At 62.9% G+C, this 461,373-nt stretch carries 415 protein-coding genes, 8 tRNA genes, 7 pseudogenes and 3 riboswitches (2 of these 433 only partly in view); of the genes and pseudogenes, 254 read left to right on the top strand and 176 right to left on the bottom strand.

All coding sequences use genetic code 11. From position 1 onward, the window contains the following. Positions 1–60: the final stretch of a regulatory protein RecX gene (locus AC1L34_RS06150; protein ID WP_424294558.1), read on the top strand. 471 nt of this gene lie to the left of the window's left edge; 60 of the gene's 531 nt are visible here — the last part of the coding sequence; the start codon falls outside the window, past its left edge; the stop codon is at positions 58–60. Between the two features lie 59 nt (positions 61–119). On the opposite strand, the gene AC1L34_RS06145 is transcribed toward AC1L34_RS06150, so the two are convergent. The 4 genes from AC1L34_RS06145 to AC1L34_RS06130 form a co-directional block, all read right to left on the bottom strand. Then, complete coding sequence (locus AC1L34_RS06145; protein WP_424322654.1) at positions 120–1,022, bottom strand: amino acid ABC transporter permease; 903 nt, start codon at positions 1,020–1,022, stop codon at positions 120–122. Further along, positions 1,019–1,702, bottom strand: a complete 684-nt coding sequence (locus AC1L34_RS06140; protein WP_424294560.1) for an amino acid ABC transporter permease — start codon at positions 1,700–1,702, stop codon at positions 1,019–1,021. The genes AC1L34_RS06145 and AC1L34_RS06140 overlap by 4 nt, the downstream gene beginning before the upstream one ends. Then, on the bottom strand, positions 1,703–2,686 hold the full coding sequence (locus tag AC1L34_RS06135; RefSeq protein WP_424294563.1) for a glutamate ABC transporter substrate-binding protein: 984 nt from the start codon (positions 2,684–2,686) through the stop codon (positions 1,703–1,705). 105 nt (positions 2,687–2,791) lie between these two features. Beyond that, on the bottom strand, positions 2,792–3,520 hold the full coding sequence (locus tag AC1L34_RS06130; RefSeq protein WP_424294564.1) for an amino acid ABC transporter ATP-binding protein: 729 nt from the start codon (positions 3,518–3,520) through the stop codon (positions 2,792–2,794). A 257-nt stretch (positions 3,521–3,777) separates the two neighbouring features. Here AC1L34_RS06130 and miaB point away from each other — a divergent pair, with 257 nt between their 5' ends. Together miaB and AC1L34_RS06120 are read left to right on the top strand one after the other, a co-directional pair. Then, entirely contained in the window at positions 3,778–5,256 is a 1,479-nt protein-coding gene (miaB, locus tag AC1L34_RS06125) for a tRNA (N6-isopentenyl adenosine(37)-C2)-methylthiotransferase MiaB (protein ID WP_480035189.1), read from the top strand. Positions 5,257–5,331: 75 nt separating this feature from the next. After that, complete coding sequence (locus AC1L34_RS06120; RefSeq protein WP_480035188.1) at positions 5,332–6,036, top strand: Rv2732c family membrane protein; 705 nt, start codon at positions 5,332–5,334, stop codon at positions 6,034–6,036. Positions 6,037–6,104: 68 nt separating this feature from the next. Here the strand turns inward: AC1L34_RS06120 and AC1L34_RS06115 are convergent, their stop codons facing one another. Next, entirely contained in the window at positions 6,105–7,526 is a 1,422-nt protein-coding gene (locus AC1L34_RS06115; protein WP_424322656.1) for a DUF349 domain-containing protein, read from the bottom strand. A 200-nt stretch (positions 7,527–7,726) separates the two neighbouring features. Here AC1L34_RS06115 and AC1L34_RS06110 point away from each other — a divergent pair, with 200 nt between their 5' ends. Genes AC1L34_RS06110 through hflX form a run of 4 tightly spaced genes read left to right on the top strand, consistent with a single transcriptional unit; the run spans position 7,727 to position 11,995 of the window. Next, a complete protein-coding gene (locus tag AC1L34_RS06110) occupies positions 7,727–8,488 on the top strand; it encodes a class III extradiol ring-cleavage dioxygenase family protein (RefSeq protein ID WP_424322657.1) in 762 nt (253 codons plus the stop codon). Beyond that, on the top strand, positions 8,458–9,393 hold the full coding sequence (gene miaA, locus AC1L34_RS06105; protein ID WP_424323619.1) for a tRNA (adenosine(37)-N6)-dimethylallyltransferase MiaA: 936 nt from the start codon (positions 8,458–8,460) through the stop codon (positions 9,391–9,393). The genes AC1L34_RS06110 and miaA overlap by 31 nt, the downstream gene beginning before the upstream one ends. A gap of 4 nt (positions 9,394–9,397) precedes the next feature. Then, positions 9,398–10,312: a diaminopimelate epimerase gene (gene dapF, locus AC1L34_RS06100; RefSeq protein WP_480035187.1), complete on the top strand. Its 915-nt coding sequence runs from the start codon at positions 9,398–9,400 to the stop codon at positions 10,310–10,312. A 57-nt stretch (positions 10,313–10,369) separates the two neighbouring features. Beyond that, positions 10,370–11,995 carry a GTPase HflX gene (gene hflX / locus AC1L34_RS06095; RefSeq protein ID WP_424322658.1) on the top strand — a complete coding sequence of 542 codons (1,626 nt, stop codon included), beginning with the start codon at positions 10,370–10,372 and terminating at the stop codon, positions 11,993–11,995. A 6-nt stretch (positions 11,996–12,001) separates the two neighbouring features. Here hflX and AC1L34_RS06090 read toward each other — a convergent pair whose 3' ends face one another. From AC1L34_RS06090 to AC1L34_RS06075, 4 genes are read right to left on the bottom strand one after another with little or no spacing between them, the layout of a single operon-like run. Continuing rightward, positions 12,002–12,262 carry an HPr family phosphocarrier protein gene (locus AC1L34_RS06090; RefSeq protein ID WP_424293245.1) on the bottom strand — a complete coding sequence of 87 codons (261 nt, stop codon included), beginning with the start codon at positions 12,260–12,262 and terminating at the stop codon, positions 12,002–12,004. Positions 12,263–12,296: 34 nt separating this feature from the next. Next, a complete protein-coding gene (locus tag AC1L34_RS06085) occupies positions 12,297–14,393 on the bottom strand; it encodes a PTS fructose transporter subunit IIABC (protein ID WP_424293246.1) in 2,097 nt (698 codons plus the stop codon). Between the two features lie 54 nt (positions 14,394–14,447). Then, on the bottom strand, positions 14,448–15,395 hold the full coding sequence (locus tag AC1L34_RS06080) for a 1-phosphofructokinase family hexose kinase (RefSeq protein ID WP_424323617.1): 948 nt from the start codon (positions 15,393–15,395) through the stop codon (positions 14,448–14,450). Further along, the gene (locus tag AC1L34_RS06075; protein ID WP_424323616.1) at positions 15,392–16,162 is read right to left on the bottom strand and encodes a DeoR/GlpR family DNA-binding transcription regulator; all 771 of its coding nucleotides are present in this window, start codon (positions 16,160–16,162) and stop codon (positions 15,392–15,394) included. Before AC1L34_RS06075 ends, AC1L34_RS06080 begins: the two co-directional genes overlap by 4 nt. A gap of 122 nt (positions 16,163–16,284) precedes the next feature. On the opposite strand from AC1L34_RS06075, the gene AC1L34_RS06070 reads away from it, so the two are divergent. Then, on the top strand, positions 16,285–18,009 hold the full coding sequence (locus AC1L34_RS06070; protein WP_424324583.1) for a phosphoenolpyruvate--protein phosphotransferase: 1,725 nt from the start codon (positions 16,285–16,287) through the stop codon (positions 18,007–18,009). A gap of 31 nt (positions 18,010–18,040) precedes the next feature. Here the strand turns inward: AC1L34_RS06070 and lexA are convergent, their stop codons facing one another. Beyond that, on the bottom strand, positions 18,041–18,724 hold the full coding sequence (gene lexA, locus AC1L34_RS06065) for a transcriptional repressor LexA (protein ID WP_424293250.1): 684 nt from the start codon (positions 18,722–18,724) through the stop codon (positions 18,041–18,043). Between the two features lie 467 nt (positions 18,725–19,191). Between lexA and AC1L34_RS06060 the strand changes: the two genes are divergently transcribed. Both AC1L34_RS06060 and nrdR read left to right on the top strand, forming a co-directional pair. After that, on the top strand, positions 19,192–19,551 hold the full coding sequence (locus AC1L34_RS06060; RefSeq protein ID WP_424293251.1) for a LysM peptidoglycan-binding domain-containing protein: 360 nt from the start codon (positions 19,192–19,194) through the stop codon (positions 19,549–19,551). Positions 19,552–19,622: 71 nt separating this feature from the next. Beyond that, complete coding sequence (gene nrdR / locus AC1L34_RS06055) at positions 19,623–20,078, top strand: transcriptional regulator NrdR (protein ID WP_424293252.1); 456 nt, start codon at positions 19,623–19,625, stop codon at positions 20,076–20,078. 25 nt (positions 20,079–20,103) lie between these two features. Here the strand turns inward: nrdR and hrpA are convergent, their stop codons facing one another. Continuing rightward, positions 20,104–23,775 carry an ATP-dependent RNA helicase HrpA gene (hrpA, locus tag AC1L34_RS06050; RefSeq protein ID WP_424322659.1) on the bottom strand — a complete coding sequence of 1,224 codons (3,672 nt, stop codon included), beginning with the start codon at positions 23,773–23,775 and terminating at the stop codon, positions 20,104–20,106. A gap of 129 nt (positions 23,776–23,904) precedes the next feature. Here hrpA and AC1L34_RS06045 point away from each other — a divergent pair, with 129 nt between their 5' ends. Continuing rightward, entirely contained in the window at positions 23,905–25,140 is a 1,236-nt protein-coding gene (locus tag AC1L34_RS06045) for an aminotransferase family protein (protein WP_424324581.1), read from the top strand. Between the two features lie 275 nt (positions 25,141–25,415). On the opposite strand, the gene AC1L34_RS06040 is transcribed toward AC1L34_RS06045, so the two are convergent. Both AC1L34_RS06040 and AC1L34_RS06035 read right to left on the bottom strand, forming a co-directional pair. Next, positions 25,416–25,946: an alkyl hydroperoxide reductase gene (locus tag AC1L34_RS06040; RefSeq protein WP_424297276.1), complete on the bottom strand. Its 531-nt coding sequence runs from the start codon at positions 25,944–25,946 to the stop codon at positions 25,416–25,418. 71 nt (positions 25,947–26,017) lie between these two features. After that, on the bottom strand, positions 26,018–26,605 hold the full coding sequence (locus AC1L34_RS06035) for a peroxiredoxin (RefSeq protein WP_424297278.1): 588 nt from the start codon (positions 26,603–26,605) through the stop codon (positions 26,018–26,020). A 140-nt stretch (positions 26,606–26,745) separates the two neighbouring features. Between AC1L34_RS06035 and AC1L34_RS06030 the strand changes: the two genes are divergently transcribed. Further along, positions 26,746–27,696 (top strand): hydrogen peroxide-inducible genes activator, encoded by a 951-nt coding sequence (locus AC1L34_RS06030; RefSeq protein WP_424297280.1) that lies wholly within the window; start codon positions 26,746–26,748, stop codon positions 27,694–27,696. Here AC1L34_RS06030 and AC1L34_RS06025 read toward each other — a convergent pair. Further along, complete coding sequence (locus AC1L34_RS06025; protein WP_424324589.1) at positions 27,693–29,861, bottom strand: DEAD/DEAH box helicase; 2,169 nt, start codon at positions 29,859–29,861, stop codon at positions 27,693–27,695. The two genes, AC1L34_RS06030 and AC1L34_RS06025, sit on opposite strands and share 4 nt — an antisense overlap. Before the next feature lies 1 nt (position 29,862). After that, a complete protein-coding gene (locus AC1L34_RS06020; RefSeq protein ID WP_424297281.1) occupies positions 29,863–30,867 on the bottom strand; it encodes a proteasome assembly chaperone family protein in 1,005 nt (334 codons plus the stop codon). Positions 30,868–31,069: 202 nt separating this feature from the next. Here AC1L34_RS06020 and AC1L34_RS06015 point away from each other — a divergent pair, with 202 nt between their 5' ends. Continuing rightward, positions 31,070–31,633 (top strand): hypothetical protein, encoded by a 564-nt coding sequence (locus AC1L34_RS06015; RefSeq protein WP_424322660.1) that lies wholly within the window; start codon positions 31,070–31,072, stop codon positions 31,631–31,633. Here the strand turns inward: AC1L34_RS06015 and AC1L34_RS06010 are convergent. From AC1L34_RS06010 to AC1L34_RS06000, 3 genes are read right to left on the bottom strand one after another with little or no spacing between them, the layout of a single operon-like run. Further along, positions 31,626–32,405, bottom strand: coding sequence for a MerR family transcriptional regulator (locus AC1L34_RS06010; RefSeq protein ID WP_424324579.1), 780 nt, complete (start codon positions 32,403–32,405; stop codon positions 31,626–31,628). The two genes, AC1L34_RS06015 and AC1L34_RS06010, sit on opposite strands and share 8 nt — an antisense overlap. A 15-nt stretch (positions 32,406–32,420) precedes the next feature. Then, the gene (locus tag AC1L34_RS06005; protein ID WP_424297287.1) at positions 32,421–33,194 is read right to left on the bottom strand and encodes an ABC transporter permease; all 774 of its coding nucleotides are present in this window, start codon (positions 33,192–33,194) and stop codon (positions 32,421–32,423) included. 2 nt (positions 33,195–33,196) lie between these two features. Beyond that, positions 33,197–33,979, bottom strand: coding sequence for an ABC transporter ATP-binding protein (locus AC1L34_RS06000; RefSeq protein ID WP_424297288.1), 783 nt, complete (start codon positions 33,977–33,979; stop codon positions 33,197–33,199). 212 nt (positions 33,980–34,191) lie between these two features. Here AC1L34_RS06000 and AC1L34_RS05995 point away from each other — a divergent pair, with 212 nt between their 5' ends. Then, positions 34,192–35,304, top strand: coding sequence for a DUF4192 domain-containing protein (locus AC1L34_RS05995; protein WP_480035186.1), 1,113 nt, complete (start codon positions 34,192–34,194; stop codon positions 35,302–35,304). A 9-nt stretch (positions 35,305–35,313) separates the two neighbouring features. Here AC1L34_RS05995 and AC1L34_RS05990 read toward each other — a convergent pair whose 3' ends face one another. Further along, positions 35,314–36,000 (bottom strand): iron-dependent transcriptional repressor DtxR, encoded by a 687-nt coding sequence (locus AC1L34_RS05990; RefSeq protein WP_424297292.1) that lies wholly within the window; start codon positions 35,998–36,000, stop codon positions 35,314–35,316. A gap of 203 nt (positions 36,001–36,203) precedes the next feature. Here AC1L34_RS05990 and AC1L34_RS05985 point away from each other — a divergent pair, with 203 nt between their 5' ends. Beyond that, positions 36,204–37,415, top strand: a complete 1,212-nt coding sequence (locus AC1L34_RS05985) for an acetoin utilization protein AcuC (RefSeq protein ID WP_424297298.1) — start codon at positions 36,204–36,206, stop codon at positions 37,413–37,415. Then, on the top strand, positions 37,408–40,218 hold the full coding sequence (locus AC1L34_RS05980; protein WP_424322661.1) for a bifunctional acetate--CoA ligase family protein/GNAT family N-acetyltransferase: 2,811 nt from the start codon (positions 37,408–37,410) through the stop codon (positions 40,216–40,218). The genes AC1L34_RS05985 and AC1L34_RS05980 overlap by 8 nt, the downstream gene beginning before the upstream one ends. A gap of 88 nt (positions 40,219–40,306) precedes the next feature. On the opposite strand, the gene AC1L34_RS05975 is transcribed toward AC1L34_RS05980, so the two are convergent. After that, the gene (locus AC1L34_RS05975; RefSeq protein WP_424322718.1) at positions 40,307–41,305 is read right to left on the bottom strand and encodes a sigma-70 family RNA polymerase sigma factor; all 999 of its coding nucleotides are present in this window, start codon (positions 41,303–41,305) and stop codon (positions 40,307–40,309) included. A 114-nt stretch (positions 41,306–41,419) separates the two neighbouring features. Continuing rightward, complete coding sequence (locus AC1L34_RS05970) at positions 41,420–41,869, bottom strand: DUF3099 domain-containing protein (RefSeq protein WP_424293445.1); 450 nt, start codon at positions 41,867–41,869, stop codon at positions 41,420–41,422. 36 nt (positions 41,870–41,905) lie between these two features. Between AC1L34_RS05970 and AC1L34_RS05965 the strand changes: the two genes are divergently transcribed. Further along, positions 41,906–42,136 carry a DUF3039 domain-containing protein gene (locus tag AC1L34_RS05965; RefSeq protein ID WP_424293444.1) on the top strand — a complete coding sequence of 77 codons (231 nt, stop codon included), beginning with the start codon at positions 41,906–41,908 and terminating at the stop codon, positions 42,134–42,136. Positions 42,137–42,152: 16 nt separating this feature from the next. Here the strand turns inward: AC1L34_RS05965 and AC1L34_RS05960 are convergent, their stop codons facing one another. Further along, positions 42,153–43,145 (bottom strand): YihY/virulence factor BrkB family protein, encoded by a 993-nt coding sequence (locus AC1L34_RS05960; RefSeq protein ID WP_480035185.1) that lies wholly within the window; start codon positions 43,143–43,145, stop codon positions 42,153–42,155. A gap of 343 nt (positions 43,146–43,488) precedes the next feature. On the opposite strand from AC1L34_RS05960, the gene AC1L34_RS05955 reads away from it, so the two are divergent. Next, positions 43,489–45,186: a DEAD/DEAH box helicase gene (locus tag AC1L34_RS05955; protein WP_424293448.1), complete on the top strand. Its 1,698-nt coding sequence runs from the start codon at positions 43,489–43,491 to the stop codon at positions 45,184–45,186. A 67-nt stretch (positions 45,187–45,253) separates the two neighbouring features. On the opposite strand, the gene AC1L34_RS05950 is transcribed toward AC1L34_RS05955, so the two are convergent. Beyond that, the gene (locus AC1L34_RS05950) at positions 45,254–45,439 is read right to left on the bottom strand and encodes a DUF7455 domain-containing protein (protein WP_424293442.1); all 186 of its coding nucleotides are present in this window, start codon (positions 45,437–45,439) and stop codon (positions 45,254–45,256) included. 117 nt (positions 45,440–45,556) lie between these two features. Continuing rightward, a complete protein-coding gene (locus AC1L34_RS05945) occupies positions 45,557–46,195 on the bottom strand; it encodes a TetR/AcrR family transcriptional regulator (RefSeq protein WP_424293441.1) in 639 nt (212 codons plus the stop codon). 176 nt (positions 46,196–46,371) lie between these two features. Between AC1L34_RS05945 and AC1L34_RS05940 the strand changes: the two genes are divergently transcribed. From AC1L34_RS05940 to AC1L34_RS05920, 5 genes are all read left to right on the top strand, one after another. After that, positions 46,372–47,139 (top strand): SDR family oxidoreductase, encoded by a 768-nt coding sequence (locus AC1L34_RS05940; RefSeq protein ID WP_424293440.1) that lies wholly within the window; start codon positions 46,372–46,374, stop codon positions 47,137–47,139. Continuing rightward, positions 47,139–47,972: an SDR family oxidoreductase gene (locus AC1L34_RS05935; RefSeq protein WP_424293439.1), complete on the top strand. Its 834-nt coding sequence runs from the start codon at positions 47,139–47,141 to the stop codon at positions 47,970–47,972. Before AC1L34_RS05940 ends, AC1L34_RS05935 begins: the two co-directional genes overlap by 1 nt. 164 nt (positions 47,973–48,136) lie before the next feature. Next, positions 48,137–48,892: a 3-oxoacyl-ACP reductase FabG gene (gene fabG, locus AC1L34_RS05930; protein ID WP_424293438.1), complete on the top strand. Its 756-nt coding sequence runs from the start codon at positions 48,137–48,139 to the stop codon at positions 48,890–48,892. An 11-nt stretch (positions 48,893–48,903) separates the two neighbouring features. Beyond that, positions 48,904–49,356 (top strand): MaoC family dehydratase, encoded by a 453-nt coding sequence (locus AC1L34_RS05925; protein WP_424293437.1) that lies wholly within the window; start codon positions 48,904–48,906, stop codon positions 49,354–49,356. Continuing rightward, the gene (locus AC1L34_RS05920; RefSeq protein ID WP_424293436.1) at positions 49,356–50,387 is read left to right on the top strand and encodes a phosphotransferase family protein; all 1,032 of its coding nucleotides are present in this window, start codon (positions 49,356–49,358) and stop codon (positions 50,385–50,387) included. Before AC1L34_RS05925 ends, AC1L34_RS05920 begins: the two co-directional genes overlap by 1 nt. Before the next feature lie 94 nt (positions 50,388–50,481). Here AC1L34_RS05920 and AC1L34_RS05915 read toward each other — a convergent pair whose 3' ends face one another. Further along, the gene (locus AC1L34_RS05915; protein WP_424293435.1) at positions 50,482–51,903 is read right to left on the bottom strand and encodes an RNA polymerase sigma factor; all 1,422 of its coding nucleotides are present in this window, start codon (positions 51,901–51,903) and stop codon (positions 50,482–50,484) included. Positions 51,904–52,107: 204 nt separating this feature from the next. Continuing rightward, a complete protein-coding gene (ppgK, locus tag AC1L34_RS05910; protein ID WP_424322715.1) occupies positions 52,108–52,938 on the bottom strand; it encodes a polyphosphate--glucose phosphotransferase in 831 nt (276 codons plus the stop codon). 153 nt (positions 52,939–53,091) lie between these two features. Between ppgK and AC1L34_RS05905 the strand changes: the two genes are divergently transcribed. Further along, entirely contained in the window at positions 53,092–53,961 is an 870-nt protein-coding gene (locus tag AC1L34_RS05905; protein WP_424295281.1) for an inositol monophosphatase family protein, read from the top strand. 13 nt (positions 53,962–53,974) lie between these two features. Here AC1L34_RS05905 and cei read toward each other — a convergent pair whose 3' ends face one another. Continuing rightward, a complete protein-coding gene (gene cei / locus AC1L34_RS05900) occupies positions 53,975–54,655 on the bottom strand; it encodes an envelope integrity protein Cei (RefSeq protein WP_424295282.1) in 681 nt (226 codons plus the stop codon). 299 nt (positions 54,656–54,954) lie between these two features. Between cei and AC1L34_RS05895 the strand changes: the two genes are divergently transcribed. Further along, entirely contained in the window at positions 54,955–55,254 is a 300-nt protein-coding gene (locus AC1L34_RS05895; RefSeq protein ID WP_424295279.1) for a DUF4193 domain-containing protein, read from the top strand. Between the two features lie 79 nt (positions 55,255–55,333). Here AC1L34_RS05895 and AC1L34_RS05890 read toward each other — a convergent pair whose 3' ends face one another. Then, positions 55,334–55,855 carry a DUF3093 domain-containing protein gene (locus tag AC1L34_RS05890; protein ID WP_424296834.1) on the bottom strand — a complete coding sequence of 174 codons (522 nt, stop codon included), beginning with the start codon at positions 55,853–55,855 and terminating at the stop codon, positions 55,334–55,336. Positions 55,856–55,897: 42 nt separating this feature from the next. Between AC1L34_RS05890 and dut the strand changes: the two genes are divergently transcribed. Together dut and AC1L34_RS05880 are read left to right on the top strand one after the other, a co-directional pair. Continuing rightward, positions 55,898–56,383 (top strand): dUTP diphosphatase, encoded by a 486-nt coding sequence (dut, locus tag AC1L34_RS05885; RefSeq protein ID WP_424296833.1) that lies wholly within the window; start codon positions 55,898–55,900, stop codon positions 56,381–56,383. 2 nt (positions 56,384–56,385) lie between these two features. Continuing rightward, complete coding sequence (locus AC1L34_RS05880; protein WP_424296831.1) at positions 56,386–57,288, top strand: DUF3710 domain-containing protein; 903 nt, start codon at positions 56,386–56,388, stop codon at positions 57,286–57,288. A gap of 10 nt (positions 57,289–57,298) precedes the next feature. Here AC1L34_RS05880 and AC1L34_RS05875 read toward each other — a convergent pair whose 3' ends face one another. Then, a complete protein-coding gene (locus AC1L34_RS05875) occupies positions 57,299–58,018 on the bottom strand; it encodes an alpha/beta hydrolase (RefSeq protein ID WP_480035184.1) in 720 nt (239 codons plus the stop codon). 108 nt (positions 58,019–58,126) lie between these two features. On the opposite strand from AC1L34_RS05875, the gene AC1L34_RS05870 reads away from it, so the two are divergent. Continuing rightward, on the top strand, positions 58,127–58,501 hold the full coding sequence (locus AC1L34_RS05870; protein ID WP_424296828.1) for an OB-fold nucleic acid binding domain-containing protein: 375 nt from the start codon (positions 58,127–58,129) through the stop codon (positions 58,499–58,501). An 18-nt stretch (positions 58,502–58,519) separates the two neighbouring features. On the opposite strand, the gene AC1L34_RS05865 is transcribed toward AC1L34_RS05870, so the two are convergent. From AC1L34_RS05865 to AC1L34_RS05850, 4 genes are all read right to left on the bottom strand, one after another. Further along, positions 58,520–59,680 carry a globin domain-containing protein gene (locus tag AC1L34_RS05865; RefSeq protein ID WP_424296826.1) on the bottom strand — a complete coding sequence of 387 codons (1,161 nt, stop codon included), beginning with the start codon at positions 59,678–59,680 and terminating at the stop codon, positions 58,520–58,522. Then, positions 59,677–60,189 carry an RrF2 family transcriptional regulator gene (locus AC1L34_RS05860; protein ID WP_424325051.1) on the bottom strand — a complete coding sequence of 171 codons (513 nt, stop codon included), beginning with the start codon at positions 60,187–60,189 and terminating at the stop codon, positions 59,677–59,679. The genes AC1L34_RS05865 and AC1L34_RS05860 overlap by 4 nt, the downstream gene beginning before the upstream one ends. 169 nt (positions 60,190–60,358) lie before the next feature. Next, entirely contained in the window at positions 60,359–61,021 is a 663-nt protein-coding gene (locus AC1L34_RS05855; RefSeq protein WP_424296823.1) for a potassium channel family protein, read from the bottom strand. A gap of 2 nt (positions 61,022–61,023) precedes the next feature. Continuing rightward, the gene (locus AC1L34_RS05850; protein WP_424296822.1) at positions 61,024–61,686 is read right to left on the bottom strand and encodes a potassium channel family protein; all 663 of its coding nucleotides are present in this window, start codon (positions 61,684–61,686) and stop codon (positions 61,024–61,026) included. Positions 61,687–61,776: 90 nt separating this feature from the next. Between AC1L34_RS05850 and AC1L34_RS05845 the strand changes: the two genes are divergently transcribed. The 3 genes from AC1L34_RS05845 (at position 61,777) to dxs (ending at position 67,278) form a co-directional block, all read left to right on the top strand. Further along, entirely contained in the window at positions 61,777–63,918 is a 2,142-nt protein-coding gene (locus AC1L34_RS05845) for an APC family permease (protein WP_480035315.1), read from the top strand. Beyond that, a complete protein-coding gene (locus AC1L34_RS05840) occupies positions 63,915–65,204 on the top strand; it encodes a class I SAM-dependent RNA methyltransferase (protein WP_480035183.1) in 1,290 nt (429 codons plus the stop codon). Before AC1L34_RS05845 ends, AC1L34_RS05840 begins: the two co-directional genes overlap by 4 nt. 130 nt (positions 65,205–65,334) lie before the next feature. Next, a complete protein-coding gene (dxs, locus tag AC1L34_RS05835) occupies positions 65,335–67,278 on the top strand; it encodes a 1-deoxy-D-xylulose-5-phosphate synthase (RefSeq protein ID WP_480035182.1) in 1,944 nt (647 codons plus the stop codon). 90 nt (positions 67,279–67,368) lie between these two features. Here dxs and AC1L34_RS05830 read toward each other — a convergent pair whose 3' ends face one another. From AC1L34_RS05830 to AC1L34_RS05815, 4 genes are all read right to left on the bottom strand, one after another. Further along, a complete protein-coding gene (locus AC1L34_RS05830) occupies positions 67,369–69,684 on the bottom strand; it encodes a glycoside hydrolase family 5 protein (protein WP_480035181.1) in 2,316 nt (771 codons plus the stop codon). Continuing rightward, positions 69,638–69,781, bottom strand: coding sequence for a hypothetical protein (locus tag AC1L34_RS05825; RefSeq protein ID WP_480035180.1), 144 nt, complete (start codon positions 69,779–69,781; stop codon positions 69,638–69,640). Before AC1L34_RS05825 ends, AC1L34_RS05830 begins: the two co-directional genes overlap by 47 nt. A gap of 128 nt (positions 69,782–69,909) precedes the next feature. Then, positions 69,910–71,175: an HRDC domain-containing protein gene (locus tag AC1L34_RS05820; RefSeq protein ID WP_480035179.1), complete on the bottom strand. Its 1,266-nt coding sequence runs from the start codon at positions 71,173–71,175 to the stop codon at positions 69,910–69,912. Continuing rightward, positions 71,172–71,813 carry a DUF3000 domain-containing protein gene (locus AC1L34_RS05815; RefSeq protein WP_424294922.1) on the bottom strand — a complete coding sequence of 214 codons (642 nt, stop codon included), beginning with the start codon at positions 71,811–71,813 and terminating at the stop codon, positions 71,172–71,174. The genes AC1L34_RS05820 and AC1L34_RS05815 overlap by 4 nt, the downstream gene beginning before the upstream one ends. 175 nt (positions 71,814–71,988) lie before the next feature. Here AC1L34_RS05815 and hemE point away from each other — a divergent pair, with 175 nt between their 5' ends. Genes hemE through hemQ form a run of 3 tightly spaced genes read left to right on the top strand, consistent with a single transcriptional unit; the run spans position 71,989 to position 75,160 of the window. Beyond that, positions 71,989–73,017 carry a uroporphyrinogen decarboxylase gene (gene hemE / locus AC1L34_RS05810; protein WP_424294931.1) on the top strand — a complete coding sequence of 343 codons (1,029 nt, stop codon included), beginning with the start codon at positions 71,989–71,991 and terminating at the stop codon, positions 73,015–73,017. 9 nt (positions 73,018–73,026) lie between these two features. Continuing rightward, positions 73,027–74,427, top strand: coding sequence for a protoporphyrinogen oxidase (gene hemG / locus AC1L34_RS05805; RefSeq protein WP_480035178.1), 1,401 nt, complete (start codon positions 73,027–73,029; stop codon positions 74,425–74,427). A 37-nt stretch (positions 74,428–74,464) separates the two neighbouring features. After that, a complete protein-coding gene (gene hemQ, locus AC1L34_RS05800) occupies positions 74,465–75,160 on the top strand; it encodes a hydrogen peroxide-dependent heme synthase (RefSeq protein ID WP_424294918.1) in 696 nt (231 codons plus the stop codon). A gap of 9 nt (positions 75,161–75,169) precedes the next feature. Here hemQ and msrB read toward each other — a convergent pair whose 3' ends face one another. The 4 genes from msrB to AC1L34_RS05780 form a co-directional block, all read right to left on the bottom strand. After that, the gene (gene msrB / locus AC1L34_RS05795) at positions 75,170–75,583 is read right to left on the bottom strand and encodes a peptide-methionine (R)-S-oxide reductase MsrB (RefSeq protein ID WP_424294916.1); all 414 of its coding nucleotides are present in this window, start codon (positions 75,581–75,583) and stop codon (positions 75,170–75,172) included. Between the two features lie 36 nt (positions 75,584–75,619). Further along, the gene (locus AC1L34_RS05790) at positions 75,620–76,828 is read right to left on the bottom strand and encodes a glycosyltransferase family 87 protein (protein WP_424294914.1); all 1,209 of its coding nucleotides are present in this window, start codon (positions 76,826–76,828) and stop codon (positions 75,620–75,622) included. 25 nt (positions 76,829–76,853) lie between these two features. After that, positions 76,854–78,401, bottom strand: a complete 1,548-nt coding sequence (locus tag AC1L34_RS05785; RefSeq protein ID WP_424322706.1) for an alpha/beta hydrolase — start codon at positions 78,399–78,401, stop codon at positions 76,854–76,856. A gap of 97 nt (positions 78,402–78,498) precedes the next feature. After that, a complete protein-coding gene (locus tag AC1L34_RS05780) occupies positions 78,499–79,164 on the bottom strand; it encodes a dihydrofolate reductase family protein (RefSeq protein WP_480035177.1) in 666 nt (221 codons plus the stop codon). A 131-nt stretch (positions 79,165–79,295) separates the two neighbouring features. Here AC1L34_RS05780 and zapE point away from each other — a divergent pair, with 131 nt between their 5' ends. Further along, positions 79,296–80,312 carry a cell division protein ZapE gene (gene zapE / locus AC1L34_RS05775; RefSeq protein ID WP_424294909.1) on the top strand — a complete coding sequence of 339 codons (1,017 nt, stop codon included), beginning with the start codon at positions 79,296–79,298 and terminating at the stop codon, positions 80,310–80,312. 9 nt (positions 80,313–80,321) lie between these two features. After that, complete coding sequence (locus AC1L34_RS05770) at positions 80,322–80,972, top strand: Type 1 glutamine amidotransferase-like domain-containing protein (RefSeq protein ID WP_424294907.1); 651 nt, start codon at positions 80,322–80,324, stop codon at positions 80,970–80,972. Position 80,973: 1 nt separating this feature from the next. Here the strand turns inward: AC1L34_RS05770 and AC1L34_RS05765 are convergent, their stop codons facing one another. After that, positions 80,974–81,492, bottom strand: coding sequence for a GNAT family N-acetyltransferase (locus tag AC1L34_RS05765; RefSeq protein ID WP_424294905.1), 519 nt, complete (start codon positions 81,490–81,492; stop codon positions 80,974–80,976). Between the two features lie 199 nt (positions 81,493–81,691). On the opposite strand from AC1L34_RS05765, the gene AC1L34_RS05760 reads away from it, so the two are divergent. Then, positions 81,692–82,579, top strand: a complete 888-nt coding sequence (locus AC1L34_RS05760) for a DUF4261 domain-containing protein (RefSeq protein WP_480035176.1) — start codon at positions 81,692–81,694, stop codon at positions 82,577–82,579. Between the two features lie 267 nt (positions 82,580–82,846). On the opposite strand, the gene AC1L34_RS05755 is transcribed toward AC1L34_RS05760, so the two are convergent. From AC1L34_RS05755 to AC1L34_RS05720, 8 genes are all read right to left on the bottom strand, one after another. Further along, the gene (locus tag AC1L34_RS05755) at positions 82,847–84,319 is read right to left on the bottom strand and encodes an HNH endonuclease signature motif containing protein (RefSeq protein WP_480035175.1); all 1,473 of its coding nucleotides are present in this window, start codon (positions 84,317–84,319) and stop codon (positions 82,847–82,849) included. Between the two features lie 134 nt (positions 84,320–84,453). Beyond that, on the bottom strand, positions 84,454–85,455 hold the full coding sequence (locus AC1L34_RS05750; protein ID WP_480035174.1) for a DUF4261 domain-containing protein: 1,002 nt from the start codon (positions 85,453–85,455) through the stop codon (positions 84,454–84,456). Beyond that, a tRNA-Val gene (locus AC1L34_RS05745) sits at positions 85,446–85,520 on the bottom strand. Before AC1L34_RS05745 ends, AC1L34_RS05750 begins: the two co-directional genes overlap by 10 nt. Positions 85,521–85,567: 47 nt before the next feature. Beyond that, positions 85,568–85,641, bottom strand: a tRNA-Cys gene (locus AC1L34_RS05740). A gap of 46 nt (positions 85,642–85,687) precedes the next feature. Further along, positions 85,688–85,760: transfer RNA gene (locus AC1L34_RS05735), tRNA-Gly, on the bottom strand. 237 nt (positions 85,761–85,997) lie between these two features. Then, positions 85,998–86,072: transfer RNA gene (locus AC1L34_RS05730), tRNA-Val, on the bottom strand. A 44-nt stretch (positions 86,073–86,116) separates the two neighbouring features. Then, a tRNA-Cys gene (locus AC1L34_RS05725) sits at positions 86,117–86,190 on the bottom strand. 51 nt (positions 86,191–86,241) lie between these two features. After that, a tRNA-Gly gene (locus tag AC1L34_RS05720) sits at positions 86,242–86,314 on the bottom strand. A gap of 201 nt (positions 86,315–86,515) precedes the next feature. On the opposite strand from AC1L34_RS05720, the gene AC1L34_RS05715 reads away from it, so the two are divergent. Continuing rightward, positions 86,516–86,587 (top strand) — tRNA-Val (locus AC1L34_RS05715). An 80-nt stretch (positions 86,588–86,667) separates the two neighbouring features. Here AC1L34_RS05715 and AC1L34_RS05710 read toward each other — a convergent pair. Next, complete coding sequence (locus tag AC1L34_RS05710) at positions 86,668–87,843, bottom strand: PucR family transcriptional regulator (protein ID WP_424323662.1); 1,176 nt, start codon at positions 87,841–87,843, stop codon at positions 86,668–86,670. A 117-nt stretch (positions 87,844–87,960) separates the two neighbouring features. Between AC1L34_RS05710 and AC1L34_RS05705 the strand changes: the two genes are divergently transcribed. Together AC1L34_RS05705 and AC1L34_RS05700 are read left to right on the top strand one after the other, a co-directional pair. Continuing rightward, the gene (locus tag AC1L34_RS05705) at positions 87,961–89,526 is read left to right on the top strand and encodes a flavin-containing monooxygenase (RefSeq protein WP_424323661.1); all 1,566 of its coding nucleotides are present in this window, start codon (positions 87,961–87,963) and stop codon (positions 89,524–89,526) included. After that, on the top strand, positions 89,523–90,407 hold the full coding sequence (locus tag AC1L34_RS05700) for an alpha/beta fold hydrolase (RefSeq protein WP_424323660.1): 885 nt from the start codon (positions 89,523–89,525) through the stop codon (positions 90,405–90,407). The genes AC1L34_RS05705 and AC1L34_RS05700 overlap by 4 nt, the downstream gene beginning before the upstream one ends. 84 nt (positions 90,408–90,491) lie before the next feature. Here AC1L34_RS05700 and AC1L34_RS05695 read toward each other — a convergent pair whose 3' ends face one another. The 3 genes from AC1L34_RS05695 to AC1L34_RS05685 are packed head-to-tail and all read right to left on the bottom strand — an operon-like array spanning position 90,492 to position 94,016. Then, positions 90,492–91,619: an ABC transporter ATP-binding protein gene (locus AC1L34_RS05695; RefSeq protein WP_424296951.1), complete on the bottom strand. Its 1,128-nt coding sequence runs from the start codon at positions 91,617–91,619 to the stop codon at positions 90,492–90,494. After that, complete coding sequence (locus AC1L34_RS05690) at positions 91,564–92,328, bottom strand: ABC transporter transmembrane domain-containing protein (protein ID WP_424296953.1); 765 nt, start codon at positions 92,326–92,328, stop codon at positions 91,564–91,566. Before AC1L34_RS05690 ends, AC1L34_RS05695 begins: the two co-directional genes overlap by 56 nt. Then, complete coding sequence (locus AC1L34_RS05685) at positions 92,325–94,016, bottom strand: ABC transporter ATP-binding protein (RefSeq protein WP_480035173.1); 1,692 nt, start codon at positions 94,014–94,016, stop codon at positions 92,325–92,327. Before AC1L34_RS05685 ends, AC1L34_RS05690 begins: the two co-directional genes overlap by 4 nt. Before the next feature lie 252 nt (positions 94,017–94,268). Here AC1L34_RS05685 and AC1L34_RS05680 point away from each other — a divergent pair, with 252 nt between their 5' ends. The 11 genes from AC1L34_RS05680 (at position 94,269) to AC1L34_RS05630 (ending at position 104,797) form a co-directional block, all read left to right on the top strand. Then, a complete protein-coding gene (locus AC1L34_RS05680; RefSeq protein WP_424293946.1) occupies positions 94,269–95,618 on the top strand; it encodes a glycosyltransferase 87 family protein in 1,350 nt (449 codons plus the stop codon). Positions 95,619–95,631: 13 nt separating this feature from the next. Beyond that, positions 95,632–97,734, top strand: coding sequence for a threonine--tRNA ligase (thrS, locus tag AC1L34_RS05675; RefSeq protein WP_424322454.1), 2,103 nt, complete (start codon positions 95,632–95,634; stop codon positions 97,732–97,734). Beyond that, a complete protein-coding gene (locus AC1L34_RS05670; RefSeq protein WP_424296524.1) occupies positions 97,731–98,261 on the top strand; it encodes an ATP adenylyltransferase in 531 nt (176 codons plus the stop codon). Before thrS ends, AC1L34_RS05670 begins: the two co-directional genes overlap by 4 nt. Positions 98,262–98,269: 8 nt before the next feature. Then, entirely contained in the window at positions 98,270–98,971 is a 702-nt protein-coding gene (pgsA, locus tag AC1L34_RS05665) for a phosphatidylinositol phosphate synthase (protein WP_424296526.1), read from the top strand. A gap of 2 nt (positions 98,972–98,973) precedes the next feature. Next, positions 98,974–99,912: a phosphatidylinositol mannoside acyltransferase gene (locus AC1L34_RS05660; protein WP_424322452.1), complete on the top strand. Its 939-nt coding sequence runs from the start codon at positions 98,974–98,976 to the stop codon at positions 99,910–99,912. Continuing rightward, positions 99,909–101,033, top strand: coding sequence for a glycosyltransferase family 4 protein (locus AC1L34_RS05655; RefSeq protein ID WP_424296577.1), 1,125 nt, complete (start codon positions 99,909–99,911; stop codon positions 101,031–101,033). Before AC1L34_RS05660 ends, AC1L34_RS05655 begins: the two co-directional genes overlap by 4 nt. Before the next feature lie 72 nt (positions 101,034–101,105). Beyond that, positions 101,106–101,624, top strand: coding sequence for a LemA family protein (locus tag AC1L34_RS05650; RefSeq protein ID WP_424296527.1), 519 nt, complete (start codon positions 101,106–101,108; stop codon positions 101,622–101,624). Between the two features lie 191 nt (positions 101,625–101,815). Beyond that, entirely contained in the window at positions 101,816–102,664 is an 849-nt protein-coding gene (pdxS, locus tag AC1L34_RS05645) for a pyridoxal 5'-phosphate synthase lyase subunit PdxS (protein WP_480035314.1), read from the top strand. Positions 102,665–102,697: 33 nt separating this feature from the next. Continuing rightward, positions 102,698–103,516: a PP2C family protein-serine/threonine phosphatase gene (locus AC1L34_RS05640; RefSeq protein ID WP_424296530.1), complete on the top strand. Its 819-nt coding sequence runs from the start codon at positions 102,698–102,700 to the stop codon at positions 103,514–103,516. A 2-nt stretch (positions 103,517–103,518) separates the two neighbouring features. Then, positions 103,519–104,244, top strand: coding sequence for a hypothetical protein (locus AC1L34_RS05635; protein WP_480035172.1), 726 nt, complete (start codon positions 103,519–103,521; stop codon positions 104,242–104,244). A 109-nt stretch (positions 104,245–104,353) separates the two neighbouring features. Further along, complete coding sequence (locus AC1L34_RS05630) at positions 104,354–104,797, top strand: helix-turn-helix transcriptional regulator (RefSeq protein ID WP_424296533.1); 444 nt, start codon at positions 104,354–104,356, stop codon at positions 104,795–104,797. Between the two features lie 137 nt (positions 104,798–104,934). On the opposite strand, the gene AC1L34_RS05625 is transcribed toward AC1L34_RS05630, so the two are convergent. Beyond that, the gene (locus AC1L34_RS05625) at positions 104,935–106,890 is read right to left on the bottom strand and encodes an acyl-CoA dehydrogenase family protein (protein ID WP_480035171.1); all 1,956 of its coding nucleotides are present in this window, start codon (positions 106,888–106,890) and stop codon (positions 104,935–104,937) included. A 94-nt stretch (positions 106,891–106,984) separates the two neighbouring features. On the opposite strand from AC1L34_RS05625, the gene AC1L34_RS05620 reads away from it, so the two are divergent. The 12 genes from AC1L34_RS05620 (at position 106,985) to AC1L34_RS05565 (ending at position 119,450) form a co-directional block, all read left to right on the top strand. Further along, on the top strand, positions 106,985–107,857 hold the full coding sequence (locus AC1L34_RS05620) for an acyl-CoA thioesterase (RefSeq protein ID WP_424296537.1): 873 nt from the start codon (positions 106,985–106,987) through the stop codon (positions 107,855–107,857). After that, a complete protein-coding gene (gene pdxT, locus AC1L34_RS05615; RefSeq protein ID WP_424296539.1) occupies positions 107,854–108,465 on the top strand; it encodes a pyridoxal 5'-phosphate synthase glutaminase subunit PdxT in 612 nt (203 codons plus the stop codon). The genes AC1L34_RS05620 and pdxT overlap by 4 nt, the downstream gene beginning before the upstream one ends. Before the next feature lie 94 nt (positions 108,466–108,559). After that, positions 108,560–109,315, top strand: a complete 756-nt coding sequence (locus AC1L34_RS05610) for a YebC/PmpR family DNA-binding transcriptional regulator (RefSeq protein WP_480035170.1) — start codon at positions 108,560–108,562, stop codon at positions 109,313–109,315. A gap of 55 nt (positions 109,316–109,370) precedes the next feature. Next, a complete protein-coding gene (gene ruvC, locus AC1L34_RS05605; RefSeq protein WP_424296543.1) occupies positions 109,371–109,964 on the top strand; it encodes a crossover junction endodeoxyribonuclease RuvC in 594 nt (197 codons plus the stop codon). Next, the gene (gene ruvA / locus AC1L34_RS05600; protein ID WP_424296544.1) at positions 109,961–110,569 is read left to right on the top strand and encodes a Holliday junction branch migration protein RuvA; all 609 of its coding nucleotides are present in this window, start codon (positions 109,961–109,963) and stop codon (positions 110,567–110,569) included. The genes ruvC and ruvA overlap by 4 nt, the downstream gene beginning before the upstream one ends. Continuing rightward, positions 110,566–111,684 (top strand): Holliday junction branch migration DNA helicase RuvB, encoded by a 1,119-nt coding sequence (gene ruvB / locus AC1L34_RS05595; RefSeq protein ID WP_424296546.1) that lies wholly within the window; start codon positions 110,566–110,568, stop codon positions 111,682–111,684. The genes ruvA and ruvB overlap by 4 nt, the downstream gene beginning before the upstream one ends. 109 nt (positions 111,685–111,793) lie before the next feature. Then, positions 111,794–112,159 (top strand): preprotein translocase subunit YajC, encoded by a 366-nt coding sequence (gene yajC / locus AC1L34_RS05590; protein WP_424296547.1) that lies wholly within the window; start codon positions 111,794–111,796, stop codon positions 112,157–112,159. A gap of 57 nt (positions 112,160–112,216) precedes the next feature. After that, a complete protein-coding gene (gene secD, locus AC1L34_RS05585) occupies positions 112,217–113,809 on the top strand; it encodes a protein translocase subunit SecD (RefSeq protein WP_424296578.1) in 1,593 nt (530 codons plus the stop codon). Further along, the gene (gene secF, locus AC1L34_RS05580; RefSeq protein ID WP_424296548.1) at positions 113,806–114,855 is read left to right on the top strand and encodes a protein translocase subunit SecF; all 1,050 of its coding nucleotides are present in this window, start codon (positions 113,806–113,808) and stop codon (positions 114,853–114,855) included. The genes secD and secF overlap by 4 nt, the downstream gene beginning before the upstream one ends. After that, a complete protein-coding gene (locus tag AC1L34_RS05575) occupies positions 114,852–116,546 on the top strand; it encodes an ABC transporter substrate-binding protein (RefSeq protein ID WP_424296550.1) in 1,695 nt (564 codons plus the stop codon). The genes secF and AC1L34_RS05575 overlap by 4 nt, the downstream gene beginning before the upstream one ends. Before the next feature lie 50 nt (positions 116,547–116,596). Continuing rightward, on the top strand, positions 116,597–117,142 hold the full coding sequence (locus AC1L34_RS05570; protein ID WP_480035169.1) for an adenine phosphoribosyltransferase: 546 nt from the start codon (positions 116,597–116,599) through the stop codon (positions 117,140–117,142). Between the two features lie 13 nt (positions 117,143–117,155). Next, on the top strand, positions 117,156–119,450 hold the full coding sequence (locus AC1L34_RS05565) for a RelA/SpoT family protein (RefSeq protein WP_424296554.1): 2,295 nt from the start codon (positions 117,156–117,158) through the stop codon (positions 119,448–119,450). 74 nt (positions 119,451–119,524) lie between these two features. Here the strand turns inward: AC1L34_RS05565 and AC1L34_RS05560 are convergent, their stop codons facing one another. Beyond that, on the bottom strand, positions 119,525–120,454 hold the full coding sequence (locus AC1L34_RS05560) for a peptidylprolyl isomerase (RefSeq protein ID WP_424296557.1): 930 nt from the start codon (positions 120,452–120,454) through the stop codon (positions 119,525–119,527). A 186-nt stretch (positions 120,455–120,640) separates the two neighbouring features. On the opposite strand from AC1L34_RS05560, the gene AC1L34_RS05555 reads away from it, so the two are divergent. Both AC1L34_RS05555 and hisS read left to right on the top strand, forming a co-directional pair. Beyond that, positions 120,641–121,324 carry an MBL fold metallo-hydrolase gene (locus AC1L34_RS05555; RefSeq protein ID WP_424296558.1) on the top strand — a complete coding sequence of 228 codons (684 nt, stop codon included), beginning with the start codon at positions 120,641–120,643 and terminating at the stop codon, positions 121,322–121,324. Then, complete coding sequence (hisS, locus tag AC1L34_RS05550) at positions 121,321–122,598, top strand: histidine--tRNA ligase (RefSeq protein ID WP_424296560.1); 1,278 nt, start codon at positions 121,321–121,323, stop codon at positions 122,596–122,598. Before AC1L34_RS05555 ends, hisS begins: the two co-directional genes overlap by 4 nt. 107 nt (positions 122,599–122,705) lie before the next feature. Here the strand turns inward: hisS and ypfJ are convergent, their stop codons facing one another. Next, positions 122,706–123,554 (bottom strand): KPN_02809 family neutral zinc metallopeptidase, encoded by an 849-nt coding sequence (gene ypfJ / locus AC1L34_RS05545; RefSeq protein WP_424322451.1) that lies wholly within the window; start codon positions 123,552–123,554, stop codon positions 122,706–122,708. Between the two features lie 118 nt (positions 123,555–123,672). Between ypfJ and aspS the strand changes: the two genes are divergently transcribed. The 11 genes from aspS (at position 123,673) to aroB (ending at position 137,505) form a co-directional block, all read left to right on the top strand. Then, complete coding sequence (aspS, locus tag AC1L34_RS05540) at positions 123,673–125,490, top strand: aspartate--tRNA ligase (protein WP_424296563.1); 1,818 nt, start codon at positions 123,673–123,675, stop codon at positions 125,488–125,490. Positions 125,491–125,497: 7 nt separating this feature from the next. Next, the gene (locus AC1L34_RS05535) at positions 125,498–126,643 is read left to right on the top strand and encodes a hypothetical protein (RefSeq protein ID WP_424296565.1); all 1,146 of its coding nucleotides are present in this window, start codon (positions 125,498–125,500) and stop codon (positions 126,641–126,643) included. Between the two features lie 10 nt (positions 126,644–126,653). After that, positions 126,654–128,018, top strand: a complete 1,365-nt coding sequence (locus AC1L34_RS05530) for a replication-associated recombination protein A (protein ID WP_424296567.1) — start codon at positions 126,654–126,656, stop codon at positions 128,016–128,018. 64 nt (positions 128,019–128,082) lie between these two features. Continuing rightward, on the top strand, positions 128,083–130,749 hold the full coding sequence (gene alaS / locus AC1L34_RS05525; protein WP_424296569.1) for an alanine--tRNA ligase: 2,667 nt from the start codon (positions 128,083–128,085) through the stop codon (positions 130,747–130,749). Beyond that, entirely contained in the window at positions 130,746–131,174 is a 429-nt protein-coding gene (ruvX, locus tag AC1L34_RS05520) for a Holliday junction resolvase RuvX (RefSeq protein ID WP_424296570.1), read from the top strand. The genes alaS and ruvX overlap by 4 nt, the downstream gene beginning before the upstream one ends. Before the next feature lie 30 nt (positions 131,175–131,204). Continuing rightward, positions 131,205–133,181: an endolytic transglycosylase MltG gene (gene mltG, locus AC1L34_RS05515; RefSeq protein ID WP_424323675.1), complete on the top strand. Its 1,977-nt coding sequence runs from the start codon at positions 131,205–131,207 to the stop codon at positions 133,179–133,181. A 14-nt stretch (positions 133,182–133,195) separates the two neighbouring features. Beyond that, complete coding sequence (locus AC1L34_RS05510; RefSeq protein ID WP_424296580.1) at positions 133,196–134,035, top strand: shikimate dehydrogenase; 840 nt, start codon at positions 133,196–133,198, stop codon at positions 134,033–134,035. 81 nt (positions 134,036–134,116) lie between these two features. After that, entirely contained in the window at positions 134,117–134,530 is a 414-nt protein-coding gene (locus tag AC1L34_RS05505) for a prepilin peptidase (RefSeq protein ID WP_424296573.1), read from the top strand. Positions 134,531–134,601: 71 nt separating this feature from the next. After that, complete coding sequence (aroC, locus tag AC1L34_RS05500) at positions 134,602–135,816, top strand: chorismate synthase (RefSeq protein ID WP_424296582.1); 1,215 nt, start codon at positions 134,602–134,604, stop codon at positions 135,814–135,816. A 62-nt stretch (positions 135,817–135,878) separates the two neighbouring features. Further along, positions 135,879–136,382, top strand: coding sequence for a shikimate kinase (locus AC1L34_RS05495; protein WP_424296574.1), 504 nt, complete (start codon positions 135,879–135,881; stop codon positions 136,380–136,382). A 7-nt stretch (positions 136,383–136,389) separates the two neighbouring features. Then, the gene (gene aroB, locus AC1L34_RS05490) at positions 136,390–137,505 is read left to right on the top strand and encodes a 3-dehydroquinate synthase (RefSeq protein ID WP_424296576.1); all 1,116 of its coding nucleotides are present in this window, start codon (positions 136,390–136,392) and stop codon (positions 137,503–137,505) included. Positions 137,506–137,792: 287 nt separating this feature from the next. On the opposite strand, the gene AC1L34_RS05485 is transcribed toward aroB, so the two are convergent. Then, positions 137,793–138,272 carry a B-4DMT family transporter gene (locus tag AC1L34_RS05485; RefSeq protein WP_424322449.1) on the bottom strand — a complete coding sequence of 160 codons (480 nt, stop codon included), beginning with the start codon at positions 138,270–138,272 and terminating at the stop codon, positions 137,793–137,795. Positions 138,273–138,330: 58 nt separating this feature from the next. On the opposite strand from AC1L34_RS05485, the gene AC1L34_RS05480 reads away from it, so the two are divergent. From AC1L34_RS05480 to pyrF, 10 genes are all read left to right on the top strand, one after another. After that, the gene (locus AC1L34_RS05480) at positions 138,331–139,440 is read left to right on the top strand and encodes a M24 family metallopeptidase (protein WP_424322448.1); all 1,110 of its coding nucleotides are present in this window, start codon (positions 138,331–138,333) and stop codon (positions 139,438–139,440) included. Positions 139,441–139,471: 31 nt separating this feature from the next. Beyond that, positions 139,472–140,035, top strand: a complete 564-nt coding sequence (efp, locus tag AC1L34_RS05475; RefSeq protein ID WP_424295451.1) for an elongation factor P — start codon at positions 139,472–139,474, stop codon at positions 140,033–140,035. Positions 140,036–140,144: 109 nt separating this feature from the next. Then, the gene (gene nusB, locus AC1L34_RS05470; protein ID WP_424295453.1) at positions 140,145–140,594 is read left to right on the top strand and encodes a transcription antitermination factor NusB; all 450 of its coding nucleotides are present in this window, start codon (positions 140,145–140,147) and stop codon (positions 140,592–140,594) included. Positions 140,595–140,747: 153 nt separating this feature from the next. Next, positions 140,748–141,233: a bifunctional pyr operon transcriptional regulator/uracil phosphoribosyltransferase PyrR gene (gene pyrR, locus AC1L34_RS05465; RefSeq protein WP_480035313.1), complete on the top strand. Its 486-nt coding sequence runs from the start codon at positions 140,748–140,750 to the stop codon at positions 141,231–141,233. Continuing rightward, positions 141,230–142,255, top strand: coding sequence for an aspartate carbamoyltransferase catalytic subunit (locus AC1L34_RS05460; RefSeq protein ID WP_424295455.1), 1,026 nt, complete (start codon positions 141,230–141,232; stop codon positions 142,253–142,255). The genes pyrR and AC1L34_RS05460 overlap by 4 nt, the downstream gene beginning before the upstream one ends. Next, positions 142,255–143,568 carry a dihydroorotase gene (locus tag AC1L34_RS05455; RefSeq protein ID WP_424295456.1) on the top strand — a complete coding sequence of 438 codons (1,314 nt, stop codon included), beginning with the start codon at positions 142,255–142,257 and terminating at the stop codon, positions 143,566–143,568. Before AC1L34_RS05460 ends, AC1L34_RS05455 begins: the two co-directional genes overlap by 1 nt. Beyond that, positions 143,565–144,143, top strand: a complete 579-nt coding sequence (locus AC1L34_RS05450; protein ID WP_424295458.1) for a PH-like domain-containing protein — start codon at positions 143,565–143,567, stop codon at positions 144,141–144,143. Before AC1L34_RS05455 ends, AC1L34_RS05450 begins: the two co-directional genes overlap by 4 nt. Beyond that, on the top strand, positions 144,140–145,372 hold the full coding sequence (gene carA / locus AC1L34_RS05445; protein WP_424295459.1) for a glutamine-hydrolyzing carbamoyl-phosphate synthase small subunit: 1,233 nt from the start codon (positions 144,140–144,142) through the stop codon (positions 145,370–145,372). The genes AC1L34_RS05450 and carA overlap by 4 nt, the downstream gene beginning before the upstream one ends. Further along, positions 145,372–148,725, top strand: coding sequence for a carbamoyl-phosphate synthase large subunit (gene carB, locus AC1L34_RS05440; protein WP_424323672.1), 3,354 nt, complete (start codon positions 145,372–145,374; stop codon positions 148,723–148,725). Before carA ends, carB begins: the two co-directional genes overlap by 1 nt. Then, the gene (pyrF, locus tag AC1L34_RS05435; RefSeq protein ID WP_424295463.1) at positions 148,722–149,546 is read left to right on the top strand and encodes an orotidine-5'-phosphate decarboxylase; all 825 of its coding nucleotides are present in this window, start codon (positions 148,722–148,724) and stop codon (positions 149,544–149,546) included. The genes carB and pyrF overlap by 4 nt, the downstream gene beginning before the upstream one ends. Positions 149,547–149,621: 75 nt before the next feature. Here the strand turns inward: pyrF and AC1L34_RS05430 are convergent, their stop codons facing one another. Then, positions 149,622–150,689 carry an alpha/beta fold hydrolase gene (locus tag AC1L34_RS05430; RefSeq protein WP_424295464.1) on the bottom strand — a complete coding sequence of 356 codons (1,068 nt, stop codon included), beginning with the start codon at positions 150,687–150,689 and terminating at the stop codon, positions 149,622–149,624. A 270-nt stretch (positions 150,690–150,959) separates the two neighbouring features. Here AC1L34_RS05430 and mihF point away from each other — a divergent pair, with 270 nt between their 5' ends. The 10 genes from mihF (at position 150,960) to ribD (ending at position 161,050) form a co-directional block, all read left to right on the top strand. Next, positions 150,960–151,274 carry an integration host factor, actinobacterial type gene (gene mihF / locus AC1L34_RS05425; RefSeq protein ID WP_006894812.1) on the top strand — a complete coding sequence of 105 codons (315 nt, stop codon included), beginning with the start codon at positions 150,960–150,962 and terminating at the stop codon, positions 151,272–151,274. A 2-nt stretch (positions 151,275–151,276) separates the two neighbouring features. Further along, positions 151,277–151,897, top strand: coding sequence for a guanylate kinase (gene gmk / locus AC1L34_RS05420; protein ID WP_424295467.1), 621 nt, complete (start codon positions 151,277–151,279; stop codon positions 151,895–151,897). Position 151,898: 1 nt separating this feature from the next. Then, the gene (gene rpoZ / locus AC1L34_RS05415; RefSeq protein ID WP_424322445.1) at positions 151,899–152,198 is read left to right on the top strand and encodes a DNA-directed RNA polymerase subunit omega; all 300 of its coding nucleotides are present in this window, start codon (positions 151,899–151,901) and stop codon (positions 152,196–152,198) included. A 6-nt stretch (positions 152,199–152,204) separates the two neighbouring features. Beyond that, positions 152,205–153,500, top strand: coding sequence for a bifunctional phosphopantothenoylcysteine decarboxylase/phosphopantothenate--cysteine ligase CoaBC (gene coaBC / locus AC1L34_RS05410; RefSeq protein ID WP_424295470.1), 1,296 nt, complete (start codon positions 152,205–152,207; stop codon positions 153,498–153,500). Beyond that, the gene (gene metK, locus AC1L34_RS05405; RefSeq protein ID WP_424295471.1) at positions 153,497–154,711 is read left to right on the top strand and encodes a methionine adenosyltransferase; all 1,215 of its coding nucleotides are present in this window, start codon (positions 153,497–153,499) and stop codon (positions 154,709–154,711) included. The genes coaBC and metK overlap by 4 nt, the downstream gene beginning before the upstream one ends. 114 nt (positions 154,712–154,825) lie before the next feature. After that, positions 154,826–156,766 (top strand): primosomal protein N', encoded by a 1,941-nt coding sequence (locus tag AC1L34_RS05400; protein ID WP_424295473.1) that lies wholly within the window; start codon positions 154,826–154,828, stop codon positions 156,764–156,766. A 1-nt stretch (position 156,767) separates the two neighbouring features. Beyond that, positions 156,768–157,706, top strand: coding sequence for a methionyl-tRNA formyltransferase (fmt, locus tag AC1L34_RS05395; protein ID WP_424323671.1), 939 nt, complete (start codon positions 156,768–156,770; stop codon positions 157,704–157,706). A 2-nt stretch (positions 157,707–157,708) separates the two neighbouring features. Beyond that, a complete protein-coding gene (locus AC1L34_RS05390) occupies positions 157,709–159,130 on the top strand; it encodes an RsmB/NOP family class I SAM-dependent RNA methyltransferase (protein WP_480035168.1) in 1,422 nt (473 codons plus the stop codon). A 146-nt stretch (positions 159,131–159,276) separates the two neighbouring features. Then, positions 159,277–159,981, top strand: coding sequence for a ribulose-phosphate 3-epimerase (gene rpe / locus AC1L34_RS05385; protein ID WP_424297325.1), 705 nt, complete (start codon positions 159,277–159,279; stop codon positions 159,979–159,981). A 37-nt stretch (positions 159,982–160,018) separates the two neighbouring features. Continuing rightward, the gene (ribD, locus tag AC1L34_RS05380) at positions 160,019–161,050 is read left to right on the top strand and encodes a bifunctional diaminohydroxyphosphoribosylaminopyrimidine deaminase/5-amino-6-(5-phosphoribosylamino)uracil reductase RibD (protein WP_424297326.1); all 1,032 of its coding nucleotides are present in this window, start codon (positions 160,019–160,021) and stop codon (positions 161,048–161,050) included. On the opposite strand, the gene AC1L34_RS05375 is transcribed toward ribD, so the two are convergent. Continuing rightward, positions 161,047–161,283: a hypothetical protein gene (locus AC1L34_RS05375; protein ID WP_424297310.1), complete on the bottom strand. Its 237-nt coding sequence runs from the start codon at positions 161,281–161,283 to the stop codon at positions 161,047–161,049. The two genes, ribD and AC1L34_RS05375, sit on opposite strands and share 4 nt — an antisense overlap. A 190-nt stretch (positions 161,284–161,473) precedes the next feature. Beyond that, a riboswitch (FMN riboswitch) is annotated at positions 161,474–161,644 on the top strand. A gap of 57 nt (positions 161,645–161,701) precedes the next feature. On the opposite strand from AC1L34_RS05375, the gene AC1L34_RS05370 reads away from it, so the two are divergent. The 4 genes from AC1L34_RS05370 to AC1L34_RS05355 all read left to right on the top strand — a co-directional run bounded on the left by AC1L34_RS05370 (position 161,702) and on the right by AC1L34_RS05355 (position 164,649). After that, positions 161,702–162,346 carry a riboflavin synthase gene (locus AC1L34_RS05370; RefSeq protein ID WP_424297311.1) on the top strand — a complete coding sequence of 215 codons (645 nt, stop codon included), beginning with the start codon at positions 161,702–161,704 and terminating at the stop codon, positions 162,344–162,346. Beyond that, positions 162,339–163,619, top strand: a complete 1,281-nt coding sequence (locus AC1L34_RS05365) for a bifunctional 3,4-dihydroxy-2-butanone-4-phosphate synthase/GTP cyclohydrolase II (RefSeq protein WP_480035167.1) — start codon at positions 162,339–162,341, stop codon at positions 163,617–163,619. Before AC1L34_RS05370 ends, AC1L34_RS05365 begins: the two co-directional genes overlap by 8 nt. Then, entirely contained in the window at positions 163,616–164,086 is a 471-nt protein-coding gene (gene ribH, locus AC1L34_RS05360; protein WP_424297314.1) for a 6,7-dimethyl-8-ribityllumazine synthase, read from the top strand. Before AC1L34_RS05365 ends, ribH begins: the two co-directional genes overlap by 4 nt. Before the next feature lie 146 nt (positions 164,087–164,232). Next, positions 164,233–164,649 (top strand): PH domain-containing protein, encoded by a 417-nt coding sequence (locus AC1L34_RS05355; protein ID WP_424297328.1) that lies wholly within the window; start codon positions 164,233–164,235, stop codon positions 164,647–164,649. A gap of 139 nt (positions 164,650–164,788) precedes the next feature. Here AC1L34_RS05355 and AC1L34_RS05350 read toward each other — a convergent pair whose 3' ends face one another. Beyond that, positions 164,789–165,628, bottom strand: a complete 840-nt coding sequence (locus AC1L34_RS05350; RefSeq protein ID WP_480035166.1) for a hypothetical protein — start codon at positions 165,626–165,628, stop codon at positions 164,789–164,791. 106 nt (positions 165,629–165,734) lie between these two features. Between AC1L34_RS05350 and AC1L34_RS05345 the strand changes: the two genes are divergently transcribed. The 10 genes from AC1L34_RS05345 (at position 165,735) to ppc (ending at position 179,156) form a co-directional block, all read left to right on the top strand. Then, on the top strand, positions 165,735–167,345 hold the full coding sequence (locus AC1L34_RS05345; RefSeq protein WP_424297317.1) for a cation:proton antiporter domain-containing protein: 1,611 nt from the start codon (positions 165,735–165,737) through the stop codon (positions 167,343–167,345). 98 nt (positions 167,346–167,443) lie between these two features. Then, the gene (gene uvrC, locus AC1L34_RS05340; protein WP_424297318.1) at positions 167,444–169,483 is read left to right on the top strand and encodes an excinuclease ABC subunit UvrC; all 2,040 of its coding nucleotides are present in this window, start codon (positions 167,444–167,446) and stop codon (positions 169,481–169,483) included. A gap of 38 nt (positions 169,484–169,521) precedes the next feature. Beyond that, positions 169,522–170,373 carry an RNase adapter RapZ gene (gene rapZ, locus AC1L34_RS05335; RefSeq protein WP_480035312.1) on the top strand — a complete coding sequence of 284 codons (852 nt, stop codon included), beginning with the start codon at positions 169,522–169,524 and terminating at the stop codon, positions 170,371–170,373. Continuing rightward, the gene (locus AC1L34_RS05330; protein ID WP_424297321.1) at positions 170,370–171,386 is read left to right on the top strand and encodes a gluconeogenesis factor YvcK family protein; all 1,017 of its coding nucleotides are present in this window, start codon (positions 170,370–170,372) and stop codon (positions 171,384–171,386) included. Before rapZ ends, AC1L34_RS05330 begins: the two co-directional genes overlap by 4 nt. A 192-nt stretch (positions 171,387–171,578) precedes the next feature. Continuing rightward, entirely contained in the window at positions 171,579–172,562 is a 984-nt protein-coding gene (gene whiA / locus AC1L34_RS05325) for a DNA-binding protein WhiA (protein WP_424322441.1), read from the top strand. Between the two features lie 131 nt (positions 172,563–172,693). Further along, positions 172,694–173,713 carry a type I glyceraldehyde-3-phosphate dehydrogenase gene (gene gap, locus AC1L34_RS05320; RefSeq protein ID WP_424293751.1) on the top strand — a complete coding sequence of 340 codons (1,020 nt, stop codon included), beginning with the start codon at positions 172,694–172,696 and terminating at the stop codon, positions 173,711–173,713. A 5-nt stretch (positions 173,714–173,718) separates the two neighbouring features. After that, positions 173,719–174,948 (top strand): phosphoglycerate kinase, encoded by a 1,230-nt coding sequence (locus AC1L34_RS05315; protein ID WP_480035165.1) that lies wholly within the window; start codon positions 173,719–173,721, stop codon positions 174,946–174,948. After that, complete coding sequence (tpiA, locus tag AC1L34_RS05310) at positions 174,945–175,730, top strand: triose-phosphate isomerase (protein ID WP_480035164.1); 786 nt, start codon at positions 174,945–174,947, stop codon at positions 175,728–175,730. Before AC1L34_RS05315 ends, tpiA begins: the two co-directional genes overlap by 4 nt. A 176-nt stretch (positions 175,731–175,906) precedes the next feature. Then, positions 175,907–176,140 carry a preprotein translocase subunit SecG gene (gene secG, locus AC1L34_RS05305; protein WP_424293748.1) on the top strand — a complete coding sequence of 78 codons (234 nt, stop codon included), beginning with the start codon at positions 175,907–175,909 and terminating at the stop codon, positions 176,138–176,140. Positions 176,141–176,288: 148 nt separating this feature from the next. Next, positions 176,289–179,156, top strand: coding sequence for a phosphoenolpyruvate carboxylase (gene ppc / locus AC1L34_RS05300; protein ID WP_424322049.1), 2,868 nt, complete (start codon positions 176,289–176,291; stop codon positions 179,154–179,156). 20 nt (positions 179,157–179,176) lie between these two features. On the opposite strand, the gene pgl is transcribed toward ppc, so the two are convergent. Genes pgl through tkt form a run of 5 tightly spaced genes read right to left on the bottom strand, consistent with a single transcriptional unit; the run spans position 179,177 to position 185,629 of the window. Beyond that, positions 179,177–179,905 carry a 6-phosphogluconolactonase gene (pgl, locus tag AC1L34_RS05295; RefSeq protein WP_424295436.1) on the bottom strand — a complete coding sequence of 243 codons (729 nt, stop codon included), beginning with the start codon at positions 179,903–179,905 and terminating at the stop codon, positions 179,177–179,179. 26 nt (positions 179,906–179,931) lie between these two features. Further along, positions 179,932–180,849, bottom strand: coding sequence for a glucose-6-phosphate dehydrogenase assembly protein OpcA (locus AC1L34_RS05290; protein ID WP_424295434.1), 918 nt, complete (start codon positions 180,847–180,849; stop codon positions 179,932–179,934). Next, positions 180,846–182,384, bottom strand: coding sequence for a glucose-6-phosphate dehydrogenase (gene zwf, locus AC1L34_RS05285; protein ID WP_424295440.1), 1,539 nt, complete (start codon positions 182,382–182,384; stop codon positions 180,846–180,848). Before zwf ends, AC1L34_RS05290 begins: the two co-directional genes overlap by 4 nt. 5 nt (positions 182,385–182,389) lie before the next feature. After that, on the bottom strand, positions 182,390–183,508 hold the full coding sequence (gene tal, locus AC1L34_RS05280; RefSeq protein ID WP_424295432.1) for a transaldolase: 1,119 nt from the start codon (positions 183,506–183,508) through the stop codon (positions 182,390–182,392). 48 nt (positions 183,509–183,556) lie between these two features. After that, positions 183,557–185,629: a transketolase gene (gene tkt, locus AC1L34_RS05275; RefSeq protein ID WP_424295430.1), complete on the bottom strand. Its 2,073-nt coding sequence runs from the start codon at positions 185,627–185,629 to the stop codon at positions 183,557–183,559. Positions 185,630–186,047: 418 nt separating this feature from the next. Between tkt and AC1L34_RS05270 the strand changes: the two genes are divergently transcribed. Next, positions 186,048–187,001, top strand: coding sequence for a heme o synthase (locus AC1L34_RS05270; protein WP_424295438.1), 954 nt, complete (start codon positions 186,048–186,050; stop codon positions 186,999–187,001). Positions 187,002–187,088: 87 nt separating this feature from the next. Here AC1L34_RS05270 and AC1L34_RS05265 read toward each other — a convergent pair whose 3' ends face one another. Then, positions 187,089–188,057 (bottom strand): quinone oxidoreductase family protein, encoded by a 969-nt coding sequence (locus AC1L34_RS05265; protein WP_424295428.1) that lies wholly within the window; start codon positions 188,055–188,057, stop codon positions 187,089–187,091. 34 nt (positions 188,058–188,091) lie between these two features. Here AC1L34_RS05265 and AC1L34_RS05260 point away from each other — a divergent pair, with 34 nt between their 5' ends. Next, on the top strand, positions 188,092–188,469 hold the full coding sequence (locus AC1L34_RS05260; RefSeq protein ID WP_424295425.1) for a hypothetical protein: 378 nt from the start codon (positions 188,092–188,094) through the stop codon (positions 188,467–188,469). Positions 188,470–188,585: 116 nt separating this feature from the next. Here AC1L34_RS05260 and AC1L34_RS05255 read toward each other — a convergent pair whose 3' ends face one another. The 4 genes from AC1L34_RS05255 to mptB all read right to left on the bottom strand — a co-directional run bounded on the left by AC1L34_RS05255 (position 188,586) and on the right by mptB (position 193,147). Next, entirely contained in the window at positions 188,586–189,491 is a 906-nt protein-coding gene (locus AC1L34_RS05255) for a COX15/CtaA family protein (protein ID WP_424297082.1), read from the bottom strand. Further along, entirely contained in the window at positions 189,488–190,306 is an 819-nt protein-coding gene (locus AC1L34_RS05250; RefSeq protein ID WP_424323977.1) for an ABC transporter permease, read from the bottom strand. Before AC1L34_RS05250 ends, AC1L34_RS05255 begins: the two co-directional genes overlap by 4 nt. Continuing rightward, entirely contained in the window at positions 190,303–191,286 is a 984-nt protein-coding gene (locus tag AC1L34_RS05245) for an ABC transporter ATP-binding protein (protein WP_424297086.1), read from the bottom strand. Before AC1L34_RS05245 ends, AC1L34_RS05250 begins: the two co-directional genes overlap by 4 nt. An 88-nt stretch (positions 191,287–191,374) precedes the next feature. Further along, positions 191,375–193,147, bottom strand: a complete 1,773-nt coding sequence (mptB, locus tag AC1L34_RS05240) for a polyprenol phosphomannose-dependent alpha 1,6 mannosyltransferase MptB (RefSeq protein ID WP_424297088.1) — start codon at positions 193,145–193,147, stop codon at positions 191,375–191,377. Between the two features lie 178 nt (positions 193,148–193,325). On the opposite strand from mptB, the gene AC1L34_RS05235 reads away from it, so the two are divergent. From AC1L34_RS05235 to AC1L34_RS05190, 10 genes are all read left to right on the top strand, one after another. Further along, positions 193,326–194,078 (top strand): helix-turn-helix transcriptional regulator, encoded by a 753-nt coding sequence (locus tag AC1L34_RS05235; RefSeq protein ID WP_424297090.1) that lies wholly within the window; start codon positions 193,326–193,328, stop codon positions 194,076–194,078. A 23-nt stretch (positions 194,079–194,101) separates the two neighbouring features. Continuing rightward, a complete protein-coding gene (sufB, locus tag AC1L34_RS05230) occupies positions 194,102–195,508 on the top strand; it encodes a Fe-S cluster assembly protein SufB (RefSeq protein WP_424323185.1) in 1,407 nt (468 codons plus the stop codon). After that, positions 195,508–196,683 carry a Fe-S cluster assembly protein SufD gene (gene sufD / locus AC1L34_RS05225; RefSeq protein WP_424297517.1) on the top strand — a complete coding sequence of 392 codons (1,176 nt, stop codon included), beginning with the start codon at positions 195,508–195,510 and terminating at the stop codon, positions 196,681–196,683. The genes sufB and sufD overlap by 1 nt, the downstream gene beginning before the upstream one ends. A 34-nt stretch (positions 196,684–196,717) precedes the next feature. Next, positions 196,718–197,488, top strand: a complete 771-nt coding sequence (gene sufC / locus AC1L34_RS05220) for a Fe-S cluster assembly ATPase SufC (RefSeq protein WP_424297519.1) — start codon at positions 196,718–196,720, stop codon at positions 197,486–197,488. Between the two features lie 51 nt (positions 197,489–197,539). Beyond that, entirely contained in the window at positions 197,540–198,808 is a 1,269-nt protein-coding gene (locus AC1L34_RS05215; protein ID WP_424297521.1) for a cysteine desulfurase, read from the top strand. A gap of 18 nt (positions 198,809–198,826) precedes the next feature. Next, the gene (sufU, locus tag AC1L34_RS05210) at positions 198,827–199,366 is read left to right on the top strand and encodes a Fe-S cluster assembly sulfur transfer protein SufU (protein ID WP_424297522.1); all 540 of its coding nucleotides are present in this window, start codon (positions 198,827–198,829) and stop codon (positions 199,364–199,366) included. Next, positions 199,363–199,704: a metal-sulfur cluster assembly factor gene (locus AC1L34_RS05205; RefSeq protein WP_424297524.1), complete on the top strand. Its 342-nt coding sequence runs from the start codon at positions 199,363–199,365 to the stop codon at positions 199,702–199,704. Before sufU ends, AC1L34_RS05205 begins: the two co-directional genes overlap by 4 nt. Positions 199,705–199,815: 111 nt before the next feature. Beyond that, positions 199,816–200,172 carry a thioredoxin gene (gene trxA / locus AC1L34_RS05200; RefSeq protein WP_424297525.1) on the top strand — a complete coding sequence of 119 codons (357 nt, stop codon included), beginning with the start codon at positions 199,816–199,818 and terminating at the stop codon, positions 200,170–200,172. Between the two features lie 194 nt (positions 200,173–200,366). Then, the gene (locus AC1L34_RS05195; protein WP_424297527.1) at positions 200,367–201,914 is read left to right on the top strand and encodes a hypothetical protein; all 1,548 of its coding nucleotides are present in this window, start codon (positions 200,367–200,369) and stop codon (positions 201,912–201,914) included. Positions 201,915–202,038: 124 nt separating this feature from the next. Then, positions 202,039–203,193: a DUF7373 family lipoprotein gene (locus AC1L34_RS05190; RefSeq protein ID WP_424297528.1), complete on the top strand. Its 1,155-nt coding sequence runs from the start codon at positions 202,039–202,041 to the stop codon at positions 203,191–203,193. Here AC1L34_RS05190 and AC1L34_RS05185 read toward each other — a convergent pair. Both AC1L34_RS05185 and AC1L34_RS05180 read right to left on the bottom strand, forming a co-directional pair. Next, positions 203,180–204,325: a lycopene cyclase family protein gene (locus AC1L34_RS05185; protein ID WP_424297529.1), complete on the bottom strand. Its 1,146-nt coding sequence runs from the start codon at positions 204,323–204,325 to the stop codon at positions 203,180–203,182. The genes AC1L34_RS05190 and AC1L34_RS05185 overlap by 14 nt on opposite strands. Before the next feature lie 19 nt (positions 204,326–204,344). Further along, entirely contained in the window at positions 204,345–205,118 is a 774-nt protein-coding gene (locus AC1L34_RS05180) for an SDR family oxidoreductase (RefSeq protein WP_424297531.1), read from the bottom strand. Positions 205,119–205,233: 115 nt separating this feature from the next. Between AC1L34_RS05180 and AC1L34_RS05175 the strand changes: the two genes are divergently transcribed. Next, entirely contained in the window at positions 205,234–206,862 is a 1,629-nt protein-coding gene (locus AC1L34_RS05175; protein ID WP_424323182.1) for an ABC-F family ATP-binding cassette domain-containing protein, read from the top strand. A gap of 24 nt (positions 206,863–206,886) precedes the next feature. Here AC1L34_RS05175 and AC1L34_RS05170 read toward each other — a convergent pair whose 3' ends face one another. Further along, entirely contained in the window at positions 206,887–207,519 is a 633-nt protein-coding gene (locus tag AC1L34_RS05170; RefSeq protein WP_424297168.1) for a prealbumin-like fold domain-containing protein, read from the bottom strand. Between AC1L34_RS05170 and AC1L34_RS05165 the strand changes: the two genes are divergently transcribed. Then, the gene (locus tag AC1L34_RS05165; RefSeq protein ID WP_424297170.1) at positions 207,497–207,727 is read left to right on the top strand and encodes a hypothetical protein; all 231 of its coding nucleotides are present in this window, start codon (positions 207,497–207,499) and stop codon (positions 207,725–207,727) included. The genes AC1L34_RS05170 and AC1L34_RS05165 overlap by 23 nt on opposite strands. 195 nt (positions 207,728–207,922) lie before the next feature. Here AC1L34_RS05165 and AC1L34_RS05160 read toward each other — a convergent pair whose 3' ends face one another. The 3 genes from AC1L34_RS05160 to AC1L34_RS05150 form a co-directional block, all read right to left on the bottom strand. Then, positions 207,923–208,552 (bottom strand): class F sortase, encoded by a 630-nt coding sequence (locus AC1L34_RS05160; protein WP_424323181.1) that lies wholly within the window; start codon positions 208,550–208,552, stop codon positions 207,923–207,925. A gap of 91 nt (positions 208,553–208,643) precedes the next feature. Then, on the bottom strand, positions 208,644–209,579 hold the full coding sequence (locus tag AC1L34_RS05155; protein WP_480035163.1) for an alpha/beta hydrolase: 936 nt from the start codon (positions 209,577–209,579) through the stop codon (positions 208,644–208,646). Further along, the gene (locus AC1L34_RS05150) at positions 209,576–210,937 is read right to left on the bottom strand and encodes a flavin-containing monooxygenase (RefSeq protein WP_424323982.1); all 1,362 of its coding nucleotides are present in this window, start codon (positions 210,935–210,937) and stop codon (positions 209,576–209,578) included. The genes AC1L34_RS05155 and AC1L34_RS05150 overlap by 4 nt, the downstream gene beginning before the upstream one ends. Positions 210,938–211,003: 66 nt before the next feature. On the opposite strand from AC1L34_RS05150, the gene AC1L34_RS05145 reads away from it, so the two are divergent. Continuing rightward, positions 211,004–211,639 carry a TetR/AcrR family transcriptional regulator gene (locus AC1L34_RS05145; RefSeq protein ID WP_424297176.1) on the top strand — a complete coding sequence of 212 codons (636 nt, stop codon included), beginning with the start codon at positions 211,004–211,006 and terminating at the stop codon, positions 211,637–211,639. 68 nt (positions 211,640–211,707) lie between these two features. Here the strand turns inward: AC1L34_RS05145 and AC1L34_RS05140 are convergent, their stop codons facing one another. The 4 genes from AC1L34_RS05140 to acnA form a co-directional block, all read right to left on the bottom strand. Continuing rightward, positions 211,708–213,249 carry an acyl-CoA synthetase gene (locus AC1L34_RS05140; RefSeq protein ID WP_424323179.1) on the bottom strand — a complete coding sequence of 514 codons (1,542 nt, stop codon included), beginning with the start codon at positions 213,247–213,249 and terminating at the stop codon, positions 211,708–211,710. A gap of 93 nt (positions 213,250–213,342) precedes the next feature. Further along, positions 213,343–214,980 (bottom strand): VWA domain-containing protein, encoded by a 1,638-nt coding sequence (locus AC1L34_RS05135; RefSeq protein ID WP_424323178.1) that lies wholly within the window; start codon positions 214,978–214,980, stop codon positions 213,343–213,345. Positions 214,981–215,179: 199 nt separating this feature from the next. Continuing rightward, positions 215,180–215,755: a TetR/AcrR family transcriptional regulator gene (locus tag AC1L34_RS05130; protein WP_424323177.1), complete on the bottom strand. Its 576-nt coding sequence runs from the start codon at positions 215,753–215,755 to the stop codon at positions 215,180–215,182. A 19-nt stretch (positions 215,756–215,774) separates the two neighbouring features. Beyond that, positions 215,775–218,573 (bottom strand): aconitate hydratase AcnA, encoded by a 2,799-nt coding sequence (gene acnA, locus AC1L34_RS05125; RefSeq protein WP_424323984.1) that lies wholly within the window; start codon positions 218,571–218,573, stop codon positions 215,775–215,777. A 346-nt stretch (positions 218,574–218,919) separates the two neighbouring features. On the opposite strand from acnA, the gene AC1L34_RS05120 reads away from it, so the two are divergent. The 8 genes from AC1L34_RS05120 to AC1L34_RS05085 all read left to right on the top strand — a co-directional run bounded on the left by AC1L34_RS05120 (position 218,920) and on the right by AC1L34_RS05085 (position 227,182). Then, entirely contained in the window at positions 218,920–219,522 is a 603-nt protein-coding gene (locus AC1L34_RS05120) for an Rv1476 family membrane protein (RefSeq protein WP_424293016.1), read from the top strand. A 332-nt stretch (positions 219,523–219,854) separates the two neighbouring features. Continuing rightward, a complete protein-coding gene (locus AC1L34_RS05115) occupies positions 219,855–221,279 on the top strand; it encodes an NlpC/P60 family protein (RefSeq protein WP_424323174.1) in 1,425 nt (474 codons plus the stop codon). Positions 221,280–221,345: 66 nt separating this feature from the next. Next, on the top strand, positions 221,346–222,587 hold the full coding sequence (locus tag AC1L34_RS05110) for an AAA family ATPase (protein ID WP_424293018.1): 1,242 nt from the start codon (positions 221,346–221,348) through the stop codon (positions 222,585–222,587). After that, positions 222,574–223,512: a DUF58 domain-containing protein gene (locus AC1L34_RS05105; protein ID WP_424325776.1), complete on the top strand. Its 939-nt coding sequence runs from the start codon at positions 222,574–222,576 to the stop codon at positions 223,510–223,512. Before AC1L34_RS05110 ends, AC1L34_RS05105 begins: the two co-directional genes overlap by 14 nt. Beyond that, a complete protein-coding gene (locus AC1L34_RS05100) occupies positions 223,512–224,504 on the top strand; it encodes a VWA domain-containing protein (RefSeq protein ID WP_424325777.1) in 993 nt (330 codons plus the stop codon). Before AC1L34_RS05105 ends, AC1L34_RS05100 begins: the two co-directional genes overlap by 1 nt. Positions 224,505–224,519: 15 nt before the next feature. Beyond that, positions 224,520–225,254, top strand: coding sequence for a 3-oxoacyl-ACP reductase FabG1 (gene fabG1, locus AC1L34_RS05095; RefSeq protein ID WP_424297462.1), 735 nt, complete (start codon positions 224,520–224,522; stop codon positions 225,252–225,254). A gap of 42 nt (positions 225,255–225,296) precedes the next feature. Then, positions 225,297–226,130 carry an NADH-dependent enoyl-ACP reductase InhA gene (gene inhA, locus AC1L34_RS05090; protein ID WP_424297460.1) on the top strand — a complete coding sequence of 278 codons (834 nt, stop codon included), beginning with the start codon at positions 225,297–225,299 and terminating at the stop codon, positions 226,128–226,130. Positions 226,131–226,132: 2 nt separating this feature from the next. Then, a complete protein-coding gene (locus AC1L34_RS05085; RefSeq protein ID WP_424297458.1) occupies positions 226,133–227,182 on the top strand; it encodes a ferrochelatase in 1,050 nt (349 codons plus the stop codon). A gap of 7 nt (positions 227,183–227,189) precedes the next feature. Here the strand turns inward: AC1L34_RS05085 and AC1L34_RS05080 are convergent, their stop codons facing one another. Beyond that, entirely contained in the window at positions 227,190–228,023 is an 834-nt protein-coding gene (locus AC1L34_RS05080; RefSeq protein ID WP_424323172.1) for a DUF3097 domain-containing protein, read from the bottom strand. Between the two features lie 84 nt (positions 228,024–228,107). On the opposite strand from AC1L34_RS05080, the gene AC1L34_RS05075 reads away from it, so the two are divergent. Then, a complete protein-coding gene (locus AC1L34_RS05075) occupies positions 228,108–228,899 on the top strand; it encodes a serine/threonine protein kinase (protein ID WP_424295592.1) in 792 nt (263 codons plus the stop codon). A gap of 26 nt (positions 228,900–228,925) precedes the next feature. Here AC1L34_RS05075 and AC1L34_RS05070 read toward each other — a convergent pair whose 3' ends face one another. The 3 genes from AC1L34_RS05070 to AC1L34_RS05060 all read right to left on the bottom strand — a co-directional run bounded on the left by AC1L34_RS05070 (position 228,926) and on the right by AC1L34_RS05060 (position 230,942). Further along, positions 228,926–229,480, bottom strand: coding sequence for a hypothetical protein (locus AC1L34_RS05070; protein ID WP_424323171.1), 555 nt, complete (start codon positions 229,478–229,480; stop codon positions 228,926–228,928). After that, a complete protein-coding gene (locus tag AC1L34_RS05065; protein ID WP_424323184.1) occupies positions 229,477–230,067 on the bottom strand; it encodes a hypothetical protein in 591 nt (196 codons plus the stop codon). The genes AC1L34_RS05070 and AC1L34_RS05065 overlap by 4 nt, the downstream gene beginning before the upstream one ends. A 104-nt stretch (positions 230,068–230,171) precedes the next feature. Continuing rightward, a complete protein-coding gene (locus tag AC1L34_RS05060; protein WP_424295589.1) occupies positions 230,172–230,942 on the bottom strand; it encodes a TVP38/TMEM64 family protein in 771 nt (256 codons plus the stop codon). Between the two features lie 111 nt (positions 230,943–231,053). Between AC1L34_RS05060 and AC1L34_RS05055 the strand changes: the two genes are divergently transcribed. The 3 genes from AC1L34_RS05055 to meaB are packed head-to-tail and all read left to right on the top strand — an operon-like array spanning position 231,054 to position 236,247. Further along, entirely contained in the window at positions 231,054–232,988 is a 1,935-nt protein-coding gene (locus tag AC1L34_RS05055) for a methylmalonyl-CoA mutase family protein (protein WP_424323170.1), read from the top strand. Beyond that, a complete protein-coding gene (gene scpA, locus AC1L34_RS05050; protein WP_424295587.1) occupies positions 232,985–235,246 on the top strand; it encodes a methylmalonyl-CoA mutase in 2,262 nt (753 codons plus the stop codon). The genes AC1L34_RS05055 and scpA overlap by 4 nt, the downstream gene beginning before the upstream one ends. Before the next feature lie 5 nt (positions 235,247–235,251). After that, positions 235,252–236,247, top strand: a complete 996-nt coding sequence (meaB, locus tag AC1L34_RS05045; RefSeq protein ID WP_480035162.1) for a methylmalonyl Co-A mutase-associated GTPase MeaB — start codon at positions 235,252–235,254, stop codon at positions 236,245–236,247. Positions 236,248–236,432: 185 nt separating this feature from the next. On the opposite strand, the gene AC1L34_RS05040 is transcribed toward meaB, so the two are convergent. Both AC1L34_RS05040 and AC1L34_RS05035 read right to left on the bottom strand, forming a co-directional pair. Beyond that, on the bottom strand, positions 236,433–237,815 hold the full coding sequence (locus tag AC1L34_RS05040; RefSeq protein WP_424297593.1) for a ClC family H(+)/Cl(-) exchange transporter: 1,383 nt from the start codon (positions 237,813–237,815) through the stop codon (positions 236,433–236,435). Positions 237,816–237,984: 169 nt separating this feature from the next. Continuing rightward, positions 237,985–238,070 (bottom strand) — tRNA-Leu (locus AC1L34_RS05035). A gap of 91 nt (positions 238,071–238,161) precedes the next feature. Here AC1L34_RS05035 and AC1L34_RS05030 point away from each other — a divergent pair. Then, positions 238,162–239,493 (top strand): M20/M25/M40 family metallo-hydrolase, encoded by a 1,332-nt coding sequence (locus AC1L34_RS05030; RefSeq protein ID WP_424297595.1) that lies wholly within the window; start codon positions 238,162–238,164, stop codon positions 239,491–239,493. 52 nt (positions 239,494–239,545) lie between these two features. Further along, a complete protein-coding gene (locus AC1L34_RS05025; RefSeq protein ID WP_424297597.1) occupies positions 239,546–240,085 on the top strand; it encodes a YbhB/YbcL family Raf kinase inhibitor-like protein in 540 nt (179 codons plus the stop codon). Positions 240,086–240,166: 81 nt separating this feature from the next. Here the strand turns inward: AC1L34_RS05025 and AC1L34_RS05020 are convergent, their stop codons facing one another. Together AC1L34_RS05020 and AC1L34_RS05015 are read right to left on the bottom strand one after the other, a co-directional pair. After that, on the bottom strand, positions 240,167–241,264 hold the full coding sequence (locus tag AC1L34_RS05020) for a quinone-dependent dihydroorotate dehydrogenase (RefSeq protein ID WP_424323194.1): 1,098 nt from the start codon (positions 241,262–241,264) through the stop codon (positions 240,167–240,169). Between the two features lie 45 nt (positions 241,265–241,309). After that, positions 241,310–242,317, bottom strand: a complete 1,008-nt coding sequence (locus AC1L34_RS05015; protein ID WP_424325108.1) for an NHL repeat-containing protein — start codon at positions 242,315–242,317, stop codon at positions 241,310–241,312. Positions 242,318–242,407: 90 nt separating this feature from the next. Here AC1L34_RS05015 and AC1L34_RS05010 point away from each other — a divergent pair, with 90 nt between their 5' ends. Genes AC1L34_RS05010 through AC1L34_RS04985 form a run of 6 tightly spaced genes read left to right on the top strand, consistent with a single transcriptional unit; the run spans position 242,408 to position 247,140 of the window. Then, on the top strand, positions 242,408–243,247 hold the full coding sequence (locus AC1L34_RS05010; RefSeq protein WP_424296702.1) for an undecaprenyl-diphosphate phosphatase: 840 nt from the start codon (positions 242,408–242,410) through the stop codon (positions 243,245–243,247). Between the two features lie 31 nt (positions 243,248–243,278). After that, positions 243,279–243,953, top strand: coding sequence for an MSMEG_4193 family putative phosphomutase (locus AC1L34_RS05005; protein ID WP_424296700.1), 675 nt, complete (start codon positions 243,279–243,281; stop codon positions 243,951–243,953). A 29-nt stretch (positions 243,954–243,982) separates the two neighbouring features. Next, positions 243,983–244,711 carry a DUF3090 domain-containing protein gene (locus AC1L34_RS05000; RefSeq protein WP_424296698.1) on the top strand — a complete coding sequence of 243 codons (729 nt, stop codon included), beginning with the start codon at positions 243,983–243,985 and terminating at the stop codon, positions 244,709–244,711. Next, positions 244,708–245,526: an SCO1664 family protein gene (locus AC1L34_RS04995; RefSeq protein WP_424323193.1), complete on the top strand. Its 819-nt coding sequence runs from the start codon at positions 244,708–244,710 to the stop codon at positions 245,524–245,526. Before AC1L34_RS05000 ends, AC1L34_RS04995 begins: the two co-directional genes overlap by 4 nt. A gap of 44 nt (positions 245,527–245,570) precedes the next feature. Then, on the top strand, positions 245,571–246,821 hold the full coding sequence (gene mshC / locus AC1L34_RS04990) for a cysteine--1-D-myo-inosityl 2-amino-2-deoxy-alpha-D-glucopyranoside ligase (RefSeq protein ID WP_424296694.1): 1,251 nt from the start codon (positions 245,571–245,573) through the stop codon (positions 246,819–246,821). Positions 246,822–246,831: 10 nt separating this feature from the next. Next, positions 246,832–247,140: a hypothetical protein gene (locus tag AC1L34_RS04985; protein WP_424296692.1), complete on the top strand. Its 309-nt coding sequence runs from the start codon at positions 246,832–246,834 to the stop codon at positions 247,138–247,140. Between the two features lie 15 nt (positions 247,141–247,155). Here the strand turns inward: AC1L34_RS04985 and AC1L34_RS04980 are convergent, their stop codons facing one another. Then, complete coding sequence (locus AC1L34_RS04980) at positions 247,156–248,058, bottom strand: PAC2 family protein (protein ID WP_424296690.1); 903 nt, start codon at positions 248,056–248,058, stop codon at positions 247,156–247,158. A 51-nt stretch (positions 248,059–248,109) separates the two neighbouring features. Between AC1L34_RS04980 and metH the strand changes: the two genes are divergently transcribed. From metH to hisG, 4 genes are all read left to right on the top strand, one after another. Further along, on the top strand, positions 248,110–251,694 hold the full coding sequence (metH, locus tag AC1L34_RS04975) for a methionine synthase (RefSeq protein ID WP_424296688.1): 3,585 nt from the start codon (positions 248,110–248,112) through the stop codon (positions 251,692–251,694). A gap of 83 nt (positions 251,695–251,777) precedes the next feature. Next, entirely contained in the window at positions 251,778–252,413 is a 636-nt protein-coding gene (locus tag AC1L34_RS04970; protein ID WP_480035311.1) for an HAD family hydrolase, read from the top strand. Positions 252,414–252,488: 75 nt separating this feature from the next. Beyond that, complete coding sequence (locus AC1L34_RS04965) at positions 252,489–252,752, top strand: phosphoribosyl-ATP diphosphatase (protein ID WP_424296685.1); 264 nt, start codon at positions 252,489–252,491, stop codon at positions 252,750–252,752. 80 nt (positions 252,753–252,832) lie between these two features. Then, a complete protein-coding gene (hisG, locus tag AC1L34_RS04960; protein WP_424296683.1) occupies positions 252,833–253,681 on the top strand; it encodes an ATP phosphoribosyltransferase in 849 nt (282 codons plus the stop codon). Between the two features lie 89 nt (positions 253,682–253,770). Here the strand turns inward: hisG and AC1L34_RS04955 are convergent, their stop codons facing one another. After that, complete coding sequence (locus AC1L34_RS04955; protein WP_424297274.1) at positions 253,771–254,652, bottom strand: thioesterase family protein; 882 nt, start codon at positions 254,650–254,652, stop codon at positions 253,771–253,773. A gap of 130 nt (positions 254,653–254,782) precedes the next feature. Here AC1L34_RS04955 and AC1L34_RS04950 point away from each other — a divergent pair, with 130 nt between their 5' ends. From AC1L34_RS04950 to AC1L34_RS04885, 14 genes are all read left to right on the top strand, one after another. After that, positions 254,783–255,613, top strand: coding sequence for a tRNA (adenine-N1)-methyltransferase (locus tag AC1L34_RS04950; RefSeq protein ID WP_424297272.1), 831 nt, complete (start codon positions 254,783–254,785; stop codon positions 255,611–255,613). 32 nt (positions 255,614–255,645) lie between these two features. Beyond that, the gene (gene arc / locus AC1L34_RS04945; RefSeq protein ID WP_424297270.1) at positions 255,646–257,340 is read left to right on the top strand and encodes a proteasome ATPase; all 1,695 of its coding nucleotides are present in this window, start codon (positions 255,646–255,648) and stop codon (positions 257,338–257,340) included. A gap of 123 nt (positions 257,341–257,463) precedes the next feature. Continuing rightward, positions 257,464–260,133 carry an FHA domain-containing protein gene (locus tag AC1L34_RS04940; protein ID WP_424323191.1) on the top strand — a complete coding sequence of 890 codons (2,670 nt, stop codon included), beginning with the start codon at positions 257,464–257,466 and terminating at the stop codon, positions 260,131–260,133. A 60-nt stretch (positions 260,134–260,193) separates the two neighbouring features. Then, positions 260,194–261,696, top strand: coding sequence for a depupylase/deamidase Dop (gene dop / locus AC1L34_RS04935; protein ID WP_424323190.1), 1,503 nt, complete (start codon positions 260,194–260,196; stop codon positions 261,694–261,696). Positions 261,697–261,851: 155 nt separating this feature from the next. After that, the gene (locus AC1L34_RS04930) at positions 261,852–262,043 is read left to right on the top strand and encodes a ubiquitin-like protein Pup (RefSeq protein WP_424323189.1); all 192 of its coding nucleotides are present in this window, start codon (positions 261,852–261,854) and stop codon (positions 262,041–262,043) included. 5 nt (positions 262,044–262,048) lie between these two features. Further along, positions 262,049–262,897, top strand: coding sequence for a proteasome subunit beta (prcB, locus tag AC1L34_RS04925; protein WP_424297071.1), 849 nt, complete (start codon positions 262,049–262,051; stop codon positions 262,895–262,897). Next, positions 262,894–263,643: a proteasome subunit alpha gene (prcA, locus tag AC1L34_RS04920; RefSeq protein WP_424297061.1), complete on the top strand. Its 750-nt coding sequence runs from the start codon at positions 262,894–262,896 to the stop codon at positions 263,641–263,643. The genes prcB and prcA overlap by 4 nt, the downstream gene beginning before the upstream one ends. A gap of 5 nt (positions 263,644–263,648) precedes the next feature. Then, on the top strand, positions 263,649–265,007 hold the full coding sequence (gene pafA / locus AC1L34_RS04915; protein WP_424297059.1) for a Pup--protein ligase: 1,359 nt from the start codon (positions 263,649–263,651) through the stop codon (positions 265,005–265,007). A gap of 16 nt (positions 265,008–265,023) precedes the next feature. Next, positions 265,024–266,007, top strand: coding sequence for a helix-turn-helix transcriptional regulator (locus AC1L34_RS04910; RefSeq protein WP_424297057.1), 984 nt, complete (start codon positions 265,024–265,026; stop codon positions 266,005–266,007). Positions 266,008–266,051: 44 nt separating this feature from the next. Next, a complete protein-coding gene (locus tag AC1L34_RS04905; RefSeq protein ID WP_480035310.1) occupies positions 266,052–266,981 on the top strand; it encodes a helix-turn-helix transcriptional regulator in 930 nt (309 codons plus the stop codon). Positions 266,982–267,079: 98 nt separating this feature from the next. Next, complete coding sequence (gene tatA / locus AC1L34_RS04900) at positions 267,080–267,343, top strand: Sec-independent protein translocase subunit TatA (RefSeq protein ID WP_424297053.1); 264 nt, start codon at positions 267,080–267,082, stop codon at positions 267,341–267,343. 103 nt (positions 267,344–267,446) lie between these two features. Next, positions 267,447–268,382, top strand: coding sequence for a twin-arginine translocase subunit TatC (tatC, locus tag AC1L34_RS04895; RefSeq protein WP_424297069.1), 936 nt, complete (start codon positions 267,447–267,449; stop codon positions 268,380–268,382). 3 nt (positions 268,383–268,385) lie between these two features. Continuing rightward, a complete protein-coding gene (locus AC1L34_RS04890; protein ID WP_424323187.1) occupies positions 268,386–271,130 on the top strand; it encodes a DEAD/DEAH box helicase in 2,745 nt (914 codons plus the stop codon). Positions 271,131–271,193: 63 nt separating this feature from the next. Beyond that, positions 271,194–272,105, top strand: coding sequence for a DUF4333 domain-containing protein (locus AC1L34_RS04885; protein WP_424323186.1), 912 nt, complete (start codon positions 271,194–271,196; stop codon positions 272,103–272,105). Positions 272,106–272,195: 90 nt separating this feature from the next. Here the strand turns inward: AC1L34_RS04885 and AC1L34_RS04880 are convergent, their stop codons facing one another. After that, on the bottom strand, positions 272,196–273,119 hold the full coding sequence (locus tag AC1L34_RS04880; protein WP_424323196.1) for a 5'-3' exonuclease: 924 nt from the start codon (positions 273,117–273,119) through the stop codon (positions 272,196–272,198). 114 nt (positions 273,120–273,233) lie between these two features. On the opposite strand from AC1L34_RS04880, the gene AC1L34_RS04875 reads away from it, so the two are divergent. Next, positions 273,234–274,352 carry a M24 family metallopeptidase gene (locus tag AC1L34_RS04875; protein WP_424297047.1) on the top strand — a complete coding sequence of 373 codons (1,119 nt, stop codon included), beginning with the start codon at positions 273,234–273,236 and terminating at the stop codon, positions 274,350–274,352. A gap of 132 nt (positions 274,353–274,484) precedes the next feature. Here the strand turns inward: AC1L34_RS04875 and AC1L34_RS04870 are convergent, their stop codons facing one another. The 3 genes from AC1L34_RS04870 to AC1L34_RS04860 form a co-directional block, all read right to left on the bottom strand. Then, positions 274,485–275,486 carry an IS481 family transposase gene (locus tag AC1L34_RS04870; protein ID WP_480035161.1) on the bottom strand — a complete coding sequence of 334 codons (1,002 nt, stop codon included), beginning with the start codon at positions 275,484–275,486 and terminating at the stop codon, positions 274,485–274,487. Positions 275,487–275,757: 271 nt separating this feature from the next. After that, complete coding sequence (locus AC1L34_RS04865) at positions 275,758–277,230, bottom strand: HNH endonuclease signature motif containing protein (RefSeq protein ID WP_480035160.1); 1,473 nt, start codon at positions 277,228–277,230, stop codon at positions 275,758–275,760. A gap of 167 nt (positions 277,231–277,397) precedes the next feature. Then, the gene (locus AC1L34_RS04860; protein ID WP_424322865.1) at positions 277,398–277,820 is read right to left on the bottom strand and encodes a pyridoxamine 5'-phosphate oxidase family protein; all 423 of its coding nucleotides are present in this window, start codon (positions 277,818–277,820) and stop codon (positions 277,398–277,400) included. A gap of 62 nt (positions 277,821–277,882) precedes the next feature. Between AC1L34_RS04860 and dprE2 the strand changes: the two genes are divergently transcribed. After that, positions 277,883–278,632 carry a decaprenylphospho-beta-D-erythro-pentofuranosid-2-ulose 2-reductase gene (dprE2, locus tag AC1L34_RS04855; RefSeq protein WP_424322866.1) on the top strand — a complete coding sequence of 250 codons (750 nt, stop codon included), beginning with the start codon at positions 277,883–277,885 and terminating at the stop codon, positions 278,630–278,632. Between the two features lie 24 nt (positions 278,633–278,656). Here the strand turns inward: dprE2 and AC1L34_RS04850 are convergent, their stop codons facing one another. After that, entirely contained in the window at positions 278,657–279,556 is a 900-nt protein-coding gene (locus tag AC1L34_RS04850; protein WP_424294590.1) for a precorrin-3B synthase, read from the bottom strand. A 77-nt stretch (positions 279,557–279,633) separates the two neighbouring features. Here AC1L34_RS04850 and AC1L34_RS04845 point away from each other — a divergent pair, with 77 nt between their 5' ends. Genes AC1L34_RS04845 through AC1L34_RS04830 form a run of 4 tightly spaced genes read left to right on the top strand, consistent with a single transcriptional unit; the run spans position 279,634 to position 284,276 of the window. Continuing rightward, positions 279,634–280,230 carry an FxsA family protein gene (locus AC1L34_RS04845; RefSeq protein ID WP_424294589.1) on the top strand — a complete coding sequence of 199 codons (597 nt, stop codon included), beginning with the start codon at positions 279,634–279,636 and terminating at the stop codon, positions 280,228–280,230. A 59-nt stretch (positions 280,231–280,289) separates the two neighbouring features. Continuing rightward, positions 280,290–281,900 (top strand): amidohydrolase, encoded by a 1,611-nt coding sequence (locus AC1L34_RS04840; RefSeq protein ID WP_424323289.1) that lies wholly within the window; start codon positions 280,290–280,292, stop codon positions 281,898–281,900. Continuing rightward, on the top strand, positions 281,852–283,516 hold the full coding sequence (lnt, locus tag AC1L34_RS04835) for an apolipoprotein N-acyltransferase (RefSeq protein WP_424325116.1): 1,665 nt from the start codon (positions 281,852–281,854) through the stop codon (positions 283,514–283,516). The genes AC1L34_RS04840 and lnt overlap by 49 nt, the downstream gene beginning before the upstream one ends. Then, positions 283,497–284,276, top strand: a complete 780-nt coding sequence (locus tag AC1L34_RS04830; protein WP_424294586.1) for a polyprenol monophosphomannose synthase — start codon at positions 283,497–283,499, stop codon at positions 284,274–284,276. Before lnt ends, AC1L34_RS04830 begins: the two co-directional genes overlap by 20 nt. Positions 284,277–284,441: 165 nt before the next feature. Here the strand turns inward: AC1L34_RS04830 and AC1L34_RS04825 are convergent, their stop codons facing one another. Further along, positions 284,442–284,786, bottom strand: a complete 345-nt coding sequence (locus AC1L34_RS04825) for an RNA polymerase-binding protein RbpA (protein WP_424295123.1) — start codon at positions 284,784–284,786, stop codon at positions 284,442–284,444. A 206-nt stretch (positions 284,787–284,992) separates the two neighbouring features. Here AC1L34_RS04825 and AC1L34_RS04820 point away from each other — a divergent pair, with 206 nt between their 5' ends. Genes AC1L34_RS04820 through AC1L34_RS04810 form a run of 3 tightly spaced genes read left to right on the top strand, consistent with a single transcriptional unit; the run spans position 284,993 to position 286,433 of the window. After that, positions 284,993–285,274, top strand: coding sequence for a hypothetical protein (locus AC1L34_RS04820; RefSeq protein WP_424295139.1), 282 nt, complete (start codon positions 284,993–284,995; stop codon positions 285,272–285,274). Between the two features lie 57 nt (positions 285,275–285,331). After that, entirely contained in the window at positions 285,332–286,147 is an 816-nt protein-coding gene (locus AC1L34_RS04815; RefSeq protein ID WP_424295125.1) for an adenylate/guanylate cyclase domain-containing protein, read from the top strand. 7 nt (positions 286,148–286,154) lie between these two features. Continuing rightward, positions 286,155–286,433, top strand: coding sequence for a hypothetical protein (locus AC1L34_RS04810; RefSeq protein WP_424323000.1), 279 nt, complete (start codon positions 286,155–286,157; stop codon positions 286,431–286,433). Positions 286,434–286,781: 348 nt separating this feature from the next. Here AC1L34_RS04810 and AC1L34_RS04805 read toward each other — a convergent pair whose 3' ends face one another. The 4 genes from AC1L34_RS04805 to AC1L34_RS04790 all read right to left on the bottom strand — a co-directional run bounded on the left by AC1L34_RS04805 (position 286,782) and on the right by AC1L34_RS04790 (position 291,709). Beyond that, positions 286,782–287,813, bottom strand: coding sequence for an LLM class F420-dependent oxidoreductase (locus AC1L34_RS04805; RefSeq protein WP_424295128.1), 1,032 nt, complete (start codon positions 287,811–287,813; stop codon positions 286,782–286,784). 94 nt (positions 287,814–287,907) lie between these two features. After that, the gene (gene katG / locus AC1L34_RS04800; RefSeq protein ID WP_480035309.1) at positions 287,908–290,052 is read right to left on the bottom strand and encodes a catalase/peroxidase HPI; all 2,145 of its coding nucleotides are present in this window, start codon (positions 290,050–290,052) and stop codon (positions 287,908–287,910) included. An 88-nt stretch (positions 290,053–290,140) separates the two neighbouring features. After that, positions 290,141–290,623 carry a Fur family transcriptional regulator gene (locus AC1L34_RS04795; RefSeq protein ID WP_424295132.1) on the bottom strand — a complete coding sequence of 161 codons (483 nt, stop codon included), beginning with the start codon at positions 290,621–290,623 and terminating at the stop codon, positions 290,141–290,143. A 39-nt stretch (positions 290,624–290,662) separates the two neighbouring features. Beyond that, positions 290,663–291,709, bottom strand: coding sequence for a phosphotriesterase family protein (locus AC1L34_RS04790; protein WP_424295134.1), 1,047 nt, complete (start codon positions 291,707–291,709; stop codon positions 290,663–290,665). A gap of 162 nt (positions 291,710–291,871) precedes the next feature. Between AC1L34_RS04790 and AC1L34_RS04785 the strand changes: the two genes are divergently transcribed. From AC1L34_RS04785 to AC1L34_RS04775, 3 genes are all read left to right on the top strand, one after another. Beyond that, complete coding sequence (locus AC1L34_RS04785) at positions 291,872–292,666, top strand: phosphatase PAP2 family protein (protein ID WP_424295135.1); 795 nt, start codon at positions 291,872–291,874, stop codon at positions 292,664–292,666. Positions 292,667–292,690: 24 nt separating this feature from the next. Beyond that, on the top strand, positions 292,691–294,739 hold the full coding sequence (locus tag AC1L34_RS04780; protein WP_424322997.1) for a serine/threonine-protein kinase: 2,049 nt from the start codon (positions 292,691–292,693) through the stop codon (positions 294,737–294,739). A gap of 124 nt (positions 294,740–294,863) precedes the next feature. Next, complete coding sequence (locus AC1L34_RS04775; protein WP_480035159.1) at positions 294,864–295,865, top strand: IS481 family transposase; 1,002 nt, start codon at positions 294,864–294,866, stop codon at positions 295,863–295,865. Here AC1L34_RS04775 and AC1L34_RS04770 read toward each other — a convergent pair. Continuing rightward, positions 295,862–296,572: a CPBP family intramembrane glutamic endopeptidase gene (locus tag AC1L34_RS04770; protein ID WP_424322643.1), complete on the bottom strand. Its 711-nt coding sequence runs from the start codon at positions 296,570–296,572 to the stop codon at positions 295,862–295,864. The genes AC1L34_RS04775 and AC1L34_RS04770 overlap by 4 nt on opposite strands. A gap of 148 nt (positions 296,573–296,720) precedes the next feature. Here AC1L34_RS04770 and AC1L34_RS04765 point away from each other — a divergent pair, with 148 nt between their 5' ends. Then, on the top strand, positions 296,721–299,096 hold the full coding sequence (locus AC1L34_RS04765; protein WP_424293070.1) for an ATP-binding cassette domain-containing protein: 2,376 nt from the start codon (positions 296,721–296,723) through the stop codon (positions 299,094–299,096). Between the two features lie 6 nt (positions 299,097–299,102). Here the strand turns inward: AC1L34_RS04765 and AC1L34_RS04760 are convergent, their stop codons facing one another. Beyond that, positions 299,103–300,053 carry an oxygenase MpaB family protein gene (locus AC1L34_RS04760; RefSeq protein ID WP_424293071.1) on the bottom strand — a complete coding sequence of 317 codons (951 nt, stop codon included), beginning with the start codon at positions 300,051–300,053 and terminating at the stop codon, positions 299,103–299,105. Next, a complete protein-coding gene (locus tag AC1L34_RS04755) occupies positions 299,975–300,319 on the bottom strand; it encodes a hypothetical protein (RefSeq protein WP_480035158.1) in 345 nt (114 codons plus the stop codon). The genes AC1L34_RS04760 and AC1L34_RS04755 overlap by 79 nt, the downstream gene beginning before the upstream one ends. A 207-nt stretch (positions 300,320–300,526) precedes the next feature. On the opposite strand from AC1L34_RS04755, the gene AC1L34_RS04750 reads away from it, so the two are divergent. Beyond that, complete coding sequence (locus tag AC1L34_RS04750; protein WP_424322646.1) at positions 300,527–300,844, top strand: DUF2853 family protein; 318 nt, start codon at positions 300,527–300,529, stop codon at positions 300,842–300,844. Between the two features lie 111 nt (positions 300,845–300,955). On the opposite strand, the gene AC1L34_RS04745 is transcribed toward AC1L34_RS04750, so the two are convergent. Both AC1L34_RS04745 and AC1L34_RS04740 read right to left on the bottom strand, forming a co-directional pair. Next, positions 300,956–301,441: a nuclear transport factor 2 family protein gene (locus tag AC1L34_RS04745; RefSeq protein ID WP_424293322.1), complete on the bottom strand. Its 486-nt coding sequence runs from the start codon at positions 301,439–301,441 to the stop codon at positions 300,956–300,958. A 34-nt stretch (positions 301,442–301,475) separates the two neighbouring features. Then, positions 301,476–302,261: an SDR family oxidoreductase gene (locus AC1L34_RS04740; protein WP_424293323.1), complete on the bottom strand. Its 786-nt coding sequence runs from the start codon at positions 302,259–302,261 to the stop codon at positions 301,476–301,478. A 202-nt stretch (positions 302,262–302,463) separates the two neighbouring features. On the opposite strand from AC1L34_RS04740, the gene AC1L34_RS04735 reads away from it, so the two are divergent. From AC1L34_RS04735 to AC1L34_RS04705, 7 genes are all read left to right on the top strand, one after another. Then, entirely contained in the window at positions 302,464–303,855 is a 1,392-nt protein-coding gene (locus tag AC1L34_RS04735; protein ID WP_480034773.1) for an IS1380 family transposase, read from the top strand. A 397-nt stretch (positions 303,856–304,252) separates the two neighbouring features. After that, positions 304,253–304,900, top strand: coding sequence for an ABC transporter permease (locus tag AC1L34_RS04730; RefSeq protein WP_424293325.1), 648 nt, complete (start codon positions 304,253–304,255; stop codon positions 304,898–304,900). Further along, complete coding sequence (locus AC1L34_RS04725; RefSeq protein ID WP_480035157.1) at positions 304,897–306,144, top strand: ATP-binding cassette domain-containing protein; 1,248 nt, start codon at positions 304,897–304,899, stop codon at positions 306,142–306,144. Before AC1L34_RS04730 ends, AC1L34_RS04725 begins: the two co-directional genes overlap by 4 nt. After that, positions 306,141–306,908: an ABC transporter permease gene (locus AC1L34_RS04720; RefSeq protein WP_424322475.1), complete on the top strand. Its 768-nt coding sequence runs from the start codon at positions 306,141–306,143 to the stop codon at positions 306,906–306,908. The genes AC1L34_RS04725 and AC1L34_RS04720 overlap by 4 nt, the downstream gene beginning before the upstream one ends. Next, a complete protein-coding gene (locus tag AC1L34_RS04715) occupies positions 306,905–307,876 on the top strand; it encodes a glycine betaine ABC transporter substrate-binding protein (RefSeq protein ID WP_424294721.1) in 972 nt (323 codons plus the stop codon). The genes AC1L34_RS04720 and AC1L34_RS04715 overlap by 4 nt, the downstream gene beginning before the upstream one ends. A gap of 146 nt (positions 307,877–308,022) precedes the next feature. Further along, positions 308,023–309,087 (top strand): acyl-CoA dehydrogenase family protein, encoded by a 1,065-nt coding sequence (locus AC1L34_RS04710; protein WP_480035156.1) that lies wholly within the window; start codon positions 308,023–308,025, stop codon positions 309,085–309,087. Then, positions 309,087–310,118, top strand: a complete 1,032-nt coding sequence (locus AC1L34_RS04705; RefSeq protein WP_480035155.1) for an acyl-CoA dehydrogenase family protein — start codon at positions 309,087–309,089, stop codon at positions 310,116–310,118. The genes AC1L34_RS04710 and AC1L34_RS04705 overlap by 1 nt, the downstream gene beginning before the upstream one ends. A 13-nt stretch (positions 310,119–310,131) precedes the next feature. Here the strand turns inward: AC1L34_RS04705 and AC1L34_RS04700 are convergent, their stop codons facing one another. After that, complete coding sequence (locus AC1L34_RS04700) at positions 310,132–310,653, bottom strand: GNAT family N-acetyltransferase (protein ID WP_480035154.1); 522 nt, start codon at positions 310,651–310,653, stop codon at positions 310,132–310,134. A 96-nt stretch (positions 310,654–310,749) separates the two neighbouring features. Between AC1L34_RS04700 and AC1L34_RS04695 the strand changes: the two genes are divergently transcribed. The 6 genes from AC1L34_RS04695 (at position 310,750) to AC1L34_RS04670 (ending at position 316,470) form a co-directional block, all read left to right on the top strand. Next, positions 310,750–311,271, top strand: a complete 522-nt coding sequence (locus tag AC1L34_RS04695; RefSeq protein WP_424294716.1) for a VOC family protein — start codon at positions 310,750–310,752, stop codon at positions 311,269–311,271. 5 nt (positions 311,272–311,276) lie between these two features. Further along, positions 311,277–312,332, top strand: a complete 1,056-nt coding sequence (locus AC1L34_RS04690) for a maleylacetate reductase (protein ID WP_424294714.1) — start codon at positions 311,277–311,279, stop codon at positions 312,330–312,332. 80 nt (positions 312,333–312,412) lie between these two features. After that, positions 312,413–313,123, top strand: a complete 711-nt coding sequence (locus AC1L34_RS04685) for a hypothetical protein (RefSeq protein WP_424294712.1) — start codon at positions 312,413–312,415, stop codon at positions 313,121–313,123. 47 nt (positions 313,124–313,170) lie between these two features. Next, the gene (locus AC1L34_RS04680; protein WP_424294710.1) at positions 313,171–314,037 is read left to right on the top strand and encodes an SDR family NAD(P)-dependent oxidoreductase; all 867 of its coding nucleotides are present in this window, start codon (positions 313,171–313,173) and stop codon (positions 314,035–314,037) included. Positions 314,038–314,050: 13 nt separating this feature from the next. Next, complete coding sequence (locus AC1L34_RS04675; protein WP_424294708.1) at positions 314,051–314,974, top strand: ferritin-like domain-containing protein; 924 nt, start codon at positions 314,051–314,053, stop codon at positions 314,972–314,974. A gap of 11 nt (positions 314,975–314,985) precedes the next feature. Further along, on the top strand, positions 314,986–316,470 hold the full coding sequence (locus tag AC1L34_RS04670) for a flavin-containing monooxygenase (protein WP_424322480.1): 1,485 nt from the start codon (positions 314,986–314,988) through the stop codon (positions 316,468–316,470). Between the two features lie 118 nt (positions 316,471–316,588). On the opposite strand, the gene AC1L34_RS04665 is transcribed toward AC1L34_RS04670, so the two are convergent. Further along, entirely contained in the window at positions 316,589–317,902 is a 1,314-nt protein-coding gene (locus AC1L34_RS04665) for an ISL3 family transposase (RefSeq protein WP_424322573.1), read from the bottom strand. Between the two features lie 282 nt (positions 317,903–318,184). Between AC1L34_RS04665 and AC1L34_RS04660 the strand changes: the two genes are divergently transcribed. Then, the gene (locus AC1L34_RS04660) at positions 318,185–318,541 is read left to right on the top strand and encodes a hypothetical protein (RefSeq protein ID WP_424322481.1); all 357 of its coding nucleotides are present in this window, start codon (positions 318,185–318,187) and stop codon (positions 318,539–318,541) included. Here the strand turns inward: AC1L34_RS04660 and AC1L34_RS04655 are convergent. Together AC1L34_RS04655 and AC1L34_RS04650 are read right to left on the bottom strand one after the other, a co-directional pair. Next, a complete protein-coding gene (locus AC1L34_RS04655) occupies positions 318,538–320,775 on the bottom strand; it encodes a glycoside hydrolase family 3 C-terminal domain-containing protein (protein ID WP_480035153.1) in 2,238 nt (745 codons plus the stop codon). The two genes, AC1L34_RS04660 and AC1L34_RS04655, sit on opposite strands and share 4 nt — an antisense overlap. Positions 320,776–320,813: 38 nt before the next feature. Further along, positions 320,814–322,307 carry a carboxylesterase/lipase family protein gene (locus tag AC1L34_RS04650; protein ID WP_424295941.1) on the bottom strand — a complete coding sequence of 498 codons (1,494 nt, stop codon included), beginning with the start codon at positions 322,305–322,307 and terminating at the stop codon, positions 320,814–320,816. Between the two features lie 275 nt (positions 322,308–322,582). Here AC1L34_RS04650 and AC1L34_RS04645 point away from each other — a divergent pair, with 275 nt between their 5' ends. After that, the gene (locus AC1L34_RS04645; RefSeq protein ID WP_480035152.1) at positions 322,583–324,706 is read left to right on the top strand and encodes an MMPL family transporter; all 2,124 of its coding nucleotides are present in this window, start codon (positions 322,583–322,585) and stop codon (positions 324,704–324,706) included. On the opposite strand, the gene AC1L34_RS04640 is transcribed toward AC1L34_RS04645, so the two are convergent. The 3 genes and pseudogenes from AC1L34_RS04640 to AC1L34_RS04630 form a co-directional block, all read right to left on the bottom strand. Continuing rightward, positions 324,690–324,902, bottom strand: coding sequence for a PASTA domain-containing protein (locus tag AC1L34_RS04640; protein ID WP_480035151.1), 213 nt, complete (start codon positions 324,900–324,902; stop codon positions 324,690–324,692). The genes AC1L34_RS04645 and AC1L34_RS04640 overlap by 17 nt on opposite strands. Positions 324,903–324,931: 29 nt before the next feature. Further along, on the bottom strand, positions 324,932–325,168 hold the full coding sequence (locus AC1L34_RS04635; protein WP_424295944.1) for a hypothetical protein: 237 nt from the start codon (positions 325,166–325,168) through the stop codon (positions 324,932–324,934). A gap of 30 nt (positions 325,169–325,198) precedes the next feature. Further along, positions 325,199–325,449: pseudogene (locus AC1L34_RS04630) on the bottom strand (cholesterol oxidase); the annotation flags it as partial. A 264-nt stretch (positions 325,450–325,713) separates the two neighbouring features. On the opposite strand from AC1L34_RS04630, the gene AC1L34_RS04625 reads away from it, so the two are divergent. Together AC1L34_RS04625 and AC1L34_RS04620 are read left to right on the top strand one after the other, a co-directional pair. After that, positions 325,714–327,252 (top strand): acetyl-CoA hydrolase/transferase family protein, encoded by a 1,539-nt coding sequence (locus AC1L34_RS04625; protein WP_424295945.1) that lies wholly within the window; start codon positions 325,714–325,716, stop codon positions 327,250–327,252. Positions 327,253–327,604: 352 nt separating this feature from the next. Then, a complete protein-coding gene (locus AC1L34_RS04620; RefSeq protein WP_480035150.1) occupies positions 327,605–328,510 on the top strand; it encodes an alpha/beta fold hydrolase in 906 nt (301 codons plus the stop codon). A gap of 36 nt (positions 328,511–328,546) precedes the next feature. Here AC1L34_RS04620 and AC1L34_RS04615 read toward each other — a convergent pair whose 3' ends face one another. The 4 genes from AC1L34_RS04615 to AC1L34_RS04600 form a co-directional block, all read right to left on the bottom strand. Continuing rightward, positions 328,547–330,055 carry a protein adenylyltransferase SelO gene (locus AC1L34_RS04615; protein ID WP_424295948.1) on the bottom strand — a complete coding sequence of 503 codons (1,509 nt, stop codon included), beginning with the start codon at positions 330,053–330,055 and terminating at the stop codon, positions 328,547–328,549. 82 nt (positions 330,056–330,137) lie between these two features. Continuing rightward, entirely contained in the window at positions 330,138–331,079 is a 942-nt protein-coding gene (locus AC1L34_RS04610) for an oxidoreductase (RefSeq protein ID WP_424322484.1), read from the bottom strand. A 72-nt stretch (positions 331,080–331,151) separates the two neighbouring features. After that, complete coding sequence (locus AC1L34_RS04605; RefSeq protein ID WP_424295952.1) at positions 331,152–331,625, bottom strand: hemerythrin domain-containing protein; 474 nt, start codon at positions 331,623–331,625, stop codon at positions 331,152–331,154. A 108-nt stretch (positions 331,626–331,733) separates the two neighbouring features. Beyond that, the gene (locus tag AC1L34_RS04600) at positions 331,734–332,753 is read right to left on the bottom strand and encodes an iron-containing redox enzyme family protein (RefSeq protein WP_424295954.1); all 1,020 of its coding nucleotides are present in this window, start codon (positions 332,751–332,753) and stop codon (positions 331,734–331,736) included. Between the two features lie 199 nt (positions 332,754–332,952). Here AC1L34_RS04600 and AC1L34_RS04595 point away from each other — a divergent pair, with 199 nt between their 5' ends. From AC1L34_RS04595 to AC1L34_RS04575, 5 genes are all read left to right on the top strand, one after another. Next, positions 332,953–333,675, top strand: coding sequence for a HemK2/MTQ2 family protein methyltransferase (locus AC1L34_RS04595; RefSeq protein ID WP_424325123.1), 723 nt, complete (start codon positions 332,953–332,955; stop codon positions 333,673–333,675). Then, positions 333,665–333,871, top strand: coding sequence for a CDGSH iron-sulfur domain-containing protein (locus AC1L34_RS04590; protein ID WP_424295958.1), 207 nt, complete (start codon positions 333,665–333,667; stop codon positions 333,869–333,871). The genes AC1L34_RS04595 and AC1L34_RS04590 overlap by 11 nt, the downstream gene beginning before the upstream one ends. 207 nt (positions 333,872–334,078) lie before the next feature. Beyond that, the gene (locus AC1L34_RS04585; protein WP_424322488.1) at positions 334,079–334,450 is read left to right on the top strand and encodes a hypothetical protein; all 372 of its coding nucleotides are present in this window, start codon (positions 334,079–334,081) and stop codon (positions 334,448–334,450) included. Positions 334,451–334,493: 43 nt separating this feature from the next. Then, on the top strand, positions 334,494–334,766 hold the full coding sequence (locus AC1L34_RS04580; protein WP_424325681.1) for a hypothetical protein: 273 nt from the start codon (positions 334,494–334,496) through the stop codon (positions 334,764–334,766). A gap of 61 nt (positions 334,767–334,827) precedes the next feature. Beyond that, on the top strand, positions 334,828–335,364 hold the full coding sequence (locus AC1L34_RS04575; protein WP_424322490.1) for a Dps family protein: 537 nt from the start codon (positions 334,828–334,830) through the stop codon (positions 335,362–335,364). 66 nt (positions 335,365–335,430) lie between these two features. Here AC1L34_RS04575 and AC1L34_RS04570 read toward each other — a convergent pair whose 3' ends face one another. Further along, the gene (locus tag AC1L34_RS04570) at positions 335,431–336,192 is read right to left on the bottom strand and encodes a SigB/SigF/SigG family RNA polymerase sigma factor (RefSeq protein ID WP_424322491.1); all 762 of its coding nucleotides are present in this window, start codon (positions 336,190–336,192) and stop codon (positions 335,431–335,433) included. A 505-nt stretch (positions 336,193–336,697) separates the two neighbouring features. Between AC1L34_RS04570 and AC1L34_RS04565 the strand changes: the two genes are divergently transcribed. Further along, the gene (locus AC1L34_RS04565) at positions 336,698–336,907 is read left to right on the top strand and encodes a CsbD family protein (RefSeq protein WP_424322492.1); all 210 of its coding nucleotides are present in this window, start codon (positions 336,698–336,700) and stop codon (positions 336,905–336,907) included. Positions 336,908–337,108: 201 nt separating this feature from the next. Here the strand turns inward: AC1L34_RS04565 and AC1L34_RS04560 are convergent, their stop codons facing one another. Further along, positions 337,109–337,540: a nitroreductase/quinone reductase family protein gene (locus tag AC1L34_RS04560; protein ID WP_424325680.1), complete on the bottom strand. Its 432-nt coding sequence runs from the start codon at positions 337,538–337,540 to the stop codon at positions 337,109–337,111. A 273-nt stretch (positions 337,541–337,813) separates the two neighbouring features. On the opposite strand from AC1L34_RS04560, the gene AC1L34_RS04555 reads away from it, so the two are divergent. Both AC1L34_RS04555 and AC1L34_RS04550 read left to right on the top strand, forming a co-directional pair. Then, the gene (locus AC1L34_RS04555) at positions 337,814–338,053 is read left to right on the top strand and encodes a hypothetical protein (protein ID WP_424322494.1); all 240 of its coding nucleotides are present in this window, start codon (positions 337,814–337,816) and stop codon (positions 338,051–338,053) included. Beyond that, entirely contained in the window at positions 338,054–338,419 is a 366-nt protein-coding gene (locus AC1L34_RS04550) for a GNAT family N-acetyltransferase (protein WP_424322495.1), read from the top strand. 560 nt (positions 338,420–338,979) lie between these two features. Here the strand turns inward: AC1L34_RS04550 and AC1L34_RS04545 are convergent. From AC1L34_RS04545 to AC1L34_RS04535, 3 genes are all read right to left on the bottom strand, one after another. Continuing rightward, positions 338,980–340,056 carry a DUF4238 domain-containing protein gene (locus tag AC1L34_RS04545; protein WP_480035149.1) on the bottom strand — a complete coding sequence of 359 codons (1,077 nt, stop codon included), beginning with the start codon at positions 340,054–340,056 and terminating at the stop codon, positions 338,980–338,982. 240 nt (positions 340,057–340,296) lie between these two features. Further along, positions 340,297–341,097 carry an ETEC_3214 domain-containing protein gene (locus tag AC1L34_RS04540; RefSeq protein ID WP_480035308.1) on the bottom strand — a complete coding sequence of 267 codons (801 nt, stop codon included), beginning with the start codon at positions 341,095–341,097 and terminating at the stop codon, positions 340,297–340,299. A gap of 176 nt (positions 341,098–341,273) precedes the next feature. Beyond that, the gene (locus AC1L34_RS04535) at positions 341,274–341,735 is read right to left on the bottom strand and encodes a hypothetical protein (RefSeq protein WP_480035148.1); all 462 of its coding nucleotides are present in this window, start codon (positions 341,733–341,735) and stop codon (positions 341,274–341,276) included. Between the two features lie 946 nt (positions 341,736–342,681). Here AC1L34_RS04535 and AC1L34_RS04530 point away from each other — a divergent pair. After that, positions 342,682–343,004 (top strand): annotated as a pseudogene (locus AC1L34_RS04530) (SLATT domain-containing protein). Positions 343,005–343,015: 11 nt separating this feature from the next. Here the strand turns inward: AC1L34_RS04530 and AC1L34_RS04525 are convergent. Further along, positions 343,016–343,453 (bottom strand): annotated as a pseudogene (locus AC1L34_RS04525) (TIGR02391 family protein); the annotation flags it as partial. Between AC1L34_RS04525 and AC1L34_RS04520 the strand changes: the two are divergent. Continuing rightward, positions 343,452–344,711: pseudogene (locus tag AC1L34_RS04520) on the top strand (IS3 family transposase). The pseudogenes AC1L34_RS04525 and AC1L34_RS04520 overlap by 2 nt on opposite strands. Before the next feature lie 595 nt (positions 344,712–345,306). Here the strand turns inward: AC1L34_RS04520 and AC1L34_RS04515 are convergent. The 9 genes from AC1L34_RS04515 to AC1L34_RS04475 all read right to left on the bottom strand — a co-directional run bounded on the left by AC1L34_RS04515 (position 345,307) and on the right by AC1L34_RS04475 (position 358,859). Beyond that, positions 345,307–347,163, bottom strand: a complete 1,857-nt coding sequence (locus tag AC1L34_RS04515) for a hypothetical protein (RefSeq protein WP_480035147.1) — start codon at positions 347,161–347,163, stop codon at positions 345,307–345,309. 302 nt (positions 347,164–347,465) lie between these two features. After that, on the bottom strand, positions 347,466–350,327 hold the full coding sequence (locus AC1L34_RS04510) for an NACHT domain-containing protein (RefSeq protein WP_480035146.1): 2,862 nt from the start codon (positions 350,325–350,327) through the stop codon (positions 347,466–347,468). A gap of 175 nt (positions 350,328–350,502) precedes the next feature. After that, entirely contained in the window at positions 350,503–351,210 is a 708-nt protein-coding gene (locus AC1L34_RS04505) for a MerR family transcriptional regulator (RefSeq protein WP_480035145.1), read from the bottom strand. Between the two features lie 1,120 nt (positions 351,211–352,330). Continuing rightward, a complete protein-coding gene (locus AC1L34_RS04500; protein ID WP_480035144.1) occupies positions 352,331–353,302 on the bottom strand; it encodes a zinc-ribbon domain-containing protein in 972 nt (323 codons plus the stop codon). A 2-nt stretch (positions 353,303–353,304) separates the two neighbouring features. Further along, a complete protein-coding gene (locus tag AC1L34_RS04495; protein WP_480035143.1) occupies positions 353,305–354,204 on the bottom strand; it encodes a hypothetical protein in 900 nt (299 codons plus the stop codon). Continuing rightward, positions 354,201–355,283, bottom strand: a complete 1,083-nt coding sequence (locus AC1L34_RS04490; RefSeq protein ID WP_480035142.1) for a TniB family NTP-binding protein — start codon at positions 355,281–355,283, stop codon at positions 354,201–354,203. Before AC1L34_RS04490 ends, AC1L34_RS04495 begins: the two co-directional genes overlap by 4 nt. Before the next feature lie 39 nt (positions 355,284–355,322). Then, complete coding sequence (locus tag AC1L34_RS04485; RefSeq protein WP_480035141.1) at positions 355,323–357,362, bottom strand: transposase; 2,040 nt, start codon at positions 357,360–357,362, stop codon at positions 355,323–355,325. 55 nt (positions 357,363–357,417) lie between these two features. Then, entirely contained in the window at positions 357,418–358,203 is a 786-nt protein-coding gene (locus AC1L34_RS04480) for a TnsA-like heteromeric transposase endonuclease subunit (RefSeq protein ID WP_480035140.1), read from the bottom strand. After that, positions 358,203–358,859: a hypothetical protein gene (locus AC1L34_RS04475; RefSeq protein ID WP_480035139.1), complete on the bottom strand. Its 657-nt coding sequence runs from the start codon at positions 358,857–358,859 to the stop codon at positions 358,203–358,205. Before AC1L34_RS04475 ends, AC1L34_RS04480 begins: the two co-directional genes overlap by 1 nt. Positions 358,860–360,093: 1,234 nt before the next feature. Between AC1L34_RS04475 and AC1L34_RS04470 the strand changes: the two genes are divergently transcribed. Then, positions 360,094–360,783, top strand: a complete 690-nt coding sequence (locus AC1L34_RS04470) for a hypothetical protein (protein WP_480035138.1) — start codon at positions 360,094–360,096, stop codon at positions 360,781–360,783. Next, positions 360,776–361,894, top strand: a complete 1,119-nt coding sequence (locus AC1L34_RS04465) for a helix-turn-helix domain-containing protein (RefSeq protein WP_480035137.1) — start codon at positions 360,776–360,778, stop codon at positions 361,892–361,894. Before AC1L34_RS04470 ends, AC1L34_RS04465 begins: the two co-directional genes overlap by 8 nt. Positions 361,895–362,648: 754 nt before the next feature. Here the strand turns inward: AC1L34_RS04465 and AC1L34_RS04460 are convergent. After that, on the bottom strand, positions 362,649–365,654 hold the full coding sequence (locus AC1L34_RS04460) for a DNA methyltransferase (protein WP_480035136.1): 3,006 nt from the start codon (positions 365,652–365,654) through the stop codon (positions 362,649–362,651). Between the two features lie 517 nt (positions 365,655–366,171). Here AC1L34_RS04460 and AC1L34_RS04455 point away from each other — a divergent pair. The 3 genes from AC1L34_RS04455 to AC1L34_RS04445 all read left to right on the top strand — a co-directional run bounded on the left by AC1L34_RS04455 (position 366,172) and on the right by AC1L34_RS04445 (position 369,117). Next, positions 366,172–367,278: a tyrosine-type recombinase/integrase gene (locus tag AC1L34_RS04455; RefSeq protein WP_480035307.1), complete on the top strand. Its 1,107-nt coding sequence runs from the start codon at positions 366,172–366,174 to the stop codon at positions 367,276–367,278. Continuing rightward, positions 367,275–367,607 carry a helix-turn-helix domain-containing protein gene (locus tag AC1L34_RS04450; protein ID WP_005203177.1) on the top strand — a complete coding sequence of 111 codons (333 nt, stop codon included), beginning with the start codon at positions 367,275–367,277 and terminating at the stop codon, positions 367,605–367,607. Before AC1L34_RS04455 ends, AC1L34_RS04450 begins: the two co-directional genes overlap by 4 nt. 382 nt (positions 367,608–367,989) lie before the next feature. Then, entirely contained in the window at positions 367,990–369,117 is a 1,128-nt protein-coding gene (locus AC1L34_RS04445) for a hypothetical protein (protein ID WP_040517705.1), read from the top strand. A gap of 48 nt (positions 369,118–369,165) precedes the next feature. Here AC1L34_RS04445 and lspA read toward each other — a convergent pair whose 3' ends face one another. From lspA to AC1L34_RS04430, 3 genes are read right to left on the bottom strand one after another with little or no spacing between them, the layout of a single operon-like run. After that, complete coding sequence (gene lspA, locus AC1L34_RS04440; RefSeq protein WP_008376365.1) at positions 369,166–369,696, bottom strand: signal peptidase II; 531 nt, start codon at positions 369,694–369,696, stop codon at positions 369,166–369,168. Next, positions 369,693–371,693, bottom strand: a complete 2,001-nt coding sequence (locus tag AC1L34_RS04435) for a heavy metal translocating P-type ATPase (protein WP_008376366.1) — start codon at positions 371,691–371,693, stop codon at positions 369,693–369,695. Before AC1L34_RS04435 ends, lspA begins: the two co-directional genes overlap by 4 nt. Next, complete coding sequence (locus AC1L34_RS04430) at positions 371,690–372,112, bottom strand: ArsR/SmtB family transcription factor (RefSeq protein ID WP_039855988.1); 423 nt, start codon at positions 372,110–372,112, stop codon at positions 371,690–371,692. Before AC1L34_RS04430 ends, AC1L34_RS04435 begins: the two co-directional genes overlap by 4 nt. Before the next feature lie 74 nt (positions 372,113–372,186). Between AC1L34_RS04430 and AC1L34_RS04425 the strand changes: the two genes are divergently transcribed. Further along, positions 372,187–372,591, top strand: coding sequence for a class I SAM-dependent methyltransferase (locus tag AC1L34_RS04425; RefSeq protein WP_341338586.1), 405 nt, complete (start codon positions 372,187–372,189; stop codon positions 372,589–372,591). A gap of 419 nt (positions 372,592–373,010) precedes the next feature. Beyond that, a pseudogene (locus tag AC1L34_RS04420) lies at positions 373,011–373,202 on the top strand (hypothetical protein); the annotation flags it as partial. Positions 373,203–373,237: 35 nt separating this feature from the next. On the opposite strand, the gene AC1L34_RS04415 reads toward AC1L34_RS04420, so the two are convergent. Continuing rightward, on the bottom strand, positions 373,238–373,414 hold the full coding sequence (locus AC1L34_RS04415) for a hypothetical protein (protein WP_228461558.1): 177 nt from the start codon (positions 373,412–373,414) through the stop codon (positions 373,238–373,240). 350 nt (positions 373,415–373,764) lie between these two features. On the opposite strand from AC1L34_RS04415, the pseudogene AC1L34_RS04410 reads away from it, so the two are divergent. The 9 genes and pseudogenes from AC1L34_RS04410 to AC1L34_RS04370 all read left to right on the top strand — a co-directional run bounded on the left by AC1L34_RS04410 (position 373,765) and on the right by AC1L34_RS04370 (position 381,981). Further along, a pseudogene (locus tag AC1L34_RS04410) lies at positions 373,765–375,018 on the top strand (IS256 family transposase). Between the two features lie 241 nt (positions 375,019–375,259). Next, entirely contained in the window at positions 375,260–375,511 is a 252-nt protein-coding gene (locus tag AC1L34_RS04405; RefSeq protein WP_006898160.1) for a hypothetical protein, read from the top strand. 257 nt (positions 375,512–375,768) lie between these two features. Next, entirely contained in the window at positions 375,769–377,256 is a 1,488-nt protein-coding gene (locus AC1L34_RS04400) for a multicopper oxidase family protein (protein WP_480035135.1), read from the top strand. Between the two features lie 142 nt (positions 377,257–377,398). Continuing rightward, on the top strand, positions 377,399–378,613 hold the full coding sequence (locus AC1L34_RS04395; protein ID WP_008376374.1) for a L,D-transpeptidase: 1,215 nt from the start codon (positions 377,399–377,401) through the stop codon (positions 378,611–378,613). Between the two features lie 303 nt (positions 378,614–378,916). Further along, on the top strand, positions 378,917–379,840 hold the full coding sequence (locus tag AC1L34_RS04390) for a M23 family metallopeptidase (protein WP_480035306.1): 924 nt from the start codon (positions 378,917–378,919) through the stop codon (positions 379,838–379,840). 35 nt (positions 379,841–379,875) lie between these two features. Then, entirely contained in the window at positions 379,876–380,217 is a 342-nt protein-coding gene (locus AC1L34_RS04385) for a hypothetical protein (RefSeq protein ID WP_480035134.1), read from the top strand. Continuing rightward, positions 380,207–380,635 carry a hypothetical protein gene (locus tag AC1L34_RS04380; RefSeq protein WP_045540378.1) on the top strand — a complete coding sequence of 143 codons (429 nt, stop codon included), beginning with the start codon at positions 380,207–380,209 and terminating at the stop codon, positions 380,633–380,635. Before AC1L34_RS04385 ends, AC1L34_RS04380 begins: the two co-directional genes overlap by 11 nt. A gap of 49 nt (positions 380,636–380,684) precedes the next feature. Further along, complete coding sequence (locus tag AC1L34_RS04375; RefSeq protein WP_006898154.1) at positions 380,685–381,038, top strand: BlaI/MecI/CopY family transcriptional regulator; 354 nt, start codon at positions 380,685–380,687, stop codon at positions 381,036–381,038. A 4-nt stretch (positions 381,039–381,042) separates the two neighbouring features. Continuing rightward, a complete protein-coding gene (locus AC1L34_RS04370) occupies positions 381,043–381,981 on the top strand; it encodes a M56 family metallopeptidase (protein WP_480035133.1) in 939 nt (312 codons plus the stop codon). 110 nt (positions 381,982–382,091) lie between these two features. Here the strand turns inward: AC1L34_RS04370 and AC1L34_RS04365 are convergent, their stop codons facing one another. The 3 genes from AC1L34_RS04365 to AC1L34_RS04355 all read right to left on the bottom strand — a co-directional run bounded on the left by AC1L34_RS04365 (position 382,092) and on the right by AC1L34_RS04355 (position 385,561). Then, the gene (locus AC1L34_RS04365; RefSeq protein ID WP_480035132.1) at positions 382,092–382,901 is read right to left on the bottom strand and encodes a cytochrome c biogenesis CcdA family protein; all 810 of its coding nucleotides are present in this window, start codon (positions 382,899–382,901) and stop codon (positions 382,092–382,094) included. Further along, positions 382,898–383,512 (bottom strand): TlpA family protein disulfide reductase, encoded by a 615-nt coding sequence (locus AC1L34_RS04360; protein ID WP_287001281.1) that lies wholly within the window; start codon positions 383,510–383,512, stop codon positions 382,898–382,900. The genes AC1L34_RS04365 and AC1L34_RS04360 overlap by 4 nt, the downstream gene beginning before the upstream one ends. A gap of 153 nt (positions 383,513–383,665) precedes the next feature. Then, positions 383,666–385,561, bottom strand: a complete 1,896-nt coding sequence (locus tag AC1L34_RS04355; protein ID WP_006898150.1) for a heavy metal translocating P-type ATPase — start codon at positions 385,559–385,561, stop codon at positions 383,666–383,668. Positions 385,562–385,648: 87 nt separating this feature from the next. On the opposite strand from AC1L34_RS04355, the gene AC1L34_RS04350 reads away from it, so the two are divergent. Then, the gene (locus AC1L34_RS04350; RefSeq protein WP_480035131.1) at positions 385,649–385,975 is read left to right on the top strand and encodes a hypothetical protein; all 327 of its coding nucleotides are present in this window, start codon (positions 385,649–385,651) and stop codon (positions 385,973–385,975) included. A gap of 26 nt (positions 385,976–386,001) precedes the next feature. Here the strand turns inward: AC1L34_RS04350 and AC1L34_RS04345 are convergent, their stop codons facing one another. Both AC1L34_RS04345 and AC1L34_RS04340 read right to left on the bottom strand, forming a co-directional pair. Beyond that, positions 386,002–386,586 (bottom strand): YdhK family protein, encoded by a 585-nt coding sequence (locus AC1L34_RS04345; protein ID WP_480035130.1) that lies wholly within the window; start codon positions 386,584–386,586, stop codon positions 386,002–386,004. Between the two features lie 171 nt (positions 386,587–386,757). Beyond that, positions 386,758–386,997: a heavy-metal-associated domain-containing protein gene (locus AC1L34_RS04340; RefSeq protein ID WP_480035129.1), complete on the bottom strand. Its 240-nt coding sequence runs from the start codon at positions 386,995–386,997 to the stop codon at positions 386,758–386,760. Positions 386,998–387,319: 322 nt separating this feature from the next. Between AC1L34_RS04340 and AC1L34_RS04335 the strand changes: the two genes are divergently transcribed. Both AC1L34_RS04335 and AC1L34_RS04330 read left to right on the top strand, forming a co-directional pair. Continuing rightward, on the top strand, positions 387,320–387,595 hold the full coding sequence (locus AC1L34_RS04335) for a hypothetical protein (protein WP_480035128.1): 276 nt from the start codon (positions 387,320–387,322) through the stop codon (positions 387,593–387,595). Further along, positions 387,596–387,757 (top strand): hypothetical protein, encoded by a 162-nt coding sequence (locus AC1L34_RS04330; protein WP_157435742.1) that lies wholly within the window; start codon positions 387,596–387,598, stop codon positions 387,755–387,757. It abuts the gene before it with no gap. Between the two features lie 119 nt (positions 387,758–387,876). Here AC1L34_RS04330 and AC1L34_RS04325 read toward each other — a convergent pair whose 3' ends face one another. Together AC1L34_RS04325 and AC1L34_RS04320 are read right to left on the bottom strand one after the other, a co-directional pair. After that, positions 387,877–388,260: a hypothetical protein gene (locus AC1L34_RS04325; protein WP_278127364.1), complete on the bottom strand. Its 384-nt coding sequence runs from the start codon at positions 388,258–388,260 to the stop codon at positions 387,877–387,879. Then, complete coding sequence (locus AC1L34_RS04320; protein WP_186349799.1) at positions 388,257–388,526, bottom strand: hypothetical protein; 270 nt, start codon at positions 388,524–388,526, stop codon at positions 388,257–388,259. Before AC1L34_RS04320 ends, AC1L34_RS04325 begins: the two co-directional genes overlap by 4 nt. 23 nt (positions 388,527–388,549) lie before the next feature. Between AC1L34_RS04320 and AC1L34_RS04315 the strand changes: the two genes are divergently transcribed. Then, positions 388,550–388,864 carry a hypothetical protein gene (locus tag AC1L34_RS04315; protein ID WP_008376388.1) on the top strand — a complete coding sequence of 105 codons (315 nt, stop codon included), beginning with the start codon at positions 388,550–388,552 and terminating at the stop codon, positions 388,862–388,864. Here AC1L34_RS04315 and AC1L34_RS04310 read toward each other — a convergent pair. After that, entirely contained in the window at positions 388,861–389,214 is a 354-nt protein-coding gene (locus tag AC1L34_RS04310; RefSeq protein WP_005206748.1) for an Rv2640c family ArsR-like transcriptional regulator, read from the bottom strand. The genes AC1L34_RS04315 and AC1L34_RS04310 overlap by 4 nt on opposite strands. Positions 389,215–389,309: 95 nt before the next feature. Here AC1L34_RS04310 and AC1L34_RS04305 point away from each other — a divergent pair, with 95 nt between their 5' ends. The 8 genes from AC1L34_RS04305 (at position 389,310) to AC1L34_RS04270 (ending at position 396,084) form a co-directional block, all read left to right on the top strand. Beyond that, positions 389,310–389,765, top strand: coding sequence for an ArsI/CadI family heavy metal resistance metalloenzyme (locus AC1L34_RS04305; RefSeq protein ID WP_161896580.1), 456 nt, complete (start codon positions 389,310–389,312; stop codon positions 389,763–389,765). Between the two features lie 125 nt (positions 389,766–389,890). Beyond that, on the top strand, positions 389,891–390,265 hold the full coding sequence (locus tag AC1L34_RS04300) for an ArsR/SmtB family transcription factor (RefSeq protein ID WP_085941944.1): 375 nt from the start codon (positions 389,891–389,893) through the stop codon (positions 390,263–390,265). Continuing rightward, the gene (gene arsB, locus AC1L34_RS04295) at positions 390,262–391,377 is read left to right on the top strand and encodes an ACR3 family arsenite efflux transporter (protein WP_005206751.1); all 1,116 of its coding nucleotides are present in this window, start codon (positions 390,262–390,264) and stop codon (positions 391,375–391,377) included. Before AC1L34_RS04300 ends, arsB begins: the two co-directional genes overlap by 4 nt. Beyond that, the gene (locus AC1L34_RS04290) at positions 391,377–391,817 is read left to right on the top strand and encodes an arsenate-mycothiol transferase ArsC (RefSeq protein WP_005206752.1); all 441 of its coding nucleotides are present in this window, start codon (positions 391,377–391,379) and stop codon (positions 391,815–391,817) included. The genes arsB and AC1L34_RS04290 overlap by 1 nt, the downstream gene beginning before the upstream one ends. A 42-nt stretch (positions 391,818–391,859) precedes the next feature. Then, entirely contained in the window at positions 391,860–392,525 is a 666-nt protein-coding gene (locus AC1L34_RS04285) for a phosphatase (protein WP_005206753.1), read from the top strand. Between the two features lie 104 nt (positions 392,526–392,629). Further along, positions 392,630–394,051, top strand: coding sequence for an FAD-dependent oxidoreductase (locus AC1L34_RS04280; RefSeq protein ID WP_278127361.1), 1,422 nt, complete (start codon positions 392,630–392,632; stop codon positions 394,049–394,051). After that, on the top strand, positions 394,048–394,572 hold the full coding sequence (locus AC1L34_RS04275) for a GNAT family N-acetyltransferase (protein WP_231894762.1): 525 nt from the start codon (positions 394,048–394,050) through the stop codon (positions 394,570–394,572). Before AC1L34_RS04280 ends, AC1L34_RS04275 begins: the two co-directional genes overlap by 4 nt. A gap of 120 nt (positions 394,573–394,692) precedes the next feature. Further along, the gene (locus AC1L34_RS04270) at positions 394,693–396,084 is read left to right on the top strand and encodes an IS1380 family transposase (protein ID WP_480034773.1); all 1,392 of its coding nucleotides are present in this window, start codon (positions 394,693–394,695) and stop codon (positions 396,082–396,084) included. 363 nt (positions 396,085–396,447) lie between these two features. Here AC1L34_RS04270 and AC1L34_RS04265 read toward each other — a convergent pair whose 3' ends face one another. Next, positions 396,448–396,744 (bottom strand): helix-turn-helix domain-containing protein, encoded by a 297-nt coding sequence (locus AC1L34_RS04265; RefSeq protein WP_424322496.1) that lies wholly within the window; start codon positions 396,742–396,744, stop codon positions 396,448–396,450. Continuing rightward, on the bottom strand, positions 396,741–397,082 hold the full coding sequence (locus AC1L34_RS04260; RefSeq protein ID WP_480035127.1) for a type II toxin-antitoxin system RelE/ParE family toxin: 342 nt from the start codon (positions 397,080–397,082) through the stop codon (positions 396,741–396,743). Before AC1L34_RS04260 ends, AC1L34_RS04265 begins: the two co-directional genes overlap by 4 nt. Before the next feature lie 185 nt (positions 397,083–397,267). On the opposite strand from AC1L34_RS04260, the gene AC1L34_RS04255 reads away from it, so the two are divergent. Next, entirely contained in the window at positions 397,268–397,789 is a 522-nt protein-coding gene (locus tag AC1L34_RS04255) for a glycerophosphodiester phosphodiesterase family protein (protein ID WP_480035126.1), read from the top strand. 13 nt (positions 397,790–397,802) lie between these two features. On the opposite strand, the pseudogene AC1L34_RS04250 reads toward AC1L34_RS04255, so the two are convergent. Both AC1L34_RS04250 and AC1L34_RS04245 read right to left on the bottom strand, forming a co-directional pair. Beyond that, positions 397,803–398,969, bottom strand: a pseudogene (locus AC1L34_RS04250) (IS3 family transposase). 74 nt (positions 398,970–399,043) lie between these two features. Next, positions 399,044–400,150: a Rossmann-fold NAD(P)-binding domain-containing protein gene (locus AC1L34_RS04245; protein ID WP_424295732.1), complete on the bottom strand. Its 1,107-nt coding sequence runs from the start codon at positions 400,148–400,150 to the stop codon at positions 399,044–399,046. A gap of 469 nt (positions 400,151–400,619) precedes the next feature. Between AC1L34_RS04245 and AC1L34_RS04240 the strand changes: the two genes are divergently transcribed. Next, complete coding sequence (locus tag AC1L34_RS04240; protein WP_424324991.1) at positions 400,620–401,258, top strand: TetR/AcrR family transcriptional regulator; 639 nt, start codon at positions 400,620–400,622, stop codon at positions 401,256–401,258. A 17-nt stretch (positions 401,259–401,275) separates the two neighbouring features. Here the strand turns inward: AC1L34_RS04240 and AC1L34_RS04235 are convergent, their stop codons facing one another. The 3 genes from AC1L34_RS04235 to AC1L34_RS04225 form a co-directional block, all read right to left on the bottom strand. Next, positions 401,276–402,781 (bottom strand): MFS transporter, encoded by a 1,506-nt coding sequence (locus AC1L34_RS04235; protein WP_424323893.1) that lies wholly within the window; start codon positions 402,779–402,781, stop codon positions 401,276–401,278. A gap of 114 nt (positions 402,782–402,895) precedes the next feature. Continuing rightward, positions 402,896–403,921, bottom strand: a complete 1,026-nt coding sequence (locus tag AC1L34_RS04230) for an Atu2307/SP_0267 family LLM class monooxygenase (RefSeq protein ID WP_424295716.1) — start codon at positions 403,919–403,921, stop codon at positions 402,896–402,898. A gap of 66 nt (positions 403,922–403,987) precedes the next feature. Then, positions 403,988–404,824, bottom strand: coding sequence for a mycofactocin-coupled SDR family oxidoreductase (locus tag AC1L34_RS04225; protein ID WP_424295714.1), 837 nt, complete (start codon positions 404,822–404,824; stop codon positions 403,988–403,990). Positions 404,825–404,968: 144 nt separating this feature from the next. On the opposite strand from AC1L34_RS04225, the gene AC1L34_RS04220 reads away from it, so the two are divergent. From AC1L34_RS04220 to AC1L34_RS04205, 4 genes are all read left to right on the top strand, one after another. Continuing rightward, positions 404,969–405,433 carry a carboxymuconolactone decarboxylase family protein gene (locus AC1L34_RS04220; RefSeq protein WP_480035125.1) on the top strand — a complete coding sequence of 155 codons (465 nt, stop codon included), beginning with the start codon at positions 404,969–404,971 and terminating at the stop codon, positions 405,431–405,433. Between the two features lie 73 nt (positions 405,434–405,506). Next, positions 405,507–408,770, top strand: a complete 3,264-nt coding sequence (locus tag AC1L34_RS04215) for an arabinosyltransferase domain-containing protein (protein WP_480035124.1) — start codon at positions 405,507–405,509, stop codon at positions 408,768–408,770. Continuing rightward, positions 408,763–412,131 carry an arabinosyltransferase domain-containing protein gene (locus AC1L34_RS04210; RefSeq protein ID WP_424325853.1) on the top strand — a complete coding sequence of 1,123 codons (3,369 nt, stop codon included), beginning with the start codon at positions 408,763–408,765 and terminating at the stop codon, positions 412,129–412,131. Before AC1L34_RS04215 ends, AC1L34_RS04210 begins: the two co-directional genes overlap by 8 nt. 31 nt (positions 412,132–412,162) lie before the next feature. Continuing rightward, positions 412,163–413,236: an NADH:flavin oxidoreductase gene (locus AC1L34_RS04205; protein ID WP_480035305.1), complete on the top strand. Its 1,074-nt coding sequence runs from the start codon at positions 412,163–412,165 to the stop codon at positions 413,234–413,236. A gap of 141 nt (positions 413,237–413,377) precedes the next feature. Here AC1L34_RS04205 and AC1L34_RS04200 read toward each other — a convergent pair whose 3' ends face one another. Then, positions 413,378–415,513: a heavy metal translocating P-type ATPase gene (locus AC1L34_RS04200; protein WP_480035123.1), complete on the bottom strand. Its 2,136-nt coding sequence runs from the start codon at positions 415,511–415,513 to the stop codon at positions 413,378–413,380. Between the two features lie 166 nt (positions 415,514–415,679). On the opposite strand from AC1L34_RS04200, the gene AC1L34_RS04195 reads away from it, so the two are divergent. The 3 genes from AC1L34_RS04195 to AC1L34_RS04185 all read left to right on the top strand — a co-directional run bounded on the left by AC1L34_RS04195 (position 415,680) and on the right by AC1L34_RS04185 (position 418,493). Continuing rightward, complete coding sequence (locus AC1L34_RS04195) at positions 415,680–416,186, top strand: hypothetical protein (RefSeq protein WP_424323732.1); 507 nt, start codon at positions 415,680–415,682, stop codon at positions 416,184–416,186. 118 nt (positions 416,187–416,304) lie between these two features. Beyond that, complete coding sequence (locus AC1L34_RS04190; protein WP_424295704.1) at positions 416,305–417,579, top strand: flotillin family protein; 1,275 nt, start codon at positions 416,305–416,307, stop codon at positions 417,577–417,579. A 77-nt stretch (positions 417,580–417,656) separates the two neighbouring features. Then, positions 417,657–418,493, top strand: coding sequence for a hypothetical protein (locus AC1L34_RS04185; protein ID WP_480035122.1), 837 nt, complete (start codon positions 417,657–417,659; stop codon positions 418,491–418,493). Positions 418,494–418,576: 83 nt separating this feature from the next. On the opposite strand, the gene AC1L34_RS04180 is transcribed toward AC1L34_RS04185, so the two are convergent. From AC1L34_RS04180 to AC1L34_RS04160, 5 genes are all read right to left on the bottom strand, one after another. Further along, positions 418,577–418,924, bottom strand: a complete 348-nt coding sequence (locus tag AC1L34_RS04180) for a GNAT family N-acetyltransferase (RefSeq protein ID WP_424297415.1) — start codon at positions 418,922–418,924, stop codon at positions 418,577–418,579. Further along, entirely contained in the window at positions 418,917–419,909 is a 993-nt protein-coding gene (locus tag AC1L34_RS04175; protein WP_424297413.1) for a pirin family protein, read from the bottom strand. Before AC1L34_RS04175 ends, AC1L34_RS04180 begins: the two co-directional genes overlap by 8 nt. 4 nt (positions 419,910–419,913) lie before the next feature. After that, positions 419,914–420,549, bottom strand: a complete 636-nt coding sequence (locus AC1L34_RS04170) for an LON peptidase substrate-binding domain-containing protein (RefSeq protein ID WP_424297411.1) — start codon at positions 420,547–420,549, stop codon at positions 419,914–419,916. Positions 420,550–420,623: 74 nt separating this feature from the next. After that, a complete protein-coding gene (locus AC1L34_RS04165; protein ID WP_424322761.1) occupies positions 420,624–421,028 on the bottom strand; it encodes a VOC family protein in 405 nt (134 codons plus the stop codon). Positions 421,029–421,124: 96 nt separating this feature from the next. After that, positions 421,125–421,808: a VOC family protein gene (locus tag AC1L34_RS04160; protein ID WP_424322760.1), complete on the bottom strand. Its 684-nt coding sequence runs from the start codon at positions 421,806–421,808 to the stop codon at positions 421,125–421,127. 124 nt (positions 421,809–421,932) lie between these two features. Here AC1L34_RS04160 and AC1L34_RS04155 point away from each other — a divergent pair, with 124 nt between their 5' ends. Then, positions 421,933–422,730, top strand: coding sequence for a crotonase/enoyl-CoA hydratase family protein (locus AC1L34_RS04155; RefSeq protein WP_480035304.1), 798 nt, complete (start codon positions 421,933–421,935; stop codon positions 422,728–422,730). Between the two features lie 123 nt (positions 422,731–422,853). Here the strand turns inward: AC1L34_RS04155 and AC1L34_RS04150 are convergent, their stop codons facing one another. Both AC1L34_RS04150 and htpG read right to left on the bottom strand, forming a co-directional pair. Next, entirely contained in the window at positions 422,854–423,372 is a 519-nt protein-coding gene (locus tag AC1L34_RS04150; RefSeq protein WP_424294364.1) for a nitroreductase/quinone reductase family protein, read from the bottom strand. A 5-nt stretch (positions 423,373–423,377) separates the two neighbouring features. Then, complete coding sequence (gene htpG, locus AC1L34_RS04145; protein WP_480035303.1) at positions 423,378–425,243, bottom strand: molecular chaperone HtpG; 1,866 nt, start codon at positions 425,241–425,243, stop codon at positions 423,378–423,380. 127 nt (positions 425,244–425,370) lie between these two features. Between htpG and AC1L34_RS04140 the strand changes: the two genes are divergently transcribed. After that, complete coding sequence (locus AC1L34_RS04140) at positions 425,371–426,126, top strand: PIG-L family deacetylase (protein WP_424294366.1); 756 nt, start codon at positions 425,371–425,373, stop codon at positions 426,124–426,126. A gap of 103 nt (positions 426,127–426,229) precedes the next feature. Here AC1L34_RS04140 and recD read toward each other — a convergent pair whose 3' ends face one another. Genes recD through AC1L34_RS04120 form a run of 4 tightly spaced genes read right to left on the bottom strand, consistent with a single transcriptional unit; the run spans position 426,230 to position 435,423 of the window. Beyond that, on the bottom strand, positions 426,230–428,146 hold the full coding sequence (gene recD / locus AC1L34_RS04135; protein ID WP_424294367.1) for an exodeoxyribonuclease V subunit alpha: 1,917 nt from the start codon (positions 428,144–428,146) through the stop codon (positions 426,230–426,232). Then, positions 428,143–431,550, bottom strand: a complete 3,408-nt coding sequence (locus tag AC1L34_RS04130; RefSeq protein WP_480035121.1) for a UvrD-helicase domain-containing protein — start codon at positions 431,548–431,550, stop codon at positions 428,143–428,145. The genes recD and AC1L34_RS04130 overlap by 4 nt, the downstream gene beginning before the upstream one ends. Next, positions 431,547–434,948, bottom strand: a complete 3,402-nt coding sequence (gene recC, locus AC1L34_RS04125; RefSeq protein WP_480035120.1) for an exodeoxyribonuclease V subunit gamma — start codon at positions 434,946–434,948, stop codon at positions 431,547–431,549. Before recC ends, AC1L34_RS04130 begins: the two co-directional genes overlap by 4 nt. Before the next feature lie 43 nt (positions 434,949–434,991). Beyond that, positions 434,992–435,423, bottom strand: coding sequence for an acyl-CoA thioesterase (locus tag AC1L34_RS04120; RefSeq protein WP_424294370.1), 432 nt, complete (start codon positions 435,421–435,423; stop codon positions 434,992–434,994). Here AC1L34_RS04120 and AC1L34_RS04115 point away from each other — a divergent pair. Beyond that, on the top strand, positions 435,422–436,213 hold the full coding sequence (locus tag AC1L34_RS04115) for a GNAT family N-acetyltransferase (RefSeq protein WP_480035119.1): 792 nt from the start codon (positions 435,422–435,424) through the stop codon (positions 436,211–436,213). The genes AC1L34_RS04120 and AC1L34_RS04115 overlap by 2 nt on opposite strands. A 105-nt stretch (positions 436,214–436,318) precedes the next feature. After that, on the top strand, positions 436,319–437,857 hold the full coding sequence (locus AC1L34_RS04110) for an NAD(P)/FAD-dependent oxidoreductase (protein ID WP_424294372.1): 1,539 nt from the start codon (positions 436,319–436,321) through the stop codon (positions 437,855–437,857). A 92-nt stretch (positions 437,858–437,949) separates the two neighbouring features. Here AC1L34_RS04110 and AC1L34_RS04105 read toward each other — a convergent pair whose 3' ends face one another. Beyond that, the gene (locus AC1L34_RS04105; RefSeq protein ID WP_424294373.1) at positions 437,950–438,381 is read right to left on the bottom strand and encodes a PaaI family thioesterase; all 432 of its coding nucleotides are present in this window, start codon (positions 438,379–438,381) and stop codon (positions 437,950–437,952) included. Between the two features lie 387 nt (positions 438,382–438,768). Between AC1L34_RS04105 and AC1L34_RS04100 the strand changes: the two genes are divergently transcribed. From AC1L34_RS04100 to AC1L34_RS04070, 7 genes are all read left to right on the top strand, one after another. Then, positions 438,769–439,161, top strand: a complete 393-nt coding sequence (locus AC1L34_RS04100; protein WP_424323284.1) for a BlaI/MecI/CopY family transcriptional regulator — start codon at positions 438,769–438,771, stop codon at positions 439,159–439,161. 77 nt (positions 439,162–439,238) lie between these two features. Further along, positions 439,239–440,177 (top strand): M56 family metallopeptidase, encoded by a 939-nt coding sequence (locus AC1L34_RS04095; protein ID WP_424322753.1) that lies wholly within the window; start codon positions 439,239–439,241, stop codon positions 440,175–440,177. Positions 440,178–440,209: 32 nt separating this feature from the next. After that, positions 440,210–441,649 (top strand): GMP reductase, encoded by a 1,440-nt coding sequence (gene guaB1 / locus AC1L34_RS04090; protein ID WP_424322752.1) that lies wholly within the window; start codon positions 440,210–440,212, stop codon positions 441,647–441,649. A 9-nt stretch (positions 441,650–441,658) separates the two neighbouring features. Next, complete coding sequence (locus tag AC1L34_RS04085) at positions 441,659–443,062, top strand: hemolysin family protein (RefSeq protein WP_424323282.1); 1,404 nt, start codon at positions 441,659–441,661, stop codon at positions 443,060–443,062. Beyond that, positions 443,055–444,131, top strand: a complete 1,077-nt coding sequence (locus AC1L34_RS04080; RefSeq protein ID WP_480035118.1) for a hemolysin family protein — start codon at positions 443,055–443,057, stop codon at positions 444,129–444,131. The genes AC1L34_RS04085 and AC1L34_RS04080 overlap by 8 nt, the downstream gene beginning before the upstream one ends. A 210-nt stretch (positions 444,132–444,341) precedes the next feature. Beyond that, positions 444,342–446,510 (top strand): malate synthase G, encoded by a 2,169-nt coding sequence (locus AC1L34_RS04075; RefSeq protein WP_424322749.1) that lies wholly within the window; start codon positions 444,342–444,344, stop codon positions 446,508–446,510. A gap of 119 nt (positions 446,511–446,629) precedes the next feature. After that, a complete protein-coding gene (locus AC1L34_RS04070; protein WP_480035117.1) occupies positions 446,630–447,823 on the top strand; it encodes a hypothetical protein in 1,194 nt (397 codons plus the stop codon). Between the two features lie 47 nt (positions 447,824–447,870). On the opposite strand, the gene AC1L34_RS04065 is transcribed toward AC1L34_RS04070, so the two are convergent. Together AC1L34_RS04065 and gcvP are read right to left on the bottom strand one after the other, a co-directional pair. Beyond that, complete coding sequence (locus tag AC1L34_RS04065; RefSeq protein WP_480035116.1) at positions 447,871–448,509, bottom strand: dihydrofolate reductase family protein; 639 nt, start codon at positions 448,507–448,509, stop codon at positions 447,871–447,873. A 209-nt stretch (positions 448,510–448,718) separates the two neighbouring features. Then, on the bottom strand, positions 448,719–451,592 hold the full coding sequence (gene gcvP / locus AC1L34_RS04060) for an aminomethyl-transferring glycine dehydrogenase (RefSeq protein ID WP_480035302.1): 2,874 nt from the start codon (positions 451,590–451,592) through the stop codon (positions 448,719–448,721). Between the two features lie 58 nt (positions 451,593–451,650). Next, a riboswitch (glycine riboswitch) is annotated at positions 451,651–451,767 on the bottom strand. Continuing rightward, a riboswitch (glycine riboswitch) is annotated at positions 451,768–451,866 on the bottom strand. Positions 451,867–451,992: 126 nt separating this feature from the next. Here gcvP and AC1L34_RS04055 point away from each other — a divergent pair. Continuing rightward, complete coding sequence (locus tag AC1L34_RS04055; protein WP_424322746.1) at positions 451,993–452,655, top strand: hypothetical protein; 663 nt, start codon at positions 451,993–451,995, stop codon at positions 452,653–452,655. A gap of 192 nt (positions 452,656–452,847) precedes the next feature. On the opposite strand, the gene AC1L34_RS04050 is transcribed toward AC1L34_RS04055, so the two are convergent. From AC1L34_RS04050 to secA2, 7 genes are all read right to left on the bottom strand, one after another. Beyond that, positions 452,848–453,516 (bottom strand): MerR family transcriptional regulator, encoded by a 669-nt coding sequence (locus AC1L34_RS04050; RefSeq protein WP_424322745.1) that lies wholly within the window; start codon positions 453,514–453,516, stop codon positions 452,848–452,850. A gap of 246 nt (positions 453,517–453,762) precedes the next feature. Next, the gene (locus tag AC1L34_RS04045) at positions 453,763–454,266 is read right to left on the bottom strand and encodes a bifunctional nuclease family protein (RefSeq protein WP_424322744.1); all 504 of its coding nucleotides are present in this window, start codon (positions 454,264–454,266) and stop codon (positions 453,763–453,765) included. A gap of 77 nt (positions 454,267–454,343) precedes the next feature. After that, positions 454,344–455,072 (bottom strand): transcriptional regulator FtsR, encoded by a 729-nt coding sequence (gene ftsR, locus AC1L34_RS04040; protein ID WP_480035115.1) that lies wholly within the window; start codon positions 455,070–455,072, stop codon positions 454,344–454,346. Beyond that, on the bottom strand, positions 455,069–455,530 hold the full coding sequence (gene garA / locus AC1L34_RS04035) for a glycogen accumulation regulator GarA (protein ID WP_424322743.1): 462 nt from the start codon (positions 455,528–455,530) through the stop codon (positions 455,069–455,071). Before garA ends, ftsR begins: the two co-directional genes overlap by 4 nt. Before the next feature lie 375 nt (positions 455,531–455,905). Beyond that, positions 455,906–456,310 (bottom strand): glycine cleavage system protein GcvH, encoded by a 405-nt coding sequence (gene gcvH, locus AC1L34_RS04030; protein ID WP_424322742.1) that lies wholly within the window; start codon positions 456,308–456,310, stop codon positions 455,906–455,908. 145 nt (positions 456,311–456,455) lie between these two features. Beyond that, the gene (locus AC1L34_RS04025) at positions 456,456–457,067 is read right to left on the bottom strand and encodes a CDP-alcohol phosphatidyltransferase family protein (protein ID WP_424322762.1); all 612 of its coding nucleotides are present in this window, start codon (positions 457,065–457,067) and stop codon (positions 456,456–456,458) included. A gap of 38 nt (positions 457,068–457,105) precedes the next feature. Then, positions 457,106–459,400 (bottom strand): accessory Sec system translocase SecA2, encoded by a 2,295-nt coding sequence (secA2, locus tag AC1L34_RS04020; protein WP_480035114.1) that lies wholly within the window; start codon positions 459,398–459,400, stop codon positions 457,106–457,108. 115 nt (positions 459,401–459,515) lie between these two features. Between secA2 and AC1L34_RS04015 the strand changes: the two genes are divergently transcribed. Then, positions 459,516–460,376: an META domain-containing protein gene (locus tag AC1L34_RS04015; RefSeq protein WP_480035113.1), complete on the top strand. Its 861-nt coding sequence runs from the start codon at positions 459,516–459,518 to the stop codon at positions 460,374–460,376. A 43-nt stretch (positions 460,377–460,419) separates the two neighbouring features. On the opposite strand, the gene AC1L34_RS04010 is transcribed toward AC1L34_RS04015, so the two are convergent. Both AC1L34_RS04010 and AC1L34_RS04005 read right to left on the bottom strand, forming a co-directional pair. Beyond that, on the bottom strand, positions 460,420–461,022 hold the full coding sequence (locus AC1L34_RS04010; protein WP_424322739.1) for an RBBP9/YdeN family alpha/beta hydrolase: 603 nt from the start codon (positions 461,020–461,022) through the stop codon (positions 460,420–460,422). 117 nt (positions 461,023–461,139) lie between these two features. Next, positions 461,140–461,373, bottom strand: the end of a protein-coding gene (locus tag AC1L34_RS04005) for a beta-keto acid cleavage family enzyme (RefSeq protein ID WP_424323976.1). It continues 819 nt past the right edge of the window; 234 of the gene's 1,053 nt are visible here — the last part of the coding sequence; the start codon falls outside the window, past its right edge — the gene reads right to left on this strand; it ends in the stop codon at positions 461,140–461,142.

Below are 461,373 nucleotides of genomic sequence, written 5' to 3'. Positions count from 1 at the left end.
GTCATCGGCTCGGTTGTGAAGGAAGTATTGGACGAGGCCCGAGCCACGGATAGAGCGTGATTGCCATCCGAGACAAAACCGTCCCCCTCAGCTGCGGCTGAGGGGGACGGCTGCGTTCGTTAAGGTTTGCCGATGCGGGTGAAGCCGGGAACGTTCTCCATGGTTTCTAACTCGGCCACGTCCGGGTCGGGCGCATTCGTCTTGCGTCGCCCCTGGCGGAGACGCCGCTCAATGAAGCTGGCCAAGCCGGTGAGGCAGAAGTTGATCGCGATCATGATGACGGCGACTACCACCAGGGACGGCAGATAGTTTCCCCAGTAAGAAGCGGACGTAATACCGGAACGAACCACTTCGAGGTAGCCGAAAGCGTAGCCCAGAGCGCTGTCTTTCAACGCGATCACCATCTGGGAAATCAACGCGGGAAGCATCGCGGTCACGGCCTGCGGGAGCAGGATCATGCGCATCATCTGCGACTTCCGCAACCCGATTGACTGCGCAGCTTCGGACTGTCCGCGTGGAACGGCTTGGATCCCCGCTCGCAGGATCTCCGCAATGACGGACCCGTTGTACAGGGTCAGGCCGAAAACAACCGCCGCAAACGACAACTGTGAAGACGGCACCACCGCGTACTTGGCGAAAAGGAAGTACGCGAAGAACATCAGGATCAGCACCGGGATGGCCCGGAAGACTTCCACAAAGAAGCCGCTGACGATCCGGATCCATCGGTGGTCGGACATGCGGCCGACACCCAGCAGGGCACCGAGAATCAGGGCCAGGATGATCGAGACGATCGCGGCCTTCAACGTTCCCCACAGGCCAGGCAGTAGCCACGTAGTCCACGTTCCAGAGACTGTGAAAGGTTTCCACATCTCGGCGTCGAGCTGACCATTATCGGCGAGGATCTTGATGATGTAGGCAGCGATCGCGACTACGATCGCGACAAACACGACCGCCGTGATCCCGTTGCGGATCCGAGCCTTCGGACCGGGCGCATCGTAGAGAACTGTCGATTGATCACTCATCGCCGGACCGCCCATCGCTTGGCGGCCCAACCAAAGATCGCGCCCTCCGTGAGCGTGATGATCATGAAGCCGATCGCAATGATCGCGAAGATCACCAGGATTTGGTCACTGTAGGTTTCCAACTCGGTCTTCATCAGCAATGACGCCTCGGCAACACCGATGACGGAGGCGATCGTGGTGTTCTTGGTGAGCGCGATTAGCACTGAGCCGAGAGGCGCGATCACCGTGCGCAATGCTTGCGGGAGTACGATCAGCCCAAATACCTGCGTGAACGACAGTCCCAGCGAACGAGCCGCCTCCGCCTGGCCCAGCGGTACGGTGTTAAACCCGGCGCGGAGGGTCTCGCAGACAAAAGTGGCGGTGTACAGGATGAAGGCGAGGACGGCGAGCCGGAAGTTATTGTTCTCGATGAAGTGCGAGTTTTCTGGTGCCAGCGTCAGGCCCAAGTTTTGGTAGAGGCCGATGGAGCAGAAAAGCACGATAAGTGTCAGTGGGGTGTTACGGACGACGTTGACATAGACGGTCGCGAAGCCCCGCATCACCGGCACCGGCGAGACTTTCATCCCCGCGAGGATCACGCCCCAAATGAGGGCGCCGATTGCCGAAAAGAACGTCAGCTTGATGGTGATCCAAAAGGCGGGCCAGATCGCCGGGCCCATGCTGGCCCATAATTCAGACATTTAGGCGCCTCCTTCGCAGGGAGTTGACGGTGCGGTCAGGAATGCGATGTCCCCGACGTCGGGAAAGAGTTGATACTGCGATCCGGGAGCATCGGCGCGTGCGATCCAAGCGTTCACCGTCTCGTTGCCGAGTGAGTCGCGGAGCGCCACGCTCCACGGCGACTTATCGGTGCCCGGTGCCGGCTGAAGCATGGCTTTGAGTGCGGTGTTGACCTCGGTGACGGCGGCGGGGTAGTTCTTGGCCATGCCGATTCCGTAGCGTTCTTTCGAGAACGGCTGCCCGGCTTTCTTCTGCGTGTCGTTGACGCAAGCGTCTTTCGGATAAGTCATCGATACGAGCTTGAACTCGCCGGGGTAGCGGGTTGAGTAGCCCGCGAGGATCGTTTCGTCGGTGGTGAGGGCATCAATTTTGCCTCGTCGGAGGGCTTCAACACACGACGAGTAGGAGTCGAATTCCTGCAACTGCACACCGGGAAGTTGCTTCTTCACGTTCTGGGCCGAGGTAGAACCGCTGACCGAACACAGTTTCTTGCCGTCATTGAGGTCGGCGAGGGTGGTGATGGAATCGTCATCGTCGCGAACCAATAGACCCTGGTAGGTGATGAGGTATGGTCCCGCGAAATCGACCTTCTTTGCGCGACTGGCACTTATCGAATAGGTTGCGGCGATCATGTCGACTTCGCCGTTCGCGATGAGCGTCTCACGCTGCGCCGATGGTGTTTCACGCCAGGTGATTTCCGGGTGCGGAACGCCGAGACGGTCTGCGATGTTGTTGACGACAAATTCGGAGACGGTGGCGTCGAAGCCGGTGACCTTCCCGTCTGGCCCTTGCTGGCCCATACCCGGCTGGTCGTATTTGGTCCCAAGTACGACGTGGCCGGATTTGATGGACTCGACAAGATTCCGCGGTTCAGAACTGCCACAGGCGGTCAGCAGTGCGGTCAGGACGGTCAGTGCCGCCCCGATGATCAGGATTGACGCCAGCGGTGATCGCCCAGGGTGCCGTCGGCGGCCTGTATTTCTCTTTCTCTTGCCAGGCTGGCTGTGGCCCTGTTTGTAGCGGCCCAGTTGGTTGGTATCGGTCACCGGTCAGCCTCCAAGAATCTTCGACAGGAAGTCCCTGGCGCGCTCGGACTTCGGCGCGGTGAAAAATGACTCCGGGTCGGTGTCTTCGACGATCTGACCGTCGGCCATGAAAATGACCCGGTCGGCGGCCTTGCGGGCGAAGCCCATTTCGTGGGTCACCACGACCATCGTCATGCCCTCTTTGGCGAGAGACACCATCACGTCCAGGACTTCGCTCACCATCTCGGGGTCGAGTGCGGAGGTAGGTTCGTCGAACAGGAGGACTTTGGGACTCATCGCCAACGACCGGGCGATGGCGACGCGCTGCTGTTGACCGCCCGACAGTTGCGCCGGGTACTTGTCCTTCTGGGTGACAACACCGACGCGATTTAAGAGTTCGATCGCCCGCGCTGTCGCATCGGCCTTGGACGCCTTTCGTACTTTCAACGGGCCCAGGGTCACATTTTCGAGAATGGTCTTGTGTGAGAACAAGTTGAACGACTGAAACACCATGCCGACGTCGGCGCGGAGCTTTGCCAGATCACGACCTTCCTCGGGTAGAACGACGTTCTCGATGCGGATCTCGCCGCTATCTATTGGTTCCAGCCGGTTGATGGTGCGGCAGAGCGTCGATTTTCCGGAGCCGGACGGTCCAAGGACCACGACCACCTGCCCGCGCGGAACCTCAAGGTTGATGTCTTGGAGCACATGGAGATCGCCATAGTGCTTCTGCACGTTGGTCATTGAGATCATTGGTGCGGCATTCGTATCGGCCATGGGTACAACGTAGTTGGCCGTTCGACGGGGTGTGGGCATTTGGGAGTGCGGCATGGCAACGATTTCCCTGGAGCCGAAGCCGGTTGTTTAGTTCCGTGACCCCGGTGTGACGTGGGCTGATTTGGCACGGCACGTAACCTGGAGGGGTGAGTGTTGAGGCCCCCGACGTAGCGACAACCGAGGATGCGGTGAGTTCTCCGCGTTCTTTCACGGTCCGGACCTACGGATGTCAGATGAACGTGCACGATTCCGAGCGGATCGCCGGCCTACTGGAGGACGCCGGATACATTGCCGCGGAGAACGCCGACGACGCCGACCTGGTGGTTTTCAACACGTGTGCGGTGCGTGAGAACGCCGACAACAAGTTGTACGGCAATCTTTCGAACCTGGCACCGGTGAAGGCCGACCGGCCGGGCATGCAGATCGCGGTCGGTGGATGCTTGGCGCAGAAAGATAAAGACACCGTCCTGAAGCGTGCTCCGTGGGTCGACGTCGTTTTTGGTACCCACAACATTGGTTCGCTTCCGGTGCTGTTGGAACGCGCGCGCCACAACGAGGAAGCCCAAGTAGAGATCCTCGAATCGCTGGATCGGTTTCCGTCGACGTTGCCGGCCCGACGTGATTCCGCCTATTCGGGCTGGGTGTCGGTATCGGTCGGCTGCAACAACACATGCACCTTCTGCATCGTGCCGTCGTTGCGCGGTAAAGAAGTCGATCGTCGCCCGGGCGATGTTCTGGCCGAGGTACAGGCACTCGCCGACCAAGGAGTCCTCGAAGTTACCTTGCTCGGCCAGAACGTGAACGCCTACGGGATGTCGTTCGCTGACCCCGACATCCCGCGGGATCGCGGTGCGTTCGCCGATCTGCTGCGCGCCTGCGGCAAGATCGATGGTTTGGAACGCGTCCGATTCACCTCGCCGCATCCGGCGGAGTTCACCGACGATGTCATCGACGCGATGGCAGAAACTCCGAACATCTGCCCGCAACTTCATATGCCGCTGCAATCGGGATCTGATCGCGTCCTCAAGGCGATGCGCCGCAGCTACCGCAAGACCAAGTATCTGGGGATCCTTGAGCGGGTACGCGACGCGATGCCGCATGCCGCCATCACCACCGACATCATCGTCGGCTTCCCCGGTGAAACGGAAGAAGACTTCGCCGAGACCCTGGACGTCGTTGAAAAGGCGCGATTCTCCAGCGCCTTCACTTTCCAGTATTCGCCGCGCCCGGGAACTCCCGCAGCAACGATGCCCGACCAGGTGCCGCCGGAAGTGGTGACCGAGCGCTACCAGCGGTTGATCGCGCTGCAGGAGCGGATTTGCTTGGAAGCCAACACTGAACTGATTGGCACCGAAGCGGAACTGTTGGTCTCTGCCGGTGAAGGGCGTAAAAACTCGGCAACCGGCCGCATGACCGGCCGCGCCCGCGACGGTCGACTGGTCCACTTCCAAGCCCGAGGTCTCGGTGCCGTGGACGCCAGCACGATCCGTCCAGGTGACGTGGTGACTGTCGCTATCACCGAAGCGACGCCCTACTTCTTGATCGCTGACAGTGGGGTCGCGACGCATCGTCGGACGCGTGCTGGCGATGCATACGAGGCTGGCACCACGCCGACGACGCCCCCCGTCGGGGTGGGACTCGGGATGCCGTCGATCGGTGCGGTCCCCGCACCGGAACCCGTCACCGGTTGCGGAATTGCGCCAGCCACGTAACGACCCGGCATTTCGAAGGCGCTGCATTTTCAGAACACTGGGCTATCCAAGGACACTGCGATGAGTAGGAACGTGATGAGCAAGGAAGACATGGAAACCTTCAACCAGTACGAGAAGGAACTCCGAAAGGCCGAGAAGAAGGTCGCGGGGGAGATCGATCCCGGAGCGCGCGCCATGGTCGTGGCCGCCTGTGTCCTGCTGGCCATGCTCTCGCTGGTGTTGCCGCACGCCGGTAAAGCGACGGGCCTCGACGTCATCACCATGTCGCAGACGGCGCACGACGAGCACATTAAGCTGCCGTCGCAGATCTTTGTGTATCTGCTCGTCATCTTCGCGATCGGCTTCTCGAGCCTGGCATTGCTTACCCGTCGCTGGATCCTCGCGTGGATTGCCCTGTGCGGCACCGCAGTTGCCGCAGTCGCGGGCATGTTGGCCATTTGGACGCGCAACACCGTCGGTGTCGGCGAAACCGTCAAGCCTTCAGGCGCTGGGGCGGGCCTGATCCTCGGCTGGTTCGTCACCATGGTGCTGGTGTTCCACTGGGCGCGAGTGGTGTGGAACCGCAGCACCTACCAGTTGGCCTTGGAGCAGCAGCGTCGTGCCGAAGCCGCCGATCGCGAAGCATTCGGCCTGTCCCTGCAGCGCCCGGTTGCCCCGAGCAGCAAAGCCAAGGCCGCGCAGGCGAAGGCAGACGAGGTCAAGAACGACAACGCTGACACCGGTGCTGACGCCGCAGGCGACGACACCACCGGGACCAACGGCAAAACCAAGGACGACTAGCCAACGCAAAAGCTTGGAGTTGCTGATCCTGCTAGCAACTCCAAGCTTTTGTTGTGCTCGGGATCGACCTACCGGTCCGAAATCGCCGAGTGGGCGGCGTTGGCCCACTCTCGCCACTGCGACGCCTGCTGACGCAGGTCAGCGGCGTCACGGTCCTTGCCCGCAGCGGCAGCCTTGTCGGCCTGTTCGTCGAGCTTGTCGGCTCGCTCGGAGAACTGTGCGGCGCGGGCCTGGGCCTCCGGGTCGGTGCGCGTCCAGTCGGCATCTTCCTCGTCGCGAAGGCGCTTTTCCAGGGCGCGTGCCCGCGCTTCGAGCTTATGCATCTGCTCGCGCGGAACCTTGCCGATCTCGTCCCACGACTCGCGGAACGTGCGGAAGTCGCGTCGCGCGGCCTCTAGATCCTCGGCCGGTTTGATCTTGGCCTCGGCCTCGTCGAGCAGCGCGATCTTGGCCTTCGCATTCTCGGTGAACTCGGCGTCGCGCTCATCATTGACCGCATTGCGCGCTTGGAAGAACACATCCTGCGCTGCTTTGAAGCGAAGCCACAGGGCCTCGTCGGTGTCCCGCGGTGCCCGACCCGCAGCTTTCCACTCGGTCAGCAGATCGCGGAACTTGCCAGCAGTCGGACCCCAGTCGGTTGACGTCGACAGGGCTTCAGCCTGTGCAATCAACTCCTCCTTGCGCGACTTAGAGCCGGCGCGGTCTCGGTCGAGTTCGGCGAAATGGGCTCCTCGCCGGCGGTTAAAGGCATCGCGGGCCTTTGAGTAACGGCGCCACAGGGCATCGTCGGTCTTGCGGTCGATGCCCTTGATGGTCTTCCACTCTTCGAGAATCACGCGGAGGCGATCGCCTCCCGATTTCCACGATGTGCCTTCGGACCCGATGCGTTCGGCCTCGACAGCGAGTGCTTCTTTGCGTTCAATCGCCGACGCTCGCGCCGACTCTCGCTGGTCGCGAACTTCCTTGGCCACGTCGTCGGCACCGGCAACGATGACTTCCAGCCGTGCGGAAAGCGAGTCCACATCGCCGATGACCAGTGCCTCCGGTAAGTCGGCTAACAGATGTGCCGCGCTCGCCTGAGTTTTCCGCGGGTCCCCGGAACGGGCGGCCAAACGCTCCTCAAGAATTTCCACCTCGGTCGCCAAATCGGCGAACTTGCGGGAGAAGTGAGCAAGCCCTTCTTCGGGGGTACCTGCCTGCCACGAACCGATCTGGCGCTCGCCAGAGGCAGTCTTGAGCCACACGGAACCATCGGCGTCGATTCGCCCGAACTTCGTCGGGTCGCCAATGGGCACCGGATGAACCGGGACCGCAGGAATGGGTCCGCCCGGTATCGGCGCAGTAGCGGTCGAACCGGGTCGGGGGCCGGGCCGAGGGCCGGGCCGAGGCACTGGCTTAGCTGACGTACCGGAAGCTGCGGGAGCCGAGGCTGCCGGAGTGTCCGCGGATTCCGAGACGGTCTTCTCGGTCGGGTCGGTCGGGTTGGTCATTGCATACCTCATAAATCATCTTCGCCGCGCGTCACGGCTGCCATGTCACTACGTCGTTCATTCAAGCAGGCCATGGGCCGGTTGTGTGGTCACCCCGCAACATTGATTTGCACGCGAGTTGCTGACATTGGTGTGCTGGCAGTTCCCGCATCACCGACCCATGGCGGCACCGACGGGATGCCACCGGTAGCGTCGACGTCGTGTTGGCACTGGTTGCGATAGTCCCGAGCGCGCCGCTCTTGGTCCCCGAACTCGCCGGTCCGGCGGCTGTGGAGGCCGAGGCGGTCCGTGGCGCCGTACGGGAGGTGGCCGATCAGTTGGCGTCGGCGGCTTCGTCGTGGATTGCAGTTGGCGCGGCGGATCTCGCCGGGGGAGCGCGCGGTTCAATCGATTACTCAGGAACCGGAGAGTTCGGTGCCTACGGCGTGTCCGTGCCGGTCAATTTAGGTAAAAAAGGTGAATCGACCGGCTCGCAGCCGCTGCCGTTGTCGATGCTTATCGCCTGCTGGATTCGCGGCGAGGTCGCGCAGGACATTTCGATTACCCCGTTTGTCGTCGACCCCGAAGCATCGCCTGCCGAGTGCGCGGCCCGCGGTCGCGAGTTGGCCGCGCTCCTTTCGGCAACGCCGGAACCGGTCGGCGTGCTCGTCGTCGCTGACGGTTCCACGGCCTTGAGTTCGTCGGCTCCGGGCGGCGGCCTGCGCGAGAGCGCCGTCGAACTACAGCAGATGATTGATACGGCGATTGCCGCCGCCGACTGCGAAGCCATCACCGAACTCGACCCTTCCGCATGCGCTGTCGAGGGGGTCGGTGGTCGTGCTGCTTGGCAGACCGCGGCTGCGGCTTGCACAACGCCGCTTGCCGCGAAGGTCGATTACTGCGCCGCACCGTTTGGTGTCGGTTACACGGTCGCCACGTGGACTCCGGTGGGATGCCCTCCCGTGGACGGTGGTGCCCGGTGATCACGCCCATTGCAGTGGTTGGTCCCACGGCAACCGGAAAATCCGATCTCGCACTCGACCTCGCGGAAGCGTTGGGGGGCGAGATCGTCAACATCGACTCCATGCAGCAGTACCGCGGTATGGACATTGGTACCGCCAAATTGCCCGTCGACCAGCGGCGCGGCATCCCACACCACCAACTTGATGTTCTCGACGTGACCGAAACAGCAACGGTCGCGCGCTACCAACTCGCCGCCGCCGCCGACATTGACCGACTGCTGGCCGCTGGAAAGGTTCCGGTCATCGTCGGCGGGTCCATGATGTACATCCAGGGACTGCTGGACGACTGGCGGTTTCCGAAAACAGACTCCGAGGTGCGCGCCAAATACGAGGCGGTGCTCGCCGACATCGGGCCGCTCGCCTTGCACGACAAACTCGCCGAGGTGGATCCGGTGGCGGCGTCGACAATCCTCGACTCCGATGGACGACGCATTGTGCGGGCTTTGGAGGTCGTCGAAATCACCGGTCAACCCTTTGCGGCGTCGGCCCCGGTGATCGGGGCGGAACCGCGCTGGGGCACGAAGATCCTCACTCTCGACCGAGATCGAGAAGCGCTCGACGCGCGCATCGAACTGCGCACCGCCACGATGTTCGCCGACGGCTTCGTCGACGAAGTGGTCACCCTTGTCGATCACGGGCTCCGAGACGGCGCGACAGCCTCTCGCGCTATCGGCTACGCGCAGGTCCTTGCCCACCTCGACGGCGAGTACGACGCGGCCGAAGCCGAACAGCGGACATTTTTCGGCACTCGACGCTATGTGCGCAGGCAGCGGTCTTGGTTCCGGCGGGATCCACGCGCGGTATGGCTTGACGCCGCCGATCCGGATCTGCTGTCAAAGGCCCTTGACGCAGTCCGCGTACCCTGACTGTGTGAACAATGCGCCCACCTTCAGCACCCCTGCGCTGACCTTTGCGAAAGGTCACGGAACACAGAACGATTTCATCCTTCTCCCGGACCACTATGCGCAGATCGACCTGACCGAAGAACTCGTCGCGGCCCTGTGCGACCGTCAACGCGGTCTTGGCGCCGACGGTGTGCTTCGGGTGGCGACCGCCGGCGCACTGGTCGCCGAAGGCGTGCTCAGCGAGTTGCCCAGGGGAGTGTCGTCGGTTGACTGGTTCATGGACTACCGCAACGCCGACGGATCCATTGCTGAAATGTGCGGCAATGGGGTCCGGGTCTTCGCGCATTACTGCCACCGGGAGCAACTGGTCGATGTGGATAGTTTTACCGTCGGTTCCCGTGCGGGCGGACGTCGCGTGCAGATTCATTCGGCATCTGACAGCGACGCCGATGTGAGTGTAGAGATGGGACAGATCACCCTTCGCGGTACCAGCGAAGTCGGGATCGGGGGACTGCATCTGGCCGGTGAGGCCGTCGACGTCGGTAACCCGCACTTGGCGTGCATTGTCGACGGATTAACCGTGGAGGCACTCACGGCGCTCGACCTGACAACCGGCACCGACCTCGACTCGGCAATGTTCCCGCACGGGGCGAACGTGGAAATCCTGACGCCTCTGGTGACCTCCGTCGACGATGCCGCCGACTTCCACGCCAACATGCGGGTTTTTGAGCGAGGCGTCGGTGAAACTCGTTCCTGCGGAACAGGTTTGGTTGCCGCGGCGGCTGCGGCGTTGGCGGGTATCGATCGATCGGAGGGCGCGGTGGCGATCACCATTCCCGGTGGCGACGTGCTGGTCACCGTCGCCGACGGTGGTGCCGTGCTGCGCGGACCGTCGCGGCTGGTGGCGCGCGGCGAACTCCTTCCCGGGTGGGGCGACTGACCCGCAGAAGTAATTGGGATGCATTCGTCTGCCGAGTCCAGGCACAATGGATCTCATATGACTGAACTGAGTAACACCTCGCACCTGCCCGGAAGCAACTATGTCGACGGTGGGGACCACGTCAGCGGTGCAGGTACCGACGATGCGCACACCGGTGACGTGTACGACGATTTCGCTGACGACAGCGCCATCGAGTTTGCCGAACGGGGATCCGACGGCGATGACGGTTCCGGTGGCGAGACCGTCGAGTTTGCCAACGGTCGGGCCGCAGCATCGGCGTTCTCGGTGCGAGACCTTCGTCCCACACCGACCGTTGGAGACTTTCAGCTCGACGAACGCGCCTCACTGCAGCGCGTCGTCGGCCTATCTACTGAGCTCGAAGACATCACCGAAGTCGAATACCGCCAACTCCGGCTGGAGCAGGTGGTGCTCGTTGGTGTGTGGACCTCCGGCAGTGCCGCCGCAGCGCGTGCCAGCATGGCCGAGCTCGCCGCCCTCGCCGAGACCGCAGGATCACAAGTTCTCGAAGCTCTGATCCAGCGTCGCAGCAAGCCTGATCCTGCCACCTACCTCGGGTCCGGCAAGGCTGAAGAGCTCCGCGAGACGGTGATCGCTACCGGCGCCGACACCGTGATCTGCGACGGTGAACTGACCCCCGCCCAGTTGACCGCGCTGGAGAAGGTCGTCAAAGTCAAAGTCGTCGACCGGACCGCCCTAATCCTCGACATCTTCGCTCAGCACGCGACATCGCGCGAAGGTAAAGCGCAGGTCGCACTGGCGCAGATGGAATACATGCTGCCGCGTCTACGCGGCTGGGGCGAGTCGATGTCGCGTCAGGCTGGCGGGCGCGCGGGCAGCAATGGCGGTGTGGGCCTGCGCGGTCCCGGTGAGACGAAGATTGAAACCGATCGTCGTCGTATTCGTGAACGCATGGCCAAGTTGCGCAAGGAAATCCGCGGCATGAAAACGGCCCGGACAGTCAAGCGCGCGGCTCGCCGCCGCGGCGGGGTCCCGGCGTTAACCGTGGTTGGCTACACCAACGCCGGTAAGTCGAGCCTGGTCAACGCGATGACGGGGGCTGGCGTGCTGGTTCAAGACGCCCTGTTCGCCACGCTGGATCCGACCACCCGCCGCGCACAACTGGCCGACGGCCACGAAGTGGTGTTCACGGACACCGTCGGCTTCGTGCGTCATCTGCCGACGCAACTCGTCGAAGCCTTCCGCTCCACCCTGGAAGAAGCGGTTGATGCGGACCTGCTGGTTCACGTCGTCGATGGGGCCGACGCCTTCCCCGGAAATCAGATTTCGTCGGTGCGCAAGGTCCTCAGTGAAGTGCTCGCCGAGGACGGTCGACAGTCTCCGCCGGAAATGCTGGTTATCAACAAGATCGATGCCATCGACGGCAACACGATGACCGCGCTGCGCGGCGAGTTCCCGAACGCCCAGTTCGTGTCTGCGCAAACCGGTGAAGGCCTGGACGAACTGTTTGCCGCGATCTCGGACTTCCTGACCCGCGACGACGTGGAAGCGACGTTGCAGGTGCCATTTTCCCGGGGCGAAGTAGTTTCCCGGTTGCATCAGCACGCGCATGTTTTGGACACCGAGCACAACGCCGAAGGCACCCGCGTGCATGTGCGGATGCCTTCGGCGTTGGCTGCCGAGTTCGACGACCTCAGGGTTTAGGTTGGGCTACTCGGCGTCAAGGTCTTGTGCGACTAGTGCCGCGATCTGATCGACCGCAGCTTGATCGTCGCTGGCGACGGTGACCGCAGCGCCCTTTCCAGCGCCGAGTGTCATGATCATGAGCGCGCTTCCAGCGTCGACCGGATCGCCTCCATCGACGGCGAGGGTCACGGGAACTCCGAGCGCGGCCGCCGCCTCGGAGATCACGGTGGCGGGACGGGCGTGCAGACCAACGGCCGATCCGACGGTGACGGTAGTGCTTGGCATGTGTGTGCCTTTCTGTGAAATTACCGGTGTGAACTCACGCCGCGACGGTCGCTGGCGCCGAATCTTCGATAGCTAGTTTGGGTTGTACCTGTTTGGCTGCCAAGACCGTGATCGCTGAGACGACGACACCTGCCACGATAGCGATCAGGAACTTCCACCAAGTGCCGTTCATGGCGAACAAGACGAATACGCCGCCGTGCGGTGCGCGGCACTGAACACTCATCGCCATCGAGAGTGCGCCGGTCACGGCACCGCCGAGCATCATCGATGGAATCACGCGGAACGGGTCGGCGGCAGCGAACGGGATTGCACCTTCAGAGATGAATGATGCGCCCAGCAGCCAGGCGGCTTTGCCGTTCTCGCGTTCGGGTTCGGTGAAGGCACCGGGGCGCAACACGGTGGCGAGCGCCAAAGCCAGCGGCGGGACCATGCCCGCTGCCATGACCGCCGCCATGATTTCCCACTGTGCAGCGCCAGCGCCGGCTAAACCGAGGCCAGCCACACCGAAGGCATAGGCGGCTTTGTTGACTGGTCCGCCGAGGTCGAAGCACATCATCAGGCCAATCACGATGCCCAGCACGATCTTGGAACTCCCCGACATCGAGTTGAGCCAGTTCTCCAGGCTCGTGTTGACCCAGGACAGCGGTCGAGCCAGAAGGGCGAACATTGCAAAACCTGTGACCAACGTGCCAACGAGCGGAATGATCACCACGGGTTGCAGGCCTCGTGCCCACTGGGGCAATGGGATCCGCGACAGCCACAGTGCCACGACGCCCGCGAGCAGACCGCCGACGATGCCGCCGATGAATCCGGCATTGACGGCGACGGCGATCAGGCCTGCCGTGAAGCCCGGTGCGAGGCCGGGACGGTCGGCGATGCCATAGGCGATATAGCCAGCCAACACCGCAACCATAAGACTCATCGCCAGGCTGCCGATCGCGAAACTCACCCCGCCGAGATAGGTCATCAGTCCGCCTGGCGGCAGATCCCACAGGCTGAAGTGCAGCGAGTTGTACAGACCGTCGGACATGCCGTCTTGGACGGTCGAATTCGCGATCTCGTAGCCGGCGAGCAAGAAGCCGAGCGCCATCAGCAGACCGCCGGCCGCGACGAACGGAATCATGTAGCTGACACCGGTCAGCAGTGCCTGCTTGAGTTGTCCGCCGAGACCGACCGTCGACGCCGTTTCTGCGGTGGCGTGCGCGTCACCTGCAACGGTGACCGCGTGCGGGTCGCGGGCGCTGGCGATGGCCTCGGCGATCATGGTGTCGGGTTCGTTAATTGCGCGTTTAACGCCAGAGGCGACGACGGGTTTGCCCACGAAGCGGTCGCGTCCCTTTACCCCGACATCGGTGGCGAAGATGACGGCGTCGGCGTTCGCGATGGTTTCACTGGTGAACGGGGTAGTGCCGGTGGAACCCTGGGTTTCGACGGCGAAGTCGACGCCAGCGCGTTCGGCCGCCAGGCTCAAGGCATCTGCCGCCATGTAGGTGTGCGCGATGCCCGTCGGACAAGCCGTGATCGCGACGATCCGCGGCCGGGTCGGTTCCGACGGTGCGGCACCCGCTGAGGCCGCGGTTACCTCAGGAATCGGGGCGGCAGTAGGTTCCGGGGTCGCAGTGGGATTCGGGGTCGCAGCGGGATTCGGGGTCGCAGCAGGTGCCGGAGTCGCCTTGGGCCCGGTGATCGCCTCGTCGACCAGGGCTACGATCGCGTCGCTGTCCGGCGCGTCGCGGAGGGCCTGGACAAACTCGGGTCGCACCAGCGCTCTGGCCAGTGAGCTCAACACTTTCATGTGCTCACTCGCCGCACCGGCCGGTGCCGCAATCAAGAAGACGATATCCGCCGGGCCGTCAGGGGCACCGAAGTCGACCTTGCGAGACAATCGGGCCATCGCGAGGGTAGCGACGGTAACCGCATCGACCCGTGCGTGCGGGATTGCGATACCGCCGGGGAGGCCGGTGGGCGATTTGGTTTCGCGCTCGACCGCAGCGTCGACCAGCGACGCCGCATCCGTGCATCGACCAGCATTCGCCACGAGTTCGGCGAGCGAAGTGATGACGGCGCGCGGGTCGGCGCCGGCGTCGACGTCGAGGAGCACCAATTCCGGGGAAATGATCGGTTGGGACATGACTTGGCTTTCTAGGGTGGGATCGAGCCGGGGTAAGAACTGTAGCTGTGCAGGTCAGTGCAGGCGGGTGATCGTGACACCAGCTTCGTCGAGGAGGTCGGGGGTGGGGGGAGCTGTGCCGCGCAAAGATGCGGCTGCCGAACCGTGCGCGACGGCACTGCGCAATCGGGCTTCCGGGTCGCCGCCGCGTAAATCGGCGATTACATATCCGGCCAGGGAAGCGTCGCCCGCACCGACGGTGCTACGAACCGTGACCGCTGGCGGGGTAGCAAACCACACGCCGTCGGGCGTGGTGAGCAGGGCACCAGCACCACCGAGAGTCGTCAGGATGGCGCCGCCAGTCTGTTCGGCGAGCGTGCGCGAAGCTTCGGTCGCGACGGTGGGATCGCCAGCACCGGCAGCGGCCTCCATCGCCTGACCGTCGGCCCCGGTGAGTTCGGCAAGCTCATCGCCGTTGGGCTTCAGCAGTCCCGGCCGTGCCTTAGCTGCGGCGGCGAGCGGTGCTCCCGACGTGTCGACAGCAACCAGACAGCCGCGTTCGGCGACGGCCTCAATGATCGACGAGTACCAATCATCAGGCATTCCCGGTGGCAACGAGCCGGACAGGACCAGCCAGGAGGCACTCTGGGCCCGTTCGATGATTGCTTGTTTGAGGGCATTCGAACCGGCGAGTGACATCAGGTGTCCGGCGTCGTTGATCTTGGTTGTGGTGCCGTCCGGTTCGGCGATGGTGATGTTGGTGCGGACCGCTCCGCCGAAGGGGACGGCCAAGTGGGGCAATTCGACGGCGCTCACCTGACTGACGAAGCGATCACTTCCATCCGCGGGAAAGACCGCAAGGGTGTCGAGGCCCGCGGCGGCAACTACCCGAGCGACATTGACACCTTTGCCTCCGGGCTGATCGATGACCGCGTGTGCCCGGTGAACACTGCCTCGAGAGAGTGGTTCCGAGAGTTCAACGGTCCTGTCGATGCTGGGATTGGCGGTAACGGTAACAATCATGCGGTGAGCACCTCGATCTGATGGGAGCGCAATTCGGTAGCGAGCTTGTCGTCGATCGCGGAGTCAGTGACGACGAAGTCGATGTCGTCGAGGCTGGCAAAGCTGAACAGGTCCTCGCGGCCCAGCTTTGACGAGTCAGCAAGAACCACGGTCGTGGTGCAGGCGGCGATCATCGCGCGTTTGGTAGCGGCCTCGTCGGCATCGGGAGTCGACAGTCCGTGTGCCACGGACAAGCCGTTGGTGCCGATGAAGCCCACGGAAGCGCGAATCCTAGACAGCGAATCGATCGCGTCGGCTCCGACAGCGGCGCCGGTCGTCGGGCGTACGCGGCCACCGGTCAAGAGCAGCGTGGAATTGGGTAGGTCGGCGAGAACCGTGCCGATCTGAAGACTGTTGGCAATAAAAGTCAGGCGGGTGTCTCGGTGAATGGCCCGAGCCAGCGCAAGCGTGGTGGTTCCGGCATCCAGCAAGACCGAACCGCCGTCGACCGGAATGAGACGCACCGCGGCAGCGGCAATGGCCTGCTTGTGATAGCGCCGCGTTTCGGACCGCTCAGCCAGGTCAGATTCCTCGACAACAGTCGCGATATCGGGCCGGATGGCACCGCCGTGAACCCGGACGAGGCGTCCAGTGTGTTGCAGAATCTCCAAATCCCGGCGGATCGTCTCGCCTGTGACTGAGAATCGAGCTGCCAACTCAGTTACCGAAACCCGACCGCGGGATTGGACATCACCTGCGATCTCGGACTGTCGCTCCTCCGCGTACATCGCTGCCTCTCGCTATGACTAGGTCCAATTCACTGTTGAAGTATGTTGATCTATGTGGATATGTATCTGTTTCTACCGGTGTAAGTGCTGACAAGTCAAGGAAATCTTGTAATCTGAATCACATGATCCAGGTGAGTACCAACGCGCAGGCCCCGAACGCCCCAGATGCCAATCCGTTTGGCGCGGAGGTGATCGTCACCGGCGTTCCGGTCGTCGGGGGGTTGGCCTACGGTCGCATTGTGAAGCCGGGTGCACGGCCCGGCTTCGGTGACATCGACGCCACCGAGATCGCGGAAAGTTTGCGCCCCGCCGAGTCCGAACGGTTCGCGGCCGCCGCGGGCGTCGTCGCTGATCGACTCACCGAACGAGCCTCCCGCAACTCCGGTGTTGCAGCCGAAGTCCTCATTGCCACAGCAGCTTTGGCGCGCGACCGTGGTTGGATCGGTGCCGCCAACAAGGCCATTTCGGGGGGAGCGCCCGCCGCACTCGCGGCCATCGCTGCGACCGATCAGTTCGTCGAAGTCTTCACCAACCTGGGCGGCTTGATGGCCGAACGGGTCACGGACCTCAAAGATGTTCGTGACCGGGTGGTCGCAGAACTCCTCGGTGTCGCCGAACCCGGTATCCCCGTTCCCGACGAGCCATCAATCTTGCTCGCCGACGACCTTGCCCCCGCGGATACTGCCGAGCTAGACCCAACCAAAGTAATTGGTTTGGCCATGCGGTTGGGCGGGCCCAGTAGCCACACCTCCATCATTGCGCGACAGTTGGGCATCCCCTGCGTTGTCGCGGCTGGCGCCCTTGGCGACATCGATTCCGGTGCGATGGGATACGTCGATGGTGACTTGGGAACCGTCGGCAGTTCACCCGATCCAGAACTCATCTCGGTGGCAGTCGCGCAGGCGCATGCGCGTGCGAAAGAGATCGCTGGCTGGCGTGGCCCCGGTCGGACCTCCGATGGTCACCCGGTTGCGATACTCGCCAATGTGGCCGACGGATCCTCGGCCAGAGAAGGTGCTCGGGCACCAGTCGAGGGGGTGGGGCTATTTCGTACTGAGTTGGCTTTTCTCGAACGAGCTGATGAGCCATCGGTTGCCGAGCAGGTGGCGCTCTACCGGGAAGTCATCGATGCTTTCCCCGGTCGCAAAGTAGTCATCCGGACGTTGGATGCTGGTTCGGATAAGCCGCTGAAGTTCGTGAACAACACCGAAGAACCCAATCCCGCCATGGGGGTTCGGGGAAACCGCATCGTGAAGAGCTATCCAGAAATCCGCGACAACCAGTTACGGGCGCTGGGGGAGGCTGCCAAGGGGGACGGCCGTAGCGCTCCGTGGGTCATGGCACCGATGATTGCCACCGTTGACGAAGCGCGCGAGTTCGCCGGTGCCGTTCGGCTGCAGGGGCTGATTCCCGGCGTCATGGTGGAGGTTCCATCGGCGGCGCTGCTGGCCGATGGGATCCTCGCGGAAGTTGACTTCGTTTCCATCGGAACCAATGACCTCGCGCAATACACGATGGCCGCTGACCGGATGTCGCCGGAACTGGCGGAGCTCACAGACCCGTGGCAGCCAGCCGTTCTGGCGCTCATTGCGAAAGTCGGCGAGGCGGGCCAGCGCGCGAACAAGCCGGTCGGGGTGTGCGGTGAGGCGGCTGCTGATCCGCTGCTGGCCTGCGTCCTGGTTGGCCTCGGAGTGACTTCACTGTCGACGGCTCCGGCGGCTGCCGCGGCGGTCGGCCTGCAACTCGGAGAGGTCAGTCTCCAACAGTGCCGAAACGCGGCGGCGGCGGCTCTCAATGCAGTCAGCCCAGCTCAGGCACGCGACGACGCGCGAACCAAACTGGGCTGACCGGGGTGAATCGCTCCGGATGGAGCACTCGCTAAATGCGGCGCATCACGGTGACGACCTTGCCGAGGACTGCGGCGTCGTCGCCGGGGATGGGCTCGAAGTGCTCGTTGTGCGGCATCAGCCAGACATGACCGTCGACGCGTTTAAACGTCTTGACGGTGGCTTCGCCGTCGATCATGGCGGCGACAATGTCGCCGTTCTCGGCGACATTCTGCTGACGAACCACAACCCAGTCTCCGTCGCAGATAGCGGCGTCGATCATTGACTCGCCAACTACGCGAAGCATGAACAGTGAACCGTCACCGACGAGTTCGCGGGGCATCGGGAAAACATCTTCGACAGCCTGCTCGGCAAGAATCGGGCCGCCCGCGGCAATCCGGCCGAGAACGGGTACGAACGTCGGCTTCGGCAGAGAATCGTCCTCGCCGCCGCTACTGCCGCCATCCGGCGGGGTGCGCCCGCTATCGCGGACATTGACTGCGCGCGGACGGTGAGGGTCGCGCTTGAGTAGGCCGCGGCGCTCGAGGGTGCGCAGTTGGTGCGCCACCGACGAGGTCGAGGTGAGACCCACCTCCTCGCCGATTTCACGGATGCTTGGCGGGTAGCCGCGTTCGCGTACCGACTTGCGGATGACTTCCAGAACATCGCGCTGTCGCTGGGTGAGGGAAGCTTCCAGTGTCTCGGTCGAGAGCAGTGGATCTGGCGTGTCGGTCACCGTCGGGCCTTTCGTCAGCTGTGTTCGATTGATAGCTCCACGCTAGTTGAGTAGGTCACAAAACTCAAACAATTGTTCGATGCGTGTCGAACTTTGTCAGAGGCATGGTGTTAACTATCGAACAAGAGTTCTTCGAACACCCGATCGATAGGAGATCACCGATGAGCGCCAATGTTCTCAAGGCTCCCGTGGAGCGCCTCGAGCGTAGTGGCCACACTCGTGTGGGCTCGGCCGGTAGTAGCCGTCGCGCCGGCCTCGAAGTAGTTATGACCTGCGATCTTCCTGTCGTGGCGCGCGATTCTTCGGGTCGGGTACAGGCGCAGCGAGGTGACGTTCTTTGCTTTCCGAGCGGTCGCCCGCAGCGTCGCCAAGTGCGAGCTATCGCAGACTTAACTCGAACGGACGAGCGATCCAAGAGCGCAGCGCCTGTCAGTCATTCGAATGAATGGCGGCGCGAGCGCTCGCCGATGTTCGAATCGTCCTCGAACGTGCGAGGCGTTACCCAACGTTCGAATTACCGCAGTAATCAAGCTGCCGTCTATCGTCGTCGTCGCGTGGTCGGGGCACTCCTGGTTGGCGGAGCGCTCGCAGCCATGGTGTGGATGTTCGCGATCGTCGGAGCCAATCTCGAATCAACACCACCGGCAGCCCCGCAGGCGACCGAAGTTGTGTATGTGCGGGCAGGCGAGTCACTCACCAGCCTGGCCCAGCGCATCGCGCCCGATTTGCCGACCGCCGGAGTGATCGCGCAGCTCCGTGAGATCAATGGCTTAGAAACCTCGGGTCTGGCGGTCGGCCAGGCATTGCGGGTCCCGGCCTACAAGTAGGGAAGCCCCCAGGTTCGTGCTGGAACGCACTGCGAAACAAGGCAGATTGGGCCGCCGGGTATTCTCGTGACATGCGATGCCCGTTCTGCAAGAACGATGACACCCGAGTAGTCGATTCCCGAGTCGCCGATGATGGCCAGGCCATCCGGCGTCGTCGGGCATGCAGTGCGTGCGGGCGCCGGTTCACCACCGTGGAGTCGGCAGTTCTGTCCGTTGTTAAGCGCAATGGTATTTCCGAACCATTTAGCCGGGAGAAGGTCATGAAAGGCGTGCGCCGGGCATGCCAGGGGCGCGACATCGATGCCGATGCGCTCGCGAAACTGGCAGTGCAGGTGGAGGACACGGTTCGGTCCTCCGGATCCGCCGAAATCCCCAGCAACGAAGTTGGTCTCGCCATCCTCGGGCCACTGCGCGATCTCGATGAAGTTGGCTACCTGCGCTTCGCGTCTGTCTACAAGTCCTTCGAATCAGCCGACGACTTCCAACACGAAATCGACGACCTCCGCCGCGACCGCAGCAAAAACTGAAGTCCAGCGAACTGCCGCGACTCCGCTAGAACTTGTCGATTGCCTTCAGGATTCGCTGTTCGGAAACACTTCCCGCAGTGCCGAGCTGCTGGGCAAACAAGCTCACACGCAACTCTTCGAGTCGCCACTGGACCATTTCCCCAAGGTCGTCGTGTCGACTCTCAGGGAGCTGAGCAATCCGTCGATTCCACGCCGCAATGATGCGATCGATCGAAGCCAAGGCATCGTTGTCGCGGCTACCCGTGGTTTGGAGATTCTCAAGTCGCAGCCGAGCGGCCGTGAGATAGCGCGGAATTGAGCGCAAGTGCACCAGCGCCGTGAGTCCAACAAAGCCGTCGAATATCAAATTCGACACCTGATCGGCGACGTCATCGGCAGCCAGGGTTCCCGCGCGCGCGTCAATTGCCCGCCGAACTGGCCCGTACTCGGCCAAAGCGGCGACCGCCGCGTCGAAGTATTCGGGTGCCCGCGAACGGACCACCGGTGCGATGCGCGCCGACAGGTCGGCGAAGTCGCTGGCGTTGCGAATCTCGGTGATCGATTTTTCGGCAGCCACGGCGTCGATTATCGCCCGGTTGGTGCAGTCGGCAAGCAGCGCATCGACGTCGGAGTATGGGCTTTGGCTCAGTGAAAGCTTCGCCATCGGGGGCAGCCCGGTAGCGAGTCGGCGACTCGGCGGGGCGATCGCAACGCGAAGCAACTCAATAATGCCGGCGCGGATCCCGGCATCTCGCTCGGCGGGCGAGGCGGCGATCGTCCGCCTGACGCCCTTCCCGGGAACCGCTGCCAAGCTCGGATACCGGGTAATAGTTTGCCCGGCGACAATGGCGGTCTCGGAATCTTCGAGGGTCCCGATGCCATCCGGTGCCCACGTCGTCGCCACCGGTGCACTCGGAGTTTTCGGTCGGCCAGCGAGGTCATCGCGTAGCGCCGACAGTCGATCGCCACGGGCCACGATGGCACCTTCGGCATCGGTCACGGCAAAGTGCATCCGCAAGTGCGGATCCAGATTCGAGGGCCGGAAATCTCGCGGAGTCAACGTCACACCGGTGATCGTGGACAACTCGCGAGCCAAGCCGGTCAGCAGCGGCTCACTTCGCGTCGACAGCTTGGCCAGCGCCAGATCGGCATACCGCGAGGCGGGCGACATCGACTTCCGTAGACCCTTCGGCAGGGACTTGATCAGTGCCGTCACCAACTCGCTGCGCATCCCCGGGACAAGCCAGTCGAAGCCACTGTCGCGCACGTGCGCCAGCAGAGCCTGCGGAATGACGGTAGTGACCCCATCGTCCGGGGCACCCGGCGCAAAGTTGTACCGCAATTCCAGCCGGGCTTCGCCTTGCTGCCACGCGGCCGGGAAATCGGCTGCTTTGGGGATCTCGTCGGATGCAAAATCCTCAAGCCTGAGGTTCAGCAGGGTGGGGTCTGCCCGTCCAGCCTTCTTCCACCACGAATCGAAGTGCCGGGTGGAGACCACATTCGATGGAATCTTGGCGGCATAAAAATCGAAGAGATCTTCGTCGGAGATGCGGAGGTTTCGACGTCGAACGCGGTGCTCGGACTCCTCGGCGTCGCGCATGAGATTGGCATTGTGGGCGGCAAAGGCGTGGCGATTCTTCCACCGGGCAGCAACCAAGGCCTCCTGGATGAAGATCTCGCGCGAGGTTTGCGGATCGATGGGCCCGTAGTTGACGCGGCGCTGGGCCACGAGAGGAACGCCGTAAAGGCTGACTTTTTCATACGCCATCACGGCGCCGCGTCGCGTGGACCAGTGTGGCTCCGAATAGGTACGGGTCACCAGGTCGCCAGCAACTGATTCGACAACGGCGGGATCCACCGAGGCCACCGTGTGTGCAAATAGTCGGGAGGTCTCCACCAATTCGGCGGCGACGACGAAAGCGGGTGGCTTGTTTGACAGGAACGAGCCGGGGAAGATGCCAAACTTGGTGCCGCGTGTCCCCAGGTAGTCGCGGGTGTCTCCCTGGCGGGCACCGACATTCGTGAGAAGACCGGCCAGGAGGCTCCGATGAATGGCATCGGCATCAACCTCAGTGGTCGGCGTCTGCCATTTCAAGTCGCCGACAGTGCGCTTGAGCTGCCGGTGCAGGTCGAGCCACTCGCGGATCCGGAGGTAATGGAGAAATTCGCGTCCGCACATCTTGCGGAACTGACTACTGCCCAGTTCGCTGCGCTTTTCGGCGAGGTACGACCACAGCTTCACCTGACCGAGGAACTCAGACCCCGGTACCGCGTGCCTTCGATGGGCTGCGGTTGCGGCTTCACGTTTGTCGCTGGGGAACTCACGAACATCCGGCAGTGCGAGTGCAGCGGCAATGACGAGCATGTGATCGAGACACCCGTTGTGGTGTCCGGCGATCAGAATGCGACCCAGGCGTGGATCGACGGGCAGTCGTGCCAGTTCCTTGCCGACCTTGGTCAACCGCGCCAGCGCTGAGTCGGTGTCGGTGACCGCGCCAAGTTCGGACAGCAACAACATGCCGTCTCGGACAGCCCGAGCTTCGGGGGATTGGACGAACGGGAAGTCGTTGATGTCACCCAACCTCAGTGACAACATCGACAAGATGACGGCCGCAAGATTGCTGCGGAGGATTTCCGGGTCGGTGTATTCGGGACGACCGTCGAAGTCGTCTTCCGAGTAGAGACGGATACAAATTCCGGGTGCGACGCGACCACAACGGCCAGCGCGCTGGCGGGCACTAGCTTGCGAGACTGGTTCGATGGGAAGTCGGGTGACCTTGGTTCGGGTCGAGTACCGCGAGATGCGCGCGGTTCCAGCATCGATGACGTACCGGATGCCGGGCACCGTCAGCGACGTCTCGGCCACGTTCGTCGCCAGGACGATGCGACGTCCGTTCGATGGCGCGAACACGCGCTGCTGTTCGGCGACCGAGAGGCGAGCAAACAGCGGGACGATGTCGGCGTCGGTCCGCCGTGAGAGGGCATCGGCGGTATCGCGGATATCGCGTTCGGTGGGGAGGAAAACGAGAATATCGCCTCGCGCGTGTGCCCACAGTTCGCCGACGGCGGCGTCGATGGCTGCGATCTGGTCGAGGTCGTCGTGGTCCGAATCGGGATCTTCCCTTGGGCGGTAACGAATTTCGACGGGATACGTGCGTCCCGAGACCTCCAGAATCGGGACCTCGTCATCGGGTCCGGCGAAGTGCTTCGCGAAGCGATCGGGTTCGATGGTCGCCGAGGTAATAATGAGTTTGAGGTCAGGTCTGCGCGGCAGCAACTGCTTGAGGTAGCCGAGGAGAAAGTCAATGTTGAGGCTGCGCTCGTGGGCCTCGTCGATGATGATCGTGTCATAGCCGCGAAGCAGCGGATCCCGACCGATTTCACGCAGCAAGATGCCGTCGGTCATCACCTTGACTCTGGTGTCTTTGCTGACTCGATCGGAAAAGCGGACCTGGTAGCCAACCGCGTCGCCGATCTCGGTGCCGAGTTCGTCGGCGATGCGCTGAGCAACCGAAGTGGCCGCGATACGGCGCGGCTGGGTGTGACCGATCGATTCTCGGCCGAGCTCGAGGCAGATCTTTGGAAGCTGCGTGGTCTTACCCGAGCCGGTTTCACCGGCAATCACCACTACCTGGTGCGCGTCAATAGCTTCGGCGATTTCGGCGCGGACGGCGCTGACTGGAAGCTCCGGCGGATACGAGATGGTCAGAGAAGACATGATGCGGTCAATTCTACGGTGAGGATAAAGCGGCGCGTCACACGCCGAGGGCCCGTCGCGAGTGACCTCAATCAACGGATTTCCAGTTTCAAACGAACAGACCCCGGGCGAAGATGAGATCTTTGAAGCATGGGATCACTTTGGCATGGGTTTGCAGACATGGGCGCGGTCACCGAGAGTGGTCCGTTCGTCATTGCACGCGGTGAGGGCACCCGGGTGTACGACGACAAAGGCAATGAGTACATCGACGCCACAGCGGGCCTCTGGTTTGCCAACATCGGCCACGGCCGCCAGGAAATGGCCGATGCAGTCGCCAAGCAGTTGTCGACAATCGCGCACTTTTCGAACTTTGGTGATCTCGCTTCTGACGCAACGATTGAGTTGGCCGAGCGGATTGCAGCGATGGCACCGGTGCCCGGATCGAAGGTGCTGTTCACCTCGGGCGGTAGCGACGCCATTGAATCGGCGGTCAAGTTGTCCCGCCGCTACTGGGTGGAGCAGGGGCAACCGTCCAAGAAGATCGTGGTGGGGCGAAGCAAGGCCTACCACGGCATGCACGTTGCTGGCACCTCGCTCGCTGGTATCCCGGCCAACGGTGACGGCTACGGTGCGGAGCTGATGCCCGACACCGGCACCGTCGACTGGGACGATGCAAAGAGTCTCCTCGGCTACATCGAGCGGGTGGGTGCCGAGAACATTGCGGCGTTCTTTGCCGAGCCGATCATCGGTGCCGGCGGCGTGTACCTCCCACCGGATGGCTACCTGCGCGAGGTTCGCGAGATCTGCCGAGACCACGACGTGCTGTTTGTGGCCGATGAGGTGGTTACCGGATTCGGTCGCATCGGTGGCAATGAATGGTTTGCCTCGTCGCGATTCGATCTCGAGCCCGACATGATGACAACCGCCAAGGGTCTGACCAGTGGATATGTCCCAATGGGTGCGCTGATAGTGGCACCGAAAGTCGCTGAGCCATTCTTTGGTGGCGGTGTCTGGTGGCGCCACGGCTACACCTACGGCGGACATAGTGCGGCCGCGGTGGCGGCGCTCACCAATATCGACATTATTGAGCGGGAAGGGCTGCTCAACGAGGCCAACCGCCTTGAGTCGGACCTCGCCGCCGCCTTCTCGCCACTGGCTGAGATGGATCAGGTGAGCGAGGTTCGCACTGGCCTGGGTGCTGTCACCGCGGTGCAGCTCGCCGATGGCACCAAGGGGCCTGCGGCCGTGCTGAAGCTTCGCGAGTACGGTGTCTGCGGTCGTGCCGCCGGCGTCGGTGCCCTGCAGCTATCGCCTTCTTTCACCATGACCACCGAGGAAGTCGGCGAGCTGGCGGATCGATTCGCGAAGGCCGTGCAGGAGCTCTGAGCGGGGCGTAACGTTCTGTAATGAGTGAACGGAGGTGGTCTGAAATATGGTTCAAGATCGGGCCGAGGTCCGAGGTACGGCCTCTACCTGCTAGTTCACGGAGGATCGGATGCGAAGTGCGTCCGGTCCTCCTTCACTGTTTCCGTTATTTTTCACAGACCGAAGGCCCGAAGTTCGGGCTGGGGGTTCGGCGGATGAACAAAGTTAGCGGGCCCGGAACATCTGAGATGTTCCGGGCCCGCTAATGCCGAGCTAACCCACGCCGGGGCTAAAAATTACGGAATGAGTGTTTCCGCAATCGTGATTGCCTGGCCAACACCGGCGACAATCGAACCGACCTTGAGGGCCTCGAACACAGCCTCGCGATCGAGACCGCCTTCGCGGACAACGTTCTCGTGCGCACCAACGCAGTGCTCACAGCCGTTAACCGCCGACACGGCGAGCGACCACAATTCGAAGTTCACCTTGTCCACGCCGGGGTTGCCGATGATGTTCATCCGCAGGCCGGGGCGCAGGTCGTCGTACTTGCCGCCGAGGAAGCCGCGGCCACGGTAGAACACATTGTTCATCCCCATGATCGAAGCGGCACCGAGGGCGGCGTTGTAAGCCTCCGCCGACAGGTTGTCAGCGGCCTCGTCGGCAATCTCGCGCAGCACCGTCGCGTTGCGAGTTGCTGCGGCGGTGGCCAGCAGCGAGCCCCACAACTGCTCCTCGTTCAGCACCGTGGTGCGGCTGATCGAGGACAGGTTTAGCTTGAGGTCCTTGGCGTACTCGGGAAGGGCGTTCTTCAGGTTGTCGATGCTCATGTTCGAGTCCTTGTCAGATCGTGGTGACGAAAAGGCGGCGCGCTAGCGACTAGCTCTGGGGGAGGCCCAGACTAGACACCGGCGGTCATCAGTTCGCCAGCGTCGATCGTCGGATCGCCCTTCTTCCAGTTGCATGCGCACAGTTCGTCCGACTGCAGAGCGTCAAGGACGCGCAGAACCTCGTCGACGTTGCGGCCGACCGAGCCTGCGGTGACCGACACGAACTGGATCTCGTTATTCGGGTCGACGATGAAGGTTGCGCGATCGGCAACGCCGTCGGCGTTCAGGACGCCTGCGGCTTCGGCGAGTTCACGCTTCAGGTCCGAGAGCATCGGGAAGGGGAGGGTCTTCAGGTCTTCGTGCTGTGCACGCCACTGGAAGTGGACGAACTCGTTGTCGACCGAAGCGCCCAGAACCTGTGCGTCGCGGTCAGCGAACTCTTCGTTCAGCTTGCCGAAAGCAGCGATCTCGGTGGGGCACACAAAGGTGAAGTCCTTGGGCCAGAAGAACACGACGCGCCACTTGCCTGCGTAGTCATCGCTGGTGACGGTGGTGAAGTAGTCGTCGGGCTGCTGTGCGTCAACCTTGGAGAGGTCGCCGCCGATTACTGCGGTCAGGTTGTATGAGGGGAACTGGTCGCCGATGGTCAACAGGGCCATTGTTGAACTCCTTCAATGTGGGTGGGTGTGCTTGAAAAAGGTTTGTGGGCTGGGATTTGGTCATCCTCCCGCCTGCACTATCTATTCTGGACTAGACCCAGTGAAAAGTAAATGCGATAACAGTCACTATATTGATAGGTATGAACGATCAAAGTTATCAGCCGCCTGTCACCGCGCTGCGTGCGTTTGTGGCCGTGGCCAAGCATTTACACTTCGGAACTGCTGCCGCAGCGCTGGGCGTTAGTCAGCCGTCACTGTCGCAGTCTTTGGCTGGTTTGGAAGCCGGACTGGGTCTGAAGCTCGTCGAACGCACCACTCGTCGTGTGATGTTGACCGCAGAGGGGAGACGACTTCTCGGATCGGCCATCGCTGTCTGCGACACGGTCGACGACTTCATGCACGACGCCGCGGGAGATCTCGACCCGCTAACCGGGACCATTCGCCTCGGCCTAATTCCGACGATCGCCCCCTACATCTTGCCCCGACTGCTGAAGGGTCTTGGGCAGCGTCGACCCGACCTCAACCTGCTGGTGGTGGAAGATCAGACGGACCGTCTGCTGGGGCAGCTGCGAGACGGAGCCCTCGATGCGGCAATCCTTGCGCTTCCCGCTGGCGCGCCCGGAATGGGCGAACTTCCGATGTACAACGAGGACTTTGTTCTCGCATTGCCGCAGGGGCATCCGCTGGCCGGCCAGGAGGCACTGGCGCCGAAGATGCTGGAGGATCTGCCCCTGTTGCTACTTGACGAAGGCCACTGCCTACGCGATCAAGCCCTCGAAGTGTGCCAACTCGCGGGCATCTCGCCCGACGTTCGGCAGACCCGCGCGGCCTCGCTGACGACAGCTGTTCAGTGCGTCGAAGGTGGACTCGGGGTGACGCTCATTCCGAAGACAGCGGTCGCGGTGGAAACTGCCGCGGGTGGTTTGGCTACCGCAGAGTTCTCCGTGCCACGCCCCGGACGCCGCATTGGTCTCGTCTATCGTGAATCCTCCGGTCGCGGCGAAGCGTATCGCCAGTTGGCCGACGATATCGCCGAATTGGTCGACGCCAGCGGTGCCGTGACGGTAGAAACCCAAAGCCTCGCTGGCTAGTTTCGAGCTTGCGCGGCCTCGGCGTCAGCCTCGGCGAGCGCGGCCCATTCGTCGATCAGGCTGGAGTCGACGTCACGGATCAAATCACCCAACTGATCGGTGATGTCTTCGATCTCATCGGTAACAGCGGACATCGGCAGCCCGCTGTTCAACGCGCGATAACAGTCGGTCAGGTACCGCAAGACCACCCCCTCGCTGCGCGCTAAGCCCAGGTCGGAGACAAATTCGGTGAACGTCATCGACCGCTCGCGCATGTACCGCAGAACCGACTTGGGAGACGGCGGCGTATTCGCCAGCCATGGATGCCCGCGCCGATAGGTTTCGTACGCGAACCCAATTTCCTCGGCCAGGGGCTGCGGCCAGGTGACTTCTTCGAGCAGTTCCATCCGCTCGTCGTACTCGATGCCTTCGGCTTTCATTTCGGTAATCGCGACGTCGCGGGCCTGCTTGCGCTGAGCCATCAGAACCTGGCGAGGGTCCTCGAGCGTACATTCCAGGATCGAAATCACGTCGAGAGCGTAGGTGTCCGAGGCGGTGTCGAGTAGTTCGAAGGCGGCGACAGCAAATGCTGACAGGGGATTGGTCAGCGCAAAGTTTTCTGGCAGGTCGATTGACAACTCAACGTACTTCCCGTCGGCCGCGGGGGCATCGAGTTTGGTGACAATTCCCGTGTCTCGCAGGTCGCGGTACAGCGCAATCGTGTGCTTGATGTGTCGCAATTGCCGCGACCGTGGTTCGTGATTGTCCTCAAGCAGATGCCGGATGGCAGCGAAGCAGTCGCCCGGTCGCTCCAAGACTTCCATCAACATCGCGGTTGTCATTCGGAAATGCGACCTGAGCTCTTCGTCGGGAGCGTCGACCAGGGTCATGAATGTCTGCTCGCCCCAACTGACGAAGCCTTCCGGGGCCTTGCGTCGGACCAGTTTCTTCAGCTTTTTGGGGTCGTCACCAGCTTTGGCGATCGCACGCGCATTCTCGACATCGTGCTCGGGGGCCTGCGCGACGACATAACCGACCGTATCGAAGCCAGCGCGACCGGCCCGGCCGGCAATCTGATGGAACTCGCGGGCCTTGAGTCGGCGCACGCGCTGACCGTCGTACTTGGTGAGCCCGGCGAAAAGCACGGTCCGGATGGGGACATTGATGCCGACGCCCAGGGTGTCGGTGCCAGCGACGACTTTCAGCAGTCCCGCCTGCGCCAATCGTTCGACTAGCCGTCGATAGCGAGGGAGCATCCCCGCATGGTGGACACCAATGCCCGACCGCAACAGCTTCGACAGCGTGCTGCCAAATCCGGTTTGGAAACGGAAATCGCCGATCGCTTCGACAATCGCCGCCTTTTCTTCCTTGGTGGCGATCTTCACCGACAGCAACGACTGCGCGCGTTCGACGGCCGCCTGCTGAGTGAAGTGCACGACGTAGACCGGAGCCCGGCCAATGTCGATCAGTTCGGCGATGGTCTCGTGGATCGGGGTCATCGCATAGCTGTGCTGCAGCGGAACTGGTCGCTCCGCGCCGGTAACGGCGACGGTCGTGCGACCGGTGCGTCTCGTGAGGTCGTCGACGAAGAAGTCAGTGCTCCCAAGGGTGGCCGACATGAGTAGAAACTGCGGCTGATCGGCGGCTGCGACGTCGTCGGACGGATCCGGCAGTTCGATGAGCGGTACCTGCCATGCCCATCCGCGATCCGATTCCCCGTAGTAGTGGAATTCGTCGGCTACCAGGACGCCAATGTCAGAATTGGGGCCATCGCGCAGGGCGATATTGGCGACAATTTCGGCGGTCGCACACACGATGGGTGCATGAACATTCACCGAGGCGTCGCCGGTCAACAGTCCGACATTCTCGGCGCCGAACTGTTCGCACAGGTCGAAGAATTTTTCACTGACCAGTGCTTTGATCGGCGCGGTGTAGTAGGCGCGCTTACCGCGGCCTAACGCGAAATAGATGGCCCCCGAGGCGACAAGCGACTTCCCGGATCCGGTCGGGGTCGCCAGGATGACGTTGCTGCCCGAAACCAACTCTAGGAGGGCTTCCTCCTGGTGGGGGTACAGCCCGATCCCGCGCGACGCCCACCACGTCGTGAATCTCTCGAAGGCGAGATCTTCGTCAGTGGTGGGCGTTAACGCGGAAGTGTCGTCGCTCGTCAGCTCGGGCGTACTCAGCTCAGTTCACGTCCTCGGGATTGCTGTCGTCTGGATTGATGATCTCCGGTGTTGGGTTGTCGCTGGCGCTCCCATTGAACTCAGCGGCATGCTCGGCGAGGAACTTCTCGAACTCTGCGCCCAACTCGTCACCCGACGGGACGTCCTGGTCGGCAGCGAGCAGCGATACCTGCTCGTCCTTGGCGCGCATGTACGCGTCGTACTGCGTTTCCAGCGACGTGACAACCGAGGCAATTTCCTCATTCGATGCCACTTCACCGTCGATCTGCTCGCGCATTTGCTGCGCGGCATTCTCGAGAGCGGAGACCGGCAGGTCAAGCCCGGCGACCTTGCTGATGGCGTGCAGAAGCGCCGCCGAAGCTCCCGGGTAGTTGGCTTGGGCGAGGTAATGCGGAACGTGGGCCGAGAGCCCGGCGGTCCGGTACCCGGCTTCGCCGAGGCGAAGTTCCAGCAGCATTGATGCACTGGCGGGCAGTTTCATCGGGTTGCCCCACCTGTTGAGGTCGCCAAGGGCTTCTTGGTCGTTCCCGTGCGCAGTGATGGAAGCGGGCCTGGTGTGGGGAACCGCCATCGGGATCGAGTTAAGCCCAACCACCTGCGAAACACTGAAATATTTGGCGAGCGCGAGGATCGAATCGGTGAACTGTTCCCAGCGCAGGTCGGGTTCGGGGCCGTCAAGCAACAGGAACGGGACGCCAGAGTTGTCGCGAACTGCGTGCACCGTGAGCTTGGGCATGTCGATGCCGTCGAATTCCGCACCGCTAAACGAAATCATTGGTCGACGGGACCGATAGTCGGTCAGTTCGTCGGCATCAAATGTCGCGACCAACTCGGAGTCGAGTGCTTCGCGCAGGTGGGTCGCTGCGACCGCCACGGCGTGACCGGCGTCGGCGTAGCCCTCCAGTGCGTGGATAAGGACTGGTCCTTCGCCGTCGTTGCTGTGCACGACGGGGACCGGGAATTCGAGATCGTAGAGCCCGCGTGCGTCTGGTGACTGCTCGTCCATGGTCTCTCCCTTCGATGTAACTACCTATTGTCCAGTACAGGACCCGGTGTATTCAACGTGGATACCCGGCGGGTCATTCCCGCAGCCCCCCGAGAGTAGTGGCACACTGGCCAGTGTGCGTGTTGTTGCTGGAGTGAAAGTCGTGGCGACTGTGGCAGTTCTGGCTGCAGCAGTTTCAGCTTGTTCTGTCTCGGGGGAGCCCGTGCGTCCGCCTGACCTGTCGTCGAAGGCGGTGTCCAACGCTGATTTCCCTTACGGGCCAGCGCAACAGGTCCCGGCCGCTCAGGTTCCCGGCGTGCTCGCCGACATCACGTTCCGCCCGCTCAGGGGCCAGAACAATCCCGCCAACTGCACTCCCGCGGCCGTCGATGCTGGGACGGCTCAAGTTCGCGTTGGACCCGGTGGCCCAGCCGGTGGCACCCTGACCGCCTTGGTTGTTCGCTCCACGGACGATTTTCACGCTTTTGTCGAGCAAGCTGAACGCTGCGCGTCGTTTGTCCTCGGTGGCACACTTGCCTCCCAGATTGAGACGAAGACGTCTGATCTGGATGCCTCGAACAACACCGTGCGTCTGGACCGCATGATCCGTATGGGGCCGGAATCGACGACGACGCCGCAGACCGCTGTCACCGAATTTGTTGCTCAGCAGGGCGATGTTCGCGTGTACGTGCAAAATCGTCGCACCGGTACCGCAGAGTTGGGGGCCGACGAATTGGCTGCGACCCAGAAGCTCTTCGAAGCCGCGCGTAGGAGCGCTTTCAGCTAGTTGACGGGGATGGCTCGGAGCGTCGTTCCATGCGGGTCCAACCGGTCCATCCCCGCTGTTCCAAGAGGGTTAGCAACTGTGCTGCCGCCGGGGCCGCAGCGACCATCGTGGCGTCAAGAAGGGCGACTAACCGATCATCCAAGTCAGGCTCAACGACGCCGCCCGCGGCCATGACTCGATTCAAGATCTCTTCCAACAGATCGGCGACCTCCGTCAGGCGGGGATCGTCGCTTGACCAGTCTGCGGCGGTACTGAGAAGTCGATATAGCTGCACCATCTCCGGGTCGTCCAGATCCCGGTGTTTTTGCGCGATGATCGCGTTGATTTGCTCAGGAACCTGGGCCGACACCACGATCCACGCGTCGCGTTCTTGTGCGACGAAGTCCTCGCTGAGCCCGAGGGAACGAAGCCGAGCCAGGTAGTCGACGACGCACTGCGGCAGAGCCAAGTGATCGCCCGCCGCGAGTTTCGCCAGGCGTGTGCGGGTGGCTTGCAGGCGCTGGATTTCGCCATCCAGCTGTCGGTCGATCGCCTTGATCGCCGTAGTGAACGACGCCTGATCGGCGTCAAGCATGCTCTCAACCTGCGCGAGCGGAACCCCGGCACTGGCCAGGACATGAATCCGGATCAAACGCACGACCGCCGCGGCGTCGTACCGCCGGTAGCCGGAGGCATCACGCGGCGGCTCGGGCAGCAGGCCCACACGGTGGTAGTGCCGAACAGCGGCAACCGTTACGCCCGCGTACGACGCGACCTGGCTGATGGTGAGCATGGTCATCACCTCGACCTATGACGACTTCCATCGGTATACGCCCATCGTACCGACGAAGCCGAGAACGAAAATGACGACGCACCAGGCCACGGCCACCCAGATCTCATCGCCGACAGGTTGCTCTGTCAACAGATCGCGGATGCTATTGACGATCGACGTCGCCGGTTGGTGCTCGGCAAACCATCGGACGGGAGCCGGCATTGACGCTGTCGGCACAAACGCCGAACTGAGGAAGGGCAACAGGATCAGCGGATACGACAATGCGCTGGCACCGTCGATGGTCTTCGCGAGCAGGCCCGCAACTACCGCAACCCAGGTGAGGGCGAGGGTAAACAGCAGGAGCAGTCCGGCAACGACGATCCAGGCGAGAACATCTGCGCCGGAACGGAACCCGACGAGCAACGCGGCGGCAATGACGGCGACGACAGAGACCGAGGTGGCCGCCACCGAAGTCATGACATGCGCCCAAATGGGGGCAAAGCGGGCGATCGGCATCGAGCTAAATCGATCGATGATGCCCTCCTGCAAGTCAATGAACAGACGATAGGAGGTGTATGAGATGCCCATCGCAACCGTGATCAGCAAGACACCCGGTACGGCGTAGTCGATGTAGTGGTCCTGGCCGGACGGTGGGCCGGTGGTGATCGCACCGCCGAGCACGAAGACAAAAAGGAGCATGATGCCGATCGGCATCACTGCCGTGGTGATGATCGTGTCGGGACTGCGAGTTACGTGCTTCAGCGTGCGGCCCGTCAACACGGCGGTGCTGTTGAGGAAGTCGGTGGACATGATCACTCTCCGTTCGATGCGGTGCCGACGATGGCGAAGAAGACGTCCTCCAGGGTCGGTTGCCGTTCGACGTACTCGACTTTCGGTGGGGGCAGCAGTCGTTTGAGTTCGTCGACGGTGCCTTCGGTGACGATCCGTCCCTCGTGCAAGATGTAGACCCGATCGGCGAGCGTCTCGGCCTCGCCAAGGTCCTGGGTGGTCAGGAGGACGGTCGTGCCGGCTTTGGCAAGATCATCGATCACCTTCCACACTTCGAGGCGCCGTTGCGGGTCGAGGCCGGTCGTCGGCTCGTCGAGGAAAAGCACTGCCGGGTTTCCGATGAGGCTCATGGCGATGTCGAGGCGACGACGGGTTCCACCGGAGTAGGTGGCGGCTCGTCGGTCGGCGACTTCGGTGAGTCCCAACCGGTTGAGAAGCCGGTCGGTGCTGCTCGCGGGGTTCTCGACGCGGAGGAGTTTGGCGATCATGGTGAGGTTTTCGCGCCCGGTTAGGAGGCCGTCGACGGCGGCAAACTGGCCAGTGAGGCTGATTGACTCACGGACATGTCGTGCGCCTGAGCGCACGTCGAACCCATTGACCTCTGCTGTGCCAGCATCGGAAGGGAGCAGTGTGGCCAGGATCCTGACGAGAGTGGTTTTGCCCGCGCCGTTGGAGCCGAGGAGTGCGGCCACTCGGCCGCGGGGCACGTTGAAGGTGACACCGGTGAGTACCTTGACGTCGCCGTATGCCTTCTCAAGGCCCCGAACGCGGATAGCCGGGGAGCTGGTGGTGCTCGGTGAGTTCATGGTGGCGATACCTGACTTTCTGCGTCGGACAGGGCGTTGTGACGCCGTTGCCAAAACAGGATGCGCGGTTGATGCTGCATCAAGGTCAAGCCGTCGAGTGAAACTATTTGCCGTTGCGCATTTCCCCAGGTGGAACTGTGGATTGACGCTCTCCTAATCCACACTTGTCGTTAGCCGTTCCGCTGCGGCGCGGAACTGCCCAGCCTTGGTGAATGACAAATTCACTGAGTATCCAACCCGGCGGTCACACCAACCCGATGCCCGATCCTGGAATTCTGCTGGCGGCCGTGCCCGGTCTGCTCGGCTTCGTCCCTGAACAGTCAGTGGTGCTGGTGGCCTTCCGCGATCGCCGAACCGTCTCGGCCACCATGCGCCATGACCTCTTCCTCACCAAAAGCGGATTCCCGTCGGCCGGGATGCGGGAACTTTTCGGCACTCTCGGAACCCTGGCGGAGTCGTACGACGCCGCCGGAACGGTAGCGGTGATCATCGATGATCGTTACCCGCCGACAGACAAGCGGTATCGCAAGGTGGCCGAGGTTGCCGAAAAGAGCTTCCGAAAGGCCGGTGGGCTGTCCGCAGTGTTTGCGATGAACAAGGCAGCACTGGGCGCGGAATGGCACACCATTTGGCGTCCACCGACTGAGGCTGCCTGCGTCCTTCCATTCGAGGGGGAGCTCCCGGACAAGGGTACGCTCAGTGATCCGAACGCATCGCCTACGGCCTTGGAACGCGCGGTCAATACGGGGCGGCGCATCTTGTCGAGTCGCTCAGAAATCGCTGCTCTCCTTGAACCCGAACCCCATTGTGCGGACGAAGAGTGTCGGGCTCAGTCACCGCAGCCAACCCGTCACGTCCCTGGCCGTTCCGATGCCCGCGGGCTGGCCTTCACCCTCGCGACAATCTCTCGCTTCGATGGCGGCGACACCCATCTGAGCTGCGAGGACCTGAATGGCTTGGCCGAGGCGCTGGTATCGATTCATGTGCGCGATGCCCTGTTGGGGCTCAGCCTCACCGGGCTGCGCGGCACGTGCGAAGATTTCTGGCGGACCCTCACCAAGCGGCTGCCTGCGCCAGCTCGGGCGGCAGCGGCGACCTTGCTCGGTTATCTGCACTACATGGCTGGCGAGGGAGCCTACGCGGGGATTGCCTTCCAAACGGCACACGACGCCGACCCCGAATACAACCTAGCTAACCTGCTCGATACCGCGCTCTTTAACGGGATGCGACCGAAAGAGCTCAGCGGTCTGGCCGAATTGGCCTACGACATCGCCGAGCGTCTCGGTGCCGAACTCCCGCCGCCGGTGTTCGCGGCGGCGGGATAGTCCGCGCAGTTAATTCTTGCTGGGGGTGACGAAGATTGCGTGAGAGATTTCTGACGACAACGTCAAACCGCTGTGTCCCGGGGTCATCAGAGTCACGCTGTGCGGGGTCACGGTGACCGAAACTCGGGCATTGGGAACGACACCTGCCTGGCGTAGCTCTCCGACGAGTTCGGGGTCGGCCTGGGCGTGTTCGGACATCCGGGCGATGACAACGGCACTGTCGCCTTGCGGCAAGTCCACGAGGCGGACAGCCTTGTCCTCGGTCGCAGCTAGCGACAGTCCCAGCTGGTCGAGGCCGGGGATCGGGTTACCGTACGGCGAGGTCGTTGGATTATCCAACACCGCGACAATGCGGCGTTCTACGTTCTCGCTCATGACGTGCTCCCAGCGGCACGCTTCTTCATGGACCTCGTCCCACGGGAGGCCAATGATGTCAACGAGCAGCCGCTCGGCCAGGCGATGCTTCCGCATCACCGACACGGCCAGCGTGCGGCCCTTCTCGGTAAGTTCCAAGTGCCGGTCGCCAGCGACGCGCAACAGGCCGTCGCGCTCCATGCGCGCCACCGTTTGGGAGACGGTTGGGCCACTCTGTTCTAGACGCTCGGCGATACGCGCCCGCAGCGGAATGATCCCCTCCTCTTCCAGGTCGTAGATCGTCCGCAGATACATCTCTGTGGTGTCGACAAGATCGTTCACGAAGACTCTGTCCTTTCGCCTGACTCCAGGCTACCTGGTGGTAGTTGGATGCGGGGCACCTGACGCGGTCCCGAGCGGGCGTGAAACCGTTAGCGTGGCAGGGGAAACCGATAGCGTGAACCTAGTGCGCTCCCGGAGAATCCGGGGCGAGCAGGAATGGGGCGACTGTGACTGACGCGGCAATCATCTGGAGTGAACACTTCATGGACTACAAGTGGGCGCATACCCACCCCATGAGTCCGGTCAGACTGGCGCTGACGATGTCGCTTGCTAGAAGCTTCGGGGTCCTCGACGATGTCGAGACCGTCGAACCACTCCCGGTTGACGACAAACTCCTCACGACGGTGCACACGCAACCCTATGTGGACGCGGTGCGGGCGGTTAGCCACGGCAAGATGGCCAGCAACGGGCCGCTCCTGGAGCGGCTGTTCGGCCTGGGGAGCACCGACAACCCCATCTTCGAGGGGATGCACGAGGCTGGATCGATGCTGGTCGGCGGCACGGTCGCGGCAGCCGCCGCCATTACTTCGGGTCGGGTGAAGCGCGCGGTCAACATCGGCGGCGGCATGCACCACGCGATGAAAGGCCATGCCGCGGGCTTTTGCATCTACAACGACTGTTCGATCGCCATCCGCTGGCTCCTTGACCACGGTTACGATCGCATCGCCTACATCGACGTGGACGCACACCACGGCGACGGCGTGCAAGCCGAGTTCGTCGACGATCCGCGCGTTATGACGATCTCGTTGCATCAGCATCCCGCGACACTGTGGCCGGGAACAGGCTGGGCCACCGAGACCGGTGGCGCTGACGCTGGCGGCAGCGCAGTCAACGTCGGACTGATGCCGGGCCTCGGGGACTCGTTGTGGCTGCGCGCATTTCATGCGGTTGTGCCATCGATGATCGAGGCGTTTGCGCCGCAGATCTTGGTGACGCAGGTGGGAGTCGACAGCCATCGCGACGACCCGCTGACCGATTTGGCCCTCACCGTCGACGGACATGCTGCCGCGATCCGAGCGCTCCGCGACCTCGCCGATCGCTACTGCGAGGGTCGCTGGCTCTCCGTCGGCGGCGGCGGCTACGGGGTGGTGAATGTGGTGCCGCGAAGTTGGACACACCTGATTGCCTCCGCGCTCGACAAGGACATCGACCCGACCGCGCAGATCGATGAGGACTGGATCACCGGCGCCCAAGACCTGTCGAAGACCGTCCACCCCGATTACGCACGCCCGCCGGAAGCCACGATGGGAGACGGTGGCGTCACCGACTTCGTGCGCTGGGACGGGGATGCCGGCGGCGAACCCCCACCAGGCGTGTCGGAGGCGACACAGCGCCAAACCGACCAGGCCATTCTTGCCACCCGCCGCGCAGTGTTCCCGCTGCACGGTCTCGATCCGGAGGACCCTCGTGACTGAGAAAGCCGACGCACTCGACCACTCCAGTGACGACGCGGCCGCGTCAACGGCCGACGAAACCGCTCAATCTCAGGTTCCCCGCGAGTATCCGCGACAGTGGGCCGCCGATGTCCTAGCCTCCGACGGCGGCGTCGTTCACTTGCGGCCGATCCTGCCCGCCGACGCCGACCGACTTGTCGAGTTCCACAACGGACTCAGTGAACGCACCCGCTACATGCGTTACTTCGGTCCCACACCGACGTTGCCCGCCCGCGAAGTAGTGCGGATGACGACCGTCGACTACCGCAATCGCGTCGCCCTGTTGGCGTTCCTGGGTGACCGAATCATTGCGATGGGACTGTACGAGGGACTTGCCGCCGACAACAAGCCCACCTCGGCGGAAGTGGCCTTTGTGGTGGCCGACGATCACCAGGGTCGTGGTCTGGGCCCGATTCTCCTGGAACATCTAGCGGGTGCTGCGGCCGAAAACGGCTTTACTCGTTTCGAAGCCGAAGTGCTCTCGGAGAATCCGAACATGGTCGCGGTCTTCCGTGACGCTGGCTACCAGATCTCGCGAGCCTTCGACGGCAGCACCGTGCATGTGGAGTTCCTCATCGACCCGACCGAGGCGCTGACGGTGGTGCGTAATGCGCGCGAACGCGCATCCGAAGCGCGGAGCATAGCCAATCTGCTGCGCCCCCAATCGGTGGCGGTAATCGGCGCATCGACGGATCCGCAGAAAGTCGGCAACGTCTTGCTCGCCAACATCTTGTCGGCGGGCTTCACCGGCCCGGTGTTTCCCGTCAACGGCGCAACCAAGCCGCCCGAGGAGCCAGAAGGACAGCGGCCTTTCGGAGTCCCCGCACCACATACCGTGCGGCCAACCGCTCCGCCGTCGGTCCGCGGTATTCGCTCGTATCCGACAGTCAGTGACATTCCCGATCCCGTCGACCTCGCGGTGATCGCCGTGCCCGCGGCCAGCATCGACCAAGTGCTCGACGACTGTATGGCCAAGGGTGTCCGGACCCTCGTGGTGGTGTCGGCCGGTTTCGGTGAACGGGGCGAAGCGGGGTTGGAGAACGAGAAGCGACTCGCCGAGCAGGTGCGTGCACACGGCATGCGACTGGTGGGCCCCAACGCCCTCGGCGTCGTCAACAACGACTCCGAGATAGCACTCAATGCCTCCCTGGCACCGCGGATTCCCGGTGCCGGGCGGGTCGGCTTTTTCTGCCAATCCGGTGCCCTCGGAATCGCCATTCTCGATACCGCAGCGCATCGACAGATCGGCCTGTCTACATTTGTTTCGGCAGGTAACCGGGCCGATGTGTCTGGCAACGACGTGCTGCAGTACTGGGACAGCGACGACGACACCGATGTGGTGCTCCTGTACCTGGAGAGTTTCGGTAATCCCCGCAAGTTCAGCCGCATCGCGCGCCGCGTCGCGTTGAAGAAGCCGATCGTTGCGATCAAGTCGGGGAGCGGGGCCATGTCGCCGGTCCACGCCCAACGCACCGGGCCGGTCCGCGATGACCGGGTAGCCCAAATGGTGCTCGAACAGGCAGGTGTCATACAGGTTGAAACCATCGCCGAGTTGTTCGACTGCGCAACCGTTTTGGCATACCAGCCACTGCCGACGGGACCGCGGACGGCCATCGTCGGAAACTCGTCGGTGATTGCATCGCTCGCGGCCAACACCGCGCGGACCTCGGGCCTGGATGTCGTCAACTCGGTCGACTTGGGGCCGGCTGTCACTCACGAACAACTGGCGACGGCAGTTTCCGAAGCGATGACGGACGATGATGTCGATGCCGTAATCGTCGTGTTCGTTCCGCCGGTCGCCGTCGACTCTGCCGACTACGCGTTGGGGTTGATGGAAGCGGCGCGCCCTGCCGATGGTGGCGACGTGCCCACCAAACCGATCGTGACGACCTTCCTCGCGGTGGAAGGCGTGCCACCGGGCCTGTCCAGGACCGGGCCCGATGGCCTCCCGGTTCGGGGGTCGATCCCGTCGTACCCCACACCCGAGCGTGCGGCGAGTGCGCTAGCGCAGGCGCACCGTTACGCGCGGTGGCGGGCGCGCCCCAAAGAGCAGCCCGCCCTGATTCCCGAAGCCAGGCCAGAGGACGCCCGCAGCTACGTGCGCGAGGTGATGGGGGAGGACGGTGCCCGCGATCTGACCGCTCGGCAGGCCGCCTTCGTGTTGGCGCAGTACGGGATTGAAGTGGTGCCATTCCGGGATGTGTCGACGATGCATGAGGCGTCGGCAGCGGCCCGCGAGTTGGGATTCCCCGTCGTCGTGAAGTCGCCGTCGCCCACCTGGGTGAGTCGTATTGACCGCGAGGGGGCTCGCCTTGACTTGCTCGATGCAACGGCGGTGGTCTCGGCGTTCAGCGAACTGCAGGCACTGACCGGTGAGAAGACGCTGCAGGTGCAGAAGATGGCGTCGAAGGGTGTCGGCATGTATCTCGGAGTCGCCGATAGTCCGTCGTTTGGCCCGCTGATCTCCTTTGGGCTGTCCGGCCGCCTGTTCGAGGCGCTGGGCGACCGCAGCGTGCGGTCGATTCCGATCACCGAGCACGATGCGCGGGGACTGGTCGACGAACCGAGCGTGCGCACCCTGCTGGCCGAAGACAACTCTGATCCGGAAACGCTGGTCGACCTCCTTCAGCGAGTCTCGGCGCTCGTCGAAGCTGTCCCGGAAATCCGCGAACTGCGCCTCGATCCGATCCTGACTTCACCCGACGGTATCGCCGTCCTCGGTTCACAGATACGCGTCGGCCCGGTGCCCACCTTGGCGGACACCGGGCCTCGACGGCTCGGATAAAGCCCGGCAGAGCGTTCCCGCATGATGCGTTGATTCCCGCTCCACGTCAGACGTGGAGCGGGAATCAACGCATCATGCGGGAAGGGGGCTAGCTGGCGTAGGCGCGGAGCTTGTCGGCGCGGTCACCCTGACGGAGCTTGCCCATCACTTCGCGTTCAATCTGACGAACCCGCTCACGGGACAGCCCGAACGCACGACCGATTTGGTCGAGGGTGCGCGGCTGGCCATCGTCGAGCCCGAATCGCATGGTGATGACCTGCATTTCGCGCTCGTCGAGGGTCGAGAGCACGGTCCGAATGTCGGAGTGCAGCAGGTTAGCGATCACCACGGTCTCGGCAGACGTGGCCTCGGCGTCCTCGATGAAGTCACCCAGGGGTGCCTCTTCGTCGTTGCCGACGGGCATGTCCAAGCTCACCGGGTCGCGGCTGTGATCCATCAGGTCGGCGATCTTGGCTGCCGGAATACCCGACTCGAGCGCGAGCTCTTCATCAGTGGCTTCACGACCCAGTTGCTGATGCAGTTCGCGGCGGATGCGCGCCAGCTTGTTGACCTGCTCGACGAGGTGGACGGGCAGGCGAATGGTGCGCGACTGGTCGGCCATGCCGCGGCTAATCGCCTGGCGGATCCACCAAGTGGCGTACGTCGAGAACTTGTAGCCCTTGGCGTAGTCGAACTTTTCGACCGCACGAATCAGGCCGAGGTTGCCCTCTTGGATGAGGTCGAGCAGCGGCATACCGCGACCGGTGTATCGCTTAGCTAGCGACACCACCAGGCGAAGGTTGGCCTCCAACAGGTGGTCGCGAGCGCGCTCACCTTCTCGAACCAGGATGTTCAGGTCGCGCTTCTTGGCGGGCGAAATCCGCTTCTTGGTTGCCAATAGGTGCTTCGCGTACAAACCAGCCTCGATGGCCTTCGACAGGTCCACTTCTTGCTCGGCGTTCAGCAGCGCGGTGCGGCCAATGCCGTTGAGGTAGACGCGGACAAGGTCCGCTGAGGGGGATTGCGCATCAAGATCCCGTTCCGTCAACGCGGGGCGTAGACGGGTGGATTCAGATTCGGACGGGCGGGCAATCGTCGAGTGAGCCATGCGACCTCCTGGAATGCGTTTTCGTCGTGCGTTCAATGGGTCCAACGCATTCGGTACCGAAAAGGTTCCCGAGCACTCTGAGAAGTTTCTGAAGGTTTACTCCCGAGGTAAAAATCAGCTTGCGCGCGGCGTGCCGTCGTCCGGTTCGGCGTCGATGACCGGGTGGGCGGAATCGTCGTCGAAACGATCAGTTGGCGCGGGTGCGGGCTCGGCACCCAACTCCGGGGTTACCGAATGCGCACTGCCGTAGTGATAGGTCGGGACTTCACCGTGTTTACGCGGTTCGGTGTCGTTGGCCTTCAGGACTGCAATCCACGGGATCGGGATCGACACGAGGATGATGGCGACAGCGATCCACCCGTTCTGCGTGACGCCATAGACGATCGACGCGATGATGAGCGCGGGGATGCGGATGCTCATCATCAGGAAGTAGCGACGTTTGCGGGCACGAAACACGGCGTCGCGATCGGGAGCGGCGCTGGTGATCAGGAAGCTGTCGTGGTCGGCGAGTCTGTCGGTGTCCGGTCGATCCGTGTACCCGTCGTGTCGATTTTGATCCGCCATACCATCCATGGTGGCACATTGGGTCACAATGGGTTTATGGCAACTCAGACGATTGAACGCCCGGACATTGATGAACGGACCGAAAAGGACGACGACACTCCCAAGGTCTTCCACTACGTGAAGAAGGACAAGATGGCCGAAAGTGCCGTCATGGGAACGCATGTCGTCGCACTTTGCGGTGAAGTTTTCCCCGTCACGAAGGCGGCTAAGCCCGGCTCGCCGGTGTGCGAAAAGTGCAAGAAAATCTACGAAAAGATGAAGAAGTAAAGCGGCAAAAGACCGCTTAGGGGTCGGCCCGGTGCGTATCTGTGTGCACCGCGGGCCCGACCTCGCCCAGCTCTGACCGGTTCTGCAACGCCCGGTTACGCAAGGTGTCGGTAAGTTCCACCGTCTGGCTGGTCACCCAGTTTCGGACGGTGCCGCCCTTGCCCGCCGAGGGCCACATTTCGTCGATCGCGGCATTCAATTCGGCGCCCAAAACAATCGCGAACCCGAGAAAGAACGTGAACAGGAGGAAGGCGATCGGGGTGGCCAGCGCACCGTAGGTGTAGCCAGCGCGGGTAAGCGCCGTGAGATAAAAGCGCAGAACGTACGTCGCCAGCCAGAAGAAAACACCCGCCAGCAGTGCTCCCGGCAGCAGTCGATGCCATGGCAGCGGATGCGGAAGCGCGAACCGGTACAGGCAAACCAATGCACCGATTAGCAGGATTCCGACGAAGGGGAAGTAACCCCAGTCGACGAGATCGGAGATCGCCGGATCCCACGCATCCGGAAGGATCTGATGCAGATACGTCGGTCCCAATGCGACCAACGGCAGCACCAACACGCACGAGACGACGAAGAACAGATAGATGATCAGAGCAAAGATTCGCTGCCACACGGGATTTCGGATCTGATGCTGCTTATGTGCGTGAACGATTGACGAGACAAAACAGCTCATAGCCGACGAACCGGCCCACAGCGACATCAGGAAGCCGACCGAAATGACGGCGACCCGTCCGCGCCCCAGTACGTTCTCGACCGTCGGCGCAATCAAGTCGTCCACCACATTCGGCGTGAAAGCGTGTTCGGAAAACGCCAGGATTCGGGCGGTGATGATCTCCACGGTGTCGGGGCCGAACCAGTCGGCGATGTAGCCGAGGCTGCCGAGCACACCCAAGAGGAGCGGCGGGAGCGAGAGAGCCTGCCAGAAGGCCGCCTGCGCGGCCCAACCGATAATCGAGTCATCCCAGGCTTTGACCGTGGTCGCCCACGCTAGGCGCGGAAGCCGACGCACGATCTCACCCAGGCGCGGTCGGCTTGGCCGACCGTCCTGTTTCGGGTCTGTGTCGGTATCTACCGAAGGTGGTTCGTGAGTTTCGATACCTATCAGCATGAACGATGACCCCCCAAACGGGTGGCACCGGCCGCCACGTGAGCCACTCCGTGTCGCCTCGCGCGGCATGGGATCCTCAGGCGGAGGGGCTAGACTCCAGAGGGCTTTTTCTTCAGGAGGGTGCAGAAACACGGTGACCAGCGCGCGGGTCGACAACGGGGTGGATACGGTCAACGACCGTGAACTAAACGACGGTGAGGAGACGAACGGTGAGGCCGCGCGACGCGCGGTTTCCGGTGCTCCGCTGCGTGCATGGCAGCGACGAGCCCTAACCAAGTACCTCACTCGACGACCGACCGACTTTCTGGCGGTCGCCACTCCTGGTGCAGGTAAAACGACTTTCGGCCTCCGAGTGGCCAGCGAGTTGCTCGCCGACCGAACCGTCGACCGCATCACGGTGGTTGCCCCAACCGAACACCTGAAACATCAGTGGTCGCAGGCCGCTGCGCGGGTCGGAATTGCCCTCGACTCCAACTTCTCCAACTCCACGGGGGCTACGAGTTCGGACTTCGATGGCGTGGTTCTGACGTACGCCCAGGTTGCGGCTCATCCGTCGCGGCATCGGGTTCGCACCGAGCAGCACCGGACCCTGGTCATCCTCGATGAGATTCATCACGGTGGCGACGCAAAATCGTGGGGCGACGGCATCCGCGAAGCATTCAGCGACGCGACACGTCGTCTATCGCTAACCGGTACGCCATTCCGGTCCGACGATTCACCGATCCCTTTCGTCACCTACGAGCCGGAGCCGGGTGGCTCGCAGCGTTCCAAAGCCGACCACACTTACGGGTACTCCGATGCGCTTCGAGATGGGGTCGTCCGTCCCGTCGTGTTCCTCGCGTACTCGGGCCAGGCGAGCTGGCGGACCAGTGCTGGCGAAGAATTCACGGCACGCCTCGGCGAACCGCTCTCCGCCGAACAAACCTCGCGTGCCTGGCGCACGGCGCTCGACCCGCACGGAGACTGGATTCCCGCGGTTCTGTCTGCGGCTCATCGGCGATTGACGAAGCTCCGCAACTCGGGCGTTCCGGACGCCGGCGGCCTCGTCATCGCGACCGACCAGCAGTCCGCCCGAGACTACGCCGAACTCCTGTTCGCGATGACGGGTAAGAAGCCGACCCTCGTCCTATCTGACGATCCGAAGTCATCGTCGCGCATCGGCGAGTTCGCGGCCAGCGACGACGAGTGGATGGTCGCGGTCCGCATGGTCTCCGAAGGCGTCGACGTGCCGCGACTAGCCGTCGGTGTGTACGCGACCAATGCTTCGACGCCGCTGTATTTCGCGCAAGCCATCGGACGGTTTGTGCGGTCGCGTCGCCCCGGTGAAACCGCGAGTGTGTTCTTGCCATCGGTGCCGGTGCTCCTCGATTTGGCGAGCAAGCTGGAAGCCCAACGTGACCACGTGTTGGGGAAGCCGCACCGCGAACCCGAAGGCTGGGACGACGAAGCGCTCACTGAAGCCAACAAGTCGAAGGACGAGAACACGGGGGAGGACGAGAAGACTTTTGAGTCACTCGCCGCCGACGCCGAACTCGACCAGGTGATCTACGACGGTTCATCGTTCGGGACGACGACGCTCGTCGGTTCCGACGAGGAATCGGACTACCTCGGTTTGCCCGGACTGCTCGACGCCGAACAGGTCCGCACCCTGCTGCAGCAACGGCAGGCCGATCAAGTAACCCGACGCAGTGCCGCGAAGGCGCGACCCGCCGATGACGCCCAAGCACAAGCTGCACCCAATGCCGCCGAACGGCAGACGGGGCAAGACCTGACCGTGCTGCGTAAAGAGTTGAACACCTTGGTGTCGCTACATCATCATCGGACCGGCAAGTCGCACGGCCAAGTCCACAACGAACTGCGTACCCGGCTCGGTGGCCCGCCGACGGCAATGGCCACCGCCGATCAGCTCCGGGAACGGATCAAGGCCCTGCGAACCTGGTGAGGTTCTTGCAGGGCCTTGATCGGGGTGTTGCGCTATCGGGGATTGATTTTCCAATTACCGTCGGCGGTTAGCCGACAACGGCGCCAATCTCGACGAGGCGTGCCTCGTGGTCGTTGTAGTGGTGCTGGCAGAAAAGCAACTCGCCGCCCGTGGGCAAAGTCGCCCGCACCTTGGCTGCGGCACTGCACCGGTCGCAACGGTCAGCGGCAACTAGCGGCATCCGTGTGGGTGCGGTCGTGGCGATAGTAGTCATGTCGTCCTCCGTCCCTAGCCGACGAACCGCGGATCGGTCGTCGTCCTTCACTCTGTCAGACGTTTGTCGACGCTCAAATGTTCCCGCGCGGTGTCGGTGTGTTGCAAATCATTTCTTTCAGTTCTCTGGAGTTGGTCTGTTCGGAGGACTCGGTGGCACTGCGCCAACGACGCGGAGTGCGGTCTTTGCGTAGAAATCGCCCAATTCGGTTGGGCTCAACGGGCCGTCGTCGCTGTACCAACGGGCGATGTCTACCCCCATCGACAGCAGCAGATTGGTTGTTGTCTGGGGGTCGGCGACGTCGAAGTCCCCGGTCTCGATCCCGGCGTCGACGATTGCTCGCATGCGACCGGTAATGGTGCGCCGGAGTTTGCTGATTTCAGTGAAGTGGTCGGGAGCGAGGGAATGGAGTTCGTAATTCACGATCCGTGAACTCGTGTGACGCATCGCGTGGCGCTCGCTAAATGCGCGCATCACGGCCGCCAGGCGGACCGCCGGTGGTTGGGCAGCATCGTCGGCCGAGTCAATTTCGGCAATGGTGTCCATATGGCCGCCGTGTGAGAGCTCAAAGAGGAGATCTTCTTTCGACCGGTAGTGCACGTAGACCGCCGCGGGGCTCATACCTGCCGCCGAGGCGATGTCGCGGGTTGTGGTGCCCAGGAATCCGCGTTCGGCGAACGAAACCAGCGCCGCCTGCAATAGTCGATCGCGGGTAGGAACATTCTCCGTTGCCGGGACATTCGCTGCGTCGGTCATGCGGTCTCCTTTAGCGTCCGGGAAGAGAGTTTCGGGGACGCGATGCCAGCTGGGTATGAGATCAGTCTCAAGGTGGGACGGTTGACGTATGTCTCACTGTCGTGCAATGTGGACTCTAACACCCTAAGCAAGCGCTTAGTTAGAGGTTGAGATTACTTCATCGACAGGAGTTTCCCGTGGCCAAGATCGACCCCCAACGATTTGCAGGCAAGACCGCGATCGTGACTGGAGCAAGTCGAGGAATTGGGCTGGCCGTCGCCGAACGACTGGTCGCCGAAGGTGCCAAGGTCACCATCACAGCGCGCAAGCAGGAGGCGCTCGATGAAGCTGTCGCTCAGCTCGGCGGACCGGACGTTGCGCTCGCTGTTGCGGGCCGAGGCGATGACCCTGAGCACCAGGCCGATGCCGTCGCTAAGACCATCGAGACTTTTGGCAGCGCCGACCTGCTGGTCAACAACACCGGGATTAACCCGGTCTACGGTCCGCTGATGGAGATTGACCCCGAAGCCGCGCGGAAGATCATGGACGTCAACGTGATCTCCGCACTCCGGTGGGTCCAAGCGGTGAACTCCGCATGGCAGGCCGAACACGGCGGTGCCATCGTGAACATTGCCTCGATCGCCGGACTGCGGCCGGCCCCGGGCATCGCCTTCTACGGCGTGTCGAAAGCTGCCGTCATTCACCTCACCGAAGAGCTCGCTGTGGAACTGGGACCCAACATTCGGGTCAATGCCGTCGCCCCCGCCGTGGTGAAGACGCGCTTCGCGACAGCCCTGTACGAAGGCCGTGAAGAACAGGTCGCCGAAGCCTATGCGCTTAAGCGTCTCGGCCAACCCGAAGACATTGGCTCCGTGGTTGCTTTCCTGCTGTCCAACGACGCTGGCTGGATGACCGGTCAAACCCTCGTCGTCGACGGCGGCGTCTTGCTCGGTGGTGGTGTGTAGTGGCCACCTCAGGTTCGGTGGGCTTCGACCCGGCAAATAAGACGGTTGTCGTTACCGGTGCGGGAAACGGTATCGGTGCTGGCTTGGCCACCGCACTCGCGGGACGCGGGGCCAAAGTGGTGGTCGCCGATCTGGATGCCGAGGGCGTGAACCGTACCGTCGCGACAATCACCGAGTCAGGGGGTGTGGCACTTGCCGTTCCCGGCGATGCGGCATCGGCCGACGGTGTTGCCGCGGTGATCGCTGCCACGCGGGACGCATTCGGTCCCATCGACGCCTGGTTCGCGAATGCAGGCGTCGATCGCGGGCGGGGACTCGATGCGGCCGCGGCCGATTGGGAACTGTCCTGGAACGTGAACGTGATGGCGCATGTGCACGCTGCACGGGCCCTCGTCCCGGAATGGCTCGAACGCGGCGGTGGACGGTTTGTCGTCACCGCATCTGCGGCCGGACTTCTGACAATGCTTGGTGCCCCTGCCTACTCGGTCACCAAACACGGGGCCGTGGCGTTTGCCGAATGGTTGTCGGCCACCTACCGACACCGGGGAATAGTCGTGCAGGCATTGTGTCCGCAAGGCGTCCAGACCCGCATGCTGAGTGAATCCGGCCCGGTCGAGGAAATCCTCAGCCACGACGTCGCGCTCACCGTAGAAACCGTCGCCGACGAGGTAATCGCCGCACTGGACTCGGATTCGTTCCTCATCCTGCCGCACTCCGAGGTCTTCGACTACTACCAGGTCAGGGCTGGAAACACGGACCGCTGGCTTGGTGGCATGAACAAACTGCAGCAGCGGGTCGACGCGAAAACCAACGAAATCGCCAACGGCCTGTAGTTGCACCGAGATAGCAATACGGTCGAATGCGTGGCGGTCGGCAAGTCCCGATCGGCCAGACCGCGCGTCGTCCTGCAGTACCGACAGTCCCAACCAGTAGCAGTCCCACCAGAATGAGTTCCACCAATCGTCTTGGCATCACCACCATTGAAGGAGAACCACCTATGACCACTCAGCGCGTAGCAATCGTCACCGGAGCGGCCCGCGGCATCGGTGCCGAAGTTGCCCGTCGCCTATCCAGCGACGGCCATGCCGTGGCCATCTTCGACCTCGACGAGGCTGCCTGCCAGGTCGTCGCCGACGAGATCAACGCCGCTGGTGGCAAGGCCATCGGGGTCGGCGTCGATGTCGCAGACGAAGTCAAGGTCGAAGCCGGTGTCAGCCGCGTCGCCGCAGAACTGGGTGAGCCCACCATCCTGGTCAATAACGCAGGCATCATCCGCGACAACATGCTGTTCAAGATGACCCTCGCGGACTGGGACTCGGTGATGGCAGTGCACCTGCGCGGTGCCTTCCTGATGTCCCGCGAAGTGCAGCAGTACCAGACCAAAGCCAAGTGGGGACGCATCGTCAACCTGTCCAGCACCTCGGCCCTCGGTAACCGTGGACAGGCGAACTACGCGGCCGCCAAGGCCGGAATGCAGGGATTCACCAAGACCCTGGCCCTCGAACTCGGTCCGTTCGGTGTGACCGCTAACGCGATCGCCCCGGGATTCATTGCCACTGACATGACGGCCGCGACCGCAGACCGCCTCGGCATCACTTTTGATCAGTTCAAGGAAGCGATGGCCAAGGAGATCCCCGTCCGTCGCGTCGGTGAGCCCGCCGACATCGCCCATGCCGTCAGTTTCTACGCCAGCGAAGGTGCCGGATTCGTGTCCGGTCAGGTCCTCTATGTCGCCGGCGGACCCAAGGATTAGGAGTTAAGACAATGCGCGTATTCAACGGTGCAGAAGAACTCGTTGCTGCGGTCGGCAGCCACCTCGGATACTCCGACTGGTTCGACGTCACCCAGGAAAAGGTGAACCTGTTCGCCGACGCGACCGGTGATCACCAGTGGATCCACGTCGACCCCGAGCGAGCCAAGGACGGGCCGTTCGGCGGCACCATCGCTCACGGATACATGACGCTCTCGTTGATCCCAGTCCTGCGCCACAGTGCCTGGGGCCCCGGTGAGGTCAAGATGGGCATCAACTACGGAGCCAACAAGGTGCGCTTTCCCGCACCCGTGCCGGTCGGTTCCAAAGTTCGGGCGGGCTTCGAATTGATCGAGGTGACCGAAGGTGGGGCCGGCTACCAGATCGTCGAGAAGGTCACCATTGAGGTCGACGGCGGCGAAAAGCCGGTCTGCATCGCCGAGACCGTGACGGTGTTGGTGTTCTGATGTCAACTGCCGACGGTGCGACCCGCGAGCTTCCGGGACTTGACCTGGACCGATTGGCCCCCTGGTTCACCGAGCACATTGGGCCAATTGATGGAGCCCTCGACGCCACATTGATTGCTGGCGGCAAGTCGAACCTGACTTACCGACTGCACAATGGGTCAACGAACCTGATCTTGCGGCGTCCGCCCGTCGGCAAGTTGCTCGCCACGGCGCACGACATGGGTCGCGAGCACTCGATGATGTCGGCGCTCGCAGCCACAGCGGTTCCGGTGCCGAGGATGTACGGGATGTGCACCGACGCGGACGTTCTCGGTGCCCCGTTCTATGTGATGGAGGCCGTGACCGGCACCCCCTACCGGCACGCTGCGGAGTTGGCGCCGCTGGGACCGGAACGGACCCGAACCATTTCTGAACGATTGGTCGATACCCTCGCGACCCTCCACCTGGTGGATCCGGCCGCGATTGGGCTGGGGGAGTTTGGTCATCCGGAGGGTTTCCTGGCGCGCCAAGTGTCCCGTTGGCGCAAGCAGTTCGACGCCGCTCACACCCGCGACCTCCCCGAAATGGAGCGGCTCCACGGACTCCTCGCGGAGCGGGTGCCGCCTGAGGCTGCACCCGGCATCGTGCACGGCGACTACCGACTCGACAACGTCCTGATCGACGATCAGGACGCGGTCCGCGCCGTTCTTGACTGGGAGATGGCCACGATTGGTGACTCCCTGACCGACCTGGCATTGATGTGCGTGTATCACCGCCTCGGGGCAGCCGGTGGGGGCGTCACCGATGTCGCCGTCGCTCCCGGCTTTCTCACCGAAAACGAGATCGTCACCAGGTACTCGGCGGCCACCGGTCGAGACCTCTCCGACTTCGGCTTCTACATCGCCTTCGGTTGCTTCAAACTCGCGGGCATCGTCGAAGGAATTCACTACCGATATGTCAACGGCCAAACAGTTGGTGCAGGCTTCGCCGATGTGGGCGAGGGCGTGGCGCCACTGCTGGCAGCGGGACTTGCCGCATTGAAAGACAACTGACAAAGAGCCCGCTGACAATCCACCAGACAACGACGACGCCCCGGAGGAAATCCGGGGCGTCGTCGTTGGTTGATCTGGCTACCGTGGTGCGTGACTAGTCGAGGTAGTCGCGGAGCACCTGGGAGCGGCTGGGGTGGCGGAGCTTGCTCATCGTCTTCGATTCGATCTGGCGGATGCGTTCGCGCGTCACGCCGTAAACCTGGCCGATCTCGTCCAATGTGCGGGGCTGACCGTCGGTCAGGCCAAAGCGCAGCCGGACGACGCCAGCTTCACGCTCGGAAAGCGTGTCGAGCACATCCTGTAGCTGATCCTGCAGCAGGGTGAAGCTAACGGCGTCAACAGCGACGACCGCTTCGGAGTCCTCGATGAAGTCGCCGAGCTGACTATCACCCTCGTCGCCGATCGTCTGGTCGAGAGAGATTGGTTCGCGGGCATACTGCTGGATCTCCAGAACCTTCTCCGGAGTGATGTCCATTTCCTTCGCCAGCTCCTCCGGAGTGGGCTCGCGGCCCAAATCCTGAAGCAGTTCGCGCTGGATGCGACCCAACTTGTTGATGACCTCAACCATGTGGACCGGGATGCGGATGGTGCGAGCCTGATCGGCCATCGCGCGGGTGATCGCCTGACGAATCCACCAGGTGGCGTACGTCGAGAACTTGTAGCCCTTCGTGTAGTCGAACTTCTCGACCGCACGAATCAGACCCAGGTTGCCTTCCTGGATGAGGTCCAGGAAAGCCATGCCGCGGCCGGTGTAGCGCTTAGCGAGGGACACGACCAGACGCAGGTTGGCCTCGAGGAGATGATTCTTAGCGCGGTTGCCGTCGCGCGAAATCCACGACAGGTCCCGTCGCTGAGCGACCGACAGCTTCTCGCCTGCCTCCATCACGCGGCGGATGCGTTCGGTGGCGAACAGACCAGCTTCGATGCGCTTGGCGAGTTCGACTTCCTCCTCGGCATTCAGCAGGGCGACCTTGCCGATCTGCTTCAGGTAAGCGCGCACAGAGTCGGCAGAGGCCGTCAGCTCGGCATCCTTGCGGGCCTGACGCAGGGCCTCGGACTCGTCCTCGTCCCACACGAAGTCGGGCTTGGGCTCGGCGTCCTTCTTGGCGCGGGGCGCACGCTTGGCTGCCGTTTTGGCTGCGGGCTTGGCGTCGACCTCATCATCGTCGTCGTCGACAATCAGATCCGCGTCGGCAAGATCAATTTGCGAGTCGTCGACGTCGTCCAGGCCGGCGACGTCAGCCTCGTCGACCTCGACCTCGACCGACGGATCGGCAGCCTTGGTGCTCGCACGCTTGGCGGCGGTCTTCTTGGCAGCGGTCTTCTTCGCTGCAGTCTTGGCGGCCGTCTTCTTGGCGGTCGTTGCAGCAGTCTTCTTGGCGGGTGCCTTCTTCGCTGGTGCCTTCTTGGCCGCAGCCTTCTTGGCGGGTGCCTTTTTAGCTGGAGCCTTCTTAGCTACCGGTGCGTCAGCGTCGGTAGCTTCAGCTGCTGCGTCGGTGGACTTGCTGGTTGCCACGTACAACCTTTCGACAGAACGAACGCGCGGCACGGCTGGGCGCGTCCCCAAAACGGGGACGGACATCCGTGGGCGATGAGGGCTTTGAGTCTTCGGTGCGGGACCGATGTGTTCCATTGTAACGACATCACTGCGATGAGCACATGCGCATACCAGTCTAAGAGCCGAGAAAGCGACTGGCGGAGGCTGAAAAGTGAGGTTTCGCTAGAACGAGAGCCCGTCGTCGACCGCCATCGCAGCGCCAACGATTCCCGCCCGATTGCGGAGTTTGGCCGCGACGACCGGGGTCGCATTGGTCAGCATTGGGATCCATTGGTCGCCCTTGCTACTAATTCCGCCGCCAGCGATGAACAGGTCGGGGGAGAAGATCGCTTCGTAGTGGGCCAAGACGGTCGAGACCTTAGAACTCCACTTCTTCAACGACCACCCCTTGTCGTCGCGAACCTTTGCGGAAGCCTGATGCTCGGCCTCCTTGCCGCCGACTTCCAGGTGTCCAAACTCGGTATTTGGAACAAGTGTCCCGTTGTAGAGGAGAGCCGATCCGATGCCGGTGCCGAACGTCAACAAGATGACGGTGCCATCGGTGTCGAGATCGGCGCCTCCGCCAAAGCGAAGCTCGGCCAGGCCTGCGGCGTCGGCGTCGTTGAGGACACTGACCCGTCGGCCGCCGAGCTTGGTGCTAAACATCGACACGAGGTCGGTGCCCTTCCAGGACGCGTCGATGTTGGCCGCCGTTCGCATGATTCCGTCGCGCACCACACCGGGAACGGTCAATCCGACGGGGCCAGTCCAACCAAAGTGTTCGACGATGGTGATGACTGCCTCCGACACAGCTTCCGGGGTGGCAGGCTGGGGTGTGTCGATCCGGTGGCGTTCACCGACAAACTCTCCGGTGCGAAGGTCGACGATCGCACCCTTCACCCCCGAGCCCCCAATGTCGATACCGAACCCGAGGTGCGACGACGGACTTGTCGAATTGTCGGCCCCAGGTCGGGCATTTGTGGATCCCAAAACAGTGACTTCAGCGTCGGTCATGGTGAGCAGTACGCCTTTCGTGGCTGGTTGAGGCGATCTTAGACACAGTTGCCAGTCACCGTGGCGACCGGAGTCGCGCGTCGGGTCACTAGACTTGGGGCCGTGACTCACTCAGCTGATCCTGCCCGGTCTGATTCTGCTTCATCGACTTCCATTCCGCAGCCAGCCGAGCTCGCCGTCATTGCGCGCGCGGTGGCCGAGGAGGCCGCAGCACAGGTGCGGAACCGACGAGTCGAACTCTTTGCGCCGACCGGCACCCGTGCCTCCGATGATTCCGTCACGGCTAAATCGACGCCGACGGATCCAGTGACGGTCGCGGACACGGAAACTGAAGAGTTGATCCGCGAGCTACTGCATCGGCATCGGCCGGGCGACGAGATCCTCGGCGAAGAGGAGGGCGGCTCGGTGACGGTGCCGACCGGTGTCCGGTGGGTCGTCGACCCAATCGACGGTACCGTCAACTTCCTGTACGGCATCCCCGCCTACGCGGTGTCGGTCGCGGCGCAGGTCGACGGTCGTTCCGTTGCCGGAGCGGTCGTCGATGTCGCACGGGGGGTCACGTATTGGGCCAGCAGTGGCGGCGGCGCGTGGGCGACTGGCCTCGCCTCGGACGTCCAGCCGATTCGCTTGAATTGCAACCCGATTGATGACGTCGCTCTGGCGTTGGTGGCGACCGGGTTTGCGTACTCAAAGACGCGCCGCGTGGAGCAGGGCGTCTTCATCGCAAAGCTACTTCCCAACGTCCGCGATATCCGCCGCGTCGGGGCAGCCGCCATCGACCTCTGCATGGTGGCATCCGGTGCCGTCGACGCCCACATCGAGCATGGACTTAGCCCGTGGGATTGGGCTGCCGGTGGCCTCATCGCGGAGGAAGCCGGCGCCCGGGTAGTGCTCCCGCCATCGGATTCGCGATCGGGCGACGGTCACGCGACGATTGCCGCCGCACCGGGAATCGCTGAAGACTTCCTCGCCCTACTTGGCAGTATTGGCGCCCTTGACGCCATGCCCGACGAGGCGGTTTGACGCCTCGTCCCGGCTAGCAGGACTGGTTGTGGACGGTCTCGATGAGTGAGCGGTCGATGGCGGTTTTAGGATTCTTCGGATCCACCGAACGCAATGCCTCGAGTGCCGCTTGCGTGTCTTGCGTCGGCCTGGTGTTGGTGTAGAACTCGCCGAGCGCCAGATCGACGTCCGTGCCCTTTCGACCGTCGTTGACCAACTGTGCACACGGGGCAGCGAGCCAGACTGCGGCGGCACCGGCCTGTCCGGCCTGGCCGAACCGAATCTGCGCAACACAATGAAGATTCTGATCAGGGTAGACAGTGTCGTCGCCGAACGCTGGATCGGCAGCGGTGAACCCCTCGTTGGCGAGGTCATCGCTGACTGAGCGCGCCGAACCGCGGGGTGCCGCCGAATTCAGGACCCGAACACCGAAGGTCGTTAGCCCCGCTGGAGCCACCGAGAGCATGTCGGTATTGCTGACAACGGTCAGTTCGGGCGGCTTCGGGGCGTCGGGTGCCGCTGATTTGGCAGCTACCGGCATATTGCAGTCGGTCGGGTGTGCTTCGGTGCCGCCGCTGTTCAATGCGAAGGACCAGGCCGTGATGGCGCCCGCCGCCAACACTGCGACAACGATCGCGGCGGGTAACCACTGGCGCCGCCGAAATGGGCGGCCCTTCACATCGGTCGTGTAGCCGGTGGCGATTTTCGAGACCACGACGGTGCCTGCACCTTCTTCCGAGAACGGGGATTGCACAACTGTAGAGGGCCGGGCGGAACAGGTTCGTCAGGGTGGTCGGCGCGCCCGCAGAAACTCTCGTTTTCGGTGCGAACTCCCGCGGAAAAGAGGCGGTAGAACGACCCGACCATGAGGGGGTTGACACGGCGATTGAGTGAGCCTAGAATTCGGGCGCCCGACATCATCGGATGACGATGTGAGGTGCGGGAGAGCTACGCCACAAGTGCGGTCTCCCTTAGCAATCCATTAACCACCTACAGACCCACGTTAGGCACATCATGGCAACCGATTACGACGCTCCGCGCCGCAGCAACGACGACGACATCGCGGAAGACTCGCTCGAAGAGCTCAAGGCTCGACGCAATGAAGCGAAGTCCGCCAACGTAGATATCGACGAGACAGAAACGGCTGAATCGTTTGAGCTTCCGGGTGCCGATCTGTCAGGTGAGGAACTCTCGGTTCGTGTGGTTCCGAAGCAGGATGACGAGTTCACATGCTCCAGTTGCTTCCTCGTGTACCACCGCAACCGACTTGCCGAGCAGAATGGCACTCAGATGATCTGCGTCGACTGCGCTTAGTACCTCCACCAATAGAGGCACCGCGGTTGATGCCATCAACCGCAGCGCCGAGATAGATCTACGACGCCGCGCGAGGCAACTAGCCTTGCGCGGCGTCTTGCTTCCCGGCATCGCTGCCAGCATCACCCATCCCCAGCGCAGCGAGCACCGCGCCGGGCTGACGGGTAGAGATGAGCCAATAGGGGGTGGGATCGTCGGGATCGTCGAGCACCACGAGCACCATCGTTTTCACCCATGCACGATGGATCACGTAGGCCGCAGGATCGAGTTGCCTGCCCATCGCCGCACTCCGCTGGGAAGCGGCGATCGACGCGCCACGGGCAATGACATCGGTGGGCAATATGGCCTTCCCTGCGTGCAACGAACCGTCGGCGGTGACCCGGACCTGGGTGCGACCCATCGAGTACAGCATCCAGGCGATCAGGATGGCGATGACCGGATAGGCGACAAAGCTCCACGCCGCCCGGTAAGCGGCCAATTGGATTTCGTAGCCGAGGATTCCGGTGACGACCACGGCGGCCAACCACCACCACCAGGGAACAGAAAGTCGTTCGGCATAGCGGTCCTGCTGCGGGGCGGGGCTCGAGGCTGGTTTGCTCACAGCTTCCAGCCTAATGGGCGAGCGCCCGAGTAGTCTGCGAGGGTGACCTCGCAAGTGACGCCCGATACGTATCCGCCATTGCGGATCCGTCGCCTCGATTCTGAACTCCCGCTCCCTACTCGCGCACACCCCGGTGACGCTGGAATAGACCTGTTTGCCGCGACCGATTTGGTCCTGCAACCGGGCCGTCGCCAACTGGTCGGCACCGGGATTGCGATCGCCCTGCCGGTGGGAACGGTGGGATTGATCCATCCGCGGTCCGGTTTGGCCGCGCGTGCCGGCCTGTCGATCGTTAATACGCCGGGCACTATCGACGCTGGCTACCGCGGCGAAATCAAAGTCTGCGTCATCAATCACGATCTCGAAGCGCCCATTGTGATCACGCGCGGCGACCGCATCGCCCAACTGCTGGTGCAGCGGGTGGAACTTCCTTCGGTGATTGAGGTCGACGAACTCGACGACACCGAGCGCGGAGCTGGCGGATACGGTTCCAGTGGTGGACACGCGATCTTGACCTCGGAGGCATAACAATGGCAGCGAAGAACGAAGCCGCACCAGAAAAGTTTTCGATCGGCGACACGGCTGGTCCGTACGACACCGGCGACCTGCTGACACCGCTGGGGGAGTTGGCAAACTCCCACCTCGACTTGGGCTCGCTCCTGATGCCTGTCGTCGAAGGCGGCCAGGTTACCGTCGAGATGTCCGCCACGCACGAGCCTGAGGCCGTCTACTTGGTGACGCCGGTAGGTCGGATCGGCATGCACGCATTTGCTGCCCCGCGGAGTGGCGGCATGTGGCGCGAGGTGGTCCGTGAACTCGCGGAGTCACTGCGGGCCGACGGTGCCCAGACCGCGATCGAAGACGGACACTGGGGCCGTGAGGTCATCGCCCGTGTTCCCGATGGCAGCCACCGGTTTATCGGCGTCGATGGCCCCCGCTGGATGGTTCGCTGTGTAGCAAGCGGGCCCGCCGAGAGCGAAGTGCAGTTGGCGCAGTTGGCTCGCGCAGTCCTCGCAGAGACGGTCGTGCGCCGCGGGAATGAGCCACAGCCCCCTCGGGAACTACTCCCGATCGTCTTGCCGCCGGTCCTCGCTGAACAGGTCTCTGCCGCGCAGCAGCAGATGTCGCAAGAGGCCGTGGAAGCGACAGGGGTGGACCCGGAGACCGGATCGTTCCCATCGCAACCGCTGTCGAATGCACCGACCGCGCGCCCCGAACCCGAGGCCGAAATTGTCCCCGGAGGTGCCATGATGCAAAGCGCGGCCGCCACGGTCTACTCCGAGACTCCGGACCGTGTCGAGGATCCCACGGGTGACGCCTACGCGGAGGTCGCTGAAGAGTCCGTCACCGATGCCGACGAGGCAACTGACGAATCGGCGGCGAGTCCCTCACGCGGTTCGGCGATGTCACGGTTCCGCAAGCGTCGTCGCTGATTTCTCGGCGTTAGCGGGGCACCTTCTCCGACGCTGCCTGCCACGCCTGCAGGCAGGCGTCGCCGAGGAGTCGCTCGTCGCGCCCGAATTCGGTGAGATGTACCTCGCGAAGGACGCTGTGGGGGATGCTCTGCGCCCACGACCGTCCGACCGCGATCGGATGCAACGGATCGTCGGGGGCCGCGGCAATCCCCACCGGGACCGGCAGCGCCGCCAATTGCGTCAGCGTCGGCCCCACGTAGGTGGACGCGACCCGCAACTGCTCGACAAGGCCATGATCGGCGAGGGATCGCCACGACCGGGATAGTTCGGCAGCCAACCATTCGGGACTGGTCAACACCATCTGCGCGATCGTCGGTTCCAGCCCGTCCCGTTCAATCGCATCGGCGGTGATCTGGGCTGACGCCGCAGCGACCGAATCACCGGCCGGTCCCGACCACGGTGGCAAGGCGGCCAGAACGCCAATGCAGTGCCGTGCACCCGGTGCCTGAAGGATCCAGTTGGCCGCGATCGATGCGCCGATCGATACCCCACCGACCAGAAAAGGCTCACCGGTCGAGGCGAAGTGATCGGCAAGTTGATCGAGCCGGGTTCGGTAGCTTTCGACCAGGTCAGCGGCTGGCTCGAGGGCGCAGACACGAGCGTCAATTGACTCGGCGGCGCGCGAGAAAGCCCTGGCGACAAAGTCTGCATCCGACCCGGTGCCGGGCATCACGATCAACGTGGTCATCCATTGATCATGCCTCGGTCGTCGGAAGGGAAAGTCGGGGGTATGGTGACGGTGAAAGCGAGTTTTCCGCCGATGGGAACTCCACAGTTGCGCGCAGCGGAGGTTGCGATGACGAATTCGGGTCTGATGAAACGACTCGGACGGATGCTGACCGAAGATCTCGACGAGATCGAGGACGATCGCATCCAGCGCGAGTGCCAGCAGCCGGGGGCACAGCGGGCCGTCGACTGTACGCGCGGTGATGAGGCGACGATGGTCGGCGAACTTCGGTCAGTCGAGACGCGGTCGAAGACCACCAAAACCGGGGTCGTCGCGGAGTTCTTTGACGGGACCGACACCGTCATCTTGAAGTGGATGGGACGCAACCGCATCCCCGGCATTGAGCCTGGCCGACGACTGACGGTTCGCGGCCGAGTGGCCTCCGTCGACGGTGCAAAGGTCATGTACAACCCCTATTACGAACTTCACACCGTCGACGAATAGACCAGTTATTGCCGCTGTCTACCTAGCGGCACCGAAAGCCTCGTAGTGGATTCGCTCGTCAGGAACGTTCCGGGCGAGCAGTGACTCGCGAATTGCTCCCAGGAATCCCGTCGGCCCGCACAGCAGGGCCACGGTATCCGGCGCAATCGTCACCTCGTCGAGATTCATCAGGCCGATGCGAGTCGCCTCATCGGTGGCCAAACCATTCTCATACCACTGCAGCAATTCTGCGCTCGGCAGTTGATCGACCAATTCGGCCAGATCGCCGCGGTGCGGCTGGCGACTGCGTGAGCGGTCGGCATGCAGCACCGTGATCGGTCGAGTATCGCCGGTCGAAACCAAATGGTTGAGCAAACCGATGACCGGAGTGCAACCAATGCCTGCGGACGCCAAGAGCAGCGGTTCATCGCCCTCGGGGAGGGTTAGATCGCCGAACGGAGTACTGACCTTCAGTAGGTCGCCTTCGAACAAATTCTCGTGCAACTGAGTCGAGACTTCACCGTCGAGTTTGACGCTGATGTGCCAAGCCGGATCGGAAGTGGAACCGGTGAGGCTGTACTGACGAATCTGATTCGCACCGTCGGGCATCGGGGTCTGCACCGAAATGTATTGACCGGGAACGAAGGTACCGAGGCCGCCCCCGTCGAGCGCGGTCAAGGTGAACGCGACAGCATCGGGGGAGACCTGCTCGCGCGAGGACACGCGAACCGACTGCCACACGTCGCCGGGCTCCACGCCAGCACCCGCATAGAGTTCGTTTTCGCGGCCAATCAGAACGTTCGCCATCTCCCAGTACAACTCGTCCCAAGCGGCAGCCACCTCCGGTGTCACGGCCTCGCCGAGAACATCGACAATGGCGGCAAAGAGATGCTCGTGAACGATCGGGTACTGGTCAGCGACGATGCCCAGCGATGCATGCTTGTGTGCGATGCGGTCGATGATGAAGCGCAGTTTGGCCGGATCGGGCTCCAGCTGCAGACGGGCGAACCCGGCGACGGCGCCAGCGAGGACCTGCGGCTGTGCACCGCTGGCCTGGTTGGTGCGATTGAAAAGGTCGCGGAGCAACTCGGGGCGGGCGGTGAACATCCGATCGTAGAAGCGCGGCGTAATTTCTGGCAGCGCGGCTTCGACCACGGGGACGGTCGCTTCAAGCACCAGCTTGGTTTCTGACGAGATCATCGAATACTCCTCACTTCGTGTGATGGCACTTCTTCGGTCTGCACCGCGTCGTCGTCGTGGGGGCGGGCGGGCGGTGAGTTTGGGGGGAGCAACTTCAGCAGAGTGGCTCCGGTGGGATCGGCGATGAGGTCTTGCACGGTCAGCTGATCCAGGCTGTCGTAAAAGGCTTGTTCGGCCCGCGCAAGCGCTCCGCGGAGTCGGCACGCCGAACGCAGGGGGCACGGAGTGCTTCCCTCACATTCGATGACGGGCTGATCGCCCTCAAGGTGTCGTGCGAGCCAGCCGACACCGGCACGGGCTCCGAGATCAGTGATAGCGAGGCCACCGGAACGTCCGCGCCGGGAGTTGACCACACCGAGTTCGGAGAGCCGGCTCACGACTTTGGCGACGTGGGTGTAGCTCAGGTGGAGGTCGTCGGCGAGCTGTCGCGAAGTGTGCGTGGCTTCCGGGTTGGCGGCTAATGCCATCACGATCCGGAGACCGATGTCGGTGAACCGTGTCAGTTGCATGCAGCGATCAAAACACTATTGGTATTCCAGATTCCAATTATGTGTCGGACCTCTCATGACCTGGGTAAACAGCGTATTTCGCTGGGTAAACCAGGGACTAAATCCCCTTACTTACTACGATGAGTAGTAGGTAAAGTCTGCCGATTCGGCATCCGTAACGAACCAAGGATTACAGCGGGGCCTTGATCACCCGATGCAACTCATCCTCGGCATCCTCGGGAGCAATAAACACAAGCTCGTCGCCGCCTTCGAGGGAATCGTCGGCCTCGGGGACGATGACGCGGCGGCCACGGATGATAGCCACGAGAGCGACGTCGCGGGGGAGTTGCAGGCGGCGGACCGCCTTACCGGCGAGCGGCGTGTCATTGGGAAGAGTTAATTCGACCAGGTTGGCTTGGCCCTGCCGGAAAGTCATGAGGCGCACGAGGTCGCCGACGGTGACGGCTTCTTCGACGAGAGAAGCGAGCATGCGGGGCGTCGAGACCGCTACGTCGACTCCCCAGTCGTCGTTGAAGAGCCATTCGTTGCGTGGATCGTTGACTCGCGCGACAACGCGGCTGACCGCAAACTCGGTGGTCGCGAGGAGGCTGACAACAAGGTTGGCCTTATCGTCGCCGGTGGCGGCGATCATCACGTCGAACGTTTGCAGTTCGGCCAGTTCCAAGTCTGACAATTCGCAGGCGTCGGCATGTACCCAATTGGCGCCCGGAACCGCTAGTGGATCGATGTGCGTGCGGTTCCGTTCGAACAGGGTGACGTTGTGGTTGTTGACGAGAAGTTCGCGGGCAATGGCCCGCCCGACGGCCCCGGCTCCGGCAATAGCGACCTTCATGTTTACTCCCGCGGCATTTCGTTGCCCGCGATGGCGCGGGCGTGATCGAGATTGGTGGCCAGCACGGCAACGTACATCACGTCGTCCACCTGGATGGCCGTGCGCGGATCGGGAAGGACCGTCATCCCCATCCTCGATAGAAAGGTGATGCGCGCGCCGGTGAGTTCCTGGAATTTCGTGGTGGTGGCACCGACCCACGACTCATGAAAGTCAATGGTTGCCAGCACCAGACTGCCCGACGGATCACGCCACACCGGGTGAAGTGTCGTCTCGCCGAGCGCTGCGACGAAGCGCTGGGTTGTCCACGGAACGGTCGCGACGGTCGGAATCCCGAGTCGCTCAAATACTGCAGCGCGCTTAGCGTCGTAGATCCGGGCGACGACTCGTTCAACGCTGTAGGTTTCGCGCGCCACGCGGGCCGCAATGATGTTGGAGTTGTCGCCGGACGAGACCGCAGCGAAGGCGTCGCAGTCGGCGATCCCCGCCTCGTTGAGCACATCGCGGTCGAATCCGACGCCGGTGACCGTTCGGCCAGTGAATTTCTCGCCCAACCGGCGGAAAGCTGTCTCGTCGCGGTCAATGACGACGACGTCGTGTCCGAGGCTGGACATCGCTCCAGCCAGCGCCGATCCGACGCGGCCGCAGCCCAAAATGATTACGCGCACGAAGTTCCACGTTACTGTGCGCCGACTGATTCCGCACCCTGCTGGGTGTCTTTGCGGTTTGGGCCTTAATGTTGCTGAGTGTCCACCACGATGTCGAAGGTCTCGGTAGCGACCAAGCGCCTGCTCCTAGGGCGTCCGTTCCGCAGTGATCGGCTGGGTCACACGCTGCTGCCGAAGCGTATCGCCCTGCCCGTCTTTGCGTCCGACGCGATGTCGTCGGTGGCGTACGCACCGCAAGAAATCTTCCTGGTTCTCTCGATCGCCGGCATCAGTGCCTACGCGCTCGCGCCCTGGGTGGCGGTTGCCGTGACCTTGGTGATGATCGTCGTGGTCGCCAGTTACCGACAAAACGTTCACGCCTACCCGTCGGGCGGCGGCGACTACGAGGTCGCGACCGTGAACCTTGGACCCAACGCCGGTTTGACGGTCGCGGCTGCTCTCCTTGTTGACTACGTGCTGACCGTCGCCGTGTCGGTGACATCGGCCGCAGAGAACATTGGCTCGGCCGTCCCGTTTGTCCACGAGCACAAGGTCTTGTTCTGTGTGGCAGGCATCGCGCTGCTCGCAGCCGTCAACTTGCGCGGCATCAAAGAATCCGGCGGCATCCTCGCCCTGCCCACCTACGCATTCATTGCGGGCGTCATGGTGATGTTGATTTGGGGCGGAATTAAGATCTTCTTCCTCGGCGATACCGTCGAAGCGGAGACGTCGAAGTTCGGAATCATTCCCGAGCAATCCCATCTCATGGGGTTGGCAATGGCCTTCCTCGTCGCTCGATCGTTCTCGTCCGGTTGTGCGGCGCTCACCGGCGTCGAGGCCATCAGCAATGGCGTGCCCGCCTTCCAGAAGCCGAAGTCGCGCAATGCGGCGACGACGCTCCTGCTGCTCGGTACCTTCTCGATCACCCTGCTGCTCGGCATTGTGCTGCTGGCCCAGAAGATCGGTGCCAAGTACGTCCTCAACCCGGAGCAGGACCTGTCGGGCATTCCCGACCACTACCAGCAGAAGTCGATCCTGGCGCAACTCGCCGAAGCGGTGTTCCGGGGTTTTCCGCCCGGCTTCTACTTCATCGCGGTCGTCACCGCACTGATCTTGCTGCTGGCGGCCAATACAGCGTTCAACGGCTTCCCGGTACTCGGTTCGGTGCTGGCGCAAGACCGATTCCTTCCGCGCCAGCTGCACACACGCGGTGACCGACTCGCCTTCTCGAATGGCATCGTGTTCCTGGCGCTGGCCGCGATCGCCTTCGTCGTCGCCTTCGGTGCCGAAGTCACCTCATTGATCCAGCTGTACATCGTGGGCGTGTTCGTTTCCTTCACCCTCAGCCAAACCGGCATGGTGAGGCACTGGACCCGGCACCTGAAGACCGAAACCGACCCGGATGCGCGCGGGCGCATGCGGCGGTCGCGCGTTATCAATGCCATTGGCATGGTGATGACCGGAACCGTGCTGATCGTGGTGCTGCTCACGAAGTTCACCGCGGGCGCATGGATGGCCATCCTTGCCATGGTGATCTTGTTCATCCTGATGAAGATGATTCACAAGCATTACTCGACGATCGAAGAAGAACTCGAGATCGCCGAACTGACCGCCGATGATGAAGTGTTGCCGAGTCGCAGCCACGCGGTGATCTTGGTGTCGACCCTGCATCTGCCGACACGACGCGCGGTGCGGTACGCCCGCGCTACCCGCCCCGACTCCATCGAAGCCATCACCGTTAACGTCGACGACCGCGACACTCGGATTCTTGTCAGCGAATGGGAAGAGAGCGACATCCGCGTGCCCTTGAAGGTGCTGGCGTCGCCCTACCGGGAAATCACGCGACCAATCATTACCTACATCCGTCGGGTGAGAAGAGAATCTCCACGCGACGTGATCACCGTGTTTATCCCCGAATATGTCGTGGGGCACTGGTGGGAACAGATTCTGCACAACCAATCCGCGTTCCGACTCAAGACGCGACTGCTGTTTGAGCCGGGCGTCATGGTGACATCGGTACCGTGGCAGTTGAACTCCTCGGAATCCCGAGCGCGTCGAGCGGAGACCAAGTACCTCGGACCGGGCGCTGCACGCCGAGGCATTACATCTGCGCCCAGTACCACCGGCACCGGCACGGTCGTCACTGCTTCGGACGGCACCACCAACGGTCCAAGCACCAACGGTCCAAGCACTAACCGTCAAAGCACTAACCAGAGCAATAACAAACGCAAGGATGCAGGCCCGCGCGAATGAGCACCCCCGATCGACTCGTGGAACTCCAGGTCACCGGCTACGCGAACGGCGGTGCAGGGATTGCCCGGTCGGACGGTCGCGTCGCATTTGTCGACGGCGCGCTACCGGGCGAGACAGTGATCGCACGCATCACCGACGACTCCCACAGCGCATACATGAAGGCGATCGCCGAAACGATCCTGGAACCGTCCGAGCATCGGAGACCGCCGGAGTGTTTTGCGGCGGCGGCTGGCGCCGGTTGCTGCGACCTCAGCTTTGTGGCACCGGAGTACGCACGGGAACTCGCTGGGTCGGCCCTGGCCGACGTGCTGGTGCGCATCGGACACCTCGACCTGGACGCACTGCCTGCGCCGTCAATCGAAGCGCTCGCCGCCGAGTCGACCGGTTGGCGGATCCGCACGCGCCTGGCGGTCGGTAACGACGGTCGCGCTGGTCTCCGTAGCCGCGGATCGGCGGAAATCATTACCGTGCCGTGCGCGGCACCGGTCAGTGGGCTTCTCCGCGAGGTCAATGCGCTCGGTGCAGCGCCCGGCACCGAACTGGTCCTGATGGCCGACGCCGACGGCAACCGGCATGCGGCCGAACTGTCGGCACCGCACTTCGGCAAGGGGCGTAACCGCAAGCCAGGCCGTGATCAACACCGGCGTGGCGCCCAGCGCACTCGCAGCGCACGGAGCGCGCCCCGTACGCTTCGTCACCTCGAAGGCGACGAACTGGTTCAACACCGTGTTGGCACCCGTACCTGGCGCATCCCAGTCAACGGCTTCTGGCAGGCGCACCGCAACGCGCCGCAGGTCTACACCGCGACCGCACTCCGCATGCTCGGGGCCGTCGGCATCACGGGTGAGGTACATGCGTGGGATCTCTACGGTGGTGCGGGGGTCTTCACCGCCGCACTCCTCGACGGCAGCGCCGACCACGGGTTCACCGTCAGTTCAATCGACCTCGTCGATTCCGATACGGATGCGCTCGCGGCGGCAGCCGTAACGCTCGGCGACGATGCGGTGAAGGCGCACCGAGGTGGTGTTGCCGACGCCCTCGCGAGCCTCGACCGCCCGAACATTGTCATCAGTGATCCGCCGCGCACGGGGGCCGGACTTTCAGTCGTCGACGGCATCGTCGCCGCACAGCCGGAAGCCATCGTTCACGTGGGCTGCGATGCCGCCTCGTTCGCCCGCGATGTCGGGCGCTTCGCAGCGCAGGGGTACCGGGTTCGGGCGTGGCAGGGTTTCGACGCCTTCCCGATGACCCATCACCTCGAAGCTATTGCGATCCTGACGCGCTAAAATCGCGCATTACCCGGCAACGGTGTCGCGAACGCGACACTGAGCCATTCAGGTTCTGTTTAGGCGAGTCCGTAGACTGAATCTGTTGCGCGGTCGCTCGGACCGCTGCAGTGGTGAAGGAGGACTACGGATGGGCGTGCTGAATCGGGTGGATTCGCCGGCTGACGTACGTGCGTGCTCGCCGGAGGAACTGGCTGAACTCGCTGACGAGATCCGGGAATTCCTGATTCAAAAGGTCGCGGCGACCGGTGGGCACCTCGGCCCCAACCTCGGCGTCGTCGAACTGACCTTGGCCCTGCACCGAGTCTTCGATTCGCCGACCGACGCCATCCTGTTCGACACCGGCCACCAGTGCTACGTCCACAAGATCGTCACCGGCCGCAAGGACGGCTTCGACACCCTCCGTCAGCAAGGTGGCCTCAGCGGCTACCAGGACCGCACTGAGAGCCCGCACGACTGGATCGAGTCGTCGCACGCATCGGCCGCCCTTTCGAACGCTGACGGTCTCAGCAAGGCTTTCGAACTTCGCGGTGAGGATCGCAGCGTGGTCGCCGTCGTCGGCGACGGCGCACTGACCGGCGGCATGTGCTGGGAAGCGCTCAACAACATTGCCGAAGGGGACCGCTCGGTGGTTGTTGTCGTCAACGACAACGGGCGGTCGTATGCGCCGACCATCGGTGGCCTTGCCCGCAACCTGTCGGCGCTCCGTCTGCAACCGGGCTACGAGAAGCTTCTCGAGGGCGGACGCAAGACCCTCCGCGGTATTCCGGTGGTCGGCGACGCCGCCTACGCCGTGCTGCACGGTATGAAGTCGGGCGTCAAGGATCTCGTCTCACCGCAGGCGATGTTCGCCGATCTTGGGATCAAGTACGTCGGGCCGGTCGATGGGCACGACCTCGAAGAAATGGAATCGGCGTTGCGCCGAGCCAAGGACTTCGGCGGGCCGGTCATCGTTCATGCCGTGACGCGCAAGGGCAACGGCTATGCGCCCGCTGAAAACGACGTGGCAGAGCAAATGCACGCCACCGGGAAGATGAACCCATTGACCGGCGAATCGCTGGCCCAGTCGGCAATCGACTGGACCTCGGTGTTTTCCGAGGCACTGGTCGCTGAGGGGCGTAAGCGTCCGGAAGTCGTCGCCATTACCGCCGCCATGCCCGGCCCAACCGGTCTCGCCGCATTCGGTGAGCGGTATCCGGACCGCATGTTTGACGTCGGCATCGCCGAGCAGCACGGTATGGCGTCGGCCGCCGGTCTTGCCCTCGGCGGGATGCATCCGGTGCTGGCGATCTATTCGACTTTCCTCAACCGCGCTTTCGACCAACTCCTGATGGACGTCGCGCTGTTGAAGATGCCCGTCACGCTGGTCCTCGATAGGTCCGGAATCACCGGACCCGACGGCCCCAGTCACCACGGCATGTGGGACCTGTCGCTGATGGCGTTGGTTCCCGGCATGCGTGTCGCCGCGCCCCGCGATGCGGCCACGATCCGCGAGGAACTTTCCGAAGCGCTCGACTTCGGTGCCGGCCCCACCGCCGTCCGTTTCGGTAAAGGTAGTGTGCCGGAACAGATTCCGGCCGTCCGACGGCTGAACGACGGGGTCGATGTGCTCGTCGAAGCCGCTGATCCCGGTGGTGTACTGATTATTGCGGTCGGGTCGTTTGCGCAACTCGGCATCGACACCGCCGCACTGCTGAATGCCCGTGGCGTCGCGGCCACGGTCGTCGATCCGCGCTGGGTACTACCCGTTCCGGAATCGGTCATCGAACTGGCGCGCACCCACACCTCGGTCGTCACCATCGAAGACAATGGCATCCAGGGCGGTGTCGGCAGTGCCGTGGAACTAGCCCTTGAACGCGCGGGCATCGACGTCCCGGTACACCGTCGCGGTGTGCCGCAGAAGTTCATCCTCCACGCCACCCGCGAGGCAATCCTCGCCGAGTGCGGCCTGACTGCGGAGACGATCGCCGACGGCCTCGTCGAAGACACCGCTCAAGTCAAGTACGCGGACCTCGAAGAAGAAGTCGACCTGAGCCTGCCTGGGCGCGCGAGCGAATACTCGCCCGCGAATTAATTGCGTTAGGCGTCACCAACTCGCACTGGGTGTCGTTCAATAACGACACCCAAAGCGATCGAACGACACCTGACGCGACAGTTCTGTCGATCAGGTGCGCACGCGGTAATCGCCGCGGGCACAACCGGTGAGGAAGAATCCGCTGCCGTGGGCGGTCAACTGCACGTCGGAGACCCCCGTGGTCGTCACCTGGGGACGGGCGGTGCCCGGAATCCACACGCGTAGTTCGCAGGTGCCCGCACCGGCGGTGCCCGTCAGTTCCATCTGTCCACGCTCGGACTTGAGCGAATCCAACTGTCCCGGGGCGGCAAGTGGGTAGGCGCGCGTCAGGATCGTCAGCAGATCCGACTTCGGCGGTGCCGCGGCGTCACCGCCGGACTTGCAGTCCTGCTGCATCAGTCCGTCACCGACATCTTGGATACCGTTCTGTGGATCGCCGCAGGCCTGCTTCCACACCCAGTACGCTCCGCCCTGCCTGCGGGCATCCTGTTCGGCCGCGAACCGTTCCAAGTACTCGGTGGAATCGTCGCCCCAGTAGCCGAACTCGCCGCTCCACACCGGAACGTCGTATTCCTTCGCGACCCGTTCGGCGAGGGTGAATCCGCGCTCGATGCTGACGAACGGCGGCAACCCCAGGGAAGCGTCCATGGTGATGGACTGCGCATAAAGGTGAGGGGAGAAGACAATGTTGGCGTCGTCGGTGAAGTCGCTTGCGGGACCCCCATCGAAGGCGAGGCCCGACCATAGAATGCTGGGCTCGAAGAACACGATCTGCTTGGCACCGGCTGCCCGAATCTCGTTGATGGCGCGATCATAAAACCGGCCGAGGAGCAACGATGTCGTCAGCGGAGCAGATTCGCCAAAGCCAGGTTCGTTGAACAGGTCGAAACCGGCCACCGCAGGCTGATCGGCAAACGCGCCCGCAAGTTCGCCCCAGGTGCGGGCAAGGGCGGTGCTGATGCCTTCGGAATCGTAATAGAAGTGGTTGAACGCGCGATCGCCCGCTGGCGACATGTCGCGGCCCGTGAACTCGCAGCGAGGGGCACCGTCGGTGCGAGTCGCCCAGTCGGGTGCGCCGTCGTAGCCCCACATCGGGGCCGTGCCCGGTCGACAGGATGTCTCATCGGTCGACGGACCGTTCCACCAGCCGTCCTGGGGCATATCCAGGACGGTGTACATGCCCTGCTTGGCCGCCTGGTCGACGGCCGTGCGAATCCTGGAGAGGTAGGCCGGGTCCAGTTTGCCGCGGACCGGTTCGAGCGCCGACCACGACAGATTGAGCCGGACCACGTTGAATCCCAAGTCGGACATGCCGACGAAGTCCGTTTCGGTGAGCGGGCGGGTGGCCGGAACCTCGGGGCGGGCCGCGTAGAAGTCAACGAGCTGGTTCACGTTGACGCCGCGAAGCAGCACCTCGCGGTCCGCCGCATCGGCGATCACGTCGCCGCGGACGTGCAAGGGCAAGAGATCGCCGCCTTCGGTCGTGAGTGGTACCGCGACGGACCGGTTCACCGGGCTGAACAGCGCCGTCGGAACGACGACCGCGACGACGGCCAGCACAATGGTCACGGCGATCGCCGACCGCTGGCGGGCAACTGCCGGAAGCAGGGTGCCGAGTCCGACAATCCAGCCGAGGCATAAGCCATAGGAGACGGCGTCGGCGATCCGGATATAGCCCGACATCACGGGCCACAGATCACCGGAGAATCCGTCGCCGGTGAACAAGCCAATGGCGGTCGAGACCACTCCGAGGATCGCGCCACCGACAATCGCCGCATACCAGCCGAGCATGAATCGGGAGGGGCGCGAGAGCTCGGAGGTCATGCCACGTCGACGGAAAAGCCAGGCGGCGAAGGCGGTCCCGGCGGCCAGGACGATCACGCCAAAAACCACACTCCACGGGCCGCGCACCGGATTCGGGGCAGGCATCGCGTCGTTATACGCGGCACCGGTCCACCACAGACCTGCGACAACCGGAGCGATCGCGGCGAACGCCAGGATTCCGACCCACTCGATCTCCGGGATGTCCGATGCCGTGTCGTCGCTCGATCCGCGTCGGCAGCAGATAGCAACGACGGTCGCGACAATCAACGCGGCAACGCCAGCTTTCGCCACGCTGAAGGCGGTCGACCAGGCCACCGTCGCCAATGCGCCCGACCCGACAAAGGCAACCGAAGCCAGCGCGGTCGCGAACTTGCCGACCAACAGCGAGACAAATGTTCCGGCGAACACCGGGGCAAAGCGCCGATGAGCACCGTCAAAGAGGCGAACCGTCCACCAGGTGCCTGCGAGACCGATCGGCACCAGCAGCAAATACGGTGCGAGTTCCCAGAATCCGTCGATGGACCGGATCGACGCCTCAACCAACCACGGTGAGCAGCCCAACGGGATCAGCGATCGCGCCAATCAATAGCACGACCGCCAGCGTCAGCGTGGCGACCGTCGAATGGCGCCGCAGTACCGAAGGGTTCGCTGTCGCAGGGTGCACAATCTCGGGGTTCACCCATGTGACGATAGGGCGGTGGCATGGTATTTCTGAGTCGGCACGCACAGTCGGCGCGATTGCGCCCCCGCCGAGAGACGATCAGCCAGGACCGGCTGAGGCGGGAAGCAAAACTGTGCCGTGTGCGATTAGGGCAGAACGTCGGTGATTCGGGGTGCCACCAAGTTGCGCTGCCACGGTCGAGCACCATTGGCTTCGAGCCAGTCGTCAACCGTTTGGCCGGCAGCAAGACCTTCCCAGCACAGATTTCGGAGCACATCCGGGGCGACGAGATTCTCCTGCGGGATGCCGATCTCGTCGGCGAAATCCTTGACGGTGGGGCGGATCACCGCGGCGCGCGCCGCCGCTTCCGGATCCCGCTGTTCCCAGCGGTTGTATGCGGGTGGCCCGGTGTGCGGAGCCTTCTTTGACGGCAATTCGCTATCGCTGAGATTGAGCGCCGCCGTAATGGCACGCATCCAACGATCTGCCTGACGGCGCTGACGCGGACCGCCGAACACCGGCAACTTGATAAGCGCAGCAGCGTTCTCGGGGGCAGCCTTCGCGGCGGTAATGATCGCCGAATCAGGCAGGATGCGGCCGGGCGCAATATCGCGGCGTTCAGCCGTCGCTTCGCGGGCCGACCAGAGTTCGCGAACGATCGCGAGTTGTCGCGCCGTGCGGAGGTCGTGGATGCCAGACGTGCGTCGCCACCGGTCAGTTCGCGGCGAGGACGGCGGTCGTGCCTGAACATACGCGAATTCCTGCTCGGCCCATTCGATGCGGCCAGATTCGGTGAGGGTGTGCATCATCGCGTCGCGCAGTTCTACGAGGACTTCGACGTCGAGGGCCGCATAGTTCAGCCAGTCAGCGGGGAGGGGCCGACGCGACCAGTCGGCGGCACCGTGGCCCTTGACCAATCCGAGGTGTAAGAATTCGGCGACCATTGCCGCCAAATTGACTTTGGGATAGTTCAGGAGGCGTCCGGCGAGTTCCGTATCGAACAGCGTCTCGGCCCGGAAGCCGAGTTCGCGGAGGCAGGGTAGATCTTGGTCGGCCGCGTGCAGGATCCACTCCGGGCCGTCTAGTACGTCGATGACCGGTGCCAGGGCGTCGGGATGCTCGATGGGGTCGATTAGGAAGCTGCCGGAGCCGGTGCGCTTGATCTGTACGAGATAGGCGCGCTGTGAATACCGGTAACCGCTGGCACGCTCGGTGTCGAGGGCGATCGGGCCGGTGCCCGACTCCAGGAGGCGAGCTGCTTCGGCAAACTCGGCCGGCGAGGACAGAACCGCCGGAACGCCGTCTGCCGGTGCGGTCAGGGGACTGATGACAGCCTCTGGAGCCGAAGTGGGTGCAGGTGCCGCTGAATCTGCTTCGGCGGGAGTGCTCCGGTCATGGTCGGACGAAGTCACGAGAACTGGACCGACCCCAAAGCCGTGACGCCAGCGGGAGGTAGACCCGCAGCCGAAGCGACGACCTCGCAGAATGCTTCCAAGTGCGGAGCGAGGTTATTGCCTGTCGCCGTCCACGATGCGCGCAGTTCAAGTTGGTGGGCTTGCGGCGGTCCGGCGATGTCCCCGTAGCGTACCGATGTCGTTGCGGTGACCGTTCCACCCAGAGCGCGAACCGCAGGCTCGTCTTTCCCTAGCGGCGGGGTGGACTCGGTGGTGCTGTCCGGGACGCGCAATGCCTCCGACAGCCAAGTCCACGCGACCTGCGGGAGCAGTGGATCGGCGGCAAGTGCGGCCTCCACCTCCGCCTGAATGAACGCCACGAGACGGAATGTGCCGTTCCAGGCCTCTTGTCCTGCGGGGTCGTAAAGCAAGACCAAGCGACCGAATGCGCTGCCAGAAGAGTCCGTGGGAACCTTGCTGGCGTCGCCGTCATCCGGCGGGCTCACCTCAACGCCGAGGGCGTAGCTGTACGGTGCCAGCCGCTGCGGCGGTCGGATCGAACCGATCTCGATCTCGCGGCGCACAGTGGCGTCGTGTAGCGAGGCCACCGCGTCGCGGAATTCGGCCGGCTCGCTCGGAGCTCCAGATGTGGTCACGGCGCCAGATTAAGCCTCACCGATGACGAGACGTCGGAGGCGCGCCGCAGTGCCGATCGGGCCGTTCGAGTGGCCCACCAAGTGAGGGACCTCACGCCGAGATGGCTTAAGCCTTGCCGAAGGTGGCACAGTTGTGGCCATGACTTCGATTCGAGGCCGTCGCTCGCCGACCCGGATGCCATTAATTGCCGCCGCTACCGGAGGGACGCCCGCGCGTCGTCCCGTATGGTTTATGCGCCAAGCTGGGCGTTCGCTGCCCGAATACCGCGACCTGCGCGTCGGCCGAGGCATGCTTGAGGCGTGCTTCGACGCCGACCTCGTCGCCGAAATTACGATGCAGCCCGTCCGCAGGCACGACACCGATGCGGCAATTCTGTTCTCGGACATTGTGGTGCCGCTCCGTGCTGCCGGGATCGACCTCGACATCGTGGCGGGTACCGGTCCGGTTATCGCCACGCCGATCCGCACCGCTGCCGATGTGGCGGCGATCCCTCGCCTTGATCCGAGTTCGGTGGGCGCCATCACCGGAGCGATTGGCACCATTCTCGGTGAACTGTCTGACGAGAAATCGCTCATCGGCTTCGCGGGAGCCCCGTTTACCTTGGCGTCCTATCTCATCGAGGGCGGCCCGAGTCGCACCTACGAACACACCAAGGCGATGATGTTCGCCGAACCCGAACTGTGGCATCAGTTGATGGGGGCGCTCACCGACATCACGATCGGGTTCCTCCGCGTCCAGTTGGATGCGGGCGTCGACGCCGTTCAACTCTTCGATTCGTGGGCCGGGGCCCTGTCAAAGGCCACCTATGAGGAGTACGTCGCGCCGCACTCCACCCGGGTGATGGCGGAGATCGCCGACTACGGTGTGCCTCGCATTCACTTCGGCGTGAATACCGGAGAACTACTCGATTCGATGACCCAGGTTGGTGCCGACGTGATCGGCGTCGACTGGCGAATCCCGCTCGACGAGGCCGCGGCCCGCGTCGGCCATCGCGTCGCCGTCCAGGGAAATCTGGATCCGACGGTGCTGCTGGCGGGGGACGACACGGTGCTGGAACGGGAGATAGCTCGCGTGGTTGCCGCAGGACAGCGTGCCGTTGAAGCGGGCGCGCCCGGCCACATCTTCAACTTGGGTCACGGCGTGCTGCCCAATACGGAGGCCGAGGTCATCACGCGCGCCGTTGAGATCATTCACTCGCTGTGAGTTGACCCGGTGATTCGACAGGGACGGACCCAGCCGCGCATTGCCATCATCGGCGGTGGTGTGTCCGGGCTGACGTCCGCCTTTCGGCTTAGGCAGCGCTTCGGTGACGACATGCACCTCGACCTCTTCGACGCTGCCGACCGCCCGGGCGGACTTCTGCGTACGAAGCCAGTCGGTGGCGTCGCGATGGATGTGGGTGCCGAAGCATTCATTGTGCGTCGACCCGAGGCACTCAACCTGGTGACCGAACTCGGTCTCGCCGACCACATCGTGGCGCCGGGACCGATGCGACCAGCGATCTGGACGGGCGGCGCGCAGGATGGACGACTGCACCCGCTGCCCACGCCGGCACTCATGGGCATTCCCGTCGGACCGGAGCCGATGACCGGCCTGGCCGTCGAAGCCGATCTGGAACGCATGGCAACCGAACCCCTTCGACCGTTCGAATGGACCGTCGGCGACGATCCGGCTGTCGGGCACCTCGTTGGCGAACGATTCGGTCGCTCCGTAGTCGAGCGAGGGGTAAACCCCATGCTCGGGGGTGTCTACTCGGCTGTCGCGGACCAACTGGGGTTGCGCGAGGCGATCCCTGCCCTAGCCAAAGCGCTGGATGAGGGAGCGCCGTCGCTGACCGCGGCTGTCGAAGCGGTGCTCGCTGCCGGCCGCGGTAGTGCCGGTCCAGTTTTCGGTGCGCTGCGCGGTGGATACCGCGAACTCGTCACGGCATTGACCGAGGCCGTTGGGAATCCAATCCAGCAGGGCATCTCAATTGCCGGTATTCACGCGACACCGACGGGCTACGTCCTGTCCGGTGCACCAACCGACATCGAGTACGACGGCGTTGTCGTCGCTGTGCCGATCTGGACCGCGGCCCGCCTGCTGCGCGAGATTTCGCCCCAGGTGGCCGGAGCCTTTGGCGAGGTCGAGGCCGCGGGGTCTGCGGTCGTAGCGGTCGCCGTACCCGCAGAGACCGCCTTGCCTGAGCATTCGGGCGTGCTGGTGGCCACCGATTCACCGCTGCGTATCAAAGCCATCACGTTTAGCAGCCAGAAGTGGCCGCACCTGCGCAGCGGGCCAGTTCGGACCCTCCGCATGTCATTCGGGCGACTTGGTGCCCCAGTCACCGACACCGACGACCAACTGGTAGCGGCCGCGATCGCCGACCTGGCAACAGTGTGTGCCGCCGCCAGCGTCCCGGCCCCAACAATCATCGACGCGGTGGTGCAGCGGTGGCCGGAAGGTCTGCCGCACTACGGTCCCGGACATCTCAAGATGATTTCGTCGACAATGCCGCAATTGCCCTCGGGGATTGCCGTCGCTGGATCCGGTTATGCCGGAGTCGGGGTTCCCGCGTGCATCGGAACGGCCACCTCCGCAGTGGGGAAACTCACTGCAGACCTGCAGACCTGAGGGTTCCCTTCCTTCGGCGCAGTGGCACGATGGGGGTATGAGTCGTCTTGATTATGCTGAATTGAACTCCACCATCCGCTACCTGATGTTCTCAGTCTTCAAGGTCCGGGCAGGCGAACTGCCCGACGACCGGGAAGCGGTGGCCGCCGAACTCGACCGCTTCCTCGACGAGGTCACTGAGAAGGGCGTCGTCGTCCGCGGCATTTACAACATTGCCGGCATGCGCGGCGACTGCGACTTCATGATCTGGTGGCACGCAGAAACGATCGAGCAGCTGCAAGACGCCTACGCCACGTTCCGCCGCTCAACGGTCCTCGGCCGAGCCAGCGACCCGTTCTGGAGTGCTTCGGCACTGCACCGGCCTGCAGAGTTCAACAAGAGCCACATTCCGGCGTTCATGGCAGGCGAACCGGCGGGGGACTACATCTGCGTGTACCCGTTTGTCCGGTCGTATGACTGGTACCTCCTGCCCGACGAAGAGCGTCGCAAGATGCTCGCCGATCATGGCAAGGAAGCCCGCGACTACAAGGACGTGCGCGCCAACACGGTGCCCGCTTTCGCGCTCGGCGATTACGAGTGGATTCTGGCGTTTGAGGGTCCAGAACTCGACCGGATCGTCGACCTCATGCGTGACCTGCGCGCCACCGAAGCTCGACGCCACGTCCGTGTCGAAATTCCGTTCTTCACGGGGCCGCGCATCGAACCGCTGACGCTGGCGAACTCACTTCCCTGAAGGACTAACTCACTTGCCTGACTCAAAGGTCAAGCTGATCGAGTTGATGCAGTAGCGCTGGTCGGTGGGGGTGTCGTAACCCTCACCGGCGAAGACGTGGCCGAGGTGGCTGTTGCAGTTCGCGCACAGCACCTCGGTCCGACTCATCCCCATCGAGTTGTCGACGCGCTCAATCACCGCGTCGCCAGCGAGCGGTGAGAAGAACGATGGCCAACCGCAATGGGATGGGAACTTTGTGGTGCTCGTAAACAATTCCGCACCGCACGCACGGCAGCGGTAGGTGCCCTCGTCAGTGGTGTCGGTGTACTCGCCGACAAAGGGGCGTTCAGTACCGGCTTGCCGCAGCACCGCGAACTCCTGCGGAGTTAACCGCTCACGCCACTGCTCATCGGTGAGTTTGCTGAAATCGGTCTGCTCGGTCATGAAACCAGCCTAGCGCGCATAGACGACGAGGCTTGCTCAGCTAATGGCGACGGCAACCTTGGGTTGGGCGTCGGCCTTCCGCAGATCCAAGAAGCGGAACAGTAGGACGCAGAACACCGAGATCATCAACAACGACCATCCCAGCGGGACTTTGTTGTATTCGAGGTAGCGACCGAAGGGTTCCCATTTGTTCGAGACGAAAACGTCGAACGTCATGCAGCCGTAGACACCGAGCCACGCTGGCCAGTTCCGCATCGTCGAACCGGGCAGGAACACGGTCATCAGCAGCGGGAACAGCAGCATCGAGTAGTAGCCCTGGCCCAAGGAACCGACCAGGAATGTGGTGCACAGCAGGACGCCCGACGATGTTGCCCACCAGAGCAGTTCGTCGGTCTTGCGGTAGTGCTTGTACAGGAACCACAGGGAGAATGCGGCCATCGCGATGAAGGCGATACGCAAAACCCACGCGAGCCAACTATCGATACCGAAATAGGCGGCGTTCCCGGTAATGGAACTGTTGTAGTAGTCGCGAGTCTCGCCCAGGTAGGGGACCGTGCGCCTGATGAAGTCCATCGGGTCGGCGGAGATCGGCCACGCCAACGCGTTCAGCACCACCGGGATACCAATCGCGGTGATCAGTGCCTTCCACTGTCGGTTGAGCAGCACCAGGAGCAACAACGGCGCCAGGACAGGCTTCACCGCGAGGGTGAGTCCGATCGCCACACCCGCCCACAGGTCGTGGCGGCCAATCATCAGCATCAAGAATGCGATAAGGCCGAGGAGGACGAACCCGTTGAAGTTCGTGAAGATCAGGGTGTGCGCGACCGTCTCGGTGCTGAAGAAAAAGAACAGCACCGCCGGGAACACCCACGAGTTGGACTCGAAGCCAAACAGGCGAGTGAGCAGGTATGCGCACAAGACCAGGACGGCGACGCTCACGCCGATGAAAATCCAGCGAGACGTCTGCGGATCCAAGACCGCGAGGGGCGCCATCAGGAGGGTCCCCGATGGTGGATACAGATAATGCGGGTCTACCGTCCCGTAGTTTTCGTTGTAAACCGGCAGGCGGTTCAGGAAGTTGAACGCGGCGTTGTACACCGGGGCGAAGTCATCCGTGCGGTGACCGTTGACGCCCAAAATCAGCGACCGATGAATGATCATCATCACCGTGATGGGCCACAGAATCATCGGGATGATGCGCTGGGGCGCCACACGCGGGTACAGGGTGCGGTCAAGAACATTCACCCGCGCACCGTACTACATCGGTTGCCTACGTCGGACAGGCGCGTTGCATCGGCGCGGCAAGCGGGCTGGTGCCGAGGTATTCGTCGATCAGGGCGACGGCGCATCCGGACCCCGCTGTCACCGAGTAGCCAAGACCGTCCCAGGTGACAGTCGTCTGGTTGGTTCCAGTGGCCAAGAACAGCGGTGCCAGGTTATGGGCGGCATCAGCACCGTTGATCGGGTCATTCTGGCCAATCAGAAGCAGCGGGTTTACCGCGAAACTCGTCGGTTCCGGCGGCGTGTCCGCAACACCCCAACCATCACAGCGGACCAAATCCAGCGCGGTGGTATTCGAGGTCAAGGGACTCTGAGCCGACCAATCTTTGGCGAGTGCGGGAATCTCAGCTGTTCCAGGGTGTCCTCGCAGATCGTTGCAACGGGCCACTACCTGACCGTCGGCCAGTCGGATCGGTCGAGAAGCCTCGGCGAGGGCTTTCAACGCGGCAGTCTCACCGCGGTCGGCGTCGGTCAACGCGGTGCTGAGGCTCTTGAGGCCAGCCTCCGAGGTGTCACCTACGGCGAGAGCCGTCGTGATCGCAGCCAGGACTTCGGTGTCCGCCAACGCGCCGTTGCTCGGTGTCGCACCGGAAGACATCAGTCGCCCCAAAACTGCGGGCCCATTGGCGCCGAGGGAGCATCCGAGCGCCGCGCAACGCTGCAGAAACGCTGCCAGAGTGGCTTGCAGACCCCGTGCCCGGCTGGCCGTGGCGTCTTTGGCGCTCACATTGAATCCGACGGGAGAGTCAAGGATCAACCTGCCGATACTGTCGGGGTGCTTTCCGGCTAAAGCCAACGCCACCGACGATCCGGTGCCGACAGCCAACACCGCCAGGCGGTCCACGTCCCAGCGCTCACGCAACTGTTCCAGGTCTTCCCCTGCGGCCGCTGCCGAGTACGCCAGCTGGTCGGGGCTCAAGGTGTCATTGCACTGGTCGGCGGCGCTGCGGGCGACTTCGGAGAGTTTCTGAGCCCGGGTCGTCATGTCAGCGGTGGGGGATGCGGCGTTGACGTCGTATGCGGCGCGCTGAGTGTTCGTGAGGCAGTCAATGAGTCCCGACGTTCCCATGCCGCGGTGATCAATGGCGACGACCGGATTACGGTCGAGCAGTTTGATGCCGGCCCCACTCGCCAACGACAGCAGCGTTCGGGAACTTGGCATGTCGTCACCGCTCGTCAACACGATCGGCACGGCGTCGGCGGGTGTCTCCTGGGTTCGGGCGCGCACAGCACCGACACGAATCGTCGTGCCGCCCTGGTTGTTGGCATCGACGGGGACGTCGTACCGCGCACAATCGAACTTGATGCCGTCGAACTCGGCGGTCTTCGGCAGGGAGGACGCGTACTTCTCGGTCAGTTGCTTATTGCACGAGCGCCAGTTGAGGTCGCGTTTCGGCGCGCTGAGCCCCGGCTGCTTAGGTACTTCGCTATTGGCGGCGTTGCCCGTGTCGCCACGCACAATGTTCGGGCCGGTATCCGGGCCGACCGCGCAGGACGAGAGCAAGGTGACGGCGCTGAGGATAGCCCCGATAACCACACCGCGGCCTCGCAAGGAAGGGCCTCGAAAGGTACTGGCTCGAAAGGCATTGGGGCGAACACCACGGGGGTGAGCGGTAAAGCGCATGCACGCGAGCCTAGTCGGAACCGGACACCACATGCCCGGCGACTCGCTCCCACAGTTGGTACAGGAAACCGTCATCGTCGCCCATCACGTGGCGGATCCGCATCGCCGCCGGGGGACTGAGTCTGGCGCCGTGGGCGATCCGAGGACCGTCACCGCCAACCAGTGCGGGACTAACCGTGAGGGCAAGCTCGTCTAGGAGGCCGACGGACGTCATCTCGGCAAGGAAACGCGGCCCACCCTCGCATAAAATCCGACGACCGCCGTCATTAGCGATGCGGTCGATCAGCAGATGCAGATCGACTGTCTTCTCGCCGCAATACAGGAGGGTTGCCTGACCATCTTCGATGAGGGCTCGCCGAGCGTTGGCGGGGGAGTCGGTGCAGGTAGCGACCCGAACAAGCGGACTGGCGAGGGTCGGGTAATCAGCCGGGATCCGTAGCGATCGAGAAACAAGGATCAACTGTGGAACCGGCGAAAGTCCCAACGAGAGACGAAGGTCGGCAAAGCGAGGATCGACAGTCGGCGGACGGTAACCCTCGTCGATCGCAGTCTGGGCACCGACCACGATGACGTCGGCGAGTGCGCGTTGCAGGTGGAAGATGGCATTGTCATTGGCCGACCCAAGCGGCCCCGACTTGCCGTCTGCCGCCGACGAACCGTCGAGGCTTGTGACCATATTTGCTCGCACGACCGGGCGGTCGGAGTCGGGAAACCTGTACGCCTCAGCAAGATCGCCAGTTGTGACGTCAGTCGCTTTAGTCAGGGTGAACATGGGTCCATCATGGTTGGGATCGTTACCCTTGGCTAATGCTGGCACGACTTAGCGATCGGAATCCGGTCTTGGCTCCCGACCAACTCATCGGGGAAATGGTTCCGCCGCGGATGTTCGACGAGGTGAGCTTCGACTCGTACATCCCCGACCCGAAGGAGCCGAGCCAGGCTGCGGCCGTCCAGGCCGGGCGCGACTTCGTCGCACGCGCATCGAAGGTTCGGTCCGGTGGAAAGAAGAGTTTCTTCCGCAAGTCGGCACCCCCAAACGGCATCGGCCTGTACCTCGACGGTGGATTCGGTGTTGGTAAGACGCACCTGCTCGCGTCGATCTACCACTCGATGCCCGGGCCGAAAGCCTTCGCGACCTTCGGTGAAGTCACCAACGTGGTGGGTGCACTCGGCTACATCGACGCGCTCGAACGCCTCTCGAACCACAGCGTGCTGTGCATCGACGAGTTTGAACTCGACGATCCGGGCGACACGATGGTCGTGTCGCGACTGCTCGCGGAACTGACCGCCCGGGGCGTGTCAATCGTCGCCACGTCGAACACCTTGCCCGGACAGTTGGGCGAGGGCCGCTTCGCCGCGCAGGACTTCTTGCGTGAGATCCAGAAGCTGTCGTCGATCTTCGAGACGGTCCGCGTCGATGGACCCGACTACCGTCACCGTGACCTTCCGCCAGCTCCGGAACCGATGACCGATGCGGAACTCGCGGAGATCGCCGAGAACACCTCCGGTGCCACCATGGACACCTTCGACGACCTCGTCGCGCATCTGGCGAAACTTCACCCATCGAAGTACAAGTCCCTTGTCGACGGCGTCAAGATGGTTTGCATCGAGCAGGTGCACCCCGCTCCCGACCAGGCTGTCGCACTGCGGTTCGTGGCTCTTGCCGACCGCCTGTACGACGCGGAGATCCCCGTCAGCGTCTCCGGGGGCAAGCTCGACGAGCTCTTCACCCCCGAAATGGTGGCTGGTGGCTACCGCAAGAAATACCTTCGCGCCACCTCGCGCCTACTGGCGCTCTCGCGTTTCGCCGAGGCGAACGACTAAGTTAGCGACATGTCCGAAGCTCCGAATCCACAGGGCCGATTGATCCTGCTGTCGTTGGGTGCCGGTGCACTGCTCGAGTATCTGCCTCCCGTCACAGACGGTAAGCAGGTGTCGATCGGCTATCTCGACGAGGCACAACGGCATCTCCTCGATGCGCCATTCACCGGCCCAGAACGGGACCGGCTGGTTCGTTTCGGATACAACGTCATCAACGTTGACATCCGGCGAGGCGGATTCGCGGAGATTCTGGCCGACGTGGACGCGGTTTACGTTTCCGGCGGCGACACCTTCGCGCTCATGTCAGGCCTCACCCGCAGCGGCGCCGATTCGGTCATCACCGACCTCGTCCGATCGGGCACACCCTACATCGGGCTCAGTGCCGGCGCGATGATTGCCGGACCGGACATTGAACCCGCCGCACTAATGGACGACCCAGGCCTCGGCCTCGACCTTGCGGATTTCCGCGGCCTCGGCCTCACGAACACCGTCGTGATTCCCCACGCCGACGGCCAATTGCCGCCATACCCGCCAGAACTCATCGAACGAACCCTCACTGAATACGGCGAGCGCGCGACACTCCTGCCACTCAACGACGACCAAGCATTCATCGTCGACGACGACGGAGCGCGAATCGTACCGTCGGTAGAACCTGCGGGCTAGGTCAGCCGACCGTTCGACCCAGCACGAAGTCGTGCTCAATCGCGCCATTCATATTGAACGACTTGGTGCCGATCTGCGTGAACCCCATTTTCGCGTAGTACCGCTTGGCGCGTTCGTTTCCCGAATGCACACCGAGCCAAACAAACGTCGAACCGCGATCTGCGGCAGCCGCAAGCGCCGCCTCCATCAGTAGGTGAGCCGGTCGGTGCTCGCTGTTGGTCGCGTGATGCTCCGGAAGCACATACATCTTCGAAACTTCCGTAACCCTCTGAGCCGCAAGAGCTTCCGCACCGCCGGGAGCATTCATGACAGCGCCGTGCACATCAGAATTATCCGGCACAGCGTGGACCAGAAGCGCATAACCAACAATCGGGCCCTCGGGCCCAGAGCGAGCGATCAACACCTGTTGATCCTCGTCGGCGATATAGTCGGCAAAACGCTCCGGCGACAGCACCTGATCGATGTGGGCTGCAATATTCGCCGCCGTCGAATGCGGCGGACAAGCCAGCGGAAACGTCACCGCAGCGACCCTCGCGATCGGTCCCGCCAACGATCGGTCACACGCAGTTTCAATCACAACCCCACCCGGCCCCGGAATGCCAGACTGAGCGGAATCAACACGAATCGTCACATAATGATTCTGCCAGTCACATACCCGGCTGCCCAGCCGGTATCCGCCCCGCTCGCAAACTGCCCACCCGCTCAACTCTGGAGACCCCGTGGACCCCTTGTTCGTAACGCTCCTGCTCAATCGCATCGACACAGAACTCACCGCCGAGCGAGTAATGGCGCAGGTAGAAAAGGACTGGGGTGCCGACCTTGCACTCGAGTACGAGTCCTACGGCGTCGACCTATTACCCGCAGCGGACGAACCGGAACCAGACGCAGAGAACGTCGCGTTAGTCTTTCGGTTCGACGACACATTCATCGCAGCCACCCAGGTGAGCATGAACGGCGAAGTCGAAATCGCCGCAGCAGCCGAAGACAGCCCACTCTGGGACCAATCACTACCCCTACCCGATGCCTCGGGCGACTCACTGGTCATCACCGCAATCTCCTTGAACGAGATCGAAGCCGTCGACGACGAACAACTGCTGGGATCCGAATCAGACCCCATCGAAGAAGCGACCCTCCTGTCCCGCATCACCGCCTCCATCGCAGCATGCACAGATTCGATCAGCGGCATCTTCATGGTGTCGTCAGAACTCCTCGCAACACCCAACTCGTACCGACAAGCTGCCCTCGACGTGACACCCAGCTTGCCGCTCATCCTCTGGGTCGACCTCATGATCAGCACCGACTCCGGAATCTCCGCCGCCGAAACCTACGGAATGGCCAGTCTGGGACTATACGAAGTCGAAATCGCACCCAGCGACCTCCCCGCCGACGACGTCGCGAAAGTCCTCGTCGACACAGCAGTGATGATCTACGACGAAGGACCCATCATCCAAGACGGCGACCTCGTCGAAACCGAAATCGGCAACATGGAAGCCCACATCGGCCTTGGAAAATACGAAGACGAAGAATCCCGGCTCTACCTGACACCAGTTGCACCGCCAGCAAACCGCGCCGAACGGCGGGCAGCGGGGCGAAAGAAGGGGTCGTAGTCCGGGGGTTGGTGTGCCCGGGTTGGGCGGGGCGACTTCTGCTTCGGCAGTCCTCGCTCCTTCGCTAGCGCTTCGTCGCTGCGGAGGGCTCTTCAGAAGTCGCCCCGCCCAACCCTCGTATCGATGTCAACCCTCGTATCGCTGTCCAACCCTCGTATCGATGTCAACCCTCGTATCGATGGACTCGCTGTCCAAGCTGCGTTTGTTGGGTTGTTTCTGTGGGCGTGACTGAACCCCCGACCGGCCGATTTCCGGCTGGTCGGGTGGTTAAGCCCCTAGTAGGTGTTCGAGGTGGGCCTCGAGCCGAGAATCTTCCGGAGCCGGCGGGCCGTGCGGGCCGTTCACGGGGAGCAACTCTGCGTGGTGGGTCGGGTTGACCCGCCACACCGCCGGGCGCCCCGGCTGGCGGGGCCGCCAAGCGACCCGGCCCCGGGCGGGGCCGTCCACAACGAGTTTGGTTTCCCACTCGCCGACGTTCTTGCCCACGCTGCGGTTGTGGCGTCCGCATGCGGCGCCCAAATGGTCCACATCGGTGGGACCACCGTCGGCCCAGTCCGGGAAGTGGTGGGCCTCGGTTCGGGCGAACGGGGCGTTGCACCGGTGGGCGGTGCACCCGCGGTCGCGGGCGAAAAGCATGAGGCGTTGGGGCTTGTTGGCCAACCGCGACCCCCGCCCCAAGTACAGGGGCTGGCCGGTGGAGTTGGCGAAGACCGCCAAATGCGGGGTGGCATTCGCGGCCAGCTCGACGAGCTCCCCGACCGGAACCCGGGTGCCGGTGGCGGTCAGGGCGACTCCGGCCTGTTCGGCCAGCTCCCGGTCGGTCACCGTGATGACTAACTCGCTGGAGAGCGCCCGGCCGGCGCCGGGCCGCAGGGCTTGCTCGGCCTCCAGCAGCGCCAGGAGGGCGTCGTGCTGGCGTTGGCCGAGCGAACGGTCATCGCGTTCGGCCGCCGCGGCGAGGGTGGCCGGGTCGGCGGCCTCAGCGGCCCCGCGTGGGGAGGCTGGGTCGGCGGGGTTGTTCATTCCGGGCTTGGCCCAGGAGTCGAACATGACCTCGAACCGGGCCCGAAGTTCGGGGGTGAGGTAGCCCCGGACTTTGCTCATCAGGCGTTGGTCTTGCCCGCCGAGACCGAACTGGCGGAGGCGTTGGCGGTCCCGCTCGTCGGTGAGCGCCCCGTCAGGGTCTAGGTGGGCCAACAGGCGGTGTCCGGCGGTGCGGACCCCGGACGGGGTGAGGTCGCGGGCGACCTCGGCTAACTGGGCTTCGGCCCCGGCTCGAGTAGCCCGGTCGGCCGCGGCCGGGATTTTCCGCATCACCGCATCAATCTCGACCACATGGTCGGCACTGATAGCGCCGTCGGCGACCGCCTGGGCGGTGGCCGGAAACACCGGCGGCAGAGCCTCACCCTGCAAATTGGCCAGGCGGGCGATGCCTGCGCCGGTGATCCGGCGGCGCTTGGCCTCCCCGTCACCGAGGCGTAGGCCTCCGGCGAGGAAAGCGTGCAGTGAGAGGAACCCGGCCTTGCGGTAGGCACCGCGGTCGGAGATCTCGGCCAGCAGCGCCGAGTTCGCGCCGTCGAAGCGGCGGTTGGCCCGCTCAAGGACCTCCGCGGTTTCCAGGAGTTGCCCCTCGGTGGAAGCGGTGAACACTGCGCCGGCGAGTTGCGTCATCGCCGCGTCGATAACGACCGCGAGTTCGGCCGGATCGGCCAACTCGGCGATTGCCTGGGTTAGGTCCATCGGGTCCACCTCCTCGCGGCGTTAGTGAAGAAGCTGTAGTGAACTAGTTCACTGTGTGTTCGTTTATTTGTGTGAACACTATCGCGAGGGTCTGACAATTCTCGTCGCCGCTGGTTGGGGCTGAAAAGTTGAAGCTACTTGCGCTTAAACCAGCGACGCTTTGGTGGCTCGTGATCTCGGGCGTCGCTGTTGGGCGGCTCGTACTCGGGGAACTCGTCGCCGACAAATTCGAGGGACAGGACGGTCTTGTCGATTTCCACCTGTGATGGGGCGTGGTGGGCGATGATCTCGGCCGTGTCGGTCTCGCCGAGGGTATCGCCGTCGCCGACCACGGGGCCGTTCTCGAGTTGGTAGATCGCGGTGTTGACGATTCGGGCGAACGACTCTTCAGCGGACTCGTTCGATTCCGGGATTTCGACGTCCATCAGACCAAGCATGTCGAGACCTCGGGTGTGTGCAGTCATGATGCCATCCGGGCGGGGGGCCACATTCAGGGCAACCCAGGCCGGCAGGATCGGGTCGGGGAGGGTTTCCAGGGAAAGCTCGCGGAAGAGCTGTGGAAAGACGATGTGGTTGGCGCTGCCGAAGTACACCGCATCGACCGTGTTGGTGATGGCGATCGTCGAAGCGATCACCATCGACATCAGCGAGGCATCAGCGACCGCGTCGCGATACGACTGTGCTGGTTGTCCCGAGCGCATGACCGAAACCAGGGTGTGTGCGCGGTAGTCGTTCGGTGCGGGCGTCTCATTTGGCCAGAGGCGGCTTAGCAGCGCGACTTCGGTGAGATCGTCGCCCACGGTCTCCGGAACGCCCATCAGCGCGATCTGTTGCGAACCATAGGTCAGCGACAGGGGAGTGCTGCTCGTTTTGCTGCCAGCGGCGTCGACCGTCAGCGGTTCGGTCAAGAATTGCGGAAAGTCACGCTTTAGCTGTTCGACGAGACGCTCAGCCGTGAGTTCAGGATCAAGTTGGCTTTGGAAGAGCATCGCGAGACTGGGCACGGAGTCCGGTCCTTTTCGTGAGGTGGCGGGGGAAATTCGACGTTGTCGAACCTCATCCTGCCATGCCGAATCCCGGGCCACGACAGCGAACAAGCCCGTCGGAAATCCGACGGGCTTGTTGCTGGTGCGCAATACAAGGATTGAACTTGTGACCTCTTCCGTGTCAGGGAAGCGCTCTCCCACTGAGCTAATCGCGCGTGTGTGGAAAGTATTAAATTTTCTGCCCTGAACTTTACAGTTCCGGTGGAGGTGGCGACGGGAATCGAACCCGTGTGCACGGCTTTGCAGGCCGTTGCCTCACCACTCGGCCACGCCACCAGGTACAAGCTGACTCGCGTCGAACGTGTGCGAGAAACTCGCTCCGAGCGGATGACGGGATTCGAACCCGCGACCCTCACCTTGGCAAGGTGATGCGCTACCAGCTGCGCCACATCCGCATGCCGGTGAACTCGTCTTGTGGACGTTGTTGCTCACCGGCGACAACAAACACTAGCGTTCTCGGATCGCGATTTGCAAACCGGGGATGTCGGTTCGGTGAAAAATGGGTTCTGACAAGGGGTTTGGCGTGGAGGGCGATGTTGGCCGCGGCTGGCTTCAACAGCGCGGAGCCGAATGCCAGCGTGGGAGGCGCAACGAGTTCGGGCCCCGGCAAATGCCGGGGCCCGAACTCGTGCTGGTGCGCGATACAAGGATTGAACTTGTGACCTCTTCCGTGTCAGGGAAGCGCTCTCCCACTGAGCTAATCGCGCGTGTGTGGAAAGTGTAAAGCTGTTGTCGCCTTGAAGGCTATTTGTGGAGGTGGCGACGGGAATCGAACCCGTGTGCACGGCTTTGCAGGCCGTTGCCTCACCACTCGGCCACGCCACCGGGTGCGAAAACTCTCGCTATGAAAATGATCAAGCGAGAAAACTCGCTCCGAGCGGATGACGGGATTCGAACCCGCGACCCTCACCTTGGCAAGGTGATGCGCTACCAGCTGCGCCACATCCGCATGCTCGTGAGTTGCCTTTTGGGCGCTGCTCACCAGCGATGAGAACATTAGCGGGATGCGGGCGCAGAACACAAATCGCCTGGTCATCGTCTTACATGCGTGTGATTACGTGGGGATTTGGTGAGCTATACGACCAGTGTGTAATCTGACATCTCGTGTGAAGCAGCGGCGTTCGATAGTCCTGCGCACAAAATCGCATACGGTCCCGTGGCTCAGTGGAAGAGCGTCCCGTTCACACCGGGAAGGTCGCTGGTTCGATCCCAGCCGGGACCACAACGAAAGCCCCCTGGAAGCAGGGGGCTTTTTCGTCGCGAAATCTAGCTGGTTCCACGAGGAGGGTCGGCGGCCTATCGTCACGCGTGCGGCGCGTGTGTAGCAATTCCGAGGTCGTCGAAGAGCCTCAACGCCAACTCCAACTCGAGTCGTTGTGGCGAAATTGGACGCTCAAGCAGCTCTTCAATCTGCGCCAGTCGATAGCGCACGGTGTTGTGGTGCAGGCCGAGTCGAGTGCCGGCCTGGCGAGAATTCCCACCCACTTCGAGGAACGCTTGCAGGGTGTCGCGTTGTCGTTGTGCTGCGTCGGTGGTGGCCATCAGCGGCCCCAGGGCGGCGGTGACGAATTCGAGTGCCCGGTGTGGATCGACAACGCAGAGAGCCGTCACGGCGACGTTTTCGATCAAGGCGACGGCACCGGCCGGGTTCAGTTCGGCCACCCGTAACGCTTCGGTGGCTTCCGCGTGGCTGGCCCTGAACCCGTCGAGTCCCCGTCGTACGCGCCCCACTCCGACCCAAACTCCCGGGACCTCGGCGTCGCGGACTGGCCCCGAACCCCAGCACCACAGGGTGGAGTCGTCGAACGGGATCTGGAGAGGCGTCGGGCCGGTGAAGAGTGCCCTGGCGGCGTGGGCAAGGTCGACGGCGACGCCGGTCCGGCGCAGTACCACGGCCTGATGCTTGCCTGCCAAGCGATAGCCAAGGCGAGCTTCAATGGACGTCAGATTAGCCGGGTCGCTGGAGAGTAGGAGTCGCACATCCGCCAACTGGCGGAGAGCGCGCTCACGCGTGATCCGCTCGTCTTCGGCCTTGAACTCGTGCGCCATTTGGGCCAGGACACGATCCATCCAGGTCAGCACGAAGCGGGTCCCGTACGTGGCGGTGGGGACGGCTTTGGCATCTGTGGCGAACCTGTCGGTGACCGCCTTCGACCACCGTTCCATCGTGTCGTAGGCACCAACCCGATAGGCGCGGCTGACGACATCGAGAGCGATTCCGTAAACGACAAGCGTCCGGATGTGTCCGAGCGCCTCGGCCGAAAGTTCAACTGACTCGGGCGGAACGCCGGCAATCAAGGCGTCGAGCACCACGATGGTGTTGGCGCGGCACGAGATCAGCAAGATCTCTTCCAGTCGAGCGGCGTGTAGTTCCGGAACCTGGAGCGAAATTGCTTGGGCATTGCGGCGAGCGACGTTATCTATGTCGTCGCGCAAGTCGTGCGCCACTCTCGAGACCATGTCTCGCACCGCAGTCATAACGCCAGTTTGAGCCATTTGGTCAAAGAAGTCGACAATTTCGACCACCTGGCTGTGTTAACTGTCACTAAAGGTTGGGAACGTGTTGTGCATCACCAAAAACTAGGAGGTCTCCTGATGACAACTACTTCGCCTGACCGCGTGCTGCCAGATCATGTTGATGTGCTGATCGTTGGTGCGGGCATCTCTGGAATCGGGATGGCGCACCACCTGACGCAACAACCCGGTCGAACTTTCGCGATGGTCGACGCGCGGGATTCCATCGGTGGAACATGGGACTTCTTCAAGTATCCCGGACTTCGGTCCGACTCCGACCTTCACACCTTCATGTTCAGCTTCAAGCCATGGACGTCGAAGAACGCCATCGCTGACGCTCCAGAAATCATGATGTACCTCAACGAAACGGTCGACGAACTCGGCCTGCGCAAGCATCTATATCTCGGACAGCGAGTCAACTCTGCTGACTTCAACTCCGACGAGGGTCGCTGGCATGTGGAACTCGAGCACAACGGCACTACTCGAACCGTGACCTGCCAAATCTTCTTCTCGGCTGCGGGGTACTACAGCTACGACGGCGGCTACACCCCGGAGTTTCCAGGGATCGAATCATTCGCTGGGCAGGTAGTTCACCCCCAGGGATGGCCCGAAGACCTCGACTATGTCGGCAAGCGCGTTGTTGTCATCGGCAGCGGTGCCACGGCTGTCACGATCGTGCCCGCGATGGCGGAAAACGCCGGGCACGTGACGATGCTGCAGAGATCGCCGTCGTATGTGCTGTCTCTGCCGCGACAGGATCCGATCGCGAACGGACTCCGCGCGGTCCTTCCGGAGAGGCTGGCGTACCGATTGACGCGGCGGTTCAACACCTTCAAGGGACAGGCCATCTACTATTCCGCGCAAAGGTGGCCGAATGCCGTGCGGAAGTTGATCAGGAAGCTCACGGCAAACGCACTGCCCGAGGGCTATCCCGTCGATACTCACTTCAATCCGACCTACAACCCGTGGGACGAGCGGCTGTGTCTCATCCCGGACGGCGACTTCTTCGGTGCAATTTCGAGCGGTAGAGCATCGATTGTTACGGACCGAATCGCGAGCTTCGACGAGACCGGTATCTTGCTCGAATCGGGTGATCACCTCGACGCCGATATCGTCGTCACGGCAACCGGCCTGAACACGCAGGCTTTCGGGGGCATCGAGTACAGCATCGACGGTGAGCCGATCGACATCTCGCAGACGGTCGCCTACAAGTCGATGATGTTGAGCGGCGTGCCAAACTTCGCGTTCACCATCGGCTACACAAACCTCACCTGGACGCTGAAGGTGGACCCGGTCGGTGAGCACCTCTGCCGGCTGCTTGACCATATGGATCGCACTGGAAATACCGTGATGACGCCGATGATCGATCCAGAAGCCGAAGTTGAATCGCTCTTCGACATGCAGTCCGGTTATCTGCAGCGTGCGGCGGCCACCTTCCCGCGTCGGGGCCGCGAAGGATCGTGGACGATGGATCAAGACTTCTCCGTCGATAAGGCCCGCCTGAGTGATGGGCCAATTGAAGATCCGGACTTGCACTTCTCAGCACCCGCGCCGACCGCAGCGCAGACCCGACAGAAGCAGTCGGCCAAGCCGCAGAAGGCAGTGAACCTGACGGTCGCAATCGAGGAAGATGTGGTGTCGGCATGACCAGTCAATTTATCGACGTTGAAGGTCGTCGGGTCCGCGTGAAGCTCGCTGGCGACAGCGGTGCGCCGCCTTTGGTGCTGGTGCATGGGATCAGCAGCAGCTTGGAAGATTGGGCGGCGGTCATCGCCGAGTTCGCCACCGACTATCGGGTCATCGCACTCGATGTTCCAGGTTTCGGATACTCCGATCCGGCTCCCGATTCGATCACCATCAATGCGCTCGCCGATGCGACCGTCGGTGTTTTAGATGCGTTGGGTGAGATGCGTCCAGCTCAATGGATTGGGAACTCGCTCGGCGGTGCGATCGCGTTGGCGGCCTCGGTCCGGCACCCGGATCGGGTGAGTTCTCTGGTCCTTGTTAGTCCGGCGGCATTCGGACGCTCGGTCACTCCGCTGTTGCGGTCATTGACGGTCCCCGTGCTGGGCAAGATTCTGGCGAGTAGGCCGAACCGAAACTCCGTGGCCATGCTGCAGAAGCAAGTCTTCGCCGATCCAGCACTCGCTACCCGATACCGGATCGACCATGCGATGGCGATCGCCAAGGAAACTGATGCGGGTGAGTTTTCGCGGCGCGTGGCTGCAGAAGTCGCTAGCGTGCGCGGGGTGAAGGAAAAGTGGCGGCGCCAGCTGCTCGCGCAGGCGGCCGCGAATCCAGTTCCGACCACGGTGGTCTGGGGTGCCAAGGATCGTATTCTGCCCGCCTCCCACGCCGGGGCAGTGCGGGCGGCACTCCCGCACGCTGACGTCGTGGTGCTGCCGGGAGTCGGCCACATGGCGCAGTTGGAGGTTCCCGAGAGGTTCCTCGCGATCGCACGGCCATTCCTGGCTGCGACTTGCGTGACCGAGGCCCAGTCACGCTCTAAAGAACCGTCGGCCCGCTAGAAAAGGATCACTGTCGCCAATGGCCCGCGCCGCGAGCGGTGCGGGCCATTGGCGACGGTCGCTTGTCGGAGATGACGACGGACGCTACACGCTGACAGCTTCGGTCTCGGCGCGAGAGTAGAGGCGCGCGAACTCGCCGCCCGCGGCGAGGAGTTCGTTGGCCGTGCCGTGCTCGACGATCCGACCATCCTTGAGCACGGCGATGGAGTCGGCCGTTGCCAGCGTGGAGTAGCGGTGGGTGACGATCAGTGTGGTGGTGCGATCCCGGAGCGCCTCAAGACCGCGACTGATAATCAGCTCTGTGCGAGGATCGGCAGCACCCGTTGCCTCGTCGAGGATAAGAATTTCGGGGTTGGCGGCGAGCGCCCGTGCCACCGTCAGCAACTGCTTCTCGCCGGCACTGAGGAGGCCACTGTCGCCCGACACCCGCGTATCGCGACCATTAGTGAGACCGGCAAGAAGCACGTCGATCATCGGGTCTTCGTCCGCCTTCTCCTCGTCGCAATCTGCGGGGGCACCGTAGGCGACGTTTTCGCCAGCGGTGCCGGTAAAGACCCAAGGATCTTGCGTTACGACAGCCAAGCGAGAACGCGCTTGGGTTCGGCTTACGGTCGCAATGTCTTCGCCATCGAACGTGATGGTGCCCGACGTGGGATCAAGGAATCGCTGCAACAGGCTGGTGAGAGTTGTCTTCCCCGAACCCGTAGTTCCCACGAGCGCGGTGGTTCTACCCGCAGGCAGCTCTAAGTTGACGCCCTGCAGCACCGGCCTGGCGTCGTCGTAGGCGAAGTAGACGTCGTCGAAGACAATGCGCGGCGGTATCCGATGACGACCGGACGCTGCGGATTCAAGCGGATCGTCGACGGCCGGTGCGGCTTCTTCGGGATCGGCGAGGAACGTTTGGACCCTGCCGAACGAAACGAAGCCGGATTGCAGCTTCGGCAGAATGCTTGTCACCTCTGACACCGGCTGCGACAACTGCTGCGTGTACATGACGATCGCCTGCAGTGCGCCCAGGGTCACCGCACCGTCGAGCAGTCGCAATGCGCCGAGGATTGCGATGATGACGAAGACCACCGCATTGCAGAAGGTCAAAACCGGGGTCAGTGACCCGCTCCACGCCTGACTCGTGCGTGTGGCGCGTTCGAGGCGGTCGTTAAGTTCGCCGAACTCGTTTGCTGTCTGCGGGGTCGCGTCGTAGGCGGAGATCATGTCGCGCGCTATAAACGTCTTCAACGTGGGCGGTGATTGCCGAGGTGGTCTGCCATTGGCGTTCCATGTGCGGCTTCGCATAGCGAAGGACCACCAGTCCCAGGATCGCGGTGACCGGAATGGTCGCGAACGCAATCATCGCAAAGAACGGCGAAATCAGGAGCAGGGCGACGGCGACGGCGACCATCGTCAGCACCAGGACCGGCAGTTGCACAAACAGCGGACCGATCACGGTCGCAAGATTGTCGACGTCAACTGTCATCGCATTGAGCACTTCGCCACGACGACGACCTTCGAGGCGTTCAACGGGCAGTCGGTGAACTTTGTGCTCTACGCGTTCGCGGATCCGACGAATAGCGTTCGCAACGGCAGAATTCACCAGCAGGCCGCTACCAACCCGGGCACCCGTCAACACCACGATTGCCGCCACCGTGTACCCGGCGGCCATCCACAGTCGCGACCAATCGATCGCGGCGCCCGGCACGGTTCCCATGCGCTCGGCCATCCGATCGAGATCCGTCTGATCGGATGCGGAATCGAGTTTGCCGCCGATCACACCGCTGAAAATGATGTTGGTGATCTGGGCCAGGAAGAAGGGGATCGCGATGGTGGCTGCCGCAGAGAGCACCGCGAGGACCAGTGCGAGGCTCAGCCGCCAATCGGAACCGAGGAACCGCTTAAGCATGCGGACAGCTTGGACGAGCTTCATGCAATCACCGGCGCTTGGGCATCGGAGAACTCCCGGTACACCTCGCAGCGTGACAACAGCGTCTCGTGTGTCCCGATGTCGATGATTGTCCGGCGATCGAGAACCGCGATCTGATCGGCCGTGCGAATGTTCTCCACCTGTTGATCGGCAAGAATCACGGTGGCATTCGGGAGCGCATCCCGGATGCCGACGATGACGGCTTCGGCGGTCTGCCGGTCGAGCGCCGACATCGCCGCATCCAGGCACAGGATCCGCGGATTTCGCAGGAGTGCACGCGCAATGGCCAGGCGCTGCCGCTGGCCACCCGGAAAGTTGGCACCCCCTTGCGTGACTTCGGCCGCCAATCCACCGCGACCGATGACCGTCTCAGCGATTTGCGCGGCCTCCAGCGCCCGCCACATGTCTGCCTCGTCTGCGTCGGGCGCTCCGAGGCGAAGGTTTGATTCGACGGTGCCTGCGATCAATGACCGTCCCTGCCCGACGAAGCTAACAGCGCTGCGCAACTGCGATAGGTCCCATTGAGGCACGGGGATCGACGCGGCCAGCACGGTACCGGATGTCGGGTCGAGTAGGCGGGGAACTAACGATACGAGCGTCGACTTTCCGCTTGACGTACTGCCGATGATGGCGGTTACTTTGCCCGGCGGGCAGGTGAGAGTGACACCGGAAATGGCGGGACGATCGGCGCCGGCGTACCGGACCTCAATATTGGAAAACCGAAGGGGGAGTGGACCGTCGACGCGGGAGGTGCCGTCGTCGGCGAGACCGGATGGACGATCAATGACTTCGCTTAGCCGGGCAGCGCTGGCGCGTGCGCGGGGCAAGATGCCAGCCAACGCAATGAACAGGGTGATGCCGACAACGATCTGAAGTAGGTATCCGGTGAAAGCGGTCAAGCCGCCGATCGTAAGATCGCCGGATTCGATGAAGTGCGCGCCCAGCAGATTGGTGGCCAGAGAGGCGACATTGGAGACGAGTAGCACGCCCGGCAGCAGCAACACCCCGAGGGCTCCGACGCGGCGGGTCAGCTGCGTCAGGTCGCCGTTCGCTTCATCGAACCGGGCGCTAGCGGTACGTTCTCGGCCGAACGCCCGGATGATTCGAGTGCCGCCGAGTTGTTCACGGAGCACGCGATTAACGCCGTCGACAGCTTTCTGCAGGCGGGCCGCGAGCGGGGTGACGAACACAACGTAGGCACCGACGCCGACTCCAAGGACGATGGCGGCCACGACGATCACGGGTGCCAATTGCACGGATGTCTGCAGTGACAGGGCGACCGCACCGATGGTCACCAGCGGTGCGGTCAGCGCGATACTGGTAGTGAGGAACACCGCTTGTGCAACTACCGACGTATCGAGCGAGGTGCGCGTGAGCATTGTTGGCGTCCCGAGGTCGTGGAACGTTGCGGTCGAAAACTCTCCAGCGCGCGTATACACCCGGCGTCGTAGATCGGCGGCGGTGCCCGCCGAGAGCGCCGACCCCAAGGCAATGGCCAGCAGCGCCGCAATCAGGCCGCACACGGCGACACCGAGCATGATCGTGCCCATCCGCTCGATGTAGCCGATGTCGTCGGCAACGACGCCTTTGTCAATCACGCGGGCATTGAACGCCGGGGCTGCGAGGTTGGCTGCTGTCGCGACCATCTGCGCCAGCAGAATGCCGATGACGATCGGCCGTCGATTCCGCATCGATGATGCAGCAATACGACCCAGCTGGGCGGTCGGTGCGGATCTATGCCGGGCGCGTGTCACGCGTTGCTGCTCCTCTCGGGAAGGGGGTTTCGTGTTGCCAAGCGAGCAGGCAAGCATCGTGGCAGACGGATCGTTGGTCAACAGCCAGTATGCCGACCGAAAAAGGTCGAATGGCACAGAGACGTCGAAGACGGCATCTTCGGAGCGTCGCAAGATCAGTCTCCGGGAGTGGTGCCGTACCATCACGAGGTGAATTCCAGTGTGGCGGGTACGCGATCGGTGACCTGGTCGATGGTGGGGATTGCGGCGGTCGCGGCCGCGGCTGTAGTCGCTTGGTTAATCTGGGCTGTCCCGATGGGACACTCGGTATACGGCCTGTTCAACAATGGGATTGATACGCGTGTGTACCGCGGTGGCGCGGCCGCAGTCTGGAACGACCGCCCGCTCTACGAACTCCCGGTTTACAAGGCGTGGCAGTTCACGTATACCCCGTTTGCCGCCATACTGATGGTGCCGTTGGCGTGGATCCCCGAGAATACGGCGCAATTTTTGTGGAACGTCGGCAATGTTGTCGCCCTCTTAGCGTTGGTTTCGGTCTCATTGCGCGCGCTTCGGTTCAAGTTTGATGCGCGCTTCATGGCCTTCGTGGCCCTTTTCAGCGTGGCCGTTGTGTCGTTGGAACCCGTGCACACGACGGTCTGGAACGGCCAGATCAATTTGTGGCTGGCGCTGATCGTGATCGCCGACCAACTGCGTCGCCGCGGCCCGTTGCGTGGCATCGGCATCGGTATCGCCGCGGGAATCAAACTGACCCCGATCTTTTTCGCCGCGTACCTCGTGGTGACAAAACAGTGGCGCGCGGCGATCGTCGCTGTCAGCACGTTCGCAGTCACCATCCTGTTGGGGTTGGCCGTGCTCGGCGGAGAGGCGTGGCAGTACTGGACTGACAGCCTGTCGCAGACCGGCCGGATTGGGCCATTGGAGAGTCCGGCGAATCAGTCGATTAATGGCTTCTTCGCGCGCTTCGTGCCGATGGGGTTCGGTGAAACGCCGAGTTGGCTGTGGATTCCACTGGGGCTTGTTGTTGGGCTTCTCGGGCTGTGGGCGGCGGTCGCCGCACATCGGGACGGTCGAGAACTGCTCGCCCTGTCAATCACGGGCATGACCTCGTGTGCCGTGTCACCGTTCTCCTGGGGACACCATTGGGTTTGGGTGGTTCCGCTGCTGCTGGTTGCCCTCGCCGAGTGTGCCACCCGAACAGACATGAAACGCCCGATTAGCTGGCTGTGGTGGCTGGCACCGGCAACGATCGTTGCCCTGACTTTCACCTGGTGGCACAGCGTGGTCCGCTACGACCACAACGGGAACGAGATCCTGAAATTGACCTTCGGGGTGTTCCGCGCGTTTCGTGCCCCGGAAGGTCCGGGTTGGGAATTGCCCTTCCGTTTGGCGGGCAGTGGGGCCTACGTGCTCCTCCTGCTGCTGACGATCGCGGTAACTCTGTGGATGTGCGACGGTCGTCGCGCGATACGATTTAACGCAGCCGTGCCTGATTCAGACACGACGACAGCAAAACGCACCCCCGTCGATACCGAATAGAGGAACAACGACCGTGTCCGACAATGTCGCATCCGCTGAAAGAGTCCGCCTACCCGAGACCGTCCGGGTTACTGCGGGCACTACCGCGGGTGCCGCCATGCGGGATGCGGATCTGCCTGACGGGGTAGAGCTGCCGAATAAGGGGCCGCAGGCGATTGTCGTGGTCCGCGATGCCGACGGAATGCTCCGCGACCTGTCGTGGGCTCCCGAGGTCGATACCGACGTGACCCCGGTGCCTGCGGATTCCGAGGATGGCCGCAGCGTGATCCGCCACTCCTGCGCGCACGTCCTCGCCCAGGCTGTCCAGGACCTGAACCCCAAGGCGCATCTGGGCATTGGCCCGCCCGTCGTCGACGGCTTCTACTACGACTTCCAGGTTGACGATCCATTCACGCCCGAGGACCTGAAGGCCCTCGAGAAGCAAATGAAGAAGATCATCAAGTCGGGTCAGAAGTTCTCACGCCGCGTGTACGAGTCGAAGGAAGCGGCCCGCGAAGAATTGGCCAATGAGCCGTTCAAGCTGGAGCTGATCGACGACAAGGGCGCCGCCGATGACGCCGAGATCATGGAGGTCGGTGGCGCGGAACTGACCGCCTACGACAACCTAAATCCGCGGACCGGCGAAAAGATCTGGGGCGATCTTTGCCGCGGACCGCACGTCCCGACCACCAAGTACATTTCGGCCTTCACCCTGACGCGTAGTTCTGCCGCGTACTGGCGTGGCGACCAGTCGCTCGCCGATCTGCAGCGCGTGTACGGCACCGCGTGGGAATCGACCGAAGCGATGGACGCCTACCTCGACCGCCTCGCCGAAGCTGAGAAGCGCGACCACCGTCGCCTGGGGTCGGAAATGGACCTGTTTAGCTTTCCCGATGAGCTCGGTTCCGGTCTTCCGGTGTTCCACCCCAAGGGCGGCATCATCCGCAAGGAGATGGAGGACTACTCCCGCGAGCAGCACGCTGCAGGCGGCTACGAGTTCGTCAACACCCCGCATGTGACGAAGGCGAACCTGTTTGAGGTTTCCGGTCACCTCGACTGGTACTCGGAGGGCATGTTCCCTCCCATGCACCTCGATGCGGAGTACAACGAGGACGGAACTGTCCGCAAGCCCGGCCAGGACTACTACGTCAAGCCGATGAACTGCCCGATGCACAACCTGATTTACGGCACCAGGGGACGGTCGTACCGTGAGCTGCCGCTGCGGTTGTTCGAGTTCGGTTCGGTGTACCGGTACGAGAAGTCGGGTGTGGTCCACGGTTTGACTCGTGCCCGCGGCTTCACCCAAGACGATGCTCACATCTACTGCACGCAGGAGCAGGTGGTTGAGGAACTGACCACCACCTTGAACTTTGTGCTGCAGTTGCTCAAGGACTACGGTCTCGACGACTTCTACCTGGAACTTTCGACCAAGGATCCGGTCAAATACGTCGGGTCGGATGACGTGTGGGAAGAGGCCACCGAGACTTTGCGCAAGGTCGGCGAGGCTTCCGGACTGGAATTGGTTCCGGACCCCGAGGGTGCCGCGTTCTACGGACCCAAGATTTCGGTGCAGGTCAAGGATGCGCTGGGCCGCACCTGGCAGATGTCGACGATCCAACTCGATTTCAACCTGCCCGAACGCTTCAACCTCGAGTACACGGCCAGCGACGGCACCAAGAAGCGCCCGGTAATGATTCACCGCGCCCTCTTCGGCTCCATCGAACGGTTCTTCGGTGTCCTGACTGAGCATTATGCGGGAGCTTTCCCAGTGTGGCTGTCACCGGTTCAGGTGGTTGGTATCCCGGTTGCCGAGGCTTTTGTTGAGCATCTCGATGGTGTTATCAAGCGACTCAAGGGCCGTCGTGTGCGCGCCGAGGTCGATTTTTCCGACGACCGCATGCAGAAGAAGATTCGCAACCACACCACCGCAAAGGTTCCGTTCATGCTGCTCGCTGGTGAACGCGACGTCGAGGCGGACGCCGTCAGTTTCCGTTTCCGCGATGGCACGCAACTCAATGGCGTTCCCGTCGACGATGCGGTGAACGCTATCGACGAGTGGGAGGAGTCGCGTCGCAACGATTCGCCGACCGCCGAGACGATGAGCGCCTATCTCGACGCCGCCAGGAAGCGCCGATGACTGATCCGGATCATTTGCAGCGGCTGTGGACGCCGCACCGGATGAGCTACATCACTGACGCCGCGGCCCCGAAGCATGCGGCGGACGGTAGTGAACTCACCGGGCATCCGTTTCTCGATATCCCCCGGATGACGGACGAGGACGGGCTCATTATTGCCCGCGGCGAGACGGTGTACGCGGTCCTCAACTTGTACCCGTACAATCCGGGCCACACCATGGTTGTCCCATACCGACAGGTGCCAGACCTGGAGGACTTGACCGACAACGAGAGCGCCGAGCTGATGGCGTTTACGCAGCGGCTGATCCGCGCTATCAAATCGGTCTCGAACCCGCATGCGTTCAACGTCGGGTTGAATTTGGGTGCGGCCGCGGGCGGTTCGCTCTCGGAGCACCTGCACCAGCACGTGGTCCCGAGGTGGACCGGAGACTCGAACTTCATCACCGTCGTGGGCGACACGAAGGTGCTTCCGCAGTTGCTCCAACGGACTCGCAGTCTGTTGGCGCAGGCGTGGAACGAACTTCAGTGAGGACGTAAATGCTCAGCATCCTTGGACGCGCATCGGTTTCGAAGGTGACGTTGCCGATCGGTCGCGCGCTCAATCGCACCGGGTTGACACCGGACGGCATGACGATCGTGGGCACGGTGATTACCGTTGCCGGATCGATTGCCTTGTTCTCCCAGGGCTACCTGTTTGCGGGCGCCCTGGTGACTTGGGCTTTCGTAATGTTCGACATGCTCGACGGGGCGATGGCTCGCGCTCGCGGCGGCGGCACCCGGTTTGGATCGGTGCTCGACGCGACGTGCGACCGCATCGCTGACGGCGCGATTTTCGGTGCTCTCGCCTGGTGGGCAGCGATCACCAAACCGCATGAGTTGCTGCTGATTGCGACCCTGATCTGCTTGGTGACTTCGCAGGTGATCTCGTACGCAAAGGCGCGCGCGGAAGCCGCAGGCCTGTACGGCGACGGTGGCCTCATCGAACGTCCAGATCGGTTGATCATCGTGCTGGTGGGTGCCGGGCTAACGGACTTCCCAGGTCTGCACTGGACGTGGGCCATCCACATCGCCATGTGGGCTCTGGCGGTGTTGTCGTTGATCACCGTCGGTCAGCGCATGTGGTCTATCTACTGCTCGCCCGGTGCTCGCGATCTGATTCCGATGGCCAAGCCCGACGACGAAGACGCGGGAACCGACTCCGACGGCGATGCCTCAAGCAACGTCGGTGGCGAGGGTTAATCATGCTCGGGAACCTCACAGATTTGGCTGCAGACCTGGGCTATCGGACCGGTTGGGCGGCCGTGCGATTTGCGCCGGAGGCCCTAGCGCGCGGAGTATTCGACGCCGTCGGGACGATCGCTGGAAGGCGAGGTGGGGGACCGGAGCAACTCCGCAGAAACCTCTCGCGAGTTATCGGTACCACTCCCGAAGAGGTCCCCACGGAACTCCTTGAGGAGGCCATGCGGTCGTACGCGCGGTATTGGCGCGAGGCGTTCCGCCTACCGACGACCAACGTCGCCGAGATCGTGGCAAGTCTCGAAATCTCCGATCACGACCGGCAGATGATTGACGACCTATCGACGTCGGACCAGGGCCTGGTGATAGCCCTGCCGCACTCGGGCAACTGGGACACTTGCGGCGTGTGGCTGGCTTCGCAATACGGTCAGTTTTCGACCGTCGCCGAACGGTTGAAGCCAGAATCGCTGTTCAACCAGTTCGTCGAGTACCGCGAATCTTTGGGGTTCGAGGTGTTTCCCCTGACCGGCGGAGAGCAACCGCCGATGGCACTGCTCGCCGACCGACTCCGGGCCGGCGGAACGATCTGCTTGATGGCAGACCGAGACCTTTCGCACAACGGGGTTCCGGTCACGCTTTTCGGGGAACGGACCCGGTTCCCGGCGGGCCCGGCAAAGTTGGCGATCCAGACCGGCTCGCCGCTGCTGGCCGCCCACCACAGTTACACCGGGGAGAAGACCTCGCTGTTGCGTTGCGGCACCCTCATCGATACCTCGGGCGGCGTTGAAGCCGCGACCCAGCTGCTGGCCGATTCCTTTGCGGAAAATATCGCCAAGGCACCTGCCGACTGGCACATGCTGCAGCCGCTCTGGGAGAGCGATTGGTCGCAGGAACGTCGTGACCGACTAGCCGAACCCCGTGCGGGAGAAGCGGACCCGGCATGAAGATCGGGATGATCTGTCCTTATTCGTTCGACGTTCCGGGCGGCGTTCAAGCGCATGTCATCGAACTCGCGGAAGTGTTTATTAAGCGGGGGCACGAGGTGCGGGTGCTGGCACCCGCGGGCCCGGACATCGAGATGCCCGACTATTTTGACTCCGCCGGGCCAGCTCTCGGTATTCCCTACAACGGTTCGGTGTCCCGGGTTGCCTTCTCGCCCAAGGCATATCACCGACTTCGTCGGTGGATCGATGTTAATTCTTTCGATGTGCTGCACGTGCACGAGCCGAATGCGCCGAGTTTGTCGATGATGTCACTGATGGTGGCGTCGGGGCCGATCGTCACGACCTTTCACACGGCAACCACCAAGTCGATGTGGCTGACGGTCTTCGATTCGGTGCTCCGCCAATACCGGGAGCGAATTTCCGGAAAGATTGCGGTTTCCGAACTCGCCCGCCGCTGGCAGATGGAGTCCATCGGGAACGACGCTGTCGAAATCCCCAATGGCATCGACTACCGCTCATTCGCCGATGCAACGCCACTGGACGGGTTCCCACTGCCTGGTCGCACCGTGATGTTCCTCGGCCGATACGACGAACCGCGCAAGGGTGTCGACATCCTGATGCGAGCGCTCCCGCATATCGTCGAAGCGTTTCCCGACGTCACGATCCTGGTGGTCGGCGGCGGCGACGAGAAGGCGCTGCGTCGTAGGGCACGCGATCTCGCTGGACATCTGCGGTTCCTGGGCATGGTTGATGACGAAACCAAGGCTCGAGCCCTGGCCAGTTCCGATGTATACGTGGCCCCGAACCTCGGTGGTGAAAGCTTCGGAATCGTTCTGGTGGAAGCGATGGCCGCCGGTGCCGCAGTCGTTGCTAGTGACCTGGTGGCCTTCCACCGAGTTCTCGATTCGGGCCGGGCGGGCCGGTTGGTTGAGACCGGGTCGCCGGTCGAATTGGCTGAGGCCGTCATCGACCTGCTCGGCGATGAGGGCAAACGGCAAGAGCTCATTGCCCGCGGCCGGATACGCGCGGAAGGCTACGACTGGAGTCATGTGGCCGACGAGATTCAACGGGTGTACGACACGGTGACTCTCGGAGCGGGTCCGGTTGTTGTGTCCGACTAGGCCGTCCGGCCTCTCCACATCATCACGAACTGTCGATTTGGTGGTCTCAGCCACTGGAAGGGGGCCCTCGACATGAGCAGTACCGTCATCCTGGTCGAGACCATTGCTGTGATCGCGGCTCTTGGCGCGCTGGTGTGGTTGGCGGTGCTGGCCGCGACCCGAGCGACCCGACTCGATCGGCTCAACGTCCGGGTTGATCTCGCCTACGAGTCACTCATCGCCGCGCTCGAACGGCGTGCGGTGGTTGCCCGCACGATCGCCGCGATCAATGCCGACAGTCCCGCATCGAGCGAATTGGCCGATGCCGCCACCATTGCGGAAAGCGCACCGCGTGGCCAGCGTGAAGACGCTGAAAATCGACTTTCGGTGGCGTTGGCGAGCATGTCGACGGTCAATCGAGAACCGGCGTTGGTTGCGGAGCTGGCCGATGCCCAAACTCGGGTGACTATGGCTCGACGCTTCTACAACGACGCTGTTCGCGATGCCCGTACGCTTGCCGGGCGACGTATGGTTCGCTGGCTTCACCTGGGCGGTCACTCGAAACTGCCGGACTATTTCGAGATTACTGAACGGGTCAGGGGCGGAAGCTAAACCCTGCAAATCGGACGTGCCTGACAGACAAAGGTGGCGAATCATACAGACAGCTGACCCACCATTGGTCCGATCAGACCCGATCGGGTTTACTTAACGGGATATTCGACACCACTGAACAGGGAGATCAATCAGTGTCCACTGAGGCTCAGAACGCAACGGCGACCGGTACTGCCCGCGTCAAGCGAGGCATGGCGGAAATGCTCAAGGGCGGCGTCATCATGGACGTGGTGACTCCGGAGCAGGCAAAGATTGCCGAAGATGCCGGTGCGGTGGCGGTGATGGCTCTCGAGCGTGTGCCCGCGGACATCCGTGCCCAGGGTGGCGTCTCACGGATGAGCGACCCCGACATGATCGACGGCATCATTGAAGCAGTCTCTATCCCGGTGATGGCCAAGGCGCGCATCGGTCACTTCGTCGAAGCTCAGATTTTGCAGAGCCTCGGCGTCGACTACATCGACGAGTCCGAGGTTCTCACCCCGGCCGACTACGAAAACCACATCGACAAATTCGGCTTTACCGTGCCGTTCGTCTGTGGTGCCACCAACCTCGGTGAGGCGCTCCGTCGCATTAATGAGGGCGCGGCGATGATCCGTTCCAAGGGTGAAGCCGGAACCGGTGACGTCTCGAACGCCACCACCCACATGCGCCAGATCCGCCAGCAGTTGCGTCGTCTGTCGTCGCTGCCAAAGGACGAACTGTACGTCGCGGCAAAGGAACTGCAGGCTCCTTACGACCTTGTCGTCGAGGTTGCCGAAGCCGGAAAGCTGCCGGTCACGCTGTTCACCGCTGGCGGCATTGCCACCCCGGCCGATGCCGCGATGATGATGCAACTCGGTGCCGAGGGTGTGTTTGTCGGCTCGGGCATCTTCAAGTCCGGCAACCCGGCCGAGCGTGCCGCAGCGGTCGTCAAAGCTACGACATTCTTCGACGATCCCGACCAACTCGCGAACATTTCGCGCGGTTTGGGTGAAGCTATGGTCGGCATCAATGTCGATGACATTCCGCAGCCGCACCGGCTCGCCGAGCGCGGTTGGTGATTGGTACAACGTTGTTCCGCAGGGGAGAGCACGATGGAAGAATCTAGGATTCTGCGCGATGAGTCGCTCACCGGCCGCGATGAGGTCGGGGGGCTCGTCGTCGATTGGGCGGTCGTGTGTCACGTCGGTCGAGTGCGTGAAGCCAACGAAGATGCTGCGATGGCACTGCCCGGGCGCTATGTGGTCGCGGACGGAATGGGTGGCCACGATAGCGGCGAACTTGCCAGCGAGGCAGCTCTCCTGACGTTGGCGCAGGCACCAGTCGGCGAGAGTTTCGACGACACGCGTCGCGACATCGGTGCTCTCCTGGAGAAGGCTCAGGACCGCATCGGAGAACTCGGCAGCGAAACCGGCCGTCGTGCCGGCACCACTGCCACCGGTGTGGTGCTTGCGGCCGTGGACGGCGAACCGAAGTGGGTCGCGTTCAATATCGGCGATTCTCGCACGTACCTGTACTCCGCTGGCGAGCTCACCCAGGTGAGCGTTGACCATTCGCAGGTTCAAGAAATGGTCGCAGCTGGCTATTTGACGCCAGCTCAGGCACGCGTCGATCCGCGTCGCAACGTCATTACCCGGGCACTGGGTGCAGGTATGACCGCACCTGTGGCCGACTACTTCGGTTTCCCCGCCACCCCGGGCGACGTGCTGCTCCTGTGCTCCGACGGTCTCGACGGGGAACTCAACGACGACGAGATCGCTGTCATCTTGGAAGCTGCCCCGAACAATGAGGTGGCCGCGGAGGCTCTCGTGCAGGCTGCCCTGGAATCGGGTGCGCACGACAATGTGACCGTCACGGTGCTTTCGGTGACCGAGAAGGATTCCTCGGCTGAGGTCGGGTCTTCAGAGGAGTGATCGTGCCTCCCGCGTCCACCACGACGTTCGTCGAGTATTGCGGCGAACGGATCCCGGTGATTGCGGGTCGCCCGTTCTACATTGGCCGTGAGGCCAACCTCACGGTCGACGACAACCCGTTTCTGCATCGCCGGTTCCTGGTTATGCACGACGAAAATGGCATGTGGTGGCTCACGAACCTGGGCACCCACCTGTCGGCGACCGTGACGTCGGCCGATCTGGGATTCACCGGCACGCTTGGGCCGGGCGCGCGGATGCCGCTCGTCTTCGGGCGGACCAGCATCGTGTTCACCGCCGGACCCACAACGTACGAGATTCAAGTACAGACAGGTTCGCCCGATGTCTCTCCGCCGACAGTCGAGAACTTGGTCGGTGGCAGCACTACCCGCGGTGTACCGAACTTCACCGAAAGCCAGCGGTTGGCGATCCTTGTCCTGGCCGAAGCGATCCTGCGGCGCGACGGGACGGGCGCCAGTGCTCTCCCGAGTTCGGCTCAGGCCGCGCAGCGGCTGGGGTGGTCGTTGACGAAGTTCAACCGCAAGCTCGACAACGTCTGCGACAAACTCGACCTGATCGGCGTTAGCGGCATGCGTGCCGGCGGTGGCAAATTGGCGACCAACCGCCGACTCCGGTTAGTGGAGTATGCGCTGTCGACTCGAGTGATCAGCCGTGAGGACTTACCGCTCCTCGATGCGGAGCGACAGCGCAATCAACCCTCTGACCAGTGATGATGGCATGGGTAGTTCTGCCCATCGACGGAACTGGTTCCACCTCATAGCGTTCTCTTCAACAGCAGCGGAACAACCTCCAGCGTTCCGCTCCACGGAAGGAACACTGATGACCGTCACCGCTATCGACACCCGCTCGCGCTACACCGGCCTTGCCGGATCGGCCAGCCCCGCCACCACCCGCGCTGGTGCCACAACGGCCGCTGAGCGGCGCCGCCGCGAAGCTCTGGCCCGGCTTAGTGCCCGCGTGATGCCGCTTCCCGGACAGCCGCTGTATGCGGCCCCCGTTCCGGCGGTGGCCATCGAACAGCCCACACCGAAACTGCCGACGCCGGCACTGACCGACCGCGAAGTTGAGGTCCTCCGCACCTGGCTGATGCTCGACTCAAAGCCTGCGGTCGCAGAAGCCCTGTTTATTTCCCTCGGAACTGTGAATACCCACCTCACGCGCATCCGCGCCAAGTACGCCGACCTCGGCCGCCCGGCATCGACGAAGGCCGCGCTCGTGGCGCGAGCCATCCAGGACGACATCGTCGACATCGACGACCTGTGATGGTGCGGCAGTACCAGACAGGCCGACACCGCAAAAAGTCCCCCGCAGCCGCAAGCGGCGGTGGGGGACTTTTTGATTTCCGACGATGGTGAACTCGCGGTACCTAACCGTGCCGCGTGCCTAGCCGTGCCGCGTGCCTAGCCGTGCCGAATCATCGGGACATCGAGGCACACGTCCGGTACGCCGAAGGCGTCAACGAGGGCCCGGGCCGACGGGCGAAGGTCACCGCACAAGTCGTTGACCCCGCGACGAATGGCCTTGGCGCGCTCCACACTGACGTGCCGGTGCATTAGGAACCAGCCGAGGTCCTCCTCGAGCAACGAATACACAAATAGGTTGCGGACCTGCTTGAGTACCTTCCTCGCCTCCGGTTCGGTAACTCGGCCGATGGCATCGACGAAACTCTCCAAAACGATGCGCTCGATGTACGCATCGCCGACCTTGATCAGGTGATCCTGGGTGGCGGTGAAGGCCTCAAGGGCCTCCTGTTCGTCGTCCGACCGCGCGTTCCGCAACCGATTGGCCGCGGTGCGCGTCAGGTGCTCCTCTCGGTTGCGGAGCAACCGCAATTGGGTACCGGGGTGGGTGAGCGAACTATTCTCCGGGTCCTCATCGGAATCATCCATCAGGGTCTGAACCACCTGGCGAGCTGCCGTCTTCTCCAGCGCAACATTCTTCGCCATTGATGCAACAAACTTCACCCACCCGACGGCGTCGAGTCCTTGCACATCGTCGGCGTACGACGTCAACTGCTGTTTGGCGACCAATTGCGTTAGGACCAGGTTGTCGCCCTCAAACGTGGTGAACACGTCAATGTCGCCGCGGAGCAGCGGGAGCAGGTTCTCCGACATGTAGCCAGCCCCGCCGCAGGCCTCGCGGGCCTCGGATATGGCGCGTTGTGCCAGAGCTGTGTGGCCCGCTTTAATAGCAGCGGCCTTCGCCTCCAAGCTTCGGACTGCGTCGGGATCGACATCGTCGGGTGCCGCCGACTGTAGATCGTGCAGCTCGGCGGTCACCTCGTTCTGGGCGATCGCGAAGGCATAGGCCCGCGCCACCAGCGGAAGCAATCGGCGCTGATGCGTGCGGTAATCCATGAGCAGGAGTTCATCATTGCCTCCTGGCGCATCGAATTGGCGGCGTTCCAAGGCGTAGCGCACCGCCAGTGCAAGTCCGAACCGTCCCGCAGCACCGGCAGACGCGCCGACCGTCACCCGGCCGCGGATCAAGGTGCCGAGCATCGTGAAGAAGCGCCGGTTGTCCGATTCGATGCTGCTCGAATAGGTGCCGTCGGCGGCCACGTCGGCGTAACGGTTGAGGAGGTCTTCACGAGGGATGCGCACATGGTCGAACATGATCCGACCGTTGTCGACGCCCGGTAAGCCGCCCTTGTAGCCGCAATCGGAAGTAGTGATACCCGGCAGGTCGTCGCCATTGGCATCGCGGAGCGGGACCACAAAGCAGTGAACGCCGCGACTGATCGCTTCCTCGTCCGGTCCGCCGGTGATGAGTTGTGCAAAGACCGCTGCGTACCGGGCATGCTGGGCGGCACCACCGATGTAGTCCTTGCGCGCGCTCGGTGTTGGCGAATGGATCTCGAACTCGCCAGATTCCGGCAGGTAGGTCGCCGTCGTCTCCAACGATTGGACGTTCGAGCCATGGCCAGTCTCAGTCATCGCGAAGCAGCCGAGAATATCGAGATCAATGAGCCCGCGAACGTACTTATCGTGGTGGTGTTTGGTGCCGAGATTTTCGATCGCGCCGCCGAAGAGGCCCCACTGGACCCCCGCCTTCACCATTAGCGACAGATCGCCATAACCGAGCGTTTCGATCGCGGTGACAGCGCCTCCGACGTCGCCGGTACCGCCGTGCTCGGTACGAAAACCGGATGCCGGAAACCCGAGCGGCACCATCTGGGTCATCTGCTTCAGTACGCGGGCGCGGTAGTCGTCGAGGGAGAGTCCCGACTGGGGGACTAAGCCTTCCGACTGGATGTAGTCGCGAACAACGGCACGCGTCGGTGCCCATCGCCCGTCCAAAACGTCCTGAAGGTGTCCGGCTAGAAGCTGGCCTTGGGAAATGCTCGAGGAACTCATGCATCCGACCCTACCGCCGGGTTCGGTTCAGTCTCTGGTACTCAACGCCAGCCCTCCAGGCTCGATCCAAGATGCTGGTGAGATACTGGCTGTCGTGGCCGGTATTGAAGAGATCCTCGCGGTAGAACGGATCGATAGTGATATCTATCGAGGTGGTGCGTTCCCGAGTCACCTGCGCCGAACGTTCGGCGGCCAAGTCGCCGGTCAGGCGCTGGTTGCGGCAACCGAGACCGTCGACCCAAGGTTCGAAGTTCATTCGCTCCACGGCTACTTCCTGCGTGCTGGAAACCCTGATCAGCCGGCGATCTATCTGGTGGACCGCATTCGTGATGGGCGGTCGTTTGTGACCCGACGTGTCACCGGTGTGCAAGACGGCGTGGCGATCTTCTCGATGTCGGCGTCCTTCCATGTGACCGGCGACGAAGGCATCGAGCATCAAGACCAAATGCCCCCAGCACCGGATCCGGACACGGTGGGGGACCGCAGCGAGTTTGCTACCGATAACCAGAAGATGCTGTTTGCCGAATGGGCCAACTTCGACATCCGGATCGTCGATCAGGCCGATACCCCGAAGATGAAGGGGTTCGCATCGCAGCAGCGAGTTTGGTTCAGGTACCGCGATGCCCTGCCCGATAACCATCTCCTGCATGTCTGCACGCTCGCTTACATGAGCGACATGACGCTGTTGGGCTCGTCGGCGGTCGTGCATCCCGATGAGCACACCCAGAATGCTTCGCTCGACCACGCCATGTGGTTTTTGCGTCCCTTCCGGGCCGACGACTGGCTCCTGTATGACCAGACCTCACCGTCCGCCGGGAGTGGCCGAGCCCTGACACAGGGACGAATCTTCGACCGCGCTGGCCGCATGGTCGCGGCGGTCACGCAGGAGGGGCTGACGCGCAGCGGGGTTCCGGCATCAGCGGCGTCGATTATCCGGCCCGACAGCAGTGATGGCGAGCGCCGGTGACGCTAACGATCGGCGTGCTCGCCCTCCAGGGTGATGTTCGCGAGCATCTTGGTGCTTTGGAAAGCTCCGGCGTACAGGCGATTCCGGTGCGCCGCCCCGCCGAGCTCGAGGTTGTCGACGGCATTGTAATTCCCGGTGGTGAATCGACGGCGATGAGCAGATTGCTCGGAGTCTTCGACCTCTACGACCCCCTGGTCAGCCGGTTGCGCGCCGGACTTCCGGCGTACGGGTCGTGCGCCGGAATGATTCTCCTGGCGTCCAAGATTCTCGATACCCGGGCCGACGCTCGGCACCTCGATGCGCTTGATATCACGGTGCGACGCAATGCTTTTGGTCGGCAGACCGAGTCTTTCGAAACCAATCTGCAGTTTGCCGGAATCACCGACGATGACGGTGCCGAGCCGATGCACGCGGTGTTTATCCGTGCACCCTGGGTCGAGGAAACCGGCCCCGGAGTGGAAGTCTTGGCTACGGTCGAGAGTGGACCGGCTACCGGCCGCGTGGTCGCGGTGCGTCAGGAAAACGTCCTCGCTACGTCGTTCCACCCGGAAGTCACCGGAGACTTGCGGGTACACCAGTTCTTCATCGATATGGTTGCGACGGCGTAACATTGCGCCTCTGGCAACCCCAAAGTTCTAGACGAAGTGCCCCGCTCGGCACCTACTGGGCGCGGGAGAGTTTCTTAAGGAAGGGAACACCACAATGAGCGGCCACTCCAAATGGGCCACCACCAAGCACAAGAAGGCGGTCATCGATGCCAAGCGCGGCAAGATGTTCGCCAAGCTGATCAAGAACATCGAGGTGGCTGCCCGCACGGGTGGTGGTGATCCGGCTGGCAATCCGACGCTGTTTGACGCGATCCAGAAGGCCAAGAAGTCGTCTGTCCCCAACGACAACATCGAGCGCGCCCGCAAGCGCGGCGGTGGCGAAGAGGGCGGCGGCGCCGACTGGCAGAACATCACCTACGAGGGCTACGGCCCCAACGGTGTGGCGATCCTCATTGAGTGCCTTACCGACAATCGCAACCGCGCGGCAACTGAGGTACGCGTGGCGATGACTCGCAATGGCGGCAACATGGCCGATCCAGGGTCGGTGTCGTACCTGTTCACCCGCAAGGGTGTCGTGAGTTTGGAGAAGGCGGGCCAGACCGAGGACGACATTTTGATGGCGGTCCTCGACGCGGGCGCCGAAGAAGTCACGGATCTTGGCGAGAGCTTCGAGGTGGTCAGCGACCCGAGCGACCTGATCGCAGTGCGTACCGCCCTGCAGGAGGCCGGTATCGACTACGATTCCGCCGAACCGGATTTCCGTGCCTCGCTTGCCGTCCCGGTTGATGCCGAGGGTGCCCGCAAGGTCATGAAGTTGATCGATGCGTTGGAAGATTCTGACGATGTGCAGAACGTCTACAGCAACGTCGACATCAGCGACGAGGTCCTCGCCGAACTCGATGAGGACTGATAGAGTCTCGAACAAGCGTTCGTAAGCATTGGCTTGATCGGGAGGTGGGGTTCACGTGCGAGTGATGGGCGTCGACCCCGGCCTCACCCGGTGCGGTATCGCACTCGTCGAGTCGGGGCAGGGCCGAAAGGTCACCGCCCTTGACGTCGACGTAGTGCGTACGCCGGCCGATCAAGACCTCGCCGAACGGCTGTTGGCCATTCACGTGGCTTCAGTTCATTGGATCGAAACCCACTCGCCCGAAGTGGTGGCGATTGAGCGTGTCTTTGCTCAGCGTCAGGTCAGTACAGCGATGGGGACCGCGCAGGCGGCGGGCGTTATTGCGCTCGCCGCCGCACAGCGCAATATTCCCGTGCGCTTTCACACGCCAAGCGAGGTGAAAGCAGCGGTTACCGGGTCGGGTCGAGCAGACAAGGCGCAGGTTACCGCGATGGTGACCCGCATCCTCGGGATGCAAACGCCGCCGAAACCGGCTGACGCCGCCGATGCCCTCGCCCTCGCGATCTGTCATTGCTGGCGCGGACCAATCAACGATCGGATGGAAGCGGCTGCCCTGGCGGCGCGCGAGGCGCAAGAACGCCACCGCGCCCGGCTGAAAGCTGCTCAAGTAGAGGCCCGCGTTGTGCTGGGCGGAAAGGCTGCGCCTTGATTGCGTCGGTCTCCGGAGAAGTTATCGATATCGCCCTCGACCACGCGGTGGTGGAGTGCGCTGGTGTCGGCTACAAGGTTCTTGCCACCCCGCCGACCCTCGGCGCGTTGACTCGAGGTTCGTCGGTGCGCCTGCTCACGGCGATGATGGTCCGCGAAGACTCAATGACCCTGTATGGGTTCACCGACCCGCAGGCACGCGACCTTTTCGGACTGCTGCAGACGGTGACCGGTGTTGGGCCGCGACTCGCGATGGCGACGCTGGCCGTTTTGGAACCCGACAGTCTGGTCCGCGCGCTCGCCGACTCCGACGCGAAAGCGCTCACCGCAGTTCCCGGAATCGGCAAGCGGGTCGCCGAACGCCTCGTCGTCGAACTCCGTGACAAAGTGGCGGCGGTACCCGGCGCTGCGGCTGCGGGAGTCCCGACTGCTGGCGGATCTGGTCCGGCAACGGTCGCCACCCAAGTCACCGAAGCGCTTGTGGGACTTGGGTTTACCGAACAGGCCGCACAAAAAGCCGTCGCTGCAGTGAGTAGCGAGCATCCTGACGCCGACTCTTCGGTGCTGCTCCGTGCCACCTTGGCGACCCTCGGGCCCCGTCGATGACCGACGAGCTTGGCCCAGGAGAGTTCGGCGCAGAAGAGTTCGGCGCAGGGGAGTTCGGGGATGAACCCGACTTTCTGAGTGCGACTGCAATCGAAGGCGACCTCGATGCAAGCCTGCGTCCCGGCAGTCTGCACGACTTCATTGGGCAGCCGCGGGTCCGTGAGCAACTTGAGTTGGTGCTTCATGCGGCGCGCGGTCGTGGACGTACCCCCGACCACATCCTGCTGTCCGGTCCGCCCGGGCTTGGTAAGACCTCGCTGGCGATGATTATCGCCAGCGAGATGGGGGCGGCGCTGCGGATCACGTCGGGGCCAGCGCTGGAGCGGGCCGGTGACCTCGCAGCGATGCTCTCGAACCTCGTCGAAGGTGATGTGCTGTTCATCGACGAGATCCACCGCATTGCCAGACCGGCGGAAGAGATGCTCTATCTGGCGATGGAAGACTTCCGCGTCGACGTCGTGGTTGGTAAAGGGCCCGGTGCCACGTCGATCCCGCTCGAATTGGCACCTTTCACCTTGGTCGGTGCGACTACTCGCTCGGGCGCGCTGACCGGCCCGTTGCGCGATCGCTTCGGCTTCACCGCGCACATGGAGTTTTACGAACCCGAAGAGTTGGTTTTGGTCATCACCCGTTCCGCGGCGATTCTGGGAATCGAGATCGACGCCGACGCCGCCGCCGAAGTTGCTGGCCGATCCCGCGGTACCCCGCGTATTGCCAATCGACTGCTCCGTCGCGTGCGCGACTACGCCGAGGTCCGCGGAGATGGCCGCGTCGACCTGGTGGCCGCGAGGGCAGCGTTAGCCGTCTACGACGTTGACGAACTAGGGCTTGACCGTCTCGACCGAGCGGTTCTTTCGGCACTTGTCCGCGGATTCGGTGGGGGACCGGTGGGTGTTTCGACGCTCGCTGTTGCCGTTGGCGAGGAACCGGCGACTGTCGAAGAAGTCTGCGAGCCGTTCCTGGTGCGCGCCGGCATGATCGCCCGGACGCCGCGCGGACGGGTGGCTACCGCCGCCGCGTGGGAGCATCTGGGTCTCGCCGCTCCGGAAGGCGCGATCAATCAAGTTCACGGTGTCCGCGCACGTGAAGGCAACCCAGATACCCTTTTCGACTGATTCTCCAGTAGCGCGTAACGACAGGTCGGACGGCTTTTCAGTGGCCGAATTGTGACACGGTAGGCACCTGTGCGACGAGCAACCGGACGGAGCCTGGCACACTGTTCCCATGGGCAATTTAATTCTTCCGTTGATGCTGGCCTTGATGGCCGGTTTCATGTTCTTCAGCATTCGTAACCAGAAAAAGCGGGCTGCTGCCCAAGCCGAGATGCAGAACTCGCTCGCCAAGGGTGCGCGGGTGCAGTTGCACTCGGGGCTGTTCGCAACCGTCGTCGACCCCGGCGTCGATGAAGAAGGCCTGGTCAACAATGAATCAGTGCTCCTGGAGATCTCTCCCGGTGTCGTGACCGAGTGGAATCGTCTCGCGATTCGGGAAACCGTCTCACCCGAGGAAGAAATCACCGAGAATGACTCGGCCGACGATTTCTCGTCGATCGATCGTCCCTCAGACAACGAGCAGAACGAAGAGAAGTAGACCACTCACGTGACCAACCCCAAATCTCGCGGCGGGGGCGAAAAGCTGCGGCCGGAAATGCCGCCGTGGAAGCCCCTGACCGCCTTTTTCGTCCTGCTCGGCATTATCTGGGCACTGGTGTTTTTCACCGGCGGCGGTAGCCCGACGCCCAAGCTCGGCATCGACCTGCAGGGTGGTACCCGGGTCGTGCTGACTGCACGTACCGATGATGGCAAGGCACCGTCGGCGGAAGCACTCGACCAAGCGCGCCAGATCATCGATCAGCGCGTCAACGGCTTGGGCGTTGGTGGCTCGGAAGTCGTGGTCAATGGTTCGACGATCGTCATTACCGTTCCGGGTGATGACGGGAACCAGGCACGCGCTCTTGGCCAGACGGCGCGTCTCTACATTCGCCCGGTCGTGGAACAGGGCATGGCCCAGCCGCAGAAACCAGACCCGAAGGCCAAGCAAGCCGCGGACATGACGCCCGAAGAGCAGACGGCTGCGATTGAGGAGCAGCGCGCTCTTCGACAGGCACCTGCCGGTGCGGATCAAGCGACGCTGAACAAACTTCGCGAACAGATGGCCAAACTCGACTGCTCGCCGAATGCAAACGATCCACTCGTTGGGCACGATCGACCCAATGAGTACCTCGTGGCCTGTGGTGAGAAGAATACGGTTTATCTGCTGGAGCCGATGCTGATCGACGGACGGGATGTCGCCAAGGCGGTAGCCGGACAGAACTCGACCGGTGGCTGGATTGTGAACGTCGACTACAAGGGCGACGCGGCGAAGACGTGGGCTGATTACACGGGCAAGCACGTTGGTACCCAGACGGCGGTAACCCTCGATACATTCGTAGTCAGTGCGCCAGCTATCAACACGCAGATCATCGGCACCACTGAAATCTCCGGTGACTTCACTCAGGCTGAGTCCGAACAACTTGCCAACGCCCTGAAGTACGGTTCACTTCCGCTGTCGTTCTCCTTGTCAGACGCACAAACCGTCTCCGCAACCCTCGGTTTGCACTCGTTGCAGGCGGGGCTGATAGCCGGCCTCGTCGGCCTGATCCTGGTCCTGATTTACTCGCTGCTGTACTACCGTGCGATGGGCTTCCTGTCGGTGCTTTCGCTGATCCTGGCTGGCGCCATGGTCTACGGCATTATCATCCTGCTCGGCCGCTGGATCGGGTTCACCCTCGACCTCGCCGGTATCGCCGGTTTGATCATCGGTATCGGTATGACAGCCGACTCGTTCGTCGTTTACTTCGAACGCATCAAGGATGAGATGCGCGAAGGCAGAACCGTGCGGTCGGCCGTCGCCCGAGGCTGGCAAAGCGCACGCCGGACCGTGTGGACCGGTAACGCCGTCAGCTTTATCGGCGCAGCCATCATCTACCTGCTCGCTGTCGGCGCGGTCCGAGGCTTTGCGTTCACTCTTGGTCTGACAACCCTCATCGATATCGTGATCGTCTTTATGGTCACGCACCCGATGGTGGTTCTCGCCAGCCGTAATAAGTTCCTGTCCCGACCTCAGATCAATGGTCTCGGTGCAGTTTCCGAGGTGGCACGCGCACGTCGCAAGACGGCCGTCACCGCGCAGTCCGAGTCTGCTGCCTCGGCGACCTCCGCCGATATCGCAGGTCCTTCCGACAACGGGGAGTCGAAGTGAGCGAGAAGCACGAACCCACCCAGTGGGCCGACGCTGACTACGTCGCCGATAAGAATCAGTCGTTCTTTTCGCGGCTCTACTCGGGCACCGGAGCATTCGACATCATCGGCAAACGCCGTATGTGGTACGTGATCTCCGCAATCATGATGCTGATTGCGATCCTGTCGATCGCGATCCGCGGCTTCACCTTCGGTATCGACTTCGAAGGTGGCACGCAGATCTCGGTGCCGGTCCGCGGATCGGTGTCGACGAGCGAGGTCTCGAAGGTGTTTAGCGACACCCTCGGTAAGGCACCAGAAGCGGTCCAGCAGGCTGGTACCGGTGAAACGGCCACCATTCAGGTCCGCACCGAGACCTTGACCGTGGCCGAAACCGGCAAGGTTCTGCACGCCCTCGGAAATGCCTTTGAACCCGCCGTGAGTGCAGCCGATGTCAGTTCGTCCGACGTCAGCTCCACGTGGGGCCAGGAGATCACCAAGAAGATGCTGATCGCGCTGGCGGTGTTCCTCGTCGTCGCGTTTATTTACATCACCATCCGCTTCGACAAGGAAATGTCGGTGGCCGCGATGGCGTCGCTGATCTTTGACCTTGTCGTCACTGCGGGCATCTATTCGCTTGTCGGCTGGGAAATGACCCCGGCCACGGTGATCGGTCTGCTGACGATCCTCGGCTTCTCCGTTTACGACACGGTGGTCGTGTTCGACAAGGTGGAAGAGAACACCAGATCGGTGTTCGCGACCACCAGGCGAACTTACGCCGAGCAAACCAACCTCGCGGTCAACCAGACCCTGATGAGGTCGATCAACACCACCGTGATTTCGGTGCTGCCGATCATTGCGCTGATGGTCGTCGCAGTGTGGATGCTGGGTGTCGGCACACTTAAGGACCTGGCATTGATTCAGTTGGTCGGCGTCGTCGTCGGTACGTACTCGTCAGTGTTCCTGGCGTCTCCGTGGCTCGTGTCCATGAAGGAACTCAACGCTGACGTCAAACGGCATACCGCGAAGGTGCTTGCACGCCGGGAGAACAAGAAGGTTTCAGCATGATTGGCCCGCGGTTGCGCCGTGTCGTAGCGCTAAGCGCTGTCGGCGCGGCCGCGGGTGCAGTCCTCGTCGCGTGCGGCGATGACCGTTCCGCCATTGATTACGTCATTGACGCACGCGTGTCGTCGTACAACGCGAATACCGTCAACGGACACGCAGACGGTTCCATCATGGCGTTGTCGCGAGTCCTTCCCGGATTTTCCATCGTCGGACCCGATGGGCAGATTATCGCCGACCGCGATGTCGGGACCGTGACGCCGAAGCCCGGGGGAGCGTTTACTCTCCGCTACGAATTCACTCCCGCCGCCGCGTTCTCCGACGGCACGCCACTTGCCTGCGATGACATCGTGCTTGCCGCGACTGCGCTGAGTGGAAAGACGCCCGGCTTCGACGCCGCGACCAATGCGGGCTACCGCAATATCGCCACCGTCGACTGCAAACCGGGCGAGAGGGGTGCGACCGTCACGTTTGAGCGCGGCAGCGACTACAGCCAGTGGGCAGCACTGTTCGGTGCTGGGACCCTTCTGCCGTCGCGTTTGGTCGCTAAGAAGGCAGGTGTTCCAAACGTCGTCGATCCCATCCGCAAGGGTGACAAGGCCGCGATCAGCAAAATTGCCGAGGCTTGGAACACCGGCTTTGCGTTGCGTCCCGGCACTGAAATCGACGAAGCCGCATTTCCGTCCTCGGGTCCGTACAAGCTGAGTTCGTACACCGTCGACGGCGGACTGAAACTCATTGCCAACGAAAAATGGTGGGGTGTCGCTCCCGCCGCCGAAACTGTCACGGTGTGGCCCCGCGGTACCAACGGCAAGGCCGCACTTGACGGCTCCAAGGCGACGGTCGTCGACACTGAAGACCTCGCCCTTGGCGATAGTGTCGCTGGCCGTGATGCGCCCTCGACACCGGTCAACCGGACAACCCTGCATGATCCGGCACCGCTGTCAGTGACCCAGTTGATGTTCGCGAGCAAGGGCGTCGCGGCCGATCCGCTAGTCCGCCGGGCGCTCGCTTCGTGCATGCCGCGCGACACCATTGCCCGCGCCTATGGCGCCAGCGGACAGGTGTGGAACCTGCGCACGGCGTCGCCCGCCGATCCGCTCGGACCGGCGCTGAATGTGCAGTACGGGCGCCGCTTCCCGCGCGCTGACGTGCCGCGCGCCAAAGAATTGCTTAACCAGCGACTTAATGACCAAGGTCAACGCCGTGCCAATCCGACAATCCGTGTCGGCTACCTGGCGCCGGACACCCAGTCGTCGGGCATCGTCAAACAGATCGCGAATACTTGCCAGAGTGCGGGCATCACCGTCGAAGACGTGTCATCGCCAGAGCTAACGGTCACCGGCCTTGGTAAGGACTTTGACGTCTTGCTCACTTCAAGCGGCACGTTTGCGGCAGCGGGCACGGCGTCGGGGTTGCCCGACGCATTCGCGCTCTACCGCGGGGACCCGCTCAACCTCTCGTCCTTCAATGACAAGCAGGTCAGCGACGCGATCACCGGACTTGCTGCCACAACGAGCGCAAGCGCGCGACTGCCACTGCTGCGAACCGTCGAAACTGCCGCCTGGGATGCGCTGCCGAGCATTCCGCTCTTCGGCACGGTCCGCGCCCGCGAGTCGGCGTCGGTCGACGGAGCAGTCCCCGGGCTTGGTATTTCTGGAACGGGATGGAATATGGATCGGTGGACGGTCGAGTGAGTGGATCAAAAGTGAGTCTCGAGGAAAACGGCCCTGCGGGAAGTATCGCGGTGACGAATGCGCGGGCTGTGGCGGCCATTGAGCGGCATGCCCGACTCGTTCCAGATTTCCCGTCGCCGGGGATCGCTTTCAAAGATCTGACCCCAGTTCTCGCTGACGCCGACGGCCTCGATGCGGTCGTCGACGCATTGGCTCGGGCGTGCGAGGGGGCCGATATGGTTGCGGGCATCGACGCCCGCGGTTTTCTGCTGGGCGGGGCCGTGGCGCGGCAACTCGGTACCGGCCTCATCGCTGTTCGGAAGGGCGGCAAGCTACCGCCGCCGGTCCTGGGTATTGATTACGAACTCGAATACGGTACGGCACGCCTGGAGATTCCCGCTGACGGAATTGACCTGACGGGTCGACGAGTCGCTGTTATCGACGACGTTCTCGCCACCGGGGGCACACTGGTTGCCGCTGCGACGCTCCTCGAGCAGGCTGGCGCGCAGGTGCATATTTTTGCCGTCATTATGGAATTGGCCGGTTTTACCGGTCGGGCAGCGATCTCGTCGAACATCTCGGAATCCGTGCAGGTGCATACGATCTGCGAAGGCTGAGTACGATCGCCATATGAGCGATCCCGACACTAAGCGCCCGGACGACAGTTCTCCGCTGAGTTCGCGCCGCGTGCGTGCGCGACTTGCCCGTCGGATGACGGCTGCCCCGCGCAGCGGTGTCGCTCCCGTGCTCGAGCCCCTTGTCACGCTGCACCGCGAGGTGTATCCGAAGGCCGACGTTGCGGTCCTGTCGCAGGCGTATGCCGTTGCTGACGAGCACCACGCCGGGCAGTTCCGGAAGTCGGGCGACCCCTACATCACGCATCCGCTCGCGGTCGCCACCATCCTGGCCGACCTCGGGATGGACACGATCACCTTGGTTGCGGCGTTGCTGCACGACACCGTTGAAGACACCGGTTACTCGCTTGCTCAGTTGGAGCAGGACTTCGGTACCGAGGTTGCGCACTTGGTCGACGGCGTCACCAAACTCGACAAGGTGGCGCTTGGCAGCGCCGCCGAAGCCGAGACGATCCGCAAGATGATCATCGCGATGGCCCGGGACCCCCGGGTTTTGGTTATCAAGGTCGCCGACCGGTTGCACAATATGCGGACCATGCGCTTCCTCCCACCGGAAAAGCAGGCACGCAAGGCGCGGGAGACGCTGGAAGTTATTGCGCCGCTTGCTCATCGCCTCGGCATGGCGACGGTGAAATGGGAACTTGAGGACCTGGCGTTCGCGATTTTGCACCCCAAGAAGTACGAGGAGATTGTTCGCCTCGTCGCCGATCGCGCACCGAGTCGCGATACCTACCTGGCGCGAGTTCGCAGTGATCTCAATAACGCCCTTGGCGGTTCGCGGATCACCGCGACGGTCGAAGGTCGACCCAAGCACTATTGGTCGATCTATCAGAAGATGATCGTCAAGGGTAAAGACTTCGACGACATCCATGATCTTGTCGGCATGCGAATCCTGTGCGACGAAGTGCGTGATTGTTACGCCGCGATCGGCGTGGTGCACTCCCTATGGCAGCCGATGGCGGGCCGCTTCAAGGACTACATTGCGCAGCCCAGTTTTGGTGTCTACCAGTCCCTGCACACCACAGTGATCGGCCCGGAGGGCAAGCCCCTGGAGGTGCAGATCCGCACGTTCGAGATGCACCGCACTGCGGAGTTCGGCATCGCCGCGCACTGGCGATATAAGGAAGGTCGGAAAGGCAAGGGGCGCAAGTCGACTGACGTCGCTGAAGTCGACGACATGGCGTGGATGCGCCAGTTGCTCGACTGGCAGCGTGAAGCTGCGGATCCCGGCGAATTTCTGGAGTCGTTGCGTTACGACCTGGCGGTCAAAGAGATCTTCGTCTTTACCCCGAAGGGCGACGTCGTCACGTTGCCCGCCGGTTCGACCCCCGTCGACTTCGCGTACGCCGTCCACACGGAGGTCGGTCACCGATGCATCGGTGCGCGCGTCAACGGGCGCCTCGTCGCGTTGGAGCGGGCGCTGGAGAACGGCGAGGTCGTTGAGGTCTTCACGTCGAAGGCCGAGAGTGCCGGACCGAGTAAGGACTGGGAGAACTTCGTTGTCTCGCCGCGGGCCAAGGCGAAGATCCGGCAGTGGTTCGCGAAGGAGCGTCGAGAAGAGGCCCTTGAAGCTGGCAAGGAAGCGATCATCAAGGAAGTCCGCCGCGGCGGCCTGCCTGTGCATCGCCTACTGTCTGGAGAGTCAATTACGGCGCTCGCCAAGGAATTTGGCTTCAACGACGTTGACGCGCTTTACACGGCCGTTGGGGACCATCACGTGCCTGCCGGGCGCGTGGTGCATCGACTCGTGGCGATGCTTGGGGGAGTCGACGCCGCCGAGGAAGAGATTGCGAACCGGGCGACTCCATCTACCACCACGCGTCGTCGCCAGAGTGGTGACAGTGGCGTGGTGGTTGAGGGCGTCGACAATATCCTGGTCAAGCTGGCCAAGTGCTGTACCCCGGTGCCGGGCGACGAGATCCTTGGGTTTGTGACGCGCGGTGGCGGCGTGAGTGTGCACCGGGTTGACTGCACCAACGCCGACGACCTGCGATCGCAGCCGGAACGACTGATGCCGGTCAATTGGGCACCGAATCCGTCGTCGGTGTTCTTGGTCGCAATCCAGGTGGAGGCACTCGACCGGCATCGGTTGTTGTCGGACGTGACGCGCGTTTTGGCCGACGAACGTGTCAACATTCTGTCGGCGACCCTGACGACCAACCGGGACCGCGTTGCCGTCAGCAAATTCACCTTTGAAATGGGTGATCCAAAGCATTTGGGTCACGTCCTGAACGTTGTCCGCAACGTTGAAGGCGTCTACGACGTCTACCGCGTCACCTCTGCCGCGTAAACGATCGTCGGTTTCGGTGAACGACAAACGGCCGTCTCCCTCTCGGGAGACGGCCGTTTGGCTTAGGTTGAAACTTACTCGGTGACCGAAGTGGACTTGATCTCGAGCGGAGTCTTCGGGAAGCCGTTTTCTGCGGTCCCGATCGGGCCCGGGTCGATACCGCCTTCGACGACTTTGTCGATGACCTTCATGCCGGCTTCGTCGACCTTGCCGATGACGGCGAGCGTCGGGGTCAGCTGGGAATCTTTGGTGACGATGAAGAACTGGGCGCTGCCGGTATCGAACGTTTGCGTCTGTTCGTTATTGCGGTTCGCAATCGCCACTGTGCCGCGCGGGTAGATCACCGGGGGAGTCATCCCCATCTGAATCATCTGCGGGTTCACATCGCCCGATGCCAGGTCGGTGGGATTCTCATCCGGGCTCGACCATCCCGGCGAACCGGCGCCGGTGCGGGTCGGGTCGCCACACTGCAAGACGTGGAGGTTCTCGGACTGCGCGAGGCGGTGGCACGACGTGCCGTCGTAGAACTTATTGTTCGACAACGAGATCACGGCATTCACATTGCACGGTGCCGATGACCGTTCCAGGGTGACGGGAACGTTGCCCATATTGGTCTTGAGCGTCCAGTCGACGGTGCCGGTGTTCAAGGTGCGACTCGGAGGCGTCGGGGACGTACGGGCGTCCTTGCTGCCTTCCTTCATGAACTTCAAATATTCCTCACCCTTGGCCTTTTGCTCGGCGGGCGCGGCCTTGACCTGCTCTTCGATGCTCTTCAAGGTGTCGTTCCAGTTATCGGGCGACGCCGTGTAAGTGCACTCGGTGTGCCGCTGGTTGTCCCAGTGGCGGTAGTAAAAGTAGCCACCGACGGCCACGGCGGCGAGCACGGCGACGCTGGCCACCGAGATGATCGTGATCCTCCGCTGGCGCGCGGCCATTCGCTCTTGTTCGAGCCGCTCTTCCAGCTTGCGGCGGGCGGCGTCGCGACGCTCTTCGTTGGACGACACGCTGGTGGAACCTCCTGTGCGGCGTGGGATGTGGCACTGCCAGCCGGCTAGTTCGGGCTGTGGAATGTTGCACTGGCTGTGCAGCGCGCCCCATGCTATCGCAGCATCCTTGTCGGTCGATGAGACAATAGGCCTCAACGTGTCGTCCGAGTGTTTCGCCGGGCGCAAATGAGGAGGCCAACACTCGTGCTGATCGCCGGATTCCCCGCCGGAATGTTTCAAACCAACTGCTACTTGGTGGCGCAAGATCGTGGAAGTGATGCGGTCATCATCGACCCGGGCCAGGATGCCGCGCCGCAGGTACGGCAGGCGCTGGCCGAGTACGAACTGACGCCGGTGGCGATCTTCTTGACGCACGGACATCTCGATCACACGTGGAACGCGACGGAACTGGCCGATGAGTATTCGATCCCTGTCTACATCCACGCTGATGACCGCGGCATGTTGACCGAACCGGGATTGGGTTTGGGAAGCGCGCTGTCGTCGATGATTGGCGACATGACGTTTACCGAACCGGAGAAGGTCATCGAATTCGTCGACGGCGAGGACGTCGATGCGGCCGGTATTCGCTGGGCCGTCGACCATGCGCCAGGTCACTCGCTCGGGAGCGTGCTGCTGAGCCCCGACAGCGCAGAAGTCTGCTTCTCCGGAGACGTACTGTTCAATGGATCTATCGGTCGTACCGACTTGCCTGGCGGCAGCCATCAGCAGTTGCTCGATTCAATCGCCGCCAAACTGTTGGTGCGCGACGACGATGTGGTGATCTTGCCGGGTCACGGTCCGCAGACGACGATCGGTGCTGAGAAGGCGTCGAACCCGTTTCTCTTGGATTTGCCCGATGCGAATAAGAAAGGACGTTTCGGTCTGTGAGTGGAGAATTTGCCGCACCGAAAGGCATTCCCGACTATTACCCGCCAGCGTCAGCGGATTTCCTCGCTGTCCGCGAGGCGTTGACGTCGGCCGCTCATCGTGCCGGGTACGGCCATATCGAGTTGCCGATCTTCGAAGACACCGCGTTGTTCGCGCGCGGGGTCGGCGAGTCGACCGATGTCGTCAGCAAGGAGATGTACACCTTCGCTGACCGCGGCGACCGCTCGGTGACGCTTCGCCCGGAAGGGACTGCTGGCGTGATGCGCGCTGTCATCCAGCACGGTCTCGACCGCGGCCAGCTTCCGGTGAAGCTTTGCTACGCCGGCCCGTTCTTCCGCTACGAGCGTCCGCAGGCTGGCCGCTATCGCCAGTTGCAGCAGGTCGGCATCGAGGCAATCGGCATTGACGATCCGGCGCTCGACGCCGAGGTTATTGCCGTCGCCGATGAGGGGTACAAGAGCCTCGGACTGTCGGGCTACCGGCTTGAACTGACCTCGCTCGGCGACGACACCTGCCGCCCGCAGTACCGGGAAGCATTGCAGCAGTTCCTCTTCGGCCTGGATCTCGACGAGGCGACCCGCGAACGCGCGGCGATCAACCCGCTCCGGGTACTCGATGACAAGCGTCCGGAGATCAAGGAGATGACTGCGGGGGCCCCGCTGATGCTCGATCACCTCAGCGACTCCGCCCGCGATCACTTCGCTGAGGTTCGTGCGCACCTGGACCGGCTGGGCGTCGACTATGTCATCAATCCGCGTCTGGTGCGCGGCCTGGATTACTACACCAAGACCACCTTCGAGTTCGTCCACGACGGTCTCGGCGCGCAGTCCGGCATCGGTGGTGGCGGCCGCTACGACGGCCTAATGCGTCAAATCGGTGGCAAGCAGGAACTGTCCGGCATCGGCTTCGGGATCGGCGTGGACCGCACCGTCCTCGCGTTGGCCGCCGAGGGCGTCTCGGTGGCCAGCCAAGGTCGCGTTCAGGTGTTTGGTGTCCCGATGGGTGCCGAAGCTAAGAGCGAACTTGTTGCCCTCGCCGCGCAACTGCGTGCGGTCGGGATCTCGATCGACCTCGCTTACGGTGACCGCGCGCTCAAGGGTGCAATGAAGGCCGCTGACCGGTCCGGCGCGCGTATTGCGCTGGTGCTCGGCGACCGTGAGCTCGCCGAGCGGACGATCGAGCTGAAAGACCTGTCGAACGGTCAGCAGCAGAAGATCGCTCTGGGCGATGTGATCGGTACCGTGCAGCAGGTGCTGGCGACGCCCGTCAGCTAACTGACGGATCTGGCCAAGAGCCGGAACCTTACCCGTAAAAGGCAGAATCCCCGTCCAGGACGGGGATTCTGCCTTTTACGAGTTCAGATGCTGAGTCTGCCGGTCCGTTAGATGTCGTTGGTGGCGAAGGTATTGCAGCGCTGTGGGTCGCCGCCGTTGTAGCCGATCTTGAACCAGCGGACGCGCTGTTCGGCGCTGCCGTGGGTCCAGCCCTCGGGGTTCGAGCGGGCACCCTGGATGGTGTCGTCGCCGATCGCCTTGGCCGATTTGATGACGGTGGCGATCTGTTCCTCGGTCAGCGGCTTAAGTGTCGCTTCAGGGCCCTTGTCTGCGTGATATGCCCACACCCCGGCCAGGCAGTCAGCCTGCAGTTCGATGCGAACCGATCCGGCATTGCCCAACCGTTGTCCCTTGGCGAGGACTCCCGTCATGTTTTCCACGTGGTGCCCGTATTCGTGGGCGACGACGTACTCCTGGGCGAGCGGACCGTCGGATCCGCCCATCCGCTTGAGGTCAGCGAAGAACGACGGATCGAAGTAGGCGGTCTGGTCGGCGGGGCAGTAGAACGGGCCCATCGCCGACGATGCCGGACCGCAGGCAGTTTGGACGGTCCCGGTGAAGATCGTCATCTGGGGTTCGACGTAACCGGGCATCAGATTCGACCAGACTTTATTAACGCTGATGGCGGTGGCCTTCAGACGGCACACGTCGTCGGTGTTGGCGTCTTCAACGGTGCAATTGTCCAACCGCTGCTGCAGTTCCGAAACATCGGCACTGTTTGTTGGGCCAGCATTGCCACCCCCGAGAAAATCTCCGGGATTCATTCCAAACAGCAGGGCGACCACTGCCAGAATGATGCCGAGGCCACCACCGACGGCGATCTTGCCGCCACGACCGCCACTGCCGCCCGCCGATACATTCCCACCCTCAAGGGGACCACTACCTTGAAATGTCATGCCGCAACAGTAGCGGGCAAATGCGGCCAACTGTGGGCTCATTGGGCCGGGTCCGTAGAATTGGGTCCAATAGCGTGAATCCTGGCAGCTTGGTGCTGCGCAGAATGGAAGGAACATAGTGCTTCGCACTCATTTCGCCGGATCGTTGCGTCGCGAGGACGCCTCGCAGACAGTCACTGTCGTCGGTTGGGTCGCGCGTCGTCGCGATCACGGCGGGGTCGTGTTCATTGATCTCCGTGACTCTTCTGGCTTGGTGCAGGTGGTGTTCCGCGACGAGACGGTCGCCGAGGCTGCGCACCACCTTCGCTCCGAGTACGCCGTCCAGGTTGTCGGCGACGTCGAACTGCGCCCCGAAGGCAGTGAGAACGCGGCATTGGCGTCGGGCGCCATCGAGATCAACGCTCGCGAACTGGTGGTGCTGAACGAGTCGGCACCGCTGCCTTTCCAGTTGGACGAGCAGCCGGGCGAAGAGACGCGCCTGCGGTACCGCTACCTCGACCTGCGCCGCGAAGGGCCGGCCAAGGCAATTCGCCTGCGGTCGGATGTGAACAAGGCGGCACGCTCGGTCCTCGACGCACACGACTTTGTGGAGATTGAAACCCCGACCTTGACGCGGTCGACCCCCGAGGGTGCCCGCGACTTCCTGGTGCCTGCACGACTGCAGCCGGGCTCGTTCTACGCCTTGCCGCAGAGCCCACAGCTGTTCAAGCAGCTGCTGATGGTGGCTGGCATGGAGCGTTACTACCAGATTGCGCGTTGCTACCGCGACGAGGATTTCCGCGCTGACCGCCAGCCCGAGTTCACCCAGCTCGACGTCGAAATGAGCTTTGTCGACGAAGACGACGTGATCGCGCTCGCCGAAGAAGTGTTGGTTGCGCTGTGGAAGTTGATTGGCGTCGAGTTGACGACTCCCATTCCGCGGATGACCTACGCCGAGGCGATGCGTCGCTTTGGTAGCGATAAGCCCGACCTGCGTTTCGACATCGAGTTGGTCGAGTGCACCGAATTCTTTGCCGACACCCCGTTCCGTGTGTTCAAGGCGCCGTACGTCGGCGCCGTGGTGATGCCGGGTGGCGCATCGCAGCCGCGTCGCCAGCTCGACGCATGGCAGGAATGGGCCAAGCAGCGCGGTGCACGTGGCCTCGCATACGTCCTGGTTCAAGAAGACGGCACGCTGACCGGTCCGGTCGCCAAGAACATCTCCGACGCCGAGCGCGAAGGAATTGCCGCGCACGTCGGTGCCAAGCCGGGCGACTGCGTCTTCTTCGCCGCCGGTGCGGTCAAGTCCTCGCGCGCCCTGTTGGGTGCGGCGCGCGGTGAAATCGCTACCAAGCTCGACCTCATCAAGGAAGGCGACTGGGCATTCACCTGGGTTGTCGACGCGCCGCTCTTTGAGCCTGCTGATGATGCGACCGCCGCGGGCGACGTCGCGGTCGGTTCGGGTGCCTGGACGGCCGTGCACCACGCGTTTACCTCGCCGAAGCCGGAATCGCTGGAGAACCTTGAAGCCAACCCGGGCGACGCGCTCGCCTATGCCTACGACATTGTCTGCAATGGCAACGAAATCGGCGGTGGCTCGATCCGTATCCATCGTCGCGATCTGCAGGAACGCATCTTCAAGATCATGGGTATCAGCGAAGAGGAGGCGCAGGAGAAGTTCGGCTTCCTGCTCGACGCCTTCGCGTACGGTGCGCCGCCCCACGGTGGTTTCGCCATGGGCTGGGACCGCATCACCGCGCTGTTGGCCGGTGAGCCGTCGATCCGCGAGGTCATCGCCTTCCCGAAGTCGGGCGGCGGCGTCGACCCGCTGACCGATGCGCCTGCCCCGATCACCCCGGAGCAGCGCAAGGAATCGGGTATCGATAGCAAGCCGAAGGTGAAGCCCGATACCGCCGCAGGTGACGCTAAGAGTGACGACAAGGCCGCGGACGCCTGAGGAACCGATGACCGTGATTGCTGACGACCAAATCGCGTCAGTTCTGGGAGCTGCCGAGGCCGTCCTGGCGAAGCGAGCGGGCACCATGGTGCGCCTCGACGACCCGGAGGACCTCGGCGGCACAGGACGTTCAACCGTGTTGCGAGCCCGCGTGCTCGATAACCCGGTGTCTCTCGACCGCACCGTGGTGGTGAAGGCGTTCGACGAGCAGACGCCAGCATCGCAGGTACTGCGCGAAATCGCGTCGTACCGTTACGCGACGGCGCTGCCGACGAATTCCCGACCCGGCCCGCAGCTGTTGGCTTCGGAACTCGCGGCCCGCGTGCTGGTTTTGACCGACTTGGGTCACGGACGTTCGATGGTGGAGGTACTGGGCTCCACCGACGAGGACGAGGTTGGGCGCGGGGTGAGCGCTTGGGGCCAAGCCCTCGGACGTATGCACGCCGCGACGCTGGGTGGCGAGGACGACTTTGCGACCCTCATGCGAATCAGCGGACGTGACCGCGGCGGCAAAGGCATTCGGGTTACCGCGACCGGCGGTGGGATCGCTGCGGAAGCTTCCGCCTCGGTGGCCGCGCACGAGGAAATCCTCGCCAAGCTTGACCTGACGTTGCCGTCGGGGTCGCGCGAATTTCTCGCCGATGCGCTGAATCTGTTCGACGGCGGTGATTTCCGAGCTTTCAGCCCGGCCGATGTGGGTCCTGAGAACATCTTGATCAACGGGGCGGGCGTCCAGTTCATGGACTACGAGTGGGGCGTATTCCGCGATGCGACCCTCGACGTTGGCTATGCGTTGGCGACCTTCCCGGCTCGCCTTTCCGTTGAGGTGCTCGGTGCACGGCAGGACCTTGAGCGGTTGCTGTACGACGCGTGGCGCGGCGAAGTGAAACCGTTATGGCCGTCGATCAGTGAGCAGAATCTGGCGCGCAGGATCTTCAAAGCACGGGCACTGTGGGTATGGCTGTCGACGTACTGGATGATTCGTGGCGACCAGAGCGGACACGACTGGGCCCTGCACACCACTGATGCCCGCGTCGTCTTGTCGCGCTGGGCCGACCTCGCCGATGCGGGCGAGACGGTCGGTGCGATTGATGAGATTGTCGATGCCGCCGACCGGATGCAAGAAGCTCTTCGCCTTTACTGGTTTGGGTGAGTGGACGCCCGTGACTGACGGACTGTTCGACGACGAGGGCACCGATGGCACCGCCACTGCGGGCTCGGCCGAGTCCGCGACGCGACCGCCGCTTGCTGTTCGGATGCGGCCGTCGTCCCTGGACGAGATCGTCGGACAGTCGCACCTGCTGGGCGAGCGTGCGCCGCTACGCAGGCTGATCGCCGGATCGGGTGCGGCATCGGTACTGCTCTACGGCCCTCCGGGCACCGGTAAGACGACGATGGCGTCGCTCATCAGTCAGGCGACCGGCGGACGTTTCGAGGCGCTGTCGGCGCTGTCGTCGGGCGTCAAGGAAGTCCGGGCGGTGATCGAGTTGGCACGCCGCCGACTGGCTCAGGGGCAGCAGACGGTGCTGTTTATCGACGAGGTTCACCGCTTCTCCAAGACACAGCAGGATGCCCTTCTCGATGCGGTCGAAAACCGCATCGTGCTGCTGGTCGCGGCAACCACCGAGAATCCGTCCTTTTCGGTGGTTGCGCCGCTGCTGTCACGATCGCTGGTGCTGCAGTTGCGGTCGCTCGACGACAACGACATCAAGACCGTGCTTGCGAGGGCGGTGGACGATCCGCGTGGCCTTAACGGTGCCGTCTCGCTAACCGACGAGGCCGTGGATCATCTCGTCGCCGTTGCCGGTGGTGATGCCCGCCGCGCGCTGACCGCGTTGGAGGCGAGCGCCGACGCCGCCGACGATGGCGGAGTAATCGACATCGCCGATGTGGAAGCGGCAATAGACAAGGCGGCCGTCCGATATGATCGCGACGGCGATCAGCACTACGACGTCACCAGTGCGTTCATCAAATCGATCCGCGGCTCGGATGTCGATGCCGCCCTGCACTACCTCGCACGCATGATTGCGGCGGGGGAGGATCCACGATTCATCGCGCGCCGACTGATGATTCACGCGAGTGAAGACGTCGGTATGGCCGATCCGATGGCGTTGCAAACCGCTGTTGCTGCGGGACAAGTGGTGGCGCTGGTCGGCATGCCGGAGGCGCAGTTGGCCCTGGCGCAAGCCACCATCCACTTGGCGACGGCACCAAAGTCGGGTGCCGTGACGTCGGCGCTTGGCAAGGCGATGAGCGACATTTCCGCAGGTAAAGCCGGTGCGGTGCCGCCGTCGCTGCGCGATGGGCATTACGCGGGGGCCAAGAAGATGGGTAATGCTGTCGGTTATCAGTTCCCGCACGACGACCCCGACGGTGTCCTCGCCCAGCAGTATCCGCCCGACCCGCTGGTGGGTGTCGACTACTACGAGCCGACCGACCACGGTTTTGAACGTGAACTTGGTCCGCGGGTGGGACGATTGCGTTCCATCGTGCGCGGACTCACATCCCGAGGGCGCTCGCGCAAATAACCTTGCCGCGCAGCGTAAACTCGACTGTTGATTATCGCCCGACTTACTAAAGGACACCGCTGCAGTGCAGACGCATGAAATCCGGAAGCGTTTCCTGGATCACTTCATCAGGGCAGGACACACCGAGGTACCCAGTGCCTCGCTGATTCTCGACGATCCAAACCTGCTGTTCGTCAATGCCGGCATGGTGCCCTTTAAGCCGTACTTTTTGGGTGATCAGACGGCGCCATACAACCGCGCCACAAGCGTGCAGAAGTGTGTCCGCACCCTCGACATTGAAGAAGTCGGCATTACCACTCGCCACAACACCTTCTTCCAGATGGCGGGCAACTTCGCATTCGGTGACTACTTCAAACGTGAAGCCATTCATTTCGCTTGGCAGTTGTTGACCAATCCCGTCGACGAAGGCGGCTTTGGGATGGATCCGACCAAGCTGTGGCCGACGGTGTACCTCGACGATGATGAGGCCGAAGCCATTTGGCGCGATGAAATCGGTGTCCCCGCCGAGCGCATCCAGCGTCGTGGCCTGGCCGATAACTTCTGGTCGATGGGCGTCCCCGGACCGTGCGGTCCATGTTCGGAAATCTTCTACGACCGCGGCCCCGAGTACGGCGTCGAAGGCGGCCCGGAAGCCGATGAGGATCGCTACATCGAGATCTGGAATCTCGTGTTCATGGAGAAGATCCGCGGTGAGGGCACCGGCAAGGACAACTACGAGATCCTTGGTGACCTGCCCCGAAAGAACATCGATACCGGTATGGGAATCGAGCGCGTCGCATGCCTGCTTCAGGGCGTCGACAACGTGTACGAGACCGACCTGATGAAACCGATCATCGACCTTGCCGCTCGCCTGACCGGGCGCGCCTACGGCTCGGGTAATCACGAGGACGACGTCCGGTTCCGCGTGGTCGCCGACCATGCACGGACCGCGGCCATGTTGATCGCCGACGGCGTGGTGCCCGGCAATGACGGCCGCGGCTACGTGCTGCGCCGTCTGCTGCGGCGCGTGGTGCGCTCGATGCGTCTGCTCGGTGACGTCCAAGCGGTGATGAACGACATTATTTCGCTGGTCATCGACACGATGAGCCCGTCGTACCCGGAGTTGGAGCAGCAACGCGAGCACATCCTGGCAGTCTCGGTCGCCGAAGAGACGGCGTTCGCCCGCACCCTCGCGGCCGGTTCCAAACTGTTCTCGGAAGCCGCCGACGCCACTCGTAAAGCCGGTAGTTCCTCGATCAGCGGCAACGATGCTTTCACGCTGCACGACACCTATGGCTTCCCGATCGATCTGACCCTCGAGATGGCCGCCGAGGCTGGCCTCGAAGTGGATCGCGAGGGCTTCACCGAGTTGATGGGCGAGCAGCGTCGTCGCGCCAAGGCCGACGCCAGCGCCCGCAAGTCGGCGCACGCCGACCACTCGGTGTACCGCGACTTCCTGGACCGCGGACCCACCGAGTTCACCGGTTTCACCGAATTGGTTTCCGAGGCCCGCGTCTTGGGCCTGGTGGCCGACGGTCAGCGTGTCCGTTCGGCTGCTCCCGGCACCGAACTGGAATTGGTGCTCGATCGCAGTCCGCTGTACGCCGAGTCCGGCGGCCAGATGGCCGACCAGGGCACGATCACCACCGGCGACGGCGTCCGACTGTCGGTCAAGGATGTGCAGAAGGTCGGTAAGAAGGTCTGGCTGCACAAGGTGGTAGTCGACGAAGGTGAGATCGTCGAAGGCGACGAGGTCCTCGCATCGGTCGATGCGGCGTGGCGTCACGGTGCCACTCAGGGGCACTCGGGTACCCACATGGTGCACGCAGCCCTGCGTCAGGTTCTCGGACCCACGGCCACGCAGGCCGGTTCGCTCAACCGACCCGGCTACCTGCGTTTCGACTTCCATGCTGCCTCGGGACTTACCGACGCCCAGCGCGAAGCGATCGAGCAGATCGCCAATCAGGCAGTGGAAGCGAACTACGCGGTCAATACGTTCGAAACTGACCTTGCCAAGGCCAAGGCGATGGGCGCGATGGCGCTCTTCGGCGAAAACTACGGTGACGAGGTTCGCGTCGTCGAAATCGGTGGACCGTTCTCGATGGAACTCTGCGGCGGTACGCACGTCTCGAGTTCGGCGCAGATCGGCCCCATCACAGTGATCGGCGAGTCGTCTGTCGGATCGGGAACGCGTCGCGTCGAGGCCTACGTCGGCATGGACTCGTTCCGCTACCTATCGCGCGAGCGGGCCCTCATGGCTGGCCTGGCTTCATCGCTGAAGGTGCCGTCGGAAGAGGTGCCGGACCGCGTCGAGCAACTGGTCCTCAAGCTGAAGGAAGCAGAGAAGACCCTCGACTCGCTCCGCGCCGAACAGGCTCGCGCCGCGGTTGCCAACCTGGTCGATCAGGGTGTCACGGTCGGCGAAACCTTGGTGGTCGCGGCACGTGTTGCCGACGGCATCGACGCCAACGGGCTCCGGACCTTGGTGACCGACCTGCGGGGCCGCATCGCTGACCGCAACGCTGTCGTCGCGTTGTTCTCGGCTGCCGGTGACAAGGTTCCATTCGCCATCGGCACCACCGATGCGGCCCGCAATGCGGGTATCAAAGCGGGCGACTTGGTTCGCGAAGTCGCACCGCTGGTCGCCGGACGCGGTGGCGGCAAGCCCGACCTCGCACAGGGTTCGGGCACCGATGCCGCAGGTATCGACGCGGCCTTGGTCCGCCTCCGCGAGGTTGTCGGCGACCGGTGATCTCACCTCGCGGGCGGCGCGTGGCCGTTGACGTCGGAAGCGTCCGTGTGGGGGTTGCCGTATGTGACCCCGACGGGATCCTGGCGACCCCGGTGGAAACGATTCGTCGTGCCAAAGATGGTTCGGATGTTGCTCGCCTGGTGGAGATCATCACCGAGTACGAGGCGATCGGCGTGATCATCGGGCTGCCGAAGACACTGCGGGACGAAGAAGGGCCCGCCGTCCGTGCGGCGCGCTACTTCGGGCGGCAGTTGACGGCCGAACTCGACGACGTCGCGATCGAGTTTTATGACGAACGACTGACCACGGTGACGGCAACTACTGCGTTGCGTGCGTCAGGAGTGAAAGCAAGGGACGCGCGTGCCGTCGTGGATCAGGCGGCTGCGGTCGCTATCCTTCAAGGATGGCTGGACTCACGGCGATGAGCTACGGGGCAACAATGAGGAGTTTTCCGAGTGTCTGATCACGATGACTCGAACGACGTGACCGGTGGACACCGGGAGAATAGGCCACCCGAAGGGGACGGTCGTCGCCAGTATTTCGCCGATTCGATGGGTGCCGGGCAGCCGGGACATCGTCATCGCCGTCGTCGGGCACCCGGTGATCCGACCACGACCGGCAGCATTCCGATTGTCCGCGTTGGGGATTCGCTTCCCGATCCGACGATCGAATACCGCACGCCCGAGCCGCCGACCGGTGAGGCGTCGCCGTATTTCCAGGTTCGATACCGGTCCAGCGATGTGGAGGGTGTGAGCTACTCCAAGCCTCCGGCAGCGGTGCCGCCGACGCAGATCCCGCCGGTGCCTCCGGTACCGCGTCGTCGCGCAGCAGTACCGCCGCCGATGCCGCCAGCGCCCCGTCCGGCACCGGCCAGTCCGGTGGTCCCACAGGTGGCGCCGGAGCCGACGGGACTTTTCGACATTCTTGATGCGACGAGCGATGAGGCCGCCGCGCCGCAAACGCGTTCTGCTGCACCGGCACCCGAGTCGGCGTACGGGGAAACCGCTGAGGTGCGCCCCGAGTATGAACCTGCCGCGTATGAACCTGCCGAGTATGAACCGGCGGCGTTTGAACCGGCCCCAATCGAACCGGAACAGTACGAACCGGCACAGTACGAGTCGCACGCGTACGACTACAACCCGGAGACGGTGATACCGCTCGAGGCGGATGCGCCGCCGTCGGAAAGTCTCGCGCCGGCATTTGCCGCATCGTTCCCGATTGATGATGTCGACAACCATGTCGGATCTGTTGGGGGAGACGACGGCGACGGTGGCGACATCGGTCGGGCGATGCCCGCTCGTAAGCGCAACCGCAAGGTGGTCTTCTCAATCTTGGCGCTGCTGCTTGTGGTCGTGTTGGTTCTCGGCGGCTTCGCCCTGAAGGCGCTCGGTCTTTTTGATTCAAATACCGACTATGACAGCGCCACCGGCAGCGGCTCGGTGCTCGTTGAGATCCCCGCGGACGCTTCGCTCCGAGAAATTGGTGACGAGTTGAGCGACGCTGGCGTTGTCGGCAGTCGGAATGCCTTCGTGAACTCGGTGGGTAATGACACCGTCGCCGCGGGTTTCTACAAGCTTCCGAAGGGGATTTCCGGGCAGGCCGCGGTCGCCAAGATGCAAGACAATGCCAACCGTGTCGGCCGCATGGTGGTGCCAGACGGACTGCAACTCGATTCCAAGAAGGGCATCGACGGCGTTGTTACGCCGGGCATCTTCGAATTGATTTCGAAGGCCACGACGGTCAAGACCGATGATCGCCAGTACGGTGTCAGCGTCCAGCAACTGGCGGAAGCCGCATCGACGGCCACGGCCGCGCAACTGGGCATTCCGTCGTGGGCGATGGACGCTTTCAACCGTATGAAAAGTGATCATCGGCGAATCGAAGGGCTCATTGCTGCCGGGACGTGGGAGGATCTGGACCCAAGTCTCGACGCCGTCGGTCTGCTGAACAAACTGATCACCGCGTCGGCGCAGCGGTTTGCCGCGTGGGGCCTGGAGTCGGGTAACAGTACCGGTCTCAACCCATACCAGACCCTCATCACGGCATCGATCGTCGAACGTGAAGCCCGCCAAGAGCAGGACTTTGCGAAGGTGTCTCGCGTAATCCTGAACCGGTTGAAGGTCGATCAACGACTGGAGATGGATTCGACTGCCAACTACACGGCGCAAATCACCAACATCGACGTCTTCGGCGAGGTCTACGAGGACGAGAACGCGTGGAACACATACCAGCACAAGGGATTGCCGATCACTCCGATTGGTGCAGTCGGCGAGCGGGCGCTTCACGCGACGCTGAACCCGGCTTCCGGTGATTGGCTGTATTTCGTGACGGTCGACAAAGAGGGCACAACCAAGTTCTCGAAAACCTACGAGCAGCAGAAGCGCAACCGTGAGGAAGCGTGCCGCAACAAGTTCCTGACGACCGGCTGCTAGTGCCAGAGCCGTCGATGGGCGCAGTTGGGGCCCGCAAGGCTGCCGTGCTGGGGTCGCCGGTGGCGCATTCGAAGTCGCCCGTCCTGCATCGGGCAGCGTATGCCGCCTTGGGATTGGCTGGTTGGACATACGACGCGATCGACACGACCGCCGAGCAGCTTCCCGAACGCGTCGATACTGCCGGGCCGGAATGGGTGGGTTTCTCGGTGACAATGCCGGGCAAGCTCGCGGCGCTGGCTTTCGCGGATGTGCGTACGCGGCGCGCCGAGCTCATCGGCTCGGCGAACACCCTGGTGCGCATGGCCGATGGGTGGCGGGCAGATTGCACGGACGTCGACGGAATGACCGGAGCACTGGCCCGCGTGGGCTTGCCAACTGACGCCACCCGGGCTGTCGTCATCGGTGCTGGCGGCACGGCCCTGCCGACCGTGGCGGCCCTCGCCGAAGTGGGCATCAACGAGGTCACCGTCGTGGCGCGCAGTGCCGAACGAGCGCGCGGTGTCATCGAGCTGGCCGAACAACTCGGGCTACGTGCGGCGGTGGTCGGATTCGACGCTGACGCCAGTCTGCGCAATGCCTGCGGCGACGCCGAGGTGACCGTGTCGACCGTCCCGGCGGCCGCTGCCGAATCGCTCATTCCCGCCGTTGTCCGGACGTCACGGCTTGTCGACGTCATTTACGATCCCTGGCCCACACCGCTTGCATCGGCGGTCGAACAAGCGGGCGGAACGGTCGTCGGTGGCATTGTGATGCTCCTCAACCAGGCCTTTAGTCAGGTCGAGCAGTTCACCGGCCGCCCCGCTCCCAAGGCCGCGATGGCAGCGGCCGTCGGATTGGGGCCCGGCGAGTTTTAGCCGCTGCGCCCTGGAGGTCGTGCCGGAACCTGTGGATGGCGGGTTCGCCGACGAGAGCCCGATCGCCGGACAATCGGGCCCATGCTGGCATTACCGATGTCGTTCACGTGGTTGGTGGTAGTTCCATGGCTTGTCGCGATTGCGGACATCGACCGACGGACAGGGCAGATCCCCAACGCGCTGGTGCTCCCTGCCATGGTGCTCACCGCGCTAGTTTCGGTGTGGCATCCCACCGTCGGGTTGGCCGCGATGGTCGCCGCAACCCCGTATGCCGCGGCATTCGCGATGCGCACCTGTGGCGGGGGAGATGTCAAGCTGGCGATAGGTTGCGGGGCACTAGTTTCCGACCCGACATTAGCGGCGTTGCTCGTGGTGGTTGCGGCCGCCGTTTCGTTGGTGCTGTGCGCGGTGAGGAAGCGATCACGGCTGCCGCACGGCCCGGCCCTGGCTGGCTCAACGGTGGCGTTCTTGGTGCTGCTTCAGGTGCTTGAGTAACCGACGAAAAGTCGCATTTGGGCAGCCGCAGTCCGGCACCGTCCGCCTGACTGTGTCTTTATGCGCGGCGTCTGGAACAATTGACCATTGTGTTGCGATGGATAACTGCCGGAGAATCCCATGGACCGGCCCTGGTGGCCCTCGTTGAGGGGATGGTCGCCGGTGTGGAAGTCACCTCGTCCGACATCTCCGAACAACTGGCACGTCGGCGCCTCGGCTACGGTCGCGGTGCCCGCATGAAGTTTGAGGCCGATAAAGTCACCGTGATCGGTGGTGTTCGTCATGGGCTGACCATGGGCGGACCGGTTGCTGTGGAAATCGGCAACACCGAATGGCCCAAGTGGGAGCAGGTCATGTCGGCCGACCCCGTCGACGCCGAAGAACTGGAAGGCAGCGCACGCAATGCCGCGCTGACTCGTCCTCGGCCGGGCCACGCCGACTACTCGGGCATGCTCAAGTACGGCTTCGACGACGCACGCCCGGTTCTGGAGCGCGCAAGCGCACGGGAGACCGCTGCCCGCGTGACCGCAGGCACCGTCGCCCGGAACTTTCTGCGTCAGGTCTTCGGGATCGAGGTGATCTCGCACGTCATCTCCATTGGTGCCAGCACGCCGTACGACGGCCCGTCGCCCAGTTACGCTGACCTCGAAGCGATTGACGCCAGCCCCGTGCGTGCGTTCGGTAAGGACGCCGAAGCGGAAATGATCACCCAGATCGACGACGCGAAGCGCGACGGAGACACGCTCGGCGGCGTCGTCGAGGTCATTGTCACCGGGGTTCCCATCGGACTTGGCTCTCACGTCAGCGGCGAGGCTCGTCTCGATTCGCGACTGGCGGGTGCACTCATGGGTATTCAAGCCATCAAGGGTGTGGAAGTTGGCGACGGCTTCGAAACGGCCCGCCGTCGGGGTAGTCAAGCCCACGACGAGATGGTGCCGGGTCCTGACGGTGTGCTGCGTTCGACTAATCGCGCAGGCGGTTTGGAAGGCGGCATGACAAACGGTGAAAGTATCCGCGTCCGTGCCGCCATGAAGCCGATCTCGACAGTTCCGCGTGCTCTGGCGACCATCGACATGAGTACCGGTGAGCCTGCCACGGCCATCCATCAGCGTTCCGACGTGTGTGCGGTCCCTGCGGCCGGCGTCGTTGCGGAAGCCATGGTGGCGCTGGTGGTCGCGCAGGCTGCGCTCGAGAAGTTTGGTGGCGACTCGGCGGCCGAGACGGCAACGAACCTTCGGGGGTACCTCGACGCCATCGAGGCACGTCCGCCGCACCCTCAGCCGTGACCACTCCGGGCGGTGCCCGTCCAGCCCCTTCGAGACATCCGGCCGCCGTGTTGGTTGGACCGATGGGGTCGGGAAAGTCGACGATCGGTCGGCTTCTGTCCCGCAAGCTCGGAGTGACGTTCGTCGACACCGACGACGAGATTGAACGCCGTTCCGGCAGAAGGATTTCCACAATCTTCGCCGAGGATGGCGAAGCCGGTTTCCGGGCGCTTGAGGCCCGCGTCGTGACCGACGTTCTCGCCAGCTATGACGGCGTGGTTTCGCTGGGCGGCGGGGCCGTCATGACCGAAGCCATTCGCACCGCGCTGGCTGGACACCGCGTGATTTACCTGAAGCTCAGCGCGGAAGCCGGATTCGCGCGGGTCGCGTCGTCGGATCGTCCGTTACTGGCTGATCCGGATCCCGCGGGTCGCTACGCCGCGTTGCTGCAGCAGCGCGAACCAACCTATCGCTCGGTCGCTGCCTTCGAGGTGGCTGCCGATCGAGAACCGCACGTCGTCATCGACGACATCCGCGCCCAACTGGAACTAGAAAACCGCCGTGGGTCGCACCGAGTTGAGGAGTGAAGTAGATATGACCGAAGCCGAACCGGTGAAAGTGGCTGTTCGCGCGGCCCACCCGTACGAGGTAACGATTGGCCGCGGCCTCCTCGGCGATGTCGCCGAGGCCGCCAAGGGTGCCGATCGTGTCACGATCATCTACCAGCCAACGCTCAAAGAGACAGCCGAGCAGATCCGTCAGTTCCTCGCCGACCGCGGCTTTGATTCGCACCGCGTGGAGATCCCCGATGCTGAGGCTGGCAAGGATCTTGAGGTGGCCGCCTTTTGCTGGGAGGTTTTCGGCCGAATCGGCATGATGCGTAACGACAAGGTGATCAGCCTGGGTGGCGGTGCGGCCACCGACCTCGCCGGCTTCGCAGCAGCCACGTGGATGCGCGGCATTGGCATCATCCACGTCCCGACGACGCTGCTGGCGATGGTTGATGCCGCAGTTGGCGGCAAGACGGGCATTAACACCGACGCGGGCAAGAACCTGGTGGGCTCGTTCCATGAACCGGACGCCGTCCTCGTCGACCTGGCGACGCTTGAGACTGTGCCGCACAACGAGATCGTCGCCGGTCTGGCCGAGGTCATCAAGTGTGGATTCATTGCCGACCCGGAGATTCTGGACATCATTGAGGCCGATCCGGCCGCCGCGATGGACCCGAAGGGGACTGTCCTGCCCGAGCTCATCCGCCGCGCCGTGCAGGTGAAGGCCGACGTGGTTTCGGCGGACCTGCTGGAGTCGTCGCTCCGGGAGATCCTCAACTACGGGCACACGCTCGGCCACGCGATCGAGCGTCGTGAGCAGTACAAGTGGCGTCACGGTGCAGCGATCTCGGTCGGCATGGTGTTCGCTGCGGAGTTGGGCCGTTTGGCCGGTCGTCTTGACGATGCAACTGCCGACCGTCATCGCACCATCCTGGAACTGGTGGGACTTCCGACGAGCTACGACGAGGACGCTCTTGCTGATCTGTTGAAGACAATGTCGGGCGATAAGAAGAACCGCTCGGGCATGTTGCGCTTCGTCGTCCTGGACGGTTTGGGTAAGCCCGGTCGCCTTGAAGCCCCGGACCCGACCCTGATCGCCGCGGCCTACTCGGCCGTCGCCGCTGGCGGCAAGAAGGGCTCCGCCCCGATCATGCTGTAGCCCGCAGCGCGCCAAGCGGCAATTTCCGCTTTTCTGTCACGATTCGACCAAGCCGTCACCAATCACCTTGATTGGTGACGGTTTTGTCGGTTCACGACGACATGCGGTGTCGGAAACGCAGACGGTAGGTTCTGGGCGTCGCACATTTCTGACGCAAGACGCGGCCGCGGACCGACACAGCCGACACCGATCAGCGTATTCGGTGACGGCTTGGTCGAATCGTGACAGAAAAGCGGAAAGACGAGGGCCGCGTAGAAGATCTACGCGGCCCTCGTCTTCTGTGGCTATTAGGCGGTGGCGAGCTCGGTGGTCTTGGCGTCCTCGAGCTTCTGTTCAGCCTTGCGCTGGTCGCGGCGGACAAAGAATCGGCCGAGGGTCGCACCGAAGAAGGCGGGCACGTAAATCAGCAACGTGATGAACGACAGTCCGGCAGTCATCTCAATCCAGAACGACGCCTGGCCGATCCCGTTGAGCCAGAAAGTGCCGAGGATCCAGCACACCAGGCAGGAGACGAAAGCGGCGAAGACTGCCGCCTTGAGCCAGCGGACCGTGAGGTCGGTGTATTCGTCGGGGTCATCGTGGGCGCGGGCATCCTTGATGCCGTCGAGACCGCCCCAAACAATGGCGACCAGCACAACGGCCAGAATGGCCAACCAGCGGCCGAGGGGAGAGGACAACGGTGCGGAAATCACCACGACACCCAGAAGAATACGGGCGACGATATGCACAATTGACATTACGACGCCACGCAGTAGCCACGAACTCATGCGAGAACCATAACTGGCACAACCCGTGTTCAACAACGTAGACATGCAGGAGAGCAGCATGAATGCCCAACGAAGAGCCCATCTTGCCGACCGACTGAGCGACGCTGACGGACCCTCCTCAGTCGACGCGATTCTGGTATCGAACCTGGTCAACGTGCGTTACCTCACAGGGTTTACCGGAAGTAATGCAGCCGTCATTGTGTGGTCTGGGAGCGCTCCAGCACCCGCGGGCCGGATCTGCACTGACGGCAGATACGTGTCGCAAGTTGCCGCGCAGGTCCCCGACTTGGAAGCGGAAATTGCCCGCAATTGCCCCGAGGCGCTACTCAAATGGGCCGTGAGCGTGAAACCTCACGCCCGGATCGGCGTCGAAGGAAATGCGATGACCATTGCCGAGTTCGCTGATCTGGAAGAACTCGCCCGAGAACTCGGAGCGCAACTCGTTCTGCGGCGCGGAACCGTCGAAGAACTGCGTGAAGTAAAAGACGCCGACGAAGTGGAATTCATCACGTCGGCATGTGCCATCGGGGACCAGGCACTGGCTTCGCTCATCGACCGAGGAATCATCGCGCCCGGTCGTACCGAGCGGGAAGTGGCCCGCCACCTGGAGTGGGAAATGTACGCCCTCGGCGCTGACGCCATCGCTTTCGAGACCATTGTCGCAGCGGGGGCCAATTCGGCGATCCCGCATCACCGGCCCACCGATGCGGTACTTGCCGTTGGTGACCTGGTCAAGATGGATTTCGGGGCGGTGCGACACGGGTATCACTCCGACATGACGCGGACCTTTGTCCTCGGCGAACCCGACGACTGGCAGCGGGAAATCTACCGCGTGGTGCAAGCCGCGCAACAGGTCGGCCGCGATGCCCTAGTGCCGGGTGCCAAACTGTCCGACATCGATGGCGCAGCGCGTCGTGTCATCGCCGACGCCGGGTACGGCGAGTACTACGTCCACGGTCTCGGACATGGTGTTGGCCTGCAGATCCACGAAGGTCCAGGAATCGGGGCCGCTGCGGGCGGTACACTGCGTGACGGCGCAACGGTCACCGTAGAGCCCGGTATTTATCTTCCCGGGCGCGGCGGTGTGCGGATCGAAGACACCCTGGTTGTCTCCGACTCCGGTCCGCGATTGCTCACGACCACACCACGGGCGCTCCGCGTCCTATAAATACGACCCCGACTTCCTCAGGAGAATACTTATGGCGTCGACTGCCGACTTCAAGAATGGCCTCGTCCTCAAGATGGAGGGCCAGCTCTGGCAGATCCTGGAATTCCAGCACGTCAAGCCGGGCAAGGGCCCCGCCTTTGTGCGTACCAAGATCAAGAACGTCCTGTCGGGCAAGATCGTCGACAAGACGTTCAACGCGGGCGTCAAGGTCGAGACCGCGACCGTTGACCGCCGCGACATGACTTACCTCTACAACGATGGCTCCGACTTCGTTTTCATGGACAGCGAGAGCTTCGAGCAGATCAACATCGCACCGGAGACCGTCGGTGGCGGCGCACAGTTCCTCCTGGAGAGCATGAAGGTCCAGGTTTCGATGCACGAGGGCGTGCCGCTGTCGGTGGAACTGCCCGTGACCGTCGAACTGATCGTTCAGCACACGGATCCGGGCCTGCAGGGCGACCGCTCCACCGGTGGTAGCAAGCCAGCCACGCTGGAGACCGGCGCTGAGGTCTCGGTGCCGCTGTTCATCAACACCGGTGACAAGCTGAAGATTGACTCGCGTGACGGTAACTACCTCGGCCGCGTCAACAACTGATCGTTTTTTCCGGAATTAGCACGCCAGCAGCGGCCCGTCGCGCGGGTAGACTGACGCGACGGGCTTGCCTCTGCAAGCTCCTTAAGACAACAAAGGCAATTCGACTCTCGTGAAGAAACCCGGTACTCGCCACAAGGCGCGCAAACGCGCGGTGGACCTGCTGTTTGAGGCGGAAGCCAAGCACTGCAAGGCCACCAAGCTGATCGAGCAGCGGCGTGAGATTTATCCGACCGACGACAGCGTTGGCCGGATGTACGACTACACCGTGCGCGTGGTCACCGGGGTGACGGCCGACTCGGCGCAGGTCGATGCGGTGATCGAATCGCATTTGGAAAACTGGAAGCTGCAACGACTCCCAGCTGTCGACCGCGCCATTTTGCGGTTGGCGGTCTGGGAACTGCTCTACGCAAACGATGTCGACATCGACGTCGTGATTGACGAGGCCGTGGAGATCGCGAAAGAGCTCTCAACCGACGATTCGCCAGCATTCGTCAACGGTGTGCTGGGTCGGGTCGCCGAATTGGCACCTCAGGTTAGAGCCGCAGCGTCAGCGGAGTAAACTCCCAAACCGTAAGCTTTAAGAAGAAGATTTTCCTTTAACGATCCGTCCTGTGAGGCGGAGAAGGAGGTCGACTTGGCTACGCCGGTCGATGGTGCGCGCCCGCAGCGTGTGTTGCTTGACGATTCAGACGTCAGCCGCACGGTGGCCCGGATGGCGCATCAGGTTATTGAAAAGACCGCCCTGGACGGGACGGCCGCCAAACGCGTTGTGCTCATCGGAATCCCGACGCGCGGCACCTCGCTCGCTGTCCGTCTCGCCGACCGCATCGCCGAATTTTCCGGCGTCCAGGTCCCGACCGGATACCTCGATATCACCCTGTACCGCGATGACTTGCGCGCCAAGCCGCATCGCCCGCTGGAGCGGACTCTGGTCCCCGAAGGTGGCGTCGACGGTGCGCTCGTCATTCTGGTCGACGACGTTCTGTTCTCCGGCCGCACAGTTCGGGCGGCGCTCGATGCGCTTCGCGATCTGGGTCGGCCGGCTGCGGTGCAGTTGGCGGTCCTGGTTGATCGTGGCCACCGTGAACTCCCGCTCCGTGCGGACTACGTCGGTAAGAACATTCCGACCTCGCGTGAAGAAGATGTCGAAGTCCATCTCGCCGAACACGACGGTATCGACGAGGTGGTCCTTCGATGAAGCACCTGCTCTCTGCCGCGGATCTAAGCCACGACGACGCGATCGACATTCTCGACGAGGCACAACGCTTCGAGCAGGCACTCGCCGGCCGCGAGGTCCGGAAGCTGCCCACTTTGCGCGGGCGGACCGTCATCACGGTCTTCTACGAGAACTCCACCCGCACGCGCGTCTCTTTTGAGGTCGCGGCTAAGTGGATGAGCGCCGACGCAATCAACGTCAGTGCATCGAGCTCGTCGGTCAACAAAGGTGAATCGCTCCGCGACACCGCCAAAACGTTGCGCGCCCTCGGCGCCGACGCCCTGATCCTGCGCCATCCGGAGTCCGGCGCGGCCGCTCAGGTGGCTCGTTGGACCAACGACGGAAGCGACGTGACGGGGCTGCCAACCACCGGGCCGTCGGTCATCAATGCGGGCGACGGCACTCATGAGCATCCGACGCAGGCACTGCTCGACGCGTACACAATGCGTCAGCGGCTCGGTAGCCTCCAGGGCCGCCGCGTGGTGATTGTCGGCGACATCCTGCACTCGCGCGTGGCCCGATCGAACGCCCATCTTCTCGCGACGCTCGGGGCCGAAGTGGTCCTGGTGGCGCCGCCGACGTTGCTGCCTACGGGCGTGGAGACCTGGCCCGTTCGGGTCGGCACCAGCTTGGACGCCGAACTGCCCGCAGCCGACGCCGTCATGATGCTGCGCGTCCAGGCGGAGCGAATGAACGGTGGGTTCTTTCCCAGCACCCGCGAGTACGCCGTGCGGTACGGGCTGTCGAACGCGCGGATGTCGCTGATGCGCGACGACGCGGTGGTCTTGCACCCCGGACCGATGCTGCGCGGCATGGAAATTGGCTTCGGCGTTGCCGACGCCCCCCAAGCGACGGTCCTCGAACAGGTCCGAAACGGCGTCCATGTCCGCATGGCGGTTCTCTTCCGCCTGATCGCGGGTGCCGACTCGACCGATCCCGATCCTCATTCATTGACCAGCACGTCACCACACGCGTCAACTGACGAAGTCCAAGGAGAGAGCTAGTGTCCGTCACCGGTTCGGTTTTTATCACGAATGTCCGACCCTACGGTGATGATTCTCCAGTGGATGTAGCCGTCGTTGACGGCGTCATCACGGAGATCGGCGCAGGCCTGACCGCCCCCGAAGGCGCGGCGACGGTCGACGGTCGCGGGGGAGTGCTGCTGCCCGGCTTCGTGGACCTGCACACGCACCTGCGTGAGCCCGGCCGCGAAGATACCGAAACCGTAGAGTCCGGGTCCCGCGCAGCAGCGCGCGGCGGCTATACCGCCGTCTTCGCGATGGCCAACACCGCGCCCGTCGCCGACAACGCGACCATCACCGATCACGTGTGGCGACTGGGACAGGAAGTCGGCCTGGTCGACGTCCATCCGGTCGGCGCAGTCACCGTCGGATTGGCCGGCGAACAACTCGCCGAAATGGGCATGATGGCCGATGGCGTCGCCCAGGTGAAGCTCTTCAGCGACGACGGTAAATGCGTTCACGACCCGGTCATCATGAAACGGGCGCTCGAATACTCGAAGGGCCTCGGCGTCCTGATCTCCCAGCATTCGGAAGATCCTCGCCTGACTGTTGGGGCGGTCGCGCACGACGGTCCGACCGCCGCGCGTCTCGGCCTGGCGGGTTGGCCGCGGGCCGCCGAAGAATCCATCGTGGCGCGCGACGCCCTGCTCGCTCGCGATGCAGGCGCACGTGTGCACATCGCGCACGCTTCGACTGCTGGCACCGTGGAACTGCTCCGCTGGGCACGCGGTCAGGGAATCGATATCACCGCCGAAGTGACCCCGCATCACCTTTTGCTCGACGATTCGCGGCTGGAAACCTACGACGGCATCAACCGGGTGAACCCGCCACTCCGCGAAGCTACCGACAAGGTAGCTCTCCGTGCGGCGCTCGCCGAAGGCATCATCGATTGTGTTGCCACGGACCACGCGCCGCACGCCTCGCAGGAGAAGTGCTGCGAATTCTCGAAGGCCCGTCCGGGCATGCTCGGCTTGGAGACCGCCGTCTCGATCATTGTGGACACGATGGTGAATCCGGGTCTGCTCGACTGGCGCGGGGTGGCGCGAGTGATGAGCGAGCGGCCAGCGCAGATCGTCGGCCTGGACGACCAGGGCCGCCCGATCGCCGTCGGTGAGCCTGCGAACCTGACGATCATCGACCCCGACGGCGAATGGGTTGTCCGCGGCGGTGACCTCGCCAGCAAGTCTGATAACACTCCCTACGAGGAAATGGTGTTGCCGGGAACCGTGCGGGCCACCGTCTTGCGTGGGCGCATCACCGCGCAGCGCGCTGCCGGAAACGGGGACTGGGCATGAACAACAACTTCCTCTACTACGTGATGATCACGATCATTGCGTTAGGCGTGTGGCTGATCCTGGTGGCGTTGGTGTTGCGTGGATGGCGCAATCGTGGACGTCGCCAGGAAGCCGAAGTCGGCCACTTCCCGACCGTGCCCGACGATTTGGGCGAACGCCTCCGCGGCCCGCACACCGGCCTCTATGTGGGGAGCACGCTGGCACCGAGTTGGCAGAACCGGATCGCGGTCGGTGACTACGGCGACCGCGCAACCGCTGAGCTTTCGGCCTACCCGGCAGGGTTGCTCTTGGCCCGCAACGGCGCCAGCGACATCTGGATTCCCGAGGAGTCGATCGTCGCGGTACGCACCGAGCGAGGCCTCGCGGGCAAGGCGATGAGCCGCGACGGGGTCCTCGTGATCCGTTGGACCCTTCCGTCCGGCACGCAGGTCGATTCGGGTCTGCGCGCCGACGATAAGACGGTGTACCCGGAGTGGGTGGCCGCCTACGACGAGATCACCGAGAAAGCTTTCCGCGAGCTCGAAGAAGCGGATGAAGAACACAAAACTAGCACCGAGAAGAAGGACGAAAAATGAGTAAAGCGGTGATAGTGCTGGAGAACGGCCAGGTGTTCACCGGGCAGGCATTTGGTGCCACCGGCGCGACCTTGGGCGAGGCAGTCTTTTGCACGGCCATGACCGGCTACCAGGAGACGCTGACCGACCCGAGTTACCACCGGCAGATCGTGGTGTCGACCGCCCCGCAGATCGGTAACACCGGCTGGAACACGGAAGACAGCGAGAGTCGTCTCGGGAAGCGTTCGGAAGTTCGCTGGGTCCCCGGAACTACGAGTGATGGCACCTACAAGAAGTGGTCCGCCGACTTCATTGACCGCCGCGACCCGGGCAAGATCTGGGTTGCCGGCTATGTGGTCCGCAACCCAACCCGACGAGTCTCCAACTGGCGTGCGAGCTCTGCGCTTGAAGACGAACTGATCAACCAGAACGTTGTCAGCATCGCCGGGGTCGACACCCGCGCCCTCGTGCGCGTTCTCCGCGACTCCGGTGCCATGCGTGCAGGCATCTTCTCCGGCGATGCCCTCGGCAGCGTTGACGAGATGGTCGAAACCGTTCGCTCGCAGCCTTCCATGGCGGGTGCCGATCTGGCCGCACAGGTCAGTACCGCCGAGCCGTACATCGTTGAGGCTGCCGGCGGCACACCGCGCTTTAAGGTCGCCGCCCTCGATCTCGGTATCAAGGCCAACACTCCGCGAATGCTCGCCGCGCGCGGCGTCGAGGTGCACGTGCTGCCCAGCAACGCTACCTACGCCGACGTTCGCGCTGTCGGTGCCGACGGCTTCTTCCTGTCGAACGGCCCGGGCGACCCGGCGACCGCCGACGCCGCCGTCGCGCTGACCAGCGAAGTGATCGACGCGGGCTTGCCGACCTTCGGCATCTGCTTCGGTAACCAGATCATGGGTCGCGCTTTCGGTCGCAGCACCTACAAACTCAAGTTTGGTCACCGCGGCATCAACATCCCGGTCATGGACACGGCCACCGGTCGCGTCGCGATCACCTCGCAGAACCACGGCTTCGCCCTCGAAGGTGAAGCGGGCGAAGAGTTCGATACCGACCTCGGTCGCGCTCGTGTCTCGCACGTGTGCGCCAACGACGGTGTCGTCGAAGGCGTGGAACTGATGTCCGGCAAAGCCTTCTCGGTGCAGTACCACCCCGAAGCCGCCTCGGGGCCGCACGATGCCGCCAACCTCTTCGACAAGTTCGTCAACGTCATGGAGACCTCCGCTTCGGAAGGAGCACGCTCGTAATGCCACGTCGTACCGACATTTCCCATGTCCTGGTCATCGGGTCCGGCCCGATTGTCATCGGACAGGCCTGCGAATTCGACTACTCGGGCACCCAGGCGTGCCGCGTGCTGCGCTCGGAAGGCTTGCGCGTCTCGCTGGTCAACTCCAATCCGGCGACCATCATGACCGACCCGGAATTCGCCGACGCCACCTACGTCGAGCCGATTACTCCGGCGTACATCGAGAAGGTCATCGAGACCGAAGCCGCCGCCGGGCACCCGATCGACGCGGTCCTCGCCACCCTCGGCGGCCAGACCGCCCTCAACGCGGCGGTCGGACTGCACGAACAGGGCATCCTCGCCAGGCACAACATTGAACTCATCGGTGCCGACTTCGACGCCATCCAGCGCGGTGAAGACCGTCAGATGTTCAAGGACATCGTGACGAAGGTCGGTGGCGAGAGCGCGCGCTCGGCCGTCTGCCACACCATGGAGGAAGTCCACGCGACGGTTGCCGATCTGGGCTATCCGGTGGTGGTCCGCCCGTCGTTCACCATGGGTGGCCTCGGCTCCGGTCTGGCGTACGACGAGGCTGACCTCGACCGCATTGCCGGTGGCGGCCTCGCCGCCTCGCCGACCGCGAACGTGCTGATCGAGGAATCGATCCTCGGTTGGAAGGAGTTCGAGCTGGAACTGATGCGCGACAACAAAGACAACGTTGTCGTCATCTGCTCCATCGAGAACGTCGATCCAGTTGGCGTGCACACCGGTGACTCGATCACCGTCGCCCCGGCGATGACCTTGACCGACCGCGAGTTCCAGGTGATGCGTGATCTGTCGATCGCCATCATTCGCGAAGTGGGCGTCGATACCGGTGGCTGCAACATCCAGTTCGCCCAGGATCCCACCGACGGTCGTCTGATCGTGATCGAGATGAATCCGCGTGTGTCGCGGTCGTCGGCGCTGGCGTCGAAGGCCACCGGCTACCCAATCGCCAAGATGGCCGCAAAGTTGGCCATCGGCTACTCGCTCGACGAGATCATGAACGACATCACCAAGGTCACGCCCGCAGCGTTCGAGCCGGCTCTGGACTACGTCGTCGTCAAGGCCCCGCGTTTCGCGTTCGAGAAGTTCCCGGGTGCCGATGACACGCTCACGACGACCATGAAGTCGGTTGGCGAGGCCATGAGCCTGGGCCGCAGTTACGCCGAAGCCTTCGGCAAGGTGATGCGGTCGTTGGAGACGAAGGCCGCCGGTTTCTGGACCGAGGCTGATCGCCCCGACCCGGCCACCGTCAACATCGATGAACTCCTCGCTGAGGTCAAGGTGCCGCGCGACGGTCGGATGTACCAGATCATGCTGCTGCTTGAAGCCGGTGCCACGATTGAACAGATCTACGAGGCCACCGGCATTGACCCGTGGTTCCTCGCCGAGATGGCCGCGGTCGCCGACATCGGCCACGCCGTCCGGGATGCCGAGGTGCTCGACGATGAACTGCTTCGCGTGGCGAAGAGCAACGGACTGTCGGACCGCCAGATTGCGGCGCTGCGTGCGGCGGGCGGCGACGAAACGCTCGCTGACGAGGACTCGGTCCGCGAGTTCCGAACAGGTATGGGCGTGCGCCCGGTCTACAAGACCGTCGACACCTGCGCGGCCGAGTTCGAGGCCAAGACGCCGTACCACTACAGCACCTATGAACTCGATCCGGCAGCCACCAGCGAAGTGGCCCCGCAGACCGAGCGCCCGAAGATCCTGATTCTAGGTTCGGGACCGAACCGCATCGGACAGGGCATCGAATTCGACTACTCGTGCGTGCATGCGGCCATGACGCTGTCGGAAGCCGGGTATGAGACCGTCATGGTGAACTGCAACCCGGAAACTGTCTCGACGGACTACGACACCGCCGACCGTCTCTACTTTGAGCCGTTGACCTTCGAGGATGTTCTCGAAGTCTTCCACGCGGAATCGCAGTCGGGCACCGTCGCCGGCGTTATCGTCCAGCTTGGTGGACAGACCCCGCTTGGCTTGGCCGCACGGCTGGAAGCTGCTGGCGTCCCGATCGTCGGTACCAGTCCGGCAGCGATCGACCTCGCCGAGGACCGTGGTGAGTTCGGCAAGGTGCTCATGGAGGCCAACCTCCCGGCACCGAAGTTTGGCACCGCAACCACCTTTAAAGGTGCGCGCGATATCGCCGCAGGCATTGGTTACCCGGTCCTGGTTCGACCGTCGTATGTCCTCGGTGGCCGCGGTATGCAAATCGTGTACGACGAGGAGTCGCTCCAGACGTACATTGCGAACTCGACTGAGATCTCCGACGACCGGCCGGTGCTGGTTGACCGGTTCTTGGAGAGTGCTGTCGAAATCGACGTTGACGCCCTGTACGACGGCACCGACATCTACATCGGTGGCGTCATGGAGCACATCGAAGAGGCCGGGATCCACTCCGGCGACTCCGCCTGTGCGCTGCCGCCGATCACCCTCGGTGCCGACGTTATCGAGCGCGTGCGCGTCTCCACGGCTGCCCTGGCAAAGGGGCTCGGTGTTCGCGGCCTGATGAACGTGCAGTATGCCCTGGCCAATGACGAGCTGTATGTGCTGGAAGCGAACCCGCGTGCGAGCCGCACCGTGCCATTCGTCTCCAAGGCGACTGCCGTCCAGTTGGCGAAGGCCTGTGCCCGCGTGATGGTCGGTATGTCTATCGCCGAACTGCGCACCCAGGGCATCCTGCCAGCCGAGGGTGACGGTTCTACCGTGAACGAGAAGGCGCCGATTGCGGTCAAGGAAGCGGTGTTGCCTTTCAATCGGTTCCGTCGCATCGACGGCGGCGGTGTGGATTCACTGCTGAGCCCGGAAATGAAGTCGACGGGCGAAGTCATGGGTCTCGACGCCGACTTCGGTCGCGCCTTCTCCAAGTCGCAGGAAGGTGCCGGGGGAGCGTTGCCTCGCTCGGGCACGATCTTCGTGTCGGTCGCCGACCGCGATAAGGCGTCGATCATCTTCCCGATCAAGCGTCTCGCCGACCTGGGCTTCACGGTCCTGGCAACCGGTGGCACCGCAGAGGTGTTGCGTCGCAACGGTATTGAGGTCCAGACGGTACGCAAGTATTTCGAGGCCAAGGAAGGTGAGCGCACCGTGATCGATGCGATCGCCGCACGCGAAGTAGACCTCATCATCAATACGCCGTTCGGTACCGCCGGTCCGCGTGTGGATGGCTATGAGATCCGCGAGGCCGCAATCTCCGCGACCGTGCCGTTTATCACCACGGTGCAGGGGGCCGGTGCCGCTGTTCAGGGCATCGAAGCCGCGATCGGTTCGACGATGAGTGTGCGGTCGCTGCAGCGGTGGCACGCCGATATGGCATCGGGCCGCAAGTGAGCGACCCGGGATTCGGCACACCCTACCGTCTCGCGGTGGCTGAGCGGGGACGGCTGTGCGCGGGGATTGACCCGCACGCGGCTCTCCTTGAACAGTGGGGCCTGCCGGTCAGCATCGATGGCCTACGAGCCTTCGCTGATGCCTGCGTGGAAGGGCTAGCGACAACGGCTGCGGTCATTAAGCCGCAGGTCGCGTTCTTTGAGGTCTTCGGGTCCGCTGGTTTTGCGGTCCTCGAAGACGTCATCGCCCGCTGCCGGGAGGGGGGCGCGATTGTCCTTGCTGACGCCAAACGCGGCGATATCGGTTCGACGATGGCCGCGTACACCGCGGCCTGGCTCGACGATGCCTCGCCGCTGTGCTCGGATGCGGTAACGGTGTCGCCGTACCTGGGGTTCGGGGCGCTTGACCCGGCCGTCACGAAGGCCCGGGAAACCGGCCGCGGAGTGTTCGCGCTGGCACGTACCTCGAATCCGGAGGGACGCGACCTGCAGATGGCCGACGCCGGCGGTCGTAGCGTTGCACAGTCGATCGTCGACGCGGCGGCCGCAGTGAATGCTGACGGCTCCGGAACGGTAGGCGTCGTGGTCGGGGCCACCCGCGAGCACGGGTTGGACTTGTCCGCGCTAGCGGGACCAATCCTGTCTCCCGGGTTGGGTGCACAGGGTGCTACCGCAGCCGATCTGGCCGCGATTTTTGCTGGCTCGGATCTGTCGTGGGTGCTGCCTGCGGCGAGTCGCAGTATTCTCCGGGCGGGACCCGATCCCACCGCACTTGCGGCCGCTGTTGAGGCCACCCGCGATGAGATTGAAGCTGCGCTCTAACGCTAACGCTTGACCCCCAAACACCGCCGCCCGTGACCACTATCCGGTCACGGGCGGCGGCGTAACGGCTTCTCGCTACATCGATGAGATCTTGTCACGGAACGCAGCGATAGCGGGCCACGTTTCACCTTCGGCGACGGCACCGGTCAGGAGCCCCAAATGACTCGTCTCGACGGTATGGAACTCGGTGTGCACCGACTCGCTGAAGAGCTCAAGGCCGTGCTCTGCGGCCCCGTGACTGACGATCGCGTCGCGGTGTGAGCCGACCATGAAGATGGGTGCGGTAATCGACTTCAAGTCGACCGTGATGCCATCGAAATGCACAGTGCCCTGGGCGATCTCGTCACGCACGATCAAGTTCACCAGCATCTGTTCGCTCGCCCTACCGGGGTAGCCCGGGAGCGACCCCTGGAACCGGTCAATCACCTGCATGCGCATCAGGGCTTCCTCGTTGTTGAGGTTCTGCAGAATATACTGCGGCTTCTTCAATTCGCGGTCCCACGACGTCGCACGGTAGGCGAGTCGGACGGCAAACGACGGGATGCCGCCAAGGGCGCGGATCGCATACGTCAGCGGACGCCCATCGGTCGGTGCGAGCAGTTTCTTCACCAGGGGATAGGGCTCAATCTTTTGATAGTTCAGGGGAGTCCCGACGGTGATCACTGACCGAATCGGAAGGTCACGCTGGGCGCCTGCCGTCAGCAGCGAGAGTGTGCCGCCGAGGCTCCAGCCCATCAGATCCACCGAGTCCGAGCCTGCGCGGAAATCGTCGACAACCTCGGCAATTGCCCGCGGCACGATGGTGTCGAAGTAGTCCTCGAAACCCATGTTGCGATCGCCATAGCCGACATCGCCGAAGTCAATGACGTAGGGCACGGTCCCGATACCGAGCAGGAATTCCACCACGGAGTTCGCCGGGTCGACGCCAGATGCCAAGTCATAGCAGCGGGCGGGTACCGCCAGCGGCGGCACGAGCAGCACCGGGACCTGCCCGGCATCGCGGGCGGCCTGCAACTGGCTGGCCGACCCGTAGCGCGACAACCGCGCGTGGGGGCGACTGGAGAGTTCAATGCGCTCAGTCGTTTCCGACGGTGCCAGGTCATTCGTCAACACGCGCGCCAGTGTTCGCAGGTCATTCAGCATGGAGCAAAACGCTACCTTGCCACCCGGCGTTGGCAGTAAACGCATGACCTCGGTCGGACCCAATCGAAGGCGCGCCGGGGGTATTCGACCGACATCATCCGTGCAACGGGTACGGTTTGTGCTGGTCCGCTTGCATGGGACTCGGTGTTGAGCGCTACGCTGGACCCGATTCGCTCGTACGGGCTTCGCGCCCCGAGGCGGAAATACACGAGACGTTCGTATAGCGTCCCGTGGACAAACCGAACTGTACAAACGAAAGACGGAGGAACCGTGGCTCTTCCCCAGTTGACCGATGAGCAGCGCGCAGCAGCACTCGAGAAGGCTGCCGCCGCTCGCCGTGTGCGCGCCGAGTTGAAGAACCGCCTCAAGAGTGGCGGAACCAACCTGCAGCAGGTGCTCGCCGACGCCGAGAACGACGAGATCCTCGGCAAGATGAAGGTCTCCGCGCTCCTCGAGGCTCTGCCGAAGGTTGGCAAGGTCAAGGCGCAGGAAATCATGACCGAGTTGGAGATCGCGCCGACCCGTCGCGTCCGCGGCTTGGGTGACCGCCAGCGCAAGGCACTGCTCGAAAAGTTCAGCTCCTGAGCGTGACTCGGGAACAAACCCGACGGAGGGGCCGACTAGTCGTACTGGTCGGCCCCTCGGCCGTCGGAAAGTCGACGGTTGTTGCGCGCTTACGTGAACTACTCCCAAACCTGTGGTTCAGCGTTTCGGCAACGACCCGCGATCCGCGACCCGGAGAGGTCGACGGACGTGATTACCGCTTTGTGAGCCGCGCCGAGTTTGACGCGATGATCGATGCCGGTCAGCTGCTTGAGTGGGCCGATATCCACGGCGGCCTGCAGCGTTCGGGCACCCCAGCGCAACCGGTCCGCGATGCCCTCGACGCCGGACTGCCGGCTTTGCTCGAGGTGGATGTCGTGGGCTGTCGCAACGTTGTAGAAGCGATGCCCGAAGCGGTGACCGTGTTCCTAGCCCCACCAAGTTGGGATGTTTTGGTGGAGAGACTGACGGGACGAGGCACCGAATCCCGGGAGGCAATCGAGCGCCGACTGGAGACCGCGCGAGCTGAAATGGCCGCGCAGGGGGAGTTCCAACACGTCGTAGTTAATGACGATGTCGACGGGGCGGCCCAACAGTTGGTAAACTTGCTGGTTGGGCCAGCACTGCAAGACCAAGACCAGGCCAAAACTGCGCAGGAGATGTGAGTTGAGTACTCAGACCGAGACCGTATCGAACGACGTTGTGGACGAGGCGGTCTACGACACACCTCTGGGTATCACCAACCCGCCCATCGATGAGCTGCTGGAACGCGCCTCGTCGAAGTACGCACTGGTGATCTTCGCCGCTAAGCGTGCGCGCCAGATCAACGACTACTACAACCAGCTCGCTGAGGGCATCCTTGAGTACGTCGGTCCCCTCGTTGAGCCGGGTGTCCAGGAGAAGCCGTTGTCGATCGCGATGCGTGAGATCCATTCGGACCTCCTTGAGCACACCGAAGGCGAATAGGCACCGGTGTCCAAAGCGCACATCCTGATCGGTGTGGGCGGCGGTATTGCCGCATACAAGGTGTGCTCGGTAATTCGGCACTACAAAGAAGCCGGCCACGATGTTCGCGTCATGCCTACCAAGGCGGCGTTGAACTTTGTTGGTGCGGCCACCTTTGAGGCGCTGTCGGGCAACCCGGTCAGCACCGACGTCTTCGACGATGTCGATCAAGTTGCCCACGTGGCACTTGGTCGACAAGCCGATTTGGTGATTATTGCCCCGGCAACCGCCGATCTGATGGCTCGTGCCGCTGCTGGCCGCGCCGACGACCTGCTGACCGCGTCATTGTTGACGGTCAGCTGCCCGGTGGTCTTCGTCCCCGCGATGCACACCGAAATGTGGGAGCACCCGGCGACGGTCGCGAACGTGGCGACCCTCCGAGAACGCGGCGTGACCGTGATGACGCCGGCGTCGGGCCGGTTGACCGGGTCCGACACCGGAGCTGGCCGCATGCCCGAGCCGTCGGAGATCGCCGCCATCGGTGACCTCCTGCTCGACCGCGCCGACGCACTCCCATACGACCTGCATGGTGTCCGGATGCTTATCAGTGCCGGCGGCACACGCGAGGCTCTCGATCCAGTCCGCTACCTCGGCAATCACAGTTCGGGTAAGCAGGGCTACGCCCTCGCCCGGGCTGCGGCCCAGCGCGGGGCTACCGTCACCCTCGTTTCGGGTGCGACCAGCAATCCCGGTCAGCCTGCCGCCGTCGACATAGTCAACATCGACTCGGCGCGCGAACTGGAAGCGGAAATGACCCAGCGTGCGCCCGAAGCCGATGTGGTCATCATGGCTGCCGCCGTCGCCGACTTTCGGCCGGTGTCGGTAGCCGGGGCCAAGATCAAAAAGAAGGGCTCAGATGGGCCCGCACCGATCGAACTCGACACCAACCCCGACATTCTGGCTGGACTGGTCCGCGGCCGTGCCGACGGTGCTATCCCGGAAAAGACCATCATTGTCGGCTTTGCTGCCGAGACGGGCGACGCTGACGGCGGGGTACTCGATCATGGCCGAGCAAAACTCCGCCGAAAGGGTTGTGACCTGCTTGTCGTTAACGCCGTCGGTGGCGGCAAGGCGTTCGGCACCGAGGACAACACCGGTTGGCTGTTAACCGCTGACGGACACGAGACCGGTCTACCTTTTGGCTCAAAAACCTTGATGGCGAGCAGAATTCTTGACGAAGTAGCTTCTCTCGTGCCAGATGTAACAGCAACAGAAACCGCTGCAACGCAATCGCGTGCCGACTACCCCGAGAGGAACCGATGAGCGCATCCGCGTCCCGGCTATTTACGAGCGAATCTGTCACAGAGGGGCACCCCGACAAGATTTGTGATGCGATTAGCGACTCGATCCTTGACGCGATGCTCGCCAAAGATCCGAAGGCCAAGGTTGCCGTCGAGACCCTCGTTACCACCGGCCAGGTGCACGTGGCGGGCGAGGTCAGTACCTCCGCCTACGTCGATATCCCGACAATCGTGCGCGACCGCATCCTCGAAATCGGTTATGACTCCTCAACCAAGGGTTTCGATGGTGCATCGTGCGGCGTCAACATCGCCATTGGTGCGCAGTCTCCGGAGATCGCCCAGGGCTTGACTGAGTCGCATGAGGCTCGCACCGGCGGCGTCGAAGACGACATCGACCAGCAGGGTGCAGGCGATCAAGGCCTCATGTTCGGCTATGCCAGCGCAGAAACGCCCGAACTGATGCCACTGCCGATCGCGTTGGCTCATCGCCTGTCACGCCGACTCACCGAGGTTCGTAAGAACGGCGACCTGCCGTACCTGCGTCCGGACGGCAAGACTCAGGTCACCATCGAGTACGCCGGCGACATCCCGGTTCGTCTCGATACCGTTGTCATTTCGACCCAGCACGCCGCTGATATCGGGATCGACACCATGCTGGCCCCTGATATTCGTGCCAACGTTCTTGAACCGGTGTTCGCAGACCTGGATCTGCCGGTACCGCTCGATACCAGCAACCCGCGTCTGCTGGTCAACCCGACGGGCAGTTTTGTCCTGGGCGGACCCATGGGCGATGCAGGCCTCACCGGTCGCAAGATCATCGTCGATACCTACGGCGGCATGGCTCGCCACGGTGGTGGCGCATTCTCGGGTAAGGATCCGTCAAAGGTTGACCGCAGTGCGGCGTACGCGATGCGCTGGGTGGCGAAGAACGCGGTTGCCGCGGGTCTTGCCGACCGCATCGAGGTGCAGGTTGCCTATGCGATTGGTAAGGCGGCACCGGTGGGCCTGTTCGTCGAAACTTTCGGAACCGAAAAGGTCGACCCCGGCACCATCCAGAAGGCCATTTCCGAGGTCTTCGACCTGCGCCCGGGTGCCATTATCCGTGACCTGAATCTGCTGCAGCCGATCTACGCGCAGACCGCCGCCTACGGCCACTTCGGTCGTACCGACATCGACCTGCCGTGGGAGCGCACCGGGCGTGTCGACATGCTGCGGTCGGCAGCCGGTCTGTAATCGGCGGCTAGCAATCGCTCTGGAATCGTCATAGCTGAGGATTCGTCGGCCCCGAAGCCGGCGCGCAATCAACGGGTCGCTGCCTCGCAGCGGCCCGTTGCTCGCGTTCTACCCATGCTGGGGTTGGCTCACCTGGATCGACCTTTCGACTACCTCGTCGACACCAAATTTGACGCCGACGCGCAGCCTGGGGTGCGGGTGCGCGTGCGGTTCGCCGGTCGGCTCGTCGACGGCTTTCTGTTGGAACGGCGTGAGCGGAGCGAGCACCAGGGCAAGCTCTCGTGGCTTGACCGCGTTGTTTCACCCGAGCGGGTATTGACCGCTGAGCTCGCCGAACTCTGCCGCAGCGTGGCCGACCGCTACGCCGGGACCATGCCCGACGTACTGCGGTTGGCGATCCCGCCGCGTCACGCCCGCGTTGAAAAAGAGGCCGCGAACTGCAACGTTCCGCGTCCGATCGAAGTCCCACCGCAAGACGGTTGGGCCGCCTACGATGCGGGCCGTGACTTTATTGAGGCGACGGTCGACGGGGGACACCCCCATGCCGCCTGGCAAGCGTTGCCGGGTGAAGACATCGCGGCCAGGTTGGCCGAACTCGCTGCCGAGGTGGCGGCCGCGGGCCGTGGCGTGGTGATTGTCGTACCCGATCAGCGCGATTTGGACCGAGTGGAAGCGGCCTGCGCCGAATTGCTCGGTGACTACTGTGTGACGCTGGCTGCGGGTTTGGGACCCACCGCCCGTTACCGACGTTGGTTGTCGGTGCTGCGGGGACAGGCACGGGTCGTGATCGGCACGCGAAGTGCGATCTTTGCGCCCGTCGTGGATGTCGGTCTGATTGTTGTCTTCGACGACGGCGACGACAGCCTCAACGAGCCGAGATCGCCGTATCCGCATCCGCGCGAGGTCGGTGTACTGCGCGCGCACGCGGCCGGTGCCGCCCTGATGGTCGGCGGTCATTCGAGAACTGCGGAGGCGCAGGCTCTCGTCGAATCCGGGTGGGCTTTTAATATCACCGCACCGCGTGCCGCCATTCGTGCAGCCATGCCGCAAATCGATGGATTGTCTGACGAAGACCGTCGCGTGGCTGGCGATCCACTCGCGCGGTCGGCCCGGATCCCGGACCTGGCGTTCGATGCGGCCCGCCGCGCGTTAGCCGCTGACCTCCCCGTCCTGTTCAGCGTGCCGCGACGCGGTTATCTGCCCTCGGTGGCGTGCGACCGGTGCCGCACCCATGCACGCTGCCGTGCCTGCAACGGCCCGATCCTAATGAACGACCGCGGTGACCTTGCCTGCCGCTGGTGCGCCCGACCGGAAAGTCGGTTCATTTGCCCGGTCTGCGCCGGAACACGAGTGCGCGCCTTGATGATTGGTGATCGTCGGACCGCGGAAGAGTTGGGGCGGGCGTTCCGGAACACGCCGGTTGTCACCTCGTCCGGCGACAAGATCGTCAACGAAATTCCGGCGGGGTCGCGCGTAGTAATCGCCACACCGGGGGCGGCGCCACGCGCGCCGGACGGCTACGGCGCAGCCATTTTCCTGGACACCTGGGCGCAACTTGATCGCGAAGACCTGCGTGCCGCAGAAGAAGCCGTGCGGGCCTGGATGGCAGTGGCCACCCTCGTCCGTCCCCGCTCCGAGGGTGGGCGAGTGGTGATCGTCGCCGAGGCCACCAAAGCTCCGGTTCAGGCCCTGATTCGCTGGGATCCGGTGGGATTCGCCGCACGGGAAGTGAGCCAGCGACTAGAACTCGGTTTCCCGCCTGCCGTGACCATGGCGTCGATTGACGGGCCTCCCGACGCTGTCGCCAATTTCCTCGAACTGTTAGAACTGCCACCCGAAGCCGAGGCCCTCGGTCCCGTCCCACTTCCGGCTGGCGTCCGACGCCCCGCCGGATTGGCCGAGTCGGGACCGGCCGACCGCATGTTGCTGCGGACTCCGCGCAGCGCCGGCCGGGAGTTGGCCCAAGCACTACGTGCGGCGCAAGCCTTGCGAAATGCGCGGCACGACGACACCGCGGGCATCCGCGTCCAAGTTGATCCCCCTACGATTGGTTGACATGAGGCTGGTATTTGCCGGAACGCCCGATGTGGCAGTACCGACATTGCAGGAATTGATCGACTCACCCGACCACGAAGTGGTTGGTGTCATTACCCGACCCGATACGACCGCCGGCCGCGGCCGGAAGGTCGTGCGGTCGGAGGTCGGCGTGCTCGCAGATGCGCACGGGCTTGAGGTCATCACTCCGCGAAAGATGGGTGATCCGGAAGTCGCGGAAGCGCTGGCGCGCTGGAACGCGGACCTCGGGGTCGTTGTTGCCTACGGCGGGCTCATCCCGCAGGCCGTGCTTGACATGCTTCCGCACGGTTGGGTCAACCTGCACTTTTCGGTGCTCCCCGCGTGGCGCGGTGCGGCTCCGGTCCAGGCGGCGATCGCCGCCGGTGATGAGATCACCGGGGCCAGCATTTTTGCACTCGAAGCAGGCCTCGACACGGGGCCGGTTTACGGCACCTTGACCGAACGTATTCGTGCCACCGATACCTCAGGCGACCTGCTCGCGCGTCTGGCAGTATCCGGTGCCGGCCTGGCGCGCGCCGTCATCGACGGCATTGCCGCTGGCGAGTTGATACCGGTACCGCAGGACGCCGAAGGCATTTCGCACGCCGCGAAGATCACGACCGACGACGCTCGTGTGCGATGGGATCTGCCGTCACACATCATCGACCGCACGGTCCGGGCACACACGCCAGCACCTGGTGCATGGACCACCCTCGGCGACGCCCGCATCAAGCTGGGACCGGTCACGCCGGTCGACGGACAGGAAATCCCCGGCGACCTTTCCACGGGCACCCTCGCCGTGACGAAGAAGGCCGTATTTGTGGGAACAGCTTCCGGTGCCGTGCGGCTCAGTACCGTGCAGGCACCCGGTAAGAAATCAATGAACGCCGCCGACTGGGCGCGCGGTAGCCACCTCGACGGAACGGAACAGTTCGGATGAATATGCGAGATTCACGGGGCGGTCAGCGGCGCGATGGTGGTCGACGCGGCGACGACGCCAAGTATCGGAACAAGGACAACGACCCCGCGCGGACGGCGGCACGTGATGTCTTGCGCGCCGTCCGCGAGAGGGACGCGTACGCCAACCTGCTGCTGCCGAAAACGCTCCGGGAACGCCAGATCACCGGCCGTGACGCGGCCCTGGCCACTGAACTTACCTACGGCACCGCGCGGTCGCAGGGGTTGCTCGACGCCGTGATCTCTTCGGCCGCGGGGCGTCCAGCATCGGAAATCGACGGCACTTTGCTGGACGTCCTCCGATTGGGTACCTACCAGTTGTTGCGGACCCGGATCGGTTCGCATGCGGCCGTCTCGACCTCGGTCGATATGGCGCGCAGCGAGAACGGTATCGGCCCTTCCGGGTTTGTTAACGCGGTGCTGCGCAAGGTCAGTCAGCGTGACGAACAGATGTGGATCAACGAACTCGCCCCGTCGATGATGGATGACCGCGTCGGCTATCTGTCCTTCACCTACGCTCACCCGCGGTGGATCGGCGAGGTGTTTTACCGGGCACTCGACGGATCCGTGGGGGAACTTCAGGCTGCGCTGGCCGCCGACGACGAACGCCCGATCGTGCACCTGGTGGCCCGCCCCGGACAGATCACCGCCGAAGAGCTCGCCCTGGTCAGCGGGGGAGACGAAGGTCGATACTCGCCGTACGCCGTGTACCTGCCGGAGGGCGATCCGGGGAAGCTCGACGCGGTCCGCGAGGGCTTCGCCGGTGTCCAAGATGAGGGCAGTCAGCTCGTTGCGCTCGTCCTGAGTCGCGCCGAGGTCGCCGACGACGCGGGCCGATGGCTCGACCTCTGCGCCGGACCCGGCGGTAAGGCCGCGCTACTGGGGTGCCTGGCCGATTTGGACGGGGCACATCTCGACGCCGTCGAGATTTCCGAGCATCGTGCCGGGCTCATCGAAAACGTCGTCGACGGGTTGCCCGTCACCGTGCACGTTGCCGACGGTCGTGATTCGGGCCTGGAGCCTGGATTCGACCGCATCCTCGTCGACGCACCCTGCTCTGGTTTAGGTTCGTTGCGGCGCCGTCCCGAAGCGCGCTGGCGGCGTAAACCCTCCGACGTGCCTTCGTTGGTGACACTGCAGACAGAACTCCTCACCGAGGCGCTTCGTCTGGTCCGTCCCGGTGGCGTCGTCGTCTATTCGACGTGCTCGCCGCATCCCGACGAGACCACCGGAGTTCTCGAAGCAGTGCTGGCGCAGGTTGGCGGTATCTCTCAGGTCGATGCCCGCCCGTTGGTGGCGGGGGGCTACTTCGACGGCGACTCCTTGGGCGCGGGTCCGACGGTGCAGTTGTGGCCGCACCGCCAAGACACCGACGCCATGTTCGTCGCCGTCCTGCGCAAGGACTAGACGAAACATTTGCGTTCGCGTACCTCGTTGGTCTTCGCGCCCGCCTAGACGGAGCGAAGACCAACGAAGTACGCGAACGGGGCCTCGCATCGTGGGCCGTCGCCTCAGGTCGTGGCAGTTTCCGGCCGTCTCGTAGACTCTTCGGCATGTGTACTTCCGGCCGTCCCGCACCCATGATTGCCCCGTCCATCCTGTCCGCAGATTTTGCGAACCTGGCGTCTGAGATCGCCGCGGTAGGACCGTCGAGCGTCGATCCCGGTGTCGACTGGGTCCACGTCGACGTGATGGATAATCACTTTGTCCCCAACCTCACCTTGGGGCTGCCGATTGTCGAAAGCCTCCTCAAGGCCACCGATATTCCGCTCGACTGCCACCTGATGATCGAGGATCCGGCTCGCTGGGCGCCGCCTTACGCCGAAGCGGGTGCCTACAACGTCACCTTCCACGCTGAGGCATCCGACGACCCGAGCGCCGTCGCCCGGGATATCCGTGCGGCAGGCGGAAAGGCTGGCCTGGCCATCAAGCCCGGCACTGCCCTGGAGCCCTACCTGGAAATCTTGCGCGACTTCGACACGCTCCTCGTCATGAGCGTTGAACCGGGCTTCGGCGGGCAGAAGTTTATGGCCGAGGTTCTGGAGAAGGTCCGCACCATTCGCAAGATCGTCGATCGCGGCGACCTCCAACTGCTGGTCGAGATCGACGGCGGCATTAGCAACTCGACCATCGAGCAGGCCGCCGAGGCAGGTGTGGACTGCTTTGTGGCGGGCTCGGCCGTCTACGGCGGTGAAGATCCCGCCGGTCGCGTTGCGGAACTCCGCCGTCTCGCTACCGCGGCCAGCTCCGTACGGTAAACCCGTGAACCTTGACGCCACGCGGATCACCGATCCGATGCTGCTGGCGATTGCCGTCTCTGCCGATGCGCAGGGGATCAGCACCCCGAATCCGCCCGTCGGTGCGGTGATCCTCGATCGCGGCGGTGAGGTCGCGGGTGTCGGCTACACGCAACCGCCCGGCGGCCCTCATGCAGAAGTGGTTGCCCTGCGGGAGGCGGGGGAACGGGCGCGCGGTGGCACCGCCATAGTGACGTTGGAGCCGTGTAATCACACGGGACGCACAGGACCGTGTGCGGAGGCACTGATCGATGCCGGAATCGCTGAGGTGCGATTTGCGGTCGCCGATCCGAACCCCGCAGCAGCCGGAGGAGCAGCGACCCTCCGAGCAGCAGGCATCCGCGTCGAGGCCGGTGTCGGTGAACACGAAGCCCGGAGCGGGCCGTTAAAGCACTGGCTGTTTCGCCAGCAACATGGCCGCCCATTCGTTACCGCGAAGATCGCCGCCACCCTCGACGGCCGGATCGCGGCTCCCGACGGGACCAGCCAGTGGATCACCGGCCCCTCAGCACGGGAGCACGCACATCGGCAACGCAGCCAACTCGACGCGATTGTCGTTGGTACCGGCACGGTCCTTGCTGACAATCCATCACTGACCGCCCGCCACCCGGACGGCTCATTGGCACAGCACCAGCCGATCCGTGTTGTCTTGGGGCGCAGGCAGATTCCCGCGACGGCCACGGTGCGTGACGGGGTTTCGCCGCTATTGCACATCGCAAGCCGCGAACCCCGCGAAGTGATCGAGGCGCTGCCCGACGCGCTGCACATCCTCGTCGAAGGGGGGCCGGCGATTATCGGCGCATTCTTGGCGGCCGACCTCGTCGACGAGGTCCAGGCCTACCTTGCGCCGACGATTCTCGGCGCCGGTCGCGCGGCCGTCACCGACGTCGAAGTTACGACGCTCACCCAGGCTCACGGATTCACGCGAACGGCGGTGCGTGAACTCGGTGACGACCTGCTGGTGACGCTCGGTGCGCGAACGGAATCACCAACGGGACTCGGCGCCGGCCGTTCGCCAAAGAGCACCTAGCCGCGACGGCTTCGCACGAAGTACCCGAGCGCGAAGGCGATCACGCTGACCAGTGTCAACGTAAGCCACAGCGGGAAGCTGAATGAGAAGCCCAGCATCTGCGTCTGGGTTTCAGCACGGTTCTGGCTGATGAAAATGACAAAAATGATGACGATCAGCAGCGGCAACCAAAAGCGACGCAGCAGACTCAGCGCGGAACTAGATGGTGTCGGGGTCGAATCCGAGGTAGTCATCGCCAGCCTTTCAGGGTTGGTAGCGGTCGCTTGTTGGTGGCCGGAAAAGCCTCGAGACTGCTCACTCTAGTTGGCTGCGAACCGATTTCGGGCAAAGTAGACGAACCCAAATAGGGGTGATGACATGTGATATCCCACTGGCCGGGAAGCCGAATGACCGCCAATGTCGTCAAGCGTGATAATTTTGATTACAAGTTCTCGGGGCGGGGTGTAATTCCCCACCGGCGGTAATGCTTTCCAGATCAATCTCGACGATCACGGAACGACAAGCCCGCGAGCGCCCACACGCAAGTGAGGGGTCGAGCAGACTTCGGTGAGATTCCGAGGCCGACGGTTAGAGTCCGGATGCGAGAGAACAGCAGAACGGCACCGTGCCGCCTCCTGCCCGTCCCGAGCGCACCTTGTAAAGGAGACGCGGGTGTTCACGGGAATCGTGGAGGAATGCGGCGAAATCACCGCTCGTGACGACCTCACGGAGGCCGCTCGATTTCGTATCCGAGGCCCGCTGGTAACCAGCGACGCATCGTTCGGCGACTCTATCGCCGTGAACGGCGTCTGCCTCACCGTCACCGAACTGAACGACGGCGAATTTACCGTCGACGTAATGGCCGAGACCCTGCGCCGCAGCTCCCTCGATCGTCTGGTGCCCGGTGCCGCCGTCAACCTGGAACGCGCCATGGCCGTCGGCTCCCGCTTCGGCGGTCACATCGTCCAAGGCCACGTTGACGGTGTCGGCACGGTCAAGACCGTGTCGCCGAGCGAAAACTGGACTGTCGTTCGCGTACAGGTCCCGGCCAGCCTCGCACGGTACGTGGTGGAAAAGGGGTCCATCACCATCGACGGCATCTCGTTGACTGTCTCCGCGGTTGGCGACGATGCCGACGGCGATTGGCTTGAGGTCTCGCTGATTCCGACCACCCTCGCCGAAACAAATCTTTCCGACGTCGCCCCCGGACGTCGCGTGAACTTGGAAGTTGATGTCATCGCGAAGTACGTCGAGCGCCTTGCCGGCGCTGCGCGTAGTGCGAACAATGAGGTGGAAGGCAGTGAGTCGAATGAGTGAATCCCCAGAGGTTAAGTTCGACACCGTCGAACGCGCCATCGCCGATATTGCTGCGGGTAAAGCTGTCGTGGTGGTCGACGACGAGGACCGCGAGAATGAAGGCGACCTAATTTTCGCCGCCGAGATGGCCACCCCCGAACTGGTGGCGTTCATGGTGCGCTACACCTCCGGTTACCTGTGCGTGCCGCTGACCGGTGAAGACTGCGACCGCATGGGCCTGCCGCCGATGTACTCGGTAAACCAGGACCGTCACGGTACCGCCTACACCGTCACCGTCGACGCCCGCGAAGGCATCACAACCGGAATCAGTGCGGCCGACCGCGCTACCACGATGCGCACCCTGGCTAACCCGCTGTCCGTGGCCGGGGATCTGACTCGTCCCGGTCACGTGGTCCCGCTGCGCGCCAAGGAAGGCGGCGTCTTACGTCGTCCCGGTCACACAGAGGCGGCCGTGGACCTCGCGAAGGCTGCCGGACTGGCACCAGCCGGCGTGATCTGCGAAATCGTCAGCCAGAAAGACGTCGGCTCGATGGCGCGCACCACAGAACTCCGCGAATTTGCTGACGAACACGATTTGGCGCTCATCTCGATCGAGGCACTCATCTCGTGGCGTCGTCACAATGAAAAGCACGTTGTGAAGGTCGCCGACGCGCGGATTCCCACCGAGTTCGGGACATTCCGCGCCGTCGGCTACCAAAGCCCCTACGACGATGCCGAGCACGTGGCGCTCGTGATGGGTGACATCAGCGAGGAGGACGGTGAGGATGTTCTCGTCCGCGTGCACTCCGAGTGCTTGACCGGCGACGTTTTCGGTTCGCTGCGCTGCGATTGCGGCCCCCAACTCAATGCGGCCATGGAAATGGTTGGGCGCGAGGGACGCGGCGTCGTGCTGTACATGCGTGGTCACGAAGGTCGCGGTATTGGTCTCATGCACAAGTTGCAGGCCTACCAGCTTCAGGATGGCGGGGCCGACACGGTCGATGCCAACTTGGAACTCGGTCTGCCGGCGGACGCCCGCGATTACGGCCTCGGTGCCCAAATTCTGGTAGACCTGGGCGTGCAGTCGATGCGTCTGCTGACCAACAACCCGGCCAAGCGAGTCGGATTGGACGGGTACGGACTGGAGATCGTTGAACGGGTGCCGATGCCGGTGCGCGCCAACGCCGAGAACCTCCGGTACCTGCGGACCAAGCGCGACCGGATGGGCCACGTGCTCGACGGTCTCGACGACATCGACGTCGACGTAGTTGATGGAACTGGAGAAGGTGCATGAGCGGCAACGGTGAGCCGACCCTCGATTTGGCTGACGCGCGCGGACTAAAGGTCGCGATCGTCGCTTCGCAATGGCACGAGGTGATTTGCACAGCGCTTCTCGACGGCGCAGTCCGTGCGGCCGCCGCGAACGGGATCGGAGATCCCACCGTCATTCGCGTTGCGGGCGCTATCGAGTTGCCGGTGATCGTTCAGGCTCTGGCACGCACGCACGATGCCGTCGTCGCTCTGGGCGTCGTCATCAAGGGTGAAACCCCGCATTTCGAATACGTTTGCGATGCCGTCACCTCGGGCCTGACCCGTGTTTCGCTCGACGAGTCGACCCCCGTGGGCAACGGTGTCCTCACCACCTTCAACGAAGCCCAGGCGCTGAATCGGGCGGGTCTGCCAGGCTCGGCCGAAGACAAGGGCGCACAGGCAATGACTGCGGCCCTCGCGTCCGCATTGATCCTGAAGGATTACGCATGACCGACGCAGTGGACGGGGCCGACGCGGTGGATGGGGCCGACGCGGTCGGCGGCACCGATGTCGAACGCGAAAGCAAGCGCAACGCCTTCTGGACCCGTGACGACACCGACGGCGGCACGTGGGACTACGTGTACCGGCCGCAATGGATGCGCCGCGTCGCCTGGATTGTGATCGCGATCGTCATGGTCATCCACATCGTTTTCGGTTTACTGCTGAACATTTCGTACACCGGCGTCAACATCGATTGGTCCGACAAACTCGCGCTGATCGGGGTCGGCGTCGTGATCTCGTGTGTCATCTTGTTCCTTACCCGCGCACGGTTGCGCGTCGGACCGCAGGGCATCGGAGTTCTAAACCTGGTTTCCGAGCGGGTCTTCGGGTGGGACGAGGTCGTCGGCGTTGAGTATCCGGAGAACTGGTTTTGCGCCCGGCTCCTGTTTCCGCACGATGAGCACATCCCAATCATGGCGATTCAAGCGCGCGACGGCGACCGTGCCGTGACCGCGATGCAAGAGGTCCGACGTCTCGGTGAGAAGTACACCGCCCCCAACCTCGACACCTAGCCCAACAACAGCGCGAAATTCCCTCATTTCTGTCACATTCGACGGCTGCGCGCTGACCAAGCCGTCACCGATCGGCACGATCGGTGACGCTCTGGTCGAAACGTGACAGAAAAGCGGAAATTTGGGCGGGGGAGTTGGGTTAGGGAGCGACGGTGATATCGGCGGGGAGGGCTAGTTCGGCGGCGCGGGCGCGCATTGCGGTAACGACCTGATCGCTGGTGTCGCGCGGTAGAACAGCTTCGAAATTCGGTTCGGTAATCGGCCGCTGTGACGTTATTCGACAATGCAGTGGTTGGACGCCCGGCGGCAACAGGGCCAGTACATCCCGGTAGACGAACAGCTTGGAGATGTCGTCGTCGGTGTCCCACTGCAGATTGCAGTCGGTGGCACCCACATTCTGATAACTAATCCCGGCCGGATTCACACCGATGAAGGCATTGAGATGTTCAGCGGCCTGGACGGCTCCGCCGCTGGTATCAAGGTGGATCGCATCCTTGAACACCATGATCGATTTCAGGCCTTCGGTGTCGGCAGCCAACGCACGCGTTCGGGAGACCCACTGCAGATACTGGCTGGGATCACTCATCCTCGACACGGCCGACCCCGGCTGCAACTGGATCGACACGGATGCGGCCTGACCCGCCGGATTGTGGGCATCGAAGAACAGCCGAATCCGGTGCTCATCAATCTTCGTATCGACGTGGTGTACGACGAGTTCGCGGGCCGTGGCGGCCACTTGCGTATCGGACATGCCATCGTTGAGGGTGATCTGAGAGTCGACGGAACCTCTCGACAGGATCGCATTGTTGGGGCTGAGCCTGAACGAAGCAATATCATCGCGCGTATCCAAATACTGGCCATACTGCTGCGCGAACTGATCGGCGGCGTCGAACGCGCACCCGCCGAGCAGTGCCGGCAGCGCAAACAGCAGCGCCGCCGACCTGGCGGCGACGCGTCGTCGATTGCGCGCGGCGAACATAGCCACACGATAACGCCTCCGCGATAGTCCGGTAGCAGGTCCGACGTTGCCGGATTCAGTAGACCAGGATCAACTGCGACGAAGGCGCCAGGGCACAATCAGTGGCATGGAGCTCGTCGCAATCTACCTTGCCGTCGTCTTTGTCGGGGGACTTGCGGCACGCCTAATCAGAATGCCCCCGCTTATCGGATTCCTGGCTGCAGGCTTCGCATTGAACGCGATGGGTGTCGACGAGTTACCCGGGCTCGACGTGATGGCCAACCTGGGCGTCACGCTGATGCTGTTCGCCATCGGACTGCGCCTCGACCTCAAAATCTTGGTGAAGCGCGAAGTCTGGCTGAACACCGGCCTCCACATGCTGATCATGACCGTCATCGGTGCCGGATTCCTGGCAGCACTGAGCGCGCTCGGCGCGTTTGGCCCCGAGTCACTGCGCGTCCTGGCGACGATGGGCCTTGTGCTGTCGTTCTCGAGCACCATCGTCGTCATTAAAATCTTGCAGGAACGTGGCGACGACCAAGCGCTCTACGGGCGCATCGCGATCGGCATCCTGGTCATGCAAGATGTTGTCGCCGTCGTACTCATGTCTATCTCCAGTGGGGAGCCACCGAGCATCTACTCGCTCGGCCTGATCGCGGTGATTCCGGCACTGATGTGGGCGACGAAATACTGGTACAAGATCGGGCACGGCGAGATGGAGGCCCTGTTCGGGATCGCGATGGCGCTGATCCCGGGCTACTTGCTCTTTGAAGAACTCGGCCTCTCCGGCAGCCTTGGTGCCTTGATCATGGGCTTGATCCTGGCACCTCGACCTGGCGCCGATCAGCTTTCACACACGCTGTTTACCCTCAAGGAACTACTGCTGGTCGGCTTCTTCCTGACAATCGGTTTTGAAGGCCTGCCGTCGTGGCAAAACGTAATCGTCGGACTGGCGCTACTCGCGTTGCTGCCGGTGCAGGGCTTCTTCTACTGGCTGCTGCTGTGGCTGTTGGGACTTCGCAACCGCACCGCGGTGCTCGCCGCACTACTTCTCGCCAACTACTCAGAGTTCGCGCTCATCATTGGGAAGAGCGGCACGGAGAACGGCTGGCTGTCGGACGATTGGATGCTGTCCTTGGTGATCGCCGTCGCGGGTAGCTTCGTCGTTTCGGCGCTCCTCAACCCGACGAGCGTGTCGTTTGCTTCGAGATTCGCCAAACGACTACCGACTCGACCGCCGGACAAAATTCACCCGGACGACCGGCCCATCGATGTCGGTGACGCGCAGGCGATCGTTCTCGGTATGGGCCGTGTCGGATCAGCGGCCTACACGCAGTTGGTCGACGAATATAAGCTCCGCGTCCTCGGCGTGGAACACGACCCAAACCGCGTGCGTGCCCTGCGCAAACGTGGCTTCAACATCGTCGAGGGCGATGCCACCGACTACGACTTCTGGGCGCGAGCGGTAGGCGCGGGACAGACCGATCTCATCGTGCTCGCGATGCCCGCCCAGTATGCGAACGTGGAAGCACTTCGCGAACTCCGTCGTATTGGTGACGGGGGTGCCACCGTTGCCTCTGTGGCCCTGTACCGCGAAGACGTCGACGAACTCGAAGACTTGGGCCTTGACGTCGTCATTCACCTCTACGAGGGTGCTGGCGAGGCTTTGGCCGACCGTGCTGTGGAAGCGCGCGAGGCCTATGAATCGAATGGCGAAGGACAGCGAGACGGGGCCTAGCTTGGAGGACGCGGAGGCAACGCCTCTGTGCCCCAACCGGGCGGTTGCCGGTGAACCAGCGAGACGCGAGGCAACCGACGACGACTAGCCTGGGATGCGTGGCTGATCCGTCGACTTACCGCCCTGCTGCGGGCACCATTCCCACAGATCCCGGCGTATACAAGTTCCGGGATCAGCATGGGCGGGTTATCTACGTCGGTAAGGCGAAGAACCTGCGACAACGGTTGACGTCGTATTTCGCTGACCTGACCACACTCCATCCACGTACCCGTCAGATGGTGACGACCGGGGCGTCGGTGGAGTGGACGGTAGTCGGGACCGAAGTGGAAGCGCTTCAGCTCGAATACAACTGGATTAAGGAGTTCGATCCCCGGTTTAACGTTCGGTATCGCGACGACAAGAGTTACCCGATGCTCGCGGTCACTTTGAACGAGGAGTACCCCCGCGTCTTCGTGTACCGCGGTGCCCGGCGACCCGGCGTTCGGTATTTCGGTCCGTACGCTCACGCGTGGGCGATCCGCGAAACAGTCGATCTCCTGACCCGAGTCTTCGGTGTCCGCACCTGCTCAAAAGGCGTCTTCCGGCGCAGTGAGCAAATGGGTCGGCCCTGTCTGCTCGGCTACATCGACAAATGTTCGGCACCGTGCGTCGGTCGTGTCAGTGCCGTCGAGCACCGCGAAATTGTCGAGGACTTCTGCGATTTTCTCGCTGGCAAAACCGATGGACTGATCCGGCGCCTCGAACGCGACATGACCGCGGCCGCGGAAGAACTAGATTTTGAGCGGGCTGCGCGCCTCCGCGACGACATTTCGGCGTTGCGACGGGCAATGGAAAAGCAGGCGGTGGTCCTGGGGACCGGTACCGACGCGGACGTCATTGCCATGGTTGGCGACGAACTCGAATCTTCCGTCAAGGTGTTCCACGTCCGTGACGGACGCGTGCGCGGTGAACGCGGATGGGTCGTCGAGGTGCAAGAGAATGCGACCCTCGGAGACCAAGTGGGAACCTTCCTGACGCAGTTCTACGGAGCCGAATCGGAGATGAGCTCGGGCATACCGCGGGAAGTGCTGGTGCCAGCGCTACCCACGGGTGCCGACGATGTGGAGAAATGGTTGAGCGAACGCCGCGGCGCGCAAGTGAGCCTGCGGGTCCCGCAGCGGGGCGACAAGCGGACCCTGATGACCACCGTCGAACTCAATGCGACTGAGGCATTGGCGCGTCACAAACTGCAGCGCGCCGGGGACCTCACGACCCGTTCGGCCGCTCTCACCGAACTCCAGGAAGCCCTCGGCCTCGATACCGCACCCTTGCGGATTGAGTGCATCGACATCTCGCACGTGCAGGGAACCGACGTTGTCGCGTCGATGGTCGTCTTCGAAGACGGTTTGGCTCGCAAGTCCGACTACCGGCACTACGCCATCAAGGAAGCTGCCGGCGATGGCCATTCCGACGATGTCGCCTCCATTGCCGAGGTGACACGTCGCCGCTTCGCGCGGTATCGGGAGGGGATCGCCGCCCCACCGCCCGAGAACATCGCGGCTGGCCCTGCCCAGCGGGATCCATCCGGGCACTCACTCGCCGGTGACGTGCCAACCGGGGAAACCGCTGCGGACGACGATACGACTTCCCGGAAGGCCAAACGTTTCGCCTACCCGCCGAACTTGTTTGTCGTCGATGGTGGCGCACCGCAGGCTCACGCGGCGGCAAGTGTCTTGGACGAGTTGGGTGTTGCCGACGTGGCGGTGGTCGGTCTGGCCAAACGACTGGAAGAGGTGTGGATTCCGGGCGATGATGAGCCGGTGATCCTCCCACGCAACAGCGAAGCATTGTTCTTGTTGCAGCGTGTCCGCGATGAAGCGCACCGTTTCGCGATTACCTTTCACCGAAGCAAGCGAAGCAAGCGGATGACCGCGTCGGCGTTGGACGGCATTCCCGGGTTGGGTGCCACCCGACGGACAGCGCTCGTCACCCACTTTGGTTCGGTAGCGAAATTGACGCAGGCCACCGTCGCCGAGATTGGTGAAGTGCCCGGCGTTGGTCCCACCACCGCGCAAAGCGTGTACGACGCGCTCCATCCCGAAACCGAGACCCCGACCGAAACTGCAGATTCCGCCGATCAGAAGGAAACCGTACGTTGACTGAACCAGAAGGCCGCTCAGTGCTTTTCGTTACCGGGATGTCCGGTGCGGGGCGCACCTCGGTGGCCAATGTTCTCGAAGATGACGGCTGGTACGTGAGCGATAACGTACCGATCTCGCTCATCGCGCAACTCGTCGAGATGGTCCGCAGCAGCGAGGTGGGTGCTGACCGGATCGCCATGGTGGTGCGCGGCGGCGATCCGGCGTTCGCGACCGAAATGGCGGCGCTCCGACGAGACCTTGAGGAGGGGGGTGCGTCGACGAAAATGATCTTCGTCAACGCGTCCGACGAGGTTCTGGTGCGCCGCTTCGAGCAAGTACGACGACGTCACCCCCTGCAAGGGACCGGAACCCTCGGTGAGGGCATCGCTGCCGAGCGGGCGATCATGGAACCGGTCGCGACGGCCGCCGACACGGTCATCGACACGTCCAACCTGAGTTCTACCCGGCTGCGGCAGATTGTGGAAAATGCCTTCCCGAATGTCGGTCGGCGGCGCCTGTCGATCGCCGTGCAGTCGTTCGGCTTCAAGTACGGGCTGCCGATTGACTGCGACTTGGTGGCCGACGTGCGCTTCCTGCCGAATCCCTACTGGATCCCGGAGTTGCGCGAACACAATGGGCGCGAACCCCGGGTGCGCGACTACGTGCTTCGCCAGGACGATGCGAGCGAATTCTTGGATCGCTACGTGGATCTCATTGCGATTGTGGCTCGCGGTTACCTGCGCGAAGGAAAGGGTTACATGACCCTCGGCGTGGGATGCACGGGAGGTAAGCACCGCAGTGTCGCGATGTCCGAGGAACTGAGTCGACGGCTGACGGCACTCATCGACGACGACGGGCAACCCCTCTACGACGTCGAGGTGACGCACCGGGATTTGGGGCGTGAATGAGCGAAACAACCCAGTCAGGTTTGGCCGTGGATGGGCTGAAGATTGCCGCGCTCGGCGGCGGACACGGGCTCTTCAATACCCTCACGGCACTGCGGTATCTCACCAAAGACGTCACGGCAGTCGTGACTGTCGCCGATGACGGCGGCTCGTCGGGAAGGCTGCGCGCCGAACTCGGCCTCATCCCGCCGGGTGACCTCCGCATGGCGTTGGCAGCACTGATGGCGGCTCCGGCAGCCTTGGCGGATCGTCGCGCAATAAACCCGGCTTCCGCCGATCGGCACCAGCGCTGGGCCGACGTCCTGCAGCATCGACTCGGCGGCTACGGTGCACTCGCCGGTCATCCCATCGGCAATCTGCTCCTGAGCGGGCTCAATGAGTTCACCGGCAATGTCGTCGAGGCGCTCGACGATCTCGTCGACCTGTTTGACATTGATGGCCGTGTCCTCCCGATGGCGGACGCCCCGCTGGTGATTGAAGCCGATGTCTCGGGATTGGAGCGCGACCCGCGGGTTAGCCGGGTGATTCGCGGCCAGGTTGCGGTTGCCACCACACCGGGAAAACCGCGTCGTGTGCGGCTCATTCCGGAAGCCCCACCAGCGTGCGAAGCCGCCACTGAAGCAATTCGTGCCGCCGACGTGGTGACTCTTGGCCCGGGATCGTGGTTCTCCAGTGTGATTCCGCACGTTCTGGTGCCTGGTCAGTTGGAAGCACTGAGTCAAACCAACGCCAGAAAGATCCTTTTTGTGAATCTCGCTGCGGAACCGGGGGAGACAACGGGCTATTCGGTGGAGCGTCATTTGCATGTTTTGCATGCGCACGCAGCGAGTATGCGGGTTCATGATGTGGTCGTCGATTCGGCTTCGGTCCCCGCGGGTTCCGAACGGGAACATCTTGAGCGAGCGGCAGGCCGATTCGGTGCGCAATTGCGCGTCGCGGACATTGCCCAACCCGGTACCGCGGTACACGATCCGGCAAAGACCGCCGCCGCGATCGCGAACCTGATAGGCAATTGAGTTAAGGCGTGCGCAGACAGACAGGTTCGGGCGGATAGTGATATTCGACCCGATAGCGATACGCAGGCGAATGAGTTCGGAACGCTCGCCGGTAGTCTGTTCCAGATAACTTTGAACAGGTCCGGCGACGAGGCTTCGTCGCCCGGTGGGTTCTATCCGGGGGAACTTCAAGGGACATGGAGGCTTTGCAGCGTGGCAATGACAGGGGCGGTCAAAGACGAGCTCAGTCGGTTGTCTGTGACCCAAATAAGCTGCCGCAAGGCCGAAGTTTCGGCGCTGCTGCGATTTGCCGGGGGGCTACAGATTGTTTCAGGTCGCGTCGTCGTGGAGGCCGAGGTTGATCTTGGCAACGTCGCGCGTCGGCTCAAGCACGAGATTCATGGGCTTTTCGGCTACAACGCCGAAGTGATCGTTGTGCGTTCGGGTGGTGCTCGCAAGACAGCCCGCTACATCGTGCGGGTCACTAAAGACGGTGAGGCACTTGCCCGTCAGACCGGATTGCTCGACATGCGAGGTCGGCCGGTGCGCGGCTTGCCCGCCCAGGTGGTCGGCGGAAGCATCGGCGACGCGGAAGGGGCGTGGCGGGGTGCCTTCCTTGCGCACGGATCGCTGACCGAACCGGGCCGGTCGTCATCGCTCGAAGTGAGTTGTCCCGGGCCGGAGGCGGCGCTGGCGCTGGTTGGTGCCGCACGTCGTCTGGGGATCTCAGCCAAGGCCCGCGAAGTCCGCGGCGGTGACCGTGTCGTGATTCGCGATGGCGAAGCCATCGGCGCACTGCTGACCCGCATGGGTGCCCACGACACGCGACTGGTGTGGGAAGAGCGGCGACTGCGCAGGGAGGTCCGGGCCACCGCGAACCGACTCGCGAACTTCGACGACGCTAACCTGCGGCGGTCGGCGCGCGCGGCGGTCGCCGCCGCCGCTCGCGTTGAGCGCGCGCTGGAAATTCTGGGAGACGACGTCCCCGATCACCTCATCGCCGCGGGTCGCCTCCGCGTCGAACACCGCCAAGCTTCGCTCGAGGAACTCGGCCAACTCGCCGATCCGCCAATGACGAAGGATGCCGTCGCCGGGCGCATTCGCCGACTGCTGTCGATGGCCGACAAGCGAGCCCGTACGGAGGGGCTACCGGACACCGAATCGGCGGTCACCGCAGACTTGCTCGACGAGGCCTAAGCCCCGTGGTGACCAACACCCCATCGCCGACATGTGACCTTCTGGTGACCGCGCGGACCACGGCTATTAGGCTGGACTCTTAGTGAGCCGATTCGAACCCCGGCTCAACACTCATCGCTAAGGAGCAACTTGTGACTGTTCGGGTAGGCGTAAACGGCTTCGGCCGCATCGGCCGCAACTTCTTCCGTGCCGTCGAGGCGCAGAAGGCGCTCGGTACCACCGACATCGAAATCGTTGCCGTCAACGATCTCACTGACAATGCATCGCTCGCGCACCTGCTGAAGTTCGACAGCATCCTCGGTCGCCTCCCGCAGGATGTGCGCCTCGAAGGCGACGACACCATCGTGGTCGGCGACATGAAGATCAAGGCTCTTGAGGTCAAGGAAGGCCCGGCGGCACTGCCGTGGGGCGACCTCGGCGTCGACGTCGTTGTGGAATCGACCGGCATCTTCACCAAGCGCGACAAGGCACAGGGTCACCTGGACGCTGGCGCCAAGAAGGTCATCATCTCGGCTCCGGCGTCGGACGAAGACATCACGATCGTGATGGGCGTCAACGACGACAAGTACGACGGCAGCCAGAACATCATCTCGAACGCCTCGTGCACCACCAACTGCCTCGGCCCCCTGGCCAAGGTCCTGAACGACGAGTTCGGCATTGAGCAGGGTCTGATGACTACCGTTCACGCCTACACCCAGGACCAGAACCTGCAGGACGGTCCGCATTCGGATCTGCGTCGCGCCCGCGCCGCCGCCATCAACATCGTCCCGACCGGTACCGGTGCAGCGAAGGCTATCGGCCTGGTCTTGCCGGAATTGCAGGGCAAGCTCGACGGTTACGCCCTTCGTGTGCCGATCCCAACCGGCTCGGTCACCGACCTGACCGCGATCCTGAAGAAGGCCGCCAGCGTCGAAGACATTAACGCCGCGATGAAGGCTGCCGCCGAGGGTCCCCTCAAGGGCATCCTGAAGTACTACGACGCGCCGATCGTGTCGAGCGACATCGTCACCGACCCGCACTCGTCGCTGTACGACTCGGGCCTGACCAAGGTCATCGACAACCAGGTCAAGGTTGTTTCCTGGTACGACAACGAGTGGGGCTACTCCAACCGCCTCGTCGATCTCATCGGCCTCGTCGGGAAGTCGCTGTAAAAACTATGTCAGTTCGTACTCTGGAAGACCTCCTGGCCGACGGAGTTTCGGGTCGCGGTGTGTTGGTCCGTTCGGACCTCAACGTGCCTCTCGACGGTGGATCGATCACCGATGCGGGTCGCATTGTCGCGTCCGCACCGACGATCGCCAAGCTGGTCGAAGCCGGTGCCAAGGTAATCATCACCGCGCACCTGGGCCGTCCCGACGGCGCCGTCGATCCGGCTCTCTCGCTCGCTCCTGTGGCCGCACGACTGTCGGAGGAGTTGGGTCGCAATGTTCAGCTCGCTGGCGACGTCGTGGGGTCGGATGCGCTCGCTCGGGCCGAAGGCTTGACCGACGGTGACGTGCTCCTGCTGGAGAACATTCGATTCGATCCCCGTGAGACCAGCAAGGACGAGGCCGAGCGCACCAGGCTCGCGAAGGCGCTCGTTGAACTCGTTGGTGATGACGGGGCGTTCGTCTCGGACGGTTTCGGTGTGGTTCACCGCAAGCAGGCGTCGGTCTACGACGTGGCGAAGTTGCTCCCGTCTTACGCTGGCGACCTGGTCGCCACCGAGGTGGAAGTGCTCCGCAAGCTCACCGGCGGCGACGACGGTGTGGTTGAGCGTCCGTACGCGGTGGTGCTTGGCGGTTCGAAGGTGTCCGACAAGATCGGCGTCATCGAGGCGCTCGCGCCCAAGGTCGACACCTTGGTGATCGGTGGCGGCATGGCCTTCACCTTCATTAAGGCGCAGGGCAGTCCGGTCGGCGATTCGCTGATGCAGGAAGACATGATCGACACCTGCAAGGGGCTGCTCGATCAGTTCGGCGACGTGATCCATTTGCCGCACGACATCGTCGTCGCGGACAAGTTCGCCGCCGATGCCGAGACCTCTATCGCAATGTCGGCCGATGGGTTCGATTCGGGCATGGGCTTGGATATCGGTCCCGGAGCGGTGGAACGGTTCGCCAACGTGCTCCGTGGCGCCAAGACGATCTTCTGGAACGGCCCGTCGGGTGTGTTCGAGTTCGAGAAGTTCGCCGAAGGTACCCGCGGTGTTGCCGAAGCGATTGTCGAAGCGACCAAGGACGGCGCTTACAGCGTCGTCGGCGGTGGCGACTCGGCGGCGGCAGTCCGTGCGCTGGGCATTCCGGATGATGCGTTCTCGCACATCTCGACCGGCGGCGGTGCGTCGCTGGAGTACTTGGAAGGCAAGGAACTTCCGGGCCTGTCAGTTCTTGAGGAGCAAGCATGAGCCGCAAGCCACTGATCGCAGGCAACTGGAAGTGCAATCTGAACCATTACGAGGCGATCGCCTTGGTTCAGAAGATCGCTTTCGCGTTGCCGGAGAAGTACTTCGACAAAGTTGACGTGACGGTGATTCCGCCGTTCACCGATATCCGCAGTGTGCAGACGATTGTTGACGGCGACAAGTTGCTGTTGACCTACGGTGCTCAGGACCTATCCGAGCACGACTCGGGTGCCTACACCGGCGAGATCAGTGGTGCTTTCCTGGCGAAGCTGGGTTGCACCTACGTCATCGTTGGACATTCCGAGCGTCGCAGTCTGCACGGTGAAACCAACGAGGTGGTTTTGGCAAAGACGAAGGCTGCCCTTCGTCACGAGCTAACCCCGATCGTCTGCATTGGTGAGGGCCTTGAGGTTCGCGAGGCGGGCGAGCACGTCGCCTACAACGTCGAGCAGGTTAAGGCCTCTCTCGCAGGCTTGAGCACCGAGCAGATCTCGAAGATCGTCGTCGCGTACGAGCCTGTCTGGGCAATCGGTACCGGTCGGGTGGCCAGTGCTGCCGATGCCCAGGAAGTGTGTGCGGCCGTCCGTCAGGCAGTCAGTGAACTGTCCGACAAGGCGACTGCCGACTCGCTTCGCATCCTGTACGGGGGCTCGGTGAACGCGAAGAACGTCGCCGAGATCGTCTCGCAGAGCGACGTTGACGGCGCGCTCGTCGGCGGTGCATCGCTGAAGGCTGACGAGTTCGCTCAGTTGTCGGCGATGGCTGCGGGCGGACCGCTGCTTTAACGCGCCGCGCGGGATCCGGTTAGGGTGGGCGGATGCACTTGTCTTGACCGCCATCGCGTAGACTGTGGCAGGTTGCTTTCATATCGGAAGCAGCCTGCCACAGTTGTCTGCGGGACCTGCATCAGGTTGTCCGCAGTAATTGCCCCGAAAGCTTCGACGAACAGGACCATCGACCCGTGACTATCGCGCTCGACATCGGCTTGATCATCACCAGCGTGCTGCTGATCGTTCTGGTTCTGCTGCATCGCGCCAAAGGTGGTGGCCTGTCGTCGCTGTTCGGTGGCGGCGTCCAGTCCAGCCTTTCTGGATCCTCCGTGGTGGAGAAGAACCTCGACCGTCTGACGGTTTTCACCGGCCTCGTTTGGCTTATCTTGATCGTCGGCGTCGGCCTGGACATCAAGTTCTCCTAACTTAGATCGGGCTCCGCCCCGCTCCGCTTTCCCGTTCTCGCATGATGCGTCGATTCCCGCACGTTGTCTGACAACGTGCGGGAATCGACGCATCATGCGAGAAGCCGTTGGCGGGCGGGGATAGGCGGGCGCGCGTAGGTTGGTCACCATGGTTACCGGCCCGCAGATTTCTTCCAAGGTTGCGCGAGCGATCCGCACGCCGATGATTGAGCGCATTGTGGTCGACGACGCCGACCGAGCGTTAACTGAACCACTCCGCGACGACATCCGTTATCTTGGCGGGATTCTCGGTGACGTCATCTCCTCGCATGCCGGGGTGGAGACCTTCGAGCTCGTGGAAAGCTCGCGGCGGGATGCGTTCGGTATTCGGTATGCCGACGTCACTCGCGATGACCTCGCTGCCCGCTACACCGACCGAGAGGTCATCGAACTCACGCCGGTAATTCGTGCGTTCACCAGCTTCGCGCTCTTGGCGAACCTCGCCGAAGACCTGCACCGGGAACGTCGTCGGCGGATCCACTTGCGGGCCGGCGATGCGCCGCAACCGTCGTCGCTGGCGGCAACGTTCGCTCGACTTGCCGAGGCGGGCCTCACTGATGACCAAGTCGCCGAAGCACTAGGCGAGGCCGATGTGGTACCCGTCATCACCGCGCACCCGACGGAAACCCGCCGCCGCAGCATCTTCGACGCGCAGAACCGGATTACCGAACTTATGCGCGTCCGGGCCCGTACCGAAATGACACCGGCCGAAGAAGCAGCGCTCACCGCGGACATCGGCAGGCAAATCCTCATGCTGTGGCAAACTGCGCTAATCCGGCTGCGACGCTTGACCATCTCCGATGAAATAACCACCGGCCTTCGCTACTACGACGCTTCCTTCTTCGACGTCGTGCCAGCCCTCAACAACGACGTTCGCGCTGCGCTCGTGGCCGCTTACCCGCACGCAGGCCTTGAGGACCTGTCGATGATCAAGATGGGTTCGTGGATTGGTGGCGACCGCGATGGCAATCCGTTCGTGACAGCAGAAGTGGTGACCGAAGCCACATCAAGTGCCGCGCATACCGCCATGGCGCACCATCTGGCCGAACTCTCCGCGTTGCATCAGGAATTGAGCATCTCGGCGCGGCTGGTATCACCGGTCAGCCCGAGTTTGGCGGCGCTCGGACAGGCATTCAAGCCGGCGGGCGAATCGGTCGCCGACAGTGGCGAGCCCGCCGACGACGAACCATTTCGATCTGCGGTGCTGGCGGTACGGTCCAGATTGTTGGCACGGGCATTGGCGACCCTCGGCGAGGACTTCGTTGAGCCCGCAGACCGAGCGCTAGCCGCAGCATCGGCGGGGAGGGGCTATCAAGATCCCGGCGAGATGCTCGCAGACCTCGACATCATTGACGCGGCACTCCGCGAGGTGAGCGACGACGCCATCGCCGACGATCGTCTGGCCGCCCTGCGAGAAGCGGTGCGCACCTTCGGGTTTCACCTCTCGGGTCTCGACATGCGACAGAACTCTGAGACGCACGAGGAGGTTGTTGCCGAACTCCTCAACTGGGCGGGCGTCAGTTCCGACTATCTGGCACTTGAGGAATCGGCACGCGTGGCACTCCTGACCGCCGAACTCACTTCCCGCCGTCCGCTGACCTCACCCGAAGCCGAGCTCAGTGATCTCGCGGTGAAGGAACTCGGTGTCGTCCACGCCGCCGCGGGCGCCGTCGAACGGTTTGGCCCGCAGGCGGTTCCGAACTACATCATCAGCATGTGCACCTCGGTGTCCGACATGCTCGAAGCCCTGGTTCTCCTCAAGGAAGCCGGCCTGTACCGAATCGACGACGACGGCCCGTCGTGCAGCGTTCGGGTGGTACCGCTGTTCGAGACAATCGAGGACCTGCGTGACGGTGCCGCCACCCTGACCGCGACGTTGAGCCTCCCGTTCTACCGTTCGATGGTGATGCGGCACGGCAATACGCAGGAAGTGATGCTCGGATATTCCGACTCCAACAAGGACGGCGGCTACCTGGCGGCCAACTGGGCGCTGTATCGGGCCGAACTTGATCTGGTGACTGCCGCCCGTGAAGCGAAGGTGCGACTGCAACTATTCCACGGGCGCGGCGGGACCGTGGGCCGTGGCGGCGGACCCAGCTACGATGCGATCCTCGCTCAGCCTCCCGGTGCCGTCCAAGGTGCCCTGCGGCTGACCGAGCAGGGCGAGATCATCGCCGCCAAGTACGCCGAACCGGTGAGCGCGCGCCGCAACCTCGAGTCGCTCCTCGCCGCGACCCTTGAATCGTCGCTCCTGGACATCGAGGGGTTGGGTGACTCACCCGGACAGGCCTACACCGACTTCGATGAGCTGGCCGAGTTGGCGCGGGCGGCCTACAGTGCACTGGTCCACGAGACACCCGGCTTCGTCGAGTACTTCACCGCGTCGACGCCGCTATCGGAGATCGGTGCGATGAACATCGGGAGTCGCCCGACATCGCGGAAGCAGACGACGGCAATCGCGGACCTTCGGGCCATCCCGTGGGTGCTGTCGTGGACGCAGTGCCGGGTAATGCTGCCCGGCTGGTACGGGGTCGGTAGCGCCTTCGAGCAGTGGGTCGGCGACGACGATACGCGACTGGCGAAGCTCTCCGATTACTACCGGCGGTGGCCGTTCTTCCGGTCGGTCATGTCGAATATGGCGCAGGTGCTAGCCAAGTCGGACATGGGATTGGCCTATCGGTATGCCGAACTAGTGCCCGACGTTGAACTTCGGGAACGAGTGTTCACCATGCTGGTCGACGAGCACGATCGAACCATCGACATGTACGCGCGCATTACCGGCACCACGGATCTCCTTGCCGACAATGCGGCGCTGAAACGTTCGGTCTACAACAGGTTTCCGTATCTGGAACCGCTGAACCTGCTCCAAGTGGAACTGCTGCGTCGCTTCCGTGCCGGAGCGGATTCCCCGAGGACCCGGCGGGCGATACAGATGACGATGAACGGCCTCGCGACTGCCCTGCGTAACAGCGGCTAGCGCCGTGGACCCGTACGACCCTAGTTCGGGAGTTGCGCGGCGGCAGCGCGATCCAAGAACCACACGGTGTTCTCGGTACCGTGGGCACCCGCGCACGGCCAGTCGTGTCTTGAGGCCCCCGATGCTGCTGCCGCGACCGCTTCGGCCTTTTCGGCGCCGGACACCAGGAACCAGACTTCCCGCGATGAATTGATGACGGGGAACGTCAAACTGATACGACGTGGCGGGGGTTTGGGGGAGTCGGTGACGGCCACGACGCTTCGCGATTCTTCGGCAGTGGCGTCGGTATGGGGGAACAGTGAGTTGATGTGCCCTTCACCCCCCATGCCCAGCAGGTGGATGTCGAAGATCGTGTCGTGTCCGACGAGGCGCGCGTACTCGGTGGTTGCGGCGTCGATATCGTCTCCGAAGTCACCGTCCGAAGCGGGGATTTCGTGGATGCGCGCGGGATCGATCTGGATGTGATCGAACAGCGCTTCCTCGGCCTGGAGCGCATTGCGTTCGGGGTCGGCAGCGGGGAGGAACCGTTCGTCACCCCAATACAGTTCGATCCGATTCCAACTGATGTCGCCGCTGTCGCGAGCCAACTCCCGAAGGAGCGCGATGCCGTTGCTGCCGCCGGTGAGCGCGATGGTGGCGATTCCCCGCGCTTCCTGCGCTGCGGTGACGGCGGCGATGAAACGCGATGCCGCCGTCGACACCAATTCAGCTGACGAATCAAAAACCAGACGCTCGGTCGGGGCAGTCATCTTTCGCTTCCTCCAGGTGGCACAGACTATTCGTGGGTAACGCCGGACAGACCCCGCAGGGCGACTTCGTACACTTCATCGGCATCGAGACGACGCAACTCCTCCGAAAGGCACTCGGCCGTCGACCGCAGGGCGAACGACGACCGGCCGTCAGGGTGGCCGGTACTTCGGATGACTCCGCCGTCGGGGCCGCCGCTCAGCGACAGTTCGCCGTTGGTGAGCGTCAAAGTCACCGCGAGATCATCGGTGGTTTCGGTGGTGCTGTCGCGCACCACGGGAACCCCGAGTTCGCCAGCCAGCCAGCCAGCAAACAGGTCGAGGCCGGTGAGCCTGCGGTCGCCTGTCACGCGAGCCGAGGTGACCGCCTGATGGGGCGGACGGTCGAGAGCGGAAACGAGGCTGGCGCGGAAATGGGTGATTGCCGACCATGCCAAGTCCGTATCGCCGGGTGTGTATCCGACGCGGCGAGCGGCCAGGAACGCCCCCGGATCATCGGTCCGGCGACCGTTGGTGATGCGCCGCGAGGCGAGGCGCCCCAACTTGTGCTCGGCGGGATTCGCAGGTGCATCCGCGGGCCACCACGTCACCACCGGTGTGTCCGGTAGCAGGAATGGGGTCACCACCGCATGCGGATGCTCCGCGAGCGAGCCGTTTAAATGCAGCACGACCACCTCGGACGCCCCGGCATCGCCGCCGACTCGGATTTGTGCGTCCAACCGGGTTTCGGCGGTCCGATCGTGTCGGACCACCATGATGACGCGGCACGGATGCTCGCGACTGGCCTTATTCGAGGTCTCGATAGCCTCTTCGGTGTTGTCCTTGGCATCGAGATCGATGATCAGGGTCAGCACCCGTCCCAGCGTGATGGCACCGCCGGTACGACGGACCTGGACCAGCTTCTTACTGATCTCCAGGGTGGATGTGTCGGGCAGGTCAACGATCACGGTCGCCTCCAGCTTCTACCGGTCCGGGCCAGCATCTCGTCGGCGGAAGCCGGTCCCCAGGTACCGGACTCGTACTCGTCCGGGCTTCCGGACTTGGCCCACTCGTCAAGCACGGGGTCGAGAATTGTCCAGCTCAGTTCCACTTCCTCGTCGACGGGGAACAGCGACGGTTCACCGAGGAGGACATCAAGCAGGAGACGTTCGTACGCTTCGGGCGACGACACCGTGAATGCGCCACCGTAGGAGAAGTCCATGTTGACGTCGCGGACCTCCATGCTGGTGCCCGGCACTTTGGACCCGAACCGAAGCGTGACGCCTTCGTCCGGCTGGACGCGGATGACGAGCGCATTCTGGCCAAGTTCGGCGGTCATGGTGTCATCGAAGGGCAGGTGCGGCGCGCGCTTGAAGACCAACGCAATCTCGGTGACGCGGCGACCCAACCGTTTGCCGGTCCGCAGGTAAAACGGCACCCCGGCCCACCGTCGGGTATCGACTTCAAGGGCGATCGCGGCAAAGGTCTCGGTCGTCGAATCGGGCGAGAAGCCCTCTTCTTCCTTCAGACCGATGACCGGTTCCGATCCCTGCCACCCCGGCCCGTACTGACCGCGGGCCGAGTTTTCCGAGATCGGCATGATGTTGCGCGTGGACTGCAGCACCTTGATCTTCTCGGTCTGCAAGTTGCGCGGGGAAAACGAAACAGGTTCTTCCATCGCCACCAGGGCGAGCAACTGCAGGAGGTGATTCTGAATCACATCGCGGGCCGCACCGATGCCGTCGTAGTAGCCAGCACGACCACCGAGTCCAATATCTTCGGCCATGGTGATCTGGACGTGGTCAACGTAGTGCGAACTCCACAGTGGATCGAACAACTGGTTCGCGAATCGGAGCGCCAGAATGTTCTGGACGGTCTCCTTGCCGAGATAGTGGTCGATACGGAAAACCGAATCTTCTGGAAAAACGCTGCCGACCAGGCTATTGAGTTCGCGCGCGCTCTCCAGATCGTGGCCGAATGGTTTTTCGATCACCACGCGACGCCAACTCTCGTCACTTTCCTGCGCCATGCCGGTACGCCGTAATTGGCTTAGCACCACGGGGAAGGCATTCGGTGGGATCGACAGGTAATACGCGTGGTTGCCGTCCGTACCGCGCTCGCGGTCAAGGTCGGTGAGTGTTTGCTGCAATTCCTCAAATGCCGCGTCGTCCTCGAATGTGCCAGAGACAAAACGCATGCCCTCGGCGAGGGAATCCCACACTTCCTGCCGGAACCCGGTGCGGTTACCCGCTTCCACCGCTTCGCGAACCACGGTCGCAAAGTCCTCGTCCGCCCAATCGCGGCGAGCGAAACCGACGAGCGCGAAGCTCGGCGGCAGCAGACCGCGATTGGCGAGGTCGTAGATGGCGGGCATCAGCTTCCGGCGCGCCAGGTCGCCGGTGACACCGAAAATCACCAGGGCTGATGGCCCCGCGATCCGCGGTAGTCGTGCATCATGCGGATCCCGCAGCGGATTGGTCCAATTGCGCTGCTGCCCACCCACTGCGATCAGGCCCGGGCTGCGTCGAGCTGGGTTTTGGTGGCTTCGAGCAGGCTGTCCCACGCCTCGTCGAACTTGGCGACACCCTCGGCCTCGAGAAGCTCGAAGACTTCTGGGAGCGCCACGCCGACTGCGGTGAGGGCGTCGAAGATCTCGCGCGACGCCTTCTCCTGACCAACGATGGACTCGGCGTTGACCCAGCCGTGCTCAGCGAACGCATCGAGCGTCTTCACCGGAATGGTGTTAACCGTGTTCGGTGCGACCAATTCGCTGACGTAGAGCGTGTCCGGGTAGTCGGCGTTCTTGGTTCCGGTCGACGCCCACAGTGGACGCTGGGGGAGGGCGCCGTGTGCCTGCAGGTCGGGGAAGCGAACCTGCTTCTCGAAGACCTCCTGGTAGGCGGCGTACGCGAGGCGGGCGTTCGCCAGACCCGCCTTGCCGCGCAGAGCGAGCGCCTCGGGGGTGCCGATGGCATTCAGCCGGTTGTCGATCTCGGAGTCGACGCGGGAAACGAAGAACGATGCGACTGACTCGATCTTGGCCGCGTCGTGCCCATTGCGGAGCGCCTGGTCGAGGCCGTCCAGGTATGCGTCCATGACGCCCTGGTACCGCTCAACGGAGAAGATCAGCGTCACGTTGACGCTGATGCCTTCGGCGATCACCTGGGTGATGGCCGGCAAGCCCGCTTTGGTGGCCGGAATCTTGATGAACAGGTTGGGGCGGTCGACGATCTTCCACAGTTCAATCGCCTGCTTGACGGTGCCGTCGGTGTCGTGCGCCAGACGCGGATCAACCTCGATGGAAACGCGACCGTCGTGCCCGTCGGTGGCGGCGAAGACCGGCGCGAGGACATCGCACGCGGTGCGGACGTCATCGGTCGTGATCGCGGTGAGGGCCTCGTCGACGTCGACGCCAGCGCGCGCGAGTTCCGCGATTTGGTCGGCGTAACTGGTCGACTTCGAGATCGCGTTCTGGAAGATCGCGGGGTTGGTGGTGACACCGACGACCGAATGGGTATCGATCTGCTTCTGCAGAGCGCCGGAGGTCATCAGATCCCGGGAGAGGTCATCGAGCCAGACCGATACGCCCGCCTCGGTCAGTGCGGCGAGATTCTTGTTCTGCGACATGTTTGACTCCTGTTGTCCAGGTTGGGAATTGGCTGCGGAAGGTCTGGTTTAGCGACCGACAGCGCGGTGCGCGGCCGCGGTGACGGCGTCGGCGGTGATGCCGAACTCTTCGTACAGCTTCTGGTACGGGGCCGAAGCACCGAAGTGTTCCAGGGACACAATCTCGCCGCCAGCGACGATCGCATGCCACGGCATCGCGATGCCCGCTTCGACGGCCACGCGCGGCACACCGGTCGGCAGCACCGACTCGCGGTAGTCCGCGTCCTGCTCGGCGAACCACTCCATTGACGGCATCGACACGACGCGTGCGGCGATTCCGTCGGTGGCCAGTGCCTTGGCGGCTTCGACCGCCAACTGCACTTCCGAGCCGGTGCCGATCAAGACCACATCAGCGGTGCCGTCGACATCGGAGAGCACGTACGCTCCGCGCGTGACGCCGTCGAAACTGGTGCCTTCCAAAACCGGCACGTTCTGGCGGGTCAGCGCCAAACCGACCGGACGGTTGCGGCGGGTCAACAGATGCCGCCACACGTGGGCCGTCTCATTGGCATCGGCTGGGCGCACCACGTCGAGATTGGGGATCGCGCGCAGGGCGGCCAGGTGTTCCACCGGTTGGTGGGTGGGGCCGTCTTCGCCGAGGCCGATCGAATCGTGGGTCCACACGTAGATCGGATCGATTTCCATCAGCGCCGCCAAGCGGACCGCCGGGCGCATGTAATCGGCAAACTGCAGGAAGGTGCCACCGTACGCGCGGGTCGGTCCGTGGAGGACGATGCCGGACAGGATCGAGCCCATCGCATGTTCGCGAATGCCGAAGTGCAGGGTGCGGCCGTACGGGCTTGCCGTCCACGTGCTGGTGCTGATGCTGGACGGACCGAATGACTCGGCACCATCCATTGTGGTGTTGTTGGATCCGGCGAGGTCAGCCGAACCGCCCCACAATTCCGGCAGCACCGGGGCGAGCGCGGAGAGCACCTTGCCCGATGCCGAGCGGGTGGCGACAGACGCGCCGGGCTCCCATGTCGGGAGGGCGTCGGTCCAACCGTCAGGCAGCTCGCCCGCGTGCAGACGGTCGAAGAGTGCCTTGTTCTCGGGGTTCGCAGCGGCCCACTGGTCAAAACCGGACTGCCAGTCGGCGCGCGCGACAGCGGCGCGGTCGGCTAGCGATCGGGTGTGCGCGATGACGTCGTCGGCGACGTCAAAGTTCTTGTTCGGGTCGAAGCCCAAGATTTCCTTGGTGGCCGCAACTTCAGCGTCACCGAGTGCGCTGCCGTGCGATGCGCCGGTGTTCATCTTGGTGGGCGCGGGCCAAGCGATGATGGTTCGCAGGCAGATGATCGACGGCATATCTGTGGTGGCCTTGGCGTTTTCAATCGCCTGCTCGATGGCGGTGATGTCTTCGCCGCCCTCGACGATTTGTACATGCCAGCCGTACGACTCGTAGCGCTTCGCAGTGTCTTCGGTGAGGGCGATCTGGGTGTCGTCCTCAATCGAAATGTGGTTCTGGTCGTAGAAGACGATCAGGTTGCCCAGTTCCTGGGTGCCCGCGAGGGAACTGGCTTCGGATGTGACGCCCTCTTCAATGTCGCCGTCTGACGCGATGACGTAGATGTGATGGTCGAACGGGCTCTGGCCGGCAGGGGCCTGGGGGTCGAACAGGCCGCGCTCGCGACGAGCCGCCATCGCCATTCCCACGGCCGAGGCCAAGCCCTGTCCGAGCGGCCCGGTAGTGATCTCGACACCCTTGGTATGACGGAACTCCGGGTGGCCAGGCGTCAGGGAACCCCACGTGCGTAGGGCTTCGATGTCACTGAGTTCAAGGCCGAAGCCGCCGAGGTACAGCTGGATGTACTGCGTCAGGCTCGAGTGGCCGCAGGAGAGAACAAATCGGTCGCGACCCACCCATGCGGGATCGTTCGGGTCGTGGCGCAGTGCGCGCTGGTACAGGGTGTACGCCAGGGGAGCCAAGCTCATTGCCGTGCCGGGATGACCGCTACCGCAGTGCTGAACCGCATCTGCAGCCAGGATTCGCGCCGTGTTTACGGCCTTGGTGTCCAGATCTGTCCAGTCATCCGGGTAAACCTGCTGGGTCAGCGCGCGGATCTCGTCATTAGTCGCCACGGTAGTGGAGTCTCCTGTGCCTTGTTCTGTACTCGGACGGATAGCTATTCCAGCGTAGCCGTCGCCACCGCGACCGCGCTCGCCTGGCCACCTTCTTTTCACCCCCGGATGTGCGGAACTGCGAACCATTGCGAGAGAAAAGATGAGACGAGCCGTCGTGGGCGGTGAAAAGTTCTGCGGAAGTGTGATCTGGTCGCAGCCGATTCTGTTATCGGCGTGCTTCGGGTCTACCATCGTCTGTAGTAGCCCATCGGTGTGCCGCGATTCGTGACATTCTGCTGCGTGTGAACTGCCGGGCAGACCTCTCTGCTGCGGAGTCGCGGCAGTGTTGCTCGCTCCCGGTAATTCACCCGGCCCAATGTGAGGAGCATCAGTGAGTATTGGGGAAAGCGCGGACGTTGACGCCTCCTCGACCTCGATGTCGACCGACAGTCCGGCCGACCGGCCGGACGAAACCACCAGCCGGGGTAAGCATCTGTGGAACACCGTCCTCGCATACATTGCGCTGACGAAGCCACGGGTCATCGAACTGCTGTTGATCTCAACAATTCCAGTGATGCTCCAAGCCCAACGCGGCACCGTCGACATCGCCTTGATTGCCATCACCGTCGTAGGTGGTTGGCTCGGCGCGGCGAGCGCGAACAGCCTCAACATGGTTGCTGACGCTGACATCGATCAGAAGATGAAACGCACGGAGCGTCGACCGCTCGCCCGCCATGCGGTGTCGGTGCGAAACGCGCTGGTCTTCAGCATCGTCCTGGCAATCGCATCGTTCGCCGTCCTGTACTTCGGTACTGGCGGCAAGTGGCTGCCTCCGGTCCTGGTCTGGATCACGATCGCTTTCTATGCCGGTTTCTACACCCTGGTTCTCAAGCGTCGCACCTGGCAGAACGTGATTTGGGGAGGCCTCGCCGGCTGTACCCCCGCACTCGTCGGTTGGTCGGCGGTTACCGGCAACCTGAACTGGCAGCCGTTCGTGATGTTCTTGGTTGTCTTCTTCTGGACGCCGCCACACACCTGGGCGTTGGGCATGCGTTACCGCGAGGACTACCGCGCCGCCGGGGTGCCGATGTTCCCGGTCGTCGCCAGCGACGAGCGCGTGACAAAGCACATGCTCATCTACACCTGGCTGACGGTTCTCACGTCGCTGTTCCTGATCCCGGTCACAAGTTGGATTTACCTCGTGGTCGCGGTTGTCTCCGGTGCCTGGTTTATCTGGCGGGTCACCAAGCTGTTCGTTGAGACCCGACGTGGCGTCGAAGTGAAGCCGCTGAAGATCTTCCTGACGTCCAACGAGTATCTGGCGCTTCTGTTCTGCGGCTTGGCCGTGGACGCCGTCATCAACTTGCCGACCATCTCCAGCTACTTCTGATCTCCAGCTACTTCTGATCTCCGACGGCTAACCCCGGCGCGCTAGCGGTTCGCTAGGGTGCCGGGGTTAGTTGCTTCTCGGGTGGGGCTATACAACGTTGAGCATTGTTGAGCCGACGGTCGTGCGGGCTTCAAGCGCCCGGTGGGCGTCCCCGGCTGCGGCCAGGTCGAACGACTGCCCAATGTTCACCGGAAGCAAACCAGACGCGACGGCAGACAGGAAGGCGTCCGCGCGCCAGGCAAATTCGGCAGGATCGGAAATGAAGTGCGCCAGCGTGGGCCGAGTGACCGATAGGGAGCCCGCGGGGTTGAGGCGTTGCAGGTCGAATGGTGGAACCGGACCGCTCGCGGCCCCAAAGAGCACGATGGTGCCGCGTACCGCTGTGCATTGCAATGACTGCTCGAAGGTGGCTGCGCCGACACCGTCGTAGACCACGGGTGCGCCGCGACCGTCGGTGAGTTCCCGGACGCGGGCGACGATGTCGTCGTCGTAGCGGAGAACTTCGGCGGCACCGGCTTCGCGGGAAAGTTCCTCCTTGGCATCGGTCGATACCGTGGTGATGACGCGAACCCCGCGCGAGGTTGCCCAACGAGTTAGCAGGAGTCCGACTCCGCCTGCACCGGCATGGAGCAGGACCGTATCGCCGGCCTTGGGGAAGGCGCTTCCGTCCAGGAGATAGTGCGTGGTGAGCCCGCGCAGCAACGACGATCCTGCCTGCTCGAAGGTGACGGTATCGGGGAGCTTTACGGCGCGGTCGGCGCGAAGAACCGCTTGTTCGGCGTAACTGGCCGCCCCGTCGCACCAGGCGACGCGATCGCCGACGGTCACCGTTGTCACGCCCTCGCCAACTGCGCGGACTGTGCCCGCGCCTTCGCCGCCCGGAACGTAGGGCGGGACAGACGGGTAAAGGCCAGAGCGCAGATAGGTGTCGATGAAGTTGACCCCGGCGACGTGGACGTCAACGACGACTTCGCCTGTGCCAGCAGTCGGTTCGGGTCGTTCGACCAGGGTGAGGACTTCGGGGCCACCGTGGGCCGTTACTTCGATCGCTCGCATGGCTATATTTTGGCACGGACTATACTTCTGAATTATGAGCGAAGAGAATGCTGGTTCGACCGCCACTGCTTCAGCACCCGTGATCGCACTCCGCGAGGTCGTCGCGTCGGTCCGTAAGTTCGTTGCCTCCGAAGGGGGTTCGGCTAAGGCCGTCATTCAGCCCATTGGAGCGGCTGGTGTTCGCATCACCCTGGTGGGCGGGTCCAATGGAATCCTCGGCGACCGCGTGGTGGATAGCGTCGAGATCGCCAATGCCGTTGTCGCAGCCGTCGATGGTCTGGAAACCGCCGAGTGGGACCGTGACTTGACATCCGTCACCGAGGTCAGCCCATCGCACTGGCGGAAAATGGCCGGTTGGGTTGCCCACCAGACCCGTTTCCCGAAGGCACGTAACAACGCCATCGTGAAGTAGCTCCCACCGGGCTTCGCCCGACTTCTCCGTTCTCGCATGATGCGTCGATTCCCGCACCACGTCTGACGTGGTGCGGGAATCGACGCATCATGCGAGAACGCGCAGGGCGGGGTGGTTTAGCGGCCCTTGGTCGCCAAAATCAGTTGGGTGGCACCGATCATCAGGAGCGTGCTGCCGAACATGTGGAGGACGACGAGGACTTCGGGGAGCCCAGCGGCGTACTGGACATAACCGATGACGCCCTGTACGACAATCACCGCGCCGAACCAGGCGGCGGCCCGTCGCAACGATGAGACGGCCGCGACAGTCAGCAGAATCAACCCGATCGTCAAACCAACAAGCGTCCATACGGCGTCCACGTGCAACTGCGTTGCCTGTGTTGGTTCCAACCCATTGCGATGCGCTTTGATGTCGCCAGCGTGAGGACCGGATCCGGTGACGACTGTCCCCAGATAAATGGTCACCCAGGTGAGAATGTAGATGGCCCAGGCGAGCAAGACGGCAAAGCGAATCAGGACCTTCGGTTGGCCCGCGTCGTCGAGGGTCTGTTCCCGATTTGGCTTGGTGTGCACCACCATCCAGGTGGCAAGTGAAATGATCACCATCGTTGCGAGGAAATGGAGCGAGACAATCCACGGGTTGAGGTTCGTCAACACCGTGATGCCACCGATGACCGCCTGCAACGGCACACCCATCGCAACGCCAGTCGCGAGCCTGCGCGACAGTCGGTCCACCGGGACGCGGCGCATCGCGGCGACCCAGGTCGCTACCGCGATGATCACGAGTACCCAGGTCAGCATGCGATTGCCGAACTCAATGATGCCGTGAATGCCCATCGCGGCATGCGGAGTCACCGATCCCGCGGTGCATTGCGGCCACGTGGGGCAGCCGAGGCCTGAGTCGGTCACGCGTACCGCACCGCCGGTGACTACCAGCATCACGTTGGCGGCGAGGTTGGCGATGGCCCAGTAGTAGAGGAACTTGGCCGTCGGCCGCTTAAAGCCGAACCAGGAATCGATCATTGGAAGCGGAACCACCTAACTGCCAGGGCGCTGCCGATTGCAGCCCAGGCAATCAGGACGCAGAAACCGAATACATCGAACGACGAGGCTAAGGCTTGCGTGAGCGCCTCGGTGAGTGCGCCCGACGGGGAGAGTCGGGCGATCGTATGGACCAGGCCGGGGACGTGCTCGTCGAGCACAACGAGACCGGCCAGGGCCAAAAGGACAAACCAAATCAGGTTGCCGAGCGCCAACACCACTTCGGCTTTAAGCGTTCCACCGAGGAGCAGGCCGAGTGCGGCGAACGCGACAGTGCCGACAACGATTGCAATCGCGCCGAGGGCCAAGCCTGCGATAGAGGGGCGCCAACCAAAGGCCAAGCCGATGCCGCCGATGATGGCCGACTGAAGGGCGACGACGATCAGCACGGCAAGGGATTTCCCGGCAATGATGCCCCACCGGGGGATGGGTGTTGCCCCTAGACGTTTGAGGGCACCGTAGCGGCGGTCGAAGCCGACAGCGATGGCCTGGCCGGTAAACGCCGTTGACATGATCGCGACCGCGAGGACCGCGGGCACGAAGGTGCTGGCCCGCGCGGCTGGCGTGTCGCCAGCGCTGGTCGTTAGCGGCAGCAGGCTCAAGCCGATCAACATCGTGACCGGAATGAACATGGTGAGCAGCAGTTGTTCGCCATTGCGGAGTAGCAGTAGCAGCTCGAGGCGTGTCTGCGCCGCCAACATCCGAAAGAGCGGTGCGGGTTGCGGGTTGGGGGTAAAAGTTCCGCTGGGGAACCGGTTCGTTTCGGGTACGACGGTGGCGTTTGAATCGGTACTCACGCCCGCACCTCCCGTCCGGTGAGATTGAGGAAGACATCTTGCAGGCTGTTGCTGGCGACGTTAAGCGATTCGATGAGGGCGCCGCGAGCAGCGCACAGGCGCGCGATCTGTTCGATCGTCTCGGGCGTGATGTCGCCGCCGACAAGGTGCTCGCCAGTCGGACTGATCGTGGCGTGGCAACCCGCGGGCAGCACTTCCTGCAGCGCAGACGTGGTGATGGCGGCGGCACCGGTTCCCCCGACGGTGAACCGCAGTTGGCCTTCGGCGTCATGGCGAACGAGTTCGGCTGGCGTCCCCGCAGCAACCACCCGACCGGAGTCGATGATGACGATCTGGTCGGCAAGCTCCTCGGCTTCGTCGAGCAGGTGCGTGGTCAGCAGAATCGACACACCGTCGGCGCGGAGACGAGAAATCAGCTCCCACACCATTATCCGCGCGTGCGCATCCAGGCCGGCGGTTGGCTCGTCCAGGAAGACGAGCTCTGGACGGCCGACCAGCGCGCACGCCAACGACAGTCGCTGTTGCTGGCCGCCGGACAGGCGACGGAAGCTGGTGCTTGCGACGTCGTTGAGACCCAGTACGGTCAGGAGCCACTCGGGATCGAGCGGATTAGCACTGTAGGAAGCACACAGGCGGAGCATTTCGGCGGCTTTGGCACCGGGGTAGGCGCCACCACCCTGCAGCATGACACCGATGCGGGCTCGGAGCGCGTCGTTGTCGTTGATGGGGTCGAGGCCCAGGACTCGGACAGTTCCGGCGTCGGGCTTGGTGAAGCCTTCGCAGATCTCGACGGTGGTCGTTTTACCTGCGCCGTTGGGGCCGAGCAGGGCGAGTAGTTCACCGCGCGGCAGCAGGAGGTCCAGATTGTTTACGGCCGTCTTGTCGCCGAACTTTTTGACGAGCCCGCTGACCTGCAGTGCGGCGTTGTCGGAGCCCGGCTGGGGCGACGGCTCGCTGCCGGGCAAAAAAGGTTGAGGCACGACTACCAGCCTAGGCTAGAGATGCAGGTCACCGGCCTGCGGGTGGTGAGACTAACGCTGTCTGGCCGGTTGTGCCGGAATCGCACCCTTACCGGGCCTTTTGGTCGCGGCGAGCGCGGATCCAGTTTCGGATCGGACTATCGATGAAGAAGGCCATGCCCGCGATGGCCACCATGAGCAGGCCGGTCGCCAAACCTTGGGCCACCACCAAGGGGCTGGTGTCGGAGCTGGTTGGCATCACCACGATGGCGATGATGCTGGAGATGATGACCGTGCCCACGCGGAACCAGCGGGTGGTGGCCCATGCGGCCAGCGGAATGATGGCCCACAGCAGGTACCAGGCTTGGACGAACGGGAAGAAGATCACCACGCTGGCCATGGCGATGCCGAGGCCCCCGAGTGGGTGAATTCGTCCGGCCAAGCACGCCAGGAGCCACCGAACGACAAGGACGGCAGCCAGGAGTTGGCCGATGGGGCGCGCGACGTCAAGGATGGCTTGGGTTTGTTCGCCAAGGCCCAGCCAGAGGCCAACGCGACCTGAAACCACGGACAGCAGTGTCGGCATTGACATCCACGACCGGACAATACCGCCGGTACTCAGGGTGCCGGTCCAGCCGAATCCGAGGCCCGTGCCGAGGCAGATCCCGACGATCACGAGGCCAGCAATCACGACCATCGCGCTAGCGCTGGCGGTGAGGGCCCCAATGGACTTTTTGGATCGATCCCACCATTGTCGGACCGGCGCATGTCTCAGCGCGGGCAACGTCGCGCCCCAGCGTCGTGCCAGCACGATACCGACGAAGCCAAGCGCCAGCATCGAGGTCACCTTGATCATCGACGACGCCGCGATGACCGCGACACCGGCAACGAGCAGCCACCCGGCCTTCGACAGCCAGGGTTTATCCGCTATTCGCAGCCGGTCGTCGCCGTAAATTGCTTGGAAGCACCATTCGAGGCCCACGAGCATCATGCCGATCATGAGCGCCTCGTTGTGGATGCCGCCGACCAGGTGCAGGATCACGAGCGGGTTCAGGGCGCCTAGCCAGAGCGCAGCGACGGAAGAGACTCCACAGCGCCGTGCCAGGCGGGGGAGCGCCCACACAATCATGAGGACGCCGCAGATCGCGACTAAGCGGTGGAGGAGTACCGCTGCGGTGATGTTTTCCCCGGTGACGGCGGTGATCCGTTCGCCGATCCAGAGGAAGAGCGGCCCGTAAGGAGCGGGTGTGTCCTTCCACAGGTTCGGTACTGAGAGGGTTAGCGCGTGGTCAACGCCGAGTCCGCGCATCGGACTGTAGGTGTACGGGTCCATCCCCCGGTAGGCGATCGCACTCTGCGCCAGGTAGGAGTAGACGTCTTTGCTGAGCAGTGGCGGGGCGACGATGAGGGGAGCGACCCACATCAGAAGGGTGCGGTCGGTTTGGCCGCGGGTCATCCGGCGGGCGGGACTGCGGCCTTCGGCGACTTCGACGCGATAGCGGCCGATGGCGTATCTGCCGAGCATCACCCAGGCGACGACCAGCATGATGAAGCCGCCGATAGAAATGGTCAGCGCAGTTGAATACATCCGCGAAGGCAGCGAAAGAATGCGCATGCCGACGATGGGGTTCTGCAGGACGGGAAGCATGCCGGTTCCGAGTGATCCAATGAGGATCAGCATTGAACCGGTGGTGCCGAACAACCGGATGCGCCGCATCCGGAGGGTTTCTAGGCGATTGAGTGGCCCGACTTCCTGTTCGTCGTCGTGCATCCGAGCCACGGTGGTGCCAAAGTCGCCGATACGGTCGACGTCGTGGTCGACGGCGGGCTTGCTGAGCCCGATGTAGTCGAGTGTCCTTCGCAGGGCGGGGAGTGCTGGCACAACGAGAACTCTAACCGGTGGCCGGCGCGTGTCGTGTTTCCGCCGCCCCGCGGCTCGTTCCCGGCCGGAAAACCAGCAAATCAGTCCCGAAACCAGTATTTCCGGGCGAAAACCATGATTTAGGCGACCCTTGCTGGTTCGGGGGAAGTATTTAGGTAACAATATTGTTGTGGAAAGCATGAGCGCTAACGATCAGCTGCCCTTGCGGCAGCATGCAGACGGGACCGGCCCTGACGGCCAGACCCGCGCTGCGGTCGTTTCGCTGCTGGTCGACGTAGGTCCGATGACCGCTGGTGACATTGCCCAACAACTCGGCATTTCACCCGCCGGGGTCCGGCGACACCTGGAAATCTTGACCACCGACGGTGACATCGAAGTAGCACCGTCCGGTTTTCGTAAGTCCGCACCCGGCGCAGGTAGTCGGGGCCGCCCGGCTAAATGGTTCCAGCTGACTCCCGCCGGACGCGGAAAACTTCGCCACGCCTACGATGATCTCGCAGGCGCGGTGATGCGCAAACTTCGCGATGTCGCCGGTCAGCAGGCCGTCGACGAGTTCGCGAAGGAGCGCATCGCTGGCCTCGTCGCTGACGTGCAACCCGTCAGCGAATCTGGTTCAGTGATCGCCACGGTCGATCAAATTACTGACGCTCTCACTGCAGGCGGATACTCGGCGAACACCCGTGAGGTGGGTGCCGGAGTGCAAATCTGTCAGCATCATTGCCCGGTCGCCCACGTGGCGTCCGAGTTCCCGGAACTCTGTGAGGCCGAAACGGCCATGTTCACCGAGCTCCTCGGTACACACGTTCAGCGGTTGGCGACTATCGCCAACGGCGACTGCGTGTGTACGACGCACGTTCCCGTGCATGTCATGCCGAAGGAAGCCGCGCAGCCCGCAGCTTCCGAAACCTCCGATGGAAAGGTTCTCCGATGACGGTCACCGATCCGGCCACCCCAATGACGCAGGAAGAAACAATTGCTTCCTTCGATCGCTACGGTTACGGCTGGTCCGACAGCGACGCCGCAGGTGAGTCCGCAAAACGCGGCTTGTCCGAGGCCGTCGTCCGCGACATCTCCGACAAGAAGAGCGAACCCGAGTGGATGCTCGAGGCGCGACTGAAGGCACTCCGGATCTTCGACCGCAAGCCCATGCCCAGCTGGGGCGGCGACCTCGACGGAATCGACTTCGACAACATCAAGTACTTCGTCCGGTCGACGGAGAAGCAGGCGCAGTCGTGGGAAGACCTCCCCGACGACATCCGCAACACCTACGACCGACTCGGCATCCCGGAAGCGGAGAAGCAGCGACTGGTCGGCGGCGTGGCCGCGCAGTACGAGTCTGAGGTGGTCTACCACCAGATTCGCGAGGACTTGGAAGAGAAGGGTGTCATTTTTGTCGACACCGACTCGGGTCTGCGCGACTACCCGGAACTGTTCGAGGAGTACTTCGGCAGTGTGATTCCCGCGGGCGACAACAAGTTCTCCGCGCTGAACACCGCAGTCTGGTCGGGCGGCTCGTTTATCTACGTGCCCAAGGGTGTTCACGTCGACATCCCGCTGCAGGCCTACTTCCGTATCAACACGGAGAACATGGGTCAGTTCGAGCGCACGCTGATCATCGTCGACGAAGGTGCGTACGTGCACTACGTCGAAGGCTGCACGGCACCGATCTACAAGTCGGATTCGCTTCACTCGGCGGTCGTGGAGATCGTCGTCAAGAAGGGTGGCCGCTGCCGCTACACGACCATCCAGAACTGGTCGAACAACGTCTACAACCTGGTGACCAAGCGCGCCAAGGCGGAAGCCGGCGCCACCATGGAGTGGGTCGACGGCAACATCGGCTCCAAGGTCACCATGAAGTACCCGGCTGTCTGGCTCACCGGCGAGTACGCCAAGGGCGAGGTCCTCTCGGTCGCTTTCGCGGGCGAGGGACAGCACCAGGACACCGGATCCAAGATGGTCCATCTGGCACCGAACACGTCGAGCAATATCGTCTCCAAGTCGGTGGCGCGCGGTGGCGGACGGTCGTCGTACCGCGGCCTCATCAAGATCAACCCGGGCGCGCACGGCAGTCGTTCCACCGTGCAGTGTGACGCCCTGCTGGTCGACAAGATCAGCCGCAGCGATACCTACCCGTACGTCGATATCCGCGAGGACGACGTCACGATGGGCCATGAGGCCACAGTGTCGAAGGTCAACGACGATCAGCTGTTCTACTTGCGCAGCCGTGGCCTCACCGAAGAGGAAGCAATGGCCATGGTGGTCCGTGGCTTCGTGGAACCGATCGCCAAGGAACTCCCCATGGAGTACGCACTCGAGCTGAACCGGCTCATTGAACTGCAGATGGAAGGATCGGTCGGCTGATGGCGGACTCCGCTCCCACCACCAATTCACCGGTGGTGGTCAACAAGGGTGAGCTTTTCACCTCGTACGACGTCGAGGCCTTCGAGGTCCCGGCGCAGCGCGAAGAGTCGTGGCGCTTTACCCCGTTCCGTCGCCTGCATGGTCTGCACGACGGCACCGCACCCGCGTCCGGCAGCACGACCGTCGAGGTCACCGGTGCTGGCGAGGGTGTCTCGGTTGAGACTGTCGGCCGCGACGACAAGCGTCTCGGCGAAGGCGGTGTCCCGTTCGACCGGGTGTCGGCGCAGGCATATTCGTCGTTCGAGTCGGCAACCGTGGTGACCATTGCCAAGGAGGCTCAGGTTGCTGATCCGGTAACGATCACCGTGACCGGACCCGGGGTCGACGCCGTCGCGTACTCGCACCTTCAGATCCGCGCGGAAGCCTTCTCCAAGGCTACGGTTGTCATCGACCAACGCGGTAGCGGTGTCATTGGCGAAAATGTCGAGGTGATCGCTGGCGATGAAGCCCACATCACCGTGGTCAACGTGCAGGATTGGGAAGACGACGCCACGCACCTGGCCACCCACCACGTTTCGGTGGGACGGCACAGCGTCGTCAAGCACTTCTCGATCAGCTTGGGCGGTCACACGGTTCGCATCTCGCCGCACGTGCAGTACACCGCTCCCGGCGGCGACGCCGAACTATGGGGACTGTACTTCGCGGACGGCGGACAGCATCTGGAACAGCGACTTCTCATTGATCACTCGCAGCCCAATTGCCGGTCGTACGTCGTCTACAAGGGGGCCCTGCAGGGCGGACTGGATGGCGACAAGCGCAAGGAAGCGCACACCGTATGGATCGGCGACGTGCTGATCCGCCCGGCGGCCGATAACACCGACACCTACGAGTTGAACCGCAACTTGGTCCTGACCGACAATGCGCGCGCCGACTCGGTGCCGAACTTGGAGATCGAGACCGGCGAGATCATTGGCGCCGGACACGCGAGTGCCACCGGCCGCTTCGACGACGAGCAGCTGTTTTACCTGCAGGCGCGCGGTATTCCGGAGGATCAGGCCCGCCGCCTGGTTGTTCGCGGATTCTTCCACGAGGTCTTGGCGAAGATCGCCGTGCCTGAGCTCCGTGAGCGCCTCGAAGCCGCTATCGAAGCCGAACTCGCTATCGCAGGCGCCTGAGCCGCCTACCACTTACCTAAAGGAACTTTCTCTGATGACCACCTTGGAAATCCGCGACCTGCACGTCGACGTCGCACAGTCCGATCCGGACGCTGAACCCATTCACATCCTCAAGGGTGTGGACCTCACGGTCCGTTCGGGCGAGACCCACGCGATCATGGGCCCTAACGGTTCCGGTAAGTCGACCCTGTCGTACGCCATCGCAGGCCACCCGAAGTACGAGATCGTCTCGGGCACCATCACCCTCGATGGCGAAGACGTCCTCGCGATGAGCGTCGACGAGCGCGCCCGCGCCGGCCTGTTCCTGGCCATGCAGTATCCGGTCGAGGTGCCCGGCGTCTCGATGTCGAACTTCCTGCGCAGCGCGGCTACCGCGGTCCGCGGCGAGGCACCCAAGCTTCGCCACTGGGTCAAGGAGACCAAGCAGGCGATGGCAGAACTGGAAATCGACCCCGCGTTCGGCGAGCGCAGCGTCAACGAAGGTTTCTCGGGCGGCGAGAAGAAACGTCACGAGATCCTGCAGCTCGGCCTGCTCAAGCCCAAGGTGGCGATCCTTGACGAGACTGACTCCGGCCTTGACGTGGATGCCTTGCGCATCGTCTCCGAGGGTGTCAACACCTACAAGGAGCGCGAAAACGGCGGCCTGTTGCTGATCACGCACTACACGCGCATCCTGCGATACATCAAGCCGGACTTTGTTCACGTCTTCGTTGACGGCCGGATCGTCGAATCGGCAGGCCCGGAACTGGCCGACGAACTCGAAGAGAACGGCTATGAGCGGTTCACTGCCGCTGCCGCCAAGTAGCAACACTGGCTGCAGCCACCGTTTGACCGTTCGTGACGAAGGAGTAGTGCAATGACCACCGCAGCCGCTCTCGATGTCACGGCCCTGCGGGCGGATTTTCCGATCCTTTCCCGCACGGTCCGCGACGACAAGCCGCTGGTCTACCTCGACTCGGGTGCCACCTCGCAGCGACCGCTGCAGGTACTCGACGCCGAGCGTGACTTCCTGCTGAACCACAACGCTGCCGTGCACCGCGGTGCGCACCAGTTAGCCGAAGAAGCGACCGACGCGTACGAATATGCGCGGGCCGCGATTGCTGGCTTCGTCGGTGCCGCCGTCGATGAGGTGGTGTTCACCAAGAACGCCACCGAGTCGCTGAACGTTGTCGCGTACACACTGGGCGACGACCGTGCTGCGGGACTGTTCGGCGGTAAGGCACTGGGCCCCGGCGACACCGTCGTCGTGACCGAACTGGAGCATCACGCCAACTTGGTGCCGTGGCAAGAACTGTGCCGTCGCACCGGCGCGACGCTGCGTTGGTACGGCGTGACCGCCGACGGTCGTATCGACATGGACTCGCTCGAACTCGACGACACTGTCAAGATTGTCGCGTTCACCCATCAGTCGAATGTGACCGGCGCCGTCGCCGACGTGCCGGAAATGGTGCGGCGAGCCAAGGCAGTCGGCGCTTTTGTCGTTCTGGACGCGTGCCAGTCAGTACCGCATATGCCGGTCGACTTCGCAGCACTTGGCGTCGACTTTGCGGCGTTCTCCGGGCACAAGATGCTTGGACCGTCCGGCGTTGGCGTGCTGTACGGGCGCGCTGAACTGTTGACCGCACTACCACCGTTCCTCACCGGCGGTTCGATGATCGAGACGGTCACCATGGAGTCGTCGACGTACGCGCTTCCGCCGCAGCGGTTTGAAGCCGGTGTCCCGATGACCTCACAGGTGGTCGGCCTCGGTGCTGCTGTGAACTATCTCGAGAAGATCGGGATGGACGCGGTTGCCGCCCACGAGCATGAACTCGTGGTTCGGGCGCTCGAGCGACTCGGTGCCATCGATGGACTGCGCATTGTTGGCCCCGCGGACAGCGACATGCGCGGTGGCGCGATCGCCTTCGACGTCGCTGGCATTCATGCCCACGACCTCGGTCAAGTGCTCGACGATGAAGGCGTCGCCATCCGCGTCGGCCACCATTGCGCCTGGCCACTGCACCGAACCTTCGGCGTCCAGGCCAGCGCACGGGCATCGTTCGCGGTGTACAACACGCTCGACGAAGTCGATGCCCTCGCCGATGCGATCGGTGTGGCGCAACGGTTCTTCGGTAGCAGGACCTGACTTGAGAGGAGGACAGGCATGAGAATGGAACAGATGTACCAGGAAGTGATCCTGGACCACTACAAGCATCCGCATGGTCGGGGACTGCGCGAGGGGTTCGACGCCGAAGTCCATCACGTCAACACTTCCTGTGGCGATGAGGTGACCCTCCGCGTATCGGTGGCCGACGAAAAAATAGCCGATATCTCTTACGACGCCCAAGGTTGTTCCATCTCGCAGGCATCGACGTCGGTGCTCTTCGATCAAGTCGTCGGACTCAGTATTGACGATGCGATGAGCACGGTCGGCGAGTTCGCCACGATGATGACCTCCCGCGGCACCAACACCGGCGATGAAGAAGTCATTGGCGACGGCATCGCGTTCGCCGGTGTCAGCAAGTATCCGGCCCGCGTGAAATGTGCATTACTCGGCTGGATGGCGTTCAAGGACGCCTTGCTGCAGAGCGTCACCGCAGCAGATGCAGGCCGCACCGACGCTGGTACGGCCACCGACTCCACCGCAGCCCCCACAACAGGCCTGACTGGTTCAGGACAGATCCCAACAGGAGCACTCCCATGACCACCGAGACCCCGAACACCTCGCTGCCGTCCGTCGACGATGTCGAAGAGGCCATGCGTGACGTTGTTGACCCCGAGTTGGGCATCAACGTCGTTGACCTCGGCCTGGTGTACGGCATGGACATCGCCGATGACGCCTCGATCAAGCTCGATATGACGTTGACATCGCCCGCCTGCCCGCTGCAAGACGTGATCGAAGACCAGACCCGCAGTGTGCTCGTCACGAGCGGCCTCTGCACGGACCTGGAGATCAATTGGACTTGGATTCCCGCATGGGGTCCGGACAAGATCACCGACGATGGCCGCGAGCAGTTGCGCGCGCTCGGATTCACCGTCTAGCGACAGACGCCGCGACAGCGGTAGACATCATTTACCAGGCGCGAAGCCTGGTTTACCAGGCAAGGGCTCGAGGTCGGAATACCTCGGGCCCTTCTCCGGTTTAATACAAGTATGGCAACAATTGATTTGACGGGTACCGAATTCGAACCGACCATCGTCGACAACGAGATTGTCCTCGTGGATTTCTGGGCCAGTTGGTGTGGCCCGTGCCGGCAGTTCGCTCCGACGTTTAAGGCGGCGTCCGAAAAGCATCCCGATGTGGTGTTCGCGAAGGTCGATACCGAGGCCGAGCAGGAACTTGCCGCCGCAGCGAGCATCCAGTCGATCCCGACCATCATGGCGTTCAAACAGGGGCGCCTGGTGTTTAACGAGGCTGGTGCCCTGCCGCCACAGGCTCTCGACAGCCTGATCGACCAGCTCAAGGAACTCGATGTCGAAAAGGCATTGAAAGAGAGCGGACAAGCCTAAGGCCTCCGCACCCTAGCGGAACGTTTACCGCCGCCCGTGTGTGTCATGTGACCGACACACCGGGTGGCGGTTTCTTGCCTTCAGAGTGCCTCCCTTAGATTTAACGGAGACGAATGGTCGGCGCCGATACTCGACGCAGACCTGAAACTGAGGGGACCAAATTCGTGCGCAAATCCTGGATTTTTCTATTCGGCGTGATCGTGGCCATTATCGGCCTCGGGATCGCGGCGATGGCCGGGATTTTAACGCCGACGACGGCTGGCATTGCCCAACCTAACGCGGTGACACGAGCGGCAAACGATCTCAGTGCGGCGTTGACGGGCGTTGCCTCAGCGCCAGCGGCCACGTACACCGGCACCTTGAACGGTGATGACGCGTTGAGTCTGCAGCTCGACAATGTCACGGTGACGGCGGCCGGTGATCTCCGGGGAAAGGTCTCGTCCGGCGGCGGCAATGCCGAAGTTCTGATGGTTGGCGATGTGGTGTTGGTGAAGGGGGATGCCGAATTCTGGCGCGATCGTCATCGGACGCTACCTCCCGGGGTCACCCTCGCTGACGATCCCAACGGTAAGTGGGCGGTTGCCGATCCGAATATTCTCGGTGTCGATCTGCGTGCCGCGCTCCGCCCGAACCGCCTGGCCACCTCACTGTCGCAGTCGGACAAGCGAATCGGCGGCAGCGACATCACGGGTGCAGACGCATCTCCGACGATCGCGCAGACCCCTGACCGTCGCGTGAACACGGGGATCGATCCGGTCGATGTTCGCGAACTCGATGACCCGGTGACGGCGGAAGAATTCAATGGCACCCGCCAGATACGGGCCGGTGATGTAACAAGCACGTTGAACGATGACGGCGCCCTCGTCGGTTTCGCTGGTCCGATGGGCAGTGGGTTCTTCGGCGATCAGGCGAACCTGCGGGCCAATCTCAAGATCGCCAGCAAGTCGGTCCAGGAGACGACCAGCTTCTACGAGTCGATCTCGTCCTCGACGGGCGAGTTCACCGAGGTGCAGGTTCCGAGCATTGCTATCCCGGACCCGACTGGCGGTCTCGACTGCACCCTGGCCAATTGCACGCTCACTTACAATTTCCGAAACTCGGCAAGCGGGCTCACCGGTGGTGAAGTCACGATTAAACAGGACGCCGAGTTGAAGATGAACGGCAGCGCTGCCGGCAAGTGCACGTCCCAGGCGACAATGCCGATCAACGGTGGTACCCGGATTGTGTGTTCGATTCGGATCAATGCGCCGTCGAATATCGACATCAACTTCAATTCGACGAGCAAGTTTGCGTTGACGACGCGCGGCCGCCTCGATGTCGCGCACGTGCAGCAGATGGTCACGACGGGCCGGGAGCGGTCGGTCTTGGTCTCCGAATGGGTACCGGTGGCGCCGAAACAACTGGCTTCTGCACGCAATTACAACCGCGCAATTGCCGGGACGTCCTCAAGCTATGCGGTCAAGGTTGGGGACATGCTATTCGACGCACGCGAAGTTGACGGCACGCTCCTGCTGGTGATGTCGCCCGGATACGACGCACATGTGCTCCCGAACGGCGTCTTCGACCCCGCATGGCCCGGGACCAACGAGATCCTTGAATTGGGTCGCAATGCGCGCAAAGCCGCCGGTGACAAGCCCGTCCGTATGGTTTTCGCCGAGCAGCGGGCTGGCGACGCCGCACGCAAACTCTTGGGTGATGGCGGCGTAGCCAATGTCGAGGTCGTTGTCATTCCGATGTCATAGGCACATTCGCGACCCGACGATGAATGGGGTCAAATCAGCTTGCCGGGTCAATTGACTAGCAAGACCAATCAACTAAATGACTCTGAGTTCGTCATGCGCTTGGCCGTCGTCCTAGGATCGGCACATGAATTTCAAGCGCGCTGCTGCCACCGCTGGAGCTTTCCTGACCGTGACGGTTCTGGCCGCATGCACTGTCGACGGAACCGCCATTCGCGGGCCGATCGACCTTGATACCGGTCGATTTTCGACAGAACTCAACGCGCCAGCAGGCAGTGCCGACACTGAAAACCAAGTCAGCTTGCTCAAAGCGATCCGACTGGGGGAACAAATTGTCTTCCGCGACGAGGTTGATCCCGCACTCACTACCTTCGGGATGCCGACCTATCCGCTGTCGACGTCGGACGGCTTGCGGGGCGTCTTCTCCGATGCGAAGGACCTACCTACCACCTCGAAACTTCTCTACGGATTCAGTACGGCGGGTTCGGCGGATACCGACCAGCCCGACAGCAAGGGCTACAACCACGGCGTGTTCGTCTACCCCGACGCCGCGACTGCCAATGCCGCCGTCAGTGAACTGTCGGGACTTCTCCGCAAACCCAAGATCGGCACTCCCGCAAAAAGTACGACCGTCGCGGGGATGCCCGCGGAGACGGTCGCTCTCACGCAAATGACAGCGGGCAACAAGACCACTGCCACTCTCACGTTGACCCCCGTGGGTGGCACCGTGATCTACACCTGGGCCGACGCGCCAAACGCGGAATGGACCCGAACCGCTGTCCGTGTGTCCTACGAGAAGCAGAAGGCGCTGCTGGCAGCCATGCCGCCGATCAGCGACGACAAACAGATCGATCCACACGGACTCCTTCGCGCGGTTATCCCGGCGTCCAGTGACTCGGCGGTGAGGATCTCCGGTCAGGTAGTTGGGCCTCGAACGATCTCGCAGTTCTCCGGAAACTCGGCGAAGGCCTACGCAACTTTCCAAAAGGCGGGCGTCACCGAAGTTGCCGTTGGCGGGGCACTACTGTTCGCCACGGGCAGCGACAAACAGGCCGCCGACCTGGCTGCCGACATAGCCGAGGCTTCCGACGATTCAACCGCGCGCAAAGCACCGAGTCCCCGCGACCTGTCCACCGCGAAATGCATCACCAGTAAATCCGGAGGTGGGTCCGCGACGTGCGTGATTGCCATTGGAAAGTACGTGGTTCAGGTGACCGGCGACAAACTGCTCGAGGTACAGCAGAAGACCGCTGCCGAGTACGTCCTGGTCAAGAAGCTCTGATTGTGGCCCGCGCCGACGCGATTGTGATCGTCGCTTTGAGCTTAGTCGGGCAGCGCCAGAAGACGCCTGCCATCGCTCGGAGAACCCCGCCGACGTCGTCGTGCGCGCTGAGGTAGGCGCGTTGGGTCTGCGCCGAGAGCGTGAAGAAGGCGTCAAAAAATGTCACGAGGTCGTCGGGCCTGAGGGTCAGCAAGACCATCAACCCGATCAGCCGTAGTCGATAGGTGAGTCGGGCCTGGCGGTTCCACAGGTGGCCGGAGGGATCTTCTTGTGCCAGTAGTGCTTTCACTATCAGGTCGGCGGCACCCAGCGATTGTGCGACGCTGTATCCGGTCGCCGGATTCATTAGTCCACCGGTAGCGCCGAACCGGACCGGACCGGTACTTACTCGCTTCCAGGGTCGCGGGTCGCCGTAGAGAGGGAAGTCGACGACCTCAACGACAGCGTCTTCGGAAGCTGCTGGATTGCGGAGACGGGCCCGCCGTTCCAATTCGTCAATGCCAATCGCGGGCCGTCCGGCGAGGCACGTCTCCTGCTCTAGTCGACCATTCGCGGTTTGAATTCGATAGCTGAACGACGGGGGAGTCATCGACTCGAGTCCGGCTTCTGCCGGACGCCAATCCATCAGCACTGTCTCCGGGTCGCCGCGCTCACAGTCGGTGTTGTGGGGCGGGTCGAGGAAGACCCCGAAGGCTGTCTGTCGTGGCCGGTTGGGATTGGTCCCGACCGTTCCACGTGCATCGATCACGTGACGCGAGGTGAGTTCAGTACCGTTCGGCAGGATCACCGAGTTTGCGGTCAGCGACCTAACGCGTTCGGTCACCACGTCCACACCGTGCAGAGTGAGCGACTGCTGAAACTTCACCGGGTCCAGCACCAGGTATCCGCGATTGATCACCCGACGTCCCGGCGTGAAGACGGTGAAAGAACCGCTCCGAAATGCGACAGCTGACTCATCAAGCCAGGTGGGCGCGTCGTCGCTGTACATGCCGTACGTGGCCTGCCACGGGCGCGAGGGATCTGGATCGACCAGCGTCACCGACAGGCCCGCGGCCGCTGCCCGATGGGCCACGGCACGGCCTGCTGGTCCCGCCCCGACCACCGTCAGATCGCTCACGGCTCGCTTCACCATGAAGTCCCGAGTCCTCCAGCTACATGCTGCCGGTGGCGAGCTTACCGCCGTCCACGCGCAGCGTTTCGCCGGTCACCCACGATGACTCGTCGCCCACCAGGTACGCGACGGCGGCCGCGATGTCTTCGGGCACGCCAACCCGCTTGAGCGGGTAACTGTTGCCGACCGTGTCTTCGCCGGACGCGAGCAGCACATCCGCGAACTTGGTCTTCACAATGCCGGGAGCAATGGCGTTGACGCGAATATTGGGACCAAGTTGCCACGCAAGTTCCTGTGTCAGATGAATGAGGGCGGCCTTGGACGCACCGTAGGCGGCGATTAGTCCGGTGGGCCGCAGGCCGGCGATTGAGGCGATGTTGACGACGGCACCACCCGAATCCTTCATACCGGCTCGGTAGGCCTCCTGGACGTAACCGATGGCGGCGACGACATTGGTGTCGAATGTCTTGCGGATGGCGCCCAGGTCGGCATCCATGAGCGGTCCGGCCGTCGGGTTGATCCCGGTGTTGTTGATGAGAATGTCGATGCCGCCGTTGGCAACGGCTGCCGCGACCGCTTCGGCGCGGTGGGCCTCGTCGCCGGTGTTCCCCGCGACAGGGGTGATGACGGCACCGGGGACTTCGGCACGTAGGGCGCTTGCGGCCTCCGCGAGGGGCTCGGGTTTGCGGCCGGTGATCACAACGGAGGCCCCGCGACTGGCGAGTTCCTTCGCGATCGCAAAGCCAATTCCGCGGCTGCCACCGGTTACGAGAGCGCTGCGGCCGGACAAGTTCTTCGGCGTCGAATCAGTCATGCATCCAACGTATCCCGCCGGCGATATCGGCGAGCAGCGAGCAGTAAGTGTGACCCCGCACGCTCTCGCGGCAAAGGATTCGGGTTCGTCGCGGGAGAATCGGTAGAGTAACGCCGTGATTACCGCGACCGACCTGGAAGTACGAGCGGGCGCGAGGACTCTCCTTTTGGCGCCCGGCGACGCATTGCGCGTGGCGCCCGGCGACCGCATTGGGCTGGTTGGCCGCAATGGTGCGGGCAAAACGACCACCTTGCGAATCCTGGCTGGCGAGACCCAGCCGTATGCGGGGTCGATTCGTACCTCGGGCCCAATCGGCTACCTGCCGCAGGATCCCAAGGAGGGTGACCTGGAGGTCCTGGCGAAGGACCGCGTGCTGTCGGCGCGAGGCTTGGACGAGATCCTTGCCGCTATGGCCAAGCAACAGGATTTGATGGAGAAGGCCACGGACGACAAGTTCCGCGACCGCGCTATCAACAAATACGCACGCCTGGAAGAGCGATTCGGCACCCTTGGCGGTTATGTCGCGGAAGCCGACGCCGCTCGCATCTGTAACAGCCTCGGCCTTCCCGATCGGGTGCTCGCGCAGCCCATGAAGACCCTCTCCGGTGGCCAGCGCCGTCGCATTGAGTTGGCGCGCATTCTTTTCGGAGCGTCGGACGGTTCCGGAAAGTCGGACACCACGTTGCTGCTCGACGAGCCAACCAACCACCTCGACGCTGACTCGATCACCTGGCTGCGGAGCTTTCTGCAGAACCACGAGGGCGGCGTCATCGTGATCAGCCACGACGTGGAACTGCTCGCCGACGTCGTGAACCGGGTGTGGTTCCTTGACGCTGTCCGCGGCGAAGCCGACATCTACAACATGGGCTGGAAGCGCTACCTTGATGCGCGCGCCACCGATGAACAGCGGCGCAAGCGCGAGCGCGCCAACGCCGAAAAGAAGGCAGGCGCCCTGCGCGTCCAGGCCGCCAAGCTCGGCGCCAAGGCCACCAAGGCGACGGCCGCGCAGCAGATGCTCAAGCGTGCCGAGCGAATGATCGAAAACCTCGACGACGAGCGAGTCTCCGACAAGACTGCGCACATCCGATTCCCCGAGCCAGCAGCATGCGGCCGCACGCCGCTGACCGCGAAGGACCTGACGAAGGTCTACGGTTCGCTCGAAATTTTCACCGGCGTCGACCTGGCAATCGACAAGGGTTCGCGGGTGGTTGTTCTGGGCCTCAACGGTGCAGGCAAGACGACCCTCCTGCGGCTGCTGGCGGGGACGGAGAAGCCGGACCTGGGTGAAGTGATCCCCGGTTATGGACTCAAGCTCGGCTACTTTGCCCAGGAACACGACACGCTCGATGACAATGCGTCCGTGTGGGAGAACATTCGGCACGCCGCCCCAGATGCTGGCGAACAGGACCTTCGGGGCCTGCTCGGAGCGTTCATGTTCACGGGTCCGCAACTGGAGCAGCCCGCGGGCACGTTATCGGGTGGTGAGAAGACCCGTTTGGCGTTGGCCGGGCTGGTGTCTTCGGCGGCGAACGTGCTCCTGCTCGACGAACCGACCAACAACCTTGACCCGATCTCGCGCGAACAGGTGCTGGAAGCATTGCGCAGCTATACCGGGGCCGTAGTCTTGGTGACCCACGACCCCGGTGCCGCCGCGGCGTTGGATCCGCAGCGCGTGATCCTCCTGCCGGACGGCACGGAGGATCACTGGTCGGACGAGTATCAGGAGATTATCGAACTCGCCTGACCTGCTGTCACCGTTGAAACCGGCCTAGTAGATGCGGCCGGACGGAATCGACTTGATCGGGACACGACCTTCGGGGTTGCGCGGCATCACGTAGTCGGCGGGCAGGTTCGTGAAAACGACTGGGGAGTACCCGGTCTTTTCGCGGACCTCAACGTGTTGGGAAACCGGATCGACGAGGTATCCCGCAGCAGCTTTAGTCTGAATAATCGTGTAGCAGCCGCGCACCAACCCGATGTCGCCGCTGCCGTCATTTGCGGTTGTGGTGACTGTTCCGACGAGGGTGCCACCCTCGCAGGTGTGCACGGTGAATTGGGCTCCCACCAGCGGACTGTTGGTAAGGCGGTCCAGGTTGTAGATGGTGATGCCGATATTGGGGGAAGTGCGGCGTACGAGCGAGATGTTCACCGTGTTGTCTTCCCCGGCAATCGCGGTACCGGACTGTGCGCCGGACTGCGCCAGTCGGTAGGCGTCCGGGACCGAAATCACAGTCAGTAGGTAGCCGCCAGCCGCCACCGGCGTTGTTCCAGGGGTCGTGATATTGCCGTATTCGATGCCGTCGGGAACATCCGTGCCTTGCGGCGCGACTCCAACGACGAGGCCGGCAATGGATTGACCGTTCTCAATATCGGTCGCAGTGACCGTCAAAGTGGTCTTCACCGACGGCACGGAAGGTACCGGAGAAGTAGTGGCCGGGGCACTGCCGCCGGGAGTGCTGCTGCTGGGTGGTGCCGAACCCGGCGGGGGTGCCGTTGGTGGCTGTGATGGGGTGTTTGGCGGTGGTGCCGTGGTATCGGCAGGCGTCGAATCGGATGGCGTGGAGTCGGCCGGTGTTGTCGTCGCGGGTGCATTGGGCGCGGGCGTCTGAGCCGCTGAGGGTGCCAAAACGAGGGAACCGGTCAATATGAGGACGCCGATGATGCTGGCGAACAGCAACAGTGCGCGGCGAAGAGTGGTGATCATGATTGGGACCTCCGGTGATTCGGTGGCCGCCCCGACGGTGAGCGATGACGCTCCGGGCCCAGCTCGGAAAGAAAGAAGAAATGGGGTCGCACACGTTGTTCTAGGCTGGCACGGCAAACACCACCACGTTGTCACGGTAGCCGAGGGGCGGGCCCACAAACGGGCCACCGCAGGTGACCAGTGCGAGGGTCTCCGGGCCGGTGAGTCGATTGAGTTCCTCGACGGGAAGAGCTCCCGGCTGACCGTCGTCGCCTTTGAGCGTCAGGTTATTTTTGGTGACGCGATAGGTGTGCTGCTGACCATCGACGGTGGTCAGCACAATCGCGTCCCCAACCTTGAGGGAGGCAAATTTGGCGGCATAGCCGCGACCCTGGCTCACATCGTCCACGTGCCCGGTCACCACCACGGTGCCTGCGCCGGATCCGGGGAGGGCCGAGTCGGCCCACCAGCCGAGACGAGCAATGTTCTGCGGGGGCAACAGCACGCCGGCCGCGTCGGTGGCTACCGGATCGGTGGGTGCCGAACTGTCACCGATGCGGAGCGTCGTCGGCGTTGAGGGTTCATCCGAACGCGCCGCTACCGGTGCGGGCATGCTGGCCTGCGCATCGGAGCGGTCGGGCGGCGAACTCGAACCGGACTGGCATCCGCTGACCATAACCAGCGTGAGAACGGCGGCGATCGTCGTGAGGATGGTGATCGCAGTCCTGCGGACCGATGGTGCCTGTTTCATTGTCGACTCCTTGCAACAAGGCGACCCCGACCGTCTACCCGATAGCAATTGACTTGCTATGGGGTAAATCGGTCGGGGCCGCCCGGTGTTACTAGGAAGTCGCTGGTACGTCGTTCGACTGAATGACCCGGCCGAGCAGGCCATGATTCTTCAGGAAGAACAACTGGTGGTCGACGGCCGCCTCGAACCAATCGCGGCCTTCAAAGATGTCGAAGTGATCGCACGGGTAGTGGCGCACTTCGGCGCGGGCGTCGAACGCTGCCTTCGCTGCAGCGTGCGGGGGAGCGGCCTGGTCAAAGTCGGCAATCTGGAACAGGGCCGGCGCCTTGATCCGCGAGGCGACTTTATCGGCGCGATAGCGCCCGAGCTCACTGCCGATTGAAGCATCGACTTCGTTGCGCCAAGTGGGGCCGGCAACTGCCCGGTAGGCTTCCTCGTAGCCGTCGGCGCTCAAGGCGGCCAACTCGCCGGGCTGCCCGACCAGCGGAATCATTGAAGGGGCACCGCCAGCCAACTGTCGTACCGAACTGAGCAGACCGGTGGCCGTCGACCGCAGCAGGGCACTCGGCTTATGCAGTGGCAAGGCGTGACGCGCTGCAGCCATTCCGTTAACCATCGGAACCACGGCGATCACTGCCGCTACATCGTCACGATCGGCGGCAACCTTGATGACGTGTCCGCCGGACTGCGAAACGCCCCACAGCACAATGCGATTGGGATCTACGCCTGGCTGGGCGGTTGCGGCCACACACGCGGCGCGGTAGTCCTCAACCTGACCGTCGAGTGACACCCGCTGGCGCGGCACACCCTCGGAAGCGCCAAAACCGCGGTAGTCGAAGAGGAGGACGTTCAAGCCGGCTGCGGCGAACCGTTCGGCGAACGGTTCCAGCCCGGAATCCTTGGTTCCGCCCAGCCCGTGTGCCATCACGACGACCGGCGCAAGGGCATCCGCGGCGGAAGCTGCCGGGTAGAACCAGCCAGACATGCGGGTGCCACCGCTGGTGAAGATCAGATCGGTTCTGGTCATGATGCTGCTCCGCTCACTTGAGCCCATGTGACGCCGCCTTCGCGGCGGGCGCGCTTGGCGCCTTCTGGCAATTCCTTGGTCCGCATGTCGTGCTCGTACAGGAAGTAGTCGAGTTGCTGGGTGTGGCGCGGACGGTTGAGCATGTGCCCGGTGTACTTATGTGTGTCCTCGGCGATCACCCGCCTCATCTCTTCCTGGTTCGGCGGCCGATACATGCCTGCGGCATAAGCGCCGACCAATCGGGCTTGACTCTCCACAAAGGGGAAGAGCGTGGGGGTGGCCTGCGCAAAGCCAGCGAAGACCACATCGTCGATGCCCGGGTACAGCATCCGCTTGTACAGATCAATGTGGTTGTCGGGGGCACTGATGAAATCGGGATCGAAGAACGGGAACGTGATGTTGTAGCCCGTCGCGTAGATCAGGATGTCGACGTCGTCGATGCTGGTGCCGTCATCGAAATGAACTGTGTGACCGTCAAGTTCGCGGATGTTCGGCTTCGGTAGGACGTCACCGGAACCCAAGCGCAAGGGCAACTCCACCGACTGGGTCGGATGAGCCTCAAAAAACTTGTGGTTCGGCGTCGGTAGTCCGAGGTTCTCCGGACGACCGGACATCACCGGCTGGGCCAACTGAGCCACTTTGCGCTGCCAGGACGCCGGGATATGCGGGTTGGTCTTGAAGTACTTGTCGGCTGGCTGCCCAGCCAGGTACTTGGGCACAATCCAGGCGCCCGAACGCGTCGACAGGTACAGCTCGTTGTCGAGCGCCTTCGAGGAGAGTTCGACGGCGATATCGGCCGCACTGTTGCCGAGGCCGACGACGACGATCTTCTTACCGGTGAACGAATGCGGCGTCTGCGGGTCGATGTAGTGGTGGGCGTGCATTTCGATGCCGTCAAACTTGCCCGGGAAGTTCGGCCATCGCGGATCCCAATGGTGGCCGTTCGCGACCACCAGGAGGTCGAAATGCCGGGTCTCACCGCGCTGTGTTGTCAGTTCCCAACCACCGTCGGGCAGTCGCTCGGCGTGCTCGATACCGTTGGTGAATTCGATGTTCTGGTCGAGCCCGAACGCGGCGACGTAGTCGTCGAGGTACTGCTTGACCTGAGTGTGGTGCGGGAAGTCGGGGTAGTCCATGGGCATCGGGAAGTCGCGGAACGACAAGCGGTGCTTTGAAGTGTCGATGTGGAGGGAGCGATAGGCGCTCGAGTGCCCGTTGGGATTGCCGAACGCCCAGTTGCCGCCGATGCGGTCGGAGGATTCGAAAACCGTATGCGGGACCCCGTAGTCGGTCAACATCTTTGACGATGTCAGGCCACTGATGCCTGCGCCGATGACGGCTGTTGTGGGATATGCCATACATTGAAGGGTACACACTTTGGGAAATGTGTCTACCGGTATCGGTCCGATTGGTAGTTTTGTGTCATGACCAATGTGCGACCAGAAACCGTCGACATCTCCGCGCAAGACGACATCGACGATGAGAATGCCTCCGGCACAAGGATTCTCGACGCCGCGACAGGCCTGCTGACGGAGTCCGGTATCCGCGCCACAACGATGCGAGCGGTGGCGACCCGCGCGGGCGTCTCACGTGCTTGGTTGTACCGTCTGTACCCGGACAAGTCGGCTCTCGTCGGTGCCGTGGTGATGCGACTCGTCGAAGAGTCGTGGAGCCAGGCGCACAGTGAACTCGCCGCGATTCCGACACTGGCGAGGCGACTGGCCGTCGGCGTGCAGATTGGTCGTCGCACATACGACGATCCCGGTGCCACCCTGATGCGACTGCGCACCCAGGAGCCTGCAGAGTATGCGGCATCGGTCGGTGCCGGCATGCAAAATGTAGTGCCCGACCTGGCGCACTTTTGGCGACAGTACCTCGATGAAGCTGCCGCCTCCGGCGAGATTTCCGACAAATTGGATATGGCGGAAGCCAGCGAGTGGGTGGCACGAAACGTCATCAGCCTCGGCACCATGTACAGCGAGACCGTCGACCCCGACGACGTCGACGCCCTCGAAGGCCACATCGCCGCCTACGTCCTCCCAGCCCTCACCCGCCGCTAACCCCGCCCGAATTCCCCTAACCGTGGGAATCCGGGCTGAATCTGTACCGGGTGCGGACGGAGTGGTCGTTAGACGCCCAGGACTTGCTTGCGGAGTTCGCCCTTGACGAGCTTTCCGGTTGGCGTGCGGGGCAGGTCATCGACAAAACGCACCTCTTTGGGCACCTTGAACGACGCCAACTCGGACTTCGCGAACTCGATCAGTTCCGCAGCCAGGTCATCGGAGGGCTCAACGTCATCGACCAACTGCACAAAACCGACGGGGCGCTCGCCGAGATCATCGTCGGGCAGGCCAATGACACCGACGTCGTACACCGCTGGATGGTTGATCAAGATGTTCTCTGATTCTTGGGGGTAGATGTTGACGCCGCCGGAAATAATCATGAACGCCTTGCGGTCGGTCAGATACAGGAAACCTTCCTCGTCCACATAGCCAAGGTCTCCGGTGGTTCCCCAAGTCTCGTGCTCGGGGTGCTGGGACTCTGCGGTCTTCACGGGATCATTGTGATAGACGAACGCCACCTCGTCGCGCTCGAAGTAGACGGTGCCCACTTCTCCCGTTGGCAGCACCGAGCCGTCGGGGCCGCAGATCCGCAAGATGCCCAACACGGCTCGACCCACTGAGCCCGGGTGGGTCAGTGAATCTTCGGAGCCGATCAGCGTCACGCCCGCAGCTTCGGTGGCGGCGTAGTACTCGGTGATGACCGGACCCCACCACTCGATCATCTTGCGCTTGACCTCTGCGGGGCACGGTGCGGCGGCGTGCACCGCGACCTGCATGCTCGAGACGTCGTACTTGGCGCGGACTTCTTCGGGAAGTTTCAGCATCCGGACAAACATGGTCGGCACCCATTGGCTGTGGGTCGCCGAGTATTGCTCGATCAGCTTGAGTGATTCCTCCGGATCGAAGTGATCCATGACGATGACGGTGCCGCCGAGTGCCGTGGTCATCGCACAGTAGCGCAGGGGAGCGGCGTGGTAGAGGGGCGCCGGCGACAGGTAAACGGTGTTCTCGGTGAAGTTGTACAGCTTGCCGAACACCTGGACCATCATCCCGGGGTCTTCGTCGACCTGCGTGCCGGAGAGCGGCGGACGAATCCCCTTGGGGCGGCCGGTGGTACCCGACGAGTACAGCATGTCGCCGCCGCGCGGCTGGGAGGCCAGCGGAGCGTCGGACGCGTTAGCCAGAACGGTGTCGTAACTGAGGTAGTCGGCGAGGTCGCCGTCCCACACCACGCGCCGCGCCGGATCGGCGAGCGCCGCTATTTCCTTCGCCTGCTCGACGGCCGGGGCAACGTTGGCTGAGACGAAAACCGCCTGGGCCCCGCAGTCGTTCAGGATGTAGTTGACCTCCGGCGCGGTCAGGTGGTTATTCACCGCAGTCACGTACATTCCGCTACGCACCGCGGCCCAGTAGACATCGAAAATGTGCAGATTGTTGTCGGAGACGATCGCGACCGTATCGCCCTCACCCATCCCGAGGTCGCGCAGGTAGTTGGCGATTCGGGTCGAGTTGTCGAAGAGTTCCCGGTAGGTGACTTGTTCGCCGGTTGACGGCCGAATGAGGGCTGCCTTATCGGGCGTGGTCGCTACGAAAGTTCCTGGGTACACGTGCGGCTCCATTATTTCTAAGAAGAACGTGGGGTGATGGTCGTCTCACCCACGAACCTACTTAGTGAACGCTCGCTTAGACAGGGGTTTCGCTTAAGCTGCCTCAACGCGGTACGAAACTGCTTTCCACAGCATTGCCCCAACGTCCTGAGGGTCCAAGGCGATGAAGGAACTGCCGCCGGTGGCCTCCGCGATCTTCTTCAGGGCCGCTGCGTCGGCGTCCTCGGAGATGCCGACGGCGATGATCGGAATACGTCGACCCGGGTTCTTCATGATGTTCAACTCCGACACCAGATTCTGCAGCGTAATGGAATCGCGATCTTCGTTTCGGCCATCGGTCATGATGATCACACTGTTCGAGTACGCGGGATCATACGAGTCGTACACGGCCTTGTATGCGGCGAGCGTCGTGTCGTACAGACCGGTTCCGCCATGAGTGTTGGCGAGCGTGTTTCGGATCGCCACCGCCAACTGATCCCGGACTGGCTTGCCATCGACAATGTCCGAGATCGGTGCGATTGGCATCACCTCCCGGTAGTCGGTGCCCTTGCCGCCGCGATCGATGCTGAATTCCCAATAGCCGAGAGCGGTGTTGCGCGGAAACTGCTTGAGGCCGAACAGCGATGCATCACGCAGCAGGTCTGCTCGGGAACGGCTGCCAACCTTCCTCGACATGGAACCGGAAACGTCCTGCACGACCAACGCGCGGATCGGTTGCGTGAGGGCGGTCCACTTGCGCAGGATGTTGTCGACGAGTTCGCGGGCCGGAGGCTTGACGACCGTAATCGCACCAGCGCCTTCCTCACCAGCGAGGGGTTCGAGGTCCACATTTCGGAGCGCAAAGCGTTCCCGAATTTCACGGCCTTCGTCGGTTTGCAGGGTTTCTACCAGGGCGCCGATGGCGTCGTTGGTCCAACGTTCATCGTTGGGCTGAGCGACGTTGGCCACGCGGTAGTCGACGCTGACGGTGCCGGTGTCCGGGACGGAAATGTTGATTCCGGACTCTGGGTTTTTGCGAGCAAACCGCGTGAAGTCGCTCTCGGTGGTAACGATGCCCGACGGGGTTTTGCTGGCGGCTACCTGCGCCAGGTCTGCAGTGCCGTCCTCATCGTTCATGAGCAGGGCCCGTTTCGTGAGGTGTTCGACAAGGTCGCGGTGGGTCAACGCGCCGGACGATACTTCGGCGAGCGCACCCACAACCGCCGCGTTGCTGACGTCACTGCGCGCTGGCGCATCGACGTGGATTGTCGGCATCGTGAGGACACTGGTCCAAGTGGTCGGCGGTGGGGTGTTCTTTGTTGCCACGATTACCGGAGTGGTCCCAAGTGACGGCCCCATGTCCGACCATGTCTGCTGAAGCGTGTCGCCGACCTGACGTACGCGTGCCTGCGATTCGGCGACCCAGATCTGCGGTTTGTTCTTCCGAGAGAGGCGCTCGTCTGTGTGGCTCGGCGCGACCGCTTCGACGGCGTAGGTAAAACAACTGTGGGTTTGTGTCTGCTGTGCCAGGGCCTTGACGTAATCGCTGGCACCCCAATCGACGACGACCGACACTTTTCGGATCTCGGTGCAGTCTTCGCGGCCGCTGTCCCAGGCCACCCAGATACCACCAACCAAAACGGCGGCGAGCACCAGTGAGAGACCCACCCGGAATTTGGTGCTGGCGAACAGTCTGCCGCTGCCTGCTGCCGGTCCGGACTCGGGCCGCGCGGTTGTTCGGTGTTGGCCCATGGCTGACTGCTCGTTTCGTTCGGGAGGGGAGTAATTGCCCGATAGGATAGCGCGCTGGCGATGACCGTCATGCTTTGGGTGTGCTTGTGAGGCAGTGCATTCCGTGTCGTTCAAACGGATCTACGGGATAACAAAAGTTATGCCGCAGTTTGCGCCCTGTTGGGGCGCAAACTGCGGTATAGGAATCGTGCAGAACGTCTTATTCGGGCGCGGCGGGGATCCGGACCGAGGCTTCCACAAGATCGAGAACGGCATGCAAATCGTCAGTCGACTGGCCCGAGGCCAACCGCGTGACGATGCCGTCCAAGATAACGTCCAGATAGGTTACGAGAACTTCCGGTGGTACATCCTTGCGGAGGCTACCCGCCCGGCGCTTTCGTTCCAGGCGGGCCAACGTGGCCGCTTCGCGGTCGGCGGATTGAGACTCCCACGCTTCGCGGAATCCGGGATCGGTCCGGATCTTGCGGACGATTTCCAACCGAGTACTCAACCAGTCGAAATCTTTCGGGCGCGCCAAAATGTCCCGCATCACCTGGACGAGGCCTTCTTGCGAAGCGACGTCGGCCATGCGCTCCGCGTCTTCCCTGGCTAACGCCAAAAACAAGGCTTCTTTGTCTTTGAAGTGATGGAAGATCGCGCCCCGCGACAGTCCTGTGGCTTCTTCGAGGCGTCTGACCGTCGCGCCGTCGTACCCGTAGGCGGCGAAGCAATGCCGCGCGCCGTCGAGGATTTCTCGACGACGCGCGGCAAGGCGGTCATCGCTGACCCGTGGCATCTATTCCCTGTGCCTCGGGCTAGCTCTTGATCATGTTCCGCAGCACGTACTGCAGAATGCCACCGTTGCGATAGTAATCGGCCTCACCGGGGGTATCGATGCGGACCACGGCGTCGAAGGAGACCTTGTTGCCGTTCTCCTTGGTGGCGGTGACCTTCATGGTGCTCGGGGTGATGCCCTTGTTCAGCTCCGTGATGCCTTCGATATCGAAGGTCTCGGTACCGTCCAGGCCGAGAGTCTTGGCCGACTCACCCTCCGGGAACTGCAGCGGAACAACGCCCATACCGATGAGGTTGGAGCGGTGGATACGCTCGAACGACTCGGTGATGACGGCCTTCACGCCGAGCAGGACGGTGCCCTTGGCTGCCCAGTCGCGCGATGAACCGGAGCCGTATTCCTTGCCGCCGATGACGACGAGCGGAATGCCAGCTTCCTTGTAGTTGATCGACGCATCGTAGATGAACGACTGCGGGCCGCCCTCCTGCGTGAAGTCGCGGGTGTAGCCACCCGAAACACCGTCGAGCAACTGGTTCTGCAGGCGGATGTTCGCGAAGGTGCCGCGAATCATGACCTCGTGGTTACCGCGACGGCTGCCCAGCGAGTTGTAGTCCTTGCGGGCCACACCGTTGGCGTCGAGGTACTGCGCGGCGGGGGTGCCGGGCTTAATCGGGCCCGCCGGGCTGATGTGGTCGGTCGTGACCGAATCGCCCAACAGCGCCAGGACGCGTGCACCCTTGATGTCTTCCACCGGCTGCGGTTCGAGGGTCATACCGTCGAAGTACGGTGCCTTGCGGACGTAGGTGGAGTCCTCTGCCCACTCGAAGGTGTCACCCTCCGGCGTCTGCAGTGCCTTCCACCGGTCGTCGCCGCTGAACACGTCGGCGTACGAATCGCGGAACATGTCCTGGCTGATAGCCGACTTGATGGTGTCGTCAATTTCCTGTGCGGAAGGCCAGATGTCCTTCAGGAACACGTCGTTGCCATCGGTGTCCTGTCCCAGGGCCTCGGTCTCGAAGTCGAAGTCCATGGTGCCTGCGAGAGCGTACGCGATGACCAGCGGCGGCGAAGCCAGGTAGTTCATCTTCACGTCGGGGGAGATGCGTCCCTCGAAGTTGCGGTTGCCCGAAAGGACGGCGGTGACCGACAGGTCGTTGTCGTTGACGGCCTTGCTGATCTCCTCCGGCAGCGGGCCGGTGTTACCGATGCACGTGGTGCAGCCGTAGCCACCGAGGTAGAAGCCGAGCTTCTCCAGGTACGGCCACAGGCCTGCCTTCTCGTAGTAGTCGGTGACGACCTGCGAGCCGGGTGCCATGTTGGTCTTGACCCAAGGCTTGGAAGCCAGGCCCTTCTCCACGGCGTTGCGGGCCAGCAGGCCTGCGCCGATCATGACCGACGGGTTCGAGGTGTTGGTGCACGAGGTGATGCCAGCGACTGCCACGGCACCGTGATCCAGGACGAACTCGCCCTGCTCGGGGGTGCTGACCTTGATCGGCTTGGTAGGACGGCCTTCGGCCCCATTGGCGGCAGACTGCACATTCACAGCACCGTCATCGGCGAACGAGAGTGCGGCCGGATCCGAGGCCGGGAAGGACTCTTCAACGGCTTCGTCGAGCTGCGAGTGCGCCGTGGTGAGGCCTTCTTCGACGTAGTTGTGGATGTCCTTGCGGAAGGCCACCTTCGACTCCGACAGCAAGATGCGGTCCTGCGGACGCTTCGGGCCGGCGATCGACGGAAGCACGGTGCCCAGGTCCAGCTCCAGGTATTCGGAGTAGGCAGGCTCGTGGTCCGGGTTGTGCCACATGCCCTGTTCCTTGGCGTAAGCCTCGACGAGCGCAAGCTGATCGTCGTCGCGGCCGGTCAGGCGCAGGTAGTTGATCGTCTCTTCGTCGATCGGGAAGATCGCACAGGTAGAACCGAATTCGGGGCTCATGTTGCCCAGGGTGGCGCGGTTTGCGAGCGGAACCTCGGCGACGCCCTTGCCGTAGAACTCGACGAACTTGCCGACAACGCCGTGCTGGCGGAGCATGTCGGTGACGGTCAGCACGACGTCGGTTGCGGTGACGCCGGGCTTGATCTCACCGGTCAGCTTGAAGCCGACGACGCGCGGGATCAGCATGGAGACCGGCTGGCCGAGCATGGCTGCTTCGGCCTCAATGCCGCCGACACCCCAGCCCAGGACTCCGAGGCCGTTCTGCATGGTGGTGTGCGAGTCGGTGCCGACACAGGTGTCGGGGTAGGCCTTGCCATCGCGCACCATGACCGTGCGGGCCAGGTACTCGATGTTGACCTGGTGGACAATGCCGGTGCCCGGCGGGACGACCTTGAAGTCGTCGAAGGCGCCCTGGCCCCAACGGAGGAACTGGTAACGCTCGCCATTGCGCTGGTACTCGAGTTCCACGTTGCGCTCGAAGGCGTCGGCGCGGCCGAAGACGTCCAGGATCACCGAGTGGTCGATGACCATCTCGGCGGGCGATAGCGGGTTGACCTTGTTGGGGTCGCCGCCGAGGGCCGTGATGGCCTCACGCATGGTGGCGAGGTCGACGATGCAAGGCACACCGGTGAAGTCCTGCATGAGGACGCGGGCCGGGGTGAACTGGATTTCGATGCTCGGTTCGGCCGCGGGATCCCAGGTGGCCAGCGCATTGATGTGATCAGAGGTGATATTGGCGCCGTCTTCGGTGCGCAGGAGGTTCTCGGCAAGAACCTTCAGGGCGTACGGCAGTTTTTCGGTACCGGGTACTGCATTGAGGCGGTAGATCTCGTACGAGTTCTCACCGACCTCAAGCGTGCCGCGGGAATCAAAGGAATTGATGCTCACGTGTGCTCCACTCGTTTCGTGCAATTTCCGCCGACGGGCTGCGTCGACGGGAGTCCGTCATAAGCGTCGCGGCAGTGCAACGGGCTTGGGCCGCAATGCCACAGAACCATCATAGCAGTACGGGCGTACTGGTTGTTGGTTACGGTCGCCGAGTCGTGTCGAATTCACGTGAAAGATGCCTTCGGCCCGCCGATTGAGCAGTTCGCGGGGTGAATTGTCGCATCCTCGGAACCGTTCGACACGGGTTGGGCGCAGGTACTCCTCGTAAACTGTCGTATCCTTGCCCCGATCTGTTCAGTCCACCCGACTGCTCAGCCCCACCGATCCGTTTCAGGAGCCTTATCTGATGAGTCCGGGCCCAGCAGAGTTCGTTCTAGCCGCACCGGCGACGCAAGTACCCGCCGACGTCTGGTCGAACCTCGACATGTCAGCGATTGAGGGTTCCCTCTACGCGACTGGCGTCTGGGCGCCGGCCGATCAGCAGGCTGGCCTCGAGGCGTTGGTGAAACAAGCCGACGCCGACGGTCACGACCTTCACATAGTGGTGCTCGACCAGTCGTATCCAAAATTCACCGCTTACCGGGACATCGCGACCGAACTGCAGTCGTCGGTCGGTGGCACCGTTTTCGTCTTTGGCCCGTCGGGGAGTGGTACCGCTTCCAGTGAGTTCAGTCGAGTCCAACTGGAGGATGCCTCCAGCGAAGTCACCCATGGGTCGACGGCGACACAGGCGGCGACCCAGATGTATCACCAGGCGATCGATCCGAACGTTAACTGGACTGGCGTCACGATTGGACTGATTCTGGTCGTCATCATTGGCGCGGTGATCGCCCGCTGGAATGCTAAACGCAAGCAAGACGCGAACGCGGTTGACGGGGACGTCGCGGCTGAGGCGGCAGTCACGACCGATGACGCTGAATCGGCACCTGTTTCCGGGGATCAGAGCTAACCGCGGGAATGCGCTAAATACTTCCAGCCTGACGGCCGAATCGTTCAGGTAATGCAAACGGACCACTACTCGCGGGTAGTGGTCCGTCTGCTTTCGCCTGTGGGTGTTACGCAACTGTAACGGGATTCTTAGATTCCACTCTTCTTGCTGTTGACGCGCATTTCCGCTGGTAATCACTCGTTTGTAATTCAGGCCATGAGGTCGCATGTGTGAATCTTGTGACGTACGGTGCAGAAGACACGTAGCGGTGCTCGGGGGTTTGAAGTGTTGAGGGAGTACTAGAGTTGAAGCCAGCTATTAACGGTGCGCGATGGACGACGCGAGGTACCACCATGGGTGCTGTCATGCTCGTCAGCGTCCTCGGTGCAGGCCCGGCACTCGCCGAGCCAAACAAGGCAAACCCGGTGGCGTCGCTCATCAACCAGATCGCTGACGTCGACCAGAGCCTGACCGACCTCGGCAACGCTGTCGCTGCTAAGCGGGAGAACGTCAACCGCACGCTTGTCGACTTCCAGAACGCGATGGCTGCCCAGCAGGTCGCTGCCGCGGCCAGTAAGAGCGCCAAGGGATCGCTGAACGAAGTCAGCACCAAGGTCGAGGCCGCGCAAAAAGAGTTCGACGCCTTTGTGCGGACGGTGTACCGCGAGGGCAACAACCGCGGTGCCATGACTCGTTACGTCGCCTCCGACGATCCGGATAAGGTTCTGGCTCAGATGTCGTCGATCGACCGCATCACCCGCCAGCAGCAGACGACGATCCGTAAGCTTCAGGTCGCGCGAAATCAGCAGGCCAACAGGGTTGCAGCTACCGAAGCCACCCGACAGCAAACGGCCGTGGCCGCACAGGATGCCACGATCCGCCGGAACGACGCCATCGCTGCAGTCCAGGAAGCCCAAGAAGCCGTCCGGTCGCAACAGGGCAAGCGCAACAGCCTAATAACCCAGCGAAACTCGCTAGCGACCAAGTTGAACGCGCTCCGCGGCAAGAAGGGTGTCGACGCGCAAGCCCCGGCACCGAATACTCCGGCACCGGGCAGTCCCGCCGACGTCGCGGGCAAGGTCCTCGACCAAATCCCGACCAACCCGGTCGCCGGCGATGACCTGCTGGCGCAGGCGGCAGCAGCGGCGGCAAAGCTCGCCGCGGATACCGGCCAGGCGCTGCTCGCCAGCCTGATCGGCCAGCAGCAGATCCCACACTCCAAGTTGCTCGACGAACTCGGTATTGGCGGAGCCGATCCAACGAACCCCGGAGCCATCATCGGCAACGGCTCGCTCGGCAACCTTTTCTCCGGCAACGGCGGAACGTACGGGGGAGTCCAACGACCAGGACTCCGCGGACCCGAAGCCATCGAACTCGTGATCAATCGCATGAAGTCAGAACTCGGCGTCACGTACGCCTGGGGAGGCGGCGATGCCAACGGGCCCACCCTCGGTATCCGCGACGGCGGTGTCGCCGACAGCTACGGTGACTACCAAAAGGTTGGCTTCGACTGCTCCGGACTGATGATCTACGGTTTCGCGGGTGTCGGCATTGACCTGCCGCACTACACCGGATACCAGTACACCTCGGGGCCCCAGTTCCCGCTGTCGGAAATGAAGCGTGGCGACATGATCTTCTTCGGTCCCAACGCCAGCGCCCACGTCGCATTGATCCTCGGTGACGGCACCATGATCGAAGCGCCACAGTCCGGCGATGTGGTCAAGATTTCGCCGGTTCGTACCGACGGTGCCATGCCGAACGTCGTGCGGCTCCTCTGAGTTCAACCTCACCCCGCTAGTGTGGGGAAGGTACAAACCACGCCTCACATTGGTAGGAGCAACGGCTTGACTTCCACAAGCAGCAGCGGACAGGTCCGCAGCGGCGCGGCGTCGACGGAAACCGACACCGAGAATCTGACCTTCACACCGGAAGACGCGAAACTTATCGAGCGCGCAATGTTCGAAGTCAAGCGGGTCATTGTCGGACAAGACAAGCTAGTAGAGCGGATCTTGACCGGCCTGCTGGCGCGCGGACACATCTTGCTCGAAGGCGTCCCAGGTGTGGCGAAAACGCTGGCCGTCGAGACCTTTGCAACCGTCGTTGGTGGCAGTTTCTCTCGCGTCCAGTTCACCCCCGACCTGGTGCCGACCGACCTCATCGGTACCCGCATCTATCGCCAGGGGCGCGAAGAGTTCGATACCGAACTGGGCCCGGTGGTCGCGAACTTCGTCCTCGCCGACGAGATCAACCGCGCGCCAGCCAAGGTGCAATCGGCGCTCCTCGAAGTGATGGCCGAGCGACACGTGTCGATCGGTGGCACCACCTACGACATGCCCGACCCGTTCCTCGTGATGGCGACGCAGAACCCGATTGAGAACGAAGGCGTGTACCCGCTTCCCGAGGCGCAGCGTGACCGCTTCCTGTTCAAGGTGCTGGTCGACTACCCGTCGGTGGAAGAAGAGCGTGAGATCGTCTACCGGATGGGTAATGTGCCGCCGAAAGCGTCACCGGTACTGGACCCCGCCGCGACGATCCGCCTGCAGAACCTGGCCGCGAACGTGTTCGTGCACCACGCGCTCGTTGATTACGTCGTCCGCGTCATCAATGCAACACGTCGACCGGCCGAAGTGGGACTCACCGAAGTTGGCCAGTGGCTGTCGTACGGGGCTTCGCCGCGAGCCACGCTCGGCATCGTGGCCTCGGCCCGCGCACTGGCGCTCATTCACGGTCGCGACTACGTGATTCCCCAGGACATCGTGGAAGTTATCCCGGACGTGCTCCGCCACCGCCTCGTGCTGTCGTACGACGCCCTCGCTGACGAAGTGACGCCCGATCACATCATCACCCGAATCCTGCAGACCATCGGTTTGCCGCAGGTGTCCGCGACCCAGGCTCAGGTTCAGCCCGCCGCGCAGGCACCGCAGATGCCAGCCCCGAACGCACCGGCCTCGAACTCGGTTGCGCCGGGTCAGCAGGCACCGCTTCCGCAGGCGACGATCCAGCAGGCACCGCTCCCGCCAGCCACGGTGCAGCAGGCACCGACGCAGCAGCCCCCCAACGCCGCGCAGGGCAATGGCGGACAATAGGGACCTGCCGTCGTTTGCGGCGGGAAATCTCAACGATCCCGAATTGACCGCAGCGCTCAAGTCGCTGGAACTGACGGTCCGACGCAAGCTAGACGGCGTCCTCCAGGGTGAGCACCTCGGCCTCATCCCCGGTCCGGGCTCGGAACCGGGGGAGGCGCGGGAGTACCAGCCTGGCGACGACATCCGTCGGATGGAGTGGTCGGTCACCGCACGGACGGGCACTCCGCACGTGCGGCAGATGGTTGCTGACCGCGAATTGGAAACGTGGTTCGTCGTCGACGCCTCGGCAAGTCTGGACTTCGGGACGGTCGGCCGCTCCAAACGTGATGTCGCGGTCGCGGCGGCCGCCGCAATTGTGCATCTGACGGCCGGTGGCGGCAACCGTCACGGAGCGATCATCGTGACCGGCGACGAGGTCGTCCGGATTCCAGCTCGCGCCGGGAGAGCCCACGATCAAGCTCTGCTGAAGGCCATCGCCACCACCAAGCGAAGCGCCCCCGGCGTCCGCGGTGACCTCAACGCCGGCTTGGAGGCATTGCGCCGACCACAACGCCGTCGAGGCCTAGCCGTCGTTATTGGTGACTTCCTCGGCGAGATCGACTGGGCTCGATCATTGCGGGCGATCGGGGCGCATCACGAGCTCTTGGGTGTGGAAGTTTTGGATCCCCGGGACATCGAATTGCCGCTGGTCGGACCAGTCACCCTGCGTGATGCTGAGTCTGGCGAGATTGTCGATATCGACGTCACGTCGCAAGTTCGGGCCGACTACGCCAAGGCTGCGGCGGCCCACCGCACCGAAGTTCTGCGCACCTTCCGCACGGCGGGCGGGCCGGTGCTCTCGCTGCGCAGCGACCGCGACTGGATCGCCGATACCGTGCGGTTTATTGGCACTCGACGCCGCAGCATGGCCGCGGGAGCGCGTTGATGACCGATATTTTTGCCCACCCATGGTGGCTACTGTCGACGCTGCTTGTCGTGGCACTGATCGCCGCCTACATCTACGTGATGCGCAAACGTCGCACCAGGTCGCTGGAGTTCGCGAATCTCGACTTGCTGAAGTCGGTGACACCGAAGAACCATGACCGGTTTAAGCATGTGCCGGTCGCGATTCTGCTGACCGGGTTGACCTTGCTCACCATTGCGATGGCTGGCCCCATGGCCGACCGCAACGTGCCGCGTAACCGTGCGACGGTGATGCTTGTCGTCGACGTGTCGAACTCGATGAAATCAACCGACGTCGCCCCGTCCCGGTTGAAGGCGGCACAGGCGGCGGGTAAGCGGTTTGCCGATGATCTGACCGACGGGATCAACCTGGGTCTGATCTCGTTCGCGGGCACCCCGTCGACGCTCGTGTCGCCGACCCCTGATCACGACGCGACCAAGAATGCGCTTGATCGACTGAAGTTGGCCGACAAGACGGCGACCGGCGAAGGCATCTTCGCCGCGCTCGAACAGATTCAGACGCTGAACGCGGTCCTCGGTGGTCCCGAAGGTGCCCCGCCAGCACGAATCGTGTTGCTTTCGGACGGTAAACAGACCGTCCCGGAGAGTCCCGACGATCCCCGCGGCGGTTTCACCGCCGCACGCAAAGCCAAAGATCGCGGCATCCCGGTCTCGACGATCTCGTTCGGCACCCTGAACGGCACCGTCCAACTCGAAACCCCCAGTGGCGGTGTCGAAACCGTGCCAGTGCCCGTCGACGACGAGTCACTGCGGAAGATCGCCAATCTGTCCGGCGGCGACTTCTTCACCGCATCGAGTCTCGACGAACTCAACAAGGTGTATTCGACGCTGCAGAAGCAGATCGGTTATGAGCGTCAGCGTGGCGACAATTCTCGTCCGTGGCTCATTGCTGGCACACTTCTTGCTGTCTTGGGCGCATTCGCCGCCCTGTTCCTTAACCGACGCCTCCCCTGAGATAGGTTGATCGCCATGGCAGAGTATTCCCCGATTCCCGCCCAGACCCCGCGTTCGGTCCTCGTGACCGGCGGCAACCGCGGCATTGGCTTGGCCGTCGCACAGCGACTCGCCGCTGACGGACACAAGGTTGCAGTGACCCACCGCGGTTCCGGTGCTCCCGAAGGCCTCTTCGGCGTGGAGTGCGACGTGACCGACAATGCTTCGGTTGAACGCGCCTTCGCCGAGGTTGCCGAACACCAGGGCCCCGTCGAGGTCCTCGTCGCCAACGCTGGCGTCACCGACAACATGCTGCTGATGCGCTTGAGTGAAGAAAGCTTCGAGAAAGTCATCGACGCCAACCTCACCGGTGCTTTCCGCTGCGCCAAGGTTGCGACCAAGGGCATGCAGCGTGGCCGTTTTGGCCGCATGATCTTCCTCGGCTCGGTTGTCGCCATGTCGGGTATCCCCGGCCAGGCCAACTACGCGGCATCGAAGGCTGGCCTCATCGGTCTGGCTCGTTCGATCGCCCGCGAGGTCGGATCGCGCAACATCACCGCCAACGTCGTCGCTCCCGGTTTCATCGAAACCGATATGACCGCTGCGATGGAAGACCGCTACATCGAGATGGCCAAGCAGGCTATCCCACTGGGCCGCACAGGGCAGCCCGAAGACGTGGCCGCGGCCATCAGCTTCCTCGCCTCCGACCAGGGCGGCTACATCACCGGCGCCGTGCTCCCGGTCGACGGCGGCATGGGCATGGGCCACTAGTTCTTCTTTTTCTTCTTTCTCCCACCGCATTAGGAGTATTTTGTGAGCGGAATTCTTGCAGGCAAGACCATCCTCGTAACCGGCATCATCACCGATGCCTCCATTGCATTCCACACCGCTCGGGTGGCACAGGAACAGGGTGCCAAGGTCATCATCACCGGCATCCCGGAGCGTCTGCGACTGATCGACCGCATCGCGCGTCGCCTGCCGCAGGAAGTGCCGCCGGCGATTCCGCTCGACGTCACCGACGAGGAGAGCCTCGGGGCCCTCGCCGATAAGGTTCGCGAGTTGGCACCCGAGGGCGTCGACGGCCTCGTCCACTCGATTGCTTTCGCACCCAAGACCCTGATGGGTCCGGACGCCGTGCCGTTCCTTGAGGGTCCGGGACCCGACGTCGCGAAGTCGTTCGAGATCTCCGCATGGAGTTACGCCTCGCTCGCTCGTGCCGCACTGCCGGTCATGAACGAAGGCGGCTCGATCGTCGGTATGGACTTCGATCCGCGAACCGCGCTGCCCGACTACAACTGGATGGGCGTCGCGAAGGCGGCCCTCGAATCGGTGAACCGCTATGTGGCGCGCGAAGTTGGCGAGGCCAAGCGGATTCGCTCCAACCTCGTCGCGGCCGGCCCGATCAAGACGCTGGCGGCCAAGGCAATCTCGGGCACCGCGACCGACGATGCCCGCAAACTGACCATGCTCAACGAGTACTGGGACGGTGCGTCGCCCATCGGCTGGAACGTCGACGATCCGGGCGTCGTCGGCACCAGTGTTTGCGCCGTGCTGTCGGACTTCCTACCCGGCACGACCGGCTCGATCATCTACGTTGACGGTGGTGCCAGCCATAACACCTGGTTCCCCGAGAACTTCCTGAACTGATCGTGACTGACACAGGTGGAAACAGCGGTGCCTTCGAGGCACTGCTGTTTCTTTCTTTCGGCGGCCCCGACAAGCCTGCGGATGTGCGCCCATTCCTTGAGAATGTGACGCGTGGCCGCGGGGTGCCCCCGGAGCGACTCGACGAGGTTGTCGAACACTATTTGCATTTCGGGGGAGTCTCACCGATCAATGGGCTCAACCTCGAGATGATTGCGGCGTTGCGCGCGGAACTTGACGGTCGCGGTCGCGACCTACCGATCTATTTCGGTAACCGGAATTGGGATCCGTTGATCGCCGATGCGGTGGCGTCAATTCGGGCCGATGGCCACCGGCGGGTACTCGCGTTCGCCACGTCTGCCTGGGGCGGATATTCCGGGTGCCGTCAGTATCACGAGGACATCGCCGGGGCGGTCAACGACGTCGACGATGTGGTGGTCCGCAAACTGCCGCAGTTCGCGAGTGAACCGAAGTTTATTGAGGCGGCCAGCAATGCGCTGCGTCGTGCATTGGATGAATTCGCATCGGGACCACCGCCGCGGGTCGTCTTCACCGCACATTCGATTCCGGAGTCCGCGGACAAGAATGCCGGGCCAGCCGCGGACGGCGGCCATCTGTATTCCAGTCAGGTACGTGCTGCTGCCGCAGCAGTCGCATCATCGCTCGGGATCGACGAGTTCGACGTCGTGTGGCAATCACGGTCGGGACCGCCGCAGGTGCCTTGGCTTGAACCGGACATCTGCGATCACCTCCGAGAAATCTCCGCGCAGGGAATTTCGCGGGTGGCGGTGGTGCCGATCGGCTTCATCTCCGACCACCTGGAAGTGGTCTGGGACCTCGATTCCGAGGCGCGCGACGTGGCCGCTGAACTCGGCATGGACTACGTGCGCGTCCCCACGGTCGGGACCGACCCCGTCTTTATCTCGCTGATCGCCGACCTCGTCGAACGCTATGTCGACGGTGCAGGCGACATCACTGCGATGGGCTGCGGCGACAACGGTGCGCTGTGCCGACCGGACTGTTGCCTGCCCGTTCGGCGGCCACAGCGAGGTTAGGTCACCGTCAGCCCTGCGGCTCAACGGTGACAAAGTCGATCAGCTCCTCGACGCTGCGGAGCAGCGGAACCTCAAGGTCGCGGAAGTTCGACACGCCAGCGAGAACCCGGCGCCAGCCGTCACGCGGGGTACCCCAGCCGAGGGCGTCGCAGATGCCGGTCTTCCAGTCGGTGCCCATCGGGATCACCGGCCACGCGTCGATGCCGACCGAAGCCGGTTTCACCGCCTGCCACACGTCCACGTAGGGGTGGCCGGTTACCAGGACATTGGGACCAACTTCGGCGGTGAGCTTTTCCTCTTTGGATCCAGACACCAGGTGGTCGACCAGGACGCCAGCGCGGCGATGCGGTGCCGGGCCGAACTCGGCGAGTGCCTCGTCCAAGTTGTCGAGGCCATCGAGGCTGATCACCACAACGCCCTCGGCGCGGAGGTCGTCGCCCCAGACACGTTCGACGAGGGTGGCGTCGTGCACGCCCTCCACAAAGATGCGGCTGGCGCGGGCGGTGCGTGCCCGCTGCTTCGGTGCGGCCCGCGAGCCGGAGGCGGTTTTGGCCTCCGCCTGCGCGACCGCACCGCGACCGCGCGGGCGAGTCAGAGTGACCGGCTTCCCGTCAATCAAAAAGGCCGCCGGGTACATCAGGAAGACGCGTGTTTGCCCGCGACGATCCTCGAGGCGAACCAGGTCGCCCGCATAACTCTTTTCGAGGCCCACGACGGCACCGCAGAATCCCGTCGCGGCGTCTTCGACCACCAGGTCGCGTTCAGCGGCGACCTCGGGGGCCTTGGGCTTGGTTTTGCGGGGCGAGGACAGTACGTCGCGGCCATAGCGATCATCGGACACAGTTGCCAACCCTAAGCGAGTGATGGCGGTGGGTCCGGTTGCGACGCTCCGGTGGAGCGCAAACCGCGGGTATCGTGCTTTGCGATGACCAGTTCTTCTCTAGCCCTGATGCGCTCGTGGCCCGCGAGCGCTCTCGCCGTGTGGGCTGCGGCACGCGACGCGGGCCGATGCTCTGCCGACGACGTGCTACACACCCTGCACGACTACGCCCAAGTGCATGAACTCGATCCTGGCGGGGGAATTTTGGACCTGCTGGCGACGGTGTCGGGCGCCGCACACATGGCGGTACGACTGCCCGCTCCGGGCGACGCGGCCGGACTGCCTCCGAGCGAAGTAACCAAGGCCGCGATGAGTGTCGGTGAAGTGATTCTGGTTGACGACCGGGACCTCGGTGCTGCGGGCCCAACTCATCCGATCGCCTTGATTCCAATGGGAACCAGGGAACGGTGTCGTTGGCAGGCCATGCGCTACGACGCGGAGATCGCCGTCGACCAACTGCTATCCGACGCACCGCTCGGTGAGGTGGAATACGACCTCAAGGCTGCCGTCGCCGAGGCGGCGACCGTGATCGCTGACCTCAGCGGCGCACGACGCCGTTCACCCGCAGATCTGCGCGATGCCTTGGCCGCCCGCACCGAGTTCAATCGAATCGACTTGCCCGCACACGACAATCCGCGGGTCGACCGCGTCCTTGCTGCCGCCGCGCAGATCGATGCGATCATCACGCTTGCAGGCAGTGGCACGCTCGGCGACTCCGGTTCCCAACTGGCCACCGCCGATACGAATCTGATGCGGCTGTCGGACCTGGCGCGCCGAGCCCGGCAAGCGGCGGTGAATACGCTGATCGCCGAGTACCGTCGCGCGGCCACTGGGTAGTCCGCTCAGATCTCTTGCGCTCGTCGCTATATCCTTGCCAGATACGCGACACCCGCGAACGCGGCGGCCCACAGCACCGACGCGAAGGTCCCGAGGATGAACTGTTCGCTGGCCCGTGGGGCGCGCAGCTCGGAGAATCGGGCGAGGCTCTTCACCGCCAGCGCGACACCGATTCCCGCTGGCCAGGCCAGCAGCAACGACACGACGACCGCCGTGCGCTCCAGCATGCCGATGATCCGACCGCCGCGCAGGGGAGCGTCGGGTTCGTCGTCGTGATTGTCACCGCGGGTGGGGATCCCGCCAGCAGCCAGTACGAGGCGGACAGCGCTTGCGCCGGTGACTGCGGCAGCGATGACCGCCAAAACCTGGATGGCGACGAGCCACCCGCCGTCCCAGTGCCCGTCGCGGGTAACCGGGATCAGTGCCAGCACCAACAGGGCCAACGTCACGACCGTCGCGATCACGTCGGTGGCAAGCACCGCGCCATCGGACTTGGCGGAATCGGCAGCGAGGTGTCGTCGAACCAAAGCAGCACCGGCCGCCACCACGATGGCCAGAGCAAAAAGAACCACGACGGTCATGCATCTACTCCGATGTTGGCGGCGGTAAGCAAGTCAGTGAACAACTCACGCGCACTCGGCTCAATGTCCCAGCGCGCGTGCTGCAGCCGAAGCGACATCGCCTGCGGGCTGATACCGAGTCTAGTGGCCGCTGCTGACTGGGTAAGCCCTTGCGCGACAAGCGAAACGGCTTCGTGGCCGGCGTCGGTGCGGTCGGCGAGAACGTCGAGGAGCAGTCGCGCGGCGGTCTGCGCGCTGGCGCACCAGGAGGACTCTCCGACGATGCACAGGTGCCAGCGGTTTCTTTTGGCATCTTCGACGGCAGTGCGAGCGTCGATGAATGCCGCTCCGCGCCCCGCCCGGGTCGATGGGGGCAACGGTGTTTCGATGTCGCCGATGCCGATCCCGACGCTCCAGTCACCCGATGACGCAAGGTCGATTGCGACGAGAGCGAGCCCTGTGGGCGAATCGAAGACCGCTTGGACTTCATCACCTGCCGTCCGCTCGAACGGGCGAAGCAGTCCGGAGGGGCTACCGTCGGCCAGTATGTCGGGCACCAGGTCCCGTCCGGTACGGCTGCCGCGTTGGTCCGCAGTCAGGACATACATCGCAGTTTTCCGTCCATTGCCGTCTCCTGTCCATCGCATCTCGTGTCGGACCCTTCGACAACTCTAGCCACTGCCTCAAGTTTAGATACTTGATATTGCTCAAATCAAGTATATTTACTTGATGGTTGGTTGATCGGCATGCGCGTATCCACGATCAGCCCGATGACCCCTACCGCGAATAGCGCCGCGGAGAAGAACAAACTGATCGGACTGCCCGACCCAGTCAGTGCGTCACCCAAGAAGATGACGGCTGCATTGCCCGGCGTCATACCGATAATGGTTGCTGCGATGAAGGGGATCAGACGGATACTCGACAGTCCCGCCAAGTAGTTGACGATCGAGAACGGGAACACGGCGATCAGGCGCACCGAACCGACTGCCAGCCACCCGCGCTGCGCCAAGCGATGATCCAAGGCCGCCACCGAGGGGTGCTTCAAGAAGCGGGTAATTCGTTGCCTGCCGAGCTTGCGGGCCACCAGAAAACCGATTACCGCGGCGATCGTGGACGAGATCGTCGCCCCGACGAATGCAATGGCGGGCGGGAAGAGGACTCCTGCGGTCAAGGTGAACGCGGTGCGCGGAACCGGGGCCGCCGGGACGATCGCGTAGGCCAGAAAAAACAACCAAATGAACCACGGGCCAAGGGAATCCGACCAGGTGCGTGCGGTGGCGATAGAGGGGAGTGGCACAAAATACGCGCCGACCAGGACGGTCACCACGATGGCCATCACGGCGATGCCGCGAATGACCGCGGCCTTCGTGACGCTCCGACTGCCTGCTGCGGCCTTGTCGGAGAGGGGTTGCTGCGAGGTGCTTCCGTCTAGGGCCACCGGCTCTTCGGCCAACGGTGCCGATCGCGGTGAATTGTTACGCACGAGTACCAATATTACGGGCTCGATCACATCCCGCATGACGGCCCGAGCGTTTGATCGGTTATCGTTCAATTAACGAAAATTCTTCGCCCAGCTATGGAGGTAAGCGAGCCGATGACGGCAAGTGAGCACCCCGTACAGCCGCCCAGTAATGCCGGTCCGCTCAGCGCGCAGGGCCTGCAGGCAGCGTACGACGATTGGTCCGCCGCGGCCGCCGCCGTTTTGGCGCGTTCGCGCAAAGTGACGGCCGACGAACTGCCTGAGAGTCCCGAGGCTCTGCTGTCGACACATACCGGTGACGGCACCGTAGTGCGTCCGCTGTACACGCGGAAAGACGAGGCGGCCGAACAGGGCGCGCCCGGTCAGTTCCCGTTTGTGCGCGGTGCCGACCCGGTCCGCGACGTCAACGTCGGTTGGCGAGTCACCGAACGCTTCGGCGACGAAGACGGCCTGTCCGCAGAGGTGGTCAACGAGCAGATCTTGGACGCCGCAGGCAATGGCACCAGCGGATTGTGGCTGAACGTCGGTGGCAGCATTGCTGCCGACGATGTCGCGGCCGTTCTGGCTGGTGTCTACCTCGATCTGGTGCCTGTCACGCTCGACGCCGGTGCCGATGGCATCGCCGCCGCCCGCGCCTACCTCGCCGCTCGGGCCGCCGCACCGGAAGCTCCGCAAGCTGCCCCCGCAACAGCCGCCAACGTGCAAAGCCTCGGACTGTCGCCGTATACGGCTGCCTTCTCCGGACGGGCAACCGTCGAAGTTGAGGAAGCTAACGCGGTGGCCACCGAAGCTCCCGCGGGCGTGCGGACATTCCGCGTCGATGGCACCGACTTCAGTCAGGCTGGCGCCAACAATCCGCAAGAACTCGGCTACGCCGTCGCTGCTGCCGTTACACACGTGCGCGACCTGGTGGGTGCCGGCATGAGCCGCGCCGACGCCCTCGGCCAGATCACCTTCGCCATCTCGGTTGACGACGACCAGTTCGCCGGCATCGCCAAGCTTCGCGCCCTCCGCGCTGTCTGGTCGCGGGTGGCCGATGTTCTCGGTGAGCCCGAAGCCGGTGCGGCGATCACCCACGCGGTGACCGACCTGGCGATGCTGACTCAGCGCGATCCATGGGTCAACATGCTCCGCTCCACCGTCGCCGCATTCGGTGCCGGTCTCGGCGGTGCCGACCAGGTCACCGTCCTCGGATACGACGCCGCACTGCCCGCTGACCAGCGGTCGTCGAGCACGTCGTTCTCCCGTCGCATGGCTCGCAACACCCAGCTGATCCTCCTTGAGGAATCCAACCTGGGGCGCGTGCTCGACCCGGCCGGTGGTTCATGGTTCGTCGAATCTCTCACTGCCGACCTCGCTTCGGCAGCCTGGGAGGTCTTCACCGAGGTCGAGGCTCGCGGCGGTTACCGTCCGGCCCTCGCCGAAGGATGGATCGCCAGCCAGATCGCCGAGTCCCTCGCGGCTCGTGACGTCCAGGTTGCACACCGCAAGGCACCGCTGACCGGTGTCAGCGAGTTCCCGAATCTCGACGAGACGGCTCGCCCGGCCGGGACCGCGAACACCGTCGACATCGCTACCGCCACCCCCAAGTTGGCTCGCGTTGGCCGCCAGTTCGAGGCCTTGCGCGATGCCGCCGACGCCGCCGCTGCGGCTGGCAGTCGTCCCAGTGTGTTGATGCTGCCGCTCGGCAGCGTCGCCGAACACAATGGCCGCACCACCTTCGTCGCGAACCTGCTGGCCGCCGGCGGTATCGCGGCGATTAATCCCGGCACCGTCGATGCCGAATCGATCGCCGGAGTGGTCGCAGACAATCCGACCAGCGTCGCCGTACTGTGCGGCACCGCCAAGCGGTACGCCGAAAGCGGCCCAGCCGCGTTGGCCGCAGCACGCAGTGCAGGCATCAGCCGAGTGCTGCTCGCCGGGCCCGACCGCGAATGGCCCGCAGACGCCGACGGCGTCGACGGTTCGCTCCGCGTCGGAATCGATGCCATCGCGACCCTGACCGAACTTCTCGATCACCTGACCGAAGGCGGGAGTGCATCCGCATGAGTGAGCGCAATTCAACAGACGCGGTGCCAAGCTTCGCCGACGTCGCCCTGACTGGGGACAGGCAGCCCGAACCTGCCGCACCCGGTGCCACCCAGGCCGAAGAGTTGGCGGCAGCCAATGGCTACTCCGTCGAGCAGGTCACCTGGAAGACCCCCGAGCAGATCGACGTGCCGCCGGTCTTCACCCGTGCCGACCGCGACGAAGCCGCGGCCGACAGCGACTACCCGATCGACTCCATCCCCGGTACCGCACCGTTCATCCGGGGCCCGTACCCGACGATGTACGTCAACCAGCCGTGGACGATTCGCCAGTACGCAGGTTTCTCGACAGCCGCCGAGTCGAACGCCTTTTACCGCCGTAACCTGGCCTCGGGTCAGAAGGGTCTGTCGGTCGCCTTCGACCTCGCTACCCACCGCGGCTACGACTCCGACCACCCGCGCGTCGCAGGCGACGTCGGTATGGCTGGCGTGGCGATCGATTCAATCCTCGACATGCGCCAACTGTTCGACGGCATTGACCTCGGCAACGTGTCCGTGTCGATGACGATGAACGGTGCCGTGCTGCCGATCCTGGCGCTCTACGTCGTGGCCGCCGAAGAACAGGGCGTGCCCCCGGAGAAGTTGGCTGGAACCATTCAGAACGACATTCTCAAAGAGTTCATGGTCCGCAACACCTACATCTATCCGCCGGCCCCGTCCATGCGGATCATCTCGGACATCTTCGCCTACACAAGCGCCAAGATGCCCAAGTTCAACTCCATCTCCATCTCCGGCTACCACATTCAGGAAGCCGGAGCGACAGCCGACCTGGAGCTCGCATACACCCTGGCCGACGGCGTCGAATACATTCGCGCCGGGTTGGAAGCAGGCCTCGATATCGACCAGTTCGCACCGCGACTGTCGTTCTTCTGGGGTATCGGCATGAACTTCTTCATGGAGGTTGCCAAGCTCCGCGCCGCACGCCTGCTGTGGAGTGAGCTCGTCGCGAAGTTTGAGCCAAAGAACCCCAAGAGTCTGTCGCTGCGTACCCACTCGCAGACTTCAGGTTGGTCGTTGACCGCGCAGGACGTGTTTAACAACGTTGCTCGCACCTGCGTGGAGGCCATGGCGGCAACGCAAGGCCACACCCAGTCGCTGCACACCAACGCCCTCGACGAAGCGATCGCCCTCCCGACAGACTTCTCCGCGCGCATTGCCCGCAACACCCAGCTTCTGCTTCAGCAGGAGTCGGGCACCACGCGGCCGATCGATCCGTGGGCTGGCTCCAACTACGTCGAATGGCTCACCAATGAGCTCGCCAACAAGGCTCGCGCGCACATCGCGGAGGTCGAAGAGGCTGGCGGTATGACCCAGGCCATCGACGAAGGTCTGCCAAAGCTCCGTATCGAAGAGGCTGCGGCCCGTACCCAGGCTCGTATCGACTCGGGCACTCAGCCGTTGATCGGTGTCAACAAGTACCGGGTCGACGAAGATGAGGAAATCGAAGTCCTCAAGGTCGACAACTCGAAGGTCCGCGCCGAGCAGCTCGCCAAGCTCGAGAAGCTCCGCGCCGAACGCGACCAGGATGCGGTCGATGCCGCACTGGCCAACCTAACGCGCGCCGCGGGCGAGGCCGGTGGGTCGAACCTCGACAACAACCTGATGGCCCTGGCCATCGAGGCCGCACGCCACGGTGCCACCGGCGGCGAAATCTCCGACGCCATGGAGAAGGTCTACGGCCGTCATCAGGCGGAGATCCGCACCATCAGCGGCGTATACCGCAACGAAGCAGGTGATTCCGTGAGCAATATCGACGAAGCCATGGCTGTCGTGGATGCCTTCGCTGACGCTGAGGGTCGTCGTCCTCGCGTGCTGGTTGCCAAGATGGGCCAGGACGGGCACGACCGCGGCCAGAAGGTGATCGCCACAGCATTTGCCGATCTCGGATTCGACGTCGACGTGGGCCCGCTGTTCGCGACCCCCGAAGAGGTGGCAGCTCAGGCGGCAGACAACGACGTGCACGTCGTCGGTGTCTCGTCGCTGGCAGCCGGTCACCTCACCCTGGTGCCCGCTCTCAAGCAGGCACTGGCGGATGTGGGACGCGAAGACATCATGATCGTCGTCGGCGGCGTGATTCCGCCCGGTGACTTCGACGACCTGTATGCGGCTGGTGCTGCGGCGATCTTCCCGCCCGGTACCGTCATCGCTGACAGCGCAGTCGACCTGATCGGCAAGCTCGCCGACCAACTGGGCCTGGATCTGGCGCCCGCAGCGGAATGACCTCCGTGGATCGCCCGGGTCGACGCGCGATTGATGTCGATGCGCTCACCGAAGGTGTGCTGTCCGGCAATCGGTCGCAGTTGGCTCGGGCCATCACCCTGGTGGAATCGGTTCGACCCGACCATCGGGCGGCCGCCCAGCAGTTGCTGCTGAACTTGACGCCGCACGCCGGGAAGTCGTTCCGGGTGGGGATTACCGGTGTTCCGGGCGTCGGCAAGTCGACGACCATCGAGACGCTCGGCATGCACCTGATTGATCGCGGTCATCGGGTTGCAGTGCTTGCGGTGGACCCCTCGTCGACGAGGACTCGCGGTTCCATTCTCGGCGATAAGACGCGGATGGGGCAGCTCTCGGCCGCCGCGGATGCGTACGTCCGTCCGTCGCCGAGTTCAGGCACGCTCGGCGGCGTCACGAAGGCCACCCGCGAGACCATCGTCCTCGTTGAAGCTGCTGGCTACGACGTGGTGCTCGTCGAGACGGTGGGCGTGGGGCAGTCGGAGGTGAGCGTCGCCGGGATGGTCGACGTCTTCACCTTCCTGACGCTGGCCCGCACGGGCGACTCGTTGCAGGGCATCAAGAAGGGCGTGCTGGAACTCGCCGAGATCGTCGTCGTCAACAAGGCCGACGGCAAGCACATCAACGAGGCTCGCGGTGCCGCTCGCGAACTGCGCAATGCGCTCGGTTTGATTTACCCGCACGACGCCCTCTGGCACCCACCTGTCCTCACCATGAGCGCCATCGAGAACACCGGCGTTGACGAGTACTGGGAAGCGATTCTGAAACATCGCGAAACCTTGACCGCAGCCGGCTTGTTCGAGTCTCGTCGCGCGCAGCAACAGGTGGACTGGATGTGGGCGATGGTTCGCGAGGCCATGCTGAACCGCCTCGAAGAGGACCCCGAGGTTCGCGCGGTGCGCAAGGAGGTCGAGTCAGCGGTTCTCACGGGCTCGCTGACCCCAACCTTGGGCGCCGACCGGATCGCCACCGTCGCTGGCTTCTAGGGCCCCGGGCCCCGCTCTCGCATGATGCGTTGATTCCCGCTACACGTCCGACGTGTAGCGGGAATCAACGCATCATGCGAGAAGGGGCAGCGGAGTTGGGCGCGGGACCCAGCAGTCGGTCGGCAGCATCTAGTCCAGAGGCTTGACTATTAACTAATCAAGCGAACTGGCTTAACGAATAGCGATCAGGGCTGCGCGTGTCGACTCTCATTGAGCGCGTAGCCCTGCAGCATCCGCTCGCGCAGCGAGTCGTACACCGGTTTGGATCCGGCAAGCGAGGCCGTCGCCACCGCAGTTACCGCGGAGAGAATCATCGGAATCGTTAGCGTCGTCACGGCTGTCATCTCGATGACCAGCACGATCGCCGTGAGCGGCACACGCACGACGGAAGCGAACAGCGTGCTCATCCCAACAATGACCAGCGCGGGGGTGAGGCTCGCGCCGTACGTTTGATCGATTAGCTCCACCAGACGACCGCCAATCACTCCGCAGAGCGCTCCCAGCGCGAGCATCGGGGCGAACAATCCGCCAGGGGCGCCGGTGCCGTACGACAGGGGACCGGTCACCATTCGCAGTGCTAAGAGGCCGATCAAGGTCCAGAGTGCCAGACGTTGGCTATCGAGCAGCCCCTGCGCGACGACGTCACCACCGCCGACTGACTCCGGAACCACCAGCGCGAGAATGCCGATCACAACACCGACGCCCCCGGCGATCACGAGCGGAGAGACCGGCATTCGTTGAAAGACGTCAACGAACCACGTCACTAGGCGGCTGTAGAGGACCCCAATCCCGCCCAGGATGATTCCGAACACTAGGAACACCCAAAGGCGGTCGGGTGCCGGATTGTCGACGCCACCGGCTCGAAAGTCCGGTTGGTTGCCCAGGATCCACCTGCTGCAGACCACCGCCGCCGCCACCGCCGCCAACGTCCAGACCGCATAACGCAGCCGAATCTGCTTGGCGACTTCCTCAAAGGTGAATAGCGCGCCGCCGATCGGCGCGTTGAACGCTACTGCCAGGCCGGCGCCGGCCATGGACGTTTGCAAAACCCGGACTTCGTCCGTGCTCGCCCGGACAAGACGCCCTGCGGCGGCACCGATCGCGGCACCCATATGCACCGTGGGCCCCTCGCGTCCGAGCACCATGCCGCCCGCGCCCATGCTCAGGAGGCCGCCGACGAATCGAGCCGGAACGACTGTCCAATTTGCCGCCCGATCCTCGTCCTGCTGGACGGCCTCGACCTGTTGAATGCCACTGCCTCCCGCAGACGGCACCCGCTGCACAATCCATACCGCAATCATCGCGCAGCTGGCCGATAGACCGATTACCGCAATCACGCCGAGTGCCCCGTTGGAATGGGACCACTCGACGAGCGTTGACCGACGGTCTTCGGTCCAACTCAGCATCCATCGGAATGCCCCGCCAACGAGACCGGTTAAGGCACCCGCTGCCAGCGCGACCAACCCGAGGCCCACCAGCACGCGTGCCCCCGGGAAGTCTGAATCGGCATTGGTCGCCCCAGCGGGAACTCTCGGCTCGCGGGCACCTTCCGGTTCGTCTGGATTCACGGATTCGACCCTATCCGTTTCTCGCCTGCAATCTTGCGGCACGCAGGAACGACGGGCCTGTAACTCGGAACGACCTTTCGGACACTCGGTCGACGACCCCAGAAGACGGAAAAGTCAGAAAACAAATGAGCCGCGACATTGGGTAAACAATGTCGCGGCTCATCACAGGTGTCCGAGGGGGGACTTGAACCCCCACGTCCGTTAATAGGACACTAGCACCTCAAGCTAGCGCGTCTGCCATTCCGCCACTCGGACTCGTTGTTCAGTTAGGCACCCGGCTTTGCTGGGTGCCGCATAACAATAACCAAGGTTGCCCCTGTATCCCAAATCGCCTAGGAATGAAGAGGTGACAGGCTTACGCGCGACCGCAGAAGTTGTCGATTTGGTTAGTCGGCTCATCCAGTTCGACACGTCGAACACCGGACGGCCGGAAACCACCAGAGGGGAGGCCGACTGCGCCAAATGGGTTGCAGCGCAACTCGAGGAGGTGGGGTACACCACCGAGTACGTCGAGTCAGGGATGGCTGGGCGCGGGAACGTCTTCGCTCGGTTGGACGGCGCAGACCGCAACCGCGGTGCACTGCTGGTGCATGTCCATCTCGATGTGGTGCCCGCTGAGGCGGAAGATTGGAGTGTTCACCCATTCTCCGGTGCCATTCAAGACGGCTATATCTGGGGCCGCGGTGCCGTCGACATGAAAGACATGGCAGGCATGGTGCTCGCCATTGCTCGCCAATTCAAGCGCGACGGGACCATCCCACCACGGGACATTGTTTTCGCCTTCCTCGCCGACGAAGAAGCCGGTGGCACGTGGGGTTCACATTGGCTCGTGCAGCATCGGCCTGACCTGTTTGCGGGTGTCACCGAGGCCGTGGGCGAAGTGGGCGGGTTTTCACTCACCGTGGATCGACCCGACGGCACCGCTCGTCGCCTGTACCTGATTGAGACGGCCGAGAAGGGCCTGTCGTGGATGAAACTGACCTGTGATGCCCAGGCGGGCCACGGCTCGTTTCTGGCGGCAGAAAACGCCGTCACGGAGATCGCCTCGGCCGTCGCACGCATTGGGGCACATCAGTTTCCCCTCGTGATGACCGAATCGGTCAGCGAGTTCCTGAAGGCGCTATCGGAAGAGACCGGACTCGACTTCAGTCCAGAGACCCCCGACCTGGAAACGGCACTGTTCAAGATCGGCAATCTTGCGCGAATCATCGGTGCCACCCTTCGGGATACCGCCAACCCGACAATGCTCGAGGCCGGGTACAAAGCCAACGTGATCCCGCAACACGCGGAAGCGGTGATCGACTGCCGTGTGCTGCCGGGTAGGCAGGCCGCGTTCGAGAAGACCATCGACGAGCTCATCGGACCAAAGGTCAAGCGCGAGTGGATCACCCATCTGGACGCGTACGAGACCAGTTTCGACGGCGACCTGGTGGACGCGATGAACAATGCTTTGCTCGCCTACGACGATGCGGCACGGGCCGTGCCCTACATGCTGTCAGGCGGCACGGATGCCAAGGCCTTCGCCAAGTTGGGCATCCGTTGCTTTGGTTTCGCACCGCTGCAACTGCCGCCGGAACTGGACTTTGCCGCGCTGTTCCACGGTGTCGACGAGCGGGTACCAGTAGAGTCGATTTTGTTCGGTACCAAGGTTTTCGAGCACTTCCTTCACCACTGCTGACGAGCTGCGCAGACGTGAATTGCCGAGTGAGAATTATCGAGAGGATTCGATTGTGACCAAATACGACCCGTACGGGGAGTTGCCTCCGTTGCCGGAAATCACGGTTGTCTCTAGTGACTTCAGTGAAGGCCATACGTTAGCGATGCCGCACGTGTCCGGAATCTTCGGTGCGGGTGGCGAGGATATTTCGCCGCAACTGAGTTGGTCGGGCTTCCCGGCCGAGACCAAGAGTTTCGTTGTCACCTGCTTCGATCCCGATGCTCCGACGGCCTCGGGATTCTGGCATTGGGCCGTGGCTGACATTCCCGCGTCGGTGACGTCGCTGGCGACCGGTGCCGGGACTCCGGGTTCGCCCGATCTGCCTTCGGGTGCGATGACTCTCGCGAATGACGGCAGTATCAAGCAGTACATCGGTTGTGCGCCGCCGCCCGGACACGGACCGCACCGCTACATGTTCGCCGTGCATGCCATCGATGTGGAATCACTCGAGCTTCCGGAGTCGGCGACCCCGGGCTTCCTCGGTTTCAATCTGTTCTCGCGCGCCATCGCCCGCGGTGTCCTAACCGGCATCTACGAGCAGCCGTCCGAGTAGGCGCCCTCCACAGCAAGCAAGCGTCCCCGCGAGATTCCTCACGGGGACGCTTGCTTTTGCTATGGCCAGTGCTATGGCCAGTTAATTGCCGGAGCCAACGGCCTCACCGATTGAGGAGAACCCGGCCGCGCGGACACGCTCAGCGATCCCCACATTGAGTTCCTTCAGCCACACCGGGCCGCCGTAAATAAAGCCGGTGTACACCTGCAGCAGGTCAGCACCGGCACGAATCCGCTCCCACGCCTGATCGACGGTCTCGATTCCGCCGACGCTGATGAGCGACAGCCTGCCGCCAACGCGGGCATAGAGTCGCTTCAGGACCTCCAGGGAGCGGTCGGCGACCGGTGGGCCGGACAGGCCGCCGGCCCCCATTGCTTCCACCTCGGCGTTTGGCGTGGCGAGGCCGTCGCGACGGATTGTTGTGTTGGTTGCGACAATGCCGGCCAAACCCAGTTCCAGGGCCAAGTCTGCGACGGCATCGACGTCCTCGTCGGAAAGGTCGGGAGCAATCTTGACGAGCACTGGTTTATCGACCACTTCAAGAACCGTCGCCAGGATCGGGCGCAGCGAATCGACCGCCTGTAGGTCGCGTAGCCCGGGGGTGTTGGGCGAACTGACGTTCACGACTACGAAGTCCGCGAACGGACTCAGCAGTCGGGCGCTGAGCCGGTAGTCGTCGGCGGCATCCTCGACGGGGACGACCTTCGTTTTGCCGATGTTCGCCGCGATCGGCACCCGGACCGGCCCGGGTCGTCGTTGAGCCAACTTCACTGCGGCTGCTTCGGCACCGGGATTGTTGAATCCCATCCGATTGATCAGGGCGCGATCTGCGGGCAGCCGAAACAGTCGGGGAGCCGGGTTACCAGGTTGCGACTGACCGGTAATCGTGCCGACTTCGGCGAACCCGAAACCCAACTGGCCCCAAGCATTAACGCTCGAGGCCGTCTTGTCGAAGCCCGCAGCCAAGCCGATCGGTGCAGGGAACTCGACGCCGAACACCTCGTTGCGTAGGACCGTGTCGTCAACCGCAAACATTCTTGCCAACAACGACCGCACGCCCGGGAACGTCCCGGACCGGGAAATTAAGGCGCTCATGAGGTGATGGATCTGCTCGGGCTTGAGCAGAAACATCAGTTTCAGCAACGGCGGATACAGGAACCGGTTCAGCATGCTCAGCATGGGGTTCAACCTCGAAGTCAGGGATCTGGAGGGTAAGGGTGAAGGCTATTTCACGTTATCGGGCGTGACCACCTGCAGCGCACCGTCGCGGCCGGAGACCAGAAGCAGGTTGCCGCTTGCCGGGTCGACGTCGATCGAGGTGACCTGCGGGACGCTGGCGAATCGGTGCTTCTCGATGGCTTCACCGGTTGATAGGTCGTAAGCGGTGACTTCGTTGTTCGCGGTCGTGGATACCCAGAGCAGCTTGCGCTGGTTGTCGAAGGCCAGTGCATACGGGCTCTCGGCGACAGGCGCACGCAACCGCATCATGATGGGCTGCCCGTAAAACGCGAGGACCTGGTTGTTACGCGTGCCCGAGACGAGCACGCGGCCGTAATCATCAACGGTGGACTCGGTGGCACCGTCGCCAGCACGCAGCGCCGCCTTCAGTTCGCCGGTGTCGATATCGACGGGTGCGACAGCGGACTGTGCGCGATCGAGGACCACCACCTGACCTGCCAGTTCGCCCGCGGATGCCGGAGCGACGGTGATGTTGTCGACGCGGACGAAACCGCCAATGTCTTTGAGTTGTTTACCTGCCTCGTCGAGCACGAGCACGTGCCCGCGGTCGGTCCCGACGAGAACTCGATTCTTGGTGTCCACGGCGACCGCCGACGCACCAGCGAGGTTGGCCTGCTGCTCGGTCACCACGCCCGCGGTGTTAACGCGGACTACGCCGGTGGGGCTGACGCCAACGAAACCTTCACCGGAGGCCACCAAGTCGACGAGGCCGGGAACCTGCACGACTTTCGGCGGCAGCGCCGAGGGACCACCGGGAGAACTGAAGATTTGCATAGATTTGCCGTCATTCGACAGCACCGCAACCTGTGATCCCGGTGCGTGGGCCACGACGACTGATTTCGCGGGAACCGTAGGCGTCACCGTGCCTGCGGTCGCTTCCTGGCTGGCAGGAGACTGAGCTGCCGTTGCGGGAGTGACAGTCGGCACATTCTCTTTGGGGCCTTCGTCGGACTGACTGCAGGCCGTGAGGGCGGAGACAGTGGCCACAGCCACGACTAGGGCGGAGATTCTGGTTCGCGCGCGCATGACACCATCTTGCGCGATGGTCATATGTGACCGTGCCGATGGGTAGCATCATCGCTCGTGATGGAGACGATGACGTGGCTGCAGGCGATAGTGCTGGGTGCAGTCCAGGGGCTAACTGAATTCCTACCAATCTCGTCCTCGGCGCATATGCGCATCATTTCCGAGATTTGGTTTGGTACCGACGCCGGAGCGTCATTTACCGCGGTCACGCAGCTGGGAACCGAACTCGCGGTGCTCCTGTACTTCGCGAAAGACATCGGCCGCATCATCGCGGCCTGGTTCGCCGGATTGCGTGATGAAACCAAGCGCGGTCTCGACTACCGCGTTGGTTGGTACGTGATTCTCGCCACCATCCCCATTGGTGTTCTCGGGTTCGTCTTCAAGGACGAAATCCGGACCATGGGCCGCAACCTGTGGCTGGTTGCCATCATGCTGATCCTGTTCTCCTTCGTGTTCGTAGCCGCCGAGAAGTACGCGACACAGGCCCGACCGCTCGACAAGATCACCGGGCGCGACGCGCTCATCATGGGTGCGGCCCAATGTCTGGCATTGATTCCGGGAGTGTCTCGGTCCGGTGCCACCGCGAGCGCCGGTCTGTTTGTCGGGTTGCAGCGAGAAGCAGCCTTCCGGTTCTCGTTCCTGATTGCCATTCCGGCTGTCCTTGCTTCCGGGCTGTTCAGCTTGAAGGACGTTTTCGAACCGGCGGGTGAGGGACTGGCGGCCAGCGGGCCGCAGATCCTGGTTGCCACGATCATTGCCTTTGTTCTCGGGTACATCTCGATCGCTTGGCTGCTCAAGTTTGTCTCGCACCACTCGATGGACTGGTTCGCTGGCTACCGAATCGCCCTGGGTCTACTGGTGATTGCCCTCCTGTCGACCGGCGTCATCACTTCCTAACTGGGGGCGACAGGGAAGTAACCTGTCTTCTATGACGGTGATTCTGGTCCGGCACGGACGTTCGACGGCCAACACTTCGGGTTTGCTGGCAGGTCGTACCCCGGGTGTCGGACTCGATGACCGAGGCCGAAACCAGGCAGAAGACCTTCCTCGGCGCCTTGAGTCAGTTGTCGAAGACCTGACCGCGATCGTGCGTTCGCCGCTGCAGCGATGCGGTGAAACGCTCGAGCCCCTTGTCGCAGTGCGCCCGGACCTCACGTGTGTCACAGAACCGGGCCTGGAAGAGGTCGACTACGGCGAATGGAGCAACCGTAAGATCGTCGACCTCCTCAAAGAGCCGCTCTGGAAAGTGGTGCAACAGCAACCGTCGGCGGCCGTGTTCCCGGGCGGTGAGGGCTTACTCGACGTGTCGCGTCGGGCCACCACGGCGATCCGGGCACTTGATCGCATCCACGGCGGACCCGACGGAAATGGCGTGTGGCTGGCATGTTCGCACGGCGACGTCATCAAGTCGGTGCTCGCCGACGCCCTCGGGATGCATCTCGACCAGTTCCAACGGATCGTGGTAGATCCGGGCTCGATCAGCGTCATCCAGTATTCGCCGTCGCGACCGTATGTCCACACGGTCAACAACGGAGGCGTCCTCAACCTCCCGCGTCCGACGAAACAGTCGGGCGCGACCGTCGGCGGCTCGACCGGGCAGTGACTGGCCACGACGGCAGGTACCGTTGAACTATGGCCCGTACGATCCACGAATTTCGAAGTCCCCGCCGCTTTGTCGCCGGCACCGTCGGCCAGCCCGGCGATCGGACCTTCTTCCTGCAAGTTTCGCAGGATTCGCGACTGATGAGCGTCGAGTTGGAAAAGCAACAGGTCCTCATCCTCGCTGATCGGCTCGGCTATCTCCTGGACGAGGTCCGTCGCCGCTTCGGCACCAACATTCCTCCGGAACCGACAGCTGTCGACGATTTGTCACCGCTGGAGAGCCCGATTGACGTCGAATTTCGTGTTGGCTCAATGGGATTGGGATGGGACGCCGATGCTGCGGCCGTGGTTGTTGAACTACTTGCGGCAACGGAGCAACCGCTTGATGAGTCGGTGATCCTCGACGACACGGAGGAGGGCCCCGATACGGTCCGAGTGTTCCTAAATGCCGAAGAGGCCCGAGAGTTCAGTGCGCGCACCATGCGCGTGGTGGCCGCAGGACGTCCACTGTGTCCGCTGTGCAGTCAGCCGCTCGACCCGTCGGGTCATATCTGCGCGCGCAGCAACGGGTACAAGCGCGATGCCGAGTTCAGCCGGTCGGTGGAGTTTGTGGACCCGGAAGTGCTCGCCAGCCTGAGCCGACTGGTCCCCGGATTCGATGCCTCGTTCATGGTTGACGACGACGACCTGGAAGACGGGATGCTCGACGACGAGGTGCCCGACGACGAGTCCGACGATCCGAATGATCAGGACCGTTGAGCGTCCCAATCCTCAACCTGCTGACCAGCGGTGAACTCACGGTATTGGGCCGCATCAGTACAGCCAGCAACCTGACGGTGGCCTGTGACGTCTCGGACGGCGACACCACCATGCGTTGCGTCTATAAGCCAATCAGGGGCGAAGAGCCGCTGTGGGATTTCCCCGAGGGCACTCTCGCCGGGAGGGAAGTCGCATCGTATCTGGTCAGCGAAGCGCTCGGCTGGCAGCTAATCCCAGAAACAGCGATGCGCCCCGAGGGGCCCGCCGATGTCGACCTCGGGCCCGGCATGGTGCAGCGGTGGATCCACGAGCCCGAAAGTTCCGACGAGACGCTCGACACCGTTGACGTGGTTCCTGGAAACACGGTGCCTGCAGGCTATTGCGGCGTCCTGTCGGCCTACGACCACCGCGGCGACGAAGTCCTGCTGGTTCATCGGGACAGCGACGACTTGCGGCGTCTCGCGGTGCTCGATGCCGTCCTCAACAACGCCGACCGGAAGGGCGGTCACATCCTGACCGCCGATGACGGTCGCCTCTATGGCATCGACCACGGAATCTGCCTGCATCGCGAGAACAAATTGCGAACCATCCTTTGGGGGTGGGCCGGTCAACGCGTTCCCACCGCCGAGGCAGCCGACCTTCGTCGCCTCGCCGGCGAACTCGATGACGACACCAGCGAAATCCACCAACGATTGTCGGAGTTGATCTCCGGCGACGAGATCGCGGCCTTGAGTCGTCGGGCAAAGGTGCTCGGTGACGACGGTGTGATGCCCTTGCCGCCAGGGAATCGGGCGATTCCCTGGCCACCGTTCTAACCCGGGCGGGCACGCTGGCGGGTGCGGCACCTACAGTTGAGTCCATGCATTCGTGGCCGTCGCCTTCGATTCCGTCCGTCCCGGGCCCAGCTGTCCCGATCCGTCTCTACGACACGTCCGATGAGGCCGTGAAGCCGGTGAGTCCCGGCGACGTCGCGACCATGTACGTCTGCGGGATTACCCCGTACGACGCCACCCACCTCGGGCACGCGGCAACCTACGTGACTTTTGACCTGATCAATCGGGTCTTCCGCGACAACGGGCACGATGTCCACTACGTCCAGAACATCACCGATGTCGACGACCCCCTGTTCGAGCGCGCCACTCGTGACGGCATCGACTGGCGTGATCTCGGGGCCCGTGAAACGGACCTGTTCCGCGAAGACATGACGGCACTGCGTGTTTTGGCGCCGCGAGACTACATCGGTGCTGTGGAGTCGATCGACGAAGTCGTCGAAGCCGTCGGCAAGCTCCTTGCCAACGGCTCGGCATATGTCGTCGACGACGCGCAGTTCCCCGATGTCTACTTCAGCGTGGATGCCACCACCCAGTTCGGATACGAGTCCGGTTACGACGCCGAGACCATGGCGAAGTTTTTTGCTGAGCGCGGCGGCGACCCCGACCGCCCGGGTAAGCGCAACAAGCTCGACGCGCTCCTGTGGCGGGCAGCTCGCGATGGGGAACCGTCGTGGGATTCACCGATGGGTCCGGGCCGTCCCGGTTGGCACATTGAGTGTTCGGCTATCGCGCTCAACCGGTTGGGCATGGCTTTCGACGTCCAGGGTGGCGGCAGCGACCTGATCTTCCCGCATCACGAGTTCTCTGCGGCGCACGCCGAGGCATTGACAGGGGAGCGACGGTTCGCTCGCCACTACGTGCACACCGGCATGATTGGCCTCGACGGAGAAAAGATGTCGAAAAGCCTTGGCAACCTGGTGCTGGTGTCGAAGCTTCGTGCTGCTGGCGTCGATCCAAATGCCGTGCGGTTGGGGCTCCTTTCACAGCACTATCGCGCCGACCGCATGTGGACCGATCCGGTCTTGGTTGAGGGGGAGCGCCGGCTGGCCATTTGGCGCCGTGCCGCGAAGAGCACGAGCGGGCCCGATGCCGCCGATACGGTGGCGCGTTTGCGTCAGCACCTCTCCGATGACCTGGACACTCCGAAGGCGCTGGCTGCGGTTGATGCGTGGGCGGCGGATGCGATTTTGGGTATTGGCTCGTCGGCAACGGCTCCACAAGTGATCATTGCCGCAGTGGATGCCCTTCTCGGCGTCGACATTGCCCCTGTCAGCTAAGCTTTCGCCCGTGGCACGAGTTCAGGCGATCCCCGCCGACACCGATGAAGGTGTCTGGACGGTCATCACGCAGACCTCTACGTACCTTCTCGATTTCGATGCAATGACCCTGCTCCGCGCCCCCGGCGTTGGACGCTCAGACGACCATCGCTGGGAGGTCAGTGAGTTGCGCCGGGATTCACAGGACATTCCGCTTCTCGGAGTCAAGGAATGCCGAGTGGGCGGTCCCGCGCAATTCTGGGTCCACGCCGCCGACGAACCCGATGTCCGAACTTGGCGCGTCACCACACCGGTCGTGGAGATCGAGCGTATCGGTTAGGCCCGTTTTGCAGGCCTATGAGGTTCCGTCGCCGCCGCGGCGCAGGTACTTCTCGAACTCGGCAGCTAGTTCCTCGCCGTCGATGCGCAGCATGGCGTCGTTGAGGTCTTCATCCGAGGCCTCCTCGAGTTCGTGAACGTAGGCTGCCATGTCTTCGTCGTCCGAGGTCATCTCGCTGATCGCGCTTTCCCATTCGTCTGCGCGAGCGGGGAGCGTCCCGACCGGAATCGGAAGCCCGGTGATCGAGGAGATCGTGTTGAGGAGCGCGAGCGTGGCCTTCGGGTTCGGGGTGTGCGCTACGTAGTGGGGGACGGCCGCCCACAGCGACACCGATGGAATGCCCGCCTGCACGAACGCATCCGCCAGCACACCCGTAATACCGGTCGGGCCCTCATACTTGCTCGAAGACAACCCGAGTCGCTTAGCCACGTCCGCGGATTCTGCTGTCCCGGAAACAGATACCGGTCGAGTGTGCGGAGTATCGGCCAGGAGCGCGCCCAAGGTAATCGCGGTCTCCACGTTCAACGACTGCGCCAGGTCAACGATGCGCGCACAGTAGGTCCGCCACCGGTAGTTCGGCTCCGGGCCCAGCACCAGCACCACATCGCGTTCAGCACCTTCCACAACGCATGTCGAGATGCTCGTTACCGGCCATTCGATTCGCCGGGTCACGCCGCCTTTCTGTCGAATCGTCGGGCGGGTGGATTGGTAGTCGTAGAACTCGTCGGGGTCAATTTCCTCAATCGTCGACGCATCCCATTCCAACGCCAAATGCTCGACGGCCGTGCTCGCAGCATCCGCGCCGTCGTTCCAACCGGCAAAGGCGGCGATTAAAACCGGGCTGCGCAAAATCGGCACAGGCTTCCGACCTACCGAACTATGCTGTTCAGCCGGATTTTCGTCGGGATTGGCGTTCATTCCATCGAGCCTACGGCGAGGAGCATTTCGCCGCGAACTAACCTGGTGGGCATGGCATCGCAATCTTCTTCAATTAACACCTACGACTCGACCTTCCTGCAGGCGATGTCGCAACGAGTGCTGATTGGCGACGGTGCGATGGGCACGATGATCCAAGATGCCAACTTGACGCTCGACGATTTCCAGAACCTTGAGGGTTGCAACGAGATCCTGAACGACTCGCGTCCCGACGTCCTCGCAGGTATCCACCGCGCCTACTTCGAAGCTGGCGCCGACGCCGTCGAAACCAACACTTTCGGCTGCAATATTTCCAACCTCGGCGATTACGACATTGCCGACCGCATCCGCGAACTCGCCTTCAAGGGCACCTCAATTGCTCGAGGTGTTGCCGATGAGTTCGGCAAGTCCGCCGACGGCACCGACCGGTTCGTTCTCGGCTCGGTGGGTCCCGGTACCAAACTGCCGAGCTTGGGTCACACCACTTTTGCGGTCATCCGCGACGCCTACATCGAATGTGTCCTTGGCATGTTGGAGGGTGGGGCAGACGGCATTCTCATCGAAACCTCGCAGGACCTCCTGCAGTTGAAGGCCGCTGTCATCGCGGCCCGCCGGGCCATGGAGCAGTTCGGCCGACACCTGCCGATCATCACGCACGTGACCGTCGAAACCACCGGCACCATGCTCGTTGGCTCGGAGATCGGCGCGGCACTGGCAGCGATCGAACCGCTCGGCGTCGACGTGGTCGGCCTCAACTGCGCAACCGGTCCCACGGAAATGAGTGAGCACCTTCGTTACCTGTCCAAGCGTGCCCGCATCCCCGTGTCCGTGATGCCAAACGCTGGTCTACCAGTCTTGGGTAAGAACGGCGCCGAGTACCCGTTGACGCCGGAAGAGATGGCCACTTCGCTGGCTGGCTTTGTCCGCGATTACGGGCTGCAGTTTGTCGGTGGCTGTTGTGGCAGCACACCCGAACACATCCGCCAGGTGGCCGAAGCCGTCAAGCAGGTCACGCCTGCGGTGCGCACCCCGGAACACGAGTCGGAGACGTCGTCGCTGTACACCGCCGTCCCGTTCGACCAGGACGCCAGCTTCCTGGTGATCGCCGAGCGAACGAACTCGAATGGCTCGAAGGCTTTCCGCGAGGCGATGATTGCTGGCGACTACCACAAGTGCAATGAGATCGCGAAGGACCAGACTCGCGACGGTGCCCACATGCTCGACCTCAACGTTGACTACGTGGGTCGCGACGGTGCCGCCGACATGACCGAACTGGCCTCGCGCTTCGCGACCGCTTCGACGTTGCCGATCATGATCGACTCCACCGAACCAGACGTCATCAAGGCTGGCTTGGAGCACCTCGGTGGTCGCTGTGCCGTCAACTCGGTCAACTACGAAGACGGCGACGGGCCCAATTCACGGTTCACCCGCATCATGGAGCACGTCGTCGAACACGGCGCTGCCGTCGTCGCGCTGACCATTGACGAGCAGGGCCAGGCACGCACCGCCGATCACAAGGTCGCGATCGCCGAACGCCTCATCGCCGACCTCACCACAAACTGGGGTCTGGAAGAGGAGGACATCATCATCGATGCCCTGACCTTCCCCATCTCGACCGGCCAAGAAGAAGTCCGCCGCGATGGCATCGAAACCATCGACGCCATCCGCAGGTTGAAGGAAGCGCACCCGGCGATTCACTTCACGCTGGGTATTTCGAACATTTCGTTCGGCCTCAACCCAGCCGCCCGCCAAGTGCTCAACTCCGTGTTCCTGCACGAGTGCGTCAAGGCTGGCCTCGATACGGCAATCGTGCACGCGTCGAAGATCCTGCCGATGGCCCGCATCCCCGACGAGCAGCGGCAGACCGCCCTCGACCTCGTCTACAACCGGCGGTCGGAGGGCTACGATCCGCTCCAGAAGTTGATGGAGCTCTTCGAGGGCGTGTCCGCGGCATCGGCACGCGAAACCCGCGCCGCCGAACTCGCCGCGCTGCCGCTGTTTGAGCGGCTTGAGCGTCGGATCGTCGACGGTGAGCGCAATGGCCTCATTGAGGACTTGGACGAGGCCCGTCAGACCGTACCGCCGCTGTCGATCATCAACGACACATTGCTCTCGGGCATGAAGACCGTCGGCGTGCTGTTTGGCTCTGGCCAAATGCAGCTGCCGTTCGTGCTGCAGTCGGCAGAAGTGATGAAGGCCTCGGTGGCGCACCTCGAGCAGTTCATGGAAGCCTCCGACGACGCGGGTAAGGGCAAAATTGTCCTCGCCACCGTGAAGGGCGACGTCCACGACATCGGCAAGAACCTTGTCGACATCATCCTCAGCAACAACGGCTACGACGTCGTCAATATCGGTATCAAGCAGCCCATCGCGACCATCCTGTCCGCCGCTGAAGAGCACGGAGCCGACGTGCTCGGCATGTCGGGTCTGCTGGTGAAGTCGACCGTCGTGATGAAGGAAAACCTTGAAGAACTCAACGCTCAGGGCAAGAGCGAGTACCCGGTTCTGCTCGGTGGTGCGGCCCTGACCCGCACGTACGTCGAGGGTGACCTCGCCGATGTTTACGAAGGCGATGTCCGCTACGCTCGCGACGCCTTCGAGGGCTTGAGTCTGATGGACGAAATTATGGCGATCAAGCGCGGCGAAGGCCCAGACCCAGACAGTGACGAAGCCAAGGCCGCCGCCGCGAAGGTCGCCGAACGCCGCGAGCGCCGGGAACGTTCTGCTCGCATCGCCGCCAAGCGCAAGGCTGCCGAGGTCCCGGTCGACGTGCCGGCCCGCTCGGATGTAGCAACAGACAACGAGGTGCCGACCCCACCGTTCTGGGGCACACGCATCGTCAAGGGCATCCCGGTCAGCGACTACCTCAAGATGGTCGACGAGCGGGCATTGTTCCTGGGCCAATGGGGTTTGCGCGGTACGCGCGGCGACTCCGGGCCGGACTACGACGAGCTCGTCGAAACGGAAGGCCGCCCTCGGCTGCGCGAATGGATCGACCGTCTGTCGACGGAAGGCATCCTGGCGCACGCCGCCGTCGTCTACGGGTACTTCCCGGCCGTCAGCGAAGGCGATACCGTCCACGTGTTGGAATCGCCGGATCCGTCATCGCCGGTCCGACACAGCTTCACTTTCCCCCGTCAGCAGCGGTCGCGCTTCCTGTGCATCGCCGACTTCATCAAGTCGCGGGAGCAGGCGATCGCCGACGGAAATGTCGACGTGATGCCGTTCCAGTTGGTGACTATGGGAACGCCGATCGCGGACTTCGCGAACGAACTATTCGCGGCGAACGCGTACCGCGACTACCTCGAAGTCCATGGCATCGGTGTCCAGTTGACCGAAGCCCTCGCCGAATACTGGCACCAGCGGGTTCGGAGCGAGTTGGCGTTCTCCGGTGGCGGGGTAGCAGCCGATGACGACCCAGATCAGCCGCAGGGCTTCTTTGATCTGGAATACCGCGGTGCGCGCTACAGCTTCGGCTACGGTGCCTGCCCGGACCTTGAGGACCGCGCCAAGATGATCGACCTGTTGGAGCCGGGCCGCATTGGCGTCGAACTGTCCGAGGAGTTGCAGCTACATCCCGAACAGTCGACAGATGCCTTTGTGCTGCACCACCCGGAAGCCAAGTACTTCAACACGTAGGCACCCAGACATAAGCCAGCGTTCGTGGATAGGGTGGGGTCGTGACCGATGACCTCGCCCTTCCCCGGGCTGTGCTGTGGGACATGGATGGAACGCTCCTCGACACCGAACCCCTCTGGGGACTCGCGATGGAAGACTTCGCCGAACGGGTCGGCATCACGCTGACGCCGGAACTTCGGATCGCCACGATGGGAAACAGTTCCGTCGACGCCTTGACCAAGGTGTATGACGCCGCACTGATTCCCGAGTCGGGCCGCGATTTCGACGGCGACGAAGCCTGGATGGTTCAGCGAGTACTGGAAATCTTTGCCACCGACCTCCGGTGGCGGCCCGGTGCTTTGGCCGCTCTCGATCTCGTTGCCGACGCTGATATTCCGATGGTTCTCGTGACCAACACCATTCGCGACCTGGCAGATGTGATGCTGGAAACCTTGGGTCGGGACCGGTTTGTCGCGACCGTCTGCGGCGACGAAGTGGAAGCCGGAAAACCGGAACCCCACATCTATCGTCGGGCGGCCGAGCTGGTTGGGCGGTCACCGCGGGAATGCCTGGCAGTTGAGGATTCTCCCGTCGGCGCTGCGGCCACCTACGCCGCAGGGGTTCGCGCAATCATCGTGCCGTCGGCGATCCCCGTCCCACCGAAGCCGACCTACACCTTCCGCGACACCTTGGTCGGGTTGACCCTCGACGATCTGGCGGCCGCAGGCTCGTCCGGCTGACCGCGCTAGGTGTGTTTACGGGGCTGAACCATCCCGAACGGGCGGGGATTGTCCCGACATGCAAAAATGTAGGATGTGAAAACCTTCGACGAACTCTTCGCTGAGCTGGCAGACAAGGCACAGACCCGCCCCGAAGGCAGCGGTACCGTTGCCGCCCTGGATGCGGGAATCCATACGCTCGGGAAGAAAATCATCGAGGAGGCCGGCGAAGTTTGGCTGGCGGCCGAGCATGAGTCGGACGAGTCGCTGTCGGAAGAAATCTCGCAGCTCGTGTACTGGCTGCAGGTCATGATGATCAAACGCGGCCTCAAGCCTGCCGACATCTACCGCTACCTGTAGTACGCGCACCGACCGTCTGTCAGTCCGATTCACCAAGCTCACCCGCTGAGCAAATTAACTTCCGCTAGGAGCTTCTTTCCATGTTGCGTGTCGCAGTCCCCAACAAGGGCGCCCTGTCTGAGGCCGCCTCCGCAATCCTGACGGAGGCGGGCTACCGCAAGCGTTCCGACCCCAAGGACCTCAACGTGATCGACGTCGAAAACGACGTCGAATTCTATTTCCTCCGCCCCAAGGACGTCGCGATCTATGTCGGCGCGGGAACCTTGGACCTCGGGATCACCGGCCGGGACCTGGCCGCCGATTCCGGCTCCAACGTCATCGAGGAGGTCGCGCTCGGCTTCGGTTCGTCGACGTTCCGCTACGCGGCACCGTCGGGTCAGGAGTGGAAGATTGAGGACCTCGCAGGCAAGCGAATCGCCACGTCGTACCCCAATCTGGTGCGCGCGGACCTTGCCGCGCGCGGTATTGACGCGGAGATTATTCGCCTCGACGGCGCTGTCGAAATCTCGATCCACCTCGGCGTCGCCGATGCGATCGCCGATGTGGTGGGGTCGGGCCGCACCCTGCGTCTGCACGACCTCACCGCGTTTGGTGAGTCGCTGTGCCAGTCGGAGGCCGTACTGGTCCGCAACCCGGAGAACGAAGTCCCGTCGAAGGCTGCGAGGCAGTTCATCAAGCGTGTGCAGGGTGTCGTGTTTGGTCAGCAGTACGTGATGGTCGATTACGACTGCCCGAAGGACAAACTCGACCTCGCCGTCACCATGACGCCCGGCTTGGAGTCGCCCACCATCTCGGCGATGGCCGATCCCAATTGGATCGCCGTGCGCGCCATGGTTCCGCGGAAGACGCACCAGGCGCTGATGGACGACCTGTCTGACATTGGTGCACGCGCCATCCTGGCCTCCGACATCCGATCCTGCCGGTTCTAGCCGCCAACCTCAGCAAACAGCGCAGGCCTACCTCGATTCGAGGTAGGCCTGCGCTGTTTCAAGACCCTATTTAACCCTGGGCTATTCAATTAACCCTGGGCTGCGATCATGTCCGACTGCGCCGACCGCCCCAAGAAGCCAGTGACGTCGTAGAGGTCAGCAAAGCTGGCACCATAGCCGCGAGCACCGATCACCAGGTCGGAGTCAATCCCCAGCCAGGGGGAGGTCGGTTGGCCTGTCAGGTGCACGGTGGTATCCATATTCATCCACGACCACTCGTTCGGTTGCAGCGCGGTACCAACCCCATTGGCAACGTCAAGGACCGCGAACATCGCTTCCAGGTTCGTCATCTCTTCGCCGAGAACCAACGGAATAGCGGCCCGGATCCACAGGGCCGAGGTTTTCCCATTGCGGCCCGGTTGACGTGCCGTGATCGTGGTCCCGATGAAGCCAATACGGCCCCATGCGACCGGAATGCCGGCGTCGTCCACTTCCGGGAAGCCGATGATCTGGGGGAGGTCATCAGGCGAGGCTGGCAACCGATCGTGAGGTGCATTCACCACCGCCGCGGTATCTGAGGTCTGCAGCCGCCAAGCGACCGTTCGGGCGACGACGCGGAACGAGCCGTCGGGACCCTGTGCCTCAAGGTCGGCCTGCACCATCGAGATTCGCCGCCCCGGGCGCGGCATGCTGGTGCTGACACGGTTAACGCCGAGGCCGATCGGTCCGAGGATCTCGGTGGTGACTCGGGTGAACTCCTGGCCGTCATCGGGAACTGCACGCTCGAGTGCCCGGATCATCAGCGCTGCCGGGGGTGCACCGTGCTGCATATCTGCAGACCACACGCTGGCGGTCGCCTTCGTCGGCTGGAAATACTCGTAAGCCGCGCCAGCTTCAGTACTGGAAGGTTGGCCTTCGGGAACGGGCAACGGTTCGTAATAACAGGTGTAGGGCACCTCGCTAATGTCCATGTGGGCACTCTATGACAAGGTTGTTTGAGCAGATTTCGGGCGTCACCTTTGGCGCCCCGAGCTGCTGTACAAGTCAAGCAAGGCCACGGCGCAGGCACAGTGGCGATCCAATCAGGAGGACCACCCCACGATGGCGACAACCGGCCCTTTCGCCGTAGGCGACCGCGTCCAGCTCACCGACTCCAAGGGACGTAAGTTCACCGTCGTCCTGGAAGAGGGCAAAGAGTTCCATACGCACCGCGGCGGCATCCTGCACGACGACCTCATCGGCGCCCACGAAGGCTCCATCGTCAAGGCCGTTTCCGGCACCCAGTATCTGGCGCTCCGACCGCTTCTCACGGACTACGTGGTGTCGATGCCGCGTGGCGCGCAGGTGATCTACCCAAAGGATTCCGCGCAGATCGTGTCCGAGGGAGATATCTTCCCGGGGGCTCGCGTTCTCGAAGCCGGTGCCGGGTCCGGGGCCCTCACGTTGTCGCTGTTGCGCGCGGTCGGTGTCAACGGTTCGGTGACGTCGTACGAGGTGCGTGATGATCATGCCGAGCATGCCGTCCGCAACGTGGAAACATTCCTCGGTGGTTCGCCCGAAAACTGGACATTGCGGGTCGCTGACCTTGCCGACCACAACCCGGAAGAGCAGTTCGATCGGATCATTCTCGACATGGTGGCACCCTGGGAGTGCCTCGACGTCGCTTCTAAGACGCTGGTTCCCGGCGGCGTCCTGACTATTTACGTCGCAACCGTGACCCAGTTGTCGCGGGTCATCGAAGCGTTGCGCGAGCAGCAATGCTGGACCGAACCCCGCGCCTGGGAATCGCTGGTGCGCGATTGGAGCGCCGTCGGATTGGCGGTACGGCCGGAGCATCGGATGCAGGGTCACACCGCGTTTTTGATCACCGCCCGACGACTCGCCGACGGTACCGAAACGCTTCGCGTCTCCAGGCGTCCCACCCGCGGGTAGCGTGGAAGTTAATTCCGGTAAAAGGAGGCACGATGTCCGAGTCAAATCGATCAACAGGGTCAGATCGTTCACCCGGTAGCAGCGTCGAATTCTCGTCCATGCAAGAGCGCGTCGAAAGCCTGACCGCTCGCAATAGCAAACTGACCGAGATGCTCAAGGAAGCCCGCGTGCAGATGCTCGCGCTCCGCGAGGAAGTTGATAACCTCGCGCAACCGCCCAGCGGTTACGGCCTCCTACTGCACATCTTCGATGATGCGACCGTCGACGTCTTTACGTCCGGCCGCAAGATGCGTCTGACCCTTTCGCCGAATATTGAACGTGAGACGCTTCGTCACGGCCAGTCGCTGCGTCTCAACGAGGCACTTACCGTGGTTGAAGCGCTCGAGTACGACGAAGTCGGCGAGATTGTCCAACTGCGTGAGGTTCTGGCCGACGGTCGGCGCGCCCTCGTTATGGGGCACACCGATGAGGAACGCGTGGTTTCGCTCGCCAATTCGTTGGTTCACGTAGACGAGGGCGGCGAAAGCGAACGCAAACTCCGCATCGGGGATTCGTTGATGATCGACGCCAAGGCCGGATTCGCGCTTGAGCGAATCCCGAAGGCCGAGGTGGAAGATCTGGTCCTCGAAGAAGTCCCGGATGTCGACTACGAAGACATCGGCGGACTGCGTCGACAGATCGAGCAGATCCGTGACGCCGTCGAATTGCCGTTCCTCCACAAGGAACTTTTCGCCGAATACTCGCTGCGGCCACCCAAGGGTGTGTTGCTGTACGGTCCGCCCGGAAACGGTAAGACCCTAATCGCCAAGGCCGTCGCGAACTCGCTCGCGCAAAAGATTGCCGAAGTGAAGGGTGACGACGCGCACGAGGCTAAGTCGTACTTCCTCAACATCAAAGGTCCCGAACTGCTCAACAAGTTCGTCGGCGAAACCGAACGGCACATTCGGCTGATCTTCCAACGTGCTCGCGAGAAGGCGTCTGAGGGCACCCCCGTGATCGTCTTTTTCGACGAGATGGATTCGATCTTCCGCACCCGCGGCTCAGGGGTGTCATCCGATGTCGAGACGACCGTTGTTCCGCAGTTGCTGAGCGAGATCGATGGTGTCGAGGGCTTGGAAAATGTGATCGTGATTGGTGCCTCGAACCGCGAGGACATGATCGACCCCGCCATCCTGCGTCCGGGACGTCTCGACGTGAAGATCAAGATTGAACGCCCGGACGTTGAGGCTGCGCTCGATATTTTCTCCAAGTACCTGACCGCTGATTTGCCGTTGCACGCCGATGACCTCGCCGAGTTTGATGGCGACGCGCAAAAGTGCGTTGACGGGATGATCCAGCGGGTCGTGGAGCGGATGTACGTCGAGTCTGAAGAGAACCGGTTCCTTGAAGTCACCTATGCCAATGGTGACAAGGAAATCATGTACTTCAAGGACTTCAACTCGGGTGCGATGATTCAGAACATCGTCGACCGCGCGAAGAAATACGCGATCAAGGCGTTCCTGGATACCGGTCAATCGGGATTGCGGATTGCGCACCTGCTCGATTCGATCCAAGACGAGTTCTCGGAGAACGAGGACCTCCCGAATACGACGAACCCGGACGACTGGGCTCGGATCTCGGGAAAGAAGGGGGAGCGGATCGTTTACATCCGGACCCTGGTGACGGGAAAGTCGGCCGGTGCCAGCCGAGCCATCGACACCGAATCCAACACCGGCCAGTACCTATAGGGCCGCAGAGAATCACTTCTCAACTTCGGCGCGCTGGGCTTGCGTCCAATCGGACGGAACCGGCGCGCCGAAGTCATTCCGTTAGAGGATCTAGCTGCGGCAGACTCGATAGAGTTACCGGCGATGAACACTCCAACAATCGCTCCGCTTCAGGTACGCCTCGCGCAGGCCAGGCCTCAAGTCCTGCGTTCCACGCCCGCGACCGTTGGTCGGACACCCGAAAACGATGTGGTCGTTAACCACCCACTCGTTTCCCGCGTGCACTTGGCCTTCGAGTGGTCTGATGGCTGGAGTGTTGTTGACCGCGGAAGCACCAACGGCTTCTTTGTCAATGGGATCAAGCAGTCGTCAGTGCGCGTTGACCGTCCGATGCAGATTCGACTCGGGGATGCGTCAACGGGACCGCTCCTGGAATTGACGCCACAGCAGGCCGCTGCGCCCACAATCGTGCCCGCAAAGAATGCGGCATCGGCACCGCCGTCGCGCCCAAACCCCGCTCAACAGCCGGCACCGCAACGGCCGGTCCCGCGACCGCCCGCTGCGCCGTCGGGGCCGCAGCAATCCCAAGCCCGCCCACCCCAATCCCACCCGCAGGCACAGCGTGCACCGCAATCGGGTCCACAACAACAGCAACGACCGCCCGCTCGTCCGATGACGGCACCGCTGCAGGCGCAGTCGCCGCCGGGTGGTTTCCGACAAGCGCCGCCCCGCTTCGGTGCCCTGCCTGATGCTCCGCACTTGGCGGCGCTGCACCAGAATGCGTCGGCCGTTTATGAGGTCCCGGGGCATCTTCGCGGCCGCGAAACGATCTCCCTGAAGGGTGTGCAGACCATCGGTCGCACGCCGGACAACGACATCGTGGTCAGCGATGTTTTGGCATCACGTCATCACGCGCGAATGACGAGCACACCTCAGGGCATGCTGCTCGAAGATTTGGGCAGCATTAACGGCACCTTCGTCAATGGTCGCCGCGTGATGTCGCATCGCCTCTCCGAGAACGACGTCGTCACCATCGGCAACTCGGACTTTGTACTGACCGACGGCAAACTGATCCGTGGCCGACCCCAGGCACAGGTTGCTGGCGGCCTAGAAGTCAGCGGCGTCGGATTGACGATTGACGGTAAAGCCCTCCTCAACGATATTTCGTTCTCGGCGGCCCCGGGATCGCTGACGGCGATCATCGGACCGTCGGGTGCCGGTAAGTCGACGGTGTCGAAGATCGTGGCGGGCCTCAATAATCCAACCGTCGGCGTGGTTACGTTCGAAGGCCGCGGCGTGCACAGCGAATACGATGCGCTCCGTTCTCGTATCGGCATGGTCCCGCAGGACGATGTCTTGCATCAGAAGCTGACACTGCGTCAAGCCCTCCGATACGCGGCCGAACTCCGACTGCCAGCTGACTTGTCAACTGCCGATCGGGACCAGGTGATCGACGGTGTGCTGTCGGAGTTGCAGCTCACCGAACACGTCAACACTCGTGTCGACAAACTCTCGGGCGGTCAGCGCAAACGGGCATCGGTCGCGATGGAGCTCTTGACCGGTCCGTCGCTGCTGATCCTGGACGAGCCGACCTCGGGTCTGGACCCGGCGCTCGACCAGCAAGTTATGAAAACCCTGCGCCGGCTGGCAGACGCTGGTCGCGTGGTCCTGGTTGTCACGCATTCGCTCACTTATTTGAACCTGTGTGATCAGGTGCTGCTCCTGGCTCCCGGCGGCAAGACGTCGTTCTGTGGTTCACCGGACGATGTTTCATCGGAGATGGGCACCAGCGATTGGGCCGAAATCTTCGGTTACGTGGCCGAGCACCCCGATCAGGCGTGGGCGCAATACCGGCAACGCCATCCACACTCAGCGCCACCACCTCAGCCGACACCGCGTGGAGCCCAGACGCCACCGGCCAAGATGGGGCTACTGCGTCAGACCAGCACCGTCGCACGACGGCAGGCGCGACTTGTCTGGGCAGACAAGGGTTATCTGGTGGTGCTGCTGCTGATGCCGGTGGTGCTGGGTTTGTTGACCCTGGTGATCCCCGGCGACAAGGGTTTTAGTCGAGCCGTGACTCCACCCACGAACAACTACGTGCCGCCGAAGGATCCCGGCGAGGCACTGCAGATTCTGACGATCTTGATTATCGGCGCGGCGTTCATGGGAACAGCACTGGCCGTTCGAGACCTGGTCGGCGAACGTGGCATTTTTGAACGTGAACGGGCGGTTGGTCTGCGGCCGGGCGCCTACCTGACGGCCAAGGTGCTCGTGTTCGCGGTCATGACGATTGTGCAGGTAGCGATCATGGTTGGCATCACCTACGCGTTCCGGGCGATGCCAAAGGCCGAGGACATCCACAAGCCGGACACCCCAGACCCGCTGTTGCCGCCGTCCGTTTCGCTGTTTATTGCGGTCGCCGCGGTGGCCTGCGTCAGCGTGCTGGTGGGTCTGGCGATCTCCGCTGCCGTGCGGTCGACCGAGCAGACCATGCCTCCGCTAGTCATTGTCGTGATGGTCCAGTTGGTACTGTCCGGTGGCCTCTTCGCCATCAGCTCCGCCTTTGTTAAGCCCCTGACCTGGCTGTTCCCCACGTATTGGGGCTATGCGAGCGGAGCGCAGGCCGTGAACATTCCATGGATCGCCGATCAGGTTCCGCAGGTCAAGATCGACGAAGCTGGCGGCAGCATGCTTTATCCGATGTGGGAACCGTCGCTGACGCACGCGTTAATCAGCTATGGCGCGTTGATCCTGATTGCGGTGGTCTTGACCGTATTCGTGTTCTCACGACTGCGGCTTCGCAAGCGTTGATCCCAGCGGCTGCCGACGCTGCGCCCAACGGCGCTGTGGTCCGCGGCTAGGCTGGAAATCATGCAGCGCATCATCGGCACCGAAGTTGAGTACGGCATTTCCGCTCCCGGCGACCCCTCGGCCAATCCGATCCTGACCTCCACCCAGGCGGTACTGGCGTACGCGGCTGCCGCCAATGTGCCGCGGCGCGATCGTCGTACGCGCTGGGACTACGAGGTGGAGTCGCCCATGCGCGACGCCCGCGGCTACGACCTTGGTGCCAGCGGGGGACCAGCACCGGTCATCGACGCCGACGAGATTGGCGCGGCCAACATGATCCTCACGAACGGTGCGCGACTCTACGTCGATCACGCGCACCCGGAGTATTCCTCGCCCGAGGTGACCGATCCGCTCGACGCGGTGATCTGGGATAAGGCGGGCGAGCGAGTGATGGAGGAAGCCGCCCGTCACGTCGCCAGCGTGCCCGGTGCACCGCGCCTGCAGCTGTACAAGAACAACATCGACGGAAAAGGGGCGTCGTACGGCACGCACGAGAACTACCTCATGCGTCGCGATACTCCGTTCGAATCCATCGTCACCGGCCTCATGCCGTTCTTCGCTTCGCGTCAGGTGATCTGCGGTGCAGGACGAGTCGGCATCGGCCAGCGCGGTGAAGAGTCGGGCTATCAACTGTCACAGCGTGCCGACTACATCGAGGTGGAGGTCGGCCTCGAGACCACGTTGAAGCGCGGCATTATCAATACGCGCGATGAACCGCACGCCGATCCGGACAAGTACCGGCGCCTGCACGTCATCATCGGCGACGCCAACCTGGCGGAAACTGCCACGTATCTCAAGGTCGGCACCACGGCACTCGTTTTGGATCTGATCGAAGCGGGCGTTCAACTCGACGATCTCGCCCTGGCCTGGCCGGTCGAAGCCGTCCATACGATCAGTCACGATCCGACCCTGCGCGCGACCGTCGCACTACAGGATGGACGCGAAATGACCGGCCTCGCTCTGCAGCGCGAGTACCTGGATCGGGCGCAGAAGTTCCACGACGAAAACCACAGCGACGACACCCGTGCTGCGCACGTCCTCGCCACCTGGGCCGATGTCCTCGACAAGCTGGAACGCGACCCAATGGAATGCGCAGAACTGCTTGACTGGCCAGCCAAGTTGCGACTCCTGGAAGGTTTCCGTACCCGCGAAGGGCTCGGATGGGCGTCGTCGCGACTGCACCTCATTGACCTGCAGTATTCCGACGTCCGACTCGACAAGGGCCTCTACAACCGGCTGGTTGCGCGCGGTTCCATGAAACGCCTCACCACTGAAGAACAGGTGATGCGGGCCGTACACACCCCGCCGGAAAGCACACGCGCCTACTTCCGCGGTGAAGCGGTTCGCCGATTCGGTGCGGAAATCGCCGCGGCCAGCTGGGACTCGGTGATTTTTGATCTCGGTCGAGATTCGTTGATCCGTATCCCGATGAACGAACCTTTACGTGGCACCGCCGAGCATGTGAAAGACCTTCTCAAAGATGCGGCCACGGCTGCCGAGTTGGTTGAACGCCTCAGCATGTAGGTCAAGCGTCCCCGGTTTCCCGAAGCGTTCGCCGCTCACCTGGCTGAATGCGATATCGCGCAACAGGATTGGCACCAGTACGGTCGCGTCGCCACCGGTGAGCGACGGCCACCGGTAGGGTTGAAGTCACAACATTCTCTTCTCAGGAGGCGAGCATGGCGCAAGAGCAGACCAAGCGCGGCGGCGGTAAAGACGACGACGACGCGATCGGCGGTGGCGGCGCAGGCCAGGAGCGTCGAGAAAAGCTCACTGGCGAGACCGACGATCTGCTCGACGAGATCGACGACGTGCTGGAAGAGAACGCCGAAGACTTCGTGAAGGCCTACGTTCAGAAGGGCGGCCAGTGACGCCCATGCCCGGCGAGGCAGGGACTGGCAGCATCTCGTCGTTTGCCGAGTATCTCCGTCGTCATGCCCCAGAGCGATTGCCGCACAACATGATCGCCAACGGTGATGGGATGAGTGCGGACCAAATTCCGCACGGCACGACCATCGTCGCCGTCAGTTACCGGGGCGGCGTCATTCTGGCTGGTGACCGTCGAGCCACCATGGGGAATCTCATCGCCACGCGCGATGTCCAGAAGGTTTACGTCACCGACGACTACTCAGCCGCCGGGATCGCTGGTACCGCGGGCATCGCGATCGAGATGGTTCGCCTGTTCGCCGTCGAACTCGAGCACTACGAGAAAATTGAAGGCGTCCCGCTGACCCTGGATGGCAAGGCTTCGCGCTTGGCCAGCATGGTCCGCAGCAATCTCGGTGCGGCGATGCAGGGACTCGCGGCGGTCCCGCTTCTCGTTGGCTTCGACGCCGAAGCCAACGACGACGCGCGCGGCCGAATCTTCTCGTTCGACGTCGCTGGGTCGCGGCACGAAGAAGTCGGCGGATACGAAGCCATCGGTTCAGGTTCGGTATTCGCGCGGTCTTCACTGAAAAAACTGTTCCGCGCGGACTTCACTGCCAGCGAAGCGTTGAGCGCCGTGGTGGAAGCCCTGTACGACGCCGCTGATGATGACTCGGCGACCGGGGGACCCGATCTAGTGCGCCGGATTTTCCCGACGGCCGTTCGGATCGGAGCCGACGGGGCCGACGTGATTCCAGAAGCCGAAATCGCTGAGGCCGCCGAAGCGGTCGTCGCGCGACGTCGCGACGAGGCGCAAGCAAACTCGTTGGGCAACGAAACGCCGGAGGCCAAGGCATGACCTTCCCGTATTACGCCAGCGCAGAGCAGATCATGCGCGACCGTTCGGAACTCGCGCGCAAGGGAATTGCTCGCGGCCGAAGCGTGGTTGCCATGACCTACGCGGACGGAGTGCTGTTTGTGGCGCACAATCCGTCGAACACGCTGCGCAAGGTCAGCGAAATCTATGACCGGATCGGTTTCGCAGCCGTCGGCAAGTACAACGAGTTCGAAAGCCTGCGCAAGGCTGGCATCCAAATGGCCGACCTCCGCGGCTACAGCTACGACCGTGCCGACGTGACAGGCCTGTCCCTCGCGAGTGCCTACGCGAACACCCTGGGTGCGGTGTTCACCGAGCAACCGAAACCGTTCGAGGTCGAACTTTGCGTCGGTGAAGTTTCCCCACCGGGAAAGGACCGACCGTCGCAGCTGTACCGGATCGGCTACGACGGGTCGATTGTCGACGAGACCTCGTACATCGTCATGGGTGGTGCCACCGAGCCGATCAACACGGCGATGGCCGAAGCCTACGAACCGGACCTGTCATTGACGGCCGCCATCAAACTGTCGGTGCACGCGCTATCGAGCGCCGCCGCCACACCAGCGGTGGCCACCGTCTCGGCCACTAATGGGGGCGAAGCGGAACCGGCCGCCGTCGACTTGACCGCCGACGACGTCGAAGTTGCCATTCTCGACCGGAATCGCCCGCGCCGCGCGTTCAAACGACTGCGCGACGCCGACGTTACCGGCTATCTCGAACAGGAGTAAGAGCCGTGGAACGACGGATCATGGGCATCGAAACCGAGTACGGCGTCACGTGCACGTTTAAGGGCCAGCGCCGACTCAGCCCCGACGAGGTGGCCCGCTATCTGTTCCGCCGGGTTGTCGCCTGGGGACGGTCGTCGAACGTCTTCCTCACCAACGGTGCGCGCCTGTACCTCGATGTGGGATCGCATCCCGAATACGCGACCGCCGAGTGCGATTCGGTGGAGCAACTCGTCATGCACGACCGCGCGGGCGAACGCATCCTTGAGGAACTGCTCATCGACGCGGAAGAAAGACTGGTGGCCGAAGGCATCGGCGGGGACATTTATCTGTTCAAGAACAACACCGACTCGGCGGGCAATTCGTACGGGTGCCACGAGAACTATCTGGTCAGTCGGGTCGGCGAGTTCGGGCGCGTCTCCGACGTACTGCTGCCGTTCCTCGTAACCCGGCAACTCATCTGCGGCGCAGGCAAAGTCCTGACGTCCGGCAACGACGCCAAGTTCTGCCTATCGCAGCGTGCCGAACACATTTGGGAGGGTGTCTCGTCGGCAACCACCCGTTCGCGCCCGATCATCAACACCCGCGACGAGCCGCATGCCGATGCCGAAAAGTACCGTCGGCTGCACGTGATCGTCGGTGACTCCAACATGTCCGAGACGACGACAATGCTCAAGGTCGGTTCCGCACTGCTGGTGCTGGAGATGGTGGAGTCCGGCATCTCCTTCCACGACTTCGCGCTCGACAATCCGATCCGCGCAATCCGCGACATCAGCCAAGACACCACCGGCACCCGGGAGATCCGGTTAGCGGGCGGTCGGACCGCGACAGCGTTGGCCATCCAACGCGAGTATCACGCACGGGCGGTCAAGCACCTCGAGAATCGGACCCCTGACGCCACCATGGATCGTGTCGTGGACCTGTGGGGCCGCACCCTCGATGCTGCCGAAACCGGCGACTACAGCCAGGTCGACACCGAAATCGACTGGGTGATCAAACGCAAGTTGATGCAGCGGTACCAAGACCGCTTCTCGATGGACCTGACCGACCCGAAGATTGCCCAGCTCGACCTCGCTTACCACGACATTCGCCGTGAACGCGGCGTCTTCGATGTGCTCGCGCGCAAGGGGTTGGTCGCCCGCGTTACCACCGATGAGGCGATCGACGAAGCCACCAGCACACCGCCGCAGACCACACGCGCAAAACTGCGCGGAGACTTCATTACCGCAGCCCAAGCGGCCAAGCGCGATTTCACCGTCGACTGGGTGCACCTCAAGATCAACGATCAAGCGCAGCGCAACGTGCTGTGCAAAGACCCGTTCCGAAACGTCGACGAGCGAGTCGAACGGCTAATCGCGTCGATGTAGCACCTAAGGTAACTACGTGACTACGAAGAACGAGCGGATCGTCAATCTCGTTGTCTGTTTGATGGCTGCGCGCGGTTTTGTCAGCGCCGAGTATCTGCGTCGGAATGTCCAGGGCTACAACGATGCAGGCCAGCAGGGCGACACGTTTAAACGGATGCTCGAACGCGACAAGGCCGAACTCCGCGAGATGGGTATACCGCTCGAGACCGGCGTGAATCCCACTGGGGAAGAGGGCTACCGGATCGATCCGGAGCAGTACGCGCTGCCCGAAATTACCCTGGACCGAGCCGAGGCGGCAGCAGTTGCCGCAGCGTCGGCCGTGTGGCACGAGCCGTCCGTGGCCACGGTCTTCCAGACTGCAGTCTTAAAATTGCAGGCTGCCGGCATTGAAGTCGCACCCGATGATGAACTCGCTGTCGCCCACGGCGGCGCATCACGCTCACTGGGCGACGAACGAACCATCACCGCGCTCCTATCGGCCATCGATGCCGCGCGCCCGGTCCACTTCACTCACCGCACTTCTCGCGGCAAACACGAGCGAACGGTGGAACCGTGGGGAATCGGTTCCAACGGCGGCCGCTGGTACGTAGTTGGTCGTGACCGGGATCGCGACGCGACCCGTACGTTCCGAATCTCCCGGATTACCGACGTTGCTGCCTTCGACGACGCGGGCAGCGTTCAGGTGCCAGCGAACGTCAGCATTTCGTCCATCATTGCCGAGGCCGTCGAAAGGGCCGCCGGCGATGCCGGATCGACAGCACAGGTGTGGGTCGCGGCTAACCGCGCGCACGGACTTCGCCGCATCGCCTCATCGGCGACGCCGCAAACGCTGGCCAGCACGGGGGAGCAGGGCGACGTACTCACCATCAATATTTCTTCGCAGTCCGGACTGCGACGGGTGATTCTTGGTGCCGGACCCGACGCCGTCGTGCTGAGTCCGGACGAATTGCGCCGCGATGTCATCGCCGACCTCGATCAGCTGATGGAGATCCAACGTTGAACGTCACCGCACCAAAGCCCACACGACTGTCGCGACTGTTGGCGATGGTCCCGTACTTCCAGGCGCGTCCGGGCATCAAACTTTCGACGGCCGCCGCAGACCTGGGAGTTACGCCCAAACAACTTACCGCCGACCTCGAGCAACTGTTTGTGTGCGGACTTCCCGGTTACGGTCCCGAGCACCTCATCGACATTCAGTTCTGGGATGGGTACGTCAGCGTGGCGTTCACTGCGGGAATGGATCGACCGCTTCGACTGACGGGCCCGGAAGCCAACGTGCTACTGATGGCGTTAACGATGCTGACCGAGTCCGGCGGTGCCGTCGAAACGGGTGCGGTGCGTAGCGCGATCGCCAAAATCGAAGAAGCGATGGGTGCCACCTATCGGGCCATTAGTTCCAAAGCCGACAGCGATGCGACCTCGCGCCCGGTCGATAGCGCAATTCGTGCCGCCGTCGAAGCTCGCGAGGCACTTCGCATTACCTATTACACCGCCAGCCGGGACGACGTCACCGAGCGCACCATTGACCCAATCCGTATTCGCGCCGTCGATGGCCACAGTTACCTGGAAGCGTGGTGCCGTCGATCCGAGGGCATCCGGATGTTCCGGTTCGACCGCGTCGAGACCGCTGAGTCCACTGGCGAACCGTCATCGCCGCCCGCGCACGCCGTGCGGCCCATCGAATCCGAGGACTCCATCGGTTTCAATGTGCTGACCGGCGAACTTCCCGTGGCCCGCATTGAAGTGGATCCGGAAGCGCTCTGGCTCCTGGAGTACTACGATGCCGAACCCGACGAGGACTTCGACACCGCGCCAACGGCACCCATTTCGGCGACCCTTCGATACGGCTCACCCGAATGGCTCGCGCGTTTTATCCTCGGATTCGGTGGCCGGGTCAGGCTCCTCGACGATACGACCGCAGCTGGATCGGTGGTCGTCGAGACAGCATCCGCGGCACGTGAACGGTACCGTTAACCGGTTCGACAAAGCTGAACGCGCCGACGGCGCTCATCCCGGGTAGACTCGGGCGAGAACTTATTCTTTTAACCTAGGTGATTTCGAAGGGTGCAGTTATGGGTGCGATGTCAGCGTGGCACTGGGCGATCGTGCTGATTGTGCTGGTCCTCCTGTTTGGTTCGGCCAAGCTTCCCGGGGCAGCACGCGGTTTGGGGCGCTCGTTGCGCATCTTCAAGTCGGAAATGCAGGAAATGGCCAGCGACGGCAAGAACGATGCCGCGTCGGATGCAACCGACACGACGGCACCTCGCGAGTTGCCCGCCGCTGAGAAGCCGGCTGTCGCCGATCAGACGCAGCCGACCGACAAGAAGACGGCTTAGCCGCTCACCGACGTAAGTGGCAAGTAACAGCTCACGCGGCAAATTTACGCTCGGCAAGATCGACCCCCGCCGACGGCGCAGCAAAGTTAATCCCGACGGCTCCATGCCGCTGGCCGAGCATCTGTACGAACTCCGCAACCGCCTCGTCATCTCGATGTTGGCAATCGCCGTCACGACGATTTTCGGGTTCTTTTGGTATAGCCACAGCTTTGGGCCAATCCAGTCACTCGGCGAGATTTTGCGTGGTCCCTACTGCGATCTGCCCGCATCATCGCGGGCGAGCCTCACCCCGGACGGCGAATGCCGCCTTCTAGCGACGGGTCCGTTCGACCAATTCATGCTGCGACTGCAGGTTGGTCTCACCGCCGGTGTGGTGCTGGCATGCCCGATCTGGTTGATGCAGGTCTGGCGGTTCATCACCCCGGGTCTAAAAAAGAACGAACGCCGCTACGGGTTCTCATTTGTCGCAGCGGCCAGCGTGCTGTTTGTCGGCGGTGCCATCCTGGCTTACTTCATCGTCTCGAAGGCGTTCGGGTTCCTCCTGACAATCGGCAACGACGTTCAGGTCACCGCCTTATCCGGTGACTTGTACTTCAAATTCCTGCTGCACCTGCTGGTTTTGTTCGGCATCAGTTTTGAACTCCCGCTGTTGATCATCGCGCTCAACTTGGTTGGCGTGCTCACCTATGAGCGACTGAAGAAGTGGCGTCGAGGGCTGATCTTCGCGGTCTTCGTGTTTGCCGCAATTGTTACGCCGGGCCAGGATCCGTTCACCATGCTCGCGCTAGCCGGTGCGTTGACAATCTTGTTGGAACTGTCGATTCAGATCGCACGCCTTAACGATCGTCGCAAGGCAAACAAGAACCCGGACTGGATGGACGTCCCGGACGATCAAGCCTCCCCGTTGGCATCCGGTGCCGACGCAAAGGCGTCTGGAACCATCGATGCTGTCGCGCCGATTCCACGCCCCGGAGCGATCGGCGCCACCAGCGACCGGCAATCTATCGCGACTCCAACCGCATTCGATGACATCCTGTAGTTGATGACCATCGACGAACTTTCCGTATCCGGCCCGGAACTCACGGCCTTCAGTACCCGGATCGGGTTTACTCTCGACCCCTTTCAGCAGCAGGCATGTGCCGCCCTCGAGGCCGAACACGGCGTTCTAGTCTGCGCCCCAACGGGGGCCGGTAAGACCATCGTCGGCGAGTTCGCCGTGCACCTGGCTCTCGCACACAGCACCAAATGCTTCTACACGACGCCGATCAAGGCACTGAGCAATCAAAAGTTCCATGATCTCGCCGAGGTACACGGCTCTGAGAATGTCGGCCTCCTGACGGGCGATAACGCGATCAACTCATCAGCGCCCGTCGTCGTGATGACGACCGAAGTGCTTCGAAACATGCTGTACGCGGATTCGTCCGCGCTCGCCGGACTCTCGCACGTGGTGATGGATGAGGTGCACTTCCTTGCCGATCGGTTCCGCGGTGCCGTGTGGGAAGAGGTCATCCTCGGGCTCGACCCGTCAGTGCGGGTTGTCAGCCTGTCGGCCACGGTCAGCAATGCCGAGGAGTTCGGCGACTGGATTACCGCCGTCCGCGGGGACACCACTGTCATCGTCGACGAACACCGCCCCGTCCCGCTGCATCAACACATGCTAGTGGGGAATCGGACGTTCGGACTATTCGATCGCCGCCATCCCACCCAGGTCAACCCCGAACTAACCCGATTCATCAAAAACCGGCTGCTATCGAATGATGCCGTCGGCAACTACCGAGACCGTGTCGCCCGCGAACGACGTCGAGGCGGCGGTACCGGAGTGTCGCGTCCGCGACTGATCAAGATGCTCGACGAGAACGGCCTGCTACCAGCGATCACTTTCATCTTTTCCCGCAAGGGCTGTGACGGTGCGCTCGCGCAATGCCTGCGCTCGGACCTGAACTTATTGGAACCGGACCAAGTAGCTGCGGTCGACACAATCGTCGACCGACACCTTGTCGCCATGTCACCCGGAGACGCCGACATCCTCGGTGTCGAGGAGTGGCGGGCCGGACTGCGACGCGGATTCGCCGCCCACCACGCGGGTCTGTTACCGATGTTCCGACAGGCCGTGGAAGAACTCTTCGTAGAGGGCCTAGTGAAGGTGGTGTTCGCCACCGAAACGCTGGCCCTCGGCATCAATATGCCCGCTCGCAGCGTGGTCCTGGAACGCCTAGTGAAATACAACGGCGAAGCGCATGTGGACCTCACACCGGGGGAGTACACCCAGCTGACGGGCCGCGCCGGACGCCGCGGAATTGACGTCGAAGGGCACGCGGTCGTGGTGTGGACGCCGGAAGTGGTGCCGGACCGCGTCGCGGGCCTGGCGGGCGCGCGAACCTTCCCGCTCCGCAGTTCCTTCACGCCCGAATACAACATGGCGATGAACCTCATTGACCGACTAGGCGTACAAGGTTCGCGCGACCTGCTGCGGCGGTCGTTTGCACAGTTCCAAACCGACCGGTCGGTGGTCGGACAAGCACGCCAACTCGACCGCGCGCGGATGTCCCTGCGGAAAGTCGACGCCGAACTCGACCACTCGGCCCAACGCAAGGGTCTCGAGCCCGAAGCATTCCTCGAGTACATGTCGCTGCGAGAGGACATCAAACGGCAGGAACGGGCCGCCAAGTTTATGCGGCGCATGGAATCCACAGAAGCGGTCTCCGACGACCTTCTGGCCCTGAAACCCGGGAACGTCATCGGGCTGAATACCGGTCGCCACCGTGGGCTCGCCGTGGTTCTGGAACGCGCGGAAATGGACATTGATCCCAAGCCGCTGGTCTTGTGCGAGGACGGCTGGGTCGGTCGTGTCGGCGTACGCGACTTCGTGAACCCGCCCGAAGTGATCGGTCATGTCCGGATTCCCAAATCCGCCAATCGACGCAGTGCTCGGGGCCGACAGGAACTGGTCTCGATTCTGCGCAATAGCGGAATCGATCGCCCGCGCGGGCGCAACACCAAACGCAAACAGGAAAGCCCCAGTAACGCCCGGCTCATCGAACTCCGCAACAAACTGCGCAAACATCCGGTTCATAAACTTTCCGGAATCGACGACCTGCATCGATTGGCCGAACGTCGCAGTCGCCTGCTGCGTGACATCAACAGCCTGGAACAAGCCGTCGACACCCGGACCGCCGCACTGGAGACCCAGTTCGACGCCATCACCGGCGTGCTTACGGAACTGTCGTATCTCGAGATAGACGACGACGGCGAGCTCGTCGTCACACCAACCGGGACCGTCTTGCGTCGGATCTACTCGGAGAGCGATCTCCTCGTCGCCGAATGCATCCGAGCCGGTATTTGGGATCACCTGTCGCCACCCGACCTTGCCGCCGTCGTGTCGTCGATGGTCTACGAGTCGCGCCGCGACTCCTACACCGGCGGAATCGATTCCATGCCAGGTAACAAGGCCCTGCGCGACGCGCTCACCGAAACCGTCCACGTCTGGGAAAGCACCAACGACATCCAAACACGTCACGGAGTCGTTCAAACGCGCGAACCGGATACCGGCTTCTGTGTCGCTATCGGCGCGTGGGCGTCGGGCAGGTCGCTTCGTGAAGCACTGCTCGCAGCATCCGAACGAGGACAAATGCTCTCACCAGGTGATTTTGTTCGATGGAATCGCCAAGTCATCGACCTCCTCGAGCAGATTCGCGGCAGCGTGGACCCTGATGCGAGCCTTGCAATCGCGGCACGGAAAGCTATCAAGGGTGTGCGGCGCGGCGTCGTGGCATCCGAGTTGGACTGAACCCCTGCGGTAACGTGACACCAGCCAGCGCTTACGGGGCATTTGTTGAGAGGAAGGCGCGAAATGACGAACGACGATCAGCCGACAGAAACGGGTACCCCGGACAACAGTCCCGCGACCCCTGCCGCCGATAGCGAAAAGACGACGGTCGTGCAGCGGCCCGATGTTAGCCAGGCCGACGGTGCCACCACTCCGGTCGTTCCCGCTAGCCCCACCGAGCAATACACCGCGCCTGCGCAGCCGACACCAAATCAGGCGCAACCGACGCAGCAACTAGACCCGCAACAGGCGCAGTACGGTCAACAGGCGCAGTACGGCCAGCAAGCGCAATACGGGCAGCAGCCCCAGTATGGACAGCCCCAGTACGGGCAGCAGCCACAATACGGACAGCCCCAATACGGGCAGCAGCAGTTTGCCGCGCCCGGGCAGTCGTCACAGCCCGGTCAGCCATCTCCGTACGGTCAGACACCCGGCGCTCAGCAGCAGTTTCCCCCGCAGCAGCAGTTCGGGCAGCAACAGTTCGGGCAGCAACAGTTCGGGCAGCAACAGTTTGGGCAGCAACAGTTCGGTCAACCCGGCCAGCCAGCCGCAGATCCAACGCTGAATCCGTTCGCACCGGAACAACAGACCACCAAGAAGAAACTGTCAGGCAGCAAGCTGGTCGGACTTATCGCAGCCGTCCTTCTCGCACTCGCGGCGATCGTCGCACTCACCGCCTTTGTGGTGCCCGGATGGGCCGGAAAGAACCTCAACCAGACCGCCGTCCAAGACGGCGTCACGAAGATCCTTACCGCCTCCGAGCCTGAAGGCTACGGCATCAAAGACGTCAAGGATGTCCAATGCCCGGACGGCCAGAAAGTAGAGGCCGGCGCCACCTTCACCTGCTCGCTGAAGGTGAACGGAGAGAACAAACACGTCACCGTCACTGTCAAAGACAGCAGCGGCACCTACGAAGTCTCTCGCCCCACCAACTAGGGCCCACAGCTAAAACGCGACTCCCGGCGTCGAACACTCACTGAAGGAGTTCAACGCCGGGAGTTGCGGCTGTGTTGCCGGAGTGCCGCGCTACCAGCGAAGCGCGGTACGCAAACGGCCAATAGAAGCGTCAATGCCGAGTTCAGCAACCAACGCGTCCAGGCCTTCGGCATCGGCAGGCGACGTCGGGAGCGCATCCGACTCCGTGCTGTCGATAGTGTCCGCGTCGGTTCGGACCGCAACAACCGTCCTCGCAGCAGCTAGGTAGTCAGCAGAACTCTGAATAGAGTTACGAGCGCGCGCGGGGACTGCCGAAGCCGGATCATAAGCGGCGGCCTCAAGAGCATCGAGGCTACCGAACTGGGTGAGCAGCTTAGCGCCAGTCTTCTCACCAATGCCCGGAACACCGGGAAGACCGTCCGAAGGATCGCCGCGCAGGATCGACATTTCCGCGTAAGCCACCCCCGCCCGTTCAACAGGCACACCATACTTGGCAGCCACCTCCTCCGGACCCATCAACTCGGCCTTCGCAAGGCCGCGCCCCACATAAAGGACACGAACCGGGACAGGATCCTCGGCCACCACCTGCAGGAGGTCCCGGTCACCGCTCACAACCAGCACATCGTCAGTCGCTTCATGGAAAGCCAACGTCCCAATCACGTCGTCTGCCTCACAGCCCTCGGCACCCGACGTAGCGATTCCCGCACACCGCAAAACCTCCAAAATCATCGGGACCTGCGGTGTCAGAGTGTCGGGCACCTCCTCAGCAGCACCGTCACCGTCAGCCGCGACGCGGTGCGCCTTATACGACGGGATGAGATCGGTGCGGAAAGCAGGCCGCCAATCCAAATCAAGACACACCACCAACCGAGAAGGGTCGTGCGTCGTCACGAGCGAAGCGATCGTATCGACAAAACCACGTACCGCATTGACCGGTCGCCCATCGGGCGAGGTCATCTTCTCCGGCAAAGCGTAAAACGAACGAAACCACAAACTCGCCCCGTCGAGGAGCATCACCGATCCGGTCATGGTGAATACCCTATTCACATTGGTCGCCAAGTCCTATCGGGTCGCCGCGAAATCGCCCGAGTTCGGCAGCCTCCAAAGCCGGTGAAATACGGTAAGTACATGGCCACCCGATTCGCCCCAGACGTATACGCCCAACGACTCGCACGCGCAGCCGAACTCACCGCTACCGCTGGATACCACGCGATCGTCGTCGGGACCGGACCAGACTTCCGCTACCTCACCGGTTCAGACGCCGAAACCTTCGAGCGACTCACCGCCCTGGTAATCCCCGCACAAGGTCCCGCACGCGTCGTCACAGCACGGTTAGAGTTAGCTTCCCTCCGAGAATCGGCGATCGGCGAACTCGGCCTGCAGATCACCGACTGGGTCGACGGCGAAGATCCCTACACGCTCGCCCTCGACGGCTTCGGCCCCCACGCGAAACTAGCCGTCTCCGACGCCCTACCAGCCCTACACCTCATTCCACTGAGCCAACGGACAAGCGCACCAATCGCTTTGGCAACACCCGTGCTGCGTGAACTGCGAATGATCAAAGACCAAGCCGAACTCGAAGCATTACGCCGAGCCGGCGCCGCCATCGACCGCGTCCACGCCCGAATGGCCGAATTCCTGAAACCCGGACGCACCGAAGCCCAAGTCGCCGCCGACATCGATGCCGCCATCCGCGCCGAAGGACACAACCTCGCCGAATTCATCATCGTCGGCTCCGGACCCAACGGCGCCGATCCACACCACGAACAGTCCAACCGAATCATCGAAACAAACGACATAGTCGTCATCGACATCGGTGGACCGGTATCGCCCGGCTACAACTCCGACTCCACCCGCACCTACTGCTTCACCACACCGCGCCCAGACATCGCAAAGGCCTACGCGATCCTCGAGCAAGCGCAAGCCGCCGCCGTCGCCGCCGTCCGCCCAGGAGCAACCGCCGAAAGCATCGACGCCGCCGCACGCGACGTCCTCAACGCCGCCGGACTCGGAGACCAATTCATCCACCGCACCGGCCACGGCATCGGCCTATCAGTTCACGAAGAGCCATACATCGTCGCCGGAAACACCGACAAACTCCGCGAAGGAATGGCATTCAGCATCGAACCAGGCATCTACTTCGCCGGCGACTGGGGAGCACGCATCGAAGACATCGTGATCGTGACCGCAGACGGCTGCGAACCAGTCAATACCCGGCCCCACGGATTGGTAGTTCTGCCGGGGTGACGGATTCTTCTACTTCTTCTTCTTCTTCTTCGGCAGGGTGGTGCCCGGGTTGGGCGGGGCGACTTCTGCTTCGGCAGGGGGGTGCCCGGGTTGGGCGGGGCGACTTCTGCTTCGGCAGTCCTCGCTCCTTCGCTAGCTGTACTTCTTCGTGACGTTGTGAACGCGTTGTGCCGGTGTGAGGCCACCGATGCCGGTGTGGGGTCGGTGATGATTGTAGTGATGTAGCCATGCTGTGTACGCGAGCTCGCGTTCGTGTTCGTTTTGATAGCGGGCGGCGTAGGCCCATTCGGTAGCAAGAGTCCGGTTGAACCGTTCTACTTTGCCGTTGGTTTGGGGTCGGTAGGGCCTGGTACGTCGGTGTTTCACCTTCGGTCCGAGTGCCTCAGCGAAGGACTTTGATCGGTAGCAAGCGCCGTTATCGGTCATGACGGCCCGAACGGTGATGCCTAGTGAGGCAAAGTAGGCGTTGACACGTTTCCAGAAGGCGGCCGCGGTCTCTTTACGTTCGTCGTCGAGGATCTCTGAGTACGCCACACGAGAGAAGTCGTCGACGGCGTGGTGAAGGTAGCGGTAGCCGCGAGCCGATGATGCTCCTTTGCGTCCGGCTTTTTCTCGGGCGACAGCAGATCGACGATCTTCTGGCGAGCCTCGCCCGTGGGTACGCCACCCGCCTCCATCAGGGATCTTGCCCTGCTTTTTGATGTCGATGTGTACGAGGTCGCCGGGGGCCTTCATCTGGTAACGGACTGTCTTTGGCCGGCGCACTGGCAGTCCGGTGGCTTGGTCGAGCGCCGATAGCAGCGGCATGCGGTAGCGCTTGAGGATGTGTTCGACCGTCGATCGGGCTATGCCTAGGTGGTAGCCGATGCGGTGCGGACCCCATTGACGGGAGAACCGCAGGGCGATAATTCGCCGTTCGGTTCGCTTGTCTGTTTGTCTCGGTGAGGAATGCGGCCGTGAGCTTCGGTCAGTGATTTCTTCGCCAGCCCGGTAACGGTCGGCCCATGTTTTGGCTGTTGTTGGGGAGCATTGAAAACGTTCTGCGGCACGTCGAAGTGACCATCCTTGATCGACGATCAGGGAAGCAAGCCGGCGGCGGCCCTCAGCGGTGAGAAATGCGTTAGCGTGTGTCACGAAGACCTCCGGGTGTTGATGGTGAGTGTGGTAACCCAACATCCTGCCCGGAGGTCTTCGCCTACATCAGGTGTTCACAACGTCCCGAGGAATTACAGCTAGCGCTTCGTCGCTGCGGAGGGCTCTTCAGAAGTCGCCCCGCCCAACCCTCGTATCGCTGTCCTGTCCAGCCCTCGTACTCGTTAGTCTCGCTGTCCGAGCTGCGTTTGTTGGGTTGTTTCTGTGGGCGTGACTGAACTCCCGACCGGCCGATTTCTGGCTGGTCGGGTGGTTAAGCCCCTAGCAGGTGTTCGAGGTGGGCCTCGATGCGGGAATCTTCAGGGGCCGGTGGGGCGTGGGGGCCCTGAATGGGTAGGAGTTCGGCGTGGTGGGTTTGGTTGACCCGCCACGCGGCGCGCCTGCCGGGGGTGCGGGGCCGCCAGGCGACCCGGCCCCGGGCGGGGCCATCAATAACAAGTTGGGTTTCCCACTCGCCGACGTTCTTGCCCACGCTGCGGTTGTGGCGTCCGCACGCGGCACCCAAATGGTCCACATCCGTGGGACCACCATCGGCCCAATCCGGGAAATGGTGCGCCTCGGTCCGGGCGAACGGGGCATTACACCGGCGTGCGGTGCACCCGCGGTCGCGGGCGAAAAGCATGAGGCGTTGGGGCTTGTTGGCCAACCGCGACCCCCGCCCCAAGTAGAGAGGCTGGCCGGTGGAGTTGGCGAAGACCGCCAAATGCGGGGTCGCATTCGCGGCCAGCTCGACGAGCTCGCCCACCGGAACCCGGGTTCCGGTCGCAGTGAGGGCGACTCCGGCCTTCTCGGCCAACTCCCGGTCAGTCACCGTGATGACCAACTCCGACGACAACGCCCGGCCAGCGCCGGGCCGCAGGGCTTGCTCGGCCTCCAGCAGAGCCAGCAGGGCATCGTGCTGGCGTTGGCCGATCGAACGGTCATCGCGTTCGGCCGCCGCGGCGAGGGCGGCCGGATCAGCGGCCTCAGCCGCCCCGCGTGGGGAGGCTGGGTCGGCGGGGTTGTTCATTCCGGGCTTGGCCCAGGAGTCGAACATGACCTCGAACCGGGCCCGAAGTTCGGGGGTGAGGTAGCCCCGAACTTTGCTCATCAGGCGTTGGTCTTGCCCGCCGAGCCCGAACTGGCGGAGCCGTTTGCGGTCCCGCTCATCGGTGAGCGCCCCGTCAGGGTCCAAATGGGCCAACAGGCGGTGCCCGGCCGTGCGGACCCCGGCCGGGGTGAGGTCGCGGGCGACCTCGGCCAACTGGGCCTCAGCCCCGGCCCGCACCTGCGGGTCGACCGCGGCCGGGATTTTCCGCATCACCGCATCAATCTCGACCACATGGTCGGTGCCGATCGCGCCGTCGGCGACCGCCTCGGCTGTGGCCGGGAACGCCGGCGGAAGAGTTTCGCCCTGCAGGTTCGACAAGCAGGCGATGCCCTCGGTGGCGATCCGGCGCCGCCGCGCCTCTCCATCCCCGAGGCGTAGGCCTCCGGCGAGGAACGCATGGACCGAGAGGAACCCGGCCTTGCGGTAGGCACCGCGATCGGAGATCTCGGCCAGCAGCGCCGAGTTCGCGCCGTCGAAGCGGCGGTTGGCCCGCTCAAGGACCTCCGCGGTCTCCAAGAGCTGCCCCTCGGTGGAAGCAGTGAACACTGCACTGGCGAGCTGGGCGGCGACCGCGCTTGCCAGCGAGGCGAGCTCGGCCGGATCCTTTACCTCGGCAATTGCCTGGGTTAGGTCCATCGAGTTCACCTCCTCGCGGCGTTAGTGAAGTAGCTGCACTGAAGTAGCTGCGCTAAAGAATCTGTAGTGAAGCACTTCACTGTGTGTTCGTTTATTTGTGTGAACACTATCGCGAGGGTCTGACAATTATCGGCGTCGCCGATTTGGGCGTAACTAGCTCGGTCTAACTAGCTGGGCGCATCTGCTGTCGACTTGAACATCCCTGCCGAACCCAGGACTCGTTCGATGCTCATCTCGAGGACGACTCGCTTCGGGTTTGGCTGGGGTTTGCGGTAGCGGGCCGCATACCTGGCCTCACCGTCGGCGACGGATACCGCGTCGCGCTTCACGACCATCGGACCCTCGAACGTTAGCCAGCGCGGACCGTCGACGTGCGTCAGCGCTCCATAGCCGCCTCGATCGGCATTCCGAACTTTCTGTGAGCCCTCGAATGTGATGACTCGGGCTTTGCCAGCTTCGGCATCGAAGGTGAAACCCACGGCCACGACGTGCGGCGTGCCATTGGCGCGCACAGTCGCCAGGCTTGCCAAGTGATACTCGGACAGCATCTGCAGGGCTTCGGCGGACAGATCATCGGTGGTGCGACTCATAGTGCTCAACGGTATCGGCAGGCGGAGTGGGGCCCGCGGCGCGGGCAGGGGATACTGACGCAATGGGAACAATCGTCGTCTTCGGTGGCCGCAGCGAGATCGGTGTGGCGACCGCCGTTCGCCTCGCCGACGGAAATCGAGTGGTCCTCGCGGCACGCCGCCCCGAAAACCTGCAGCAGGAAACCTCAGCCCTGCTCGCTGCGGGTGCGACCGACGTCACCACCCTCACCTTCGACGCCGATGACGTCGCCTCGCATCCGGCGCTCATCGAATCATTGTTCGCCGAGCACAGTCCCATCGACGTCGCTATTGTTGCGTTTGGCATTCTGGGCGACGCCGCCCGAGCCGAAACCGACGTCGAACACGCCCTGGCGATCGCCCACACTGACTACTACGCGCAGATCAGCGTCATGACACCGCTGGCGGTTGCCCTCCGCAAACAAGGCTCAGGCACCATCATCGCCTTTTCGTCGGTTGCCGGTGTGCGTGTCCGACGCGCGAACTACGTTTACGGATCAACCAAGGCCGGGCTCGACGGCTTCGCCAGTGGCTTGGCCGATGCTCTGCAGGGCTCGGGGGTCAACTTGCTCCTGGCCCGGCCGGGATTCGTGATCGGTGCGATGACCAAGGAGTTGATGGATTCGGGCGTGAAGCCAGCGCCCTTCTCCAGGACTGCCGATCAAGTCGCCGACGCTGTCGCTAGGGCGTACCGAAAAGGCAAGGGAGAGGTCTGGATTCCGGGGATCCTGCGCCCGATGTTCTTCGGTATGCGGATGCTGCCGCGCGCCGTGTGGCGGCGGTTGCCGCGCTAGATCGGTCCCCGGCGGGAGTTTCGGCTACTGCTTCGAGGCGGCATCGGCGTCGAAAATGAAGCCCATCGGCGCCAAAACCCGCACGACCGTCTCGGCCACGCCTTCGGTGAGGTCGGCGATCACAATCTCGCGGTCGTGAGTGAATAGGACGGGTACTCCGATGGCCGCAGCGAACTGCGCCTGCCGCGGCGATAGTCGCCCCGACTCGGTGACTGCACCCAGCAGAACTCGCCCGTCTGCTTGGGTAAACCAGCCAATCGTCGGGAGGACGGTTGGCTGTGTACGGGCGACTCGTTCCGTGTGGTCGGCGAGATCCGCGCGACCGAGCGTTTTCGCACGCTCGACCATGCCCGCAGCACCGCCCAGGGCAAAGGCCTCGGCGACGGTAATCATGGCCGCCGGAGCTTCCGCCACCGGAACAATCCGCCCCGTGGCCTGCCCGGCAACGACTAGTTCGGCTTCTTCGCTCGAGACAGCAACGGTGACGATGTCGATCTGCCGCATCAGTACATCGCCGTGACCGTCGTCGAAGCCAAAAGTGATTTCCGCAGGCAGATCGCCTGATCCGGCGCGCTGGCGGGCCCGATGCCCGAGTTCTGCAGCTGCGGCCCATACGTCGGCCAGACCGCCGATACGTCCGCTCAGCGATGACACCTCGATGGTGTGGGTCCGGTCGGGTGAGTCGCTAGCCACCAGGCCAGCGTCGTGCAGCCGTTCCGTCAACGCCCGAACGGATTCCGGTTTGATGCCGTGCAACCACAATTCACCGTGCGCGCCCAACTCCAAATGGGAGATCTCGTGATCGTCAGCGGCAACGGCGATTGCATCCAAGTTGGCCGCCTCGATCAGACCGTGGAGCAACCGGATTCGCGCTCGATGACCGTCTTCGGACGGTGCGATGGCGAAATCTCCGGGGATAGTCACATGCTCCAGCGTACGAGAGGCTGGCAGCCTTCTCTGGGTCCCGGGAGCAAAATCGGGCGCTCGAACGTTAACCAGACATGATGTACATCTTCCTCGGATACGTGGCGGTCGAAATTGCCGCCTTCTGGGCCATGGTCCACTTCTTCGGTTTCTTGTGGGCGCTGTTCATCACGATCGCGGTGATGGGTATTGGCTACCTGGTGCTCGGGAACCGAATTCGTAGCCTGGGCGACAACTGGCGTACCGCCAAAACCGCCCCGACCGTCCCCGATTCGCCAATTGGCAATGCGGCGCTCTACGCGATGGCCGGAACTTTGACGATCGTTCCCGGTGCTGTGTCCAGCATCATTGGCCTGCTGTTGATGGCGAAGCCGGTCCGGAAACTGGCTGGTCCTGTCGCTGATGCCGTCGCGATGCGCCGCTTCGTCTCGATGTCACAGCGAGCAGGCATCCTCGGACCCAACATTTTCCAAAGCGGTGGCAGCGGCTCACGCGGCCGTCGCTTCTCCTACGGGAGCGGATATATCGACGGGTCCGTTGAGGACGTTGTCGATGCGCCTGCCAGCACTGTCGACGACATCACCGTCCGCAACGCCGACGGCACCGTTTACATCGACCTCCCGGAAATCGACGCGCGCCATCCGCATCCGCGTCCTGATTCACCAGCCGCCTGAGTCACACATCACCGGATGGCGACCGAATTGACTGTCGGACGTCTGGGAGAATGGCCCACGTGAGCACGCAGCTACTCCTCGGAGGCATGGTCTACTCATCGCCGGCAGTTCCCGACGCCACGGCGATGGCAGTGACCGACGGAACAATCGTGTGGGTGGGGTCCGACGACGTCGGCCGCGCACTGCATCCGGACGCTGAGGTCGTCGACCTGGCAGGGAGGTTCGTGAGTCCGGCGTTCGTCGATTCGCACGTGCACCTCACCGACACCGGCATCGCCCTCGGCGGACTCAATCTGTCTGGTGCTACCAACCGCGCTGACTGCCTCCAGCAGCTCGCAAAATACCTCGCCACGCACGACGACGACCTCGTCTGGGGCCTGGGATGGGATGCCTCAGCCTGGACCGGTGATGCTGGCCAAGACCAGCCCCCAACTACCTCCGATCTCGACGCCATCGCTGGCGACCGTCCCGTCTACCTGGCACGGATCGACGAACACTCTGCGGCGGCCTCGAGCGCGCTGCGGCGAATGGTGCCCGATCTGCAAGCGGAGAACGGATTCTCCGCTGAGCAGCCCCTCGTGGCCGACGCACACCATCGCGTCCGATCCACGGCCCGCAACCTCATGAGCCCGGCCATCCGGCAGCGCGCCCGACTGCGGGCCCTCGATTACGCCGCCTCGCGGGGCGTGGTTGCCGTTCACGAGAACGGCGGCCCCGATATTGGCGGCCTCGACGACTTCCGCGCTATCGCCGACCTCAATCACGGGGTTAGTGTTCGTCGGTACTGGGGTGAAGCCGCGTCGTCGACTGACGAAGTGAAGGCGATCTTGGAGCGTACCGGTGCCGATGCGCTCGGCGGCGACCTCTTCGTTGACGGTGCCCTCGGCTCGCGCACCGCGTGGCTCACCGAGCCCTACGCGGACGCGGCCGCCAGCGGGATCAGCTACCTGAGCGAGCAAGTGATCCTCGACCACCTCCGAGCCACCACCCAACTCCGCGTTCAGGCCGGATTCCACATGATCGGCGACGCCGCTGCCGGAGCTGTTGCGACCGCACTGACAATCCTCGCCGAAGAACTCGGCACCCCAGCGTTGGCGAGTTGCGCCCATCGCCTCGAACACGCCGAAATGGTGACGCAGGAACAAGCCGAACTGTTCGCTCGCTGCGGTGCCGTCGCCAGCATGCAACCGCTGTTCGATGCAGCCTGGGGCGGACCCGACGACCTGTATGCGGCCCGCCTCGGCGATCGTCGTACCAGCCTGAACAATTTCGCGATGCTAGCGAAAGCTGGTGTGGGACTCTCACTTTCCAGCGATTCACCAGTATGCGACATTGATCCCTGGGCCACGATCCGCGCCGCAGCGCATCACCGGACCGAGGAGAACTCGATATCTCCCCGTGCCGCCTTCGCTGCGTCCACCCGCGGTGGCTGGCGCGCCGCAGGCATTAACGACGGCCTCACCGGCACCCTCGTCCCCGGCGCACCAGCACACTATGCGGTGTGGGATGTCGATGAACTCGTCGTCGCAGCATCGACCGAGAACGTTCAGCGATGGTCCACCGATCCACGTTCGCGGGTGCCCGCACTACCGGCAGTCGACGAAGATGCCCGTCTCCCCGAATGCGTACAAACCGTCGCAAACGGGCAACAGATCTTTTCCCGCGCGTGACCGACAGCATTCGATGGTGGCATCGGGTTGTGGTCGCCGCGGTCGCGGGCGGCCTGATGTACCTGACGTTCCCACCGTTTCACCACACGTGGTGGTTAGCGCCAATTTCGTTGGGGCTGCTGTACGCGACGATGGCGGTCGGCAAACCGTCCGTCCGAAGCTGTGCTGGCTCCGGCTTCAGTTACGGCCTCGCCTTCTTCCTGCTCCTGATCCCGTGGGTAGGGGAGTACGTGGGACCAGTTCCCTGGATCGCGCTGTCGGCCGTCATGGCGGGTTACCTGGCCCTATTTGGCGCCCTCGCCGCAGTCACCATGCGACTGCGATTCCGCCCGGTCTGGTTCGCACTCAGTTGGGTGAGTGTCGAGACGATTCGCTCGGCGTTCCCGTTTGGCGGATTTCCGTGGGGTCGGACGGCGTTTGGGCAAGTCGAGGGCTGGTACCTTCCGTTGACATCGGTGATCGGCGTTCCGGGTGTGGCGTTCGCCGTGGCACTCACTGGCGCCGCGGCCGTCGCCCTGATCATTCGCCTCCTTGACGACCGGTCCAGCGTTGTCCGGAATGGGACCGCGCTAGTCGCCGTGGCCGCGGTAGTCGTGCCGTTGGGCCTCGGTGCCGTTCTCGCTGTTACCGGCAGTCCACTGACCTCGAAGTCGGGGGAGTTGGACGTCGTCGCGGTACAAGGCAATGTGCCTCGACTGGGCCTGGACTTCAATGCCCAGCGGCGTGCCGTCCTCGACAATCACACGCGGGAAACGCTCCGGCTGGCCGAGCAGGTCAACAACGGTAGCCGGACTAAGCCGGACCTGGTCCTATGGCCGGAGAATGCTGCCGACGTGCCGCCAACCGTCTACCCGGACGCTGCCGCGAGTATTCGCGCCGCAGTCACCGCCGTCGGTGCTCCCATTGCTTTCGGTACCTGGATTCCCGGGCCCGACGGCCCCACCAACTCAGTGCTGCTGTGGAGCGCACGCGACGGATACGCCGACGCCGAACCGTCCGGGCGCTACGACAAGCACATCGTCCAACCGTTCGGTGAGTACCTGCCATGGCGGAGCTTCTTCCGCCTGTTTTCGTCCTACGCCGACCGTGCTGGCGACTTCCAACCCGGTACTGGGCCCGCGGTCCTTGACGTCCCCACCGAACAGGGAGACGTCGAGATGGGAGTGGCGACGTGCTGGGAGGTCGCGTTCGATCGCGCCGCCCAACAGTCCGTCCGTGAAGGTGCGCAGTTCCTGTTTGTCCCAACCAACAATGCGACGTTCGGTCGGACCAACATGTCCTATCAACAATTGGCGATGTCTCAGGTGCGAGCCGTCGAGACTGGGCGCAGCGTCGTCGTGGCGGCCACGAGTGGCGTTAGCGCGATGGTGGCGCCAGACGGCTCGCTGATCTCAAGCAGCGGGATTTTTACCCCCGACCTGCTGCAGGAGAAGATGCAGTTGCGGACCGGAACCACGCTCGCAGTCCGATTTGGACCTTGGCCACAACGCTTTGTGGTCCTCTTAACCGCGGTCGCATTTTTGTACGCGCTGCGTGGACGCACTAGCCTCGATGTGTTAGCCGGTCGGAGGGGATCGGCCACGACAAAGGAGCACGATGGCCAGCAGGCAACCTGAATCGCGCATCGTTGGATCGAACGGTGAGAACGCACTCGTCGTCATTCCGACGTTCAACGAACGCGACAACCTGCCACTCATCGTCGAGCGACTGCTGTCGTCGCAGACGGGCGTTCACGTTCTGGTCGTCGACGACTCAAGTCCGGACGGTACAGGCGATATCGCTGACCGGCTTGCCGCCGATGACGCTGCAGGGCGCATCCATGTGATGCATCGGACGGCCAAAGACGGCCTCGGCAAGGCCTATCTAGCCGGTTTCGCCTGGGGACTCGATCGCGACTACGCCGTGATTGTCGAGATGGATGCCGACGGCTCTCATGCGCCCGAGCAGTTGCATCGACTTTTCGACGGCATTAACTCCGGGGCCGATCTCGTCATTGGGTCGCGCTACGTTCCGGGCGGGGAACTCGTCAACTGGCCGAAGCGCCGCGAAGTGCTATCGAAGGGCGCGAACACCTACGCTCGTTTGGCCCTCGGCGCCAAGGTCAAGGACATCACCGCCGGTTACCGCGCCTTCCGACGCGAAGTGCTCGAGAAGATCGGTCTCAACGAAGTCGAGTCGGCTGGCTACTGTTTCCAGATCGACCTCGCATGGCGGTCGTTGCAGAATGGCTTCACGATTCTCGAAGTCCCGATCACCTTCACTGAACGCGAGATCGGCGAGTCGAAGATGGACGGCGGCGTCATCGCCGAATCCTTCATCAACGTCGCCCGCTGGGGCATCCAAGGCCGCCTCGACCGCCTCCGCGGCAAGAAGTAGCACCCACCCCGCACACCCCGTTTCCGTGTTCTCGCATGATGCGTTGATTCCCGCACTATGTCTGACATAGTGCGGGAATCAACGCATCATGCGAGAACGGACGCGGAGAGAGATGGGGAAGGGCCCCGGGAGTCTGTGATTCCCGGGGCCCTTCCTTGTGTTTGCTTATGCGGTTCCGCCGCGACGACGCTGCTTCAGCAGGTCTAAGCGTTCGGTAAGCAGTACTTCTAGTTCAGCTTCCGAGCGACGCTCCAGGAGCATGTCCCAGTGGGTGCGCGGCGGCTTGCCCTTCTTTTCCTCGGGGGCAGCACCTTCGAGGAGCTTGCCTTCCATACCGTTCTTGCACGGCCAGGTACCGGGGATTTCAGCTTCGTCTGCGAACGGAATGTCGAAGATTTCGCCGTTGTCGGTGCGGTACTGGACGAGGCGACGCGGCGCGAGATCGTGGTCGCGGTCGGTCTCGTAGCTCACCGCTCCGAGCCGGCTGCCACGCAGGACTCGATCTGCCATGAAGTCTTCCTCTCAATCGGTCTGGTGTCGGGGTCGTCAATGTCGGGTGATCGGTGCCATTCTACGCGGTCTGGGCCGCAGGCCGCGTTCCGCGGTACCGTCACTATGTGTCTCAATCTCCGACCACCGCATCGCCGCCCCCGGAAGCTGCAGGCCAGCCAGGTCTTCGTCGGCGGCCGTACGCGTGCGCTTGGTGTGGACGCGAGATGGTGGATTCGGAGCGTGGACGTAGGCGCAAGTACTGCAAACGGTCATGCAGGCAGCGCGCCTACGAACAAAGAACGCTGGTTGAGGGTACTTCTATTCCCGCCGACGCCATTATTTTGAGCCCGACCGAAGCGGCCGAACTCGGCGACCGGATGTTTGCCCTGCGCTGCGCTGCCGAAGACCTCGCCACCGCGTTGGGAGAGCAGGCAGACAGGGAAGCCCTGGCCGAACTCACCGAGGAACTGCTGCGGTTGGCTCGCGAAGCCGAACGCTTGCGTTAGCTGACCCACAGTCCGAGTGCGGACGACTGTCGGTACTCGGCAGTAGGATTAGACATCGTGAACGACGAACGCGAGGCTGACGCCGCCGCACCCGACAGCGGGTCCGGTCGGGCACTGGCGCGGGCCGGAGAGCTCCTCGCCCGCACCGACGAAAGCTCAACCGCCATTCGTGCCGCCCATCTGGCGCTCCGACTCGCGCCGTTCGAAGGGATTCTGCCACCGGGCGATCGCACTTCCGACCGCGTGGCACGACTGCTCGTAGACGTTCGGCCCGACCGCCCCAGCGCCATTCGCGAACTCGGTTTAGGCGCGGTTGTGGTGTGGCAATCGCTCGTCGAACGTCGGCAACCCAACCCCACCGGCCCCGTCGCAGCAACCATCCTTTTCACCGACCTCGTCGGGTTCTCCACGTGGGCATTGCGAGCGGGGGACGACCAAGTTCTGGAGTTGCTGGAACAAGTGAACGACGTCCACGAGCAAGTAATCCAGTCGCACGGTGGCCAGGTAGTCAAGACCATCGGCGACGGGACCATGGCGGTATTCGTCGATGCCAGCGATGCGATCGCGGCCGCCCACGAGTCCGTTGGTGCCGTGAGCGCAATTGTCGTCGGCGATTTCCGGCCCGCCCTGCGGGCTGGCCTGCACTCCGGAATGCCGCGCGCGGTGGGCGGCGACTTTCTCGGTGTTGACGTCAATATTGCGGCTCGCGTGTGCGATGCAGCAGGCGGTGGCCAGGTCTACGCGAGCCAGGCCGCGCTCGATGAGGTCAACGCCGATGAGTACGTGGTACGCCGCAAGCGCTTCAAGGCGAAGGGCGTGCCGAAGGGCCTTCAGGTGTTCCGCGTGGTGCCGCGGTACGACGAACCCGTCTGATCCGCGCATGCCATTCGACGACGACGATCTCGAGGCTTACTACCGGCGTGTGGAGGCCAGGACCTCGGCGAACTCGTCACGGTCACGCAAACGTGAACGCGTGGTGCCTGCGGTGCAATTTGAGTGTCCGACACCGGAGAAGATCGCCTACCCGACCCTTGCTGCGGTCACCGGCGCCATCCTCGCTATTGCCAGGCAGTCGCGGGATCGCCCATCGCTTCGTTCGTACGAGTGCAAATGCGGTTCCTGGCACCTCACGAGCGCGGTGCCGCGCCCCTACCGATAACAACGTCCCACCGAAGAAACAGCAGGTCCCCGACGGGTTTCCGTCGGGGACCTGCTGTTGTCGTTAGTGCCGAGCAGCTAAGCGGCGCCGAGTACAGCTACCGGCATGTTGCCAAGTTGCATGCTCAGGCGTTCGTTAGCGCTCTGGTCCATCCGGACAGCAATTCGGTGAGCGAGATCGCGGATCCTGGATACAAAAGTCGGACTGGTGCTGGTGTGCATGGTGGAGTCCTCCTCCGTCAGTTGCAGTCCATTCATTTGTAACCTAGCGGCAAGGTGATGTCAAGTTCCATTGGGTCGTGGTTCACCTTTTGTTAACCTAATCCAACCGGCGTTCACCTAACGCGGCCTAGATAAGTGACGCTAGTCTCTCTACCTCCTGGACTGTGCCCGCCGACACCAACATGGTCGTCACGCCAGCCTTCTCCCACACTTTGATCTGTTCGCGAACGTGGGACTCATCGCCGACAATTGCCGAATCGTCAACGACCGCATCGGGGATGATCGCGGCCGCTTCCGCCTTGCGGTCACTGCGAAACAATGCGGTGACCTCGTCAACCACGTCGCCGTAACCCATCCGGCGGTACACCTCGGCGTGGAAGTTGGTGTCCTCGCTACCCATGCCACCCATGTAGAGCGCGAGGAAAGGCTTGATTGCGGCGTAGGCGGCGTCGCGATCCTCAGTGAGGACAATTTGCGCGACCGCCGCGATTTCGAAGGTCTCACGAGTGTTGCGCGCTCCGGGACGTGCGAAGCCTTCATCAAGCCAACCGTTGTACTCGTCCGCCATCCGCGGGGTAAAGAAGAGCGGCAGCCATCCGTCGGCAATCTCGGCCGCGAGGGCAATGTTTTTCGGGCCCTCGGCACCGAGATACACGGGAATGTCGGATCGCAGGGGATGCACGATCGATTTGAGAGGCTTTCCCAATCCCGTGGAGCCTTCGCCAGCGAGCGGGAGTGGGTAGTGCGGGCCAGCGTTTGTGACGGGGGCTTCACGCGCCCACACCTGGCGCATGATGTCGATGTATTCGCGCGTGCGGGCCAATGGCTTGCCGAACGACTGCCCGTACCAGCCTTCGACGACCTGCGGCCCGGACACACCGAGACCGACGATGTGCCTTCCGCCGGACAGGTGATCGAGTGTTTGTGCCGCCATGGCGCACGCGGTAGGGGTGCGCGCAGAGAGTTGTAGGACCGAGGTCCCCAATTGGAGCCGCTGGGTTTGGCTGCCGTACCAAGACAGGGGCGTGTAGGCGTCTGATCCCCACGCTTCTGCGGTAAAGACCGAGTCGAAGCCCGATCGTTCGGCGGCTTCGACGAGCTCGCGGTGATTTGTGGGCGGCTGTGCGCTCCAATAGCCAAGTTGCAGACCGAGTTTCATTCCCCGAGCCTAACGAGCAAAGCCTCGCCGGAAGTATTTTCCGGCGAGGCTTTGCTCGTTTTGCGGTTCCCGCCTGAGGGCCGCTGCGTGGTGATTAGCCGCGCAGATCGAACCTGTCGGCATCCATGACCCGGACCCAAGCAGCGACGAAGTCGTCGACGAACTTGGCGCTGGCGTCGTCGGATCCGTACACCTCGGCGAGAGCACGCAACTGCGCGTTGGCACCAAAGACGAGGTCGGCGCGAGTTGCCGTCCATTTGCGGTCACCGGATGCGAGGTCGCTGCCGACGTAGGTGCCGTCGCCCGCCTCGGTCCATTCGGTTTCCATATCGAGGAGGTTGACGAAGAAGTCGTTCGACAGCGTCTCCGGACGGTCGGTCAGCACGCCGTGCTGCGACCCTCCGTAGTTGGCACCGAGAACACGTAGGCCGCCGACGAGTGCCGTCATCTGCGGGCCGGTGACCCCTAGCAGCTGTGCCCGGTCGACGAGCAGGTACTCGGCCGGGATCGGGGCATCCGCAGCCAGGTAGTTGCGGAATCCGTCCCAGCGGGGCTCCATAACGATGAAGGACTCCACGTCCGTCTCATCCTGCGAGGCGTCGGTACGGCCAAGTGAAACGGGGACCGTGACCTTGTGGCCCGCCGCGGCGGCAGCCTTTTCGACCGCCGCAGCGCCGCCGAGCACGATCACGTCGGCCACGGAGACCTTCTTGGTGCCCGACTCGGAGTTGAATGCCTCGGCCACGCCCTCGAGCACGGTGAGCGCCTTGTCGAGTTCGGCGGGCTCATTGACCGTCCAGTTGCGTTGTGGCTCCAGGCGAACACGTCCACCATTGGCACCACCGCGCTTGTCGCTGTTACGGTACGACGCCGCCGACGCCCACGCAGTCTTCACCAACTGGGCGACGCTGAGACCCGAATCCAGGATTTGCTGCTTGAGCGCGGCAGCGTCACTCTCGTCGATCGCTTCGTAGGTCGCCGCAGGTACCGGGTCCTGCCAAACCAGCGTCTCGCTGGGAATCTCGTTGCCGAGGTAACGGGAGAGAGGGCCCATGTCGCGGTGGGTCAGCTTGAACCATGCGCGAGCGAAGGCATCGGCGAATTCATTCGGGTTCTCAAGGAACCGTCGCGAAATCTTGCCGTAGATCGGGTCTTCGCGGAGTGCAATATCCGTTGTCAGCATCATCGGCTGGTGACGCTGCTCGGGATCCTGCGGGTCGGGAACACTCGTGGACCCAGCGTTGTCCTTTGGGCGCCACTGGGTAGCGCCAGCGGGTCCGGTGTAGGTTTCCCACTCGTAGCCAAACAACGTCCAGAAGAAGTTGTTGTCCCAGGTGACAGGGGTGCTGTTCCATGCGCCCTCGATGCCGGAACTGATGGCGTCGGCGCCGGAACCGGTGCCGTACGAGCTCTTCCAGCCGATTCCCATGTTCTCGAGCGGTGCGGCTTCCGGCTCGGGGCCGACGTTGTCGGCCGGTCCGGCGCCGTGGGTCTTGCCGAAGGTGTGACCGCCGGCGATCAGGGCGACGGTCTCTTCGTCATCCATGGCCATGCGCGCAAAGGTTTCGCGAATGTCGATAGCCGCCTTCAGCGGATCCGGGTTTCCGTTCGGACCCTCGGGATTGACGTAAATCAAACCCATCTGCACTGCAGCGAGCGGATTCTCAAGGTCGCGGTCACCGGTGTAGCGCTCGTCGTCGAGCCAGGTGGTTTCTGGACCCCAGTAGATCTCCTCGGGCTCCCACTTGTCGATACGACCACCGCCGAAACCAAAGGTCTTGAAGCCCATCGATTCGAGAGCAACGTTGCCGGCGAAAATAATGAGGTCGCCCCACGACAGCTTGCTGCCGTACTTCTTCTTGATGGGCCACAGCAGACGACGAGCCTTGTCGAGTCCTGCGTTGTCTGGCCAGCTGTTGAGCGGCGCGAACCGCTGCATGCCGTGACCGGCTCCGCCGCGGCCGTCAGCGACACGGTAGGTTCCGGCAGCGTGCCAGGCCATACGGATAAACAGTGGACCGTAGTGCCCGTAGTCGGCGGGCCACCACGACTTCGAGTCGTGCATGAGGTTCTCGAGGTCACGACGGACGGCAACGAGATCGAGTGACGCGAACTCCTTCGCGTAGTCGAAGTCGGCACCCATCGGGTCGCCCTCGGCGGGGTTTTCGGCGAGGAGTTTGAGGTTGAGTTGTTTGGGCCACCAGTCACGGTTTCCGCCGCCTTCGGACGGTGCGGCCATGCCACCGGTCACGGGGCACTGGGTGGGTTCGGGCTGAGATTCGGACACTGCAGTTCCTTTCGGTAATGAAACTTCGCAGGGGGTTTGTCTACGGATTTCGATCGCGGATTGAACTGTTCGCGGGGCCGGGGTCCTCCGGTTCACGCGTGGTGTCGTCGACTGCAGCGCAAGCGGGGCACACGCCCCAGTAGATGACCTCGGCTTCGTCGATCGTGAATCCGTGGTCGGACGCCGCCTGCAGGCATGGCGCTTCGCCAACAGCGCAGTCAACATCTTGGACATCGCCGCATACTCGGCAAACGAGATGGTGGTGGTTGTCCAACACCCGTGTCTCATAGAGGGACACGTGGCCCGACGGCTGGATCCGTCGGATGAGCCCGGCATCACTGAGAGCGTGCAGGACGTCGTAGACGGCCTGACGAGAAACGCCGGGAAGTTCTTCACGCACAGCAGCCAACACCGTGTCGGTTTCGGCGTGCGGGTGCGTGTCGAGGGCCGCCAGCACCGCAAGTCGAGGCCGGGTGACGCGCATTCCGGCTTCGCGAATCTTGGAAGTGTAATCGGTGGCCATGACTACATCGTACTACTTTTCTGTACCAAGTCCAGATAATTAGGAATTTTTCATCGAAATAGATCGAATGGCTGCCGGGTCGGCCGCACCGACCTCCGTCTCGACCCCCGCTTGCGCCGCACCCGACGACAGAAAACGGCGCGGAACGTCGCGGGTCATGATGTCGATCGCGCGCTGATCCACCCCCTCCGACAACAGGTCGGGAATCACTCGTTTCGTGATCTGGAAGTAGTCCCAATCCGGCACGTACTCTTGCCGCTTGGCGACGTCGAACCAATCGCTAAACGAGGACGAATCCTGAGACAGCACCATTCGATCTGCGTAGCCGCGCTCAACCAACTCCCGCACCGTGCGAAGCCGGTCTGAATAGGGGAGCAGCACATCCAACCCGAATCGGTCCATCCCGAGGATCGAGCCAGCGTCGGCGAGTCGCATCAAGTAGTCGAGGTCGGTGGTATCACCGCTGTGGGCAATCTGAACCCGGGTGAGATCAACACCTTCCTCGGCGAGGACGCGTTGCGCGATCAGTCCGGACTGCGTGTGCGGATTGGTGTGGACCACCACGGGGGCCCCGGTCTGGACTGCGGCGCGTCCGACCGACCGCATTACTCGCTCCACGCCGGAACTGAGTCCCTCAGCCTCAATGGCACAGAACAGGAAGCCCGCTTTAATGCCGGTGTCGCCGACACCCTCGGTGAGGTCGCGGATGAAAGCGGCATCGAGGGGATCCGGCAGGTCGTCGTAACCCAGGCCCGGCCCCGTGTAGTGAAACTGAAAAGGCAGATCGTGAAAGGTAAACAGTCCCGTCGCGACAACGATATTGAGCTCGACGCGCTCGGCGACCTTGGCGATGCGTTCTACATTGCGCCCCAACCCCGCAACGGAGACGTCCATGAGCGTATCGACACCCGCCGCCTTCAACTCGGTGAGCGTGGCAACGGCTTCGTCGACTCGGGCCGCTTCGTCCCAGTCGGTAAGGAAGTTGATCCGGTAGTCCTCGTTGAGCACAAAGATGTGTTCGTGTGAGAGCACCGTCCCCAGTTGGTCCGCATCTATCGGACCGGCTGCGGTGTTGATCCTCGCCATGACGCCTCTCGTTGGAATGTTGGCTCCAAGCGGTGCCATGCCAATCAACGTCCAAAGGTAGTCGCTGAAAAGGCCCAATGTGCGAGTACCGGCGAAGCTCTCTTCCCGGTGGGGTGCACACATCTCAGGGTTTCCCAAGCGAGAAGTTCTTAGCGTTGACGCATGCCCCAAGTTCCGACTGCGACAGCGGTCAAACCACTGGTCGCCAGCTCTCTGTTGCTGATGGCCCTCGTCGCGCTGAGCGTTAACGTGCTATCGGTGAACGGGCCCACCGGATGGGATGAGTCGGTGACGTCATGGATGCTGACACACCGGTCCGCGGGCGTAACGACCGTTGCCGAGTTTGTTTCCACGGTGATGAGCCCGATCGCCTCGATTCTTATTGCTCTGGCCGTCGGCGGCCTACTGTGGCGGCGCGACAGGACGACAGCACGTGGCCTGGCGCTGGTGTTGACGGTTGCGGCTGCCGATACGCTCACGGAGGTGCTGAAAATCCTGGTTCACCGCACGCGGCCCCCGTTGTCGTGGCAATTGGAAGCCCATGAGCTAGCAGGCTCTTTCCCATCGGGTCACACCACCGGTGCCGCAGCCTTGGCTTTCGGCCTGGCGGTGGTACTCCTGCCCCGAGCGAGCATCCAAGCTCGCCGACAAGACCAACATCGCGGTCGCGCGGTTGTCGCAATCGCCGTCGCAATCGTCGTCGCAATCGTCGTCGCGGCCAGCGTCGCTGCCTCACGCGTATACCTGGGTATGCACTGGGCGACGGACGTGACGGCTGGCCTCCTGGTCGGCCTGATCGCCGCGCTTCTGGTACCAGCCATTCTAAATCTCCTGACCTCGCAGCATCAGGCGGGCAAGCATTCGGAAGATATGCACTCCGCACCAGGGCCGATCACCACCAGGGGCGATCATTACGGGGTCGATCACTACGGGGTCGATCACTCGAACGCCAAGTAGGGCTCCATGATTTAGGCTGTAGCAATGTTGAGCGCGGGGCAGAATTTTGCGAACTATCGGATAGTGCGGCAGCTGGGCGCTGGGGGAATGGGCGAGGTGTACCTGGCTGCCCATCCACGCCTGCCCCGCGAAGACGCCCTCAAGGTGCTTCCTACTGAGCTGACGGACGACCCGACCTACCGGGCCCGCTTCACGCGCGAGGCCGATCTCGCCGCCCAACTCGACCACCCCAGCATCGTGAGCGTGTACGACCGCGGCGAGTTCAATGGTCAGTTGTGGATCGCGATGAAGTACATCCCGGGCTCGGACTGCGATCAGTTGCTGCATGCCTCTGGTGCCATGACTTCGGAAGCCGTGATCCAGATCGTGTCGGCAGTCGGCGACGCACTCGACTACGCACACGAGCACGGCATGCTGCACCGTGATGTGAAGCCAGCGAACATTCTGGTCGACGATTCGTCGACGTCGCGCCGCAAGATCTACCTCACCGACTTCGGTATCGCGCGCACGATCGACAATGACACCGCACTCACCGCTGCCAACCTGACGGTTGGCTCGATTCAATACAGCTCGCCGGAACAGCTGCGGGGCGAGAAACTCGACGGCGGAACTGACCAATATGCACTGGCGTGCACCGCATTTCGACTCTTGACCGGGCGCGCGCCGTTCCCGTTGCCCAAACCCACCGACATTATCAGTGCCCACCTTTCGGCACCGGCTCCGAGTGTGACGGCCATCTTGCCGACCCTCGCACCGACCGTCGACACTGTGATAGCGCGCGCCATGGAGAAGGACCCCGCGAGGCGTTATCGCACGTGTGCCGACTTTGCCTCAGACCTTGCTGGCGCCCTGACCAAGCCAGGTTTCAGTCCACGCCGCGCTGAGCCCGGCCAGCGTGCGGCTTACGCGCCCACGATGATCAGCGGCACCCCGATCCCGCCGCAGCCAACGTCGCAGCCTCTCCCGCAGTCGGACCCCCGAAATCAGGTTCCCCCAAGCTCCGGTCAACCCAATGTTGGCCAGCCCAACCTGGCTAACCCGAACCCGATGCCGCAGGGCCCGGCCCAGCAGCCGCAGAACCCGTACGCTGCGCCGGCTTCCGGCACGCCGCAGGCACCGCCTTCACCCGCCGCCACCTACGGTGCCCCGCCGAGCCAAGGTCCGTCGAACCAGCCGCCGTTCAATCAACCGCCGTTTAACCAGGGTCCGCCGAATTCCGGTCCGTACGGATTCGGTCCACAACAGCCCTACGGTGCCCAACCTTCTCCGCAACCATCCAGTGGGGGCAGTGGATCGAAGAAGGTTCTCATCGCGCTCGGCATTCTGGCTCTGGTAGCTGCACTGGCAGTTGGTGGCACCTTCCTATTCCGTTCCATTGACAAGCCGAAAAACGCTTCAGATTCTTCGGTGGCCACCAGCGCCAGCCCGTCAACTAGCGACACGTCAGCTCCGACATCTCCGCCGTCGACCAGCGTTGGTAGCGATCCGCAAGTGGTGGCGGGCGTACCCACCGCATGCACGGTCGGCACAGACACGCAAGGGGTTTCGGCGACGACGGTGGCCGTCCCACCGATCTCTATCCCGTCCGACGAGTTGCCGAAGAGCCCCGGCTGGGTAGCCGACGACGGGCGGTCACGCGTCCCGTTCGCGGCACGGGCAAGCGGGGTTGTCGCACCACGGCCCAATCCGGATAGTTCGTGGATGGCTCAGGTGACGGTCGGAACGCTCCCGTCGAACTTCAGCGGCAATACCGAAGCGACCGTCCGGAAGTTCATCGAGTGCCTGCAAACGAACCCCGGCTATGCGCCAAGTTCGCCGTCTGCACCGACGATCGGTGAAACTCGCAGCAATGTGATTGAAAATTCGTCGATCAAGTACACCCTCATGAAGGCGCAGATTCGGGTCGCCCGAGGCGGATCGGATGTGCAGGGTGACGACATCATCGCTGTCGTCATCGATTCATCACCGATGACCTTCGCTTTCGGTGCCAGCCCGATCGGCGACAGCCGCAGCCAGGCCGAGGTTGAAAAGGCCATCCTGGGTCTGCGCGTGGTTACCGGACAGGCCACGTAACCTGCACACCCTCACGGTCGCGCTAGGTGTAATTCCTCGGGACGTTGTGAACACCTGATGTAGGCGAAGACCTCCGGGCAGGATGTTGGGTTACCACACTCACCATCAACACCCGGAGGTCTTCGTGACACACGCTAACGCATTTCTCACCGCTGAGGGCCGCCGCCGGCTTGCTTCCCTGATCGTCGATCAAGGATGGTCACTTCGACGTGCCGCAGAACGTTTTCAATGCTCCCCAACAACAGCCAAAACATGGGCCGACCGTTACCGGGCTGGCGAAGAACTCACTGACCGAAGCTCACGGCCGCATTCCTCACCGAGACAAACAGACAAGCGAACCGAACGGCGAATTATCGCCCTGCGGTTCTCCCGTCAATGGGGTCCGCACCGCATCGGCTACCACCTAGGCATAGCCCGATCGACGGTCGAACACATCCTCAAGCGCTACCGCATGCCGCTGCTATCGGCGCTCGACCAAGCCACCGGACTGCCAGTGCGCCGGCCAAAGACAGTCCGTTACCAGATGAAGGCCCCCGGCGACCTCGTACACATCGACATCAAAAAGCAGGGCAAGATCCCTGATGGAGGCGGGTGGCGTACCCACGGGCGAGGCTCGCCAGAAGATCGTCGATCTGCTGTCGCCCGAGAAAAAGCCGGACGCAAAGGAGCATCATCGGCTCGCGGCTACCGCTACCTTCACCACGCCGTCGACGACTTCTCTCGTGTGGCGTACTCAGAGATCCTCGACGACGAACGTAAAGAGACCGCGGCCGCCTTCTGGAAACGTGTCAACGCCTACTTTGCCTCACTAGGCATCACCGTTCGGGCCGTCATGACCGATAACGGCGCTTGCTACCGATCAAAGTCCTTCGCTGAGGCACTCGGACCGAAGGTGAAACACCGACGTACCAGGCCCTACCGACCCCAAACCAACGGCAAAGTAGAACGGTTCAACCGGACTCTTGCTACCGAATGGGCCTACGCCGCCCGCTATCAAAACGAACACGAACGCGAGCTCGCGTACACAGCATGGCTACATCACTACGATCATCACCGACCCCACACCGGCATCGGTGGCCTCACACCGGCACAACGCTTTCACAACGTCACGAAGAAGTACAGCTAGGCCAGGTTCCAGGCGATCGCAGCGCCGAGCGCACCGGACGCGTTTAGGCTCCAATGCATCACGATCGGTGCAAGCAGGTTGGCAGTACGGAAGCGTAGCCAACTCAAGATGGCACCAGCGACCGTCGTCGCGACGACGGCGCCAAGCACGCCCGCAATCGCCGCGCCGATACCACCGCCAATCGCACCGGTGACCCCGGCGTTGCCCGCCGACAGGCCCAACGACGAAGCGATGTGCCAGATTCCGAACAAGCCGGCCGCCGCGGCGATGGTGAGACGACGGCTCAGCACGCGTCGCAACGAGCCCTGCAGCACGCCGCGGAACAGGAGTTCTTCAGGGAGTACCGTTTGCAGCGGGATCCAGACAAACGCGGCCATCATGGCGCCGCGCGCCGAGGCATATCGGTCGTTGAGGAAGAACTGCCTGGTGTAGGGGATGGCGACGGCAATCGCCACAATCACGATCACGGCGACGACGACGATCGCCGACCATCGGAAGCCGTATTTCAATTCGGCGAGGCTGACGCCCATATCGGCCCACGACAGTCCGCTGGCTCGGGCGGCGAGTGCCAGGATCACTGCGCCGAGTGGGACCGCGAGCATACCGGGCCAGTGTCCGGAAAAGTGGGCCAGCAGGTTGATAACAACCAGGGCCGCAATGACGCCGATAACCAGCGCAAAATCTCGTGTCTTGCGCGATTCGTCCACTCGCACCCCCGTCTTGTGAATAGTGCCGTGGGCTGAGTATGCCCTCAGCACCAACTGGCCGAACTATAGTCCCGTTCTCCGACAAATCGCCGTTCTCAGCCGGGGAAGTGATTGCGTCTCCGCCCATCCGGTCGAGCGTTCAGTAAGAATGGCTGTCATGTCTTCGATCGAATCCGCAGCCGCCGACAGTCATGACCTAATCCGAGTGCAGGGGGCCCGGGTCAACAATCTCAAAGACGTCAGCGTCGAGCTGCCGAAGCGTCGACTGACTGTCTTTACCGGGGTTTCCGGATCCGGGAAGAGTTCGCTGGTGTTCGGGACCATCGCCGCGGAATCGCAGCGCCTCATCAACGAAACCTACAGCGCTTTCGTCCAAGGATTCATGCCGTCGCTCGGGCGGCCCGATGTGGATGTCCTCGATGGCATTACGACCGCCATTCTCGTCGATCAGGAACGGATCGGCGGCAACCCGCGTTCAACGGTGGGCACGCTCACCGATGCCAATGCGATGCTGCGGATCCTGTTCAGCAAAGTCGCGTCCCCGCAGATTGGTGGACCGAATGCCTATTCGTTCAATATGCCAACGGTCCGGGGCAGTGGTGCCATCAAGGTCGAGCGCGGAACTGACGCCAAAGCCGTCAAGCAGACATTTGAACGCCTCGGTGGCATGTGTCCCCGGTGCGAGGGGATGGGGACGGTCTCCGACATTGACCTGACCGAGATCTACGACGCAGGCAAATCGTTGGCCGACGGTGCGCTGAAGGTGCCGGGCTACAGCATGGACGGCTGGTACGGCCGGATCTATGGTGGCAGTGGCTATTTCGACATGGACAAACCGGTGGGCACGTTCACCAAGCGTGAGCTTGACGATCTGTTGTATCGGGAACCGACCAAAATCAAAGTCGACGGCATCAACCTCACCTACGAGGGCGTGATCCCCAAGATCAGCAAATCCATGCTGTCGAAAGACCTTGAGTCTGTCCAACCGCATATCCGTGCGTTCATCGAACGCGCAGTCACTTCTGCCGCGTGCCCGGAGTGCGACGGAACGCGCCTGGCCGAACCGGCACGAACCTCCACCATTGGTGGTGTCAGCATTGCTGACGCCTGCCGCATGCAGATCACTGACCTCACGGCGTGGGTGGAAAGCCTCGACTATCCGATAGTCGCGCCCTTGCTCGATAAACTCCACGGTGCGTTGGACTCCTTTGTGGAGATCGGCCTCGGCTACCTGTCGCTCGAACGCCCGACGGGAACGCTTTCCGGAGGTGAGGCCCAGCGAACCAAGATGATTCGCCACCTCGGCTCAGCGCTCACCGACATCACCTATATTTTCGACGAGCCGACTGTCGGTCTGCACCCGCACGACATTGCGCGCATGAACAACCTCCTGCTCCGCTTGCGCGACAAGGGGAACACGGTGCTCGTAGTGGAACACAAGCCAGAAACAATCGCGATCGCCGATCATGTCGTCGATCTGGGTCCGCGAGCTGGATCGCATGGCGGAGAGATCTGTTTTGAAGGCACCGTGGACGGGCTGAAGAAGTCCGACACCCTCACCGGCAGGCACCTCGACGACCGGGCACAACTCAAGGAATCGGTGCGTAAGCCGAAGGCGCACTTGGAAATCCGGAACGCTACCGCCAACAACCTGCAGGACGTCGACGTCGATGTTCCACTCGGCACCCTCACCGTTATCACCGGGGTCGCCGGTTCGGGAAAGAGTTCATTGATCCACGGCTCCATGCCGCCGAGCGCAGACGTCGTGGTGATTGACCAGACGGCGATCCGCGGATCTCGACGCAGCAACCCGGCAACCTACACGGGTTTGCTCGATCCGATCCGCAAGACCTTCGCAAAAGTCAACGGCGTCAAACCGGCACTGTTTAGTCCCAACTCCGACGGCGCTTGCCCCAACTGCAAGGGCGCGGGCGTTATCTACACGGACCTGGCGACCATGGCTGGCGTCTCAACAACCTGCGACGTGTGCGACGGCAAGCGATTCGACGCCGCGGTTCTTCACTATCACCTCGCTGGCCGCGATATCAGCGAGGTGCTCGCGATGTCGGTCGACGAAGCGCTCACGTACTTTGGGGAAGGGGAGGCGCGAACTCCGGCCGCCCACAAGATCCTCAGTCGACTGGCAGACGTCGGACTGGGTTACCTGACGATCGGTCAACCGCTCACCACTTTGTCGGGAGGCGAACGACAGCGCATCAAACTCGCCGCGGCAATGGCCGACAAAGCAGCGGTGTACGTCCTCGACGAACCGACTACGGGCCTGCACTTGGCCGACGTTGAACAGTTGCTTGGCCTCCTCGATCGTCTCGTCGACGCGGGCAAATCGGTGATCGTGATCGAGCATCACCAGGCAGTGATGGCTCACGCCGACTGGCTTATCGACATTGGTCCGGGTGCGGGACAGGATGGCGGTCGTGTGGTGTTCGAAGGCACCCCGCGCGACTTGGTCACCGCGAAGTCGACACTGACCGGCGAGCATCTGGCCAACTACATCGGTGCCTGACGTTCGCTACGCCACCCGAGAAATTACCGACGAATCGCCGATCACTACCGGTGTCGGAGTCATGGTGGCAAGGAAGGAGTCGGCGCGTCCAGCACCGGACTCGGCAGCACGTCGGCGACCACCGGGTAGTTGGGCCGCAGCGGAGCGAGCGATGTTGAGGCCGAAGACCAGCGGCGGGTACCAGGGCACCGCCGAACTATTGACGCCAAGGTGCTCGAGCGTCTTCCGGCCAAGGAAAGCACGGGCAATGCCGAGGTGCTGTGACTTCGCGACCCTGCGACGTAACTGCACCAACGAGTCGTAGTGCCACTGGTCGGGGTCGTCGACCATTGGCGCGGCGAGTTCCCTTGAGGTCTCGTCAGGTGTCGCTAAAGCTGCGGAGGTGTGGGCAAGGATGCGGACCGCGTCGCGAAAACTGTGCGGTTGATAGGCCTCGTCAACTCCGATCAGCCAACCGACGTAGCGAGTCAGGTGCGCGATGGCCTGGTACTCGCGAGGGTTATTCACCAGGCCGAGGCCGACGACGCCGATTGACGGCGCGACCAGGGATCCGACGAGGGTCGCAGCCATGTCGGTCTGGTTGATCGGCAAGCCCCACCTGGTGTTGTCCCAGTCGGGCATCGATTCCACGTGTTTGCGCACCATTGAGTGAATGAAACGCACTCGAATGGTCGATCGATAGCCCGCACCGCGAACCTTGAGGCCACCTGGACTGATGACGTCGAGCGCCCAGCGTGAGGTTTCGGCGAAACGCTTGTTGGAACCCTTGGTGAGGGCGCCAGTGCGCAGCAGCGTCTGGTTGAAACCGGAGAACTGGTAGCCGCCCATCAAGGCTACGTCTCTCGCGATGTACAGGCCGTCGGCACCGCCGCTCTGCATCACTTGGGCCGCGAGGGCCAGTTGGCCTTCGTCGACCCAGTCTGGAGTCGCTTCGATGTGCCGGAAGAAGGCTTCCATCTGCGGGGCGCGCCGTCCACGGTGTCGATTCCGTCGGTTAGCGCCTGTTCGAAGAGTGGCCGAGTCTGGTTCATTCCAGCAGTCGCCATCTCGTCAACTACGCCATCCATCATTGGATCGCCGGCCATGAGTAGCTCGCCCAACTTTGCGAACTCGGCACCGGTCGGCTTGCCGATGCCCAGTAGTCGACTGGCCAACTCAATCCCCGCCGGAAGGCGACGCGGCTTTTCTGGATGACGCTCCGGAACCACTGCGACCACGACCATCTCCGTTTCCTCTAGCAAGTTCTCGTTCAAGAATCAGCCTAGGCATCCGGTGCGATAAATTCCCAGTTTCGTCTCAACTCGCAGTTGGCGTGTGATCGTCGAAGCCAATCTGGCACCATGCGGGCCCGCTTACACCAGCACATGTCGGGAGCGAGGCATACTGTGCGCTTGCAAGGATTTACGAAGACCCAAATCGGAGGACCCTGAATGAGCGACGCCCGTGAAACTGTTCTGGAATATGCACCCCACGCCGATGTGGAGATCATCGACAAGCTGGCGGCCACGTACCGTCTGGTCCTGAGCAATCGCGACGCCGCGTTGGTCTCGGCAAGTGACCCCGCAGAACTCGCGACCGTCCGCGAGAACTTCCTCAAGAAGAAGCTCGGCCTTACCGATTCTGATGAAGCCCTCGATCAAGCCATCGCCGATGTCTTGGCGACGATGAAAGATGGCAAGTCGAACCCGCGCCTAGCTGTCTACTACTTGCTGGCTGAGAAGTTCGGCAAGCTCGATGCGCTGAAGTAGGTTCCCGAAAGTAGTTCTCTGAAGTAGTTCCCCGGAGATCGAAAATGGGCCGGGTCGCCAACAGGTTGGTGTTGGCGACCCGGCCCATTTCGTGGCCCAGAAGGTACCGGACTAGCTCCGAACGATTGCCGGGCCCTGCTCCACCACAAGGCCCGCAGCCGACAGTTTTCCGCGGGCTTCAAACGTCCGCTCGTACCCGGTTGCGCTGATTCGCCAACCGTCATCGGTGCGGCGATAAGTATCGCTGTAGAACGCAGCGCCAATAATCAGCACGTCGTAGTCGGGGATCAGCACCCGATCCTGGAGATACCAACTACCGGTCGCCGTATCGCCGTCGATCTCAATGATCGGGTGGTTCACGCGGTGTTCCGTCGACATCGTCGGTGCCATCGCTTTGCTAAGGAAGGCGATCAACGAATCCCGGTCGGCGTAGTTCAGCGCCTTGCCGCCAACCTCGGAACCGTAGGAGGCCACGACGTCCTCCGTCAGGGTATCGGCGAGCGCCACCCAATCCTTGGTATCAACGGCCCGCAGGTAGCGGTATTTCACGGTCTCGATCGCACGGAGGTCGGCGAGAAGTTCAGCACTGTCGGTCATCGGTTTTCCTCTTCGGTTTGGGTCTGAGTAACGATCACAGGTCGGGGATCGGCGCGACGAAGCTAGCAGCCACGAGCCCGCCATCAACCTCGAGGGTCTTGCCAGTCATATACGACGACGCGTCGGCAGCAAGGAACACTGCGGCCGACGCAATGTCATCGGGAGTGCCGAGGCGTCGCATCGGAGTACGCGACTCAATCTCGCTGCGGATCTCGTCATTGGACGCCACGTACTCGAGCGCTGGCGTCGCAGTGGTGCCGGGGGCGATGGCGTTGACACGGATACGCGGCGACAGGTCTTGCGCGGCCATTCGCGTGTAGTGCGCCAATGCCGCCTTCACTGTGCCGTAAGCGATGAATCCGCGTCCGGGGTGAGCGGTGATAGAGGAGGTGATGTTGATGATGGAACCGCCATTTGGATTCTCCAGCATCTTCGGTACCGCAGCGAGGTTCAGCGCGTGAGCGGTGCCAACGTTGAATGCGAAAGCGCCCGACAGTTCCTGAACGCTCGTCTCCAAGAATGGTTTCGGCATGGCACCGCCGACATTGTTAACCACGACGTCGATCGCGCCGAACTCGGTGATTGCCGTATCGACCAGCACGGCGGGGTCATCCTTGAACAAGTTCAGGGACACCACCGCGGCACGTCGGCCAAGAACTTCGATTTGGCTGGCAACGTGACCCAACTGGTCCGCACTTCGCGCAGCAATCACCACGTCGGCACCTGCTGTCGCCATGGCGAGCGCAATCCCGGCACCAATGCCGCGTCCCGCGCCGGTGACGATGGCAACCTTGCCGTCGAGGGTGAACTTGTCGGTCATCTGTCATGCCTTTCGGAGTCGACTCCAGGAGTCGGAAGGGGCCACCGTCGAGTGCAGCCATAGCCGCTCACAACGTAGCTAGCCTCGGGCTTTCATCGCTGAATTCGCCTGACCTGCCGTTTTCATGAAGAAAGGTGCTCTGAGCTGCAATAATTGTTGTTGCGAAACGACAATCACAAGCAGGGCAAGGAGCACCTTTCTGGTGAAGAACTCTACCGTGTTTTACCCGCAGATTCAGGCCACCGCCGACGGCGGCGGCATCATCACCCACGGCGGCACCGTCCTGGCCACCCGTACCGCCGAACTCTCCGGCCTCACCGACGCGCTACGGACCGCGCTCGCGCCGTGGCGCAAACCCCTCGCGACCCACGATCCAGCGAAGATCCTCCTCGATTTGGCCACGAGCCTGATCGTCGGCGGTGACTGCCTGGCCGACATCAGCATGGTCCGCGGTCGTCCCGACGTGTTCGGTCTGGTGGCCTCCGATCCGACGGTCTCACGCCTGATCGCCACCCTGGCCGCCGATCCCGAGCGGGCTGTGAACGCGATCCGGGCCGCTCGCGCCGCCGCCCGCCAGCGGGTGTGGTCCCTGGCCGCCGATCAGGCTCCCGATCATGGTCGGTCGGCGAAGAAGCCGCTGATCATTGACATCGATGCGACGTTGGTGACCGCCCACTCGGAGAAGGAGCAGGCGAAGCCAACCTATAAGCGGGGCTTCGGTTTTCATCCGTTGATGGCGTTCATCGACCACGGGCCAGACGGGACCGGGGAGGCCGCTGCGGCGATCCTGCGGCCCGGCAACGCCGGTTCCAACACCGCCGCCGACCACATCACGTTGACGCAGAAGATCCTTCAGCAGGTTCCCGGCATCGGGTCTCGGCTCGGTAAGTCGATCCTGATACGCACCGACTCGGCCGGCGGCACCCACGACTTCATCGATTTCCTCGCCCGCCGACGCCTGTCGTATTCGGTCGGGTTTCCGTTGAACGAGACGATCGGTGACCTCATCGACCGGTTGCCGAAGAAGGCGTGGACCCCGGCCTACGACCCGGACGGTGAACCCCGCAAGAATGCTGACGTTGCCGAACTGACCGGAGTCCTGGACCTCTCGGGGTGGCCGGCCGGGATGCGGGTCATCGTCCGCCGTGAGAAGCCGCATCCGGGCGCCCAGCTGCGGATCACCGACCGCAATGGGTGGCGCCTGATCGCGTTCGCCACCAACACCACCGGCGGCCAGCTCGCCGATCTCGAGGTCCGGCATCGGCGGAGGGCCCGCTGCGAAGACCGTATCAGGATCGCGAAAGACACTGGCCTGACGAACTTTCCACTCAAAGGGTTCGCGCAGAATCAGATCTGGCTCGCCGTGGTCGAGGTGGCGTGCGATCTGCTCGCCTGGACCCAGATGCTGGCTTTGGCCGGTACCGCAGCGCGCCTGTGGGAACCCAAGAAGCTGCGCATGCGACTGTTTGCGACCGCGGCCCGCCTGACTCGTCACGCCCGCCGACTCCGGCTTCGGTACGACCGGCATCATCCGTGGAGTGGTCTGCTCGCTGCCGGCCTCGAGCGGCTGGCCGCCTACCCGGCACCCGGCTGACTCGGTAGCCGAGCCCTGACCTTACGAGATGAAAGAACCTGCTCTTCCGGTGATGTGGAACCCGGACGTATCCGACGATCGGCGGCCTTGTCGTACCCGACAGGCACAATCAGCTCACAACCATCAATCCGAAACCGCACAGGCCAGGACGTCACCCCGATGAAATTTCGAGGCTAGGGCCAACGTGTTGTCACAACACCGCTTCCCATTGAGTAGACATCTGCGACCACTGGCGAAGCGCTGACCGCAATTTCCGTCCGCTTCTGTAGGCTCGCCGCGCGCATTCTGCACCGAACTGTCGGATCAGTACGCGCAACGCGACCTGCAAATTCCCCCTGACGCCGGATAAACCGTCACTAACTGCGCTACGGTGGCAAAGTAAAAGAGGGGACTTGTTCTGAACGCAATCTGGGATTTCATATCGAGCCGCAAGTCGCAACTGGCGGTTGATTCCTACTTGCATGTCAGTGCGGTGATTCAGTGCATACTGCTGGCGACCGTTATCGGTGTGGGAGTCGGAATTGCCGTTTATCGCAGCCCGGCAGGTTCGGCGATCGCAACGGCATTGTCTAGCACAATTTTGACCGTTCCATCGTTCGCTCTCCTCGGACTCCTAATTCCAATCGTCGGATTGGGTGTTCCGCCCACAGTCATTGCCTTGACGCTGTATTCGCTACTGCCTATTGTGCGCAACACAATCGTGGGTTTGGGTGCCGTCGACCCAGCCATTACCGATGCCGCTAAAGGTATCGGGATGAATCGTATTCGCGTGCTCACTCGAGTTGAGCTGGTGTTGGCCTGGCCATCAATCCTGACCGGCATGCGCGTCGCGACTCAGATGGCGATGGGCATTCTCGCAATTGCCGCTTACGCCAAAGGGCCCGGCCTAGGCAACCTCATCTTCTCCGGCCTGTCGCGCGTCGGTAGCCCAACGGCTATTCCGCAAGCACTGACCGGCACCGTGTTGATCGTCATCCTCGCACTTCTTCTCGATGCACTGTATGTGCTGATCGGTCGAGTGACGACGTCGAAAGGGATCCGTTGACCGAGAACCGTGACAACCAAAGCAACACAGCCAATAGCGGTGCCGTCTCAGGTGCGGAAATCGTCTTGGAGCACGTCTCCAAGGTGTACCCGGGCCAAAAGAAGCCAGCTGTCGAAGATATTTCGCTGACCATTCCGGCAGGCGAGCTCGTCGTTTTGGTCGGGCCGTCTGGCAGCGGCAAGACCACGACGATGCGAATGATCAACCGCCTCATTGAGCCCAGCAGTGGCCGCATCACCATCGGCGGTCGCGACGCCTTGTCTATCGATGCCAACAAGCTTCGCCAGAGCATCGGATACGCCATTCAGCAGGGTGGCTTGTTCCCCCACATGACGGTGGCACAAAACATTGCCGTCGTTCCGAAGCTGTTGAGATGGGATCGCAAGAAAATTGCGGACCGGGTCGACGAGTTGCTCGATCTGGTTGGTTTAGATGCGGGCCAATTTTCCGAACGCTATCCGCGACAGCTGTCCGGCGGCCAGCAGCAGCGAGTCGGGGTGGCGCGCGCCCTCGCCGCCGACCCACCGGTCCTGCTGATGGACGAGCCCTTTGGTGCCGTTGATCCGATTACCCGTGGCCTCCTGCAGGATGAGTTGACTCAATTGCAGGCGGAACTCCATAAGACGATCGTTTTTGTGACCCACGACTTCTCCGAAGCGGTGAAGCTTGGCGATAAGATAGCCGTCCTCGGCGAACGCTCAAAGGTGCTCCAGTACGATTCGCCGGAAGCAATCCTCGCCAACCCGGCGAACGAGACCGTCGAAGGATTTGTCGGATCAGGTGCGTCGCTGCAGCAACTGAACTTGGTTCGCGTCCGAGATGTCGATATCGAAGACCGGCCAACGGCCCACGAGAACGATTCAGTTCCCGAGTTCGCTGCGCGCATCGACGACTGGGGTATCATCCTCGACTCCCGCGATCGCCCCCTCCGCTGGACGGACCGCAAGCACCTGTTGGGCGCGACGTCGTTGAAGAACGTGGGGTTGCCGGTCGGCGAAGTGGTCTCTACCAGCTCAACCCTGCAGGACGCACTCGAAGCCATCCTGGCCGAACGGAATGCCTCCGCCGTGGTGACCGGTGCCCGTGGACGCTACGTCGGCGTCGTCACCATCGAAACCCTCATCGAATCCATTAGGTCGCTCCGCGAGCAACACCACGGCAATCCGGCGATCGTCGACGCTCACGCCGACGGCGATTCAGCTGAATCAGCTGTGCCCGATACGGCTGAAAGTCCACGCTCATGACGGCCTCAGCTATCTCGCAGGAGATAAAAGCTGATTCCACGTCCAACCTGCAGTTGTGGATTCAGCCGACGATTGCCCTGATCCTCGCTGCAGGCGTTCTGGTGTGGGCGTTCAGCCACGACCTCACGGCCACCCAAAAAGCGACGATCAATTCGTCGTATATCACCGAACTCGTCCTCCAACATCTGGCTTTGACGGCGGCCATCGCAACCATTGTGCTGTTGGTGTCTGTGCCCTTGGCGATTCTCGTGACGCGGCGCCAGTTCCGTTGGGCAGCACCATTTCTGATCGGGGTCGCCAACATTGGCCAGGCAGCACCGGCCATCGGCCTGTTGGTCCTGTTCTTCCTGTGGACGGCGACGACTGGCTTCTGGATCGGCGTACTCCCCATCGCTTTCTACTCATTGCTTCCCGTGCTGCGGAATAGCATGTTGGGACTGCAGGAGGTGGACGCCGCAACCATCGACGCTGCCCGAGGCCAGGGGATGTCCGAGCCACGGATCCTCGGCCAGGTGGAGTTGCCCCTCGCGGTCCCGTTCATCCTCGCTGGCCTACGGACATCACTGGTTTTGGCGGTCGGTACCGCGACCCTGTGCTTCCTCGTCGACGCCGGTGGCTTGGGAATCTTGATCGACACCGGCTACAAATTGCGTGACAACGTAACCCTCGTGGTTGGGGCCGTCTTGGCGGTCGCGCTGGCATTGCTGGTGGACTGGCTGGGCGCGCTTGCCGAGCGCTACCTAGGACCAAAGGGGCTTCGATGAGGCGAACTAGCATCGCCCTGGCATCCATCATCGCGCTGGTTCTCAGCTTGACCGCGTGCGGTCTGCAGTCTGGTGGGGCCTTGCCCCTGCCGGTGAAGCCCGGATCGATTACCGTCCAACCCGACCTGAACGGTCAGTCAATTTCGGTCGGGTCCAAAGATTTCACCGAGCAGGTGGTCCTCGGCTACATTCTCGGGTTTTCGCTAGCGGCCGCTGGCGCAAAGGTCCGCGACATGACAAACATTCAGGGTTCCAACAGCGCCCGCGACGCAATGGCCAGCGGCCAGGTCGATGTTTTGATCGAGTACACCGGTACCGGTTGGATCAACTACCTCGGTAACGAGCAGCCATTACCGGATGCCACTGACCAGTACAATGCTGTCCGCGACGAGGACTTGAAGCGCAACGACATCGTGTGGGTGGACCCTGCCCCGATGGACAACACCTATGCGCTGGCGGTCAACAAAGCCAATGCCGCCAAGACTGGGGTCAAGACGCTCTCTGATTACGCGGCATTGCTCGAGCGCGACCCAGTCGCCGCCACGACCTGCATCGAAACGGAATTCCGCAGCAGGCAAGACGGCTACCCGGGGATGGCGGCCAAGTACGGGTTCAACCCCGCCGATGCGAAGATTCAAATTCTTCAGACCGGCATCATTTATCAGGCTGTCGCCAATGGAAACTGTGCATTCGGCGAAGTGTTCACCACCGACGGTCGGATCAAGGCACTCGACCTCGATGTACTGACAGACGACAAATCGTTCTTCCCGCATTACAACGCGGCCGTCACCATGCGCGCGGACGTCAATAAAGAGTTTCCCTCCATCGCCAAGGTCATGGCACCGGTGATGGCGAAGCTGACCTCGGAAGAGATTTCGGAACTGAATCGGCAGGTCGATGTTGACGGCCGCGAACCCGCCGATGTTGCTCGCGACTGGCTGGTTAAGCAGGGCTTCGTCACGGTCTAATGGTGGCCATCCGGACTCTCCGAACGGTCGTAAGCTGACCAAGCGCATCCTCGGTTGGATTCAAGGCGAAGAGGCAGGACTTGATCGACAGACTCAGATTGGTACCCCCACCATCGGGTGAAACGGAACATCTCCACGATCTGCGGATGCAGGTCCGCGAATTCCTGACCGAGCAACGCAATTCCGGAGCCTTCACGCCCTCCGTCGACAGTTGGATGACCGGGTGGGATCGTGATTTCAGTGTTGCCCTTGCCGATCGCGGGTGGATTGGGATGACGATCCCGAGGCAGTACGGTGGCCGCGGGCGCTCGTTTGTGGAGCGCTTCATCGTCACCGAGGAGCTTCTTGCCGCCGGCGCACCCGTCGCTGCGCATTGGATAGCCGACCGGCAGATGGCCCCTTCGATTCTCAAGTACGGGACCCCGTCGCAGAAGCAGCGGTTTCTGCCCGGGATTGCCGATGCCAGCGAGTACTGGGCGATTGGCATGAGTGAGCCGGACTCGGGCTCGGATCTCGCGAGCGTCCGAACTGCTGCAACCAGAACCGACGACGGTTGGCTCGTGAATGGTGCCAAGGTGTGGACGTCCGGAGCGCACCACGCCAACTGGTTGATGACCCTGGCTCGGACCAGTTCGGTCGATCCGACCAACAGACACGGTGGTCTTAGCCAGTTCATCGTTGATCTCAGTGCGCCCGGGGTGCAGGTGCGCCCCATTGTCTCGATGAATGGAGCCCACCATTTCAATGAGGTGATCCTCGACAACGTGCGGGTGCCCGACGATCGCGTGTTCGGCGAAGTCGGAGCCGGTTGGCACCAAGTGACCTCCGAACTCAGTTTTGAACGCAGCGGCCCGGAGCGAATCCTGTCGACTTTTCCCATCCTGCAGGGCCTCACACGTGAGGCCGCTGCTTCGTCCGCGGAACTCGGACGATTGGTGGCGCGGGTTGCCGGACTGCATCAGATGTCGCAGTCCGTCGGCGAAGCGTTGAGCAGGGGAGAGTCCGCAAGTGTTCCCGCTGCCGTAGTAAAGGTGCTGGGGACCGGGACTGAAGGCGATATTGCTGATCTTGCCGATCAGTTGTCAACCGATGCCGACGGACTGCCGGAGTTGGTCAACGCAGGCGTCGATCAACGTCCGGGTTTCACCATTCGCGGAGGCAGCAGTGAAGTCCTGCGCGGCGTGATTGCTCGAGAGATGGGTTTGCGTTGATGCCGACAATTGAGCCAGCGAACGGCGTTGAACCCGAACTCAGCGCCATGCTGGACGCGGTTTTCGCCGACTACCGCCGGAGCTATTCATCGAGCAGTGGTTTCGATGCCGACCTGTGGGCGGCGCTGGACCGGTTGGGTCTCGTCCGACTCACCGGCCCCGAAACTAGCGGAGGTTCGGGCGCCTCCTGGTTCGAGGCCGCCGAACTGCTGACTGCCGCCGTTCGTCACGGTGTCCGGGTACCGCTCGCCGAGCATGACCTGCTCGCATGCGCTGTCCTCGACGACGCTGGACTCTACGCGGACGACGGACTGGTCCGCACACTGGGGTTTCTCGACGGGAACGGCGAAGCGTCAGGGGTTCCGTGGACGACTGCCGCAGACCGCATTGTCCTTATCTCTCAATCGGACACATCCTGCTTCGTTTCCGACATGGACCCAAGCACCGTGGAAGTCGTCAACGGGGCCAACATCATCGGCGAGCCGCGGGCAACAATCCGTGTGGCGGACGAAAGCCTTTCGCGTACAACGGTTTCGGCATCGGCGGTGGAGAAGGCTCGGCTGAAGTATGCGATGATTCGCGCAATCCAGGTCTGCGCCGCTCTTGAATGCGCTGTCGAATCTGCTATCGAGCACACGACGACCCGCATCCAGTTTGGAAAACCCCTGGCCAAAATGCAGGTTGTGCAGTCGCTCATCGCCGATGCGGCCGCCGAAACGGCGCTCGCGAGAACTGCCACCGAGTCGGCACTCCAGGTTGCCGTTGCCAGCAACTGGTTCGATGAACGGTTGCCCTTCCTTGTCGCTGTTGCGCGATCGTGTGTGGGGCACGCGGCATCGATCGTTGTGCGCAACTCCCATCAGGTCCACGGGGCCATCGGCACTACCCGCGAACACCGCCTGCACGAGTACACGCGGGCGGCTCTCGCCTGGCGGGGCGAGGGCGGGTCGGTACGGTACTGGGATCAGCAGGTTGGCCGCTATGCGAGTCAGGCGGGTCCGTCGATGCTGTGGCCGCTGATCGCCGGTTAGATGTGGCGACTGATTACCCGCCGAAGGCCACGGGATAGGTGATGGTGCCCGTCGGGACTCTTGCTTCGTCGGTCAGTGTCATCGCCATAAAGGCATCGTCTGGTACGTCAAAAGGTGCTGCAATGCCGAATCTTGAGGCTGGCGTGAAGCCAAACCGCGGGTAATAGGCTGCGTGGCCCAGCACGACCACCGTCTGCTCGGCTCCGCGGTCCCGCGCTGCTTGCAGCAGCGCCGAAATCACCGCGGTGCCGACGCCGGTTACCTGAAGTTCGGGTACCACTGCGCACGGTGCCAGCGCCAACACCGGCGTGGCGTCGACGAGGCTCCGGGTCAGTAGGGCATGCCCAATAACCACGCCGTCCCTCTCCGCGACATACGACAGCCCGTCTATCCAGGCCGCACCATCTGCTCGCAGCGCATCCACCAGGTCGGCCTCATCGGCGGTCGGGAAGGCGGCGATACTGACGGCACGAATCGAGGCGATATCCGCAGGCCTTTCCGGGCGAACGACGGTCGTGTGACCTGGATTCGACAACCGAACTCCTAGTTTCAGCGTGGGCGTTGCACTCTCGCTAGTGTGGGCAGTAGCAGGTCCTCGGCTAGGGGAGTGCACAGTAAGGAGTACACCACCATGACCTCTTCTGCATCTGCCGATTCCGAAGCTGAACGCTCCCGGATCTTTGCCGCTCGTCGCGACGAACTCCAATCCAAGTATTTGGTTTCCGCGGCAGATCGGCCAGCCTCATCGGCGCGCGGTCTGCACCACATGGCACTCATCAGCAGTGACGTCGAGACGACGATCAAGTTCTATCAGGGAATTCTCGAATTCCCGTTGACGGAAGTGATTGAGAACCGCGACTATGCGGGATCGACACACTTCTTTTTCAATATCGGCAACGGCAATCTCTTAGCCTTCTTTGATTTCCCCGGCCTAGATCTGGGTCCGTATCGCGAGGTCCTCGGAGGACTGCACCACGTGGCGATCAGCGTGGAGCCGGCCACCTGGGCGCGTCTGCGCGACAAGCTCGTCGCGGCTGGGGTCGAGACCGTGGTCCACAGCGAGGTATCCCTGTATTTCACCGACCCCGATGGCGCCCGTGTGGAACTGCTCGCCGATCCGCTCGGCGAAATGTACGGCAGCGTCGTAATTTAACCTCAATGGACCAGTTCACTTACCGATCGACTAGTCCGTCCCGCGTCGTTTTCGGATCCGGCACTCTCGACCAACTTTCTGACGAGGTGGCTCGGCTCGAAGGATCACGGGTGCTGTTGATCTCGAGTGAGCGGTATCGGGATGTCGCCGAATCAGCACTGGGTGACCTGCTGGCCGCAAGCTTTACCGGCGCTCAGATGCATACACCGATCGCGGTAACTGCCGAAGCCCTGACGGTCGCGACTGAGCACCGGATAGACACCGTGGTTGCCGTTGGCGGTGGGAGTGCGATGGGGCTCTCTAAGGCTCTCGCATCCCGTGCGAACTACCCGCAGATATTTGTGCCGACCACGTATTCCGGATCCGAGGCGACGGCAATCCTCGGTGAAACTGATGCCGGGGTGAAGACAACGCGCTCGGGTCCGGAAATCATGGCTGACACCGTCGTCTACGACGTAGATCTGACGTTGACAATGCCGATGGAACTGACCGTGGTCAGTTCAGTGAATGCGCTGGCCCACGCGGTGGAGGCGATGTATGCCGTCGACCACAATCCGGCGATGAACGCGATCGCCTCCGAAGGAGTGCTGCGGATCAGCCGCGGTTTGCGCGGGGTCAAGCCAACTCCTACCGATCCCGCACCTCGTGCGGACCTCCTCAGTGGGGCGTGGTTGGCGGGCATGAGTCTGGCGAACACCGGAATGGGTCTGCACCACAAGCTCTGTCACGTGCTCGGCGGCAGTTTTGGGTTGCCTCACGCACCGACGCACACCGTCGTTTTGCCGCAGGTGATGGCGTACAACGCATCCGGCGCACCGGCTGCGATGGCCGCTGTGGCCAACGCGCTCGGTGTTGACGACGCTCCGTCGGGGCTCTTCGATCTCATCGTCGACCTCAACGGCCCAACCTCGTTGGCCGAGTTCGGGTTCACGCGCGATGACATTCCGCGAGCGGTCGAGATCTCGATGCGCCAGCACTACCCCAATCCTGTGGAAATCACTGAAGAAGGCCTGGTCAAAGTACTGACGGCCGCCGTTGCCGGGACACCGCCATCCACCTAATCCCGGCCGGTAATCGGGGCAATGTCAAACCTGTGGATATCGTGCTGGTCAGGTACTTCCTCGGACATTACGGTCGTCGCATGACAAACAACGGGGGAGAGCAAAAACAATGGGCGCCATCGCAAATGGTGCGCATCCGATCCGAACTGGCCGAAGGCTACCGCCGCATCAAACACCACATCGCCGGTGAGAATTACGCTGGCGGCGAGACGGTGAACACGATGATCGATGGTGCCCTTCATGCCCTTTCGACGGCACCGCCAACGTGGCTTCGAGCAGGCACGGTCGCCTCGTTGCGCGATGAACTGGTGGTGCCCGCGCCCGCCACCGACCTCACCGTCGTCGGGGCTTCGGGCTTTCTGGTCTTCCAGCGGCCGGTCACGCTGTCGACTCTGGGCGATGCCGGGCCCGCTGGGATTGCCCCGATCAACGCACTCCTGTGGTGGCCCGCTGACTTCGACGGCCACGACCTTCACCTCGATGAGGCGGAACCGGTCATGATCGTCGTGCACGCCCTCTCGACGTACCTCACTGCTGAAACCAGTTGGTCGCCAGCCGTGTGGTCTGATTCCACGCTCACCGATCTCGGTATGTTCCCGCTACCGCTTCTCCGCGACATGGTGCCACCGTCCGAAACAAAGGACGACCTCGCGCCCGCGATCGAATTGTTGCTCGGGTTGGGTGCGGCAGCGCGGGAGCAACGGGTGCTTTTCGAGTCGGTGGCCGTCTCGGGTGGAGGTGAAACTGGCCAGCCTCGACCACGGGCGGTCTCGGTGTTGGTCGATGCCTAACGAACTGTGTCATTGACAATTGTCACAGTCGGTGGTGGCATTGAAGAATGTTCGCAATTGATCGACTGATCCTGGCTGCAAATCGCAACCGCCGCACCGTCAATGCCCGCGCAGTTGTGACGGGAGCGGGAAGTGGGATCGGTCGATCATTCGCCCTTGAATTGGCTCGCCGCGGTGGCGACGTCGTCTGTGTAGACATCAACACCGCACGGGCCGATGCCACGGCCAGCACCATCATTGCCGCTGGCGGACATGCCCTGTCGCACACCTGCGACGTTGCGGACCGATCCCAAATGGACCAACTCGCCAAAGTTGCCGAACACTACTTCGGCGGTCCGCCGTCGCTCGTGATCAACAATGCGGGCGTCGGCATCGGTGGTCGACAAGTCGGCGACATCGGCTTTAAGGATTGGGACTGGGCCCTGGGCATCAACCTCTGGGGCGTGGTGCACGGCTGCGAAATCTTCGCTCCGCTGGTTCGCCAATCCGCTCGTGGCGGCATCATCAATGTCGCTTCAGCCGCAGGCTTTGCCGCATCACCGGCGATGGGCCCCTACAACGTGTCCAAGGCTGGTGTCATGGCACTCTCGGAAACCCTCGCCGCGGAAGCGAGCGGCACCAAACTAGCCGTCACGGTCCTGTGCCCGACCTTCGTAAAAACAAATGTGTCCGTCGATGGTCGGATTACTGCGGCCGGACGCGGTCTTGCGGACAAGCTGATGGCCTGGACCGGTGTTTCACCGGACAGTATCGCGGCAGAAACCCTCGATGCACACGATCTTGGCCGCCTCTATGTGGTGCCGCAGCTCGACGCGACCGTCATTTGGCATCTCAAGCGCTACTTCCCAACCCAGTACGCCCGCGGGGCCGGCCTGATCGGTCGACTCCTTCCCACCGAAAGCTCCACACCCTAATCGGAGGCTCGTCATGGCTATGGATCTAGACCGGATGCTCGACATGATCAAGGATCGTCAGTGGGCTTTGGCCGACGTTGACTGGGACGCGCCCGGCGCTGAACTTATCGAACCGGAATTGCACGCCAAACTGAAACCCTTCATTTCAGACCTTATGTGGATCGAGAACGTCGGTGCGCGCGGGTTCGCCGCGATGGCAAAGAAAGCACCGAATCCCACGCTGAAAAGAATCTATGAGCACTTCCACGCGGAAGAGCAAAAGCATGCGAACGCCGAACTCGCCCTGATGCGACGATGGGGAATGCTTGAGAACGACGAGATCCCGTCGCCGAATGTGAACGTCCAATTGGCGATCAATTGGCTCGACGCCTACGCCGACGACCTGTCACTGTCGATTCTGGGCACGGTGATTCCGATGCTGGAGGTGGCGCTCGATGGCGCGCTGATCAAGTTCATCACCGACGAGGTTGCCGACCCGGTTGCGCAGGATGTTTTTCGACTGATCAACGCCGATGAATCTCGTCATCTCGCAGTTGATTACGAGGTAATGGATTTGCTTGGCCACGCAAATGTGCGCAAGTTGGCGACGGAGTTCGTCGGCGGTCTGGTGCGCCCGAGCCTGCTCGTCGGCATGCTCGCGTATATGCCGTTGCTCAACAAGATGCGCGACAACATCGTGGCGATGGGCGTCGACGAAGGAAAGCTGTACGGCGCCATGAAGAAGTACCGGGCGGTCGGGGAGCGCAGCAGCTATGTACGCCGCCTGCCAATGTTCCAGGTAGTCGCGCTGCACGGTCGGTTGGCCATCAACCGCGACTATTGGCCCTACCATGCTGTCGCCGACGGTCTCGTCAAGGCGACAGGGATGATCCCGTTCCCACTGATTCACCGAACGCCTACATGGTCGAGCGAGTTGACCTACGAACCGGCAGCGTAGGGGAGCGACAGATGAGTGTGGCAGTAGCCATTATCGGAGCGGGTTTCGCTGGCATCGGTGCCGCCATCAAACTTGCGCAGCGGGGTGTCGACGACGTCGTCATCTATGAACGTGGGGATCGCGTTGGCGGCACCTGGCGCGACAATACTTATCCGGGCGCGGCCTGCGACATCCCGTCGCGCCTGTACTCGTACAGCTTTGCGCAGAATCCGGACTGGTCGCGGACCTATTCGGGGAGTTCGGAAATCCTGGCGTACATCGAGGCGATGGTCGAAGAGTTTGCGATCGCCGACCAGATCCGGTTTGACCATACGGTGATTGGCGTCGAGTACTGCGCCGATAGCGGCGAGTGGACGATCCGATTCGACGGGCAGGAGGCGGTGCAGGCTCGTTCAGTCATTGTTGCCTCGGGCCCGCTCGCCAATCCTTCTCTTCCCGATATCCGGGGACTGAGCGAGTTCCAGGGTCATCGGATTCACAGTGCCCGGTGGGATCACGAGTACGACTTCACCGGCAAAAAGGTGGCGGTGATTGGGACCGGCGCCAGCGCGGTACAGATTGTGCCGGAACTGGTGAAGCAATCGGCGTCGGTGAAGGTCTTTCAACGGACACCGGGCTGGGTGCTGCCGCGAATGGACACCAACACCGGATCACTAACCAAGGCCATCTATCGCTCGATTCCGGGGTCTCAGAAACTCGCGCGAACCGCATGGTTCTGGGGCCACGAGTCGGTCGCCCTGGGAGTGGTTTGGGATACCCCGGCCACCAGGATTGTCGAAGCCGTCAGTCGTGCGCATCTTCGACGTCAGGTCAGCGACCCGTGGTTGCGTCGGCAGCTCACCCCAGATTTCGCTGCGGGCTGCAAGCGCCTGCTGATGAGCAGTGACTACTACCCGGCGTTGCAAAAGCCGAACTGCAAACTCATCACCTGGCCAATCGCACGGATCGCCCCAAAGGGAGTCCGGACAGCCGAAGGTGTTGAGCACCAAGTGGACTGCATCGTCTTCGCAACCGGTTTTGAAGTCGGCAAGCAAGGGACGCCGTTTCCTGTCACCGGTCTCGACGGCCGCGACCTGGCGACCGAATGGAGTGGCGGCGCCTACGCCTTCCGCAGCGTTGCCGTCTCCGGGTACCCCAATCTGTTCTTCACTTTCGGCCCGAACTCCGGGCCCGGGCACAGTTCGGCGCTGGTGTACATGGAGGCGCAGATCGACTATATGGCCCAGGCCATTGCGAAGCGCGAACGCGAAGGCTGGAAGGCTCTCGACGTCCGTACCGACGTCCAAGAACGCTACAACCGAGATATCCAGCGTCGCCTGAAATCCACGACCTGGAACTCCGGTTGCCAAAGTTGGTATCTGACCGACGACGGGTTCAACGCCACCATGTTTCCCGGCTTCGCCACCCAGTTCGTGAACCAACTTAAGCGCGTCGATCTGAAGGACTTCCGAATCTTGGTGCACGAGGATTCGCAGGTGCCAGAAGCCGTTTCTTGACCGTCTCGCCAGGTTGAATTTAAGTCATTGCAAGCGACGCTACCTGCCCCATTTTGACATCTGTCCTCAGCGAATGACAGGGAAATTGGCATGCGCCACCAAAACGGCTCTTCGTATTTCAGAGTGCGTTGACTCGTTCGGTGAGCTGACCCGAGTGCAGTAGTGACCGCAAGATGTAGTGGTCGAGGTTGCGGAAGCCTTGCGCGATGCCGCGGAGGTGTTCGAGGCGTCCGTTGATGGCTTCGACTGGCCCGTTGGAGACGCCGACGTCGAAGTAGGCGAGGATGTCGGCGCGCCGGGACCACAGGCTTCGTCCGAGTTGGGCCAACTCTTGCAGGCCTGCCGGCAGTCCGGTGCGGATACGGCGCAGGATCTTGTACATGAGTTTCTTTCCCTCGCGGCGCTGCGGGTGTTCGTAAGCGGCGATCAGCTGCTGGTAGATCTGGTGGGTGATCTCGACAGCGACATGGTCGTGGTGACTGGTCAGCGACTCGAACAGGCGGATCTTCTGTTTGTCGGTGAGCAGTTCGGTGCGGGTGTGCAGAATCCGGCGGATCTTGTACAGCGGGTCGTCCTTGCGGCCCCGGTGTCCGCATACCTGCTGCTGGATCCGTTGCCGACACAAGTCGAGTTTGCTTGCGGCCAGATGGACAACGTGGAACGGATCCATCACCACCCGGGCCGCGGGGAGTTCCTCGGCGGTGGCGCTCTTGTAGCCGGTGAATCCGTCCATCGCCACGACCTTGATCCGATCCCGGAACTGCTGGTCCCGGGCGGCCATCCACTGTTTGAGGACGTGTTTGGAGCGGCCGCCGATCATGTCGAGCAGGCGTGCCGGGCCGGTCCCGTCGATGACCGGAGTCAGGTCGATCAGGACCGTGACGAAACTCGGTTCCCCTTGTCCGCGAACGTGTTTCCATTTGTGCTCGTCCACACCGAGGCACCGGACCCCGTCGAGGTGGTCGCCGTCGTAGACCAAGGCGCGAGCGGCGTCTGTAGCGATCTGGTTGACCGTGCTCCACGAGATCGCGAGGTTCGCGGCGACGGCGGCCACGCTCATCTTGTCGACCACGATGCGCTGCAAAATCCAGCGTTCGGTCCTGGTCGTGACCACTGCTCGAGCCCTGGCGATGTGGTCGATCCTCGCGCGAAAGACCGACCTCGAGCAGTCGCTGGTGTGGCACACGAACCGCGGAACCATCACGTGCAGGAGGACTGGATAGCCGACGACAGGAGTGTCAGTCAGGACCCGCTCGACCCGATCTCGTAGTTGACCCGCAATGTTGCAGTCCGGGCATCGTCGATCGGGGTCGAGGACCTCGCAGAAAACATGGGTCCGGTCATCGGCGCCGACGGCCGCACCGGTGATCGTCACGCCCAACTCGACGGTTCGGCAGATCGTGTCGGCAACATCGGAAGTAAGCTCAGCCATGGGTCCTGTGGTGTGCGTCAAGGGTGTGTAGGAACTTCCATGATCACACCCAGGACCCGCCTACATCTTGTGGTCGCCCGCGCTCGTCCCGAACCTCACCTACGCACTCTCAGAACCGAAGAGCCACCAAAACGCCAGGCAACAATGACTGCCAATTGGCACAAATAGAGCGATTGACAATCACAAAACGCGCCATTCATACATTATTCGCGTTGGAAATTTATCATCGCAGATCCATTAGCACGGGAGTAAGATTTAAATCCCGAGCCGATAGGAAGGATCATGAAAAAACGCACTATTCGGGCTATTACCCGAACTGCCGCGATCTCCGTCGCAGTAGGCGCCGCCGCGCTATTCGGCGTCGCCGGTCAAGCTTCAGCCGATGTCCAGCCCGGAACCTATACGTCAACAACGTTGACGGGCAATGTGGTATTGCTGCAGCGTACAGCACATGTCAGCGGCCACGACCTGGTCCTGATCGGCCACTACCCAATTCACCCAACAGCCAGGGGCGGCTTCGTCGACCTCTTTCCCGGCCACCGCGTGATTCTCAATAGCGACGGCCACGGAGGATACAAAGGACCGGCATACCTCGGAGGTACCGTAATCGGAAGCGTGACGTTGACGCCACACCGTTAAGCGGTCGAATTCGTCATCTTTATCAGTGCCTCAATTTGCCCGGTCTCAATGTCCACACCCGGGAAATTAATTAGTCGACCGATGGGGAACGACCCGAGGAGTGCGCTCATCGCCTCGTCGGTCAGCAGGCCGCCGCCCGCGCCCGCGAGAGCTTCGAGACTGGCCTGGACCACCGGGCCCGCGACGGGATGTGCCAGCACTTCGCCGAACGACGATTCCATCGTCAGCGGCAGGTGCAACTCATCACCGGTCACCGCGATTGTCGTGGTGGAGCGAATGTCGCGACTGGAGGCTCCCACCTCCAGTCGGTACTCGCCGCCCTCGACGACGAAAGCGTCCGCGCGAACGTCCCAGTAGGCGAGGTCTTTGCGACGAACAGTGATGGTCGCTTCTCGTGACTGGCCAGCAGCGACCGCCACGGACGCGAATGCCTTCAACTCACGTGGTGCACGCTCAACCACGGAATTGTCCAAGGCGGTGTAAACCTGGACCACTTCGCGGCCGTCACGATCACCGGTGTTGGTGAGTGGCACCGTCACGATGAGGTCGCCGTTGGCGTCCGTGTTGACCGATGCCTGACCATAGCTAAATTCCGTGTACGACAGCCCGTGCCCAAACGGGTACGCGACGTCGAAGCCGCGGTTGTCGTACCAGCGGTAGCCGACGTGAATCCCTTCGCCATACCGCACATGGCCAACGGCACCGGGGAAGTTTCCGTACGAGGCCGTGTCCTCAAGTCGGAGCGGGATGGTCTCGGTGAGTCGGCCGGACGGGTTCACCGCACCAGTCAACACATCGACCGTCGCGCTGCCGCCAGCCTGGCCGAGTAGCCAAGTCTCGGCAATCGCTGGAATGTGATCACGGAAAGGCAGTGCGACGACGGAACCGTTCGACAGCACCACCACGACGTTCGGGTTGGCTTTCCGTACAGCGTCGATCAATTCCAACTGCCCAACGGGGAGATTGATGTGGGTACGGTCGAAGCCTTCCGACTCATCGGCATCCGGCAGTCCGACGCACAACACAACAACATCCTGCTGAGCGGCCAATTCGACGGCTTCCGACCGCAGCGTCTCACCGTCACTACCGTCGAAAGCAAAACCGGGAGCAAACCGGGCGCGATCGCCGCACACGGCCACCAAGGCATCGAGTACCGAGTCAACCCGCGTCGGGTTGATGTGCGACGATCCGCCGCCCTGGAAACGCGGGCTTCGAGCAAACTCGCCGATCACCGCTACCGACGCGTCGGGGGCGAGGGGGAGTAGCCCGTCGTTCTTCAGCAACACAATGCTCCGTCCAGCAACTTCTCGTGCCAATGCGTGATGAGCATCGACGTCGAGAGGTCCGGCAACGGCAGGCCGCTGTGCGGCCTTGGCAACCAGTTGCACTATCCGTGTCACGGCGAGATCGAGTGCTTCGGAAGACAGCGAGCCGTCGGCAACCGCGGCTACGACTGCCGCGTCGGCGGCCCCACCGCTGTACGGCATTTCCAGGTCGAGTCCGGCGGCCAGTGCAGCGACACGGTCGCTGACCGCGCCCCAGTCCGAGACGACCAAGCCCTCGAAACCCCACGCCGTACGTAGCGTGTCGGTCAGCAGCCACGGATCTTGGGAGGCGTACACGCCATTGATGCGGTTGTAGGAACACATCACGGTCCACGGTTGGGTCTCAGTGACGATGTGCTCGAATGCGCGCAAATAGATCTCGTGCAATGGGCGAGGGTCGATGTCGGCCGACACCCGCATGCGGTCAGTTTCCTGGTTGTTCGCCGCGAAATGCTTCAACGAGGTACCCACACCGACGGACTCGATGCCGCGAACGAGAGCGGCACCAATGTGCCCGGCCACGATGGGATCTTCGGAGACGTATTCAAAGTTGCGGCCGCACAACGGCGATCGCTTGATATTGATGCCGGGTCCCAATACAACGGCAACGTCTTCGATGGCCGCCTCGGTACCGATGGCCTGCCCCATCCGCTCAGCGAGCTCGGCATCAAACGTAGAGCCCAGCGCAACTGCGGGAGGGAAGCAGGTGGCCGGAACACTGTCGTTGATCCCGAGGTGATCTGCCGCCCCCGCCTGCTTCCGCAGTCCGTGCGGCCCGTCCGTCAACATCACCGATGAAATACCAAGGCGCTCAATAGCCTTCGTGGTCCAAAAGTCGGCGCCGCTGGTGAGCGATGCCTTCTCTTCGACGGTCAGCGCATCGAGAAGTTCTTGAACTGTCTTCGGCATGGCGGACTCCTTCACGGACTCTTGTGCGAGCGAATTGATCAGGGCAGAAGCGGACGGACGGAGGCATAGGCGTCGGCTTGGTCGCGGATGGGAATGTCGTAGACCCGCGAGATCGACGCCGTTGGCTGTTCTCGAGGCCAGCCTGGATCGCCCTCGCTGATGAACGCTGCCGCGGCCTCGTGCACGGCGTCGGCCAGGGACTGCGGCGGGTTGGGGCCCGCAAGCGGACCCAGCGATGGTCCGTCGAGAACGTCGAAGAAGAAGGGCACGTCGAGGCAGTGCCCGGCGAAACCGAAGTGTCCGGACGGCCATGAGAACCGGAAGGTCCACGTCGGCGCCTCACCGCGGGCGTCGACGATCTGCGGAACCGACACGCGGAACATGCGGTCGGACAGGATCCGACCGACAAGCCTGCCCTTACCGTTGGCGACGACATCACGGTTCGCGTCGAGATATCGCTGACGCGCCTGGGTCGGTACCGCAAGGAGTTTCAGGATCGTGCTGGTCGGAACCAGTCGCAGAATGTTCGAGACCATCGGACTCGATGCGACCATGGTGAACTCGTCGTCCGTGGTTCCGAGAACAAGTGGCTTGTCGGCCCCGATGCCAAGCCGGAATGATTCGGTTGCTGGCCGGTGCAGGAGTTCGCCATCAATGACCGGGCCGACGGGTGGACCTTCCTCGAGCGTCGCCCGCAGCATGCCGAAGCTCATGGAAGTGGCCTTTTTCTGCAGCTCGAGCACGTGCTGTTCGGTCACGCTGCGCCAGCCAGCGAGGGTCGGTGCGACCTTCGCGCGCTCGGCCATCGACCGGCCGAATTCCTCGGCTCGGCTGATTTGCCCTTCGGCCACAAACCCCGACATCGCGTAGACACCATGGAAAAGGTGTTGCGCGGCTTCCATCCCGAGCAGTGTCATGACGGCGCCGCCTCCAGCGGATTGGCCGGCGATCGTGACGCGCGATGGGTCACCGCCAAATGCCGCGACGTTTCGTTGAACCCATTCCAGCGCCAGCAGCCAGTCGCGGACACCACGGTTCGCCGGCGCACCATCGATCCATCCGAAGCCGTCGAAGCCGAGGCGGTAGGAGATGGTGACGGTGACGATGCCATCGCGGTTGAAGTTTCGGCCGTCGTACCAGGGGCTTGCCGGCGATCCGGCGAAGAAGCCGCCGCCGTGAATCCACACCATCACCGGCAATGTCTCTGCTGGGTTGAGATCAGGCGTGAAGACGTTGACGTTCAGCGTCGAATCGCCCGGAATCGATGGTTCCGGGATTAGCACGACGCCGTCGGTGGCCCGCTGTGCGGTCGCGCCGTATCTGGACGCGTCGAGGACGCCGTCCCACGGAGCTTTCGGTTCCGGTGCCGCAAAGCGAAGTTCACCGATCGGCGGCTCGGCAAACGGAATCCCGAGGAACGCCGCCGATTGCTTTGCGCCTCGCCCTCCGGTCGTCGGGCGCCACCGCCCGCGGACGATGCCCGAATCGATTTTTACTTCTGGGTGTTGCGTCGATACTTCCGGTGACTCCACACTTCGACCCTATCGACGTCCAACGTCGGGTTGGTGCCAACACTCGATTGCTTCGAACTTTCTTCTCGTGGAGGAATTTTCGACCGCTGGCCCATCCGGATTCGCGAGCGCTACGAACCACCGTGCGACGACGCACGCGGCATCGTCCGACAGAATTGAGCCGCGCGTGAGAGTGTCAAGTAGGCCCGCCGTTGCTATGTCGCCCGTAGAGAGGTCCGACCACCGATGAATTCCTCGTCAGCTGAGTGCATCCGTTTCCGATCGGGGGAGCTCGCATGAGCACGTCCAAGACCGCACGCTGGACCCGTCAGTTGCTTCCGGCTTTGGTCATCATCGGTTGGCTGTTGATCGGTGGCGTTGGCGGACCGCTGATCGGTCAGCTGGCAAGCGTGCAGTCGAACTCGGAAACGTCGTATCTGCCGTCGAGTGCCGAATCGACCCGGGCGGCAGAGTTGCAGAAGCAGTTCGCCGACTCGGAAACGGTGCCCGCAGTGGTCGTAGCTGCTCGCGACGACGACCAGCCCGCGGGCCCCGCAGCGGCGGAGTATCTGCAGTCGCTTCAGGCGTGGTCGTCGACGACCTTTCGCGGCGGCGAACCCGGGCCTCCACCGATTCCGTCTGCCGACGGTCGGGCACTTCAACTCATTGTGCCTGTGCCGACCACCGACATCAGTGAGGAAATATCGACCCTGCGGGAGCACATCAGTGACACCGCACCGGCCGACCTACAGGTGAAGGTTGGTGGACCCGCGGGTCAGGCAGCCGACCTCGGCGAAGCATTCGCCGGGATCGACGGTCTGCTGCTCATCGTCGCCGCGTCAATCGTGTTCATCATTCTCGTCATCGTGTACCGCAGCCCGCTCCTGCCGATCTTTGTGCTTCTCTCTGCGTTGTTTGCGCTGGCCGGGGCCGGGGCCATCGTCTACCTCCTCGCCAAGGCCAATGTTCTGACGCTCAACGGCCAAAGTCAGGGGATCCTCTTTATTTTGGTAATGGGTGCCGCGACCGACTACGCATTGCTGTTTGTTTCCCGCTATCGAGAAGAGCTCCACCTGGATGGGCAGCGGGTTCCAGCGGTAATTCGCGCCTGGCGGGCCACGGTTGCGCCGATCACCGCCTCGGCGGGCACCGTCGTTCTCGGCGTTCTATGCCTGATGTTCTCCGAACTGAATTCCAACCGGAGTCTCGGACCGATCGCGGCAATCGGCATCGTGTCGGCACTTGTTGCCTCGCTGACATTTCTGCCTGCCGTCCTCGCACTGACCGGGCGCACCGCGTTTTGGCCAATGCGTCCGGTCATCACCGGACGCAGCGTGGAAGATGCCGAGGACGATGCCAAGGGCATCTGGTGGACGATCGCCAACAAGGTCGACAAGCATCACACAAAGGTGTGGGTCATCACGGCCCTCGGTTTGGCGGTGTTCGCGGGATTTGCCCCGCAATTCAAGGCGTCGGGGATCCCGCAATCGCAGGTCTTCCTCACCCATGTCGATTCGGCCGACGCGCAGGAAATGCTCAGCGAGCACTTCCCTGGCGGTTCGGGATCACCGGTCCAGATCTTCGCCAAGGTCGACGCCGCACCGGCGGTCGTCGACCAAGTCCAGCAGGTCCCCGGTGTGGCCAACGTGTCTCAGGGGTGGCCCGGATCCGGACCAGCCAAGATCATCGACGGTCGGGTTGCCATCCAGGCAACGCTGGAGACCGCGGCCGACTCCGATGCCTCGGAGGACACTGTCCGACAGATCCGCACGACCGTCCATGCAATCCCGGGTGCCGATGCGGTTGTTGGCGGAACCACGGCCACGCAGATCGACACCCAGGACACCGCGGCCCGCGACCGCAACATCGTGATCCCGCTGGTTTTGCTTGTGGTGTTGATTGTCTTGATTTTGTTGCTGCGAGCTATCGTCGCGCCGGTCCTGCTCTTGCTGACCGTGGTCCTGTCGTTCGCCGCCACACTCGGCATCGGAGCATTGGTCTTCAACCACGTCTTCCACTTCCCGGGGGCGGACCCAACAGTCCCGCTTTTCGCGTTCGTCTTCCTAGTGGCGCTTGGCGTGGATTACAACATCTTCCTCATGACGCGAGTCCGCGAGGAAGCCAAACGGCACGGCACCAGGGAAGGGGTTCGTCGCGGCCTCGCGGTCACGGGAAGTGTCATCACTTCCGCGGGCATTGTTCTGGCTGCTACCTTCTCCGCGCTTGCTGTGATACCGCTGATCTTCCTGGCACAGGTTGCGTTCCTGGTGGCGGTCGGCGTCCTGATCGACACCATCCTGGTCCGTTCAGCCCTCGTGCCCGCCCTGACGCTTCAGATTGGACGGCGGGTCTGGTGGCCGTCAGCGTTGGGAGCCCCCGAACGGGAGGCACCGCCGGAAGCGATCACGAATCGGGAATAGTGACCCGAATGGTGACGGTGGTGCCCCGTGGCACTTGAGAACCTGCTGACGGATCCTGGCTCAGGACGATGCCGCCGGGATCCCCCCGATCGACGGCGGGGACACGGATCACGTTGAGATGCAGGCCAATCGACTCTGCTCCCGGTTCGAACACGTCACCGGTGGCGAAGGTCACCGTGTCACCATCGTTGGCCATCTCCTCGGTATCCCACATCGGTACTGTCACTAGCGGTCCGGCGGCGCATCGGGGGCCGGCGGCTTGAGAACGGGCTTGGTGAATGCACCGCTATCAAAGTTGGTGAAGGTGCACTTGGCGGCATCGCGCGCACAGGCCGAAGCTTGCGTCTGCATGGAATTGACGGCGTCGACAACTCGTTGCTGTTCACTGGCGACAAGCTGCCGGTCGGGGGCGGTGCCATCGGCGTTCTGGAAGTCTTCGAGGTGCTTGAGGTAACGGTCCAATCGTTACGTGGGATCCGGTTAGGAAGGTCCTCAGGCCGGTTCGATCGGCAGTCGTAGGACGCCGAGCGCGCCGTCGGGGACTACGGGGCATTTCGGCGCGAGGGCTGCAGCCGCTGATACGTGTTTCCCAACGGCGGCCGAAGGTCGGTCTCACCCTTGTTTGGCCAGAACGACATCGCCCGCTCTGCTTGCGCGGTGATCGTCAGCGCGGGATTGGCACCGAGGTTGGCGGAGATCGCCGATCCATCGACGACGTGGAGTCCGAGGTGACCGTACAACCGCACCACCGCAGCCCCGGTTTCACCCGCACCGGTGACAACCTGGAAAACACCTTCGGGCCAAGATCCCGACCGCCAAAGAGTGATCGCTGCGAGTTCAGGTCGAGGCCGTTGCCATTCCCTACCGGCCCAGCGCGAGTACCGAACCGAAATCAGTTGTGGTGGTACCGATATCGGCACGGTCGTCGAATCCGTACCACACTCCATTCCCCGCGTATCGCCGATCACTTAAAGTTCGCTGAGGCTCGACGCCTATGATGGAAGTCCATGAGCACGTCTTCGGGCGAATCCCGAATTGCCAATCGCATCCGCAACGCTACCTTTGCGCAGCGCGTCACCTCCGCTGCAGACGCGGTGCGATTTATCAATCCCGGCGACACGGTCGCCATCAGTGGCTTCGCCAGCGGCGGCACCCCCAAGGACACCATTCCGGCGCTCGCAGATCGCATCCGGGACGCCCGTGCTGGCGGATCCGACTTCACCATCAACCTCCTGACCGGCGCGTCGGTGTCTGCCTCGACGGAACGCATGCTGTCCGAGGTCGAAGGCATTGGGTTGCGGATGCCGTATCAGTCGGAGCCCACCGCACGTCAGCGGATCAACCGCGGCCAGATGGAATACGTCGACATCCACCTCTCGCACGTCGCGCAGCAGGTGTGGCAGGGGTACTACGGCCACGTCAACGTTGCGATTGTCGAAGTCGCGGGCATCACCGAGTCGGGCGAACTGATCCCCTCGGCATCCATCGGTAATAACAAGACGTGGCTCGACGTCGCCGATAAAATCATCCTCGAGGTGAACTCGTGGGTGCCCGCCGAACTGGAGGGTATTCACGACGTCTACTACGGCACTGCGCTCCCACCGAATCGCAAGCCCATCCAAATCACCCGTGTCGATGACCGCATCGGCCAGACCACCTACCGGGTGGACCCAGCCAAGGTCGTAGCGGTCGTCGAAACCCACGCCCGTGACGCGGCAAGCGAACTAACAATGCCAGACGCCGTTAGCGAAGCCATTGCCGGGCACGTCCTCGACTTCTTCGCCTACGAAGTGCGCGCCGGACGACTGCCGGCCGACACGCTCCTACCGCTGCAGGCTGGCATCGGCAACGTCGCCAACGCTGTACTCGGCGGCCTCGACCGAGGCGGCTACAAGAACCTGACTTGCTACTCGGAGGTTCTTCAAGACAGCATGCTCGCCCTCATCAAGGACGGCACCGTCGCACATGCGTCGTCAACTTCGCTCGCGCTCAGCGAAGCCGGGTTGGAGGAATTCGTCGCGAACATCGATACGTACCGCAACCACATCACGTTGCGGCCGCAGGAGATCAGCAATCATCCCGAGGTGGTCCGTCGTCTCGGCGTGATCGCGATGAACGGGATGCTCGAGGCAGATATCTACGGCAACGTGAACTCGACTCACGTCATGGGAACCAAGATCATGAATGGCATCGGCGGCTCCGGTGACTTCGCCCGCAACGGCTACGTCTCGATGTTCTTGAGTCCGTCCACCGCACGCGGTGGTTCGATCTCGGCGATCGTCCCCATGTCACCGCACGTCGACCATTCAGAGCACGACACGCAGGTGATCGTCACAGAGCAGGGACTCGCCGACCTTCGCGGCCTGTCGCCTCGACGCCGCGCCCGCGCGATCATCGACAATTGCGCGCACCCGGACTACAAGCCACTGCTCGACGACTACTTTGCCCGCGCGGAGGCACTACCTGATGCCGGGCAGACTCCGCACCTGCTGGGTGAGGCCTTTAGCCTCCACCAGCGCTACCAGGAGACCGGCTCAATGCGCTGACCCGCCGCCTTCTCGCCACGGTGAAAGATGCCGGAGCCGGGCTGGCACCACAATAATGGGCAAAGCTCGCTAAACGTCGCACCGGATCGCGACGATGAACTAGATTTCTGCCATGAATCCACGAAGTGGCGCCCGCGTTCTGTCCATTCTCGCGGCGAGTCTTGCTCTGGCGGTTCCGACTATCGCGTTCCCCGCTTTGAGTCCGTCAGCCCACGCGAAGCCTGCCGCCCCCGGGACCCTCCTGGAAAGCTCGCCTTTACTAGCAAACTTGTCGTTGCCGTCCGCGGCCAGCGCTCAAAAAATGACGTATCAAACGAAGGGGCCGCACGGGCTCACCCCGAGCACGGGGGTATTGTATCAGCCTGCAGGAACGCCGCCCACGGGCGGTTGGCCCGTGGTGGTGTGGGCTCACGGCACGGTAGGCGACTCCGACTTCGACGCACCGTCGCGCACCGGTGAACACCCCGCAACCAGTGCCTACGTGGATGGCTGGCTCAAGCGCGGCTACGCGGTGGCCGCCCCGGACTATATCGGCATGGGTTCGCCCGGCATCGCCCCGTACTTGAATTGTCGAGTGGTCGCTCGAACGGTCATTGATTCGGTCCGGGCCGCACATAATCTCTCCAACGCGCTCGCGGACCGCTGGGTGGTCGTGGGGCTTTCTCAAGGTGGGCAAGCGGCGATGTGCACCGCCAACCTGGTTGACAATTACGCACCGGAACTGGACTACCGTGGTGCCGTCGCGCAGGGAGTGCCGTCGAACATCGAGACGCTCGCACCACTCGGCGGACCCTGGTTTCCGCCGGCAGGGATCTTCGCAGGTTTGACGAATTTCATGACTTTCGCCATCGCCGGTCTGCGCGATTCCCGGCGCGACCTCGACGTGAATGCCTATTTGACGCCGTTGGGTCGACGACTCGTCGACGCCGCACCGCGGATGTCGTACGCCGAGTTCGCGAAGCTCTCAGCCGGGCATTCAGTCGCGGAAATGCTTTCCCGCTCGCTCGCCGACCCCGTGGTCATCAACGCGCTGCGGGACTATCTCGGGATCCCCACGACCGGGTACACAAAGCCAATCATGCTGGTACAAGGAGCCAAGGACCTGGTGGTACCGATCCCGTTGACGCTCAAGCTGGTCGCGGACCTCAACTTGGCGGGCACCCACCCCGACTTCCGCGTGGTCGACGCCGACCACATCGGTTCCGTGTACGCGGCGGAAGCGGCTGCGGCGACCTTCGTCAAGCGGGCGCTGAAGTAAACCGCAATTGCCGGTGGTGTCGCCCCGCCACGCTCGTCACGTGCCGCAGAAGGTCTGGAAGCCCGCACTGAAGGAATCCGGCGCCGGATCCACGAGATCGATCCATTCCGGGCGGCTGACAAAGGGATGGGTGACCGCGTCGAGTAGGCGTAGGAACGGAGCCAGGTCGCCGTCAGTGGCAGCTCGGAGCGCCTCATCGAGCAGGTGATTTCGCGGAATGTATGCGGGGTTAACTCCGTCCATTCGCGCGGCGGTCTGCTGCTCGTCCAAAGCACAGCTACCCAGCGCTGCCCGCCATCGGCTCACCCACGACCTAGTCGCTTCCCGAGGGATCAAGACGTCAAGAGAGTCGGGGTTACCGCGGAGCTCGTCGGCCAGTGCACGGAAGGTCCCCGTCCAATCAGCGCGGTGGTCGTGCATCAGGGTCAGCAAGTCGTCGAGGAGAGCGCGGTCAAAGGCGATGTCAGCAACGCCAAGTTTGGCGGCCAACCCAGCGGTGAGACGCGCATCGTAGAGTTCGTCGAAGGTGTTGAGCGTGGCGGTCGCTGCTGCGATTGCCGTATCGGGGTCGGGGGACAACAGCGTCAGGATCGACTCGGCAAATCGTGCCAAGTTCCACTTCAACACGCTTGGCTGGTTCCCAAGTCGGTATCGGCCACCGTGGTCGATGGAACTGAACAAGGCATCGGGGTCGTAGGCATCGATGAAGGCACAGGGCCCATAGTCGATGGTCTCCCCGGAAATGGTGGTGTTGTCGGTGTTCATCACGCCGTGGACAAATCCGACGAGCATCCACTGCGCCACCAGTGCCGCCTGCCGCTCGACGACCGCCTCCAGGAATGCCAGGTACCGATTGTCTGTACCGGTCTCCGCCAAGCTGGTGAGCTCGGGGTAGTGCCGATTGATCGCATAGTCGGCGAGGGGCTGCAGCAGATCCCGATGGCGTGCGGCAAGTTCGAACGTTCCGACCCGCAGGTGGCTGGCAGCGACTCGCGCCAGCACCGCTCCCGGTTCGGCGCCGCTCCGCTGGACGTTGCGCCCGGTGGCCACAACCGACAGCGATCTGGTGGTGGGGATACCGAGCGCATTCATCGCTTCGCTCACAAGGTACTCGCGCAGCATTGGACCAACAACAGCGAAGCCGTCACCACCCCGCGAAAACGGTGTACGCCCGGAGCCCTTCAACTGCAGATCCACCCGATTGCCGTCGACGTCGATGAGTTCGCCAAGCAGCAGGGCCCGCCCGTCACCGAGGATGGGCGCGTAGCCACCGAACTGGTGACCTGCGTAGGCGGTCGCCACGGGCGTCGCATCGGCGGGGCTCGCAGCACCGGAAAGGAGTGCGATGCCGTCGTCGGTGCGCAAGATCGAAGCGTCCAACTCGAGTGCTTCCGCGAGATGCTGATTCAGCACGAGAAGCTTTGGGTCGGGGACCTCCGCGCCTTGCCACGACACCGTCATCGGTGCGAGCGCCTCGGCGAATGAGTTCTCAAAACCGACGATCGCGGTGCTGGTTTGGGTGGGGGAGTTTGCTTCGGCGGTCACACGTCCCAGGGTAGTCAGTTTTTCTTAATACCCGTGTGGCCGTGTGTGGGGTCGCGTCGAACGTCGTTGACGTCCGCGACTGTTACGGGTAGGCGATACCGGTGCGTTTCTCGGCAAGTGCCCATAGGTGTTGACCAACGACCGCGTCGTGGACAGCGTCGCTGCCGGTGACCAACACCGGGGACCCTGTGAACTGGAACGGACCTGACGGGCCGAAGTACTCTGAGCCCACGGCTGCTGGATCGGTGGCAGCTCGCAGCGCGGGAAGGGCTCCGGTCGCGGCGTCGTTGACGAACAGGCGCAGCAGCGGCCAGGTCAGTTTGCTGTGGTACGCACGCTGGACGAAGGTATTTCGTTCGCGCATGACGCCTGTCCGCGCGGCCCCGGGGTGCGCGGCGAGTGAGATGGCCGCCGACCCGATTGCGGTGAATCGGCGATCGAGTTCGGCCGCAAAAATCAGCTGAGCGAATTTGGCTTCGGCGTATGCCTGCATTGGCCTGCGTGTGGTGCCGAGTCCGAGGTTTTCGGGATGGATGGTCCTCGAGCGATGGGCGAGGCTACCGACGGTCACCACCCGCGCGGCCGGAGCTCGGAGCAGGCTGTCACTGAGCCGTCCGATTAGGGCATAGTGCCCGAGGACGATTGCCGCGAAGCACTGTTCGAGCCCATCGGCGTTCGTGATCACTTCGGTCGGGATGTAACCGGCATTCGCCACGATGATGTCAATAGTCGAGTTTGCGGCGTTGATACCGTCGGCGCAACGTCGGATTGACTCCGGATCTGCGAGATCGAGCGGCACGACGACGATGTCGGCATCGGGCAATTCGTCGAGGATCTCCTCGCGAGCAGCATTGGCGGTACTCGCCGTGCGGCAGGCCATGATGACCGTCGCTCCGAGTCGCGCGAGTCCCCGCGCCGTTTCGAATCCGATGCCCGAGTTGGCTCCGGTCACGATTGCGACGCGCCCCGTCTGGTCGGGTGCGTCGGCGAGCGTCCAGCGCGCACGATCGCGTCTGCGAGCCACTCGGCGTCTCCTGTCATTGAGGTGAGTGCGACCTCCGCGGTTCGGCATGATCACGCTACAGGAGGGGAGGGGTCAAGATTTGAGCAGGTCACGACCCGGATGAGCGTTTCGCCAGGCGGTCATCGCGGCGTCCCACTGGTGCCCGTCGAGCGTGGTTACCGACGCGGGGAACAAGGCATCCTCTTCCTTGGCGATGTGCTCATGGAGGTCGAACACTTCTTGGCGAAACCGTTTCTGATCGGCCGATTCGGCCAGGTCCATCGAGCGTAGAAAATCGTCGAGTTCGCGATGCTCAACGACCAGTGGATCGATGTACGGTGCGAACTCGTCTCCACTAATGAGGAGCTGTGCAAAGAGCCCGTCTTCCTCACCGTGCCAATGCGACTGCAGTACCGCCGCCAGCTCAGCGGCAAGTTCCGCGGCACGGCGGTGATCTCCGGCGTCGAGCGCTCGAACCGCATCGCCGGCGAGGTTGACCGCCTCTTCGTGCTCGGCCGTGTAATCGCGGAGCAGTGGCATATCGCGGCAACCGCAGTATTGACACATGGCGAAACCTCTCGACATCGACGGACAGTCACACCTGGCGATACCTCGACTCTAAGCCAATCGGGTTCGCGAAACACGTGTCCAGCGACGGTGACAACACCGTCGAAATCACCGCTGCGGTCCCATCACAGATCTACCCGCCCCCCAGGCATCAAGGAAGGCAGCATCGAGCCGTTCTTCGACCACTTGAAGGGCACCGATGCCGAACAACACATCCGCCTCAAGCCACGGTTCGTCGGCCACCAGTGGCGCGACGACCTGGTCGCGCATCACTTGCTCGTGGACTGCGTCGGCCTCGACGTGCTCACGGTAGAAATGCCGGGCCTCCTCTGGTGCGCCGATGCGCTCCAAGCCAGCTACCAAGCGGGCCGAGCCGAGGGGAGAGGTCATCTCGGTGGCAGCGAAATGACCGATGGTCGCACCACGTAGCGACCGGCGAAGCCCAAAGCACGACATCAGGTTTACCGGTGCTAGGACCTCAGCCGGCGCGACATCCAGGTAGCCGAGGTAGCTGTCGTCGAGTTGCATTGATAACAAGAGGTCGCCAAACAGTTCCTGATGGACGCGGTCGGCACGACCTGCGCCGTACTCGTCGAATTCGACCGCGACGAACGCAGCCTTCGATGCACCTCGCAGCCGGGGAATCGCCCAAGCGTGCGGGTCCGCCTCCTTCAAGTGATAAATCGACCGGGCCGTGAAGTAGTCGCGAAACTCATCTTCGGTGCCGTGTCGTGCAAGTTGGTCGGAAGCACCCGTCGGCACCATGCGGGCCAGTTCCCCAAGCTCGGCGTCGGCGGTGCCAGCCTCAGACAACGGCGGCGAGATCTGACCTTTGATGGCCGCAAGGAACAGATCTTCGATGCGGATACGTACGTCAATCACCACCGGATCCCATTCGCAGTCCCGGCCGGCGTCCGACCATCCGCGGTAGTGCAACTCCTGGCACAAGGTCAACGACAGTTGAGCGTCCTCGCCCCAAGGGTCGAGATCATCGGGGACTTCAACCCGAGTCAGCGCGCTGCCGGACTTCGCGCGGATCACGTCGATCAGGCGCTCGGACACCGGTCCACGCGGGGCGGGCAGCTTTGCCTGCGCTACGCGCAACGAGGCGACTTGTTGTGGGGACACCTACTTCACCTAGCTTTCCTCAGTTAGAGCTCCGAATACCCCGCCTCGCACCAACTCAAACATCCGCCGACTGCGGGACTCCTGCCGCGGGCGACGGCACTGAGGTTTGATGGCACGCCCGTTTGGGTAATCCGTGACAGCACCACGCGAGAGGCGCACGATCGTCGCCGTCTCGTACCGAGGGCAGGAGGCCCCGATTATGGAAAAGTCCACGCTGGCCCCACACCGTTCCGCCGATCCCGTAGACGAGGACCGCAACGGGCTGGTCTACCGTCCGCAGGACGACACATCTCTGCTGATTGACGCACTCCGCGACATCGACCTGCGTGGCGCGCGGACAGTGGATCTGTGCTCCGGTTCGGGTGCGGTTGCGGTAAGCGCGGCACTCGGCGGAGCCGCTGTTACCGCCGTCGATTCTTGCCCCCGGGCGATCGCCGCCACTAGTCAGGCCGCCGCCACTGCCGGAGTCATATTGGACGTCGTCTGTGCCGACCTCGCAGACATCGCGGGCCAGACCTTTGACCTGATCACTTGCAATCCTCCTTATGTCCCCACGCCACCGGGAACTGAATTGTCGGCTCCCGGACCGAATCACGCTTGGAATGCGGGTCCCGATGGACGGGATGTGCTCGACGTGGTGTGCGCGCTGATCCCCGGCCTACTCGCCGATCGGGGTGCCGCCTTCATCGTGCAGTCCGCGCTCGCCGGCGGCGATCAGACGGTCACGGCTCTGCGCGCTGCTGGCTTGCGTGCGAGTGTGGTTCGTGAGCGCGCGATCGCCTTCGGTCCAGTTCTGCGGTCGCGCCGAAAAGAGCTCGTAGACGCCGGCCTTCTCGATCCGACGACCGACCTTGAGTCCATCGTGGTCATTCGCGCCGACCGCACTGCGGACAGTCAGCGAGGTGGGCGTCATGAGCGCTAAGAACGGAGCGAGACGAGTGCGCGTTGTTGCGAAAGGGCCGATCCTCGTGGAAGGTCCCGTGGACGTCGAACGATCGGACGGAACGACACTTCATTGCGACCGTTTTCAGGTCGCGATTTGCGCCTGCGGATTAAGCACTACGCCGCCGCTGTGCGACGCCAGCCATCGTCGAATTCTACGGCGTCGACGCGACTGACTTGAAGAAAACGCCCTTCAGCAGCGCATTGTTTCATAAGTATGCCGTCGGGTACCCGACTAGTCGTGGTGCAGAAGCATCCATTCGAGTTTGACCTGTCAACGAACCTAACGGAGCAGAAGGGAGGGCCCTCATGGCCACATCTGACATCTGCGGAAGCGCTAATGACGCCGCGCACCTCATCTCCATACCGCCGGGGAGTCCGTCATGAGCACCGATCAGACACCCGGATCCGGCGACTCGGTTCCACACGACCCGGTCCACGCGCACGCAGCCGAGCACAGCCTGCGCCGGCTCAAGATCGCTGGCCTGGTGGGCTACGGTTTCCTGTTGGCTGCGGTGGCCTTGGTCGGCATCACCCTGGCCGCAGCCGCGTTCGACTCAGCATTGACCCCTTGGGTTGTCGCGACCATAGCGTGCAGCGTGATCGGCCTGGGATTCATCGCGGCCGTTCGCGTCACGCTGACAAGACATCCAGCCCACGACCGACCTCAGCACGATCCCCTCATCCCTGAGGTCACCGAGGAAGAGGCCGTGACCTACGAACGTAACCACGGCCGTCCCGACCTGTTGCGATGACCTGCACCACCCGTGTGGAACGACAATGTCTCAGGAGGACTTCATGGCACACATCGATTCGAGCGAGATCAAGATCGATCAGTCACGCATGACCGTACTCGTCGCCGACGGCTCAATCCTCGCCGTACCGCTTACGGCGCGAGTCGACACCGACACCGGCGAGGTCACCTTTCACACCGATCCCGCTGGCCTGACCTCAGCGGCCCGCACCGGTCCGAATCGACGCGAACCCTCGGATCCGGGCACGGCCGACGATCCGTCCCACGGGGCGGTCGTCGCCCCGTCGCCGACTTCTCTCACGCACCGCGACGCCTGATCGAGTCGCTGCGTAGACCCACGCGCACCGCAAGTGGCCGCACTACACGAAGGAGCCAAGCATGCCCACCCACAGGACAATCATCGAACAGCACGACGCGGACCGATTGATCGAACTGCTACAGATCCGACTCAGCGCACTGAACGACCTCCACTTGACGCTTAAGCACGTCCATTGGAACGTCGTGGGGCCCAATTTCATCGGTGTCCACCAGATGATCGATCCCCAGGTCGAGACGGTGCGAGGCTTCGCCGACGTTCTCGCAGAACGCATCGCCGCACTCGGTGGGGCACCGTCCGGTACACCGAGCGCCATCGAGCGGGACCGGACCTGGGATGACTACAGCCTGGGCCGAGACACGGTCGAGGCCCATTTGGCGGCTCTCGACATCGTGTACGACGGCGTCATCGCTTCCCACCGCGCCACGATCGACACCGCAGGAAAGATCGACCCGGTCACGGAGGACATTTTGATCGGTCAGACAGGCGACCTCGAACAGTTCCAGTGGTTCCTGAGGGCTCACCTAGAAGATCCACGCGGTCACCTCCCGCACTCGTCGGAGTCCACCGAGGCGGGTGCCGCAGCGGCGGTTCGCTGATCGCGATGTCGTTGGAACGGCCGGCCCGGCCGTTCTCGTCGCAGCGACGCACGCAGCGGCGTCCGATCAGGCCGAGACCAGTTGGCACTTCAGTTGTGCTATCGACTGCCGGAGTAGGCGCGAAACATGCATCTGCGACATTCCTGTCCGCTTCGCGATGGCGCTCTGCGACAGGTCTTCAAAGTAGCGGAGCGCCAGAATACGACGTTCGCGGGTGGGCAAAGTCGCGAGGGCGGGATTGAGCTCGAGGGTGTCCTCAACCAGATCGAATCCGGGGTCTTCTCGACCGAGCAGATCAATCGTGGCCGTGTCGTCGTACCCTCGCGCTGGAGCATCCAGCGGCACGGTCGTTGATGCCGCCCCTACGAGGCGCGCCTCGTCGATCTCACGGACGTCCACGCCAAGATCTGCCGCGAGCTCTGCTCGGGAAGGGGACCTGCCAAGGCATTGCGTCAGTTGCTCTTCCGCGTTACCGAGTCGCAAAGCCAATTCCTTAGCTCGGCGCGGTGTCCGCACCGTGGTCGTGCGGTCTCGGAAATGCTTGCGAAGCTCGCCCGTGATGGTTGGCACGGCAAACGAGAGAAACGCCGAGCCCCGCAACGGGTCGAACCTATCGACCGCCTGGACAAGTCCCAGACAGGCCACCTGGAGTAGTTCTTCATGGCTCTCACCTCGTCCCGAGTAGCGTTGCGCGATGTGCTTAGCCAGTGGCATACACGCAACTATTGCCTCGGTGCGGAGGGCGTCCCGGCGAACTGGCTGTTCAGCCGCTAACTCGGCCCGCTCTGCAAGTAGGTCGCCTACGTAGCCGTATTCGTTATCGTCCATCTTCGAACTCCTTCTACCGCCGACCGCCCTAGGAGCGGGTACGTACTCGTCGTCCCAGCTGTGCGGTGATATGAAGGCCCATGCGTTATACGCATCCTCGGGGCATCGAACTCGGTTCGTGGTTGAACTGAGTTCCCCAAGGCTACGCCCTGCCAGAACTTCGAGCACGAATTCTTCGAGGTTCCTTATGGCCATGATCCCGATGCTTGGCATTGGCTACGCGGTCAGGGGACGGCTCGCTCGATGTTTCATTGCACTGAAACTGGGTACCCCAAAATTGGCCGGTTACACGACGCAGGGACTACGGGCGATCGTGATCGCCTGCCGGACAGGCGGTAGATCATGATCCGATTCCCCAGGCAGTGACTCAATCGGCGTCGGTGACGCGGAGCAGAAACCGAAAACGGGCCTTCTCGATAAACGAATCACCGCGCCGCCTTGCACACTGTTCGCCGCGCCAACCAAGCAGACAAGATTCAAACCGAATTCATACCGGGAGGAACCAATGAGCTTTTCCGACAGCGCCCAGAATAAAGCCGAGGAACTGAAGGGGCGAGCTAAGGAAGCCGCTGGCGCAGCCACCAACGACGACAATCTAAAGCGCGACGGGCAGGCCGACCGAAGTGAAGCCACCGCCAAGCAGAAGATCTCCGAGGCCGCCGACAAAGTAAAGGAAGGCGCCGAATCCGTCAAGAAGAAATTGACAGGACACTGACGCGATGCCGAGATGCCCGTCGCTCATAGCGAGCGACGGGCATTTCGGGGCCAACACCACCACTCAGGCGGCCGATACCTCGACGGTAAGCCGATCGGACGCATGTCTTCGCGAAACCGACGGCGGCCACTGGAGGTAGGGGAGGGCTGCTGCGGCATCGGGCCGTCTCAACGGCCGCGGGGCAGTTAACCCGAAAATTGCCTACCGCTCATAGCTGAGCGCGAGCACTGGGATCGTCCGAATGCCGTCAGTCTTCTTCTCGTAATCGGCGAAACCTGGGTAGCGCCGCGCCTGTTCGGCAAAGATTCGGTCGCGGGAATCGCCGGTGATCTCGGTGACTGTCACCTCGTGGGTTTCGGTTCCGATCTCGATGGTGGCTTTACCCGCGGTCGTCAGGTTGTAGTACCAACCGGGATTGGACGGCGCGCCGCCTTTCGACGCAAACACGTAGACGGTGGAAGGATCGCTTTCATCGGCCAAATACATCATCGGGGAGACATTCTGCTTGCCGCTTTTGCGACCCTGATGATGGACCAAAACCATTGGGGCACCTTCGAAATTGCCGCCGACTCGGCCGTCATTTGCCCGGAATTCGTTAACAATCTGAGAGTTCCAGTCCTGCGGTGCACTCATCGTTCTCTCCTAGGGTTCTCACTTGCTGTCTGCGTCACGGCGACGTCAACCAAGCGAACGCGACAGCCCTTTGCGGTCTAGAACCATCTTGTTTGCTCGATAATTCCCGCGGGTAGCATCGATCTGTGCGGCCACATTTGGCTACCTGCAGTCCATGCTGCGGTGGAGTAGCCCGACTCTGCGGGAGCGAAGGCACCCACTGCGGTGTGCGCAGCCAGGATCAGGCGGCTAACAGCGCTGCCAACGGGGAATCCAACGGAACGCACGACCTGATTGACGATCATCGAGGCTGCAGTCTGGTCGGGCGGAGTCACCGCGAGGATTGCTTGCGGCATTACTGCAGAGAAGGCACCGACACCGAATCCCAGCAGCTTGGTCGAGGAAATATCCACCCAGACGATTGAGATCGCCGCTGGATCAGCATTCAAAGACCTCGGTATGGACCTCGTCGCGGGCGACGACCCCATCCCGCCGGAGAGTCTGCGCGAATACCTGGTGGCCTGTCGCTCGTGAGTGGCCGTCGACAACACCCAAACGGTCGTGGGCTACTTAATTGCCGACGTCGTCGACGGTTGCGGACATGTCGAACAAGTCTCTGTCGATCCAAAATTCCGTGGCCATCGGATTGGTCGATCCCTGATCGAAGCCTGTTCCGATTGGGCCTGTCAACAGAATCTTCCGGTACTAACGCTGACAACCTATCGTGAGGTTCCTTGGAACGGCCCGTACTACGAGCGCCTGGGATTCAGCTACCTCGCTCAACAGACTCCGGGACTCAAGCGCATTCGACAAAGCGAAGTCGAAGCAGGGTTGGACGCATGGCCTCGAACCTGCATGCATCGCAGTGTCAATCCCAGTATCACCGATACGTCACTGTGACGTTATTAGGCGGAGGCGAGTAACTGCGCTACCGCGACGCAAGCTCAAGAGTGGGGCGCCGATTGGTCGCCAGCGCGAGCGCAAACACCACCCGGTGACTCAATTGAACTCGACGACCATTCCGATCGGCCCGTTGTGGATATCCGGGCCGCCGAAGTTGCATCCGTCCGCACGGGAACTGGCAAATCACGGGCACCAAACTACAGTTTGGCAATTCGACCAACAGTTTCACCCACACTGTGAACGAGCCGGGGGAGGGGCGGGGGTCGGCACCGTGACCTGCGACTCGCCATTCCGAGTAACAGCCAAGCTCCCGCGATCGCGTCGAATGTGGTGGCGAACGTTCGTCGCAGCATGAAGCTACGAGGTGTCGCCGACGACGCGAGTTCCACGACCCGCAGCCTGAAGCGGTGTCGAACAACGGGACACCTTTCGACAGTGTCGAAGCCCGATTCTCGGTACGGCAGATCAGCAACCGTAGCCAACAAAGAGCGGCGCCATGATCGGCGCCGCCAGACCATCGTCCAGGTACGCGGACCGCGATCAGGTGCCTCGTTGGATCATTCGAACCAGCGTGGCACCGGCCACGGCGGCGGGTTGTCGTGGTACGCCCACCGATTCCGCGGTGTGGCTAGCCGCCGCATCAGCTCGATGGCGTCGTCAACAGACATCTCGGTGTAGTCGGGGGCAGTACTTGGTCGGCGTGCTGGAACGCCAGCAGACTCGACGACGGTATCGCTCGGTCGTTCGAACGCCGTTTTCGCTGCGTTGGCGACTATTTCGAGGTTCAGATTGTGAGTCTCGTCGTGGTCCAACAGACATCGTCCGCGATGCTGCAGCCGCGGATGTGACATGACCAGAACTCGCTCCGGACTGAGAGGGTAGACGACGACACCGCTAAGGCCTACGCCGACGTTGATGTTTCGTGGATACCAGGGGCCCGCAATCGCGATCACCGGCTCATCACAAGTCACCAAATCGTCCTCAGTGTCGTAGATGGCCCATCGGCGCCCGAACAACATGCCAGCTGTTACGTTTCGGACGTCCTCGATCATCATTCGGATCGCACCAGCCTTTTGATCAGGCAATTGGTTCTGCATTGACTGCTCTATCTGGAGTGGCGTTGCGGTTGGCATGATCCGTTCGAGCATGGGCCGCTTGATCGAGTCGGGAGCGTTGGCGATGACCAGAGAGCATCGGCGCGCGTCCACGGTGCGTCGATGCTGTAGCCCAAGGAACACTGCCAAGTCTCGTTTGACGGAGGGCGTACTGACCGGGCCAGCCGGCCCTGCATTTAGGTCGGCAATGTGCCGGGCAGCAGAGTTTTCGATGCGTGAGAGGTAGGTCTCCACCCACAGCGGTGAAGTGTCAGCGGAGTCAGCGCCATCAGGGACCGTGTAGAAGTCACGCTCGAAGGCGACGCTCTTGGTGGAAAGCGGACGCTTTGCACGCCCGGTGTCGACATCGACGGCCTTCACCACCCCGTCGATCGCCCAGTAGCGAAGGTGGAACTCCGGCACGAAGTGGTGCCGACGGGCCGTCTCGCCGGCCGCCAGAGAACGCGACTCCTCAACAAATGCCTCACTGAGCCACGGGTGATCGAAACGATAGGCGGAGATAATCCGGTTGATGTCCATCGTGTCTGAATTGTACAGGTGGGGCCCGACAGAATTCGGTGACGCCAGCGACTTGCTCGGCTGGCGACTTCGTCGTCCCATTGAACCGCTGGGATGATTTGACCGCGCCTCGACCCCGTGCCGTGTCGCGTCGAGCATTCTTGACGAGCGCTGTCGCGGCTGCAGCGGCAGGGGCTGCGGCGGCAACTACAGGTCCCTAAATCGATGGCCGCCCATTCTTGCACCTACGGTGCAGGAATTTCAATTCTTCGACACAAGGCGCGCAATCATTCTTTTCAAGTAATTTCTCATCCGGCGTCGTGAAGGCCTTCGCGACCTACCGAACGAGACATCGAGTCGAACAATGTCCTCATCGGCGCCCAAGACTTCCCTCGCCATAAAATCGTCGAGAAGCGTTGGCGGGCATCTTGGCCCAAGTACAGTTAGTGAATTGATTGTCAACATAGCAACATTAGGCGCATTATCGCTCGACTCCCCATAAGTGCCATCGGCATACTCATAAGCACCTTCGAAGTTGTCCCAAATTCCGTAACCACATTGGTTGAAGGACAGCCAGTAATGCTGGTATCCGCCCGGGTTGCCGAAGTAGAAGTGTTGGATGTAGCCATAGCGCCTCGCGCCGATCCATCGGCGTTGGCCGCTGCGGCGAGATATGAGTTCTGAGCTGACTTCTCCGAACCTACTCCGACCTAGCGTGAGTTGAGTGTTTCCGAATGTCAAATTCTCTGTGGAATATCGAAGTTGTTGCTCTGTGATCGTTATCGTGAATGCGATAACGGAATCTTCGAGGATATCGACTGCTACCCATGCGCCAGGGAGTCGGTAGAGCCGTTCATCGGTTAGCTCTCGACGATGAACGAACTTTGGGGTACCGAGAAGTTCGTCGATAAAGCGCGCTGAGACACCGCATGCTAGTTGATCGAGCAATTTTGTTTGACTCCTGCGGAGACCAATCGTCTTGTGCCAAGTCGCGACAACGAACTTCCCAGCTCCAATAAGAGCGGCGAAGATCGATGCGGTCGCTGCGGCGGCGGCTAGCATTGACAGCATGTGAGTCGCCCCTCGGTTTGGTGCGCTCTATCCGTCCGCTCATCCGACATTGAGGTTCCACGAACTTCTGATGCGGGAAGTGGACCGTGAGCGATTCATGTTAGCAGCGTATGACGCTCGACCCACAGCCGCGCAGAAATCTCCTCCACGCACTTCAGAGTCAAATTCTACTCACCCCGCCCAGCCAGCCCATGTACGTCCTGTGTACCCAGGACCTCAGCGAAAGCCACCTGCAAACAGCCACAGTCCAGTCGGCAGGCCCAGAGGTTCCGATCTTCCGCCTGATCAATCCTGCTGTCCCGATAGGGGAGGGATTGGTCCGTCCGGCACACTTCGTACCGGGCGTGGACGTCCGAGTAGGCGCCGTCGAGGCCGATGACGCGGTCGCGAACAGCGCGCTGCGCTAGATCCCACGGCATCGGAGCGTCGAGGAGGACCGAGACTGCCTGCAGGTACAGGTTCGACCCCCACATCTGGTTGCCGTGTTGCTGGCCCAGCCACTCACCAGCGAGTGCACGTTCGAGAAGTGTCCGTAGAGTCTCGGGTGTCGGTGTCAGTTCAGGGCTTCGCAGCGAGAGTCCTCGCAGGTAGGCTGCGATGGTGCGGTAGACGCAGTTTTTTGTCGGCATGGATCGAATGCCAGCCGCCTTTCGGCCGGAGAACGCCTTGAATGTCGCATTCACATTCGAGGGTCACTCCGGTTCCACCTGCGAAACTCAGCTGTGACCATGCGACGCGATGCCAGCCGTCGCCCGGCGGGACGTGCTGAATCACGGTCGAACCCGGCACCTTCTTCGCGATTTCGTCCAACCGCGACCGATCCATCGGGGTGAAGTCCGGGGGCCAGTCACAGTCGCGGTCCGTCACGCTGTCGGCATCGTTCCCATCCTGTCGGGGAGATCGCAGGAGAGCGTCGAGTGGATCGTCTCGCAAGATCACGAGACCATCGGCAGTTCGGACGCGACACCAGGTTAGTGGGCTGACGTGCACGGATGGGCGCCTCGCTCGAATCGCGCCAAGGAATCTGCGATCAGCCTCCGGCCACAAGGCATCGTCATCGACCGGTTCGTCGATGAACACCCCACTCGCCCGGGACACACCCGCGTCGTTCAACGCGTCCAACTCGCGCGTCGGAGCTACATGCACCAGCCCGCTAGTCGGCAACTCCAACGAGACCTCGTGAGCTGGACCTAGACGATCGGTTGATTCGGCGACGGCAACTATGTTCACGGCAACTCCGTTCGGCGACGACAACGACCTCGGGGCATCCATGTTCGTCCAATCGTGGTTTCAAGGCCAGGACCCGATGCTTGACAGTCTTGCTAGTCCATCAGTGTGGTCGCTCTCGGCTGGCATGTGATCGGTCGTCAGGATCCGTGGTCGTGAGCTCGCTCATCCGGCCATTGAGAGAGCGCTCTGCTCGGGAAATGTCGGTGCCTTCCTCCATACTCAGGTCAGCGCACTCATCGAGCGTTCGGTCCCTTGAGCGATCGGAACGAATTGACAGACGAGAGAGCAGGCGGCCCCGCCCGCAACCCCTACCTGCTGGCGCAGGTACGAGAATCCTTCGGGCGTGTGGTGTATAGCCACAAGGTCCACGAGAAGCAGGCGGACATTTGCTTCAGCAAGCACCGGTGGCAGCAGGGGTCCTCATCGCCCTCACTGCGATCAGCTCCGGCACCTTCCTGACTGCGGTCGTCGGCCTGTTAGGCGACCCGGTGCTGACCAGCTTCGCGACATCGTCCATCGCACTTCTGGTGACGTGGATCAGCCTTGGCGCGAAGACCATCAGGTTCGCAGACGAGTCCGACGCCCATCGCGGCACCGCCTCCGGGCTCTGGGACGTCCGCGACGCATCGTCGAACCGAACGGTCCAGTGGCTCGCCGGGTTCTTGTAAGCGCCGATCGCGCCAGCGAAGAGATCTGCTATTGCCTGCTGTTCTCCGCCCTCTGCGCCAGGATCGCGAAGAACGCCATCCCTCGGACTGAAGGCCATCCTCATCAGGGCCACTCCGAGGAGTTCGTTCGGTAGCACGGCGACGCGCCGCACCTCCACCTCCACGGCCTTCATCGCTGAGAAGGAAGCCGTCTCGTAGTCACCGAGCGCGAAGTTCGATCGAGCTGACGACAGCGCCGGATGGAGGGCGCCGGCAAGGCGGTCGTCCGCCCAGACCTTCGACAGTGCGTTGGGATCCTCCAGCAGATCCCTCCCACTGTTTGTGACTCGGCTCCAGCTGCTGCCCTGGGGATTCTTGGATGAGGGCCCAATGAGGGCATGCGACTCGAGCCATGCTGAACCGTCCTGGGTCTGGTGGAGACCGTGAACGCACCAGGAGAATGCGATCATGGCAGCACCACGAAAGTTCGATCAGGAGACCCGTGAGCGGGCCGTCCGGATGTACCACGACCGGCTGAAGGAGAACGATGGCGAGTCCAAGTCGGGTGCCCGCCGATACGTCGGCTCTCTCCTGGACATCAATCCCGCCACTCTCCGTAACTGGATCGACGCCGACGAAGCAGCGGGGTCGGGCGATGCAGAATCGGGCTCGAATGTCTCGGCTGAGTTGAAGGCTCTCCGGAAGGAGAATGCTGAATTGCGAAGGGCCAACGAGATTTTGAAGACTGCGTCAGCGTTTTTCGCTGCGGCGGAGGTCGACCGCCGACTGCGGTGATCGTCGACTATCTCGACGCTCACCGGGAACTGTTCTCCGGTCGTCCCGATCTGCCGCGTGCTCACCGAGCACGGCATGGCAATCGCCCCGTCAACCTATTACGCGCGCAAGAAGGCCGGCGCGGTCTCCGAGGCCGTCCTGGCCGAGGCCTACGCCGCCAACGCAGTGTTCGGGGTCTACGAGCGGAACCGCCGTGTCTACGGGGTTCGGAAGCTCTGGCACGCGATGTGGCACGCCGGTCATGCGATGGGTCGCGATCAAGTGGCCCGCCTGATGGCGGTCTGCGGCATCTCCGGCGCCGTTCGGGGCGCGCATCGCACCGTCACCACCCACTGTGATGATCGGGCACCGAGATTCCCCGATCATGTTGAGCGGCAATGGAACCGGCCGACGGCGCCGGATCAGTTGTGGGTGGCCGACTTCACCTACGTGTGGACCCTCGCCGGCTTCATCTACGTCGCGTTCCTCGTCGACGTCTTCTCCCGCCGGATCCTCGGGTGGCGGGTCATGTCGAGCAAGCACACCCCCTTGGTGACCAGCGTCGTCGAACAAGCCCTCTTCACCCGACGGAGAGGTGAATTCACTTTCACCCCAACAGGTTTAGTGCACCACAGCGACGCAGGCAGTCAGTACACGTCGATCGCGTTCTCTACGGAGCTCCGCGAGGCCGGGATCACCGGGTCGATCGGCTCCGTCGGCGATGCGCTCGACAACGCGCTGATGGAGTCGACGATCGGCTTGTACAAGACCGAGCTGATCGACGTCGAACGATCCCGGTCCTGGACCGGGCGGGCCGAGGTCGAGCGGGAGACCGCGGCCTGGGTGCACTGGTACAACACCGAGCGTCTGCACTCGTCGATCGGCTACACCTCGCCGACCGAGCACGAGGAGCGCTACCGTCAGAACGTCCCCTCGACACCCGAGGTGGCCTAATCCAGGTCTCCGACCGAACCAGGACGGTTCATGCCCAGGCATCCGAAAGGCGAGCCAGCATGGACTCAAGGTCGGTCGGCGCAGGCTGGTCGTAGCCGCGTCGTTGCTTGAACCCTTGAATCAGGTTCTTGAAGTTCGGCTCCGCTCCCAATGACCGGAGGAGCTTCAGACTCAGATCGGGAAGGGGAGTTGGCGAACGTCGGGTCGTAGGTCAGACCCATGCGTTGAATCTACGGCCTGGTCGTGGTCGCCGACGTCTGGTTAGACAGGGGTTCTTCGCCCTGCACCTTGCGGTGTGTGGCGATCTGTCGCTTCAGTCTGGCTACGCGATGCCCACTTAGGAGGATCCACTTAACTCAAGGATGCGCTGAGGCCACGCGTGGCGGGCCTCCAGCACTATTCCGCACGGATCGAAGCGGGCCCCATGGAGTGGACAATCCTGCGAAGTCTCTGTGTCGTTCCACTTGAGGGCACCACCGAATAGACGAATCGCACCTCCAATCAAGGACTCCGGTCTAACCGACTCCACTGACCGCGACACGCACGGCGGCAATAGAGGGACGTGCGACGTATTAGACCACGGTTCCGCCCAGTGTCACGGGCGGGTCGAATCGAACACCCAGCGTGCCATATTGGCGGCGAGACGAAGCCTCTGGCCGAATGTGAATGCAGTAGCCAGAACTGGTGTGGCGGGTTCCGGTTTCGCCTTGTCAGGGTTCGGCAGGCCCGGCATCAGGAGGAGGAATGCAGAAGCTCGGATCAGCAGGGCTGCGGTGACTCGGTCGATGTCGTAAACGAATCCGTGCGCGATGAGGTTGCGGTAGTTCTTGCCGTCCGAAAGGAGCAGCGTATCGAGGTATCGCACCCAGTCCTGGTCGAGTCCCTGCCGTTTCAGAAGCGGTAGAAGTGAACCAAGACCGAGGAACTGGCCGATCTTCTTCTTTTTCGCCTCCTCTACCCGATAAATTGCTTCGTCGAGGAGGAGGAGCAAGCGACGGGCACCGTTCTCGGTGAACGGCGTTATTAGGTGGGCGGCCTCTAGGTAGTCGCCGCGCCAATAGAGGTGCAATGCACGTGCCAGAATTAGTGCGTCCGGGGCATCGCAGGAGTAGTGCTTGCGAATCACCTCAGCGACGTCCTGCAGGTCCGTCGTGGCGCGGAGGCCTCCGATCCGATCGAGGGCTTCAGCCAGCAGGCCTCCGTGCACGAGAGAACTGATGTATTCGGCGTCGCGGATCGCCGGATCGGGAATCTCGTCTTGACTAGGTTCCAGGGTTTTCTGAGGCAGCCCATGCGCACCGAATGACCAGGTCGGCATGAGTGAAATAAGAACTGTGCCGGCTAGGCTGCTCCGGGTCTGTTTGAGGTTTGACTCGTACCGCCCTGACGGTGCATCGCTAGATAGCCAGGCGATGAGCCCTCGTCGCCAGCCGCTGCGAACGATCTGATTGGCGAAGGCTTCAACGAGATGCGGCGGGGGTGTGACGTCGAGCGAGATGCGCTCCCAGGGGAGCGTGGAGGTGTCAATCGCTTGTAGGGAGCGTGTGGCTTCTTCGCGAAGGTCGGCGATTCCGAATTCCGCTGCAAGGCGTGCCGCTTGTTCGTACCAATGCAGCTTCGTTGCGGCATCGTCGGTGCCGTCACCGGCGTCGAGACGGACCTGGACTCGCATGCGGCGCATGACGCTACGGACTGTTGGGTCGCTACCCCGCCGCAGAGTGACAATTTCGGCAAGCACGTCAATGTGATCCGCTGTTCCGTAGAGCTCGAGCGCGCGGTCGACGAGTGCGTCCAGGTCGAATCGATCCGGTCCACAGCAACGATGGGGCGCGGTGATGGTAGCCAAGGCGGGCAGGGTAAGACCGGGAATCAGTGCATTTCCGGAGCTCAGGTCAGCGGTGATCCGAGAGGCCACTGACTCACGCGCCGCCAGTTCTGATGCCGGGTTCTTGGTGCGCCGAGCAAGTGTCCACGCGCGAAGTGCACATTCGAACGTCGTCGGTACATCGAGTGCGGGTAGGTCTGCCGCTTCGAGGTAGCTGCCGAATGCCTGCAATGCGCGAGTACCTGCGTCGGAGTCTCTCGCGCAGAACAGGATGTCGTTGAGGAAGGCGGCCGCCAGGGGATGAGTCACGCCGTTGGCGAGGGCTCGCCACCACTCGGTGACGCCGTCGGGTGTGTCGAGGAGCGGACGCGGGTAGATCGTGGGTGGATCTGACGGTTGGACGAATGAAATTTCGGCTCCATATCCGTCTGATCCGCCATGATTGATCCGGATGTGATGGTGGAACAGATCGCACAGCTCGCGGGCGAGGGGAGAGCTCTCGATCCCAAGGTCCGTTACGACAGCCAGCGGAACCGAATGCAGCCCCTTTGCGTTAGCGCACGCAAGATCGATCGCCTGAGATATTAACGGCGTTGGGACGGTGTCGATTGTTGAGTCGGTGGTCACGTGTTTCCTAGATTGGATGTCGATGGCGTATTGATGGCGTGCGGGCTTCCCGCCCTGTTTCCGAGATCCCGCGCGACAGGTGAGCGCTTGCTGAGTGGTCCGCTTGGGGACTGTAGGCGACCGGATTCGAGCATCTCACCGAGGCTGGGTTCTCGACCATGCTTCCGAACACAGGGTCATGCTTGCTCTGCACTGGGCGGGCGCGGCTGCGGTTATCCTGATCACGACTGTGGACTTCTATCGGGCACCACTCCACACTGAGGACATCAGGTGCCGAATGATTCTCATTCATCCTCTGGGGGTTATTGACCCATGATCGGGATGAGGTGACCGACAGGGCGTCGCGAGTACTTGGATGCGGCCAATCGCGTAACCATGGCCGATGCAGCCCAGTCTTGAGAGTGATCAAGTGCGTCTAGACACGCTTTGAGAAGATCGGCGGCATCAGCGCTACCGAGAGCCGACTCGAGGTTGGGGGCCTGAGCGTTGATTGTGTCAGTTGCTGGCAGCAGGTCACCTCGGCGGGTTCGTGCGAGTTTCAGCGATGCTAGGTCGGTCATCGCGTCTTCGACGAGCTGTGCGTCGGGCGGTTCGACGGCGCCCGACAGCTCATCGAGCGTCGGGCGGAGGAGTTCGGCGACGGCAACGGTCTCTACGTCGCGGAAGTCGGATGAGCGGCGAAATGTCCACATATTGACCGCGTCTCGGAGGTCTTCCTTGTTGTAGGAGCCCGGGATTCGAGCTGAGCCGTAGCGACCGTGGTACATGAGGATCTGGGCGATCGCCTTCCGCTCGCCGGTAGCGGCTTGTGCTCTGGATATTTCGTTTCGGATGTGAGCACTGTCGAGTTGGTTTCTAGCGGCGGTGTTCTGCAAGGCGAGCGCCACAGTCCGAGGTTCTTGCGGCAGCGGGCCTTGCAAACAGCGTAGGACGACGTGGATGAGACGCCTCTGGTCGTTGGGACGGTCGGCAACAAGTCCGTCTTGTAGGAGGTACGCGGCGAGCTCAGGCCCAGCGGGACATAGCCAGGACGGCCAGTCGCTCGATTCATCACAATGCTCTACCACTTCGAGGAGCAGGTCTCGGCGGTGCCGATTGTCGAGAGCGAGCTTGCCGGCCCCGAACAGCCACGGGTTTCGCCAGTGCGGACTCAGCGCAGTCCGTTGGAGATTTGCGCGGGTCTGTTCGTCATCTTGGTCGACCAATCGGCTACCGGCCATCAGCTCTTGCAAGCTGCGTACGTCGAACGAGACGGTGTCGTCCTCGTCCGCGGTAAGTAGAACAAGTCGCTGGGTGGCAACGTCGAAGATCCTGCTCGCGAAAGCTGACGCACTGTCCTCGTCGTGCCCGTCTGCGAGCATGTACTCCTCCGCGAGGGCGGAGAGCTCGGTCCGCGGCATTCTGGCGACGACCTCGTCGGTCGTCTCACAACGAACCTGTAGAGATAGGCCAACGATCTGGTGCAATTCGATGATCGCCGCGCGGTGATCTCGAAAGAATGTCCTGTTAGCGGTGACCTTGCTCGCCTCCCGCTTGTAGACGGTCTCGAAGTAGGTCCAGAAGAGCTGGTACCGAGTCGTTGGCAGGGATGCCGAGCCGCCGAGGATGATCGTCATGATCAGTACTTGAAGCGGAGTCTTGAGGAGTCGTTCGATCGCAGGGTTCTTGATGGCTTGGTCGAATCGGTCGAGCACGCGTTCGCGGTGTGGTGCGTCATCCCTGAGGCGCTGCGAGGTGATGTGGTGGGCGTAGCGGACGGCCTCTTCGATGGTGAAGTCATCTAGGTCGATCTGCTTGAATTGCTCCGGTAACAACTGTTCGGTGTAGCCGGTGCGCCGGGTCGTGATGACCATCAATAGGTCTGAATCATTGGCGTCCGCCCAATCGAGGAGCTCGCCGATCTCGTCGACGACGCGGTCGCGGTGCTGCGGCATGGTGACCTCGTCGTATCCGTCGAAGATCAACAACGTGGGCCAAGCCTTCATCCAATTCGACAATGTGATCGGTTCGATCGACATCTCGGTGCTCTTGGTAACTGCGTCCGCCAACCAGCGCTTGATGTTCGGACCTCCAGACGGGCCCATATCATGGGCCATCTTGGCGAGATCGACTCTCAGTGGCCATCGAACGCTCTTCGGGCCGACCACTCCGATGCGTTCGAGGGAAGTGTCGGTGCGTTCGACGAGATCGATGATGGTCGCCTGGTTCGCTTCGTGGCGGACAAAGTTCGCACGGTAGACCTGGGTGACGTATTGCGCGATTGTGCTTTTTCCGTTTCCGGGCGCGCCGGTAATGACGAGGTGACGAGGTGCTGCGAGCTGCCAGTGTGACTTTCGGATGACCTGGTCTGCTCGCCCGAGGATCTCCGTGAGCACCGACGCCACTCTGCTTCCGTCGTGCTCGGCTGGCAGATCTACGATGGTGTTGTCGATCTGATGGCGGGCGTCGGGGGTATCGCCTGCTTCGTCGAACCGTAGCCACTGCTCGTGACGCAGCGTGCTCTGCGCGTGGTCGACGAGAATGGAGGACACCCGTTGCGGGTCCAGGGCACCCGGGCCCAACATCGTGAGGCGCGTAAGCAGATCTCCAACGGTTAATAGAGCGGGAAATGCGTCACGAATGCTGGTGTGAGCGGATACGAGGGCGTTCAACGTGTCACGGTGCCATACGTGTACGTTGCGGAGCCCGCGGTCGTACAGGCTCCGGGTCGTCTCACCGGCACCGCCGATCCGGGCCTCGTTCAGCTTCGAGTCGATGTACTTCTTGATCTGGTCGACGCCGCCGACTGTGTCCTCGGCCGATAGACGAGCGTTGGTCACAAACAGCAGGTTGTCGGGCAGTTTCGTCCGGCTACCGGAGGCCCAATCGTTCAACTCTGCTCCGACCTGGCCTTTGAGCCAAGACAGGTCCTGCGCGGGAGGACCAACGCGTTCGCGCTGTTTCGCCTGCACCACGGTGTAACCGGTCCAGCGTTGATCTGCGCCTATCGGTCCCTCGACATCCTCTGTCCACTCGATGGGACCGGTGTACGTGGCTTCACGGCCGCCATCCTTCCCGGATCCGAACACTTCAATGTGTGGTCCGAGTAGTTTTGCGGCCAGCGCGACTGCGAGCTGCTCGAATGCACGCGGCCCGAGTTCTTCGAACGCCCAGTCACTTGCCATAAGTGGCAACATACATGCCCGGATGCATTCGTATGCCGCCAGCTCACGGCACGTCATAACGACGACAGCTCACGGCGTTCGCCGTCAATCAGTCGAGTTGGGGCTTATTGCTGGACACAAACGACGGTCGGCGATTCAACCGGGAAGCCAAATGTGACAGCATACTTCCGCACGATCACTGCGCGTGCACGACGAACGCCGCGCAAATCAACTGCGACAGCAGGTCAGGATCGCTGCCGTAGTACAGCCACTGTACCGGCGACAGCGGTTCTCCCGCGTCCGTCAGGTCGGGACGCTGGGTGGTCATGAAGTAGGCGATCGCCGTCATGTGCGCGGTGTCGGGAAAGACGGGCGCGACTCGGTTCCAGCCCGGCAACTCCCTGTCTTCAGTGAACTGGAATGTTGGAAGTCGGTAGGTTGGTCCGACCCTGATGCCTAGGAGGGTGCGTTGGGTCAGTCGACGTCGGATTCGATCGGGCGTGACGCCGAGCAGTGCCGCGGCCTGATCGACTGTGAGCGCGGTTTTCACGAGGTCTCGCGTGCGCGCCATGGTGACAGTCGTTGCTCGCCGGTCGGCCGGTGGCATGTTCTCGACGAACGATCCGGCCGCACGCAGTGCTGTTTCCTGGTCTTCTGTGAGGAACTTGGACGCAGCAGGAGCGGAGACGTCAGGAAGTAGCTCGCACAAGACCGTAAGGGCGTCGACGAGGGGAACGTTCATCAACTCTTCGAGTCGGTGGAGTTCCGCGACGATCTGATGAAGGTCATCGGGGATGCGAGTCCCGCGTCGATCCGCTGCCTGGACGAGTTCGTCGAGAGTTCGCAAGCCCGTACTCAGGTCGTGCGTGTTGCCTCGTTCGCGAGGTCGAAGCGACTCGTTCATGACTCACTCCATTCGCAGTCTCAGTGATGTAGTCGGTCGCCGGCCAGTCTCAGAACAGGTGATCGTTGAGGCTGTTGCGGCGTCGCTGTGTGTTCACGCCACGGACCGGGTCCCTGGCTTCAGCGGAACCGTCGCGCGATCCTGCTCTCCGTGTTGTGGGGGATGGGACGTCGCGCGTGGTAGTCGGGTTACTTCCGGGATCAGTCTGTGGCGCCGGCGCGCCGCAATAGCTCCTGCGTTTCGCGTCGGCCCTCGACGTCACTTGGAGTACGCCCACCGCTAGCACGCAAAGGAGCTTCACTTTCGGCCCAGTCTGCGAGTTCGTTGAAGTAGTTCTGGTCGATTGGACTCATGCTTGATCCTTCTGAGGGGGTCGAACGACGGTGCGATACCGCGGTTCCAGTTGCAGCGTCATCCGCAGACTCTGGCGCCTCATGCGGATGCGTCGTTGCAGGTGGGTCGCGGCCTCGCACTCGACGTTCGCCCTAATTGTAGTCAGGTCGGGCCTGCTCGCCGGGCCCCGTTGGCATGCCGTACGCCCGTACACGGTGGGTAGTTCGATGTTGCCACCGAGCTCCGAGATCGGCTCGGCGGCCGACTCGTGGCCCACCTCGCGAGCGCTTCGACGACGAGGACTGTCGACGCGGTGATCGCCGGAGAGATGACTCTCGCGGCGGCAGATGGTGAGCGACTCCGCACAGCACCCTCGCTCGCTGAGCTACAGCGGCGACTTGGTGCGACCGAGCACCTAATTCAAGAGTGGTTTCAGGGCAGTAACCCGCGCCTGGACGATCACTCTCCGCCACGGGTGATTGTCGAAGGTACCCCTCAGCGCCTACTTGGCGCACGTCCTGGCATGAGCAGAATCCGAATCGGATGGCTCTAGGCCCGCCTATCGGGAGAGTCGACATCGGGACCTCTCATCGAGCCGACATACATGCTGAACTGGAGGAAGGTCTGCCACGCTGCGGTGCTGCTGAACCGTCCAAGGTGCTCGGCGAATTACGCCGCTCGGTATCGACGACCAAACCCTTGCTGCACGACCCTTGATGTGTCCGGTCAGTGAAGGATTGGCGCGCGACGTGAACGCGTGTCGCGCGCTCGTTCAGGGCAGTCGCGCTTATGCACGGACGTTGGCTGCCTCAACAGCGATGGACACGACGTGTACGCCCATACGTAGTTTCTCGGTGACGACTCGGATGGCAGCAGAGTGAGACGGTTGCCGTGGACGCTCGGCGACGTACATTGCAACCGCCTGCTCCTTCTGCGTATCCGTGTAGCGAGGCCTAGGACGCCCTTTGAGCGGGCTGACCTCACTGCGGGCCGGTCGAGGTCGATACCGTGAGCGCTTGACCTTGAAGTACGCGGCGCGCTCTGCGTCAGTCGGCCGAAGCCGCTCGTCAACGCAATGCTTGTGTGTGACAGGGTCGATCGGGGAGGCGAGGTAGCACTCGCGACAGCCGTTGCCCGTCGGGCCGATGCGCCTGCGGTTCGCCGGTGTCGCTTTGAACGCGTGACCTGCTGGGCAGATCCACCAATACTGCGTTTTGCTGCCCACGTCCACGTCGTGGGGAGTGCAGCCGTTTCGGTCGATGTCGAACTGGGCCGCGAGCACGGGATTTCGGGTGGCGAGGTCGCTGAAGCCACGGTTGAGGCGTTTGTGCTCAGCGCAGTGACATTCCCGACGATGCTCACTGACCATCTTTCCGAAAGAGGTGATGAACTCGTGTCCACGATCGCAACGCCATGTGGCGATCGCCCGCGACAGCATCGACACCGTCGCCGGCGTCGCCCCCGTCGGCCCGGGCCGTACAAAGCATCCTGATTCGGCTGGGTGCGTAGTCGCGAAGTCATTGACGCCCGGGACAATGACCTGATTGGAACAGACGGGACACTCAGTCTGTCCGGTGGCGTGGATCATTGCTTTTCGCTTGTAGACGTGGAACTTGTCGCAGATCATCCAGACGTGCGTATGTGAGTCGGTCGCGATCTCGTCCGGTCGTAGTCCGCCGTGGTGGAACCAGAAGGTGTGGTCGGCATCGATATCGGCGAGGGTCCGCTCTCCGGTGCCAGCGGGCATGCTGATACCCATCGTCAGGCTCCGAGGTTGAGGACGAGGTCGTGGTGCCAGACCGGAATCGGCGGGTTTGTCGGGCTGGCGTTGTAGTGACGGTACGGTCCGTGTGTGTGGAAGTAGCGGGCGATGACCGGTTTCAGGGCTCTCATGACCAGACTGGTCGCGTGGTGACGATGCTCAGGAATCGCGTTCGTGAGACGCTCATCGACGGCTGCTTGGATGTCCATGAAGGCCCGTGTGTCTTCGAGGATCGTGCGGAGCCAGGTTCCGTCGGCGAATAGGTCCATCAGTCCCACCGCCTCCGGGTAGGTGAGGATCTCGACCTGGAGATCCTCACGCAGGTGCGCGATGTGCAGGTTTGTTCGGCGTCGGATGAGGGTCTTCGGGTCTGTGTGCAGTGCCCAGTCCGCGGCGATTTGGCGGGCAGTGATGACGTTGGTCGCGCATCGTCCCAGTTCGTACTGTTGGAATCGGTGTTCGGCCGCGAGGAGTTCAAGGTCCTGGATGCGCACGTGGTGGTGCGGCGGTGTGCCGGGGCCGGCCCAGCGGTGGTGTCGTAGGCAGATCGTGCTGAGGTTGTGTCGGACTTGTTCGACGGTTTGCCCCTGGGCGCATTGCAGGCAGAGCCATCGGGGGCGGTCGATGCGATCGCATTCGAAGCAGCGCGGTTGGACCGCGAATGCGGTGGCCGCGTCGTCATCGCGCGTGATGGTTCCCGGAGACAGGGCACCGAGGTGTTCAAGGTTGCGCGTGATGATCTCGGCGCGTTGTGCCGCAGGAGTGTGAGCATCGCAGCGGGCCAAGGCCCGTGATGTGAGTTCCACGTCCAGGAAGTTGGCGGCGCATAGTCGGCGCAGGTAGCTGGACGCGGTTTCGAGGGGGTAGTAGGAGATGGGGTTCGGTACTGGGGCGATCATCGCCGTGCCCTTCTCAGGGTGGCGGCGACCTCGACGGCGGCGACGGGCTTGATCGTTCTGATCAGAGCGCTGTCGATGCGTTCTGAGCCGACGATGCCCATCTCGCGCAGGTCGTCCGTGGCCTCGTCCGGGATCGTGGTCGCGCGGATCGCGGCCGTCTGGAGGAGTTTGTTTAAGGCATTGATCGAGCCGCCAGTGCGCCGGTACAGCAGTGCGAGCATGCGCGGTTTGGTGAGCGTTCCAGGGCGGTGGCGAAGCAGCCGGAGGTTGGCCTCGAGGTCGCCGATTACGGCCTTCCACTCCGCCCGCGCCGGGCCCGGTTCGTTGGAGAAGGGATGCAGTTCGAGGAGTGCGCCGCGGCTGGCGATTTGGCTGCCGGCGTCACCGCTGAAGAAGCCGGAGGTCGTGAGGTTGACACCCATATAGATGTACGACGCTGTGGACAGGTCCAGGTACTCCTTCAGGAGATCGCCGGTCTCGATGTTGCTCATGGTTCGGGCGGTGAGGCGGTGGAGGTCGTCGATGATCACCAGTTGGACGCGGTTGTCGCGCAGTGCGCCAATGACATGTGGTTTCAGCTTTTCGTGAGTAAAACTCGGCGGATACGGGTGGTGCATGAAGGTCAACAGGGCCCTGTCGAACGCCGTGGGCGAACATCGTGCCGGTGTTGCGATGACAACGACGGGCACTTCGCCCGAGGAGAGGTAATCGGGGTGCCGGCGCTCGTATTGGCGCTCAAACTCGCGGCCGATCGATCGGCCGATCGTGGTCTTCCCGGCGCCGGCCGGCCCGGAAATGATGTAGACCTCGCGATCGTCGGGCCGGTAGCGGTTCAGTGCGGCCATGACGTGGACGTCGTTGAACGCGGAGATCATCGCTGACGTTGTGACGGTGTGGCTGCGACAGTGGTGTAGGTCGCGGTCGGCGCACCATTGGGTTTGTTCCTCGGATGTCAGTCGTTTGAAGGCCGCAACGGTCAGGATTTCGGGTGCGACCGGATGTCGGCGGACCGAGTCCCGGTGTCCGTCAAGGTCGTACACCGTCGTCGACGCCACGTCGAACTGCGCAGCTTGTCGCATCGCGAGATCCTTCCTCTCGAGTCCGCTTGCTGAGCACAGCTAGCCATGCCAGGGCGTGAAGTTCTGAACGCGTGCCGGATCCGCCAGGACATCTGGTACTTCGCTGTCCACCCCTTCGGTCTGGGCGGTCGCCGCGGCGTCAACATCGTCTCGGTCCTCCGGTGTGGTGTCACCGTCGTCTCGGGGCAGTGGGACGTGGGTTGTGGAGATGCGGCGTGCGCGATCGCGTGCGACAGCCGCCCGCCGAGATCTCCGCTTGGATTCGGCTGCCGACGTCCGGCGCACGTCGTCAGCGGCACGCTCCAACTCCCTCTTGTGTTGGGTCTGCGCGTCTTCGTCTACGTCTACCTGGGGCCACAGCTCGTCCGAGCAGGGGTCGAGGACCTCGGGTGCACGGGTGAGGTATGCGGTGATGAAGTTGTCTGTCGCAGGGTCATGGATCCACACGCAGCTGCGGTTGTGGGGGTTGTATCGGATTTCCCAGCGGTCCTGGTGCGCGGCGACTCCGGACGGACGTAGTCGCAGGTCATCGAGTTCACCGTCGGCCGCGTCGTATCGGAAGTGATCGATCTGAACGCCGTACCAGCAGATCTTCTGCCACTTGACCGGGTATGCGCGATAGAGCATTGCAGCGGTCACCGGGACCGGGTAGCGCGGGGCGTAAGCCATCGACGCCTCCCACATCTGGTTCGGCGACAGCTTCACTGCCGGACGCTCCGGATCGCACAATGCACTGTGCGGACGGAGCCGATACACGGTCAATACCCACTGTTCGAAGAGCTCGCGAACGGTTTCGATTCCGACCGTGACTTGCTTCGCAGTGACCGCTCCGCGGTGCTGCGGGTCGACGCCGAGGTAGGTGCCGAAGTAGCTGACGAACAGGGTGTTAACAGTGCGAAACGAGCGTTCGATGACGCCTTTTTCCCAAGGGGACCATGCGTTGCACCAGACCAGTGTGGTGCCGAGCGCGGCGGCGACTTCATTGAGCGGGTCGCTGTGGAATGCGCTCCCGTTGTCCAGAACGAGGCGTTCGAAGGGGATGCAGGGCCGGGCCAACGCGGCTTCGTATCGCTCGTCGAGGGCGATCATCTCCTTGACCGGGAGGCGTGAGTTCACAAGCTGAAAACGCTCCGGCGTGCCCTCCCGGAGGGGGAGTGGCACCGCCCCTTCGGCCAGCGCGATCGCCAGATCAGTTCCGTTCGGCTCACCGACCGTGATCACCCAGCTCGGAAAGTCCCGCGTGAACTTGTCGATCGCCAGCGTGAGTCGAGGACGAATCGCACGTCCGCGCTCATCCAAGCACCACAGGTCCATCGGGGTGGTGTCAGCGATGCCCTCACCTCCAGGACGAGCCGGATGCGTCGGGTGATAAGCCGTATGGGGCACGCGGGCGAAAGAGCGACGATTCACCGCCGACTTGTCGACGTACAAGTGCCGACCACGACGAGTGATCAACCGACGGATCGTTGATTCCGACGGCATACGAAAGTAGTTGTCGGCACCGGGGTTCTCGAAGTCGAGTTCGGCGTGCTCGTCCATGAACGCCAATCGGATGCGATTGCACAGCGTGCGGCGGGTGACGTCACTGTCGGTTGTGTAATCCGCGAGAACTGCATCGAGGATCCTCAGGAATTCACGGTCCTGGTTGCCGCCCGATTTTCGGAGCTGGCCGGATCGAGGCGCCAGCCCTGCCGGACCACTGTCGTGCAGAATCTTGAGTTTGCGTTCCACGGTCCTGCGGGACACTGAATGCCGATGCCCGTCCGGCCACTGGACGGCACTGAGTTGTTCCGCTTTGTACCCAATTCGTCGGGCTCGCGAGACCCCTATACCGTAGCGGGGGTCCGGACTCGTCTGTCCAGGCCGGACACCCGTGTCGATTTCGATCAAGTGCTCGACCCACATCCGCACCATCGCGCGGTCGTCCTCGGGGACGGTCAGCAACGCCGTCTGCGGGTCAAAGGGATTGAACGTTGAATCGACATCGACGACCGACCCATCAGGAATGACGTCGAGCTGTGAAAAGTACGTGACCTCACCGTTCGCATCATCGCGTCCACACACATAACGACTAGACACGCCGATCACACGGAACTCGGTACCTCCAACGGTCAGTCCGTCGCCGATCCTGTACTCACGCGGCGTCGACATGCCAAGTCCTCGTCGGTGAGGCCCACACGAGCGTGCGCCGCGTGAGATGGGACTGCCAGTTCATCGACAGCAGCCCATGCCAGAGTCCGTAGTGAACAAGCGGGCACGCGGCGAACGGCGCCGCGGGATTCGCGCGGCGGCAGAGGTCGCCGATGCTGATCGGGCCGGCCGCGAGTTCGACCACACGCGCGAGCAGCGCTTCGCGGCCGACGATCACCCAATGATGGCGATCCGGAGCGAGCCACCGCAGATTGCGCTCCACGGCCGGGTCAAGCCCGGAGAAGACCTGATACCCCCATCCGATCGCCGCGCAGGCCGCGCGCGTGAGGTCCGCTTGCAGCCGGAAGTCGTCATCGAACTTCGCGTGCGAATCGACAAGGTCGACCGTGCCGTCAGACCGCCACCTAATCAGGTCGACGACGTGGGACACCGGCGCGCAATCGCGCGGCCAAACAAACTCCAGCCCCTGACATGCGTACGCGACGACCGTCGGGTCACGATCGGCAACCAGCATCGCGAGTTCCTCCAGCCCGCTTTCGCACCACACGTGACAGCCCATCGTCGCGGAGAAGTGATCCCGCCGCAGCGGAGCATCATCGTGCCCCCGACTCTCCCTCCGCATCAACGGATCGCTGGGAAATTGCTTGCGCACGCGCTGGTCGGCACGTGCGTAGTGATCGACACCGCCCTGGTCAGACCACACCACCTGAGTGTGCCGGGTAGCGCGCAGTATCCGGCCGGCCCGCAAACGAACAGTCGATGTCGTCATCACGCACATCCAGGCACGGCAGCCACGTGGCGCGTAACGATCGTGTCGAGCGTGAACAACTGCGTCCAGTCCGCTGTCAGTCGTCCGCGCCACAACAGATCACCAATGATCGGAATCACCCGCGCCGGACACCCGCAGTCCACCGACTGACACAAGTCACCGATTGACACAGGCGACTCGGCCGCGCTCAGCACCCGAGCCACGTCAACAGGTGAAGTATGTACCGCATCCCGAGCACCCTTCACCATGCGGAGGTTACGGCGTTCAACTCCCGATAATTCGGGCAACATCACAACGCGCCATCCGATGATGGCAGCCGCAACGCGTACGAACACGGGCAGATATGCATCCGAGAACTCAACCAGCAGGGGATCACCGGAACTGTCCGTCACGAAGATCGGGACAACGTGCGCCGCCGCATCGCAGCTGATCACAACGGTGCACACAGCAATATCGGTCGGATGCACATCGCGATCACACTGCAGGACACCATCCAGAAGGCGCGTGGAAGGACGGGCCGACGATTGCGCAAACAGTGTCGGGTTCAAGCGTGCCGTCGGCCAAATCTCTGCATCCGCCGGGACGGCGGCGCGGAGGCGGCGCGATGCTCGGCGGCTGTGTTCGCGACCGGCGCTGTCGATCCACGAGATTGACAAGAAATCAGAACAATCTGCCGATCTTGAAGCCGTTAGTGATGGTCGAGGAATCGTCGATGATGTGGCCATGACTGGCCCCTCACTATTCATGCCACGCCGTTCCGACGACAGGTGGCAACCGCACCGCGCCAGGAGTACTGTGACAGGTGGAAGCGAGACACGTCAGATGTCGGTCCGGACGCCTCGCAAGAATCGATGACAATCGTCGCCCCAGCTGCAACTGAGGGCGACGATTTATGTTGTCAGACCATATCGACCTCCTACCATTCGAGTCGAGCAGTTAGCGCGGCCATCTGCCGCGCGGACGAGAGTCCGCTGTTCAGACGTCCGCACACGTAACGCGCGACCTGATTCCGAGGCTAGTCGCGCGACGCATTCGTATCGACACTCTTTGACGTCAAGTTTTTCATCGGAACCTCCGTCAACAGTGCTACGTTGAGAGCACCCACTCGAAGCCACACACCCAAATCGCCAGAAGTCAACGACCCGACACTCGGCCGAGTCCGTCTCTGCAACGTGCCAGTGTCCTGACCAGGCGTAGAGAGCATCCAATGTCTCTCAGTCAGATCGGCAAGCCACGGAGCCTGACTAGCATCAGCGACGCTCATCGCCATTACCCCGCGACCGCCCGGTGCATGAATCCGGACTGTACCGCGACTTGTGTATGGTCACCTAAAACTCGCGGCCCTAGCGACTACTTTTGCAGCAAATCGTGCCGGCAGTACCACTGGCGCTGGCGCCGCCACCTGCTGGCCGAGCAAAATCTGCTCGCCGCCGCACTTGCGGATCCCGATTTACGAGGGCGAAGCCGAGTGCACATACGTCAGCAACTCAGCCACCTCGAATGGGTTCTCGCACGCTTCCCAGCCATCTCGCAGCCCGCATCGACACGATGAAGCCCGAAACTTGACCTAGTGCGGGCGATCAGCGAGACATCGACTGCTGCCGCACAGGCCGCGCTCCACCCGCAGGGCAGAAGGCCTCGGACGTGTCGCGCCGGAGACCCAACAGAAGGCGACCGGTGTGGGTGCAGGGTTCCAGCGTGACGAAGGCGGTGCCGCCGCGAGCCACACACCCGGGCCTCCGGGCCGGGCGCACGTCGAGGTGATGGCGCTGCGCGACACCGGGACAGGTCGGGTTTAGAACTAAAGCGCTAGTGCGTGAATCGTGTTCTATACTGAAGTTGCAGTCCTGGTCGAATCCGCGACCTCGGACGCGGATTCAGGAGGCCTCCGTGGTTCCAGATTCACCCGCCGATGCTCTCGGCCCACTGTCCAAGATTGCCCGCGACATAGTCGTTGACGTAGCCCGGACGCGTCACGGCTACGCGGCTGACGCGCACAAGGCGGCGCACACGCGCAGTACACACGGCTATTCGACACTGTGGCATGACCTTCTCATCGACGTTCAGGAGGCGTTCCGTGAGCAGCAGTGTGAGCTGTACCGGCTGACCCCGGCCGGCCATCGGGTGCCGATCGTGAACGGCTGCATCGTTTACGTATGGCGAATCCCCGCCTCCGGGGATCCTGCGCACTTCGCGAAGAGCCCGACGAAGATGAGCTGCTTCAATGCCCAAGCTCCGGACCCAGGTCTGTTCGAGGCTGCCTTCATGAGCGCCCAAGATCATGATGATTCCGAAAGCGACATCGATCTCGCTGAGGTAATGACCTCGATCGACGGCAACATGCCAGTTGTGCTCGTAATGCTCGACTCTTCGCCAGATCAACTGAAGGCTATTGACTGGGCCATCGCCGAGCTCGATCCGGGCAGCGGTGAGGTCAGGCTCCGCGGACACGAGACCATCTGGCAGCCTGAGCCGGTGGTTGAGTCTGGTGCGACTGGCTTTGAACCGTTCGACAGCGGTACCCCACTCCCGCCGGCAATCGAGCCGCGTAAGCAGGAGGAGACGGACCCGGATGCGTGACGACGGTCCGGGGCTATTCGAGATCGGGGGATCGGGTCAGAAGTATGGACGTTTTGAGCCGGCGCGGCTGACTCAAGCGCGGGTCCGGTGCACGGTGACCAAGTCAGATCTAGCCGCCGAAGTCGGTGTGTCCGCTGCGGCGATCGGCCAGTACGAGGCTGGCGTGAACTCACCTAGGCCAGACGTGCTCGAGCGGTTGGCGAAGGCGCTCGGCGTCCGTCCGGACTACTTCTGCGTCGGCAGACCGTTAGCGCGCATCGACATGGTGAATGCGCACTTCCGCAGCCTGCGGTCGGCTAGGGTGAGCGACCGACAGAAGGCCTTGGCCACGGCGGCGATGGTGTGGGAGCTGACCTTCGCACTCGAGCGTTACGTGCGGCTCCCAGAGGTCGACTTGCCGCAGGTGCCTGCGGGTACCACACCCGCCGAAGCTGCGGCGCTCCTGCGTGAGCACTGGGACCTGCCTAACGGCCCAGTCAAACATTTGGTTGCACTGGCGGAGTCGCGAGGCATCGTCGTCGCCGTACGTCCGATCGCGGAGATCGAAGCGGTCGACGCATTCTCTGTGATCATCGTCGACCGGCCTATCGTCATCACGACTCCGAGGCGCACTGAGAACGTGTTCGTGCACCGGTTCTCGATCGCGCACGAGATCGGGCACCTGCTTCTGCACGCTAGCTCAAGCGAGCAGGGCACCGCGATCGAGAAGGAGGCTGACGAGTTCGCTGCGGCGTTCCTCACGCCCGCATCCTCGATGGACGCGGTTCTTCCACACCGGCTAGATCTCACAGCTCTCGACCGGTTGGGCAGAACCTGGGGCGTCTCGCCGACCTCATTGGTTCGCAGAATGGTCGAACGCCGCCGCACCACGGACTCCTCGGCACGTCGGGCCTACCAGCGTCTGGCGATGACCTACGACGATAAGGCCGACCCGACAACGGCCTACCCGGGCGAGGTGCCTTCGCTGTTGAAGAGGGCCGCAGAGCTTGCCGAGGACCATGGCGCACCAGTGCCCGTGCTCGCCGATGCGTTAAAGGTCAACCCAGCTCAGGTTCGAGACTTGCTAGGTGACGCCGACGAGCGTCCGGTGCTGCGCCTGGTCGGCGATTGAGCCCACCCAACGTTCACGCTTTCCGGACGCGACCACCTTCATACGCCGCGACCAGCTAACGACAGTCCCCGGTGAGCAACTTCGACCTCAGCGACCCGATGTCCACCTGGACGGTGTGCATGGTGACGGCGAGTCGGGCGGTGGTCTCGTCGTTCGACGGCCGAGCGGCAGTCAGTGCAAGGAACTCGCACTCCTGTGAGGTGAGGTCGCCGAGACAAGAGGTGGCTCCTCGCCGGTGCCGTCGTCGTCACGCAGTGTTCGCTTGGTGCTTAAACGCCTGGTCGCGAACACTGGCTCCCTCGTGGACTCGCAGGATCGCCTCGACGAGCCAGTCGAGAACCGACTCCCTGAGAAGGAATGCGCTGCCTCATGCGCGCAGCGCGCCGCAGACATACTCGCCAGCTCTCGGCCTCTCGAGATTTGTTTGTACCCGAGGTCGGTGGAGCTCTGGTGCAAAGTGGCACTCTCAAGCTTTTAGGCCCCGTAGGGCGCAATGTAAGGCCCCAGCCCAAGACCACCGGACCGCAAACAGTAGGGCCAACTGCCCAGCACGTGAAGGTAGGGGAGAGGCCACCGTCGTACTTCTATAGCGGTGCGTCGTTGTACGACGACAGGAAGGGCCACGTCACGTAGTGCATCAAGCGGTAGCTCCGGAAGCCCGCGTCGGACTGGGGCCGGCCGATAACACCGGCGCCGCGACCAGCCCCCGCGACGTCGTCACTCTGGGGGGGTAACACTGCAGCACCCAACTGAACTAACCTGCTGTGAGTCGATATGTGGAGTAGTTGACGTCAGGCCATCCCTGAGGACCGGGTTTGCGGGCGACTTCAACGTCCGCCGCCGCGGCTAGATTCAACGCCAGGAGCTGCGCGAGCAAGTCCTCATCGGGATTAAAGGCGTAAGCGTCCACGACCGCAGTATCCAGAGCGTTATGAAGGTCGCGAAGCGGGGACTTGCCCGGCTCGCGGAGCGCATCATACTGCTCTCCGAGCGTCACCCCCTGCTCACGGTACTTTTGTCGAAGGTCAAGAACTTCTGCGCTTAGCTGTGCAATCCGGGCTACCTGAACTTGACTTGGATTTGAAGGCCACGGAAAGGTGTTCCACACCGTCGTCGGGGTGTAGCGGGGGTCAACTTTGAGTTTGGAACATCGTTCATCGAGCCACGCCCGGTGGAGCGAAGAGGACAAGATGCCGAACGAATAGTCATCATCAAGCGCGAAACACTGCAAAGAATCGTCGGGACGTATCTCAGAATCGACGAATTCGTAGATCGACATCCGATCGTGAGATGCGACCCGACTTAGCGCGATGTATCGATTGATGCCAGAAAGAGCCTTGAGCATCTCTTCGCGCCGATACGAATGTCTCCACCACCCAGCAAGAAAGTTTGCGTAATGCTTCTTCGGTTTAGCCTTGGGGTTCGCAGCGAGCGCTTTTGCATTGTTTTCTGCTTCCCTGTCCGCCGCAGCCTTGCGAATTGGCAGAACACGCTCAGATAGAATCGACATCACCTCGGGATAGTCAATATTTGCCTTAATCAGGTCGCGCTCGCCCACGTCGATTACGTAGCACGGCACGGTATTCAAATGGATCAGAGGATCACCGCTCACCATCGGGCGCACAACCTCTGCGAGCTTTGGGTTCTTAGCAATCAGGCCCTTCGCCACGGCAGTTGACAACCGAAATCCGCCAACGTTTCCCGTCGTCTGTCCCTGGAAACAAACTTTCGGCTTCTTGTTCTGCGGCAGGTCTACCGCCTTTGTTACATCAGTCAATGGCCGCAGTGTCGTCGGAATGTGCGGCACCGGCAGCTTGAGTTCACTTTCGTCCAGCCACAGCACTTTCTCAGAAGGGGCATTCTTAGCACCCTTAATCCAGTTGACGATCGAAACATGGACCACAGCATCGCCTGACCATGGTTTGACGGACACGGCGTCAAAGATCACGCCATCGTGATCGACTATGTACTCCAGAGAAGCTTTACGCGAATCGTTATCCCGAATCGCTTGAGTTGCCACGAATCCAGCACGACCACCGTCAGGTAGATGCTGATGTGCAAGCGGGAACCAGTAGGTCACGAAGTCGGACACCCCGGCGACTTGTGGGTACTTTTCTGCGAGCAGCGAACAATAGGCCGAGCCGAGTTCCTTGACCATTTTCCGCCGCCCATTGTAAGGCGGGTTGCCGATTATTACATCCGCTTTCGGCCACGGACTGAACAGCGCGTCGGCGCATCGAATCGATGCGTCGAGGTTGTCGAGGGGGAGTGCGTTCGCCTCTTCGTCCAGTTCATCCGCGGCCAACTTCTTGGCCATCATCATCGTCACCTTTGCAACCTCGACTGCAAAACGATTGTTGTCAATTCCGAGGAAGTGGTCCGGAGTGACGTAGGAGATGGACACCTGGTCTTTATGTACCCTCTGCCGTTGACGAATACGCTCTTTGACTTCCGTCTCAAGGCGCCGCATTTCACGGTAAGCAACATATAGGAAGTTACCCGATCCACATGCCGGGTCAAGAACCCGAAAGTTTCCCATATCAAATCGAACTTGCTCTAGCGCAGCAATTGTCTTCGCCTCTTGTATCCGCACTCTCCACGGATCGACGATGCAGGGAAGAACCACCCGAGCGATGTCCGCTTGCGATGTAAAATGAGCACCATAAGCATGCCGCTCACCCTTTTCCATCGACGTCTCAAACAGAGTGCCGAAAATTTCAGGACGTACGCCCGACCAGTCCGTCGCGGCAGCAACCCGCATCGCCTCAAGTTCGTCGATCGTCATCTCGACTGGCACAATGTCGGCGAATAGACCACCGTTGAAGTACGGCGTCCCGGCGAAATGCCCACCACTGGTCGTACCCGGGGTGTTCATTTCCCGAAACAGTGATCCGAGCCAGTCGTACGCGTCCGCCCCGTCCTTAGATTCTTCCATCGTCCGGCTAAAGAACTTCGACGGCAGCAGTCCAACGTCCTCCGCAAACATTGCGACGACACACTGGAGGACGAAACGCTGCGCATCAATCCTGTTAACACCTCGTTCATGCATAGTGCGGAACACACTTGACACCTGGGCAGCGGCCTCACGGGTCACCTTCACAAGATCATTACCGAAGATTGGTACTTCGGGTTCAGGCAACAGGAAGGCCAGGACCTCGCGGCGTTGCGGTAGATCCGCTAACGCCAGCTTGTCCATGGGCTCATCGAGCTGGACATCGAAGTCATAGACCCAGAACTCGTCGAAGTTGCAGAGCACAACCCAACGAGGCCTATCCGGGACGGCTTGCATCCAATACTTAAATGCCTGCGAATAGTGCTTCGAGAGGTCGGTGCCCTGCTTCTTCATCTCGAAGATGCAGTGCGGCTTCCACATTAGGTCTGCGAAGCACACATGGCCCCAGTCCATCTGATGAATGCGCGCCTCTGGAACCGCACCTGCTTCACGAATACCAGCGTGCCCGAACGCTTTGAAAAGCCGGTCGAGGAAAATTGTTGCCTCGCCCTTCTCATCACCCTGGAGGTGTAGTTTGCGATACTCAACGAACTCGGTGAGCGACTCTGCGATGTGTTCCGGCTCCACAAGAACATCGTACGAGGTCCGAAGGTTGGCGTGAGCCAGACCCACGCATCCTTGATTGACCTTCACCTTGTCAGTCGGACGCAGGGTCGGCCAACGTAGCTCGTGTGGCGCCTCAGACGCATCGAGCACCAGCAAAAGGCATGAACCGCCATCGAGATCGATCCTCGTGTCCCGATCCATCCGAACACTTCGTCACAGTGACGTAAACCATGTCTTATGCTGTGGGGCCGGAAGGCTGCGGAACCGCAATTGCCGAAGGGTGCACGTGGCCGCCAGTCAGTTCACACCGCCGGGCGTGCCATGTTTCAAGTGTCGCCAACATGGTAAAAACTGGCGCGCCCCGCGATGACAACTCGCCAGTCTCGATGACGGTTCACACACACGAATAGCCCCAGGTCGCCAGATTACCCAAATCGAGCCGATAAGATACATTATGTCAACTAGAACCCTGCGTATTGCAACAGATGAATCACTGCGGCTCCCCCATGCCCGGGCGCTTCGTTCATTCTATGGCGTCGGGACCAGCGGATACGTACCGGTTAGGCCAGCCGCCTTCCGGCGAGACCCCATGAGTCGCGTGGGCAGTTGCCCGGTCTTGATCGATTTCGTTGTCATTTTGACCTGCGGGTATTGACCTGCCGTCTCATTGGATGCATCATTGAATCATCAGATGAAACCGTTTCTGGTGGAGGTTCCGATGCGAATCGATGAGGTTGGCCGAGTACATCTGGTTGAATCTGTGCCGCTTCTGCGGCCGGAGGAGCGTGTCGTCGAGCTGATGCTCGACGGGTGGCGGAACCAGCAGCTGTCCAGGAACTTGCAGTTCTCGACAATCGATCGGCGAGTGCGCTGCGTGCAGAGGTTCATCGAGCATTCGAACGAGGAGCCGTGGAACTGGACACCGGCGATGGTTGAGGAGTTTTCCGCCGATCTTCGGTCGGTTCGTCATGTGATGCACTCGACGTTGCGCGGCTACCACGGCACACTGCGGGCATTCTGTTCCTACATCAGCAACCCTGACTACGGGTGGGACCGCGTCTGTGAGCAGCTGTTCGACGCGTACCCGGCCCAGGTTTTTTCCGCCTGGAACACCGCGAGCCACGTCCAGGAGTACGACGGGCGGGCGAGCAAGCGCCCGTACACCAAGGACGAGCTTCAAGCCTTGTTCGAGTACGCCGACGATGAGGTAGCTCGGATCGGTACGACCAGCAGGAAGGGCTGGCAGGCGGCCTACCGGGACGCCGCGATGATGAAGGTCGCCTACGCCTACGGCTTGCGGTTTAACGAGCTCACGCACCTGCAATTGGTGGACTTCGCCCGCAATCCCCACGCTCGCGAGTTCGGGAAGTTCGGCGTGTGCAAGGTCCGGTACGGGAAGGCGTTCCGCGGGTCACCTCCGAAACCCCGTTCGGTGTTGACGGTGTGGCGGTGGACGCCTCCGATCATCGAGGACTGGATCGCCAACGGCCGAGGTGATCCCGACAGTCTTGATCTGTTCTCCAGCGAACGAGGTGGGCTGGTGGTGGGGTCGACTCTTCTTCGTCGTGTACGCCGCTACTGTGTTGATCTGGGTATCCCCGACGGCGTCGATCTGCATTCGTTTCGGCGGTCGTACGCCACGCATTTACTCGAGGATGGCTGGGATCCCAGGTTCGTGCAGGACCAGATGGGGCACGAACACGCCTCGACGACGGGAATCTATCAGTTCACATCTGACGAATTTCGTCGGTCGACATTGAGATCGGTGTTGGACCGGACCGTGAAAGAAGCGTTGGACAGCACGACGAAGGGAACTGCCGAATGAAACGCAAGGTCGATTACACGTGGCGGCTGGCGGAGTTGATGGCTGCGCGCGGAATGAACACGACCACGGACTTGATCCCCTTGCTCGCAGAACGGGACATCTCGTTGTCCCGTCCCCAGGTGTATCGGCTGGTCAACCAGCGACCTGAGCGGGTGTCGCTGCAGTTGATGTCGGCGTTGTGTGACATCTTCGGGTGCGGCCCCGACGCGCTTCTCACAGTCACCGCCGTCAATGCTCGCGAGCACCACCGAGCAGCCAATGCCGGCCCGAACGTCATGCGGCTGGACCGCGCTGTGCGTCCGCGGCGCGCGAACATCCTCGACGAGTAGCACCACGCAATGAGGTGAAGACAGGATGGAACCTGACGGCCTAGTCCCCTATCGGCCAGTACGCGGCCGACCGCGACAGGCGAGTGGAGCGTGGGTCTGCGACCGGTGCGGCAGATCGACCACCCGGACGCAGGCACACTGGCCCGAAGGCCGAATCTGCTTCACCTGCTGGTTCACCGCGATCCACACTCACGGAACATGCCCGGTATGCGGCGTCGAACGACTTCTACCTGGACCACCCCTGCCCGACGGCACCCCGGTGTGCGGGCCGTGCGCAGGTATCGTCGACGACTTTCGATGCAGCCGCTGCGGCGAGGAGTCCGGTCACCACCGCGGGACGATATGCGCTCGCTGCGCCGTCCGGGACGACCTACACGAGATCATGGGCGGGCCGCCGTCCGACCCAATCCTCAGCGGCCTCGTCGACGCGCTATGCGTCGCTAAGCGACCCGAGTCGACGATGATCTGGAAGCGGTCACCGAAAGTCCAGGAACTGCTCAAGGGGCTAGGAACCGGCGCCATCGCCGCCACGCACGAAGGCTTAGACACCCTACCCAGTCGGGCAGCAGAACATCTGCGGACATTGATGGAATACCACGGCCTACTGCCTCCCCGAGACCGGTGGCTGCCACGCTTCGAACAATGGATCGATGACAAGCTGATCGACCTGCCGACCGAGGTCGCCCGGCCCGCTCGCCACTTCGCGACGTGGCACCATCTGCGGCGGATTCGCGCAATCGCCGATGCCGGCGGCGATACCCAGCCATCGGTGCGATCGGCCAAACAAGAGATCACCGAGACCGTCAAGTTCCTGAGCTGGCTGAGGTCCACCTACGGACGCACGATCGAGACCTGCACGCAACACGACGTCGACCAGTGGATCGCAACAGGTCCGACAACGCGATACACGATCCGAACGTTCCTGGTCATCTGCAAACAAGACAGACTCAATACCGCCGTGCAGCTCGGCCACCGGGCTCCGAAGACGACACCATCCTTGACTCAAGCCCAGCGGATCGCCTGGATCAGCGAACTGCTCACTGGTGACAGTGAGACTCTCCCTTACAGAGTCGCTGGGGTCCTGATTCTGCTGTATGCGCAGCCGCTGAAAAGCATTGTCCGACTGCAGACATCATCGATCATCGACGGCAATCCGATGGCGATCACTTTCGGCAAGCACCCCGTCGACGTGCCCAAACCATTCGCTCAACTCGTCCGCGACGTGCTCGCCCATCGCACGAATCTACGCACCAGTGGACACGGCAATCCCTGGTTGTTTCCCGGCACGCATGCCGGAGATCATCTCCATCCCGACACGATCATGCATCGCCTGCGCCTGATCGGCATGAGCAACCTCGGTGCCCGCAACAGCGCACTCGACGACCTCGTGCTCGAGTGCCCTCCGTCCGTCGTCGCCGACGCATTGGGCTACAGCCATCAGGTTGCGTTCCTTCACGCTGAACGCTCCGGCGAAACGTGGGCTCGGTATGCCGGTCGACGACTGCGGTGACGTCGGCCGGACCATCACGGTCCGGAGACAGCACAACATCGCACCAGCTCACTGGTCCTCAGCCGGTACCTGCCCCTCGTTCTGCGATGGTGATTCGTGTGGGTCGACAATGATGCACACGACGAGGGTGAGGGCGCCTAGGACGATGAACGTGTCGGCGAGATTGAACGTGGGCCACCAGCCGGTGTGTAGGTAGTCTGTGACTTTTCCGTCCGGTATGCGGTCGATGATGTTAGCGATCGCTCCGCCCAGGACGGCGGCAATCGCGACGCGCCAGAGCAGTCCGTGGGAGTCTGCGGTACGCCAACCGAGGACCGCGACTCCACACGTGACCGCGGCGGGAATGACCAGCAGTACCCACCCCGGAGCGGTGGCGGCAAAGGAGAAGGCCGCGCCCGAATTGAACGCTAACTGCAGGTCCACCGGCCCGGCCTCTATTCGGGTGCCGTCAAGTGCATCGACTGCCCATGCCTTGACGGCCACGTCAACGATGACGAAGGTCAGGGCCAGCAGCAGCATCCCCAGGCGGCGGGCATATCCCGACCTACCGCCTGACACCGCCGGACCAGACGGGGTCATCGGTTCGCCCCGACTGCTACCGATGCTCCAGCGGTATCGGCCATCGTCAGGCGGTTCTTGACCCGCCCAGCACGGACGCCGTTGGCGATGACGACGATCTCACCGAGTTCGTGGACAGCGACCACCGCGGCCAACCCGAGCAACCCGAACAGTGCGAGCGGGATGAGAACGGCGATCAGACCAAGGGACAGCCCCACATTTTGCAGCATGATGGTCCGCGCCCGACGAGCATGATCGAGTGCTTGAGGCAGCACCCGCAGGTCCTCGCCCATCAGTGCCACGTCCGCGGTTTCAATCGCGACATCAGAACCCATCGCGCCCATGGCGATTCCCAAGTCAGCTGTGGCCAGTGCGGGAGCATCGTTGACCCCGTCACCGACCATTGCGATGAATCCGTCGCCGCGCAGCGTGGACACGATTCGTGCCTTGTCTTCTGGACGCAGATCCGCATGGACATCGTCGATCCCGGCGATCTGTGCAAGAGCAGTCGCCGTCGCGGCATTGTCACCGGTGAGCATCACCACGGCATTTCCAGAATCGTGCATGTGCGTGATGACCTCCCGTGCTTCGGGGCGAAGCTCATCACGTACCGCGACGACTCCGAGGAGACGTTGGTCTTCCTCGACGAGAACCGCGGTTGCACCATCAGCTTGAAAGGCCGCGACCCGGTCGGCCAGAGCACCCGCATCGATCCAACCCGGCCGCCCAAGCCGAGCGGGGCGACCCTCGACCAGACCGGTCAGACCCGCTCCTGGCACCGCCTGTACATCAGTCGCAGCCCTACTCACCCCACCGTCAGCTGCAAGGATCGCACGAGCCAGAGGATGTTCACTGTGAGCTTCCAGCGCCGCGGCAACCGCGAGCACTCGCGCCTGCTCAATCGAATGCCCAACGTCGCCGGTCACACCGGGTTCTCCCGCGACCTCGTTCGCCTGACCGCCAACAGCAACACCGACAACAACCGGCTTGTTCGCGGTGAGCGTTCCCGTCTTGTCAACAGCCACGATCCGGACCCGGCCGAGAGACTCCAACGCCGCACCACCTTTGACCAGCACACCAATCTTGCTGGCGGCGCCGATAGCAGCAACCACTGTCACCGGAACCGAGATTGCCAGCGCACAGGGTGAGGCTGCCACCAGCACCACAAGAGCTCGTTCCACCCACGTCGCCGGGTCGCCAAACACTGCGCCGATACCCGCGATCACAGCGGCCATGAGCATGATTGCCGGAACCAGCGGCTTAGCAATCCGGTCAGCTAACCGCTGCGCATCGCCTTTTCGAGACTGCTCCGCCTCGACAATCTGCACAATCTTCGCCAGCGAATTGTTCTCCGCAGTAGCGCTGACATCAACGGCCAACACACCAGTGCCGTTGATCGATCCCGCGAACACGACGTCCCCAGGATTCGCTTCAATCGGCACCGATTCGCCAGTAATCGCCGATACATCCAGCGACGATCGCCCCTCGCTTATGCGCCCATCAGTGGCGATACGCTCACCCGGCTTGATCAGGATCTGATCCCCGACACGAAGAACTGACGGCGACACCGCTGTCGGGACGCCCGCCCTCAACACCATCGCCGAATCTGGGACCAGATCCAACAACGCCCGCAGGCCCCGACGAGTACGACCAACGGCGTACTCCTCAAGGCCCTCGCTAATCGAGAACAACACCGCGAGCATCGCCGCTTCCCCGACCTCACCGAGAATCACCGCACCCACCGCAGCGATCGTCATCAGCGTTCCAACGCCGATCTTCCCCGATGCCAGCCGCCGCAGTGTCGACGGGACAAACGTCGCCGCGCCTACTAGCAGAGCACCCCACTCCAGGGTCGTACTGATCGTCCTCGGACCATCTGCCCAGCCAGTGAGATAGGCGGCCACCAACAACAATCCGGCAACCGCAGCTGCCTGAAGTTCTCGGACGTTCCACCAATGTCCAGGCGCCTGCTCATCCTCCCCGATCTCGTCGTGCCCACATCCACATGCATCACTCATCGTCGATCACCCCCCACACCGCGGATCTCCTCAACGACCGCGCCGGCAGTGGCCTCACCATCGCAGGCACTGTCCAACCCATAGTTGGGACACAGCACTACGGCACTGCCCGTCGCAGCAAGCACCGTCTCAGCCGCCGCCAGCAGGTCGAGAAGCTCCGGCCGCGCCAGACGGTAGAACACCTGCCTGCCCTCTGGCCGACCCACCACCAATCCGCAGTCCCGCAGGCACGCAACATGCGCGGACACTGTCGACTGAGCAAGACCCAACTCAGCCATCAGATCAGCCACTCGAGCCTCACCACTGCGGGCCAATCGAGCCGCGATCGCTAGCCGGGTCCCGTCAGACAAACTCCGAAACAACGCGACCGCAGGATCGAGCTCCGTCCCCACCATCACCGAACATCTATTCATCGTCATACGACGATGATAGCGTCCAGGCACGGTGGAATCGAAGCTCCCACCTCACCCGCACCCCGAAGGAGCAATCCGCGATGCCGTCGATGTCACAAGTCGAAGCACTGTTCTGCCGAAGCGCACCATGGGAGACCGCGACCAGTCGGTGGGTGCTCCCTTGGGCTCTACAAGGAGTCCAGCCCAACGGCGCCCTCCTCGAGATTGGCGGCGGCGGTGGCGCTATGGCGGCCCACATTCTGGCGGCAAGCCCAGAACCGCAGACGACAACCATTACCGTCACCGACTTCGACCCCCGAATGGTCACAGCCGCTCAAGACCGCCTCCGCGCCTTCGGTGACCGCGCGCACACCCGGGTTGCAGACGCAACTGCTTTACCATTCGCCGACGGCCAGTTCGACATGGTCGTCTCGTTCATCATGCTCCACCACGTCGTCGACTGGGAGCAAGCACTAGCCGAAGCAGTCCGAGTGCTTTATCTGTAACTTGGCCACAGCGTATCCGACTGTGAATCACATAACGGTTTAGATCGTGGGTGACACCCCTCCAGTCGGGTGTACCCGTCGATAGGGCTTACGGGGCGTCGAGGACTGGCGTGGAGTCGTTTGAGATTGGCAGTCGGGGCCGGCGGAGGATAGGTACCGTGATTCATCCGGTGAGTCGCTTCCGATGTCACACCCGGGCGAACTCTCCGGGAGTCCCCTGATGCGGTTGCCGGGTCTAGGATGCTGCAATCGAGGTATGGATGTCGGCGAGCAGGTCGTGGCGAGTATTTCTCGGCAACTTGGGCGACCTGCCGGGATTCGCGGTCGAATCGTCGGCCGGGTACTGAATCGACGCAATCGTGAACCTATTGCTGCCGCGGTGGAGGCTGCCGGAATCCGGACGGGTCGAGTAGTCGCCGATGTCGGGTTCGACGGTGGTGTCTGTCGGATTAGGGTTGTTGCTTGATCGTGTAGGGCAATCGGGCATGGTGCACGGATTCGAGATCTCCACAACGATGATCGACGGCGCACAGAGACGCTTTCGTCGCGAGATCCAAACGCGGAGACTGTCACTGACTGCCGCGCCGATGGAGTCCCTACCTGTTCCGGACGCTTCGATTGACGCGTTGATCAGCACGAATACGATTTACTTCATCGATTCGCCGCATTCAGTGAGCTCCATCGGATTCTCGCCGGCAACGGCTGCGCCGTTCTCGGCATCGCAGATCCGGATGCTTTGTGAGCGATGCCGTTCACCCAGTACGGGTTTCAGGTCCGGGAATTCGATGCGATTGTCGACGAACTCCAGCGAGCCGGCCTGCATGTCGAGGAACGGATCCGCGCCGGCGGTGTCGACTTTCCCTATTGGTTGCTCGTCGCACGCAAGTCCGGTGTCCGGTAGCGGCTTTTCGATGGCGCCGTTGCCTGAGTGCGCCTGACCGCGTCTCTGTGCGGTCCGGCTCGCCCGCAGCTTCAGGTAGGCGACGTCGCTGAAGGAAACTCGTCGCGGACAACAGCATCAATGCTGGGGTGAGTCCCCTGGAGTGGTGGGGTTTGGTGGCTCGGTGACGGTGGTGGACACGCCGCACGGGGTCGGTGTCGCCGGTTGGGCGGGCCATCGCGTGATGATCAGTGAGTTACCGGCAAGTGACTCAACTGAAAGGCATTCACGCGATGACCCACGACCATTCTGCCCTGCTCGACCAACTGACCGAAATCGCCTCACTGCGCTCTGATGAACTCGCCCTGGTCGGGGTGCTCCCGGAGATCCTGCGGGCCGGCCTGCAGGCCCTGATCGAGGCCGAGGCGACCACCAAGATCGGCGCCGGCCGCTACGAGCGCTCCGCAGACCGCACCACCGTCCGCAACGGCCACCGACCCAAGACGATCTCGACCCCCGCCGGTGATGTGCAGGTGAAGATCCCCAAACTGCGCGCCGGGTCGTTCTTCCCGGTCCTGTTGGAGCGACGACGCCGGATCGACAAAGCCTTGTACGCGGTGATCATGGAGGCCTACGTTCAGGGCATCTCCACCCGCAGCGTCGACGATCTGGTGCGCGCCATGGGCGTGGACTCCGGCGTCTGGAAAAGCGAGGTGTCCGGCGATCTGTGCAGGTCTAGACGCCGAGATCGCCGAATTCCGCGGCCGTTCGCTGACTCATGCCGAGTTTCCGTATGTGTTCTGTGATGCCACGTTCTGCAAGGTCCGCGTCGGCGCCCACGTGGTCTCCCAAGCGTTGGTGGTGGCGACCGGGGTGTCGGCGACCGGGACTCGCGAGGTGCTCGGTACCGCGGTCGGCGAGAGTGAGTCCTTCGAGTTCTGGAAGGACTTCCTCACGAGTCTGAAAGCCCGTGGTCTGCACGGGGTGCACCTGGTGATCTCTGACGCCCATTCAGGTTTGAAAGCTGCTGTGGCACAACAGTTCGTGGGCGCGGCGTGGCAGCGGTGCCGGGTGCATTTCATGCGGAATCTGCATGGGGTGGTGCCGGCCAAGCAGCAGCCGGTCGTGACTGCCGGGGTACGGACGATCTTCGCGCACACTGACCGCGAAGACGTTGCGGCGCAATGGGATCAGGTCGCTGACAGTTTCCAGGCACCGATGCCGAAGGTGGCGGCGATGATGCGAGAAGCCAAACCGACGTGCTCGCGTTCTTGCCGTTCCCGAAATCCCATTGGCAGAAGATTTGGTCGAACAATCCGATCGAGCGGCTGAACAAGGAGATCAAACGCCGCGCCGACGTCGTGGAGATCTTTCCTAACCCGGACGCGTTCCTCCGGCTGGCGACAGCGGTGGTGATCGACGCCCACGACGAATGGCAAGTCACCCGCCGCTACATGTCCGAGGTGTCCATGGACGAGCTCCGCGCGGTCCTCGCCGAGAAGGCGAAAGCCGCCGCACTACTGGACGAGCAAGCCCAGCTCGCATAGCGTTCACAACGACTCGTTGATCAGAACGCGTGGGCCCCACGCCCGATCCGAAGTCCACCACCCCACGGGGCTCTATCCAATGCTGTTCAGTCCAGGGCGGTGTGACATGGGGAAGGCATCGTTGGGCCGTGATGGCCGAATGCCTGAAGTTGTCGGCCTGTGCCCCGGTCGGTGCAGGCGAGACTTGGTCTGCCACGGTCGGCGGGCGTACTGTTGGATCGACGGTGAATGAGGTGTAGCGATGATGTTCTCTAACGGCGGCCACATGGGCAGTTTCGGACACGGTTGGATGCTGCTCGTACTGATCGCAGTCTGGGCGTTGATCGCCGTCGGAATCACTCTGGCGATCCGTTCGTCGATACGCGCCTCTTCAAAGCTGGACCCCGAGTCTGTCCTCGGCCAGCGTTTGGCGTGCGGGGAGATCTCTGACGTGGACTACACGCGGATGGTTCGGCTGATTCGCGACGACCCCCAGGGGCCTCCAAACTGGTGAGAGCCGACGAGTCGGCGCAGTGGTCAGGCCTGTGGGGTTGGTGATACTTCTCGTTGAACGGTGAGCCAGGACATGCCGTTGTGCGTGCTCCAATGTCGGTGACGGTGATCGGCCACATTCGTATCGTCAGCATCGATTCAAGGTTTCCTCAAGATCGTCCGCGAGAGTCGCTACCCGGCGCGTCGGAGACGACTATGGGAGTGGACGTCCGCGATACATGCTCGCGGATTCAGCGCGGACCAGAAAGGCTGATCAGGATGGTTGAGGTTTCGAGGCGATCGGTGCTCATCGGAGGGTTGGCGGCGCTGGGGGTCGGCGTACTCGGCGCGTGCAGCCCGGACCGCCCTCAACGCCCTGAGTCGTCGCCGTTGCCGGGACCGCCGTTGCAGGCGTCGCCGAAGCCGGGGCAGAAGGTGGTGGAGGCGTCTTTGACGGCCCGACCGGTGGCTGTCGACCTCGGTGCGGGCATTATCGCGAACACCTGGGCCTACGGCGACGAGGTTCCCGGGCGAGTGGTTCGCGCCACTGCGGGCGACTTCCTGCGAGTCAACGTCGACAACCAACTTCCTGCGCCGACGACCGTTCACTGGCACGGCATCCGACTTCGCAACGAAGCCGACGGAGTCCCAGACGTCACGCAGCAGGCGATCGCACCCGGAAACCGGTTCGTGTACGCCTTCACGGCCCCCGATGCTGGGACGCACTTCTTCCACCCCCACGTCGGGGCACAGCTCGATCGAGGTCTGTACGCGCCGATCATCATCGATGATCCGGCCGATGCGGGCGACTACGACGCGGAATGGATCGTCGTCCTCGACGACTGGACGGACGGGGTCGGGAAGAGCCCCGATCAGATTCTGGCCGACTTTCAGGCCGATTCCGGACCGTTGAAGTCGGGCATGGGCGGGATGGATCACTCGTCGATGCCGGGAATGAACCACGGCAACTCGTCGCTGGGTGACGCCGGAGACGTCGCCTACCCGCACTATCTCATCAACGGCAGGGTTCCGGAGGCGCCGACCGAGTTCCGCTGCCGACCGGGTCAACGAGTCCGGGTGCGACTGATCAACGCGGCATCGGACACGGTCTTCAAGGTCGCACTCGCCGACCACACGATGACGGTGACGCACAGTGACGGCCATCGGGTCAACGACAAGCAGACCGGAGCCCTGTACGTCGCGATGGGCGAGCGCTACGACGTGACCATCACCGCCGGAGATGGCGTGTTCCCGCTTGTCGCGGCAGCCGAAGGCAAGAGTGGCCAAGCCTTGGCGCTCCTGCGGACAGCTTCGGGACAGGCCCCGCCGAGCACCATCCGCCCGCGCGAACTCGAGGGCCCAGTACTTCTTGGCGCCGACGACCTGGCCGCGGCGGAATCGGCACGATTGCCCGACCGCGATCCCGACACCACACTCAAAGTCACTTTGAACGGGCAGATGTCGCCGTATGCCTGGGGGATCAACGGCAAGAAGTACGGCCAGGACACACCGCTGACTGTCCGGCCCGGCCAGCGGCTGCGAATGCAGATCACGAACTCGACGATGATGGTCCATCCGATGCACATCCACGGCCACACCTGGTCGCTGCCCGACCGATCGGGTTTGCGCAAGGATACGGTGCTGATCCGTCCGATGGGCCGCGTCAACGTCGACCTCGACGCCGACAACCCCGGCGCCTGGGCTCTGCACTGCCACAACATCTATCACATGGAGACCGGCATGATGACCACGCTCCGATACGCGTAGACCCACCAGCCCTGCGGCGCCTAGACCGGTACACCGCGGGCCGACTGCGACACCTCGACCACCCCATCTACTAAGCTGCTTAGTAGATGGGGTGGTTTCGCCCCTCGCGGTCGCGTTCTGTGCACACGAGAGGTCGTATCTCATGGTCAAAATCCCTAGAGGCGGTCCCGTCGCCCTCCTTCTTGCTGCCGTCCTGATCATCGCAGGGTGTTCGCAGCCATCCCAGGATCCGGTGGCCGATCCATCGATTGCGTCGGCCGCGCCGTCGATCGAGCTCACCCCCGACGACGGCGCGAGCGGAGTCGATCCCCTCGCCCCGGTCACGGCCACCGTTCGGGGCGGCACCCTCGAGGAGGTGACGCTCGTCAACGAGGAGGGGCGGCCCGTAGTCGGCATTATGACACCGGACCGCACCTCCTGGAAGGTCGGTGAACCGCTCGGCTACGGCCGGAACTACACCGTGACCGCCACGGCTCGCGGCGGCGGACAGGGCGCCTCGCGCACCGGGTCGTTCACCACGCTCACCCCCGACAATCAGGCCGGCGTCACCCTGCAGACGACCGGCGGCACGCCGCTGTCGACCGGAGGGACCTACGGCGTCGGAATTGTCATCGTTGCTCACTTCGACGAGCCGATCGGCGACCGCGCCGCAGCCGAGCGGCGACTGTCGGTCCGCACCACGCCCGGAGTCGAGGGCTCCTGGTACTGGCTCGACGACCAGAACGCCCACTGGCGGCCGCGCGAGTACTACCGTCCTGGCACCGAGGTCACCGTCGAGGCGCGGATCTACGGCGTCGACCTCGGCGGCGGCCTCTACGGTCAAGAAGATGTCGAGGCGACTTTCACGATCGGTGACTCGCACGTAGCGATCGCCGACGATCGCACCAAGCAGGTCAAGGTGTACGAGAACGGCAACCTCGTCCGCACGATGCCGACCTCGATGGGGATGGGTGGCACTGAGGTCGTCGGGGGCACCGAGATCAGCTTCTGGACTCAGCGTGGCATCTATACGGTGCTGGATAAGGCGAATCCGGTCGTCATGGACTCGTCGACCTACGGTCTGCCGATCAACTCCAGGCTTGGCTACAAGCAAACCATCGCCTACGCCACGAGGATCAGCACCGACGGTGTCTACCTGCATCAACTGGACGAGACCGTCTGGGCGCAGGGAAACACGAATCTCTCGCACGGCTGCCTCAACCTCAATGGCGCCAACGCCCGCTGGTTCTACCATTTCTCGATCCCGGGCGACGTCGTCGAGGTCCGCAACACCGGCGGGGCGCCGCTGGAGGTTTGGCAGAACGGCGACTGGGGCGTGCCCTGGGAACAATGGCGAGCAGGCAGTGCGCTGGCCTGATCAGAACTCCTGCGAGACGATCACGAATAGATCTCACTCCGGCAACGATCTACTAAGGCGATTAGTAGATCGTTGCGGTGACATTGACGGCGTTGCGGCCCGCGCTGACGTCGGCCCGTCGACCGCGCTGACCTTCATGTTCTGTGATTGAAGGCGGGTCACACATGCATTCTCCGTCTGGTCGAATGTCCAGTTTGTTACTGGTGGTGCCAGTGGTGTGCAAGTGTCATAGTGACGTCCATGACTAGAGATCCCCTCGTCGGACTCACCTCCTCGCGATCATCGGCAACGCTCACGCCTCGGGTGCGGCACTGGGTGGGCACGGCCCCTGTCGCTCTTGGCCTGGCCGCGGCTGTTGCGGCGGGGACGCTGAGTCCAGCGCCCGCCGTGGCTGAGACCGCCAACGGTGTTGACGGTCACGTTGTGGTCGAGCTGGCGGCCATCGTCAAAGACAGCGTGCGGGCCGTGGCCGGACCTGACGGACTGGTGAAGCTGCTGGCCCCGATGGCCACCGTGACTTCATGTCTGACCGTCTCTGCCGAGACCGACCCCGCCGCAGGCGATCGGGTCGGAGCTCTGGGGTGCTTCGCGGCCGCCGGGACTGCCTTCGGTGGGCAGGCGCCATTGATCCTCGACGCGGTCCCTGTCGGGCGCCTACTGGCGACACTCGCTGCCGCCGTCGCGCCGCACGACCCGTCGATTTCGCACGGGGGATCCTCCGATCGGCCGGCCCCGGACGACGCCCGCCCCGCTCCCGGGCAGACTGCGGCCACCCCCACCCCCGGCGGGGTCTTGACCTCCACGTTCGGTGACGGTCGCGGTCATCAGGGCATCGACATCGGCAACCGCCTGGGAGCGCCCATCCTGGCGGTCGAGGACGGCGAGGTCATCAACTCAGGGCCCGCGGAGGGGTTCGGCCTGTGGATCCGCATCCGCCACGCGGACGGTACTGTCACGACCTATGGTCACAACGATCAGAACTCGGTCAACGTCGGCGACCGTGTGCGAATGAGTCAGCAGGTCGGCACTGTCGGCAGCCGCGGGGTGTCGAGCGGGCCGCACGTGCACTTCGAGGTCGCCGACCCCGCCGGGACGGCGATCGATCCGCTGCCGTGGCTGCAGGCCCGCGGCGTCACCATCGCCACCGAGGCATCGCCGCCGCCGACTGCGACGCCTCCGGACGTGTCGGTGCTGGCTCGGGGGCAGGTGCGCGACCGCCGACACTGACCTACTATGTTGCTTAGTAGATGGAGGGGTTGGCAGTGACGCGAACAAGGGTCAGTCATCAACTCGCCGTGGCGGTCGGCATTCTCGCAGCAGTCCTCAGCGGTGCAATGATCATGGTTTATGCCGAGACCGTTGACTTGCGAGGGCGCCCACATGCGCACCGCCTCGACTGGCCGCCGACCTGGCATTGGGTGTGGGCGGCAATAGTAGCGGCGATCGTGGCGCTCGCCGCGCGAGCGCTGCTGCGGCGACTGGTATTCACCGCGCACGTTCGCCGTGATTCGACGACTGCCGACCCGGCGGACGAGACCGACTCGACTCGACGGGCCGAGACACAGATGCTGACCAAGACAAGAAGGAGTGGCCATGCTGCGTGAGTGGTCCCTGGTGCGCTGGGTGGTGGCAGCAGTCACCGCCACCGCGATCGGATTGGCCGTCGGTATTCCGTCCGGACTGATCGACACGCCGTGGTATTCACGCATGACGCCGACCCTGTGGTGGAACTACCCGATCTGGCTGGCGACCGCAGTGTTGGGCGGCCTGATCGCGGCCACCTACATTCAAGCCCGGACGGCGCCGCGGATGGAGAAGAAACTCTGGGCGACGGTCGGTTCGGCGTTGGCTGTCGGATGCCCAGTGTGCAACAAGGTGGTGGTCGCGGTCGTCGGTGTCAGTGGAGCATTGACCGTCTGGGCGCCGTTGCAGCCGATCCTGGCTGTGGTGTCCGTGGCATTGTTGGGTTGGGCCCTGCAGCGACGGCTGCAGGGCGAACGGCGATGCGCGGTCGCGGCCTGACCGCGCCGTTTGCCGCAGTCAGTGCAGTGGCGTGAGGGAAAGGTGTGCGATGCACGGTCTGGGCGAGCTGGAGGCACGCATCATGGAGGTCTTCTGGCGCGATGACGCGGACAAGCGCGTCCGCGACGTGCTCGAAGGGCTGGACGCGGAGCGCGAACCCGCGTACACGACGGTGATGACGGTGATGGACAACCTGTACCAGAAGGGGTGGCTGGGACGCGACCGGCGCGGCCGGGCGTACTGGTATCACTCGCTCAAGTCGCGTGAGCAGACCGTCAGCGATGCCTTGCGTGCGGTGCTGGCCGACGCCGGCGACCCGTCTGGGGCGCTGCTGCATTTCGTGCGGCACGCCTCCGACCAGGAAAGCGCAGCAATCGCTCAGGGCCTGCGGGAACGGGACTGACACGGTGGTCACGGCAGCACTGTTGGGCGTGAGTGCGCTGGCTGCGACTCTGGTCGGTGACCGGGTCCTCGACGTCCTGATCGCGCGTGATCGACTCACGGCCAGGACCCTGCTGCGGGTGTGGGCCGCGCTGACCGCTGGCGTGTTCGTCGCCGCTGCGAGCTCGGTGGCCATCGTCGCCATTCCCGGCCACGCGAGCGTCGTGGGTGGGGCGCTGCAGACCTGCCTGAACGGTCTCGACAGTGCGGTCAGCCGCACCCTCGAGTTGGTCGCCGGGCCAGGCGTGTTCGCACTCGTCCTGGCCGTGTCCGGGTGGCGGGCTGCGGCGTTCTGGCAGACCGCCCGTCGCCGTGACCTCGAGATCGGGGCGCACCACGCACTGTTGGCGCGATTGCTGAACCCGACGGGCGCCCGGTCCCCGCTGTGGCTGCCGACGAGCACACCCATGGCGTACAGCACGCCCGGACGGACCCGGGGCCTGATCGTGGCCAGCGAAGGGCTGAGGCAGCGACTGGACCCGGAGGCGTTGTCGGCGGTGATGGCTCACGAACAGGCGCACGTCCATGGTCACCATCATCTGTTCGTCCGCGTCGCCGACTGTCTCTCCCACGCGGTGCCCTGGCTACCACTGACTCGGCAGGCGAGTCCCATCGTGCGCGCCCTGGTCGAGTTCGACGCCGACGCACACGCCGCGCATGAGCACGGCGACGCTGCCGTCGTCCGCGCGATCACGCACGTTCACCCGACCGCGCCGGCGGGCGCTCTGGGGATCGCTCGTGACTGCGTCGATCTGCGGTTGCATCGATTGGGCCGTTCCGCCGCTCCCGGCACGCGACCGTCGCGTAGTTCGTCCTACGCTGCCCCGACAGCGGCCGCGATGTTCCCCATTCTGCTATTCCTCGCCGGTCTGGCCACCGTCTTCCTGGCTGCCTGCCCCGCCTGACCCTCCTGGGAACCGGCCGGTGCTCGCCCGGCCCGTCGCATCGATCGTGATCGAGAGTCCGCACGCCGACGCGCACCGTCAGGCCGGGGCCAGGCTCGGTGGGCGCCCGGTCACACGGGCAGGACGACGTCGTTGACCAGCGCCATTCGAACCCAGTCCACGAACACATTCCACAAGCCCGTCACCAACATCACGCCGACACCGACCAGCAGGACGCCCCCGACGATCTGAATGGTGCGGGCGTGGCGGCGGAGGAAGCCAAGGCTGCGGACAGCCCATGCCGATGAGAACGCCAGGACCACGAACGGGACACCGAGGCCGAAGCAGTACGCGACGACCATCAGCGCGCCGCGGAACGGCGCGTCGCCGTTCGTGCTGATCGCTAGCCCGATGACGGCACCGAGGGTGGCACTGCTGCACGGTATCCACCCGATGGCGAACACGGCCCCCAGCAGCGGCGCGCCGACCATACCGGTGCGGCGGTGAGGCGTCATGCGGCGTTCTCGCCGGAAGAACGGAACCACGCCGACGAACACCAAGCCCATCACGATGGTCACGACCCCGCCGACGCGTTGCATCACTGCCAGGCGGGCCTGATCGAGGAAGACCGAGGTCACACCGAACAGCGCCACCGTGGCCAGGACGTAGACGAGCGTGAAGCCCAGGACGAACAGCCCTGCCGCGGCAACCACCCGCCACCGGCCGGACTTGGGGCCCTCACCGACCTGGACGGCGGGAGCTTCGGCACCGACCAGCCCCGCCAGATACGACAGGTAGCCCGGCACCAGAGGCACCACGCACGGCGAGGCGAAAGAGATGATCCCGACCAGCGCCGCGACACCCAGGCCCAGCAGCAGCGGACCACTGGTGACCGTGGCCGCGAACGTCGTTCCCAGATCCGCCAGAAACCACTGATTCACTGCGGCGCCGCCTTCTCCTCGGCCACCGTCACAACGGCAGCACGCAATTCGGCCTCGGTGATCGCTCGAAGGAACAGCTTCGCCGGGCGGTGCTGGCGGTCGAGGATCAGAGTGGTCGGGACAACACCCACGGGGACTCCGAGTGCGGCAAGGGTGGCGCCGCCGTAGTCGAAGATCGACCGATAGGGCACCTTGCGGTCGGTGGTGAAATCCTGTGCGGTCGAGCGCGAATCACGAAAGTTGATCCCCACGAACTGCACCCCACGGGCGCGGGTGTCGCGGTAGACGTTCTCCAGTGCCTGAAACTCGGTACGGCACGGTGGGCACCACGAAGCCCACACGTTCACCACAACAACGTCACCGCGGTAATCGGCGAGCCGGACAGTTCCCCGGTCGAACAAGTCCTCACCCTCGACCGCGCCGATCGCACGCCGCATGGCGGGCGCGTAGTCGATGACCGTCTGACCGTCAGGGGAGACGAACTGATTGGCGCGCACCGCAGACACGGCATCAGTGCCGGTACCGCACGCGGTCAGCACCGTGGCACCGATGAGCATCGCGCCGACGAGCGCCTGCGCGCGTCGCCGACGGCCACGCGCGCAGTCCGGCATCCTCTCGTCGATCCGGTACCTGTCCTCGGAAATGTGTCCGAGTGCCACACAACCACCTCCATCTACTAAGGAGAGTAGTACTAACTTGCTTAGTAAATGGTGAGAGTGATCGATGCCCGGGTGCTGACGGTGGCCGGCGGCGGACTAACCCGGCTAGCGGTCCAAGACTGCGCGCGTCGTTGATCCTGGATGCAGGTCGAGTCTGCGCAGCAGTTGTGCGTTCAGGGCCACGACGATGGTCGACAACGACATGAGGATCGCGCCCACCGACATCGGCATGACAAATCCGATGGGTGCAAGCACTCCGGCCGCGAGCGGGACGGAGATCAGATTGTAACCGGCCGCCCACCACAGGTTCTGTTTCATCTTGCGGTACGCCGCTCGCGACAGTTCGATCACCGAGAGCACGGAGCGGGGATCGTCGCTGGCCAGGATGACACCGGCCGAGGCGATAGCGACATCAGTACCTGCGCCGATCGCCAGACCGATGTCGGCCTGGGCGAGCGCGGGAGCATCGTTCACCCCGTCTCCGACCATCGCCACCCTGCGACCTTCGGTCTGCAGTTCCTGCACCTTGGCGGCCTTGTCTTCGGGACGGACACCGGCGAAGACACGGTCGATGCCGAGTTCATGAGCAACGGCATTCGCGACAGCTTCAGCGTCACCGGTGATCATCACGACCTCGACGCCCTGCGCATGGAGCGCATCGACAGCCTCGCGTGACTCGCGGCGGATCTCGTCGGCGAGTTTCAATGCGCCGATCAGCCGCCGGTCTTGAATGACATGCAAGATGATCGCCCCGTCCGCACGCCAGCGATCAGCGACAGGCAGTTCGTTGAGGTGTTCTTCGGCGAGCAGGTGCGGGCCCCCGACCCGCACTGTCGTTCCCTCGATCGTCGCGGTGACCCCCACTGCGGGCGATGAGGAGAAATCGCTGCTGGTCGGGACTCTGAGGCTGTGGCGATCGGCGGCGCCGACGATCGCGCGTGCGAGGGGATGCTCGCTGTCGGACTCAGCGGCCGCCGCCAACGCCAGCAACTGATCCTCGTCGACGTCGTCGACGGCAAAGACATCCGTGACAGTGGGTTCGCCCCGGGTGAGCGTGCCGGTCTTGTCGAATAGGACGCTGTCGACCGTCCGCATGCTCTCCAACGCAAGTCGGTCTTTGACGAGTACGCCGCCCCGGGCCGCACGCTCGGTCGCAATCGAGACGACGAGCGGAATCGCTAGGCCCAGAGCGTGCGGGCACGCGATCACCAAGACGGTGATCGTGCGAACCACCGCATCATCGGGCAAGCCGATCGCCGTCCACACAATCGCGGTGATCGCCGCGGCTCCGAGGGCAAACCAGAACAGCCATCCGGCCGCGGTGTCGGCGAGTCGTTGAGCACGAGACGACGAGTTCTGAGCATCGGTGACAAGCCGTTGGATCCCGGCGAGAGTCGTCTCGTCGCCGGTGGCCGTGATCACGATTCGTAGTCCTGAATCGGAAGCGACCGTCCCCGCGGTCACGGTGTCGCCAACACTGCGGGTGACCGTCTGGGACTCACCGGTGACCATCGATTCGTCCATCGCCGCACGCCCCTCGACGATCCGGCCGTCGGCTGGGATGCCCCCGCCGGGGCGAATGACGACGGTGTCGCCGACCTCCAGATCGGCGGGGGCCACGGCCTCGATTTGCCCGTCTCGGACACGTTCTGCTTGGTCGGGCAGAAGCGCGGCCAGGGAGTCCAGGGCCGAGGTGGTCTGGGCCAGCGACCGCATCTCGATCCAGTGGCCCAGCAGCATGATGACGATCAGCAGCGCCAATTCCCACCAGAACTCCAGTTGATGACTGACAAGTCCCAGCGTCGCCGCCCAGGACGCGAAGAACGCCACCGTGATCGCCAGTGCGATCAGAAGCATCATCCCGGGTTTCCGCGTCCGCAGCTCGCTCAGAGCGCCGGCCAGGAACGGCCAGCCGCCCCAGAGGTACATCACGGTGCCGAGCGCGGGCGCGATCCATTCGGCCCAGCCGGGGACCGAGTAGCCGACCAACATCGCGAACATCGGCGAGAAGGCGATTACCGGAACCGCGATGATGAGGTTGATCCAGAACAGTCGGCGAAACTCCCCGACGTGGTCACCGTGCCCACCATGCCCCCCGTGCGCACCGTGGTGGTCCCGGTGCCCGCTGTGGTCTCCGTGTCCACTGTCGTGGTCCAGGTGCCCGCTACGCCCGCTGGGGGTGCCATGCTCTCCGTGATGGTCGGCGTGGTCGTTGTGATCTCGACCGTGCTCGCCGTGTTCGTTGTGCCCGCTGTGCGGTGGGTCTGCGACAGCATTGTGGCTCTCAGGCACTGCCGCGTCATGGCGGTCGACGCCGTGTATGGGGGCGCCGCCGACGTCTCGGTGGTGGTGGTGCGCGTGGGGGTCAGTCATCCTGCTGCCTTCCTCATCGTCATTCCCCAGCTGGGTTGGTGACTGTTGAAGTCGTCACCACCCCCGGCTCAAGACGTCGGTTGAATTTCGCTCTCGACGACCCACTTATGGTTGGTCATCTTCATGCCGTCCGCCTCGTAATCGACCATGTAGACGGTCTGGTCGGTGGAGCTGGCGATTGTTGCCTTCGCCCCCTTCATGCCCGTCATGTGATCGGCCTCGAGGGTGACTTCGGTGCCATCGGCCAGACGTCGATCTCCTGCGTTTTTGATCTCCTGTTGGACTACCCACTTGTGATCCTTGACCGGCTGGCCGCCGGTGGTCGGGGTGAAGTTCACCGAGTAGGTGTAGGTGTCGAAGGCGCCGACGATTGTGGCCCGCGCACCGTACATGCCTGCCATGTGGTCTGCGGTCAGCATGACCTGGCTGCCGATCGGAAACTTGGGTGCTGAGGCCGCCTTGATGCCGGCAGGTGCCGGTCCGCCGTCCATCGGGTGGTCCATCGGCGAATCGCTCATTGCTCCGGCACTGCTGGCCATGCTGCCACTGTCATGGCCTTGGTGGTCCTGGCTTTCGCCGGCACTGCAACCGGCCAGAACCAGTACTCCGACGAGTATTCCGGCCGAGACGGCCGTCATGAGAGGCTTGCGCATGTGGTCTCCTATCCACTCTGATCTCACCGAACGACGCACCGGTGTGGTGCATCGCCGTTTTCTCCGTTGTCGGCCGATAGCGATTTGCTCGGCGGCCGCACAGGGCTGAAGGTGTAAAAGTGCGTTAACCCGCGAACGTCACGCCGACAGCAGGAAGCGAGCTGGCGTCCATCAAATCCGCACTGCCGAATAGCCGGCCGCTGTGACTGCGTCGACCACCGCGGCCTCGTCGACGAGGCCGACGGAGGTGACCACGAGCCTGCCGGTCTGCGCGCTCACCTGAGCGTCCTGAACACCCTCTACGGCTGCGACTTCCTTGCGCACCGAGGCCTCGCAATGCCCGCACGTCATGCCTGTTACCTGATACTCGCTCGACGACATGTCTTTCCACCTCTCCAGTTGATACCCCATGGGGGTATGATGTTCTGATGAACATATACCTGCCATCGGCTGTGATGCAAGGGGTGCCGCCACGCATCGCAGTCTGGGGGTCTGGTGGGAGCTGCCAGGTGGGCGGCTTGGTCAGTTTGCGTTTGACTAGATCGGGCACTGACCAGCGGAGCCTCCGAAAACGGCGGCGAATCAGGCGGCTTGTGTGTGGCGACGATGGCATCCATGGAATCGGTCCGACTCTCGGTTGCCGCCGTCCACGATCGTGTGACAGCGCATCTGGACGCCTTCGACGACGCGACACTGGTCGACCAACTGCGCACGCTGCTCGGTGCGCGTTTGGTTGCGTATCTGGCCGGCGCCCAGCACCGCTGCGGTCAGCGACTACATCACACGCGCGGCCGCAGTCCCGGACCACGTCCGAGCCCGTTTGAAGGTGGCCTACACGGTGGCGGCCCTGCAACACCAGCTCGGCGCTACCCCATCGTTGATCCAAGCCTGGTTTCAGGGACGCAATCCGCGCCTGGATGATCGAGCACCGGCGCAGGTCATCGCCGACGATCCCTGCCGCTTCCGAGGCACGCTCATCGCGGCCGCCGTTACTCTGGTGGGTGGCTAGGTGGACACTGACGCCGCGTTTGCGGCCACCTGGCGGATCGGCAGTCGAATCTATGCCGTTGCTCAAGCCGAGATCCTCGTCGACTCCGTGGTGGGACCGCCCCAGCACATTCGGCGACGACTGGATGCCGTCATCGACGACCTCCTCGATCCTGCTGACTAGGCTGGCGAACAGACGGATCAGCCGATGGCCCTACGGTTGGGCGCGATGTGCGCAATGACGTTCTCGAACCGTGGGACGGGACGTGCGCCGGTTACCCGAGAATCGTCGGCGGTCTGTCGTCACTCGTCCGCCGTGTCTAGCCGGCCGTAGAGTGTGGCGATCAGCACATCCTTGGCGCGAAGTTCTGCGCGGAGACGATGGAGTTCGGCATCGTTGGCCGTCAACTGAGCCCGAAGCGCCGACACGATGGAGCTGTCGGTGGCTGCAGCCTCGGGTGGCGGGGCGATGGTGGTGTGGGCGCGGATCTTCTCCCGTAGGTCCGGATGGTTGTAAATCGTCTTGCGGGTGACGCCGGCACGTACAGCGACGGCGTTGATGTTGATTGTGGCCCCCGATCTCCGCATCGCGGTGAGGGCCTTCTCAATCCGAGTCCGGACGTCGGCGGAGCGCTGCCGTGCGTGGGCGTTGAGCGCGGCGATCGCCTGATCAGTCGGTGGCGTCATGCCCCATCACCTGGGTTCTCGGCTTTCCCGAGTGCGATCTCGTGCAGCCCTCGAGTCTGGATCTGCAGCAGCGGTCGCCGATCAGAGGTGCCGGCCCCGGCCACCGCCGACTCGCGATCGGCCGATGCCTGGTCACCTTCGGCAGCGAGTCGGGCGATGATGGCATCGAGCGAGGCGATCTCGCGGAGTCGTTCGTGGACCCAGACGTTCTCGTCGGAGAGTTCACGTCCGGTGCGCTCGTAGTACTGACGGCGACGGACTTGCATCCATCGACATACAGGACCTCAACTTGCATAGCTCGAGTTTCCCCGACTCGCCCAGAAAAGAGAGATCCGAACTGCTGACACCCGCGAACTTCGGGTTTCCCGACTCCGTCGTCGTCCGGCTGCGTACGTGGCTCGACGCGTGGACGGCGAACTTCGCCGACGCACCGAGCGACGACCAGCACACGTGGCGTCGCGGATTCGACGTCGCCGGCTGGCTTCACGAAGGCGATACACTGGCCGACCTCATCGCCGAGTCGCTCCCCGACTACACCGTCGAACGCCAGTATCGGACTTACGCAGCTAACGCCGTGCGGCGCGATGCCGATCACCCCGGCTAACAGCAGGTGTCGAGCACTCCTCTCAGTGCTTCCAGCGAGTCCGGTTCGGCGCGATGCAGGACGTTCACGCCTCGACGCTCGGAGCTGACTAGGCCCGCCTTTTTGAGTTGACCGAGGTGGTGGCTCACCGTACCCGCCGAGAGTGCGAGCGCCTCGGCGAGATCACTGGTGCTGATCGCACCTGGTCGGGCGCCCATGAGGATGGAGACCAGCTGAATTCGCGCCGGATCGGCCAGCGCCTTGAGCCGGAGAGCCAGCTCTAGGGCCGCATCCGCTTCCATTGGACCTGCGGAGATCGGTGCACAGCAGATCGGAGCACTGATGTCGACCACAGGGAGCGTCTTGGGCATGACCCCAACCTACCCATCCGTTGACATATGTCAAACTCTGGTCTAGAACTTGAGTCGCAACACTTTTGATGTATGTCGAATCCTTGGAGGATCTCATGTCACGCGTGCAACTCGCCCTCAACGTCGACGATCTCGACCAGTCGATCGCCTTCTACACCAAGCTGTTCGGCGTCGGCCCGGCGAAGGTCAAGCCGGGCTACGCCAACTTCGCCGTCACTGAGCCCGCACTGAAGTTGGTGCTGCTGGAGAATCCCGGCCAGGGCGGCAGCATCAATCACCTCGGCGTTGAGGTCGATTCCAGTGAGAAGGTGCACGCCGAGATCGCCCGATTCACCGAAGAGAAGCTGTTCACCGAAGAGGAGATCGGAGCAACCTGCTGCTTTGCCACTCAGGACAAGGTGTGGGTCACCGCTCCCGACGCCGAGCGGTGGGAGGTCTACACCGTGTTGGCCGACGCTGAGACCTTCAACGGCGAACCGGTCGCCGCCGCGGCCCCCGCCGGCGAATCTACGCCCGCGGCATGCTGCACTCCCGCGGCGAACTGCTGCTGAACGCGACCTTCTCTTAGGGCTGCCAGGCTGGTCGCCACCCGATGCCGGGGTGGCGACCAGTCCCGTTTCGAACGTGGACTGCATGCACCCTTGCAACCAGTATCGATATCTGTCAATATCGATGCATGTCGAACTCGATTCCGTTGACCGATGTCACTGTGCGGTGCTCACCGTTGGTGCGTGAGCCCCTCTCGGAGCGGCAGTCGGTTGATCTTGCTGTGGTGTTCAAAGCACTCGCCGACCCGATCCGGTTGCGACTGTTCAGCTTGATCGCCAGCCACGAGGGCGGTGAGGCGTGCGTGTGTGACATCTCCCCGGCCGTCGACGTTTCGCAACCGACGATCTCCCATCACCTGAAGGTCCTCAAGAACGCCGGTTTGCTCGAGTCTGAGCGCCGCGCGTCGTGGGTGTACTACCGCGTTATCCCCGATGTTCTGTCCTCGCTCGCCGGGATCCTGCAGTCCGGCGAGCTCGCCAGCTCGATGGAGGTTCACTCGTGACCAGCCCCACCCCGACGGCCGGGCATCAGCCGGTCGTCGGCAAGCTCTCGACTCTGGACCGGTTCCTGCCGGTGTGGATCGGCGTCGCCATGGTCGCCGGTCTGCTGCTGGGCCGGATGATCCCCGGACTGAACACCGCGTTGGAGAAGATCCAGGTCGACGGCGTTTCACTGCCTATCGCCTTGGGCCTGTTGATAATGATGTACCCGGTCCTGGCCAAGGTGCGCTACGACCGCCTCGACACCGTCACCGGCGATCGCAAACTACTGCTGGGATCGCTGCTACTGAACTGGGTGCTCGGCCCAGCGCTCATGTTCGCCCTCGCCTGGATCTTCCTGCCCGACCTACCCGAGTACCGGACCGGCCTGATCATCGTCGGCCTCGCACGGTGCATCGCCATGGTCATCATCTGGAACGACCTCGCCTGCGGCGATCGTGAGGCAGCAGCCGTCCTCGTGGCGCTCAACTCGGTGTTCCAGGTGGTGATGTTCGCCGTCCTGGGCTGGTTCTACCTCTCAATCCTGCCGGGCTGGCTGGGCCTGGAACAGACGACCATCAGCACCTCTCCGTGGCAGATCGCCAAGTCGGTGCTGATCTTCCTCGGCATCCCGCTGCTCGCCGGATACCTGTCACGCCGGATCGGCGAGAAGACCAAGGGCCGCGACTGGTACGAAGCGAAGTTCCTGCCCAAGGTCGGGCCGTGGGCACTCTACGGACTGCTGTTCACGATCGTCATCCTCTTCGCCCTGCAGGGCGAACAGATCACCTCCCGTCCCTGGGACGTCGTCCGCATCGCCGTGCCACTGTTGGTCTACTTCGCAGTGATGTGGGGCGGCGGCTACCTCCTGGGTGCGGTTATGGGCCTGGGCTACGAACGCACCACCACGCTTGCGTTCACCGCGGCAGGCAACAACTTCGAACTCGCCATCGCCGTCGCGATCGCCACCTACGGCGCGACCTCCGGCCAAGCCCTCGCCGGCGTGGTCGGTCCGTTGATCGAGGTCCCTGTGCTGGTCGGCCTGGTCTATGTCTCCCTTGCCCTACGCAAACGCTTCCCCCTCACCCCGTCCTCTACCTCCGCTTCCGCGGACTCTTCTAGGAGCATGAACTGATGCCCGACGACCTGACGATCACCGAGAACGCGGCCACGCCGAGTGTGCTGTTCGTGTGTGTGAAGAACGGCGGCAAGTCTCAGATGGCCGCCGGCCTGATGGGCAAGGCGGTCGGCGAGGCCGTCGAGGTGCACTCGGCCGGAACCAAACCCGGCACCGCGGTCAACGGGCTGTCTGCCGAGAGCCTGGCCGAGGTCGGCATCGACATCACCGGCGAGACTCCCAAGCCCATCGATCCCGAGTTGCTCGCCCGCGTCGACCTGGTGGTCACTCTCGGCCGAGAAGCCGTGGTCGATGCCCCCGCCGGGGTCAGGTTGATCAACTGGGACACTGACGAACCGTCCGAGCGCGGAATCGACGGGATCGAACGGATGCGCCTGGTCCGCGACGACATCGCTGCCCGCGTCACCGCGCTGGCAGCCGAACTCACCGCGCGCTAACGCCGGAGCTGGGTCGGTATCTACGAACCGGGGTGAAGCCTGATGAACGCCGACGCCACGACCGAATCAGCCGGGACACCAGATCTGCTGATGCCCCAAGCCCTGCTATCGCGAACCGCGGAGAGGCTCGCCGCCCAGTACCGAGGGATCGTGTCCGAACAGACCGTCGAACGGGTCGTATTCGAGTCCTACACCGCGCTGCGGCGCACCTCCCGCATCCACACTCACCTGGTGACCCTGACAGGCAGGTTCGCCGCAGAACGCCTCGCCGCCCTAGCGCAGTCCACCGGCGCAACCACCACGACCGTGCCCGAAGTGCTGTTCATCTGCGTCCACAACGCTGGCCGCTCACAGATGGCCGCCGCGCTCCTGACCCACCACGCGGCAGGACGAGTGCACGTACGTTCAGCCGGGTCTCTACCCGCGGCGGACATCAACCCGATCGTCGAGCTAGCCATGACAGAGATCGGCCTTGATCTCGCCGCCAAGTTCCCCAAGCCGCTCACCGACGATGTGGTCGCGGCCGCGGACGTCGTGATCTCCATGGGCTGCGGCGACGCCTGCCCGATCTACCCGGGCAAGCGGTACCTGGACTGGCAAGTCGCCGACCCCGACAACCACCCCATCGAGACCGTTCGTCTGATCCGCGACGACCTCAACTACCGCGTCCGCAACCTCCTCGCCGAGCTCCTACCTGCCACTACCTGACCGCCGCTGATCGGCCTGCCCGCACGCTCCCGCGACTTCTCCCAACAGCGCGGCGCCCTGCTCTACCTCACATACCCGTGTCCCTTCGGAAGGAACCGACACCCATGCCTGCACGCAAGATCATCGCAATCGGCGGATCAGACGCCGGAATCTCCGCCGCACTGCGGGCTCGCGAGCTCGACCCAACCAGCGAGGTCACCGTCGTCGTCGCCGACGCCTACCCGAACTTCTCCATCTGCGGCATCCCGTACTACGTCTCCGGCGAAGTCACGCACTGGAGCAACCTCGCCCACCGCACCGCCGCCGACCTCGCCGCCACCGGCATGACCGTTCATACCGACACCCGGGCCACCGCGATCGACACCGCCGGGCACCGCCTCACCGTCACCGGGCCCGACGGCGTCTCACGAGACCTCGACTATGACGCTCTCATCGTCGGGACCGGCGCGGTCTCAGTGCGGCCACCGATCACCGGCCTCGACCAACTAGGCCCTGACGACGGCGTTCACCTCCTGCACTCGATGGGCGACACCTTCGCCGTCATGAACACCCTGACCACCACCGACCCGAAGACCGCGATCATCATCGGCGCCGGCTACATAGGCCTGGAGATGGCCGAAGGGCTCACCACCCGAGGCCTAGCCGTCACCCAGATCGAAGCCCTCCCCGAAGTCCTCCCCACCGTCGAACCAGAACTCGGCACCCTCGTCCACAACGAACTGGTCCGCAACCGAGTCGACGTACGCACCAACACCCTGGTCACCGCCATCGACCGCGCCGACAACGGCGACCTGACCGTCACCACCGCGAATGACGGCCACACCGACCACCTCACCGCCGACCTCGTGCTCGTCGTGGTCGGCGTGCGCCCCGACACCGACCTCGCCGCCGCCGCCGGCGCCAACCTCGGAATCAAGAACACCATCGCAGTCGACGAACAGATGCGCACCAACCTGCCGGACGTCTTCGCCGCCGGCGACGCCGTCCACACCCACCACCGCCAACTCGGCATCACCTGGCTCCCACTCGGAACAACCGCACACAAGCAGGGCCGCGTCGCGGGCGAAAACGCCCTCGGCGGCACCGCCCGCTACACCGGCTCCCTCGGAACCCAAGTCGTCAAAATCTTCGACCTCGTCGCCGCCCGCACCGGCCTCAAAGAAGCCGAAGCCCTCACAGCCGACCGCGGCTGGACACCAGTATCGACCACCTCGACACCCGACGACCACAAGGCCTACTACCCAGGCGCCACCCCCATCAACATCCGCATCACCGCAGACCACAAGACCGGCACACTGCTCGGAGCCCAACTCATCGGCCACCGCACCGCCGAAATCGCCAAACGGATCGACACCTACGCCACAGCCCTGCACCACGGCATGACCGTCGAAGCGCTCAGCGAACTCGACCTGTCCTACACCCCACCCCTGGGATCACCATGGGACGCCGTCCAAATCGCCGCCCACAACTGGGTACACGAACACCGCCTGCACGCCCAGCGCAGCGAACTGAACCCAAACCAGTGACCACCAGCAGCAACCCCTCCGAGCCCCACACAACACGCGCGGTCATCGCACCAATGGCGCCCGAACACGGACCCCAAGTCCTCGCGATCTACCAAGCCGGCATCGACACCGGCAACGCAACCTTCGCGACCGCCGCCCCAACCTGGCCCGACTTCGACCGCGATCACCTACCCGACCACCGATTCGTTGCCCTCGACCCCAACGGCAACGTCACCGGATGGATCGCCGCATCACCGGCATCGAGCCTGTGCGTCTACACCGGCGTCATCGAACACAGTGTGTACGTCGACCCCAACCACTCCGGCAAGGGCGTCGGCACCGCACTCCTACAAGCGCTCATCGACTCCACCGAAACCGCAGGAGTGTGGACCATCGAAACAGGAATCTTCCCCGAGAACCACGCCAGCCTCGCACTGCACCACGCCCACGGATTCCGCACCGTCGGAACACGAGAACGCATCGGCCAACACAACGGCCACTGGCGAGACGTCGTCCTCATCGAACGCCGCAGCAACGCCTAACCTCGGGCTTTCATCGCTGAATTCGCCTGACCTGCCGTTTTCATGAAGAAAGGTGCTCTGAGCTGCAATAATTGTTGTTGCGAAACGACAATCACAAGCAGGGCAAGGAGCACCTTTCTGGTGAAGAACTCTACCGTGTTTTACCCGCAGATTCAGGCCACCGCCGACGGCGGCGGCATCATCACCCACGGCGGCACCGTCCTGGCCACCCGTACCGCCGAACTCTCCGGCCTCACCGACGCGCTACGGACCGCGCTCGCGCCGTGGCGCAAACCCCTCGCGACCCACGATCCAGCGAAGATCCTCCTCGATTTGGCCACGAGCCTGATCGTCGGCGGTGACTGCCTGGCCGACATCAGCATGGTCCGCGGTCGTCCCGACGTGTTCGGTCTGGTGGCCTCCGATCCGACGGTCTCACGCCTGATCGCCACCCTGGCCGCCGATCCCGAGCGGGCTGTGAACGCGATCCGGGCCGCTCGCGCCGCCGCCCGCCAGCGGGTGTGGTCCCTGGCCGCCGATCAGGCTCCCGATCATGGTCGGTCGGCGAAGAAGCCGCTGATCATTGACATCGATGCGACGTTGGTGACCGCCCACTCGGAGAAGGAGCAGGCGAAGCCAACCTATAAGCGGGGCTTCGGTTTTCATCCGTTGATGGCGTTCATCGACCACGGGCCAGACGGGACCGGGGAGGCCGCTGCGGCGATCCTGCGGCCCGGCAACGCCGGTTCCAACACCGCCGCCGACCACATCACGTTGACGCAGAAGATCCTTCAGCAGGTTCCCGGCATCGGGTCTCGGCTCGGTAAGTCGATCCTGATACGCACCGACTCGGCCGGCGGCACCCACGACTTCATCGATTTCCTCGCCCGCCGACGCCTGTCGTATTCGGTCGGGTTTCCGTTGAACGAGACGATCGGTGACCTCATCGACCGGTTGCCGAAGAAGGCGTGGACCCCGGCCTACGACCCGGACGGTGAACCCCGCAAGAATGCTGACGTTGCCGAACTGACCGGAGTCCTGGACCTCTCGGGGTGGCCGGCCGGGATGCGGGTCATCGTCCGCCGTGAGAAGCCGCATCCGGGCGCCCAGCTGCGGATCACCGACCGCAATGGGTGGCGCCTGATCGCGTTCGCCACCAACACCACCGGCGGCCAGCTCGCCGATCTCGAGGTCCGGCATCGGCGGAGGGCCCGCTGCGAAGACCGTATCAGGATCGCGAAAGACACTGGCCTGACGAACTTTCCACTCAAAGGGTTCGCGCAGAATCAGATCTGGCTCGCCGTGGTCGAGGTGGCGTGCGATCTGCTCGCCTGGACCCAGATGCTGGCTTTGGCCGGTACCGCAGCGCGCCTGTGGGAACCCAAGAAGCTGCGCATGCGACTGTTTGCGACCGCGGCCCGCCTGACTCGTCACGCCCGCCGACTCCGGCTTCGGTACGACCGGCATCATCCGTGGAGTGGTCTGCTCGCTGCCGGCCTCGAGCGGCTGGCCGCCTACCCGGCACCCGGCTGACTCGGTAGCCGAGCCCTGACCTTACGAGATGAAAGAACCTGCTCTTCCGGTGATGTGGAACCCGGACGTATCCGACGATCGGCGGCCTTGTCGTACCCGACAGGCACAATCAGCTCACAACCATCAATCCGAAACCGCACAGGCCAGGACGTCACCCCGATGAAATTTCGAGGCTAACATCGCCGGATACGCGCAATTTCGAGCGCACCAACCACAGCAATACGCATCGAAGTGATACGCAGGGTATCCAGTAAGCCAAACGGCGGAGATATCGACGATCCCCTCCACTTACACACTCAGACGCTTCAGCCCCGAGTCGATTGAGCTAGCCCGAGTTGTATCGACGGAATTTGCCGTTAGCTCTCAGGCCGCATCAATGCGGACGGTCAGCCGCGCATCGCAAGCTCGAGCCAGACGGTCAAGGAAGTTAACTGTCGGCGTGCGCGCACCATTTTCGACTGCGGCAATCGAACTCTGCGTAGTCCCCATCCGTTCCGCGAGTTGCTTTTGGGTGAGGCCAGCGCCTTGGCGCGCCTGGTATGCGATGCCAGCCAGTTCCATCGCGACGCCCGCAGCCTCATACACCTGATCATGGACGCGGCGCGCCTCGACGTCGAGGCTCGCCAGGTATTGATCCTTGTAATCGGAATAGCTAGTCATCGGTCCCCCTCCAGTGTCCGACGCAGCACCCCGCGGGCTCTGCGAACTTCTTTTCGTTCATTGTCGCGCTGCTTGCGAAATACCGTCAACGTGATCACACGACGCTCGGGTTCGACTGTGTAAGTGATTCTCTGATTAACCTGCTCACACCGGAACCGCAGCTCCCACAACCGATCATGAAGCTTGCGACTATGCGGCATCCACAGACCCGGACCTTCTGCCGCAAGATAATCGAAAGCCCTGAACGCCTGGGCGCGACCTTTGTCACCGAGGCCCTCGAGCCAGCCTCGAACCTCGTCACTCAGGTCGATATCCCACGGCGTCGGATCCCCACCCATGCGCAAAGTATAGCGACTTCACTATATAGCGTCAACGGTATGTGACATGAAAATAGTCGAAGCCGCCACCAACCAAGTTCGCATCGGTCCGAGGTAGCCAAACGCAGCGACCTGCCACCCGACATACTCTCACCGGACCATCACACAACATCGCCAGTTCATCTGCGACAACTACCGTCCGCCGTGTGTATCTGCGTAGCAAGGTCACCCGCCGTCTGGCCACTATCGCCGTCGTCGCAGCGAGCGCCAGTGTGTCGGTACCAGTTCAGGCCGCGACAACCGCGCCATTCGATTTGCAGTCGCATCGCGGCGGCCGCGGCGAGCACACCGAAGAATCGCTGTATGGGTTTGCCCGTTCTATTGAGTTGGGTGTCACCACACTCGAACTCGACATCGTCCTCACCAAAGACAACGTGCCGCTGATCTGGCACGACCCCACCGTCCAAGACGACAAATGCACCGACACCGCACCCGCCAAGCCCGGTGACAAGCAGTTCCCCTACGTCGGGAAGACGATCCACGACCTCACGTTCGCGCAGATCCAGACCCTGACATGCGACAAGACGTTGGCGAAGTTCCCCGATGCTAAACCGGTCGAAGGCAACAAGATCGCGACCCTGCCACAACTGTTCCGAATCGTCAGCGAATACAAAGGCAACAAGGTTCGCTTCAATATCGAAACCAAAATGGGACTGCTGCACGAATAGGTGACAGATTTGGTCAAGCAGCCTGAGCGGCCGGTGTGGCCATAATGGCCTCGTACTCGACTGGGGTCAACCGGCCAAGGCGAGGCTGACGCCGGCGACGATGGTAGGTCCGTTCGATCCACGTGACGATCGCGATCCGCAGTTGCTCCCGAGTGGCCCACGGCCTTCGGTTGAGGACGTTCTTCTGCAGCAACGCGAAGAACGATTCCATCGCGGCATTGTCACCAGCCGCCCCGACTTGGCCCATCGATCCGACCAGTCCGTGGCGGCTCAACTCGTGCACGAACTTTCGGGATCGGAATTGCGATCCCCTGTCGCTGTGGACGATGCAGCCAGCCACGTCGCCGCGCCGGGCCACGGCGCTGGCCAGGGCGTTCACCGCGAGCGCAGACTTCATCCGCGAGTCGATCGAGTAACCCACGATGCGGCCGGAGTAGACGTCCTTGATCGCGCACAGATACAATTTTCCCTCTGCGGTCGGGTGCTCCGTGATGTCGGTCAGCCACAGCTGGTTCGGCGACCCAGCAGTAAAATCACGCTCGACAAGGTCGTCGTGGACGGGCGGGCCGGGTTTCTTGCCGTTCTTCCCACGTTTCTTCCCGAACACCGACCACCAGGCATTATCTCGGCAAATCCGCCATGCGGTGCGCTCGCACATCCGCTCACCACCGCTTGTCGCTTCGTCGACGAGGAACCGGTAGCCGAACTCTCCGATCGTCGCGGTGGGCGTCGAACAACGCGTTGGCCCGGTACGCCTCAGCGAGTTCGCCAGCGGCCACAGGCTCGGCCAGCCACCGGTAGTAGGGCTGGCGAGCGAGCTTGAGGACCCGGCACGTCACCGCGACGGGGATCCTGTCTTCGGCCAACTCGCGGACGAGCGGGTAGATCATTTTCCCGGCAGGTTTGCTTGCGACAGATAGGCCGCGGCTCGTCGCAAGACCTCGTTCTCCTGCTCGAGCAGGCGGATCCGCTTCCGGGCCTCACGAAGCTCGGCGTTCTCGGCGGCGGTCGTGCCGGGCTTGATGCCGTCTTCGACATCGGCTTGCTTGAGCCAGTTCGCCAGGCAGGATTCGCTGATCCCGAAGTCGGCGGCGATCTGCTTGAGCTGCTGGCCCGACTCGCGATTGCGGGCCACACGCACGACGTCGTCACGGAACTCTCGGGGATAAGGCTTGGGCATGGGGAACATCCTTCCAGCGGCGCCTCACGGCACCACAGATCAGATGTCACCTATTCGTGCAGCAGTCCCGCTCTCTACGCAATCCTGACGTGCGGAAATTCCGAATCTCGCCCCTGAAAACTAAGGATTTTCGGGTTCTGGATAACTCCATCGCGAATCTCGATTGCCCGCGAGATGGTGACGTCATTGGCCCACGCCGCCGGTCCTTCCATCACGGTGCGGAGGAATGGCAGGAGCGCTTCGCTGATCTCCCACGTCGCAGAGTTCCACAGGTACGAAGGGCTGTGGTCGACGGCGTAGTAGTTCACACCCTCGCCGACCGTGAACATCGGATCGTCGAAGCCCGTTGGCACAGCCCACTCAAAACCCATCCCCTCGTCGCACGACACGTCGATGATCAGACGGCCGGCGGCGAAGTGCACAAGATCTTCGGTGCGCAGGTAAGTCAGCGGAGCCGTCACGTCCTGATACGTGCAATTGACGACGATGTCGTGCGATGCCAAGAAAGTCGGCAACGGGACGTCACCATCGGCGGTCGCCACCTCGCTGAGGTACGCAGGACCATCCGAAGTGTTCAGTTGGGTAATGAACGCACCGTGGATCTGCGAGCCGACAGCGGCCGCGCCCCGCTGAGTGAGGACTTGAATGTCGTGGATCCCGAGGGCCTTGAGTGCAGTAACCGCACCACGCGCTGTCGCACCAAAACCGATGACGACGGCACTGCGACGTGGACCGTATGCGCCGGTCACGCCCTGCAACGCCAACGCGTGCATCACCGAGCAGTAGCCGGCGAGCTCGTTGTTCTTGTGAAGGACATGCAGACTGACATCCCCGTCGCGAGTCCAATGGTTCATCGCTTCGAAGGCAATCAGAGTGAGCCGACGGTCCACCGCCGTTTGCGTCATCGCTGAATCTTGGACGCAGTGAGGCCACCCCCAAACAATGCGCCCCATCGGTACCGCGGCCACATCGGTCGCCTGCGGTTTCGGCAACAGCAGGACGTCGGCCGAACTGATTACCTCGGCACGCTCCGCGACCCTGCCAACGCGCGATTCGATGTACCCGGGCGCGAGCTGAAAGTCGTCGGCGTACCCGCGCTCGACGATCATTCGCGCTCGAATATCCGGCGGAATCCGGTCGAGGTGATGCGGATGAATCGGCAACCGCTGCTCGTTCTCCATCGTTGAAATCGCGAGCAAGCCAAGGCTGAGGAGCCCGTTGCTTGGTTCAGTATTGTGAGGTGATTCCGGAGAAATCGCCAACGGCCATCGAGCGGTGCCGGACATCCGGCCTCCCGTCATAGTGGGAACCAGAGCCAGCTCCCAAGTCCGACTATAGGCCGAAATCGCAGGCCCAATTACCAGCAGTCGCCGGCGCACATCGAGGGCGAACGCCGTCATCGGAGCTAGGAAATACGCGGATGCGTGTCCTGTGCATGCGTGCGTCGAAGTCGGTGGCCGCGCTGCGTTAGGTCGTCAGGAACGGTAGTTCAACCCCAAAATCCGCCGCCTGGAGCACCACATGCGATCCCCCGTTCCGTCTTCAGCTCATACCGTCTGGACTTCGGCAGATTTCAGCGAGCACTCTTCTTGAGACATCCGGTATCAAACGGTTCCAGATGAATCAAATGATTCCGGATAGCCTTGCATCATGTCCACACCCGATGCCGGAGTCGCCGTATATCGAGGCCAAACCCTGGACGACCGCATCGACGAACGCCGGAAACAACTCCTCGACGCTGCGTTCACGCTCCTCGCCCACGGCGGCATCACGGCCATCACGATGCGCGCTGTTGCCCGCCAGGCCTCCCTGAGTCCGCGATACTTTTACGAAAGCTTTGCCGATCGATCCGCCCTACTGGCGGCGATGTTTGAGCAAACGATGGTGGCGTTTGCCCAGGCCGTCAGCACTGCCATCCAAGCCTCGGCGACAGACCCGCTCAGCCAAACCAAAGCGGCCATCGCCGCCGTCACGGAGTTGCTCGACAGTGATCCGACGATCGCTCGACTGCTGCAGGAATCACTGGCCGAGGATGCCTTGCGCGACACCGCAAGTGCGGCGATTCCGCGGTTTATTGAGATGACGGCAGGACTCCTCATCGACGACGCCTGGTACCGAACTGCGGATCCAATCAAGATGCGTCTCGACATCAGCGCCCTCACCGGGTCGCTTACTCGGCTGTTCATCGACCGTTCCGAAAGGCGGTTTGACGTATCCCGGGACGACTTTATTGACTACTGCACTGGTCTAATCGCCGATCTCGTCCAACGTCGCCAGAGCCGACGATAGCGCCAGCCCGCTAGCGGCTACTCGGAAACCGTCCGCGCTGGTTCCGGTGATGGCGCCTCTTGTCCGGCTCCGATTGGCTTACGGAGGTTAATCAGGAACCCGGCTACGACCGCCACCAAGCCTAGGATCGCTGCCGCGATCATGAACCCCACACTTTCACCATGGACCATCGCCAACATCCTCATCGCCGGGATATCCGCAGGCCCGTGAATGGACCCGCTGTGATCGGTGATGTAGCTGGCGGCGGCATTGGCGGCAATCGTATTCAACAGTGCCGTTCCAACGGCACCGCCGACTTGCTGCGACGTGTTCACCATGGCCGAGGCCACTCCGGCATCACGTGATTCCACACCAAATGTTGCAAGGTTGATGGTCGTCATGAACACCGTTCCCATGCCGCAACCAACGAGGAACAGGCCGGGCAAGATGACACTCCAATACCGCGTGGAATCGGCCGATATCTGACTCAAAAACAACATGCCGACAGCGCCAATGAGAGCACCCGGGACAATCAAGAACCGCGGTGGGACGCGCGTAATAAGGCGAGCGGCGATCTGGGTGGAGCCGATTAGCATGCCGAAAACCATTGGCAGAAAAGCAAACCCGGCACTCAATGGTGAGTAGTGGTGAACGTTTTGCATGTATAGCGTCAGGAACAGGAACGACCCAAACATGGCGATGGTCGAGAGTCCCACGCTGAGGTACGCGCCGCCCCGAGCCCGGTCGAGGATCACTCGCAGCGGCAGCAACGGGTATCGGCAGCGCATCTGCCAGCCAACGAACGCGGCCAACAGCACAACGGCTGCAACCAGGCTGGCAATCGTTCCGCCGTCACCCCAGCCCTCTTCGGCCGCTCGACTAAATCCGTACACGATCAAAGCCAGCCCGGAACCCGCCAGCACCACACCAAGGACATCGAGCCTTATCGGCTGATTCCCTAGCTTTGGCGGCTCTTTGATTTCGAGAATTACGCCGAGCAGCGCGACCACGGCAACCGGCACGTTGATGTACATCGTCCAACGCCAATCAAGCATCTGCGTCAGTAATCCACCCAGAATGAGGCCCAGCGCAGCACCGCCGCCAGCAATCGCACCGAAAATCCCGAAGGCCCGCGCACGCTCGGATGGCGTCGCGAACATGACTGTCAGCAGTGACAGGACGGCCGGCGCGAGTAAGGCACCGAACGCACCTTGCAGCGCGCGGGCACCGAACAGCATCTCCTGGCTCACTGCGGCTCCACCGAGCGCCGAAGCCGCGGCAAAGCCGACGAGCCCAACCATCAACGTTCGACGACGCCCCCACATGTCGGCGAGCCGTCCACCGAAAAGGAGCAGCCCGCCAAAGGCGAGGGCGTACGCGGTGATGACCCACTGCTGATTGGCGTCGCTGATGTTCAGGTCGGCCTTGGCATTCGGTAGAGCGATGTTGACCACGGTGCCGTCGAGCACCACCATCAACTGTGCGAGGCAAATGAACGCTAAGGCGCGCCAACGGCGCGGATCCAAAACTACTGGCGGTTCCATACTCGACGTTGTCACTGGTCGCTCGATTCATTGCTCGATATCGCGAAGCTCTTCAATCCAGGCTAGCCATCTGACGTCGACCGTAACAGGGGCCGTGACCAGCCTGAACGCCGTTTAGGACGCCAGCATGTCCCTGACCATGGGAACTACCTTTTCGCCATACAAACCAATTGATTGTTGGTGGGCGTCGTGTTGGACCGGTTGGTCGTATTTGAGGTCGAAGCGGTCAACGCCGAGAGTTTCCACGGTGGACGCGATCTTGCGGGCCACCGTTTCCGGAGAACCGACATAGAGGGCACCGCCGTCAATCTCGCGGTCGAAATCGTTGGGGGTCGGAGCGGGCCAGCCGCGTTCGCGACCCATCTGCTTCCGCATCTCAAACCAACCGTCGCGAACCAGATCCCGGGCTTCCTCGTCGGTCTCGGCTACCAGGCCCGGCGAGTGCACGGCGATCGGCTGGTGCGGCACCGTGAACTCATCTTGGGCCCGTTTGAAGAGATCGATGTAAGCGCTGAAACGTTCGGATGGGCCGCCGATGATCGCCAGGAACAACCCAAAGCCGTACCGAGCCGTGCGGACCACCGATTCAGGACTACCGCCCACCCCCACCCAGGCCTTCATTCCCGCAGCGGTGGTCGGGTAAACGCGCTGATCCTGCAGACCGGCGCGTGTGGTGCCCTGCCAAGTGACCGGCTCCTCGGTCAGAAGCGCCGCCAGCAGTTCAAGTTTCTCCTCGAACAGGACCTCGTAATCGTTCAAGTCGTACCCGAATAGCGGGAACGACTCGATGAACGATCCGCGGCCAGCCACAATTTCGGCGCGCCCGTTCGAGACGGCGTCAAGTGTCGCGAAGCGCTCGTACACGCGGACCGGATCGTCGGAGCTGAGAACCGTGACGGCCGAACCCAACCGGATCCGCTCCGTCCGGGCCGCAATGGCTGCGAGCACCATCTCTGGACTCGAAACGGCGAAGTCGGGGCGGTGATGCTCCCCCAAACCAAAGAAGTCAACACCCACTGAATCGGCCAGCACAGCGTCGTCAACGAGGTCTCGAATGACCTGCGGGTGCGGAACATGATCGCCGTTCGCGTCGCGGGTGACTCCACCAAACGTGTCGAGGCCAAATTCAACGTTCTTCATGACTGCTAGCAACAGACCCCGGTCCGGGAAGATTCCCGGACCGGGGTCTGTCGACGAAACCGGGTGCTATCCGGTGACGCGGGCCGCAGCGCCAGCGTCGATCGGCAGCACGGTTCCCGAGATATGCGCGGACTCTTCTGCCGTGTAGAACAGCACGGCGCGAGTCACTTCTTCAGGCTCAATGAACGGGACCGGCTGAGCATGCAGCATCTTGAATACTGGCTCCACATCAGCGCGAGTAGGCGCTTCCAAGTCGGGGCGAACCAACTTGTACATGAAGTCGTTATGCACCATCGGCGTCGAAATGTTGCCTGGCGCAATCGCGTTGACCGTGATGTTGTAGCGGGCAACGTCGAGGGCGGTGCTCTTTGTCAATCCGATGACGCCCCACTTGGATGCACCGTAGGCAGCCATATTGGTAGAGGCACCGCGGCCCAGCATCGACGACACGGTGATGATGCGGCCGTAGTTGCGCGCGATCATCCCGGGGAGCACGGCCGACAGCGTGTTGAAGACGCCTGTCAGGTTGGAGGCGATCACTTCGTCCCACAGGGCCCCGGGCAATTCCCCCATCGGCGCTCCGGCGGACACGCCGGCGTTAGCAATCGCGATATCGATCTTCCCGAACTCAGCTTCGGCCTGCGCGACGAGCGCGGTCATTGCCTCACGGTCGGCAGTGTTGGCCTGAACGGCAAGACATTTCCGGCCCGTCGCCTCGACGAGTCGTACCGTCTCGGCCAGGTCTTCCTTGGTGGCCATAGGGTACGGCACGGTCTCGGTGTCTTCGCAACGGTCGCAGATCACGATGTCCGCGCCACGTTCGGCGTAGGCGATCGCATGCGAGCGTCCCTGACCGCGAGCACCTCCGGTGATCAGTACAACGCGATTAGTGAAGTCGTCCATGCCATCTCCTCAAATTCTCAACAAGTGTGCGCTAGCTTACGTCGAAGCCAACCCCGTGGAGGCGCACTCGGACACCCTCGCTCCCACTCAGCGGGAGCCCGCGGACGCGGCGAACACAGCGGTGGCCAACACTATGGTGAGGGCATGGCAACCCCTCGCGTCAGTATCGACAAGCAGAATCCCGATGTTTACAAGGCACTCGTGAAGGTTTCGAACAAAACGGCGGCCGCAGCAGAAGCGGCGGGACTGAGCCGAGCCGTCGTAGAACTGGTGAACCTGCACTGCTCGCAGATCAACGGGTGCGCCTTTTGCCTGAGCGTGCACTATCCCGACGCCATCGACGCTGGCCTGACGCCGCAGCAGATTGCGGTCCTGTCGGCGTGGCGCGATGCGCCAAAGCTGTACACCGACGAAATGCGGGCGGCACTGGAGCTGGCCGAGATGGTGACGAACCTCCCGGGGCACGACGACGCGAACTGCGCCTACGAGCGGGCGGCCGACGTCCTCGATGCCGCCCAGATTTCGGCCGTCATCTGGGCCGCTACCTCGATGAATGCCTTCAACCGGGTGTCGATTATGAGCCGCTACAACGTGCAGCCGCGCCCATAGAAAGGTGCCTGCTGCCACGCCCGGGGGCCCGCTCTTGGGGACCTCTTAGCGGCACCGCCTATCCTCACTCTCGATGAGTACTACAGACAGACCGACCGCGCGCAGGTACTTGGTCATCGCCTCCGTTGCCGGTTTAGTGGCCGTACTGGCCGCAATTCTGACTCCATTTCTCCCGGTCAACGAACGAACCGCCTCGTTCGAGTGGCCCACCGGCCAGCACCTGGCGGCCGACAATGCGTCCGTCGTCGCACCATTGGTGACGCAGACGGCACGTGGCCTCGACATCAGTATCGGTAGCGAAATCCTGCGGACCGCGGCCGCCAACGACAGCGATATAACTCTGGTTGCCACCGCACCGAGTTCAGCATCGCGCGATATCCGCAATACCGCGCTCTCGATCACTGCCGGGCCCGCGGGGGCTCGCGTGATGAATCGCAATTCGGTGCTGGCGAGCGTCGATCGTGCAGGACTCGACAAGACCACCACTCTGAAGTTCTGGGCATCGTCGACCGATCTAGGTGCGCAGTTTGTCGGCGCTACCCCACCGATCCGCGATGACCCGCTGAATCGGCCGGCCGTGTCAGGGATCTACACCGACCTACCGACCGACCTGGTGCAGCGCCAAGCCGCCGCACTGAAAGTTTCCGTCGACGTCGACAACGGCTTCGACGTTGCCCGCACTGCCATCAAAATTGCCGTCATCATCATTGGCGTTCTTGCCGCGCTGATCTCGTTGATCGCGCTCGCCAAGCTTGACGTTGTCTCCCGCTTGCGTGGACCTGTTGTCCGCCACCGTCGCTGGCACCGACTCGTAGCCCCCAGCCTGGCCGATGCTGCGGTCACCGCGGCGTTGGTGATCTGGCACTTCCTCGGTGCAGGTACCTCCGATGACGGCTACATCATGGTGATGGGCCGCAATGCCTCCGACGCCGGTTACCTGTCGGACTATTACCGTTACTTCGGCATCACCGAAGCGCCCTTTGACTGGTACTACGGTTTCCTCTCGCACTGGGCCACCATCAGTTCCGCAGGTATCTGGCTCCGCCTGCCCGCTTTACTCGCAGGCCTCGCGTCGTGGTTCATCTTGAGTCGCATCCTGATTCCGCGCCTGGGTGCCACGGTCCGAAACTCTCGTTGGGCAATGCTCAGCGCCGCAGCAGTCTTCGTCGCCTTCTGGATCGCCTTCTGCAGCGGCCTGCGCCCCGAGCCGATCATTGTGCTCGGCACCCTCATCACCTGGTGGCTGGTCGAAGCCTCCATTGCGACCCGCCGCTTGCTCCCCGCAGCCCTCGCTACGTTCGCCGCACTCTTGACCCTGGCCGCTGGCCCGCAAGGGATCATTGCCGTCGCCGTGTTAATCGTCGGATCGCGACCCATGCTGCGCGTGGTGCGTACGCTCCGCCGCGAGTACGGTCTGCTGCCGCTGTTTGCGCCGATCGCCGCCGCAGCGTCGCTGATCGTGTTCATCGTGTTCCGTACCCAGACCCTCGCGGCCGTCGTCGAAGCAATCCGTGTGCGCTATTCCGTGGGGCCGACGCTGTCTTGGTACCAGGAACTCATGCGTTACTACTTCCTGACGCTCGGCACTCCCGATGGTTCACTTGCGCGACGTATCCCGATACTGCTGCTGATTGTGGGCGTCGGATTGACGATCGCGCTGATGATGCGCCGAGGGAAGCTGCCCGGCTTTGCCCGCGGCCCCGTCTGGCGATTGCTCGGTGCGATCCTCGTGACCGTCATGCTCCTGTCCTTTGTACCCATGAAGTGGAGCATTCAATTCGGCGTCTTCGCGGGCCTGGCCGCCGCTGCGACTGCCGTAGCGGTCACCGCCATCGTGACTGTCGCCGCCCAATCCCCGCGCGTTCTGTGGGCGTACCTGACCGTGTTGGCTGGGGCCTCCGCAGTCGCGCTCGCGGGCAACAACGCCTGGGGTTGGGCCTACGATTTCGGTATCCCCTGGTTCGACAAGGCACCGGTTCTGGCTGGTCAACAACTCGTGACTGCCGTCCTTGGGCTCTCCGGAATCTGCTTCCTGGGCCTGGTGTGGGTCAGCGTGCGACCCGGTGCCCCCGCTGTGCCGTCATCGACAACACAGCGCCGCCGTCGCGTTTTGGCCGGATTGCCCATCTTGCTGCTCGCCGCGGGCCTGGTCTTCGCGCAGTTTGCGATCTTCAGCAAGGCGGCGATCAGCCGCGCCGACACCTACACGCAGTTCAGCGCCAACGTCGAAGCACTGCGCGGCAACACTTGCGGCATGGCCGACCGAGTCCTCGTGGAACGAGACCCGAACGTCGGAACCCTCGTCCCGATCGGAACCACCGATGTGTCGAAGGCACTGCTCGGCGAATCGACCGGATTCAGCCCCAACGGCGTCGCCGCCGACCTAACGCCCGAACCAATCCGCTTGGGCGCGGGCACAATTCGCACCGCGCCGAGCCCGGGACGGTCGTACAACGCGGAAGGTGCCGCAGAAGGCACCACCGGCGGGTCCGGGCCAAAGACAGTGAACGGTTCCACGATGGCCCTGCCCTTTGGCCTCGAACCAGCAACCACCCCGGTCCTCGGCAGCTACGGCTTCGACAACGGCACCGCCAATCTCACTTCCGGTTGGTACCAACTCCCGGATCGTGCGGTTTCGCCGATCGTGGTAATCACCGCGGCCGGATCGATCTTCTCCATCGGTGCAGACGGCGCCCGCATCGGCGGCCGCGACTTGCACGTCGAGTTTGGCGTCAACGATGGCGGAAGCTTCCGTACGGTCGGCGCGCCCGTCGTGCCGATCGATCCGGGACCCGATCATCCGAATCGTCCGTGGCGCAATCTGCGAATCCCGATGACGGCGATCCCCACCAACGCCACGGCCATGCGGATCGTGGCCGTCGACGCCAATCTCAGCCCCGACGAGTGGCTGGCGATCACCCCGCCGCGCGCCCCGCACCTGGAAACGCTGCAGCAGGTGGTTGGTAGCCAGACGCCAGTTCTCCTGGACTTGTCGGTCGGCAGCCAGTTCCCGTGCCAGCAACCGATCACGGCCAACCATGGCGTCTACAACGTCCCGCAGTGGCGGATCACCCCGGACCGTGCGACGACCTTCTCCAAATCCAAAGCATGGCAGTCGGCCCGGGCTGGCGGCATCCTTGCCGTCGCCGAGTCCACCACCAAGGCTTCCGCCGTGGCCACCTACCTCGAGAATGACTGGTACCGCGACTGGGGCAATTTGCTGAAACTCACCCCGCTAACCCCGGGTGCAGCCACCGTGACCCTGACTACATCCACCATGCGACAGTTTGGCTGGACCAATCCCAGCACAATCGTGACGGGAAGCCCCGATGAGTGAGCCGAAGCCGCAGCTGCGCGGCACTGACCTTTCAACGTCTCCGACTACCGCGTCGGGCCCGACTTCCAGGAAGATCGCGATCGCCAAGCGCACTGCCGTCGTTGCTGGCCTGATTGGCATGCTGCTGGCGCTCGCGGCGCCATTCCTGCCGGTGACCTACACCAATCCCGTCATAACGTGGCCGCAGGCGAATGCCCAAGGTGTGCCGACCGTCGACAACATCGCCGCCCCGAATGTGGCGTTCAACCCACTCGCGATGGACGTCGCCGTTCCGTGTTCCCTCGCAACACTGCTCCCCGCCGACGGTGGTGTGCTTTTGTCGACCGTGCCGAAGACCGGTGCTGAGGCGCGCCAAGTCGGCCTGTTCGTGAGCGCCACCCACGACAATCTGCTCGTCACGCAGCGCAATGCGGTGCTGATGGTGGTTCCGCGGGCGCAGGCACAGGCGTCATCCGACTGCCGGATCGCGGTGCACGCGGACACCTCCGGAACGCGCGGTAGCGTCGAAGGCCTGCCAGGCCAAGACGCCACCTTCGACATTCCCAGTTCAAACGCGCGCCCGCAGATTATCGGCGTCTACACCGACTTGCCAGCCACTGCGCCGACCGAAGGCCTACGCTTCCAGTCCACGATCGACACTCGCTTCAGCACCAGTCCCACTGCACTGAAGCAGATCTTGATGTTGATCGGCATCGTCTCGACGATCGTCTCGATCATCGCGTTGGCTATCCTCGATGCGCGCGACGGTCGTCGACTGCGGCGTGTACTACCCCGCGGATGGTGGCGTCCCACCTGGCTCGACGGTTTTGTCACGGCGGTGCTGCTGGTGTGGCTGATGATCGGTGGCAATACCGCCGACGATGGCTACCAGGTCACGGTCGGCCGTGTAGCGCCCGGTGCTGGCTATCTCGACAACTATTACCGCTACTTCGGTGTCCCCCAGGATCCGTTTGGTTGGCACTACCAGTACTTGGCCAAGTGGATGGAAGTCAGCACCGCCATCCCCTGGCTGCGTCTACTCCCCTTCCTCTTCGCGATCGCCACCTGGTTCTTGATCAGTCGCGTCGCGATCCCGCGCATCGGTCGAATCGTCAGTTCATCGGGTGTGGCCCGCTGGGCTGCGGCCCTCGCCTTCCTCGCCGTGTGGTTGCCGTTCAACAACGGCCTGCGGGTGGAGCCCGTGATTGCCCTCGGCATCTTGCTGACCTGGGTCCTGGTGGAACGTGCCATCGCGACCGGACGATTAATGCCCTTTGCCCTGGCCATCATTTCGGCCGCGTTCACGTTGACGATTCACCCCGTCGGCGCGATCGCTGCCGTCGCACTGATCGCCGGATTGCGACCGATTCTTAAACGCCTGAACTACCGCCGCAAACGCGACGGCCTTCTGCCGCTCCTAATGCCGCTAGGTGCCGCTGGCCTGCTGGTGGTCTACGAGATCTTTGCCGATCAGCCGTTGGCGTCCATCATGGAAGGCGTCAAAGCTCAGGGCGTCGTCGGGCCCACCAATAAGTGGTGGACCGAAGCGATGCGGTACTACATCCTGCTCAACCCGACGCCCGACGGTTCCATTGCGCGTCGTGTCGGCATGTTTGTGACCATCCTCGCCACCTTGCTTGTGGTCCTGGTGCTGATCCGCAAACGCAGCGTGCCCGGCCTCGTCACGTCGGCCGTGTGGCGTCTGGTCGCAGTGACCGCCGGGTCCGTCGCCGTCCTCGCTTTCGTCCCGACCAAGGCGACCCACCAGATGGGCTTGTTTGCTTCCCTCGCTGGCCCGTTGGCAGCGGTAGCCACCGCCTTCATCAGCCCGCACGTGTTGCGGCGACGCTGCAACCGCACCTTCTTTGCCGCGGCGACGTTTTATGCGTTGGCAGTAGCCTTCGCTGGCCGCAATCAATGGTGGTACGTCGGCAGTTACGGCATCCCGTGGTCCGACGACACCCCGCACCTGGCTGGCATCGGACTGTACTGGCCAATCTTCGCGATCGCCGTCGCCCTCACCGCATTGGGCGTGTGGCAGTACTACCGTGACGACGCCGCAGAGACCGAGCAGGAACCCGACGGCCCGGTCACGTATCGCCGTGAACCATCCGGTGTTGTGGACCGGCTCCCGATGTATTCCCTGGTCATCATGTCGGCGGTCATTTTGGCGTTCAACATGATGTCGTTTGCGAAGGCTGCCAAGTCGCAGTCCGATGCGTGGACATGGGCAAGCTCGAATGTCGCGTCACTGCAAGGAAAGCCGTGTGCGCTGGCCGACGCAGTCCTCGTCGAAGCGAACCCGAACGATGGCCTCCTGGCACCGGCCCAACTGCCGGGCAAGCCGGCGCCGAGCGTCAATGAAGCCCTAGCAGGCGGCGTGAAGCCACCTGCTGGATTCACCCCAAACGGGGTGCCGACGCATCTGGAATCGGAAGAAGCCGCAGCAGAGGGCTCCAGTGACGGAGCAACGAGCCAGAGCACCGATCAGCAACAGTCGCCCGACGACGAACCGGGATCCACCACCTCCGATACGACCGGCGGCACCACCACCAGTCGTGGGATCAACGGGTCCACCGTGAAGCTTCCCTTCGGACTCGACCAGAAGCGCGTGCCCGTCCTGGGTACGTACGGGTCGCCCAACGGTCGTGGCGAACTGACCTCCGGCTGGTACCAACTGCCTGAGCGGTCGGCCGAACGACCGCTGGTCACCTTGTCGGCTGCCGGGCAAATCGAGTCAATCGATGAACTCGCCGTGCTCCGCAAGGGACAAAAACTCCGGCTGGAGGCCGGTCGGGTGTCGCCTGATGGGACGGTCAAAACCGTTGCCTCGCTGACCCCGTACGACGCTGGAGGAGCCCCCGAGTGGCGCAACCTGCGTTTCCCAATCGAGCAGGTTCCGCCCGCAGCGACGGTCGTGCGGATCGTCGCCAGTGATGTCTCCCCCGGAAATGACACTTGGTTGGCCGTCACGCCGCCGCGGGCGTCGAAGCTGCAGACCCTCAACTCGTTGGTCGGCAGCGACGCGCCCGTCCTACTCGACTGGGAAGTGGCGTTCGCGTTCCCCTGCCAGCGACCGGCAGCTGTCGTGCATGGGGTTTTGGAGACCCCGGAGTGGCGAATCACACCTGATGCTGTCGGTGAGCGAGTGAACTCCGCTCGTTGGATGGCAGGCGATTACGGCGGTCCCCTCGGCATCACCGAAAATGAGCTGCGGCCCACCGAAATCCCCGCTTACCTGCGAAATGACTGGGCTCGCGACTGGGGTTCACTGCAGCAGTACACTCCGCTGCTGCCACAGCGCGAAGCGGAATTGACCTTTACCACCGAGTCGCGCAGCGGGCTCTGGACGCCGGGACCCATGCGCGTCATTAAGAACTAACGCGCAGCCTGGCGATATCCTGACCGGTGTGATGAACCCTGCCTCGCCTCTCGCCTTCGCCCACGGACCCGCGTGGGCCAACCGCATTGCGCTGGCTCCGCTGACCAATTTGCAGAGCAATCCGGACGGCACGCTTTCCGACGATGAGTACAACTGGTTGGTCCGCCGCAGCGATGGCGGCTTCGGGATGGTCATGACGTGCGCCGCCTGGGTCAACGAGCAGGGCCACACCTTCGACGGGCAACTCGGTGCCGCAGGCGAACAGCATCTGGCGGGCCTGACACGCCTTGCGTCCGGACTGCGGAAGGCCGGCGCGGTGTCGTCGTTGCAGTTGCAGCACGGCGGTCGTCGGGGTGATGGCCAGTTCGATTCCACGCGCGTGGCTCCCTGGGCCGATCCGTCGAAGAACTGTGTTGCCCTCACCACCGGCGAGGTCGAGGCAGTGGTTGAAGACTTTGCCAATGCGGCGCTCCTGGCCGCCGAAGCTGGATTCGACGGTGCCGAGATTCACGGGGCTCACGGCTACCTGCTCTGTCAGTTCCTCGACGCCCGCAGCAATAATCGGGACGACAAATACGGCGGCAGCCCCAACAATCGATTCCGGATCATTCACGAGATTGTCGAAGCGGTTCGTCGGGCCACCGGACCCGATTTTCAGCTGGGTCTGCGCCTGTCGCCCGAGCGGTATGGCATTCCGTTGGCCGATGCCCGCGAACTGGTCCGGCAAGTCTTGGACGCTGGTCGCCTGGACTATCTCGACTTGTCGATGTGGGATGCGTTCAAGACCCCATACGACACCGATTTTGCGAACCAGAAACTTCTCGACTTGTTTGTCGACTTGCCACGCAACAACACCCGGTTGGGTGTCGCCGGGAAGATTCTGACGGCCGCGGGGGCCCGGGAATGCCTTGAGGCCGGTGCCGACTTCGTGATGATCGGCACCGGCGGCATCTTGCACCACGATTTCGCCGCCCGCGTCGTCGCCGACCCCGCGTTCGCCTCGGTCTCCCACCCGGTTTCCGCCGATCACATGCGCGCCGAGTCCGTCGGCCCGGCATTCCTCGACTACCTCTCGACCAACTGGGACGACTTCGTCCGCGCGTAACCGCCGACCGCCCAACCCGTCGCCCGCCACATCTCGCACTGCCCCCGATGTCGTTCTCGCATGATGCGTTGATTCCCGCACTACGTCAGACATAGTGCGGGAATCAACGCATCATGCGAGAACGACGGGGCCGCGGCGCGGTTATCCCAACACTCTCGCGACACTCGATTCGGGACTGAGGTCCATCCGACGCAGCAGTTGGGAGTTGAGCGCAACGACGACGGTCGAAACCGACATCAGGATCGCTCCGACGCTCATCGGCATCAAGAACCCGATAGGCGCCAACACACCGGCGGCCAACGGGACGGCGATGAGGTTGTAGCCAGCCGCCCACCACAGGTTCTGCTGCATCTTGCGGTACCCGGCGCGCGAGAGATCGATGACCGAGATCACCGACCGCGGATCGGAACTCGCCAGAATCACGCCAGCAGAAGCGATCGCGACATCGGTACCCGCACCAATCGCGATCCCCACGTCAGCTCCGGCAAGCGCAGGCGCGTCGTTGACGCCGTCACCAACCATCGCGACAACCCGGCCTTCGGCCTGCAACGCGGCGACCTTGCCCGCCTTGTCTTCGGGCCGCACCTGGGCGAACACTCGATCGACACCGAGCTCCGCCGCGACCGTTTCAGCGACCGCGCGGGCGTCACCGGTGATCATGACAACCTGAACTCCCAACGCATGAAGAGCGTCGACGGTGTCCCTAGATTCACGCCGAATGTCGTCGGCGAGCTTCAGCGCGCCAACTACTTGCCCGTCTATGACGACGTGCAAGATAATCGCGCCTTCGTTGCGCCACGCTTGAACAGCGTCCAGTTCCGGAGCGCCGTGCTGTTCCAGCATCCGTGGACCGCCAACCTCCACGCGCCTTCCGTCGATTGTCGCGGCGACGCCCGTCGCCGGTTCCGATGTGAAGTCGAATGCGGGTCGGAGTGCCAAATTACGTTCCGCCGCAGCCTCGACGATCGCTTTGGCAAGGGGATGCTCGCTGTCGGATTCTGCCGCCGCCGCCAGCGCCAGTACATCGTCAGCGGCGCGTCCGGCGACAGCTTCGACGCCGATGACCGCGGGTGCACCGTTTGTCAGAGTGCCGGTTTTATCAAATAGGACCGTGTCGACCAAGCGCATCCGTTCGAGCGCCAACCGGTCCTTTACCAGCACACCACCGCGAGCCGCACGTTCCGTGGCAATAGACACGACCAGTGGAATTGCCAGGCCAAGCGCATGCGGGCAAGCGATCACAAGGACAGTGATGACGCGAATCACCGCGTTGTCGGGGTATCCCAACGCCGTCCACACAATCCCGGTGATGACGGCGGCACCGATTGCGAACCAAAACAGCCAACCCGCGGCGCGGTCGGCCAACCGCTGCGCCTTCGACGATGATCCCTGTGCTTGGGCGACGAGGCGCGCAATGCCTGCCAGTGCGGTCTGATCGCCAACCGCGGTCACCTCCACGCGGAGGCCGGAGTCCGTTGCCACGGTGCCAGCCACGACCGGGTCGCCGACGCCGCGTCGAACGGCGCGGGATTCGCCGGTAACCAGCGACTCGTCGATGCTGGCCGAGCCTTCAACGACCATCCCGTCTGCCGGAATTGAGGCACCGGGTCGCACCAGGACCACGTCGCCCAACCGCAGTTCATTCGGAGCAACCGTGCGTGTCGACTCGCCGTCGACCAAGTCCGCTTCGTCGGGCAACAGGGCTGCAAGAGAGTCCAGCGCCGAGGCCGTGTTTGCGAGCGACGCCATCTCGATCCAATGACCGAGCAGCATGATGACGATCAGGAGGGCCAGTTCCCACCAGAAGCTCAACTCGTGGCTGAGAATGCCGAGGCTCGCGCCCCAGGAGGAGACGAATGCGACCGTGATTGCCAGCCCGACGAGCAGCATCATTCCGGGCTTGCGGGCACGAATTTCGTCGACGGCGCCGGCCAGGAATGGCTTGCCGCCCCAGAGGTACATGACGGTACCCAGCACCGGTGCGATCCATTGAGCCGCGTGTGGAACGTCGTAGCCCATGAGGCTGGCGAACATCTCGTCGAAGGCGACCACCGGGATCGCCATGGCCGCCATGAGCCAGAACAGTCTGCGGAAGACGCTGGCATGATCGCTGCCATGGCCGGCATGGCCATCATGGCCCCCACCGGTCACGTCGTGCCCGGAATGCATGGCGTGACCGGAGTGATCTTCGGAATGCCCGTCTTCGCAATGCCCGGGGTGGCCGATTGCTGGCTGGTCCATGACCGGTTGGTCGTGGTGGTGTCCCTTTGCGTTCATGACCCAACGGTATACCCATAGGGGGTATGAGTAAAGCGTTTCAGTAAGGTCGATTCACCACTTCGCAAACCTCACGAGTCAAGCGTCCGAACGGCGGGATTTCCCGGTTATGAGATACTGGCGGTTGCGGGTAATCCGATTGCACACAATGACGGGGAGGTCGGATTTGCTGGGAATTGTTCTGCTAATCATTGGTGGGGTCGGCCTGGCAATGCTGCTCCTCTCCCTCTTCGGCCTCGACATCGGCGACATCGATTTCGACCTCGGCGACTCCGGCGTTGGCATGCTGTCGCTCGTCACACCCTTCGCCACCGGATTCGGCCTCCTCGGTGGCGGACTGATGACCTTCACCGATACCTCCACCTGGGTGTCCCTACTTGTCGGACTCGTCGCTGGCGTGGTCATGACGATTGTCGCTGTCGTCGTGCTCGGTTACCTGGTTGGTTCCGAGGAAGAACTCCCAAGCCTCGAGTTGGTCGGAGCCACGGTTCGCGTCGTCGAACCTGTCGCCCCGGGACGATTCGGCGTCGGTGAAGTACAGACTCAACTTGGTGCCCAGCAGGTCACCATCACTTGCGATGAGATCCTGCGCCACGACGAACACGCAGTCATCGTCGAAAAGATCGACGGCCGCGACTCATTCATCGTCGCGCGACTCACACTCACTGAATGACGCCGGCGAGCACACCGCCCGCTTCTCGCTTACCCTCCTGATGAACGCGCCAGTTCGCCCTGGCTCTCCCCTGTCTTCGCACCGGTTCATGTGAACCCCAACTGAAAGGACCCTCGTTATGGGAACGATTCTTGCCACCGTGGTGGTTGTCGTGGTCCTGCTCGTCCTGCTCGTCCTGCTTCTCCTATCGCGCTACCGCGTGCCTGGCGCCGAAGAAGCTTTCATCGTGACCGGCACCGGCAAGGGCCACCAGGGCAAGGTGTACCGCGGTACCGGCACCTTCGTTCTGCCCGTGGTGCAGCGCGCCACGCGCGTGCAACTGTCGTCGGTGAAAGCCGACCTCGACACCTCAACACCGGCGAACGACGGCATCGAACTGAAGGTGCGCGGCGTCGCCGTCGTGAAGGTCGGCGACACTCCTGAAGCCATCCTCAAGGCCGGTCCCCGATTCGGTGACGATCTCAATCGGGTGAAAATGCTTGTCACCGAACAGCTTTCCGGCGAACTTCGCTCCATCGTCGGCACCATGACGGCAAAGAGCATCCTCGTCGACCGACAGCAGTTGGTTGATCAGGTCGCGCAGTCGATCAAGGAAATCCTCGGCAATCAGGGCCTGCTGCTCGACAGCTTCTCCATCAACGACGTCCAGGATTCCGACGGACAGTACTTCTCCGACCTCGCCGCACGTGAGCGCTCCGACCAGGCCGCCATCGCCGCCAAGTCGCGCGCCGAGGCCCATCGTGTCGCCGAGGAAAGCCGCATTGCCAATGAACAGGCAATCATCGAAAAGCAGCGGGAACTCGACATCGAACGCGAAGCTGCCCGCGAGGCCACAGATCGTGCGGGCGCAGAGGCAGACGCCGTGCGCCCCCTCGTCGAAGCCGAACGTCGTCGCATTCAGGTGGAGAAGGACAACGAGGTCGCCGAGCAGAACGCGCGCTTGCGTGACACGCAGCTCGACGCCGAGATCCGCCGTCCCGCCGAGGCGGAACTGTATGCCGCACGTCAGCGCGCCGAGGCCTTGAAAGCGGAGATCATCGCGGAAGCTGAAGCCAAGGCCGAAGGCATCCGCATCACCGGTAACGCCGAAGCCGAAGCCCTTGAGAAGCGTGCCGTGGCCTTGGGCAAGCTCGACAAGGTCGGCCAGCTCGAACTGGTCCTGACCAACATGCCCGCAATTGTTGCTGCCGCATCCGGCCCGCTGGCCGACGCCAACATCACGCTGGTTGGCGATTCGGTTAGCCCATTGGCTCGCGGCGCAGGCACCTCGTTGATTAGCACTATGGAATTGATTCAGGGCGCTACCGGCATCGATATCGCCGGAATGCTCACGAATAAGGCCTCCGGGGTCGTCGACCACGGTGCAGCATCGGGCCAGGATTCGACCGAGTAGTCGCTCGCTTTCGGTGGGCGGGTTAGGGTCTTTTGACAAGGTTGTCGGGCCTTAACTCGCTCATCGGAGGAACCACGTTGAACACCCGTCGTCGCGGACTGCGAACATTCATTTTCGGCATCGCCGGGGCAGTCGCGGCAGCGGTGGTCGCGACTCCGATTGCCTCGGCAGAGCCCAGTCGGTGGCAGGCGGTCAACATTTCCGATCAGTCGACGCTGGCCTACAACCAGGGCCTCGCCAGCACACCCCCGGGCACGTTGCATGGCCGCGGCTATATCTCAATCCGGCCGGAGTTGGCTCTCGACGGTTGGACGCACATTGGCGACCAAGACATTTATCGCGGCCAAACCTACGACGCCTACGAAAACTTGGACGCGGGTAGCAAGTTGTACGCCATCACGGATGCTAACGGCTTCCTGCGGCGTTACGTTCATCGCTTGACTCCCGGGGAACTCGCGAACAATTCTTTCGTCACCGTCGACCCGTCGGGCAAGTTTTTGGTCAGCGGCGAATGGAAGGTGCAGAAGCGACTGCTCGTCTTCCCCAACCCCCGCGCTCAGCGCAGCGGGAGCGACCTACCGCTGGTCGGACAGATCAACTTCGACAAGCCGTTGGAAAACGTCCAAAGTTGTGACTTCATGACCTCGACACGGCTCGTGTGCGCCGCAGACAAGCCGAAGCAGGCCGTCTACTCAATCAACTTGTCGGAGCCGCTGACGCCGACGTCCACCACGGTCTCCGGCACCGTCTCACATGAGTTCGACGTCCCTCGCCGCAGTGCCTGCGGCGGAAGCTACGAGGTCGAAGGCATTGACTACAACGTCGCTCGCCGCCTGCTGAGCGTCGCGGTGATTGATCCCAGCCCCTGCATCCTGAACACCAAGGTGTTCCGCTACACCCCCTCCTCCCGCTAGCGTTCTCGCATGATGCGTCGATTCCCGCACTATGTCAGACGTAGTGCGGGAATCGACGCATCATGCGAGAACGGTGGGGCGAGCTAGCGGGACCGCAAGAACTGCAAGACTTCCGGGGTCACCGGGTCGACGATGTCGTCGAACTCGTCGTGTTTGCTGACCCACCGCGCCACCAGCGGGCACACAGGTACCACTCGCTGGCCAGCCGTGCGGGTGTCCGCCAGCGCCTGGCTCACCAGGATTGAACTGAGTCCGCGCCCCGAGAAGCGCTCGTCAAGTTCGGTATGCGGAAAGATCCGTTGCGGACCTTTGTCGACAAACTCGGTGAAGCCCGCGAGCTCCCCGTTCACGAGAATGTCGTACCGACCCTGCTCGTCATTACGCACAACCTCGGTGCGTTCTGTTGCTTCCGTGGATGCTGAATCAGTCATTGGTTGAGGGCCTCTTTCGTGGCTTAAGTCGGGTATTTGGCAGCGGCGGCGCGGGAATCCACTCGTCCGATTCCCAGCCTCCAACAACTCCGAAACGCTCGGACCGCATTTGCCATTCCTCTCGGAAGCGGACTATCTCGTCATGGTCGCGGCCGATGAAATTCCACCACATGACGATGTCTTCTTCGAACGGTTCACCGCCGAGCAGAATCACTCGCGCAAGCGCTCCGGTCGGATTGACCAACTCCAACTTTGACGCCCCCGGGCCGACGTAGCCGAGCGAACTACGTTGGAGTTCAACGCCGTTCACCGAAAGTGCTGGAGTATCGAGCAAAGCCCCATGCTCGAAACTCGGGTCGACGTCGAGCACGACGCGAGCATTCGGCTCAATTAGAACTTCGGCGCCGAGCAGCGGCGTCGCCGTGACGATGTCAGCGGCAGATCCGGCGAGTTCACCGACAAACACTTTGATCAAGCCGGTTGCCTGACCTGACGGGTCGGTCAATTTGACGGCCTCTGGTACATAATGCTGAAAGCCGTTGTCGCCGTGCCGAGCGTGGTCGGGCAAAGCTAGCCACAACTGCACGCCGTGTAGAACATCGGCCTGCGGGGTCGATACTTCCGAATGGCTAATGCCAGCCCCCGCCGACATCAAGTTCATTTCACCCGGCAGCACCATCTCGTGTACGCCGCCACTGTCGATATGTTCAATTTCGCCTTCGAAGAGCCAACTAACCGTGGCGAGACCGGTGTGCGGATGCGGAAGCACCCGCATACCCCCGGACTCGGCGACGGGTTCTGGCCCGTAGTGATCGGCAAAGCACCAGGCTCCGATCATTGAACGATTTCGTGTTGGCAGGGTGCGTCGCACCATCATCGCGCGAAGACCACCGAGTGGCACCTCCCGCGACTCGATCACCTCCACTCCCGAAGTCGGTTCACCTACGCACGCCACTTCGACGGGTGTGGCTTCCATATTGCTCATCGAACTATCCCTCCAACCGAAATCTCAGCGCTGCGATCAAGTCGTCGAGCGCTGTCTCGATCCCTTCGACCCGCTGTGCGGTATCAAGGGCCTGTAGAACACTTTGCCGATCCGCTGGCCCCAACGGCAGGTCCGACGCGGCTCGATAAGAATCAGCTACCGGATCGCCGTCGCCGTAGGCCACTGGCATTCCCAACTGGGACGCAATCCACCGCAACTGCGGATCCTGTCGGCCGCCCTGCCCGCACAGCAGTTGTAGTTGGGCGCGTTTGGCGAGCAGTTCCGCCCAGTCCACGTCGGGCACCGGTTCGTCCGGAAAGTCGACCACTTGAGCGCGCGGGTACGGATCGTCCGGGAGCCAGTCGTCGACCCGGATTCGGGAGACCCCGTGGCAGGTCAGCGAGAACCGCCCAGGCCCCAATTGGGCGATGCGATCGACCTGAGCGACGGTCCCGACCATGGCCCGATCGTCCCCACCACCAACTTCAGATCCGCGTTCGATCAGCACCACACCGAACTGACCGCCATTTGCATCGACAGCGGAAATCATTGCCGCATAACGGGGTTCAAAAATCTTCAGGGGTAGTTCCTCCCCGGGCAACAGCACGCTGCCCAGCGGAAACATCGGCATCTCCCTCATACGAGCACCCTACCCGCGGCCCCTTTCACACACCCTGCTTCAAAGGTCACCGCAGTAAGCTGGTTCGACGACCGCTAGTCGGCGTCGCTCACCATCCAGCGAATGCCGAACTTGTCGACCAACATGCCAAAACGGTGGCCCCACGGCGCTTTCACAAACGGAACTTCGACGGTGCCGCCGACCGACAGGCCATCCCACCACTGCTGGTTCACATCAGCATCGGCATTGCTGATCGAGATTGCGATCTGGCGGGATACCGATTCGGCGGTGTCCTCCGGTGAATCCGCCGCCATCAGCACCATGTTGTCGGAGGTCGTCAAAGTGGCGTGCATTACGCGGTCAGCCGATTCCGGTGGCGTCCCCGGAACATCAGCGTAGGTACGCATTTCAATGTCTCCGCCAAAGATGTCTCGGTAGAACTCAAGGGCCGGGCGAGCCGTATTGCTGAGCATGAGGTACGGGTTCAATTGCGCTGACATTACTGACCTTTCGTCGATGGCTGGGCCTACAGATGGCCGTTCCTATCCGCGGTACCGTCACCACGGTACGACGGTGATGCTCGCGGCGCGGTAGATCTACTGTTCGATTAATAGCGTGGCGGTGCCAAGTCCCGGCTCGCGCACCGTACACACCTTGGTTCCGGGCTTTCGTCCCGTCCGCACGTCGCTGACCGCGAGTCCGGCCGCCACCAGACGTTGCTGTTCCGCCTCGATATCATCGCTCCGCCACGCCAACCCCATGACGCCGATGCCGTCGGAGGGCTCGGTCGTTCCCGCGACCACTTCGATAACCGCCGATCTGGTTCGGAAAAACAACTGCGCAACGCCCTTCCCCAAATCCTTCACGAGCCGCAAATTGATCCCCAACCGCCCGCCGAAAAGCGCTATCGCCGAATCCGCGTTGCCGACAGTCAAAACGATGTGATCGATCATCCGCGTACCGACCGCGACCCCGGCCAGTTCGGCGATCCGCAGCGGCGGGACGTCAACGAGAGTGCCATTGGCGCCAAGCGTCATGCCCCGCTTTTGCAGAAGGGTTTGACTCGCCGCAAGGTCCGCGACACCAAGGTCGATCGTCAGCGGCGCGGCGGCGTCGAGCAGACTGATCGACCCATTCGTGGCCAACCAGTGCTGACCTGCTGCCTGCCCCAGGAGAAGGTCGTACATTGTGGCGGCCTCGGTGCGGTCTGCGACCGGCAAGCTGATGTGAAGGTCGGAGATGGAGAGCGGATCGTGAATCTGAGTCACATTCGTGGTCACAGCACCATCGTGGCACAAGTGTTACCGACGGGTAAGAAGTCGCGGTAGCATCGCGGCTGTGACTCAGGAATCCGCACAGACCGCAGCCCCCGAATATCGCACGCGCGTCTACAAGGCATTTGAAGTGACCGTCGCCGACTATGTCGCCGAGGTGACGCTGATTGGCCCCAGCAAGGGAAATGCTCAGGGCCCCGATTTTTGGAGCGAAGCAGCACCGCTGTTTAACGGCCTGGACTCCGATCCCGAAGTCCGTGCCGTGGTGCTCACCGGTTCCGGAAAAAACTTCACGTTTGGCCTAGACCTCCCCGCCATGATGGGCGACTTCGCGAAGGTCTTGGCACCGGATGCCAAGGCTGGAGCTCGTACGGAGTTCCACAACATGATCAAGCACATGCAGGCTGGTATCAACGCGGTCGCCGACTGCCGCAAGCCGGTCATCGCGGCGATTGCTGGCTGGTGCATTGGCGGCGGCGTCGACTTGATCTCGGCCGCAGACATTCGCGTGGCCAGCGCCGATGCGAAGTTCAGCGTCCGCGAAGTGAAGGTCGCGATCGTCGCCGACATGGGTTCTCTTGCCCGGCTGCCGCTGATCATCGGCGACGGTCACACCCGTGATCTGGCCTTGACGGGCAAGGACATCGACGCCCGTCGCGCCGAGAAGATTGGCCTGGTCAACGACGTGTACGAGGACAAGGATGCGACGGTGGCCGCTGCCAGGGAGATTGCCGCAGAGATCGCAGGCAACGCCCCCCTCGTGGTGCAGGGGGTAATGGACGTGCTCGATCACAGTCGCAGCGCCCGCGTCGATGACAGCCTGCGCTACGTCGCCGCCTGGAACGCTGCCTTCCTGCCCAGCAACGACCTCACCGAGGCCGTCACCGCTGTCTTCGAGAAGCGCGACCCCAACTTCAAGGGCGAGTAGCCCGCTCCGCTCCTGCTGTTCCCGCATGATGCGTTGATTCCCGCACTACGTCTGACGTAGTGCGGGAATCAACGCATCATGCGAGAACGGAGCGCGGCGAGAACGGAGCAAGCGGCGCGGGGGCTAGGCCGCGGGAACGGGGGCCAAGCGGAACAGCGGAATCACTCGGTCGGTGCGCTCCTCATACATCGTGAAGTTGGGCCACACACTCAGCAACTGATCCCACGCCCGGGAGCGGTCGGTACCGTCGAGCTCCGTGGCCACCATCCGCGAGGTGACGCCATGGTAGGAGACGTCGAACGAGTCCACCGCGCGGATGTTAAATACCCACGCCGGGGTTTTGGGCCCCCCAAAAAATGATCCAGCGACCAACCAGCCGTCACCGTCCGGCGCAGTCAGCATCGTCGTCGAATGCAACACCCCGCTCTTGCGGCCCGGCACCGTGATCGTGATGCCAGGAAGCCCGGCAATCCGCAACAGGTCGACGTTCTTGTTCGACAGTCGCTGCACCACGTTGTCGACCTTCACGATCCACGGCAAGTACTTCGGTAGCCAAGTCAGCGACCCGATCAAGATCGCCAATTTAGTGATGATGCCGTGGAGATACCGAATGGGTGCCTGGTCTGTCAGCTTCTGCGCCATCCGCGTCAGCCGAGGCTCTGGGTGAGAGTTTCCGCGAGCAGCTTGGCCACCTCAGCGGGGTCTTCGAGGTCGCCGCCCTCAGCAAGGACGGCCGCCGCGTAGACGAGTTTGGCCGTCGACTCCAGGTCCGTGTGGTCGTCGGCGGTGCCAAACTTTCCGGCCAGCGCCGAAACCAACGCGTTGTCCGGGTTCAGTTCCAGGATTCGCTTCGATCGGGGCACCTCTTGGCCCGATGCCCGATATAGCTTCTCAAGTTGCGGAGTCATCGAGAAGTCATCACCGACCAGGCACGCTGCCGACTCGGTGAGACGATTCGTCAACCGAACCTCGGTCACTTCGTCGGTGAGGGTCTCGCCCATCCACGACAGCAGCGGCGCGAACTCTTCCTCGCGCTTGGACTTTGTTTCGTCGTCGGCCTCGTCGTCGGCACCGTCGAGGTCGACGACCCCCTTGGCGACCGACACAAACTTTTTGCCGTCGAAGTCCGGAATGGCCGACACCCACACTTCATCGACCGGGTCCGACAACAGCAGCACTTCAATACCCTTGGCGCGGAACGCTTCCAGGTGCGGCGATCGCTCAATCTGGGTGCGGGATTCGCCCGTCATGTAGTAAATGACGTCCTGCTCGGGCTTCATGCGGGTCACGTAGTCGGCCAAGCGAGTCGGCTCGGTCTCATTCTGGGTGGAGGCGAACACCGACGCCTTAAGGATGGCCTGCGCGTTGTCCTGATCGTTGATCAAGCCTTCCTTGAAGACGCGCCCGAAGTTGGCCCAGAAGGTCTGGTAGTCCTCGGGACGCTGCGCCTGGATCTCCTGCACGGCCGCGATGACCTTCTTGACGAGGCGACGGCGGATCGCCCGGATCTGCCGGTCCTGCTGCAGGATCTCGCGTGACACATTCAGCGACAGGTCTGCTGCGTCGACGACACCTTGCACAAACCTCAGGTAGACGGGCATCAGTTCGGCGGCGTCGTCCATGATGAACACGCGCTTAACGTAAAGGTGAATGCCCGTCGACTGCTCGGGCATAAACAGGTCGAACGGTGCTTGCGTCGGGATAAACAACAGTGCCTGGTATTCGAAGGTGCCTTCGGCGTGCACCGAAATCGTCTCGAGTGGTTCATCCCAGGCGTGCGAAACGTGGCGATAGAACTCGGCGTACTCCTCCTTCGAGACCTCGCTCGGGTTCTTCGCCCACAATGCCTTCTGCGAGTTAAGGGTTTCGTCGACCTCTTCGACGGTCGGTTCAGCGTCGCCTTCGCCAGGAACTTGCTTGGTCACCTGCATGCGGATCGGCCACGAAATAAAGTCCGAGTACTTCTTCACGAGGCCGCGCAGCACCATCTGGTTCGCATAGTCGTGAACGGCATTCTCTTCGTCCACCGGCTTCAGGTGCAAAGTGATCGACGTGCCTTGCGGCGCGTCAGCAACCTCGTCGAGGGTGTAGGTTCCGTCGCCGGTCGACTCCCAGCGTGTACCGACAGTTTCGCCCGCCTTGCGGGTGAGAAGCTCAACGCGATCGGCAACCATGAACACCGAGTAGAAACCGATACCGAACTGGCCGATCAGGTCGCTGGCGTCGGCGGCGTCGTTTTCGGCCAGCTTGCGCCGCAGTTCATCCGTACCCGACTTGGCGACGGTGCCGATCAGATCGATCACTTCGTCGCGAGTCATGCCGATTCCGTTGTCGGCGACTGTCAGCGTGCGCGCTTCACTATCGGGCGTGAGGCGAATGTGCAGGTCAGAGATATCGGCGTCGAGGTCTTTGTTCCGGAGGCCTTCCAGTCGCAGCTTGTCGACGGCGTCCGAAGAGTTCGAGATCAACTCGCGCAGGAAACTGTCCTTGTTCGAGTAGATCGAATGAACCATCAGGTCCAAAAGCTGACGTGCCTGGGCCTGAAACTCATACACCTGCGATGCCACAGAGAGACTCCTTGTCAAGAAACTGAATTCGCGCGGCTGAGTTTACCGTGAGCGCGGCGCGTAGGGTGAGGCTGTGTCAGGCATCGCTCGTGCACTATTTGTCCACGCCCACCCCGACGACGAATCGTTGTGGACCGGCGGCACCATTGCACGCCATGCTCGCCAAGGTGGTCACGTGTCGCTGGTGACGTGCACCTGGGTTCGCGGCACCGTGCGGCACAGTGAACTGTGCGATGCCGGGCGCGAATTAGGGCTCGCATCAGATCCCATCATGCTGGGCTACGCCGACAGTTTTGTTCCCGAGTCGGCACCGGGTGCGACGGCGTTCATTCTCGCGCCTTTCGACGAGCAGGTTGCCGCGCTGGTCGCTCACATTCGGGATCTCAAGCCCGACATCGTCGTCACCTACGACGCCTACGGGATGTACGGACACCCCGACCATATTCACGCTAACCGGCTGGCGTGCGCCGCAGCCGACGCGGCCTCTATTGCCCCCTACCACCCCAATCTGGGTGCGCCGTGGCAGGTCAAGTCGATGTATTTCATCACCATCCCCGAGTCGACGGTCGAAGCCTTGGCGCCGCACATGGAGTACGACACCCATCTGCCGGTTCGGGGCACTCCCGCCGACCGCATTGATGTGACGGTCGACGTGTCCGACTGCGTCGGCTGCAAAATTCGGGCAATCAGGTGTCACCAGACTGAACTGGAGCGAAGCCAGACGATGAAAGAATTCGCTGCGCTACCTTCGCCCGAGCAGCGACTCTTCCTGGGTTCCGAGGCGTACATGCGGCGAGATTTGGTGCCGGGCGGCGCCGACCTCGTCTAACGACGCCCCTTTTCTGTCACATCGGCCCACCGGCCGCCGCCGGTCCCGTCACCGATCGTGTCGTTTGGTGACGGAAAGTCCGAATTGTGACAGAAAAGGGAAGTTAGTCGGGGAGGTATTCGGTAAGAGCGGCGCGGAGGCCGGAAGCGCGTGCGACGCGGCGTTGCACTGCGGCGCGCAAAGCTTCCGGAGTGCCGATGATGTTGACCTCGTTTTCGGCGCGGGTAATCGCGGTGTAAAGCAGTTCCCGCGTGAGAAGCTCTGCGTCCGGCGGCGGCAACACCACGGTCACGGTGCCAAACTGGCTGCCTTGACTGCGGTGAATTGTCATGGCGTACACCGGGACTGCCGCCGCCAACTGGCTGGGATGCAAGGTCTTAATGTCGTCGCCTCGCTCAAAGACGGCCGCCATGCCGCCGTCTTCGGTGGTGATGACAACGCCGGAGTCACCGTTGTAGACATCCTGGGTGCGGTCGTTTGCCGTCACCAACAGCGGCTCACCCGGATACCAACCACCGGCAGCCGCACCCGTGGTCGCTGCGCCCAGGTCGTCGCTGATCCATCCGATGACCTTCCGTGACCAGCCTGCGACACCGTAGGGACCGTCGCGGTGTGCGCACAGCACGCGATGCCCGCGGAGCGCCTGCACTGCCGCCTTCGCATCTCCGGCCTCGGCACCGAGGCGCAGCGCACGCGCCCAGTCGACGGCATCGGCCCGAACCGCTTCGGCATCTTCTGGATCGATGAGCCGCACCGGATGGTCGGTCTTCGCACCGCGACCAACGAGTTCGAGCACGCGGTCGGCGTTGCCAGAATTGACCGCCTCGGCGATCTCGCCAATCCGGTCGCCGTAGCGGTGCCCGCGACGCAGCGTGATCACACCGCGGGCCAGCGCAGCCCGTTCTGCCTCATCAAAATCAGCCGACTCTAACGCTGCAGCCTGAACAAACGTCTCCGGCAGAGCACTGTGTTCACGCTCGGCCTGATCGCGGTCGACCAAGTCCGCAAGCACTGCGCCAGCCTCGACCGAAACCAATTGGTGCGGATCCCCCACCAGGATCAGTCGCGTATCGCTGCGCAGTGACTCCAGCAGCCGGCACATCATGGTGACGGGCAGCATCGAGGTCTCATCAACAACCACCACATCGAACGGCAACCTATTGCCGCTCCCCCGAACAAACGTCCCGTCTGGGCGTGAGCCCAACAGACGGTGAACGGTCACGGCCGACGGATCGGTCCGCAGAGATTGGTTGCTACGCCGATATTCACCGATCGACGTCTGCAGCTGCGCCGCCGCGCGCCCGGTGGGGGCACACAGGCCGATCCGTAAATCTCCGTCGAACAGCGATTCCATGACGGCCAGGATTCTTGCGACGGTGTACGTCTTACCCGTCCCCGGGCCACCCGCGAGGACTGTGGTCCACGACGTCGCCGCCACCGCAGCTGCCGCGCGCTGACGGTCGTAGCCGGCGGGATCGGTGGCACCGAATGCCGCGTCGAGTGCAGCTGTCAGTGTCGCGGCATCGGCGTTGGGACGCGACGTTGCGCGTTCGTCGAGGATCCGCCGAATGCTCTGCTCTTGCCGAAAGTACTTGCGCAAGTACAGCAGTGGTCCGTCGTCGGAGTACGCCAGAGCCAATGGCCGGAGCGGACCCGACGGGCACCCGGTCACCAAGTGCGACGCGCGCAGGTCGTTGACGACGGCTTCCGGAGTTGGCCACGGGAGCGGTGCGGCACCTTCGGCGTCGGCACCCGGCGACGGCAACTCGGCGAGGCTGCCGAGTTCCACGCAGGTCGAACCGCTGCGAACTGCTCGGACAGCCAGCGCCGCCGCGAGCAAGACATTCTCGCTCACGGGCGCGCCCGAGAGTTCAGCGATCCGCCGCGCCACGTGTACGTCAGCGGAGTTGAGGATGCCCGCATCGTTGAAAGGTGTCAGCAGGTCGGAGCCGAGGGCCACCTGCTGTGAGTGCGACCGTGAAGACGAACTTCTGCCGCTAGCGGATTTGGCGACAGTCACTTTGCGCTCCCCTCGTCGCACCCGGCCAAGAGATCCGACATGGCTGTAACCAGGGAAGCCGGGAGGTTCCATTGGAAAACCCCGCAACCGTCGGGGGTCTTTGGCCCAGCCATACCGCGAACGAAGTGGTACTGCACCGGCCCCAGATGCACGGCCGGCTCATAATCGGCCACCCGCCATCGCAGATACCGGTGCAGCGCAACGGAATACAGCAGTGCCTGGAGCGGATAGTGCGCGACCATCATTTCCGCAGCCATCGCTTCGGTGTCGAAATCGGTGACGGCGAGTTCGCCCGGTCGGAGCCGGTTGGTCTTGTAGTCGACCACCATGAAACGGCCCTGCGGCGTGCGCAGCACCGAGTCGATGCTGCCGGTGAGGAAGCCGCTGAATCGGTCCGACGACACTGTCCGGACCTGATCCGCGTAGGGCGCAAGGGGATCACCCGGCAGCAGATGCCGGGCCAGCAGGTCCCCAACAGCAGCAAGCCCAAATCCACCTGAGGCCGCCGAAAGTGGCAGTTCAAAATCCATTTCCGCGAGACGATTGCCGGGCTTCACACTCCACAGATCCCAGGCTGGACCGTCCATCCCGTTCAGCGGTGTCGTCAACACTCCAATCAGGGCGCGCGCCAGCACGTCGACGTCGATGTCGACGCCGCGCGCGATGGCCCCCTGGCGGCACATCTGGTGAACGTGCGCTTCCAGATCGGTCGATGACGTGTCGACGTGCTCCAGCACCTCGTGCACCAGGGTGCCAAATCCGGCACCGAACGGCAGGCCATTCATCGGCGACGGCATGCCAGCAATTTCCGTGGGCGACGCCGTCTCCACGCCGGGGCCCGCTGCTCCGATGTCGTCGGGTTCGTCGGGTCGTAAAACGTCTTCCGGCTCGCTGCCTGAGAGCACCATCGACGGCGGTGTCGGCGCCTGCGCCTGCGCATGCATCGCTGCATGCGCGTCGGCGACGATTGCCGAATACGACGTGCGACGCCAATGCTGATCGATACGGCGAGAGAAGATCGCGACGTCCAACTCCGGTGCGGCGTCCGGCAGCGACGACGGCCGCCATTCGCAGCGCGCTTCGCGACCCGCAGGTTCAACGACAATCGACTCGCCATAGGTAGCCAAGTCGCGGAGCACCGCTACCGAATCGTGGTCAGACTCAGGGATCGGCACCGTCTCAGGAATCGGCGTGACGACTCCCGCGCGGGCACTGATTCGACGATCGGCGGCAGTGAACAGGAGGCGATGCAGAGCCCCGCGCGCAGTCGTCGTACTCGGGGCCCACCACAGAACCACCTGACTGCGGGCCCGAGTCGCCGCCACATATAGCAGTCGGAGGTCTTCGCCCGCACTTTCGGCGCGTGCTTGCCGGTCGCGGCGCGCATAGCCGCGGGCTTTCTTGCCACCGACATCGAGGAAGCGCTGATCGCCATCGTGGAACAGGAACGTCGCCGGGTTGGGGTGGCTCACGCCGTCCCAACCGAACGGCACGTACACGATGGGGAACTCGAGTCCTTTTGACGCATGGACGGTCATGATCTGCACCGCTTCGGTGTCCCGATCCAAACGTCGGGTGGCGTCGCGTTGCTGCCCCCACGAGGCACCGTCGTCGATCTGGTTGCCGAGCCAATCCACCAGCGACGCCAAGCCTGCCGCATTCTCAGCGGTGTGCCGGTTGCACAGTTCGGATAGCTGCAGGATGTCCGTCAGCAGTCGTTCACCGTCCGCCATCTCGAGAAGCCTTGCTGCCGTGGAGAACTCGGAAAAAAGGCGAGCTGACATTGCGGCAAACCCGCCGTCATCGAAGACTCGTCCGAGTTCGGCGAACTGCCCGGCGAGAGTGCCGACGCCCGTCTCGCCCTGATGTTCCAACGTTTGTGCCGACAGTCCAACGATCGGGGTCAGCGCGGCGAGACGCACGCGCGGCTGACGCGACGGGCTTTCGATTGCCGTCAGCACATACCACCAGAATCGTGCGGCTGGCGTGGCGAAGATCGATGTTCCGGATGTCACGACCGAGGCGACTCCGCGGTCTGCCAGCGCCCGTTGGAGTGGTGCAATAGTCCGGTTGGCGCGCAGCAGAACCGCAATATCACCGGGTTTTACAGGTCTGGTTTCGCCGTCGTCGAGGGTGACTGTGGTGCTGGCGAGGACTCCCGCGATGTCGTTGGCGACATCCTCGGTCACGAAGTCGCGTACTTGGCGCACCAGTGGGGTCGTACCGTCCTGCGTCTTCTGGCTGAAGTCGCGTTTCGTGAAGGCGCGAATGCGGACTGCCGGCGCACCACGCAGTCGCGAACCGGGCCGGTTGGCGGTGACCGGGCGGTACGCGATCTGCGGATTGCCCAGGGTCGCGGCGTCGAACAGCACGCCGACACCGTCGACGACCGCTTGGTCCGAGCGCCAGTTCACGGTGAGACGACGCTGCTCCCCCGCTGTCTGAACCGCGTTGAGATAGCTCAGGACCTCCGCGCCGCGAAAGGCGTAGATCGATTGTTTGGGGTCGCCTACCAACACCAGAGGTAAGTGGCCATCAAAACACCGACGAACGATCGCCCACTGCTGGGGGTCGGTGTCTTGAAACTCATCGATGAGGACCACGTCGTACTGCAGCCGGATCCGGCGGCAGGCCTCGTCGCCGATGAGGTCGTCGGTGACGATCTCGTACAGCGATTGCTGCAGGTCATCGTAGGTGCGGACGCGTGCGAGCCGCTTCCGCAATGCGGTGTGTTTGCGGGCTTGCTCCGCGATCCACACGCGAACGTCGGAATCGTCGCTGCGTTCGTCATCGCGTACGGGTGCCAGGAGGGCAGCCGGGTCGCGGACCGCCTTGATCGCGATTTCCTCAGCATCGGCGAAGTCGGGCGCCGAATCGGGATCGCCAGCGAACCGCGCCAGGTACGCATCACGGGCGAGCTCGGCAACCATCTCGTCGACATTTTCTAGGATTGGAAACTGCTGCTGGCGTCCCCCGAGGAAGCCCAGCGCGGCGAGCATTCGATTACAGAAAGTGTGTGTCGTCGCCATGGTTGCCGCGTCGAAATCGGAGAGGGCATCGGCGAGTCTGTCACGGCGAACTTGTACCTCCGCGTCATCAACTTCAGCGAGAAACGCCACCAATGTGTCCGACGACTGCCGAGCACTCACCGGATCGGCGAGATCCGCAACACATTGGGTGAGGCGCGAGTGGGTTCGGTCGCGAAGTTCGGCCGACGCGGCGTTGGAGAATGTCGCCATCAGCAGGTTTGAGATGGGCACGCCCTCGGCTAGGTAGCGCACAGCCAGCGCGACCATCGCATAGGTTTTGCCGGTGCCCGCACTCGCCTCCAGCACCAGGGTGTCCTGAGGCAGCGGTGCGGTCAGGTCGAAGGCGGCAGCATGATCGGTGCCGGTGGCGGTCATCGATCCTCCTCGTGCGAGCGCAGCGGTCCGAACAGGATGGTGGCGAGCCTCACGTACATGTTCGTCGTCTCGTCGCCGGGCAGCGTGTCCGCCACTTCCGCCAACTGGGTGAGGTTCGGGACGGCGTTAATGAGCACGTCAAAGCCCACGTCCGCGTCCGGGTCGCCGTGGAACACCAGTCCCGCATACCGGTTGGCGTCCGAATACGACTTGCCGTAGGTAAACCGGGCACGCCGCAAGGCTTTGAAGTCTGAATCGGTCCGCAGAAACTCCGAGGCAGCGGCTTCCGCGGCATCAAGAGTGAGGCCGATCGGTGCCGAAAGCCCTACGTCGCGAATCGCGACGAGCGCGGTCAGGATATCGGCGGCATTGTCTGGCGCTCGCAGGCGGCTCACTTTGGCCGACGGGTAGCGGCCCGATGCGCTACCGATGATGATCGCCTCGGACGCCGGGTTGTCCGAGCCCGCCGCCATGGCCAGGAGTCGAATCCACGCCGCCAGTCGATGCTTTGGCGCCAATCGTGAATAGCTGACCGGAACCAGTCGCCGGGAAAACACATCCCCTACCGTGCCGTACAGTCTGCGGCCCTCGGGAAGTCGAACACGGACGTCGATGGCATCGGCCGAATCGCTGCGGTATCCCTCCGCTGCGGTCGCCACGGCACGGGCCTTGTCGCGTATCGGGGCAAACTCGCGTGCGCCAAAGGCAAACGGCGGCAGGGTGCCTCGACGAAGCTCGGCACCCTGCGCGGCAGTTCCATCCGCGCCGTTGAGGAGGGCAGTCAGATAACGATTGCCAACGCCCCATTTCTCCAGTCCGTCGAGACTGACCGCCAGTTCATCACTGTGCGCATCTGCGGCGTCGGGCAGCCCGACGCCGAGTCGCTGGCGTGCGTAGCCCTCCACAGGTGCGGCGAAGAACGAGATCAAGTCGTCCAGATCGACGTCTCCGGTGACGTCGACGCGAGAGAGTTTCTCATCGGCGATGACCGGCGGTGGCCGCCCCCGATCCCCGGATCGGGTGAGCACGCTCAACGAGCGCGCGGCGGGAAGAAGGTCGCGGTCGAAGCTGAACGGTACAGATCCCGGTACGGCGCTGTCGTCGTGGGCGAAGTTCTGTTCGTCGAAGGCATGCAAGCTGTGTCGGTGCAGCACTGGGACCGGTTGCCCCGGCGCGATTCCCAGGGTGTTGCGAACTGCATCGAGGAGTTCGGAGACCACCACTGCTGGCGGCGTCTGGGCCCCGGTCAACGGGTTGGCACCCGAGTAGAACACCAACAGATTCTCGGTGGCGGCACCAATGGCATCAAGGAAGGTCTGACGATCTTCGTCGCGCACGTTGCGCTCCCCAACCATCGGCGCCACCTGCAGAATGTCATCGCCGTCGATTGCAGACGAGCGGGGGAATGCCCCGCTGTCCATCCCGAGGACAACGATCACCCGATGCGGTACCGAACGCATTGGCACCATTGAGCAGACGGTGAGTTCGCCGGTGCAAAAGTTTGATCTCGTGGGTCGTGCCTGAACCAGCTGCGACATCAGGTCCCGAAGGTCGCCAAGCTCCAACTCGGACGGTTCCGCGCCCTCGGGAACGGTGAGTGTTTCGGTGACCATGCCGACCGCCTGTGCCCGCTGCCACTCGGTGTCCGAGGTGGTGTCGGTGAGAAGGTCGACGATTTCCAGGAGCAGGGATGACCACTCGGGTGCACTGTGCCGTTGCGAGACCCGCTGAAGGAGGGACGCTGTCCGCTGAGCAAATTCCGCGAATCGACCTGCGAGGTCGGTGTCGGTGGAGTCGATTCCCGATAGTGGCAATGCTGTTGCAAGCCATTCATTCTCGGCCTCTTCCGCGACCACCCCGAGCAGAATTCGGTCGAGACCGCTCTGGACGGTGCCCTGGGGGAATCCCCCGAGCCCGAACCGTGTGCGTCCAGCATCGTCGATGCCCCACCGAATACCCGAACGCTGCACCCACCCGGTTATCGCGTCGATGTCCTCGACGGAGAAATTGAAACGGTGCCGGACCGGTTCGGCACTGACAAGGTCCAGCAGGTCCCCCGCCCGCACGCGACCTGCCGCCAGGTCCAGAATTCGGGCGACGACATCGAGGACAGCGTTCTGGGAACGGAGTCCTCGGTCAGCGAGCCGCACTCGAAGCGAAAAGGCGGGATGGTCGCGACCGAGGCCCGACTGCCCGAAGACACCGCCGATGAGCGGTGCAAAGGTCTCCACATCCGGGCACATGATGAGGACATCACGTGGTTCCAGGGTGGGGTCGGCGTTGAACAGATGCAGGAGTCGATCGCGGAGCACTTCCACCTGACGACCCGCACCGTGACATGCATGCACTTCGACGCTGCCGTCGGAACCACTGAGTTCCGTCAATGCCACGGCCGGCCCGGGGTCGTCCCGACGGATGCCGTCCTGGAGCGCAGTCAAGACGGTGGCGGCCTCGGCCGGTCCAGTCTGGAGGTGCCGACTGCGATCGGCACCGGCCAAATGTGTTGGGAGGAGGACTTCCTGGAGTTCTTGCACGTCGCGGGACAGGCTCGCCAGTAACGGGTGAGATAGCCGCGGAGCCAGACGTTGCGTGCGCCGCCGGATTGGCGTGGCGGGCGCACCGCTCGCTACCTGGTTCCACAGGGCGGGCGATGGGTGCGGCAAGTACAGCGACACTTCTCGCTGGTTGGCAAGCGAATGCAGAACCGTAAACAGGGTCTGCGGGATGCGGGTGGGGCCAAAAAGAGCGAACCGGGACGGCAAGTCGACGGCGCTGGCATTGTCGCGGAGCCGCTCGGTGACAGCCGGAAGATCCTCGGCAAGGTGTGGATGCCCCACTTCCTCACGGACGAGGCGCCACAACCACGGCTGCCAAGCGAGGTGCTCAGCCAATTCACCGCCGGCACCGTCGGTATCAAGGCCGCGCGACCATTCGGCGATCATTGTCGGACGTTGCCAGCCGTACGAACTGAAGAGGCCGGCGATCGTGGATGCCGTCGAGAGCCGACGCCCACCGCCAACGCTGTCACGCTGCAGATGCATGGCCAGGACAGCGAGCGCAGGGTCGTCGATATTGGCGTCGAGGACACGCAAAACTGGCCACCGAAGCTGGTCGGAGAACCAGCTCTCCGCGGCATCTGGGTCAGTAGTGATCCCAGCGAGCACTTGTCGGAGTAGCACCTGTGGCGAGTCGAAGGAGATATTGGCGGCGATTCCGTCATCCGCTGTGGCACCGGTCCCGATCCGCAGCGCTAACTGCTGTCGGAGCCATCGTTCCACTCCCCGTTCAGGTACGGCGACAATCTCCGTCTGCATGGGGTCGGCCAGCGGCATCCGAAGTGACTCCGCGAGCGCGTCGACCAAGGCACCCGACTGTTCGGCACGGTTAACGATGAGCATCGTGGCGTCCCCCTCGATCCAGGTTTCTACTCGTGCGTGCCGATCATCGACGTCGCCGGAACTCCACTTCCGGTCCCATTTGGTTTTCTAGGTAGCGACGTGCGGCCTCCGCGATAACTACGGGTTGTCCGGTGGCGGGATCGACCACGGCGCAGGTGGTTTCAGCGAGTGCGCACGTTTCGCCTTCGGCAGACTTGATGCGGTAGCCAAAATCGAACGACTTGGTTCCCATTCTCGATACCCAGATTTCTACGAGCGCGGAATCAGGGCTGTACAGCAATGGCGTAACGAACTCGATCTCTTGCCGAGCAATGAGCATCGAGAACTCGCGATCGGCAGCGGTGAACCAATCGCGCATGGCGCGCACGCGGGCTTCTTCAACAATGCGTGCGTAATGCACATTGTTGATGTGGTTAAGGGGATCCATGTCGCCCCAGCGCAATTGGATCTCGACCACATACGGTGTTTCGGACATGGCTGCACCATATCGCCCGGGTCTGACATTCCCGATCGCCGGGACCCACACACCGCCGTTCACCAGTTCACCCCAAGCTCCGCCCGTCGCCTCGCCGAAGCTGAGCAAGTCCTGGCAGATTGTCAGGGGTCGCCGATACACTCGCCGAGTGGACATCGGCACCAGACGACTTCGGCTTCGACCGGTAGCTGTTGACGATGCCAATTTGCTTCAACGGCTCGATTCCGACCGCGAAGTAATGCGGTTTGTGAGCGGCGGTGAGCCCACGCCCCAGTCAACGATCGTCGACTGGGTGATTCCCCGCTCGCAGGCACAATTCCGCGACCACGACACCGGCCTTTGGGTCGCGTTCGACCGTCGCTCCGATCAGTTTGCCGGCTGGGTGTGGCTTCGACTCCCCCGGCATTCGGCACTGATCGAACTCGAACTCAGCTACCGTCTGCAACGCTCGTCATGGCACCGCGGACTGGCTACCGAGGCGGCTTCGGCCCTCATGGCCTTCGCGTTCACCGCCACCGACACCGAACGCATCTTTGCGAGCACCCACCCCGACAACATCCGCTCGCAGCGGGTGATGCAGAAGCTAGGCATGCGACTGGCTACCGAGCATCTCCGGCGCGAACAATTCGACGACGGCTTCACCGGTAGCGAGGTGGAATACGAGGTCTTGCGTGCCAATTGGCGCCGCAATCGAGGCCCATCGCATGCACTCCCTCAGGAAGCGGGCCGAAAGCACCCGCCGCCGGGACGGCATCGACTGCGACCCGGCACCGCCGGGATGACCGCGTAACGCTGGCGTACTACCGTTGGCACAGAAGTTCCCATTGCAGCATTTTCGACACCGAACCAACCCACGAGGCTTTTGCCACATGAACGAGCACCCAGGAGCGCATCCATGACCAGCAGCCCTGCCACCAGCTTGCGGCGTCGCCGCCAGGTAGTGATCATCGGCTCGGGTTTCGGCGGACTTTTTGCGGCGCAGCGTCTCAAGAAGGCAGACGTTGACATCACGCTGATCGCAAAGACCACCCATCACCTGTTTCAACCGATGCTCTACCAAGTGGCCACCGGGATCGTTGCCGAGGGTGAAATCGCTCCGGCCACGCGCGTAATTTTGCGAAAGCAGAAGAACGCTCGCGTTCTCCTCGGTGAGGTATTCGACATCGATGTGAAGACCCAGACGGTTCGCTCCCAGTTGCTCGAGCGCGTCACCGAAACGTACTACGACGACCTCATCGTGGCCGCCGGTGCCGACCAGTCGTACTTCGGCAACGACCGCTTCGCCGAGTACGCGCCCGGAATGAAGACCATCGACCATGCCCTCGAGTTGCGCGGCCGCATCATCGGCGCGTTTGAACAGGCCGAACTATCGAACGATCCGGCCGAGCAGCGCAAATTGCTGACTTTCGTCGTCATCGGCGCAGGTCCGACCGGCGTGGAGTTGGCTGGCCAAATCGCCGAGATGAGCGCCAAGACGTTGGAAGGATCCTTCCGGAACATTGATCCCGCCGACGCCAATGTCATCTTGCTCGACGCCGCGTCGGCCGTGTTGGGCCCGTTCGGTCCCAAATTGGGCCAGAAGGCCAAACAACGCCTCGAAGGCATGGGGATCGACGTTCAGCTTGGCGCGATGGTCACCGACCTCGATTACGATAGCCTCACGGTCAAGGACAAAGACGGCAGCACGCGTCGGATCTTGAGCCAATGCAAGGTGTGGTCGGCTGGCGTGCAGGCATCCTCGCTTAGCAAGGTTCTCAACGATCAGACCGGAGTGGAACTCGACCGGGCGGGTCGCGTCAAGGTGGGCCCCGATCTGGCGATTCCCGGCTACCCGAATATCTTCGTTGTCGGCGACATGATGGCCGTCGAGAATGTGCCTGGCGTGGCACAGGGCGCAATCCAAGGTGGCAGGTACGCAGCCGACGCGATCCTCGCCGAGATTCGTAAGGGCCAGACACCCGAGCAACGCAAGCCGTTCAGCTACTTCGATAAGGGTTCGATGGCGACGGTGTCCCGGTTCAGCGCCGTCATGCAGGTGCCGATTCCCGGTACCAAACGGAAGTTCGAGACCGAAGGGTACATCGCGTGGCTCGGCTGGCTCGCCCTGCACCTGGTGTACATGGTGGGCTTCCGCAATCGCCTCAACACCTTCATCAACTGGTTCTTTGCGTTCTCCTCGCGTGGCCGCACCCAACTCGCGGTGACCGAGCAGCAGGTCTATGCGCGGTCCGCCCTGACAGAGTTGTCGTATGTGGACCGCCTGCGCCTGGCGGATGCGGCGCGAGCGGAAGCTGCCGCCGCACAGGCTCAGGCTAAAGAGGCCGCGGATACCCAGCACGCCGCGGCCAAGGCAGCAAAGGCCACAACCACCGATGAGATCGTCATCGACGAAGCTCTGGTGGAAGAAAAGGTCCTGAAAGAGTCGACGGACTAGCCTTCGGCGCACATCAGCCGGAATGACTGCGGTCCCCGATAGCGAAAGCTGTCGGGGACCGCAGTCATTCGAACAGGACCGTCGGAGACGGACTACTCGGCTGGCAGTGTCGGCATCGGAATGTTCTGCAGGCGCACTCGCGATTGCGCGACGAGCTTGCCATCATCACCGGTGATGTCGATCTGCCACAGCTGCTGGCGGCGCCCTCGATGGATTGGCGTCGTCGACACCGACAGTGTTCCGCTGGTCGCCGACCGCAGGAAATCGGTGGAGTTGTTGGCACCGACCGCAGTGCCGCCGATACCGGTTTCTTGCAACCAGCAGAAGCCGCTAATGCTGGCGGCGCTTTCGGCGAGCGCGCAGTACACACCGCCGTGCGTCAATCCGAACGGCTGTAGGTGATTCTCGGTGATCTCCATGGTCCCCCGGATTCCATCGCCGTCGGCGTGGCTCACGGTAAACCCCAGAAATTTGTCGAAGCCTCGAGCCTGAGTGACGTCAATTGCGTGATCTGCGTTTTCCATACCGTGCACATTGCCACTTCCGGACCGCACCGCGTGTGCCGGGGCGCGGTGGGAAGGGCCAGGGAACGTCGGCGGCCCCCGCGGTCAGTTGCTGAACGCGGGGGCCGTCGTCGCGGACCGGGGGTCTCTGCAGCCCTCAGGACACTCACGCGATCCTTGATAATTACCGTAGGCTACCCTTAATTCCACTGTCAACAGTGTGGCCCTTTCCAAAGATCCCGTCCGGTCCGGATGTGACCTGGACAACCATTCCGCGAATCGGGAACTACGGAGCGTCGTAGGACGTTGGACCCATAGACAGCCGAACATTCAGCAAAGACCGCAAGAGGCCGAGGATTCACACCCCTCCACTGGCATAAATCGGCTATTACCGGGAAGCGACGTAGAATGAAGAAGATGAATGGATTGGGCGATCTCGAACGTGCCGTGATGGACACGTTGTGGGCTTCGGCGACACCGCAGACGGTGCGCCAGGTTCACGCTGAACTCGCTGCCAATCGCACGCTTGCCTACACCACCGTCATGACCGTACTGCAGCGTCTCACCAAGAAGGGCCTGGTCACCCAGATCCGCGACGATCGCGCACACCAGTACAAGGCAACCTCCCCTCGAGAGGATCTGGTCGCCAACCTCATGGTCGAAGCGCTCACCAGCACCGATGCTCCGGGCTCACGCCATGCAGCACTCGTCTCATTCGTTGGACGAGTCGGCGCAGATGAGGCCGCGGCACTCCGCGAAGCCCTAGATGAACTCGAGGCCGGGCGCACCAGCCACCGCTAACCGCAGCGAGAAATCCCGATCCCGCATAAAATACCGACGACCGCTTAATACCGACTCTGACTAGCTGAGGAAGGCCGATGACCGCACTGCTGTTCGGCATCCTCACCATCGCTTTGGTCGGCCCGATTCCGGCGGCACTTTCTCGCGCCACATGGCCACTGCACGCTCCACGCGCGGCAATGACGCTCTGGCAATCTATCGCTCTGGCCGCCGTCCTCTCGGCTTTCAGTACCGGGCTCGCGATCGCAGCCAACTTGCTGGCACCCGGAGCCGACGGAACGCCCACCAGCAACCCGTTCGCCGAGATTGAGCGCTTGGGCATCGTCATGTGGACGGTCTATGTGACCGTCTTTATCCTCACCCTCGTTGTCGGTGCCCGCCTGATGTACACCGTCGTTCGTGTCGGCATCCGCACCCGCGCCCGTCGCAACGCGCACCGCGCGCTCATCGACCTTGTCGACAACGTGGGGCGCAGTCGCGAGAACGGCCGCGACATCCGCATTCTCGACGTCCCCGCACCGCTCGCCTACTGCCTGCCCGGGCTTCGCCGTCGGGTTGTTCTCAGTGAAGGCATTCTGGGCCGGCTCGACGATGCCGAGCTTGCCGCCGTTATTGCCCATGAGCGCGCCCACCTGCGTGCCCGCCACGACCTGGTTCTGGAAGCCTTCATCGCCGCCCACGAAGCCTTCCCCCGATTTGTCCGATCGAAATCGGCGCTCGGTGCGGTGGAGTTGCTTGCTGAGGCCCTCGCCGACGATCAGGCTGCCCGCGCCACCACTCCCACAACCGTCGGGCGCGCCCTCGTTGCGTGCGTTGATGCGGTCGCGCCAAGTGGTGCCATGGCGGTCGGCGGACCGACCACGGTAATCCGCATTCGCCGCCTCGGCTACGTGAAGCCGGGCTTTCATCTCTCCGCGACGGCCTACTTGCTGGCAGCTGCGATTCTCGTGATTCCGACGCTCGCCGTCGCGATCCCGTGGCTCACCGAATTGAGTCGGTTGATCGCCCATTCCTGACGTGCACGAGTCCGCTGCGAAAGGCTATTGACATGCGATTCCTCGAAGGCCACTCGCCGCACCACGATCTCACCTACGACGATGTATTCGTTGTGCCCAACCGTTCGGCGGTCGCGTCGCGCTTTGACGTCGACATGTCTACGAACGACGGCTCCGGCACCACAATCCCATTGGTCGTCGCCAACATGACGGCAATTGCTGGAAAGCGGATGGCAGAGACAGTGGCCCGACGAGGTGGCCTCGTGGTGCTCCCCCAAGACGTACCGATCGACGCCGCGGCCAGCACCATTGCCTACGTAAAATCGCGGAGCCTAGTGGCCGAAACACCGGTAGTCCTGACGGCTTCGGATCTCATGGCACATGCTCAGGCACTAATCCCGAAACGCTCCCACGGTGTAGCTGTCGTCGTGGACGACCATCGCGTCCCGATCGGCTTGGTGCCGCGCGCACTACCCGGCCACGACATCGACCTGTTCACCGATCTTGGGTCGAATGCACTGCCGATCCCAGTAACGCTGCCTGCCGACACTGATCCACGCCAGGTCTTCGATGTGCTCGTCGAAGCGAATGCGGACCTGGCGGTGCTGACCGACGACGAAGGCGCACTGGTTGGTGTCCTCACCCGCCTGGGGGCATTGCGAGCTGGCATCTATCAGCCCAACGTCGATGCCGCTGGCCGATTGCGAATCGCATCGGCGGTCGGCATCAATGGCGACGTCGTCGGTAAAGCTCGGGCACTCGTCGACGCCGGTGCCGACCTCCTCGTCGTCGATACCGCACATGGCCACCAAGAGAAGATGTTGACGGCGCTGTCGGCGATCGCGAAAGCCGACCTCGGGGTTCCGCTCGCTGCGGGGAACGTCGTATCCGCACGCGGTGCGCTTGACTTAATCGACGCGGGCGCTTCGATCATCAAGGTTGGCGTCGGACCCGGTGCCATGTGCACCACCCGCATGATGACGGGCGTCGGCCGACCGCAGTTTTCCGCGGTCGCCGAATGTGCGACCGCCGCACGTGAACACGGCGCCGCGGTGTGGGCCGACGGCGGCATCCGTCATCCGCGAGATGTCGCACTTGCCATCGCTGCGGGCGCCTCGAATGCGATGGTCGGATCGTGGTTCGCGGGGACCTACGAATCTCCCGGCGACCTGCATAGCGACGCTACCGGCGAATATAAAGTCAGCTTCGGAATGGCCTCCAAACGGGCTGTCGCCGCGCGGTCAGCGGGCGACGCCGCCTACGACCTCGCCCGCAAGTCACTCTTCGAGGAGGGCATCTCCTCCTCGCGTATCCGCATCGATCCCGACCGACCCGGAGTTGAAGATTTGATTGACCACATATGTTCGGGTGTCCGAAGCACCGCCACCTACGTGGGAGCTACCACGCTGCAGCAGCTTCATGACCACGTGGTTTTGGGCGTACAGTCGGCCGCTGGATTCGCCGAAGGCCGCCCGCTCCCGGGCGGATGGTGATCGACCCTCGTGGAAATCCTCATCATTGTTCTGAGTCTGGCCGGTTTCATCGCCCTGACGTTGGGCACCGCGCTGTTCGTCGCGGGCGAGTTTTCGCTGACCGCGCTTGAACGATCAACGATCGCGGCCGACGTCGCGAGCCGTAATGATCGGCGTGCACACGCCGTCGATCGCGCGCACCGTTCGCTGTCGTTTCAACTTTCGGGCGCGCAACTCGGTATCACGATCACCACTCTGGTCACCGGTTATATCGCCGAACCGGTACTGGCGAAACTCTTCGACCCGATGTTGAGCGCGATGCGGGTTCCCGAGAGCACTATCTCCGGCGTCTCGCTGGCATTGGCACTAATCATCGCGACGTCGCTGTCGATGGTGCTCGGCGAGTTGATCCCGAAGAATCTCGCCATCGCGAAGCCCCTGGCGGTGGCGCGTGCCACCGCGTCGCCCATGTCGATGTTTTCGGCATTCTTTAGGATCGCCATCAACGGTCTCAACAATTCGGCGAATGCGCTGGTCCGACGTCTCGGCATCGAGCCGACCGAAGAGTTGGGCTCAGCCCGCTCGGCCGCGGAACTTGCTGCGCTGGTTCATAATTCGGCACTGCGCGGGGCACTCGACCCCGACACCGCCATGCTGATCGACCGTTCGCTACGGTTTGGCGACCTCTCAGCCGAAGACTTGATGACACCGCGCGTTCGCATCGAATCGCTCGAGCCTAACGACTCGGTCCGCGACCTCATCTCGGCGGCATCGCGCACGGGGCACTCTCGATTCCTCATCGCTGAGGCTGGCGATCTCGACAACCTGGTGGGCGTCGTGCACATCAAGCAGGCATTTACGCTCCCCCCGCAAAGCCTGGCGACCACATCGCTGCGTTCGCTCGCCCGCCCGGTGACCCGAGTTCCGGACAGTTTGGACGGGGATTCACTCATGGATCGCATTTCTTCCAGCGGTTTGGAAGTGTGCGTGGTGATCGACGAATACGGCGGTACTGCGGGACTGGTGACCTCAGAGGATCTCGTCGAAGAGATTCTTGGCGATGTGACCGACGAACACGACGTCGAAGAATCCGACGTAACGCCCGTCGGCAACGGCTACCGGTGTTCCGGGCTCTTGCGACTGGACGAGGTCAAGACCGCGATCGGCTATCGCGCACCCGAGGGTTCGTACGAAACTCTTGGCGGCCTCATCATGTTCCAGCTCGGCCGGATTCCGCGAACCGGCGACATCGTGGACCTTCCCCAGCACGAAACGGCGGGCAGTTTGATGCACGACGACCCTGAACCGCAGTGGCGGGCCACCGTCGTCCAGATGGATCAGCGGCGCGTCGACAAAGTTTGGATGACCATTATCAACGGCACGCAGTCGGCGGTACCGCCAGAGACGAACCAGAGCGGAGATCGACGTGGGTGATATCTGGGGCATCATGCTGGCCGTGGTACTGTTGGCCGCCAATGCATTTTTTGTGGCGGCCGAGTTCTCGCTGATCGCGGCTCGACGCGACCGCCTGGTCGCGCTCGAAGAAGGCGGCAAGAAACGCGCCCGAACCGTGATCTCGGCGTCCGAGCATTTATCGCTGATGCTGGCTGGTTCTCAGCTGGGCATCACTATCTGTTCAATCCTGCTGGGACGTGTCGCAGAACCGGCGATCGCGCACCTCATCAGCAGCCCGTTGGAATGGATGAATGTCCCGGAAGGACTCCTGCACCCGATTGCCTTCGCGATCGGCCTCGCGATCGTCGTGATACTCCACATCCTGCTCGGCGAAATGGTTCCGAAGAACATCGCCCTGGCCGGTCCGGAAAAGGTTGCGATGCTGTTGGTGCCGACGCACCTGTGGTTCATGCGGTTAGTACGTCCGCTGATCGGGTTCTATAACTGGACCGCCAACCTGGCCTTACGGTTGGCTGGCGTGCAGCCCAAGGATGAGTTGGCTACTACCGTCAACGAAACCGAACTCGCGTCGATGATTGGTGAATCGCGTGAACTCGGTCTGCTCGACGCCGAAGAGCACGAACGACTCACACGCGCGTTGACGACCGTCGAACGAACAGCGTCAGAAGTCATGATTCCGTTGACGGCCGTCCGGAGCGTGAACGTCCAACTCGATGCCGCAACGGGTGGTTTGGGTCCGAGCCTCGGGTCGGTTGAAAGCGCCGTCCGCGAAACGGGCTTTTCCCGGTTCCCCGTGCTGGGCCTTGATGGCTCCTTCATCGGCTACCTCCACATCAAGGATGTCCTCGACGACATCCTCGATGAGACGGTGGGCCCCGACTCGTTGATCGGCGTCGACCAGATTCGACCGCTACCCAAGATTCGTTCGACGATGCCGCTGAACGAAGCGACGGTGATCTTGCGGCGCGCCAGTGCTCACTTGGGTGCCGTGGTTGACGAAGGCGGCACGATAACCGGAGTCCTCACCCTGGCAGATCTCGCCGAATCGTTTATCGGCGATCTCCGGGATTCCACCCACCGGGTGTAACGGCTAGCAAAGTCACGGGACCTGACGATGCTCGTCACATACCGCAGAGTCCCGGAGATACTGGCCAGTAACCCCTTGTACCATGGATAATTGTTGGGCGGGCTGTCGCCGGAGCTAGTCGGCACACAGTCAACGTTCCAAAAAATTGGGGTCCCCGGACCTCGCATATGGAGTTTCGAGTAGTTAAGTACTCGCTAAGGAAAGGTTGCCATGACCGATCGCGTCACCGTCAACGGACTGCAGGTTGCCACAGTCCTGTACGACTTCGTCAACAATGAGGCCCTCCCCGGTACGGGAGTAGACCCCGAGAAGTTTTGGGCGGGCGCAGCGGCCGTAATCAACGACCTCGCTCCCCGAAACCGCGAACTGCTCGATGTTCGCGAAGAACTCCAGACCAAGATCGACGCCTGGCACCGCGACCACAAGGACTTCGACTTCGCCGAGTACAAGGCCTTTCTCCAGGAAATCGGCTACCTGGTGCCGGTGCCCGATGATTTCCAGATCACGACGGCCAACGTCGACGAAGAGATCACCAACGTTCCCGGCCCGCAGCTTGTGGTGCCAATCCTCAACGCCCGCTTCGCATTGAATGCCTCCAATGCGCGCTGGGGTTCGCTGTACGACGCGCTGTACGGCACCGATGCCATTCCAGAGACCGGCGGTGCGGAAAAGGGCAGTTCGTACAACAAGGTTCGCGGCGACAAGGTCATCGCCTTCGCCAAGGCCTTTCTCGACAAGGCGGTGCCGCTGGAGCAGTGCAGCCATGCCGACGTCACCTCCTACACGGTCGTTGACGGCGACGTTGTTGCCGCCTTCGGCGACGGTCAGACCACCACGTTCGCTGACCCGACCGCCTTTGCCGGCTACACCGGTGAGCCGTCGGCACCCACCGGCATCCTGCTCCGTCACCACGGACTGCACCTGGAAATCCAGATCGACGCTAACTCCCCCATCGGTGCCACCGACGCTGCTGGCGTCAAGGACGTCGCCGTTGAGTCGGCCGTCACCACGATCATGGACTTCGAGGATTCCGTTGCCGCGGTCGACGCTGATGACAAGGTGCTCGGCTACCACAACTGGCTGGGGCTCAATAAGGGCGATCTCGCCGAAGAGGTTAGCAAGGGCGGAAAGTCCTTCACTCGCACCCTGAACCCCAACCGGGTCTACACCAGCCCGGATGGCACCGGCGAGGTGGAACTGCACGGCCGAAGCCTGCTGTTCGTCCGCAACGTCGGCCACCTGATGACCAACCCAGCCATCCTCGACGCCAACGGCAACGAGGTCCCCGAAGGCATTCTCGACGCCCTCGTAACCTCGGCGATCGGCATCCACGGCATGAGCGCCGACGGCCTGCAGAATTCACGGACCGGATCGATTTACATCGTGAAGCCCAAGATGCACGGTCCCGACGAGGTTGCTTTCACCAGTGAACTGTTCGGCCGCGTCGAAGAGGTTCTCGGTCTGCCCGCGAACACCATCAAGGTCGGCATCATGGACGAGGAGCGCCGCACTTCGGTGAACCTTGCCGCCGCTATCAAGGCAGCGGCCGAGCGAGTCGTGTTCATCAACACCGGCTTCCTGGACCGCACCGGAGACGAAATCCACACTTCCATGGAGGCGGGACCCTTCGTTCGCAAGGCCGAGATCAAGGGCCAAACCTGGTTCAACGCGTACGAGGATTCGAACGTCGACACCGGGTTGCACGCTGGCCTCCAGCACAAGGCGCAAATCGGTAAGGGCATGTGGGCCATGCCCGATCTGATGGCCGACATGCTTGAACAGAAAATTGGTCATCCGAAGGCCGGCGCCAACACCGCCTGGGTGCCGTCACCGACCGCAGCCACCCTGCACGCCCTGCACTACCACGAGGTCGACGTCTTCGAGCGTCAGAACGACATCGCCAAGCGAGACCCGGCGAACGTCGACGACATCCTCACCATCCCGCTCTCGGCGAACCCGAACTGGACCGAGGAAGAAAAGCGCGAGGAACTGGACAACAACTGCCAGTCGATCCTCGGCTACGTGGTGCGCTGGATCGATCACGGTGTCGGCTGCTCCAAGGTCCCCGACATCCACGACGTCGCGCTGATGGAAGACCGCGCCACGCTGCGCATCTCCAGCCAGTTGCTCGCCAACTGGATTCGCCACGGCATCGTCACTGAGGCCGATGTTGTCGCTGCGCTGGAGCGCATGGCTCCGGTCGTCGACCGCCAGAACGCCGACGATCCGCTGTACCGTCCGATGGCACCGAACTTCGACGGCAACATCGCTTTCCAGGCCGCCAAGGACCTAGTTTTGCAGGGAGCAACGCAGCCTAGCGGGTACACCGAACCGCTGCTGCACGCGGCGCGTCGCGAGTTCAAGGCTGCCAACGCCTAAAAAGCGGTAACGCCTGATATACACGAGTAGGTGTACTGCACTCGAGCCCGGGCCGAAACTCGGTCCGGGCTCGAGTGCACCTGCCGGGCATGACACGAATCGCCGGAGGAGGACGATCAGTGGCAAACCAAAATCGGGGTCGGCACAACGCGGGGGATCGACGTCGGCAACTTGTTAGCCGTCCGCTCGTCGGGACGTTGCTGGCCATCATTCTGATCGCAGGTGCGGTCACATCGTGGTCCCTGCTCGGCGACCGAATCGACAATGAGCAACCCGTCGCCGCTGGCAGTTGCCTCGAGGGAGCCGCAACCGTTTCGGTCGTCGCAGATCCCGCGTTGGCACCTGGACTCCAAGAGATCGCGAAGAGTTTCAACGCGACCAAACCGGTGGTGCGCGACCACTGCATCACGATCGATGTTCGACCGGCCGATGCCCGTGCCACCTTGGAAGGACTGACGGCCAAAACGTGGGATGCCAATGCCTTCGGCGCCTTCCCCGCAGCCTGGGTACCCGAGTCAGCCATCTGGTCGTCCGCCTTGCAAACAACCAATGCTGGTTTGCTGCAAGGCAATCCGGAGTCGCTGGTGTCGTCGCCGGTGCGCCTGGCAATGGAACCGGAGATCGCTAAAGCGATTGACGGCAACCTCGCGTGGTCGGACTTACCCGCACAGACCCGTGCCAATTCACTAGCTGATTTCGGGAAGCGGTCGTGGGGATCGTTGCGGATCGCGATGCCCAATGGGCCGCAATCTGACGCCACCGCACTCGCTGGACAGGCCATCGCCGCAGCCACCACTGGCGCTACCGAGGCACTGACCCCGCAGCAAGCAACGTCGCCCGAGGTCGTCAATGCGCTCAATCAGATGATGTCGGCCCCGCCGAGCGTCGGCGACGGGTCAATCGACGCTGCGGTGAAATCTATCGCCGAAACGACCGATCCGTCCGATACGCCGGTACGCGCAGTCCCGGTTACCGAACAACATCTCTACGTGATCACTAAGGACGATCAAGCCGCAAAGGTCGCCGTCGTCGCACCCAAGGGGCAGACGCCGGTCGCCGACTACCCGTTCATCAAGTTGGCCAGCGAATTGATTCCGGCCCACGCTAGTGACGCCGTGGCCGAGTTCTTCACCTACGCCCGCAAGCCGATGCAGATGGAAACTCTCACGAAGCTCGGTTTCCGTGGCCCCGGCCCGCTCCCCGCGCCTACGGCAACGGTAGCGTTCGACGCCGTCACCGATCCGATGCCGCAACCCGCACCCGAGGCGGCCATTTCGGTAAACAAGATCGTCTACCCGGCAGCGACGCTCTAGCAGCGGATCCGATCTTCCCTCAGCCGCCGCGCTGTCATCTGCGGTTACTATTTTCGGTTCCAGAACTGGTGGGTAAGTCCGGTCCCGGTGGTGATCGATTCGATGTCGAAGGATTTCTGCAAGTCTGCGGACCCGTCCCAGATCGAGACCCCGGTCCCCAGGACCGTGGGGACGAAGATCAGGTGCATGAAGTCAACGAGGCCAGCGTGGAGGAAGTCGCGGACTGACGAGGGACCTCCGCCGAGGCGAATATCGCCGTCACCAGCGAGATCCCGTGTGAACGCGAGCGTCTGTTCCGGGGTGCCGTCGAAGAAGTGGAAGACCGTTCCGTTGTCGAACTCGATGGGGTCCCGCGGATAGTGCGTCAATACCACCACCGAGGTCCCGAACGGTGGCGCGTCACCCCACCATCCTCGCCAGTCGTCCTCACTCCGCCATGGACCGGTCTGTGGACCGAACTTCTTACGGCCCATAATTTCCGCGCCAATTCCCTGACTCCACCCGCTGATGATGAGGCGATCGGCCGTGATGGGGTCGTCGATGTGGTGCACGCCATCGATTACTCGTCCATCGAAATAGGCGAACAGGCTCCGGGCGTCCCCCATGGGTTTGTCGAAGGTGACGAAGTCGCCAGCACTGAATCCGTCGAGCGAGATGTGCAGATTGTGCACCCGGACTTTTGACATTGCAGCCTCCGATCGGATTCGGTGATCCTAACCCCGTATGCGGCCTACCGCCAGACTCAATGAGACCCGATTTCTCACCGTTTTCGCGCTCCGCGCTTCTCCCTTTTCTGTCACGAAACAACCAGACCGTCACCAATCGAGGTGATCGGTGACGGTCTGGTCGACGTACGACCGTCGCGTCGTGACAGAAAAGGGACGGTCGACGGGCGTTACTCGGCGAAAGCCGAGATCGGCGGGCAACTGCAAGCGAGGTTGCGGTCGCCGAAGGCTCCGTCGATGCGGCGGACCGACGGCCACACCTTCGGACGGGCACCCGACGAAGGCAGTCCGTTCGGGTAGACGGCGACGAGTCGGTCGTAGCCGTGGTTCCATTCCCCTACCAGCGATTCAGCGGTGTGCGGGGCACCTGCGAGGGGGTTGTCGTCGACGGTCCAGGTGCCATCGGCAACCTTGTCAATTTCACCGCGGATTGCGATCATCGCGTCGATGAACGCGTCGATCTCGGCGAGGTTCTCGCTTTCGGTTGGCTCCACCATCAAGGTGCCAGCCACCGGGAAGCTCATCGTCGGTGCGTGGAAACCGTAGTCTGCCAAACGCTTTGCGACGTCGTCGACCGAGACGCCGGTGTCCTTCGTCAGCTCACGCAGGTCGAGGATGCACTCGTGAGCGACCCAGCCGCCCTCGCCCGTGTACAGCACCGGGTAGTAGTCCTGTAGGCGACGAGCGATGTAGTTGGCGGAGGCGATCGCCGTAAGCGTCGCCGAGCGCAAACCTTCCGCCCCCATCATCGCGATGTAGGCGTACGTGATGGGCAGGATCGACGCCGAGCCATAGGGCGCCGCCGAGATCGTGATCCCCGTCTGCGGCAGCTCAGTGGCCAGCGGGTTGCTCGGCAGGAAGGGAGCGAGGTGCTCGCGAACGGCGACCGGTCCGACGCCGGGGCCGCCACCGCCGTGCGGGATGCAGAAGGTCTTGTGCAGGTTCAGGTGCGAGACGTCGCCACCGAATTGGCCGGGGCGAGCCAGACCGACGAGCGCATTCAGGTTGGCGCCGTCGACGTACACCTGACCGCCAGCCGCGTGGACCGCGTCGCAGATGTCGGTGACCTCGTGCTCGAAAACCCCGTGAGTTGAGGGGTAAGTAATCATGATGCCTGCCAACTCATCGCGATGCTTCTCGATCTTGGCTCGCAGATCGTCGATGTCGACGTCACCGGTGTCACGGCTGGCAACAACCACAACGCGCATCCCGGCCATCACGGCGGAGGCCGCATTGGTGCCGTGGGCACTGGACGGAATCAGGCACACGTCGCGAGCGTCATCGCCGCGTGAGAGGTGATATTGCCGGATCGCGAGAAGCCCCGCGTACTCACCCTGTGAGCCGGCGTTCGGCTGCAGGCTGACCCGGTCGTAGCCGGTGACCGCGACGAGCCAGTCTTCCAACTGGCTAATCAGTTCGCGGATGCCTTCGCTGTCACTGAGCGGGGCAAACGGGTGCAAGCCCCCAATCTCAGGCCACGTGACCGGCTCCATCTCGGTCGTGGCATTGAGCTTCATGGTGCAGGAGCCCAGCGGGATCATGCTGCGATCGAGCGCAATGTCCTTGTCCGACAGCATCCGCAGGTAGCGGAGCATCGCGGTCTCGGTCCGGTGGAGGTGGAACGCCGGATGCGTCAGGTACTCGCTGGTGCGGTTGGCGATCGAGGTACTAAACGCAGCGGGCTTGGCATCAGCTGCACCAAAGGCGTCGAGAACATTCGCAATGTCGGCCGCGGTGGTGGTCTCGTCGCAGGCAACGCCGACGCGGTCAGCGTCGATCAGCCGCAAGTTGATGTTGTGACGCGATTTCGCGGCCTCAACGATCTGGGCGGCCTTGCCGTCAACTCGAACGGTCAGGGTGTCGAAGAACGCCGCGTGCTCGACGGTAATGCCTGCGCCCGTCAACTGATCGGCGAGGGCCACCGCGTGGTCGTGAACGCGCTGCGCGATGGCCCGGAGTCCGGCAGGACCGTGGTACGAGGCGTACATGGCGGCCATGATCGCCAGCAGAACCTGGGCGGTGCAGATATTGCTCGTCGCCTTCTCACGACGGATGTGCTGCTCTCGCGTTTGCAGGGCGAGCCGGTAGGCAACGTTGTTGTCGGCATCCTTCGAGACACCAACGAGCCGGCCGGGCAGCTGGCGGGTACGAGCGGCAGGAACCGCAAGGTAGCCCGCGTGCGGTCCACCGAAGCCCATTGGCACACCGAAGCGCTGCGTGGTGCCAAAGCAGGCGTCGGCACCCTGGTCGCCGGGAGGCGTGATCAGGGTGGCGGCCAGCAGGTCGACGCCAGCGGCAACGAGCGCACCGCGTTCGTGTGCGGCCTCGATGATCGGAGCTAGGTCCCGGATGCGGCCTGACGCACCGGGCGTCTGGACGATCACTCCGAAGAACTCGCCCTCCGGAAGACCTGCGTTGTCGGCATCGGAATCCAAGTCGGCTTCGACGACCTCGATGCCAAGCGGAAGGGCGCGCGTGTCGATCACGGCGCGGGTCTGCGGGAACAGGTCAGCGTCGACCACAATCCTGTTCGACTTCGACTTGCCCGCGCGACGCAGCAGCGTCATCGCTTCAGCTGCGGCGGTGCCTTCATCGAGCATTGACGCGTTCGCGATCTCCATGCCCGTCAGGTCCGACACCATGGTCTGAAAGTTGATGAGGGCTTCGAGGCGACCCTGGCTGATTTCCGGCTGGTACGGCGTGTACGCGGTGTACCAGGCGGGGTTCTCAAGAACGTTGCGCTTGATGACACCGGGGGTGTGCGTGTCGTAGTAGCCGAGGCCGATCATCGAGCGGGCAACTACGTTGCGGCTGGCCAAGGCACGCATCGCGGCAGTGGCCTGTGATTCCGTCAGCGGGGCAGGTAGCGCGTCCAGCCCGGTGGCGATGCCGTTCGCGTCGACGCCGTCGGCGATGACGGCCGGAACGACCTGCGTCGCGAGTTCGTCGAGCGACGCTACGCCGAGGACATCAAGGATGGTGGCGAGTTCGCCGCTATCGGGGCCGAGGTGGCGGCTGGAGAACTCAGAACCGTGGTTCGACAAGAGGGCACCTTGCTCGTGTGGGTCCGGCACACACCGGACAGGCGCGCACAGGATCGGGCCCTCTCCCTCTGTCATGCTGCTTTCCGGCAGCGCCTGAGAGATTCGGCTGCGGGTCACCGCAGCCTTTCACCGTGGGCGGGTGGGAGCGTGCTCCAACCACTTTCCAGAGGCGCCGTCAGCAACCACGGTCCGGGTGCCTGAGAGTTTGACGGAGAGGTGTTGCTCCTTCGGCGGTCGTCCGGCTTCCCGGACAACGCTCTCCCGCAGCGTTGCGGCGCCCGATCAGGATACCAAGGAATCCCGGCAAATCCGCAGCCCACGACCGCAGACCTGGTCACAGCCGAACATTCGTTCGTTTGCAGTCTGGTCGACGCCCATGATCAGTCCATAACATCGAAAGATGCCTTCCGGAACAATCCCGCCACCTGAACCGCCGGTTCGCCCGCCAGGCCCGCCGCAAGCGCCGATTCGTCCTCCCATCCAACCACCGATCGCACCGTCGCGCCCGCCGCAGGCGAATCCACCGCTCGCCTACAGCCAGCCCGCGCATCGACCTCTCGCCTACAGCCAGCCTGCGGTTTCCTGGCAGCACGGGCAGGCTCACCCGGTTCCGACACAGATGCCTGCTGTCGGCCCGGTGTTTGCCCCGTCGTTCGAGCTAACGAATACCGCTGAACAAGCGGCGCTAGTTCGCCCGTGGCAGGTGACCTTCTACGGATGGGTGGTGATCATCGGATCGGTCCTGTGCCTTTTGGTCCTGCTTCCACTGATGTTCACCAACGACGCCACCTTGATCCAATGGTGGACCGCCCTCGACAGTCAGCCCGACATCACCGTCGAGGGCCTCAAGACCGTGCGGATTATCGTCATCGTCGCCGACATCTTCACGGCTGTCATCGTCGCCATCAATCTGCCAGCCGGAATCGCGCTACTTCGCGGTTCGCGCGGCGCCTACACGTACTTTCTGACGATGCTTTGGCTGAACATCATCGGCATGATCCTGCTCGTGATGTTCTTCGTGATCGCCATATTAGGAGCCGGCTTCATCGCCACGAACGGATAATTGATGGACATCGGAATTCTCGTCGCATTTCTCCTGATAATGGCCATCCCACTCGTGCCGTTCATCTTTTACTGCTATCTCCTGATGAACCGCCGGACCAGGAACTACTTCAGTCGGCAGAGCGTGGAGATCAGACGACAGGCGCGCATGCGTACGCGATGACTCGGCGTAGGCAACCGACTCCCGTAGTCCCTATCCGGTCTTGCGGCTGCGGTTCTTTCGGCGCGCTGCGAGTTCGTCTTCGGGCGAGATTTCGCTGGTGCCGCCGTCGGCGCGTTCGCCTGGGAAGTCGGCGATGGTGCCGGTGAGCTCGCGCATGGCACCGGAAACTGCGATGCCAAAGACTCCCTGCCCACCCTGCAGGAGGTCAACGACCTCTTCAGCGGAGGTGCATTCATAAACGGTGGTGCCGTCGGAGAACAACGTGATGCGAGCGAGGTCTTCGACGCCGCGCTTACGGAGGTGATCGACTGCCACCCGGATGTTCTGCAAGGAGATACCGGTGTCGAGGAGTCGCTTCACGATCTTCAGAACGAGGACGTCCTTGAAGGAGTAGAGGCGCTGACTACCCGATCCTTGCGCCCCCCGGATGGACGGCACAACGAGCGAAGTACGGGCCCAGTAGTCGAGTTGGCGGTAAGTGATTCCGGCGATCTGGCATGCGGTAGGAACCCGGTAACCGACGAGATCGTCGGGCACGGTGTCGTTCGGGAAAATGCCAGGGGCAATCTCGTCCAGGCCACCTTGAACGGGCATGGCAGGCGTCGATGCCGCGCTGTCGGTCGACGTTGCACTTTCGGTCGACATAGCGTCGCCCGTCGTGCCGTCGCCGGTCTGCGAATCTGACGGAAAATCGCCCACGGTAGCTCCCTTACACAAGACTCGGGCCGGTGGATCCCAATGCAAGGGTACTCCGGACCACTGACTAAGTGTTGCCCTCGCTGGATGCGCTGGCTGTCGAGATCAAAAGTATGGACTTCCGCGGCCTCAATCAACGCGACTCGCGGTAAACCTCAACCTAAAGTTCAGGTTTAGATAAATGGTGACTTGGCAGAGACATTCTTGTGACCGAACGCCCCGGCGCGTCGCCTCACCATTCGCCAAAATTTAGGCTTCGGGCCCCAGAAAATCTTCCGGCGACACCTGATCCAGAAACTCCCGGAAAGCCTCGACTTCGTCGTCACCGACTACTTCTTCATCCGCGTTCGAGGCCTGCTCCTCGGGCATCAACATCCCGGCATCGTCGAGCACATCGTCGGCAGCAACAATCTGCGCGTCGGCACGCATCGCAATCGCAATCGCATCTGATGGTCGTGCTTCGACCACCACGTCGCCATCGAAAACGAGTTCAGCGTAGAAAGTGCCCTCCTGCATGTCCACGATTCGCACCATTTCCAGCGTGCGCCCAAAGGCCTCGCACAGATTGACCACCAAATCGTGGGTCAATGGCCGCGGTGGCTCAACGCCGCGCTGCTGAAGTGCAATCGACGCAGCTTCGCTCTGGCCGATCCAAATCGGCAAATAGCGGGCACCGTCAACCTCACGAAGCAGAAGCACCGGCTGATTCTGAGGGGGCTCAACCCGAATGCCTACAACACGCATCTCACCCATGATTTCCCCTCCTCGAAAGTCTCTAGAAATACAGGTTACGCTGCAAATACGGTCGGCGCTGCCGACCGGATGACGCCTCAGTCAAGGGCGCTGCGAACGGCGGCCTTGACCAACTGCGTATGCAGCGTCACCGATAGCGCAGCCATCTCGCGGACCAATTCCTCCGCGCGATCACGCGCACCGGTCCCCCGACCCTTGGCGATAGGTCCGGCAATCTGTGCTACCAAGCCCGCCTCGCGGTCGGCACTAATTTTGAACGCACGCAGATGCCGCGATTCCAAGCCGAAGTTGGCGAGTGCGGCGGCCGCCTCAACCAGTCGGACGGCATCTTCGTCGAAGAAGCCGCCAGGCCCGGCCGTCAGCAATCCGTTGCGGACCAACTCAGAAATAAAAGCCGAGTCAACCTCGGTGCGCTCCATCAGAGTCTCCCGATCAACTCGTCCCCCGCGGGAACTGAAGTCGGTGGCCGGTGCCACCGCACTGCGCGCAGACGACAGCAGACGAGGACCGGAGCCGCCGCTGGCGGACTCCGCATCCATTTCGTCAAGCTGTTCGCGAATCACCTTCAACGGCAAATACCGATCCCGCTGAGCCGTCAGCACGAAACGCAGACGCTTGCAGTCGGCATCACTGAACCGGCGATACCCCGAAGGAGCTCGATCCGGAGTAACCAATCCTTCAGTTTCGAGGAATCGGATCTTCGAAATCGTGACATCCGGGAACTCATCTCGGAGGATGCCCAGGACTGCACCGATCGACATTGTGCGGTCGCTGGCACCGCTCTCGCGCGCAGCAGACGACGTCACGACAGCGCGGCACCAGCTTCTCCGGCGCGCGGGCCGGACAGGAAGACCAACCGGAACTTACCGATCTGGACCTCATCACCACTGGTGAGGGTGGCCGTATCAACCGGTTCGCGGTTGACGTACGTACCGTTCAGGCTGCCGACATCGACCACCTGGAAATCGTCGCCATTGCGACGGAACTCGGCGTGGCGCCGACTCACCGTCACGTCATCGAGAAAAATGTCGCTATCGGGATGGCGTCCCGCCGACGTTGTCGGCTGGTCGAGCAGGAAGCGCGACCCGGCGTTGGGTCCCCGCTTCACCACCAACAGAGCCGTGCCCGGCGACAGTCGCTCGACACCGGTATCGGCCGGCTCGTTCGACGTCGCTGGGGCGTCTACTTCCTTGATGAAGTCCTCGCGGAAGACCGAAGTCGTCTCCACGGGCGCCTCAAAGCCGTTGTCGTTACCGCTCACCACATCTCCTTCATCGTCAACGCACCCCGCCGTGACTTGCTGACTCCACAGTCCCCGGGTTGGGTCCTATACGAGTCGTTCGAGGTACCTGCACAAACCCCAATTGTCCGGTGTTGCCACACAATTGACGTTCATTCGCTGTTTCAACACACACTCGACCCACCTCGCCATTGAAGTGAGCGAATGCCGGGCAGGAACCTTCTAAGTGAACCTACCGCCTTTGTCCAAACGCCGCCCGAAGTCGTTTAGAATTCCTCGCCTACCGGCGGGGATCCTCAGCCCTTCGAGAGCGTTTGTCGTACTTGACCAATCATATCGCCGAAGCGCGCACGCCGACTTCGGGTCAGCCCGACTGATACCGGGCTCTCAGGATTCCGCTCAGGAACCGATGGCTGCCTTGTAGCCGTCGGCATCAAGCATTGCACCGAGGATCGCGTCCAGATCCGCATCGTCGGCCACGGTGATCTCCACCAGCCAACCATCCGAATACGGACCCGAGTTCACCAACTCCGGAGTACCTTCGAGCGCGTCGTTGACCGCGGCAACGGTGCCATCCAGCGGTCCAAAGATGTCCGAAACGCTCTTGGTGGACTCCACCTCGGCAAAGGACTCTCCGTTCTCAACATCAGATCCGACGTCAGGAAGCTGAACAAACACCACGTCCCCGAGCGCGTCCTGGGCGAAATCGGTGATACCCACCCGGACGGTCTTGTCGCCGACCTTGCTAATCCACTCGTGCTCGGCGGTGTAGCGGAGCTCTTCGGGGATTTTGGTGTCGCTCACGATTCGTCCTTTCACGACGACTGTCGAAGACTTCGATGTTTTCCTCACTTGCTGCGCCGTTGCGGCAAGCGAGTTGTGCGTCAATGACTTTAACGTGCGGGGCCAACAGAACCCGCATCAACCCGGGTCGGGCCGCAATGCGTAATCAGGCTGTGACCGAGGCCCGCGGCACCTTGCGGACCACCTGGATCGTCTGAACCCAGTACAGGACCAGCGTCCACAGATAGAGACCGACACCCCACAGCAGGAAGGCCCAGCCGAACGGAAACGCGATGGTCCCAATGACCCCGTCAATTTGGCCGGCAAGCAGCCAGGGGAACGAGCTCATCAGGGCAAACGTGGCTGCCTTGCCGATGTACAGCGTGGGCAACGCGGTGATCCCCCGCGACTTCAAGAACGGCACCGTCGCAAAGAGCAGCACATCGCGCGCAATGATCAGCCCGATCAGCCACCACGGGACAAACTCCCGAATGCCAAAACAGATTGGGATGATGATCACGTACAGGCGGTCGGCGGCCGGATCGAGCAGTGCCCCCAGCTTGGACGACTGCCCGAGCCAGCGAGCCAACTTACCGTCAAGCCAGTCAGTCCACCCCGAGACAAATAGGACGACGAACGCCCAGCCCGCCGACTCTTCAACCAGCAACAGCCAGATGAAGACCGGAATCAGCAGCAGACGCAGCACGCTCAGCGCGTTCGGCACTGTCCAGATTGCGTCGCTCCGCTCCACCTCTTCGAGGTGTCCCCCGGACGGCATTTCCGCAGGCCGTGACGGGTCAGACGGTGACGTATCGATCATCGGAAAATTCCGACAATGCCTTGGATGGCTTGCGCTCCCGCCGACGCAAAGTGATTCTCGTGAACCAGGTAAGTCCAGGTCATCGTCGAACGATGCAGGCCTTCCAAGCCCAGATCGACACCATCGTTGGTGATGGTGGCGTCGACAAACGTCTTTCGGGACGCCTCCATCGCTTCGTCGGACAACTTGGTGAACTCGGCGAAGATCAGCTTGTGGAATTCCTCGAGGGGGCTTTGTGCACCGAGCGCCCGCAAGTGGATACTTGCCTGCACATCGGCGATATACGCCAGATGATCAGCCCAAACACGGTCCAGGTGGTACAGAACGATCTGTCGGGCAGCCTCGACCAGAACTGGCTCGTCGACGGTCTCCGCGAGTTCCGCATAGCGTTCCGGCTCGGCTTCCCTGAGATCAGTGAGCGCCAAGTCAGTTTCAAGCACCTTCATCCGACGGCGGACGATGGAGTTGCGCTGCTCGTTGACCTGCTTGTTGTAATCCCAGGTGTTCGCGTGCAGCTGCAGCATCGCGCCTTCAGCGATCTTCTGCGCGTTCACGACGCTCTCGACGCCCTTGGCTCCCAGCGAACCGTCAGCGGACTCCGACTGCTGCTCACGCAGATGTGTCAGGTTCTTCGTGACGAGCGGGTCTTCCATACTTGAGAAGAACACTGACCGGCCGGGGTCTCCCTGACGTCCGGCGCGCCCCCGCAACTGATTGTCGAGACGTTCAGTGTCGTAGCGGCCAGTACCGACGACACAGAGCCCACCGAGTTCGAGGACCTCTTCGCGGGCTTCTTCGTCACCGTCCGAACCGCCCAAGCGAATGTCGGTGCCTCGTCCGGCCATCTGCGTCGACACGGTGACCGCAGCCTTGCGCCCGGCCTCGGCGATGATGACGGCTTCCTCGGCGTCGTTCTTCGCGTTCAAGACCACCGATGGCACACCTGCGCGCTCCAGGAAGTACGCGAGTTCCTCCGACTGCGCCACATCGTGGGTACCGATCAGAATCGGCTGGCCGGTCTCGTGGATCTCAGCGACGAAATCTACGACGGCCTCGACCTTGTGTGCTTTGTTGTCGTAGACGCGGTCCGGATCGTCCTTGCGGATGTTCGGCGCGTTCGGCGGGATCTGCGACACCGCGAGGTCGTAGAACTGGCGGAACTGCTCGCCGGCGGCGATCGCCGTACCAGTCATCCCAGCGACCCGGGGGTAACGGCCGATCAGCGCCTGCACAGTGATCGTATCGATCACTTCACCGGCCTCAGTCGGGTTGAGACCCTCCTTGTATTCGACGGCCGCCTGAACACCGTCTGGCCACCGCTGCAGTCGTGCCACGCGTCCGCGGGCAGCATTGATCAAGTGAATGCCGCCATCGCGCACGATGTAGTCGACATCGCGCTCGAGTAGGTAATACGCGTAGAGCGCGACGTTCACATGCACCAGGGTGGACGCGACATGCTGTTCGTCGTACAGGTTGATACCACCGAGCGTCGACTCGACGAATTGTGCGCCTTCGTCGGTCAGCGAGACGTTTTTGCCGTCCGAATCGAGTTCGTAGTGCTTCGGGCGCAGATGCGCGACCACTTCGTGGATGGCACTGTTTGGGATCTCCGCATCGGTTGAACCGGCGAGGATCAACGGAACCAGGGCTTCGTCAACGAGGACCGAGTCAGCCTCATCAACGATGACCACGTCGGGTTGCGGTGCCACCAGGTCTTCGACGGTGAGGGCGAGATGATCACGCAGGACGTCGAAACCGATCTCGTTCACCGAGGCATAGGTGACATCGGCGTCGTAGGCCGCCTGTCGTTGTTCGCGGGTGGAGTGCTCACTGATCGAGGCGACCGAAATTCCAAAAAGGTCGTACAGCGGCTTCATCCATTTGGCATCGCGACTGGCGAGGTAATCGTTGACCGATACGACGTGGATCTGATGGCCGTCGAGTGCGTAACCAATCGCGGCAATGGCACCGGCGAGTGTCTTGCCCTCGCCCGTTGCCATTTCGACGACGTCGCCCTCAAGCATCCGCAGCGCACCCTGCAACTGAACGTCGAAGGGCTTCATATCGAGGGTGCGGTCGCCGCCTTCGCGGACCAATGCCAAGAACTTGGCGCGGTCCTCTGCCACCGACATGTCCAGCTCAGCGGCCTGCGCTGCGAAGTCTTTGTCAGACAGCTCGGCTGCCCAGTCGTTGTGCTTGGTCGACATTTCGATCATCGACAGCGATTGCGACTGGTTACGAGAAGTCTGCGCGCCCAACATGCGCCACATCGCGTTGGAGAATTTTCCCACGTGCGTCCTGTTCCTTCTAAAGCTTGGCCGTCAGCGTTGACCTACCGGTCGCGCGCGGCGCAACCCGTGATCGATCCTGATCTACCGTACGCGGCCATCCAGTAGCGTGGCGCACATGCGTACTCCTCAATTCCGTACTCCCCGATTCCGGGCCCCGCAGTTCATCCGCACCAGCACGCTCAGTGCCGGTGTTCTTGCTCTGTTCGCGGCCACGACGTTGTCGGCGTGTACCAACGGAGCATCGGAGGCCGCACCCGATCCGACCGAACTGGTCGGAAAGACATATGTTTCTGACGCCGTGACCGGGCCGGAGATTCCCGGCGGCGGACCACTTGTTCTGGGCTTTACTGAGAACGCCACCGACAAGACCACCAATCTGCATGCGAATGCTGGCTGCAATGGCTTGGGCGGCATGGTGACGTTCGACGGGGACGCGATGACCGCATCGAATCTTTTCGGAACGATGATGGCGTGCCCGCCCCCACGCGAGCACACGGACAAATGGGTATCGGACCTTCTTGCTGATCCAGTCACCTGGGCTCTCCAGGGCACCACGTTGACCCTGTCGCGTGGCGATCAGCGGGTGGTCCTCGTCGAACGGGAGAACCGTCCTGTGGTCGGAACCCGCTGGCAGGTCACTGCGCTTGTGACAAAGCAGGCGGTCACTCGGTCGGTGGCTCTGGAAGAGGCCAAGCCATACTTCGAGATCGCCGAAGACGGCGCGATGAGCGGTAACACCGGTTGCAATTCGATGCGCGGGACGGCGAAGACTGCCACCACGGACCCGACGAGCGAGGAGATCGAGTTCTCCCCCATAGCTACCACCCGGATGGCATGCCCTCCCGATGCCATGGAGATTGAGCAGACGGTTCTCGCCGCGCTGCAGGGCAAGGCCACCGTCACCGTAGAAGGTGACGAAATGAAGCTGACCAACGTCGCTGACCCGACAGTGGGACTGCGGCTGACCGCGTCCTAGTCGGACGCGGTCAGCGGTCAGCGGTCAGTCGTTTGGTCTGGAGTTAGGCGTCTTTGGTTTGCACGGTGGCATCCATGCCAATGAGCGTCTGCAATTGCGCAAGCAGTTCCACGGCGCGCGGCCACGGTCCGTAACCCGAAGCCGGGTTGAGGTGACCGACCTCGCCACCTTCGACCAAGGTGCTGCCCCACGACTGCGCGTACTCGGCGACCGTTTCTGTGGAGGCCAGCGGGTCGTTGGTGCTGGAGACAACGATGCTCGGCCACGGAAGGGTGTCCATCGGGACCGGTCCCCAGCCGGCGTCGCTGAGCTGTTCCAGCGTCGGATGCGGCGCGTGCATTTCTTGGGTCAGGTCCGGCGGGGTCGCCAAGAGCGCTCCGGCGACGGGCAGCTTGGTCTGTGCAGCCCAGAACACCGTGGTCGGGACGCCCGCACTGTGCGCGACGAGAATGACTGGGGCTTCCTGCGCGGCAACGACGCTCTCGAGCAGCGCCAGGCGAGCGTCGAGTTGAATGGGATCGCCCTCGACCTGCGGGACGATCACGGAGTTCTGGAGCTGACCGGCAAGGATGGTCTGCCAGTGATCTTCGACGTGGCCACGGAGACCCGGGACGATGACGTAGGTGGGAGTTTGCTGAGCAACCATTGCAAAGAGGCCTTCTGATTACCTGAAGTGTTGAGCTGTGGTGGACAAAACCGACCGCGGGCGGGCAGCCGTAAGGCATACCCGCCCGCGGGAGGTAACTAAATGTGGGGAGGCCGCTTAGGCGTGGCCGGTGAAGCCGACCTGGCCGGGCTGACGGTTCGGTGCGTAACCGAGCTTGGCCAGCGTCTCATCAGCGTCGGCGTACCACTCACCGATGCGGTAGATATCGCGAGCTTCCTTGCCGGTGGCAACCTCACGGCCCAACTCGTTAGCCAGACGCACGAGCTGCTTGATCTGATCGACCGAGCCCATCTTCTCGCCCTTGGCACCCCAAATGGTGTCCTCGTTGCC

Source organism: Gordonia sp. 34D (assembly GCF_056682775.1).
This window is presented reverse-complemented; position numbering and strand designations above follow the sequence as displayed.

Excerpts from the sequence above, each read along its gene's own strand:
- AC1L34_RS05855 (WP_424296823.1), bottom strand. The coding sequence starts at position 61,021 with ATGAAGGTCGCTATTGCCGGAGCCGGGGCCGTCGGGCGGGCCATTGCC.
- pyrR (WP_480035313.1), top strand. The coding sequence starts at position 140,748 with ATGGCGCATCAGGTTATTGAAAAGACCGCCCTGGACGGGACGGCCGCC.
- AC1L34_RS04565 (WP_424322492.1), top strand. The coding sequence starts at position 336,698 with ATGAGCTTTTCCGACAGCGCCCAGAATAAAGCCGAGGAACTGAAGGGG.
- miaB (WP_480035189.1), top strand. The coding sequence starts at position 3,778 with ATGAACGTGCACGATTCCGAGCGGATCGCCGGCCTACTGGAGGACGCC.
- AC1L34_RS05565 (WP_424296554.1), top strand. The coding sequence starts at position 117,156 with ATGAGCGATCCCGACACTAAGCGCCCGGACGACAGTTCTCCGCTGAGT.
- AC1L34_RS04075 (WP_424322749.1), top strand. The coding sequence starts at position 444,342 with ATGACCGATCGCGTCACCGTCAACGGACTGCAGGTTGCCACAGTCCTG.
- AC1L34_RS05495 (WP_424296574.1), top strand. The coding sequence starts at position 135,879 with ATGGGGTCGGGAAAGTCGACGATCGGTCGGCTTCTGTCCCGCAAGCTC.
- AC1L34_RS05610 (WP_480035170.1), top strand. The coding sequence starts at position 108,560 with ATGAGCGGCCACTCCAAATGGGCCACCACCAAGCACAAGAAGGCGGTC.
- sufC (WP_424297519.1), top strand. The coding sequence starts at position 196,718 with ATGACCACCTTGGAAATCCGCGACCTGCACGTCGACGTCGCACAGTCC.
- AC1L34_RS05920 (WP_424293436.1), top strand. The coding sequence starts at position 49,356 with ATGTCAACTGCCGACGGTGCGACCCGCGAGCTTCCGGGACTTGACCTG.
- AC1L34_RS04625 (WP_424295945.1), top strand. The coding sequence starts at position 325,714 with ATGAGCACGTCTTCGGGCGAATCCCGAATTGCCAATCGCATCCGCAAC.
- lnt (WP_424325116.1), top strand. The coding sequence starts at position 281,852 with ATGCGTACAAACCGTCGCAAACGGGCAACAGATCTTTTCCCGCGCGTG.
- AC1L34_RS04570 (WP_424322491.1), bottom strand. The coding sequence starts at position 336,192 with ATGGACGATAACGAATACGGCTACGTAGGCGACCTACTTGCAGAGCGG.
- AC1L34_RS05265 (WP_424295428.1), bottom strand. The coding sequence starts at position 188,057 with ATGCGAGCGATCGAAGTAACGGCCCACGGTGGCCCCGAAGTCCTCACC.
- AC1L34_RS05155 (WP_480035163.1), bottom strand. The coding sequence starts at position 209,579 with ATGACCAGAACCGATCTGATCTTCACCAGCGGTGGCACCCGCATGTCT.
- AC1L34_RS05145 (WP_424297176.1), top strand. The coding sequence starts at position 211,004 with ATGACCAATGTGCGACCAGAAACCGTCGACATCTCCGCGCAAGACGAC.
- AC1L34_RS05450 (WP_424295458.1), top strand. The coding sequence starts at position 143,565 with ATGAACAACAACTTCCTCTACTACGTGATGATCACGATCATTGCGTTA.
- AC1L34_RS04245 (WP_424295732.1), bottom strand. The coding sequence starts at position 400,150 with ATGGAGAACGAGCAGCGGTTGCCGATTCATCCGCATCACCTCGACCGG.
- AC1L34_RS04680 (WP_424294710.1), top strand. The coding sequence starts at position 313,171 with ATGTTCGCAATTGATCGACTGATCCTGGCTGCAAATCGCAACCGCCGC.
- AC1L34_RS05070 (WP_424323171.1), bottom strand. The coding sequence starts at position 229,480 with ATGACCGTCGTGGTTCTTTTTGCTCTGGCCATCGTGGTGGCGGCCGGT.
- AC1L34_RS05160 (WP_424323181.1), bottom strand. The coding sequence starts at position 208,552 with ATGAAACAGGCACCATCGGTCCGCAGGACTGCGATCACCATCCTCACG.
- AC1L34_RS04170 (WP_424297411.1), bottom strand. The coding sequence starts at position 420,549 with ATGAGGGAGATGCCGATGTTTCCGCTGGGCAGCGTGCTGTTGCCCGGG.
- mshC (WP_424296694.1), top strand. The coding sequence starts at position 245,571 with ATGCATTCGTGGCCGTCGCCTTCGATTCCGTCCGTCCCGGGCCCAGCT.
- secD (WP_424296578.1), top strand. The coding sequence starts at position 112,217 with ATGCCGCCGTGGAAGCCCCTGACCGCCTTTTTCGTCCTGCTCGGCATT.
- AC1L34_RS05695 (WP_424296951.1), bottom strand. The coding sequence starts at position 91,619 with ATGATCTCCGCCTACGACGCGACCCCGCAGACAGCAAACGAGTTCGGC.
- AC1L34_RS05190 (WP_424297528.1), top strand. The coding sequence starts at position 202,039 with ATGAATTTCAAGCGCGCTGCTGCCACCGCTGGAGCTTTCCTGACCGTG.
- AC1L34_RS04795 (WP_424295132.1), bottom strand. The coding sequence starts at position 290,623 with ATGGCCACCGATTACACTTCCAAGATTCGCGAAGCCGGAATGCGCGTC.
- AC1L34_RS06035 (WP_424297278.1), bottom strand. The coding sequence starts at position 26,605 with ATGGCCCTGTTGACCATCGGCGACCAGTTCCCCTCATACAACCTGACC.
- recC (WP_480035120.1), bottom strand. The coding sequence starts at position 434,948 with ATGCTCATCGTTAACCGTGCCGAACAGTCGGGTGCCTTGGTCGACGCG.
- AC1L34_RS06120 (WP_480035188.1), top strand. The coding sequence starts at position 5,332 with ATGAGCAAGGAAGACATGGAAACCTTCAACCAGTACGAGAAGGAACTC.
- AC1L34_RS05945 (WP_424293441.1), bottom strand. The coding sequence starts at position 46,195 with ATGACCGACGCAGCGAATGTCCCGGCAACGGAGAATGTTCCTACCCGC.
- AC1L34_RS05505 (WP_424296573.1), top strand. The coding sequence starts at position 134,117 with ATGCTGGCATTACCGATGTCGTTCACGTGGTTGGTGGTAGTTCCATGG.
- sufB (WP_424323185.1), top strand. The coding sequence starts at position 194,102 with ATGACGCAGGAAGAAACAATTGCTTCCTTCGATCGCTACGGTTACGGC.
- AC1L34_RS04720 (WP_424322475.1), top strand. The coding sequence starts at position 306,141 with ATGACGGCCTCAGCTATCTCGCAGGAGATAAAAGCTGATTCCACGTCC.
- AC1L34_RS04265 (WP_424322496.1), bottom strand. The coding sequence starts at position 396,744 with ATGACTAGCTATTCCGATTACAAGGATCAATACCTGGCGAGCCTCGAC.
- AC1L34_RS04290 (WP_005206752.1), top strand. The coding sequence starts at position 391,377 with ATGCCCGACGACCTGACGATCACCGAGAACGCGGCCACGCCGAGTGTG.
- AC1L34_RS04790 (WP_424295134.1), bottom strand. The coding sequence starts at position 291,709 with ATGGCGAGGATCAACACCGCAGCCGGTCCGATAGATGCGGACCAACTG.
- AC1L34_RS05235 (WP_424297090.1), top strand. The coding sequence starts at position 193,326 with ATGAGCGCTAACGATCAGCTGCCCTTGCGGCAGCATGCAGACGGGACC.
- AC1L34_RS04235 (WP_424323893.1), bottom strand. The coding sequence starts at position 402,781 with ATGGAACCGCCAGTAGTTTTGGATCCGCGCCGTTGGCGCGCCTTAGCG.
- AC1L34_RS05255 (WP_424297082.1), bottom strand. The coding sequence starts at position 189,491 with ATGATCGATTCCTGGTTCGGCTTTAAGCGGCCGACGGCCAAGTTCCTC.
- AC1L34_RS06115 (WP_424322656.1), bottom strand. The coding sequence starts at position 7,526 with ATGACCAACCCGACCGACCCGACCGAGAAGACCGTCTCGGAATCCGCG.
- metH (WP_424296688.1), top strand. The coding sequence starts at position 248,110 with ATGGCATCGCAATCTTCTTCAATTAACACCTACGACTCGACCTTCCTG.
- tpiA (WP_480035164.1), top strand. The coding sequence starts at position 174,945 with ATGAGCCGCAAGCCACTGATCGCAGGCAACTGGAAGTGCAATCTGAAC.
- AC1L34_RS04405 (WP_006898160.1), top strand. The coding sequence starts at position 375,260 with ATGATGTTCTCTAACGGCGGCCACATGGGCAGTTTCGGACACGGTTGG.
- pgl (WP_424295436.1), bottom strand. The coding sequence starts at position 179,905 with ATGACTGCCCCGACCGAGCGTCTGGTTTTTGATTCGTCAGCTGAATTG.
- AC1L34_RS04545 (WP_480035149.1), bottom strand. The coding sequence starts at position 340,056 with ATGGACATCAACCGGATTATCTCCGCCTATCGTTTCGATCACCCGTGG.
- AC1L34_RS04605 (WP_424295952.1), bottom strand. The coding sequence starts at position 331,625 with ATGTGTCAATACTGCGGTTGCCGCGATATGCCACTGCTCCGCGATTAC.
- AC1L34_RS04860 (WP_424322865.1), bottom strand. The coding sequence starts at position 277,820 with ATGAGTCGCACCACCGATGATCTGTCCGCCGAAGCCCTGCAGATGCTG.
- guaB1 (WP_424322752.1), top strand. The coding sequence starts at position 440,210 with ATGCGATTCCTCGAAGGCCACTCGCCGCACCACGATCTCACCTACGAC.
- AC1L34_RS05950 (WP_424293442.1), bottom strand. The coding sequence starts at position 45,439 with ATGACTACTATCGCCACGACCGCACCCACACGGATGCCGCTAGTTGCC.
- ppgK (WP_424322715.1), bottom strand. The coding sequence starts at position 52,938 with ATGACCGACGCTGAAGTCACTGTTTTGGGATCCACAAATGCCCGACCT.
- fabG (WP_424293438.1), top strand. The coding sequence starts at position 48,137 with ATGACCACTCAGCGCGTAGCAATCGTCACCGGAGCGGCCCGCGGCATC.
- AC1L34_RS04560 (WP_424325680.1), bottom strand. The coding sequence starts at position 337,540 with ATGAGTGCACCGCAGGACTGGAACTCTCAGATTGTTAACGAATTCCGG.
- AC1L34_RS04950 (WP_424297272.1), top strand. The coding sequence starts at position 254,783 with ATGGCGACAACCGGCCCTTTCGCCGTAGGCGACCGCGTCCAGCTCACC.
- hisG (WP_424296683.1), top strand. The coding sequence starts at position 252,833 with ATGTTGCGTGTCGCAGTCCCCAACAAGGGCGCCCTGTCTGAGGCCGCC.
- AC1L34_RS05185 (WP_424297529.1), bottom strand. The coding sequence starts at position 204,325 with ATGGTGAAGCGAGCCGTGAGCGATCTGACGGTGGTCGGGGCGGGACCA.
- AC1L34_RS04825 (WP_424295123.1), bottom strand. The coding sequence starts at position 284,786 with ATGGCAGATCGAGTCCTGCGTGGCAGCCGGCTCGGAGCGGTGAGCTAC.
- AC1L34_RS04590 (WP_424295958.1), top strand. The coding sequence starts at position 333,665 with ATGAGCGCTAAGAACGGAGCGAGACGAGTGCGCGTTGTTGCGAAAGGG.
- AC1L34_RS04705 (WP_480035155.1), top strand. The coding sequence starts at position 309,087 with ATGCCGACAATTGAGCCAGCGAACGGCGTTGAACCCGAACTCAGCGCC.
- AC1L34_RS04450 (WP_005203177.1), top strand. The coding sequence starts at position 367,275 with ATGAAACGCAAGGTCGATTACACGTGGCGGCTGGCGGAGTTGATGGCT.
- htpG (WP_480035303.1), bottom strand. The coding sequence starts at position 425,243 with ATGGTTCATTCGATCTACTCGAACAAGGACAGTTTCCTGCGCGAGTTG.
- AC1L34_RS04665 (WP_424322573.1), bottom strand. The coding sequence starts at position 317,902 with ATGGCTGAGCTTACTTCCGATGTTGCCGACACGATCTGCCGAACCGTC.
- AC1L34_RS04750 (WP_424322646.1), top strand. The coding sequence starts at position 300,527 with ATGAGCGACGCCCGTGAAACTGTTCTGGAATATGCACCCCACGCCGAT.
- AC1L34_RS05345 (WP_424297317.1), top strand. The coding sequence starts at position 165,735 with ATGGAGCTCGTCGCAATCTACCTTGCCGTCGTCTTTGTCGGGGGACTT.
- AC1L34_RS05270 (WP_424295438.1), top strand. The coding sequence starts at position 186,048 with ATGTCGACCGACAGTCCGGCCGACCGGCCGGACGAAACCACCAGCCGG.
- AC1L34_RS04340 (WP_480035129.1), bottom strand. The coding sequence starts at position 386,997 with ATGGGGTATCAACTGGAGAGGTGGAAAGACATGTCGTCGAGCGAGTAT.
- AC1L34_RS04395 (WP_008376374.1), top strand. The coding sequence starts at position 377,399 with ATGGTCAAAATCCCTAGAGGCGGTCCCGTCGCCCTCCTTCTTGCTGCC.
- AC1L34_RS04880 (WP_424323196.1), bottom strand. The coding sequence starts at position 273,119 with ATGCTCCTCGACGGGGCGAGTTTGTGGTTTCGTTCGTTTTACGCTTTG.
- AC1L34_RS05970 (WP_424293445.1), bottom strand. The coding sequence starts at position 41,869 with ATGGCGGATCAAAATCGACACGACGGGTACACGGATCGACCGGACACC.
- AC1L34_RS05120 (WP_424293016.1), top strand. The coding sequence starts at position 218,920 with ATGAGTCCGGGCCCAGCAGAGTTCGTTCTAGCCGCACCGGCGACGCAA.
- AC1L34_RS04455 (WP_480035307.1), top strand. The coding sequence starts at position 366,172 with ATGCGAATCGATGAGGTTGGCCGAGTACATCTGGTTGAATCTGTGCCG.
- AC1L34_RS06060 (WP_424293251.1), top strand. The coding sequence starts at position 19,192 with ATGTTCGAATCGTCCTCGAACGTGCGAGGCGTTACCCAACGTTCGAAT.
- AC1L34_RS04205 (WP_480035305.1), top strand. The coding sequence starts at position 412,163 with ATGAACCCTGCCTCGCCTCTCGCCTTCGCCCACGGACCCGCGTGGGCC.
- AC1L34_RS04955 (WP_424297274.1), bottom strand. The coding sequence starts at position 254,652 with ATGGACATTAGCGAGGTGCCCTACACCTGTTATTACGAACCGTTGCCC.
- AC1L34_RS05365 (WP_480035167.1), top strand. The coding sequence starts at position 162,339 with ATGAGTGAATCCCCAGAGGTTAAGTTCGACACCGTCGAACGCGCCATC.
- scpA (WP_424295587.1), top strand. The coding sequence starts at position 232,985 with ATGAGTGAGCGCAATTCAACAGACGCGGTGCCAAGCTTCGCCGACGTC.
- AC1L34_RS05880 (WP_424296831.1), top strand. The coding sequence starts at position 56,386 with ATGGCAGCGAAGAACGAAGCCGCACCAGAAAAGTTTTCGATCGGCGAC.
- ruvB (WP_424296546.1), top strand. The coding sequence starts at position 110,566 with ATGACCGACGAGCTTGGCCCAGGAGAGTTCGGCGCAGAAGAGTTCGGC.
- katG (WP_480035309.1), bottom strand. The coding sequence starts at position 290,052 with ATGGCCGCACCGTCCGAAGGCGGCGGAAACCGTGACTGGTGGCCCAAA.
- AC1L34_RS04760 (WP_424293071.1), bottom strand. The coding sequence starts at position 300,053 with ATGGAAGCCTTCTTCCGGCACATCGAAGCGACTCCAGACTGGGTCGAC.
- AC1L34_RS06140 (WP_424294560.1), bottom strand. The coding sequence starts at position 1,702 with ATGTCTGAATTATGGGCCAGCATGGGCCCGGCGATCTGGCCCGCCTTT.
- AC1L34_RS04885 (WP_424323186.1), top strand. The coding sequence starts at position 271,194 with ATGACGAACGACGATCAGCCGACAGAAACGGGTACCCCGGACAACAGT.
- AC1L34_RS05065 (WP_424323184.1), bottom strand. The coding sequence starts at position 230,067 with ATGTATGTCCTGACTGCGGACCAACGCGGCAGCCGTACCGGACGGGAC.
- AC1L34_RS05995 (WP_480035186.1), top strand. The coding sequence starts at position 34,192 with ATGACAAATTCACTGAGTATCCAACCCGGCGGTCACACCAACCCGATG.
- aroB (WP_424296576.1), top strand. The coding sequence starts at position 136,390 with ATGACCGAAGCCGAACCGGTGAAAGTGGCTGTTCGCGCGGCCCACCCG.
- AC1L34_RS06145 (WP_424322654.1), bottom strand. The coding sequence starts at position 1,022 with ATGAGTGATCAATCGACAGTTCTCTACGATGCGCCCGGTCCGAAGGCT.
- AC1L34_RS05100 (WP_424325777.1), top strand. The coding sequence starts at position 223,512 with ATGACCGATATTTTTGCCCACCCATGGTGGCTACTGTCGACGCTGCTT.
- AC1L34_RS06000 (WP_424297288.1), bottom strand. The coding sequence starts at position 33,979 with ATGAACTCACCGAGCACCACCAGCTCCCCGGCTATCCGCGTTCGGGGC.
- AC1L34_RS04595 (WP_424325123.1), top strand. The coding sequence starts at position 332,953 with ATGGAAAAGTCCACGCTGGCCCCACACCGTTCCGCCGATCCCGTAGAC.
- AC1L34_RS05875 (WP_480035184.1), bottom strand. The coding sequence starts at position 58,018 with ATGACCACGTTGATCGTGATGCCCGGCACCGGGTCGGATGCAGACTTT.
- hflX (WP_424322658.1), top strand. The coding sequence starts at position 10,370 with ATGACTGAACTGAGTAACACCTCGCACCTGCCCGGAAGCAACTATGTC.
- AC1L34_RS05150 (WP_424323982.1), bottom strand. The coding sequence starts at position 210,937 with ATGGCATATCCCACAACAGCCGTCATCGGCGCAGGCATCAGTGGCCTG.
- AC1L34_RS05535 (WP_424296565.1), top strand. The coding sequence starts at position 125,498 with ATGACCGTGATTGCTGACGACCAAATCGCGTCAGTTCTGGGAGCTGCC.
- AC1L34_RS04260 (WP_480035127.1), bottom strand. The coding sequence starts at position 397,082 with ATGGGTGGGGATCCGACGCCGTGGGATATCGACCTGAGTGACGAGGTT.
- AC1L34_RS06090 (WP_424293245.1), bottom strand. The coding sequence starts at position 12,262 with ATGCCAAGCACTACCGTCACCGTCGGATCGGCCGTTGGTCTGCACGCC.
- AC1L34_RS04575 (WP_424322490.1), top strand. The coding sequence starts at position 334,828 with ATGCCCACCCACAGGACAATCATCGAACAGCACGACGCGGACCGATTG.
- AC1L34_RS04465 (WP_480035137.1), top strand. The coding sequence starts at position 360,776 with ATGCGTGACGACGGTCCGGGGCTATTCGAGATCGGGGGATCGGGTCAG.
- AC1L34_RS04210 (WP_424325853.1), top strand. The coding sequence starts at position 408,763 with ATGAGTGAGCCGAAGCCGCAGCTGCGCGGCACTGACCTTTCAACGTCT.
- AC1L34_RS04025 (WP_424322762.1), bottom strand. The coding sequence starts at position 457,067 with ATGCCGTCCGGGGGACACCTCGAAGAGGTGGAGCGGAGCGACGCAATC.
- AC1L34_RS05375 (WP_424297310.1), bottom strand. The coding sequence starts at position 161,283 with ATGACTACCTCGGATTCGACCCCGACACCATCTAGTTCCGCGCTGAGT.
- sufD (WP_424297517.1), top strand. The coding sequence starts at position 195,508 with ATGGCGGACTCCGCTCCCACCACCAATTCACCGGTGGTGGTCAACAAG.
- arc (WP_424297270.1), top strand. The coding sequence starts at position 255,646 with ATGTCCGAGTCAAATCGATCAACAGGGTCAGATCGTTCACCCGGTAGC.
- AC1L34_RS04820 (WP_424295139.1), top strand. The coding sequence starts at position 284,993 with ATGGTGGATTCGGAGCGTGGACGTAGGCGCAAGTACTGCAAACGGTCA.
- AC1L34_RS05655 (WP_424296577.1), top strand. The coding sequence starts at position 99,909 with ATGAAGATCGGGATGATCTGTCCTTATTCGTTCGACGTTCCGGGCGGC.
- AC1L34_RS05205 (WP_424297524.1), top strand. The coding sequence starts at position 199,363 with ATGACCACCGAGACCCCGAACACCTCGCTGCCGTCCGTCGACGATGTC.
- AC1L34_RS04980 (WP_424296690.1), bottom strand. The coding sequence starts at position 248,058 with ATGAACGCCAATCCCGACGAAAATCCGGCTGAACAGCATAGTTCGGTA.
- AC1L34_RS04325 (WP_278127364.1), bottom strand. The coding sequence starts at position 388,260 with ATGACGCCACCGACTGATCAGGCGATCGCCGCGCTCAACGCCCACGCA.
- AC1L34_RS05055 (WP_424323170.1), top strand. The coding sequence starts at position 231,054 with ATGACGGCAAGTGAGCACCCCGTACAGCCGCCCAGTAATGCCGGTCCG.
- AC1L34_RS04645 (WP_480035152.1), top strand. The coding sequence starts at position 322,583 with ATGAGCACGTCCAAGACCGCACGCTGGACCCGTCAGTTGCTTCCGGCT.
- AC1L34_RS06020 (WP_424297281.1), bottom strand. The coding sequence starts at position 30,867 with ATGGACGAGCAGTCACCAGACGCACGCGGGCTCTACGATCTCGAATTC.
- AC1L34_RS04225 (WP_424295714.1), bottom strand. The coding sequence starts at position 404,824 with ATGGACGACTTCACTAATCGCGTTGTACTGATCACCGGAGGTGCTCGC.
- AC1L34_RS04460 (WP_480035136.1), bottom strand. The coding sequence starts at position 365,654 with ATGGATCGGGACACGAGGATCGATCTCGATGGCGGTTCATGCCTTTTG.
- AC1L34_RS04535 (WP_480035148.1), bottom strand. The coding sequence starts at position 341,735 with ATGCCGACAAAAAACTGCGTCTACCGCACCATCGCAGCCTACCTGCGA.
- AC1L34_RS05020 (WP_424323194.1), bottom strand. The coding sequence starts at position 241,264 with ATGCTGAGCATGCTGAACCGGTTCCTGTATCCGCCGTTGCTGAAACTG.
- zapE (WP_424294909.1), top strand. The coding sequence starts at position 79,296 with ATGCTGGCACGACTTAGCGATCGGAATCCGGTCTTGGCTCCCGACCAA.
- AC1L34_RS05895 (WP_424295279.1), top strand. The coding sequence starts at position 54,955 with ATGGCAACCGATTACGACGCTCCGCGCCGCAGCAACGACGACGACATC.
- prcB (WP_424297071.1), top strand. The coding sequence starts at position 262,049 with ATGCCCGGCGAGGCAGGGACTGGCAGCATCTCGTCGTTTGCCGAGTAT.
- AC1L34_RS04490 (WP_480035142.1), bottom strand. The coding sequence starts at position 355,283 with ATGCGACAAGCTGCGCAGTTCGACGTGGCGTCGACGACGGTGTACGAC.
- ppc (WP_424322049.1), top strand. The coding sequence starts at position 176,289 with ATGGTTACCGGCCCGCAGATTTCTTCCAAGGTTGCGCGAGCGATCCGC.
- sufU (WP_424297522.1), top strand. The coding sequence starts at position 198,827 with ATGAGAATGGAACAGATGTACCAGGAAGTGATCCTGGACCACTACAAG.
- AC1L34_RS05755 (WP_480035175.1), bottom strand. The coding sequence starts at position 84,319 with ATGGACCTAACCCAGGCAATCGCCGAGTTGGCCGATCCGGCCGAACTC.
- AC1L34_RS04755 (WP_480035158.1), bottom strand. The coding sequence starts at position 300,319 with ATGGTCGTGGTCGCAGTGGTTCCGGAGCGTCATCCAGAAAAGCCGCGT.
- AC1L34_RS04510 (WP_480035146.1), bottom strand. The coding sequence starts at position 350,327 with ATGGCAAGTGACTGGGCGTTCGAAGAACTCGGGCCGCGTGCATTCGAG.
- AC1L34_RS05485 (WP_424322449.1), bottom strand. The coding sequence starts at position 138,272 with ATGAGTTCGTGGCTACTGCGTGGCGTCGTAATGTCAATTGTGCATATC.
- AC1L34_RS04355 (WP_006898150.1), bottom strand. The coding sequence starts at position 385,561 with ATGTTCGCGATGTTGGTCGGCTACTCGGTCCCCGGCTGGGCCGAATGG.
- AC1L34_RS04175 (WP_424297413.1), bottom strand. The coding sequence starts at position 419,909 with ATGAGCAATATGGAAGCCACACCCGTCGAAGTGGCGTGCGTAGGTGAA.
- AC1L34_RS04670 (WP_424322480.1), top strand. The coding sequence starts at position 314,986 with ATGAGTGTGGCAGTAGCCATTATCGGAGCGGGTTTCGCTGGCATCGGT.
- AC1L34_RS04690 (WP_424294714.1), top strand. The coding sequence starts at position 311,277 with ATGGACCAGTTCACTTACCGATCGACTAGTCCGTCCCGCGTCGTTTTC.
- tatA (WP_424297053.1), top strand. The coding sequence starts at position 267,080 with ATGGGTGCGATGTCAGCGTGGCACTGGGCGATCGTGCTGATTGTGCTG.
- AC1L34_RS04115 (WP_480035119.1), top strand. The coding sequence starts at position 435,422 with ATGGCTGCACCATATCGCCCGGGTCTGACATTCCCGATCGCCGGGACC.
- AC1L34_RS04380 (WP_045540378.1), top strand. The coding sequence starts at position 380,207 with ATGCTGCGTGAGTGGTCCCTGGTGCGCTGGGTGGTGGCAGCAGTCACC.
- AC1L34_RS04710 (WP_480035156.1), top strand. The coding sequence starts at position 308,023 with ATGCAGGTCCGCGAATTCCTGACCGAGCAACGCAATTCCGGAGCCTTC.
- AC1L34_RS04930 (WP_424323189.1), top strand. The coding sequence starts at position 261,852 with ATGGCGCAAGAGCAGACCAAGCGCGGCGGCGGTAAAGACGACGACGAC.
- AC1L34_RS04350 (WP_480035131.1), top strand. The coding sequence starts at position 385,649 with ATGCCCCCCGTGCGCACCGTGGTGGTCCCGGTGCCCGCTGTGGTCTCC.
- AC1L34_RS04400 (WP_480035135.1), top strand. The coding sequence starts at position 375,769 with ATGGTTGAGGTTTCGAGGCGATCGGTGCTCATCGGAGGGTTGGCGGCG.
- AC1L34_RS04095 (WP_424322753.1), top strand. The coding sequence starts at position 439,239 with ATGACCGCACTGCTGTTCGGCATCCTCACCATCGCTTTGGTCGGCCCG.
- AC1L34_RS05780 (WP_480035177.1), bottom strand. The coding sequence starts at position 79,164 with ATGGTCACAAGCCTCGACGGTTCGTCGGCGGCAGACGGCAAGTCGGGG.
- AC1L34_RS04360 (WP_287001281.1), bottom strand. The coding sequence starts at position 383,512 with ATGCCGGACTGCGCGCGTGGCCGTCGGCGACGCGCGCAGGCGCTCGTC.
- AC1L34_RS04765 (WP_424293070.1), top strand. The coding sequence starts at position 296,721 with ATGGCTGTCATGTCTTCGATCGAATCCGCAGCCGCCGACAGTCATGAC.
- AC1L34_RS04580 (WP_424325681.1), top strand. The coding sequence starts at position 334,494 with ATGGCACACATCGATTCGAGCGAGATCAAGATCGATCAGTCACGCATG.
- AC1L34_RS04805 (WP_424295128.1), bottom strand. The coding sequence starts at position 287,813 with ATGAAACTCGGTCTGCAACTTGGCTATTGGAGCGCACAGCCGCCCACA.
- AC1L34_RS06040 (WP_424297276.1), bottom strand. The coding sequence starts at position 25,946 with ATGAGCATCGACAACCTGAAGAACGCCCTTCCCGAGTACGCCAAGGAC.
- AC1L34_RS06030 (WP_424297280.1), top strand. The coding sequence starts at position 26,746 with ATGAACGATCAAAGTTATCAGCCGCCTGTCACCGCGCTGCGTGCGTTT.
- carB (WP_424323672.1), top strand. The coding sequence starts at position 145,372 with ATGCCACGTCGTACCGACATTTCCCATGTCCTGGTCATCGGGTCCGGC.
- prcA (WP_424297061.1), top strand. The coding sequence starts at position 262,894 with ATGACCTTCCCGTATTACGCCAGCGCAGAGCAGATCATGCGCGACCGT.
- AC1L34_RS04780 (WP_424322997.1), top strand. The coding sequence starts at position 292,691 with ATGTTGAGCGCGGGGCAGAATTTTGCGAACTATCGGATAGTGCGGCAG.
- AC1L34_RS04660 (WP_424322481.1), top strand. The coding sequence starts at position 318,185 with ATGAAAAAACGCACTATTCGGGCTATTACCCGAACTGCCGCGATCTCC.
- AC1L34_RS04695 (WP_424294716.1), top strand. The coding sequence starts at position 310,750 with ATGACCTCTTCTGCATCTGCCGATTCCGAAGCTGAACGCTCCCGGATC.
- trxA (WP_424297525.1), top strand. The coding sequence starts at position 199,816 with ATGGCAACAATTGATTTGACGGGTACCGAATTCGAACCGACCATCGTC.
- tatC (WP_424297069.1), top strand. The coding sequence starts at position 267,447 with ATGCCGCTGGCCGAGCATCTGTACGAACTCCGCAACCGCCTCGTCATC.
- AC1L34_RS06075 (WP_424323616.1), bottom strand. The coding sequence starts at position 16,162 with ATGTACGCGGAGGAGCGACAGTCCGAGATCGCAGGTGATGTCCAATCC.
- AC1L34_RS04045 (WP_424322744.1), bottom strand. The coding sequence starts at position 454,266 with ATGGGTGAGATGCGTGTTGTAGGCATTCGGGTTGAGCCCCCTCAGAAT.
- AC1L34_RS05710 (WP_424323662.1), bottom strand. The coding sequence starts at position 87,843 with ATGACTGCGGTGCGAGACATGGTCTCGAGAGTGGCGCACGACTTGCGC.
- AC1L34_RS04505 (WP_480035145.1), bottom strand. The coding sequence starts at position 351,210 with ATGAACGAGTCGCTTCGACCTCGCGAACGAGGCAACACGCACGACCTG.
- AC1L34_RS04425 (WP_341338586.1), top strand. The coding sequence starts at position 372,187 with ATGCCGTCGATGTCACAAGTCGAAGCACTGTTCTGCCGAAGCGCACCA.
- AC1L34_RS04105 (WP_424294373.1), bottom strand. The coding sequence starts at position 438,381 with ATGGAAAACGCAGATCACGCAATTGACGTCACTCAGGCTCGAGGCTTC.
- AC1L34_RS04445 (WP_040517705.1), top strand. The coding sequence starts at position 367,990 with ATGGGCGGGCCGCCGTCCGACCCAATCCTCAGCGGCCTCGTCGACGCG.
- AC1L34_RS04280 (WP_278127361.1), top strand. The coding sequence starts at position 392,630 with ATGCCTGCACGCAAGATCATCGCAATCGGCGGATCAGACGCCGGAATC.
- nrdR (WP_424293252.1), top strand. The coding sequence starts at position 19,623 with ATGCGATGCCCGTTCTGCAAGAACGATGACACCCGAGTAGTCGATTCC.
- ribH (WP_424297314.1), top strand. The coding sequence starts at position 163,616 with ATGAGCGGCAACGGTGAGCCGACCCTCGATTTGGCTGACGCGCGCGGA.
- pgsA (WP_424296526.1), top strand. The coding sequence starts at position 98,270 with ATGCTCAGCATCCTTGGACGCGCATCGGTTTCGAAGGTGACGTTGCCG.
- miaA (WP_424323619.1), top strand. The coding sequence starts at position 8,458 with ATGCCCTCCCGTGGACGGTGGTGCCCGGTGATCACGCCCATTGCAGTG.
- AC1L34_RS05260 (WP_424295425.1), top strand. The coding sequence starts at position 188,092 with ATGAGCGAAGAGAATGCTGGTTCGACCGCCACTGCTTCAGCACCCGTG.
- AC1L34_RS04180 (WP_424297415.1), bottom strand. The coding sequence starts at position 418,924 with ATGACTGATTCAGCATCCACGGAAGCAACAGAACGCACCGAGGTTGTG.
- AC1L34_RS04585 (WP_424322488.1), top strand. The coding sequence starts at position 334,079 with ATGAGCACCGATCAGACACCCGGATCCGGCGACTCGGTTCCACACGAC.
- AC1L34_RS05330 (WP_424297321.1), top strand. The coding sequence starts at position 170,370 with ATGAGCGAAACAACCCAGTCAGGTTTGGCCGTGGATGGGCTGAAGATT.
- AC1L34_RS04865 (WP_480035160.1), bottom strand. The coding sequence starts at position 277,230 with ATGGACCTAACCCAGGCAATTGCCGAGGTAAAGGATCCGGCCGAGCTC.
- AC1L34_RS05660 (WP_424322452.1), top strand. The coding sequence starts at position 98,974 with ATGCTCGGGAACCTCACAGATTTGGCTGCAGACCTGGGCTATCGGACC.
- ribD (WP_424297326.1), top strand. The coding sequence starts at position 160,019 with ATGCTGCTGGCGATTGCCGTCTCTGCCGATGCGCAGGGGATCAGCACC.
- hemQ (WP_424294918.1), top strand. The coding sequence starts at position 74,465 with ATGAGTCGTCTTGATTATGCTGAATTGAACTCCACCATCCGCTACCTG.
- AC1L34_RS04740 (WP_424293323.1), bottom strand. The coding sequence starts at position 302,261 with ATGACCGACAAGTTCACCCTCGACGGCAAGGTTGCCATCGTCACCGGC.
- rapZ (WP_480035312.1), top strand. The coding sequence starts at position 169,522 with ATGTCCGGTGCGGGGCGCACCTCGGTGGCCAATGTTCTCGAAGATGAC.
- AC1L34_RS04785 (WP_424295135.1), top strand. The coding sequence starts at position 291,872 with ATGCCCCAAGTTCCGACTGCGACAGCGGTCAAACCACTGGTCGCCAGC.
- dxs (WP_480035182.1), top strand. The coding sequence starts at position 65,335 with ATGGGCGTGCTGAATCGGGTGGATTCGCCGGCTGACGTACGTGCGTGC.
- AC1L34_RS04905 (WP_480035310.1), top strand. The coding sequence starts at position 266,052 with ATGGTCCCGTACTTCCAGGCGCGTCCGGGCATCAAACTTTCGACGGCC.
- AC1L34_RS05075 (WP_424295592.1), top strand. The coding sequence starts at position 228,108 with ATGACCAGTTCTTCTCTAGCCCTGATGCGCTCGTGGCCCGCGAGCGCT.
- AC1L34_RS05135 (WP_424323178.1), bottom strand. The coding sequence starts at position 214,980 with ATGGGCCAACACCGAACAACCGCGCGGCCCGAGTCCGGACCGGCAGCA.
- AC1L34_RS04015 (WP_480035113.1), top strand. The coding sequence starts at position 459,516 with ATGCGTACTCCTCAATTCCGTACTCCCCGATTCCGGGCCCCGCAGTTC.
- AC1L34_RS05215 (WP_424297521.1), top strand. The coding sequence starts at position 197,540 with ATGACCACCGCAGCCGCTCTCGATGTCACGGCCCTGCGGGCGGATTTT.
- AC1L34_RS04065 (WP_480035116.1), bottom strand. The coding sequence starts at position 448,509 with ATGTCAAAAGTCCGGGTGCACAATCTGCACATCTCGCTCGACGGATTC.
- AC1L34_RS04375 (WP_006898154.1), top strand. The coding sequence starts at position 380,685 with ATGCACGGTCTGGGCGAGCTGGAGGCACGCATCATGGAGGTCTTCTGG.
- AC1L34_RS05105 (WP_424325776.1), top strand. The coding sequence starts at position 222,574 with ATGGCGGACAATAGGGACCTGCCGTCGTTTGCGGCGGGAAATCTCAAC.
- AC1L34_RS05870 (WP_424296828.1), top strand. The coding sequence starts at position 58,127 with ATGACGAATTCGGGTCTGATGAAACGACTCGGACGGATGCTGACCGAA.
- AC1L34_RS05430 (WP_424295464.1), bottom strand. The coding sequence starts at position 150,689 with ATGCTGAATGACCTGCGAACACTGGCGCGCGTGTTGACGAATGACCTG.
- AC1L34_RS04150 (WP_424294364.1), bottom strand. The coding sequence starts at position 423,372 with ATGGCGCAGAAGCTGACAGACCAGGCACCCATTCGGTATCTCCACGGC.
- AC1L34_RS06085 (WP_424293246.1), bottom strand. The coding sequence starts at position 14,393 with ATGTCCCAACCGATCATTTCCCCGGAATTGGTGCTCCTCGACGTCGAC.
- pdxS (WP_480035314.1), top strand. The coding sequence starts at position 101,816 with ATGGCGGAAATGCTCAAGGGCGGCGTCATCATGGACGTGGTGACTCCG.
- AC1L34_RS05840 (WP_480035183.1), top strand. The coding sequence starts at position 63,915 with ATGAGCACCCCCGATCGACTCGTGGAACTCCAGGTCACCGGCTACGCG.
- AC1L34_RS05400 (WP_424295473.1), top strand. The coding sequence starts at position 154,826 with ATGCTGGGGTTGGCTCACCTGGATCGACCTTTCGACTACCTCGTCGAC.
- AC1L34_RS04640 (WP_480035151.1), bottom strand. The coding sequence starts at position 324,902 with ATGGCCAACGATGGTGACACGGTGACCTTCGCCACCGGTGACGTGTTC.
- rpe (WP_424297325.1), top strand. The coding sequence starts at position 159,277 with ATGTGTACTTCCGGCCGTCCCGCACCCATGATTGCCCCGTCCATCCTG.
- AC1L34_RS04435 (WP_008376366.1), bottom strand. The coding sequence starts at position 371,693 with ATGAGTGATGCATGTGGATGTGGGCACGACGAGATCGGGGAGGATGAG.
- AC1L34_RS05985 (WP_424297298.1), top strand. The coding sequence starts at position 36,204 with ATGGACTACAAGTGGGCGCATACCCACCCCATGAGTCCGGTCAGACTG.
- AC1L34_RS04940 (WP_424323191.1), top strand. The coding sequence starts at position 257,464 with ATGAACACTCCAACAATCGCTCCGCTTCAGGTACGCCTCGCGCAGGCC.
- AC1L34_RS04285 (WP_005206753.1), top strand. The coding sequence starts at position 391,860 with ATGAACGCCGACGCCACGACCGAATCAGCCGGGACACCAGATCTGCTG.
- AC1L34_RS05705 (WP_424323661.1), top strand. The coding sequence starts at position 87,961 with ATGACAACTACTTCGCCTGACCGCGTGCTGCCAGATCATGTTGATGTG.
- AC1L34_RS04685 (WP_424294712.1), top strand. The coding sequence starts at position 312,413 with ATGACAAACAACGGGGGAGAGCAAAAACAATGGGCGCCATCGCAAATG.
- AC1L34_RS06070 (WP_424324583.1), top strand. The coding sequence starts at position 16,285 with ATGATCCAGGTGAGTACCAACGCGCAGGCCCCGAACGCCCCAGATGCC.
- AC1L34_RS04480 (WP_480035140.1), bottom strand. The coding sequence starts at position 358,203 with ATGACGACATCGACTGTTCGTTTGCGGGCCGGCCGGATACTGCGCGCT.
- AC1L34_RS05005 (WP_424296700.1), top strand. The coding sequence starts at position 243,279 with ATGACGGTGATTCTGGTCCGGCACGGACGTTCGACGGCCAACACTTCG.
- AC1L34_RS05575 (WP_424296550.1), top strand. The coding sequence starts at position 114,852 with ATGATTGGCCCGCGGTTGCGCCGTGTCGTAGCGCTAAGCGCTGTCGGC.
- AC1L34_RS04830 (WP_424294586.1), top strand. The coding sequence starts at position 283,497 with ATGGCCAGCAGGCAACCTGAATCGCGCATCGTTGGATCGAACGGTGAG.
- AC1L34_RS05670 (WP_424296524.1), top strand. The coding sequence starts at position 97,731 with ATGACTGATCCGGATCATTTGCAGCGGCTGTGGACGCCGCACCGGATG.
- AC1L34_RS05315 (WP_480035165.1), top strand. The coding sequence starts at position 173,719 with ATGTCAGTTCGTACTCTGGAAGACCTCCTGGCCGACGGAGTTTCGGGT.
- AC1L34_RS05770 (WP_424294907.1), top strand. The coding sequence starts at position 80,322 with ATGTCCGAAGCTCCGAATCCACAGGGCCGATTGATCCTGCTGTCGTTG.
- AC1L34_RS04345 (WP_480035130.1), bottom strand. The coding sequence starts at position 386,586 with ATGCGCAAGCCTCTCATGACGGCCGTCTCGGCCGGAATACTCGTCGGA.
- AC1L34_RS04810 (WP_424323000.1), top strand. The coding sequence starts at position 286,155 with ATGCCATTCGACGACGACGATCTCGAGGCTTACTACCGGCGTGTGGAG.
- AC1L34_RS06080 (WP_424323617.1), bottom strand. The coding sequence starts at position 15,395 with ATGATTGTTACCGTTACCGCCAATCCCAGCATCGACAGGACCGTTGAA.
- AC1L34_RS05130 (WP_424323177.1), bottom strand. The coding sequence starts at position 215,755 with ATGCCACGGGTCAGCGATGACCGCCTTGCCGCGCGTCGTCGAGAAATC.
- AC1L34_RS05480 (WP_424322448.1), top strand. The coding sequence starts at position 138,331 with ATGAATGCCCAACGAAGAGCCCATCTTGCCGACCGACTGAGCGACGCT.
- hemE (WP_424294931.1), top strand. The coding sequence starts at position 71,989 with ATGCCATTAATTGCCGCCGCTACCGGAGGGACGCCCGCGCGTCGTCCC.
- AC1L34_RS05975 (WP_424322718.1), bottom strand. The coding sequence starts at position 41,305 with ATGGCTCACTCGACGATTGCCCGCCCGTCCGAATCTGAATCCACCCGT.
- AC1L34_RS04110 (WP_424294372.1), top strand. The coding sequence starts at position 436,319 with ATGACCAGCAGCCCTGCCACCAGCTTGCGGCGTCGCCGCCAGGTAGTG.
- fmt (WP_424323671.1), top strand. The coding sequence starts at position 156,768 with ATGAGGCTGGTATTTGCCGGAACGCCCGATGTGGCAGTACCGACATTG.
- hrpA (WP_424322659.1), bottom strand. The coding sequence starts at position 23,775 with ATGTCTTCTCTGACCATCTCGTATCCGCCGGAGCTTCCAGTCAGCGCC.
- AC1L34_RS04875 (WP_424297047.1), top strand. The coding sequence starts at position 273,234 with ATGGCCACCCGATTCGCCCCAGACGTATACGCCCAACGACTCGCACGC.
- AC1L34_RS04540 (WP_480035308.1), bottom strand. The coding sequence starts at position 341,097 with ATGCTAGCCGCCGCCGCAGCGACCGCATCGATCTTCGCCGCTCTTATT.
- AC1L34_RS04010 (WP_424322739.1), bottom strand. The coding sequence starts at position 461,022 with ATGGTTGCTCAGCAAACTCCCACCTACGTCATCGTCCCGGGTCTCCGT.
- AC1L34_RS05690 (WP_424296953.1), bottom strand. The coding sequence starts at position 92,328 with ATGAAGCTCGTCCAAGCTGTCCGCATGCTTAAGCGGTTCCTCGGTTCC.
- AC1L34_RS05355 (WP_424297328.1), top strand. The coding sequence starts at position 164,233 with ATGCGCCGCGTCGCCTGGATTGTGATCGCGATCGTCATGGTCATCCAC.
- AC1L34_RS04100 (WP_424323284.1), top strand. The coding sequence starts at position 438,769 with ATGAAGAAGATGAATGGATTGGGCGATCTCGAACGTGCCGTGATGGAC.
- AC1L34_RS04190 (WP_424295704.1), top strand. The coding sequence starts at position 416,305 with ATGGGAACGATTCTTGCCACCGTGGTGGTTGTCGTGGTCCTGCTCGTC.
- dprE2 (WP_424322866.1), top strand. The coding sequence starts at position 277,883 with ATGGGAACAATCGTCGTCTTCGGTGGCCGCAGCGAGATCGGTGTGGCG.
- AC1L34_RS05845 (WP_480035315.1), top strand. The coding sequence starts at position 61,777 with ATGTCGAAGGTCTCGGTAGCGACCAAGCGCCTGCTCCTAGGGCGTCCG.
- AC1L34_RS04200 (WP_480035123.1), bottom strand. The coding sequence starts at position 415,513 with ATGAACGCAAAGGGACACCACCACGACCAACCGGTCATGGACCAGCCA.
- AC1L34_RS05115 (WP_424323174.1), top strand. The coding sequence starts at position 219,855 with ATGGGTGCTGTCATGCTCGTCAGCGTCCTCGGTGCAGGCCCGGCACTC.
- msrB (WP_424294916.1), bottom strand. The coding sequence starts at position 75,583 with ATGACCGAGCAGACCGATTTCAGCAAACTCACCGATGAGCAGTGGCGT.
- AC1L34_RS05350 (WP_480035166.1), bottom strand. The coding sequence starts at position 165,628 with ATGTTCGCCGCGCGCAATCGACGACGCGTCGCCGCCAGGTCGGCGGCG.
- efp (WP_424295451.1), top strand. The coding sequence starts at position 139,472 with ATGGCGTCGACTGCCGACTTCAAGAATGGCCTCGTCCTCAAGATGGAG.
- AC1L34_RS04165 (WP_424322761.1), bottom strand. The coding sequence starts at position 421,028 with ATGTCAGCGCAATTGAACCCGTACCTCATGCTCAGCAATACGGCTCGC.
- fabG1 (WP_424297462.1), top strand. The coding sequence starts at position 224,520 with ATGGCAGAGTATTCCCCGATTCCCGCCCAGACCCCGCGTTCGGTCCTC.
- AC1L34_RS04230 (WP_424295716.1), bottom strand. The coding sequence starts at position 403,921 with ATGAAGAACGTTGAATTTGGCCTCGACACGTTTGGTGGAGTCACCCGC.
- AC1L34_RS05460 (WP_424295455.1), top strand. The coding sequence starts at position 141,230 with ATGAAGCACCTGCTCTCTGCCGCGGATCTAAGCCACGACGACGCGATC.
- tal (WP_424295432.1), bottom strand. The coding sequence starts at position 183,508 with ATGTCGCAGAACAAGAATCTCGCCGCACTGACCGAGGCGGGCGTATCG.
- AC1L34_RS04675 (WP_424294708.1), top strand. The coding sequence starts at position 314,051 with ATGGCTATGGATCTAGACCGGATGCTCGACATGATCAAGGATCGTCAG.
- AC1L34_RS04300 (WP_085941944.1), top strand. The coding sequence starts at position 389,891 with ATGTCGAACTCGATTCCGTTGACCGATGTCACTGTGCGGTGCTCACCG.
- AC1L34_RS06130 (WP_424294564.1), bottom strand. The coding sequence starts at position 3,520 with ATGATCTCAATGACCAACGTGCAGAAGCACTATGGCGATCTCCATGTG.
- AC1L34_RS05925 (WP_424293437.1), top strand. The coding sequence starts at position 48,904 with ATGCGCGTATTCAACGGTGCAGAAGAACTCGTTGCTGCGGTCGGCAGC.
- AC1L34_RS05865 (WP_424296826.1), bottom strand. The coding sequence starts at position 59,680 with ATGATCTCGTCAGAAACCAAGCTGGTGCTTGAAGCGACCGTCCCCGTG.
- AC1L34_RS04320 (WP_186349799.1), bottom strand. The coding sequence starts at position 388,526 with ATGCAAGTCCGTCGCCGTCAGTACTACGAGCGCACCGGACGTGAACTC.
- AC1L34_RS05390 (WP_480035168.1), top strand. The coding sequence starts at position 157,709 with ATGCGAGATTCACGGGGCGGTCAGCGGCGCGATGGTGGTCGACGCGGC.
- AC1L34_RS04970 (WP_480035311.1), top strand. The coding sequence starts at position 251,778 with ATGGATGGAACGCTCCTCGACACCGAACCCCTCTGGGGACTCGCGATG.
- AC1L34_RS06045 (WP_424324581.1), top strand. The coding sequence starts at position 23,905 with ATGGGATCACTTTGGCATGGGTTTGCAGACATGGGCGCGGTCACCGAG.
- AC1L34_RS05640 (WP_424296530.1), top strand. The coding sequence starts at position 102,698 with ATGGAAGAATCTAGGATTCTGCGCGATGAGTCGCTCACCGGCCGCGAT.
- AC1L34_RS05510 (WP_424296580.1), top strand. The coding sequence starts at position 133,196 with ATGGGCGCAGTTGGGGCCCGCAAGGCTGCCGTGCTGGGGTCGCCGGTG.
- AC1L34_RS05625 (WP_480035171.1), bottom strand. The coding sequence starts at position 106,890 with ATGAGTTCCTCGAGCATTTCCCAAGGCCAGCTTCTAGCCGGACACCTT.
- AC1L34_RS04430 (WP_039855988.1), bottom strand. The coding sequence starts at position 372,112 with ATGACGATGAATAGATGTTCGGTGATGGTGGGGACGGAGCTCGATCCT.
- AC1L34_RS04305 (WP_161896580.1), top strand. The coding sequence starts at position 389,310 with ATGTCACGCGTGCAACTCGCCCTCAACGTCGACGATCTCGACCAGTCG.
- AC1L34_RS05000 (WP_424296698.1), top strand. The coding sequence starts at position 243,983 with ATGGCCCGTACGATCCACGAATTTCGAAGTCCCCGCCGCTTTGTCGCC.
- AC1L34_RS06005 (WP_424297287.1), bottom strand. The coding sequence starts at position 33,194 with ATGTCCACCGACTTCCTCAACAGCACCGCCGTGTTGACGGGCCGCACG.
- AC1L34_RS04415 (WP_228461558.1), bottom strand. The coding sequence starts at position 373,414 with ATGCAGGCCGGCTCGCTGGAGTTCGTCGACAATCGCATCGAATTCCCG.
- AC1L34_RS05650 (WP_424296527.1), top strand. The coding sequence starts at position 101,106 with ATGAGCAGTACCGTCATCCTGGTCGAGACCATTGCTGTGATCGCGGCT.
- carA (WP_424295459.1), top strand. The coding sequence starts at position 144,140 with ATGAGTAAAGCGGTGATAGTGCTGGAGAACGGCCAGGTGTTCACCGGG.
- AC1L34_RS05180 (WP_424297531.1), bottom strand. The coding sequence starts at position 205,118 with ATGACTGATTCGACGCCGAAGAACTTGTCCGGCCGCAGCGCTCTCGTA.
- AC1L34_RS05700 (WP_424323660.1), top strand. The coding sequence starts at position 89,523 with ATGACCAGTCAATTTATCGACGTTGAAGGTCGTCGGGTCCGCGTGAAG.
- AC1L34_RS04310 (WP_005206748.1), bottom strand. The coding sequence starts at position 389,214 with ATGCCCAAGACGCTCCCTGTGGTCGACATCAGTGCTCCGATCTGCTGT.
- AC1L34_RS04890 (WP_424323187.1), top strand. The coding sequence starts at position 268,386 with ATGACCATCGACGAACTTTCCGTATCCGGCCCGGAACTCACGGCCTTC.
- AC1L34_RS05965 (WP_424293444.1), top strand. The coding sequence starts at position 41,906 with ATGGCAACTCAGACGATTGAACGCCCGGACATTGATGAACGGACCGAA.
- AC1L34_RS04715 (WP_424294721.1), top strand. The coding sequence starts at position 306,905 with ATGAGGCGAACTAGCATCGCCCTGGCATCCATCATCGCGCTGGTTCTC.
- AC1L34_RS04655 (WP_480035153.1), bottom strand. The coding sequence starts at position 320,775 with ATGCCGAAGACAGTTCAAGAACTTCTCGATGCGCTGACCGTCGAAGAG.
- AC1L34_RS05630 (WP_424296533.1), top strand. The coding sequence starts at position 104,354 with ATGACCGTCACCGCTATCGACACCCGCTCGCGCTACACCGGCCTTGCC.
- AC1L34_RS06010 (WP_424324579.1), bottom strand. The coding sequence starts at position 32,405 with ATGCTCACCATCAGCCAGGTCGCGTCGTACGCGGGCGTAACGGTTGCC.
- AC1L34_RS04495 (WP_480035143.1), bottom strand. The coding sequence starts at position 354,204 with ATGATCGCCCCAGTACCGAACCCCATCTCCTACTACCCCCTCGAAACC.
- metK (WP_424295471.1), top strand. The coding sequence starts at position 153,497 with ATGAGCGCATCCGCGTCCCGGCTATTTACGAGCGAATCTGTCACAGAG.
- ypfJ (WP_424322451.1), bottom strand. The coding sequence starts at position 123,554 with ATGACATTTCAAGGTAGTGGTCCCCTTGAGGGTGGGAATGTATCGGCG.
- AC1L34_RS05685 (WP_480035173.1), bottom strand. The coding sequence starts at position 94,016 with ATGCGGAATCGACGGCCGATCGTCATCGGCATTCTGCTGGCGCAGATG.
- AC1L34_RS04500 (WP_480035144.1), bottom strand. The coding sequence starts at position 353,302 with ATGGGTATCAGCATGCCCGCTGGCACCGGAGAGCGGACCCTCGCCGAT.
- lspA (WP_008376365.1), bottom strand. The coding sequence starts at position 369,696 with ATGACCCCGTCTGGTCCGGCGGTGTCAGGCGGTAGGTCGGGATATGCC.
- AC1L34_RS04130 (WP_480035121.1), bottom strand. The coding sequence starts at position 431,550 with ATGACCGCCACCGGCACCGATCATGCTGCCGCCTTCGACCTGACCGCA.
- AC1L34_RS04055 (WP_424322746.1), top strand. The coding sequence starts at position 451,993 with ATGCCTTCCGGAACAATCCCGCCACCTGAACCGCCGGTTCGCCCGCCA.
- AC1L34_RS04215 (WP_480035124.1), top strand. The coding sequence starts at position 405,507 with ATGAGTACTACAGACAGACCGACCGCGCGCAGGTACTTGGTCATCGCC.
- AC1L34_RS04845 (WP_424294589.1), top strand. The coding sequence starts at position 279,634 with ATGATGTACATCTTCCTCGGATACGTGGCGGTCGAAATTGCCGCCTTC.
- AC1L34_RS04220 (WP_480035125.1), top strand. The coding sequence starts at position 404,969 with ATGGCAACCCCTCGCGTCAGTATCGACAAGCAGAATCCCGATGTTTAC.
- AC1L34_RS05860 (WP_424325051.1), bottom strand. The coding sequence starts at position 60,189 with ATGCAACTGACACGGTTCACCGACATCGGTCTCCGGATCGTGATGGCA.
- AC1L34_RS04240 (WP_424324991.1), top strand. The coding sequence starts at position 400,620 with ATGTCCACACCCGATGCCGGAGTCGCCGTATATCGAGGCCAAACCCTG.
- AC1L34_RS04120 (WP_424294370.1), bottom strand. The coding sequence starts at position 435,423 with ATGTCCGAAACACCGTATGTGGTCGAGATCCAATTGCGCTGGGGCGAC.
- yajC (WP_424296547.1), top strand. The coding sequence starts at position 111,794 with ATGGGCAATTTAATTCTTCCGTTGATGCTGGCCTTGATGGCCGGTTTC.
- dop (WP_424323190.1), top strand. The coding sequence starts at position 260,194 with ATGCAGCGCATCATCGGCACCGAAGTTGAGTACGGCATTTCCGCTCCC.
- AC1L34_RS04745 (WP_424293322.1), bottom strand. The coding sequence starts at position 301,441 with ATGACCGACAGTGCTGAACTTCTCGCCGACCTCCGTGCGATCGAGACC.